We start from the raw sequence: 461,373 nt of genomic DNA, 5'->3' as shown, positions 1-461,373 counted from the left end.
ACAGCATCACCACGTAACCGACCACCAGCAACGTGAGCACCACGCCAAACGGCACCCAGGCATTGCGGTAGAACATCAAAGCCGCCTGGATCACCACGAGCGAGCCACCAAGCAAAAGAGTGACCGGCAGGGAAACGGCCGCGCCCATCGCCGGAATTGCAAGCACCAGATACAGTGCCGCAATTGCCAGCCCGGCGGTCACCGCCATGTCGGACCAGAGTGGTTCCGAAAGCCCCCGATCAGCCATAGCCGGCCCGAATGCCTCCTGCGGGAGAATCGTGGCCGGGGTCGCGCCCTCTGGCACGCCGAGAATGCTGAATAGCGCACGGTCAGCCCAGCCAACGAGGGCAAGCTGGTCCCCCATGAGGGCAAACACAACAGCCAGAACGAGAATAACGGCCCGCAGACTGAACAGGCGCGGTATGAAAGAGAGTATGGCGTTCACAGGCAACTTTGTTATAAATGGTTGATCTGACTAGTTTAGAAAGCGTGGCGGAACTTCGATACAACGACCGGGGTGTTTTTTGTAAGTGTTTGTTTACCTGAGAGAGAGGTCACGTATAGTTATGCCGTCGTTTACCTCAGGGATGATGGAAATACACACATGACACTGAAGTTACTGATTCTCCTGCTGTTGCTCACCCTGGCCGGCATCGGCCTTTACCACACCCAAAAGCCACTGCCGCCAGGCATCAGCTATCGTGGAACCGCGGTGCCATTGGAGGAACCCGTCCTGCTGACAGACGTCACCCGTCACTATCAGAACGGCCGTGAGGAGCGAGACCATGAAATCTTCGACGAGGTGTTCCGGCTTGTGGGACAAGCCAACGAGTTCATTCTCATCGACATGTTTCTGTTCAACAGCACCAAGCCGGAGGATGTAGCCCACCGGCCTCTGGCTCAACAGCTCACAGAGGCCCTGCTGGCGAGAAAAGCGGAAAAACCGGAGCTATCCATTACGGTTATCTCCGACCCCCTGAACACCATGTATGGCGGCACGACCTCACCCTGGTTTCAAGCCCTGCGCGATGGTGGCATTCCGGTTGTGGAGACGGCACTCCGGCCGCTACGGGACAGTAATCCCACCTGGTCTTCAATCTGGCGGCTGTGTTGTCAGTGGTTCGGCAACAACCCCGATGGAGGCTGGCTGGACAACGCCCTGGGCACCAGGCCTGTTACCCTTCGAAGCTATCTCGCCCTACTGAACTTCAAGGCCAACCATCGCAAGCTTATGGTCGCGGATGAGGCGGGCTCCCTGAGGGCCATCGTTACCTCGGCCAACCCCCACGACGGCAGCAGCCGGCATAGCAACCTGGGGCTTAGCTTCACGGGGCCGGCGGTCTTTGATCTGCTGAAAAGCGAGCGGGCGGTTCTCGCCATGTCGGGAGCGGACACCACGCCCATTGATGAGCGAATCAGCATGGCTCCCGAAGTCACTGGAGAACCGCAGAAATCCGAAATCCCCCTGGTGGCAGTGCTGACCGAATCGGAAATCCGGGATCAGGCTCTGTCCATGATTCAAGAGGCCTCGGCCGGTGATCAGCTGGACATGGCCATGTTTTACCTCTCACATCGCGATATTGTCACAGCCCTGGTCGACGCCGCCAGACGGGGCGTTGCACTGCGAGTTCTGCTTGATGCCAACAACGAGGCCTTCGGCCACCAGAAGAGTGGCATTCCCAACAGGCAGGTCGCCATGGAACTGGTTCGCGCGGGCGTTCCGGTACGTTGGTGTAATACCCTGGGTGAGCAATGCCACACTAAACTGTTGATGTTGGCCAGAGAAAACGGCGCAACAGAACTGCTCCTGGGTTCGGCCAATTTTACCCGGCGCAATCTCGACGATCTGAATCTCGAGACCGATGTCTGGGTATCGGTGGTGGAGCAGTCACAGGTTGCGAGCGGAGCCCGGCGATTCTTTGACGAGCAATGGCAAAAAGGCCCTGGCGACGATCCGGTGATGAGCCTGCCCTACGAGCGTTGGGCCGACGAATCCAGACTTCGCTATTGGCGCTACCGGATTATGGAGGCGACCGGCCTGTCGACCTTCTGAACAGAACAGGACAAAAGCCATGACAACACCCGTGCATGCGCGCCCTATCGCAGAGCGTATCGACTGGCTGATGGAGCTCAGCCGGGCCCATTCGGCCAGCTTCTGTAGCCCGGAAAACCATCTGGCCAGGCAGCGCTACCTGGCAGAGCACAATACCCAGATCATTGCGATGAAGTGCATGGATGGCCGCATCCACCTGCCCTACGTGACCCAGACGCCTCTTGGTGTCATTCACCCGTTCCGGAACCTTGGCGGGATCTTTGAGCTGGGCTGGCCCTACCTTGGCGACATGCTGGCGGACACGGTCCAGCAAGCCGTAACCCAGGGACGACGGGTGCTGATCATCATTACCTACCACTATTCAAAAGGTTCACGGGAACGGGGCTGCGCCGGCTTTGACTGCGATCGTGAGGCCGCCATGCGCCATGCGTTCCAGATCCGAAGCCAGGTCGAGAAGCTGTTCGGAAACGGCCACCGAACGGTCTATCCCCTGGTATGTGGTTTCGAGAGCGACGAGGATGCACTGGTTCTGCACGGTAGCCAGGAGCGAACGCTGGATCTGTCTACCATTCCTGTAACGCGACTTGCCGATATGGCCTCCGAAATCGCCTCCCTTTGTCCGGATATGCCGGAACCGGTTCAGCGTGATCTGCTGCCCCTGGTTGAGGGCAATATCCGGCACGTGAACGAGATTCGGCGTTTTGACCGGGAACTGAACATAGAGCACCGGGAGTGGGTCATCTGCCTTGGCAGGGGGTTCGATTTCCTGCACGCACCCAACGTAGCCCTGATCATCGGCCCTTACAGCCCGGATCTGTCCCATCCCATCCGCCAGGCCGCCGGGATCATAAAGAGCAACATGGATAATGGACGTGTTCCGGATGATGGTTTCCTGCTGCTCTGCTCCGCGCCCTACCAGGAACCGGGCACCCAGAAGGCCCGGGCAGAACTGAAATCGGCGTTCCTGGCAGAGTTCGGTGCCAACGTTATCCGCCAGGCGTACCCAGACCTCGCCAGCCGAATGGTCGCACGCTCGGCTATACTCCATTGGCCGGAACGAAAGCTGCAGGTTTGTGAATCCTGAACGATTCGTATGTTGAGGGAACGCAACCGACTGTTTTATCGTCCGGTTAGTGCAAGATGACTAACAAACCGCTACACCGGAAGTAGCCAACGAGCAGGAGTGACCCATGTCAGGCATTCGCAAGCACTTGAGGTACGTTTCCTTTTTTATGGCCATGATGATGGCTCTTGGTTCCGTCTGGTCGGCCACCGCTACCGCCGGCATGGTTGGAACCGGCGAAATGATCGGGCAACAACAGGTTCAGCTGGACCGGCAGGAGCTGATCAGCATGCTCGACAGACAGGATGTGCAGGCCAAGTTGGCAGACCTTGGGGTCAGCCAGGACCAGGTCAAGGAACGCATCCAGAACCTCACGCCCGCGGAACTGGCGGATTTTGAACGTCAGCTCGCCGAGGCCCCTGCAGGGCAGGATGTGGTCGGCATCATTGTGTTGTTCCTGCTGGTATTCATTATCACCGATATGCTCTGTGCTACGAATGTCTTCCCGTTCGTGAACTGCATTCGATAGCGGGATCAGTGGCTGTCATTTTTCCCTCTCTAGAAGCGACATCCAGCAGGCTGATCCTGATGTTACTGGTCAGCCTGCTGGCCGGTTGCGCCAGTGCTCCCAAATGGCCAGCGCCCGAAACTCACCAGGCCATGCTGCCCGACAGGGTTGTGCTGGACGACGTACCTTTCTACCCCCAGGAAAGGTATCAGTGCGGGCCTGCGTCGCTGGCAATGATGCTGAACAGCCAGGGCCTTTCATCCAATCCCGATATTCTCAAGGAGCTGGTTTATATTCCGGGCCGGGAAGGCTCCCTTCAGGTCGAAATGATCGCCGGCGCACGCGCCCATGGCATGTTGGTTTACCCGCTGGACGGTAGATTAAAAAGTGTCCTGACCGAGATCGCAGCAGGCAATCCAGTCCTGGTGATGCAAAATCTTAGGTTTGGCTGGTGGCCCCAATGGCACTTTGCGGTTGTGATCGGCTATGACGCCGGCGAGCGAGACCTGATACTCCACACCGATACCCGCAAGCATGAAGCGATCGATCTGGAAGTTTTCGCCAATACCTGGGGGCGGGCCGATAACTGGGCCGTAACCATCCTTCCGCCCGACCGGGTGCCTGCCACGGCAAAACCACTCCGCTTTCTCCAATCGGCCCACGACCTCGAGACAACCGGCCGAACCACAGCCGCTGGCATGGCCTATAAGACAGCCGAGACGACCTGGCCGGACCAACCGACGGCCACTATGGCCAGAGGCAACCTTGCCTGGCAGTTGGGCCACCGAGGCGAAGCACAGGAGCATTTCTTGCGCGCGGTGAAACGTTTTCCGAAATTCGCCGAAGGCTGGAACAACCTCGCTTTCGCGCTGCAGGCGAGCGGCTGCACAAACGTTGCGACCCAGGCGGCGAGATGCGCCGCCGCACTGACACCGGACCGCTTCGGTGAATCAGAATTGCTCAAACAAGAAGGCACCACATCCGCGGAACAGTGTCCTGCACTTCCCGAGTGCCCAAGGGAAGCCCCCTAGGCTGGCTTCCGGAACAGAGCCACATCCTTTCTCGGTATTTCCAGGCGCCAGCCGAAGCGGTTAGCGAGCAGCTTGAAGGTGAATTCCCGGTAGAAGACCACATGGGTCGGGTCACGGCGATAATGCCAGTTGTCGAACCGGTCATCGTCGGTCTGGAAGCAGGTCATCACACCCAGCCAACCACCGGGCTTCAGCATCCGGTCGAGTTCCCTGAAAACGCCAGCGGGGGCGTAAAGATGCTCTACCACTTCGGTACAGGTTATGAAATCGTAGGTCTGATCGAGAGCCACTGCTGAGGGATAAAAATAGGGATCGTAGAGACTGACTGCCATGCCTTCCGCCTCAAGCATCTGCGCCAGTGCAGGGCCGGGGCCGCAGCCGAAATCCAGGCCGCTGGCGCCCGATGGCAGGCGCTCAAGCAGAGGTTCTGTCAGTTTCGAGAGAAATGTCCGGTACCCCGGATGAGACGGGTCATTATCATGCAGTTGGTAAATTTCCCGCTCCTGCTCAGGCGATAACCGGCAGGACGCATCCATCACCGTCGCCTCGCAGACATCACATCGAAGGTAACGCTGGGCCTTCACTGAACGGAAATCCGAGAGACTGCCCTGCTCGCACACCGGACAATGACTCACGCCCTCACCTCGGATCAAGTCCCGCGGCCGCCCTCATGCGGGCATCGAGTTCCCGGGCGTCAATCTGATCGGACGCTATGATCTCTGCCCGGCTGTAGGCTTGCGGTTCACCCTGAATAACGGTCAGGGCTCCATCAACCACATTGATCGCCCGCCAGCCGTCCACGGTCTGAACGACAGCCTTGAAGCGCACAAAGGCCGAGTCCATGGCCATCACCAGCAATGCGTTCTCATCGAGTATCAGTTCCGGATGTATGCGCCAGCCAACACTGAAATGCCCCTGTCCCTGATTGGTAATCTGTTGCCAGGGCTCGTCATCAATAGTGGGGGCCGGCGATGCAGTCTTATGATGGTGGTGATGGTGAGCTTCCGGATCGGTCACCGGCAGGGCATCCGATTGGCCGTCCAGCCAGCCCGGTGCCAGATGCCCGAACCGCGTGTGGTGAATCGCCCGCTTGGCGGGTTCCAGTTGTGCGGCCCACTCATCAAAATGAGTCAGTTGCTCCGGGGTGCAAAGATCAGTCTTGTTGGCAACGAGAATATCCGCCGCAGCCACCTGATCCCGGAACTGCACATTGCCGAGCACCTTCGGTTCTTCGAGCCTTCGGGGGTCCACCAGGCAGATTACAGGGCCCATGGCGAGTACATCCTGGTAGTGCTCGCTGGTCAGGGTGTCCAGAATCTGAGAGGGGTGACCGAGCCCGGTCGGCTCAATCAACAGACGATCGGGCTTTGCCTTGTGAATCAGCTGGTTGAGCCCTATCTGCATCGGCAGGCCGGCAACACAGCACATGCATCCGCCGGGTATTTCCTTGATGAAGGCGCCTTCGGTCTTCAGCATGGCGCCATCGATGCCCACCTCGCCGAACTCGTTGACCAGAACCGCCCAGACCTCGTTTTCCGGTTTGCTTTTCAGAAGATCCAGAATGGCGGTGGTTTTACCGACACCCAGAAAACCAAGTATCAGGCTGGTAGGAATAGGTTGAGCCATGGCGCCGGAGGCACTCCTCTAAGAATCAAAATGTTATATTATAACAATTTATCCGCCAGGACGATCCTCTTTCAGGAACAGTCCGACGGCCTTGTCTGATAGCAGGGCGTGGGCAAGTGCCGGATAGGGCAGATAGTGAACAAACAGCGTGGCGAGGGTGACTGCATCCATGCCGGCATCCAGGAACATCCAGGCCCCGAAGGCGACGAACAGGGCGCCCAGAAAACCGCCATAGATCCACAGCGCCCGTGAGCGCTCCTCAGGCATCGGCAAACGCTCAAGGGTCCGTGCGATTGAGAAGCTCATGTAGACGGCAATCAGGGCCGCAATGACCAATGAGGCCAGCAACCCGGTAAATCCGATCAGATACCGGAACAGGTAGTTGGTCAGGAAAAACAGGGCAATGCAGGTAACGGCAACAATGGTGATGCGTGTCTTTTCCATGGCGGCTCAGGGTTTGTTGGTTTTAAGGATAGGCGCAAAGAATGGCAGAGACGCCGGGAAAGAACCACCCCTGCTGCGACCGGGGTTCCAGACTGATATGATGCCCGTCATTCTCACTGGCAACCGGACACCCGATGACCACTGGCAATTCCACCCGGCTCAACAAATACATCAGCGAAAGCGGCATGTGCTCCCGCCGGGAGGCCGATCGCTATATCGAGCAAGGCAACGTCTACATCAACGGCAAACGAGCAACCGTGGGCGACCAGGTGCTTCCGGGTGACACGGTCAAGGTGAACGGCCAGGTGATCGAGCCACGGGCTGAAGAAGATCTCGTGTTCATTGCACTGAACAAGCCGGTAGGGATTGTCAGCACCACGGACAGCGCGGAGAAACACAATATCCAGCGCTTTGTGGGTCACAGCGAACGCATCTTCCCGATCGGACGTCTGGACAAGGACTCCCAGGGCCTCATCTTTATGACCAGCAACGGCGACCTGGTCAACAAGATACTGCGGGCGGGCAACAACCACGAAAAGGAATACCTGGTTACCGTCGACAAGCCGGTCACCCGGGAATTCGTGGAGGGTATGGCCAATGGTGTGCCGATCCTCGGAACCATGACGAAAAAGTGCAAGGTGTCGCGGGAGTCACGATTTGTCTTCCGGATCACCCTGGTTCAGGGCCTCAATCGCCAGATCCGTCGCATGTGCGAGTATTTTGGCTACGAGGTTACCAAACTGGAACGGATCCGGATCATGAACGTGAGCCTGAAAGGGCTTGCGGTGGGCCAGTGGCGGGACCTGAGCGAGAAAGAGCTGGCCGGGCTGTTCGATGCCATCCGGGATTCGTCTTCCGAAGCCCCGCCCGGCGCTGGCAAGCCAGCAAAAAAGAAGTCCGGAACGAAGGCCAAACCAAAGCCTGATCGCAAGCCTGGCTCTGCATCCGCACCAGGTAAGCCCGGTGGCGCCAGGCGCCCCGGCCCGAAAGGCAAGCCCGCACCTGGCAAAAAGCCGGCATCGGGCAAACGGCCAAAAGGCGGCAAGCCAAGGCAAAAGAGCGTTAAACGGTAAGCGAGGCTCGCACCTGGCCGCGCCGGGCTACTTTTTCACCCACTTACCGCCCATTTGCACATACTGGCCGGACGGAGTCTTCTCAATCGCCTTCTTGCCTGCAACCGTCTCCACCTGGGTTACCGGAATGTTGTGTTTTTCGGCAATGCGCTTGTACTCATCCCGACGGGCGCTGTTAATGGCTTCCACCACTTCCTTCGCCTGCCCTTCGGCGCGCACCACTTCCAGATAACCCGTCGGTGTTTCTCCAACCAGCCCCTGCTGCTTGACCGAGTCCAGTTTCTGTTTGGCTTCATCCAGCCCCATGGCAAGCACGGAGGCGCTGATACCGAACGCCAGAACCAGCGCAAACATCTGTATCAATCGTTTCATCTTCAACCCCTCAAACTTTCCGGACACAGTCAGAACAAGCCCTGTTCGCTGAACAGGTCATCCACTTCCTTATCCACTTTCACGTAGATTTCGTGCTGGATTTTCACGTTCAGGTTGACCGTAATCGGCTCCTTTGGCGCAGCCATCTGCACTGTCGGCGTGCAGGCAGCCATCGCCAGAGGAAGCATCAGTATCATCAGTGTTCTTGCCATGGGCGACCTTTCAGGCCACCAGGGCCGCACGGGTTTTATCATGGTGCTTTCTCCTCACCGGATTCCTGCAGCAATTTCCGGACGCGCCTGGTAACAGCTTCATTGACCCTGCCACTCAACTGCAGGCTGGTGAGCAGCGCGGGAATGTCTTCCTCAAGATTGACATTGAGTACCACCGGCTGCCCACCCCTCAGGTCCGGATTCTTACCTTCGAGGCGAAGGCCAAGGCTCAACTTACCCTGTTCATCGTAGTCTATCGTGCTGTTGAGGACTGAATAGTGAAAGTTTTGCAACGCCTGGACCACGATGTCCATGGCCTGGTTGCCACCGAGCATCGCCTGGAGCTTGTCCGCCGGCAACTGCAAACGGCCGCCAGGATCTATTGCGGAAATACTGCCTGCACTCACCTGCACCCCATCGCCACTGATGCCCAGAGGAACTCGCCCACGAAGCAACCCGCTTCCAGAAAGTCCTTCGGCTGGATACACGGCCATCAGACGGCTGAGGGAGACGTCCTCAATCTCCACAGGGATGCGGCCAGACCCACCGCCCAAATCGTACCTGGCAGGAGGCACTCTGAGGGTACCTTCGAGGAACCGGGCCCTGGCCTGCTGAACCTCCAGAGTGCCGGCCAGCAGCTCCGTGACCGGCGCGCTGTAACTCCCGGAAAAAAGAACCGAGGTGACGGGAATGCCGGCATTGATCTCGCCAACGGTCATGTCCCTGAAACGGGTCGTAATCCGGGAATTTTCCAGCGATCCCCGCACCTGGCCGGTGAGTCCGGACACTGCGGTCCGGTTAAAAACACCACCAACACCCTGCAGCTCGGCACTGCCACTGGCAGCAACTTCACCACCCTGACCGGTCGAAACTTCCATCGACAACCGGGCATTGCCAGAATCCACTGTCAGCAGATCCGGCCATCCGACCAGGGTTTCTGCCAGGGCCTGAACGCCCTGTTTACCGTCGATAACAGAGTCGATGGCGACGGATACGCCGCCTTCGGGATTGAGCTGGATATCGAGATCAGCCGTAAAGCCGGACTCGGAAGCCAAGGTGCCCTGCACCCTGAGATCTGCCAGGCGGCCCTTTGCCCTTCCCTGGAAGTTCCACGTTTGCGGCAGTAATTGCGGATGTTCGACGCGCCCGGCATCGACCCTGATGTCGCCATCAATGGAAATGCGCTGCGCCCAGGGGCCATTTGCGCCATAGTCCAGGGTTACCGTTGTATTGCTGAGATCCGTGCGCAGGTTGTTGAGCGTCAGCGGCTGGTCTGCACCGACAAACGTGAGATGTTCCGTCAGAACAAGAGACGAAGGGGCAAAATCGATGGTTGCGACATCACCGTTGGCGGTCACAAAAGGCCGGACATCTGCACGGCTGCCTGTTACTTCCCATCCGCCGGACCGTATATCCGGCAATGCCATACCCACCGAGCTCTGTTCAATGGCAAAGGACCAGCCTGCAACCGCCAGGGGCCAGGCCACCAGAGCCATACCACCGGCCCAAAGAAACCCGCGGCCGATGCGTTCAGGCTTTACAGACCCTCTACTGGGCAAAACGACGCTCCTGTCGGCTCGGTTTACTCACCACGCCAGGTCACGCTGTACAGATCGTGCCGGCGGTCCTGAAGGTTTTTAACGGTACCACTGTTGCGGGCAGTGATCAGTACTTCCGGGCGCAGATCCGCAAAGGCAACCGTCTCCACGTTGGGCTCGGTGTCAGCGGCGATGCCATCCCGGGCGAAGGGAAAGTCGCAGGGCGTCAGGATGCAGCTCTGGCCGTACTGGATTTCCATATTCGGTACGTTCGGCAGGTTGCCGACGTTGCCGGACATCACCACGTAAACCTGATTCTCTACAGCTCTGGCCTGGCAACAATAGCGAACCCGCAGGTAGCTCTGCCGCTCATCGGTACAGAAAGGCACAAAGATGATATGCACGCCCTGGTCCACCAGGTGGCGGGTCAATTCCGGGAACTCCGCGTCGTAGCAGATCAGCACACCGATGGTGCCGCAGTCCGTCTCGATGGCGCTGACCCGGTTGCCGCCCTGAACGTTCCACCAGAACGCCTCGTTGGGCGTCGGATGGATCTTGGGCTGGCTGAACACCTGGCCATCCCTGAGAAACACGTACGCCATGTTCCGGATGGTGCCGTCTTCCTCACGGACTGGCGTTGAGCCGGCGACAATATTGATGTTGTGGCGCAGAGCCAGATCCCGCATCAGTTCACGATAACGCTCTGCGTAGTGGGTGACTGCGGCAAAGGTCTCGGCGGGGCTGCCCTTGCGGGCTTCGATGGAAAGCAGTTGCAGGGTGAACAGCTCGGGGAACACCACAAAGTCGCCCTTGTAGGTGGAAACAACATCGACAAAATAGCGGACAATCTCGCTGAATTCGTCGAACGATCCCACCGGGCGTTGCTGGTACTGAACCGTGCCTATGCGAACGGTATCGCGCATTCGTTGACCGTAGCGCTTCCGACGGCCGTTGTTCTCCGACTGGGGTACTTTCGGGTTACGCCAGACCAGATGAATACCATAGCCCATGGAATCATGGTCCGCATCGAGATAATGCGGAATAATTCCGTGCACTTCGAAGCCCTGATGAAGCTGGAAGGAAAGCACCGGATCCTTCTGTTCCTTGCTTCGAATGGCCTCCACATATTCCTCGACGCTCGTGAACTTCTTCAGCCGCTGGCGCAGGCTCGGCAAACGGCCGGCAAACACCACTCCCTGCAGGTTCAGGGCCTGGCATAACTGCTTGCGCTCGTTGTAGAGCCGCTCCCCAATGCGGTAACCCCGGCATTCCGGATCAACACAGACTTCCATCCCGTACAACCAGTCCCCCTCCGGGTCATGCCGCGAGGCATAACCGTTACCGGTGATGGAGGTCCAGTCGTGGGCAGCGAGTGCAATCTCTTCCGCGATCCGGAACGTGGCGCAGTAGCCGACCACGGTGTCTCCGAGCATGGCAACAAACTGGCCGTCGGGAAAGGTATTGATCTGCCCGGTCAACGGCCCCTTGGTATAGCCGTACATGCCCGTGCCTTCATAAACCCGGCGACTGAGCTGGATGATGCCTGTGATATCTGCAAGCGTGGCATTGCGGACGTACAGACGCTGATCAGGATCGGAAAACGGGGGGCACATAGACACCTCAGGAAAGGCGTTGATTTCCCCTCATCTTTGGTGGGACGACAGGGATTCGTCAAGACAAATCGGCTATCCGGCGTTGCGCAGGGAGAAGCGATCGACCACTGAATACACGGAACCGGCCGGGCCAGGTTTGCTTTCAAAAAGCACAAATTCAGTAACCTGGAACTGGCCGAATCCATAGTCACCATATTCAACCAACAACGGTTCAACAGAACCCGGCTGGCGTTTGAAACGGGCCAGCGTAATGTGCGGGCGAAATGCCCGACGTTCAGCCACAAAGCCCAGATTCTCCAGTCGCCGCCCGAGAGTCTGGTGCAGCGCAGCCACCGGTGCCACCGGCTGAACACCGGCCCATAGATTCTTCGGCCTTTCGGGCTGGCCGAAACAACCAACGCCGGCAACCTCAAGCGGGAAGGATTCCGAATCTATCTCACGGGCTGAACTGGCTACGGCTTCGAGACCTTCCGCGCTCACCTTCCCCAGAAACAGGAGAGTGACGTGCAATTGCTCAGCACTCTGCCATCTGGCGCCTGTCACCGGTGATCTGACCTTCAACAACCGGGCCTTGATTTCAGCCGGAAGCTCCAGCCCGAAAAAAAGCCGTGGCAACGCTCTATTCCTCGTAGATCATCTTGCGCACCATGCCGCCATCGGCCACAAAATTCTGGCCAGTGATAAACGAGGCCTCCGGCGAAATGAGGTAGGCCACCAAGGAGGCAATATCCCCAGGTTGCCCTACCCTGCCCGCCGGGTGCTGCAGGTGGTCGTTTTCGGAAAGCGGTTCAACCGGCTCTGCGCCGCCCTGCCAGGCCCGGGTATCGATCCAGCCGGGACTGATGCAGTTAACGCGGACATCGGGCCCCAGGCTCACAGCAAGGGCATGAGTGAGTGCCACAATGCCACCCTTGGTAGCGGCGTATGCCTCGGTGTCCGGCTCGGACTGAAGCGCCCTTGTGGAGGCCATATTAACGATAGCGCCTTTCGTTTTTCGAAGGTGCGGCACCGCATGCTTGGTGACCAGGAACGGCCCGGTCAGGTTCACGTCCAGGCGGCGCTGCCACTGATCCAGGCTCAGTTCCTCAATCGGCCCCGTCTCGGGGTTGGCGATTCCGGCATTATTGATAACGGCGTCCAGACGGCCGCCCCAGCGAAGGGCTTCGGCAACGATGCGCTCCACATCGGTTTCCGAAGCCACATCGCCGGGCAGAAAGTGCAGTGCATAATCTGCACCGGCGGCCAACCGCTCACCGACGGCACTGTCGGTGTCACAGAACGCCACCTTCCAGCCAGCAGCGGCCAGGTGAAGCACAATGCCCCGGCCGATGCCTTTGGCGCCGCCGGTCACCAATGCGACGCGATCGGTTTGACTCAAAACAACCTCCGTTACGACCGCCCCTACCGGTTACTCAACCTTGGGCGTGGGCCGGACAAGAATTTCATTTACATCAACATGTGCCGGCTGAGCCACGGCATACATGACCGCATTGGCAATGTCCTCCGGCTTCAATGCATGGCCAGGACGTTCATCAAAGAAGGGCGTGTCCACCATGCCCGGTTCGATCAGGGTAACGCGGATACCAAAGCCTCGAAGCTCCTCACGAACACCATAGCCAATGGCGGTTACCGCCCATTTGGTCGCACTGTACATGGAACCGGGAATGGTGGCACGGCCTGCCGCAGAGCCGGTTAACAGCAAGTGGCCCTTGCTCTCTTTGAGCGCCGGCATGCAATGCTGGAGGGTCAGGCCCACACCGTAAATATTGGTGAGGATCATATCCTTCCAGACGTCCGGGTCAGCACCGCTGAATCCGCCCGGCTCACCACCGCGGCCGGCGTTGGCAAACACCGCATCAATGCGGCCAAAGGTTTTCAGGGCCTGGTCGACCATGTTTTTCTGGTCATCACCGCTCTGGACGTCGCACTGGACCGTCAACACCTTTTCTTCGCCACCCAGCTCCTGCTGCAGGCCTTTCAGTTTGTCTTCAGAGCGCGCGGCCAGAACCAGCCGATAGCCCTGTTTCGCGGCCGCTCGCGCTGTTTCCGCGCCGATGCCTGACGACGCGCCAGTAATCAGCATTACAGGTTGATCTGCCATAAGCTTTTTCTCCTGTTGCTTGGGAAGTGTGGGTAGGGCTACGCCCGGTGACCCCAGACCGATCAGTCAGTAGATCTGCAGCAGGATGAGAGCGACGATGGCCAGGGCCAACAGAAACCAGCGGGCGTAGTGGTCGGGGCGATCCTCTTGGTCGCTGGCAGCCCGGCTGAGACTGCTGCCTGACGTCTGCTCATACTCGGACACCAGTTGCCGCGCCCGGTAGAGATCCTCATCATCGACATGCACGTTGCTGAAGCCCGCGGCACCAATATCACCCATGGCACCCTGAAGGTAATGGCCTCCGACATGGGCCTCAATACCGTTGGCTTCCAACAGACCAGCCACAATGTGGGCTTCGGTTATGTCTCTGGCCCGATAGGCTATTTGCAACACGCGACTCCTTCTGTGACCGTTCCGGGCAGAACCGGGACAAATCTGCGAGTATCATTTGAAGGATAGTTCGACCTGCCCGGTGGGGCCAATAACATACGGATCGACCATGCTCTGGATTATTCTCGCCATCATCGTGTTCATCGTTGCCGCAACCCTGCTTCTGTTCCGGCTTGAGGATCTGTCTCATCTGGATCGGGATGATTACCCGATCAAAGACGCAACACCCAGCGAAGCCAACCGGGAAGTGCTGGGACGCATCCGCGAGCTGGGGCAATCTTCAAAAGGCCTGCGCGGTAAGGCGCGGTTGATGGCACTCCGAAAACACATGGACGGGCTGAGTGAAGGCATCGAACTGGCCTCGGAGCTGCGTCATTGCGAGTCACCCTGTGGCGAATGGGTTCTCGCCCCGGGATGTGATACCCGCCGCCGAATCCTGTACATTCATGGTGGCGCCTGGGCCGCTGGCAGCCCCAGAAGCCATCGGGCCATTACCGACCGTTTATCGCAGATAACCAGAGCCGCAGTGTTCGCACTGGACTACCGTTTAATGCCGGAGAACCGGTTTATGGACGGTGTAAGGGATTGCCGCGAAGCCTATACATGGCTCCTGAAACACGGCCCTGATGGCGCCGAACCGGCTGATTTCATGGTGGTCGCCGGGGATTCTGCCGGCGGTAGCCATACTCTCGGGCTGATTGCGTGGATTCGTGACAATGGCCTGCGCCAGGCGGATGCCGCCATCGCGTTCTCACCATCCACCGATCTGACCCTGACCGCGCCGAGCAACCGCAACAACATCGGTTCCGATCCACTGCTCGGGCCTGTGTTTGGTGGCCTGTCGAAAATCCCGCTGCCGGTCATCTGGTGGGCCACACTGGCGGCATTCCGGGTTTCCCCAACCAGCCCTGTTGCCTCACCATTACGGGGGAATCTGAAGGACCTGCCCCCAACGCTCATACAGGCCAGCGACACCGAGATGCTGCTGGACAATGCCCGGCGTTACGCCGCGCGGGCAGAAGCAGCAGGTTCTCCGGTTACCCTTCATACCTGGCCGGGAATGGTGCACGTATGGCAGATCTTTGTGCCCTTACTTCCGGAAGCGGAGGAGGCCTTCGACGACATCAGGGTTTTCCTGGAGCAGCTGGAGTCCCGGGGTAGCGAACAGGCTTAGGCCTAAACCTGGACCTTGCCCCGCAGGGCCTTGGTTTTACCTTTTTTGGTCTTCTTGTCCACACGCTTGCGCTGTGAGGACCGGGTCGGTTTGGTGGGACGTCGGGCCTTGCGGGGTTTTACGGCCTCCTGGATCAGCTCTTTCAGCCGCTCCAGCGCATCCTCCTTGTTCAACTCCAGGGTTCGGAAAGATTGCGCCTTGATGATCAGCACACCCTCTTTACTGATTCGCTGATCATTGAGCGACATCAGCCGCTCCTTGTAAAACGGTGGCAGAGAGGAATGGGGAATATCGAAGCGCAGGTGCACCGCGGAGGCGACTTTATTCACGTTCTGGCCGCCGGCACCCTGGGCCCGGATCTGGGTGATTTCGATTTCCCAGTCAGCAAGTTCAACAGCGTTGGATAGTTTCAGCATCTGCTAAGGTTAACAGAATCCAGAACCGTGGGCTTTCAGCACCGGGATTTGTGCGAGGAACAACCAGTTATCATGTGCGGACGATTCACCTTCTATACCCCACCGGACACCCTGATCCTCGAGTTCTTTCCCGAGGGCATGGAGGTGGACGGGCATTTTGACCCCGGCTACAACATCCCTCCCGGCACAGGTATTCCAATGATCCGAATGAGCATGAACGGCAGCCTGATCATGGCTCACTCCCACTGGGGCTTCCGGCCGGCCTGGGCGGATCAGAAAGCGCCGGCTCCGATCAATGCCCGTGCAGAAACAGCAGCCACATCAAAATACTTCCGGGACGCCTTTGCCCATCACCGTTGCCTGATACCGGCCAATGGCTGGTACGAATGGCAACAAACGGAACATGGGAAAGAACCTCACTACATAACGCCAGCGAATTCCGGGAAGTATCCGGCGATTTTCTTCGCCGGCCTCTGGACCCCGAGAGAAGGCGACGAGACCACCGCCTGCGCCATCATCACCGAACCGGCCAGCGAACACCTGAAGCATATCCATGAACGTCAGCCCGTGGTGCTTGATCCGGCCTGCCTGAGGGACTGGCTGAATCCGGAAATCACCGACCGGACACAATTGCGAGCAGTGACCCATCGCCTGGATCCTGAACAGCTGAAAGCCATTCCCGTTTCGCCGGAGGTGAATAATCCGAGGCATAACTCGCCGGACCTGATCCGGGAAGCCTGAGGCCTGTAGTAATCCTCTAATACCCGCTTCTTCACCGACGCTGATACTGTTTCCAGACTTGGCAAGACAATCACAAGGAGACAGCCATGAGCGGGAAGAAGATTCTGATGATTACGGGTGACTTCACCGAAGATTACGAAACCATGGTGCCGTTCCAGGCACTGCAGGCCGTCGGGCACACGGTTCACGCTGTCTGCCCCGACAAGAAAGCCGGCGACACGGTTGCCACCGCCATCCATGATTTCGAGGGTGACCAGACCTACACCGAAAAACCGGGGCACCGGTTCGCCCTGAACGCGGATTTTGACGGGCTGGACCCCGCGAACTACGACGCATTGGTGGTGCCCGGCGGTCGCGCTCCTGAGTACCTGCGGCTTAACAAGGATGTACAGAATCTGGTTCGCCATTTTTTCGAGACTGACAAGCCAGTGGCAGCGATTTGCCATGGTGCCCAGTTGTTGGCCGCAGCCGGGGTTCTGGAGGGGCGCAAATGCTCGGCCTATCCTGCCTGCCAGCCGGAGGTAGAACTGGCCGGCGGCACGTTCGCCGGTATCGAGGTTGATCAGGCGGTTACCGATGCTAATCTGGTAACAGCGCCTGCATGGCCCGCTCATCCGGCCTGGCTGGCGCAGTTTTTCAAGCTGCTGGATCAGTAATGCAAACGGGGCCGGCCCACCGGCCCCGCCACGCTCTCAGGGAGGCCCGCATGTGCAAGCTCTTTATCAACGCCGATCCGGAGCTTTGGGTCAGCCGGACCCACTCCCTGCGAATCGATGGCATGGTGACCAGTGTGCGAATGGAAAACGCCTTCTGGCAGGTACTGGCCGAGCTGGCCGAACGGGATGGCATGAACCTGCCCCAGATGATCACACGGCTTTACCACGAATCCATTGATGCCGGCCACGACCTCGGTAACTTCACGTCCTTCCTTCGGGTGTGTGCGCTCCGCTATCTGGAGCTCCAGCTGAGCGGCGACGTTCCCAGGGATACCCGGGTTCCGATTGCCTCGCTGGATGCAGACCGCATTCTTGCCAGCAAATCCGGTGAGCCGGCAACACCGGAGGTGGTAACCAAGGCCAGGCACTGATAAGAGGAGGTCAGTCAGCGCTGGCGTCCCTGACCCGCCTGTTTTGCCTTGATATCCCGGGTGTCTGCGGTTTCCACAACCTCCTGAAGATTCCGCCTCGGAGCCGCCGGCAAATCTGTCGCCGGGTAACCCAACCTGAGCAGAATCTGCGGGAAACCCGAACGCCCAAGGAGGTGCTGAAGTTTCGGGCGAAGCACGGCGACCTGAATTGGCTGGTTCAGATAGGAAGCCTGCAGCCCCTGCCCCAGGGACCGGAGCAAAACCCGCTCCAGCGCCTGCCCGGCCTTCAGCCAGTCTTCTACGCCATCCCCGGCCGTTCCCAACGCAGCAATCACGGGTGATTCATCCGCCAGTTGACGGTCCTTGGCGCCAACGCCGTTGCCCATATCAAATGTGCGCACCACCAATTGGGCCACGGGCGCAACCATGCCGGGAACCGTCAAACCGTCTCCCTTGCGGCGGGGATGCATCCAGGCAGCCAACTCCCGTCGCCAACTCGGGTTGGACCATTGGGCAGCGTCGCCCTCCGCCACCAGCTCGGCCACCTGATGACGCGCATGCTCCGATTCCAGAACCTGGAACCATGCCCCTTCGGTCTCCGCCGACTCTTCAAGGATGCCCAGCACCTCGGAAGGCACCTGCTTTGACTCAAACCGCTTGCGATAGGTGCGTCGCCTGGCAATCGCCCGGAACAGTTCCGTTTGACGGCCCTCCTCCCCGGATACCGGTGTGAACGAGACGGTCGCCAGCAGATCCTCGTCGCCCGGGTCCGGCAAAAGCTGGCATTCGGTATTGAATCCTGCATGAGCGGCGGCAATCCGAAGATTAAACAGGGCACACCCGCAGCTGATGGTCAGTTCCCGGTCGTCGGGGTCGTTGACCGGCAATGCCCGTAACCGGTCCGCAAACAGGGAAATCCCGGTTTCGCCGAGTTCAAATCGCCAGGGCTGGGTGTTGTGGCTTGATGGCGCCAATGTTGCGCTCTCGAGGATGGCCGCCAGGGTGTCTCGCGGTATGGGGGTGTTGCGTGTTCCTTCGCTCATTGCAGCTCTCCCGAATGGTCTCGTGACAGACTATTCCTGCGTGAAAGGAAAAGATAGCCGGTGATGCCCGGCGACTTCGTTGAGCCGCATCAACAAAATCTCACGCTCCGTAACCTGACATTCCCGGGCGCGACAATTAAAGTGAAGACAGTGAAAACTTGCACAGGGTCTGAGATGCGTTATTCCTTCAGAAACATCTTATTTCTGGCATTCGTGGCGCTTGCGCTCGGCGGTTGCGCCAGTAGCGGAAAGCTGCAGCCGGGTTCTACGCCTGGACTACAGACCGTTCCTGTCGAGGCATCCAGTTCGGAAAAGGCCCAAAAACTCTGGCAGGTGTTCGAGCGTTACCGGGGCACCCCCTATGAATACGGTGGCACCTCCGGCAATGGCTTCGATTGCTCAGGATTCATTCTTACCGCCTACCAGGAAGGTCTGGGCAAACAATTGCCCAGGACAACGACCCAAATGCTTGCCAGTGGTGACGTGGTTCATCCCGGCGAGATTCGACCGGGCGATGTGGTGTTCTTCCGGATTGGCGGAAAGGAACAACACGCCGGTATCTATATGGGCGGGGACCGCTTTATCCACGCATCAACATCGGCCGGCGTAATCCAGTCCTCGATCAGCGGCTACTACTGGAAAGGCCGCCTGACCGAAGCGAGACGCTTTGACTGAGCCAAGCTGAATAGCCCGCTTCAACGCTTTTTCCGGCGCACATAGAGTACTTTGTGGACGCGCGCGACGAGCTCACCGGATTCATCAACAATATCCACGTCCCACTCTGGCAGCATTTTGTCTCCGTTTGCCGTTGCGACGCGGATCTCTTCAACACGCTCATCGGTCAATTCAAAGCGTGCCATCACCTTGCCCTTGCCGGGACGGATAAAATCAATACTCGCCGATTTATCCCACACGATGTAGTCATTGCCCAGCCGTCGCATCAGCAGCAGCATGTACATGGGATCAACCATGCTGTAGAGCGAACCGCCAAAGTGCGTGCCCACGTAATTGGTGTTGTACCAGTGCTGGCCCATCTCCACCCGGGCCGAGCTGAAATCCTCAGCAATGTGGGTCACCCGGATTCCAGCACCGATATAGGGAGCAAACGTGGAAAGAACACGGCGCATGGCCCCGGCACTGGCAAGCCAGCTACGTAGAGTGGCGTTCATCAAACATCCTCGATGGTATAAATGACTGCAAATTCAGTAGCACGCAATCTTCCAACCCGACGCGCGCCGATGCAAGAAATTCATACGATCGTTTGAATATTAAAGACCACTGAACGTGAGATGCAGGGCGATAGCGGCCATCATGATTCCAATGACACCATCAATAATCCGCCAGGCCAGCGGCCGGGAGAGAATGGGCGCCAGCGCCGAGCCGCCCCAGGCAAGCAGGCCGAACCAGAGAATCGAGGCACTGCTCGCACCGGCCACAAAGGTGGTCGCGTCCTCTTGCTGGGCTCCGATGGCAGGAATCAACAGCAGCGTATCCAGATAAACCTGAGGGTTGAGCAGAGTGACTGCCAGGGTCGTGAACACCACGGCTTTAAGGCTTCGTTTGGTTACCTCACCCGCTTCAAGAGCCGCTCTGCCGCGGCTGGCGCGAACGAAGGACTGAATCGCAAGCCAGCCAAGGAAGGCCACACCCAGCCACCGGAGAATCTCCAGGGCCTCAGGCATGGCCATCAGGGCAGCACTGATGCCGAACATGCCCAGGGTAAACAGGGTGATATCGGCCACTATGCACAGCCCGGCTGACCACCAATGATGTTCCCGGCGTATTGCCTGGCTCAGCAGGTAGGCGTTCTGCGCTCCGATCGCCACGATAATGCCGCCACACACAATCAGACCGGTCAGGTAACTCTCAAGCACGTGAATCTCTCCTTAATGAATGGCGCAAGGTTACCGCTTCCCAGCTATACTTGAAATTCATACTCATAATGCTGCATCAGTTTTACTTATGATTGACTACAAATTGCTGGAAGCCCTGGCGACGGTCATTGAGTGCGGAGGGTTCGAACGTGCCGGCCTGGCGCTCGGGCTGAGCCAGTCGGCCATTTCCCAGCGAATTCGCACCCTTGAAATCCGGCTCGGACAACCGGTTCTGGTGCGAAGCCCGGCACTCAAGGCCACACCGGCCGGACAGCGTCTGCTCAACCACGTTCAGCAGGTGCAATTGCTGGAGCGCGACCTGACCAAGTCCATCCCGGCACTCTCGGAACCCACAGCAAGACTGCGCATCGCGCTGAATGCCGACAGCCTGGCCACCTGGTGGGCGGCCGCGGTAGGCAACTTCTGTGCGGAGGAGACCCTGCTGCTGGATCTTGTGGTCGAGGACCAGGACATTGGCCTTCGCAGGATGCGGGAAGGGGATGTGGCTGCCTGCCTGTGCAGCAGCCCCCAGCCTGTTGCCGGTGCCCGCTGCGTGCCCATTGGCACCATGACCTACATGCCACTGGCAACTCCGGACTATGTGCGCCGATACTTCGGGAAAGGCCTGAGCGAAACCAGCCTGAAGAATGCCCCGGCCATTGTTTTCGGGCCGAATGACCAACTGCAACACCGGTTCCTGGCCCAGTGCGGCTATCACGGCACCTTCCCCCACCACCTTTGCCCATCCTCGGAAGGTTTTGTGAAACTGGCGCTGGCCGGCATGGGGTATGGCATGATTCCGGAAATGCAGGCCCGCCCGGAAATATCTGCCGGGCGCCTGGTGAGCATCGCGCCTGAACAAACCCTGGAAGTGCAGCTATACTGGCACTTCTGGCGCCATGGCGGCGGCGTGATGGACCGCCTGACCAACGCCTTGCGGTCCGCGGCCACGTTGAATTCAAACGTGTAAACAGGGGGAGCAACGATCAGAATGAAGCACCTTGTGGCGGTTTACGGCACGTTGAAACGTGGCCGGAACAACAGCCATATTCTGCGAGGCGCCCGTTTTGTCGGGACAGACTGGATGCCCGAACTGAGCCTGTATCACTTGGGCCCCTACCCGGGTGCCATAGAGGAACCTTCCCCGGGCGTCCGCGTGGAAGTCTATGCGGTTACCGATACGATGCTGAAAACACTGGACGAACTGGAAGACTTCTTTCCTGAACGCCCGCAAAGCAGCCTGTATATCCGCCAGACCATGGACACTCGCCACGGGTCTGCCTGGGTGTACATTTACAATCGGCCGGTTAAAACGATCCAGCGGCTGCGCTCCGGGAGCTGGTAGACCATAGCCCACACACCTTCACCATAAGGACACCAGATTGGACCTGACAACGCCTGCCCTGCTCTTCCCGGCGATTTCACTGCTGTTGCTGGCCTTCACCAACCGGTTTCTGGTGTTGGCGCAGCTGATCCGCCAACTCAAGCAGATGGACACCGAGGAAGACCACGCCCTGATTGCCCGACAGATCGGCATGCTGCGCAAACGGATTGTGCTGACCAAACGCATGCAGGCGTTCGGCGTACTCAGTTTCTTCCTGTGTACGGTTTCCATGTTCCTGCTTTTCCTGGGTGCCGACCTGCCGGGGGTGATCGCGTTTGGCGCCAGCCTGGTACTGCTGTCTTTCTCGCTGCTGTACTCGCTGTACGAAATCCAGATCTCAACCAATGCCATCAATGTCGAGCTGGCCAGCTTTGAGGCCCGCAAGAGTGCCGGCCGGGAAGATGTCGACTATTCGTGAGGCCTGTTTGCGCCGGAATTCACGACCCGGACACCAAACCAGCGCGGAAACCGGAGCAGACAAAACAGGGCAATCATGTCGTAAAGGGCGTGCCAGACCATGACCAGAGCAAGGCTTTCGGATAACAAGTAGGCCGCCCCCAGGACCATGCCAAGGCCGGTAGCCACCAGAAAATAGGTAAATGAAACGTAGTGCACCAGCCCGAACAACACCGATGCCGCAAGCACGGCCGTTACAGGGTCCGTCTTTGTCATCAGCCAGCCCTGGATTGCGCCCCGGAATAACAGTTCCTCACCGACTCCGGCCAGGAGGGATAGCAGAATGAGTACAGCCGGGGAGTAGCTGGAGGCAAAGTCATACAAACCCTGCATCTGCCGCTCGAGGTTCTCCGGGAACAAGCCGGGCACCCGCGTAAGCAACAGCAAAACGGCGTAGGTAAGAGCGGCTCCAACCGTCCCCAGGAAGATGCTGGGCCACAGGCCTGGCCCAACATGCAGCACCGGAATTCCGAATAGCAGTATCGCCACTAATCCGATAACGCCAATGGCGCCCTGGAATAACAGAGCGGCATTGGAGGACATACCCGAGTTTCGTCGTTTACCCAACGCCATTTACTGGTCGAACAAGGGCTTCACTGGAAACAGCGCATCGTATTTTGGCGCCTGCTTCTGGGCTTTGGCCTGGAACGATTTCATCATGTCCGTCGGGCGGAACATGCCGGCCTGCCAGGTGGCCATATACTTGAGGCTGTCTTCCACACTGTGGTCGCGACTGTAATTGAGCATTTCCTTGCAGCCAGTGACGGCCAGAGGAGAGTTCGCCGCAATCTGGCCGGCAATGGCCATAACGCCTGCCAGCATGGATTCCTGGTCGGCGTAAACGGCGTTCACGAAGCCCAGATTCTGCGCTTCAGTGGCGGAGAATTTTCGGCCGGTGTAGGCCAATTCACGAACCACGCCCTCGGGCATCAGTTTGGGCAGGCGCTGGAGCGTGCCGACGTCGGCGGTCATGCCCAGCTCGGTTTCCTTGATGGTGAAGTAGGCATCTTCCGTGCAATAACGGCTATCGGCGGCACACACCAGATCCAGAGCGCCACCGATACAGCCACCGTGGATGGCTGCCAGCACGGGAAGCCGGATTTTTTCCAGAGAGGTGAGAGTATCCTGCAACTGCAGCACAACCCTGCGAAGGTTTTCCGCCATGCGCCCGGGGTCACCGTTCATGGGCACGGCTTTGGGATCGCTGAATACACCCAGATCCATGCCCGCAGAGAAGTGTTTGCCGGTGGAGGAAATGACGATAACGCGGGCATCGGTGTTGGCCTCAATATCCTGCATGCACCGGGGCAACTCGAGCCAGAACGCCTTGTTCATGGTGTTCAGGGCCTCCGGGCGACTGAACTGTACGTGGGCGATGTGGTCTTTTACCTCAATCGAAAAACTCTCGTAACTGGACAACTCAGACAAGACAGCACTCCTTATATAAATTTCCAATACCGGCTAATTAGCGGTCGCCCCGGCTAATGTATCGTCAATTCTGCTACCTTCGTATTATGGCGGACAGAGAGACGACACGTTAACCCGAAAAGGCCTGGTATGGAATTCACCTTCCTCGGCACGTCAGCCGGAACGCCCACAAAATCGCGCAATGTGACCGGTCTGGCACTCAGCCACGGCGGACCAAAACACTGGTACCTGATTGACTGCGGTGAAGGCACCCAGCACCAGTTGCTGAGAACCCATCATTCCGTGATGCAGCTGCAGGCAATATTTATCACCCACATCCATGGCGACCATACGTTCGGGCTGCCGGGACTGCTGACCAGCGCCTCCATGCTCGGCCGCACCGCTCCTTTGTACCTGGTTGCGCCAAGACCGGTAAAAACCTTCATAGAGGCCGCCATCGGTAATAGTGACTCCAGCCTGAGTTTTGAATTGAGATTTGTCGATTCCGAAGCAGAGAACTTCCACTGGGAAGACGACTCCCTGTCGGTAACTGCAGTCCCCCTGTCCCATCGTGTCTCCTGCAGGGCCTTTGTGTTCACGGAAAAGAATCTGGAACGCCAGCTGGTCCGGGACAGGCTCGAAGCGGATGGTATTGAGGCCGGTCCCGCCTGGGGCCGCCTGCAACAGGGCGACGACGTGGTACTGGAAGATGGGCGCCTCGCCCGTTGTGATGATTACACCCGAATTGCCAGAAAACCTCGCAAGGTTATCGTAGCCGGCGACAACGACCAGCCCGACCTGCTTCTGGCAGCGTGCACGGGTGTTCAGGTGGTCATCCACGAAGCGACCTACACCCAGGAGGTCTCTGACCGGGTCGGACCCTGGCCGCAACACAGCTCCGCTGCCCAGGTAGCCCGCTTCGCCGAGGCCGCAGGCGTTCCCAATCTCGTCCTTACCCACTTCAGTTCCCGTTACCAGTTCAATCCGGATGCCTATCCGCACATTGGTGAGATCGAATCCGAAGCCAAAGGTATTTATCGGGGAAACCTTTATCTGGCAAAGGATTTTGCCTGTTATGAGCTCAACAGGGATCTGATGCTGAAGCCCATCGAGCGTCTATAATACAGGCGTGGATTAAACGAGCCGCCCAGGCTTATATGTGTCGCTTTTATAGATTCACTTTGCGTTTGCTAAAGTTCAAATTAAACTGAACCTATAATAAATTGAACAACGATTCATTTTTCACTGCTCAGGAAGGCGGTCAATGACCCGGCTCAACGCAAAACACTCCAGACTCAGCAAGGATGCGGTTGTCGTCGCGCCCGGCCTCATTCCCTGCGGCTGTGTCATTGACAGCGTGGCTTTTGGTAAAGAAGGGCTGCGCCTCACCCTGAAGCACTTTTCGTCGCCCGCGGTACTCGACCAGCTGTCATCGTCTGCCGCTGCACAGACCGATCTTCATGTTTTCCTCGATAATGACCGTGAAAAACAGCATATCCATTACCGAGGCACGGTTCAGGTTGGCCGCAGTAGCGGCATTTCGCTGGACATAGCGGGGAACACCGAGGAACTCAGCAACGACATTGAGCGTTTGTTACAGCACACTGGAACGAATCGGCCCGAAGCCGCGACTCCGGATCCTTCACTGAAACAGCTCTACCACCAGCATTGCCGTCGGCTTCTGGAACAGTTGCTTCCGGAATTTATGGAAGGCACCTTCGAGGGCATTGAAGCCGACCTGGAAGAGGCTGCAGAGCTGCGTGAGATTACCCGGCTCAAGGACATGCGCTTCATTTTCCAGAGTCGCCAGCAACGAATGCTCCAGGATTTCCAGGCCCAGTTCCAGGCCAATCAGGCAACCCTTGAGCCCGCCGCCGAGTCCCGGGCCGGCAACAAGGAGTTGCACCTGCTGCAACAGCACGAGTTCGAAGACTGGCTGGACCTGCAGGCCATCGCTACCCGCGTAAACAAAGCAAATACCGGGGCCAACTTCCTGCTCAACCAGTTTCTCAACCAGATTTTCCGACAGGACGTCAACGATGACAACAATCCTCTGACGCCTCGGGCCCTGTGCGTCTGCCTGCAGTATATGGTCGATCATCTGGGCATTGCGCGGGAGCACCGCCTGACCATCTATCGCGCCTGGGAAAATGCTCTGGTCCGGGTCTGGCCCGCGGCCATCCGGTCACTGATCAATGACTGCAGACGAGCTGGCCTTGAGGCCATAGATATCACCGAGCTACCCGCAAACTGGTCACTCCGCGACCGGGAGCACGCAACGGACGACGCGGGTTCAGCGACGGCAGCCACAGAAGACTCATCCGAAGAAACTCCGGAAACCAATCACGCTAGGCCCGAGGCGTCCGGGTCGCCTTCGGTCGGTCGTTCCCTTTTTCAATTGATGGCCCTGGAGTCAAACCCCTCGTCTGAAGTTTCTGACTGGGAGGAGCCCAATCCAAGGCTTTCGGAAAACCTCCGCTCCCGGCGCCGGGAACTGCTGGACCGGTTGCACGGCGACGAGCCCGATATGGCGGGACTGCTTCGGGAACTGGCCAACTCGGACTCCGACCTTGCCAGCTCCCTGGATCACACGGCCGTTGAGAAGGCCAATCTGGTGGACCGACTGTTCGAGCCTCTGAAAACCCACGATGAACTCTCGGGCTCGCTTCGCCACCAACTGCAAAAGCTTCGACTACCCGTATTCGAAACGCTGGTTGAAACACCGGATTTTCTGAATGCCGGCGACCACCCGGCCCGGGATATCATCAATAACCTGATGCACATCTGTCTTGCCGAGAGAGCCTCAAGCAAGAAGCTGGAAGCAACGGTTGCCGATATCGTCGAGGAGCTGACAGAGATCGAGGTATCGGATCCGGACCTGATGGGAAGCCTGGGCGAACGCCTGAAACAGCTTGTCGAGCGTCAGGACCAATCGTTTCACCGCAACTCGGAACGGCTGGCAAAAACCCTGGAGGGCAAGGAGCGCCTGCGCCTTACCCGCAAGGAGGCAAGGCAGAGGCTGAACTCGCTCTTGAGCAACAGACAGGTTCCGAAGATTCTGATCCGCATTCTTCAGGCGGGCTGGGAGCAGTTGATCGTCCTGACCATGCTGAGAGAAGGTCCGGAAAGCCGGCATTGTGAAGAACTGCTTGATGTGGTTGCACAGCTCCAGGCCTGGCTTTCGCCTGCCGACACCTCCGAAGAGCTGGCATTTGAACGGGAGCTGGAGAGCAGCGTCATGCTGCAGTTCATTGAGCGGGAGCTGAAGACCGCCGGGGAAGTCTCGCGCGTAAGGCCGGTTATTGACGAGCTATCCGGAATTCTCGAGGGCAACGGGGAAGCAGAAACCACATGGGTTGATGAGTACGGTGACGCCGATGAAGCGCCGGCCCCGCTGCCACCGGAGCTTGAAGACAGTCGTTGGGCCTCAAGGGCAAAGGAGATTTCCGTAGGCGACTGGGTTGAGGTTCGTCTGGATACCGGCGAGACCCGCCGGTTGCGGCTGGTGTGGGGCAGCGAGGATTCACTCAGGTTTGTTTTTCTTTCGCCCAAAGGCATGAGCGAGGTCAGTTACGGGTTTCCCGAGTTTGTGCAGAAACTCGCTGAAGGCGAAGCCTGGCTGGTTGAGAGCGGAGACGTCCCATTCCTCGACCAAAGCCTGTTCAGCATCGTTGAAGATGTTTACCGGAAGCTCAATTTTCAGGCAACCCACGATGCCCTGACGGGGTGTATGCACCGCCATGACTTCGAGAAACAGGTTTCTCAGCTGATCAGCATCCTGCCGTCATCTGCTGAAGACCATGCCGCCGCCCTGATGGTTCTGGATATAGACGAGTTCAGTGTCATCAACGCCTCCTATGGCGCGGACGCCGGCGACGCCCTGTTGAGGCATGTCGCCGACACACTCCGTAAGCAGATCGAATCCCGATTCGCGGAGTCCCACGTTGGCCGGATCAGCGGCAATGAGTTTGCGGTGCTCATCAATAACATCAGTACAGAAGACTGCCTGGATTTTGCAGAGTCCCTGCGGCGCAACTTCGAGCAACATGTGTTCCGGCATGGGCAGGCGGAATATCGGGCAACCGTCAGCATCAGTATCCGGCCGGTAACCGGGGAGGGACAGTCACCTGGCGACCTTCTCAATCTTGCGAGCCTCTCGCTTAAAGCAGCCAAGAAGCTGGGCGGGAACCGGATTGAACTGGCCAGGGAAAACCGGGACCAGTCCCGGCTCGGCACCCCCCAATGGGTCACCGAAATAGACCGGACCATCCGTGATGGCAGCCTCTACCTTCGGGCCCAGCCCATCGTTGCCCTCGAACCGGAAGACGGCGAAGGCACGATGTATGAACTCTTGCTCGGCCTGAAAGACAGTGCTGGCAAGGAGATCTCGCCCCAGGGCTATATCGAGGCAGCCGAACAGTTCAAACGCAGCACACGGGTTGATTTGTGGGTCATTTCCGAGGTGCTGACGTGGATGCGCGATAATCCCGCAGCGCTCGCCAGGATTGCCACTCTGAACGTTAACCTGTCAGGCTCGTCGTTGAGCGATGACAGCTTCATGCTCGGCCTGGAATCCAATCTCAGGGCGAATCCGGAGCTGGCCCACAAGCTCTGCTTTGAAGTAACCGAGACCTCTGCCGTCGCCAACCTCCATTTTGCCTCGGATTTCATGCGCGAGATGAAGCGGCTGAACTGCCGGTTCGCACTGGATGATTTCGGCACCGGCCTGTCTTCCTATGCGTACCTCCAGAAACTGCCAGTGGACTTCGTGAAAATTGACGGCATATTTGTAAAGGACATGGCGACCAACCTCACGAACTACGCCATGGTGAGGTCGATCAACGAGCTCTGTCATTTTCTGGATCTTCAGACCATCGCCGAATATGTGGAAGACATGGAAATCATGGACACCCTGAAAGAGATCCAGGTGGACTACGCCCAGGGCTTTGCCATTGCCAAGCCGCGCAGGCTGGACAGCCTTGGAACCGTGAATTCCACTCCCCCGGTTTATGCCTACAAGAAATAGCTTTGCTTTTCCCCGTGGCAGGAGTACAGTGGGCCTCGTTGGAAAGATTTAGCAAAGCATTTCATCAATAAGACCGCTCAGCTGTAATAAGTAGCACGTCCTGTTTTTGATCACGCCAGTTTTTTGTTTCCGCATACCGCCGATCAGCCATCAACAAGATGACGTGACGGCACATTAAATGATTGAAATCAGGAAGAATACTATGTCTACAGTTACCGGCAACGTTAAGTTTTTCAACGAAGCAAAAGGTTTTGGCTTTATCACTCGCGAAAGCGGCCCGGACGTTTTTGTTCACTACAGCGCTATTCAGGGCGGCGGTTTCAAGACTCTGGCTGAAGGCCAGCAGGTCGAGTTCACCGTTACCCAGGGCCAGAAAGGTCCTCAGGCGGAAAACGTTGTCGCTCTGTAAATAACAGACGACACGTTCAGAAAAAGGCAGCTTCGGCTGCCTTTTTTCGTTGTTGCTCCCTGCCGAAACTACAGAATACCTTCCACCGGGATCGTCTCGGTATTTTTTATCTCCCGCAACGCAAAGTTCGAATTGACCTGGGCAATGCCCTGCAGGGTAAAGATTTTTTCGTTCAGGAACCTGTCGTAACTGGCCATATCCGGCACGATTACCCTGAGCACGAAATCGGCATTACCGGTCACCGCAAAGCACTGAAGCACCTCCGGATAACTGCTCACCTGCTGCTCAATCTCCGCCGTGCTGTCGATGTTGTGCCGCTGCAGTGACAGATTGACGAGCACGCACAGCCCCTGACCAATGCGTTCCGGATCCACTCTTGCGCTGTATCCCTGAATCACACCGCTTTCCTCAAGTGTGCGCACCCGGCGCCAGCAAGCAGCCGGTGACAAACCCACCTGTTCGGCCAGTAACTGGTTACTGATGCGCCCATCCTGCTGCAGCACCGATAGGATTTTCCGATCCAGCTTGTCCAGCTCCACCTGTTTCATTTGGTAACACCTGATTTTTATCAAAGGTTCTTTCTCTTTATTGTCTTTTATCAAACATCCTTTCGCAAACCCTGAAAACCTTCTTCCAATAAGCAAGCACCTTTTGCGGACTTCCCTCTAGAATTTTGGTCATAAAATCGACAAAAAGGAGGGCGCCATGTCCGCCGATACCCCACAACTCGACGATTACAAACTCGAAGACCGCTACCTGCGGGAATCCGGTCGGGTGTTCCTGACCGGCACACAGGCCCTGGTCCGAATTCCGTTGATGCAGGCTGCCCTGGATCGCAAGCAAGGCCTGAATACCGCCGGCCTGGTCAGTGGCTACCGTGGTTCCCCCCTCGGTGCGGTCGACCAGGCACTCTGGCAGGCGAAAGACCTGCTGGACGAGAACCGGATCGATTTTGTTCCCGCCATCAACGAGGATCTTGCCGCGACGATCATGCTGGGTACCCAGCAGGTAGAAACCGATGAAGACCGTCAGGTAGAGGGCGTATTCGGCCTCTGGTATGGCAAGGGCCCGGGCGTGGATCGCGCCGGCGACGCCCTGAAACATGGCACCACTTACGGATCCTCCCCCCATGGCGGTGTGCTGGTGGTAGCGGGCGACGACCATGGCTGCGTGTCATCGTCCATGCCCCACCAGTCCGATGTGGCATTCATGAGCTTCTTCATGCCCACCATCAACCCGGCCAACATCGCGGAATACCTGGAATTCGGTCTCTGGGGTTATGCCCTTTCCCGCTACAGTGGCTGCTGGGTCGGCTTCAAGGCCATATCGGAAACCGTGGAAAGCGCGGCTTCTGTGGAAATTCCGCCAGCACCGGATTTTGTCACTCCGGACGATTTCACCGCGCCGGAAAGCGGCCTTCATTACCGCTGGCCGGATCTGCCCGGCCCCCAGCTGGAAACCCGCATCGAACACAAGCTCGCGGCCGTTCAGGCCTTTGCCCGGGCCAACCGCATTGACCGGTGCCTGTTCGACAACAAGGAAGCCCGCTTTGGTATTGTCACCACCGGCAAGGGGCACCTTGACCTGCTGGAAGCCCTCGATCTGTTCGGTATTGACGAAGACAAGGCCCGGGACATGGGTCTGGATATCTACAAGGTGGGCATGGTCTGGCCCCTGGAGCGCCGCGGCATCCTGGACTTCGTGCACGGCAAGGAAGAAGTCCTCGTGATCGAGGAAAAGCGCGGCATTATCGAGAGCCAGATCAAGGAGTACATGTCCGAGCCGGACCGTCCCGGCGAGGTTCTGATTACCGGCAAACAGGATGAGCTGGGCCGCCCGCTGATCCCGTACGTTGGCGAATTGAGCCCCAAACTGGTTGCCGGCTTCCTCGCAGCCCGTCTTGGTCGCTTCTTCGAGGTGGACTTCAGCGAGCGCATGGCTGAAATCAGTGCCATGACCAACGCCCAGGATCCGGGCGGCGTTAAGCGTATGCCCTATTTCTGCTCGGGCTGCCCACACAACACCTCCACCAAGGTCCCGGAGGGGAGCAAGGCCCTGGCCGGCATTGGCTGTCACTTCATGGCGTCTTGGATGGGCCGGAACACCGAATCCCTCATCCAGATGGGTGGCGAAGGCGTCAACTGGATTGGCAAGAGCCGCTACACCGGCAACCCCCACGTGTTCCAGAACCTGGGTGAAGGCACGTATTTCCACTCCGGTTCCATGGCTATCCGTCAGGCGGTAGCTGCCGGCATCAATATTACCTACAAGATTCTGTTCAATGACGCCGTCGCCATGACCGGCGGTCAGCCCGTCGACGGGCAGATCACCGTCGACAGGATTGCCCAGCAAATGGCCGCAGAAGGGGTCAATCGGGTTGTTGTTCTCAGCGACGAGCCCGAGAAATACGATGGCCATCATGACCTGTTTCCCAAGGACGTCACCTTCCACGATCGGTCCGAGCTCGACCAGGTGCAGCGGGAATTGCGTGATATCCCCGGCTGTACCGTACTGATCTACGACCAGACCTGTGCCGCCGAGAAACGCCGCCGTCGCAAGCGCAAGCAGTTCCCGGATCCGGCCAAGCGGGCCTTTATCAACCATCACGTGTGTGAAGGCTGTGGCGACTGCTCGGTGCAGTCCAACTGCCTCTCGGTGGTTCCCCGCAAGACGGAGCTGGGACGCAAGCGGAAGATCGACCAGTCATCCTGCAACAAGGACTTTTCCTGCGTTAACGGTTTCTGCCCAAGCTTCGTGACCATCGAAGGCGGCCAGCTGCGCAAATCCCGCGGCGTTGACACCGGCTCCGTACTCACCCGCAAGCTGGCTGATATTCCAGCTCCCAAATTGCCGGAAATGACCGGCTCCTATGATCTGCTGGTGGGCGGCGTTGGCGGTACGGGCGTGGTGACGGTTGGCCAGCTGATCACCATGGCGGCCCACCTGGAGTCGCGCGGCGCCTCGGTACTGGATTTCATGGGCTTCGCCCAGAAAGGCGGCACGGTGCTGAGCTACGTTCGTATGGCACCGTCCCCGGACAAGCTCCATCAGGTTCGGATCAGCAATGGCCAGGCCGATGCGGTCATCGCCTGCGATCTGGTCGTAGCGTCTTCCCAGAAGGCCCTGAGCGTTCTCCGGCCGAACCACACCCGGATCGTTGCCAACGAAGCGGAACTGCCTACTGCCGACTACGTGCTCTTCCGCGACGCCGATATGAAGGCCGACAAGCGCCTTGGGCTACTGAAGAATGCCGTGGGCGAGGATCATTTTGATCAGCTGGACGCCAATGGCATCGCCGAAAAGCTAATGGGCGATACCGTGTTCTCCAACGTGATGATGCTCGGTTTTGCCTGGCAGAAAGGCCTGCTGCCCCTGTCCGAAGCGGCTTTGATGAAAGCGATTGAGCTGAACGGCGTCGCCATCGACAGGAACAAGGAAGCCTTCGGCTGGGGACGGTTGTCGGCCGTGGATCCGAGCGCAGTCACGGATCTGCTGGACGACAGTAATGCTCAGGTTGTTGAGGTCAAACCCGAACCAACCCTGGACGAGCTCATCAACACCCGTCACAAGCATCTGGTCAACTATCAGAACCAGCGCTGGGCCGACCAATACCGGGATGCAGTTGCAGGGGTCCGGAAGTCTGAGGAGTCCCTCGGTGAAACCAACCTGCTGCTGACGCGTGCAGTAGCCCAGCAGCTGTACCGGTTCATGGCCTACAAGGACGAATACGAAGTCGCTCGACTGTTTGCCGAAACCGACTTCATGAAAGAGGTGAATGAAACCTTCGAGGGTGACTTCAAAGTCCACTTCCATCTGGCCCCTCCCCTGCTTAGCGGCGAGACCGATGCTCAGGGTCGCCCGAAAAAACGCCGGTTCGGCCCCTGGATTTTCCGGGCCTTCCGGCTGCTGGCGAAACTTCGCGGCCTGCGCGGAACCGCAATCGATCCGTTCCGCTATTCTGCCGACCGCAAGCTGGATCGGGCCATGCTGAAGGATTATCAGAGCCTGGTAGACCGGATCGGTCGTGAGCTCAACGCCAGCAACCACGAAACCTTCCTGCAGCTTGCCGAGCTGCCTGCCGATGTCCGCGGGTACGGCCCTGTGCGGGAGCAAGCGGCAGAAAGCATTCGTGAAAAGCAGACGCAACTGATCAAGGCGCTGGATACCGGTCGCCCGACGTTGATTCGCACCCAACAGGCTAACGAGGAGGCCAATCATGTTTGAAGCACTCCAGCCCCTGCCCCAGGATCCGATCCTGCAGTTGATGCAGACCTTCCGTGAAGACGATCGACCGGACAAAGTGGATCTGGGCATCGGTGTCTATAAGGATGACGCCGGCAATACGCCTATCATGGCCGCCGTGCACGAAGCCGAGCGTCGCCTTCTTGATGGCGAAACCACGAAGAGCTACGTGGGCCCTGCCGGTTCCACCGGCTTCAACAGCGCCATGGCGGAGCTGATCCTGGGCAGCAACAGCCCACTGGTCCGCGACGGTCGCGTATCGGTCATCCAGACACCGGGCGGCTGCGGCGCCCTGCGTATGGCGGCCGAGTTTCTGCGTCTGTGCAAAGCCGATACAAAAGTCTGGGTCAGCACGCCCACCTGGGCGAACCACTTGCCGTTGCTCGGTGGCGCCGGCCTGACTATTCGCGAATATCCGTACCTCAATCCAGAGACCCTGCAGGTAGACTTCGGCGCCATGCTGGAATCCCTGGAACGGGCGGATGCGGGCGACGTGGTGTTGCTGCACGGGTGCTGCCACAACCCCTCGGGCGCGGACCTGAGCCTGGCCCAGTGGCAGGAAGTGACCAGCCTGATCCAGCGCAAAGGCCTGCTGCCCTTCGTGGACATGGCCTATCAGGGCCTTGGCGAAGGCCTGGACGCGGATGCAGCTGGCCTGAGGCACCTGGCCAGTGCGGTACCTGAAATGCTGATCGCAGCCTCGTGCTCCAAGAACTTTGGCCTCTACCGGGAGCGCACCGGCGCCCTCGCCCTGGTTTCGGAAACCGCAACCGTGAATGCCGCCGCCACCAGCCAGCTGCTGAGCGTCATCCGGTCGCATTACTCAATGCCACCGGCCCACGGCGCCTCAATAGTGGAGACCATCCTTGGCGATGACGACCTGCGAGCCCAGTGGCAACAGGAGCTAAACGGTATGTGTGAGCGCATCCTGCATCTGCGCCACGCTTTTGCCGGCGCGCTTTCACCGGTCGGCGACTTCGAATTCATCGCCCGTCAGCGAGGCATGTTCTCGTTCCTCGGCATCAGTCCGGAGCAGGTGGGCCGGTTACGGAAGGAACACGGCATCTACATGCTGGAAAGCAGCCGCGTAAACGTTGCCGGTTTGAACGACCACGTCTTGCCACAAGTCGCTTCCGCCCTGCGCGAGGTGCTCGGCAAGTAAATACTTTTTCGACAACAACCAATCAATCCGACAAAAACAATTAGCCGGAGAGAAGAATGAGTGAGAGTACCCAACCACACCAGCAGGCCAATAACCTCTGGTCCTCACGGATGGCCTTTATCCTGGCTGCGGCTGGTTCAGCCGTTGGCCTCGGGAACATCTGGAAGTTTCCGTACATTACTGGCGAGAACGGCGGCGGCGCCTTCGTTCTGATCTACCTGGCCTGTATCTTCCTGATCGGCGTGCCGGTACTGATTGCCGAAACCATGATTGGTCGGCGCGGCGGTCAGAGCCCTGTGGCCACCATGCGCACCCTGACCAAAAGTGAAGGCACAGCCAGGGGCTGGAGAGCCATCGGCTGGAACGGGGTAATTGCATCCTTCCTGGTGCTTTCTTTTTACGCCGTGATTGGCGGCTGGGCCCTGGTCTATATCGGCAAGGCCGCAACCGGGCTGTTTACCGGAGCAGATGCCGAAGCCATCGGCGGCCAGTTCGGCGGGCTCCTTGCCAACCCCTGGGAACTGCTGATGTGGCACTCGGTGTTCATGGTGATTGTGGTGTTCATCGTTGGCAGGGGCATTCGCTCGGGGCTTGAGAAAGCTGTGAATATGCTGATGCCTCTGTTGTTCGTGCTGTTGGTTGCCATGGTGATCTATGCCATGAACAGCGGCAGCTTTGGCCGGGCCGTGAGTTTCATGTTCTCGCCGGATTTCAGCAAACTGACAACGGCGGGGGTTCTGACTGCCCTGGGGCACGCCGCCTTTACGCTCAGTATCGGTATTGGTGTTCTGATGGCCTATGGCTCCTACCTGCCAAAAACCGTAAACATTGCGCGGACCGCCATGACCATTGCCGTCGTGGACACCAGCGTTGCGCTTCTCGCGGGGCTGGCCATCTTTCCCCTGGTATTTGCCAATGGCCTTGAGCCAGGGGCAGGGCCCGGCCTGATCTTCGTGACCCTGCCATTGGCCTTTGGCCAGATGAGTGGTGGTGCGCTGTTCGGCACCATTTTCTTCGCTTTGCTACTGGTGGCAGCCATCACCTCGGCCATTTCCATGCTGGAACCGGTGGTCGAATGGCTGGAAGAACACAAAGGCGTGAGTCGAGCGAAAAGCGCCATTGGTGGCGGGCTCGCCATCTGGTTTATCGGTATCGGTACCGTGTTGTCCTTCAACGTCTGGGAAAGTGTGCACCCGCTTGGCTTTATTCCGTTCTTCGAGGGCAAGACGGTCTTCGACCTGCTCGACTTCCTCGTCTCCAACCTGATGATGCCTCTCGGCGGACTCGCCATTGCGCTGTTTGCCGGATGGGCGATGAAACGTGAGAGTCTGCCGGCCGATATTAGTCTGCAAGGAAGCAGCTATAAGGCATTCATGTTCGTACTCCGGTATCTGACGCCTGCCGGTATCGCCGTGGTTTTCCTGTACAACCTGTTGTAAGGGCATCCCGGCTTCTCCAACCGCAAAAGCCCGGTGAACTTCACCGGGCTTTTTTTTGACATACCCAACAGGGCACTGCCAATCTGAATTCAGGACAACAGACCCAAGTCTGTATCGCGTGCGGAAAAGGAGAACTCTTATGTACAGCAAGATCCTCGTTCCGGTCGACCTCGCCCATACCGATAAAATGGTGAAGGTGCTCAATACCTCCATTGATATTGCCAAGCATTACAACGCCACCCTGTGCTACGTCACCGTCACCAACAGCACCCCGGGAGCGGCCGCGCACAACCCGAAAGAACTCGCAGAGAAACTGAGGGTGTTTGCGGAGGAGCAGGGAAAATCCCACGGGATCAATACCGACAGCATGGTGATTGAATCTGCTGATACCGCCGTGGAGCTTGAAGACAAGTTGCTTGAGGCGATCAAAACAACCGGGACAGATCTGGTAGTGATGGCTTCACATCCGCCGGGGATTGGCGACCGGCTACACATTCTCCATTCGAACGGCGCCAATATCGTTAAACACAGCGATATTTCGGTTTTCGTCGTTCGGTAAAGATAACAGGGCATCCGAGACACTATTCCGGATGCCCGGTTGCGTCATGCTTTGGAAATTCAATTCCCGTTACCCTGGCAATGAAAAAGGGAAAGTAATCCTCCGTGGCAAAGAAGTTCCCGGCTTCCACGTGGGTCGGCAATACAAAGCCTTCGAACTCCCGAAACTCTGACAGGTAGCCGCCAAAGGGCTGCAAGCGATGGACTTTTTCCGCATTCGCATTGGTCCACCGGTCAAAACTCACCTGGAGCGGCCGGCCATCGTCGGCAACGACAACATCCACTGCCTGTTCCATGCCCTCATGACGAACAACCACCCTGGCCGTGTTTATATCGACCAGCTTCCAGGAAACGCCGGGCCCCGGCAGCAGGGCGGCCGGCGTCCAGAAAACCGCCTCTGCCACATAACGGCCGAATGCCGAACGGGCATGATCCGCATCACCACCAGCCCGGGCAACAGGGAATAGGCCCATCAGCCAGAACCGCGTCCATTGGTCAGTGTCCGAGCCGGAAATCCCGAGCAGGCCTCTGTGGGCGCTCATTTTCCAGATAAACCCTTCCGGCATGGCCAGCACCTGGGTGGCCTGCATGTGCACGTAGTCGGGCGACTCCCGATTGCCCATACCGAATTTTCCGTTCATAGAGATACGGGCCACGGTATAGAGTGGGGTACCAGGCTGAATGGTGTAACGGAAATACCGCTGGGCTGGCTCCGGCAAACCCTCAAGAAGAGCAAGATCAAAGCGCTCCGGGGCAGCCGGCTGCAGCGTTGCCAATCCGGTAATGACAGCCCGGTCTGCGGTGTGGTCAGACTGACGCCAAAACCAGAGGGCGACGGTGACTGCAACCACCAGAATCAACAGGATCAGGAAAAAGATTTTCATGTAAGCTATGCTCCGTAGCAGTCATTGTCCCTGCCCTGCCCGAATCCGGCCTTGTTCCAGATCAACGAACGTGGCTGCCCGACTCACTGTCAGCCTGAAAGGTTTTATGAAAGTACCAAAAAGATTACAACCACTTGTCGATGACGGCATGGTGGACGAAGTGCTCTACCAGCTCATGAGTGGCAAGGAAGCCCAGGTTTATGTTGTGCGCTGCGGAGACCAGACGCGCTGTGCCAAGGTCTTCAAGGAAGCGACAAAGCGGAGTTTCAAGCAGGCGGTGGAATACCAGGAAGGGCGAAAGGTCCGGAACAGCCGTCGAGCCCGGGCCATGAGCAAGAAGACAAAGTACGGCCAGAAGGAACAGGAAGATGCCTGGCTCAACGCCGAGGTGGATGCCCTCTACCGGCTTGCCGCCGCCGGTGTCCGGGTTCCCGAACCTCTGGGCTTCGTGGACGGTGTACTGCTGATGGAGCTGGTGGCGGATGAAGATGGCAAGGCCGCGCCCAGGCTGGATGATGTCACCCTGTCTCCGGAACAGGCCCGCGACTTCCACGGCCAAGTCATCCGAGAGGTTGTCCGTATGTTGAGCGCCGGTCTGATCCATGGGGATCTGTCGGAATTCAACGTGCTGGTCGATGCCCGCGGTCCTGTCATTATTGATCTTCCCCAGGCCGTCAATGCGTCCGGCAATAACAACGCGGAACGCATGTTGGAGCGCGACGTCGACAATATGCGCCGCTATTTCGGACGCTTCGCGCCAGAACTGCTGAACACCGATTATGGCAAGGAGATCTGGGCGCTCTACGAGTCCGGCGACCTGCACCCGGACAGCAAGCTCACGGGCTGCTTCCAGCACGATGACACCGCTGCCAACGTCGACGAACTGATGGAAATCATCGATGCGGCAAAAGAGGAAGAGTGGGAGCGACAGGAACGGATGAGGGACGCCGAGGAGGACTGACGCCTTAACCGGTGCTGGTCAGCCGGCAGACGTGGTTCTCTCTTCGCTGATCATTACTGACATCAACTGCTGTTCCTTCGGCCCGGGTAGAACCCCCGTTAACGTGGCTTCGATAACCGGCTCACCGTGCTGATTCGAGAGCACCGCTTCGGCCCGGGCCCGATTCCTTGCATCCACTTCGGTGATGGTGAATACACAGGTGACGGTATCGCCGAAATACACTGGCCGGCGGAAGCGAAAATTCATCCCGGAAGCCAGCCAGCCAATCTGCCCACCCACTTCCGTGATCATCCCGCCAACCAGCAAGCCATGGCAGATCTTTCCCTGCAGGTTCTTGGCCTGGGCAAACTCATCGCTGTAGTGAACCGGATTCTGATCGCGGCTGATTTCGCCAAAGGACAGAGTCTCATCCTCGGTGAACGTTCGTACCAGGGTAAACGAATCGCCGGCTTTCAGGCCGGCAATGGCTCTCTTTCGAATATCAGACATGGTATCGGTCCCCGATCGCTCAGCCTTACAGGTACCGACCGCCAGACCCTATGGCGACCACAATCAGGCCGAGAATCAGATTGATTCCGACCAGACGGCGAATCTTTCCCACCTGAACACCACCAGCCTGCGGATCCTTGTCTGCAACCGCCTGCTTGAGCCGTCGGAAAGGCGCAAAATACACGTGAAAGTAAAGCAGCATCATAACTAGCCCGAGCGTCTGCATGGCATGAATGTGCCAGCCAGCACCGGCCATACCGCCAAACACACTGAAAATCATCCAGTAGCCGGTAACCAGGAGCAGCACAACCGCGAGCCAGACCCAGTGGAAGAACCGTTCAAGCGTCTTCGACCAAAGATGGCCACGCTGGGAGGCCTCTACCACCTCAACCACGGCCGGACGCATCGCCATGTAGGCGAAGAACATACCGCCAACCCAGATAACCGCGGACAGAACATGCAGTGCAATTGCCAGACTCATAAACCTACCCCTTGCTTTGGCTTCAGATGGTTTCCAGTTCTACCCGGTTACGGCCGCCCGTTTTACCGCGGTAAAGCGCTTCATCAGCCCTGCTGACCGCGGCACTCAGGTCTTCGCCAGTTCGCAGCTCACTTACCCCGATGCTGATCGTAACATCGATATCACCGCCGATAACTGCGCGCCAGTCCCTTGCCAAAAACGCCTTTCGTATCCGCTCCGCGCTTGCTTGCGCTTTATCAGCATTCGTATCCGGAAGAATGACCAGAAACTCCTCACCACCCCATCGACCTATCAGATCCTGAGCCCTTAATTCTTCCCGGATCACATCGGCAACACAGCCGAGTACCCTGTCACCGGTTTCATGTCCGAAGGCATCATTGATCGACTTAAAATGATCGACATCTAGCAGGAGGAAACCGACCGGGTGTCCGCTGCGCCGGAACCGCGATACCTCTTTTTCAGCCAGGTAGGTCATATGACGGCGATTGAAAAGCCCGGTTAATGAGTCCGTTGTTGCCATTTCGCGAAGCTTGCGCTGTGCCGAAACAACCATGCTGAGGTAATAGGAAGCCAGGTAACTGAACATTGCAAAGACCACGCTCAGATTGAACAGATGGACTATGTTCAGGGCTGTCTGCGGAATTGGCTGCAACGGTTCGATGTACCACATCAAGGCATCGAGCGCGACGTAGTATCCCCAGAGAGTGAGTAGCGCATAAACCGCCCATCTTCGGGACGCGGAAACGCAGATCGCCGGTATGAACATCAGAAGGTAATAATGGAAACCGCTCTCCCAGCCGATAAGAACGGTACCGAGGCCGGCGTGCCCGAGCACTTCCGCCCAGATCAGTACGACCGCAATCTTGTTTTTATGGTATTTGAGTGCGTAGTAGGCGCCGGCATACATGGCCACGCTAACCACGTTGATCCATGCCAGAACCGGCGAACCCAATGCATGAAAAAGAAAGAAAAAGATGACATCTACAGTTCCGGCTATCTGGGCACATCGCATGGCCAAACGCCAGAACTGGGGCCTGCGCTCCCGCTCAGGCTCATAATTCATTGGAGCACTCGCACTTTTCATCGACAGCAGAATTCCTTTTTTAGGTAACAAGAGTACTCGTTAAAACAGAATCCTGCCTCACTCCAATGCAAACAAATGAAAATGTTTTCAGGATCACCACGGCAGCTCGTCGCCGTTGCTGTGCCAGAACGACCCGGTATTCTCCAAGGTGAGGCCATCAATCCGCTCTGCCAGGCCTTTTGCCGATTCTTCCGGAGTAATCAACCCACCAAAATTCACCATTCGGGTCTGAACATAACCCGGGTGCAGCTGGGCCACCGCGATACCCCTCGGTTTCAGATCCATCGCGAGGGACTTGCCAAAGGCATTCAACGCCGCCTTTGAAGCACGGTACCCATAGCGGCCGCCAGAGTCGTTGTCGGCGATAGAGCCCATGCGGCTGGTGATGTTGGCAATTTTTCCTCCGGAGGGGATTTTTTCAAACAGGGCTTCAGCAATTTTCAGTGGAGCGTAGGCGTTGATTTCCATCTGCGTACGAATGGAATCAAAATCGATACTCCCCAGTTTCTCGTCCTGCAGCAGACCGGCATTGTTGATCAGCAGATCAATGGACTGGCCCTCAAGACCGGCCAAGAGCCTTGCCACACCCTCATTGGTCGTCACGTCGACACTGTCGATGATCCTCGCCGCAACCTCTTCCAGCTCCGGCGAGGCCTCCCGGCACACGCCGATCACCGAGCAGCCGCGGCCTGCATAGAGCCGGGCGAGCTCCAGACCAATGCCCCGGTTTGCCCCGGTGATTACAACAGTGGAATTATCGGACATATCAGCCTCCTCAACGATCAATACGGTTCATGCAGCTTCACATCCCCTGCACTGTAGAACAACCAGCAATACGGGCCCTGACTGCGTGCAGATCCAATTTTTCTGTAAGATACGGGGTAATTCAATCAATGGTCGCCGGGAGCAGCATGTCAGCAGCACTTGTTTTCGCAGTCTTCGCAGTGACCCTGATCACGGCAACCGTATTCTACCTCTTCTTCTACCGCGCCTGGCGGAGGGAACGGGAACTGAGAGCCCCCTTTCCAACATCCTGGCGCGAGCATCTTGCTGCGAACGTGCCGCTTTACCGACGGCTTCCTGAAGCCCTCAAGCAAATCTTGGAGCAACGGGTCCAGCTTTTTCTCTCCGAGAAGGAATTCTATGGCTGTGACGGCTTTGAGGTGGACGACGCGGTGAGAGTGACCATTGCCGGCCACGCTTGTTTGCTGATTCTTGCCCGCCCCTATTCAGATTTTGACGAGGTAAGCAGCATTCTGGTCTATCCCGATGCCTATCACGTCAGAGACATTGAAAGCGATGGCATGATTGTCAGCGAAAGTAATGAAATACGGGCCGGCGAGGCCTCAAGCAGGGGCCAGGTGGTGCTGGCCTGGAGAGAATGTCAGGAGGCCGCCCGGAACCCGCACAGCGGCCATAACGTCATGCTCCATGAGTTTGCACACCAGCTGGACTACCTGGACGGCACCGCAGACGGGGCACCGCCGCTGAGTGGAGAGCAGGCCCGGCACTGGCAAAGTTCCATGACGACGGCCTACGAAGACCTCAGGCATTCCCTCCGGCACCACCATAGATCCTGGCTTGATCCGTACGGCGCTACCGAACCGGCAGAATTTTTCGCAGTGCTGACCGAGGCATTTTTCCAGCAGCCGCGCCATCTCAAGCGAGAACAGCCCGAGGTCTACAAGGCCCTGCAAGGGTATTACCGGCTCGATCCAACGGCTTTCTGGGAGGATGCATGACAGTTGTGGCAAATCAATGCGTGGTCCACTATGTAGGAAAGCGGATCAGTTGGTGGAGGTTTACATGCCAGCCATAGGATGGATATTCATAGTTGTTGCCCTTGCCTTGATCGTGGGCAGCCTGATGATACTGCGTGACAATGCCCACAGCATGAAAATCTCCGATGAAAAGATGAAGAAAATCCAGGCCCGGAAGGCGGAGATCGAAGCCGAGGAGAGCGCCGAAGACAGAGAGTGGTAGGTTTGGGGGCAGCCGCAAAGACTGCCCCGGGCAGGTTCGATCAGTGTCCGCTGTGGTCCATACTTTTGCCCGAGTGATCCATGCTCTCGCTTTTCATCATCTCGCCATCCAGCGACTCGACATTCAGCTCAACCTGCATTTCGTTGGCACCCTCAAAAGTCAGGGTCAAGGGAATGCTCTCACCCTCGCGCAACGGACTTTTCAGTTTCTCCAGCATCAGGTGAAAGCTGTGGGGCTTCAACTCCACGGTGGTACCTGCCGGTATGGCGAGCCCGCCCTTGACCGGTGCCATTCGCATTACACCATCGTGCATGCTGGTCTCATGGATCGATACGTTACCTGCCCTCGGGGTTGCGGCCCCAACCAGGGTGATATCACTGCTGCCGTTGTTGGAGATACTCATGTAACCCACGCCCATGGGCGTGCCAGGCGGTGTAGGCCGACTCCAGGGATGATCGACCGTGACCGGGCCATGGCTGTAATCATGGGCAAATGCTGTCGGGGCAACCAGGGCCAGTGCCAGCACAAACACGCTCAGGCAATACTTCATGTCCAGTGTTCCTTGTCGATGGTTCAAAACCAAAGGATAGAAAGGGTAGGTCCCGGATCCAAGCTTTTCAGTGCGACGAATGGTCGCAGACCGGGTCAATGCCCGATGGCGAGAGCCGGGTTCGCTTTCAGTCTGTCCAGGGTCTCCGGACGACTGAAGTAATAACCCTGAAAACGTCGACAGCCCATCTCGACCAGGGCGCTGGCCTGGGCCTCCTCTTCAACACCCTCGGCAACCAGCTCCATGTTATGGCTCCGGGCAATGGCAATAATACTCCGGATCATGTTCGCGGCTTTTTCGTCTTCCAGAATGGTGTCGACAAAGCTCTTGTCGATTTTCAACTCGTCAAGCGGCAGCTTGCGCAAAAGACTGAGCGAGGAGTAACCCGTTCCGAAATCGTCCATCGAGATCCGTATTCCTTTCTCTCGCAATCGTTCGATCGTTTTCAGCACTCTCTCAAAGTCACTCATGAACAGGCTCTCGGTGATCTCAAGAACCAGCTCTCCAGGCGACACACGGTGCATTGCCAGAACCTCAAGCACTGTTTCAACAAAGTCTGGCTGGCGAAACTGGATAACAGAGATGTTGATAGACAGGTCCACGGAACCGCCAACCTCGTTACGAAACAGGCTGTATTCCCGGATACTGGTTTCAAGCACAAAGCGCCCGAGCGGAACCATCAGCCCGCTTTTCTCAGCGACCTCGACAAATTCCGCGGGCGAAACAAAGCCGAGCTCCTCATCCTGCCAGCGAACAAGCGCTTCCAGCCCGACCGCTTTTCCGGTCTGATCTACCTGAGGCTGGTAGACCATGTACAGTGAGCCCGATGCCAGGCCATACCTGAGACGCTGCTCGACCGACAGCCTGCGAAGATAGGCCATTTCCATCTCGCTGCGGTAAATGCAGACGTCGTTCCGGCTCTGTTTGGCCTCGTACAGCGCAAGATGGGCACTTCGAATCAGCTTGCTGAGGGAATCTCCGTCATTCGGAAAGCAGGCCACACCAATACTCGCCGTTACCTGCAACCTCAGTCGGCCCACCTCGAAGGTGCGGGACAGGTTGCCGGCCAGCGACACACAGGCTTTTTCAACATCGTCGAGATTGGTGTTCGGGGTCACAATGGCGTACTCGTCGCCACCGAGCCGGGCAAGATCGTCCCGGCTTTCAACCAGTTCGGCGAGCCGACGACCGAACTCCAGAAGGGTTTCATCGCCTGTCTCCAGCCCAAACCGGTCATTGATGCCTTTAAAGTTATCAATGTTGATCACAATGAGGCAGAACGGTTTTCTATCCGGAACCAGGTTGTCGAGGCGGTCCAGCAGCCCATTGCGATTCAACAGCCCGGTCAAATCATCGTGCCGTGAGAGGTAAGAAAGCTCCAGACGCCGCTTCTTCTCGGCGTTGTCGATAATCCGGAACCCCTTGTAGAAAACAATCCCGAAAACCAGGAAAGTCAGCAGATACTGCAACAGGGATTGGAGAAATTCCCGGTAAAGCGGAGCGAACCGGGTTTCCGAGATGGACCACAACTGGTAACGGGCGTTGAAGACAGCAGCCGTCAGATAATCCTCACCCTGGCGTCGGGTTCGGATAACCACCGAATCACTGCCCTGCATGACCTCCTCTACGCTCTTGCCGAGCTCCTTTTCAAACGCTGCCCGATTTATCTCCCTCTGGTCCATCGGCACCCGGATTTGCGAATACTGTTGCGGGCCAATGCCGTCAGCCGACATGAACTGAACATAACCATCGGTTTCCCGGAACAGCATTACGGTGTCAGAGTCGCCGTCATGCAGTGTCTTGCCGAAAACCGAACCACGGCCATCAAGCCGCATGCCGGCTGTCATGACGGCAACGACTTCCCCACTCGGGGACCGTATCGCTTTCCGGATCGGTATAACCCACGCGCCCAGGGCGTCTACGAAATAGGTCCGGCCCACGACCATTGCATCGGAAGACAGTGCTCCCAGGAAACTGTCACGGGTCTCGGGATCGGTTCTCAGATTTGGAAGAGTCGACAGATCAAGGTTGGTGCTGACACGAACCAGCGTGCCGTCCGGCCTGGCCAATCCAAAGCCCACGAGCATGGGGTTGGCGGCGAGGATGCTGTCGAGCAAGGGGATCTGTCGACTGCCTGACAGGAGGTTGTCCTGATTGAGCAACTCGCGGCCAATTACATCGAGAACCAGCTCCTGGGTTCGCAGGATACTGTCGACAGACTGAGCAACCAGCTCGACACGGGCGGTCTGGTAAAGCTTCTCGTCCGAAATAAGGCCCTGCCAACGAAAGAACAGAACGGTACTGAGGAGCAACACGCCACCGAGGAGGATAAGAGCGAAGAGTGTCCAAAGATTGCGTTTGAGAATTGCCAAAAGCAGTTCCAGAAATTCAGGAGGTTGAACAACGGCTTCGCGTCAGTATACGGGAGAGCCTGAAAAGCGCATTACTATTTACCACTAATTTGTAGGCTGTTAATTCCCATGGAACTAAATGCGTCGATTCGTGACAACAGAGTAATTCCGCGTCCATCACCGATCAGGGTATCGGGTGTACTATTCTGAAAAGCTGAACGGCTGTCGATCTTACAGGAGTGTGTTTATGAACGTGATGTCTGTACTGAACCAGGTAATGAAGCAGGCTCAGGGTGGCCAGTCCCAGGGTAGTGGCATGGACGTCAACAAAATGATGAACAGCCTTGGCAGTCAACTCAAGGGCAGCCAGGGATCCGGTTCAGGCATCGACGTAAAGAGCCTGCTGGGCGGCGGAGCCCTCGGCATGATGCTGGGTTCCAAGCGCGGCCGAAAGATGGGCGGCAAAGCCCTCAAATACGGTGCCCTTGCAGGCGTGGGTGTCCTTGCCTGGAAAGCCTATCAGAACTATCAGACCAACAGTCAGAGCCCGGCGCAACCGGCATTGGCACAGCAGGGCCAGCCACTGGAGCAACTGCAGGGCCAGGCGCAGGAACAACGGGGACTTGAAATACTCCAGGCCATGATCATGGCAGCCCGCGCTGACGGCCACATAGACGCCAACGAACGCGCGCTGCTTACCCAGGAGATTGAAAAACTGGGGCCAGATGACGAACTTCACGCCTGGATTCAGCAGCAGTTCGACGCCCCGCTGGACGCCACTGCCCTGGCACGCAATGCCGACTCGCCCCAGGCCAGCCGGGAAATCTACATCGTCAGCGCGGTCATGATCGACGAACAGAACCCCATGGAGCGGGCCTGGCTGGATCAACTCGCCAGCGCCCTCCAGCTCGACCCGGGTCTTGCCAGGGAACTGGAACAACAGATCCAGAGTGCAACAGCGGGGTAGCCGTCAGGCTTTCTTGACGAACTCCGATTTCAGTTTCATGGCACCAATACCGTCGATCTTGCAGTCGATATCATGATCGCCGTCTACCAGGCGGATATTCTTCACCTTGGTGCCAACTTTGACCACGGAACTGGAGCCCTTTACCTTCAGATCCTTAATGACCGTAACCGTATCACCATCCTGAAGCTCATTGCCGTTGGCGTCGCGAATCATCTTCGCGGCGTCAGCCGCCGCAGCCTCCGCCTCAGACCACTCATGCCCGCACTCGGGACATACCAGTTGAACGCCGTCCTCATAGGTGTATTCAGAACTGCACTGGGGGCATGGCGGAAGCTGCGACATTATCATTTCCTGTTAATTGAATGGGCGCAGGATTATACCATCAACGCCCGGGCGACACCCTCGCCAGAACCGTCGGATCTTCCGACAGGGGCAAGGCGATGATGGCGCCCTCGTTTGACGACGGAAAAATCCCGGTCAGGCTAGTAATATTCACCTGATGCGAAACCATGATGACCGGTTCACCTTCCTCCAACTGATTGACCAGAGTAATCGTCTGCCGTGTCTGAGTCGGCCCGTCACCACGATTCCGGAAAAACGAATTCAGCGACGGCCACTCGGTCACCTCACCCATGTCCATTCCGGTAGCGGTATCCATACAGCGACACCACTGACTGCTGAACACCCGCGCCTCGGTAATACCATGGTCTGCCAGAAACGGCTTCCACGCCCGAGCCTGCTCCCGGCCGGTATCGTTCAAATTTCGCTGCGTGCTGCAATCGTTAATATCAAAGTTACCCGGATCCCCAGTCCCCGGCGCCAACGCGTGGCGCAGCATCAGAACAGCCCGTCCGTCTCGCAGGGCGTCCCAGGCTTCTTCGTTGTTATCGGCAGCGGAAACGCTGAAACACAGAGCCACCGACAGAAAAACGGTTAGAAGAAATCGACCACGCATAGTTGCTACCTCCCGAAAAGATCCAAGCTCGTTGTAGGATTCGCGGACAAACTGACCATGCCCGATCGAGGCATTGGGAGCCCCCTTCCAAAAATGTTGAAGGCCAGGGATGGCCTGAAACAAGCGCACATGGACGTGCTCGTAGCGGTTTTTGGAAGGGGGCTCTCAATGCCTCCAGCACCAAGTTCCAAGGCTACTGAAGAGATACGCGGACAACATCTATCAGGCTCATATCAACAAAAGGTAGACTCTCGAGAGAACCAAGCAAACAAAAGGAACCACCATGCCAATCTGGGTCGACGCCGACGCCTGCCCCGTCCCAATCCGGGAAATCATCTGCCGCGCCGCCACCCGCTGGCAAATCGACACCACCTTCATCGCCAACCACACCATCACCCTGCCACCGAGCCCTTACATCAAGCGCCGACAGGTCCCCCAGGGCTTTGATGTGGCCGACAACGAAATCATGGACCAGATGCACGAAGGCGATCTCGTGATCACGCAGGACATACCCCTGGCCGCCGAAGCCATTGAAAAAGGCGCCGACGTATTCAATCCCCGCGGCCAGGCCTTCACCAAAGAGAATATTCGCCAGCGCCTGGCCATGCGCAATTTTATGGAAGAAATGCGCAATGCCGGCCAGGTCACCGGAGGCCCCGCCCCTTTCAGCCAGACCGACCGCAAGGAATTTGCCGACAAGCTTGACCGCTGGCTGCAAAGAAACAAACGCAGTTGATAATGATTCTATTTTAAAACCCGGGCAGATCCGCTACCCTTCCCGCCTTATTATTTGCAGGCTCAACGCGGGCCTGCCTGATTCAAGGGAGAGAAGCGGAGTATGTCCTCACACAGCCACCAAACCACCAGCAGCTTTGCTGCCCTGGCCCGCCTGCTGAGATACGCCCGGGGATATCGCCGACAGATCATCGCCGCCACCACCTGCTCGATCATCAACAAACTCTTTGATATTGCCCCAGAAATCCTGATCGGTGTCGCTATTGATGTGGTCGTCAACCAGGAAGAGAGCTTTGTGGCTGGCCTCGGTTTTGAAACCGCCCAGGAGCAAATCACCATTCTGGCCGTACTCACCTTTTTCATCTGGGCCGGCGAATCCCTGTTCGAATATCTGTTCCAGATCCTGTGGCGCAACCTCGCCCAGCGTTTGCAGTCGGACCTCCGGCAGGATGCCTACGAACATGCCCAGCGCCTCGACATGAGTTTCTTCGAGGCCCGCAGCTCCGGCCAGCTGGTGGCCACCATGAACGACGACGTGAACCAGCTCGAGCGCTTCCTCGACGGCGGCGCCAACGCCATGATTCAGGTGCTGGTAACCGTGGTTGCCGTCGGCGCCGTATTCTTCGTGCTCTCGCCGCTCATTGCCCTGCTCGCATTCACCCCCATTCCCCTGATTATCTGGGGCGCCTTCTACTTCCAGCGCAAAGCGGGGCCGCTCTACGCCGACGTTCGTGAAAAAGTAGGTGACCTGTCCAGCCGGCTGGCCAACAATCTGGGCGGCATCGCCACCATCAAGAGCTTTACCGCTGAACAGCGAGAGGCAAAGCGTCTGAAAGAAAGCAGCGAAGCCTACGTGGAGGCCAACCGCCGGGCCATCCGCATCAGCTCTGCGTTTATTCCGGTGATCCGGATGGCCATTCTGGCCGGCTTCCTGGCCACCTTCACGGTGGGGGGCATGATGGCCCTTGAAGGAAACCTGAACGTGGGTGCCTATGGCGTTCTGGTCTTTCTTACCCAGCGCTTGCTGTGGCCCCTGACCGGGCTTGCCGAAGTGATTGATCTGTTCGAACGGGCCATGGCCAGCACCCGTCGGATTCTGGACCTTCTGGCCGAGCCCGTGCACGTGCGTGACGAGGGTGGCAAGGCACTGGCAGAGCCGGTGAAAGGCGATGTTGAGCTTGACAAAGTAAGCTTTCACTATCCCTCCAGCGGCGCAGGAATCCGGGATATCAGCCTGACCGTGCCAGCTGGCAATACCCTTGCGCTGGTCGGCGCAACCGGTTCCGGCAAATCCACTCTCATCAAGTTGTTGCTGCGGTTCTACGATCCGAGCAACGGCCAAATCCGAATCGATGGACAACCCATTCGGGATCTCAGCCTGCAATCCCTGCGCGGCGCAATTGGGCTGGTGAGTCAGGATGTTTACCTGTTCGAGGGCACCATTCGGGAAAACCTTGCCTATGGAAATCCGGCGGCCTCCGATACCGAGATCATTGATGCAGCTAAAACCGCCGAAGCCTGGTCGTTTATTGAAGCGTTGCCCGAGGGCCTGAACACACCGGTGGGTGAACGGGGCGTTCGTCTGTCCGGGGGACAGCGCCAGCGACTATCCCTCGCCCGTGCACTGCTGAAAAATCCGCCGATACTGGTGCTTGATGAAGCCACCAGCGCGGTGGACAACGAAACAGAAGCCGCCATCCAGCGGTCACTGAAGCGTATCGGCCATAACCGGACCGTGATCATGATTGCCCATCGGCTCTCCACCATCGTTGATGCCGACTCCATCGCGGTCATCGAAGGCGGCAAAGTGCTGGAACAGGGAACTCACCGGGAACTGCTCGACCAGGACGGCGCTTACGCCAACCAATGGCGTGTGCAGACCGGGCAAATACAGGCGGCCATTTAACGCAATATATATTGATAGTGATTCGCATTTAAATTATTCTGCAGGCCCTCAGCATTTCGGGAGCCTGCATGCCTGTTTTCTTCGACGTTTCCAATCTTGATGTCCGCATTGGCGACACCACCATACTTCAGAACCTGAACCTCGGTTTCGGTGAGGGTGAGGTAACAGCCCTGCTCGGGCATAACGGCTCCGGCAAGTCCACTCTGCTCAAGGTGCTTGCCCGCCAGCTTGCACCCTCAACCGGCAATGTCCGGCTTCTGGGCAAATCCTTCCGGAGCACGGGTGCACGGGAATTTGCCCGCAATGTGGGCTACCTGCCCCAGCATCCGCCGGGAACCGACGGTTTGACGGTTCGCGAGCTGGTTGCCCTCGGGCGCTACCCCTGGCGCGGACCGCTGGGACGCTGTAACGAGGAAGACCACCGGCTGATCACCCGGGCCATTGAGGACACCGGACTCGGCCAGTTACAGCATCGCTCTGTCGACACGCTTTCCGGTGGTGAACGCCAGCGCGCGTGGATTGCCATGCTGCTGGCCCAGCAAACACGATGCCTGCTGCTGGATGAGCCCATATCCGCCCTGGATGTGAAACATCAGGTGGAAACCCTGCGTCTGGTGCATCGTCTCGCCGAGCAGCGGGATCTTACGGTTATCGTGGTGCTGCACGATGTGAATCTTGCGGCCCGGTTCTGCGACCGTCTGGTCGCTCTGAAATCCGGGCAACTGGTTGCCGATGGCAGCCCCCGGGAAATCATGGATTCCGGCATCCTGGAATCCATATATGGCGTGCCCATGGGAGTGATGGAGCGCGTGCCCGGACAGTGGGTGTCCTATGTTCACTAGTTCTGGACGCTGCTGGCGATACGGCGCGGCGCTGCTGCTGAGTCTGCTGCCGGTCTTTGCGGGTGCTGCAAGCTGGCAGCACGAACAGGGCACCCTGACCCTGAACAAGACTCCGGAACGCGTGATCGCTCTCAACTGGGCCGCCACCGAGGCGCTTTTGTTACTCGGTGTCACGCCCATCGGCGTTGCTGATCGGGATGGCTATAACGTCTGGGTCAGGGAACCGGAACTGCCAAAGGGAGTCGCCAACATCGGCACCCGCGTGGCGCCAAGTCTGGAAGCCATTGCCGAGCTCAAACCGGATTTGATCGTCACCAGCTCAGAGATGGCGCCCGCAGCCAACCTGTTAGAGCGCATTGCGCCCACCTATGTTGTCAGCGTTTACAAGCAGGGCTCCCGACCGTTCGAAAAGGCCAGCAGCATGCTTACAACTCTTGGTGAGATGCTGAACCGGGAGGAACGCGCAAAAGCAGTTATTAACGACATTGACCAGACACTTCAGACCCAACGCCGTCGTCTTGAAAATGCCGGCCTCACCGAACGACCGGTAGCACTCGTAAACTTTCTGGACGACCGCCACGTTCGCGTATACGCACCCAACGGCCTTTTCCAGAGCGCCCTGGACGCCCTTGGCCTTGAGAACGCCTGGCCCCATACCGGGAATTACTGGGGGTTCTCGGTCGTCGGGCTTGAAGCAATTGCGCCCTATCAGGACAGCCGGATTGTGGTGATTTCTCCGACCCTGCCCGGGTTGTCTGACACCTTGGCCAACAGCCCTTTCTGGACTTACCTGCCACCGGTTCAACGCAATCAGGTGTACCAGATTGATCCGGTCTGGCCGTTTGGCGGGGTATTCCCGGTCAAGCGACTGGCGACAATACTCGCCGAAGGCCTGCTGGCAGGAGGATCAGACAATGTACGATGAAACCGCCAACCACCCGGTCGCAAAACCTTCCTTGCCAGCAAGGCTACCTGCGGCGGCAGCACTGATCTGGTGTGGCGCATTTCTCGCGAGCGCGGCACCGTGGCTTGGTCAGCTCAACCCGGGCGCTCTCATCGCCGCCTTCTGGACGTTTGAGGGCAGCGATTACGCTTCGGTACTGGCCCATTACAGCTGGGCCCCCCGGGTCGCCATTGCGGTCCTCATTGGCTTTGGTCTTGGTCTCGCCGGCGCGGTTACCCAACAGATCCTTGGTAACCCTCTCGCCTCCCCCACAACCCTGGGCGTGGAGTCAGGCGGCCAGTTCGGTATAACGGTGGCGACCATGTTCTTTCCCGGCCTGCTCGCCTTCAGTCCAGACCTTGTGGCGGTTTCCGGCGGGCTACTGGCCATCGGGCTGGTCATCGCGCTCACCTGGCGCCTGGGCTTTTCACCGGTCACCGTGATACTGGCCGGGCTTGTTGTCACCTTTTTCCTGGGCGCCGTAAACATGGCGTTCTTGTTACTCAAAGGCGAATGGCTGGGGAACCTGTTTATCTGGGGCGCGGGTTCGCTGGTCCAGAATAACTGGCAACCGTTTATGGAACTCTGGCCCCGGGTGCTGGTGCTGGGCGTATTCATGGTCCTGTTGATGCGCCCGCTGCAGGTCATGCAACTGGGGCAAACCTCTGCCCGGTCCCTCGGTGCCAAGGTCGGTCTGATTCGGGTGCTGGCGCTATTTCTGGTGGTCCTGATGAGTGCTACCGTCGTCAGCCGGGTCGGTGTCGTGGCCTTTATCGGTCTTGCGGCACCGGTGCTGGCAAGGCTCCTGGGCGCTCGCACCCTCTCTGAGCGCCTGATCTGGAGCAGTCTCCTGGGCGCGGGTCTGCTGTTGCTGGCAGATACCCTCGCCCATTGGGCATCCACCCGGGGCGACGGATCGCTGGTGCCAACCGGCACGACCACCGCCCTGATCGGCGGGCCGATTATCCTGCTGGCCCTGCAGGGTTTGAAGAACACCCATCATATGCCAGGGCAGGATGACAGCCCCGCCGGTTTCCTGCCAAAGAGGCGCTCTATTTTCCTGACTGCTGGGTGCATAGCGGCTCTTCTGCTGGCCACCATCGTAATCTCCATGGGGTGGTCTCCGGGACTGGACGAATGGAGCTGGACTCCGACCGCCCATTGGCATGAGGCGTGGGTCTGGCGCGGCCCCAGATTACTGGCCGCCATTCTTGCCGGCGTGGCCCTGGGCCTTGCGGGCACACTGATCCAGCGCATGACAGGCAACCCCATGGCGAGCCCGGAGATGCTCGGCATCAGCGGCGGCGCGGCGGTGGTCATGGTTCTGATCGTACTGTTTGGTGCTGATATTGGGCGCGCTGGACAGCTGGGCGCGGCCACCCTGGGTGCGGCAGCTGCGCTGGGGTTGCTGATCATGCTTGCCCGCAAGCACCGGTTTGCCGGCAACCAGCTCCTGCTTGGCGGGCTCGCCTTATACGTGTTCATGGACGCGGGCCTTCGCCTGGTCATGGCTTCCGGTGGCACGGTCGCCTCGCAGCTTCTCAACTGGATGTACGGGTCCACCTGGCTGGTTTCAGAAGTCGAGGCCCTGGGGCTTTTGGCACTCATTGTGCTGATTTCGACCGGCCTCCTGGTGATTATCCGGCCCCTGAGCATTCTTCCCCTGGGAGAAACATCGGCCAGCTCATTGGGCTTGCCGGTGACGAAAGTCCGTCTGACGTTGCTTCTGTTGGCAGCGCTGCTGACCGCTTCGGCGACGGTCGTGATCGGCCCACTGAGTTTTGTGGGTCTTATTGCACCCCACCTGGCCCGTGTTCTGGGCCAGCAGACCGTTGGGCGGCAGCTCGTTGTTGCTGCCCTTGCCGGCGGTCTTCTGCTCGGCATGGCAGACTACCTGTCCAGGATTGTGGTTTACCCCAACCAGCTTCCGGCGGGACTTCTGGCAGCTCTGGTCGGTGGCCTGTATTTCCTCTGGGGGCTGAGTCGCCATGGCAGAGCCTGAGCGTAACCCGGGAGTCGGTCCCCGGGGTCGGGAATACTACCGTCTGCTGAGTCAGTCAGGGCTGGATGGTGAAACAGTTCTTGGCGAGGCTCTCCAAACGCAAGCTGGTGCGCGAAGCGGCCTCTTTTCTCTGGCCCAGTGCCTGGAGCAACCGTCGCTACTGCTCAGCCAGGTTGGCATAGAATACCCTGATAACGCCGGGCCCCGAGCCGTGCGCGCGTTTGTTTCTGTGCTTCAGCAGGATCTGGCGCTCAGCGTGATTGCGCCGCTGACCCTGAGGCTGTTCCGCGACGGCCACGCGCCTTTACCGGACGCCAAACGAATATTCCTGGCTCGGGCCGACCACCTGAAACAAACCGGATCCCGTTGGTTTCAGCTGCCGGGTGGCGAGGGTGTTGATGAAGAGACGTTTGTCAGGTCAGCAGGAGCTCTGACAGCTGAGTGGTACCCTGTCTTCCGGGGCCAGTTGGGAGTCAGCCCGGGCGCCTACTGGAGCAGTACAGGTCTTGGACTGGGGGCGCCGTTTTCAGCCGTGTGGAACCGGGTCGAACCGCAAGCGCTTTGCCAATTGGCGCAAGGCTGGCTGGAGCAATTTCAAAACGATGCAAACCAGTTTATTGACTGGATTCCTGCGGTGTTCGGTGAGCAGGCCACGGCAATCCCCCAGCGAAAGGGGTGTTGCCTGAAATACCTGCTGCCGGAGGGCGGTTACTGCGGTACCTGTGGCGTACATCGCAAGGAACGATTCGCCGCTCTCATGCCCCAAGAGCGGACGACAACACCAGGCCGATGGCAGCCAGGCCAATAAGCACACCGGCCCCTGCCGCCAGTTTCAACCCTTCGATCATTTCCTGTTCGGGTGCCATTCCTTTTTCTCCCGTTTGAGGTGAACCCAGTGGCCTTTACTCTATTGCGAATCATTATTATTTGCAACAGGAGACCACTGATCTGTAATCCAAAGGAAGCCCTATACTCTTGATAATGGGACACGCTTCGGCGAAGCCCGCTTCAACTGCTACTCTCAATGTTCACACGGCACCGGTAGGAACGGAGGCTCCAATGGGTATACTCAAACACCTTGTACTGACAGGCAGTCTAATGCTGGTTGCCGTTACCAGCATGGCAAACCCGACCTTTTCCTCCGACAAAACCGATTTCCGGCTCGAGACCATTGCACAAGGCCTCGAGCATCCCTGGAGCCTGGCGTTCCTGCCGGATGGCTCCATGCTGGTGACGGAGCGGGAAGGACGGCTGCGAATGATCCGTAACGGCGCGCTGTTGAGTACCCCTATCAGCGGGCTACCAGAGCTCGTCGTATCCGGCCAGGGTGGGCTGCTGGACGTGATTCTGCACCCGGAATTTGAACAGAATCAGATTCTGTTCCTGAGCTATGCCCATCGAAACCGGGACGGCATGACCACCCGCGTGGCACGCGCCCGACTGGACGGAGAGCGCCTTACCGGCGTTGACGTCATCTTTGAAGCGCTACCCCGCTCGAACACCAGCAGGCACTTTGCAGGTCGGATGGAATTTGATCGGGAAGGCAATCTTTACATCTCCGTTGGAGACCGTGGCGAGATGGACCGGGCCCAGGACAATGGTGATGATGCCGGTGGCGTTCACCGGATTACGACTGACGGCGGTCCCGCGCCCGGCAATCCTTTCCTCGACACCAGCGGGGTTAACGATACCTTCTATACAACCGGTAACCGCAATATCCAGGGCATGACGATCCACCCGGAAACGGGCGAAATATGGAGCCACGAGCATGGTCCCCGGGGTGGCGACGAAATCAACATCATCCGGGCAGGAACCGATTACGGTTGGCCGACAATCACCTTCGGCATCGACTATTCTGGCCTGCCCATCACTGACGACACCGAAAAGGAAGGCATGGCCCAGCCACTTCATTACTGGGATCCGTCCATTGCGCCATCTGGCATGGCGTTTTATACCGGTGACCTGTTCCCGGAATGGCAGGGGGATCTGTTCGTGGGAGCACTCAAAATGCGCAAGCTGGTTCGCCTGCGCATTCAGGATGGCAAAGTGACAGAAGAGGAAGATCTGCTGACCGATCTCGGCGAGCGTATTCGTGACGTACGCATGGGCCCTGACGGCGCCCTGTGGTTACTGACAGATTCACCAAGGGGCAAGGTCTATCGGATGGTACCGCTTCAGTGAGGATCGTTGGTTCGTTCAGTCTTTTCAAACTGTGGCAGCTCGTCGGTAATCTCGAACCAATCGGATTTTGAGCCCACAAACACATGTTGGGCCGGCCCCTTGCTCAGGGGTTCGTTGATACAGCCAACCCGTAGACGCAGTATGCCGGGGATGGCGTCAACACGGCTGTAAAGCTGGCTGCCGCAACGGCTGCAGAAGCCCCGGTACTTGCCGGGACGCGATTCGAACTCGGTAATCTTGTCTTCGCCGGTTACGAACCGGAACCTCACCTTCTGCACCGGCGCGCTGGCCGAGAACGCGCTACCGTGGGCGCGCCGGCATTGGCTGCAGTGGCACAGGGCAACCGGGCCGATAGGGCCATCGTATTCAAAACAGATATCGCCACACAGGCAACGACCGGTGTACATGGTGCGGGCCTCACTGGTTCGGCTCAGAGGTTGATTCAGGCGCGATGATACCCGGCGGCCACTTGAAGAACCAGTCTGCCGGCACCACTTTAAGAACACACGATTCGCTAAGGAGGACACTATGTCATTCAGCGCACTTCCGAAAATCGGCATGGGAACGTTCCGGCTCAAGGGCAACGACGCCCGGGACGCCGTCAAGAGCGCCCTGTCCCTGGGCTACCGCCATATCGATACCGCCCAGATGTACGGGAACGAAGCGGAAGTTGGTGATGGCATTACCTCAAGTGGTATTCCGCGCCGGGAAATTTTCCTGACCACCAAAATCTGGCACGACCAGCTGCACGCCAGTGACCTGATCAACAGCCTCCATGACAGCCTCGCACGGCTCAAAACCGACCATGTGGATCTGGCGCTGATCCACTGGCCATCGCCCGGTGACGAAGTGCCCATGAAGGAGTATCTGGGTGCCTTGAGGGATGCCCAGCGCGAGGGTCTGGCAGAGCACATCGGCATTTCGAACTTTACCTGTGCCCAGATGGATGAGGCGAAAGCCATATTGGGCGACACGCCCATCTTCACCAACCAGGTAGAAGTGCATCCGTTCCTGGCCAACCGCAAGGTGGTGGCACATGCCCAGAAGCTCGGCATTACCGTGACCGGCTATATGCCGCTGGCAGTCGGTAAGGTGATGGAGGACGAAACACTGCAGCGCATTGCCGCTGAGCGAAACCTGACGCCGGCCCAGGTGGCTATTGCCTGGGTGGCATCGAGAGGCGTTGTGCCGATCCCCTCCTCAACACGGCCCGGCCACCAGAAGGCTAACCTGGAGGCGCTGGAGGTTGAGTTGAGCGAGGAGGAAATCCACGCGATTGACGAACTGGACCGTAACGAACGCATCGCTAATCCGGACTTTGCGCCGTCCTGGGACTGAGCCAGAACCCGGCTCCAACCAGCAAGAGCGTAGCCACCGGGGTGACAAGCAACCACCAGGTCTGAAGCACCCATAAGAGGGCGGCACTGAACAGACTCCACAACACCAGCAGCGGCAGGTAGACCCAGCGCCAGGTCCTGGTCACGAGTGCCAGAGCGAGCGCGCCAGCCGCTGCGGTGGTGCCGGGTGCTACGCCAAACAATCCGACGGCCTCCCACTGGCCGGAATCAGCCATTGCCAACCAGGGCAAGACACAGACAGCAAGCAGCCAGAGTACGGCAAGTCTTCCGATCGCTAGCCTGCTGTCATGAACCCCGCCTGAAAACACGGCAGCCGCAAGCAACGCGCCCTGGACCACGAAGGCCCACCCAAACCACGCCGCCGGCCAGTTAATGGGGCCGAAATAGCCCACCAGAAACCCGTAACCGCTGACAATCCAGGCAAGCGACATCAGGCCGACGGCCAAACGCCTTGCCGCCCTGCTCTGTCTGGAGATCAGCACCGGTATAAAAATGGCGATCACTACCGCCAGCAACTGCCAGGGCCATAGATCCTGGTTGATTCGGACAAACAGCCGCAGAAACACCTGCGGCCCGAACATCACGAAATCCTGTAGCGAGTAGCTCAGCCAGTCAGCCCCACTCACAGCGACCTCACGTAACCCGCCATCCGCTGGCGCTGGCTGGCATCAGGCAATGTACCGTACATAGCCCCCATGTTTTCCTTCATGTGCTCGACCTTACTGGTCGCCGGAATGGCACAGGTCACCGCCGGGTGGGAAATAATGTACTTGAGGAAAAACTCCGCCCAGTTGCCAATACCGGCCTCCCCGGCCCAATCGGGCAGTGGCTCCGACTGGAACCGACGGAACAGCGAACCACCCTGGAATGGACGATTGACGATCACCCCGATTCCGCGCTGCTGGGCCAATGGCAGCAACCGGTCCTCAACCTCCCGGTCCAGAACGTTGTAGGTCAGCTGCACAAAATCCAGAGGCTCCCGCTCCATAATCTGCGCGAATTCCCGATGCCGGCGACCATGGGATGTGGTGATGCCGATATACCGAACCTCACCGTTCGCCTTCATCTGCTTGAGCGTTTCAAGATGCCCCTGCCAGCCCAACAGATTGTGCACCTGCAACAAATCGAACCGATCAACACCCCAACGCCTGCTCGAACGCGCCGCCTCGGCCCGGGTTTCTGATTCATCACCGGTCCAGATCTTGGTAGCTGCAAAAATCCGGTCGTGGCCGTCCAGAGCGTTCAGCGCCTCGCCCATTACATCTGCAGCGCTGCCATACATCGGCGAGCCATCGACCACCGTGCCGCCGAGCTCGAAAAAGGTTTTCAAAACCTCAGTGCGCTGGGTGATTAATTGTTCGTCACCACCAACGTTGAAGGTGATCCAGGTGCCCATACCGATTGCAGGGATGGATTCGTCTGTGCCGGGAATCCGGCGCATGATGGGAGATGAAGATGGAGTTTTCGAGGTGTTTGCGAACAAAACCGGAGACTTCAAAGCGAGCCCGGCAAGCCCCGCAGTGATTAGAAACTGTCTTCTACTGAACCAGTCAGCCATGCCTGCATTCCCTCCGCAACGAATTTCCGTGCGAATAGCACAAGGTGCCACAGCGTGGGCGGGTCATCCCTTTGACAGACCGTGGAGGGCCAGGGATGGCCCGACCGAGCCTACATGGAAGTATTTACGGCGTGTCTGGCAAAGGGATGACCCGCCCATGCGACCACTCGAGAGCTGACAGTCTTAGTCGGAGGTCAGTTCCCGTAGTGAGCGTCAAGATATTTCAGAATACGGGCAGACTCGAACAGCCCTTCCCCGGTGTTGGGATCTTCAAGATAGGGCACCTGAACCCGCTTGTGCACCTGGAAAAACGCATCTCGCTTGCCACCGGGAATCGGCGTATAAGGCCCCGGCTTGATGCGCTGCTTCGCTGGCCCGATCTCTGTCCAGTGCTCCTTCCCGAGGTTGTGCAAGGTATACGGAATTTCCAGCTCACACAGCCGCTCACGCACCAAACGTGAAAACGGGCTGCCCTCGAAACTCCAGAGGTGCAGCGGCTGCTCCGGCCGCTTGCCCTGGCTGACCCTCAGCCCCCGCATGGCGCTGGTTACCGAGGCTACAGAGCCCAGGACCGGCTGCCAGACCCGACCACGATAGTAGGACGGTACCGACCGGCCGGCATATTGCCGGAACAGATACTCGATGATCTCCTCGGATTCGTACATGACCGTGCCCGTGTTCTGGTCCGCCAGCAAAGGGAACTGTTGCCGGCCTCCCAGCGCCTCCGCCTGGGCCCGGAAAACCGACCCGCCCTTCGGACAGGGCCGGATTTCCACATCCAGGTTAAGGGCAGTCAGGGCTTCACGAACACGACGGCAGTACGGACAGCCCTCCATGTCATAGAGCACGATCGGCTTTTCCGGCTGGGGAACATTTTTTACCACCAGGCAACCACGCCAGGCAGTGAGCGACGATGTGGCGACCGAGCCCAGCACGTGGACGTTATGAGAAAGCATATTCGACATAAACAAACCTTTTTTTGGAGACCACGCCATTATCACGCAATCTGACGATTTTCCATTGGCTCCCGGGTACCCATGATGTGATCAAACCAGGGTTTGGTCACGCACCAGTTGGCATTAGGGTTGGGTCCCATATGATGATCATAGTGCCAGGGCAGGTGCTTTCTCGCCCATTCCGGGTCCAGATGTGAGCGCTTATGTACCCGGTAGTAATTCCAGGCGCTGTAATAGAGAGTACCCACAAAAAATGGTGCGAATGGCAGCAGCGGGGTGACTGCTGCAGCCCCCGCAACGAGGGCAGCCACCTCCTTGGTTTGGGCATTCCAAGTCAGGGGCAGTCTGCGATAGTCGTCATCCAGGAAGCCATTTTGGCGTACGTTTCGGTGATGATCGTGCCAGTGAAACGACCAGAAACTTGCCCGGTTCCGGCCCAGCTCATGAAGAACGTGTTTATGGAATACCCATTCCACGCCATTGGCGGTCAAAAGACCCAGTGGAATACCAATCATGGTGTCCTCCTTTTGTTGTTTTCGGAACACTTGGTTACACATTCATCAGGAAACGCCTTTTCGGCCGCGAATTCCATGACTCAAACGCCGGAAAAAGCACCCATAAATCCGATAGCAAAGTCATTGACAACCCGAAGGTTAATTTTTATCCACCTAACTCCATGATTCGCAAGGGCACTTACATCGCGTCACAAAAGTTCAATACAAACAACGACACTACTGCCATTTTTTAACGTCATGTAGAGCTTTTCTGCATAGTACAAACCGGCAGGATGGGCTATTGTTGGACTATAGGAACTCACTGGATAGCGATCATGGTAGCCCCGGGTATGCGGCGTTCTGAAAGTAGAGAAAAAACAGGTTCTGGATTCAGACGGTCTCTTTTGGCATCCCTCACGGCCCTTGCCGTGATTACCACCCCGTCCGTTGTGGTCGCCGAAAACGATAATTCCGGTTTCTCGGGAAATCGCCTCTGGACGAACCAGCTTCAGGATTACGCGCTCAAGTCCCTCCACAATGAAGATGCCATGAGCATGGCCGCCATTCCGCTGAATGGGCCCGGCATCAATCAGTACATCAATGCCGATGCGCTGATGAGCCCCGGTTCCATCATGAAGCTGGTGACAACCTTTGCGGCGCTGGAGGTTCTCGGGCCCAACCACCATTGGGATACCGATTTCCTGACCGACGGTGTCATGGTCGGAGACACTCTCAAGGGTAATCTCTACGTCCGCTTCGGAGGTGATCCCAAGCTCACTATTGAACGCCTCTGGACCACACTGGGTGAGCTTCGCAGCATGGGAATTACCAGAATCGAGGGAGACCTGATCCTTGATGGTTCCTACTTTCAGGTAGACGGTGGTTTTCCTGCGTTTGAAGACAACGGCGACAACCCCCACGCGCCCTTTCTGGTGGAACCGTCCGCCTATCTGACCAACCTGAACCTGATGCATTTCCAGGTGCGTGCCGATGAGCGTGGCACCCAGGCCTGGAGCACGCCCTCCTTGGGCGAAGTTGTGATCGACAACCGTGTGGTTGCCACTGCAGAAGGCCCGTGCCCATCACGAAGAAACTTTGAATGGGAGCCCATCATTCATGAAGACCACCGGGTGACCGTTCGGGTAACCGGTGAACTTCCCCAGGGCTGCCGAACCACTACCTATCTTTCATTGCTGTCCCATGAGCAGTACAGCGCCTCGTTGATTCGCTCCTTGCTGGCAGACCTTGGCGTCGTAGTGTCAGGTGGAGACCTGAATGGCGTAACGCCTGAGGATGCCCGACTGGTGATGAAAACCACCTCGCCGGACCTGGTTACCATGGTGAGGGACATCAACAAGTGGAGCAGCAACGTGATGGCGCGCCAACTGCTCCTCACCATTGGTGCGGAAAACCGCCAGGAAGATGAAAGCGATGACCGGGTTGCCGGTATACGGGTGATCTACGACTGGCTTGAAAACAAGGGCATCAATACCGCCGGCATGGTGATCGACAACGGCGCTGGCCTCACCCGACACGGGCGGATCACCGCGCGCCAAGGCGCTCAAATACTGGAACACGCCTGGAACAGCGCCTACTCGGCAGACCTCATGGCCTCAATGCCTATCATCGCGATGGATGGAACCATGGCACGCCGCCTGCGCAACACCGGCATGGATGGCGAGGGTCGCATCAAGACCGGTTACCTGGAAAATGTGAGGTCGATCGCCGGATTCACCCGCGATTCCAATAACACCACCTGGGCCGTGGTCGGGATGGTCAATAACGATCCTGCCTGGAATGGCCAGGCCGTGCTGGACCGCATTCTGTATTCGCTGCATTTCAGGCCGCCGACCGGGACCGCTATTTCACATGCGGCTTCCGGCACTTCTGAGACTAGCATTCAATAAAAAGCCCCGGCCGTGGCCGGGGCTTTTTCAAAGATTTAACAGTGTGCCTTACTGAGGCTGCCCAACGAAATCATCGAACAAGATCAGCCCTAGCGCTTGCAATGCCGGATCTGCACTAGCTGGATCCGCATCCCGTGCAACTACCGTGTAGACTCCACCTGCATTAAGCTCAACACCTTCGGCGGTGATTGCCGGTGTGCCCGTTCCTGTCGGTGCAATGTAGACGTTATACGTGCCCTCGGCTATCGGAAGATAGTCAGTTACCGCTTTGAAGGGAACGTCGGACAACGCCGGGTCTGAGTTACCGATACCGTTCTGAGTGCCGGGAACCAGATAGATGTCTACATTGCCGGCCGCAGTTGAAGCATGAACGATTCTCAGGAAGGCTTGGGTAGCAATGCTGCGCACCGTATCCTCTGCGACAAGCGCCTCGATGTTCGCCAACTGACCGACCGCAAGAACGCTATAACCCTGGCCGTTGGCAAGGGGCAATGTCTCATCAATGACAACCTGTCCGCCACCTAGGCCGGTTCCAGCAGCCGCTACCCGAACCCGGGTATCCCCGGCCGGCAAAGCAGCATAACCATCAAGGAAGGCAAACGGAGAAACACTGCCGAACGGGATATCGGACAATGCCGCCGGACCTGTTTCACCAACAAAAACATCTACGTTAGGTGCATCAGAAGAGGCATGCACAACGCGTACTCCTGCGTCCTGACCTGCGTCGAAAATCTCCGCAACTTCACTGCCATTCAGTACGACCAGACTGATTGGGCTTGCATCGCCGTTTGCACCCGTGTTGTCAACGGCGCCGACCAGAAGATCAGACCCGGCTGGCAAGCCAATTTGGCCACTGTCGTAAACAACGGTACTGGAACCCGCAGGGGTAACCCGAATCTGGTAATCGTCTGAAGCGGGAAGCTCCAGTGGACCTACACTTTCCTTGAAGGAGAAGCTAAAGGTAGCTTCGGCAGGAAGCGGATCACCGGACGCAGTCACATATACATCCACTGGACCGCCTGCAGCTGTCTGAGCATCAGGCGACAAATGCGCAACCCTCAGGCGCGCACTGTTGGCATCATCACGAGCACCATCATCCGTCAAGATCAGCGGCTCAATGGTCTCGTCACCAACTTTGCCAACTGCGATCACGTCATAGTTGGTATCCGCACGCAGCGATACGCCGTCAGCGGAAATTACAGTCGCGGTAGCACCGCCGGGCAGCAATCCATCAACCGCGATATCAGCAAGACCGGCACCCGGAGTGAGGACGGCAGCCTGCTTATAATCCGCACCTGGAACGACAACATCACCGTTCACCCGTACATTCACCGCAGGTGCATCAGAGGACGCATGCAGGACCCGAACACTGGTTGTTGCTGGATCATCATCGTCATCAAGCCAACACCCGGATAGCATAACGCTACCCGCCAAAACCATCGGTAAAGCATATTTTGTCTTCATTTTTCAAACTCCCCACTTTTGAGGTTGTTTACCAGGATTTGAGTGGTTCGAACCTGCACAATTTCCGTCCATGAATCATGCGTCAATGCATTTACGGGGAGTCAGAAAGAACGGATTTGCATCTTTTGACATTTAAGCTTACAGATGTACGCAATTAATCAAACCTGCGCATGGTGAACTCAGTCATCTTCCCGGCAAGCGGCGCGATGAAGGTCACGAGAGGAAAAGCAACGGCCCAGGCAACGAGAAAAGCCGGCCCCCACCGGTAGTGGAATTCGCCGTCGATGCCCGTATTGATGAAGGTGATCACCCCGGACATCAGCAGCGACATAATTCCGGACATGTAAAAGCCAAAGATCAGCTGGCGTAGACGTGAAAGTCTCATTTTGCTCATGACTTCTCCTGAACAATGCTCCAGGGTTCCCCGGAGCAGCATCTGAAAGGCGTGATATGTCGTACACTGATATCACTCAAAAATGAAATGATAGTGAGCTTGCAATCTTTTTTCGATAAGCCTTTTTACCAAGACAGGTGCGCCATGGATACTGCCAAAGACTGGACACCCGGCTTTTTCAAACCGTTTGTTCTCATTCTGGTACTGGTCCTTGGACTGGTTGGCTGCAGCTCGACCAAGATGGCTTATCGATACGCGGACTGGGGCATCGTGTGGTGGGTAGAAGACTACGTGACACTGACGGCCGACCAGAAACAGCAGCTCAACAGCGACATTGATCAATTGCGGCAATGGCATTGCAGTGCCGAATTGCCCCGCTACCAGGCCTGGCTGGATGAACTCGAGTCTGATGTTTCCAGCAACCCACCCGACAAGGCCACCGTCGACTACCATCAACAACAGCTTTTCAGTTTCTTCCCGAGTCTTCTGGAAAAGGCAACGCCTGTCGCGGTAAACCTTCTCTCAAGCCTGAGCGATGAACAGGTGCAGGAGTTGGCGAACAACATGGCGCAAAGTCAGCGGGAAATGGAAGACGAATTCCTGGCCGACTCCCCGGAGGCGACAGCCGAAGCACGTGCAGAGAGAACCGCGGAGCGGGTTGAGCGATGGCTGGGGGACCTGAACAGCGAGCAGCGCGACATCGTGCGGCAATGGTCAGCCAATCGGGGCGAGCAGACTGAGATCTGGCTGCAGGGTCGAAGGAACTGGCAACTGGCCTTGCTGGAACTGCTGGAAAACAGAAACGCGCCGACGTTCGAGGCGGAACTGGAATACCTGATTCTGAATTCCGAAGAGGTGCGTGGTGAGGCCTATAAAGTCATGATGGCAGAAAGTCGGGCTGCCATGTCCTCCCTGATGCACGACCTGATTATGGCAGGTGACAGGGAAACACTGGCCCAGCTCCAGGATCGGGCGGTGGAGCTGAACGATGACTTCGAGGCACTAACCTGTTCGCCGGCCTGACAGGCTCGGACGTAGTGAAGGCGGGGTCGGCTGAAAGCGGTCATCCGACCCCAACGATTACTCAGACTGTCAGGTAGCCACCGTCGGCATTGATGCAGGCGCCCGTGGTGTAGCTGGAAGCATCGGAAACCAGATACAGCACCGTGCCCGCCATCTCGCCCGGATCGGCCACCCGCTTCATGGGGATATGGGCCATAGCCTGCTTCTTGATGGCTTCGTTGGTGGTCAGGGCGCTGGCAAACTTGGTATCGGTCAGCCCTGGCAGCAGCGCGTTCACGCGGATTTTCTGCTGACCCAGCTCCATGGCATAGGACTTGGTCATGGAGATTACGGCGGCCTTGGTGACCGAGTAAATGCCCTGATAGTGCCCCGGATTGACGCCGTTCACGGAAGCCACGTTCACGATAGAGCCACCACCGGCTTTTTTCATCATCTGGGCGCCGCGGGCGCACATGAAGAAATAGCCCCGGATATTCACATCCACGGTCTTGTTGAACGCGCCCAGGTCGGTGTCTTCCACCGGCCCGAAATAAGGGTTGGCAGCAGCATTGTTCACCAGAATATCCAGCTTGCCGTGGGTCTGGTCAATGTGCGCCCAGATGCTTTCGATCTGATCCATATCGCCAATGTGACAAGCATAGGCTTCGGCGCTACCGCCGGCATCCCGGATGCTGCTGGCAACCGCTTCGCAACCATCAATCTTGCGGCTGCTGACGATTACGTGGGCGCCATACTCGGCCAGGGTCCGGGCAATGCTCTCGCCGATGCCGCGACTGGCACCGGTAATCAGGGCAACCTTGCCAGTCAGATCAAACAGGTTCTTGCTGCTCATTCGTTCACCTCGATTCACTATCGGAATGTCACCAGGGCGGGATCATCCGCTTCCAGGTGGCTGTAGTTATTAAAAACGGCCAGGCTTCGCCGGGGGCCGGAATACAGGACCCGCGACACGCTGGTGTTGGCGATCACCTCGTTCAGACCGAGTGCCCGGGCGTCATCAAGACCGAGCAGGTGCTGGGCGATCACGGAAATCGGCCCGCCGGAGGTCGCCACCAGCACATCGCCGCCATCGGCGTAGTCAATCATTTCCTCGAAGGCCGCCAGAACGCGGGCCTTGAAGTCCGGCCAGCTTTCCTCGTACTCGTGGTCAAACTCGCCCGAGGCCCAGCGATGCACCGCGTGCACAAAGGCCTCCTGGAACGCTTTGGCCGGTTTGGGAAACGCCTTGAGGTCCCGCGCCATCACCGCGCGGTCACTCCACTCCGGGCGGTACCGGGCCACCACAGTGGTGTGATCAAACTCGTTGAAGCCGGGAACCACCTGCATATCGGGCAGTTTGGATCCGTACCCGGTGGCGATGGCTTCAACGGTTTCCCGGTGGCGTTCCAGATCGCCTCCGAAAACCGCTGCCGGTTCCACTTTGCCCGCCAGCCAGCGGCCAAGCACCCTACCCTGCTCCCAGCCCGTGGGAGACAATTGATCGTAGTTTTCTTTCCCGAAACTGGCTTGGCCGTGACGAACCAGATAAATCGTCGCCATTACAGGGAGCTCTCCGCAATCAACCGCTGGCAGCGCTTTTCGAGATAATTAGCGGCATGGCCAAAGGCGGCGAAACGCTTGTCCTTGGTCTGGCCATGGTAGAAACGGTAATAGATCTGCTGGATGATCACTGCCAGCCGGAACAGGCCGTAGATCTCATAGAAGTCGAAGTTGTCGACCTTGAAGCCGGACTGCTCCATGTAATATGCCACCACTTCCTTGCGGGTAAGCATGCCCGGGCGATGGGTCGGTTGGCGGCGCAGCATCTGGAACGGGCCTTCGTCGTCCGCCTCAATCCAGTAGGCCAGGCTGTTTCCAAGATCCATCAGCGGATCACCGATGGTGGCCATCTCCCAGTCCAGTACGCCAATGACCTCGAACGGGTTGTCCGGGTTCAGCACCACGTTGTCGAAGCGGAAATCGTTGTGGATCACCACCTGGGCAATGTCTTCTGGCATTTTGTCATTGAGCCAGCTCATTACCTGCTCAAAGTCACCCACATCGTCGGTGCGGGCCTTGCGGAAACGGTCGCTCCAACCGCCAATCTGGCGCTGAACGTAGCCCTCGCCCTTGCCCAGCTTGTCGAGGCCTGCTGCCTTGGCATCCACACGGTGAAGATCCACCAGTTTGTCGATCACGTTCAGGCAAAGCTTGCGGGTATCGGCTTCACTGAGCTCGAAATCCTTGGGAAAGTCCTGGCGCAGGATAATGCCCTTCAACCGTTCCATCACGTAGAAATCGCAACCCAGCACGTCGTGATCATCGCAAATGGCAATGATGTTGGGTACGTAGGGATAAACCGGTTTGAGCGCCCGCATGACCTTCGCCTCACGCAGCATGTCGTGGGCAGACTTGGCAATCTTGCCAAACGGCGGCCGGCGCAAGACGTAGGACCGGTCGCCGTAATCCACCTGATAGGTCAGGTTTGAGGCGCCACCCGGGTATTGACGAATCTCTGGCTCGCCTTGCAGATCCGGGATCGCCTCTTTCATGAACCGGTCTACGGCGCCAGTGTCCAGCTCCTCGCCTTCCCGGATGTCCACGGCCTCGTCGATCTGGGTCATTCAGGACTCTCCTTTTGAATCTTCAGTTTAAAACAGTAAAAAAACCGCGCATTCAGGCCTTGCTGCCACCCATCTTGCTCATCCAGCGCTTGCTTTCCTGATGCATCAGCCAGTCGAAAGCCTTGGGCGCATGGCGTTTGAGCATCCACATGCGGCGCTCCTTGGCGTGGGGCAGTACCCAGAAGCTCTTGTTGTTGACCGACCGGAAAATATCCTCGGCCACGTCCTCGGCGGTTACCGTGGAGCGCTTCATCAGCTTGTTCACGTTCTGCTGAATGCCGGGGATATCTGAACGCATGCTGCTGGTCAGATTGGTCTGGAAAAATGCCGGGCATACACAGCTCACATGAATACCGGCATCCCGAAGTTCCTGGCTCAGGGTTTCAGACAGGGCAATCACCCCGGCCTTGGTCACATTGTAGCTATCCATCAACGGCGCCAGCATCAGCCCGGCCATGGAGGCCACATTCACAAATGCCCCGGAGCCCTGCTGCTTGAACTGCGGCGTGAACGCCTTGCAGCCGCGAACCACACCCAGCACGTTGATATCGAGAATCCACTCCCAATCCGCCATGGTGGTATCTTCAATGGAACCGGCAGAGGCAACGCCAGCGTTGTTCACCACCACATCAACGCCACCCCATTTCTTCACAAGATCATCGCGTACCTTTTCGAAATCGGTCAGGCGTCGAACATCGCACTCAACGAAGTAGCCCTCGCCTCCGGCTGCGGTAATCTCTTTCTCAACGCCAACACCCTGCTCCGGATTAATGTCGCCGATGCAAACTTTGGCGCCTTCTTTGGCATAACGCAGTGCGATGGCTCGGCCAAGTCCGCTTGCGCCACCCGTGATGAATACTCTCTGTGTCATGGTGATTCCCGTTGTATCGAATTTTTAGTCAGCTTAACTCACAGGTATACGAGAGTGGGCGGGGCTGGCCTTCTGAAACTGTGCGGAGCCATGGATGGCGTAGCCAAGCGTACATGGACGTATTCACAGCGTGTTTCAGAAGGCCAGCCCCGCCCGCTCCAACACCGAGCTATCAGTTCTTGTACTTCCGGAGCTCCAACCGGGCAACCATAGCCCGATGCACCTCATCCGGACCATCCGCCAGGCGTAAAACACGGGCATAGGCAAACAGCTGTGTCAGCGGGAAGTCGTCATCACTGACTCCGGCACCACCGTGAATCTGAATGGCTTGATCCACAATGGTTTGCAGCATGGATGGAATCACCGCCTTGATCATGGAGACCTCCTGAAGCGCCCCCATGATGCCCTTGGTATCCAGTGCCCAGGCGCATTTCAGCGTGAGTAGACGGGCCTGCTCAATAGCCATACGGGCATTGGCTATGATATCCGGATTACCGCCCAGCTTGGCGATCGGCCGTCCGAAGGCCTCACGAGTCGTTGCTCGCTTGATCAGAATCTCCAGCGTGCGCTCTGCCGCACCGATTGCCCGCATACAGTGGTGCACTCGGCCCGGCCCAAGACGGCCCTGGGCAATCTCGAAGCCCCGACCCGGACCGGCAATGAATGCGCTCTTGGGCAAACGCACGTTGTCAAAAAGCACCTCGCCATGGCCATAGGGCTCATCATATTCACCGAATACCGGCAGCATACGCTCGATCTTGACGCCAGGCGTGTCCAGCGGCACCAGCACCATGGAATGACGGCGATGCTTGTGCGCATCCGGATCCGTCAGACCCATGAAGATGGCAACCTTACAGTCGGGATGCCCGATACCGGTGCTCCACCACTTGCGACCGTTCAGAACCACTTCGTCGCCTTCAACAACGGCCGTTGCCTCCATATTGGTGGCATCGGAAGAGGCAACCGCCGGCTCAGTCATACAGAAGGCGGAGCGGATCTCGCCGCTCAGCAGACGCGGTAACCACTCGGCTTTTTGCTCTTCAGAGCCATAGTGGATCAATACTTCCATATTGCCGGTATCTGGCGCGTTGCAGTTGAAAATCTCCGGGGCAATGAAGCTGCGGCCGGTTTCCTCGGCAATCAGGGCGTAGTCGGAGTTCAACAGGCCACAGCCGTATTTTTCGTCCGGGAAAAACATGTTCCAGAGGCCCTGGGCTTTGGCTTTTTCCTTTAGCTCCCGGATGATCGGCAGCACAACCCAGCGGTTATCCAGAGAAGCAAGTTCCTTGTGGTACTGCTCTTCAATGGGAAAAATCTCATCCTTCATGAACTGCTTCACGCGGTTGAGATAATCCTGGCCTTTCTCGGAAATATTGAAATCCATCGCCGTCTCCTCGCTAACGGTTGCACGGTGGCGTGCACGGAATCATCACGTTGAGACCAGTCTAGGGATGACTTAACTATTACGCGACTGAATTATTCTTATCGTTTATTATTAACCAAACTTATTCAAATTCTCCAGAAACGGATCCCGCTCATGGCCCTCAACCGCCTGGACCTGAACCTGTTGCACGTGTTCGACACCATCTACCGGGAGGGAAGCCTGACTCGTGCAGCCAGGTCACTGCATCTCACTCAGCCGGCTGTCAGTCATTCCCTGTCGAGGCTAAGGGACCATTTTGACGACCCCCTGTTTACCCGTCAGGGCAACCAGATGGTGCCAACACCACTGGCCCGGCGGTTCCTTGAGTCCATGCGACCGGGGCTCACCCAGATCCAGGGCGCGGTAAACCAGTTTCATGCCTTTGATCCGGCCACCCAGCGTAAAACCTATTCGCTCGGGCTACGTGACATTCTGGAATCGACCTTCCTGCCCCGCCTGATGGCGCGCCTGGACGCCTATCCGGAACTGGAAATTGTCAGCCAGAGGATCGCGAGGCGCGACATGGAGACGCAACTGGCGGCCGGCAAACTGGATTTTGCCGTGGATGTGCTGTTGCCCGTGAGTAACCAGACGTCCCACGAACTCCTGAGGCGCGACCGTCTGGTGGTTCTGGCCCGGGAGGGGCACCCGCTGGCAACAGAGTCGCTGGATATGGAAGGGTACCTGTCCGCAAAACACGTGCTGGTATCCTCGCGGACCGAAGGACCCGGGATTGAGGACTTTGAACTATCGCGACTGGGGGTACAACGGAGTATCCGCTTGCGGTGTCAGCACTACTATGCCGCCTGCAGAGTGGTGGAAGAGACCGATCTGCTGCTGACCATGCCGGAAGCTTACGCCAGAATTATCGCCGAGCGGGCCAACATCCGGATTATGGATCCGCCGGCGGACCTGCCGTCTATCGACGTGCACCTGTATTGGCACAAGGCTTACGAGCGGGAGCCGGCGCTGATCTGGTTCCGGGAGCAGTTGAAGGCAATCAGTTGAGCCTCAGTAGGCGCCAACCACCATCAGGAAACCGAAGAATCCGATAGCCGTGATCCCCAGGGACGCCATTACGATGCCGAGGCCCCACCAGACGGCGGCACCATCGGATATCTCCACATCGTGGCCCCTCAGGGTTCGGTAGAAAGCCCAGGGGCCCAGGACAAATGCACCAACCACCGCGAATACCAGTCCGACGCTGATACCGGCAAAGGTCCAGGTGGCCAGAACCATGGCCCGGTCTTTGACCTGGTCGGTGACACCGTGGTGCTCAAGAAATTTCTTGCAGAAAAACCAGATCAGAGCGAACAGGATGATGACAAAAACCAGTCCGCCGACAATGGTGATCATTCGGTATAGCAAGGTGTCGTTCCTGTCAGTTTAGAGGCCCGTCAGGCCGGAAACACGGGCTCCGGAAGGCACTCGAACCCCGGTTTGGCGAATAGATAGCCCTGGTAGAGATTGATCCCCTGGGAGCGCAACCAGAAGTATTCTTCCTTGGTTTCGACGCCCTCAGCAATGATCTGGCCGCCAAGCTGAGTCATCATGGTAATGATGCCTGCAACAACGGCCTGCTTGTTCGGCTGCCGATCAATATCACGGATCAATGCCATATCCAGCTTCAACAGATCGGGCGGGCTGGCCATCATGACATTGTACCGTGAGAAACCGGCCCCGAAATCATCAATGGCGGTGCTGAAACCCATCTCCTGATAAGCCTCGATAATCGACACGAGGTGGTCGACAGATGTGGAGGTCAGCTGTTCGTCCTCAGTAAGCTCGAAAATGATTTTCCGGGTATCAAAATTGTAGGTCTTGGCAGCCGCCAGGGTCGTGCGAATACAGTACTCGGCCCGGTACACCGCGTTGGGCATAAAATTAATGCTGAGCATCGGCTCCATGTTCAGCGTGGCGGCAAGCTTGACCGCCTTGACCCGACAAACCTGATCGAAGGCGTAGCGATTCTGTTCGGTTACCTTCGAGAGGACACTCATCGCCCCCTGACCCTCGGTGCCTCGCACCAGCGCCTCGTAGGCGTAAACAGATTTGTTGAGAACGTCAACAATGGGCTGGAACGCGAAGGTAAAGGAAAAATCCAACCCCTCTCCACATGCACATTGCTCGCAATGAGACTCGTCAAACAGTACGGCGGGTTGGTTCACTTCAACTCCTGAATTCACTTCTGGCGGTTTTGCTATGTTTATATGGCGTATTTTTCACCCAATATAGCCGCGATCCCCTCCCCGGTAAAACCACTTTCTGGTTAAAGCGTGTCAAACGGTGGCATCCCCTGCCTACATGACTAAACTGGGGTTTGTCGTTTATACGTGTCTGTCCACAAAAGGAGTTTCCCTAATGGCCCAAACTACCCGCATCGCTGTAACCCCGGGCGACGGCATAGGTCCTGAAGTGGTGGCCGAGGCTGTGCGCTGCCTCGAGACCCTGCGCGCCAAACACGGCCTGGACCTTGAGTGGACTCGATTCCCCTGGCCATCCCACGCCTGGCACGAGGAGCATGGCGAATCCATGCCCGCGGATGCCCTGGCGCAGTTACAGAAGTACGATGCCATCCTTCTGGGTGCCCTTGGCGATCCGGGCCCTATGGACGATCCGGACCGATACCTGCTTCCAGACAGCATCTCACTGGCGCCACTGCTGGACATGCGCAAAGGGTTCGACCAGTGGGTCTGCGAACGTCCGGCCCGGCTTCTGCCCGGTGCCCGCCAGTACCTGGCCGATGAGCGCGCCAAGGACATCGACATGCTGGTGATTCGGGAAAACTCCGAGGGTGAGTACGTCAGCCAGGGTGGACGTCTGCGCAAGGGCACGCCGGATGAAGTGGCCACCCAGATGGAGGTGTTCACACGCAAGGCAACCGACCGGATCATCCGCTATGGGTTTGAACAGGCCCGAAACCGCGCCGCAGACCGGGTTTCGGAGGGTCGCACACGGACATTCAGGACCCTGGATGGCAGAACCTGTGAAAGCCAGGTGTGCCTGGTCACCAAGCGCAATGCCTTGCGCTACTGGGGCGACATGTACACCGAAGCGTTCGAGGAGATAAGCAAGGACTACCCGGACGTGGCCACGCATCATGAGCTGGTGGACGCGGCCTGCATGAAGTTCGTGCAAAGCCCCTGGGCCTTTGACGTGGTCGTCGCGAGCAACCTCCAGGGGGACATTCTTACCGACCTAGCTGCGGTTCTGTCAGGTGGCATGGGCGTGGCACCCTCCTGCAACCTGAACCCGACGGATCCGGATATGCCTTCTATGTTCGAACCTACCCATGGCAGCGCACCGGATATTGCCGGCCAGGGCCTGGCTGACCCCACCGCCATGCTCTTTACCGCCGCCCGCATGCTCGAGTGGCTGGGCCGCAAGGACCCTGCCATTGCCGCAGCTGGCAAGGAGCTGTTCGATGCAGTGGCTGCAGACCTTGCCGAAAACTCGGGCAGCCGACGAGGCACCCACGAGATCGGCTCTGCAATCTGCGAGCGGCTGTCCCGATAGATCAGGGTTACTGGTCGGCCATGACAAATTCGAGCCGGCCAGGCGCTACCCGCACATCTACCGGCATCATACCGAACATACGCTGGGCGAAGTCGGTTTCGTCCAGTCGGTACACCGGCATGGTCTCCAGCATCTGGGCAACCAGCCGCATGACCGTATCGGTTACAGGCTTCAAATCCCCTTTGAAGAACGGAGAGTCAATACTGCTTTCAAGAAGCTGCAACCGCCGTATGAAGATGGCTTTCTCGGTGCTGTCGTAAACCGGCGCCCCTTCGACCTTCAAGGCAATGTCCACGGGCAGCTTCGTCATCAGCGCATTCAGTGCCACCTGACCTCTCACATCGATCACCGCCACATCGCGACCATCTGGCCCAAGGGTAATGTCGGCGTCGTCGAGACTCAGACTCAATGGCGAACCACTATTCAGCTGGTTGCGGTCGAAGTCGCGAACCACATCCTGAAGGTGCCGTTCCAGCTCGCCTTCGGAGATGGAATAGGGCGACAGACTGGCGCAACCGCTGGCGAGCACCAGCAGCAGGGCCAGAAGCGCACGGAGGGCGTAAATCGGCGTTCTATTCATTTTCGGCCCGGGCCTCGACATGAGGCGTAAGAGTGTCGTCAAAAACCACGTGTATCAAGATGGGTCTGCAGCAGACCTGGCAATCCTCGACATACTCCTGTTCCGGTACCGACGGGTCGACGCTGACATCCAGCGTCTCCCAGCAGTACGGGCACTGAATCAGTACCGAATCCAGGGCGGACATGGCATCACCTCAGAACTGTTGCTTGGCCATCCAGGGGATGACGCGATCGAACGCCTCTTCCAGCTTCTCGCAGGTCGTGGAGAAACTGATCCGAACGGCGTTGGTGCATCCCTCGCCAAAGGCGTCACCGGGCACCATGCAGACGCCGGTTTCCTTCAGCATTCGCAAGGCCAGATCAGAGCCATCGACATGAGGTGGAAGGTCAGGGAAAGCAAAGAAGGCACCGCCAGGCTTATAACCGGTCATGTAGGGGGTCTGATCGACCAGCTCGACCACCTTGTCCCGGCGCTCACGGTAGATATCTACCATATCGCGAACGCACTGCTGCTCACCGGTCAGTGCAGCGACGCCGGCAAACTGGGACGGCGTGTTAGCCACGGAGGTGGTGAACATGTGGAAGCGACGCAGAGACTTGATGGCCGCCTGACTGGCAATCACCCAGCCAACCCGCAGACCTGCCATGCTGTAGGTTTTTGAAAAACTGCTGATGCACATGATGTTGTCCAGATCCATCGAGCAGTTCAGCACGCTGGCGAAGTCTTCGTCATCAAAGATCAGGTGGTCGTAGACTTCATCGGCATACACCTGAATTCCCCGATAGGCACATTCCTCCAGGATGGTCTCCACGGTGCTACGCGGGTAAACCGCCCCGGTCGGGTTGTTGGGGTTGTTCAGGATCAGCGCATAAGTCCTGGGCCCCATGGCCTTGATGACCTCATCCGGATCCAGCTGGTGGTTATTCTCTGCCCGGGTCTGCACAAACTTTACTTCACCACCGTTCATGCGAATCAGGGGCGCATAGAGCAAAAACGACGGGTCCGTCACGATAAACTGCCGCCCGGGCGCAGAGGTGGCTGAAATAGCCAGGTACATGGCTTCTGTAGCGCCGCTGGTGATCAGGATATTGTCCCGGGTCAGTTTCCGGTTGTAGCGCTTGCCGTAGTAGTCGCGCAGGGCAACCAGCAATTCAGGCAGGCCGGCATCCATGGTATAGCCGGTCTGCCCCGCGTTGAGCGCATCGATGTAGGCATCGATGACGTGCTTTGGGGTCGGCAGATCAGGCTGACCGATGGAAAGATGAATAACATCCTTCATGGTGGCCGCCATATTCACCATGCGACGGATACCCGGCACCGGGATCGCCTGCATGGCAGGGTTCCAACTGGCCTTGGTTTTCCGGTACTTCACTCTACGCGGTTTTTCCTGACCAGTTTCTTTGTTGGCGGCTTCTGCCATAAACACCTCCTGCAAACGGGGCAAATAAGATCTACCCCTGCAGGTTAGTCAGTATGGATGGCCTCTACAAGACAAAAAATCATATAGATGATGTACGTGAAAGTACCGCCATCAACGCTGTGAGCGGAAATTCCGGTGCCTCGCAAGTTGACCCGACAGAGCCTGCCGACCAGACTGTTATTACCCCTCGGGGCAACGACCAGTTCAACGAAGTCATTCATCAAAAAGGCGGAGGCTCAATGACTCAGCACAGCAAACCTGTTGTTACCGTTCTCACCGCGCCGGGAGAGCAGGAACCGCCGGGAATGGACGCAGTCAGGGCCCGCGCCGATGTGCGCTTTGCCTGTGACGAGCCCACCCTTCGCGACACCCTGCCGGGCACCGATATCATGATGGTGACGGACTTTCGCACGGAGGCCCTCGCGGCCGCCTGGCACACCGCAGACAAGCTCCAATGGATTCACGCCACAAGTGCCGGCGTCGATGCCCTGATGTTCCCGGATCTGATCAGGGGCGATGTAACCGTCACCAACGCGCGGGGCATTTTCGACCGTACCATTGCCGAATACGTGCTGTGCACCATCCTCATGTTCGCCAAGGATTTCCCGAATTCCATCCGGCTGCAGATGAAGCACCAGTGGAAACATCGGGACACAGAGCGGGCAGAGGGCAAGCAGGTTCTGGTTGTTGGCGCAGGTTCGATCGGCCGGCAGATCGGCCGCTTGGTCGGCGCTGCCGGTTTAAAAGCACACGGCATCGCCCGCAAGCCCAGGAAGGAGGACCCCGATTTTGTGGCGGTACACGGCAATGACGATCTTTACGAGCAGCTCGGGCATGCGGACTTTGTAGTGATTGCGGCGCCACTAACACCCCAGACCGAAGGCCTGTTTGACGAAAAAGCCTTCAAGGCCATGAAAAATTCCGCCCGTCTGATCAACATTGGACGTGGCCCGATCGTCAAAACCGATGACCTGATCACGGCCCTCGAAAATGGCGAAATTGCCGGCGCAGGACTCGATGTCTTCGAAGAGGAACCGCTGGCGGAAGATCATCCGCTCTGGGACATGGAGAATGTCACCATGACCGCCCATATGGCCGGCGACTTCATCGGCTGGAAACGTGCACTGACGGATCAGTTCCTGGAGAACTTCGACCGCTGGCACAAGGGTGACGAGCTGTTCAATTTGGTCGACAAGGAATTGGGTTACGCTGGCAGCAAATAACCGTGCCCGGCACTCATCCAAAAACAAAACGGGAGCCAAAAGGCTCCCGTTTTATATTCGAACCATCAAAACCAATCAGCTACCAGACAAGGACTGATCCGATGGATCAATCTCCATCTGCTGGATCGCAATCACCGCCTGAGTGCGGTTCCGCACCCCAAGCTTCCGGAACACCGCCGTGATATGGGCCTTGATGGTGGCTTCCGACACATCCAGATCATAGGCGATCTGTTTGTTCAGAAGCCCCTCGGCCAGCATACCCAGCACCCGGAACTGTTGAGGCGTCAGCGATGCCAGCTTCTCGGAAAAGTCGGTGGCATCTGAATGCATTCGCTCGATCTTGTCGGCCACTCCCTGCGGCAACCAGACGTCGCCTTCCAAAACCGCCTGAATCGCCTCGGTAATGGTTGGCAGCGGCGCCGACTTCGGTATGAAACCGGAAGCACCGTAGTCAATCGAGCGACGCATTACCTGCAATTCCTCGGATCCTGACACAACCACCACCGGCAGCCCCGGGTACTGGCCTCGCATGAAGACGAGCCCCGAGAAGCCGTGGGCACCCGGCATATTGAGATCCAGCAGAACCAGATCCGCATCCGGGTGCGACTCTACCGCCGCCTGCAGTGCCTTGATGCTGTCGACTTCCACCGTCTCGGCATCGGGCACCGCCTGACTGACCGCCTGCTTCAATGCTGCGCGAAACAGCGGGTGATCATCAGCGACGATAATTGTTTGTGCCATTCAACAGATTCCTTACAGGTACATGGCCTGGTAACACACAGGCGTTACTGGTTCGCACGACCGCTGATCAGGTCATCGACTACACCCGGATCTGCCAGCGTAGAGGTATCACCCAACTGGTCGTGCTCGTTAGCGGCAATCTTACGCAAAATACGCCGCATAATCTTGCCAGAACGCGTTTTAGGCAGTCCAGGTGCCCACTGGATCACATCTGGAGAGGCGATGGGGCCAATCTCCTTGCGCACCCACTGGACAAGCTCTTTCTTCAGCTCGTCAGAAGGTTCCTGTCCATGTACCAGGGTTACATAGACATAGATGCCCTGACCCTTGATGTCATGCGGATAGCCAACAACGGCAGCTTCTGCGACCTTCTCGTGGGAAACCAGGGCGCTTTCGACTTCGGCGGTACCCAGACGGTGACCTGACACGTTCAGAACATCGTCGACACGACCTGTGATCCAGTAGTAGCCGTCTTCATCGCGACGGGCGCCGTCACCGGTAAAGTACATGCCCTTGTAAGTGCTGAAATAGGTCTGAGCGAAACGCTCGTGATCCCCATAGATCGTCCGCATCTGGCCCGGCCAGCTGTCCAGGATGACGAGGTTACCCTCGGTCTTGCCCTCAAGGATGTTGCCGTCATTGTCTACCAGTGCCGGCTGAACACCGAAGAACGGCACCGTGGCTGAGCCGGGTTTCAGATCAATCGCGCCCGGCAGCGGGGAAATCAGGATGCCACCGGTTTCAGTCTGCCACCAGGTATCCACGATGGGGCACTTGCTGTTGCCGATAACCCGGTGGTACCACTCCCAGGCTTCGGGGTTGATCGGCTCGCCCACGGAGCCCAGCAGTTTCAGGCTTTCACGGGTAGTGCCGTTCATGCAGGACTCGCCTTCCGCCATCAGGGCACGAATTGCGGTCGGAGCGGTGTACAGGATGTTGACCTTGTGCTTGTCGACAACCTGCCCCATACGAGAACTGTCCGGATAGTTGGGCACACCCTCGAACAGAACGGTGATGGCACCGTTAGCCAGCGGGCCGTACAGGATATAGCTGTGGCCTGTGACCCAGCCGAAATCGGCAGTACACCAGTACACGTCGCCTTCATGATAATCGAACACGTACTCGTGGGTCATGGAGGCATAGACCATGTAGCCACCGGTGGTATGCAGAACGCCCTTGGGCGCACCAGTGGAACCCGAGGTATACAGCATGAACAGCGGATCTTCGGCGTTCATCGGCTCTGGCTGGCAGTCGGCAGAGGCGGACTTCATCAGGTCTTCGTAACGCTCGTCGCGGGCGTCATTCCAGGGCACTTCGGAATTGCCGGTCCGGGTAACAACCACCACCTTCTCGACATTGGCGGCATCTTCATTCTTCAGGGCCGCGTCCACGTTCTTCTTCAGCGGAATCTTGCGGCCGCCACGAACGCCTTCGTCAGCGGTGACTACGAAGCGGGATTTGCCGTTCACAATCCGGGCACCAAGCGCTTCCGGAGAAAAACCGCCGAACACCACGGAGTGAATCGCGCCGATACGTGCGCAGGCCAGCATGGCGACGGCTGTCTCAACAATCATCGGCATGTAAATGGTAACAACATCACCCTTCTTCACGCCCAGACCTTTAAGGACGTTGGCGAACTTGCTGGTTTCCTCGTGCAGTTCGCGATAGGTCACGTTGCGTGAATCGGCGGGATCATCGCCTTCAAAGATGATGGCTGTCTGGTCGCCGCGCTTTTCCAAATGACGGTCCAGGCAGTTGGCTGAGGCATTCAACTGGCCATCTTCGAACCATTTGATGGACAGATTGTTGTAATCGTAGGTCGTGTTTTTCACCTTGGTGTAAGGCTTGATCCACTCAAGGCGCTTGCCGTGCTCACCCCAGAAGGTATCCGGGTCTTCGACTGACTGACGATACATTTCTTCATACTGTTCCCGGTTCAGAAGGGCCTGTTTGGCCACTTCCGGGCTTACCGGATATACCTGTTTACCAGTCATTGTGCTCCCCCTTTAGTCAGAGTCTGTTGTCATTGTCGGTTTTGGAATTCAGACGTTGAGGCCTCTCCGGCCCTTTAGACGGATAGTGGTAGTTCACCATGCTAGCCACTACACAATGAATTAGACTAACGTCCTAATCCGCCTGAACTTTTAGCCCAAAAAGGTCGGTAACCCGCAAGAAAACAACGGTAAATTGCGCCGAACGAGAAGCTTTTTAAAGGATAGTTGGATTGGAGCCGATGGCAAACCCGGGAAGGAAACGACCACGCATAAAAAAGCCCGGTCGTTGCGACCGGGCTCCTGGGTTCACGCTGCCTTTTTTCGGGCCTTGGCAGAGCGCAGGCTGTAAACCTTGCGCTCCTTGAGGGCGTATCGGTTCAGGCCTGCCAGGTGGATCTTGCGCAGATAGACCGACCAGTCAATCTGGCGGGCATCTACCGGGAACAGCACCTTGTCCAGCTCACCCATCCTCGATGCCAGGGCCAGCAGATCATCATTCCGGAAGATATAGTCTGGCGCGGTGTAGAAACCGAAAATGGTCGCCAGCGAGCGTGTCGTGTCCAGATTCCGGAGCACTTTCAACTCGCGATTCTGGCCCAGCATGCGCAGAACCTTCCCGGTAATGCTCAGTGGAATGCGCACCCCACCTACGACGGCATCGAAAAGTCTGCGATTGACTGCAATGAAGGGTTTGGTCGGCTGTCGGTAGAACAGCTGATCGTATTCGGCGAAGTTGGCTTTGGATTCCGCCATAAGGTGGTCAATAAACTGCCCAAGGGAAACCGGGTTGGAGCTGCCACTGCAACACTGGTAAATCCGGTGACGTGGCGAATCAGCAACGGCTTCAGCCGCCGCCAGGATGATGGCATTGGCCACCAGATCCACGGGAATAACATCGATGACCCCAGCGCGTTTGCCAGGGAAGAGCGTAACCTTCTCGCGGGCATACGCAAGGATAATGGCATCCGCCACCTTCACGCCTTCAATCCAGCCTGGCGCGGGTTCCTCGAGTGCACTTTCAATAATGGATGGGCGCACAATGGTCAGTGCCCGCCCGGACAGGGCCTTGAGCAGGAGTTGCTCACCGAGCCACTTGGTAAAGGTATAGGTATCACTCCAGCCATAATGGTTGGCTTCACGGATGCCAAGGTCCACCAGCTTCTTTTCCAGTGCCTTGCCGGAGTATCGGGAACGCACGTCCGCTATCTTGTCCTCCAGCAGCCGGACAAGTTCTTCGATCTCATAGTAACCTTCAGTGCTCCGGGGTATGGCCTCACCTGCCGGCTTGATCACGGTCTCCGTGATCTGTCCGGAATTCATGCCGTTTACATAGCAGGTGGAAACCTGCAGCACCGCCAGCGACTTGTTCTGTCGCGCAAGCTCGGCCACGTTGTCGAGGCAACGGGTATTGATGGCAAGCGCTTTATCGAGCTCTTCCCGGAAGTTCACACTGGCTGCGGAGTTGACAACCACATCGATGCCGCCAGCCAGCTTTCGGAAACGGTCAGAGGACAAACCAAACAAAGGCTCGGTCACTTCCCCGGTTACGCAATGCACACGATCTTCAATAAAAGTTTCGAAAGCCTCGTTGTCGTCCTGGCGAAGACGATCGAAGACTGACGACGTGGCGATCTCCTCAAAAAAACGATCCCGCGCATCGGGGTGACGTTTGTTTCCACGGATCAGCAGATGAATGCCGCCTATGTCCGGAACGGCGCGAAAGAGCTTTTCCAGAACCACCTTGCCGAGAAAGCCCGTGGTGCCGGTAATCAGAACGTGCTTGCCCCGGAGCCGCTCAAGTACTTTTGATGATGCATCGGGATTCAGCTGCTGTGTTGCCATGGGAGAACTCCTTCTCATTTCAATTCGTTGTCGCCGCACACCCGCCAACCAGAGGAAAGTTTGCGAATCAGATTCGACAGATGTGCTGCATATTGCGGGCCACGATTCAGATTTACGCTCAATCCTTGCACAACTTCGGTGACAGAGCGGTGACACACAGCAAAGTTACGCTACAAAAAACGTAAAAAAAATGACGGAAAAAAGGGTGGGTATTTCTGCCTATCGGGAGCCGCCCTGGTCATTGCCGGAGAGAGATCGCAGAAGCTGATCCAGCGAGATATCTGCAGGCTGCTCCTTCAGCACACGCACCAGGCGATCCTGTTCACCAAAGCTGATGCGATCGTAAAACGGCTCGCGGAGTAGGGATTGAGGCGGCTCGGCAGGCTCCGCTTTACGTTCGAGGGGTGAAATCTGGTCCGCCAGCTCGCGAAGATGAATGGCCAGGTGATTCTTTCGCTCGGGGCTGAGACTCTCCCACTGGAACGACCCGAGGCCGGTTTGCACAATCTCGACGGCATCACTGTCCAGCGTGCTCCCCAGCAGTGCAAAAAGACGGGTAAATGCTTCATAACGCAGCATAGGATCGATCGGCCCTGCATTGAAAACAGACTCAATCTCGCCCACGGCCTGCAGGCACCGATCTTTCAGGGTATGAGCCTCACTCTCGGTTTCGGGCTCCGGCTTGGTCACTGTTTTGAGCGGGCTCTCGGATCCTCGTTTGGACACCTTATGCCAGTAGGCTGCAATGCCAGCCTTTCGTCTCGGCAACTGGGACAGCCGCACATCAAGCATATCCGCGAGGGTATGAAACTGGCGACAGGAAGGGTCTGAGACAGGCAGAAGCGCGACCGGCTTCTGGTTGAGAACCGATTGCCGAAGGGTCTCGTCCCGCCAGATCCCACCCATATAGTGGAGCGAGATTCCCAGGTGGCGCTGGGCAGCGGCGTCCAGGCGCTGGAACACGGACCGTGCCTGACTGGCGCCCTGGGCCATATTCACCAGAATGCTCGGAATCCGGTTATAGCCCCTGCGCCGGAGAACCTTGATCAGGGAAAAGGCGTCGGTCAGGGACGCGGGGTCCGGGGTCACGACCATGCAGGCCAGCTCTGTCGCGGCAATCATATGCAGCCCGGCAGCCTGCAGCCCGGCAGCCGTGTCGGTAATGACGTAATCGTAGCGGTTTTCCAGGTTATACAGTGCCCGGAGTATGCGAAGGCTCTCCGTTGGCCCCATATCCATGCATTCCTGCACGCCGGAGGCCCCCGGAACAATATGCAGGCCGTAGTCGGTCTCCAGGATGATATCCTCAAGACGGCACTCTCCGGCCATCACATTGGCAAGGGTTTTTCTCGGATAAAGGCCAACCATGATGCTGACGTTGGCCAGATCGGTGTCGCCATCCAGCAACAGAACGCGGTTATCCTGCCTTGCGAGGGTGAGCGCAAGATTCAGGGCGACCGAGGTCTTGCCCACCCCACCCTTGCCACCCGTTATGGCGATGGTGCGAGGTTGGTTCGGATTGTGCTTAACAGGCTCTCTGGCGTTCATCACCGGTAATCTAGGTCCCTGATTTTTCGGTTTTCAGTATTTTAACCTGTAAAAATTCTACACATATCACGAATCAGATAATATATTGCTTAAAAAAAGAGCAATAAGTATTTAATAACGACGGTTTATTGTCTAAGCTCTTTTCGGACAATAAGAATGAACGCACCGTCAGATAATGATTTTTTCGCCGCACGGCAGGTAAGCCTATGCACATTGCGCCTGATTTACAGTTACCGAGCCTCCCGGAAGTAACCTTGCGGGCGCTCGATGCTTGTCATCAGGACGAGAGCTACCGAAAAATCAGCGAGATTGTCTCTGCCGATACGGCGCTGGTGGCTCGCATCCTGGCGCTGGCCAATTCCGCCCTGTACGGCCCCTCTACCCCAATTCGCTCCGTTGACCAGGCACTCCTGAGACTCGGCACCCGCCGTTTTCACACGCTGGTTCTGACCGCAGCCCTGCGCCAACTGCTGTTCGAGCTGGGCGGGGACGAATGGCAGCAACTCAGAGACTTCTGGCGCCACTCGCTCACTACCGCGCTGACAGCCCGGGCCCTGGCGACTCTCACCCGGTACCCGGAGCCAGACGAAGCCTTCATGCTGGGCATGCTTCACAACATCGGTGAACTGATCGCTATTAAAACGCCAGCCACCGACGCGAAGCAACACTATCTTGATCACCAGTCGGAGATTGCCGCCGAACTCGTGGCGTCCTGGGGCCTGGGGCCCATGGCGGCTGATGCCATGCGCTACCAACAGGCACTGCCCTCGGAACTGAGGGATGCCGGGCACCTGGTAAAGCTGATCAGTCTGGCGACCCGGCTGGCTCTGTCCGATGCCGCCGGCATTGCCGCTGCGGGCACGGTATTCGGGCTGAACGAAGAACTGACCCGTGAGATCAATCGCCGTATCGGCCATGAAGTCTCGGGTATGGCCGCCTCCCTGGGAATCCCGCTGGACGAGGGTTATTGTGGCGAGAGCGCATCCCGGCAGCTCAAACAGACTATTCTGCGTCAGGCCATGGCAAACCAGGCCATCAACCTCGCCGATCTGACCGGCGAAACCGAGGACATTCTCGCCGAAACGGTAAACAGCCTCACCCTGGTCACGGGCCTGCCGGCCCTCTGTTTTGGGCACACAGGGGACAACCTCGTGCTCCTGTCCGGGACCATTGGCGATATCCCGGAACTGGCAGTAACCGCCAAGCCTGGAGGCAGTGTCCTTACCGAAGCCTTCATTTCCGGCCTGCCAGTCAGTCTTGGCGAACGCTCGCCTACAGTGCTCGACCGGCAGCTGCTCTCGCTGTTGCACACACCATCGCTGCTGGCCGTGCCCGTTAACAGTGGCGGCAATTGCCCGGGTGTTTTTGCCCTCGGCACCGACAACGACCACCTGCCGACAACCCTTGAACTGGCTGATATTTTTACCAGGCAACTATCTACCGTGCTGGCAAACCGCACGCCTGCCGAAACGGGCAACGAAGGTCTGGATCAAGAAATAGCCCGCGACCGCCTGCGCAAACAGGTGCACGAGGTCAGCAACCCGCTGACCATCATCAGGCAGTACATTTACCAGCTGCGTGGCAGGCTTGAAGATGCCGATGTCCAGCAGGAGCTGGACATAATCCGCGATGAGCTGGACCGTGCCGGCAACCTGTTGCTGCAAATGAGCCATACTGACACCAGGGAATCGGATGACGACGGGGTTGAGCTCAATGCTGAACTGGAAAGTCTGGCGCGTATCCTCGAAGATAGTCTGTTCAGCGCCGACAACCGCAGCCTGAAGTTGTCGCTGTGCAGCGACCCGACGCGGGTTACATCCGACGCCACCAGAATTCGCCAGGTTGTTATCAACCTGGTTCGAAATGCAGCGGAAAGCCTGACAGAAGCAGGCGGCACGGTTGCAATACAGACGTCTTCCCCGGTGTGGCAGAATCATCGCACCTGGGTGGAGCTGGAGATTACAGACTCGGGTAGAGGAATACCCGATAAGGTCAGGGACACCCTGTTTTCTCCGGTAAAAACCACAAAGGGAGAAGGCCACAGCGGTTTGGGCCTGAGCATTGTGAAACAGCTTGTTGATGACATGGAGGGCATCATTGCTTGTCGCACGGGGCAGGAAGGTACCACCTTCAGGATTCTGCTACCGGCGGCCAGCCACAAAAAGAACGAGACCGACTGACGCAGAAACAACGGACGCAGACCGATGGCACCTGAGCATACTGATCAGCCTTTCAGTCACGGGTTAACGGCAAGGATACTGGTAGCGGACGATGAACCTCGCCTGCTGAACACACTGGCTTCGCTCTTGCGCAGCAAGGGGTACGAGGTTGCCGAAGCCCATGGTGGCCGGAAGGCCTGTGATCTGATTGATGAGCAATCGTTCGATCTGGCACTGCTGGATCTTCGGATGCCTGAAGTCAGCGGTTTCGACGTCATGGCCCATCTTGCTGACGGACAACCGGATTGCGGAGTAATCGTGGTCAGCGGCGAGAGCTCATTCAGCGCCGTGAGCCGCGCCTTGCGCCGGGGCGCCCTGGACTACATCCGCAAACCCTTTGATCCTGAAGAATTGCTGGCCACGGTCGAGAGTGTTATCGGCAAGAAATCGCTTCTTGAGGCCCACGAACATATTCAGATGCGGCTCGAAAAGTCCGAAGCCCTGCATCGCTACATCGTTAACAGTTCGCCCGACATCGTTTTCATGCTCGATCACGACGGCCACTTTTGTTTTGTGAACAGCAAGGTGGAGAGCCTGCTCGGCTATAAACCAGCGGAATTATGCGGCCAGCACTTCCGGCACATTCTTGACGATCGGGACGTAACTCGGGGAACACTGGCCCTCAAAGGACCGAACATCACCGCAGACAACCCGAGAACCCTGGAAGTTCGTCTGAAAACCCGGGGCAGCCGACGGGCAACCCGACACTTCGAAATAACCGCCTTTCCCATCGATCCGCAAACCTGGCCCCACTCGGGATCAACGCAGGGAGGCGGAAATGGCAGTGGCGCCAGCTATTACGGGACTGCTCGTGACGTTACTGAGCGGAAGGAAGCTGAAGCCTTCATCAATTTCCAGGCCTATCATGACCTGCTGACAAGATTGCCGAACCGCGCGCTGTTCAAAGATCGTCTTGAGCTGGCGATTACCCACGCCAATCGTGACGGACGAAAACTGGCGGTCATGTTCCTGGATCTCGACCGCTTCAAAGTCATTAACGATACCCTTGGCCACGCCATGGGGGACCGCCTTCTGCAAGCAGTGACCCACCGTCTCGAGAAATGCCTGCGCAAGGGCGACACTTTATCGAGATTCGGTGGCGATGAATTTACGCTCTTACTGCCTTCGATACATAACCACGAAGATGCCAGACAGATCGCCAAAAAACTGATTGACGCACTCAGGGCCCCTTTCCAACTGGGCGATCACGAGGTGTTCGTCGGAGTGAGCATCGGTATCGCGATATTCCCTGAGGCAGGCGAGGCCATGGATCAGTTGATCCAGAACGCCGATATTGCCATGTACCACGTCAAAGGCAAGGGCAAGGACGGCTACCGCTTTTACTCCGACAGCATGAGCATCGACACCGCCAACAGGCTAAATCTCGAGCGGGATCTGCGCCTGGCTCTGGAAAGGAATGAACTGAGGGTTTTTTATCAGCCACAGGTCTGTGCCACAACCAACCGGGTTGTGGGTCTAGAAGCCCTGGTCCGCTGGCAACACCCGGAACGCGGACTACTCTATCCCAGGGATTTCCTGCCTTTGGCCGAGGAAACCAAACTCATCGGCCAACTCAGTGAATGCGTTTTGGACCAGGCGTGCCAGGATGTCGGCCGCTGGATCCGCGCAGGCCACCCCACCCTCAGGCTGGCCGTCAACCTGTCACCTATTCAGGTTGAACATCCACGGTTTGTCGAAACCCTGATGCAGCAGGTAAAAGCCCACAACTTCCCCGCCGGCAACCTGGAAATCGAGATCACGGAAAACGTGATCATGAACGATCTCGAGCAGATCTCCCAGAAACTCCGGGAACTGGCGGCTCTGGGTGTCCGGATAGCGATTGACGATTTTGGCACCGGCTATTCGTCACTGAATTACCTCCATCGCCTACCGATCCACACTCTCAAGGTCGACCAGTCTTTCGTAAAAGCCATTCGCAGCGGAGACGACGGCGCCTGCATCGTGAACGCCATCGTTGCCATGGCTCACGGGCTGAAGCTGGAGATTGTTGCCGAGGGCGTGGAAACCGACGAGCAACTGGAATACCTGCGAAGCCTGGGCTGCCACCAGGTTCAGGGCTTCTTCTACGGTCCTGCCAGGCCTGCCGCCGAAATTTCCAGAACCCTCGGCACCACACGAGCCAAAGCCGCATCATTCTGATAGACGATTATTTATTGTCTGACACTCCGATATAAAACCGCGATCTGGTTTGCAAAGTATTGCAGTGCGTTACTTTGTGTATCTGGAAATGCGCATTACTGCACATATTTCTCCCACCCTGTTCTCTAAGCTCAAATCCATAGGCGCTGATCACCGGAATGTCCGACATTCTCGGACCAATAACGACAAAAACGGTGACGGCATCCAAGGAACAAGAACAGGCAGCAGTCATCATGCGCGACAAGTACAAGTACATCGGTCCCGTCTACGATTTCCTGAGCAATCTCTACAGCGGCAAAAACATTCACCGCTGTAAAACCGCCATGCTGGATGTGGAAACCGTCCGGCCCGGCGACAGGATTCTGTTCGCCGGCGTAGGCCATGGCCGGGATGCCATTCGTGCGGCGGAACTGGGTGCCGACGTGACCGTGGTAGACCTGTCCGAAACCATGCTGCGCAAGTTTGCCCAGGCCCAGGAAACAGAAGCGCCACACCTGACCATCCGCCGTATCCACAGCGACATCATGAAGGTGGATGAGTTCGAGCAGTACGACATGGTGGTGGCCAACTTTTTCCTGAACGTCTTCGATGAAGACATGATGGTCCGGGTCCTGGAGCACCTGATACGTCTCGGCAAGGCCGATGCCCGGGTCGTCGTCGGCGATTTCTCCTACCCTACCGGTAACCTGCTTTCCAGAATGTTCAAGAAGCTCTACTGGTACATGGCCGTCTTCATTTTCTGGCTGTTCGCCAACAATGCCTTCCACAAAATCTACAACTATCCCGAGCACATGCAGCGGCTAGGCCTTCAGGTCACGGACAAGAAGCACTTCAAGCTCCTGAACATGAACTGCTACTGGTCCATTCTCGGACGCAAGCAGGCCTGAGCACTTTGCTAGAGATTCACCCAACCAAAACAATCAGGGAGCAGCAGCATGTCGGATCAGATACTCGCACTGGACAGGGTTGGCACACTTGAGAGTGGCTCATTCACGTTTACCGAGCGGGTCGGCTTCCTGAAGAAGTACGGTACCCATTCCCAATCGTTTTCAACGCTCCAACCGGGCATGCAATATTTTGATGTACCGGGCATGGGGTATATCGCCTACATGCGCAAATGGGGCGGCACCTTCGTGCTCTCGGATCCCGTCTGTGCGCCGGAAGACTTTGGCAACCTGCTGGAGAGCTTCCACCAGCGCTTTCCAAACGCCAGTTACATCCAGGTCTCCAAGCCCGTCGTCGATTTCCTGCACCTGCGATTTGGTCTCTACGGCACCCAGTTTGGCAGCGAATCCCGTATCGATCTGGGCCGCTGGTCCCTCAGCGGAAAGAAAAAACAGATCCTGCGAACCGCTTTGAACCAGGCAGAAAAAAACGGTATTACGGTGAAAGAGCGTTTCAGTGACGATCACACCCGTGAAATATCCGAGGCCTGGATTCGAACCCGCAAATGCAAGAGCAATGAAATCCGCTTTCTGATACGTCCCATGGAAATGGACTATCGCGAAAACGAACGGCATTTCTACGCCTATCAGGACGGCAAGGCCGTTGGGTTTATCTATTTTGACCCGATTTATCGCAACAACGAGATTATCAGCTACGTGCCCAATATCTCCCGGGCCAACGCCGATTTCCGACAGGGCATTTTCTATACCCTGATGGCTCATGCGATGGAGGTCTTCAAGGCGGAAGGCGTGCCTTATCTGGATCTCGGACTGATACCCCTTTCACTGGATCCTGCAACAGAGCATCAGGAGAGCAGGCTGTTGAAACGCCTGTTGCACGGGCTCTACGAGAAGGGCAATTTTCTATACAACTTCAAAGGCTTGGAGTTTACAAAGTCGCGCTTTAGGGGAGACAACTTCAAGACCTACTGTTGTCACAAACGGTCGATTCCGGCGCTGGAGTTTCTCGCCATGTTCAAGCTGACCCGGTTGCTGTAGCCCCCAGAGGCTCTCCCGGCCAGTGTTCGCTCACCCGTTTGGCCTCCAGCCCCAGGCCCGCCATGAAGGGCGCGGTGCCCTTCGGTGCCGGCCCTGAAAACAGCGCAGCGCTCACAGGTTGTTTCCCTGCGCTGGCAACTGGGCCTTGAGCAACATCAAGCCGACCGGTCTGTTCCAGCAGCCAGGCTACCCGTCGGGCAATGGCCTCACCCGAGTCCACCCAGAAACGAACCGTCGGCAGACTCGCCCTCAGACTCTCCAGTAACAGTGGATAGTGAGTGCAACCAAGCACCACGGTGTCCACACCGGCCTCTTTAAAAGGCCTCATGGCTTCGCTCAGCTCGGCAAGCGGAACCTCGATTCCGGAAACCAGGTCCTCTGCCCAGCGCACCAGCCCCGGATGGCCAATACGCTCAATCCTGCAATCGCCAGCGAATTCCTCGACCAGCCTGTCGAGATAAGGCCTGCGAACCGTTGCCGGTGTCGCCAGCAGCCCCATTCGCCGATTCACGGACTTTGCTGCCGCCGGTTTGATGGCCGGCACCACCCCCACAACCGGCACCGCCGTCATCGCACGTAAATGCGGCAGAACCACGGTACTGGCGGTGTTGCAGGCAACCACGATGGCGTCTGACGGGTAGAGCTCGAGCGCTCTGGTGATCAGACTGCAACAACGGTCGATCACAACCGCCTCGGATTTGTCGCCATAGGGAAAGCCTGCGTTGTCTGCCAGATAGACGATCTCCAGTCCCGGCAGTTGCCGGTGAATGCAGGCCGCAACGCTCAGACCACCGACACCGGAGTCAAACACCAGAACCCTTGGAGGTGACTGCCTGCTCAAACCGGAATGCCTCCCCGGGAAATCTCGTGTTCCATGGCCCGGATCAATCGGCCAGAAATGGTGGTTTCCGGTGGTACCGGTGGCGTATCGCCCGGCAGGAACCAGTCGGCATCGGCAAGCTCGTCCTCCTGGAGAACCAGCTCGCCTCCGGCGTAATCGGCGAAGAAGCCGACCATGAGCTGATGGGGGAATGGCCAGGGTTGCGAGGCGTGGTAGCGGATATTGGTGACGTCCAGCCCGGTCTCCTCTTTCACTTCACGGTGCACAGCGCCTTCCAGACTCTCGCCCGGTTCAACAAAACCGGCGATGAGGCTGTAGAAGTGCCGTTTGACCCGCGAGGACTTCGCGAGCAGAAGCCGATCATCCCGGCGTATGACGACAATCACGCAGGGCGCCAGCCTCGGGTACCAGGGAATGCCACAGGGTTCGCACCACTTGGCCCGCTCACGCGGATGGAAACCGGTTTCCTCGCCGCAGCGGCCACAGAATCGGTGGTCGCGCCACCATTGCCAGACCTGAAAGCCGGTACTGAGCATATCCGCCGGCGCATCGCTAACCATCAAAAGCGCATCCCGCAGCGGTACAACCTCCTGATTACCGACGTCGGTGTCCGGCAGTTCGGTCACGAATACACCGCGCCCATTGTAACTGCCCAGAGATACGGAATCGGACAATTCGCCCCGGAAAAGGCTGCTGTCGCCGCTGTGCAGCCAGCCGTTATCGGGCTTGACCACACCCGATCCCGACAGCGCGAGGATCAGATCGCCGTTTTCCGGCCGGCGGGTCGTCCAGCCCGGTATCCACTGAGTCATTGCGATCACCATTCGATGCATCAACTGGGTTATTGGAAGATCAATCGAGAATGTACCACATTGCCGCACCGGCCAAGAATGAAAGGTCCACCTTTCCGCCCTCTACTCAACCAAGTAAACTTGGCACCTGTTTCGTCAACGGAGTTGCAATTTATGCGTCTTTACCAGGGCATTCGCAGCCTGATCCTGACCCTTTTCCGCAAGATACTGTTTATCTGGGTCCGGACTGATGTCAGCGGCAACAGCGTTGAAGCCCTCGCCCTGGATCCCGACAAACCGGTTTGCTACGTGCTGCAATACAGCTCTCTCTCCAGCCGATTGGTTCTCGAGCAGGAGGTCATCCGGGCGGGACTGCCGGGCGCCTCCGAAGCACTCCCCGTGAAGAATGGTCCATCCCACTCCTTCTTTTTTCTTTATCGCCGGATTGGTGGTTTTTTCCGAGGTCGCCAGGCGCCGGCGCCTACGAACGAATTCCAGGCACTGGTGCGCTATGGTCTTGAACACCCGGATCAGGATGTCCAGATTGTGCCTGTTTCCCTGTTCTGGGGCCGCTCCCCGGACAAGGAAAAATCCCTGGTCAAACTGCTGCTGTCTGATACCTGGTCCATTGCCGGCCGGCTTCAGAAGTTACTGATCATCATGGTTCATGGTCGCAACACCTACGTTCAGTTTAACCAGCCGCTCTCACTGAAACAGGTGATCGACGAGTACCGGCACAGCGAGGAGCGGGCCAACCGCAAGCTGGCCCGGATCCTGAGAACCCACTTCCGCCGGGTTCGCCAGGCGGTACTGGGGCCAGACTTGTCCCATCGCCGCACCCTGGTGGCAGGTCTGGTGCGCACCCAGGCGGTCAAGGAAGCCATCCGGGAGACCGCTGCCAGAGACGACATACCACCTGAGAAAGTCCGCGCCAAGGCCTACAAATATGCGGATGAGATTGCGGCGAGCATGTCCGTTGTCACAATTCGATTCATGGAGGTGCTGTTATCATGGCTCTGGAACCGGATCTACAACGGCATTGCCATCAACAATATCCGGGTGGTAAAGGAAGTGGCGCAAGACAATGCCGTGGTTTACGTGCCCTGCCACCGTTCACACATCGACTACCTGCTGCTGTCCTACGTGCTTTACAAGAATGGCCTGATGCCTCCGCACATCGCCGCAGGCATCAATCTCAATATGCCCATTGTCGGCCCGATCCTGCGCCGTGGCGGGGCGTTCTTTATGCGCCGCAGTTTCAAGGACAACCCGCTGTACGCCACCGTGTTCAATGAGTACATGCACGTGATGTTCTCCCGGGGCTATTCCGTCGAGTATTTCATCGAAGGCGGCCGAAGCCGCACAGGTCGCATGCTGCAGCCCCGCCCCGGCATGCTGGCAATGACCGTACGCAGTTTCCTTCGGGACCATCGCAAACCCATCGTATTCGTGCCCGTGTACATCGGCTATGAAAAGGTGATGGAAGGCCGCTCCTATCTGGGTGAACTTCGTGGCAAGAAAAAGGAAAAAGAAAGCGTATTCGGTCTTGCCAAGACCGTTCGCAAACTCAGTAACTCCTTTGGTCGGGTTTCAGTCAACTTTGGCGAAGCCATTCATTTGTCTGAGGTTCTGGACGATGTTCACGGTAGTTGGCGCGACGAGGCCTACGACGCCGAGTATCGTCCGAAGTGGCTTAACAGCGCGGTTTCAGAGCTGTCCTTCCGGGTAGCGTCGAACATCAACGCGTCGGTTGCGGTAAACCCGATCGGCATGGCCGCCACGGTTCTTCTTGGTACCGAGCGACTGGCCATGGACGAGGGACAGTTGATCCGATTGATGGATCAATACGCCGCCCTGCTAAAGGCTTTCCCGTATGCGGAAACGGTAACCCTGCCCGAGGGGTCCGGCAAAGACTGGATCGCCTACTGTGAAGGCATGGGCCTGGTGACGCGCCAGCCGCAGAAGCTGGGCGACATTATTGCCCTCGAAGGCAGCAACGCAATCCTGATGACCTATTACCGGAACAACATCCAGCACCTGTTTGCGCTGCCCTCCCTGATCGCCAGCCTGTTCGAGAACAAGGATTCGCTGGGCCGGGACAAGATTGTGTTCCTCGCCAGCGTAGCCTACCCCTATCTGCAATCGGAACTGTTCCTGAAATACCAGCCCGATGAAGCCAGAAAGGTCATCAATCAGTGGATTGACGTTCTCATCGAACATGACTTGCTGAAGCCCCTGGACGATGACCGGATCGGTCGACCCGAGGAAGGCACCGAAGCCATGCTGAGGCTCAGGGTTCTGTCCCGCTTCATCATCCAGACGGTCGAGCGCTACCACATCGCTCTGGGCATTCTCCGCAAATACGGCTCGGGCAAGATCAGCGCCGCTGAACTGGAGGAACAGAGCGCGCTGCTGGCCGAGCGGATGTCGATCCTGTTCGGCCTGAATGCGCCGGAGTTTTTCGACAAGAGCCTGTTCCGCAACTTCATTGCCAATATGCAGAACAATGGCGTTATCACCACCGATGACAATGGCCTGCTCTGCTATGGGGAGGGGCTGGATGAGGTGGCGGACGATGCCCGCCTGGTGCTGAGTGTCGAGAAGCGACAGGCAATCCAGCAGGTCACCATGCTGGGTGCCTGATGGCATTTACTGCGGTGGCAGCGCCCGGATGGCGTACACATCGTAGCGGCTGCTCTTTCCCTCAATACGGGTGGTTGGCTCCGCTCCCTCAATAGCCGATGCCTTACGGGGCCGCTTGACCACCACCCGGTAACGGGCTTGCTCCAGAGCGGCCGCGAGCAATTGTGCGGAATCCTCGTCGTCTCCTACGATAGTGCGGAAAACCTGCATTTCCTTTTTTACAAGGGCCGACTTGTCCCGATGCGGAAACATCGGATCCAGGTAGACAACATCCGCCGCCTCGCTGCCTGGTCGGGCCAGCCATTCAATACTGCTGCCCTCCAGCAGTCGCATGCGCTCGACAATGGCCGCACAATCCACATTCAGGGCTGCGCGCGCAAGACCATCGGCCAAGAGAGCGTGAATGACCGGGTTACGCTCGAACAGGGTAACCGTGCAGCCAAGGCTGGCAAGCACAAAGGCATCCTGGCCAAGCCCTGCCGTCGCATCAACGATATGCAATGCGGCCCGTGTTTTCTGCAAGCCGACCGCCTTGGCCACCAACTGGCCCGCGCCACCGCCGTGCTCCCGCCGATACCCCATCTTGCCGGTCACGAATTCTGCACGCACCGGTCCCGGCGCACCTTTGCCAGTCATCTGCAGGCCAAGGCCCTGCTCATCCAGGAACAGTAAAACCGGGAAGTCGCGGATGTCTCTGGGGCGGACGACACCAAGATTCGGGACCCCGAGCGAATCGGCAAGAGCATCGGCCTGCAATCGGTCACCCAATGCACTGCGGGCAACAGCGACGATGTTCTGGAAACGTTCAGAGCGGGCGTACGGAGCGGACGGGGACGAGTCAGGCATCAGACCAGAATATCAATTCCGGCCAGGCTACCATTGCCGCCAGTTTCCTGACCGGCTGCGGCAACAGAGGCAAAGGTCGACAGCGCCCTGGCGGCTGGCAGGGACACTTCGTCTGCGCGGAACCGCTCCAGACGGGCGTCTTCAGCGGCACGACGGGCTTCTACACGCCGCTCGAGGCTTTCGGTCGCATTGCGGTCGCTGACAACACCCTGATTGCCATCGGCAAGGTCACGGCGGGCCGCGTCAGGTGTTTTTTCGGGCGTTGATGCCGGCGCACGGGCCGCATCGCTGCGCTCCCTGACCAGACTGTTGTTGCCGGTCTGGAAATTGAAATTGTTACCCGGGTTAATTCCGCCAATCATGTTCAGATACCGCTGGCCGGATGACAGGAAAACGTGAAATGGAAGTATGGAAGAATATCGCACGGAAGAAAAGACAGCTGGTCAGTTTTTACCCAAAGCGGTCTGCCCGGATCAGACCGGGCGGCCGGGGTCACTATCGACCAGGCAGTTTTTTCCAGGCCACTTCATCCCTGATGTAGACAGGTTGAGCCTGCTCCGCCGGCACCGCCTTGCCCTGCCCGAATGCGATCACCGCCAGGCGCGCAACCCAGGCTGCTCGCAGCACCAGGGTTTCATCGACGGGATCAACGCGCCCTGACACCTCCGCTGGCATGGCGGAGCGGTATTGCCAGCCCGGCCCTGCTCCGCACCAGCGCTCGGGGCCCGCTGGCAGTGTGACTGCCTCGGGTGGACAGACCTGTTCCGAAGCCAACGCCGCAGGCAGTCCTGCCCGGGCAGCGAAGCAGCCCCAATACACCTCGCCCATGCGGGCATCAAAGGCTACCGCAATACCGGTTTCCTCGTGAGGATCCAGAGCATCCATGGCACCCAGCGCCACGGCCTGCAGCGAAGACACCGGCACCACCGGAATGTCCAGCCCCCAGGCAAGACCCTGCACAACACCGGTCGCGATCCTGACACCGGTAAAAGAGCCCGGCCCGCAGGCAAAGGCCAGGGCATCAAGCTCTGCCGGAGCAAGATTCTTCTCCGCCAGAAGCTCCCGCACCATCGGCATCAATAGCCGGGTATGGCCTCTGGGGGCAAGCTCAAAGCGTTCGGAGATTTCGCCATCAACAAGAAGGGCTGCCGAGCAGCCCTCCGATGACGTATCCAGTGCCAACAGTTTCACCGGTGTGAAAACCTCAGGTCAGGATGCCAATTTATTTGAGTTCAGACAGGATCTGGTCGCGAATGCTGTCCAGACTGCCAACGCCCTCGACACGGACGTATTTCGGTGCCGCGGCCGGCTCTTTCGACGCCCAGTCCTGGTAGTAGCCAACCAGCGGTGCAGTCTGGTCGTGGTAGATTTTCAGACGCTTGCGAACCGTCTCTTCCTTGTCGTCCTCACGTTGAACCAGCGGTTCTCCGGTCTGGTCATCCTTACCCTCGACCTTGGGCGGATCGTATTTCACGTGGTAGATACGACCGCTTCCCTCGTGCACCCGGCGACCGGACAGACGGCTGACAATTTCTTCGTCATCCACGGCAATTTCGACCACATAGTCGATGGCAATTCCCTGGTCTTTCAGAGCTTCAGCCTGGGGGATGGTCCGCGGGAAACCGTCGAGCAGGAAACCGTTCTTGCAATCAGGCTGTTGAATACGCTCTTCGATCAGCGCAATGATGATGTCGTCAGACACCAGGCCGCCCGTTGCCATGACTTCCTTTACCTGCTTGCCCAGCTCGGACTCGGCTTTCACCGCCGCACGCAGCATGTCACCGGTGGAGATCTGGGGAATATCAAACCGTTCAGTAATGAACTGGGCCTGAGTTCCCTTGCCTGCGCCCGGCGCGCCTAACATGATGATTCGCATAACGCTGTGCTCCCGTTTTAGTCATTATCATTTGAAAAGCTGTGGCAAAAACCCGTGCCTTTGCGACAGCCTCTCCTGCACGGAACAGGTGTCAGCCGAAATCGGCGAAGGCGCATTATACGAAGTCAGCCACGTCAGAGAAAGTCGACCTCCGTATCATGCACCGGAAGTCCGTATTTCCCAGCGAATAACGACAGGGTGTCAGGATGACAGGGAGCTGGCCAGTGCGTCCAGATCCGGAGCCACACGATCCAGTTCAGCATTCAGTTCTTCCACAACATTGGGCGTCAGTCCCAGGCCTTCCAGCAAAGCGGGCACGTCGTCGGCATTGAATTCATCGCCAATACCGCGGTCCTTCAACAGGGCGTTGGCCAGCTGTACCATCAAAACATAGTTCTCGTGCTCGCCATGGTAACCCGATTGTTGATGCACGCCAGCCGCCTTGACCACAGGATCAGGCAGTTGCCATATACGGTGGAGGATACCGCCAATAGCGCCATGGCCCACCGACAGGATTTCCTGGCCATTGCCCTGCCCGAACACCTGCTGCTCAAGCGAGTGCATGCTGGCTTCAGGATTCGCTTCGCGAAGCTCATTGAGCTCATCAAATTCGGCCGGGAACAGATGCCCGACCAGCAACAGGCCAAAGTTGTGCAACAGGCCGCAGAGATAGCCCAGCCCCTTTTCGGCGCCACATCGCGGCGCAATGATCTGGCAAAGGAACGCGCAGTACAGGGAGTGGCGCCAGAAATTGTCCATGCCGAGAATGCCGTGACGGGGTACTTCAAAGGCACGAACGGAGGCGATGCCCAGGGCGATGTGGGCCACACGATCGAAGCCCAGCACACGGGTGACCGCCTCCTGCACCGAATTGACCTGGCCGGGATAATTGAACAGTGCAGAACGGGCGTAACGCATGATCTGGGCCGTGAGACTGGGATCAAACTCGATCAGCTCTGCCAGCTCACGAGCCGTCGCATCGGTGTTGGCAGTCAGCCGCAAAATACGCAGCGCCAGGGCCGGCATGGGGGGCAGACGGTAAAGTTTCTGTAGCTTGTCGGCCACTTCCTCGAGCGTCAGCGCCTCGCGGTTGCCGTTACCCGGCCCCCGGATAACCAGGTGGCCCGCCCTGGCACCGGCCAGGGCCAGACGGAAGGATCGGCCATCCATCTCTAGCAGGGAATGATCAGTGCCACTGGAAAACACGACCTGATCCGCCAGCATCACATCCTCGTCCACGATAACGGGCAGCTCGTAAGCCTGTCCGATGGGCGGGGTGAAGCCGGGATCACAGTCACTGAACAGGCGCATGGTCTGCCGTGCGGTCAGCGGCTGAAGACGGCGACCGGTCAGCTGGTGAACGGCATCCGGGTCCAGGGAACTGTCGAACTTGTGCACGGCCATCACGACACCGGTAATGTCGATCAGCAGAGTGGCCTGTACAAAGCTGTCCTGAGACATCCCCGAGGCAATCACTGCCGCATCCAGGCTGGTGACCTGATCTATCGGCAACTCCCGATAAGTGATGCCCTTGCGGGCGAGAAAACGTTCCAATCGTGCAGCCAGAGCCACAGCTTACTCCCTTTGTTCTTGGTCGGTGGCCAGACTACCCGGCCTTGTCCCGGCACTTTTTTCTATTCTGCTGCAAGGTCAGCCAGTATTCCGCATGCCCGCAGCGATACCTGCCATGGTGACTTTCAGTGCTCTTTCCACCAGTTCCGGCACCTCGCCCTTGCCTTCACTTTCCCGGTCCCGCCGTAGCAATTCGGCCTGAAGGTAGTGCAGCGGATCCGTGTATGGGTTACGCACCCTCATCGAATGCGCAAAGACGGGCTCTCCCTCCAGCAGATCCGTTTGCTCCTTGAGTTCCAGAAGTCGCTCGATACAACCCTGGAGGCGCACGCGAAGACTCTCCCCAAGGGCTTTCAACCGATCATCGTCCAGCAGCGTCTGCTCATAATAGCTGGCGATGCGCAGGTCTGCCTTGGCCAGCACCATTTCCAGCATATCCACATAGGTGCGGAAGAACGGCCAGCCCTGCATCATCTCACGCAATACTGGGAGCCGGTGGTCCCGGGCCGCCTCTTCAAGCGCCACGTCACTGCCCAGCCAACTGGGCAGCATCAGCCGCATCTGGGTCCAGGCAAATATCCACGGTATGGCCCGAAGGCTTTCCACGCCGCCGGTGGCCTTCCTCCGGGCCGGGCGACTTCCGAGTGCCAGTTTCCCCAGGGCCTGTTCCGGCGTGACCTGGCGGAAATAGGGCACGAAGTCGGGATTTTCCCGGACCACATCGCGGTAGGCTTTCAAGGACCGCTCGGTAAGCCAGTCCATGGTTTCACGCCAGCTGTCTTCGGGCTGTGGTGGCGGGGCCAGGGTAGCTTCGATAACCGCCGTGGTGTAGAGCGTCAGGCTCTGAACCGCCAGCCTCGGCAAACCGAACTTGAAGCGGATCATTTCGCCCTGCTCGGTAATCCGGAAACTGCCGTTTACCGAGCCCGGCGGCTGGGACAGTATCGCCCGGTTGGCAGGTCCGCCGCCACGGCCAACGGTACCGCCACGGCCGTGGAACAGGGTCAGATGCACGCCATACTGGCGGGCAACGTGGGTAAGTTTCTCCTGGGCCTGGTACTGGGCCCAGGCCGCCATCAGCTGGCCGGCATCCTTGGAGGAATCCGAATAGCCGATCATCACTTCCTGCCTGCCCTGGCAATACTCCCGATACCACTCAACCTCGTACAGCGCAGACATGCTGTCTGGAGCACCACGCAGGTCATCCAGGGTCTCAAACAGGGGCACGACCCGCATCGGAAACTTCATTCCGGATTCCCTGAGCAGCAAAATCACGCTCAATACATCAGAGGGCTTGCTGGCCATGGAGATAACATAGGACCCGAGGGCTTCCGGCGTTTGCTGCGCCACCACTTCACAGGTTGCCAGCACCTCGCCGACCGATTCGGAGGGCTCCCAAGTTCGGGGGACCAGTGGGCGCCGGCCCTGAAGTTCCTTCACCAGGAATGCCTGGCGCTCCTGTTCTGACCAGGACAGATAATCCCCCAGGCCAAGATAATCGACCATTTCGGCAACCGCCTCCGCGTGGCGGCTGGCCTCCTGGCGGATGTCCAGACGAATCAAAGGCAGGCCAAAAGTATGCGCCCGGCGGATGGTATCCAGCAGCGGACCATTGGCGATGTCCTCGAGTCCGCACTCAACCAGGGATCGGTAACAGAGCTCCAGGGGACCGGTGAAATCCTCGTTCTCAAAGAGAATACCGTTGGCATCCGCGGTCTCGCCGTTGACGCTCGCCTCTGCCCAGTCCCGGGTTCTGATCAGCCGCTCACGGAGTTCGGCGAGCACATGGCGGTAGGGTTCCCGGGAATCACCAACAACGGCCTTGAGCTCGTCGCTGGCCTGCCACATGGACAGTTCGGCCCGCAGCGCCTGAATATCACGAAGATAGAGATCCGCTGCCATCCAGCGGCCAAGCAGGAAGACCCGGCGGGTCACCTTGTGGGTGACATTCGGATTGCCATCACGATCACCGCCCATCCAGGATGCAATGCGGATGGGGGATGCCTGCAGGGGAAGGCCCTTTCCGGTCGCGTCTTCCAGCGACGTATCCAGGCTCCTCAGAAACTGTGGCAGGGCCTGCCACAGACTGTTTTCAATAACCGCAAAGCCCCATTTGGCCTCATCCACTGCGGTTGGTCGCTCCTGACGAATCTCGTCGGTGTGCCAGGCTTCGGTAACCAGTTGAGACAAGCGATTGACGATTTCCTCCCGTTCAGCAGGCATGAGGTCGTCATGGTCCAGACGCGCCAGGCAGTCCGACATCTCGTCGTATTTCATAATAAGGGTGCGACGCGCCACCTCGGTGGGGTGGGCCGTCAGCACAAACTCGATTCGCAGATCCGCCACCCTCTGATGCAGTTCCTCCGGCGTGACATCACCTTGCTTGAGCCGCTCAAACACCTCCCCGAGCGATTCGACCATCAGATCAGACTGGTGCCCGCGTTTCCGACGAATACCATGGTACTGCTCGGCAAGGTTGGCCAGGTTCAGGAACTGGTTGAAAGCACGGGTCACCGGAAGCAGCTCATCATCGCTCAACTTGCGCAGCAGATTGACCAGTCGCTGGCCGGACCCGCTTTCCTGGCGACGGTCGGACTTGGCTGCCGCCCGGATTTCCTCAATCAGCTCGTAGCATTCCTGTCCGGGATACCGCCGTATGCTCTGGCCCAGAAGTTCACCCAGCATTCGTACGTTTTCTCGGAGTTCGGGATGTAGCTCAGTCACATTGACGTCCTTTTGAATTGACGGAGGCGAAGTAAACTTACGATACTAAGGAACAGTCGAGAAAGTCTATTGGCGATTCAAGCCTGTAGCTGCAAGGAGTTATCATGAAGGTCACTGATTTGCCCAAACACTGGGAACAGCAAAAAGAGCCCGTGGAGCGCACCCACGATTATAATCTGCGCCTGCCGCTGGAAGATGCCGCACGCGTGGCCGCACTGGCGGAACTTTACCCGGACCGCAGTGAAAGCGATATTCTGAACGACATGATTGGTGCAGCTCTGGACGACCTGGTACGCCAGAGCCCACTGAAGGACAAGCTGGAAGGGAAAGACAAGTAAATAGCGGCGGGCAGCTTTCGCTGCCCGTGTCGTCAGGCGACTGATTCCAGTTGACGGGCCTTGAGGCGCTGGATGTGCTTCTGGCTCAGGCTGACAAACTTGGGAGTCAGGCCCTGATCTTCGTAGATCTCGAAGCCATCCTCGTCGTACGCCACCACTTTGGTGCCCTGAACATACGGAAAGCTGGTCTCCATTTCGTCCAGTGCTGCAGAAATCAGATCCCGCATCAGATCCTGAGGTGACTTCATCGGATAGAGCGCTGCGAGTTTCTCGAGACGCTTGTGATGCTGGTCAGACAACGCCATGAAGTAGGCGTCTCGGGTAAGCCGACCACGTGCATGCTTGTCCCAGTAGTTGACCAGATCTTTGATTTTCATGGTGCCTTCACTCCTGCATCTTATTGATGGCGCACGGCGCACGAAAACTGTGCGTCCGTTTCCGGAAGTGTAGACGAAGCCGTCGGTCCGGGGGCGAGAAAATTGGTAACGGATTGTACTTACCGATCCGCCATTTTCAGTGCTCGTTCTCTCCCCGCTCCACGCCTTTCACCGCCTGCCACACGGCATCCAGCGCCTCCAGAGATTCTTCGTCCATATCGCGGCCCTCCCGTTCCAGCACACGTTCAATCGCCCGGAATCGGGCGTCGAATTTATGGTTGGTTCGATTGAGTGCCTGCTCAGGGTTAACCTTCATGAACCGTGCCAGGTTCACACAGACAAACAGGAGATCGCCGAGCTCATCTTCAACGGCATCGGGATCACCGGCGCCCGTCTGTGCGGCTTCCCATGCCTCCTTGAGCTCGTCGATTTCCTCGTGAAGTTTGTCGAAAACGGGGCCAACATTCGGCCAGTCGAAACCGTGCCTGGCTGCCCGTTTCTGGAGCTTCTCGGCCCGAGCCATTGCAGGCAGGGTCCGGGCAATGCCGTCAAGCCGACTTAGCTCGGCGCTGGCTTCCGGTGCCGGCTTCATTGCCCGCTCCTCGGCCTTGATGCGCTCCCAGCTTTCCTTGATCCAGGCCTCATCCGGCCGATTATCCGGATCAATGCGGCTTTCCAGGGTCCCTTCCGGAAAAACGTGTGGATGCCGCCTTACCAGTTTGCGCACCAGATGATCGACCACACCGTCAAAATCGAAATGGCCATCTTCCCGACCAAGCTGGGTGTAGAAAATGACCTGGAACAGCAGGTCCCCCAGCTCGTCTTTCAGATGCGGGTAATCCTCTCGCTCAATGGCATCGGCGACTTCGTAGGCCTCCTCCAGCGTGTGCGGCACGATGGTCTTGTAGGACTGCCTGGTATCCCATGGACAGCCCGTCTCCGGATCCCGAAGCCTGGCCATCAGGGTTTTCAGATCCTCGATGGTATAGCTCATCCGCGTTTACGCCTTACATCAATGATATTGGGCAGGTTGCGAATCTGCGCCAGCAACCGCGCCAACTGCTCCAGACTGGAAATTTCCACCGTCACGGTCATGGTAGCCGTGTTCTCGTCCTTGTTGCTCAGGGTATTCAGTGACAGCACATCACTCTTGGAGGCCGACAACACCTGGGTAATATCTCTCAGCAGCCCGGATCGGTCATAGGCTTCAATTTCAATGTCGACAGGATAGACAGCAGCCTGCCGGCCACCCCAGCTGACCTCAATAATCCGGTTGGGCTCGAACTCACGCAGATTCAGGAACGTCAGGCAGTCCTGGCGATGGACCGTAACCCCACGGCCAACCGTGATGTAGCCACCGATCGCGTCTCCGGGCAGCGGCTTGCAACATTTCGCCACCTGGGTCTTGAGCTTTCCGACGCCCAGGATCTGGATGTCTGATTCCGTATCGTAGGGCTTGCGGCGCTGGGCGCTGAGTTTCAGATCCAGTTGTTCGGACTTGGGCTCCAGCATCTGCTGGGCCACATTGGCGACATGCGTGGGGCGAAGGTCACCGGCTCCAGTAGCTGCAAACATGTCCTCCGCACTTTGATAATTAACCTTCCTGGCAAGCTCACCAAGATCTACATCGTACAGGGACAGACGCCTGAACTCGTCCTCGAGAATGGCACGACCGTCAACGATATTGCGACCACGATCCTGCTGTTTGAACCAGTGGGTTACTTTGGCGCGCGCCCTGGAAGTCTGAATGTAACCAAGGCTCGGGTTCAGCCAGTCGCGGCTTGGGGCCGGGTTGTTGGAGGTCAGGATAAACACCTGATCGCCGGTTTTCAGTGGATAGGTCAGCGGAACGATCCGGCTGTTCACCCGCGCACCGCGGCAGGCGTGGCCGATCTCCGTGTGAACCCGGTAGGCGAAATCCACCGGCGTTGCCCCCTGGGGCAGATCCACCACGTGGCCCTCGGGTGTGAATACATACACCCGATCCGATGCGACATCGGATTTCAGGTGGTCGGCCAGCCCGGACAGGTCGCCCAGCTCCTCCTGCCATTCCAGAACCTGGCGCAGCCAGTTGATCTTGGCATCGTAGCCCGTCGACTTGTTGCCTTTGTCCATGCCCTTGTACAACCAGTGGGCACAAACGCCCAGTTCCGCCTCCTCATGCATGGTGTGGGTTCGGATCTGCACTTCCATGACCTTGCCCTCGGGCCCGATCACGGCGGTATGCAGGGACTGGTAACCGTTTTCCTTCGGGTTGGCAATGTAATCGTCGAACTCGTTGGGGATGTGGCGCCACAGCGTATGGACAATACCCAGTGCGGCGTAACAGTCGCGAACCTCCGGAACCAGGATACGTACGGCGCGAACATCGTAAACCTGGGAAAAGTCGATGCCCTTGCGGCGCATTTTTCGCCAGATGCTGTAGATGTGCTTGGCACGTCCGGACAGCTCGCCCTCAATGCCATAGGCTTTCAGTTCGGTCTGCAGGGTTTCAATCACCCGCTTGATGTAACCGTCGCGATCCAGGCGCTTTTCGTCCAGCAGTTTGGCGATCTTTTTGTAGGCGGAACCATGCAGGTACCGGAAAGAAAGATCTTCCAGCTCCCACTTGATGTGACCAATGCCAAGCCGGTGGGCCAGCGGCGCGTAGATATCAAATACTTCCCGGGCGACGCGCATGCGTTTTTCTTCCGGAGCATCCTTGACCGCCCGAATGGCGCAGGTACGCTCCGCCAGCTTGATCAGGGCAACCCGGACATCGTCAATCATGGTGACGAGCATCTTGCGGACGTTGTCCAGTTGGCCTTCGCTCTGGCCCAGAACGTTCCCCTTCAGCGGGTGGTGGATGGACGAAATGGCCGCCATCTGCTGCACGCCGTTGATCAGGCCCGCCACCTCATCGCCAAATTCCTTGCGGATTGTCTCCAGGGGAACGCGCTCTTCACGCACGGCGCGATAAAGGATCGCCGCCACCAGGCTGGCCTGATCCAGGTGCAGCTCCGCCAGAACCTGGGCCATCTCGATGCCAATCCGGAAGCTGCTGGAACCAGGTGCCCACTGGCGATCCTGCCGGAAAGCCTGAAGATCGATTTCCGCTGCCTTTTCGCAGGCCAACCGGAACTGGTCAGCGTCGTCCAGGTGCGTTTGCGAGGCTATCTGGTTTACCCAGCCCTCGATATCCACCTGGCCATCGCCAGTCATTGCGTAGTCTTCGCGAACTTTTACCATATCGGTCTTGTTATTCCTGATGGTTTCCGCAGCCATCCCTGACTGCCCACAACATCGTCAGCCGGAATCCTTCTCAAACAACGCGATGGATTCCACATGGGTGGTGTGGGGGAACATATCCATCACACCTGCGCGCACCAGTCGATAGCCGTTGCGCACCATTACGCCTGCGTCGCGCGCCAGGGTGGCCGGGTTGCAGGAGACATAGACTATCTTTTGTGCCCCGAAGGCCGTGAGGTACTTGCAGATCTCCTCGGCACCGGAACGTGGCGGATCAATCAGAATCTTGTCGAACCCTTCTTTGGCCCAGCTCTGGCCCGTGAAGTCACCGTGCAAGTCGGCACCGTGAAAAGCGACATTGTCGAGACCGTTTAGTTCCGCGTTTTCCCGGCCCCGTACGACCATGGTCTCGTCGCCTTCCACGCCAACAACCTGCCCGCCTCGCGTGGCCAGCGGCAGAGTGAAATTCCCCAGACCGCAGAACAGATCCAGGACTCGCTCGCCAGGCTGGACATCCAGCCATTCCACGGCCCTGTGTACCATTGCGCGATTGATGCCTGCATTGACCTGGGTAAAGTCCATGGGATGAAATTTCATGGTCAGGTCGAATTCATCCAGTCGGTAGCTCAGCCGTTCCTCATCCCGGCCCGCTGACTCGGGCCAGATCCGATGGACGGTGTCGGGCCCTTTCGGCTGCAGGTAAATATGCAATTCATGGGCCTGACCAAAGGCGATGAGTTTTTCCCGGTCACCAACCGACAGCTCATCCATGTTACGGAACACCATCACGGCAACGTCGTCGCCACAGGCAATTTCCACCTGGGGGATTCGGCTGTAGGCCTCCAGATCGTGAAGCATGTTGCGCAGCGGCAATATCCGCTCGCCAATGCGCGGATCCAGCACCACGCATCGATCGATGTCGGTCAGGAAACTGTTGCGTTTCTCCCGGAAGCCAACCAGGACAGACTCCCGGGCCTTGACGTAACGAACTCCGAGGCGAGCCTTTCGACGGTACCCCAGACTCTCTTCCGAACGCAGGGGGGCAATCCATTCCTCGGGCTCGATGCCCCCGAAATGGGCAAAATGTTCCCGCAGGGTGTTTTCCTTGAACTCGATCTGGGCATCGCCACTCATGTGCTGAAGGCTGCAACCACCACACAGGTCGGCAAACTCGCAGGGGGGAGTCTGGCGACCGGTGGCAGCGTCCAGAACCTCTTCGGTACGCAATTCATCGAACTTGCTTCGACTGGACACCACTTTCGCCATCACGGTTTCGCCTGGCAGGGCGCCATCGACAAATTGGGTTTTGCCGTCCTGACGGGCAATACCCCGGCCATCATGGCTCAGGGTTTCAATCTCACAGCGCACGGGCTCTGTTGGAAGAACCTTCCTGCGTCGTCTGCTCATACTTGGGTCTCTTGATAAAGTCGTATTCAGGCGCCGGGGAACACACCGGTGGAAAGATAGCGGTCGCCGCGGTCACAGATAATGGCCACGATGATGGCGTTTTCAACCTGCTGGGAGAGCTTGAGCGCGGCTGCAATCGAACCGCCGGAGGATACGCCACAGAAAATGCCCTCTTCGGAAGCCAGGGCCCTCATCGTGGTCTCTGCTTCTTCCTGACCTACGTCCAGCACCTGGTCGACGCGGGCCGCGTCGTAGATTTTCGGCAGGTAAGCTTCAGGCCAGCGCCGGATCCCGGGGATCGAAGCGCCCTCTTTTGGCTGCAAACCGATGATGCGGATATCCGGGTTGCGCTCCTTGAGGTAGCGCGACACCCCCATAATGGTGCCGGTGGTGCCCATGGAGCTGACAAAATGAGTAACCCGCCCGCCGGTCTGCTCCCAGATTTCCGGGCCGGTGGTACGGTAATGTGCCAGGGGGTTGTCCTGGTTGCTGAACTGGTCCAGCACGGTACCCTTGCCTTCCGCCTGCATCTTGAGGGCCAGGTCACGGGCCGTTTCCATGCCTTCTTCCCTGGTGACCGTGACAATTTCCGCACCATAGGCGCGCATGGATGCCCGGCGTTCCTCACTCATGTTCGCGGGCATGATGAGCACCATGCGGTATCCCTTGATCGCCGCCGCCATGGCCAGAGCGATGCCGGTGTTGCCGCTGGTCGCCTCAATCAGGGTATCCCCTGGCTTGATGTCGCCCCGGCGCTCCGCTTCCTGAATCATGCTGATGGCCGGGCGATCCTTAACCGAGCCGGCAGGGTTGTTGCCCTCCAGCTTGGCCAGAATCACGTTACTCGTCTCACCGGGGAGACGCTGCAGGCGAACCAGAGGGGTGTGCCCGACATAATCTTCAATGGTGGGAAAATGCATATGATAACCCTGTGGTACACTTTTGGCTTCGCATGATACGCGTTATCGCCCCGGTCTCCCAATACAGCTTCTCGCTATATCCATGACCGGCGGCTATATCCGCCACGGGATTTTCCGGTACTGTCGGGACTGATACCACAGTTATCCCTTTCCGGATCAGCTATTCTTAACACGGACGTTTTCCGCTCTGCGACGCGGACAAAAGCAATAATTCAGGATCACGGTATGCGACGTTGGGGCATTCGCAAGAAAGTTTTAGTGGTGACGCTGGTTCCCACCCTGCTGACCACCCTGATGCTGGGGCTGTTCTTCACCTACAGCTGGGTCAACAATATCGAAAGTCTGCTGAAGGACCGGGGCGAGTCACTCTCCCGTCAGCTCGCGGCCGGTTCCGAGTACGGCCTTTTCACTGCCAACCGAAGTCTCCTCAGCAGCCTCTCCAATGCCCTCCTGGAAGAGCAGGACGTGCGTTCCATCACCTTCTTTGGCAGTGACGGCTCCCGCCTGCTCCACACCGGGCCCGGAAGCTCGGAGACCGTGCAGTCCGACGAACTCACCGCCGAGCACGCCACCCGGATATCCCGAAAAAACAGCACCCGGTTTATCACCCCCGTGTTTCTGCAGGATCTGATGATCGAGAGCATGCTCGACCCGGATGCCCGCCAGTCCATGTCGAATCTGCGGGAGCCTCTGGGCTGGGTGGTTGTGGAAATGTCCCATATCCGCACCGAAAAAGAGACGTACAAGGCCCTGCTTATTTCCCTGCTGCTCATTCTCGGGGGCGTCATTCTCAGCATGGCCATTGCCCTGCGACTGAGCCGTGCGTTCACCAACCCGGTATTCGAACTGAACGAGGCCGTTGCCAAACTCAAGGAAGGCAAGCTGGATACCCGGGTCTACACCGGCGCCGGGCCGGAGTTCGAACAGCTGGAATCCGGCCTCAATGCCATGGCCGAAGAGCTGAGCAAGGCCCAGGCGGAAATGCAGCAGAACATCGACCAGGCCACCGAAGATCTGCGGGAAACCCTGGAAACCATCGAAATCCAGAACATCGAGCTGGATTTCGCCCGGAAGGAAGCGCTGGAAGCGAGCCGGATAAAGTCAGAGTTCCTGGCCAACATGTCACACGAGATCCGCACCCCGCTGAACGGCATCATCGGCTTCACCGAGCTGCTCCTGAAGAGCCCCCTGCCACGGCAGCAGCGGGACCATCTGAGCACCATCAGGAAATCCTCGGAGATCCTGCTTACCATCATCAACGACATCCTGGACTTCTCCAAGATTGAGGCCGGCAAGCTGATCCTGGACCGGGTGCCCTTCCAGTTGCGGGATATTGTTGAGGAAGTCATGGTCATGCTGGCGCCGGCCGCCCATGCCAAGAACCTGGATCTGGTGCCACTGGTCTACAACGATGTGCCGGACAACATCATGGGTGACCCCTTGCGGGTCAAACAGGTGATCACCAACCTGGTCAACAACGCCATCAAGTTTACCCAGACCGGCGAGGTAGTCCTGCGGGCGAGCCTGGAAGAGGAAGAGACCGATTCCAACCGGGTTACCCTGCGCCTGAGCATCACGGATTCCGGCGTGGGTCTCTCCCGGGCCCAACAGCAATCCCTGTTCAACGCCTTCAGCCAGGCCGATGCCTCCACCGCCCGTCAATACGGTGGCACCGGCCTCGGGCTGGCCATCTCGAAGCGTCTGGTTGAGGAGATGGGGGGCAAGATCGGGCTTGAGAGCGAACTTGGCAAGGGCTCGACCTTCTGGTTCACCCTCACCTCGGAGCTTGCCACCAGCGGTGAGGCCATTGCCCCCCGGGATGCCCTGCGTGGTGAACGGGTCATCTATCTGGAACAACAGAAAACCACCGGCCTGGCCGTGGAACACCTGTTGCGGGACTGGGGCATGGTGGTCGACCGGGTGGCCTCCCCCGGTGCACTGCAGGAACACATTGAGGAAGCCCAGAAAAGCCAGGCCGGTTACGCCGTGGCCATTGTCGGCATTACCCGGCACCTGCTCAATTCCAGCCAGTACTGCAGCCTTGTCCGTACCCTTGAGATCGAACGGGATTGCCGGACACTGTTGCTGACCCCCACCCTGGAAACCCACGACACGCCACTATCGGGGCTTGCCAGCGGCCACCTCACCAAACCGGTGTGCCGCGATTCCCTCTACGACGAGCTTCTGCTGCTGGTGCACGGCATCAATTCCAGCGGGCGGGTGCCCGAATACGAGATTTCCGCCAACCGAGTGACCACCGCCAATGTTCCCCGGGTACTGGCAGTGGATGACAACGACGCCAACCTGAAGCTGGTAATGACCCTGCTGGAAGACTGCCAACTGGACGCCGAGGGCGCTTCCAGCGGATTTGAAGCCCTGAGCAAGGCCAGACAGAAACCCTTCGACCTGGTCTTCATGGATCTGCAGATGCCCGGCATGGACGGTGTGGAAACCACGGCCAGGCTGAGGGAGATGGATACCGGCAATCACCGGACCCCGATCATTGCCCTGACCGCCCATGCCCTGTCGGACGAGCAGGAACGGCTGACCAAGCAGGGTTTCGATGGCTACATGCCCAAACCCATCAGCAGTGGCCAGCTCAACGACATCATTCATGAGTACACCGGCTACGTGTGCCCGAAGAGCGGCAGCGACGGTCGGCTTCCCGTGCCGGAAGTTCGCGACACCCGTCGGGCCCTGCGGCCATCAACGCGCAAAATGCAGCAGGACTGCGTCAGCGTCGAGGAAAGCATTCAGCTGGCCGCCGGCAAAGCTGACCTGGCGGAAGAACTGTTCAGCATGCTGCTGGAACAGGTCCACGTGGATCGGGAGCGGATCCCGGAACTCTGGACCAACGACAATATGGAAGAGCTGCTGGAGTGCGTTCACAAACTCCATGGCGCCACCCGCTACTGCGGCGTACCGGAACTGAGGGCCGCAGCTAACCATCTGGAAACGGCGATCAAATGCTCTGCCCCGGATCTGGAGCACCAGAAAGACCAGCTGCTCTCGGCCATGGAGCGCCTGCAGATCTGGAGCGACCAGACCGACTGGCAACAGCTGTTCCGCGAACGCCACGAGGCCGCCGAAACGACCTGACGCTACCTCGAATCAGGCCCGGCTGCGGGCCTGATCAATAATGGCCTTCATATCCCGGACCGCTTCTTTCAGACCGGTGAAAACCGCACGGGCGATAATGGCATGGCCAATATTCAGTTCGTTGATGCCATGGATCGCCGCTACCCGCTCGGTGTTGTGATAATGCAGGCCGTGGCCGGCATTGACGATAAGCCCTTTCTTGCGGGCATAGGCCACCGCATCGGCAATGGTTTTGAACGCGGCATTTTCAGCCTCTGGCGTTTCGGCCTCGGCATACTCTCCGGTGTGAAGTTCGACTACCGGCGCGCCGCAACGCACTGCGGCATCAATCTGGGCCGGGTCCGGATCAATAAACAATGACACTTCGGCGCCAATTCGGGCGAGGCGCTCACAGGCCTTGGCCACCCGGGATTCCTGACCTTCCACATCCAGACCGCCCTCGGTGGTCAATTCCTCACGCTTCTCCGGCACCAGGCAGACACATTCCGGCCGCACCTGTTCGGCAAACGCCAGCATGGCATCGGTTACCGCCATTTCCAGATTCATCTTGGTCTGGAGCACCTCTTTGAGCAGCAGCACATCCCGATCCTGAATATGACGCCGGTCTTCCCTGGGATGGATTGTGATGCCGTCTGCCCCGGCTTCCTCGGCCATCAGTGCTGCCTGAACCGGATCCGGATACCGGGTCCCCCTCGCCTGACGGAGGGTGGCAACGTGATCAATATTGACGCCAAGCAGTACTCTAGGATTCATGGGATTCTCCCCGAAGGTGAGTGAAAAGGCTGCGACTGTTCAGGGGGCGCCCCTGCAGAAGATAATCGATCAGTACCCGCATGACCCGCTTCGCCAGCCGCCGACAGCGGTCCGATTGCAGATCATCCCGGGCCAGATCCAGTAATACTTCCCCGGGCAGATTCCGCAGTCGCACACCGGCCGACAGCCCGGAAACAATGCCCTGCTCCGGATCATAACAATACTCCCGGTCAGGCTCGACGGATTGCCCCGTATCGGTGGCAAGATCCCAGGCAAAGTCGTAACCCAGGGCGGCAGCAAAAGCGAGTTCGAACCGCCGCAGCACCGGCTCCACGTCTGTGGTGTCGGACAGCCGCCGGATGGCATCTATGTAGGCTGCAAAGAGGGTCGGATGGGGATCAGCGGCGGGCAGAACCCGCTGCAACAGTTCATTCAGGTAGAGGCCACTATAGAGCGACACTGTCCGGGTGATTGTCGGGCCGGTTCGCACGTCGACCTGGGTCAGGGTTTTCAGGTCGCCCCGACCGGCCCAGTCCACCACCAGCGGCTGGAAGGGCTGTAGCTGGGCTTTCAGAGGACTTTTGGCACTGTTGGCGCCCCGGGCAATGACGGTCATCCGGCCATGGTTCAGGGCAAAGAGATCCACCATCAGGCTGGTTTCCCGCCAGGGCCGGCGGTGAAGGACATAAGCGGGCTCCTGCAGCTCAGGCCCCTTCATAGCTGCCTCAGAGGTCGTTCATGCCCAGGCTTTTCAGAGCCCGGTCGCTGTCTGCCCAGCCACGCTTCACCTTTACCCAGAGCCTCAGCATGATCTTGCTGTCGAACATACGCTCCATATCCGTACGAGCTTCCTGACCAATGCGGCGCATCCGCTCGCCCTTCTCGCCGATGATGATCTTCTTCTGACCTTCGCGCTCGACCAGGATCAGGGCGGATATGTGCAGGGTCTTGCCCTCCCGCTTGAACTCCTCGATCTCCACCGCCACGGAATAAGGCAATTCGGCCCCCAACTGGCGGGTGATTTTTTCCCGGACAATCTCCGACGCCAGGAAACGCTCACTGCGATCGGTGATCTGGTCGTCCGGGTAGAAGTGGATACTCTCCGGCAGGAAACGCCCCACCGCCTCTTCCAGAGGTTCAAGATTGGTCTCTTTCAGTGCCGAAAGTGGAATGATCTCGGCAAAATCACGCTTTTTCGAGAGCATGTCCAGGTGCGGCAGCAGGCTTTCCCGTTTTTCGATCTTGTCGACCTTGTTCACCGCCAGGATCACAGGGCATTTCAGGCGACTGAGTTTCTCCAGCACCATCTCATCCGCGGTCGTCCAGGCCAGCTGATCCACCACAAACACCACCACATCGACATCAATGAGCGCCGACGTGGCCGCCTTGTTCATGTAGCGGTTAATGGCACGGGGCTCCTCCTCGTGCATGCCAGGTGTGTCCACATAGATCGCTTGCACCGGCCCTACGGTCTTGATACCCAGCACCTGATGACGGGTGGTCTGCGGCTTGCGGGAAGTGATGCTCAGCTTCTGCCCGAGGATATGGTTCAGCAACGTGGACTTGCCCACGTTCGGACGGCCAACGATGGCCACAAAACCGCAGCGACTGTCCGGGTTTTCCGGACGGGTGATATCGTTCATTACTGGTTCTCCACGCCCAACTCTTTCAGGGCGTTACGGGCTGCCTGCTGCTCGGCCACCCGGCGGCTGCTGCCAGTCCCGGTGGTCTTTCGGTCCAGCGACGGCAGCGCACAGGATACATGGAATGTCTGGTTGTGGGCCTCGCCGTCCACGGAAATGACGTCATAGCGTGGCAGCGGAAACTGACGCGACTGGAGATATTCCTGCAAACGGGTCTTGGGGTCTTTCTGGGTGTCCTGCAGGTCGAGCTTTTCCAGACGGTGCTCGAACCAGCGCAATACCTGTTCCCGGCAGGTATGGAAATCACTGTCGAGGTAGATGGCGCCGATGATGGACTCCACGGCGTCGGCCAGGATGGATTCCCGGCGGAAGCCTCCGCTTTTAAGCTCTCCCGAGCCCAATCGAAGGTATGTGCCGAGCTGGAACTCCCGACCAATTTCGGCGAGTGTAACGCCTTTTACCATCCGGGCCCGCAGACGACTCAACTGGCCTTCCCGGGCTTTTTCGAAGTGCAGAAACAGATACTCGGCAATCACCATATTCACAATGGAATCGCCGAGGAATTCGAGGCGCTCGTTATTCTGATTTCCATAACTCCGGTGGGTGAGTGCCAGCAGAAGCCGCTCTGGCGATTTGAACTGATAGCCGATGCGCCGCTGTAACTGATCCAGATCCGGTTGTGAACTCACTTGCCCTTCATCTCATATTTGTGCTTGAAGTGAACCACCGTATCCACATTGCTGAACAGGTTGTTGCGCACTTCGTAATCAACATTGATAACGACCAGATCGCCGTCTTTATCGACCGAAATATTCTTGGCGTCGAATCCCCGGACATTGTTCACGCTGAGCCGTTTGTTGATCAACGTACGGACCTGGGCAGGCCCCATCTGGGAGAGACCTTCGGTGCCATCAAGGCTTTCCAGCGCTTCCTGAATGGTTATGTCATCCAGATAGGCGGGACCAAGCTTGATCACCAGCGTCAGCAGGCCACCAAAAAACAGCACCATCACCATCATGGTCAATGCCGAGGCACCGCGCTGACGGCCCATGCCGGAAAGATTATTTTTCTTCATTACGACTGCGCTCCAGATAGTCCGAGTTACTCGATTCCGCCTACACGATCAAAGGATGGCAGACTGGTAAGGGATTTCCAGTGCATCCAGATAGCAAAGGCCTTGCCCACCACCAGCTCGTCCGGGACCGTGCCCCAATAGCGGCTGTCATTACTGTTGTCGCGATTGTCACCCATGACGAAATAATGACCCTCGGGCACCAGCCATTCGCCCTCACCACCGCCGCCAGACCGGCCCATGGTCAGAAAAATGTCGTGCTCTACTTCACCGAGATCCTCGCGGCGCAGTTCCATCGGCGGTAGCCGCGCGATAAACCGGGTTTCCACCCGATCGCCATTGATGAACAGCTGCTTGTCACGGTAGCGGATATGGTCGCCGGGCAAACCGATCACCCGTTTGATGTAGTTGGTCTGGCCGTCCTCCGGGTAGCGGAAAACCATCACATCGCCGCGCTGGGGATCGCCGACCGGAATCACTTTGGTGCCGGCAACCGGCAGCCTGAACCCGTAGGCGTATTTGTTCACCAGAATGAAATCGCCGACTTCCAGGGTGGGCAACATGGATCCCGACGGAATCTGGAACGGTTCAACCAGGAAGGACCGGAGGACCAGAACAATCGCCAGCACCGGAAAGAACGATCGGCTAAGGTCAACCAGGTAGGGCTCTTTTGGCTCCTCCGATTCCGCCGGGGAGCCTTCATCCACTGCGTCTCCGGTGCCGCTGGCACGGTAGGCAGCCAGACGACGCTCACGAAGAAACAGCTTGTCCGCCAGCCAGATCAGACCCGTTGCAAAGGTCAGTACCACCAGTACCAGGGGAAAATCGATATCCATCCAGGAGGCCTTTTATTTATCCACTTTCAGTACGGCAAGAAACGCTTCCTGAGGCACCTCGACATTACCCAGCTGCTTCATACGCTTTTTACCTTCTTTCTGCTTCTGCAGCAGTTTCTTCTTCCGGCTAACGTCACCACCGTAGCACTTGGCGGTTACGTTCTTGCGTAGCGCCTTCACGGTGACCCGCGACACAACCTGATTACCAATGGCGGCCTGAATCGCGATATCAAACATCTGCCGAGGAATCAGCTCTTTCATCTTTTCGATCAACTGGCGCCCTTTGTGGTGAGCCTGCTCCTTGTGCACGATCAGCGCCAGGGCATCGACACGCTCGCCGTTGATCAGCACGTCCAGGCGAACCAGGTTGGCGGTCTGGAACCGGGTAAAGTGGTAGTCCAGGGACGCAAAGCCGCGGCTGGCTGACTTGATACGATCGAAGAAATCCATCACTACCTCGGCCATCGGCAGCTCATAGGTGAGCTGGACCTGGGTCGTCATGAAGTGCATGTTCTTCTGGACGCCACGCTTTTCCTCACACAGGGCTATCACATTTCCGATATGCTCCTGGGGCACCAGAATGTTCGCTTCTACGATCGGCTCACGCATTTCCTCAATGGAACCAATATCCGGAAGCCGGGACGGATTGTCTACCGACAGGGTCTCACCCTGTTTGGTAACCACCTCATAGATCACCGTTGGCGCCGTGGTGATCAGGTCGATGTCGTATTCACGCTCCAGCCGCTCCTGGATGATTTCCATGTGCAGCATGCCCAGGAAACCACAGCGGAAACCGAAGCCAAGGGCATCGGAATTCTCCGGCTCGAAAAACAGCGAGGCATCGTTGAGGGTCAGTTTTTCCAGGGCATCCCGGAAATCGTTGTAGTCGTCGGCGCTGACCGGGAACAACCCGGCGTAGACCTGGGGTTTGACTTTCTTGAACCCGGGCAGCATTGGCGTCTGCTCGGCGAACTTCTGGTGAACAATGGTATCGCCTACCGGCGCCCCGTGAATGTCCTTGATTCCGGCCACCACGAAGCCGACATCGCCGGACTCCAGAAGGTCGGTGTCTTTCGGTTTGGGATTGAAAATACCAACCTTGTCGGCATTCCAGGCCTTCCCGGTAGACTTGATGACGATCTTGTCGCCCTTTTTCAGGGTGCCCTCGGTCACCCTCACGAGAGACACGACGCCCAGATAATTGTCGAACCAGGAATCGATGATCAGAGCCTGCAGGGGCGCGCTTCGGTCGCCCTTGGGTGGCGGGATCTTCTTGATCAGATCTTCCAGAACATCTTCCACGCCCAGACCACTCTTGGCGCTACAGCGAACCGCATCAGACGCTTCAATGCCAATGATATCCTCGATTTCTGCCGCTACCCGCTCCGGTTCGGCCTGCGGGAGATCCATCTTGTTCAAAACCGGCACAACTTCGAGACCCTGCTCAATGGCGGTGTAGCAGTTAGCCACGGACTGGGCTTCAACACCCTGCCCGGCGTCCACCACCAGCAGGGCCCCCTCGCAGGCATAGAGCGAGCGAGAAACCTCGTAGGAAAAGTCCACGTGGCCCGGGGTATCGATAAAGTTCAGTTTGTATTCCTGCCCGTCACGGGCGGTGTAATTCAGCGTGACACTCTGGGCCTTGATGGTAATCCCTCGCTCACGCTCGAGATCCATGGAGTCCAGGACCTGCTCGGCCATCTCACGGTCCGTCAGGCCGCCGCAAACCTGGATAAAACGGTCTGCCAGCGTGGATTTACCATGGTCAATGTGGGCGATGATGGAAAAGTTACGGATTCGGCTCAGTTCAGTCACAGACGATGAATACTCAGTTAAGACGAAGGATTGAGCCCGGAAGGGCCGCTACCGGGATCCGGGAACGGCGTGATTTTACCGGTTACCGGCCGCCATTGCCATGATCAGGAAATCAGCGGCCGTTCGTATTGCCGGATAAGGAAACCGATGAGCGCATCCTCGTCCAGCGGATAGCTGAACAGGTTGCCCTGACACTGGGCGCAGCCGTGAGTTTTCAGGAAGCTCAGCTGCTGTGGGGTTTCCACACCCTCCGCAACCACCGTAAGGTGGAGCTTGCGGGCCAGGGCAATCACTGCGGAGGCCACATCCGTGGCACTGACATTGTAGGGAATGTCGCGAATGAACCGGTGGTCGATCTTGATAACATCCAGCGGCAGCTGCTGCAAAGCAACCAGTGAACAGGAGCCGGTGCCGAAATCATCCAGGATCAGACAGACCCCGAGATCATGGAGTGACACCAGCAACTCCCTGAGCATTCGCGGATCTTCATTTAGCAGCTCCGCCGGCATCTCCAGCTCCAGCCGCTCCGGCGAGACGCCCGTCTCGGTGATGACCTGTCGGATCATGTCCAGGAAGCCCGAATCGGTCAGTTGTCGAACAGACAGATTCACCGCCATTTTCAGGGATTCAAAGCCGGCCCGTTCCAGGGCCTGAACCTGAATACAGGCCTGTCTCAAAGCCCATTCACCCAGGCGAACAATCAGGCCGGTTTCCTCGGCAAGACCGATGAACTGCTGTGCCGACACCAGCCCCTTCTCCGGATGATGCCAGCGCAGGAATGCCTCAACCCCAATCACCCGCTCACTGGCCAGATCAATCTTCGGCTGGTAATGCAGAACGAAGCGATCGCCATCCAGCGCCGTGGCCAACTCCTCCTGTTGCAGAAGCCGCCTTGCCGCCTTGATGTTCATGGCCGGGGTGAAGAACTGGAACGTATTCCGACCCAGCTCCTTGGCACGATACATCGCCAGATCAGCGTACTTCATCAGGGTTCCGGCGTCCTCACTGTCGTGGGGAATCATGGTGATGCCGATACTGACCGTAATGCCGACTTCGTGATCGTTCAGCCGGATTCGCTGGCAAAGACTGCGCAGAATGGTCTCTGCGACCTTGCCGGCAGCATCGGAGTCACTGATCCGGGACAGCAAAACCACAAACTCATCGCCGCCGAGCCTGGCAACCGAGTCCTCCTCACGGACACAACCCACCAGCCACTGTGCCACCTGGCACAGCAGTTCATCGCCGGAATCGTGCCCCAGGGTGTCGTTGATACGTTTGAAGCCGTCGAGATCCAGGAACATGAGGGCAGCCGGCTCACCACTCCGGCGACTGCGGCTGACCACGTGATTCAAACGGTCCCGGAACAGTTGCCGGTTCGCCAGGCCGGTAAGCGGATCATAGAATGCAAGCCTGTGCAGCTCGGATTGGGCGGCCTTGAGCTGGGTCAGATCCCGCAGGCTAAGCACAACGCCATTGACGCCTGGCACCGACAACATGGCTGTAAAGGTGCCCTCCATATCCCGCCACTGCCCCTTGGCATCACGGATACGGACCCGGATGACCGGCATCTGTTTGCCCGGCGACTGAACGGAATCGTCAAAGCCTCGCTGCAGCTGGGGCCAGTCGTCACCATGAACGAGCTCCTCAAAGTTCAGGGCCTGAACCTGATCCGGCTCGAAGCCAAGGATATCCAGGCTGGACGGGCTCGCGTACAGGGGTTGCCCGGCACGGTCCATCACCAGGGTGACATTGGCTGCGCCTTCGGTAATCGCCCGATAGCGGCCGGCACTGATCTGCGCCATCAGCCGTGAACGGATCAAGGCAAGCACGAAGAGGAACAACAGGGCACTGATCACCAGGCCACTGCCGAGGACGATCGGAGGCCGCGGATCCGAGGCCAGGAAATCAAAGGCGGGCGTGGAGCGCGTCTGCAACAGCCAGTCTCGACCACCATGGCTGATGGTCTGACTCATCTGGAAACTGAATTCGTTGTCCAGGGACCCCAGATTGGAGCCATACATGAGGTTCTGCCGTTCCACGACTCCGGCATCGTAGATCCGGACATCAAGAAACGGCGAGATCAGGCCAACAATGCCGTCGATAAGATTGTTCATCCGGAAGGCACTGAACACATAGCCCGCCAACATCATGCGACGCTCAGCCCGGATCTCGGGCACTTCTCCACCCTGGTAGACGGGGTAATACATCAGAAAACTGGCCTGGTCTTCGCCAAGCTCTTCCTGAACCAGCACCACCTTGGCGGTCACCGTGGGGATAGCATCATCCCGGGCCTGCTCCATGGCCTGGCGATGAATGGGATCGCTGAAGGCATCGTAGCCGAGGGCCCGTCGGTTCCGTTCCGTGCCAGGCTCCAGGTAGACCATGGGGTAGTAGTAGGGGCCGCTACCCAGCGGGTTCACCAGGTAATTATGCACCCCTTCCGCGCGGACAGAGGCAATATGATCGGCCATCTGACGTACACCGATACGGCGAACATAGCCAATCCCCTGAATGCCCGGGTAGTAGCGGTTGATATCAACCTTGTCCACGTATTCACGCCATTGATCACGGGAAACGTCTCCGGTCACCGCAAACAGACCGGCACTGCCGGCCAGCACCTGCTCGTAATTCAGCAAGCGCTCTTCGATGGCGGATTTAAGCTGGAGCGATTGGGTGCGAAAACGGGCTTCCGTGCGGTCTTCAACCAGCCGGATAGACACCTGCCACAGCAATAGGGTGACGGCAACGGCTACCGCGAAGACCAGCCAGGCGACCCAGGCATTGCGAAATTCCAGTAGCTTACGGAGAGAGAGTTCCTGTCTGTTCATCATGGGGCTGGTCCGTTCCATGGCCACTCATTTTTATTGATCCGCCGAGTATAACAAAAGCCCCCGAAAGTGTCGTTTCCAACACCTGCGGGGGCTCTATCTCAGGTAATCCGGATCAGCAGAAGGGTATCAGGGCTTCATCACCAGATACAGTGCCCGACCCTGGCGCACCACCCGGACCGATACCGCCTTGCCCTCGGGCAGCGACTGAACAGCCTCGCGGAATTCCTGCACCGATGTCACCTTCTGGCGATTCATTTCCGTGATCACATCGCCCGCACGGATGCCCGCTTCGGAAGCCGCACCCCGCGCAACGTTATTGACCACAACGCCGCCTTCAATACCCATTGAGTCGGCCATGTCCGTAGGAAGCGGTTCGACCATCATGCCCAGGGGCGCAGAGCCGGGACCATCACTGTCACTGGCCGGTGCGGAAGCCTGCTGGCTTCCCTCCTCGGGAAGGCGACCGATTTCAACCTGAAGCTCGATTTCCTCGCCACCGCGAAGCACTCTCAGTTCGGCAGTTTCACCAACCGGCGTGCGGCCAACCATGGGCGGCAAGTCAGAGGAAAGCTGCACATCGTCGCCGTCATAGCTGAGGACGATATCCCCTGCCTGCAGGCCGGCTGCCTGCGCCGGCGAACCGGACATTACTTCGGCAATCAGTGCACCGCGGGGCCGCTTGAGACCAAAGGATTCGGCCAGATCACGGTTCACTTCCTGAATCAGCACCCCAAGCCAGCCACGGGATACAGAGCCGTTGTCGCGCAACTGACGGAAGACGTTCATAGCATCGTCAATCGGAATGGCAAAGGAGACCCCCATGAAACCACCAGAGCGGGTGTAGATCTGGGAGTTGATACCGACCACTTCGCCCTCCAGGTTAAACAGAGGGCCACCGGAGTTGCCCGGGTTGATCGCTACGTCTGTCTGAATGAAGGGCACGTAGTTTTCCGATGGCAGGGAGCGACCCAGGGCGCTGACGATTCCGGCCGTTACCGTGTAATCGAATCCAAACGGCGAGCCAATCGCAAACACCCACTCACCGACTTTCAGATCTCGGGACCGACCTACCTGAACGACAGGCAGATCATCGCCGTTTTCAATTTTCAGCACGGCCATATCGGAACGAGGGTCTGTTCCAACCAGCGTCGCGGGCAGCTCGCGCCGGTCATTCAGCCGCACGATGATCTCATCAGCTCCCTCGACCACGTGGTTATTGGTCAAGACGTAACCGTCCGAGGAGACAATGAACCCGGAGCCCATGGAGCGGCGTGGCTGGGAGTTGCCAGGCCCACCTCCAAACGGAGACTGGGGTCCGCGGAAGAAATCCTGGAAAAACTCGGGAAGCTGTTCGAGCTGACGCTCATCAAACGGCATCCCGGGAGCGCCGGAATTGCGGCGCGTGGGCTCTGTGGTTGTACTGATGTTCACCACCGCACCGGCGTTATCTTCAACCAGCTCGGTAAAATCAGGCAGGCTTCGGGCTGAACTCGCCTGACTCCAGCCCGCCAACACCATGGCGGACAGCAAAATCAGCAAAGCGGCCGGCATCCTTCCGGGTATAAAATTACGTGACGACTGGGCAACTGCTGTTGCACTCGACATGTTGTACCCCCTGTTGTGCTTACACCTAGGCGTAGTTTTGGGTTCGGCCCACCGATTTTCAACTTACAAAACCGTAGGGTTTACAGACAGTTTTCAGAGGCTATCCGGCTTACCCGGACCAGGCGGGGCTCATACTCCTTGCCGCCCGCGTCTTGCAGTTTGCGTCCTGCGAAAAAACCCAGAGCCAGGCCAGCGACCGCGGCTAGCATCGCAGCGCCATCGCTACCACCGGACATCTGGTGCCCGAGGATACTTGCGACAACCATCAGGATCAGTGGGACGGCGTAGACCAGAATGGAAGCACCCAGCAACGCCTGCTCATCGATTCCGATGGTTACTTCATCTCCCACCCTGGCATTGACCGAGTTGGTCACCAGAATCTGGTTGGCGCGCCCGCCCGAGGCAGCCGCCAGGACTTTCTGACCACAACCATTACGGGCAGCACAACTCTGACAGGCGCTGGTTCGGATCGTCTGGACCCAGACCTTGTCGCCCTTGAGCGCGACCACTTTTCCGGTTTCAGTAATCACGGCTCACCTGCACCCAGGGCCACCGAGTCTTCAATACGCACCGATTCGGCAACCTGGCGCGCAGTCTGCGGAGGCAGCTCACCCACGACGGTAACCAGAAAAGCGCTATCCCCTTCCGTCACCTGATGCATATAAACGGTGGTGGCGCCAATCAGGGAGGCGCCCGTCGGCATGCTAACCGGGCCAGCCGGCTCAACGAAGACCGAAAAAGCGGCCAGGCCATCGGAGAAGGCAACGGCCTGGCCCTTGCCGGAGCGAGGCGCCGCCGCAGGGACAAACCCTTCCGGGCGCCAGCCAAGCTGCCACCCATCCATACGCTGGACCACCGATGCCGTAGCAGCGGGCTCATCCAGCGTTCTGGAAATTTCCCGGCCCTCGGTGCGGATCTCGAATTCGCTATCGGGAATGTCCTCGCCGATGTGCAGGCTGGTGAACTGAAACTGCTCAAGCACTTCCCCCTCGGCATTACGAACGTGACTCTTGACCAGAAGACCGGTGGATTTCTCCAGCCAAAGCCGATGACTGTAGCGGTAGGGATCCTTGGCGCTTAGCGCCACTGAAACCACGTCATACCCTGCAACCCGGTCCTCACCTTTCATTTCCGCCCGATACCAGTGGCTGACCGGCATCAGCTGACTGGTGAACGCTTCGGCGAACGGGCCTGAAGGAATCACCTGGTCAAGCTTGACGCGGCCTGTTTCAGGAAGCACGCAGACCACATTCATGCCTTTGCGAACAATTTCTCCACTGCCGCCGTCCTGCAGAACCAGTCGCTCCTCTACAACGCCATCATTGTAACGATGGGCAATCTGCATGGAGTGCACGCTCTCGCCCCGGGCGTATACGAACACACCGCGGTAGGACGTCATGTTCAGGGCCGGACCCAGCCTTTCAAGCCAGGCGGATGCCTCGTCTTCGTCCGCGGCAGCCGGCAGCGACCCAGCAAGCGCGAGCAAAAAACCCACGAGCATGGACAACGCACGGCTTGGGACAACATTAATGAAGACTTGAGGCATGATTAAACTCTCGCTCCGGGGTTCAGTAGCCGGCACCATTGGCACTGACCAGACGGGCATAGCCGACGGCGCCCCGCCCGGCGCCAACACTGTTGTGCTGTGCGTGTTCCAGCAGGTAGCGACTCATATACTCCCACTGTTCCTCATCAAGACCCTGCAGGGCAATTTCCCTGACCGGCTGGTCCTGCACAGGCGTTTCTGGTGCAGCTGCGGTCACCGGCTGAACCGGCCCGGTCGCGGATGAATCCCAACCGGCACCAGCACCGAACCCGACCAGCAGCGCCATGGCAACCATGGCGGCAGCCGGCCAGTGCCAGCGGCCGGACCTGCTGGCCTGTACGGCAGCTTCAGGCCTGACCGCGGTGGTGCCCCGCCCGTCAAGCCGTTCACGGACGCCCACACTGACGTCCATACCATGGGCCGGCGAGTGGCCGTCATGCATAAGGTCGCGAACATCCTGCCAACGCTGCCACTGCGCCCGAACCTCGTCCTGGCGATCGTGGGAAAGCAGGCGACGTACCGAAAGTTCGTCAGCTTCGTCGTCCATCATGGCGGACAGTGTTTCTCTGAGACGATCATCCATGGGATGCAACCTCAATTACGTCACCGAGTGATTGAGTAAAGGCCCGAGATGCCGATCAACCGCATCCCGGGCCCTGAATATTCTTGAACGGACAGTACCGATCGGGCACTCGAGGATACCCGCGATATCCTCATAGCTAAGCCCATCGTATTCCCTGAGCAGAAAGGCAGAGCGCAGCTCCTCAGGAAGCTGGGCGATCGCCTTGTTCAATTCTTTCTGGAGCTGTTCCCGTTGCAGGAGCCGTTCAGGCGAAGCGGTGTCACGCAGCCGTGAACCGTCATCGAAATTCTCCGCTTCCGCCGAGTCGGCACTGCCCTGCGGCCGCCGGCCGCGGGATTCCAGGTAATTCTTCGCGGTATTGACGGCAATCCGGTACAGCCATGTATAGAAGGCGCTGTCCCCGCGGAAGCGCTCGATCGCCCTGAACGCCTTTACGAAGGTCTCCTGGGTCAGATCCATGACTTCCTGACTGTCGTAGACGTACCGACTGATAATTGATGCGACTCTGGATTGGTACTTGACCACCAGAAGATCGAAGGCGGCGCGATCACCATTACGGACCTTGCGCACCAGCTGCAGATCCGTCTGGCTGTCCGGGTGATCGCCCTGTTGTTTCTCTGTATCAGGAGTCATGGACTGGTTGCCGGGGTTCCCTGATTTGATGGCCAGCTGTCCGGCCTGTACCAAGTTTCGCTGCGTCATTGATGCTATCCGGCGTCCGTTCATGAAACGGGCTAGACCACCGGTCAGGCGGCTCACCCTGTCAGGCCAAATAGACAGCAAGCGTAAAGTTTAGTTCAATACACGTCCACATTATGGCCTGCGATAACGACCCGATGCCACAGTCCTTCGAATACGATGTTCTCATTATCGGCAGTGGTGCTGCCGGCCTTACCGTCGCGCTCAATCTGCCAGAGCACCTGAAGGTCTGCGTGGTGAGCAAGGCCCAGATCAGCAGTGGCGCCACGCTCTGGGCACAAGGCGGTATCGCCGCAGTTCTGGATGATCAGGATTCCACCGAAAACCACATCTCCGACACCCTCAATGCCGGCGCCGGCCTGTGCCATGAGGACGCCGTGCGGTTCACGGTCGAACATGGCAGGGAAAGCATCAACTGGCTGATCGATTCCGGTGTCGATTTTACGCGGGATCAGGACGCCCACTACCACCTGACCCGTGAAGGCGGCCACAGTCATCGGCGCATCATTCATGCAGCCGATGCCACGGGGCATGCGGTCTCAACCACCCTCACCTCCCAGGCAGAGGCACGACCAAACATAGAACTCATGTCTGGTCGGGTGGCTGTGGATCTGATCACCAATCGCAAACTGTCCCTGCCGGGAAACCGATGCGTCGGTGCCTACATCCTGAACCTTGAAGACAACCATGTAGAGCTGTTCCGGGCACGATTCACAGTGATTGCCACCGGCGGCGCCTCCAAGGCCTACCGCTACACAACCAATCCGGACGGCGCTTCCGGAGACGGGATTGCGATGGCCTGGCGGGCCGGTTGCCGGGTGGCAAACATGGAGTTCAACCAGTTTCACCCCACATGCCTTTATCACCCCCACGCCAAATCCTTCCTGATCACGGAAGCCGTGAGGGGCGAGGGTGGCCTGCTGAAACTGCCGGATGGTTCCCGGTTTATGGATCGCTTTGACGAGCGTGGCGAGTTGGCGCCCCGTGATATCGTTGCCCGGGCCATTGACCACGAAATGAAACGACTGGGCGCTGATCATCTCTACCTGGACATCAGCCACAAACCCGCCGACTTTATAAAGCACCACTTCCCCACCATCTACGAGAAGTGTCTGGGCTTCGGTATCGATATTACCCGGGAGCCCATTCCCGTGGTTCCAGCCGCTCACTACACCTGTGGCGGAATCATGAGCGATGAACGTGCCCGAACCGATGTTAACCAGCTCTACGTGGTCGGCGAGGCTGCCTTCACCGGGCTCCATGGGGCCAACCGAATGGCCAGCAACTCCCTGCTGGAATGTCTGGTTTATGGCCGTGCGGCTGCAGCGGATATTGCCCGCCGGGAAGCCGACATTCCACCACCGCCAGAGGCACCAGACTGGGATGAAAGCCAGGTGCGGGACTCCGATGAAGACGTGGTAATCTCCCACAACTGGGACGAGCTTCGCCATTTCATGTGGGACTACGTCGGCATTGTGCGGACCACCAAGAGGCTGCAGCGGGCCAAGCACCGGGTGGATCTTTTGTCTGCGGAAATCGGCGAGTTCTACAGCAACTACCGTGTCACCAATGACCTGCTGGAACTTCGGAACCTGGTCACCGTGTCTGATCTCATCATATGTTCGGCACTGCAGCGCAGGGAAAGCCGAGGGCTGCACTACACTCTCGATTATCCAGGACTGATCAATGAGGTGCGTGATACCGTGCTGGTTCCCACCACCTACCGTACACTCGCGCCCTGAACTAACACCGTTTTTACAAAGGATTCAATGGTAAACACTATGTCAGAGACACCTGCATCGTCTGAAAAAGCAGAATTCAACCGCCTCTGGTGGCATAGCCGTAGAGGCATGCTGGAGCTGGACAACCTTTTGATTCCCTTCATGGAAGAGGCCTTCCGCGATCTGGACGCTGAAGACCAGGCCCGCTACAAGAAACTGCTCACCTGCGAAGATAACGACATGTTTGAGTGGTTCATGCAACGCAGCCGCCCGGCCGATCCCGATCTTCAACGCATGGTCGACATCATTCTCAAACGTGTCCAGCCGGATTGAACTAACGCTCACGCCCTCCCTGCTGGTTGGCCGGCTTGCGGTACTGCCATGGGTTTTGCTGCTGGCTTTCCTGTTGATGGCGCTGCTGGCAGGCAAATTCTGGCTTCTCGTTGCAATCCCCATTGCACTGTGGGGCGCCGCCCTGCAGTATCGGTCAAACGGGTTACTTCTGGGCTGTGGTTCCGTGAGTGGTCTCCTGATCGAACACGATAAAATGTATGCCAGAATCGGAGACAAGCAGAGGGTAGAGGTTATTCCACTTGCCTCCAGCCGGATCTGGTCAGGCCTGGCACTCTTGAAACTTCGGCCTGCCGGCACCAGATTCCGCTCATACACTTCACTCCTGCTGGCACCAGTACCCGGAAGCCCGGGCAATGTTCCGGCGGAGGATTTCCGTCGTCTCAGGGTCTGGCTCAGACTGGGCCGCCCCCGGCGATCATCTCACTGATTCAATAACCTGGAGTACGCCATGACCGACACAGACGCTTCTGTATCTGCCGTTGCAGAGTATCCCCTGCCGGACAACGGTTGGGCGGATCTCGACAACCGCTTAGTGGTATGCGTCAGCGGCCCGGGCACCGACAAGTTTCTTCAGGGCCAGTTCAGCCAGAACCTCGATGAGGTAATCCCGGAGTATTCGCCGCGCGCGGCCGCAGCAACGCCCAAGGGACGTGCCTACTGCCTCACACGTATGGTCCGTTCGGGCGGCGATATCCTGATGGACTTTCCCGCCGAACTCGCTGACGACATCATCAGCCACTTGCGCAAATATCTGATGCTGTTTCGTGGAACCACCATGGAGGTAGTTCAGGAAACGAAGATTATAGGGATTCTGGGCAACGGCCTGGCAGAAACGCTCGCCGGAAAGCCACTGGATTCTCTGAAGGAGCCCGGGGACGCCTGCACGCTCCCTGACGGCATCCTCGTGAAAACGCAATCGACAGCCGAGGGCACACCCCGCTTCGAGCTCTGGCACACTGAAGAGGGCGAAGCAGCACTTCCCGCCAGCGCCCGTATGTCGGCGGCCGACTGGCAGGCCTCCGAAATCGCAGCGGGCGTCGCCTCCCTGACTACCGCCACACAAGAGTCCTTCGTGCCTCAGATGCTGAACTGGCAGCATGTGGGCGGCGTGCATTTCAAGAAAGGCTGCTACACGGGTCAGGAAGTGATTGCCCGCATGCACTTCCTCGGGCAATTGAAAAAGAGCCTTTTCCGCTTCCGCATTGAACAGTCAGAAGACCTGCCAACCCCCGGAACCGCATTGTTTGCCGGCGAGCGGTCAGTCGGAGAAGTGGTCAACGCGATCAAATACCGCGACGGCAGCGTTGAATTACTTGCGGTAGTTCGCCACGATGCCGCTGAAAACGCCTTGCATCCGGAGGGCCTGTCACAGGTGACGCTGGAGCCAATGCCGCTGCCCTACCCGGTGCCCGAAAGGGAAAAAAGCGCACAATCAGATACATAAGTTGACAGGCAAACGCGCCAGAATTTGCTATTTTGCTATGTAATAGCTCACATGTTTGATTATTCCGGCAGGGCCATCAGCCGGAACCTACACGCGGACCTCTACTGACCATGTCGAATATTGTCGAAACCATCAAAGCCGATCTCAACGCTGCCATCGAAAACGATAAGCTGGTGCTGCCCACCCTTCCGGAGGTGGCCCTTCAGGTCAGAGATATTGCGCAATCCGAGGATTCTTCAATCGCCGATCTGGTCAAGGTCATCAGCAATGACACGGCGCTTTCCGCACGCATCATCCGGGTAACCAACAGCCCGCTGTTTCGCGGCAGTCGCGCCATCGAGAACCTGAACATGGCGGTCAGCCGACTGGGCATGGCCTACACCAGCAACCTGGCCATGGGCCTGGCCATGGAGCAGATGTTCCAGGCCACGTCCGACATGATCGACAAGCGCATGCGCGCTACCTGGCAGACCAGTACCGAAGTCGCGGGCGTGTGCCATGTTCTGGCGCAACACTACACGAAACTCAAGCCCGACCAGGCTACCCTTGCAGGTCTGGTGCATCTGATCGGTGTTCTACCCATCCTGCGTTATGTGGAAGATCAGGATATCCAGATCAGCAGTATCATGCTGGATAACGTGGTCGATGAGCTGCATCCCAAGATCGGGGCGACCATCCTCAAGAAGTGGGATTTCCCGAAAGAGCTCCAGAACGTTCCCCTGGAATACGCCAACTTCAACCGGGAAGTTCCGACGGCCGACTATGCTGATCTGGTGATGGTGGCCAATCTGCAGCTGGTTGCGGGGTCAGAGCACCCCTGGAATGAAATGGACTGGACGAAGATTTCGGCGTTTGATCGTCTTGGCTTGGATCCGAATATCGACATGAGCGAGGAAGAGGATCTGAACGCTCAGATGGAAGCGGCGATGGCGCTGCTTCAGTAATTTTTTGCCTCTGGGAGTTTGACCGCCCGTCTTCAGGATGGGGTCAGGCTCCCAAAACACGCTGTGAATACTTCCCTGTACGCTCGGCTCCGCCATCCATGGCTCCGCACGGTTTTGGGAGCCTGACCCCATCCCGAAGACTACTTGCGGACATGCCCTCAGCTCTTCTTGTATCTCTCGATCAGCTCAGCTTTGCTTGGCAACGCCCAGTTAACGGTGGGCTTTCCCTGCTGCTCCAGCCAGTCGTTGGCCTTTGAGAAGTGCTTGCAACCAAAGAAGCCCCGGTAAGCACTCAGGGGTGACGGGTGAGGGCCGTCCAGGACCAGGTGTTTGGAGCGGTCGATGTGTTGGCCTTTCTTTTTGGCGTAGCTGCCCCAGAGCAGGAATACCACGCCTTCCCGTTCCCGGTTGATGGTTTCGATGACTTTGTCGGTGAAGGTTTCCCAGCCTTTGCCCTGGTGGGCGCCGGCCTGGCCCTGAACGACGGTTAAAACGCTGTTGAGCAGCAGTACGCCCTGCTCGGCCCAGGGCTGCAGGCAGCCGTGGTCCGGGGGAGCGATACCCAGGTCGTCCTGTATTTCCTTGAAGATGTTCACCAGTGAGGGCGGGATGGCCACGTTCGGGCGCACGGAGAAGCACAGGCCGTGGGCCTGGCCGGGACCGTGGTAAGGGTCCTGGCCTAGAATGACCACTCTCACGTTATCCAGTGGCGTGCTGTTGAGGGCGTTGAAGCAGTGTTGGCTGGCGGGAAACAGGACTTTTCCGGCCTGTTCCTCGGCGGCGAGGAATTCCGCCAGGCCCTGCATGTAGGGCTGGCGGAATTCTTCCGCGAGATGTTCTTTCCAGCCCCGGTCGGGCCTGAGCTGGCTGGCCAGTACCTCAACCGGGCTCATGGATCACTCCGCGTCTTTACGGCTGTCGGCCTTGTGCTCGGGGCGCATGGCCGGGAACAGGATAACGTCGCGGATTGATGCGGAGTTGGTCAGCAGCATGGCCAGCCGGTCGATTCCGATACCTTCACCGGCGGTGGGCGGCAGGCCGTATTCCAGGGCCATCACGTAGTCTTCATCGTAGAACATGGCTTCGTCGTCACCGGCCTCTTTCTCGGCCACCTGGGCCTGGAAGCGCTCCGCCTGATCTTCGGCGTCGTTCAGCTCCGAGAAGCCGTTGGCGATTTCGCGACCGCCCACGAAGAACTCGAAACGTTCGGTGACGAACGGGTTGCTGTCTTTGCAGCGGGCCAGGGGCGACACTTCTTTCGGGTACTCGGTGATAAATGTCGGCTGCATCAGGCGATGCTCCGCCGTCGCCTCGAAGATCTCGATCTGGACTTTGCCCAGGCCCCAACCATCCTTGAGATGAATACCAAGGTTTTTCGCCACCTGGCGGGCACTGGCGTCGTCCGCCAGCTGTTCCGGCTTGATGTCCGGGTTGTAGCGCAGGATGGCGTCGACCACGGTCAGGCGCTCGAAGGCTTTACCAAAATCGTACTCGACGGTTTCTTCGCTGCCATCCGCCAGGGTGCGGGTGTTCACGACGGTCGTCGTACCCAGCACTTTCTGCGTAATGCTGCGCAGCATGTCTTCGGTCAGATCCATCAGGTCGTTGTAGTCAGCGTATGCCTGATAAAACTCCACCATGGTGAATTCTGGATTATGACGGGTGGAAAGCCCCTCGTTCCGGAAGTTCCGGTTGATCTCGAACACCCGCTCAAAGCCGCCGACGACAAGACGCTTCAGGAACAATTCCGGGGCAATACGCAGGTACATGTCGATACCCAGCGCGTTATGGTGGGTCACGAAGGGCCGCGCCGTGGCGCCGCCAGGAATCACCTGCAGCATCGGGGTTTCAACTTCCATGAAGTCCCGGTCGGTGAAGTACTGACGCATGGCGCTGATGATCTTCGAGCGCGCATAGAACACCCGACGACTGTCCTCGTTGACCATCAGATCGACGTAGCGGTGGCGGTAACGGGCTTCCGTATCGGTCAGGCCCTTGTGCTTTTCAGGCAACGGGCGCAGGGACTTGGTGAGCAACACGTACTCGTCCATGGTCACGTACAGATCGCCCTTACCTGATTTGGACAAGGTGCCTCGCACGCCCACGATGTCCCCCAGATCCCAGTGCTTGGTGTCTTTCTGGACATCCTTGGACGCGTAGATCTGGATCCGGCCAGTCATGTCCTGGACCACCTTGAATGCCTTGCGATCGAGCATCATGCGGCCGGCAATGGCCACCTTGATACCGAGGGACTCCAGCTCTTCCTTGGTTTTTTCACCGTATTTCGCCTGCAGTTCGGCGGCGGTGGCGTCACGACGAAAGTCGTTCGGGAAGGCGTTGCCCTGGTCGCGCATTTCTGACAGTTTGGCGCGGCGCTCGGCAATCAGCTTGTTGTCCTCATGCGGTGCGGCATTCTGAGTTTGATCAGTCATTTTGGCTCACTAGGAATCGGGTTGTCCGGGTTAGCGTGGCAAAGGCGCTGGTTACAGCGCCATTTTCAGGCTGGCTTCGATGAACTTGTCAATGTCACCGTCCAGCACCGACTGGGTATTACTGGTTTCTACCTTGGTGCGCAGGTCCTTGATACGGCTGTCGTCCAGAACGTAGGAGCGGATCTGGCTGCCCCAACCGATGTCGGCCTTGGCGTCCTCGGCTTTCTGTTTCTCCGCGTTGCGCTCCTGCATCTCACGCTCAAACAGCTTCGCCTTGAGCTGTTTCATGGCCTGGTCCTTGTTCTGATGCTGGCTTCGACCAGCCTGACAGGCCACGACAATACCGGTGGGATTGTGAGTCAGACGCACCGCCGACTCGGTCCGGTTAACGTGCTGACCACCGGCGCCGGAGGCACGGTAAACATCCACCCGAAGATCCGCCGGATTGATTTCAATTTCGAAGCTGTCATCCACTTCCGGTGACACAAACACGGAAGAGAAAGACGTGTGCCGACGGTTGCCGGAATCGAACGGTGACTTACGCACCAGACGGTGAACGCCGGTTTCGGTACGCAGCCAGCCATAGGCATAATCGCCCTGGATGTGAATGGTGGCACTCTTGATGCCCGCCACTTCGCCCTCCATCAGCTCGACTATCTCGGCCTTGAAGCCCCGGCGCTCGGCCCAGCGCAGATACATGCGCAAAAGCATGTTGGCCCAGTCCTGGGCTTCGGTGCCACCGGAACCGGCCTGTATGTCCAGATAGGCGTTGTTGGCGTCCATTTCGCCGGAGAACATGCGGCGGAATTCAAGCTTCTCGAGCTCTTTATCAAGACCCTCAAGATCTGACTCGATCTCGGCAACGGTGCCCTCGTCCTCTTCTTCTGCAGCAATATCCAGCAGGCCCTCGGCGTCTTCCAGACCGGAGGTGAGGTTGTCGATGGTCTTGACGATCAGCTCAAGGTCCGCGCGCTCTTTGCCCAGAGCCTGTGCCCGCTCCGGGTCGTCCCAGACGCTGGGCTGCTCCAGTTCGCGCTCAACTTCGATCAGTCGTTCACTACGCTGATCATAGTCAAAGATACCCCCTGAGCGCTTCAGTGCGCTCACGAAGCTCTTTAATCTTCGTCACAATGGGATTGATTTCCATGAAACCCTTACTCGCTCTAGAAAATGGAGAGTAAAAACAGAGGCGGGATTCTACCGGAAATCGGTTTGTAAATCAGCCTGCGGGTTTCCGTGAATCAGGCAAGAGGCTCGAGGTAATCCACCAGAAGCTGGAGATTGGTGCGCCCCCGGAAGGTATTGGCATCCGGCTTGTAAACCACCCGAGCACCGGTGCGCGTGTAATCAGGGACTTCCGGCCCGGTATTGAAGGCAATGCCGTCGATGATCCCGCCGCCTTCGACAGGTTGCAACACCAATTTCAGATGGTTTTCGCCGACTATCCGCTGGCTGACCACCCGGAACTCGCCGTCGAACAGTGGCTCCGGAAAATGCTGCCCCCAGGGGCCGGCGCGTTTGAGCAGTGCGGCGGTGTCCAACGACAGTTCACTTGCGCCCAGAGGCCCATCGGTTGTGATCGCCGCCTCCAGATCCTCGGCCGAGAGGGTGTCTCGAACGGCGCGATCGAAGGCCTCGGAAAAGGCATCCAGATCATCCCTGGCGAGGGTCATGCCCGCAGCCATCGCGTGACCGCCAAATTTTTTCATGATCCCCGGATGACGTGAGTCGACCACGGCAAGCACATCCCGGATATGAAGCCCGGGAATGGAGCGAGCAGAACCTTTGATGTCTTCGCCGTTTTCGTCCGGCGCGAAGGCAATGGTCGGTCTATGGGTCTGCTCACGGATACGGGCAGCCAGAATTCCGATAACGCCCTGGTGCCAATCGGTATCGAAAAGCGCAAGCCCCCAGGGCAGTCCATCCAGGTCCAGCGACATTGAAGACAGCAGATCCTGGGCCTGGGCTTTCATGTCTTTTTCTATGGTGCGACGTTCCCGGTTGAAGGTGTCCAACTCCCGGGCCAGGCGCCGCGCTTCATCAGGACTGTCGGCCAGCAGGCAGGCAATGCCGATGCTCATGTCATCCAGTCGCCCGGCGGCATTCAGGCGGGGCCCGACCACAAATCCAAGGTCGGTTGAGCTGATCGCCGTGTGGTCCCGGCCAGCGACTTCCAGCAGCGCCAGGATACCGGGACGGGCCTCACCCTGGCGTATACGGCGCAGGCCCTGCTCCACGAAGATCCGGTTGTTGTGGTCCAGAGGCACAACATCAGCCACGGTACCGAGCGCCACGAGGTCCAGCAGGCACCCCAGGTTAGGCTCGGGATTGGGCAGGCGATTGGTTTCCCGAAGCTGCTTACGCAACGCTGTGAGCACGTAAAACATCACGCCAACACCGGCCGCGTTCTTGCTCAGGAAAGGACAACCCGGTTGGTTTGGATTGACGATGGCATCGGCATCCGGAAGCTCTTCGCCGGCCAGGTGGTGATCGGTCACCACCACTTTCACGCCAAGTTCCTTGGCCGCTCGAACACCTTCAACCGCGGATATGCCGTTATCAACGGTGACCATCAGGTCCGGGAGCTGACCCTCGTCGCGCAGGCGTTCAATAATACCCGGCGTCAGGCCGTAGCCATCTGCAAACCGGCTGGGCACGCGAAAGTCGATACTCTGCAGACCCAGCATGGAGAGTCCAAGCATGGCAACGGCTGTACTGGTAGCACCATCGGCGTCGAAATCGCCGAGCACAAGCACCCGCTGTTGCTGATCGATAGCCTCGGCAAGAAGCTCAACGGCCCGGTCAATACCCCTCAGAGACAGGGGTGAAGCCAGGTGTTTCAGGGTGTAGCTCAGCTGCTCATCAGAGGTAACGCCACGGGCAGCGTAGAGGCGGCGAAGCAAGGGAGGCAGGTTTTGCCCCCAATCCGGAAAGGTATCGGGCTGGGGGCGACGCAGGATCTTTTTTGGTGTCATACCCGATCAGGCGTTTTTCCAGTGCTTGGCAATGAATGCCTGCACACCGTCGATATTGTTATCCAATACGGTATACCGCTCTTCCCGCTCGAACAAGTCGGCCATATGCGCCGGCAGCGGCGGCTCTACACTGACGCCAGACTCTGCCACGGCATCGGGGAACTTGGCCGGGTGTGCGGTACCCAGGGTAATCATTGGCACCGCCTGATCACGGCGGCAGTTGCGCGCTGCACGGACGCCGATGGCGGTGTGAGGATCCAGCAGATATTCGTTCTGCTCGTAGATCTCACGAATGGTGTCGCAGGTGGCCTTGTCGTCCACCGCATCGCTGTCAAAAAGCTTGCGCGCATGCTTCCAGCGATAGTCCTCGATACTGACGGGCCCCTTCGCAGCGTTTTCCAGCAGGGTTTTAACCGCCAGCCCGTCCCGGCCGTGGAGATCAAAGAGCAGGCGCTCAAAATTGCTGGACACCATGATATCCATACTCGGAGACAGGGTGTGTTCCAGTTGGTGCTGCTCGTATTTGTTACCACTCATGAAGCGATGCAGGATATCGTTACGGTTGGTGGCAATGACCAGCTGGGAGATTGGCAGCCCCATCTTCTTGGCAAGGTAGCCGGCAAAGATATCGCCGAAGTTCCCGGTGGGCACAGAAAACGCCATGCTCCGATCCGGACCGCCCAGTGCCAGGGAGGCATGGAAGTAGTAGACGATCTGGGCCATGATCCGGGCCCAGTTGATGGAGTTGACAGCTGCCAGCTGGGTTTTGCCACCCAGGAACGACTGGTTGCCGAAACTCTCCTTCACCATGCGCTGACAGTCGTCGAAGTTGCCACGCACCGCAATGTTGTGGATGTTTTCACCCTGGACGGTGGTCATCTGACGGCGCTGAACCTCTGACACCCGCTGGTAGGGGTGCAGAATGAAAATATCCACGTGCTCGCACCGGCGACAACCCTCAATGGCAGCCGAGCCGGTGTCACCGGAGGTCGCTCCCATGATAACCACGTGCTGCTTGCGCTTTTCCAGAACATAGTCGAGGAGACGCCCTAACAGCTGGAGGGCGAAATCCTTGAACGCCAGCGTCGGACCGCGGAAAAGCTCCATCACCCACTCGTTGGTATCCAGCTGAACCAGCGGGGCCACGGCCTTGTGGGCGAAAACCGAGTAGGTCTCGTCCAGCATCTTGCGGAAATCATCCGCAGGGATAGCGTCATCCACGAACGGGTACATGACGTTGAACGCCAGCTCACTGTACGAAAGCCCGCGCCAGCTCCGGATTTCTTCCAGATCAAAATGTGGCAGGGATTCAGGAACATAGAGGCCGCCATCTGTCGCCAGACCGGTCAGCAGAACATCCTCAAAGCCCAGTGCGGGCGCTTCACCCCGCGTACTGATGTATCTCACGTTCGTACCTGTCAGTTGAAGTTTTCAGCGCGGATGCGGACAACATGGCCATCGGTGTCGGACAGAGCTTCCAACTCTTCGATCGCACGGTTGATCTGGCGCTCCTGAACGGTGTGGGTCAGGATGATCACCGGAATACGTCCGTCCTTGAGCTCGGATTCCTTCTGCATGATCGACTCGATATTGATGCCATGCTCACTCAGAATGGAGGCAATCTTGGCCAGCACACCCGGACGATCCAGAGCGGTTATGCGCAGGTAGTAGGCAGACTGGATGTCCTCCATGGACAGCACATCCAGGTCTTCCATGGCATCCGGTGAGAAGCCAAGGTAGGGCACACGCAGCTTGCTTTCGGTCGCCACGGCACGGGCCACATCGACGATATCGGCAATAACAGCCGACCCGGTTGCCTCATCCCCTGCTCCGGGACCGTAATACATGGTCTGGCCAACGGCATCGCCATCCACCAGGACCGCGTTCAGGACACCATCAACCTGGGCAATCAGATGACTCTGGGGCACCAGGGTCGGATGCACACGCAGCTCGATGCCATCATCGCGGCGACGGGCAATGCCGAGGTGCTTGATGCGATAACCCAGCAATTCGGCGTGAGCAATGTCGTAAGGGGTAATCTTCGAAATGCCTTCGGTGAAGCCTTTCTCGAACTGAAGAGGCACGCCAAACCCGGCTGATGCCAGTATGGTCAGCTTGTGGGCAGCATCAATGCCTTCCACATCAAAGGTCGGGTCTGCTTCGGCGTACCCAAGATCCTGGGCTTCTTTGAGAACCTCGGAAAATTCCCGACCGGCACGCATTTCGGTCAGGATGTAGTTCCCGGTGCCGTTGATGATGCCGGCAATCCAGTCAATGCGGTTTGCCGCCATACCCTCACGAACAGCCTTGATGACCGGGATACCGCCGGCGACACCCGCCTCGTAAGCCACCACAACACCAGCCTTCTCGGCCGCCTCGAAGATTTCGTTGCCGTGGACGGCAATCAGGGCCTTGTTCGCGGTAACCACGTGCTTGCCGTTGCGGATTGCCGCCAGCACCAGCTCTTTGGCCGCATCATAACCACCGATGAGCTCGACCACGATATCCACGTCGGGATCGTTCACCACGTCGTAAATGTCGGTGCTGAAGGGCACATCGCCGAGGTCCATATCCTCGCGGGCCCGGCGACTGGCAACCCGGGTAATCCGGATATTGCATCCGGCCCGACCGGCAATCAGCCTGGCGTTGCGGGTCAAGACATTAAAGGTACCGCCGCCGACGGTTCCCAATCCGCAGATTCCGACACTGACGTCTTTCAAACTCTCACCTCTGATCCCGAAGGGGTGCTGATGAATTATATTAGGCGGGCATAGTATACCGATTCAGGCCTCACTGAATAAGCCCTGAATCGGATCCTTCGAAAATACCGTGTAACGCGTCCCGTACGATAGGTGCGCCAGGATTTCAGAGTAGCCCGAGGCCTTCCGCCAGACGCTGGGCCGGGACATAGCCACGAACCATGTTGCCATCTTCCAGAACAATGGCAGGTGTCCCTGTGACCCCTACCCGGCCACCAAGCTCATACTGCTCGCCCACCGGATTTTCGCAACTTGCGTCGGGTACTGAGCGGCCGGCCTTGGCTGCGTCCATGGCCGCCTGCTGATCGTCAGCACACCAGACCGACTCATACTTCTCGAAAGACGCTGTATTGGGGCCCGACCGGGGAAACGCGTAGTAATTGACGGTAATGCCATAGTCATTCAACTGCGGCACCTCGTCATGCAGCTTCCGGCAGTAAGGGCAGTCGATATCAGTAAACACGTTTACCACGGCCTTTTCGTTTTTCGCCGGGAAGCTGATAACTCCCTTGTTACCATAGTCCGCCATCATTTCGCGACGGGCCTCCGTGCGGGCAGCTTCGGTGACATTGGCAATGCCCTGATCGGTAATCTTGAGAAGATCTCCCGTCATCAGGTACTGGCCATCCTCGGTCGCGTAGATGGTGTCGCCATTGTTGCTCTGAACCTCATAGAGGCCCTTGGCTTCGGATTCTTTTACCGACACCACCTTGAGGCCGGGGACAGCCTGGGTCAGACGCTCGGAAATCCGGTCTTCCACTTCACCGGCACTGACGCTGGCCGCGCCAAAGGCACCCAGGACAACTCCAAGCGCCACAACCACATGTTTCATATTCATTCTGGCAAACAACCTTTTCCAGTAAGCAGTTAAACAACCCGGGCAGTATTGGCACAGGCCGGGAATCAATTCAATGCGACAAATACACAAAAAGAAAGTTCACCCCCAATCGCGGAACCGCCCCACGGCTAGCCCCTGGGATGGTGAGCCTGGTGCAGCGACTGCAGTCGCTGACGAGCCACATGGGTGTATATCTGCGTTGTCGACAGGTCAGAGTGGCCCAGCAGCATCTGCACCACACGCAGGTCCGCTCCATGATTAAGTAGGTGCGTGGCAAAGGCATGCCTGAGTGTATGAGGCGACAGGTGTTTGCGAATACCCACTCGAACCGCGTAGTGCTTAATACGATGCCAGAAAGTCTGACGAGTCATCGCCGCAGCACGGTTGCCCGGGAACAGCGCATCGCAGGATCGCCCTTTAAGGAGTTCCGGCCGCCCTTCCTTCATATACTGCAGCAACCAGTCCACTGCCTCTTCACCCAGGGGGACCAATCTCTCCTTGTCGCCCTTGCCAGTGATCCGAACCACGCCCTGACGAAGGTTTACCTGATCAACCCGCAACTCGGTCAGCTCCGAGACCCGCAAACCGCAACCGTAGAGTATTTCCAGCATGGCCTTGTCTCTGAGCTCGATGGCAATTCCGGGGTCCGGCTCGGAAAGCAGCGCATCCACCTCGCCCTCGGTCAGCGAGTCGGGGAGACGCCGAGGCAGCCTGGGGCTGTCAATCCGAAGGGTCGGGTCTTCAGTAATCAGGCCTTCTCGCAGCAGAAACCGATAAAACCGCCGCAGCCCGGACAACCGCCTGGCCGCCGTAGAGCTCTTGACGCCCTGGGCGAGGCCACTGGACATCCAAGCCAGTAAGTCGGTTCTGCGAACATCCTTGAGCAGCGGCTTGCCAGGCTGACTTTCGAGCCATTCCGACAACCGCAACAGATCGCTCCGGTAAGCCTGGCGGGTTTTTTCGCCCAGTCCGTCCTCCAGCCAGATGGCATCAACAAACCTGACGATCACCGATTCATCTTCTGCTCTCATGGCAAGTTCCCAGACTGCATAGACCCCACAACACACCAAGCATAACGAAACCTCAGACACAAAAAAGGCAGCCCTCGGCTGCCTTTTTCTGACTGCTGTTCAGCGCACTGCTGATCAGCCCAGCTTCTCCTTGATACGAGCTGCCTTGCCAGACAGGTCGCGCAGGTAGTAAAGCTTGGCCTGGCGAACATCGCCACGACGCTTCACACTGATGCTTTCGATCAGCTTTGAGAAGCTCTGGAAAGTACGCTCAACACCAACACCGTAGGAGATCTTACGTACGGTGAAAGAGGAGTTCATGCCACGGTTACGCTTGCCGATTACGACACCTTCGAACGCCTGAAGACGCTCACGGTTACCCTCGGTTACGCGAACCTGAACGACCACGGTGTCACCCGGCGCAAACGCGGGGATTTCCTTGGTCATCTGTTCTGCTTCAAGTTGACTGATGATGTTGTTCTTGCCGCTCATCGTAATGCTCCTGATACCTAATCTGTTAATGCCCTGATTATTCAGAGGCACCCGGTTCGTTCAAAATCTCTTCCAGCAGCTCACGCTCTTCGTCCGTAAACACCCGCTTTTCCAGCAGGTCGGGGCGTCGCTCCCGGGTTCGCCTCAGCGACTGCTTGAGCCGCCAACGCCGGATCTGATCATGGTGACCGCCCAATAAAACATCCGGCACCGCCTGACCTTCGTAAACCTCGGGCCGGGTGTAGTGCGGACAATCCAGCAAACCGTCGGCGAAAGAATCCTGCTCTGCCGACTGCGCATGACCCAGCGCTCCGGGGATGAGGCGTGTAACCGCATCGATAACAGCCATCGCTGCCAGTTCGCCACCGGACAGCACAAAATCGCCCAGTGACACTTCCCGATCGACTTCCGTCGCTATCAGGCGCTCATCAACACCCTCGTACCGGCCCGCCACCAGAATCAGTTGCTGTTCTGCCGCGAGCGACTCGACAACAGACTGGTTCAGCGTCTCACCCTGGGGCGACAGGTAAACCACACAGGGGTTTCCGGGTGCCGATTCCCGTGCCGCATGGATTGCGTCCCTCAGGGGCTGAATTTTCATCAGCATGCCCGGGCCGCCACCATAGGGCCGGTCATCTACCGTGCGATGCCGGTCCTGGGTAAATTCACGGGGATTCCAGGTTCGAAAGGTCAGCAGACCATCCCGAACCGCACGCCCTGTGATCCCGTAATCCGTCACCGCACCGAACATCTCCGGGAACAGACTGACTGCGCCAATCCACACCCGTCAGAACTCCGGATCCCAGTCCACCACCATTTGCTTTGCGGCGAGATCAACACTCTGCACCACTTCGCCCGGCAGATAGGGGATCAGACGCTCACGTTGATCAATGGAGCCTGCTGTTGCCTGCACCACCAGAACATCGTTGGATCCGGTTTCCATCAGATGGTGCACTTTACCAAGGCACTCATCATCCACCGTGAACACATCAAGACCTTCCAACTGAAACCAGTAGTACTCCCCATCGGGAAGCGGCGGCAATTCAGCAGTGGAAACCCTGACTTCGGCACCACAATACGTGCGGGCCAAATCACGGTCGTTAATACCTTTCAGCCTGACGACGATCCCCTGCCCCTGGCGGCGACCTTCCTCAAGCTTGGCCGGAATACGTTTGCCATCCAGATCAAGAGTCCAATCGGGATAGTTCAGTATTCCTTCCTTGGGGTCTGTGTAGGAAAAGACTTTAAGCCATCCTTTGACCCCAAACACCGAGGTAATCCGGCCGATCACAGTTTCCTGCGAATTCTGTGTCATGCCATAAACCCCGGTGTCAGTACTGTCTTACCCAGCAGCCTTCAGCAGCTGTGCAACGCGCTCGCTGGTCTGCGCGCCCTGACCGAGCCAGAAATTGACACGATCACGATCAACGCGAAGACTCTCTTCCTGACCACGGGCTACCGGGTTGAAGAAACCTACACGCTCAATAAAACGACCGTCGCGGGATTTGCGACTGTCGGTGACTGTCAGATGGTAGAACGGGCGCTTCTTGGAGCCGCCACGAGCCAAACGGATAATTACCATTTAACCAATATCCTGTTCTGTTGAACGAACTTTGTACGATTCACGCCTGCTGAACACCAGCTGACGCGAAGACCCATACTCGAAAGGGGCGCTATTCTATGCTAAAAAAGCGCCAAAGAAAACAGCAAAACCAGTTGTTTCCCCGTTTTCCATGTAAGGCCTTTTACATACGGCCAAACGGGGGCATTCCGCCTCCCCCACCGCCGCCAGGGGGCATCATGCCACCCATGCCGCGCATCATATTCGCCATACCGCCTTTCTTGCCAAACTTTTTCATCATCTTCTGCATTTGCTTGTGCTGTTTCAGCAGACGATTGACGTCCTGGATCTGGGTTCCAGACCCCGTGGCGATACGGCGCTTGCGGGAATTGTTGATCACATCCGGGTAACGCCGCTCTTTTGGCGTCATGGAGCAAATGATCGCCTCCATCTGCCCCATGGACTTGTCGTTGACCTGTTGCTGCGCCACCTGGGCCATCTGCCCCATGCCGGGCAACTTGTCGAGCAGGCCACCGATGCCACCCATGTTCTTCATCTGCTGAAGCTGATCCCGAAAATCCTCCAGATCGAAGCTTTTGCCCTTCTTGATTTTCTTGGTGAGCTTCTGTGCCTTCTTCTGATCAAGCTTGCGCTCTGCCTCTTCAATCAGCGAGAGCACATCGCCCATACCCAGGATCCGGGAGGCAACCCGGTCCGGATAGAACGGCTCCAACGCATCAGACTTTTCACCAACACCCAGGAATTTGATCGGTTTACCGGTAATGTGACGAACAGACAGGGCGGCACCGCCACGGGCATCGCCATCGGTTTTGGTCAGTACCACGCCGGTCAGCGGCAGGGCATCATTGAACGCCTTGGCGGTGTTGGCGGCATCCTGGCCCGTCATGGCATCGACCACGAACAGGGTTTCAACCGGGTTGACCGCTTTATGCAGCCGACCAATCTCTCCCATCATCTGTTCGTCGACGTGCAGTCGGCCGGCGGTATCAAGAATTACCACATCAATGTGTTTCTTCCTGGCCGCGGCAATGGCACCCTCGGCAATATCAACCGGGTCCTGATCGGCACTGCTCGGGAAGAACTCGACACCCACTTCGCCAGCGAGGGTTTCCAACTGGCGAATCGCCGCCGGACGGTAGACGTCGGCGCTGACCACCAGGACGGACTTTTTCTGCCGCTCTTTAAGGAAGCGCGAGAGTTTGGCGACCGTGGTTGTCTTACCTGCACCCTGCAGACCCGCCATCATGACTACGGCCGGCGGCTGGACGTTCAGATTGAGGGATTCATTACCCTCGCCCATGACGCGTTCCAGCTCCTGCTGGACAACTTTCACAAAGACCTGGCCCGGCGTCAGACTGCGCTGCACCTCCTGGCCAATGGCACGCTTGCGGACGCCCTCAACAAAGTCCTTCACCACCGGCAGGGCGACATCCGCCTCCAGCAGCGCCATGCGCACTTCCCGCAGGGTGTCCTTTATATTGTCATCAGTGAGGCGCGCCTGGCCGGAAATCTTGCGCAGACTGCCGGAAAGTCGGTCTTGGAGGTTCTCAAACATGTTGCTCTTCCGTACCCCGGATAAATTGAGTGCGTGAATCGGCAGAGCCGGCGACGACTCCTTGATTCCAGTTGCATAATCGCGACATTATAACCAGACTATCGCCCTGAAACGACCAGCCCGGTCAAATCGGCGCAAACCAGCGCCGATCCCCAGTCAGAACAGTGGTTAATAAGGAAGTCATGGGAACGCTGATTCTCGCGGTCACCTCTCTTTTTCTTTACAGCGTCGGTACCGCGCTGCAGGCCCTGCATTTCAGGGGCCGGGTTCAAAGCAACATTGCCATTACTACCCTGATTGGCGTTCTCGCCCTGACCAGCCACGGACTTCTCATTGGCCAGACAGTCCACCACGACGGCGGCTTCGATTTCAGTTTTTTCAAAAGCTCCGTGCTTATTTCCTGGCTGATCGTCTTCCTTCTATTGGGACTCAACCTTAAAAAGCCGGTGCAAAGCCTGTTTCTCGGCGTGTACCCGCTGGCCGGCCTCACCATTATTCTCGCCCTGGTTACCCATGGACCCTCGAGACTGGTGTCCGAGCAAAGCTACGGCATGCTCTCCCATATTGCGCTTTCGGTGACAGCCTACAGCCTCTTTACTCTGGCGGCCATCCAGGCGGTTCTACTTTACTTCCAGAATCGCCAACTGAAGCACAATTACAACAGCCTGCTGGTTCGTAACCTGCCACCTCTTCAAACCATGGAGTCGCTGCTGTTCGAGATGGTCTGGGCTGGCGTCGTCATGCTGATTCTGGCCATTGTGACCGGCGCCCTCTTTATAGAGGATCTCTTTGCCCAGAATCTCGCCCACAAGACCCTGTTCTCGATCCTGTCCCTGCTTGTGTTTGTGGCGCTCCTGATTGGTCGTTACACCAAAGGCTGGAGGGGCATCACCGCCAGCCGTTGGACCCTCGCTGGCTGCGCACTCCTGATGCTGGCCTTCTACGGCAGCAAGTTTGTGCTGGAACTGATCTTCCAGCGCGGCGGCTGACACCGGAAGCACCGGTTATTCTCTTGACACAACGCTCGCCGAAACCCTATTTTCGCTACTTGTCAGCAATATAAGGACACCTCTTTTGAACGAAACATCGCTCACCGCGCTGTTTATTCTCCTGGTTGGACTGATCCTCCTTTCCGGTTTCTTCTCGAGCTCCGAGACGGGGATGATGTCGCTCAACCGATATCGTCTCAAACATATGGCCAAAACCGGCCATAAAGGTGCCAAGCGCGCCCAGGGCCTGCTGCAACGAACCGACCAGCTGATCGGCGTCATCCTGATCGGCAACAACTTCGTGAACATCTTCGCCTCTTCGATCGCCACGGTTATCGCGATTCGGGTCTGGGGCGATGCCGGCATCGCGATTGCCACCATCCTGCTGACCATCGTGATCCTGATCTTCGCAGAAGTCACTCCGAAAACCCTTGCAGCACTATTTCCCGAGAAAATTGCCTTCCCGGCCAGTTACATACTCGGTCCGCTGCTGAAAATCCTGTATCCGATTGTCTGGGCGGTGAACCTGTTCACCGGAGGCATACTGAAACTGCTGGGCGTTTCCGCCGCAGACGCTGCCAACGACCACCTCAGCCGGGAAGAACTGCGAACACTGGTGAATGAGGCAGGCGCCCTGATACCCGCCAAGCACAAGGACATGCTGGTCAGCATTCTGGATCTGGAAAAAGTGACCGTGAATGACATCATGGTGCCGAGAAACGAGGTAGTGGGTATCGACCTGGAAGACGACACCGACACCATTCTGCGCCAACTGCGGAGCAGCCAGCATACCCGGCTTCCGGTCTTCAAGGGCGACATCAATAATATTCAGGGCATACTGCACCTGCGCAGCGCTTCCAAACTGCTGCAACAGGAGGAAATCAACAAGGCCATGATCATGCAGCTTTGCCAGGAACCCTATTTCATTCCGGAAAGCACGCCCCTGAACACCCAACTGATCAACTTCCAGAAAGGTCGTCGACGGTTCGGCGTTGTTGTCGATGAATACGGCGACGTTCTTGGCCTCGCGACACTGGAAGACATACTTGAAGAGATCGTCGGCGACTTTACGACGGACTATGCCGCCACCAGCCCGGACATCATTCCGCAGGACAACGGCACGTTCATTATTGATGGCACTTCCGCCGTTCGAACCATCAACAAGACCCTGGGCTGGAAGCTCCCTACCGATGGCCCCAAAACCCTTAACGGCCTGATTACCGAAACCCTGGAGAACATCCCCGACACAAACGTCTGCCTGAAAGTGGACGGCCATCGGGTAGAAGTGCTGCAGATCAAGGACAATGTCGTGAAAGCAGCCATTGTGCACCCGAAAAAACGCAAAAAACGTTCTCTGTCACTGAAACAGTGAAACCCGGACACCTCCTCCCTATGGCGCTATAGACCCTTCGGTTATAGCGCCTTCCGTTCTTGAAAGATCAAAATTTAACCGCCAGCTTGACCCCCGGTGATCCCCCACCAACACTGAAGGAGCGTGCGATACAAAAACAATCACAAGGAATACGTCCATGAGTCTGACACACACGTTTGGCCTGCTCGCCCATCCCGACCAGGAGTGGGAGGCGATCCGCAATGAATCCGAGACTGTCACAAGACTGTACGCCGGCCACATTCTGCTGCTGGCATTGATCCCTGCGGTTGCCGGCTTCATCGGAACAACCCAGGTAGGCTGGCAAATTGGTGATGGCCAGATCACCAAGCTGTCGGTAACGAGCGCACTCCAGCTATCCACACTTTTCTACGCGGCCATGCTTGCCGGCATTTTTATACTCGGCAAGTTCATTGATTTTTTCGCCGCAACGTATGATGCGGTAGAACGGACGCCCAGAGGCGTTGCTCTGGCGGCGTACACGGCAACCCCGATTTTCCTGATTGGCGTAATCGCCGCGTATCCGAACATATGGGTGAATATGCTGGCAGGCCTGGTGGCGGTTGCCTACGCGGTATACCTGCTTTACGAAGGGCTACCGATTCTGATGAGGATCCCGGCGGACAAGGGGTTCATGTTCGCTTCTGCAGTCCTGACGGTTGGCCTGGTTATGTTCGTTGCCCTGCTCGCCATCAGTGTTGTTATCTGGAGCATGGGCATAGGCCCGGTTTACGTGAACTGACCGCAAATTATCTTGCAAGTCAGTAATCTGCACGAGGGTGCCTGTTGGGCACCCCGTGTTTTTTTGAATTTGCTCCCACGTTAGCGTTTGGTCATGTTAACTTTGGGCAAAATGCGGTAAATTTAACCAATAACGAGAATCCAAGGATTTCAAGCTCGGTCATGTATCCGGTTGAGGCGTAAACAGGAGTCTGCCATGAACAAGCAGTCCGGCATACATTACCTCCGCGAACACAGGGAAGCCGGAAGTAACAGACCGGTTCCTGCGGAGGTCACCCGCATCCGGGACACGGTTGTCGCCGGGCTCGGTGATTTGCTGCAGGGCGCCTTCGACGCCGTCGACGATTCGCTGTTCGAGCTGGCCAATAATGCCCGCAGCAACAACGAACAGAACCGGTACTTCGAGGCGATGCGTGAAATTCGCATCAAGCGTAAGGGTGTCGAGCGGCATTTCCAGAACACCGTTGCCCAATATTTTGCCACCCCCCCTCACACCGGACCGCTTCAGGAAGAACAGCTGAGCAAGCAGGCCAGCGCCGACACTCTTGCCCTGGTCGGCAATGACGACCTTGAGGAGCAGGTTGCCCTCAACGCCATGATCACAAAGGCAAAGGCGCACTTTCAGGGCCCACTGCTGCAACTCCAGACCCGTTTCAGTCAGGTGTACCCGGAAGCCACCGACGAATCACCGGTCAATCCGATGGCACCGGAACACCTATGCAGTGCGTTCACAGAGGCAATACAGGCCCTTGAGATCCAGATTCGTGAGCGCCTGATCCTGCTCAAGCAATTTGACCGCTATGTTGTGTCCAACCTCGGCATGCTGCTGGACGAAGCCAACCGCATACTGATCCAGGCTGGCATCATTCCGAACTTCCGTTATCACGGCAAAGCCGGTCAGCAGCATGAGGCCTCCAGTCCCCAGTCGGCAGAGGCGCCAAAACAGGAAAGCGCGCCGGACGCTTCCGCGGCAGAACGGGCCGGCCAGGCTGCTAGCAGCAGCGCGGTTTTCGAACAGATCCGACAGATGCTGGCGCTGCAACGGGCCAATGCGGGCATACCTCCCCGTGCCTCGGACCCGAATGTCCGGGTCGTGGGTGACTCCGAGCTGGCAAGCCTTCTCAATTCATTGCCGCTTTCAGCCCCCCGGCAGGACCAGGGCAACCTGAGCGCCGGCGAACCTGTCAGCGTTGATCTCCGTCAGCTGGTACAACAACTCCTTTCCCAGACCGATACCGGGGATGGTCGAAAACCGGCGCTTAACGAGGTCGATGAAGACCTCATTAACCTGGTTTCCATGCTGTTTGAATTCATTCTCGACGACTACAACCTGTCAGCTCCGGTTCAGGTGTTGATAAGCAGGCTGCAGATTCCGATCCTGAAAGTGGTTATCCGGGACAAGAGTTTCTTCAGCCAGGCTACGCACCCGGCCAGACGTCTCCTGAACTCCCTGGCGAGAGCAGGCATCGGCTGGAGTAGCAGCGACGAGAAAACCAAGGACAAACTCTACGGACAGATTCACAACATTGTGCAAAGGATTCTCAACGAATTTGACGGTGATGTTTCGCTTTTTGAAACCCTCAATCAGGAATTCGAACAGTTCCTTGAACGGGAGAACCGAAAGGCGTCTCTGGTTGAGCAGAGAACCCGTGAATCCGAGCGGGGTCGGATCAAGTCCCAGACGGCTCAACAAACCGTCGACAATCTTCTTAAACAGAAGGTGTCGCGTTACAAACTGCCGGAGTCCATCCATGACATCCTGATGAATGGCTGGAGCCGCGTGATGTTTCTTGCCTATCTCAGGGATGACGTGGAGCATCGATGGAATGCCACGGTGAAGGTCGTCGATGATCTGATCTGGTGCCTTCACCCCCACCAGGAAGATGACGAAAGAGACCAGTGGGTGCGGGTCGTGCCTGGCCTGCTGAAATCACTGCGGTCAGGGCTTGAAGAGGTCTCCTATAACTCATCGAGACTCGATGAAATGATGGGTCAGCTCAAGCATCAGCTGGCAGAGGCATTCCGGACGAATGCTGCCATCGAAGCACTACAGGATTCTCCTGAAGAGCCGGCGGAAGAGGAAATCGCGACCGTTCACCAGACGGCCGTTGAGCGCCAGCAGGAACTGGAAGACGCTGCAATCTCAGAATATGTTGCCCAAATTGACGGTATTGAGATTGGTAACTGGGTCGAGTTCCGACTGGTCAATGGTGCAAACTTCCGCTGCAAGCTGTCCGCTATCATTGACGAAGCAGATTGCTTTGTCTTTGTGAACCGGATGGGGCTGAAAGTGATTGAGAAAACCCGTATTGAACTGGCCCATGAAATGCGTCGTGGCCGGCTGACCCTGCTTGAGCAGGGCGCACTGATTGATCGGGCCCTGGATGCGGTTGTCGGCACCCTCCGGAGCAAGACCGCCTGACGCCAATGCCTGAAAAAAGCAGTCCCAATGCCCTGCCGGCTGCCTACCGGCTTGGGCTTGCCTTGTCTCTGGCTCTTTTCCTACACACGCTCCTGCTTTCAGGCATCCCCTCGCCCAAGGAAGAACCAACAGCCACGCACAGGGAGAGTGTACGGTTCGAGCTGGTAGCCCCGGGCACTCACAGAACGGTTGCCGATCCGTCAGCTGACCCCAGTCCTCGTCGGGACGCACCACGGGTAACGCCGTTTGAGATTGATCCTCCTGAGCCTGCCCCCCTCTCCAAACCGGAGGTTGTGACATCCCGCGAACCACAAACCCCCGCCCCGACAAAGGCAACAAATACCAGCGCCCCCCGCCGCGAAGCCGCACAGTCAAGCGCCAGCTCAGCTGCCGGAGAAGAACCCGAACAGCTCCCTGAAAAAACGGAGGAGAGCATTACGAGGGTTACGGAGTCACCGGGCGAGCTCGACCCCTATGTGGTCAAACTGGCCGTCCATCTGGCCCATCAACTTGAAGAACTGAGAGTGCCGGCCATGAGGAGCCTCACTGACACGGTCGCTATGGAAGTGGAACTGCAGTTGCTGGGAAATGGCGCCCTGACCCGGGCAAGGGTTCTGAAATCAACAGGAATCAAGCCAATCGATGAAGCTGCATATCGGGCTGCGCTGGCGGCTAGCCCCTACCCCCAGCCACCGAAGGATAGCGGGAGCGCGAACCGCTTCGAGGTGGAACTGTTGTTCACCCCGAAACGGCTCTGAGCGGCAGTGATCAGGCTTCTGCCTGCTTCGCCGCCTCTTTGACAAGTTTGGCCAGCTCACCGCTCTCGGACATTTCGAGAACAATGTCACATCCGCCAACGAGCTCACCATTGATGTAAAGCTGGGGATAAGTGGGCCAGCTGGAGTAAACCTTCAGGGCTTCACGAAGCTCCTGGTTATCCAGAATATTGACGAAAGCAAAGCGTTCGCCGCAGGCCATTACAGCCTGTACGGTTTTGGCCGAGAAGCCACACTGGGGTGCCTGTGGGCTGCCCTTCATGTACAGGATGATCGGATTCTCTTCAAGCTGGCTCTTAATGGTTTCATTGATATCCATGAACATTCACCTCTATTGGAACAGTCTTGCCACACGGCAATTTTCTTGACGCTATTGTACACGGGTGCCGAACACCTCACCAAACACCTTGATTTGACCTCGAGCAACACCGGCAGTTCCAGCCCGGCCACAGCGTTGTCATACCTGCTCCGAAGGGCTAGACTTGATGCCCCATTTTTTCAGCCAACGTTCAGGCAATCCCGCCAGCAGCGGGGTTCGGTGAGATAAGGGCCATTGCATGGCGGCACGACATTTTCTGACATTGAATGACATGACAACCAACGAGCTGGAAAGCCTGGTTGATCATGCCACAGCATTGCGCAACGAGTGGCGGCAAGGGAAGGTTCGGGACTCCCTCAAGAACCGTGTCCTTGCGATGATCTTCGAAAAATCATCAACGCGAACCCGGGTTTCTTTTGAAGCCGGCATGACCCAGCTCGGCGGCTCCGCAATGTTCCTGTCGCCACGGGATACCCAGCTTGGCCGGGGCGAGCCGATAGAAGACTCGGCTATCGTTATCTCCAGCATGGTTGATGCGGTGATGATCCGCACCTTTGCCCATGAAACCGTGGAGCGCTTCGCGGCTGCATCACGGGTGCCGGTGATCAATGCGCTGACCGATGACTTTCACCCATGCCAATTGCTGGCCGATATGCAAACATTCCGGGAACACCGCGGCAGTATTCGCGGCGCTACCGTTGCCTGGATCGGCGATGGCAACAACATGTGCCACTCCTACATCAATGCCGCCGCACAGTTCGATTTCAACCTGAACATCGCCTGTCCTGAGGGCTACGAGCCGGCAGAATCAATGCTCAAGGGCCACGAAGACCGGATCAAGGTGTTCCGGGAGCCGGCCGAGGCGGCCCGAAACGCCCAGCTCCTGGTGACCGACGTCTGGGCTTCCATGGGCCAGGAAGACGAGCAGAAAGCCCGTGAAAGGGCGTTCAGTGGCTATCAGATCAATCCCGGGCTGCTCTCTGTGGCCGATAAGGATGTGCTGTTCATGCATTGCCTCCCGGCTCACCGTGGTGAGGAAATATCGGCGGACATGATGGAGCATCCTGCCTCCGTGGTCTGGGACGAGGCCGAGAACCGCCTGCACGCCCAGAAGGCACTGCTCGAATTTCTCATCCTGAACCGGCTGGACTGATTCCATGAGCACAACCGCACAATCTCCGGCAGACTGGCTGCTCGAGGTCAATAACCTGTCCTGCGGCTACGGCGGGGATTCTGTGGTCAAGGATGTCAGCTTTGCCCTGAGCCATGGCGACATCGGCTGCCTGCTTGGCCCGAGCGGCTGCGGCAAAAGTACCATACTGCGCGCCCTCGCCGGTTTTCTTCCACTGAGTGGTGGCGAGATTTCGCTGCAGTCCCAGGCCATCAGCCTGCCCGGACGCACCCTGCCCCCGGAAAAGCGTCGGATCGGCATGGTGTTCCAGGATTACGCCCTGTTTCCGCACCTGACTATCGCTGACAACGTGGGGTTCGGTCTGCGGAATCTGAACAAGGCAGAGAAACGGCAGAAGGTCATGGAACTACTGAATGTCGTGCATCTGCAGGATCTGGCCGACAACTATCCCCATGAACTGTCTGGCGGCCAGCAGCAGCGCGTTGCCCTGGCCCGCGCCCTGGCACCCGAGCCCACGCTGATTTTGCTGGATGAGCCGTTTTCCAATCTGGACGCGGATCTGCGCCGTCGGCTGAGCCTGGATGTTCGCGAAATCCTGAAGACGCTCGGCATCAGCGCCATTCTGGTTACCCACGACCAGCAGGAAGCCTTCGCCATGTGCGATCAGGTCGCTGTGTTGCGGGACGGCAGGATCCAGCAGTGGGACGTGCCCTACAACCTCTACCATGAACCGGCAAATCGTTTCGTTGCCAGCTTCGTGGGTCAGGGCGGATTCGTCCCCGGCACCGCCCTGGGGCCGGATACTATTGAATCCGAGCTCGGCGTGATCCACGGCAACCGGGCCTACAAATGGGAACCCGGCACCCTGGTAGACGTTCTGATCCGGCCCGATGACATCGTTCATGACCCCGACTCGGATCTGCAGCCCAAGGTGGTTGAGAAAACCTTTGCCGGCACTTCCACGCTCTACCGTTTCCGGTGTTCCGAAGACACAGAGTTCGAAGCCCTGTTCCGCAGTCACCTGGATTTCAACCTGGGTGAGCATGTGCCGGTGCGTGTCGAGGCGGATCACCTGATTGCCTTCGAACGCACCAGCTGATTGAGAGATTCAGTTGTTGCAGACGCGCTCGACAGCATCCAGCCAGCCAGCGTAGAGAGATTCTCGCAAAGCCGGGCGCATTTCCGGATGGAACTGCCGCTCGCATTCCCAGAGCGCGGAGATCTGCTCAAGGTTGTCAAAAATACCTGTCTGTAGTCCCGCAAGGTAGGCAGCTCCGAGAGCGGTTGTCTCTGTAACCCGGGGCCGGTCAACGGTGACATTCAGTATGTCGGCCAGGAACTTCATCACCCAGTCGTTCACCACCATACCGCCATCCACGCGCAGCGATTCAAGTCGGGCGCCGTCGTTCTGGATCGCCCGCACCAGGTCCTTGGTCTGATAGCAGACCGACTGCAGGCCGGCGGTAACGATCTCGCCAATGCCCGTATCCCGCGTCAGGCCCATGATGGCGCCGCGAGCATGAGGATCCCAATGAGGGGCTCCCAGGCCGGTAAACGCCGGAACCAGGTAAACCGGATTGTCGACTCCGACCGCCTCCGCATGGGCGGAAGATTCATTGGCGTGGGCAATCAGCTTGAGCCCGTCCCTCAACCACTGCATGGCAGCACCGGCAACAAAAATACTTCCTTCTACCGCGTAACAGGGCTTGCCGTTTAGCCGATAGGCCATGGTGGTCAGCAACCGATTTTCGGACCGAACGGCCTTATCGCCCGTATTGAGCATGAGAAAACAGCCGGTGCCGTAAGTGCTCTTGGCCATGCCCGGGTAAAAGCAGGCCTGCCCCACGAGAGCCGCGTGCTGATCCCCTGCAATGCCGGCAATCATAACTGGCGCGCCCAACCACTGTACTTCGGCGGTGCCATAGTCTGCGGCGCTATCGAGTACTTCCGGCAGCAAGGCCCGCGGCACGCGAAACAGGGCCAGAAGATCGTCGTCCCAGTCCTGCTTGTGAATATTGAAAAGAGCCGTTCTCGAGGCATTGGTGGCATCGGTGCAGTGGGATTTTCCGTTCGTCAGGTTCCAGAGCAGCCAACTGTCCACCGTTCCAAAAGCCAGTGCACCGGATTCGGCCCGGGCGCGGGCGCCCTCCACGTTATCGAGAATCCAGGCTATCTTGGTGGCCGAAAAGTAGGGATCGATCAACAGCCCGGTTCGTTCAACAACCGTGTCCTCATGGCCGTCTGATTTCAGCTTGGTACACCAGGATGCGGTTCGACGGTCTTGCCAGACAATGGCGTGGTAGATCGGCTCGCCGGTTGCCCGGTCCCAAATCACCGTGGTTTCCCGCTGATTGGTGATACCAATACCCGCCAGCTCCGAGGCGTCGATACCCGCTTTGTCGAGCGCGCCGCGACACACCGCCAGAGTGCTGTCCCAGATTTCCCGAGCATCGTGCTCCACCCAGCCATCTTTCGGGAAATACTGGTGAAATTCCTGCTGATCGGTTGCAACGCTGTTGCCCGTTTGATCAAAAACAATAGCACGGGAACTGGTTGTGCCCTGGTCGATGGCAAGCAGATAACGGGTCATGGACGGCCTCCTTTTGTTTCCCGGAATTCTAACAGCAGAGCAGACGGGAAAGGGTGACCGATATGGAATTTGGGAGCAGGCATAAAAAAAGGGCCGGAAAACCGGCCCTCAAATGACGAATGAAACAAGGAAAGTTCGTAAGAACTACAACCTCAAAAGTCATCCCTTACGCTTTGCAGTATTGACCGGCCCGCCAAAAACTTCAGTAGTGCTTGTGTAGCTGCTTTGTTACATCAGGTGAGGCGATGGGGTCTGGCTCACACAATGGAGTCCACCGGTTTTTTTCTGGGCCAGACCAGGCTGAATTTTGCACCGCCAAGCGTGTCGCTCCTGCTGACGAAGGCGTGCCCTCCGTGCCAGTAGAGAATCCGGCGAACAATAGACAAACCCAGGCCGTAGCCGCCGGAGGTTCGGGTACGGCTGTCGTCCAGTCGGGCAAACGCAGTAAACACTTTCTCCCAGTCTTCCTCTGGAATGCCGGGGCCATCGTCTTCAACGTCAACGCGACAGTTGTCCTCATCGAAATGACAGCTGACCAGCACCTTGCCAGCCGCGTAGCGTCCTGCGTTGCCTACCAGATTCTGGATCGCCCGATGCAGGTAGCGAGGCTCAATATCCGACAGCGCCCAACGTTCCGAGACCTCATCAATGTTGCCTTCGATACTCAGCTCGGGCCGGACCATCTGCTGCTCAGAGACCACCTGGCGGACAATGTCGGTTACCGAGGTTTCCTGCAGCGAGAAAACCGGGCCGCCCTGCTCCAGCCGCGCATATGTCAGGATCTCATCAATCAGCTCGTCCAGTTCCTGGATATCGCCATCAATACCGTCCAGTTGCCTTTGCAGGGCAGACTCGTCCTGGCAGTCCTCGATCATTTGGACGCCAAAGCGGATACGGGCCACGGGAGTGCGCAATTCGTGCGAAACCGCGTGAATCATTTCCCGCTGCACCTGCACCAGGCGCTGTATGTGTTCGGCCATACCGTTGAATGACGAGGCCAGGCGGGTTACCAGCGTTCCCTCGCCCGCCTGGACCCGGGCGCTCATTTCTCCACGTGCGATTCGAACCGCTACCGACTCAACGGTTCTGAGATTACTGTCCACTTCCCGGAGCGCGAGGAAAACGGCAACGGCCAAAACCCCGCCAAGCACCAGGACCAGCAGCAGGACAACCGGCCAGGCCCAGGGATCAAACCCCGCGGGCATGTCAATCCGGTACAACTCACCGTCGGATAGCTGAACGATCACCCGTCCGCAACCGTCTGATTCGTCGGTGTAGAAGGCAAGGCCCCGCTCGGCGACCTGGTCCAGAACGTCAGAGTCCGGCAGCAGGTCGGCGTCGTCCAGGGTCTGCACTTCGACATTGAGAGAACGGGCCATTTGCGAGGCAACATTGAGACGGTCATCCGCAGAGGCTGAATCAAGATGCCACCGGAAAATCAACCCAATGGTTTCTGACACATCCCGGTAGGGCTCGTTCAGACGCAGCTGCAGGATTTCTCCGCTCAGTCCGGTTACCAGAACCCGATACCCTACGTCACTGTCGATGCCAACCACCTGGCCGTAGCCAAGTCGCTCCAGAGCCACCGGTGACAGGTTGAAACGGGAAGCAGCCCCCATGCGAAGATCAACCGCCGAACTCAGCCAGTGGTATTGCTGTAATGGTGCCGGGGCCGCAGCCAGCCAGCGCATCAGTGGCTCGGGGAAGCGTTCATGCCAGAATTGGGAGCGCACCGAGTTGATCCCGGTGAACAGCAGGACACATAAAAAAACAACCAGCGCGGTCAGGCCGGCAAGGCGGGCATAAAGCTTGAGGAAGAACTTCAGGGGCATGGTACCAACCCTGGCATGGAACACCGGTATGCGGGCGAATGGCACACCGGCTCCAGAGACTGAATCGTCAGGCTTCCTTTACGAACAGGTAGCCTTTACTACGAACGGTCTTGATGCGTCGCGGATGGATGGGGTCATCGCCAATCTTGGGTCGAATCCGGGAAACGCGAACATCAATGGATCGATCCTGACCATCATATTCAATACCACGCAAGGCGGTGAAGATTTCTTCCCGGCTAAGCACGCGGCCCGCGTTGCTGGCGAGCAACCAGAGCAAATCAAATTCGGCGCTGGTCAGATCGATGCTTTCTTCACTCAGCCAGGCCTCCCGCATGGAGCGGTCGACAACCAGATCATTGAACTGGAGGCGCACCGGTTCTTCGCCCCCTGCCTCGTCCGCCGACCCCGAGCCGGTTTCGGTCACCCGACGCAGCATCGCGCGAATACGCGCCAGCAGCACCCGGGGTTTGACCGGTTTGCCAATATAGTCATCGGCACCCATTTCCAGACCCAGGACCTGGTCCAGATCGTCGGTTCGGGCAGTCAACATGATGATCGGACCGGAAAAGAAGGGGCGCACCCGACGGCAAATGGAGAGCCCATCCTCGCCAGGCAACATGAGATCCAGAACCACCAGATCCGGCTGCTCGTTACGGATCCGCTCTACCGCGGCCCCACCATGAGTTTCCAGGGAGACGGTCAACCCGTTGCTTTCAAGGTATTCGCGGGTTAACTCCGCCAACCGCTCGTCGTCCTCGACAATCAGAATTCGCCAACTTTCGTTTGTCTGTTCCACGCCATCCATCTCTGGTTTTGTTATTCCGGTTTCAGGTCATTCTGTGTACCTGACGATACAGGCAACCTGCTGTAACAGCAATTATACATGCTATTCAGAAATATACATGGAACCGCTGCTTCGTTACACCCTGTGACAGAGCTCCCGTAACCGCCAATCGGCCCCGATGTCACAGACACGTCACCTGGTGGTCACCGATGTGTCATACCGGCTTCATAGGCTTGTCGGGAAATGGAAACAAAAGAGACGACGCCATGACCACACAAACCGCGAAAGCCCGCCGCAGCGCCCGTCGCCTGAAAACCGACATGACCCGGTGCCCCAGACAGGTCGAAGCAGCCCAGCGACTGCGTTACCGGGTGTTTTCGGAAGAGTATGGCAGCGACCTGGGCGCACAGACGCCAGGCATCGACGCCGACGAGTTCGACACCGTGTGTGACCACCTGGTCGTAACCGACCTGGATTCCGGCGAGCTGGTAGCGACCACGCGAATCCTGCATCAGGCAGACACGGCAGCCGTTGGCGGCTTTTATTCGGCCGGGGAGTTCGACCTGAGCGCCCTGGAGAGACTCCCTGGCACCATAGCCGAGCTGGGGCGCACTTGTGTTCACCCGGATTATCGCAATGGCGCGACCATCAGCCTGCTCTGGTCGGCAGTGGCCGAATATCTGGTTGAGCGCGGTGTTGACTACATGATTGGCTGCGCGAGCATCGGCATGTCTGACGGAGGCCTGAAAGCCTGGCGCATCGCCCGCCACCTCCAGAACGAGTACCTGGCCGATCCGGCCTTTCTGGTAAAGCCACTTCGCGCGATGCCGCATCTGACCCACACCCGGGACAGCGATCGACCGGTGGACGTTCCTGCGCTGATCCGAGCCTACATGCGTCTTGGTGCCCGTGTCTGCGGTGAGCCCTGCTGGGATCCGGATTTTCGCTGTGCCGACCTGTTGGTTGTGCTGGAGGTCAGCAAACTGGCCGGCCGCTACAGCCGGCACTTCATGCGCTCGGCATCCTGAAGACGGGAGTCTGTGAGATGAGCTGGCTGAGACTCTGCGTTCGGATCACTGCCTTTATGGCTTTTCTGGCAGCCACCACGATGCTGGCCGCCGGTTTGAGGGTCAGTGAAGTGGTTACCCGCAAAGCCATCGATCGGACACCCTGGGCCAGATTCTGTTTCCGGTGGGCCTGCCGGTGCCTGGGACTGCGTATACACCAGCATGGCTCACCCTCAGACGATACCGTTCTGTTCGTCAGCAACCACATCAGTTGGTCAGATATTCCGATTCTGGGGAGCCTGGCACCGATCCGGTTCCTGTCGAAAGCCGAGGTTGGCCAATGGCCGGTCATAGGCTGGCTGGCACGACAGGCCGGCACGCTTTTCATCCGGCGGGGAGGCGGTCAGGCCCGCCGCGTTCGGGACCAGATTATTGAGAACTTGCAGGCTGAAGAGAATGTCCTGGTCTACCCGGAAGGAACCACCAGCGCAGGTCTGACGGTATTGCCGTTCCATGGCCTGTTGCTCAAGGCCGCTCCAGAGAGCAGAACGCCGGTACAGCCGATCACCATTGCCTATCGCCGGGAAGGCCGACCCGACCATCTGGCTCCCTTCATTGAGGATGATGAGTTCCACCACCATTTGTTGCGGATGCTAGCCCAGCCTTCTGCCCGGGTCGACGTAGTCTTCCACGAACCTTTACACCCGTCGGAAAAGATACCGGCCGGAGAGTTCGCCGCCAGCCTGAGAGAGACCGTTCTGGAAGGACTGACCCGAATATACCGTGGTGAATACGACAGACCGGCAACCGAGTGCCTCAGAACAGGGGACGACCCTGGGCTACCTCATCTTCCGTCGCTTCACGGCGGCCAACGATCTCCAGATCAAAGTACAGGGTAAAGCCCGCCAATGGGTGATTGGCGTCCACCTTAACCAGGTTGCCATCAATCCCGACAACCTGCACGATCTGCGCTTCATCGCCCGTGTTGGTCTGGAACTTCATGCCAATCTGCAGGTTCTCGATGCCTTCGAACAGTGAACGTGGCACCTTGCGCACCAGCTCGGGCTTGTGCTCACCGTACGCCATGGCCGGCGGCACCGTTACCTCCAGGCAATCGCCCACGTTGCGGTCTTTCACCGCCTGTTGGATCCCTTCAATAATCTCGGGACTGCCATAGACGAAGTGCAGGGGCTCACTGCCTTCGGAAGTATCAACCAGCTCGCCGATCTTGTTCTTCAAAACATAGTGAACGGTAAAAACGTCGGGTCTTGCTTGTGAAGCTGTCATCAGGTTTTCGAGTTTCCTGTATCCGGTGGTGTTTCGAGCTGTTGCAGGCCATGAATAACCAGTCGCTGATCCAGCTTGTCCCGCAATCCTGAAGGGTTACTCAGGCCCATGCGCTCAAGCAGGGCCCCGTAACGGCCTTCGTCATCCCGGGCCCGGAGGGCCTGTAACAGAGTCGACAGTTTACCACGGCGAGTGGCCGTTGCGGCCTTGAGCCCCTTAAGGGCTTTCCCCAACGTCAGCTCCTCATCGGTAAAGTCCCTGCCAAACGGGAACGGAGGGAACAGGCTGGCATCTCCCGCAGCCGCAACGGCACGACGGATGGCTTGCGGGGTATTGTTACACCAGTCGGCAGGCAGCTTGAACGCAGGATCCACCTTGCCCGCCTTCTGGGCTTTTTTCAGAAGCTCCTGCTGGAACCGGGAGTCGGCAATGCGGATCAGCCTCAGGAAGACCTGCTCGTCGGACTGCCCTCTCAGATCGGCAATCCCGTACTCGGTAATGACTATGTCCCGCAGATGGCGGGGTATGGTGCAATGACCATAATTGAACACGATATTGGACAGTACCTTGCCCTGGGATGACCGGGTGCTGCGCAGCGACAGGATCGAACGTGCGCCCGGCAGCTCGTGAGCCATGGCAACGAAGTTGTACTGGCCACCGACGCCACTGACCACACGACCATCTTCAAGACCATCCGATACGCCAGCACCGTTGAGGGTGTACATCATAGCCGAATTGATGAACCGGCCATGAACGCGCTGCGCCGCTTTCAGCTTCTGGTCTCCGAACCGGTGGTCATACAGGTGGTTGATGAAGTTCACGCTGGTCATGCAGATTTTTGCACGCTGCTCGTCGGTCATTTCCCTGAGGTACTGGTAAAACTGCTCGGGACCAACGTAAAAACCGCCGTGCATGGCGATACCGCCAGTCAGCCGTTCCCCGAGGATGAGGGTTTGGATGGCCTGCCGGGCCTCCGGATTGTCCAGATCACCCTCGACCGACTGATCACCAATACGCAAACGGCCGCCCTTGAACTCGACAGCTTCTTTAAAGATGCCGTGCTGGACCAGCCAATGAACATCCTTTGCCCGCAACGGGCTATCAATAAGCTTTTCGCGCCGCAGGACATCGAGGGTTGCGAGAGACACTTCGCTGGGAATATCACCGCGATTGATCAATGTCTGCAGACCGGCGTGATCGTATACCTCGCGGGTAAGGATGCCTTCCTGCATCAGGTACAGGAAACCATCCACCATCATTTCACTACAGCCATAAAGCCCCTCCTCGAAGGGGCCGGTGCCACCGTCCTCGCGAACGACGGGGAAATGCTGATCAACCTGGAGATGGTCAAACACCTGCCGCCAGGCCTTATTGTGACTGTGTCTGAGAATGGCACTGTGGACCAGGGCCGCGCCCAGTGAGCCGATGCCAACCTGGAGCGTACCGCCGTCCTTCAGGAGGGTACTGGCGTAGAATCCGATCAGGTGGTCTTCCGGGCTGACCGACATCTGGGGCGCGGAGAACAGCGGATAGTCTCCCGAAGGCTGATCAAGCAAGACATCGAACCGGTCTGCTTCAATCGCCGCATGATGGCCAAACCAGGGAAGGTTCTGGTTCATCTCGGCCACCAGCGCCACCGGCGTGCCAGCCGCCTCGCGCTCACGGAGCAGGGGAATCAGGTCCAGCGTCAGATCCGGGTTGCAGCTCAGACTGACCTGGCCGGGCTGCCCATGGGCCTCGCCCGGCGACACCATCTGGGCGACGACATTGACACCCACCGCCATCAGATCGCGAACGGCATGAGTATAGTTGGTACACACGTAATGCCGCTGCTGGGAACGATTGTTCAGATAACTGCCGGCTTTGAAGAAAAACTCCGAGACCTGAACATTCTCAGGAAGACGGTTTGCCGATACATCCTTGGCATAGGCCAGTTCAGGAATCCGGCCATAGAGGCGCTCAACAAAAGGCCCCATGAAACGCTTTTCCAGCGAGGAGCCGCCCTTTGGCGCCAGCAGCGACAGTGCCGTAACAATGTGCAGGCTGATTTCCGGATCGTCTTTCGCCCGCTGGTATAGCGCATTAACAAAGCGAACCGGTTTTCCGAGCCCGAGCGGCAAACCGAGAGTAATCTCCTTGCCAACCCGGCGAATCACCTCGTCAACACAGGCGTTCACATCATTTGATAACTGCCCTCTATCACCCGCCATTACCAAGCTCCTTATTGGCTAATCAGCATGTTAACGGAGATGATCACACGAGCATCGGGCACAGACAATGCGCCAGATCATGATTCTGGGGTTTGATGATACTGCCGGGTGCGGGGAATTGCGGGGTTCAGAAGTTCCACTTCAGGTTCAGGCAGGCACCCTCGTTCAGGAGCGCAATGCCATGGTCGGCCTGGGCCGGATCTGACGCATAATGCTTGCCGGAGTGATTCGAACGGGTGAAGGTAAGGCTCAGCAGGCGGGAACCGATTTCGGCAAACGCATCGGAACTGTCCTCGTCAAAATCACCGGAAACCCGTTCCTGGATTTCGAAAATCTGCTCGCTGGCTGTCTTGCTTTCGACCTGTTCGAAGACGCGCTCGGATGCTTCGGCGCGAACGACGAAAGCAACAAGATTGAGAGCGAGTAACGCAACAAAGATTCGAATAATCATGACACTGCCTGAGACCTTTTTTCCGACACGGGAGTCTACGGATACCTTAGGCTTAAGTCTAATGATTAAGAGCCGGAAAAATGTGAATCTGCACACAAAGACGCCGACTTTTTGTCACGGCATCAGCATCTTTTTGTCAATTTATGATCCCCGATATTTCAGACTGTAACAGCACCCCCGGCCAGCGCCTCTCAGCCGGGGGTTCAAGCCAACCAAGCCGGCGGGCTCAGGGGCAGGGGTAGGTGAATTCCTGATGAATGGCCTCTATCGCTTCCAGTACCTCGGGGCTCAGGGTGACCTTTGCGGACCCTATGTTTTCCCGCAGCTGCTCCATGGATGTTGCTCCGATGATATTGCTGGTCACAAAGCTACGGCTGTTCACGTAAGCCAGCGCCATCTGGACCGGAGACAATCCGTTCTGCCGAGCCAGCTCAACATAGGCCTGGGTGGCATCCATGCCACGACTGCCGGTGTAGCGACTGAAACGCTCATACAGGGTCATTCTGGCTTTTTCAGGCCACTTGCCGCCCAGATATTTGCCGGAGAGCATGCCAAAAGCCAGCGGTGAGTAGGCGAGCAAACCGGCCTGTTCCCGGTGGGCAATTTCCGCCATCCCCACCTCAAATGAACGATTCAGGAGGTTGTAGGGATTCTGGATACTGGCCACTCTCGGCCAGCCTTTCTCGCCGGACAGACGAAGGTACTCCATGGTGCCCCAGGGCGTCTCATTGGACAGTCCGATGTGCCGGACCTTCCCGGACCGAACCAGATCATTCAGCGCTTCGAGTGTTTCCTCGATCGGCGTGAAAGATTCTTCCGGGTTGTGCTCGTAACCGAGCTTGCCGAAAAAGTTCGTGCTGCGATCCGGCCAGTGCACCTGGTACAGATCAATGTAGTCGGTCTGCAGGCGTTTCAGGCTGGCGTCGCAGGCTTCCATAATATGATCCCGGGTCAGGCGCGGACCATTACGCAGGTACTTCAGTCCGTTGCCCGGTCCCGCCACTTTCGACGCAATTACCAGTTCGTTGCGGTTGCCCCTGCTGGCAAGCCAGTTTCCCAGGTAGGTCTCGGTCAGCCCCTGGGTTTCCGCCCGGGGCGGCACAGGGTACATCTCTGCGGCATCAATAAAGTTGATACCCTCGGCGACTGCGTAATCCAGCTGTTCAAATGCTTCCTTTTCGGTGTTCTGCTCCCCCCAGGTCATGGTGCCCAGGCAAATCAGGGTAACGTCGAGATCGGTCTTTCCAAGCTTTCGCGTTTGCATATCGTCTCCGATTCGGTTCGGTTAACGGGTAAAGGGAATGTCACGGGAGTGTCGCATAACTGTCATGCCGGCTTTTCATAGTAGGGGCATGTCAAAGGAAGCACAGGAAACACCGTGACCGAGACCATGCAGGCCAACCGGCGCTCACAACACATTACCATTGTTTCGGAGACTTTTCCGCCGGAAATCAATGGCGTGGCAAACACGCTCAGGCAGCTTTGCCAGGGGCTGATGCAACGTGGGCACCGGGTAACGGTTATACGGCCGCGACAGCAGCATGAGCGCAAAGGCCACTTTGCCAGTGCTGGCGAGGCACTCTTCTCCCGTGAACATGTGGTGACCGGATTGCCGCTACCCGGGTACGCCGACCTGCGCTTTGGCCTCGCCCGAACCGGCCATCTGAAAAAGCTCCTGACCACTGACCGCCCCGATGCCGTCTACGTTGCCACTCAGGGCCCGTTGGGCGTTGCGGCGACCACAGCCGCAAGGCAGATAGGGATTCCGGTCAGCTCGGGCTTCCACACAAATTTTCACAGTTACAGCCGTTATTATGGCGTCGGCATGCTGGAGAGGCTGCTGTGCCTCTACGGTCGATGGTTCCACAACCGCACGGCCATCACCCTGGTGCCGACTCGAAAAATGCAGCAGACAACCCGCGCCATGGGTATTCCGGCGACCGGCCTCTGGAGTCGGGGCGTCGACTGCCATCGATTCACGCCACACAAGCGGGACACCGCACTGCGCGAATCCTGGGGGCTCCAGCCCAACGACCGGGCCATTCTTTACGTCGGCCGGCTGGCACCGGAGAAAAACCTGCGAATGGCGGTTGCCTGCTTCGAGCGGATCCGGGGCCTCCACCCCCAGGCCAGGTTCGTCCTGGTTGGCGACGGTCCGCTTCGGCGTCAACTGGCTGAACGCCACCCGGACTACGTGTTCTGCGGCACCCGGCGTGGTGACGACCTGGCCCGACATTTTGCCTCAGGTGATCTGTTCCTGTTCCCGAGCAAGACCGATACCTTTGGCAACGTGGTGCTGGAGGCGATGGCCAGCGGCCTGGGTGTTGTCAGCTTTGACGACGCTGCAGCAGCCGAGCACATCCGCCACGAGGAAAACGGCATGAAAGTGCCCCTGGATCAGGACGAGGCTTACGTCGACAGTGCCCTCCGACTGGCCGATCAGCCCACCCTGCTGAACCGGATCAGGGCCCAGGCAAGGCTGGACGCCCTGGAACAGAGCTGGAATTCGCAGATCGAACAGTTTGAACAACTGGTTTTCAATCAAACCGCAAAGGCCGGATACCATGCCATCAACAAGCAAAGCGTCTCGCTTCTTTGAACTGGCAGACCAGCGGGAAGTCGCTTTCTGCCAGTCTATTAACCGCGCTGTTCGTTTCCGGCCAGCCCTTGGCTATTTCCGACTGGTAAGCCGACTCGGAGACGGCTGGTTCTGGTACGCACTGATTCTGTTCATCCCCTTTCTCCGCCCGGAATCCGGGCCCGGGCTGGCACTGCTTATGGCCTTGACCGGCCTCACCTGCACCCTCAGTTACAAGTTACTGAAGCGCTGGCTCATCCGTGAACGTCCATTTATATCCTTTCCCGCCATCAACTGCGGTACACCGCCCCTGGACCGCTACAGCTTCCCGTCCGGCCACACGCTGCACGCCGCCTGCTTTCAGGTCATGCTGACCGTGACGGAACCGGCGCTGGCTCTCATCGTGCTTCCGTTTACGTTGAGTGTGGCGGCATCGAGGGTGGTCCTCGGCCTGCACTACCCCAGCGACGTCGCTGCCGGCGCCCTGATCGGTGGCCTGATGGGTTACGCGGCCATGAGCTGGCTGCAGCTCTAATCAAACAGACGCAACTGGGTAACCGGCGCATCATCATTGCGGAAACGCACCCCCAGACCCAGCAGCCGCACCGGTCGCTCCCGGTTGGTGACCAGCTCAGCCAGAAGTGGCAGATAATCATCCAGAGCCGGCTCTTTGACCTGCTCACGAACCCGCTCAAGGGTATGGGTTGAAAAATCACTGTAGCGGATCTTGATGAAGAGTTTGTGGATCGGTTTTCGGCGGGCCTTGCGCGACAGGCGAAGGTTGAGATCTGCAACCAGTGAGGCCATGACGGTCTGGCAGGCGGCCATATCTGGCAAATCCTGGGAAAACGTTCGTTCCACGCTTACCGACTTGGCAATCCGCGACACCACCACCGCCCGCTCATCCCGGCCGTGGGCCATCTCGTGGAGTCGATAGCCCTGCTTGCCGAACCGATCAATCAATACATCGGGCCCGAGCGCCTGCATGTCGCCGCATGTCTTGCCCCCCAGAGCATGCAGTTTCGAGGCGGTCACCTGCCCCACTCCAAACAGCTTCTCAACCGGCAGTCCCCGAACGAAATCCGCAACGTCCTCCGGGCGAATCACGAACAGCCCGTCCGGCTTTTCCCAGTCACTGGCAATCTTTGCGAGAAATTTATTGGGCGCCACGCCGGCGGAAATAGTGATACCGACTTCCTGGCGCACCCGCTCCCGAAGGTGGCGAGCCATAAGCGTGGCACTGCCCTTGTGATCGGTCACATCGGAGACGTCCAGAAAGGCCTCGTCCAGAGAGAGCGGTTCCACCAGGTCTGTCAGTTCCCGCAGGATAGCCATCACCTGCTGTGAGACCGCCCGATACCGGCCCATATCTGTTGGCACCGTCACCAGCCCCGGGCACAGCCGTCGCGCTTCACTGCCGGGCATCGCCGACCGCACACCGTACGCCCGGGCCTTGTAATTGCAGGTAGTCACCACGCCCCGACCGCCATCGCCACCCACCGCCAGCGGCACATCCCGTAGGCTGGGATCGTCCCGCATCTCCACGGCCGCGTAGAAGCAGTCACAATCCACATGGATGATCTTGCGTTGTGGCATAATCAGAGGGCTCGCGTCGACTTTCTGTACATTTATACAGCCTTGTATCTTAAGCTAACATGCAGAGAATGTCAGGAACCCCAACAACCGGCGCATCAACCATTGCGAGGCCATCATGAGCAACCCGATTCCTGAAGCAGAACGCACCGAAATTGAAGCCGCAGCCTTCCGTAAACTGGTGAGGCATTTGCGCGAAAACACCGACGTCCAGAATATCGACTTGATGAACCTGGCGGGCTTCTGCCGCAACTGCCTGTACAAGTGGTACCTGGCAGAGGCGAATGAGCGTGGTTTCGAGATTTCAGATCCCCAGGCCCGTGAAGAAATCTACGGAATGCCGTACGAGGACTGGAAGGCGCTCTATCAGACAGGCCCCAAGCAGGAACACAAATAATGAGCGTCAACGATGCCGTAAGGATTCACCTGGCATCCCTGGACGCTGGCCACGCCAGCTTCAAAGATTCCCTGGCCCTGATTGAACAGCACTTCGAGTACCAGCCCTGCGGCTTCCGCAATGGCCCGCTGGTAAACGCAGAAGGCGAGAATGCCGGCTCCTGCCGGATCTTTGGTCTGGGCCAGTACTGCAATCTGAGCGAAGTCGACACGCTCAAGCTGTTTGCCGAGCACTACCAGCAGGTTCTGGACGATCCGACCGGCGAGAGCCACGGCAACATCCGCCAGTTTATCAGTACAGGATGGTCAGGCATCCGCTTCGACGGCGTGCCACTGCGGCAGCGCCCGAACCCAACCGACAACATGACCAGGGAAGAGACTCCTTCATGAGCGATACCGCCACCTCCGGGGTAAAACAGGGTTTTCAGCTAAAAAGCGCCAGCGTGTCCATGACAGCCCTGGAGCTCTATTATTTTGACGACAGCGAATTTGAAGAAGTACTGCGAGACAAGATCAGCCAGGCCCCCGGGTTCTTCAAGGATATTCCGCTGATCATCAGCCTTGAGAAATACCAGGGACTGGACAGTGAACTGGATTTTTTCAAGATGATCGGCACCTGCCGGCGTAACCACATCCATGTGATTGGCGTTCGCGGTGGCACCGACGACCAGCGCCGCCTGGCCCGGGGCGCCGCACTGGCGCTGCTGCCGGGTAACGGCCAGCGGGATCGCACCCATGAAGCCGAACAGGCGGCCGCGGACGAAGCGGAAGCGGCAGTTGTTGCAGCCTCGACAAGCGCTGCTGGTGACCCACCTCCGGCCAAAATCATCTCCCAGCCGGTCCGCTCCGGCCAACAGATCCACGCACCGGAAGGTGACCTGGTTATCCTGGCGCCGGTGCAGGCCGGAGCCGAAGTGCTCGCGGCGGGCAACATCCATGTTTACGGCCCGCTTCGGGGCCGGGCACTGGCCGGCATCCATGGCGCAGAATCCGCACGGGTTTTCTGTCAATCCCTGGAAGCGGAGCTTGTGTCCATCGCGGGACACTATAAAATCTCCGAAGATCTTCAGGACAATGGCTGGAAAAGCGCTGTGCAAATCCAGCTCAGGGACGACCTGCTGGTGGTAACGCCACTGGACAAGGCCTGATTTTGGAGCTGAATACAATAACTTGACCGGATAATTCGGCAGACACGACGAATCCACCGAGAAACAGGAACAGAACCTTGGCTAGAATTATTGTCGTTACCTCAGGAAAGGGCGGCGTTGGCAAAACCACCACCAGCGCCTCGATCAGCACCGGCCTTGCCAAGCGAGGCCACAAGACAGTAGTCATCGATTTTGACGTGGGCCTGCGTAACCTGGACCTGATCATGAACTGCGAGCGTCGCGTGGTGTACGACTTCGTAAACGTGATCCAGGGCGAAGCCTCCCTGAACCAGGCGCTGATCCGCGACAAGCGGGTCGATACCCTGTACATCCTTCCGGCCTCCCAGACGCGGGAAAAGGAAGCACTGACCAAAGATGGCGTCGAGAAAGTCATCAACGAGCTTTCCGAGACCTTCGATTACATCGTCTGCGACTCTCCTGCCGGCATTGAGCATGGTGCCCTGATGGCGCTGTATTACGCTGATGAGGCGATTGTGGTTACCAATCCCGAAGTGTCTTCGGTGCGGGATTCCGACCGCATTCTGGGCATTCTGCAGAGCAAATCCCGTCGAGCCGAAATGGGCCAGGACCCGGTCAAGGAACACCTGCTCCTGACCCGTTACAACCCGTCCCGTGTCGAAAAGGGCGAGATGCTGTCCGTGGCGGACGTAGAGGAAATCCTCGCGATACCTCTGCTGGGCGTCATTCCGGAAAGCCAGATTGTTCTGAACGCTTCAAACCAGGGTTTGCCGGTTATCCTCGAAGAGGACAGCGATGCCGGCCAGGCCTACGATGATGCGGTTGCACGCCTTCTGGGAGAGGAACGGGAACACCGTTTCATGACGTCCCAGAAGAAGGGTTTCTTCTCACGGATGTTCAAGGGGGGCTAAGGGATGAGTTTCCTCGATTACTTCAAGGGTAAAAAGAAGAACACCGCCAGCGTGGCCAAAGAGCGCCTCCAGATTATCGTGGCTCACGAGCGGGGCCAACGTGACCAGCCGGACTACCTGCCCCAGCTGCAGCAGGAGCTGCTGGAGGTCATTCGAAAGTACGTTCAGATCAGCGACGACATGGTTCAGGTTGAGGTAGACCGCAACGAGAGCTGCTCGGTACTGGAGCTGAACGTCACGCTACCGGAGCGATAACCCGCTTTATCTGGCCTGTCCCGGGTGGGACAGGCCATTTCTTACCACCTCGCAAAGTGGTCTTCCATCAGGCCCCGCAGACCTTTAACCTCAATTTTTCCGCCAGCCTCATCCGTCACCGTTCCACTGAACGAGCCCACGTACTGCCGGAAGTTGGATGCCAGTACCCAGGCGTCCAGTTTTTCCTTGCGCACACCAGCGGGGACAAAGTGCAGATCGACCCGACCATCCTCCGTGCTCACATGCCAGTCGCCGCCTGGTTGATAGCGATCAAAACGGAACCTTGCCGCGCCCAGTTTGTGGCAGACACCATCCAGCCAGAGCGCATTTTCTGTCATTCCCGTCTCATTGACCCCTGCGGCAAGGTTCAACCCCACAGACCGGCCATCCGCAAGCTGGCCAGCCAGGCAGGCCCAGTTCCAGGCTGTTTCTCGGCGCATGAAGCCACAGCTCCAATCGATGGATCCCCGAGTCTGCTCGTCGCAGCGCCAGATACGATGATCCCAGCGCACTTCCCCTTCCACCGGCAAGCCTGCCGACTTGCGGGTAAACACCCAGCCATTGTAGCCGGCCGGGCATACCAGCCGGAGCGGGTCCCGATCCTCTGAAAGCGTCAGTTCAATACGGATACCTCCCGGGGCCGAGACCGTAATTGTCCGGCCATCCGCGGAAGGCGCAATTCGCACGGCTACGTCGCCCTTGCTGAACCTTGTCACCCCTTCCTCTGGCCGGGGCTCAATGCAGGTTTGCCGGGCCAATGGCTGAAGGAAAGACTGCTCCAACATCTGGCCAGTCTCGAAGTCATAGAGATAGAAGAATCCGCTGCCCAGCAGTTTCAGATCCACCACCGCCAGACCAAACACCCAACCCGGGCCCATGGCGCTGACAAACTGGAACTGGTTGAACCGCCAGCGTCTTGCCAGCTTTGAACGCGGGCGGTCCATCACCGTACGCAGGTCATAGTCCAGATAGTTGATCTCTTCTACCGGTTCATCCAACAGTCCCGGAATCACCTGCCCTTTGCCGTTGATAAGTTTCTTAATGGTCATAGTCGTCGTCAGATCGGGCCAATTTCGGTTACCAAATCAACAGGTCGCTACCTGGTTCACAATCCACTGTTTCCGTGGCCATGCCGGCAAAAGCCCCATGCTAGACTCGGCCCACCATCTGCAAGGAAGTGTACCCTATGAGAAAGAGCATAGCCCATGGCATTACGGGCTGGGCCTCGGTGCTCAGTGGGCTGGTCTGTGCGTTGCTGGTGTTTGCCGTTGCCGCCAGTGCCCGTGCTGAACTGCCCAGCGAAAGCGACGAGGCGTGGACGCTACGCAAGGAAGCCGATCACATCCGGGTCTATACCATCGAGCAGCCAGGCTCCAGCTTCAAGGCCTTCAAGGCCGTGGCGGTGCTCGACGCGCCTATCGAAAACCTGATGGCTGTGATGGCCAACCCCGGTTCCTGCATCGAGTGGGTGCACAACTGTACGGAATCCTATGCGTTTGGCAATGGCGTGTTTCAAGATCGCTTTGCCTATTCCGTGAATGACATGCCCTGGCCGGTTACTGACCGCGACTATGTCCTGCGCATACGCACACGGGGTGATCAGGCCTCCGGTGAGATCGTCATGGATCTGAACGCCATGCCCGATCAGCGGGCGGAAAACAGTAGCCGGGTAAGAGTCGATCGCTCGGACACCCTGTACCGGTTCACGCCCGAGGGGGATAGCACCCGGATGGTGTGGGTCCAGCACACGGACCCCAATGGAGCGCTACCCGGCTGGCTGGTGAACTCCCTGCTGGTGGATATTCCCGTGAGGTCGATGGAAGCGCTGGAACGCGTTGCCAACAGTAAAAAGTACCAGGGGTACCAACTGGTTTATGACGAGCAGGGCCAACTGACTGGCCTTCGCATGAACAAACCCTGAGTCCCGGCGCACAGTAAGGGATGACGCGCGGAGTATCACGCGCTAAGCTTTACGAAAGGACTCTAGAAGGCAGCCCAGATCAATGACCGTTCTCGCCTACGAGATCATGACACCCAGCATCAAGGCCGTCCCGCAATCCTGGACCATGGACCGGTTGGCCCGCTTCCTCACCGACAACGAGATAACCGGCAGCCCCGTCACCGATGACGACGGCGAAATTGTCGGCATTGCCACTCTTAAAGACATCACCGAATTCCGTTGGAACGCCACGCGCTCCGATGCGGACCGGCATCTGACTCCCGAAGAGCGGGAGGAAGCCCGACGCCTGCGAATGGTGATCTTTGAGGAAATGGGCAAGGTGCCGGTAGAAGTCCGGGACATCATGACCCCCATCGTTTTATCGGTTGACGAGAAGACGCCGGTGCGCGACATTGCGAATATCATGATGCGCGAGCACCTGCACCGGATTTTTGTCACCAATGATTCAAAAATTACCGGCATCATAACGACTTACGATATGCTGAAAGTGATCTCGGATGAGGAACTCACGCAACGCTGCGCCGATAACGACTGAGCCACCAGAGAGGTAGCGCCACTTATGCCCAGAGCACCGCAAGCTCGCCGAAAGATGTACGTCCTCGACACCAACGTCCTGATCCACGACCCGAACGCCCTCCTCAACTTTGAAGAACACGATGTCATCATCCCGATGACGGTCCTCGAAGAACTCGACAGCCTCAAATCCGGCAAGCAAGCCGTGGCCGCTGACTGCCGTCAGGCCATCCGCAACATCGATAAGTTGCTGGGCGATGCCAGCCCGAAGGTGATCGAGAAAGGTGTTCCCATCGTGCGTGGCAAGAAGGCCGAACCCCTGGGCACTCTTTCGATCCTGATGAGCACCGGTGACAGTGGCAACCATTCGCTGCCAGAGCATCTGAACGACAACAAGATCATCAACACCCTGGCTGCTCTCCAGAACCGCCACAAGTCCCGGGACATTATCCTGGTGTCGAAAGACATCAACATGCGCCTCAAGGCAAGGGGCTTCGGCGTCGAAGCTCAGGACTACCACAACGACCAGTTGCTCGATGACATTGATCTTCTGCCCAAGGGCTACCGGGAATTCCCCAACTCCTTCTGGGACACCATTGAGAAAGTGGAGACTGTTCAGCGGGAGGGTTCAACCGAACATATCCTTAAGCGGGAAGGCGAGCTGGCGAAGCTGAACATCAATGAATTCGTCATCGATCAAATGGGCTTCGTCGGTAAGGTGGTGGACCTCTCCGACGACCAGTTGATCATCAAGGACCTGCACCAACACGACCTGATGAACGAGGAGGTCTGGGGCCTGGTTCCCCGGGACATCTATCAGGCCATGGCGCTGAACCTGCTCCTGGACCCGGACATTCACCTGGTCAACCTCACCGGCTCCGCCGGCTCGGGCAAAACCATCCTGGCGCTGGCTGCATGTATCGAGATGACCGTGGCCAGCAAGCTCTACAAGCGCATTATTGCCACCCGCTCCACCCAGGGCCTCGACGAGGACATCGGGTTCCTGCCCGGCACTGAAGCCGAGAAAATGGAGCCCTGGCTGGGCGCCATCGTCGACAACCTGGAAGCCCTTCACGAGGACGACGAGAACATGACCGCCAGCGTCGACTACATCCTCAGCAAGGTGCCCCTGCACTTCAAATCCATGAATTACATCCGGGGCCGCAGCTTCCAGCACAGCCTGATCATTATCGATGAATCACAGAACCTGACGCCCCATCAGATCAAGACCATCATTACCCGGGCTGGCAACGGGTCAAAGGTGATCTGCCTCGGCAACCTTGCGCAGATCGATACGCCCTACCTGAGTGCCCTGAGTTCGGGCCTCACCTACATGACCGAACGATTCAAGCGCTTTCGACATGGCGCCCACATCCACCTGCAGGGTGTTCCCCGGTCGCTACTGGCAGAATTTGCCGAAGCCAATCTCTGACATTGGCGAGCATTTAAAGAACGAAAAAAAGGGGCAGAACCCGAGTTCTGCCCCTTTCTCACTTAATCAGTAATGCCTACACCCGATACCGACTGACCTGCTCTGACATCTCGGACGCCAGGTTCTTCAGCCGTTGAGTTGCATCTCCGGCCCGACGGGTTCCCTGCGCCGTCTGTTCGGTAATCGCGACGATCTCATGCACGTTCTGATTAATGGTCTCGGAAACGCTGGTCTGCTCTTCGGCTGCGCTGGCAATCTGTGTATTCATGTCCGTGATCGTTGCCACAGCCTGACCAATGCGCTGCAGCGCATCGTTGACCTGCCGGGTTTCTTCCACGGTCGCTTCGCTGCGCTCACTGATGGAAGCAATTACCTTGACCGCATTCCCTGCCCCAGACTGAAGCCGCTCAATCATATCCTGGATTTCCTGGGTGCTCTGCTGGGTCCGGCGAGCCAGCGTTCGAACTTCGTCAGCCACCACGGCAAAACCCCGACCGGCCTCGCCGGCCCGTGCCGCTTCGATCGCAGCGTTGAGGGCCAACAGGTTGGTCTGATCAGCAATTTCGCGAATGACCTCCAGTACGCTATCAATCCGGCGAGAGTCAGTGCCAAGCTGCTCGATAACCCGAACGCCCTCTCCCACCTGCTCGGAGAGCCCGCCAATAACTTCGGTAGCCTGATGTACCAGGCCCTGGGCATCGCAAACCTGTCCATTGGCATGATCGGCGGCCGTGGAGGCTTCACTCGCGTTGCTCGCAACCTCCTGGGCAGCTGCGGTCATTTCGTTCATCGCCGTTGCCACCTGATCACTCTCGGATTTCTGTCGCTCGACGCCCTGCTCGGCTTCAGTCATGACCTGGTTCAAATCAGCCGTGGCCTCGTTCAGCGTGCGGGTAGACGACAGCACGCGTTCAACCAGTCCGTGCACCTGGTCGGCGAAACTGTTAAAGGCAGTCGCCAACTGTCCAAGCTCATCCTTGCCGGAAACGTCAAGACGACGGGTCAGGTCGCCATCGCCGCTGGCGATGTCATTCATTGCCGACACGGCCGATTTCAGGGGCCGAATGATGCTGCGGACCACGATCAGGGCAAGCAGGACGATCAGCGCCAATGCGACAAGTGAGGTGCTGACTGAGCCTATCACGGCGTCCTCGAGTGAAGTCCCCACCTGGCTTTCCATCGCCGCTACCTGGGCCTCAAGGCCGTCAATCCAGAAGCCGGTGCCGATCATCACACCCCACTTGGGCAGCATTTCCGCATAGCCCAGCTTGGGCGCTACTTGTCCGGTTTCGCTGTTTTTCCAACCATAAGGCACATAACCGCCGCCATTGCGCGCCGCCTTTACCAGCTCACGAATCAGGAAGGTTCCGTTGGGATCCTGGAAGTCCCAGAGATTTTTGCCTTCCAGAGACTGGTTGACGCCGTGCATCACATTGACACCCCGGGTGTCATACGCAAAAAAATAACCGGTGCTTCCCGAATCGTTAAAACGAAGCTGTCGCAGGATCTCCCACGCTTTCTCGCGCACCTCCGGATCGTCTGCGGACCCAGGCTGATTATAGAGATGCTCGATGGAAGACTTTGCAACGGCCAGATAATTCTGCAGTTCCTGGCGTTTACTCTCTTCCATATCGGAGGAGAAACCGGCAACGGCCTCTTCGCCAATAGCACTGGCCTGGTTAAGGTTGTAACTGGTCAGGAATGCCGTGAGCACAATCACCGGCACCAGGGCCAGCAACAGTACCCGTGTCTGGATGGTCAGGTTTTTCATGACTGGTAGTCTTTTTGGTTAAGTGATCAATTCGCCGGGCGATCCGGCATGGAAAAAGTCGCAAAGACTACGCAAAAACCGGGGGCAATATCATTGATGATACTGCGTAGTTTGTTTCCAGCCTGTAACCATGCCGGTAAATTTTTGTTGCTCATCAATCCTTGAACTGGGCTTTGTCCAACCCATGCTTGCGCATCTTGTCGTACAGGGTTTTCCGGGCAATACCGAGCTGGACCATGGTGTCCTTGATGCTGCCATGACTGGCATTCAGGGCGCTGATAATGGCAGAACGCTCGAAACCGTCCATCATTTCGGCGAGCGTCTGTCGACCCGCCACATTGGCCGTATCCGCAGGTTCGTTCTCATCCAGCGCTGCCGGCCCCAGCAGGACATAACGTTCAGCCAGGTTCCGAAGTTCGCGAACGTTGCCGGGCCATGAATGTTGCATCAGCCGGGCTGCCTGACCAGCATCAAGCGGTATGCTCTCCCGATCGTAACGGGCCGCGGCAATCAGCACGAAATGATGGAACAGCAGCGGGATGTCCTCTTTCCGCTCTCTCAACGGCGGGATGTCAACTTTGACCACATTCAGCCGGTAATAGAGATCAGGCCGGAATTCGCCGTCGTCACTGAGTTTTTTCAAATCCGCCTTGGTGGCGGCAATGATCCGGACATCCACCTCCTGAACCTGATTGCTGCCCAGACGCTCGACCCGTTGTTCTTCCAGCACCCGCAGGAGTTTCACCTGCAAGGGCACGGGCATACTCTCAACCTCATCCAGGAACAGGGTGCCCTTGTGGGCGTGCTCGATCTTGCCGATACGGCGCTTTTCAGCCCCGGTGAACGCCCCGGCCTCATGGCCAAACAACTCGCTTTCAATCAGGTTCTCGGGCACCGCGCCGCAGTTGATTGCTACAAAGTTGTGGGCACTGCGTCCACTGTTCTCATGAATGTATCGGGCCAGCGCATCCTTCCCGGACCCAGTTTCCCCGTGCAGAAGAATATTGGCCGAAATATCGAGGATGGGATCAACGGTCGCCATGACCTTTTGCATCAACGGCGAATCCCCCAACATTCGTGGACCGGGTCTGGCCAGGTGCCGCAGCTGTGCTTTCAGTCTCCGGTTCTCGAGGGCCAGATGCCGTTTTTCCAGGGCATGGCGGAGCAGCTCTATCAGTTCATCATGATCAAACGGCTTCTCGATAAAGTCGTAAGCGCCCTGCTGCATGGCTGTTACCGCCGTGCTTATGTCGCCCTGCCCGGTAAGAATGATCACGGGAATGGTGTCATCGATAGCTCGAAGCCGGTCCAGCAACTCCAGGCCGTTCATCTCCGGCATGTTGTAGTCGCAGAGAACCACGCCGTCGTAGTCGGCGTTGATATGCCCCAGCGCCGATGGCGCATCTTCGAAGCAGCTGACCGGCAACTCCTCCAGGGTCAGTGTCTGGGCAATGGCCTGGCGGATGTGTGGATCGTCGTCCACAAAGATTACCGAGGGTTCTGTCATTCCATGGCCTCCCGCTTCTTGAGGGTTACGACGAATTCTGCGCCCGGACCATCCCGGCGGTTACGACCAGTCAGGCTGCCACCCAGCGCATCCACAATCTGGCGCGATATGGAAAGCCCAAGACCCAGTCCCTGCTTGACCGATTTGGTGGTAAAAAAGGGCTCGAAAATCTGTTCGGTGTCGCCCTGCAATCCGGGCCCGTTATCGCGCACCAGGCATTTCCAGTGCTGCTCGGTTTCTTCTATATCAATCCGGATTTCCGGCCGAGCACCACCCTCTACCGCCTGAACCGCGTTCGCCATCAGGTTAACCATAACCTGCTCTATCCGGATCAGGTCACCGTGGCACATCACCGGCGAGTCTGGACGGTGCCACTGGATATCGATTTCCGAGCTCGATTGCTGGGCAACGATAATTTTCAGTGATGCGTCAATCGGTTGCCGGAGATCCACCACCGCTGGCGGGCCTTCGGATTTGCGCGCAAACACCTTGAACTGCCGGGTCAGCTCCGCCATCTTGTCACACAGCAGGATGATTTCTGACAGGTTAGCATCCACCATCTCCCCGGCACCTTTCTCAAGGAAGCGGCGGCTGTTTCGGGCATAGGTCTGAATGGCCGTCAGAGGCTGGTTCATTTCATGGTTGAGGCCCGCGGACATCTGACCCAGCACCGCCAGTTTTGCAGCCTGGATCAGCTCCTGCTGTGTTTCCCGCAGCTCGGTTTGGGTGCGTTCTCGCTCCCGGATCTCCTCCACCAGTTTGCGATTGGAGTTCTCCAGGTCTGCGGTTCGCTCGGCCACGCTTCGCTCCAGCTGCTCGCCCCGAAGAGCCAGTTCAGCCTCGCGCCGGTAGCGCTCGCGCAGGTACAGCCAGGTCAACAGGCCACCAAAGAACAGCGCTGCCCCACCGACCGCAAAACCCAACCGGGTCCAGACGACCGAGCGAGTGCTCACCATGACTTGAAGCGTCCAGTCCATCCTTGGCAGAGGCGTGCTTACGCTCAGATATTCCCGGGGTTTGCCACTGTCCTGGATGCGGACCGTTGCTGACTGCTCGAGAAGCCCCCATGGGGTTCCCAACGTTTTCAGTGCCATTGGCGTCAAATCACGGTCTGGATAACGCCGGCGGGAATACTCGTCGGGCACGGCATCGGCCATCCCCGAGAAATTGCGGTAAAGCCAGTCCTGCCTGCTCGCGAGAAAACTGATGCCATTATGATCAAGCACGACCATCTCCGCCTCTCGCAAGCCAGTAGGGCGATCCCATTGGGATTCCAGTTCGTGAACCAGAACCTTCACGGCGACCACCCCGATAATCTGGCCGCCCTCGTCCCGAACCGGATGCGAGAAATACAGACCCCGAACGCCAGACATCAGGCCGAGGGCGAAATAGATCGCCGAATCGCCCGACTCCATCGCCTCATAGAAATACGGCCGGAAATTGAAATTCCGCCCGACAAAACTGTCTGGCTGCAGGTAGTTGTTGGCTGCGATCGTCAGGCCGCGAGTATCCATCAGGTAGACATCCGAACTGCCTACGATAGTGGCCATGCGCTGCATCTGTTCATTGGCCGAGAGAATAGCAGAGGGATTGTCAGGCGCCTCCAGCGCCCGTTGCAGTAACGGATGCTCGGCCATCAGCTCGGGCACCGGGAGATATCGGTTCAGTTCGTTGGCCACCAACTGGCGATACCGGAAGGACTCCTCAAGGCTCTCCTGCTCCACCTGCCGGTATCCAACCCAGCCACCGAGCAGCCAGGCGGCCACCAGAGTCGCCACGAAAAGGAGAAAAACGCCAATACGGTAAGGCATAGGGTCCGGTTCCCGAAAAACCGCGGAAAGCCGCTAGAGTATAGCCAGGCGGGGTACAGAACAACCGTGCGATGCTTCCATGGCACGGTTGTTCTGACGCAGCCAGCAAGCCCCCGTTACAGGGCGCCAGCTGTGGCAAGGCGAGTTTTACGCTGCTTCTGGATGACGAACGCCAGGACCGCCAGGGCAATACCGGTGAGATCCGTCCAGAGCCCTCCCTCGATCATCAGCAACGCGGCCGCAATCAGCAGGAGTCGCGTTATCCAGGACGCGGAAATGCTCGCAAACCAACCGAGCACGCCGCCAGAAAGCATGTAAACGCCAAAGGTTGCGGTTACCAGTGCCCTCGCGATCTCGAACCAGCCGGCTTCCATCAACAACGCGCCGTTGTAGAAGAACATGAAAGGCACGATGAATGCTGCGATGCCAATCCGGAACGAGGCCACGGAGGTTTCCATGGCATTGGCGCCCGATATGCCTGCAGCGGCATAGGAGGCCAGCGCAACCGGCGGTGTGATCGCGGAAACTACAGCGAAGTAGAACACGAAGAAGTGCGCCGTCAGCGGTTCAATACCCAACTGGACAAGGCCGGGCGCGACCACTGAGGCAGCTACCGCATAGGCCGCCGTGGTCGGCATCCCCATACCCAGTAGAATGGAAATGAACATGGCGAAGATCAGCGCCAGCAACTGGCTCGTGGCCGCAACGTCCAGCAACAGCACAGAGAAGCGCGCGCCCACTCCCGTCAGCGAAATCACGCCCACGATTACCCCGGCCGCTGCGCACACCACGATAATCTGGATCGCCATATAGGAAGCAATTTCCAGTGCCTGAAGGATATGCCGCAGACCCATCTTGTTGGGTGACAGCCAGCTCACGACCGCGGCAGAAACGGTCGCCAGGGTGCCGGCCCGGATCACCGAATAGCCCATGAACAAGGCGACAATCAGGATTATGATCGGCACGAACAGATAGCACTGCTTCATCATGGTTCTAAGCTTTGGCAGCTCGTCTTCACGCATGCCGCGCATGCCGGTCTTGGCGGCTTCAAAATCCACCATGAAGTAGACCGAGGCAAAATACAGAATCGCCGGAATGATCGCCGCGATGGCTATCTCGGTGTAGGGAATGCCGGTAATCTCCGCCATGATAAAGGCGCCGGCGCCCATGATCGGCGGCATGATCTGACCACCGGTGGACGCGGCCGCCTCGACAGCGCCTGCGGATTGCTTGCTGTAGCCCACCTTCTTCATCAATGGAATCGTCAGGGAGCCGGTGGATACCACGTTGCCGGCACTGGTGCCGTTGATCATACCCATCAGGCCCGATGCAAAGATCGATACCTTGGCCGGGCCACCCCGGGAACGGCCGGCCGCCGCAAAGGCAAAGTTCACGAAGTAGTCACCCACCTTCGAGGACTGCAGGAAGGCGGCAAAAATGATGAACAGAATGATGTATGTCGAAGACACCGCCGTGGTCGGCCCAAGGATTCCGGCATCGGTATACACCTGACTGAAGAAACGCTGAACCGAAAGCCCCGGGTAACCGAGGAAACCTGGCAGGTAGGGTCCTGCGAAAACATAGGCCAGAAATACCAGACCGATGATCACCAGTGCCATCCCCGCCACGCGCCGGGTAAGTTCCATGATCAGGGCCGTGCCGGCAATGGCTGCAAACGAGATACCCACCGGCGCAAAGGAGGTGCCGGTCGACATCCGCATGGACGTGTTGTACACCACCAGGAAATAGGCGGCCACGGCCAGCGAGCAGACGATCAACACGAGATCGGGCACGCTGAATACCGATCGCTCGCGCTGATGAAACCAGCTCATGACAATGCCAACACCGGTCGCCGCCAGCAGCGGCCAGCCAAAGTGCCACACCTCCAGTTCGACCGGAATCCGCATGGCGCCGTTCTGAACCATCTGCCAGAACGAAAATGTCTGATACAACACATAGAGAGCCGGCAGCATGGCACCGGCACTGATCCAGGTTGTCCACCGGTGGCGGGCACCGCCCTCTTCCGATGACACAAACCGGGCGCCGGCAAACAGAACGAAACCCAGCACCAGGGCACCGGCAATGTGCACAATACGGAACGACCAGGTTTCCAGGGGCGCTATGTTCAGTGAATACAGGTGAAAGGCTGAATAGGCTATCGCCAGCAGCGCGACGAATTTCAGCAGGCCGCCTTCGAATAGCCGGCGGTTGGCTTCGACCGGTTCCTCGTCCACGTTGTGCGCGAGTACATGGTCCTCGCCCACTTCAATGTCCGGAAGGTCTTTGGAATCTTGTTCGGTAGTCATGACACACCCTGCTTGCAGGCAAATCGGAGCCAGAACTCGGCTGGCCATACATTGCAGGAGGCTGCAGGGCAGCCTCCTGCTCGAGCACTGTTACTTGATCTGGCTGTCTTCGATCGGGTAACCATTCTCGTTGAACCAACGCGCAGCGCCCGGGTGCCAGGGCAGGACGTTGTTCTTTGTGTAGTTCTCGGGTACCGAGTTACGGGCCGCCTTGTGAATGGAGACCATCTTGTCGTTGTTCTCCATGGTCAGCTTGGTGATTTCATACACGAAGCTTTCAGATACATCACAGTTGACCATCGCGAAGTTCCACATGGATACCACGCGGGAAGGCGCATCCAGGGACTGGTAGGTGGACGCCGGAATGATGAACTCGGACACCGGGAAGTTGCTGATAATGGTCTCGGCCTCGGCATCGTTCATACCGATGATGTTCACGTCGGTTTGCACTTCCAGCTGGCTGACCGCAGGAATGGGAATACCGGCGGCGAAGGCAACCACATCAATCAGTCCATCCTGAAGCTGACCGCCCAGATCAGACCAGCTGCCGTTGCGGCGTTCGAAGTTCACACCCAGGGTCTCCATCATGCGCGGAAAGTAGGTGTCCGAGGTGGAGCCCGCCGGACCAAAACCGATCGTGGCGCCATCAGGGATATCGGCGATGGAAGTAATGCCAGAGCTGGATAGCGCGGTCACCGAGAACGGTGTTTCGTACATCGGGAACATGGCGCAGACGTTGTCCATCTTCATGCCCGGCGCAAGCGGGCTGTTACCGTCCATGGATTCCCGAGCCGGGCCCATGGTGGTCAGGCCAAACTTCAGGTCGCCGGTGTGCACCAGCGCCATATTCTGAACCGGTCCGCCGGTGATCTCGGCACCACCGGAAACGCCCAGGTTTTCAGCCACAAAGTTGGCCCAACCGGAACCGTAGGCAAAATAGGTTCCACCCTGACTGGCGGTGCCAACGGTGAAGTTGCTCGGCCAATCCGAACGATCTTGGGCTGTTGCGGGGGTTGCGACTGCGAAGGTGGAGGCAAAGGCCACCGCCATTACGGCTTGGGTTTTCATAAGGAATGCTCCCGATTCATGTTGTTTGTTGGGTGCTCAACGAAGCTCTAACAGCTCCGGTGGGTAACCCAATCAGCAAGGAGCAGACCAGATCTCGATTAATTCGGAAAAACAGGGCCTTACTAAAATCAGAGCAAGGTCAGGCGCTGGAAAATGGGTGGATATCCACCCATCGGAAAGAGCAGATGGGTGAATCCCGACACGTAGGGCGTTTCGGGTTCTGGCTACCAGCGACCCTGAAGAGTCGCCACAATACGACGACTACCGGCTCGATCCCGATGCTCGCAGAGATAAAGTCCCTGCCAGGTTCCAAGTGCCAGGCGACCATGGCTGACCGGGAGGGTCAGCGAGGGGCCGACCAGGATGCTTTTGATATGAGCCGGCATGTCGTCGGGCCCTTCCATAACGTGCTCATAGTGCGGCGCATTCTCCGGCACCATGACGTTGAAATGGCGTTCCAGGTCGCCCCGCACATCCGGATCGGCGTTCTCGTTCACCGCCAGCGAAGCGGAGGTATGCTGGATGAACAGGTGCAGCAAGCCGACTTCGCAGTTGGTCAGGTCCGGCGCCTGGGCAAGGATTTCATTGGTGACCAGATGAAAACCCCGCGGCAGCGGCGCCAACTCGATAAACGACTGATCCCAGATCATGACAGCCCTCTCGGTTATTTCTGCCGGTCATCCCAGGGGTGCACGGGAACCACATCGTCGCCGACATCGCCCTCGTAGCTGCTGCGGAAATAATCCATCGCTTTTTCCGCCTCGCTGAGCTCGTCAAATCGGGCGACGTGGTAAATTGCCTCGCCCTCGTTTACCAGTGGCAGGTTATTCACGCAGATTACGATACCTGAGCAGGGTGACACCACCGCGGTTTCCGATTCGCCGAAGGGATCCGCCACCATGGCCAGCCTCTGGCCTTTGCGAACCTTCTGGCCCAGCCGGGCGACAGGCCTCATGATCCCATCGATATCCGCCCGCACCCATTGGGAATTGGCCGCGGTTTCAGACCGCTTTCTCGGTGCCTTGGGCCCCTTCTTCGCCGGGATCATTTCGAGTTCACGCATCACCCGAATAACCCCTTTCACACCGCTGCCGATCACCACGTCATCAAATCGCAGAGCCTCTCCGCCTTCGAAGGTGATCACCGGAATGTCCTGTGAATCAGCGTAGGCCCGCAGGCTTCCCTCTCGGAGCCCCGAATTGATTATGATCGGGGCACCAAAGGCCTCGGCCATGCGCACGGTTTCCGGATTTTTCAGCTCGGCACGAATTTGCGGCAGATTGAATCGATGAACTGCACCCGTGTGCAAATCAATAATGTGGGTAACCCGCTCCATAATCTGGGTGCGCAGCAGGTAGGCAATACGCCCGCCCAGGGAGCCACTTTCACTGCCGGGAAAACAGCGGTTCAGATCCCGCCGGTCAGGCAGGTATCGGGTGCGCTGCACGAACCCGAAAATGTTCACGATAGGCACCGCAACCAACGTGCCCCGAAGGTGCCTCAACGCCGAATTGGTGAGCACCCGACGAACGATCTCAACACCGTTGATCTCATCACCGTGAATGGCACCACACACCATCAATACCGGGCCACTTCGCCGGCCGTGCACAACCTCAACGGGAATGTGCAGCGGCGTATGGGTGTACAGCTTGGCGACCGGAACTTCCACGGTTTGCCGGGTTCCGGCCTTTACCTGGGTCCCGGCAATTTCATAGGGGGCACGAGCCATGCTTTAGCCTCTCCCCTTGGTCCGGGTCTTCCAGGGCTTCTGATTCTTTTCGGTCCAGTTAATGATCATGCCGGCAACGTTCTTGCCGGTGGCGTTCTCGATGCCCTCAAGGCCAGGCGACGAATTCACCTCCATTACCAGTGGCCCCCTGCTGGAGCGGAGCAGGTCAACACCGGCAACGTTAAGGCCCATGGCTTTGGCGGCCTTGATAGCAGTGCTGCGCTCCTGTGGGGTGATGCGTATGAGGGAGGCAGTGCCGCCCCGGTGCAGGTTCGAACGGAATTCGCCCTCGGCACCCTGACGCTTCATGGCGGCGATCACCTTGTCGCCAATCACAAAGCAACGGATATCGGCACCGCCAGCTTCCTTGATGAATTCCTGCACGAGAATATCCGCTTTCAGGCCCATGAAGGCTTCAATCACACTCTCCGCGGCCTTGCGGGTTTCTGCCAGCACCACGCCGATGCCCTGGGTACCCTGCAGCAGCTTGATCACCACCGGCGCCCCGCCCACCATCTGAAGCAACTCCGGAACGTTGTCCGGCTTGTTCGCGAAACCGGTAATCGGCATTCCCACACCCTTGCGGGCCAGCAATTGCAGCGAGCGGAGCTTATCCCGGGAGCGGCTGATGGCCACGGATTCATTCACCGGAAACACGCCCATCATCTCGAACTGGCGCAACACCGCCGTTCCGTAAAACGTCACCGATGCACCGATCCGCGGAATCACCACATCGAAATCCTCAAGGACCTCCTCGTGGTAGTGGATCTGTGGATTGGCCGAGGTGATATTCATCGAACAGTGAAGGCAGTCAATCACCTTCACTTCGTGGCCACGATTAATGCCCTCCTCCACCAGACGGCGGGTCGAGTAGAGGTGCCGGTTTCGTGACAGTACCGCTATTTTCATTTTTCAGTCCTTAAGGCCGGCTTGCCGGCAAGATAGGAAGCTTCGGGATAGATCACTGAGCGCCCTGACATAGCGGTACGGCCAAGCAACATCCGGAACCGCATGGAATCTCGGTTGGTCAATGTCATTTCAATGGGCCATTTCTGGCCGCCAATCAGCAGCGTGGTCTCGATGACCAGGCGCATTTCCTTGTGGCCGCCGGAATCAGACACGTTCCGCTCATCCAGCACCCTGGCGTCACACTCCACCACCTGGTGAAGATCGTTCTGTACCGGATGAACCCAGAAGCGCACGCGCCGTTCACCGTTTTCCGTGTAGGGTTCAGTGCGGAACGTGTGGAGACAGGAAGTTCTGGCTCCGGTATCGATTTTCGCCTTGATACGGCTGATATCCAGGTCCGGCAGCGCCACCCATTCCCGCCAGCCAAGACTCATCTTACTCTCGGCGGGGGTCGGTGGGATGGTTTTGATAACGTCAGCTGTCTTTGTCGACATCCGGGAGATCCTTTTCAGTGATTTTTTCCGGCCCCAACAGCTGAACACGGAACGGCTCTGAATGGCTACCCGCATAAACGCTGGTGTGGGGGAACGGAATTTCAATGCCTTCCCGATCCAGGGTTTTCTTGATCGCGACCATCATGCCGCTTCTCCCTTCAAGCACCTTTTCCTTCGGCACCCAGTAAGAGAACTGCAGATCGACCGAGGATGGACCAAACGCTGTCACCAAGGTGAAGGGCTTGGGTTCTTCGAGACAGACCGGATTCTTTTCTGCCAGATTCAGAAGCAGACTTTCCACCCGCTCTACATCTTCAGCGTAGGCAATCCCCACCGTCAGGTCGAGCCGGCGTATCGGAAACCGGGAACGGTTGACCACCCTTGTCTTGATCAGGGTTTCATTGGGAATCCGCACGTACAGGTTGTCTGGCGTGCGTAACTTCACGCTCAGCATATCAATGCCGACGACTTCCCCGATGGTCGCGTCTACCTCAATGAAGTCACCGATTTCAAAGGGTTTTTCCACCAGCAGAAACAGGCCGCTGATCATGTTCGACGCCGAGGTCTGAGAAGCAAAACCAATGGCAACGGTGAGGATACCGGCAGCGCCGAGCACCACATCCAGAGAGAACCCGGCCTCCCGCAGGGCCGCCACAAAAAACAGCACCACGATGACGTAAAACACCAGCCGCCGAACCATGACGGTATGATGGCGGGAGGTGCGCTGCGCCATGAAACGGCCGACACTGCGGGCCGCCAGAGACCCGAGGAACAGCCCCAACACAACAAGAAAGGCGGAACTGATCCACTGCCCCCAGGCAATATCGGTAAAAAACTGCATTACGCCTGTTTGCATTGTTTCCAGCAAAGCGTCGACTCCATCAGATCCGTTTCAGCCAAACATCCGGTCAAACGCCCGGACAAGCCGGCCGCGGGCCATTTTTTCACGAGCATCCGCCACCGGCCGGCAGGTGCCCGCTGCGGCCAGCAACGACTGTTCCACATGCAGACTCGCTGAATTCATGTCGGTCTCAACTTCAACGGTTACCCCCGGCGTCCAGAGCTGGCCCCGATCGTTCTGGTGCAATGACAGCAACGGCGTGGGCAGACTGAAGCGCTCAAGCAGCAGGGGCTCATCCCGCCGGTTGATCAGCGTCACCGGCGTGACGGCTCGCCAGGGGCGTTTCGGCACCGCCTCAAGCACAAGACGGGCAAAACTATGAGAGGTATAACAAAGCTCGCCCTCCATGGTATTTCTGCCCACCCAGGTCATCGAAGGCGACGCCAGGGGAATTTCCGTCAACACGGTTTGCTTGTCGCCGGCACAGACCTTCATCCAGACCAGCGTGCCCACGTAGATTGTGCAACGGCCGCCGGCGGGAATCGTCAGGGGCTGGAAAGGACGAATCACGGTAGGCATGTTTGCGAGTGCCGGCAGGAATGTCACGGTCGACGACTGGTTTTCCCGAATGAAACGCTGCAGCGGCACAGAAGCCGAAGGCAGAGTGTGGCCGATATTTTCTGTCCAGCTGGCCGGATCCGTATCCAGTTCCAGCGTTTCTGAACGAATCTGCCATTCCTGGTCCAACAGAGTCACCCACAAACGAATATGACCCAGTTGATGATACTGGGTCTGGCCGGAAGCCAGTGAATAAGGCTGGGCCCAAACGCCGTCACGGCGACCTTCGCTGTTGTTCTCCATTCCTGCCACAGAACTCCTTGAGGATCGGCCGGCTGAATTGCTGTAAAAGTGTCCTAACTATAATCCAATCAGCCAGCCCGGGCGAATATCCAAGTTGGTGATTTTATTGATACACCGGGCTGTAATTACACTTACATCAATCCCTCAGACAACTATGGATTACGGATGACACAACTGGTCTGGTTCCGAAACGATCTCCGGGTTGCCGACAACCCCGCCCTCACAGCCGCCTGCGAAAGCAGCGAAGAGGTGCGAGCCTGTTTTATTCTCACCCCGGACCAATGGCAGGAACACGATTGGTCGCCGGCCCGGGTGCAATTCGTCGTCGCCCACGCCAACGCCCTGGCCGAAGAGCTGGCCAAGCTGGGTATACCGCTGTCCTTTATTCACGCAAAACGCTTCGACGACAGCCTTGGCAAACTCGAGAGCCACTGCGAAGAGCACGGGGTCACAGCGCTGCACTTTAACGAGGAGTACGGCGTTAACGAGCGCAAGCGCGACAAGGCGTTGAAACACCGCTTTGATCAACTCGGCATTGCCGTTCGCAAATACCGCGACCAGACAGTTGCACCAGTAGGCGAGATCCTCACCCAACAGAATGACCCCTACTCCGTATTCACACCGTTTTCGAGACGCTGGCGCAGCTGGATAGAAGAAACCCATCCGGGTCTTTTCCCAACGCCCAAAGCCAGGGGTAACGCCGTAAGCCCGGAACAGATTGACTCCATACCCGAAGCCTTTCGAGACGCCCCCGAGCCCCTCGTTGCAACCGGTGAAGATGCCGCCCACGACCAGCTCGAGCGCTTCCTCGAAAAACGCGGCGGTGCGTACAAGGAAAAGCGTGACTTCCCCGCCATCGATGGCACCAGCCAGATATCCCCTTATCTCGCCAACGGTGTTCTCTCTGGCCGGCAATGCCTGATAGCCGGCCGACAGGCGCAGGGCGCCGGCGGCAACCAGGAAGGCCTGGGAACCTGGATCACCGAAATCGCCTGGCGGGATTTCTACATCAACATCCTGTACCACTTCCCCAGAGTGAGCATGCACCGCGCCTTCAAGCCGGAAACCGAAACTCTTGAGTGGAACACCCCGGGCGACAGGTTCGAAGCCTGGAAAACCGGCAACACCGGCGTCCCCATCGTCGACGCCGCCATGCGCCAACTCAACCAGACCGGCTGGATGCACAACCGCCTGCGCATGATCACCGCCATGTACCTCACCAAAAACCTGTTCATCGACTGGCGCCTGGGCGAAGCCTACTTCATGTCAAAACTGATCGACGGCTTCCTGGCCTCCAACAACGGCGGCTGGCAATGGAGCGCCTCCACCGGCACCGACGCCGCTCCCTACTTCCGCGTGTTTAACCCGGTTACCCAGAGCGAGCGATTCGATCCCGATGGGGATTTCATCCGGGAGTGGGTACCGGAGCTAGCGAAACTGGATAGCAAACGGATTCACGATCCGGGTGCGAAAGGTGGTGTTATTCCGAAGGGGTATCCGAGGCAGATCGTTGATCTTAAAGAAAGCAGGAAAGAAGCGATCGCAAAATTCCAGGAATTGAAGAATTAAACTGAACCGGAGTCGGAGAGCGGGCTGACTCGACAGTATGACGAGGGGCTGGAGACAGTCTTTCCAAAACTGTGCGGAGCCATGGATGGCGGAGCCCAAGCGTCACATGGACGTGCCGCAAGGAGCGTGTTTTGGAAAGACTGTCTGCAGCCCCGCTGCCCGAGGCGTCAAGTCAACTGGAACAAACCGGACAGGAAGGATCTCTGGCCAGCTTCATCTCCCGCCACTGCATCTCCCAGGCATCCAGAATCAGCAATCGCCCCACCAGAGGCGAGCCAACCCCGGAAATCACCTTGATGGCCTCCATGGCCTGAGTCGCCCCAATCATCCCGACCAGAGGCGCAATCACGCCCGCCTCGGAACAGGTCAGATCCTCATTGCCCTGCTCCGGATACAGACAGTGGTAGCAGGGGCTGTCCTCCCGCCGGCTGTCGTAAACCGAAACCTGCCCCTCGCCCCGAATGGCCGCACCGGACACCAGCGGAATTTTCGACGCCACACAGGCACGGTTCAGCGCAAACCGGGTGTTGAAGTTATCCGTGCAATCCACCACCAGGGTTGCCTCCGCGACCGTCCGCGTCAGAGCCTCACCTTCGAGGCGCTGATTCAGGGCGGTAACAGACACCAGCGGGTTGATCCGACGAATCCGATCGGCAAGGCTTTCCGCTTTGGATTCACCCAGCAGCGAGGTTTCAAAACCGATCTGGCGCTGAAGGTTAGCCAGTTCGATAGTATCGTCATCCACCAGGGTCAGGGTCCCGACACCTGCGGCGCCCAGATACAGAGCCACAGGACACCCCAGGCCGCCGGCACCGATCACCAGAACCCTGGCCGACTGCAGCTTTTCCTGGCCGGCAATATCGAACCGGGGCATCAGGATCTGCCGGCTGTAGCGCAATAATTCGTCGTCACTGAGCATCTGCATCTCCACTGTTAGGCACCCGAAGACCATTGTCCAAGTGTCATCCGATCCCGGTTGCCATAATCCTGCCGGGTCTCAACGGCTTTAAACCCGCGAGCGTGAAACAACTGTGCCACGGCCTCTGCCTGGTCGAAACCATGCTCAACCAGAAGCCAGCCGCCTTCAACCAGCCAGTCCGGCGCCTGGCTGATAATCAGCCGCAGATCATCAAGGCCATCGCTCCCGGATACCAGGGCCGAGGCAGGTTCGAATCGAACGTCCCCTTCCTCAAGATGGCGGTCGCTATCGGGGATATAGGGTGGATTGGAGACAATCAGATCAAACCTCTCTGGCTCCAGCCCCGAAAACCAGGAGCTCTGGACCACGGAAAGGTTCAGGCCAAGGGCAACGGCGTTTTCACGAGCCAGCGCCACTGCCTCGAGCACGGCATCACAGGCAGATATTCGCCAGCCCCCGTGCTCACTGGCGAGAGCCAGGGCAATGGCACCCGTCCCTGTTCCCAGATCCAGCACACTGGCTTGCGGTAATAGCGGCAAAGCAAGAGCAACTTCCACCAGGCATTCGGTATCCGGTCTTGGAATCAGGGTGGAGGCACTGACTTTCAGCGGCAGTGACCAGAATTCCTGATGCCCCAACAAATGTGCCACAGGCCTGCCGGCCACGCGCTCCTGCACAAGCGCCTCAAAGGCCTCAGCGTGAGTGTCGGTCACCTCACGTTCCGGCCAGGCCCGGAAACTGGTCCGGCTGAGCCCCGTAATGTGGCTAAGCAGCAGCTCGGCATCCAGCCTCGGCGAATCACTTTCAATTCGGCTGGATGCCTCCGTCAGAAGGGCTTCACAGGTCAGTAAGGGTTTACTGGTCATCGGCGAGAGAGGCGAGCAGCTCGGCCTGGTGCTCCTGCTGCAGAGGCACGACGACGGCGTCCAGGTCACCGGCAATGACTTCGTCGAGCTTGTAAAGGGTGAGATTGATCCGATGATCCGTCACCCGCCCCTGGGGAAAGTTGTACGTACGGATCCGTTCGGACCGGTCGCCACTGCCCACCAGGCTCTTGCGGGTCTCGGCCATGGACTTTTGCTGCCGCTCGGTCTCGGCGTTCTGAAGCCGAGAGGCCAGCAGGCTCAACGCCTTGGCGCGGTTCTTGTGCTGGGAACGCTCTTCCTGGCATTCCACCACGATGCCCGTTGGCAAATGCGTTATCCGGATCGCCGAATCGGTCTTGTTCACGTGCTGGCCGCCAGCACCTGACGCACGAAACGTGTCTACCCGCAGATCCGCCTTGTTGAGCTCGATGGCCTCGGCCTCATCGGCCTCGGGCATCACCGCCACGGTGCAGGCGGAGGTATGGATCCGGCCCTGGGATTCGGTTTCCGGAACACGCTGCACCCGGTGGGCACCAGACTCGAATTTCAGGGCACCATACACTCCGTCACCGGCCACGCGCGCAATCAGTTCCTTGAAGCCGCCGTGCTCGCCTTCGCTCTCGCTCAGAACCTCCACTTGCCAGCGCCGGCGCTCGGCATAGCGCAGATACATCCGGAACAGGTCGCCGGCAAAAATGGCAGCTTCGTCACCACCGGTGCCGGCGCGAATCTCCAGGAATACGTTCTTGCCGTCGTTCGGGTCTTTCGGCAGCATCAGGCGCTGGAGCTCTTCATCGAGCTCCTCGCTCTTCTGCTCGGCAAGTTGCAGCTCTTCCTCGGCCATTTCCCGCATATCGGCGTCGCCATCTTTCGCCAGCTCGCGCGCAGCCTCGATGTCATCCAGGGAGTGCTGCCAGGCCTGGAAACAATGAACAATGGGCTCAATCTCGGCGAACTCCCGGGAAAGGTCCCGGAACTTGTCCTGCTGGGAGATAATGGAGGAATCACTAAGCAATGCACTGACTTCCTCGAAGCGGTCAGAAAGCTGCTCGAGGCGGGATTGGATCGATGGCTTCATAGTTTTTCCGGGGTTGTCGTCGTGTCCGCGTCCAGTGCATCCAGCTGGTGCAACTCACGCAGCCACTCTGTCACCTCGGTGCGACCTTCTGTGGTGGCCTTGCGAACCTGCACAGAGGGCTCGTGCAGGAGTTTGTTGGTAAGGCCGCGTGCCATACTGCGCAGCACGGTTTCAGGATCTGTGCCATTGCGCAGGGCGCGCAGGGCTTTTTCGGTCTCCGCATCGCGCAGCACTTCGGCACGCTGACGGAACTGCTTGAGCGTGGACACCGCATCCAGCGCCCTTAGCTGGTTCAGAAAATCCTGAACCCCGGACGCCACCAGATTCTCGGCCTCCCGGGCCGCACCCTCACGAGAGCGGATATTCTCTTCGATAACCTGGCGCAGGTCGTCCACCGTGTAGAGATACACGTCGTCCAGCGAGGCCACCTCCGGCTCGATATCCCGGGGCACGGCAATATCCACCATGAAATAGGGGCGGTGTTTGCGTTTCTTCAGGGCTCGCTCAACGGCACCTTTACCAAGGATCGGCAATGGGCTTGCCGTTGAAGAAATAATAATGTCGACATCGGCCAGATGTTCCGGGATCTCGGACAGCACAATACCCTTGCCACCACGGGATTCTGCCAGTGCCTGTGCCCGCTCAAGGGTACGGTTGGCCACCAGGAAGTCTTTCACGCCGGCATCCGCAAGGTGCCGGGCCACCAGTTCGATGGTTTTGCCGGCACCGATCAACAGGGCCTTGTTGCGGGACATGTCGGCAAATATGTGATGCGCCATGCTCACCGCGGCATAGGCAACAGAAACGGGATTTTCACCGATGGCAGTCTGGGTCCGCACTCGTTTGGCGACCGAGAAGGTATGTTCAAACAATCGGGACAGGAACGAGCCGCTGGCGCCGTGTTCCCTGGCCAGGGAATAGGCATCCTTCAATTGCCCGAGGATCTGTGGCTCGCCAAGCACCATGGAGTCCAGGCCGGCGGCCACTCGCATCATGTGCCTGACGGCATCGCCATCGCGGTGCACGTACAGCGCTTCTTCCAGTTCCGCGGCGTCCATTCCATGGAAGCCGGCCATCCAGCGAAGCACCATGGGGGCGCAGTCATCATCGCCGGCCAGGTACAGCTCGGTCCGGTTACAGGTAGACAGTATCGCCGCCTCGGTGGCGCCTGACGTCGCACGCAGCTCGGCGAACGCCTCCGCCATACGCTCGGGCGTAAACGCCACTCGCTCCCGTAGTTCTACGGGGGCCGTGCGATGATTGATTCCCAGCGTTACCAGTGCCATTTCGTGGTTGTACAACCTTTTGCCGATGAGCGGTTTAGAGACGCGCAATTACTGGACATTTTAACGGCCAGCGGCCTGAGCTGCCACCCAAAACCACCGCAGCTTCGGCAAGTGCGGACAGGTTGGGCAAGATCAGGTGCTTATGCCATTATAGGGATTCGGCTGAGGCCGCGACCCGATCTACCTCAATTCCGGGGCTGGAGCGTGGTTATTTCAGATGCGTTTTCGACAGATCATGGGAAGTTGCATGCACAAATCCGTACCGTTTCTGTTTACCTGCCTGCTTGGCCTCACGCTGGCAGGTTGTGCCAGCCTCACCGGCACAGAGGAAGCGCCTGCCAAGAGCGAAACCGTCGCCGCTGGGGAAAAGACAGAACCACAACCGCCGGTTGAATACGCCGATTTTGAGCCCGAAACCCTCTATTTGCTTCTATCTGCCGAAATTGCAGCCCAGCGCGGACGCTACGACATTACCCTGGTTAACTACCTGAAGGCTGCCAAACAGTCCCGAGACCAGGTGGTGATCGAGCGGGCGATGCGAATCGCCCAATCCCTGAACGGCGATAACGCCCAGAAACAGCTCGCCGAGCTGTGGCTGGACATCGACCCGGATAATCTCCAGGCCCACCGGATTTCTGCGATCCAGGCCGTAAAGGGAAACGACCTCCAGACCGCCATCCATCACATGGAACGGATCATGGATCAGGGCGGTGATGCTGACTTCGACAGCCTTGCCGCTATGGCAGCCAATCTGCCGCCAGAGCAACAGCAGGAATTGCTTGCCCTTTATAATGAGATGTCGGACCGCCACCCCGACACCCCGGAACTGGAATACAGCATTGCGCTCCTGTTGAAAGTAACCGGGCAGCCACAGCAAGCCCTGGACAGACTCGAACCACTCCTTCAGGAAAACGCAAACTTCCAGCCGGCTATCATTCTCAAGGGCGACCTGCTCTACCAGACCGGTCAGAAAAGCAGCGCCCTGGATTACCTGCTGACCAACACCCGCCGCTTTCCGGGCAACCGACAAATGGGCACCCTTTACGGCCGCATGCTTATAAATGAAGGTGAATTACAGGCTGCCCAGGATGAATTCAATCGCCTCGTAAAGCGGTACCCGGACACGCCGGGCCTGCGACTCTCTCATGCACTGGTCGCTCTTGAAAATGGGCAGACCGACCTGGCCCGGCAAGAACTGACACAACTGGCCGAACAGGGCCACCATACCAGCGAAGCCAACTACTACCTGGGCCGCATTGAAGACCAGGCAAGCAATACCGAGCAGGCCATTGGCTATTACCAGAGCGTGGAACAGGGCAATTACTACTTCCCGGCCCTGGCCCGCGCCAGCGCCCTGCTGGCCGAGAATGGCCAGCTTGAGGACGCCATTGACCGCATCCGCAGGCTGCGCGAAGCCAATCCCCGCCAGGCAGAGAACTTCTGGCTGCTGGAGGTGAACCTGCTGCTGGATCAGGAACAACAACAGCAGGCCCTGAGCACCGCCACGGAAGCCCTGGAAGAACATCCGGACAATATCGAGATCCGGTACGCCCGGGCCATGCTCTACGATGGCATCGGACAGCCTGCCGAAGCCGAAGCCGACCTGAAGCAGATTATCGAACAGGAACCGGAAAACGCCGTTGCCCTGAATGCCCTGGGCTACATCCTGACCACTCGGACAGACAGACTCAGAGAAGCCCGCGGCTATATCGAGAAAGCTCTGCGGCTGGACCCGAACAATCCGGCCATTCTCGATAGCATGGGCTGGGTCCTGTTCCTCGAAGGCCAGCTCGAGCCGGCGCTAGAGTACCTCTCCCGTGCCTGGGCCGCCTTCCCCGATCCGGAAGTTGCCGCTCACTATGGTGAGGCGCTATGGATGAACGGAGCCGAAGAACAGGCCAGAATCATCTGGCAGGAAGGCCTCGAACAGGACAGCAATCACGAAGTGCTCAGAGAAACCATCGATCGGCTGACCAATGGTGGTGACACCGAATGAGACTGGCGCGAATTCTGGCCGCACTGACGATGCTTGCCACCCTCGGCGCCTGCACTACGATCCAGATCGATCCATTGCCGGAGGGCATGACAGACCAGCCTCCGGCTGACTGGACCACTCGCGCAGCCAGTCTCGACAAACTCGACCACTGGAAGCTGTCCGGGAAGCTGGCCGTACGCCAGCCATCCGACAGCGGAACCGCCATCATCAATCACTGGACTCAGGATGGCGAAGCCTACGATCTTGCCCTCTCCTCATCTTTCCTCGGTATGGGCGCCACGACACTCAAAGGGGTTCCCGGGTTTATCGAGTTAACCCTGCCGAACGGCGAAACCTACCGCTCGGGCGAACCGGAAGCGCTGGTCGAGGCGGCGACGGGCTGGCAGCTGCCACTGGAGAATCTGACCTGGTGGATTCGGGGCCTGCCATCCCCCGCCAGCGACTATCGCCTGCTGTTTGATAATCAGGGCACCCTGGCCATAATCCGCCAGAACGGTTGGGAAATCCGCTACGACCGCTGGCAGGCCTTCCTCTCCGCTTACCCTGCGCTGCCCGCCCGGATTACCGCCCTCAAGGACGACAAGCGGGTGCGCCTGGTGGTCAGCGACTGGCAGGAGCAGCCCGAGTGACACCCGACCTGATACTGCCCTCACCGGCCAAGCTGAACCTGTTCCTGCACATTGTCGGCCGCAGGGAAGACGGCTATCACGAGCTTCAGACCTTGTTCCAGTTCCTGGACTACGGCGACGAGCTGAGCTTCACCCTGACACCCGGCGAGCCGGGGGTGGGACTCGCGGAGCCTGTTCCCGGTGTCGACGACGAGGACAACCTCATCATTCGCGCCGCCAGAGCACTCCTTGAGAGGGCTCAAGGCGACTTGCCCGGGGTCACCATCGGCATCACCAAACGGCTGCCCATGGGCGGCGGTCTGGGCGGCGGCAGCTCCAATGCTGCAACCACTCTGCTGGGCCTGAACCATCTCTGGCAGCTCGACTTGAGCACCGATGAGCTTGCCGGAATAGGCCTCGGCCTGGGCGCCGATGTGCCGGTGTTTGTCCGGGGCCATGCCGCCTTTGGTGAGGGAGTTGGTGAAACACTGACCAACGCAAATCCGCCGGAAGACTGGTTCGTTGTCCTCAAGCCCGGCTGCAACATAAACACTGGCAAGATTTTTTCCGAGCAAGGGTTGACAAGGAACACCCCGAGAATCAAAATAGCGCCCGCTTTTGAGGGAGACGCCTCGAGGTACCGAAACGACTGTGAGGATGTAGTTCGAAAACTGTATCCTGAGGTTAACCAGAGCCTGGAATGGCTTTCACAATTCGGACCTGCAAGATTAACCGGAACCGGGGCTTGCATATTTGGACGTTTCCCGACAGAATCCGCAGCCCGGATCATCTGGGAAAGCAAACCCTCCGGCGTCACGGGGTTCGTAGCTAAAGGGGTGAACAAATCACCTCTACACAAAAAGCTAACAGAGCTGAAATGATGCCAAAAAAGCACGATACTGGGGTGTCGCCAAGTGGTAAGGCAACGGGTTTTGATCCCGTCATGCGCAGGTTCGAATCCTGCCACCCCAGCCACCTTTCTCCCGCTTCTTCTGAATCAAACGCCGATACTGAGAAGGATGCCGTCGTGTCCAAACTGATGATCTTCGCTGGCAACGCCAACCCTGAACTGGCTCAAGCGATTGCCCGCAAACTCCACATTCCCATGGGTCAGGCCACTGTAGGCCGCTTCAGCGACGGGGAAACCACCGTCGAGATCAATGAGAATGTCCGCGGCCATGATGTGTTCATCATCCAGCCGACCTGCTACCCCACCAACGATAACCTGATGGAACTGATCGTGATGGCCGACGCACTTCGCCGTGCTTCCGCTACACGGGTCACCGCCGTTATCCCCTATTACGGATACGCGCGCCAGGATCGCCGGGTACGCTCTACCCGTGTTGCCATCAGCGCCAAGGTGGTTGCAGACATGATTTCCAGCATCGGCGTTGACCGGGTCCTGACCGTTGACCTGCACGCCGACCAGATCCAGGGCTTCTTCGATATCCCGGTGGACAACATCTACGCCACACCGGTCATGCTTGAAGACATCTTCAAGCAGCGTTTCGAGAACTTTGTCGTGGTATCTCCGGACGTTGGCGGCGTGGTTCGCGCCCGTGCCGTGGCCAAGCGCCTGGACGACGCCGACCTTGCCATCATCGACAAGCGTCGCCCGAAAGCGAACGTTTCCCAGGTAATGCACATCATCGGTGATGTCAAAGACAAGACCTGTATCCTGGTAGACGACATCATTGATACCGCCGGCACGCTGTGCAAAGCGGCCAACGCCCTGAAAGAACACGGCGCGGCCCGCGTGGTTGCCTACATCACCCACCCGGTTCTCTCCGGCCCGGCCATTGATAACATCAATGCCTCACAGCTGGACGAACTTGTGGTCTGCGATACCATCCCGCTGGGTGACAAAGCGCATAATTGTGATAGAATCCGCGTCCTCGGAATGGCCGGGCTGCTTGCGGAGTCGATTCGCCGCGTGAGCAACGAAGAGTCCATCAGTGCCATGTTCGAGAATGCCTGAGTGACCTTTCGGTCGTAATATCAAGGCATTACAAGCAGTTACCGGGTCGGGAGCCTACACAGGCTCCCGACTCTTTTAGTCAGCCGGAAAAATCCGGCTTTTCAGAAACATCACCTGATCCTACGCCTGGTCGCGGGCAGTTCAGGTGACGATTGAGGTTATTACCATGTCTCAGGAATTTGTTATCGAAGCATTTCCTCGTGACGATCAGGGGAGAGGTGCGAGCCGCCGCCTGCGTCGTGAGGAACGGAAAATCCCGGCCATCATTTATGGTGGCAACAAGGATGCAACTCCGATTGCCATCTGGCACAACGAGCTGAAGAAAGCCCTGGAGAACGAAGCATTCTTCTCCCACGTTCTGACCGTTGAGCTGAACGGCAAGAAAGAAAGCGTAATCCTGAAGGATCTGCAGCGTCACCCGTACAAGCCGATCCTGACCCACGCTGACTTCCTGCGTGTTGACAAGGACCACGAGATCCACGTCAACGTACCGCTGCACTTCATCAACGAAGACACCGCACCGGCTATCAAGCTCCACGGCGGTGTAGCGAACCACCAGATCAACGAAGTTGAAGTGATCTGTCTGCCGCAGAACCTGCCCGAGTTCATCGAAGTGGACATGACCACTGTCGAAATGGACCAGGTAGTTCACCTGAGCGACCTGAAACTGCCGAAAGACGTCAAGATTGCCGCCCTGCTCCAGGGTGAAGATCACGACCTGCCGGTTGTGGCTATCCATAAGCCGCGCGGCGCCAAGGTTGATGACGAAGCCGAAGACGGCGAAGAAAGCGAAGAAGGCGGCGAAGACAAGGAGTAATCACTCCTTAACTGAGGAGGACAACGGCGAATGGCGCAGGATATTGTCATGGTGGTTGGTCTGGGGAACCCCGGCGCTGACTACGAGAATACCCGCCACAACGCCGGCGCCCTCTTCGTGGAAGCTCTGGCTCGCACCGCGGGCCAGACGCTCCGCCCCGAAAAGAAGTACCACGGGCTCTATGCCCGCATTCAATGGCAGGGCCTGGACCTGCACCTCCTGAATCCGACCACTTTCATGAATCGCAGCGGCCTGGCCATCAAGGCGCTGGCGGACTTCTTCAAGATTCAGCCCCAACAGATTCTGATTGCCCACGACGAACTCGATCTACCCCCGGGTACCGCAAAGCTCAAGAAAGGTGGCGGCCACGGCGGACACAACGGTCTGCGTGACGCTATCGCCCATCTGGGCACCAACGATTTCCAGAGACTGCGCATCGGTATCGGCCACCCCGGAGACAGCCGCAGGGTAACCGGGTACGTCCTCGGCCGCCTGGGCAAACAGGAAACCGAGGAACTGAACGCAGTGATCGACGAAATCATGCGGGTATTACCGGATGCAGCCAGCGGCAAACTCCCCGCCGCCATGAATCGCCTGCACAGTTTCAAACCGGTATAATCCGCTCAAATTTTTCCAGTACCAGCAGAGGCATTCCATGGGATTTAACTGCGGCATCGTCGGCCTTCCCAACGTCGGCAAATCTACCCTGTTCAACGCATTGACCAAATCCGGCATTGGCGCGGAAAACTTCCCGTTCTGCACCATCGAGCCCAACGCCGGTGTCGTCGCCATGCCGGACCCGCGCCTCAACAAGCTGGCGGAAATCGTAAAGCCGGAACGTGTCGTCCCGACCACCATGGAATTTGTCGACATCGCCGGCCTTGTGGCAGGCGCATCCAAGGGCGAGGGCCTGGGCAACCAGTTCCTGGCCAATATCCGCCAGACCGATGCCATCGCCCACGTGGTGCGCTGCTTTGAAGACGGCAATGTCATTCATGTCGCCAACAAGGTAGACCCGGCCTCCGACATCGAAGTCATCAACACCGAACTGGCCCTCGCCGATCTGGAAACCGTTGAAAAGGCCATCAAGCGGGTTCAACGCGTGGCCAAGAGCGGTGACAAGGAAGCCAAGGCCCAGCTGGAGATGTTCGAGAAACTGCTGCCCGTGCTGAACGAGGGCAAACCGGTGCGCAGCATGAACCTCGACAAGGACCAGATGGCCCTGATCCGGGAACTCTGCCTGCTGACCGTGAAGCCGACCATGTACATTGCCAACGTCAGCGAAGACGGGTTCGAGAACAACCCGCATCTGGACACGGTGCGCAAGATCGCCGAATCGGAAAATGCCGTGGTAGTACCCATCTGTAACAAGATAGAGGCCGAAATCTCCGAACTGGAAGACGATGAAAAATCCATGTTCCTGGAAGAGATGGGTATGGAAGAGCCAGGCCTGGATCGCGTCATTCGCGGCGGCTACGGCCTGCTGGGCCTGCAGACCTACTTTACCGCCGGGGTGAAGGAAGTCCGCGCCTGGACCGTAAAAATCGGCGCCACGGCGCCTCAGGCCGCCGGCGTGATCCACACCGACTTCGAACGCGGGTTCATCCGGGCAGAAGTGGTGAGCTACGACGATTTCGTTCAGTACAACGGCGAAGCCGGGGCCAAGGATGCCGGAAAATGGCGCCTGGAAGGCAAGGAATACATTGTTAAAGACGGCGACGTTATCCACTTCCGCTTCAACGTGTAATTTTTCAGGAAAAACTGGAGCCTAAGCCTTGACAGAAAGGGCCCAAATACTGAAAATACGCGCCTCGTTTGGGGCGATGCCCAAAGCGAAATGGCAAGGTAGCTCAGTTGGTTAGAGCACAGCACTCATAATGCTGGGGTCGGCGGTTCGACTCCGCCCCTTGCTACCAGTATTTATAAAGCCCGGCTCGTAAGAGTCGGGCTTTTTTTATACCTGAAAGGTCGGCGGACAACTCACCGACGCCAAGTCAGCCTTCCGGATCTCGCTGTCTCCCGGGGATATCCCAGGCCTCATGATTCTGCTCGCCAATTAAGCGACAGGCTCGTATTGCATCCCGGAAGTCTTCCTTGAGCCGGCTATCCTTCACTTTGTGGGAAATGTACATGGACAAATCTATCCAGGCGGCTGTCCGTTCATAATATTGTCCTTGATAACCTTCAAGATAGAGATCCGTCATAATCCAGGGTAGAACCACGACATCGACACGACCGAGCCTGAGCATTTCGACCGCTTGAGCCCAGTCAGAGACATGAGTGACGGTAGGGCTATCGCCCTTTAAAAGCTCTAAACCGGCAAATTTTCGGACAAATCCAAACCTGAGCCCACTCATGCTCTCCAAGGGCGGCAAATCCTCGACCATGAGATACACGTACTCCAACTGGAACAACGGATCGCCGAAGTCCGCGTACTGATCCCTTTCTACCGTTTGAATTAACGGTAATCCAACCGAGATTCCCCCCTTTTCCAGCTGTCGAAGTATCTGGGCCAGCGGCATGTTAACGAATTTGAAATCCCCATCTACTCGGCTAAAAACACACCGGTAATAAGGTGCGAAACGACCCACGAGCCTTCCATCTTCTACGGAAATTTCACGTTCTATATCGGCAAAGACGCCAACAATATGGGGGCGTTTTGAATCGGCAGGCAGAGATATAGAGAAAAACAGGAGCAAAAGGAAATTCAGAAGCTTGAGCCATACGAGCCTTTGCATGTCTCCCCCTCCAATCGTGCGAATACAGCGCACACTATCGAAAGCATTCAAGCAAACAACGGTGACAATTACTTATCCATAACTTCAAACGCTCTCTTCATAGTAGCTGTCGTATCGGCACTGTGCCCCTCTTTTCCTTACCAACCGGAGCACGCAATGTGTGCGATGGAACATCACAACGACGAGAGGAGTGGCCGTTTTTTATTTGGTTAACATCAAATTGACTCGATCATGATCAATCTTCCAGATCCCCGCGTCTGGTGGGGATCTCCCAGCTGCCCTGGTTTTGCTCCGCAATAAACCGGCATTTTCTGATTGCCTTTCTGAGATTTTCCGTCAAACCACCATCTTCCGCGCGATGTGAAATGTACATCGAAAGGTCTACCCAGGCGGCAGTCCGATCATAGTAGGGTTGGTCGAACCCCTTCATATAAAAATCGATGAGCACCCAGGGTAGAACAACGACATCAACACGACCGCGCTTGAGCATCTCGACGGCCTGGCTCCAGTCAGAAACGGGGATTACGACTGGGTCAGCACCTCTCAGGAGCTTATCTCCGACAAACTGCCGGACAAAAGCGAACCTAAGGCCACTGAGACTATCGAGGGGTGGCAAATCGTGCAGCAAAAGATAGACATACTCCGTCTGGAACAATAGGCCGCCAAAATCGGCGTATTCATCCCGCTCGGCCGTCTGCACCATCGGCAGACCAGCGGAAATACCACCTTTCTCCAAGCGGTAAAGCATTTGAGCCAACGGCATTTCAACAAATTGGAAATCGCTCTCTACCCGGCTGAAAACACATCGATAATAGGGCGCAAATCGCCCTACCAGCTCGCCATTTTCAACAGCTATTTCCCGATCGATACCTTCGAAAACCCCAATGACATGGGGGGAGTCTGAATCGGCCAGTAGCGATAGGGAGGACAGTGACAGCCAAACCAGCAGGAAGAGCTTGGGTGAAGTAGGCCAATCCATGATTCTCACCTCCAAAGCACGCGAGTCCGTTAGGTGCTTTTCGATTGCATTGCGTATCAAAGAGGCCGCCATTCTTTTGGTAGCCTTACTGCTGCTACGCACAATAATAGTGATCGCACCACAAAATTGCCCATTTTTTGGTCACTTTTTCTTCTTCTGCCCCACTTGAAACGACTTTGACAGTTCCTCATTTGGAACTTCCATACACCGCCCGCATTCACTTACATGTCCAGACAGTGAACGCAGAGCTGAAGGCTTTCGTACAGTACTAGCCATGAGATCAACCAAAGATAGAGTTCGCCAGGCCATCTCCTTCGAAGTGATCGGCCTCCTGCTGTCCGTTCCCCTCGCTGCCGTTACGTTCGGTTTCGATATGGGCAGAACTGGCGTTCTGGGTGTGGTTGGCGCCACCATCGCGACAATCTGGAATTACCTGTTTAACCTGGGATTCGATCACGGCCTGAAGCACTTCACGGGCTCAACCCAGAAATCCCTGCCGGTTCGTTTCCTGCACGCGGTGAGTTTCGAGCTGGGTCTGATGCTGATTTTCCTGCCGATTATTGCCTGGTGGATGGGCATCGGTCTTCTTGAGGCTCTGATCGTGGATATCGCGTTCGTAGTCTTCTATCTGGTGTATGCGTTCGTATTCACCTGGAGTTACGACACCATATTTCCTGACACGGATGCCAAGAAATCCAACGCCACTTAAACAAACTTTGACAATCCCGGGGGCAGGAGTCGGATAGGATAGAGGCTTCACCCGAATGCGTTTTAAGGCTGTATCGCATTATGAAATCACGCCATGCACTCACTGTGTTCCTGGCCGTTATTCTGGTTCCAATTGCCCTTGGGTTCGCTGGCGCGAGCGTGAAGGCAGGTTTGGTGTCCATTGGCGTCTTCTGGGGCTGCCTTGGAATCTTTTTTTACCCTTCGCTTACCGAATATCTTAGAGCCCGAAAGAGACAAAGACACCGGTAGGCATCTATTTTTCAGTGCTACAGCTTTGGACAGCCTCAAGAATCCGGGCCTGGAGTTCCTGCTCCAACATTGAAGACATGTAGAGAGAGGCGGGAATTGTACCTGCGCGCTTCATGAAAAGGTTCTTTTCGAGCCCGGCCAGAACCTTGGACGCAATCAACGTGGGCACGACAATAACGTCAATGCGACTCTTCTGGAGTAGCGGTGGCAATTGGGACCAATCGCTTACTTCCTCAATGATCGCATCGGGGTCTGCGATCAGATCTCTACCAACGAACTCTCTTGGAATGCCGTAAGTCAGGCCCAGCTTTTCATAATTGTCAGGAAGGCGGCTTTTCGACACAAACACATAATCGGCTCCCAGCAAAGTTCCGCCAAATTCAGCAAACTCATCCCTGTTGGCGCTTCTCGCCAGTGGAATCAGGATATCTGCACGGTGCTTTCGAATCTCCAAGAGTCCTCGTTTGAGGGGCGCCCTTATAAACACAACCTCTTCTTCTGCATGATCGAAGACACACTGATAGAGTGATCCTATAGTGCCCACCAGTTTGCTGTCCTCCACATCCACGAGGTGGGCCATGTCACTTGATACGATCACACGTAACGCTGCGCTGGAACCCGAGGCCACCATTAGCATAATCGTCGCAAGCATTATCCTTAACTTCACCATGGGAACATCCACAATCCTTTTGCACCTAGCTACAGTATGAACGTCAGCTCTAAACCGGTTTACAGTGAGGGTACTGGCGCTAAACTCTGTGGCATACTCACGGGCTGAAACCCATAAAGAACAACACACCAGCAAGGACCGTTGACATGAAACCGGAAACCCTAGCGCTGCACGCAGGCTTCAAAAGCGATCCCACTACCCGGGCCGCTACCACCCCGATCTACCAGACCACGTCCTACACCTTCGATGACACCCAGCACGGTGCCGATCTGTTTGACCTGAAGGTTCAGGGCAACATCTACACCCGTATCATGAACCCGACCAACGCGGTTCTCGAAGAGCGGATGGCAGAACTGGAAGGCGGTGTTGGCGCCCTGGCCGTGGCCTCTGGCATGGCGGCCATCACCTATGCGCTGCAGACCATCTGCAAGGTGGGTAACAACATCGTCAGCACCAGTCAGCTATACGGCGGCACCTACAACCTGTTCGCGCACTCGCTGCCGAACCAGGGCATTGAGTGCAAGATGGTTCGCCATGACGATTTCGATGCCGTGGAAAAGGCTATTGATGAGAACACACGCGCCCTGTTCTGCGAGTCCATCGGCAACCCGGCAGGCAACGTGGTCGATATCCAACGCTGGGCCGAAATTGCGCACAAACACGGCATCCCGCTGATGGTGGACAACACGGTTGCCACGCCGTTCCTGTGCCGCCCGATCGAGCACGGCGCCGATATCGTGATTCACTCGCTCACCAAGTACATCGGTGGCCACGGCACCACCGTCGCAGGCGTTGTCGTGGATTCCGGAAAGTTCGACTGGAAAGCCAGTGCTGACAAGTTCCCGATGCTGAACGAACCGGATCCGTCCTACCACGGCGTGGTCTACACAGACGCCCTGGGCCCTGCTGCCTTCATCGGCCGCTGCCGAGTGGTTCCGCTGCGCAACACCGGTGCCGCCCTTGCTCCGTTCAATGCGTTCCTGATCATGCAGGGTCTGGAAACCCTGGCGCTGCGCATGGAACGTCATTGCGAGAACGCCGAGAAAGTCGCGAACTTCCTCCAGGAGCACCCGTCTGTTGAATGGGTCAACTACGCGACCCTGGCCAACAGCCCGTACAAGGCGACCTGCGAGAAGATTTCCGGCGGGAAAGCGTCCGGCATCCTGAGCTTCGGCATCAAGGGTGGCCGGGAAGCCGGGGCAAAGTTCATCGATGCCCTGGAATTGATCCTGCGTCTGGTGAACATCGGTGACGCCAAGTCCCTGGCCTGCCACCCGGCGACCACCACCCACCGCCAGCTCAACCCGGAAGAGCTGAAGAGCGCCGGTGTGAGCGAGGATCTGGTGCGGCTGTCCATCGGTATCGAGCATGTCGACGACATCATTGCCGACATTACCCAGGCCCTGGACAAAGCCCAGGCCTGATAGCGGTCAACCGGGTACGACCAATGTCGTGCCCGGCACCCTCGTGATTGCCCCTATCTGTCTTGTAACTCCCCCGCCAGGCCATTACTCTTTAGTGTTCCCCATGCCCGAATCGAGAGTCCGGTTGCAATGAGCGAAAGCGCAAAAACCCGCATTACCAGTGGTTCCAAATTCCGCAATGAGCATGGCTTCTCGGCCATCAAGGATGGCGTCAAGCGGTCATCGAAGCAGGAAGCCACAACAGCGGAAAAGCGAGAGCCGAAGCCTAAATGGCTCCGGGCACGCATGCCCGGGGGCGAGCGCTATGAGGCGGTGCGCAAGAACGTCAGTGAGCACCGATTGAGCACCGTTTGCCAGGAATCTCATTGCCCCAATATCGGTGAGTGCTGGACCGCCGGCACGGCCACCATCATGGTGATGGGGTCTGTGTGTACCCGGGCCTGCAAATTCTGCGCGGTGGACACCGGCAACCCGAAAGGCTGGCTCGATCATGAAGAGCCAGAGAACACGGCCAAGTCCGTAGAGCTGATGGGCCTTCGTTATATCGTGCTTACCTCGGTAGACCGTGACGACCTGGACGACGGCGGCGCTGCACACTATGCCGCTTGCGTCTCTGCCATCAAACAGCGCACGCCGGAAGTCGCCGTTGAGGCTCTGACGCCGGATTTTGATGCGGTGATGGCGGACGTTGAGAAGGTAGTGGATTCCGGGCTGGATGTCTTTGCCCAGAACGTGGAAACCGTCAAGCGGCTGACCAGTCGGGTCCGTGATCCGCGCGCCGGGTATGAAAAAACCCTCCGGGTCCTGGAGCACGCCAAGAAGCACCGTCCGGACGTGCTCACCAAGACCAGCCTGATGCTGGGGCTGGGCGAAACCGAAGAGGAAATCCTGGAAACCATGGACGATCTGCGCGCTATCGGTGTGGATATCCTGACTCTGGGCCAGTACCTGCGCCCTACTCCGAATCACCTGCCGGTAGAACGCTACGTCACCCCCGAAGAGTTCAACCGTTACCGGGAAATCGGCCTGGAGAAGGGTTTCATGGAAGTGCCATCCGGCCCCATGGTCCGCTCCAGCTACCGGGCTGACAAAGTCTTCGATAAAAACAATCTGGGTCTCGCCGTGCCCGAGGTTCCCCAAGCCTCCAATGCCATGCAGATTCCGGTGAAGGCCATCGACTGAGAACATACATGCTGACACTGCTGCGAAATGCCCGGCTGAAGTACAAATTCTGGTTGCTGAACATTGTCGTTTTTGCAGTTCTCTGCTTGCTCGTTCTCTATGCCATGAACACGATTGCCGGGCAGACCGACCGGTCGTTCAACGAGGTCTTCGCTGATACGGCACCCGGATTCGCGCTGGTTGTGGCAATACTCATGGTGCTCGAGATGGCCGGGTCCCAGCTGCTGATCTCGTTTATCGAGCGCCACGTGAATCGCCTTAAAAACACCATGGTCGACGTTCAGGCTTCGGGCAATCTTAGCCAGCGAGCGGTGGTGGATTCCACCGACGAAATCGGCGAGATGGCCAGCGCCTTCAACGCCATGCAGGACCGCACCGTGGGCGTGGTCCGAAGCATGAAGGAAGCCATCGAACGGCTGCACCAGGAGGTCGAGGAGCTGACCGCGGCCGCCGAAGCCCGTCGGGATGACCTCGGTCGCCAACAACAGGGCGCCGACCGGTCCGCGGAAGTCATCGAAACCATGCTGCAGAGCTTCTCCGGCATCGCCGAACAGGCCGGGATTGCCAAGACTCTCTCCCACGAGGCGAGCGATGCCGCTCGCGACGGCAGCAGCCGTGTCGGACAGAGCGCCGACAGCATCCGCAAGCTTGCCGATGTGGTGCGCAATTCCGCCAGCAGCGTCGAAGCCCTGGCCGAAAACAGCCATGAAATCAGCCACGCCATCACCGAAATCCGGGGCATTGCCGAGCAGACCAATTTGCTGGCCCTGAACGCGGCCATCGAGGCGGCCCGAGCTGGCGAACAGGGCAGAGGGTTTGCCGTCGTGGCTGATGAAGTCCGTAAACTGGCCCAACGGGTCCAGGACTCCACCGATCAGATTCAGGGCACGATCGATCGGCTTCTAAGCGCCATCAACACCGCCGTAAATCAGATGACCGGAAGTTCCGAGGATGCCACCCGCTGCGTCGAGGAATCCGAGGAAGGCCGCCGGGCCCTGGAAGCCATCAACGAGGTGGTCAGCCGGATCGATCATACCAACCAGGAAATTGCCAACGTCTCGGCAGACCAGACCGCCGGCACCGACGATGTGCTGGCTAACGTTCAGGGCATTCGCGAGACCACCCAGAACATGGTGACCCAGCTTGCCGAGAGCGCGGATATGAGCCGTCGCCTGAAAAAGCTGATCGATTCCCTGGAAGAAGCCTCGTCAAAGGTCACGGTTCACTGAGGTTTATGGCACACTCTGCACTCGTTTGAACTGGCAGAGTAGTTGTTCATGAATCGTCTTCGCGCCCTGTATGACCGCCTGATTTTTCCGCATCCCGTTATTATCCTTGCGGGTTTTGGCCTCCTTCTAGCCATCGCCGCTATCAAATTCGGCGAATTCCGCCTGGATGCTTCCGCCGAATCCCTGGTACTGGAAAACGACCGTTCCCTCGAACAATACCGCCAGGTAAACCGTCGCTTTACCACCTCGGACGATTTCCTGATCGTCACCTATACCCCCGAAGGTGAACTGTTCTCCGAAGATGGGCTGGCCAGACTGGGCGCGTTGCGGGATGAACTGCAAGGCCTGGAAGCCGTGGGCTCCACCAACAGCATCCTGAACGTACCCCTGCTCCACAGCCCGGATCTGACGCTGGATACCGTGGACAGCGAGATCAAGACCCTGGACGACCACGATGTAACGCCGGACACAGCCCGCCAGGCGCTTCTGAACAATCCGCTCTACCCCAACCTGCTAATCAGCGAAGACGGGCGAACCACTGCCATACAGGTCAACCTGCCAACGCCGGATCGCTATTTTGAGCTGCTGAGAAAGCGCAACGATCTGAGAGACAAGGCCGATGCCGGCAAAGCCTCCGAGGCCGAGTTGGCCGAACTGGAACAGGTAAAACAGGATTTCATCGACTTTACCGAAACCCTCGGGGTCGAGCGCGATGCCACCATCCGCAAGGTTCGCTCCATTCTCGACAACTACCGAGACGGCGCCGACATTCACCTGGGCGGGGTCCCCATGATCGTTGCAGACATGATTCGTTTTATCGAAAACGACCTGTCGACCTTCGGGCTCGGCGTCCTTGCGTTTCTGCTGCTCACCCTGGCCATTATTTTCCGGCAGTGGCGCTGGGTTCTGGTGCCACTGTTGTGCTGCAGCTTCACCGTCTGGCTGATGGTCGGCTTCCTGGGCTGGGCCCAGTGGCCGGTGACGGTCATCTCCTCCAACTTTATTTCCCTGCTGCTGATCATGACCCTGTCGCTCACCATCCACCTGATCGTGCGCTACCGGGAATTCCAGCACGACGAGCCCGAGGCCAGCGCCAGAGACACCCTGCGCAACACCGTAATGGCGATGATCAAGCCCTGCTTCTATATGGCCATCACTACCATTGTCGCCTTCGGGTCCCTCACCTTCAGCGGCATTCGCCCGGTCATCGATTTCGGCTGGATGATGACCCTGGGCCTGACCGTGGCTTTTCTCATCACCTTTATTGTTTTCCCGGCCCTGCTCACCTTGTTGCCACCACCACTGGACAGCCGGGTTACCTCTGACAGGGTTCCCTTCACCGATGCCTTTGCGCGGTTCACGGAACACTTCGGCAAGATAGTGTTGGTCGGCTCCGGCCTGATTGCGGTGCTCTGCGTGGTCGGCCTGAACAAGCTGACGGTGGAAAACAGCTTTATCGACTATTTCAAATCGTCCACCGAAATCCATCAGGGCATGATCACCATCGACAACCGCCTGGGCGGTACCACGCCCCTGGACGTGGTTATCACCGACGATCCGCCACCGGAAGGCGTGAGTGGCGGCGACCCGTTTGCCAGTGACTGCGACCCGTTCGTAGAGGACTGCGGTGCCGGAGAGGAATATCGGGATACCTGGTACACCTACCAGAAAATGGAAGAACTGGAAGCGGTTCACAACTACCTGGACGGCCTACCGGAGACCGGCAAGGTGCTCTCGATCAACACCACGCTGGATATCCTCGCTCAAATCAACCAGGGCGAGCCCCTGGACGCCCTGGAACTGGCGTTTGTACCCGCTGCGGTTCCGGATGACCTACAGGATACCCTGCTGACACCCTACATCTCGGAGGAGCACGACCAGGCCCGATTCAGCATCCGGATCCTGGAAACCATGCCGGAACTGCGTCGACAGGAGCTCTTGAACCGCATCCATGAACATCTGACAACGGAATTGGGGTACTCGAAAGATCAGGTACTCTTTGCCGGCATGACGGTGATGTACAACAACATGCTGCAAAGCCTGTTCGATTCCCAGATCAAGACCATCGGGGTGGTTTTCGCCGCCATCATGGTGATGTTCCTGATCCTGTTCCGCTCCCTGAAACTGGCCCTGATCGGCATCGCCCCGAACCTCATCGCCGCCGGCTCAGTGCTCGGCCTGATGGGCTGGCTGGGCATTCCCTTGGATATGATGACCATCACCGTCGCCGCCATCACCGTGGGCATCGCCGTGGATGACACCATCCACTACATCCACCGGTTCAAAACCGAGTTCCGGAAAGACGGCGACTACATCGCCACCATGCACCGCTGCCACCGGAGCATCGGCCAGGCCATGTTCTTCACCTCGCTGACCATCATCTCCGGGTTCTCGATACTGGTGCTCTCCAACTTCATCCCGACCATCTACTTCGGGTTGTTTACGGGGTTTGCCATGTTCATGGCTCTGGTTGGGGCTCTTACCTTGCTTCCTCGGCTGATTGTTCTGGTTAAGCCCTTTGGCTTGGGTGGGGCTTCTTCGGGCTTGGGCTCCTAGCCTTCTGGTTTCGGGGGTGGCTCGGCGGGTGTGGGCCTTTGCCAGAACCGCTACGAGCACATCCATGTGCGCTTGACGTCGGCCATCCTTGGCCGCCGACATTCTGGCAAAGGCCTACACCTGCCAAGCTTCAGAAATAGGAGTTATAGGAAGACACTCGGCGCCCAATATCCCGGACAAGCAGTTAAGCAGTGAGCGATGACTGAATCGTTCGAAGAACAGGGGTGTGGTGCCCTCCCAAAAATGTCTGTGGCCAAGGATGGCCACAGCCAAGCGCACATGGATGTGCTCGTAGCGGTTTTTGGGAGGGCGCCACACCCCTGTTCCTCCCCCAAAACCAGCAGGCTAAGGACACAAAAAAAGGGCCACACCCAAGGATGCGGCCCTTCTCCAACAGTGTCAGAGGGAAAGCAGAATCACTGCATGCCCTGGCCTTGCCCCTGTTGCATCTGTTGTTGCATCTGACGACGCTGCTGCATTTGCTGTTGCATCTGCTGCATACGCTTGTCCAACTCGTCGCGCTGCTCCTGGGTAAACACGCTGTCGACCTTCGCCTGCATCAGAGTGGACAGAGCCGCGATCTCGCCGGTCACATCGCCCAGTTCTTTGGCCTGCTCGCGAATAGCGGCTTCATCAAAGTCTGATTTGATCTCACCTTGCATCTGCTGCTGCAGCGCACGGGCTTCCTGACGGAGTTCACCGATTTCGCCCTGCATCTCGTCGATGATGGCACGGATTTCAGTTTGCTGATCTTCGGTCAGCCCCACCATCTGTGCCAGTTGATCTACCTGATCCGGCTGGCCACCGGATTGCTGGGCCATGGCCGGGACCGACAGGCTGAGGGCTACCAGGGCAGTACCAAACAGTTTTACAAGCTTCATAAATGTCTCCGTTAACAGGGTGGCCACAATCTGAATACCACCGACATACATTGGTTTCATCGTTCAGGGACTACACCCTAAAACATACGGATACGGTTTTTCACCCCGATCAGCCCTCTTTTTGTACATACTTCTCAGTATCCCGCGCCAAAAGCCGCCACACACGGGGATTCAAACAAATGTGAAAGTTTGGTCATTCCCCTTCATAATGGCGCCGTTTAACCACATCCGGAGCAGACAAGATGGCCATTAACTGGTTTCCAGGGCATATGCACAAGGCCCGCAAGGAGATCAAAAAAGTCATGCCGCAGATGGATCTCATCATCGAAGTGGTTGACGCGCGTATTCCTTTCAGTAGCGAAAACCCGCTCGTGCCGGCCCTTCGTGGTGATACGCCACTGATCAAGGTATTGAACAAGCGCGACCTGGCGGATCCAGAAATTACCGAGCAATGGTTAGCCTGGCTCGAGAAAGAACGTGGGGTTCGCGCCATCACGCTTACCCACAACCAGCGCAATGAGGCACTGTCCATCCTCAAGCTGGCGGAAGAGATGACGCCCGGTCACGATCGCCAGAAGAGCGCATTGCGGGTGATGATCCTGGGCATTCCGAACGTCGGCAAGTCCACCCTGATCAACACACTGGCGGGACGACCTGCGGCCAAAACCGGGAACGAGCCGGCCGTGACCAGGGCCCAGCAGGCCATCAAGCTGCCTAATAACATTCTGCTCTACGACACCCCCGGCTTTCTCTGGCCTAAGCTGTCCCCCGAAGCCTGCGGTTACCGTCTGGCGGTTACCGGGGCGATTCGAAGCGCGGTTCTGGACTTTGAGGATGTGGCCATGTTCGAGGCCGAGTACCTGCTGGAAGCCTACCCGGACTTGGTCAGGACCCGCTACGGCTTCGCGGAACTACCGAAAGATGCCCTGGCGCTGATGGACGGCATTGCCGAGAAGCGAAGATTCTTCGGCCGCGGTGGCATCCCGGATCTGCACAAAGTGTCGGAGGTGTTGCTCAACGAATTCCGGGCCGGAACTCTGGGACGCATCTCGCTGGAAACCCCTGAGATGGTCGAGCGCGAAGCCCGGGAAGCCGAGGCAGCCGCGGCTGAGAAAGCCGCTCGCGAGGAGGCCAGCGGATCAAAGAAGGGGGCCAGAAAGGGTCGAAGCGGCAAGCGCTAAACACTCTATGGCGCCATATCCGGCCTTCTCCCCTTACCAAGGTCAAATATCGTATCCGGGCCAAAGCGCCTAGACTGTTAAATAACGTTATTGATCGCAAGGTCGGCCATTTCGGCCGGTCGGTAAGGAGGAACTTATGAGACGCGTCGTCGTCACCGGCATGGGCATTGTGTCCTGCCTCGGAAACTCACTGGACGAGGTCACCCAGAGCCTGAAGAATGGAAAATCAGGCATCCGCTTCAACGAAACCTATAAGGAAATGGGCTTCCGGAGCCAGATTGCAGGCTCGGTGGATGTGGACACATCCGTTATCGACCGCAAAATCCGCCGGTTCATGGGCCCATCCGCCATGTACAGTTTTCTGTCCATGGAGCAGGCCATCGCCCAGGCGGGGCTGACCGAAGACCTGATCTCCAACGACCGCACCGGCCTGATCGCCGGCTCCGGCGGCGCTTCCTGCTCAAGCCAGGTGGAAGCCACCGACATCATGCGCGAGAAAGGCGTGAAGCGCATCGGGCCCTATATGGTCCCACGCATCATGACCAGCACAGTGTCTGCCTGCCTGGCCACCGCCTACAAGATCCGAGGCGTGAACTACTCCATGTCTTCGGCCTGTGCCACCAGCGCCCACTGCATCGGCCACGCCATGGAGCAGATCCAGGCTGGCAAGCAGGACATCGTGTTCGCCGGCGGCGGTGAAGAAGAGGACTGGAGCCTGACCATGATGTTCGATGCCATGGGAGCGCTGTCCACCAAATACAACGATGCCCCTGAAACGGCTTCCCGCCCCTTCGATGCCGGCCGTGACGGTTTCGTGATTGCCGGCGGTGGCGGCATGATGGTGCTGGAAGAACTGGAACACGCGAAGAAACGCGGCGCCAACATTATTGCCGAGCTGACCGGCTACGGCGCCACCTCGGACGGCTATGACATGGTTGCGCCGTCGGGCGAAGGTGCCCAGCGCTGTATGAAGCAGGCGATGGCCACCATCCGGGGCAAGATTGACTACATCAATGCCCACGGCACCAGCACCCCGGTTGGCGACGTTGCCGAGATGGGCGCGGTGCGGGCCACTTTCGGTTCCGACATCCCGGCCATTTCCTCAACCAAATCACTCTCTGGTCATTCGCTCGGCGCTGCCGGTGTTCAGGAGGCCATCTACTCGCTGCTGATGCTGCAGAACGGGTTCATTGCCGGCACCAAGAACCTGAACAATCCGGACGAGAAAATCAGCGATATTCCTATTGTAGGCCCTGAAGGTCGGGAAGCCTCGCTGAACACCGTGATGTCCAACAGTTTCGGATTCGGCGGAACCAACGCGTCCCTGGTATTCGAGAAGCTCTGAAACCGCGATGCATAAGGGCCTGCGGGCCCTTATTTTTTAAAAATATATTCTAAGATCATCCAGCTTGATTATTGGCAAAGACGGCCATCCGTATTAAGGTACATAGTTGACATGGATCAAATCGGACGGATTATCACGTATGGCTCAAGCAATTCCGTTTCGTCAGGCATCTCCCCTCAAGGCGTCCTGCCACCAGTGCAGTCTGAGCAACCTGTGCCTGCCCCTGGCAATTGAAGAGAATGACCTCGACCGGCTGGAAGACATTGTCCAGCAGGGGCGGATCTTCAACCGTGGTGAACACATCTTCGACCAGAGCACGCCCTACCGCTCCTGTTTTGCGGTAAAAAGCGGCTCCATAAAGACGTCGATCATTACCGAGAATGGCGAGGAACAGGTGACGGGCTTTTTCATGCCCGGAGAGCTGGTGGGCCTGGACAGTATTGGAAGTGAACATTATGCGTGCACCGCCAAGGCTCTGGAACGAACCAGCGTGTGTGAGTTCCCGATGGAGAAACTGGAGGAGCTGACCGGCAAACTGCCCGAGTTGCAGCACCATATGTATCACCTGATGAGCCAGGAGATCCAGAACAGCCATCAACTGGCCATGCTGCTGAGCAAGAACACCGCTGAAGAGCGCATTGCTGCACTGCTCTTGTCGCTGTCCAGCCGATTCCAGCGCCGCCGTATGTCGCCGACCAACTTCAGTCTGCCCATGGCACGGAACGACATCGCAAACTTCCTGGGCCTCGCCGTCGAAACGGTAAGCCGGGTATTCACACGCTTTCAGAATCAGGGCATCATCAAGGCCCGGGGCCGGGAAGTCGAACTTCTGGATATCGAAGCCCTGCAAATGGTCAGCCGGGAATTCTCCCGCCAGTGCAATAACTGAGAAACTGCGTTTTGCCCGCCGTTGCCACTAGCCGGCGGGCTCACTCTCCACTTCCCTGCCGTTATTCTTTTTCAGCATCGTCAGCTCATCCACCAGGCCGGAGCGCCAGGGCATCTGCTTGATGCCGAAGGTATTGCGGATCTTGGTGCAGATCAGCGTGGTATTGACCGGCTCAAGATGGCCCCACTCGGGCACCTCGTCCACCACCCGGATCCCTTCGGGAATCCCAGGCAGTCCGGCAATCGCCAGGCCCAGCTCGTACAGATTGATTTCCTCGGCACCGGCGTACTGATAGGTGCCCCAGACCTCGGCCCCGCAATCAAGTTGCAGAACCACCGCCTCGATTACCCGGGCCAGATCACGGACCGATACGGGTTGCCCCCGGCATCGTCCGGGCAGTGACAGTATTTCACCGGCAGCCGTACTGGCCTGCACCTTCCGGATGAACCGTGCCAGGCTCCAGCCGGTCCGCAGGATAATATGCCGAGGCAACAGGGTCCGCAGGGCCTGCTCGCACTCCCATTGCCAGTTACCCAGCTCATTCACCGGCTGCCCCGGATTGGAAGTGATGTAACCGCTTTGCTTCCGGCCATCGAACACGTAGCAGGAGGACAGCTGGAGCAGCGCCATACCACGATCACGTGCAAACTCGGCCATGGCCACGGGTAGCGAGAATGCCGCCATATGGACGCCCTCAGGATCATTCTCGGCGACCTCCGGATCGGCCATCCAGAGTGCATTTACGATCAGGTCGGTATCTTCGGGAATCCAGTTCTCCAGTGCATCAAGATCGGCGTTGGAGGGATCGCTGACAAGCAAAGGGCTGACGTGCAGGTGCGTTGCCCGCAAGCGCTCCAGCAAAACCTTCCCCAAAGGGCCGTAATCGTGAACTACAAGTACATGCACGAGGATTCAATGCCTCCCGATATCACTGATGTGACGTTATTTCGGAACCGGTCTGGCCAATGGCTTCTGGATTCCGGCGCCTAAACTAATGCAGTCTGAATTTAATGCTTTGCTATTTCTTTCAAGAGCATACAACAACAGGAACTGTCATGCTGAAACAACAGAGCCACATTGTGGCGCCGATCCCTGATGAGTTGCGAACCCGGGCCCTGTATACCGTCGGCGAACTGCGCGAACGCGGCAAGGCCGACAAGGAAGCCATCGACAAACTCTTCAACCTGATCGTGGACATGACCGAAGAAGGTCTGGACTTCTTTTTCCTGGAGCCGCTTCGCCGCCTGCATGCCAGCAGCATGATGATGGGCATGGCCAAAATGGGCATCAGCAGCATGCTCAAGGGCAGCAAGATGGTCGTGCACAAGGTGCTCAAAAAGCTGGACGACCGCAGCCTCGCTGCCATTCTCGACTTTATCGAGGAAATCATTCACGAACCGGAACCGGGCTGAAAAAGCGCGCCACAACGCTACCGGTATTGCCGCGGTACCCGCCCGGTGATGCCGGTCATCAACTCGTAGGAGATAGTGCCGGCACAGGCGGCGACCTCATCGACCCCCACGGTGCGACCCCAGAGTTCAACGCTGTCACCCTCCTTCGCATCGGGTGCATTGGTGAGGTCCACCGCCAGCATGTCCATGGATACCCGGCCAATCAGCCGGATCCGCTGGCCGTTGATCGCCGCAGGCGTATTGGTGCCGGCATGCCGGGGGTAGCCATCACCGTAACCGATCGCGACCATGCCCATCCGGGTGTCCCGATCGGCAACCCAGCTGGCCCCATAGCCAACAGACTCGCCCGCCGGCACCAAGCGGGTGCTGATCAAGGGGGCCTCAAGCGACATTACCGGCTCCAGGCCAAGCTCGGGACCGGTCGTGCCCACCATTGGTGAGCCGCCATACAACATGATTCCGGGGCGGCTCCAGTCAAACATCGGCTGGCCCGGTCGAAAATGGGCGGCCGAATTGGCAACGCTCTTCATTAAATCCGGGAACGAAGACGTGGCCTTTTCGAACACCGCAGTCTGCTGCGCCGTCATTCCGCTGTCTGGATCGTCGGCGCACGCAAAATGCGTGACGAACCCCAGGAGTTCTGTATCAGCGCTCATGGCCTGTAACCGGCTCATCACCCCGGCCAGTTCGTCCGGATGAAAGCCGAGACGATTCATACCGCTGTTCACTTTCAGCCAGAAAGCGGGCCAATTCTCCAGGCCCTCCAGCCACGCCAGTTGCTGGAAACTGTGGAACACCGGCTCAAAGCCACTCCGGGCGCATTCATCGATATCCGCTTCAGCATGGACCCCCTGCAGCAGGACGACCGGCTGTATCAGACCTGTTTCCCGAATAGCACGCGCTTCTTCCAGGCAAGCCACTGCGTATTTTGGCGCCAGGCTATCCAGCGCCGAAGCCACCGGCCCGATACCGTGGCCATAGCCATCAGCTTTCACCACGGCCATCACCCTGGCCCCGCCTGCCCGCCGCTGGGCAGTCTGGAAGTTCCGGCGCAAGGCGTCCAGATCAATCCTGGCAATCGTACTGCGGGGCATCAATACTCCCCGCCGTAGTCGCTGTAATCGCCGTGGGCCAGATCTTCAAATTTCGTGTACTTGCCGATAAACGCAAGTCGGATAGTGCCGATGGGGCCGTTCCGCTGCTTACCAATAATGATCTCGGCAATGCCCTTGTCCGGGGTGTCCTCGTTGTAGACTTCATCCCGGTACACAAACATGATGACGTCGGCGTCCTGCTCGATGGCGCCGGATTCCCGCAAATCCGAGTTCACCGGGCGCTTGTTGGGCCGCTGCTCAAGACTCCGGTTAAGCTGGGACAGGGCCACCACCGGGCAACTCAACTCTTTGGCGATACCCTTCAGTGACCGGGAAATTTCCGAGATCTCAGCGGTCCGACCCTCGGTGTTGCCGGGCACCCGCATAAGCTGCAGGTAGTCGACCATGATCAGGCCAATCTTGCCGTCGTTTTCCCGGGCAATGCGGCGCGCCCGGGAACGCATCTCGGTGGGGCTCAGGCCCGGCGTATCGTCGATATAAAGCGGCTTGTCTTTCAGAAGGCTCACCGCCGACGTCAGCCGGGGCCAGTCGTCTTCTTCAAGCTTGCCGCCGCGAACCTTGGTCTGGTCAATGCGACCGAGCGACGAGAGCATACGCATGGCAAGGGCATCCGCCGGCATCTCCATACTGAACACCAGAACCGGCGTGCCGGTGCTGATCAGGGCATTCTCGACAATATTCATCGCAAAGGTCGTCTTACCCATGGAGGGGCGACCCGCCACGATGATCAGGTCCGAGGGCTGCATGCCCGAGGTCTGCTCATCCAGATCCTTGAAGCCGGTGGTCAGGCCAGTGGTCTGCTCACCCGACTCAAACAGTTCCTCAATCCGGCTCAGAGTCTTGGCCAGAATGGGGTTGATGGCCTGCGGCCCGGAACCCTCCTTGACCCGCGCTTCGGCAATCTGGAAAACGCTGCGCTCAGCCTCATCCAGAATCTCATTGCTGTTTCGCCCGAGTGGATTAAAGGCCGAATCAGAAATCTTGCCGGACACCTCCACCAGTTGGCGCAGAATGGAGCGTTCCCGAACGATATCGGCGTAGGCACGAATGTTTGCGGCGCCCGGGGTTTTCTCGGCCAGCTCGGCCAGATAGGACAAACCACCGGCATCTTCGATATCACCGGCCCGCTCGAGGAATTCCGCAAGGGTTACCACATCCAGCGGCTCACTCTCACTGGCAAGGCGCTCCACAGCGCCAAAGATCAGCCGGTGGTCCTGTCGGTAAAAATCGGCGGCCGAAATCACTTCGGAGATCTCGTCAAACCGGCGATTGTCCAGCATCAGGCCGCCCAGGACTGCCTGCTCTGCTTCGACAGAATGAGGGGGAACCTTGATCCGGCTGGTTTCGAGATCGGTACTCGCGGGCTTCAGATTGGGCTTGGCCATGAACACATCTTCAGTTGCACATCATAACCACGACAGTTTAAGCGACCTGCCGAAGCAATGGGAGGGGGTTACAGGGTCTTAACAGCATACCAGAAAGCAACAGGCCCGAAAGCCGCGAGATGCGGTTCGGGCCTGTCAGGTTGGCCGGCACCAGCCTCTAAAGAGGCAGTGGGGCCACCAGCGTATTACCAGAGCCGGGGCAACCCCAGCACCGTTTCCAGAGAAAACGGCTTACTCGGCAACAACCGCCAGCTTGACGTTAACTTCAACGTCGGAGTGCAGCTGAAGCTCGATCTCGTACTCGCCAGTCACCCGGATCGGGCCTTCCGGCAGACGAACTTCGCTCTTCTCTACTTCGGTACCACCGGCAGTGATCGCGTCAGCGATGTCGCGCACACCGATAGAACCGAACAGCTTGCCTTCTTCACCAGCCTTGGAGCTGATGGTGAAAGCGGCACCCTCGAGGGCCTCGGCGCGGGCCTGGGCAGCAGACAGCTTCTCAGCAGCTGCTTTCTCAAGCTCGGCACGACGCTCTTCGAACGCCTTCAGGTTTGCTTCGGTGGCAGGTACAGCCTTGCCATAAGGAAGCAGGAAATTACGACCGTAACCGGCCTTAACCTTTACCTTGTCACCCAGGGAGCCAAGGTTTGCAACTTTCTCGAGCAGAATAACTTCCATCTCGTTAACCTCTTCGTGCTTTATTCAGCCGGCCCGGCAGGGCTTATACGCCTCCGGATATCCAGCCAGCTATCCACAAAAGCCAGAACCACTAACAGAATCATCAGGCTTGGGCCCAAAAGGATCAGCGCTACATAAAACATCGCCAACCAGTTCCCACTGAGCTTTTTCAAACCAACAACGCCGTGCACCAGTGCCAGGCTGGCCAGGAACAGCGGTGTTCCCGCAGCCCAGGCAAGCAACATGGAATTCAGCCCGAGGATCGGACCAACCACCATGGTCACTGCACACAACACCGCAATCGGCGCCGACAGCCGCAGGCTATGGAATTCCTTGCGGAACCCACCGGGGTTATAAAGCCCCGCCTGCCAGGACCGCGCCAGCATGGTCATGCCCACACCCGTTGCCAGGTAGGTGCCGGCCATACTCGCGTTCATCGTGTCCCGGATAACCCTGTCGAGGTCATCGCCGAGACTCTGCGCGATTTCGGCATTGTACTGTTGGTAAAAGCTCACCCCGGCCTGGACCAGATCATCCAGCAAGCCCGGGTAGACCACAGGCAACATCAGGCCTGTGACGATTGCGAGAAAACTTCCCGCAAGCAGGGCCTTTTCCCAGGACTGCGTGGTTCTGATCAGCGACGCCATGAGCATCACCTGGAGCAATACAGCCAGAGCGGTCGGGTCCTGCCCGAAAATGCTCCAGCCAAGCGCCGGAAGTAATGCCCAGAGCCCGATATTGAGCCCCTGGCTGATGCCAAGCCTGAGAATAACCAGGCCGACAACGGCTGCGCCAATCCAGAACAACAAGGGCACTGCAGTCGTGACTGCTGCTACCCCGCCGGCCTGGAAGGGACCGCGCATTACATACTGTGCAAGTGCACGCATGGTCCCAAGTCCTGTGTTTCTGTTACTTAGTTATCGTGGCTGTCCGAGTACGGCAGCAGTGCCAGGTAGCGGGCACGCTTGATAGCGGTAGCCAGCTGACGCTGATAACGTGCTTTGGTGCCGGTGATGCGGCTGGGCACGATTTTGCCGGTTTCAGTGATGTAGCCTTTCAGGGTGTCCAGATCTTTGTAATCGATCTCCTTAACACCCTCTGCCGTGAAGCGGCAGAACTTACGACGTCTGAAAAAACGAGCCATAACTTAACTCCTCAACTCCGGTTAATTACTCTTCTTCGTCCTGGGTTTCAGCACGCTGACGTGGCTCGTCAGATTCGGCTGAACGACGCGGGCGATCATCGCCGCCACGACGGTCTTCACGGGACTCGGAAGCTTTCATCGGGGACAGGTCTGTATCCGCACCATCACGGCGCAGGATCATGTCGCGGATGATTGCATCGTTGAAACGGAAGTTGTGAGTCAGCTCGTCCATCGCGGCCTGTGAACATTCAACGTTCATCAGTACGTAGTGAGCCTTGTGAATCTTGTTGATCGGGTATGCCAGGTGACGACGGCCCCAATCTTCCAGGCGATGTACCTTGCCGCCATCTTCAGTGATGACGCCGGTATAACGCTCGATCATCGCGGGCACCTGCTCGCTCTGATCCGGATGTACCATAAAAACGATTTCGTAGTGACGCATGAGTTCTCCCTACGGTTTAAACAGCTTCCTTTTTACCGGCACGGCGTTGAACCCGCGACCGACAAACATGAAAGCAAGGAGTTGACAGCTGCTGCTGCCGGTTTCTTTTTGCTTTATCAATAAGGCTTTACAAGAAAGGCTTGATCAAAAGCTTGGCCCGGCATTGCCTGCAATCAGGCAATACAAAACCACCCCTTAAAAAAGGGGTCACGTATTCTAGGCGGGGAAGGCCCTGTGTGCAAGGGTTAACCAAGCCGCTGGCGCAGCGCTTCGTATAGGCAAACACCCGTAGCCACAGAGACGTTGAGGCTGTCTACGTGGCCGAGCATGGGGATATTGATCAGCTGATCGCAGTGCTCGCGGGTGAGCCGGCGCATACCCTTGCCTTCGGCGCCCATCACCAGCGCTACCGGCCCTTTGAAATCGGCTTGGTAAAGGGTGGCGTCCGCCTCACCGGCGGTGCCAATCAGCCAGACACCCTGATCCTGCAAACTGCGCAGAAAACGGGCAAGGTTGGTGACTCGCACAAAGGGCACCGTTTCGGCAGCCCCACAGGCGACTTTTCGGGCAACCGGCGTCAGTGACGCAGACTTGTCCTTGGGCACGATAACCGCCTGAACACCAACCGCATCGGCGGTGCGCATGCAGGCACCAAGATTGTGAGGATCGGTTACGCCATCAAGTACCAGCAGGAACGGCGGTTTGTCACTGGCGGCCAACTGGGCCAGCAGATCATCTTCGGTCCATTCCCGGCTTTCACTGACAGCCGCCACAACACCCTGATGGACACCGGACACCCGCTCATCAAGCTCCTTCCGGTGCACAACCTTCCATTTCACCCCAAGGCTGTCCAGGGTATCGGTAATGCTCTTGACCCGTTTATCCTGCCGGCCGGTCTGGATCCAGACCTGCTGAAGACGCTCAGGCTCGCGCTTGAGGACAGCCTCAACCGCGTGCCAGCCAAACACAAACTCTCCGGACACTGGTTCTGATTCCTGTTACTTGCCTGATTTTCGCGGCTTGGCTTTCTTGTCGTCTTTGCCAGCGCCACTGCCCTTCTTGCCTTTTTTCAGGGCAAGTTTCGCAGCCTTTGCAACCAGCTCATCTCTGGCAGATGGCGTTTCGTTATCATCGAAGGCCTCAGGCCCCTTTTTCTTCGATGACGCCGACGCCGGGCGCTTTCTCGGGCGCTTCAGGCCAGGCTCGCCGGGTGACGCACTCTTCTGGCCAGGCTTGGTTCTGCCGGGCGGCTTGCCACCTTTGCCGGGGCCGCGCTTGCCCTTTCCTCGCTCGCCTTTATCTGGAACCTTGAGCGCGTCGCGATCTGCCTGTCGATGCACGGGCTCGCTGATCAGCTCCAGGTCGATCTTGCGATCTTCCATCCCAACCCGAACGACCTTCACACGAACCTCATCACCAAGCCGGAAGCTCATTGCCGTGCGCTCACCGATGAGGCGATGCTTGGCTGAATCGTGATGGAAGAAGTCACCGCTGAGCGTCGACACGTGCACCAGCCCCTCTATGTAGACGCCAGAAAGCTCCACAAAGAAACCGAAGGGCACAACGGACGCAATGACACCGTCGTACTCCTCACCGACATGATCACTGAGGTACTCACACTTCAGCCAGGCCATGACGTCACGGGTGGCATCATCGGCACGGCGCTCTGCCATCGAGGTGTGCTCACCCAACTGCTCCATCCGGGCCATATCGTAAGGATATTCGGCAAGCTCGGGATCCGGCTTCGGTGGCGGAACCACATCCTTGGAAGGCTGCCCGCCGTGAATAACCGACTTGATGGCCCGATGATTAATGAGGTCCGGATAACGCCGGATCGGCGACGTAAAGTGGGCGTAACCCGCGTAGCCAAGGCCAAAATGGCCACCCTCTTCCGGACTGTAGACGGCCTGGCTGAGCGAACGCAGCATAACCGTCTGTATCACATTGGCATCCGAGCGGTCCTTGATACTGTTCAGCAGCTCCTGATAGTCCGCAGACGTGGGGCTATCGCCACCACCCAATTGCAGACCCAGCTCACCCAGGAACAGCCGCACTGCATTAAGTCGCTCTTCTGACGGGCCATCATGGACCCGGTAGAGTGCCGGCAGTTTGTGTTTTTTCAGGAATCGCGCTGTGGCAACGTTCGCACACAGCATGCATTCCTCGATGATCTTGTGGGCGTCGTTGCGCTGCACCGGAACGATCTCTTCTATCTTCCGGTCGGCGTCAAACACAATCTTGGTTTCGGTGGTTTCGAAGTCAATTGCACCACGCTCGGTACGGGCCTTGCGCAACAACTGGTAGAGGCCATAAAGATTGTGCAACTGCGGGAGCACGTTGGCGTATTGCTCACACAGCTTGTAGCCCTGTTCGGTGTCCGGGTGCTCCAGCATGGTGCTTACCTTGTTATAGGTAAGCCGAGCATGACTGAACATGACCGCTTGATAAAAACTGTAGCTGCTGATATTGCCAGCGGCGCTGATGGTCATATCGGCCACCATGCAGAGGCGGTCGACCCCCGGGTTCAGCGAACACAGGCCGTTGGACAGCTTTTCCGGCAGCATTGGCACAACGTGATCCGGGAAATAAACCGAGGTACTGCGGTTTACCGCCTCTTCGTCCAGTGGTGTACCCGGACGGACGTAGTGGGAAACATCGGCAATCGCGACCAGCAGACGATAGCCACCACGGGGCCTTGGCTCGCAATACACGGCATCATCAAAATCCCGTGCCGTCTCGTCGTCGATCGTTACCAGCCTGAGATTGCGGATATCCTTCCGGTTGACCTTGTCTTTTTCTGTGACTTCTTCCGGAATTGCGGCTGTTTGCTCACCCACGGCGGGTGGCCAGCTATGGGGAATGTCGTAGGAACGAATGGCAACGTCAATCTCCATTCCCGGCGCCATATGCTCTCCCAGCACCTCAACAACCTTGCCCAATGGCTGGGTGCGTACGGTAGGCTGACGAACAATATCCACCACCACGTACTGGCCATGACGGGCGTTGCCGCAATTTTCCTGGGGAATGAGCACCTCATGGTTGATCCGCGCATTTTCCGGAACCACGAAGCTGATACCGCTCTCCTGGAAAAAACGCCCTACTGTCTGGCTGGTCCGGTATTCAAGAACCTCGACAATCACACCCTCACGTCGACCGCGGTCATCCACCCGATCTACCCGGGCAGCCACCCGGTCACCGTGAAACACCTGACGCATCTGGCGGGCTGTAAGGAACAGGTCGGAACCGCCATCGTCCGGCACCAGAAACCCGAAGCCATCCTTGTGTCCGATCACGCGACCGGTAACCAGATCCGCTTCTTCAATGGGCAGGTAGGCGCCACGGCGATTGCAGATCAGTTGTCCATCCCGGCACATGGCGATCAAACGCCGCCGAAGGGCTTCAATACCCTCTTCCGAAGACTGACCAAGCTCGGAACACAATGTTTCATGTGTTGCGGGAGCCCCGCGATCCTTGAGATGCGAGAGGATAAATTCCCGGCTTTGAATAGGATTATCGTATTTTTGGGCCTCACGGCTGGCGTGAGGATCCCGGTCGTTTTTCTTCCTGGAAACCATTCGGATCCTTGTCCTGAGGCTGCACCAACGCGGCACAGTATAGATTCGTTTGCAACGAGTATAACGTTGGGATGGAGGTCCTGCCTATCAACCTGCCCGGAATAGGCATAAATACCTGCCATTCTTTTTGCGAAAAAATGTTTGACAGCCCAGGCCGGAATTATTAAAGTACGCGCCATCGGTTGAGGCACACACCTCAACGTTGGCAGAAACGTTTAGTTTTCAACAAGCTAAGGTTCTGCAAATCACCTGCCGAGGTGGTGAAATTGGTAGACACGCTAGCTTCAGGTGCTAGTGGGGGCAACCCCGTGGAGGTTCAAGTCCTCTCCTCGGCACCATTTCCTCCCTCAGGAAGTGGTTAATTGGCCAACCGGCCACATGTTGACTTCCTTTGAAGCACAGCCAACTCCTGTAATCCCTTGCACGCGCTCCCTGCAGCCAGAAAAGAATCCGGCTCAATAGTACCTATTCCAGCAGTTCAACCAGATACCCAGACAAACGCTGGTAGCTATACTCCACCCGCGCATACGCGGAGCTGGGAATGCCCTCGAACTCGCGGCCACAGTCACCGCCCGCACTGTATCGTGTCAGGTAGGCATCACGAATAAGATTCGGTTGTTCAGCAACGAAGCCCGGCCCGCCTGCTGTCGGGTAATTCATCACCCACTCGAAACTGCCATCCCCGGTTACCCTGTCTAGCCCAAGACGATCGGGATCAAGGAATCCGTATCGCAGCAGTCGAAGATCCGGTTGCTCCGGGCCGGAAAACTCCCTGCGGTCGAATTCCAGGACGGTATCGGTAAAACCCTCGGGCTGAGGGTCGTAGCCCGAAAACTGGTAAGACTGAACGCCAGTGACAACCTGATTCGCGCCCACGGCATCCTCTTGCGGGGTACAGTTACTGATGCCGACCGCAAACGTCACGGCCTCCACCTCACTGCCCTGCTCTGAAAGCCGATAACCCGGAAATACAGAAGACGAATTCGCCATGTCCGGAACCAGCGTGCGGGTCTTGCCGGCGCCATACTCTGCAACCAGCTCGGCCAGCTCACCACTGTCCTTTGTCCAGCTGTATGTTACCTCGGGGTTACCGCCGAGTTCAGTCGAGCCTGCTGAAATCCCGCGATACTGATGGCAGGTGGTACTGGTTTCGAAATAGGCACGGCGGTTGTCCCAGTCGAAAATCAGACGCTCATCCGTTCCGTCTTCATCGAAATTCAAGCGGCTCTGCTCCGACAGTGCGGCAGAGGGTAGCCACTGGGTGTGCAGGTTCGCCATATAACCATTTACACCAATCAGGCGCGCCAACTCCGGCATGGACGGTGACAGACAGCCATTCGCCGAGACGGATAGCAGACGCCCGCTCTCACTGTAATCGAAGGCCAGCTCGGCGGAGATCTGCAGGCCCGAACGATTGGCAGGCAGGGTGTCCTGGTTGGAAGGCTCGGCGTATACCTTCTGGCCGGTGAGCAGCACGGGATCGCTCAATTCCACATCCACTTCGGGCAGGGCCAGGGCGTCGGCATCGACATTGGCAAAGTCACCCTGAGCAGCAGTATCGACCACCGCAATAACGTCCGCGGCATTCTGAATCAGAGAGACGCCCAGCAGAAACGCCGCTTCCCTGCTCAGGAATCGCTCCGTGCCGTCACTGTTCTCTGCTGCCAGCAGGTCGTTGTAGGCCTCGGGGATCTGACTGGCCATGAATCTTGCCAATGCCCTGGCGTAGGCGTGTGAGCGGTCGTCCTGGGCGAGAATGTAATCCCGCACCAGATTCAGGTCCGCCAGGCTGGCAGCAACGCCAGATGGCGTTTCCAGGAACGAACCCAGCCCGACAACACCCCGATAACGGGCCAGTGTTGTCATTGGCGTGATATTGCGGACACCGGGAGGCGCCGACATCAGATAGGCGTTGGCCACCGGCACCTCGCCGTTGTGTGTTTCCTCAAGGGTTTTACCCGGCAGGGCGACTGCATGTAATGGATAGTCCCTGGGATCCAGGTCCGGGCCCACGGAAGGGGGTAGAACCAACTCCGAGATGTCGATTGTGAAACGGCCACCGGTACCGCTCATTGCCGTGGGCTCACCCGAGGCAAGGGTGACTTCTGCCCCGTTATCCAGTTCGATGACCAGGGGCCCCGGCGTAAACTGGCTGTCGCCATCCATATCCAGCCAGACCCGGGCGTTGTTCAGGTATCCGTCGATAACCTTGCCGGTATAGGGCGCCGGCTCACTGTACTCCACACCATCAAAATCCCGCCCGTCCACGGGCAGTTCATCGGATTCCTCGCCGCAACCGGCCAGAGCGAGGTAGAGAACAGACACAGAGAAACCTATCAGGCGTTTCATCGCGGCAACCGTTTATCCTTGTTAGAGGTTGTGCCGCTACTTTAGGGGATGTGGTGATCGGAGACCTTGATAGGTTTGGCAATTTGTAAAGTTTGGTAACCAGACGGGAAACTCTTCACGACGAACAGCTGTAATGGGAAAACCCGCCGAGATCGAACAGCTCGAAAGGCTTCAGACGGTTGTAGCGATGCTCAACCCCATCCGATTGCTCGTCATAGGGTTGATTCAATACTTTTTGCAGCTCCCTCAGTGGCAGATAATCACCGTCAGCAGCTTGCTGATAGGCCGGAACCACGAACCACTCGCGCATGGTGTATTTCGGGTTCACGAGTTTCATGTCCCGGGAGAGCTCCTCGCGGAGCCGGGAACCGTTGCCCGCTCCGTCGATTCCAATCTGGCATTTCCACTTGGCAAGCCATTCGGACCACCGCTTGAGAAGCCCTTCCGAATCAGTTCCACCTGCTTCATCCAGTGACCTGTAAAAGCTCTGCTTTAGTGGCTCAATATCGTCGGGTACCGAGGACAGCTCACGAAAGAAAATGGTGTAATCCACCGGGGTACGGGTCATCAGCATCATCAGCTCCCGGAAAAGTTCGGCGTCAAAACCTTTCAGCCCCAGTTTCGCTGACCACATCCGTTCCATTTCCGCCTGCATCACCTCCGGAAAACCCTTCTGAATCTCGTCGAGCTGAGCCAGTTCGTCTTCATGTCCATTGAGCAGTGGACGGAGGGCCGAGCAAAAACTCTTGAAGTTCTGCTCGGCGGCCGCCGGTTGATTCAGGAAGGCAAAGTGTTGTCCGCCACCGGTCCACGGTTGATAAAACGGCTCAAACACTTCGCAGAAGCCGAAAGGCCCGTAGTCCAGTGTGAAGCCGCCAGCGGCGCAGTTGTCGCTGTTGAAATTGCCCTGGCAATAGCCGACTCGGATCCAGTTTGCGACCAGCGAGGCAAGGCGGCCGCGGAACGCCTGTGCAAGCATGACAACTTTCGTGGGAGTTGCGACCGTCTGGTCAATGACCCCGCTGTACTCCCGATCAATCAGGTGCAGCACCAGCTGTTCGAGCTCTTCGATCGCTCGAGGGTGCTCCTGTTTTCTGGCCCTGCGACCAAAGAGTTCAAGCTGGCCAACCCGGATGAAGGAAGGCGCAACGCGGGTGGAAATGGCAACCGGCTCCGAAACGAGCTGGTCGGGATCCCGGGAATGTGAGCCCTCGGAGTACCAGGGACGTCGCACCCGCTCCGTTTTCGAGACATAGAGGCTCAGTGATCGCGAGGTTGGCACACCCAGGGCGTACATGTGCTCTTGCGCCAGGAATTCACGAACGCTGGAACGCAGAACGGCGCGGCCATCGCCACCGCGACAATACGGGGTCTGCCCGCCACCCTTGAGCTGCATTTCCCAGCGCCGACCGTTGAAAACGGCTTCGAGTACCGAAATGGCACGACCGTCTCCGTAGCCGTTGCCGGTCTGAAACGGGCACTGTTGGGTGTATTCGTTGCCGTAGATGGAAAGCGCGTAGCCAGAGGCCCAGCCCAGTTTTCGCATCGGCTCCGGTACAAGCGAGAGGTCGCCGGAGAACATCCGGATAAAGTCGTCGGACTGGGCCAGGCTGTCGGCAAAGCCCAGTTCGCGGAACAAATCCTCACTGTGGGCAACGTATTCAGGGGTTTCGATGGCCGTGGGCCTGACCGGCACATAATGCCCCGAAAAGACCTGCCTTGGCCGATGGTCAACACCATCAGACGTGGCGTCAGGATCAGGGGTAAGATGATCCATCAGCGAATAATCGGCCATCGGTGCAAGTTCTTCGAGGTTGGTCACCTCGAAAACGGTTTCTCGCGACAACGGCTGTTTCATCTGTGCCTCTCCTGATCAAAGGAAACGGGCAGTGCCAGCACTGCCCTCACTTGCCCTTATGACCAGCCCCCGTGGCGAGGGTTCAGAATGAACGGGCAACGATTTCCTTCATGATTTCATTGGTGCCGGCGTAGATCCGCTGCACCCTTGAGTCCGCCCAGGCCCGTGCGATCGGGTATTCCCACATGTAGCCGTAGCCGCCGTGAAGTTGAACACACTCATCCATCACTTTGCACTGCAGGTCTGTGGTGAGCTGCTTCAGCATCGCCGCGGTGGGGATGTCGAGCTTCTTGTCCAGATGCAGCTCCAGGCACCGATCGGTGAACACCCGGGCAGCGGTAATTTCCGCCTTCATTTCCGCCATCTTGAAGCGGGTATTCTGAAACGCAATCACCGGCTTTCCGAAGGCGTTGCGCTCCTTGACGTAATCCAGGGTCCACTGCCAGGCGGCTTCGGCTGCGGCAACAGCACCCAGGGCCACCTGAAGGCGCTCGGCTGCCAGCTCCTGCATCAGCTGGAAAAAGCCCTGGCCTTCGCCCGGGCCGATCAGATTCTTCTCAGGTACTTTCACATCCTGGAAGAACAGCTCTGAGGTGTCCTGGGCCTTCATGCCCACCTTGTTCAGGTTCTGGCCTTTCTCGAAACCTTCCCACGCGGTTTCCACCATGAACAGGCTGATGCCTTTGGCGCCTTCCTTAGGATCGGTCTTGGCAACAACAATAACCACGTCAGCAAGCTGGCCGTTAGTGATGAAGGTCTTGGAACCGTTCAGCACGTAATGATCGCCGTTTTTCACCGCCGTCGTTTTCACGCCCTGCAGGTCCGAGCCGGCACCCGGCTCCGTCATGGCAATGGCGCCAATCATTTCGCCGCTGGCCAGTTTGGGCAGATAATGATTTTTCAGCTCGTCGGAGCCGTAGTTGAGCACGTAAGGTGCAACAATGTCAGAGTGCAGGCCCCAGCCTATGCCCGTCAAGCCGGCCCTGGCTACCTCTTCGATCAACACCGCGCTATACCGGAAATCCGCGCCAACACCGCCAAACTCTTCCGGCAGGCATGGGCAAAGGAAGCCCAGCTCACCAGCTTTCTGCCAGAGCTCGCGGCTAACCTGGCCGTCTTTCTCCCACTGATCATGGTAAGGCGTTGCCTCCTGCTCCAGGAACTTGCGGACAGAATCGCGAAAGCCTTCAAGGTCGGCGTCGAAGAGAGTGCGTGGAATCATGGTGAACCTCGGTGAATAACCTGTGTTGTGATTGTCGTTCACCAAGTCTCTGCCCGGAGCCCGGTTTGCTCAATGATGAAAAGCATCAATCGGGCTGGCCAAAACCATCGCTTAGAGCAGCCTCAGCCCTTGCGCTTGTCCTCGGCCCGGGCTTCGCCCCATCGGGGCATCAGGTCCTGGGGCAGGTTCAGATGATCAAGGATTCGGGCAACAATAAAATCCACCAGATCCTCGAGCGACTGGGGCTTGTGATAGAAGCCGGGGCTCGCCGGCATGATGACGGCACCCATGCGGGTCAGTTTCAGCATATTCTCCAGATGCACCTCGGAGAAAGGTGCCTCCCTGGGAACCAGAATGAGCGTGCGACGCTCTTTCAGCGCAACATCTCCGGCCCGCTCAATCAGGTTGTTACTGGCACCGGTAGCCAGGGCCGAGAGCGTTCCGGTACTACAGGGGCAGACCACCAGTGGCGCTTTCTCCCCGGAGCCGGAAGCCGGCGGTGCAAACCAGTCTTCCCGACCAAACACCAGAACCTGCCCCGGTTCAGCGCCCGAGTAGGCAGACAATGTTTCCTGCATCGCCGGCGGCGTTCCCGGCAGTTTCAGATCGGTTTCCGTGGCGATCACCACCTGCGCAGCCCGGCTGACCATCACATTCACCCGGCAGCCTGCTGAGACCAGGCACTGCAACAGGCGCAGGCCATACTGGGCACCGGACGCGCCAGTGAAGGCCAGGTTAACGGTCGTTGGCCGGTTATGGTCGTTGGTCATGAATATCGCCACTTGTCAGTCAGGGGGAGTCGCCGGTTGCGCCGGATCAGCCACGGATACGCTCAAGCTCGGCAATAAGTTTACCGTGAATACCACCAAAGCCGCCGTTGCTCATGATCACAATGTGGCAGGGGCTGGGAAGATCTTCCAGGGTGCGCGCCAGCAAATCTTCCACTGTAGCCTCCACCCGGTGTCGATCGGAACCGGCATTCAGCGCCTGCCAACCGGCAATCAGTTCGGGCAGCCACTCCATGTCATTCAGGTTCGCCCACAGAACCCGGTCCGCGATTTCCGCGCTGGGCAGCAGTGTCTGCTGGTGGACGCCCTGCTTCATGGTGTTCGAGCGCGGCTCAATCAATGCCAGGATAGGCTCATCACCCACCTGGTTGCGCAAGCCCTCAAGTGTGGTGGCAATGGCCGTGGGGTGGTGGGCAAAGTCGTCGTATACGCGCACCCCGTCTATGTCCGCCAGCAACTCCATCCGCCGTTTGACGCCGGAGAACCGGCACAGGGCGGCCACCGCATGGTCTGGGGTGACGCCCACGTGGCGGGCGGCAGCAATGGCAGCAAGAGCATTGCGGACGTTATGAAGACCGGTCTGATCCCACTTCAGCGTTGCCACCGGCTGTTCGTGGTGAATCACAAGAAACCGGCTGCCATCCTCCGATAGCAGCTCGGCCCGCCAGTCCGACATGCGCGGGGTCTCGCTGCCAATGGCGGTGTCCTGGACCGGGCTCCAACAGCCCAGTGCCAGGGCATTGTCCAGGTGGCCATCCACCGCGGGACGGATAATCAGGCCCTGGGAAGGGACGGTCCGGATCAAATGATGAAACTGCCGCTCGATGGCCTCGACGTTTTCAAAGATATCGGCGTGATCAAATTCCAGATTATTCAGGATCAGGGTATGGGGGCGGTAATGGACGAACTTGGAGCGCTTGTCGAAAAAGGCGCTGTCGTACTCGTCTGCTTCGATTACAAAAAAGTCGCTGTTGCCCAGACGCGCCGACACGGGAAAGTCCCGGGGAACACCGCCAACCAGGTATCCCGGTTCAAACCCGGCCTGATCCAGGATCCAGAGCAGCATGGACGTGGTTGTGGTCTTGCCGTGGGTACCGGCTACCGCCATGACCCAACGGTGCCTGAGCACCTCGCGGCTCAGCCACTCGGGCCCGGACATGTAGTCGATATTGCGGTTGAGCACCGCTTCGACTTCCGGATTGCCGCGGGACATGGCGTTACCGATGAGCACCAGGTCCGGTTTCGGCTCCAGGTGATCCGGGCTATACCCTTCCATCAGACTGATACCCTGAGCCTCCAGCTGGGTGCTCATGGGTGGATAAACACCCTGATCGGAGCCTGTCACCGTATGGCCGAGCTCCCGGGCCAGAACGGCCAGGCTGCCCATGAAAGTGCCACAGATTCCGAGGATATGAATGTGCATTCGGCAACTGCCCTCTGAGTTGAAACCCGACAAGCCTCCCGTATCCGCCCCACCCCGTCAAGAGCCACGCTATCCGCAATCCTGCCCATGAAAATTGCCGTCGATTGGCGTATCATCTGCGCCATTGTCGAACCAGCAGGAGGCTCCAGCCCGAGATGGCCATCAAGAATGCATTCTACGCTCAGTCCGGCGGTGTCACCGCCGTCATCAATGCCAGTGCCTGTGGCGTCATCCAGACCGCCCGCAAGCATCCGGACAAAATCGGCAAGGTGTTTGCCGGACGCAACGGCATTATCGGGGCGCTGAAGGAAGAACTGATTGATACCAGCCTCGAGAGCGACGATGCCATCCAGGCGCTGATTCATACCCCGGGCGGCGCCTTCGGCTCCTGCCGTCACAAGCTCAAGAACATTTCCGAGAACCGGCGCGAGTACGAACGCCTTATCGAGGTGTTCCGGGCCCACGACATTGGCTACTTCTTCTACAACGGCGGTGGGGATTCACAGGACACCGCCTACAAGGTTTCCCAGATCGCCGACAAGATGGGCTACCCAATTACCTGCATCGGCGTGCCCAAGACCGTGGACAACGATCTGCCGTTCACCGACTGCTGCCCGGGCTTCGGGTCGGTTGCCAAATACATTGCCACGTCCACCCTGGAAGCCAGCCTGGACATCAAGTCCATGTGCGAAACGTCCACCAAGGTGTTCATCCTGGAAGTAATGGGTCGCCACGCCGGCTGGATTGCCGCATCCGGCGGCCTGGCAGGACAGGGCGAGGGCGAACCGCCCCACGTCATCCTGTTCCCGGAAATCCCTTTTAATCGCGACGCGTTCCTTGAGCGCGTGGATCATTGCGTGAAAGAGTATGGCTACTGTGTAGTCGTGGCCTCCGAAGGTGCCCAGTACGAAGATGGTCGCTTCCTGGCGGACGCCGGAGCCAAGGACGCGTTTGGCCACACCCAGCTGGGCGGTGTTGCTCCGGCCCTGGCCAATATGGTCAAGCAGGCCCTGGGCCACAAATACCACTGGGCCGTTGCCGACTACCTCCAGCGCAGTGCCCGCCACATTGCCTCCGCCACCGACGTGGAGCAGGCCTATGCGGTTGGCAAGGCCGCCGTGGAAATGGCACTTGAGGGAAAGCAGGCTCTGATGCCCACGATCGTCCGCGAACAGGGCAAACCTTACGTCTGGAAGATCGGTGAGGCCCCGCTGAGCGAAGTGGCAAACCAGGAGAAAAAGATGCCGATCCACTTCATCACCGACGATGGCTTTGGTATCACCCAGGACTGCCGGGACTACCTGGAACCTCTGATTGCCGGTGAGAGTTTCCCGCCATTCGATAACGGCCTGCCGCGTGTTGCCAAACTCCAGAACACGCTGACCGAGAAGAAACTGAAGACCGAGTTCCAGCTGTAACCGAACGAACAGCGTACCGGAAAGCAAAAAAAGCCTGACAGAGTAGCTCTGTCAGGCTTTTTCATTGTTCAGACACTAAACGCAGATGGTTAGCGGGCCAGCTCCGATTGCTGGTCGCGCATGTAGGCGTAGAACTGATCAAACCCACCCACGTATTGGTTGCCCACCAGGATCTGCGGCACGGTATAAACCGGCCGGCCAATCTTGTCCGCGATATCCTGCTTGCTCATGCCCTTCTCGATCATATCGACCCAGACGTAGGGAATGTTCCTGGCCTCACACAGGCGCTTTGCCTGAACGCAGAAACCACAACTCGAGCGGCCATAAATCGTGACCTGCTCCATAAACACCTCCCTAAAGTCTCTGGCTGTATGTTTCGGGACTGAAATCCTATGGCTGAATGATGGCACGGCGCACGCTAATTTAAAATTGATGCTTTGAATCGCCACCATAGTAGCCGCCCATCATGTCCTCAGGCGACCGAGCTCCCGCTCCAGAACCTGCACTTCATTGTCCAGGGCCTGACCACTGCCTTTGACGCGACCAGCAAGTTCCCGGAGATCGTTGGCGGCGTCACCGATATGAGTGAGGTTGCGATTGATTTCCTCGCTCACCGAGCTTTGCTCTTCCGCTGCGGTCGCCACCTGGGTCACGTGTTCGACAATGGTTCCGATCCGCTCGACAACCGTGGCCAGGGAATGGGCCGCCTCCTGGGTGCCATCCACCGCCGAGGTGGCGCGATCAACACCGCTCTGGATCACCGAAACCGCCCCGTTCACATCCTGCTTGAGACCGTCGATCATGGTGCTGATTTCATCGGTGGATTCCCGCGTCCGGGAGGCAAGGGTTCGGACCTCATCGGCGACAACGGCAAAGCCGCGCCCCTGCTCACCGGCCCTTGCCGCCTCGATGGCGGCGTTAAGCGCCAGCAGGTTGGTCTGTTCTGCGACGCCACGGATGACATCCAGGATCCGGTTGATGTCCTCACTGCGATTGGCCACCTGGCCGATCGCAGTGCTGGCCTCGCCCATATCATTGGCCACCGCGCTCACGCCGTTGACTGCGGACGACAAGGTGTCCTGGGTAAAGCGGATGCCGTCCTGGGCCATCCGGGCGTTGTCCGCCGCCTCGCCGGCAAATCCCGCGACCTCACCGGCAGCGACAGACATTTCGTTCATGGCGGTCACCACGCTGTCGATGTCCTGATGTTGCCTGCCGGTCTGCTCATCAGTCTCAACCGCAATACTTCCGACATCCCTGGCCTGTTCGCGGACCTTGGCGTTTACATCCTTCAGGTCGTTGATCATCTCTCTCAGCCTCGCCAGGAAGGCATTGAATCCGCCAGCCAGCTCGATCAGCTCGGCGTGGGTGTCGATTTCCAGCTCACGGGTGAGGTCCCCCTCGGCACTGGCCAGGTTCTTCATGCGATCCCGGATCTCATCCAGCGGGCGGGTCACCGAGCGGACCAGGAGAACAAGGGCAACAACAGCGAGAACCACGACACCGATGCCTACCAGGGTCTGGCGGGTCGCGGTCGTGGCCACTTCGTCTGACAGCAGGCCCGTGATTTCGGAAACGCTGGCAAGCGCGGCATCTCTTGGCAGTTCAATCAACAACGACCACTCGGCATCGGGCAGGCTGATTTCGACGGGATAGGCCACGGCCAGGGTCTGGCCGTCATCGAAGGTCCCCTCACCCTGATGCAGTCCTGAGAAGGTATCGCCATGCTCCGGCAAAGCTTCCGGGAGGGGCCGACCAAGATGAGCCTCATAATGACTGGATGCCGCGATAAGACCCTGCTCGCTGATCAGCGTGACCCGGGACTTGCCGTCAAACAGTTCCTTGCTGACACCGGAAATGGTTCTTTGCAGTGTCGAGAGATTGATATCGACGCCCACCACGCCGGCGAATGCTCCGTCGTCCAGAATCGGCACCACCAGGCTGGTCATCAGCTCGGAATAGCCCTCACTGATTTCGTAATCATAGGGCTCCATGATGCAGGGTGCCCTGGTGTCCCGCGAGCACAGATACCACTCGGCTTCCCGAATCCCGAATTCGTTCAGGCTATCCAGATACTTCGTAGCCGGGTCCTCGGTGCGGCTAAAGTGAACCTTGCCCTCCGGATCCCGGTAGTAATAGATTTCCAGGGTACCCTCGTCACTGCTGTGCTCCTCAACACCACCGGTGAAATAGCGATCCTGCCCGTCATAGCCATCCGGCTCGAACTGGGCGTATATTGAACTCAGACTTTTCTGCTCCTCAAGCACGGCGCCAACAGTCTCCTGCAGGGCCGTCCTGCTGATTCGACCGGAACTGTCGGACTGAATATTGCGGGTAATGACATTGCGGACGACTTCCGGGGTCCGAAAGGCAGTTGCAAACTGACCACTGACTAGCTCGCCGAACTTGCCAGCGGTTGCGCTGAGCTGATCCATTACAATGCCCTGCACCGTATCCCGGGTCTCGACACTCAACCTCTTCTCCATGGCTCCGAGAGACAGCTGGGCAGTCACCACGATACTGATGCCCATTATCAGAAGCAGGGACACAACGAGGGCGTAGAGCTTGAAGCGGAGCGATAACTGTTTCATGGTGAAGGCGGACCTGCGGGGAGTTGGAGGTTCAATCTATTTTAGAGCACGGAGGGGCCGGTGGCCTACCTGACGCTATTTCTGACCGCGTTCGCCGCTGCCACGCTGCTGCCCGCTTACTCGGAAGTTCTGCTGGGCACGCTGATAACACAGGGTTACTCCTGGTGGTGGCTGTGGTTCTGGGCCACACTGGGTAACACGCTGGGCTCGGTCGTTAATGGAGTTATCGGCCGGCAGGTAGATCGCTTTAAACATAAACGCTGGTTTCCGATCAGCGAGATGCAATTGCACAAGGCGAGGAACCGCTTTAACCGATATGGCCAATGGTCTCTGCTGATGGGCTGGCTGCCTCTGGGCGGCGACGCGCTGACCCTGGTTGGCGGGATCATGCGCGTGCCGTGGCTCAATTTTGTGATACTGGTAGGAATTGGCAAGGGTGCCCGCTACGCCTTTGTGCTCTGGCTCGTCGCGGAGGCGTCCGGTGCATCGTCACCTTCACCGTAGAGGTATTTTCGAAGCAGCGGCTCGCCGTTAAATTCGGAATTCAGAACCGCAACGAAGGTGTAGACCCCGATCAGTTTACGGTTAAGGAACACGAACTCCTTCGGGGGCACCCGGAAATAGCGACTGATCGCCGACCGGGCCGCCTGACGCGCCACCCGGGACGGCAGTTCACTCTGTTTCCAACGATACTGGCCGTGGCTGTTCACTGCATAGTCCGGCCAGGAATCCTTGTCGCTGGAAAGCGGTTCAAGCACCGACATACAGACCTGGCCAAACTTCTCCAGTACCTCCTCCGGCCATTCGGTGCTCATGAAACGCAGCTTCACGCCACCATCGATTACCGCATCGAGATCGTTCTCGTAGGATGCCCTGATCATCTGGATGACCGGTTTGAGAAACTCGTCCGAGTAGGACTGCACGGCGCCGAAATCGAGGAGGACGATACGGTCGTACCCCGGGTCATCCCCTTTCTCCCCGGCAATCCGGATGCGGTAGTTGCCGAAGTTAGGATCGGTCTGTATTTCGCCCCAGATGAACAACTCCCGGAAAAACAGCTCCAGGGCGGCCTTGCCAAGGGCACTGCGACGTTCCAGCGGGAGGTCCCTCACCGACTGGGAACTGACCGAATGCCCGTGTTCGTAGGTTGAACAAATAACGTGCTCGGTTGAAAACTCCGGCAGGACCCTGGGCACAATGAACCTCGGATCCGATGCCAGCATGTTGCGGAATTTCTCGGTGGTCTTCGCCTCAAGGCGATAGTCCACCTCCCGATGCATCATCTGCCGGACTTCCTCCAGCCAGTCATTGAACTCGGGGCCAAAACTGACCAGCCTGGCCACTCGCAGCAACTGGGCGACAGCATTCAGGTCGCTGTCTACCGCGTCGGCAACGCCCGGGTATTGCACCTTCAGCACCAGCTCCAGGCCGTCACTGCGGCGCCAGGCCCGGTGGACCTGCCCCAGCGACGCAGCGCCAATAGGCTCGGGCTCTACATCCAGTTGCGCCAGACGCTCCGCGCCCAGCTCGTCTTTCAGCACACGCTCGATAGCCGGCCATTCCAGAGAAGTGGTCTGATCTTCCAGGGTGTGGAGCGCTTCGGTGACTTCCTCGGGCAAAAAATGCTCGCCGTACAGAGCCATAACCTGGCCAATCTTGACCACGCTGCCCTTTAACTTGCCCAGTTCATCCACCAGGAACCGGGCCTGGCTCGAAAGCATGGCGCGGTGACGTTTTTCCCGGTTTTCCCGAGTGCTGAACCAGTTGGTTGCCATGTGTGAAGCCATACGGGTACCGGCAAACAACCCGGCACGGGTCAGACTCAGCCTGCGCTCGAAACTGCCTGTCTTGATGCGGGAAACCGAATTTCCTGAACGTCTGGAAGACATAGTGACCTGTTCGGATCAGAGAATTTCACCACGTTTGGCGGCTTACACCATTATACGGATAGTCAGGGGAGCTGACCTAACCGAGTCGACCGGCCTGCCGCGGCCACGGGGCCAATGCGCCAGCCCCGTTGCCGGTTTACACCTGCACAACCGGATCGTTTACGTTTCGACACAGTTTCCGCCGGGAAACCGGTCTAGTATTTCTAGATACGTAAGGTCCAACAACGACTATCACAACAACAAGATCTGAAAATGCCGCAAACAGCAAGAAAAACGCCGGATACGGAGCTGTCGCAGTTCCGGGTCAAGGGCGAGATTCCTGTCCCGATCCTGATCAACTGGCTGACTGCTGTTGCCGTACCCCTGCTCTGTTTCTTTGCCTGGCGCTCCAGCCTGCAGAACGACCCGATCACGCCGCCACTACTGGTTGGCTTCGCCGTTCTTCTTGCCGTCAACTCTGTGAGCTACCTGCTCTTCGGTAACAAGACCCTGCAGCGTCGCGGCTTCATAACCCTGATTACGGTGCTGTTCACCTACCTGGCTATCAACGCGGTAGAGGACGGTTCCGCCATTATCTGGTTGTTTGCCTACCCGCCCATCATTTTCTACATCAGCGAATCCCGGGTTGGGGTGCTCGCCTGCTGTGGCGGGTTCGCCGCCGTCATCTTCCTGTTCAGCCCACTGGGGGATTTCCTGTTCGATCCGCCGCACAGCACCAGTTTCAGAATCACCATGATAGCGGTGCTGGGTTTTGAAATGGTCACCTGTTACATCCTTGACCAGAGCCGTCGACGCAGCAAGCTGGGGTTGCTGAAGCTGGCCGCGGAATTCGAGTATGCCGCCAAGCACGATGCCCTGACCGGCCTGGCCAATCGCCGCGAAGCGCTTGAGCAACTGGACATCGAGTATCAGCGCTATCTTCGCAATGCCCGGCCCTTTTCGGTGCTGCTGATGGACATTGACCTGTTCAAGAGCGTTAACGACAACTATGGGCACCATGTGGGTGACGAATTGATCATTCTGGTGGCCAGGACCCTTCGGGAACAATGCCGCAAAGTTGATACGCTGGCCCGATGGGGCGGTGAGGAGTACCTGGTTCTGCTGCCCGAAACCAATACCGGGGAGGCGCTGGCATCCGCAAACCGGATCCGTGAAGCTTTTGCCGCCAGATCCGTAAGCACGGAGAAGGGCCCGATTCAGGCAACCATCAGTGTGGGGGTGGCGTCGATCCGTGGCTCGGAATCCATCGATCGCCTGCTGCAGCGGTCAGACGAAGCCCTGTATCGGGCGAAATCCGAGGGACGTAACCGCGCATGCGGTTACGAGAATGAAGCCGCGGCCTGAGCTACCAGCCCTCGCGGAAATCGACATCGTGGTGGGCCAGGCCACTGACCAGCTGCTGCGACAACCGCTGCTGCACGTCAGCCAGTGTCACACCGGGAACAAAGTCGCGAACCTGACACATGGCCATTCCGGCATAGCCGCAGGGGTTTATGCGCTGAAAAGGCTCCATGTCCATATCCACATTCAGCGCCAGGCCATGAAAGGAACAACCCCGGCGAACCCTCAGTCCGAGCGAGGCAATCTTGGCGTCGCCCACGTAAACGCCCGGGGCGTCCGGTCTCGGAGCGGCCTCAACGCCCAATTCTGCAAGCGTGCGGACGATGGCCTGTTCGATCTCGTCCACCAGAGAACGTACACCAAGTTTTTTGCGAGTCAGATTGATCATCAGGTAAATCACGAGCTGGCCGGGACCGTGGTAGGTCACCTGCCCGCCCCGATCCACCGGGATCACCGGGATGTCGCCCGGGGCAAGAATATGTTCGGCCTTCCCCGCCTGGCCCTGGGTATAAACCCGCGGATGCTGCAAACACCAGAGTTCATCCGCCACACTGTCATCGCGGTCGGCGGTGAAGGCCTTCATGGCCTCCCAGGTTTCCAGATAGGGCTGCGCACCCAGGGATCGGACAATCAGGTCAGGCATCGGGCTCAGAGCACCATGTGTACGCGGCCACTGGCCTTGAGATCCTCGAACAGGGCCTTCAGCTGCGCCTCACCCGTGGCCACAATCTTCAGTTGAACCGAGGAAAAACGGCCTTTGCTGCTGTCGTTAACGGTGATGTCGGTCTCGCTGATTCCGGGGGCATGCTGCTCCACAACCTCGACCACGAACTCGGTGAAATCCGGGGCCGCATTGCCAATCACCTTGATCACATAGTCGCAAGGAAACTCAATTTTTGGTGCTTTCGGCTCACTCATGCCGTTTTACTCCCCGGGATCAACATCACCTTACTGAAATAACTGAATGAAAAAGAGCTTGATGGCGTCCCAGATGCGTTTGAAAAAGCCACCTTCGGGAACCTCGGTCAGGGCCAACACCGGCTGATCAACCAGTACCTCGCCGTTATAGGAGACCTTCACCCGTCCCAGCTCGTCCCCAACTTTAATGGGTGCCTTAATCACAGAATCAAGGTCGACCGTCGATTCCAGATCGTTTCGTGAACCCCGTGGAATGGTCACGTAGACATCCTCAGTCATGCCAACGGAGAGCTGATCAGCCTGACCGCCCCAGACACGGGCTTCGATGAGCTCCTGGCCTGACCGGAACAGGCGTTCGCTCTCATAGTAGCGGAAGCCGTAGTTCAGCATTTTCTGGATTTCCTGGGCCCGTGCTTCTGAACTGTTGGTGCCCATAACCACGGCAATAAAACGGGTGTCGTTGCGTTTGGCAGAGGCAACAAGGCAATAACCCGCCTCCTCGGTATGGCCTGTTTTCAGGCCGTCGACGCTATCATCGCGCCAGAGCAGACTGTTCCGGTTCGGCTGGCGAATGTTGTTGTAGGTGAAATGTTTTTCAGCGTAGAGCGGATAGTTCTCCGGGTAATCGTTGATGATCGCGCGGGCCAGCATCGCCAGGTCATAGGCTGTTGAGAAATGCTCCGGCGAGGGCAGGCCGGTCGCGTTCACGAAATTGGTGTCTTTCATTCCCAGCAGTTGGGCCTGCTGGTTCATGATGTCAACGAAGGCTCCTTCACTGCCTGCAACGAATTCCGCCAGGGCAACAGACGCGTCGTTGCCCGACTGAATGATGACCCCCCTGAGCAGATCTTCGACCGAAACCTGGGTGCCTTCCCGAACGAAGGTGCGCGAACCTTCGGTCTTCCAGGCATTGACGCTGATGGGAACCATGTCGGACATGGCAATGCGGCCCTCATCAAGCTCACGCTCGACAATATAGGCCGTCATCATTTTGGTCAGACTGGCCGGAGGCAAACGCTCGTGGCTATTCTCCTCCATGATGATCCGTCCGCTCTTGGGATCCATCAACACGTAGGAGCTGCCGGCAATCTGCGGCGGCGACGGAATCAGCACCGACTGGGACATTGCCTTGCCTGTCAGGGCAAGCATCAGCACAAGGACAACGGAGAGAGTTCGAAAAGCAGAGTTTAAGGCCATGGGTCCATTCATTCGTCGTTAAGTGTATTTTTTTAAATATGTCGTGTTCGGCTTATTCAGTGCGTATCGGTCAGCAGGATGGACTGATCGAAACCACGGGCTTCCAGCAGGCTTTGGGTACGCCTGGCGCTGTCTTCGTCATTGAAGGGGCCCACCTGGACCCGATGGAAGCGCCCCGCGGAGGTATCCACTGCCCGAACGCGCATCGGATTCTCCAGCACCGCCCTCACCTGGCTGAGCAGTTTTTCAGCCGGATCCCGGCTGCTGAAGGACCCCAGCTGCACAAACAATGACCGGTTGGTCATGGCCATGTCGCCGCTTGCCTCCACCCGGCTTTCAGCGTATCCGGCCGGATCTCCCGGGGAATAAGGCTCGCCGGCAATGAACATGGCGCCATCCGGCCTGACGGTGATGGCAGCCACCTCTACACGGGCCGTGCCCCTGGCCTGGTACCCCAGCTTCTTGGCAGCGGCGTATGACAGGTCGATGATCCTGTCGCTGTGAAAGGGACCGCGGTCGTTGACACGGACAATCACCGAGCGACCGTTATCAAGGTTCGTTACACGTGCATAGCCGGGGATTCGCAGGGATTTGTGCGCGGCGGACATGGTGTACATGTTAAAGGTTTCGCCGTTGGAGGTCTTGTGGCCATGAAATTTCTCGCCGTACCAGCTCGCCGTACCCCGTGCGACATAACCGTCGTTGCTGTCGAGCACGTGGTATTGCTTGCCCCAGACCTGGTAGGGCGATTTGTTGCCCGCCCTCCTGGGGGCCTCGTAAACCGGAACCGCATCGTCAAGACCGGACACATCGAAGTTACCCGAAGGGGCCCTGTCAGTTGCCAGGGTATAGCGGGACGAATGGTCCGTTTCCGGGGCCGACGCGCAGCCGCTGAGTATCAGCGACACAACCACCGACAGCAGGAGGGAGAATGAGGGCTTGCAGTTCACTGTCCGGAATTCCTCTTGACTACACTGGCCACCGATATCAGGTTCCCGGTGGTCCAGCCTCCATTGTAACGGGTTCTCCGACGGAATCACCATTACCCTGTGGCCATGGTTTGATTGACCGAATCAGGCGCCAATCATTCGCCGATGGGTATGAATCGACATCAAAACACCAAAGGCTGCCATCAGGGTGACCCCCGATGTCCCACCGTAGCTGATCAGGGGCAATGGCACACCAACGATTGGCAAAAGTCCACTTACCATCCCGACATTTACGAAGATGTAGATGAAGAACGTCATGGTGAGCGCACCCGCGAGAAGGCGGCTGAATGAATCCTGGGCCGTCGCGGCAATATACAGACACCGCAATATGATCAGGAAATACACCGTCATCAGGATCAGCATGCCCACGAACCCGAACTCTTCAGCCAGCACTGCGACGATGAAGTCGGTATGGCTCTCTGGCAGAAACTCCAGGTGCGACTGGGTTCCCTGAAGCCAGCCCTTGCCATCCACGCCACCGGAACCGATGGCGGTCTTGGACTGGATGATGTTCCAGCCGGCGCCAAGGGGGTCACTCTGAGGGTCCAGAAGCGTCAATACACGCTGTTTCTGGTATTCCCTCATGACGAAGAACCACATCAGCGGGGCCGAAACGGACACCATGGCCACGAACGCCGTGATCAGTTTCCAGCTGATGCCCGCAAAAAACACCACGAAGATACCGGCCATGCCGACCAGCAGCGAGGTCCCCAGGTCCGGCTGCTGCATGATCATGACCATGGGCACCAGAACGATCGCCAGCCCGACGGTCACATGCCGGAATCTGGGCGGCAGGAAATGCCTGGACAGATACCAGGCCGCCATCATGGGAACCACCAGCTTCATCAATTCCGATGGCTGGAAACGCGGAAGTCCCGGAATAGCCAGCCATCGTTGCGCACCCTTGGCACCAACGCCCACCAGCAGAACCGCAATCAGGGCCACAATACCGGCGCCGTAGAGCCACGGCGCCCAACGGCGAAACACCGAGGGATCCAGCTGGGCAAATACCAGCATCACGACAAACGCCACGCCCAGCCGGATGCCCTGGGCCTTGACGACCTCAAGGTTCCGATCGGCACCGCTGTAGAGTACGAACAGCCCGCCGGAAACCAGCAGGAGTAACAGCAGCAACAGGATTGGATCCAGATGCAGCGCTGTCCAGATGCTCCGGTGCCGGCCAAGAGGGTTGCTTGCGGTTGAATCCAGTAACGCCTTGAACGCCATCAGTCAGCCACCTCGCCGACACCACTGACCAATGCGCTATCCCCCTGGCCATAATCCAGCAACCAGGAGTCAAACAGCGCCCGCGCGACCGGTGCCGCGGTGCCACTGCCGCTGCCGCCGTTCTCGACAATAACGGCGACGGCAATTTTCGGGTTATCTACCGGCGCAAAACCCACGAAAAGCGCATGATCCCGAAGCCGCTCGCGGATTTCTTCCTCATCGTATTCTTCATCCTCGGCCAGACTGAAGACCTGGGCAGTTCCTGTCTTGCCTGCCATCTTGTAGGGGGCACCACGGCCAGCACCCCGGGCAGTGCCCTTCGCTCCGTGCATGACTTCAACCATGGTTTCCACCACATACTCCCAGTCGTCCGGGTTCTTCAACTTGAGCGGCTCGTGGGTTTCGGCGGGTAGGAACTCCTCGACCGGGCGATCCCCCTTGATATCTTTCAGTAACCTCGGCTCGACCCACTCGCCTCGATTGGCGATTAGGGCGGTCGCTGTCGCCAGTTGCAACGGTGTTGCCAACATGAAGCCCTGGCCGATACCCAGGTTCACGGAATCTCCCGGATACCAGGGTTCATTGCGCACTGCCCTTTTCCAGTCTCTGGAAGGAAGCAAGCCGCTCAGGGCCCCGGAGACATCAAGCGTCGCGTCTTCCCCGAAGCCAAAATGAGACAGGTAGCTGTGCATGGTATCCACGCCCATTTCGACCGCCGCCTCGTAGAAGTAGACGTCACAGGATTCGGCCACAGCGTCCTTGAGATCAACCCAGCCGTGCCCCGTCCGCTTCCAGTCGCGCCAGACCCGGCCACCCTGATTCAGTCGGAAATGCCCCGGATCCCAGATGGTGTAATCCCGGGTGGTCGCGCCACTGTCGAGGGCGGCGACCGCAAGCATGGGCTTGAGGGTTGAGCCTGGCGGGTACTGACCGCGCAAGGCACGATTAAACAGGGGCTTGTCTTTGCTGTCGCTCAATTCCCGATAATCGTTGACGCTGATACCGGTGACGAATTTGTTGGCATCAAACCCCGGCACGCTGGCCAGCGCGAGAATGCCGCCGGTATCCGGTTCTATGGCAATGATGGCGCCCCGACGACCATCAAGAAGCTCGTGGGCACGCTGTTGCAGCCTGAGATCCAGATGCAGCTGCAGATCCTCCCCGGGAACCGGGTTCTCACGTTCCAGAACCCTGAGAGTCCGGCCACGGGCATTGGTTTCTACATGCTGGTAGCCGACCTGGCCGTGGAGGATTTCCTCGTAGAACCGCTCAATGCCCGACTTGCCGATGTAGTTGGTGCCTGCGTAGTTGACCGGATCGATCCTCTGCAACTCATCCCGATTGATACGCCCGACAAATCCCAGGGCATGGGCCGTCAGCTCACTGTTGGGGTAATACCGTACCAGCTCAGCCTTGACCTCGACGCCCGGTAGCTCGTGGCGATGCACGGCGAGGCGTGCCATCTCCTGCTCATTCAGGTCATAGCGAAGGGGGATTTCCTGGAAGGGTCGGCGGGGCTCCTGAAGCCGACGCTGAAACCGTTCGCGGTCTTCCTCAGAGATCTCCAGGATCGCGTCAAGCTGCGCCAGGGTATCGTCCATGCCCTGTACCCGCTCGGGCACAAGCGTCACACTGAAAACGGGGCGGTTCTCCGCCAGCAGGGTGTTATTGCGGTCGTATACCAGCCCCCGGGGAGGAGGCACGGACTGGACCTGGACGCGATTCTTGTCTGAGAGCGTGGTGTATATCTCATGTTCCACGACCTGAAGCTGGTACATCCGGGCAATCAGGCCACCGATAGCGAGCATGACAAGCACCAGCATGACCAGGCTCCGCCGCTGGAACAGCCGGCGTTCCGCTGCCGTATCCTTGAACTCACCCCATGGCATAACGTCCCCCTAGGCCCGGTGATACGGGTGATTGCGGGTGATCGACCAGGCCCGGTAGAGCTGCTCTGCCAGAACAATACGGACCAGGGGATGAGGCAGGGTCAGGGGCGACAGCGACCATTGCTGGTCGGCCCGTTTGCGGCAATCGTCGGCGAGGCCATCCGGGCCGCCCACCAGAAAGCTGACGTCCCGGCCATCCTGTTGCCAGTTCTCCAGCTGCGCCGCAAGCTTTTCGGTCGACCACGGCCGCCCACCAACCTCCAGCGCGATGACCCGGTCTTTCGCCCCGGTGGCCGCCAGAATGGCGTCACTTTCTCGCTGCATCAGCCTGGGGATATCGGGATTCTTGCCCCGATGGGCGACGGGGATTTCAACCAGTTCCACGGGTAGCTCCGGCGGCATGCGGCGGGCGTAATCTCCGAATCCGGTACTGACCCAGTCGGGCATTTTCTGCCCCACACAGATCAGGCGTAACCGCATGATTATTCGCTGCCCGCAACACCAAGATCCGGAGCATCACGCCAGAAGCGCTCCAGATCGTAAAATTCTCGTGTGGCAGGCATCATGACGTGAACAACCACATCGCCCAGATCCACGAGAATCCAGTCGCTGACGCCGGCACCTTCAACATTGCTCGCGCGCACGCCCTTCTCCTTCGCTTCGACCACGACGGAGTCTGCCAGGGATTTTACATGTCGGTTGGACGTTCCGGATGCCAGAACCATGAAGTCGGTGACACTGGTGCGGTCACGGACATCGATTACGCTGATGTCCTGTGCTTTCACATCTTCAAGCGCATTAATTACCAGATCTTTCAGTTGCTCTGCCTGCATAATCACCCTGTTGGACGGGCGTTTGCCGGTATGGCCGCCCGAAATGTCATATTCAGACGCGATTGTAGCACTAAAAGTTCCCGTCAGGGCATGCTCCATAGAGCCCCTGGCGGCGAATTTCTGTCCAGACCGAGTCAGGCACCAGATAGCGTGGCGAACGGCCGTCACCGATACGCTCCCGAATACCGGTCGCGGAAACATCCAGCAAGGGTGGATCCAGCTCGAGAACGCAGCCGCAGGGGCTGTCATGCAGGGCCTCCGGGCTTTCCACACCACGCTCTGCCAGTAATCGGGCCGGTTCGGAGGATGGGTCCAATGCCGGGCCCGGCCGACGGACCACAACCACATGCGCCAGACCCGGAATCTGCTGCCATTCCCGCCAGCGATCGAAGCCAGCAAATGCGTCCGTGCCAACCACCATCACCAGGGGTTCATCCGGGCCAAGCTCGGCCCGGAGTTGGCGAAGGGTATCGGCGGTGTAGGACGCTCCTTCCCGTGAGAGCTCACGGTCGTCAATCCGCAACTGGGGCTCACCGGCCACTGCCAGCCTCAACAACTCCAGGCGCTGACTGGAAGACGCCCCGGTTTGCCCCCGGTGCGGCGGAATATGACAGGGCACCAGGCTGACGTAATCCACGCCAAGACGATCGCTGATTTCCAGCGAAAGCCTGAGATGGCCATGATGCACCGGGTCGAAGGTCCCCCCATAAATGACATGCATGGGCATCAGGTCCGGATGTGCCCGTCACCGAAGACCACGTATTTCTGGGATGTGAGGCCTTCCAGCCCCACCGGTCCCCGGGCGTGGATCTTGTCAGTGGAGATGCCGATTTCGGCCCCCAGACCATACTCGAACCCATCGGCGAAGCGCGTGGAGGCATTGACCATCACCGAACTGGAATCCACCTCCGTGATGAAGCGCCGTGCCCGCGTGTAGTTCTCAGTAATGATGCTGTCGGTATGCTGGGAGCTGTAGCGGTTGATATGGGCAATGGCGCCTTCCAGGCCGTCAACCACACGCACTGCCAGGACCGGAGCCAGATATTCGGCTTCCCAGTCTGCCTCGGTAGCTTCTACCACGCCTTCGACGATGGCCCGTGTCCGCTCGCAGCCCCGCAATTCCACGCCTTTTTCAACAAAAGCCTGGGCCAGCAGAGGCAGGATATCCTCGGCGATTTCTGCATCCACCAATAGGGTTTCCATGGTGTTGCAGGTTCCGTACCGGTGGGTTTTGGCGTTGATCGCCACCTTCAGCGCCTTTTCCGGATCGGCATGGCTATCGATGTAGACATGGCAGACGCCATCAAGGTGTTTGATAACAGGCACCCGGGCATCGCGGCTGATGCGCTCGATCAGCCCCTTGCCGCCCCTGGGCACAATCACATCAACGTAGTCCGGCATGGTGATCAACTCTCCGACCGCAGCGCGGTCCGTTGTCTTGATCACCTGCACCGCATTCTCGGGCAGTCCCGCTTTCGCGAGCCCCACGGAAAGACAGCGGGCAATGGCCTGGTTGGAATGAATGGACTCTGAGCCGCCCCGGAGAATGGTCGCATTGCCCGACTTGAGGCACAGACTCGCAGCCTCGACCGTCACGTTGGGACGGGACTCGTAAATAATACCGATGACGCCCAGCGGAACACGCATCTTGCCCACCTGGATACCGGAGGGCCGGTAGTTCATGTCGGTGATGGCACCGATCGGGTCTGGCAGGGAGGCCACCTGGCGCAGGCCCTCAATCATGGTATCGATTCGCTGGGGTGTCAGCTCCAGCCGGTCAAGCATCGCCGCATCCAGGCCATTTTCCCGGCCCATCTGCAGATCCTTGCCATTGGCGAGGGCCAGCTCTTCCCGGGCTGCATCCAGGGCCTCGGCCGTCGCCAGGAGCGCCTGATTACGCACGGCGGTGGTCGAACGAGCCACTCCGGTTGCCGCTGCACGGGCCTGCTGCCCAACCTCAGCCATGTACGCTGCAATATCCATTCAAATACCTTTCTGTTTTCAAGCGGAATCAGGAATCAGGGCCTAACTTTACCTTTCCCGTTTCAAGTACGCATCCCAAACAGATATTATACCGCTGCGATATGCCATACTCGGACCTATAAAGGTTCCCCGGGGACGGTTTTTCAAGGGAGTTCGGGAAAAGGAAGGACACCATGGCCCAGATGGCCGAAAAATTCCTGTTGAGCAAGTTGTCGCGAGCGGGCTTCGTGGCCCTGATCGCCATTGCGACCCTTTGCGCCGTGCTGGGCGAACCCATGGTTGCCGCAGCCGCGGCTGCCGCGGCAGGTGTTGTCATTGCCGGAAAGACGTTCCACCCCAACCGGGTCCACCAGCCCTGGCCGAGAATCCAGCAGGCTTTCTTTGTCGTGCTTCTGCTGATACTGCTGGCCAGTTTCTGGACCGGCCCATGGATCCTGAGCCACTGGCTTTACGCGCTGCCTTTGGTTGCTTTCGCCCTGGTTCCGCCAGCGGCCGCAGCCGTGGTAACACTGATCATCGCTGTACTGGCAATGATCGCGACACAATGGGCGGTAGGCCTTGCCGACCGCCACCAGATGATCAGCGCCTTTCTTCTTACCCTGCTGCTTTCGGCGTTGCTGGTCTTCCTGCGGGATTACAAGACCCGTCAACTCGCGCCGTTGCGCCGTACCGACGAGCTGACCCAGGCAGCCAGCCGGGAATACCTGTCTGCCGACCTGCACAAGGAAATCCAGCGCAGTGAGCGGGAGGGCACCGATATGTCGATTATCATGATCGGGCTGGACACCCATTTGAGCGATGACGAACCGGATGAGGACATCCGCTCGATTCTTCCCCGCATTGGTCGCTACCTGCATTCCCAGATCCGTGATTTCGACACCTACTACCGGGTCGCGGACCTGCAGTTTCTGGTGATCCTGCCGGGCATTTCCACCAGCGACGCGATCGCCCGCGCCGAGACGATCCGCAAGGGCCTGGCAACGCTTCTGGAATCCCACGGTATGAACCTGACCGTCAGCACCGGTATCGCCGGCCTGAATATCGGTGACGATGCCAACAGTCTGCAGCAGAGTGCCGCGAATGCCCTGCGCCGGGCCCAGCAGCAGGGAGGCAACCGAAGCCAGGCCTACAGTTCATGGTCGCAGCCGGCACAACCAAGCCAGCCTCGGGCAGAGGGGCCAGTGGCATGACAGAGACCCGACTGAGAACCTGGACACATGCCTTTGGCTACGGCATCGCCTGCCTGTTCATTTTCACCCTGGCGATGCAGAACCTCCGCTATGGTTTCTACGAACTCTTTTACCTGGCCTCAGGGATGGCTGTTCTGACCCTCGCGGGTGCCGTTTACACCATCATTTGCCGCCGGCACCAGCTGTCGGCCCCCGGGCACCTGGTCATCCTCTCCGGCCTGAACAGTGGCATGCTGGCAGCGCTACTGACCATGGATGCCCCTGGCATCAGCCACTGGGCCATGCCCCTGCTGGTGCTGAATCTGCTTATCCTGCCCCTGCGTCAGGGCGTCGGGCTATCGCTCCTGCTGCTGGTACCCATGTCGATCATCCTGTTCCTCGAAAAGGCACCGGCTGACGCCATTGCCATCACGGGGGGCCTGTTCATCCTTCTGGCGGTTGCAGCCCTGTACATCTGGCACTATGACCACATGGCCCAGTCGGCAGAGGATTTCGCCATTACCGATCCGGTGACTGGCGCCCATAATGCCCGCTTTCTGGATGAAACCCTTCAGAAAGAGATCAGCCGTGCCATCGCCACGGGGCACTGCCTGTCCGTCATCGACCTGAGCATTGATTACGCCGACGAAGTGGCCGACCTTCACGGCAGGGACCAGGTTCAGGGCCTGTTCAGGGATATGACCGAGCACCTCTTCGGCGTGATTCGAGCCGGCGATACCCTGTACACACTGAAAGACTCGGAGTTTTTCCTGATCCTGCCGTTTACTCCGGAAGAAGGCGTGCGAGTGATTGCCGAGCGGATTCGCCGCACCATTGCCGAACACCACTGGCCGGTGGTTGGCAAAGCCACAGTAAGCCTCGGCTGCACCACCCGCGGCAGTGGCGACACCCGTACCGACACACTCAGGGACCGGGCCCACCAGGCCATGGAAGAAGCTCGCAGACGCGGTACGGATTCGGTCTGGTTCAGCCCGGGAGAAACCATCGAAACATGAGCAGTGCCTGGCTGAACGATCTGTCGGCATGGCTCAGCCTGCATCCCGGCTGGCTGGCAACAGCCCTGTTTACGACTGCCTTCATCGAATCACTCGCTATAGCCGGCATTATTGTCCCGGGTGTCGCCATCCTGTTTGCCGTCGCCGTATTGGCGGGGGAGACCGGCATGCCGCTTGCGGAAGCACTGCTTTGGGCGGGCCTTGGGGCCATCGCCGGCGACACGGCAAGTTTTGGCCTGGGGCGACTGCTGCAGGGGCGCCTGACAACCGCCTGGCCACTGAGCCGCTATCCAAAAATCATCGGTACCGGGGAGCGCTTCTTCAAGCGTCACGGCGGCAAGAGTGTGATCATCGGCCGCTTCGTCGGCCCGGTCAGACCGATCATCCCGCTCGTGGCCGGGGCCCTGATGATGTCCTGGCGACGCTTTCTGGCTTTCAACATCGGCTCCGCTGTTGCCTGGGCGCCAGTCTACATCTTCCCGGGGTTTCTGGTGGGCAGTGCCCTGGCCAGTGATATCAGGCCTCCGGCGCATTTTTACGCGGTCATCGGCATCAGCCTAGCCGCCCTGACGGTGGTCTATTTCGTGCTGTTGAGGTTTCAGCTGGGGCTCGGGGAGGACAGCCGTTTCTACCGCTGGCTGAAGCAGTGGATGGCGCAGTACGAGGCTACGAACCGTTTCTGGCGCTTGTACACGAATCAACGGCCGGCCCGGGAGGGCGAATTCCCGCTGGCCTCATTCATGCTGGCGCTGGGTGCCTCCGCACTACTTCTGATCTGGGGGCAGTTGGCTACCGCCACCAGCCTCCTGGATGGGTTCGATCAGGCCACCCTTCTCTGGTTTGAGCAACTCCGGCAACCTCTGCTGGACGGTCCCTTCATTGCCATTACCCTGCTGGGTGACGCGCCGGTGTTAATGACCGCCGGAGTGCTCGCCTGCGCGGCACTGCTATTCCGGGGCTATTACGCCGCGGCCATCCATGTTCTGGCGGCTATCGCAGTGACGGTGGTTCTGGTCTGGGGCCTGAAGGCGCTGCTGGGCGTGCCCCGGCCAGATGAAGTCATGGGCCCGCCGAATTCCGGCGCTTTTCCCAGTGGTCACACGGCGGGCATCACCCTGCTGGTGACGCTGCTGGCAAGTTTCGTCGCCGGCGAAAGCAGGCATCGGAGACGTTGGCAATACTACGTGCTGCTCTCGCTGCCACTGGTGCCCGTGGCTTTGAGCCGACTCTACCTTGGGGTGCACTGGTTCACCGATGTGATTGGAGGACTGCTGCTTGCCCTGGCCGTTACCGGTGCGGTGCGGGCCAGTTACAGCCGCTATGACAAGGTTCCGTTGGCGCCGGATATCACCATCGTTGGTGCAGCGGTGGTTTGGTTAATCCTTACGGGAGCCTACATCCTGCTGTCCTGGGATCAGGCGGTTCTGAACTTCAGGCCGGTTGCTGGCACCTAGCCTTCTTCCAGCGCCTCCAGAAGCCCCTGTAGCCGGGTGAGCCGCTCCAGAGGGTCCTGCAATTCCACCAGCTTCTGCTTCTCCTGTTTGTCCAGGGGCAGAAGTTCCGTGAGCCGCCAGCCAACATCCCGGGCATCACCATAGTCAATGTCCATGTTCAGGTCCCGGATGACCGGATGACGAAACAACGCCTTCAGAACCGAGGGCAACTCGCTGAAACGCTCCGGCACCTCACTCTCTGCCTCTTCAATCAGGCACTCGACGTCCCCCACATTCAGGCCGTCTTCCTGCTGCCAGCTGCGGACCACGGAGACCTTGGATTCGCCCTCAACGGTAATCCCCAGAAGGCCGTTTTCCAGCTGCTGGAAATCAATAATACGTACATAGGTGCCGATATCGTAGAAGGCGGCGGTGCGCCCGGCCTCTCCGCCTTCCTGCAACAGCACCACAACGAACCCACGATCCTCCTTGAGACAACGGGTCAGCATGTCGATGTAGCGCGGCTCGAACAGCTGCAAGGGAATCCTCCCCCTGGGCAGGACGATGGAATTCAGGGGGAACAAAGGTACATTCATAAGTGCAACAGTCACCGGAAAGCAGACTCCACAGTTTACACAGCCCGGACAATCACCGGATGGACAGCAATTGCTGAACTTCGTCGACCCGGGCCCTGGCCTCCGTCAGAAGCTGCAAACTGCGAGAAGCATTGAGTTCAAGCTCGCCCAGACGCCGATACGCCGGCACCTGGTCGAACGGGGGAAGCTCGGCATTCTGGCTGGAACCGATCATCGAATGCAATTGCGCCACGATAACCACATCCACCAATTGGGGGGATGTCTCTCGGCATTCATAGCCCCAGTCCTCGGCATGACGGACTGCCTCAACGAACGCCGGCGGGAACGACCAGTTCTCCAGAACCGCCGTACCCACATCCGCCCTGAGTTCGCGGATTGCATGGCTGAGGTTGGCCTCATCGGCAAAGAGATTCACATGATGTTCCGCCTGGACCAGGATCGGTACCACGCCGATATCATGGAGCAGACCCGCCAGCAACGCCTCCTCCGGATTCAATTTGGTGGCGTGATCCGCCAGGACCCAGCAAAGGGCAGCCACTTCACGAGAGTGACGCCAAAGCTTTTCCATCTCTTTCTGAAGCGACGCCTGACGAGTCTTGAACACCTCACGCATGGAAAACACCGTCACCAGCTGGCGGGTGGTGCGCATGCCCAAACGGACCACTGCTTCCCGGACATTCCGGACATCACTGAATCCGCGATATAGCGGGCTGTTACAGGCGCGAACGAGCTTGGCCGCCATCGCCGGGTCGGCCGATACGGCAAGGGCCACCTGATCCGCCGTCGACTCCTCGCGATCTACCGCCCGCCGGACCTTCCAGGCCACATCCGGCACACTGGGAAGCTTCACCTGGTTCGATCTCAGCTCCGACAGGAATTCCATCAGCAGGTGATGTTCCTCGCTCTCGAGCCCTCCATTGCCTTCACCTGAATCCATCTCAACCTGTTCGACAGGCGCCGATCGCAGCAACTGGTTAAGGATGTCCTGCTCGACGACCAGGAATTCCGAGGGTTTGACGGCTGTAACGTCGTACATCCGTGGCTGGAGTCTGGCAATCGGGTTCTGGGCTTTCTCTGTTTCGGCTTCGATGATCGTTTTTCGGCCATCCACGGACTCAAGCTCAATCTTTCCTGCCACCAGGAAAAAATCGAGACCGTCACGGACACCACGTTCCAGAACCCTCTGCCCGGGCCCATGGGTACGACGCTCGGCCCGGCTGGCAAGCAAAACCAACTGGTCATCGGTCAGCCGGTTCAAAGGCTGGAACTCTTTAAGGCGACGAAGCGGCAGGCTTTCCTGGCCGGCCATAGGCATACTCCTTGTCGGATCAAACCGGAAAATAAGTTGGCAACTGTGTTAACTATTGTAAACAGAGGCTCTGAAAACAACCATGCGCCCGGAGTCTAATCTGGTATCCTCTGTTTTTTTGATCAACGTCATCAGGTAACAACAGAGAGAAAAGAACCCCATGCCTCAGTATCGTTCGCGGACCTCCACCGCAGGCCGCAACATGGCCGGCGCCCGTGCCCTCTGGCGCGCCACCGGCATGAAAGACGGCGACTTCGGCAAACCGATCATCGCGGTTGCCAACTCTTTCACCCAGTTCGTGCCCGGCCACGTGCACCTTAAGGACCTCGGGCAACTGGTGTGCCGCGAAATCGAGTCCGCCGGGGGTGTTGCAAAGGAATTCAACACCATCGCGGTCGACGACGGCATCGCCATGGGCCATGACGGCATGCTGTACTCCCTGCCATCCCGGGAAATCATCGCCGACTCCGTAGAGTACATGGTCAATGCCCACTGTGCCGATGCGCTTGTGTGTATTTCCAACTGCGACAAGATCACCCCGGGCATGCTGATGGCTGCCATGCGCCTCAACATCCCCACGATTTTCGTCTCCGGCGGCCCCATGGAAGCAGGCAAGACCAAACTGTCGGAGCACAAGCTCGACCTGGTGGACGCCATGGTCATTGCTGCAGATCCCAATGCCTCCGACGAACAGGTGGAAGAGTATGAGCGCAGCGCCTGTCCGACCTGTGGCTCCTGTTCCGGCATGTTCACCGCCAACTCCATGAACTGCCTCACCGAAGCCATCGGTCTGGCGCTGCCGGGCAACGGTTCACTCCTGGCAACGCACGCCGATCGGGAGCAGCTGTTCCTCAAAGCCGGTCGACAGATTGTGGAGAATGCGCGGCGCTATTACGAGGAGGATGACGCCAGCGTACTGCCGTTGAGCATTGCTTCAATGGCGGCTTTTGAAAACGCCATGGTCATGGACATCGCCATGGGCGGCTCAACGAACACCATCCTTCACTTGCTGGCGGCTGCCCAGGAAGGCGGTGTTCCGTTCACCCTGAACGAGATCGACCAGCTGTCACGTCGTGTTCCGCAACTCTGCAAAGTGGCTCCGAACTCACCCAAATATCACATGGAAGATGTGCACCGGGCCGGCGGTATCATGGGCATTCTCGGCGAGCTGGAACGGGGCGGTCTGATCAATACCGACCTTCCCACCGTGCACAGCAAGACCATGCGAGAAGCGCTCGAGACCTGGGATATCATGAGGTCGCCGCCCACCGAAGTGGTCGAGTTCTACAAGGCCGGTCCCGCCGGCATTCCCACGCAGACCGCCTTCTCCCAGAGCACCCGCTGGCCAACCCTGGACGGTGACCGGGAAACCGGCTGCATCCGTTCGGTTGAGAATGCCTATAGTTCCGAAGGCGGCCTGGCCGTACTCTATGGCAATATTGCCCTGGACGGCTGCGTGGTCAAGACTGCGGGCGTAGACGAGAGCATCTTCGTGTTCGAAGGCAAGGCAAGGGTATTCGAGAGTCAGGATTCCGCCGTTGCCGGAATTCTCTCTGACGAGGTCAAGCCGGGCGAGGTTGTCATCATCCGTTACGAAGGGCCCCGTGGCGGACCGGGCATGCAGGAAATGCTGTATCCGACCAGCTACCTGAAATCCAAGGGACTCGGCAAAGACTGCGCGCTACTGACGGACGGACGTTTCTCTGGCGGCACGTCGGGCCTGTCCATCGGCCACGCGTCGCCGGAAGCGGCCGCCGGCGGAGCCATTGGCCTGATCGAAAATGGCGACACAATCCGCATCGACATTCCGAACCGGAGCATCAACGTGGAGCTGGATCAGCCCGAACTGGATCGTCGCCGGAAAGCCAGGGACGCCAAGGGCTGGAAACCGGAACTGCCACGGGACCGCAAGGTGTCTGCAGCCCTGAAAGCCTATGCGCTACTGGCCACGAGCGCCGATAAGGGCGCCGTTAGGGATCTCGAAAAGCTCGACTGAGCACTGAGATCCTGAACCAACAAAAAAGCCCGGCGGGACATCTCGCCGGGCTTTTTTGTTCAGGAAACTCCGATTACCAGAGCGACCAGCCGCCATCTTCCTCTTCTTCAATGGCGTCATCCTGCTCAGGCTCCGGGGCCGAGGTTTCTGCCGCGGAAGAAGCCGACTCCTGAGCCGGCGCGCTGCTGGCTGCGGCGGACTGTGACGGTGCCGAAGCGGCAACCTGAACCGATATCATACCCAAGGCTTCCTTGGTCGGATCGTCCAGATTTCCCGTGGCCTGAAGACCATTATCCTGCTGGAACCGGGTTAGCGCGGACCGGGTTGAGTCATCCATCTGCGGGCTGACATTGGTAATGTCGTATCCTGCTCCGTAGAGCGCGTTCTTGAGTGCAACGATCTCATCCGCGAAGGCTGCAGGGGCAAAGCCCAGTGTGACCGCCAATCCGGCCGCTGCGGCCAGGCGTCCCAATCGGGTTGTTGCGTTTCTCATGGTACTCACCTGCTAACTCCTGATATCTCATCGATATCCGTTTCTTTCTTGTTGTGTGGTGCCTATCTCCACAGGCTGGGGCAAACGGTTAAAAGACTACCATACTTTTGTCGCATGTCGCCTTACGGGACATCATGTCCCGTTTTCTTGCTTTGCGCAGGGGTCTCTTCGTCCGCAGAAGCGGCTGGGCGGTGGGCTTCTTCGCTGAATTCGCGGATGAAAATGCCCCAGAACGCCATAAACAGTGCAGCTACCAGCGGTCCCATTACGAATCCGTTGATGCCGAACATGACAATGCCCCCAAGGGTCGACAACAGAACAATGTAGTCCGGCAGTTTGGTATCACGACCAACCAGTACCGGGCGCAGCAGGTTGTCTGCCAACCCGATGACCACCACGCCAAAGGCTGTCAGCACCACCGCTTCGACAACATCGCCCACGGCCGCCAGGTAGATGGCTGCCGGCACCCAGACCAACGCCGCACCCACAGCCGGCAACAGCGATACGATCGCCATAACCACACCCCAGAGCAACGCACCGCTGATGCCCAGGATCCAGAAAATCAGCCCGCCCAGAGCCCCCTGGATGATGGCAATCAGCAGGTTGCCCTTGACGGTCGCGCGGGTCACCTCCGCAAACTTGGCAAACAGCAACCGCTCCCGCTCATCGCCCAGCGGCAGAGCCCGAATCATCAGCTCGACCAGCGCACGGCCATCCCGAAGCAGAAAGAACGCCAGATACACCATCAAGGCCAGGCCCAGGAAAAACTGGAAGGTATTCTGGCCCACGCCCAGCGCCTGCCTGCCCAGGAACTGGCTTCCTCCGACAAAGATACTCACGGCTCGGTCCCTCAGCTCGGCAAAGCTGATATCAAACTGTGCCAGGAAGGCCTGGATGGCGGGGAACGACTGGTTGACCCGATCTATGTATTCCCCGGGGCGTATTTCACCACTCTGGATCTGCTGATAAAGCGCGACGCCCTCGGCAACCAATGAGGTCACCAGTACCAGAACCGGGATAACCACGATGAACATGCAGATACACAGGGTAATCAGTGCATTTACATTGGGCCTGTCCCCGAGTTTCCGCTCCAGCAGTTGCTGCACCGGGTGGAAAATCAGGGCGATGGCGACCGCCCAGAATATGGGCCCGAAAAAGGGCTTCATAAGAAAAACAAAGGCAAGGGAAACGCCGACCAGCAACGCCAGAAAAGTCCGTGTTTCAAGTTTTGCGTACATAGATTATGCGGTTCCCTGATGTTGGTTCTGCGATATAACGAGTCATTCTACCCTACCACGCTGGCGTGGCCACTGTAGCTGTCTTCGGGTTATAGTGGACGGTTGTTGATCAACTAATAGACAGGTCATGTTGTTGGAACTGGAAACCTTCACCATCGAAACAGCCCTGGATGCGGCCACCGAGTTGCGCAAGGTTCTGGCCGCCCGAACGCACCGGCGCAAAGTGATGGGTCAGGAAGTCATGGTGCCGGGTCAGCTAGGCGAGGCCCTGCAGCTACCACGCATTATCAACCGGCTCCAGAGCAAGCAGATGAAGCAGAGGGAGCTCGGCCTCGAGGACTTCCAGGAGCTGTGGCCTACCCTGTCGCCACAGACTCGGGAGAGAGTGCTGGGGGCAATCGGCTGGTATGACCCCAAGGAGCTTGACTGGGATGACAAGCGCTCCAACCGTCGGCCACTGGTCGATCCTGACAGTTAAGCCGTATAACACCGGCATCCCGACTTTGAAATGTCATACTTGGCCCATATGTTGGGCAGTATCAGGAGGATATTTATGACTGAACAACATCAATACACAGCACTTCTTGCTGAAGGCAGCGCGGTTCCCACACTCCTTTGTGGCCACTGCCACTCGATTCTCTCCAGGGCCCGGATTTTCCGGAATGAGGGCGACCAGCACCAGAACATGGAGTGCCAGACCATTGGCCTTTGCTCAGCCGACGATTGCGGCGCCGTCAATTGTTGCGATGACGCTCTGGCCCGCGTTGACAACCCCGAACGCCTGTTTGGCATTGCGTCCTGATTCAAAGCCACAACGCTCTGTTACGCAACTCAAACACACAAAATTTCCATCTGCTTTATCCTGATCTTCGACGATTGTAGTAGGGCACTATGAGCACCGGATGCCGCCCGGCAATCACGCAACCAATCAGTCAGGACAGTCGATGGCATGCGTATTCTGAGAACCGATGAAGCCCGCTTCGCAGGTCTTCCGGATTACCCCTTTGCTCCAAACCATCTTGACGTAGAACCGGGTCTCCGGATGCACTACGTTGACGAAGGCCCTAGAAACGCCTCGCCGGTTCTCATGCTCCACGGCGAACCATCCTGGTCCTACCTGTACCGGCACATGATCCCTCTGGTGGCCGAGGCCGGTCACCGGGTGTTGGCCCCGGATCTGATCGGCTTCGGCAAATCCGACAAGCCGGCGTCGGTTACAGACTACAGTTACGGCCGCCATCTCACGTGGCTGGCCAGTTGGCTTGAACAGCTCAACCTGACCAATATCACCCTTGTGTGCCAGAACTGGGGATCGTTGCTGGGCCTGCGACTGGCCGCGGAACACCGTCAGCGATTCAGCCGAATCATCGTCGGAAACGGCATGCTGCCGACCGGCGAAACGCCTGTTCCAGCGGTATTTTCCATGTGGAAGGCATTTGCCACCCACAGCCCCTGGTTCCCGGTCGGTCGTATCGTGCAACTGGGCACCGATCGCACCCTGAGCAAAGCTGAAATTGCCGCTTACGAAGCCCCATTCCCGTCAGCAGAGTTCAAGGCCGGAGCCAGGGCGTTTCCAAAACTGGTTCCGACGGAACCGGATACACCGGACAGCGACGCCAACAAGGCGGCCTGGCAGGTCCTGGAGAAGTGGAAGAAGCCCTTCATCACCTGCTTCAGCAGTGGCGACCCGATTACCCGGGGCGGCGACAGGCACATGCAGCGCCGGATTCCCGGTGCCCACGGACAACCTCATATCACACTCAGAGGCGGGCACTTTCTCCAGGAAGATTCACCGGAAGATTTCGCCCGTATCATCATCGATGCTCTGAAATCGGAAATGGCGGCCTGAGCCGCCATTTCCGTCAACCGAAGACCGTTACCGTCTGGCGACTCAGCGCCACGAGCTCGCCTCTGGCGGTCCAGATTCCGGCCTGGGTGTGACCATAACCGGCACCCGCCTGATCAATGGAAACCTTGTACAGGAGCCAGTCACCCGGCTCCATAACCGGCCTCGGATGTACAATATCCAGCGCCCAGCTCAGGGAACTGGTCCTCACCCGCTGTTTTACATAGGGCAGAACCGCCGGTGGCCAGGCAGACCAGCCGGGGTTCACCCTTCTGGACAATGCGGCCCTGTACCTGACTGACCGCTTTTCCCTCACGCAGAATCTCGGCCTCGAAACTGGCGGGGACTTCCGGCTCCACCGGCCCCACGAATGATACTTGCAATGACCTCATCGCACGGCCCTCGGCGACAAGTTTTTCCATGCGCTCAAACATCAACGCTGCCGTGAGACCGCCAAAGGTGGCTCTGCCCTGGGACCAGCTCTCGGGCATGGTCAGCTCCTCACTGCCACGAGCCGCCCGCAATAATTCGTCAAAGGTCATTTCGAGTTCCTGTTAGCAACCTATCGGGATAGCTACGAAGAGTGCCCAAGATCGGATGGCAACGCAATGGCCTGTCCCCGGCAACTACCTATAGCCTCGCCGGGGTTTTGCGTATTAAAGCAGCAACAAAGCCGCTATAATGTCGGCACAACATGCATTGCCCGGCAATGCTCTACCTCCCGAATTCCGAGTGAATCAATGTCTGAATTGTCCTTTGCCGAACTGGGGCTGGATCCAGCCGTACTTGAAGCTGTGTCCGCCGTTGGCTACGAAACCCCGTCACCCATCCAGGCCCAGGCGATCCCCGCGCTGCTGGCCGGTAACCATCTGCTGGGCGTTGCCCAGACCGGAACCGGCAAGACCGCGGCATTTGCATTGCCCCTCCTGAGCCGGATTGACGCCTCTGTTACCGATCCCCAGATTCTGGTTCTGGCCCCAACACGGGAACTTGCCATCCAGGTGGCGGAAGCGTTTACCACCTACGCCAGCAAGTTCCGGAATTTCCACGTTCTGCCCATTTACGGTGGCCAGGACTTTTATCCCCAGATCAAGGGCCTGCGTCGCGGTGCCCAGGTGATCGTGGGCACGCCGGGCCGGATGCTCGACCACCTGCGCAAAGGCACCCTGAAGCTGGACAGCCTGAAAGCGCTGGTTCTTGATGAAGCCGACGAAATGCTGCGCATGGGCTTTATCGACGACGTGGAAGCGATCCTGGCGAAGACGCCGGAGAACTGCCAACGGGCATTGTTCTCCGCCACCATGCCGCCGCAGATCAAGAAAGTGGCCCAGACCTACCTGCGCAACGCCACAGAAGTTCGCATTGAAAGCGAAACCCGCACTGTCGAGCGTATCTCCCAGTTCGTTCTGCCGGTCTATGCTGAGCGCAAGCTGGATGCCCTGACCCGCATTCTGGAAGTTGAGCCGATTGATGCCGCCATTATTTTTGTGCGCACCAAAGCGGAAACCACCATGCTGGCCGAAAAGCTTTCTGCCCGGGGCCATGCGGTCGCGCCCCTGAGCGGTGACCTGAACCAACGCCAGCGTGAACAAACGGTTGAAGACCTGAAGCGCGGAAAGAAAGACATTATCATTGCCACAGACGTGGCAGCACGCGGTCTGGACGTGTCCCGTATCACGCACGTCATCAACTACGACGTTCCCTACGACACTGAAGCGTACATCCATCGGGTTGGTCGTACTGGTCGTGCCGGTCGCGAAGGCAAGGCGATCCTGCTGGTAACACCGCGCGAGCGCAGTTGGCTGCGAACGCTTGAACGCGCAACGAACTCGCCGATGGAAGCTTACGAGTTGCCGTCTCCCGTCGAGCTCAAGAAAATGAGGGAGCAGCAGTTCGAGTCCCAACTTCTGGGCTTTGCGGAAGACAAGAAGTTGGCAAAGGCGATGTCGCTGCTGGACGAAATCGCCGAGCGCAATGACATGGACATGGCCATGGTAGCCGGCGCCCTCGCCTGCTGGATGGAAGCAGCTCAGCCAGGCTCCCTGCCCCTCGAGCAACCAGAGGCCTTGCCAACCGTGTCGGCAACACCTCCCCGCCGTGATCGTAAAGGTGGCGGCGGTCGTCCGAGCGAGAATCGCAAGGGCCCGAAAGGCGGTTTCAAGAAAGGTGGCCCGAAGGGTCGTGGCGGCCCCGGTGGTCGAGGCAAACCGCCCGGCAAGGGCGGCGGCAAGCCCGCAGGCAAGCGTCCGCCTCGTCAGGCTTAAGCCTGACGCTGATAGACCACGAAACTGTAGTCGTAAGGGTTGTTATCGGACGCGGAGAAATCCTCCCGTCCGATTTCTTCCCACTCATCCCAGTTTACTTCCGGAAAAAACGTATCGCCGTCCACCTCAGCGTGCACCTGGGTGATGTACATCCGATCAACCATCGGCAATGCCTCGGCGTAGATCTGCCCGCCACCGATAATCATCACTTCGTCACCACCTTCCAGCTCCGCCTGCGCCTCGGCCTTCACCAGCGCTTCGGGCAAAGACTTCGCAGCCACTGTTCCGGTTGGTGCTTCCCAGGCTTCGTTGCGCGAGATCACCACGTTCATCCGCCCCGGCAGCGGCCGACCGATGGAATCCCAGGTCTTCCGACCCATGATGATGGGCTTGCCCATGGTGGCCTGCTTGAAATAACGAAGGTCACCCGGCAGATACCAGGGCAGATTGTTATTGCGGCCGATGACCCGGTTACGGGACATGGCAACGATCAGGGCTTTTCTCATGTACTGGCCTCTTCGGGGTTCGGTCAGATGGCAATCGGCGCCTTGATGCCCGGGTAGGGGTCATAGCCCTCAAAGTCGAAGTCTTCCAGTTCGTACTCGAAGATACTCGCGGGTTTGCGTTTGATCACCAACGTCGGCAACGCGCGGGGCTCGCGCTTCAACTGTTCGAAGACGATGTCATCGGTCAGATGGTTCTGGTAGAGATGACAGTCGCCGAAGGTATGCACAAACTCACCGACATCCAGATCACACTGCTGGGCAATCATGTGCGTCAGCAAGGCGTACGAGGCAATATTAAAAGGCACGCCCAGGAACAGGTCGGCGCTGCGCTGGTATAGCTGGCAGGACAGCTTGCCGTCCGCCACGTAGAACTGGAACAGACAGTGGCAGGGCGCCAGCGCCATTCGCCCCTCGCGAACGTTATCCTGGGGACCGATGGACTCATCCGGAAGCTCAGCGGGATTCCAGGCGGACACGATCAGCCTGCGGGAATTCGGTTTGGTGCGAATCTGCTCGATCACTTCGCTGATCTGGTCAACCACCTCGCCATTGGGGCACTGCCAGCTGCGCCATTGTTTGCCATAGATCGGCCCGAGATCACCATTTTCCAATGCCCACTCGTTCCAGATCGAGACTTTGCGCTCCTGAAGCCAGGTGTTGTCAGTGGAGCCGCGGAGAAACCAGAGCAATTCGTAGATGATACTGCGCAGGTGGACCTTTTTGGTAGTTACCAGAGGGAAGCCCTCCTGCAGGTTGAAGCGAATCTGACGGCCAAACACCGACCGGGTTCCGACACCGGTGCGGTCTCCCTTGTCGAATCCGTTATCAACAACGTCTTGCATAAGGTCGAGATAGGCTTTCATCGGGCTTGTCTCCGGTAGGCAATAAACATCAGGGCGGCGCCGGCAACGATCATCGGGAAGGACAGTACCTGTCCCATGGTAAGCCAGTCAAAGGCAAGATAGCCCAGCTGCGGATCCGGCTGACGCACGAATTCCACCAGGAAGCGGAACACGCCGTAGCAGATGAGGAACAGACCGGAAACCGCCATGGTCGGGCGCTGCCGGGATGAGAACCACCACAGGATCACGAACAGGGCAACGCCTTCCAGGGCAAACTGGTAAAGCTGGGAGGGATGACGGGCGAGAGAATCCGGAGCCGTTCGAAACGCCATACCCCAGGCAACGTCAGTGGGCTTGCCCCACAACTCGCCGTTAATAAAGTTGCCGATCCGCCCTGCACCGAGTCCAAGGGGCACCAGCGGCGCCACGAAGTCGGCCAGGCGCCAGAATCCGCTGCCCACCTTGCGGCCATACCACCACATGGCAAACATCACGCCCAGCAAACCGCCGTGGAAAGACATGCCCCCTTCCCAGACCCGCAGCAGCCAGAGCGGGTCCGCCAGGAAGGCGTCAAAGTTGTAGAACAGGACATAGCCGAAGCGGCCGCCCAGGATGACCCCCAGGGCCAGGTAAAACAGAAGGTCGCCCATCTGCTCTTCGTTGATAGGCGACCAAGGCTTGCGGGTGCGAATGCGTCCAAGCCACCAGCCGGCTAGAAAACCGAACAGATAAGTCAGACCGTACCAGTGGATCTTGAGGGGGCCGATGGCAATGGCCACCGGATCAATCTGGGGATGCTGCAGCATCAACTACCTCTCAGCTCAGGAGAAAACGGAGACCCACCAGCAGGAGCATGATGGAGAACGTACGCTTGAGAATCTGCGGGTTCAGCCGATGGGCCAGATTGGCGCCAACCCGGGCAAAGAAAACGCTGGTGAGAATGATACCTATGAGCGCAGGCAGATAAATGAAGCCGGCGCTCAGTTCCGGCACTGCGGGATGATGCCACCCGGTCCAGATGTTACCCAGCGCACCGGACACGGCGATGGGCAGGCCACAGGCAGCAGATGTACCGACCGCCTGCTGCATCCGCACGTTACACCAGCTCAGGTAAGGCACCGTAAGGGTTCCCCCGCCGATTCCGAAAATCGCCGACCCCCAGCCGATAAAACCACCGGCGACGCCGAGGCCTGCCACCCCGGGAACGTCGCGACCCGGCTTGGGGTCAACCTGGAAAAACATTTTCAGCCCCACCAGAATGACAAAAATGCCGATGACCAGTTCGAGCGCGCGCCCGCTCATCAGGGATGCCGTCCAGGCGCCAACCAGGGCGCCGCCAATAATCCCGACCGTCATGGGCCGGAACAGATCCCAGCGCACCGCACCGTGCTTGTTATGGGAGCGAATGGAGCTAACCGAGGTGAACACGATGGTCGCGAGCGAGGTGCCTACGGCCAGATGGGGAATGATATCCGGGTCGATTCCCTGCAGACCAAAGGTGAACATCAACACGGGCACGATAATCAGCCCGCCACCAATGCCGAACAGCCCCGCCACGGTGCCTGCCAGGGCACCGAGGGCCAGATAAGAAGCTATTACGTAAAACAGAGTCATTGTTTGAGCCGCACCCGGGAAACCAAGGCTGGTATGATACACAGCGCAAGAGTCAACTTCATTAAATCCGGGAGCCCACTCCTACACCATGTGCCTGATCGCTTTCGCCGTTGGCCAGAACCCTCATTTCCCATTGGTGGTTGCCGCCAATCGGGATGAATTTTTCCGCCGCCCGACGGCCGCCATGGACTGGTGGACCACCGAATCCGGTACCCGAGTGCTTGCCGGCCGTGACCTGCTCTCCGGTGGCACCTGGCTTGCGATTAATACCGCGGGAGAGGTCAGCGCCGTGACCAACGTCCGGGAAGGGGCACCGGAAACCGGCCGTATCAGTCGTGGTGAACTGCCTTTGCGGGCACTCACTGATTCCCGGGAGCATCTTGAACGCTATCTGCTCGACACCGCCGACCAGTTTTCCGGCTTCAACCTGGTGCAGCTGACCACAGCAGACGGATGGTATTTCAGCAATCGGGATGCCCATCCGGGCCGACAAATCCACCGTGGGGTCTACGGACTGAGCAATCATCTGTTGCAGACGCCCTGGCCCAAGCTTCTGCGCCTCCGGCAGGCTGCGGGAGATACCATTGCCGCCGCCGGACGGGATGCGGCAAAACTGCACAACGAGCTGATTCCGCTGCTCCAGGACAGCACGCCCGCGCCAGACCATATGCTGCCCGATACAGGCGTTGGCCTGGAGACGGAACGCTTTCTGTCGTCGCCATTCATCGTGGGTTCGGACTACGGCACACGGGCAACCACCGTGGTGACCGTTTCAGCCAGCGGTGAAATCGAGGTGACGGAACAGAACTGGGGTCCGGATGCCCGGACCGGTGAACGACGTCACTTCCACTGGCGGCGATAGCGATCTGGCTCTGGTATAATCCGCGAAATTCTGCCACCCGATCGGAGGGCCCCTGATGGCCGGTGAACAAGGCGCCACATCGATAGCTGATTTTGAGAAGTCTCTTGATGAACTGGAAAAGCTGGTTCGCGATCTGGAGCAGGGCGAGCTGTCCCTGGAACAGTCCCTGACGGCGTTCGAGCGGGGTGTAAAGCTGACCCGTGAATGCCAGCAGGCGTTGAAGAGCGCCGAGCAACGGGTCGAACAACTGGTCCAGAACAGCGACGGCACCCTGGAAACCCTCCCGTTCTCACCGGATGATGCTGACTGATGTCCGGAAAGAACCTGCTTGCCTCTGATTTTCTGGAAACCTGCCGGGCCCGCGTCGATGCGGAACTGGACCGGTGCATTACCCGTGATTCCGCCTCTGGCCGGCTGCAGGAAGCCATGCGCTACAGCGTGCTGGGCGGTGGCAAGCGAATCCGGCCGGCACTGTGTCTTGCAGCGGCAAAGGCAATGGGACAAACCGGTGACGAGGCCCTGATCCCGGCCTGCTCAGTGGAACTGATCCACGCCTACTCGCTGATCCACGATGACCTGCCGGCCATGGATGACGATGAATTGCGCCGCGGACGGCCCACTACCCACATTGCCTTCGACGAAGCCACCGCCATCCTTGCTGGCGATGCCCTGCAGGCACTGGCTTTTGGCTGGCTTGCCGAAGCGCCGGGACTGTCTGAATCGGTGCGTCTGATCATGGTCCGGGAACTGGCCCGGGCAAGTGGCCACGGAGGAATGGTTGGTGGCCAGGCCATCGATCTGGAGTCCGTCGGCAAAACCCTGGCCCTGGCGCAACTTGAAACCATGCACCGCCACAAGACTGGCGCCCTTATCGAAACCAGCGTGCGAATTGGCGCCCTGACGGCGCCGTCGGTCGACGAACAGGCCCTGGCTTCCCTGACCCAGTATGCCAAAGCCCTGGGCCTGGCCTTCCAGGTTCAGGATGACCTTCTGGACATCGAGGGCGATACAACGGTCATTGGCAAACCCCAGGGCTCGGATGCCGCCCGCGCCAAACCCACCTACCCCGCCCTGCTTGGCCTGGAAGGCGCCAGGGAGCACCTGGCCAATCTGCTGGAACAGGCCCAGCAAAGTTTGCAGGCGTTTGGTCCCGAAGCAGACCCCCTGCGGGCAATGGCCGATTACGTGGTGGCAAGAACCCATTGAATCCCGGCGCTCCGAAGGCGCACACTGGCCGTAAATATTTTCGTAACAACTGGCCCGCTTTGTGTGAAACAGCTTCCCCTGTTCCCTTATAATGCCAGTCAGTTACTGAACGTACCGGAAAAGACCCGAGCAGATGCAGGACACTTATATTTTCAAGGAAATCCCGTCACAGCGGCCCAATACGCCGCTTCTGGACCGGATTGACGAACCGGCCCAGCTCAGAGAGCTGGCCCCGGAACAGCTGACCCGGCTGGCCCGGGAGCTCAGGGCCTTTCTGTTATGGTCAGTGGGCCAGACTGGCGGTCATTTCGGGGCCGGCCTGGGCGTGCTTGAGCTTACCGTCGCCCTTCACTACGTCTTTGATACGCCGAGCGACCGCCTGGTGTGGGACGTCGGCCATCAGGCCTACCCCCACAAGATCCTGACCGGACGGAAAGAGTCCATGGGAAGCATCCGCCGCAAAGGCGGTCTGGCCGGCTTCCCGAAACGGGCCGAAAGCGACTACGACACCTTTGGCGTCGGCCATTCCAGCACTTCCATCAGCGCAGCGCTGGGCATGGCGATCGCAGCACGCCTGCAGCAGACCGGTCGAAAGAGCATTGCCGTTATTGGTGACGGCGCCATGACCGCCGGCATGGCGTTCGAGGCACTGAACCACGCCGGTCACCTGCACGCCGACATGCTGGTGATCCTCAACGACAATGACATGTCGATTTCCCGGAACGTTGGCGGGCTGTCCAACTACTTTGCCAAACTGCTGTCCAGTCGGACCTACAATCAGGTCCGCGATAGCAGCAAGAAGGTTCTGCAGGGAGCGCCACACCTGATGGCGCTGGCCAAGAAGACCGAGGAACACTTCAAGGGCATGATTGCCCCTGGCACACTGTTCGAGGAACTGGGGTTCAACTACATCGGCCCAATCGATGGCCACGATCTGCCCCTGCTGGTGGAAACCCTGGAGAACATCCGCGAACTTGAAGGTCCGCAGTTCCTGCATGTGGTGACGACCAAAGGCAAGGGTTTTGCCCCGGCTGAAGCCGATCCGATCGGCTATCACGCCATCAACAAGATCGAGCCGGTTCCACCCAGTAAACCCGAACCGGTCAAGCCGAAACCGAAGAAGCCCAAATATGCCAACGTCTTCGGGCAATGGCTGTGCGATTCCGCCGAACAGGATGAGCGCGTGGTGGGCATCACCCCGGCCATGTGTGAAGGCTCGGATCTGCTGGCATTCTCACAGCGCTTCCCGGAACGCTACTTCGATGTCGCCATCGCCGAACAGCACGCAGTCACGCTGGCCGCAGGGCTCGCCTGTGACGGCGCCAAGCCGGTGGTCGCCATCTACTCGACGTTCCTGCAGCGGGCTTACGATCAACTGATTCACGATGTCGCTATCCAGAACCTGGATGTGCTGTTCGCGATTGATCGCGCAGGCCTGGTCGGTGAAGACGGCCCGACCCACGCTGGCGCTTTCGACATCAGCTACCTGCGCTGCGTGCCGAACATGGTGGTGATGACACCATCGGACGAAAATGAAACCCGCCAGATGCTCCAGACCGGCATGCTCTACGAAGGACCGGCATCGGTGCGCTACCCGCGTGGCACAGGCCCCGGTGCCGAAATTCAGCAGGAACTGACGCCGCTTGAGATTGGCAAGGGCCGCCGGATTCGCAACGGCAAAGGTGTTGCCATCCTCAACTTTGGCACCCTGCTGGCGCCTGCTCTGGAGGCCGCAGAAGCCATCGGCGCGACGGTCGCAGACATGCGTTTCGTAAAACCCCTGGATGAAGAACTGGTGCTGGAGCTGGCCGAGCAGCATGAACTACTGGTGACCCTGGAAGAAAACGCCATTGCCGGTGGTGCAGGCAGCGCCGTGACCGAATTCCTGAACAGCCGCCTGGTTACCATGCCGGTACTTCAACTGGGCCTGCCCGATACCTTTATGGACCACGGCAAGCACGGCGAGCTGCTGGCCGAATGTGGCCTGGACGCCGCAGGTATTGAATCGTCTATCCGCACGCGGATCGAGACCCTGCGCCACCAGAACCTGAAAGCCGTCAAATAGACGGAACACAAACCTGAGAATGCAAAAAGCCCGCGGAGTTCGCGGGCTTTTTCGTATGTGGCGACAAATCCAGCTCAGATTTCCGGATCGTCATCCTGATGGGTCTCCAGCCAGTGGCCGAGCTTGCTCTGCTTGGTATCGAGGTAGTGTTCATTGTGGGGGTTGCGGCCCACGTGCAGAGGTACCCTTTCCGTAATGTCGATGCCGTAGGAGGAGAGCGCTTTGACCTTTCGGGGATTATTGGTCATCAGCCTCAGGCTCCTGATACCGAGATGCTCCAACATGTCCTTGCACATGCTGTAATCACGAAGATCGGCCGCGAAACCCAGACGCTCGTTGGCCTCTACCGTATCAGCGCCCTGATCCTGCAGATGGTAGGCGCGGATCTTGTTCAACAGGCCGATTCCCCGACCCTCCTGACGCAGATACATGAGGATACCCCGACCTTCCCGGGCAATGCTGCGCAGCGCCTCTTCCAGCTGGTAGCCGCAATCACACCGCATGCTATAGAGGGCGTCGCCGGTCAGACATTCGGAATGCGTGCGGGCCAGCATGGGTTCGTCGCTATCCAGGTCGCCGAGAGTCAGGGCAACGTGTTCCTTTCCGGTGTCCGGTTCTTCAAAGCCGTGCATATCAAATACCCCGAACGGGGTCGGCAACCGGCAGGTCTGGATGTAACGAACAGCCACAGTGTTTCCTCGTGGTTCAGTCAATCGGGCCGCGCATTCTATCACGGGCCCGCCCGCTTGGCGTAGTCTCGGCACTGTCGCTCCTCCGGAGTGGTCTTGGTAACCAACACTTACGAGCGCGGCGGTCCGCCAGATCAGGCTTTATCGGCGACCCAGTGGCCACTGCGGCCGCCTTTCTTCTCCAACAGACGCACGGAATCAATCTCCATGCCACGATCGACCGCCTTGCACATGTCGTACAGGGTCAGTGCCGCCACGCTTGCCGCGGTTAACGCCTCCATCTCGACACCGGTCTGGCCGGACAGTTTGCAGCGGGTCAGAATATGTACAGATGCCCCGTCGTCGCCCGGAGTCAGTTCAACTTTCACAGACGTCAGGTTCAGCGCATGACACAAGGGAATCAGATCATGGGTTTTCTTTGCGGCCATGATACCGGCGATGCGGGCAACAGCCAGGACATCCCCTTTGGGATGCTCACCCTCAATAATCATGTTCAGGGTTTCCGGCGCCATGCGGATGGTAGCTTCAGCGCGGGCCTCGCGTTCGGTGGCCGCCTTGTCGGTCACGTCCACCATGCGGGCTTCGCCCTTGTCGTCGAGATGGGTCAGTTTACTCACGGTCTCTCCCGGAATCGGTTGTGCAAGATGGTGAAAAATGCAGGAACGACAGCATAACAGACATGGCCACGGCGTCGCTGACAAGTGTCAGCTTTGCGGCCACCAGAAGCGGATTCCGGCGATGCCCTGACCGCCCCGCTGGCGAGCCTCGCGGAGATCGCCGGGCGACAAACCGCCCAGGGCAAATACCGGAAGCACCGCTTCCGACACCAGGTCGGCAAAGACCGACCATCCCAGGGTCGGCGCACCCGGATGGCTCTCGGTCGGCTGGACTGGCCCCAGGGTCACGTAGTCCGCTCCGATAGCCTTCGCATGATCGATCTCCTGCCTGTCATGGCAGGAAACCCCCAGCCAGACATCTTCCGGAACCGGTCTCGCCGAGAGCTTGGTCGCCTCGCGCCAGGGCAGGTGTAGCCCATGGGCGCCGGGTATAGCGCGGAATACCTCCGGTCCACCGTGCACAATCAGGGCAGCTCCGGCCTTTTCACAAATCGGCAATGCGTTCGCCGCCAACTCCCGATAGGCCAGCGGTCTCAACGCCGGAGCCCGGAGCAGCACTAGCGGTGGTCGAGCGGCGCTAAGACCCTCCTGCAGGTGCGCAAGGGCTGGCTCCAGGCCATTCTCGGAACCGGTGATTGCCAACTGCCGGGGCAGACGCAGAGCGCGAATGATCGGCCGGTTGGCGGCGGGGAAATCCTCATCCCGAAGCTGCTCCGGGGTCAGCCATTCCACGGGCTGCCCCTCACATCCCCTTGCCTCGCCCTCGGCAGCGCTAGTTTCCCAGACGTCCAGGAAAACCCGCTTGTCGCCATAATCGTGCCGAATACCGATAACAGGCTCCAGGGAACTCTCCGGCACGTGAAGACCGGTTTCCTCGGCAATTTCGCGCACAAGCGCCACCTGAACCGTCTCGCCAGGCTCCACCTTGCCACCGGGAAACTCCAGTAAGCCCCCCTGGTGAACGTGGTCTGGCCGTCGGGCGATCAGCACCCGGCCATCACGGACGATGACCGCCACGGCAACGTGAACCTCTTTGACCGACGCCTCTCTGGCAGACATGCTCAGGTACGATACTCGGCGTTGATAGTCACGTAATCGTGGGAGAAATCGCAGGTCCACACCGTTTCCCGAACATCACCCCGCTTGAGGTCGATGGCAATGGTGATCTCTTCCCGGTCCATCACGGCCTGCCCGCGGGCTTCCGAGTAATCCTCGGCCCGGCCACCGTTGCGGACCAGGCAGACATCGCCCAGATAGATTTCAAGGGCATTGAGGTCCAGTCCTTCGACACCGGCGCGACCAACCGCCGCCAGAATCCGGCCCCAATTGGGGTCCGAGGCGAACAGTGCGGTCTTGACCAACGGCGAATGCGCCACGGTATAGGCAACGTCCAGAGCCTCCTGCTGACCAGCCGCTCCGCTGACGTCGATGGTGACAAACTTGGTTGCTCCTTCGCCGTCGCGGACAATGGCGTGGGCCAGTTCCAGATAGATTGCCTGCAAGGCCTCCCGCAGCTTCGGCAGCGCCGCGCTGGAGGCCGTGATCTCGGGGCCGGAATACTGGCCGCTGGCCATCAGCATGCAGGCGTCATTGGTAGAGGTGTCGCCATCGATAGTGATGCGGTTGAAGGACTTTTCCCCCAGTTCCGAGGCAAGCGTCTGCAACAGTTCCGGCGCAATCCGGGCATCGGTGGCAATAAAACCGAGCATCGTCGCCATGTTGGGACGAATCATGCCCGCACCCTTGCTGATGCCCGAGATGGTTACCGTGTGACCATCCAGCTCAATCTGACAGGAAGCGCCCTTGGGGCGGGTGTCCGTGGTCATGATGCCACTGGCCGCTTCAGCCCAGCGATTCTCTGCAGTGTTCGCCAAAGCCTCCGGAAGCGCGCCAACGATCTTCTGGACCGGCAACGGCTCGCCAATCACCCCCGTGGAAAACGGCAGAATTTCGGCTTCCGTGACGCCCGCCTGCTTTGCCAGGGCCTGGCAACAGGCCATAGCATCCCGCATACCTTGCTCACCAGTACCGGCGTTGGCATTGCCCGTGTTGATCAAGAGGTACCGGGGCGAGGTCTCGGCCAGATGCCGGCGGCTGAGGGTAACCGGCGCTGCACAGAACTGGTTTTTCGTGAAGATACCGGCAACCCGGCTTTCCGGGGCCAGCTCGAAAACAACCACGTCCTTACGTCCCGGCTTCTTTATACCGGCACTGGCTATGCCGACCTTGATTCCGGCTACCGGATAAAACTCAGGTAAGGTTCCCGGACCTACCGCCATTCTGCCACTCCTCTTGTCTGGGGGTGCGCTCGAGGTAACACACGACCCGCTGAAAACGAAAAAACCCGCATCCCACCAGTTGTGGCTGGCAGAGTGCGGGTTCCGATGGTGCGGTCAGTGCTCTGAATCAGCTGACCTTGCCATGACACTGCTTGTACTTCTTGCCGGACCCGCAGGGGCAGGGTTCGTTTCGACCCACCTTGCGCTCCTGTCGAACGAAGGTTTCCGGAGTCGACTGCCGGGCTTCGTCAGCCTCACCCTCACCCTGGCTCTGGGCCGTGGCGCTGGTTTCGTCGTGGCGCAGACGGGCCTTTGCGAGCTCTTCTTCCAGCTCCTGTTTGCGACGGCGCTCGACTTCTTCCATCTCCTCACGGCTCTGGACACGCACGTGGCAAAGTACCCGGGTAACATCCCGCTTCATGGTATCAAGCATGGTTTCAAACAGGTTGAACGCCTCGCGCTTGTACTCCTGCTTGGGGTTCTTCTGGGCATAACCCCGCAGATGGATACCACGGCGCAGATGGTCCATGTTGGAAAGATGCTCTTTCCAGAGGGTATCGAGCACCTGCAGGAACACCTGCTTCTCGAACTTGCGCATGGCCTCGGAACCGGCAATCTCTTCCTTGGCCTGGTAGGCAGCCACGATCTCGTCGAGAATCTTCTGGCGCAGGTTTTCTTCGTACAGCTTGTTGTCTTCTTCCAGCCACTTCTGAACCGGCAGATCAATCGCCATCTCCGACTGGAGCTGTGCTTCCAGCCCGGCGACGTCCCATTGTTCCGGCATACTCTGGGGCGGAATGTATTCACTGATCAGCGAGTCGACAACGTCTTCCCGAATGGTCGTCACCATGTCCGAAATGTCGTCGGAAGACATGACTTCGTTGCGCTGGTCGTAGATAACCGTGCGCTGGTCGTTGGCCACGTCATCGTATTCCAGCAGGGTCTTACGCATGTCGAAGTTGCGACCTTCCACCTTGCGCTGGGATTTCTCGATCGCGTTGGTCACCATCCGGTGCTCGATGGCCTCCCCCTTCTTCATGCCCATGGCCTGCATCAGGCTCTTCACCCGGTCTGGGGCAAAGATGCGCATGAGGTTGTCTTCCAGAGACAGGAAGAACCTTGAGGAGCCAGGATCACCCTGACGCCCGGCACGACCGCGAAGCTGGTTGTCAATTCGACGGGATTCGTGACGCTCGGTACCAATGATGTGCAGACCACCGGCCTCCAGCACCTGATTGTGACGCTCGGTCCACTCGGCCTTGGCCCGGGCAATCTCCTCTTCTGAGGGATTGTCCATGGCGGCAACTTCGTGTTCCCAGTTACCGCCCAGCACGATATCAGTACCACGGCCGGCCATGTTGGTGGCGATGGTGACCGCCCCGGGGCGGCCCGCCTGGGCAATGATATGGGCTTCGGATTCGTGCTGCTTGGCGTTCAGGATCTTGTGTTCGATCCGCGCCTTCTTGAGCAGCATGGAGAGCAGTTCGGAGGCCTCGATGGAGGCGGTACCGACGAGAATCGGACGTCCTTCGGCAGTGACATCCTTGATCTCGTCAATAATGGCGTGGAATTTCTCTTCCTGGGTCAGGTAGACCAGGTCGTTGTAATCGGTCCGCTGGATCGGTTTGTTGGGAGGAATGACCACCACATCGAGGCCGTAGATCTGGCGAAACTCGAAGGCTTCGGTATCTGCCGTACCGGTCATGCCGGCCAGTTTGTCGTACAGCCGGAAATAATTCTGGAAGGTGGTCGATGCCAGCGTCTGGCTTTCGGCCTGAATCTTGACGCCCTCTTTGGCCTCAACGGCCTGGTGCAGACCTTCACTCCAGCGACGACCCGGCATGGTACGACCGGTATGCTCGTCGACGATGACCACCTGGCCGCCCTGGACGATATAATCCACGTCTTTCTGGAACAGGTGGTGGGCCCGCAATGCTGAGTGCACATGGTGCAACAGGCTGAGGTTGGCGGCGGAATAGAGGCTTTCACCTTCCTTCAGAAGGCCACGCTCAAGCAGCAGCTCTTCAACCTTCTCGTGACCGCTCTCTGTCAGCTCGACCTGGCGGGATTTCTCATCGATGGTGAAGTCACCGGTCGGCTCTCCTTCCTCAGGCACTTCGCCCTTTTCGAGGTTGGGGATCAGTTCATTGATGGCCTGGTACAGCTTTGAACTGTCCTCGGCTGCCCCGGAGATAATCAGCGGCGTTCTGGCTTCGTCGATCAGGATGGAGTCCACCTCGTCCACGATCGCATAGTTCAGCCCGCGCTGGACCTTGTCTTCGGTACTGAACGCCATGTTGTCGCGCAGGTAGTCGAAGCCGAATTCGTTGTTGGTACCGTAGGTAATATCGGCCTGGTAGGCTGCCCGCTTTTCCTCCGCTGGCTGGCCCGAGGCCACGACACCCACCTGCATGCCCAGGAACCGATAGAGCTTGCCCATCCAGTCGGCATCACGACGGGCCAGGTAATCGTTCACGGTAACCACGTGGACACCCTTGCCGGACAACGCGTTGAGGTACACAGAAGCGGTAGCAACCAGCGTCTTGCCCTCACCGGTCTTCATTTCCGCGATCCGGCCTTCGTGCAGGGTGATACCACCGATCAGCTGGACGTCGTAATGACGCATGCCCATAACCCGGCGGCCCGCTTCACGCACGGTTGCGAAGGCTTCCGCAAGAAGCGCATCCAGGGATTCGCCTTCGTCGATCCGACGACGAAACTCCGCGGTCTTACCCTGCAACTCGGAGTCGGACAGATTGCCATATTGCTCTTCAAGCTCGTTAATGCGCATGACCGTCTTGCGCATTCTCTTGATTTCTCTGGCGTTTTTACTGCCGAACATCTTGGTTGCAAGCTTTGTGAACATAGACCACTGCTTCTTTGATTAAACGGAGGAAGCCGGCATTCTAACCTTATTTTGTAACAGGACAAAAGGTAGGCCTCACACAGGCGCAATAAGTCGCTGATGAGGCACCGGATTCACGGATAAAAACTGGCCGGAGGCCGACTGGCGGGAAAGTACTGACAACGGCTTGCGGGCCGGAACCGAATTAGCGGCTCGCCCGCTTGATGTAGGTTTCCGGGTTTTCAGACTTGCCATTCCGGATGACTTCAAAGTGCACGTGAGGCCCGGTGGAACGGCCTGTGCTGCCCATCAGCGCGACTACCTGGCCTTTCTGGACAACATCGCCCACCTTCACCTTGATAGTCTTGCAGTGGGCATAGCGGGTTATCAGACCATCACCATGGTCGACTTCCACAAGGTTACCGTAGCCATAGCGCTCTCCGGCATAGGTAACGACACCGCCGGCGACCGAAATAATGTCACTGCCATCCTTGCCGGCCAAATCAACACCGGCATGCCAGGTCCGCTTGCCGGTAAACGGATCGGACCGGTAACCGTACTTCGAAGACAGCCAGCCCCAGGTGATCGGACGGCCTTCCAGGTACAGCTCATCTTCGAGCCGCTTGCTGGAGGCCAGCTGGTCGAGCAACCGCAGTTGCTGCTCGCGGTCTTCGATTCGCCATTCCATTTCCTCAATCATCCGGGTCAGCTCAGGTGCGGAGAAGGAATCCCCGGACAAGGCATCTTCTGGCCCGCCGACTGCAGCCGGCTGATCGAAGTTGAATTCGTCACTGGCCACGAGGCCGGATTCCACAAACCGCTGGCCCAGCGCATCCAGTCGCAGGAGACGGCCCTGGATCTCGCCGAGGCGAAGAGTCAGCGCATCAACCTGTTGCTGAACGTTCTCCTCAATACTGGCCAGTTCTGCCTTCTGGTCTGCCAGCTTCTGTTTCCAATCGGCGACCAGCTCGGAGTTGGTGGGCTCTCTGGCCTCTACCTGCTGCACAGCCATTTGATACCCTGCCCAGCCGGCCGCGACCAGCAGGGAGAGCACGAGGAACAGCAAGCAGGCAGCAAGCGTGCTGTTGATCGACAGCACACGGGACTTTCCGTGGCGTTTGCCAACGAGAATAATGTTCATATCATCATCTGGTTTCATCGTTGAGCCGCAACCGCATCCTGTAGTGTTGCGCCCCGGAAAAATCCGAAGGGGGTCTGCCATCCTTTGGCAACAGCTACATACTGAAAAAATTGCAGCGCCCGGTAGACATACTCATTTATCACAATGTAAAACGAGTGTAATACAGGCACTACGCATAAACCGTGCCGAAGTGTAACCAATCGTAAACGCAGCCGTCGAGTAAAAACGCCGCCATGAAACGCAAAAGCGAGCAAAAAATGACCTTCGACAAGCTTGGCAGAACCCCGGTACTGAAGGATCTTGTGGCAAAGGCCGAGCTCCATCGACAGGCGGAAGGAGAAGTCCTGGCCGCCCTGCCGAGCGAGCTGTTCAACGGGACACGCTTTGTCAGCTGCAAGGACGGAGAGCTGGTCCTGACCACCGAAACCGCGGGTAAAGCGAGTCAGATCCGGTTCCGCCAGCACGAAATCATGGAAAAGCTGCGAGAGAACGAACTGTTCCGGTTCGTCTGGAAACTGAAGGTCAAGGTTGCCCCGCCCAGATTCCGGGAAAAGCTGGTTTTCAAAAAAGAGCCTTTGAGCAAAGAAAATGCCCGGCTCCTCAAAGAGGAAGCCGGGCACACGAAGGATAAAGCATTACGCGAGGTTCTCGAAAAACTCGCTAGCCACGCCCGGGATTAAAGCCTCCTGCTTTAACCCGCCGCCAGCACAGGCTTCATGTAGGAAATCGGGGCAGTGGCCTCATCATCGAAGGTAACCACTTCCCAGGCATCCTCTTCTGCCCTGAGCTTGCGCAACAGCTTGTTATTCAGATCGTGGCCGGATTTGATCCCCCGGAACTCACCAATCAGGCTGTTGCCCAACTGATAGAGATCGCCGATGGCATCAAGCAGCTTGTGCTTCACAAATTCGTCGTCATAGCGCAGACCGTCTTCGTTGAGGATCTTGTAGTCATCAACAACGATGGCGTTGTCCACACTGCCGCCGAGAGCAAGGTTCATGGCACGCAATTTTTCGATGTCACGCATGAACCCGAAAGTCCGAGCGCGACTCACTTCCTTGACAAAGGAGGTGCTGGAAAAATCGACGGTTGCTGTCTGGGCGCGGCCCTTGAACACGGGGTGATCAAAGTCGATACCGAAGCTCACCTTGAAGCCTTCGAAAGGCAGCAGGGTCGCCTTCTTGTCGCCTTCCTCAACCGTTACCTCACGCTTGATGCGGATGAAACGCTTGGCTGCATCCTGCTCGGCAATGCCGGCGGACTGCAGAAGGAACACAAAAGGACCGGCAGAGCCGTCCATGATGGGCACTTCCGCGGCACTTAGTTCGACGAAACAGTTATCAATCCCGAGACCAGCCATGGCCGAGAGCAAATGCTCCACAGTCGCCACACGGACACCGTTTTTTACCAGCGTCGTGGACAGCATGGTCTCACCTACATTCTCCGCGCAGGCACGAATCTCAACCATCGGGTCAAGATCGGTACGGCGGAAGATGATACCGGAGTCCACCGGGGCAGGCTTGAGGGTCAGGTAGACCTTCTCACCCGAGTGCAAGCCAACACCGGTGGCACGGATGGTGTTTTTAAGTGTCCGTTGTCTGATCATCGGTACATAATTCCGTCACAAAAAGGCGATATTCTAGGCAAAAATCTGCCCGGAGAATATCAGAAAATAAGACTGAATACCATTTAACCAATCCGTTGTTGCTGAATGTTCATCCAGCATCCAACCCATGGCAATCAGTGCACGTATTTACCGGATACCGGGTTCCATGTTTCGCACAAGAACCACAACCGGATCACAATTGCATCAGATTATCAGTCAGCCTGGCGACGGAGGAATGCGGGAATATCGAGATAGTCGACACCCTGCTCCTCGCTATCCTTGCTCTGGTCGATAGCCACGTTTCCATGGGAAACGGCCCGGCGACGCAGAACAGCGGGACGATCCAGCTGGTTGTAATCGGTTTTTCCATCCAGAGTGCGGGTATTGTCCACCACCTTGGTCGGCTTCTCACGATCACCACCCAGGCCGGTCGCAACAACCGTTACCTTCAGTTCGTCGGTCATTTCCGGATCAATAACGGTACCGACAACAACGGTGGCAGAGTCAGAAGCAAACTCACGCACAATGTCGCCAACCTCGGAGAATTCGCCCAGGTTGAGATCCATGCCCGCGGTAATGTTGACCAGAATACCCTTGGCACCCTGCAGGTTGATGTCTTCGAGCAGCGGGCTGCGAACAGCCGCTTCGGCGGCTTCCCGCGCACGATTTTCACCCGTGGCACGGGCGGTGCCCATCATCGCCATACCCATTTCGGACATGACCGTCTTCACGTCGGCGAAGTCGACGTTGATCATACCGTTGCGGGTAATCAGATCAGCGATGCCCTGAACTGCGCCCAGAAGCACATCGTTAGCTGCGGCAAATGCGTCCAGCAGGCTGGTTTTCTTGCCCATGACCGCCAGCAGCTTTTCATTGGGAATGGTAATCAGGGAATCAACGCTTTCTTCCAGCTCTTTCAGACCGGATTCAGCAACGCTCATGCGCTTGCCGCCTTCGAACATGAAAGGCTTGGTGACCACGGCAACGGTCAGGATGCCCAGTTCGCGGGCTACTTCCGCTACGATCGGCGCGGCACCGGTACCGGTACCACCGCCCATGCCCGCGGTAATGAAGACCATATCCGCGCCCTTGATGGCTTCGGCGATACGATCGCGGTCTTCCAGGGCAGACTGGCGACCGACTTCCGGATTGGCGCCGGCACCCAGCCCCTTGGTGATGTTGCCACCGAGCTGGATGATCTGACGCGCGTCCATATCGGTCAGCGCCTGGGCGTCCGTGTTGGCGCAGATGAATTCCACACCTTCGATGTCGCTGTTAAGCATATGGCGAACGGCGTTGCCGCCACCACCGCCTACACCGACGACTTTAATGACAGCGTTTTGCTGGACATTATCGACGAGTTCAAACATTTCCCCTACTCCTTCGTGCTGTTTTCAGCCCTTGTTCCGGGCTGTTTGTTCGAGATTGTGTTTTCGAGATACCTTCGTGTACTAACTACCCGGTTCCGTCAGAAATGACCGGTAAACCAGGCTTTCATGCGCTCAAACAGCGAGGGTGCATCTTCACCCTTGAGCACCGGTGCCCGCCCCAGATCCATCTGGCGGAAACCATGAATCAACAAACCAACGCCAGTGGCGTAGATCGGATTGTTGACCACCTCCGTCATACCGGAGACTGCCTGCGGACAGGCCAGCCTTACCGGCATGTGGAAGATCTCTTCGGCCAGTTCCACCACACCTTCCATGGTGGAGGAACCGCCGGTTATCACGATGCCTGCCGGAATCAGATCCTCGAACCCGGACCGGCGCAATTCTGACTGAACCAGAGTGAACAGCTCCTCATAGCGCGGCTCCACCACCTCAGCCAGGGCCTGCCTGGACAGATCCCGCGGCGCGCGATCGCCAACACTGGGCACCTTGATGGTTTCATCCGCACCGGCCAGCTGGGTCAGCGCACAGGCATACTTGATCTTGATTTCTTCAGCATTCTGGGTCGGTGTGCGCAACGCCATCGCGATGTCGTTGGTCACCTGGTCGCCGGCAATCGGAATCACCGCCGTGTGGCGAATAGCGCCGCCGGTGAACACGGCAATGTCGGTAGTGCCACCACCGATATCCACCACGCAGACACCCAGCTCTTTCTCATCCTCGGTGAGAATGGCGTGGCTGGATGCCAGCTGCTCCAGGATGATGTCATCCACCTCAAGCCCGCAGCGCTTCACGCATTTCTCTATGTTCTGGGCAGCATTGACCGCGCAGGTCACCAGATGCACCTTTGCTTCCAGGCGCACACCGGACATGCCCATGGGTTCCTTGATGCCTTCCTGGCTGTCGATCACGAACTCCTGGGGCAGAATATGGAGAATCTTCTGGTCTGCAGGAATCGCAACCGCCTGGGCGGCGTCAATGACCCGGTCTATGTCGGCCTGGGTGACCTCACGGTCACGGATTGCAACAATGCCGTGGGAATTCAGGCTCTTGATGTGGCTGCCGGCAATACCCGCATACACCGAGTGAATGCGGCACCCCGCCATCAATTCCGCCTCTTCCACCGCGCGCTGAATTGCCTGGACCGTGGTTTCAATATTCACCACCACTCCACGCTTTAGGCCCCGGGAAGGATGGGAACCAATGCCCACCACTTCGATGGTGCCGTCCATCTTGCGCTTGCCGACAATCGCAACCACCTTCGAGGTTCCGATATCGAGGCCGACAATCATGTTTTCCGTTTCAACCGATGACATGTGTTCCACCAAACCGTAGGTCTGAATTAACCGTTGCTATGATTTTGGGCTGGAGGCTGTCTCGACAGCCTTCCACTTGACCGCCACACCGTTGGTGTAGCGGGCATCTACCCGACTGACTTCGTCCGACCTTGCTGCCAGTCGGTTTTCATAAACCGTGATAAACCGATCAAACCGTTGCGCCACCTGATCGCGGCCAAGCACCACCTCGATGCCGTTGGCCAGCTGCAGGGTCCACGCACCCCGGTGTTCCAGCGTCAGGCCTGAAAATCCAAGCCCCCGGGCGACCAGCTTGTCGCTCATGTCCCGCGCCATATCGATCACATCCCGCACCCTTTCATCCGGCCCTGCGAGTCGCGGCAACCGCCCCGCAACTTCGGGATTCGCCGGCGCGAACAGCTCACCGGTGCGGCTTACGAGACGTCCATCGGTCCAGTAAGCCAGGGGTTTCTTCTCCCTGATATCGATCACCAGGCGATCCGGCCATACCCGACGCACCGCCGCGGACTCAACCCAGGGCCGACGCTCCAGGCTGTCTTTGATTTCCGAAAGATCCGTGGCGAAATAGCTCTTGCCAATCCAGTCGCCAGCGGCGCGCTCAATGGCGACCCGGCTATCGCCCACAAGTTCTCCTTTCACATCGACGGCAAGGATCTGCTGATCCATGGCACCCAGCACCTTGCCAGTGCCCCAGGGCACCAGTGCAGCCAACAGCACAATCACCGCGCCCATGCCCACCTGGAGCCAGGGTACAGCTGCCAGCACACCCTTCAACACGCCAAACCGGTCCCGCTCGGGACCGAGGGACGTTGCCCCCCGGCGTCGCGGGGGCTCGGACGGAGTCGCCCGGCTCCGGATCAGCAGTGTTTCAAGCATGGGCGTCCTCCAGACTGTCTTTCAGTATCCGGACCACCAGCTCTTCGAAGCTGATGCCTGCGGCCTTCGCAGCCATGGGCACAAGACTGTGGTCCGTCATACCGGGCACGGTATTGACCTCCAGCAGCCAGAACTTGCCGTCGCTGTCCTGCATGATGTCGACCCGGCCCCAGGTCCGACAGCCAACAACCCGGAAGGCCTCCAGTGCCAGGTGCTGAAGACGGACTTCGTCTTCAGGCGCCAGACCACAGGGAATGCGATACCGGGTATCGTCTGCCAGGTACTTGGCCTCGTAATCGTAAAAAACGTGCTCGGTGCTTGCGCTCAGGCCAATGGCCGGAAGCGCCCGATCCTGCAACAGGCTGACGGTGAACTCCGGCCCTTCGATCCACTCCTCCACCAGCACCAGATTGTCCAGCGCGGCGGCGGCTTCGTAGGCGTCAGCCAGTTCGGCCACCGTGTGTACCTTGCGGATGCCGATGCTGGAGCCTTCCCGGGAAGGTTTCACACTCAAGGGCGCCCGCAGTTCACCAATGATCTGTTCGGCCTGATCTGCTCCGGACATGGTGCGGAACTTCGGCGTTGGCAGGCCACAGCCTTCGAACACATACTTGGTTCTCAGCTTGTCCATGGCCAGTGCCGAGGCCAGCACATCGCTGCCGGTGTAGGGAATACCGGCCTGCGAGAGGATGGCCTGCAAGGTACCGTCCTCGCCTCCACGACCATGCAGCGCGATGAACACCCGGTCAAAATCAGGGTTGTCGACGGTTCTCAGCAGGCAGCCGCGGACGTCCACTGCAAACGCATCCACGCCGGCTGACACCAGCGCCGCCAGTACCGCCTTGCCGCTTTTCAGGGACACTTCCCTTTCAGCGGAATCTCCACCCATGAACACGGCCACCCGACCGAGCGACCGAACGAGCTCCGGGTCGGCCTGATAAGCCTGTGGTTCCCCATGATGCATGTCACTCACCAGCTATCACTCCCGCGGCTGCCAGCCGCGCTGCCACGCCGCCAATATCGCCGGCGCCCTGGGTTATCAGCAGATCACCGTCCTGCAGCACATTGGCCAGCAGGGACTCGATTTCCAGATTGTCTTCAACAAATACCGGTTCCACCTGCCCGCGCTGGCGAATACTGCGACACAGGGCCCGACCATCGGCCCCCGGAATCGCCGGTTCGCCGGCGGAATACACGTCCATTAAAAGCAGGCCGTCCACTTCCGAAAGCACCCGGACAAAGTCTTCATAAAGGTCGCGGGTCCGCGTAAAGCGGTGCGGCTGGTAAAGCATGACCAGACGCCGGTCGGGCCAGGCATCATGTGCAGCCCGGATAACAGCCTCTACCTCCGTCGGGTGGTGACCGTAATCGTCCACCAGGGTGACCGTGCCCTTGGGGGTCTGGTAATCGCCGTAGACCTGGAACCGGCGACCGACACCGGCAAATCCGGCCAGCCCGCGGCAGATTGCATCATCGGCGACGCCTTCGTCTGTGGCCACGGCTATGGCCGCCAGCGCGTTCAGCACGTTATGACGGCCCGGCATTTTCAGCTCGACCGCGAGGTCGCTGCGCCCGGCCGGACGCTTCACCACAAAGTGGGTCCGCAAACCGTCGGAATTGATGCTTTCCGCCCGGTAATCCGCCTCCGGGTTGTCAATTCCGTAGGTGATGATGGCTCGGGATATCCGGGGGATGATCTCCTGAACGTAACCGTCATCGACGCACATCACCGCAACACCGTAAAACGGCAGGTTGTGCAGAAAGTCCACAAAGGTCTGCTTCAGCTTCTCGACATCGCCTCCATAGGTATCCATATGGTCCGCTTCGATGTTGGTCACCACTGAAATCACCGGCGTCAGATGCAGGAAGGACGCATCACTCTCGTCGGCCTCCGCCACCAGATAGCGGGAACCGCCCAACTGAGCGTTAGTGCCGGCGCTGTTCAGCTTGCCGCCAATCACGAAAGTCGGGTCCAGGCCCGCCTCACCCAGAATGGATGCAATCAGGCTGGTGGTTGTGGTCTTGCCATGGGTTCCAGCAACGGCGATGCCGTGGCGATAGCGCATGATTTCCGCCAGCATTTCTGCCCTGGGTACAATCGGCACCCGACGACTGCGGGCCGCCACGACTTCCGGGTTTTCCGCGGACACCGCTGAAGACACCACAACCACATCGGCACTGGCGCTGTTCTCTTCCCGGTGACCGATCTGCACTTCTACGCCCATACCCTTGAGACGATCGGTAACCGCCCCTTCTTTCAGATCCGATCCGGAAACGTCGTAGCCCTGATTCTTGAGAACCTCGGCGATGCCGCTCATCCCCGCACCACCAATCCCCACAAAGTGGATGTGACGGATCCGGCGCATTTCAGGCACCTGATAGACCAGGGGCGGATTATTTGCATCAGCCATTGGCGGCCTCCAGACAGTAATTCACGACTCTCTCCGTTGCATCAGGGCGGGCCAACGTTCGGGCGGCCTTCGCCATTTCGTTTACCCGGTCACGATTCCGGGCCAGATCACCCAGGGTTTCCGCAAGCACCGCCGGGGTCATTTTTGCCTGTGGAATCAGAATGGCTGCCTTCGCCGACACCATTTGTTGCCCGTTTTTCGTCTGGTGGTCATCCACGGCGTGGGGAAAAGGCACCAGCACAGCGCCGATACCCGCGGCGCACAATTCCGAAACCGTCAGTGCGCCTGCCCGGCACAGCACCAGATCGGCCCACTGATAGGCCTCGGCCATGTCCTTGATGAACGGCTCAACGGCCGCCTCCACGCCATGCTCCTCATAGGCCTGCTTCGCCGCCTCGGCATGCCGCTCACCACACTGGTGGCGGACCACGGGCCGGTCACCTTCCGGCAACATGGCCAGCGCCTCGGGGAGCTGTTCGTTGAAGACCTGGGCGCCGAGACTGCCGCCGATCACCAGCAACCTGAGAGCACCTTCACGGTCCGCCAGGCGCTTTTCCGGAACGGGCAAGGCCGCGAGGTCTTCCCGCACCGGATTGCCGGTACAGCGGGTAACCACTTTCGGCCCGAAGCTACCCGGAAACGCCTCCAGCACGGTTTCTGCAAACCTGACCAGGATGCGGTTGGTCATGCCGGCGATGGCGTTCTGTTCATGAATCACCAGCGGCGTACGGTTCAGCCAGGCGGCAACACCACCGGGCCCGGTAACAAATCCGCCCATGCCTACAACGCAATCCGGGCGAATCCGGCGCAGGATGGTGAAGGCTTCACCCAGCGCCCGCATCAGCCGGAACGGCGCCAGCAAGAGAGCGAGCTTACCCTTGCCCCGCAAACCGGAAATATGAATCAGTGACAGCGGGATATCGGTTTCGCCGATCAGCCTCTGTTCCATTCCGCCACTGGCTCCGAGCCAGTACACCTGGTGACCACGAGCCTCAAGCGCCCGAGCCGTTGCCAGGGCCGGGAACACGTGCCCGCCGGTACCGCCGGCCATCATCAGGAAGCGACGCTGTTCAGTCATACACCGCACCTCCCCGCGTTTTCGGACCGGTTTTCTCTCGGGCCAGCTTTTCCTGATCCAGGCGCTCCATTTCCACACGGGCAAGAACGCCAATGCAGATACAGGTAATCATCAGACTGGATCCACCGTAGCTCACCAGCGGCAGAGTCAGCCCCTTGGTTGGCAGAAGCCCGGTGCTAACCGCCATGTTGATGCCTGCCTGCAGGCCAATCAGCAGGGTAAGCCCATAGGCAAAACAGGCGCCGAACGGCATGTCCGCCTTCTCGGCCCGGCGGGCAATGACGAATCCGGTCACCACCAGCAGGGTGAACAGACTAAGTACCAGCAAGGATCCCAGGAGACCGAATTCCTCGGCGATAATGGCGAAGATAAAGTCGGTGTGGGCCTCCGGCAGGTAGAACAGCTTCTGGATGGAGTTACCCAGGCCGACACCACCCCAGTCTCCGCGACCGAAGGCAATCAGGGACTGGGTCAACTGGTAACCGCTGTCGAACTGGTCTTTCCAGGGATCGAGATAGCTGACAACCCGTTTCAGACGGTAAGGCTGGGTAACGATCAGAATGGCACCCAGAACCACCAGCGTGCCGATCAGGGGCACGAACCGGCTCAGCCGGACACCGCTCAGAAAAATCATCCCCGCCGCTGCCGTCACCAACACCACGGTGGCACCGAAGTCCGGCTGAATCACCAGCAGAACCGATGCCAAACCGAGGACGACCAACGGCTTCAGGAAACCAAGCCAGGTATTGAGCAGTTCATCCCGACGACGGACCACGTAGCCGGCCAGGTAGGCAATCAGGCAGAGTTTCGCCACTTCCGAGACCTGGACGTTGAACAGGCCGAACGGAATCCAGCGGGTGGAGCCGTTCACGGTACGGCCCAGGGGCGTCAACACCAGAACCAGGACCAACAGACCGATGCCCAGCAGCAGCCAGCCGCTGCGCTCCCACCAGGCCACTGGCACGTTCACCGCTACCAGGGCCAACAGGCAACCAAGACCGGCAAACATCAGCTGACGGATCACATAGTGGTAGCTGTTACCCATGGTTTCGGCAGCCATATCCATGGACGCCGAGGAAATCATGACCACGCCCATCACCAGCAATGCCACGGAGCTGATCACCAACATCGGCAGGGGTTGTATCTCGCCCAGCCACGGGTTCCGGTTCTGGAGTGGAAGATCTGCGTGCATCACAGGGCCTCCACCAGAGAACGGAACTGGTCACCGCGATCAAGATAGTCGCGGAACATGTCAAAGCTGGCGCATGCCGGCGAGAGCAACACCCGGTCTCCGGGCATGGCCAGTTCGGCAGAGCGGGAAACCGCCTCGGCAAGGCTACCTACCCGGTGTACTGGAATACCGCTGCCCAGCACATCGGCGATGGCCGGCGCATCACGCCCGATCAGCAGCACGGCCCGGCAATGCAGGGCGATGGGGGCTTCCAGGGCGGTAAAATCAGCCCCTTTGCCATCACCACCGGCAATCAGCACCACTTTGCCTTTGTCCGGAGCGAGGCTTTCAATAGCGGCTACCGTGGCGCCAACGTTGGTTCCCTTGGAATCGTTGATGAAGTCCACATCCTTCAGCCGGCGCACGAATTCACAGCGATGCGGCAGCCCCGGAAATTCCCGCGCGACCCTGAGCATCACATCCATGGGCAGCCCGGCGGCATGGCCCAGTGCCAGAGCAGCCATCACGTTGCTGATGTTGTGATGCCCCATCAGCTTCAACTCGCTGGCCAGCAAGAGGTTATCAAACCCGAAGGTAATCCAGGTGCCCTGGTCATCGTCTCGGGTGCTGAACGTCTCGGGATTCACCCGATGGAAGCCGAAACACAGGAACCTCAGGTTGTCCCTTGCCATGGGGGTGCTCAGGGCATCGTCCAGATTAACAATGGCGTTCTTGCAACCCCGGAATATCCGCTGCTTGGCCTGGAAATACGCCATCTTGTTGGGGTAACGGTCCATGTGGTCGTCACTGAGGTTGAGGACCGTTGCCGCAAGGGCGTTCAGCTCTTCCGTGGTCTCAAGCTGGAAACTCGAAAGCTCGAGCACATACAGGTCTGCGCCCTGGCCAAGAAGATCAAGGGCCGGGGTACCGATATTGCCGCCAACGGCGACTTTCCGGCCCGCCGCTTTGGCCATCTCACCCACAAGTGTGGTGACGGTGGTTTTGCCATTGGAGCCAGTGATCGCGACGATCGGCGCATCGGCAGCCTCGGCGAACAGATCAATGTCACCCCGGATTCTTGCTCCCTGGCGGGCGGCAGCTGCAATGGCTGGTTCGGCAATGCTGATTCCCGGGCTGACCACCAGTTCGTTGAAACCGGAAAACAGCTCTGCGTCAAAGGTCCCGAGGTGTACCGGAATATCCGGCCAACCGACCTTCAGCTGATCAAGACCCGGAGGAGCCTTGCGGCTATCGGCCACAGCAACGTCCCGCCCCTGTTCGGACAGATAGCGCACGCAGGAAAGCCCGGTTTTACCGAGCCCTACGACCAGTGTGCGACGATCCGAAACAATGACACTCATAGTTGCAGCGCTTTCCTATCTCAGTTTCAGACTGGCAATGCCAATCAGGACCAGAACGACCGTGATAACCCAGAACCGGACAATCACTCGTGGCTCCGGCCAGCCTTTCAGTTCAAAGTGGTGATGCAGCGGCGCCATGCGGAATATCCGCCGCCCGGTCAGACGGAAGGACGCTACCTGCAAGATCACTGACACGGTTTCCATCACGAACACACCGCCCATGATGAACAGCACAATTTCCTGGCGAACAATCACCGCGACCACACCCAGGGCGGCACCGAGGGCCAAGGCGCCCACATCCCCCATGAAGACCTGGGCCGGGTAGGTGTTGAACCAGAGGAAACCAAGCCCGGCGCCAACGAGTGCGCCGCAGAATACGATAAGCTCCCCGGTGCCCGGGAGATGCGGGATCAACAGGTAATTGGCGAACTGGGCGTGCCCGGACAGGTAAGCGAAGATACCAAGCGCTCCGGCGACCATCACCGTCGGCATGATTGCCAGGCCATCAAGGCCGTCCGTCAGGTTGACGGCATTGCTGCTGCCAACGATCACGAAATAGGTGAGCAGAATGAACAGCACCGGGCCAAGGGTGAGGGATACCTGCTTTACAAAGGGCACATACAGAGACGTCTCCTGGGGCAAGGCGGAACTGAAGAACAACACAACGGCCGCCGTAGCGCCGATAACCGACTGCCAAAAATACTTCCAGCGAGCCGGCAGGCCCCGCGGGTTACGTTCCACCACTTTGCGATAGTCATCAACCCAACCGATTGCGCCGAACAGGAGCGTCACCAGCAGGGTGACCCAGACGTAGCGGTTACCAAGATCCGCCCAGAGAAGCGTACTGATGCCAATGGCTACCAGGATCAGTGCGCCACCCATAGTCGGGGTGCCAGCTTTGCTGAGATGGGTTTGCGGACCGTCATCTCTCACCGCCTGACCAATCTGGTACTGGCTCAGCTTGCGGATCATCACGGGGCCGATGATCAGCGAAATCAGCAGCGCGGTGAGTGTGCCCAGAATTCCACGCAGGGTCAGGTACTGAAACACCGTCAGTGCGGAGAAATACTGTGATAGGACCTCTGTCAGCCAGAGCAGCATGAGTTATTCACCTTTTCTTTAATTCCCTCCACCACACGCTCCATGGCGGAACTGCGAGAACCCTTGACCAGCACTGTCAATGGTGTGTTTTTGTCCCCAATCGCCGATTCAACGGCCTGCTCATGGCTCAGTCCGAGTTCCGTGGACTCGCCAAACCCGTCGGCATAACCTTCACAACCCGGCCCCACGGTAATCAGTCGATCGATACCATGCTCCCGGGCGCACACTCCAACTTCCCTGTGCAACGCATTTGCCTTGGCGCCAAGCTCTGCCATGGCACCGAGTACAGCAATCTTCTGACCTGCACGGCCGGCCAGCACCCCGAGCGCAGCTTTCATGGACGACGGGTTGGCGTTGTAACTGTCGTCAATCAGCGTCATTTCCGGCGACAACTCCAAGACCTGAAGCCGCCCTTTCACCGGCGCAACACTTGCCAGCCCTGCAACAATCGCCTGATCACTGGCACCCAACTCACGGGTTGCCGCGATGGCAAGCAGCATGTTGGTGATGTTGTGATCGCCCTCCAGACCCAGCGTGACCCTGGATAGCCAGCCGTTCGGGCCGCTGACCTGAAAGGTTCTGGTTCCGGCGTCCTGGCCCTCAATGACTGCGTGATAATCCGCCTCGGCGCCGAGACGGCTGACACCTGCGACGCGGCGGGCCCCGGCTCGGGTGCGCCACTGCGCGAAGGCCGGATCGTCACCGTTGAGCACCATCAGACCGTCTGACGCGACGCCGTCAATGATTTCGCCCTTGGCCAGGACAATGTTCTCGTAGCTGCCAAACCCTTCCAGATGAGCCTCGCCAGCATTCGTGAGAATGGCAACGCGGGGCTTTGCCAGGGCGACGGTATGGGCAATTTCACCCAACCCACTGGCACCCAGTTCAATCACGCCGTACTGGTGTTCCGGAGAAAGGCCGAACAGCGTAAGCGGGACGCCGATGTGATTGTTCAGGTTGCCTTTCGTTGAAAGCGTCTTGCCCATCTGCGACAGAATGGCGGCGCACATTTCCTTGACGGTGGTCTTGCCGCTGCTGCCAGTGATCGCGAGGATGGCCGCTGTGCTTTCTTCACGGTTGGCGGCCGCTAGCCGGGCAAGGGCCTCCAGTGTGTCATTCACTACCAACTGAGGCAGAGCCAGGTTGGTATCAGGCGTATCGACCACCAGGCCAACTGCGCCTTTATCCATGGCCTGTTGCAGGAAACGATGGCCATCGAAATTTTCGCCGCGCAGGGCCACAAACAGCTGGCCAGGCTCGAGGGTGCGGGTATCAGTGGAAACTCCGGCGAAGCTCACCGACGCAAGGTCGCCCGAAGCGCACTGGGCGCCCAGCCAACCCTTGGCTTCCGCCAGCGAAAAGGCGCGCATCATGCCACACCCCCATTGAGTTTCAAGACGTGGCGAACCTGCTCCGCATCACTGAACGGGTATTTCTGGCCGGCGATTTCCTGATAAGCCTCGTGGCCTTTCCCTGCGATCAGAACTACGTCGTTTGGCGTGGCCGAGCGGATCGTCGACTGAATGGCCTCGGCCCGGTCATGGATAACAGATACCCGGGCAGCGTCCGTGAAACCGGCGAGGATGTGTCGCGCAATTGTTTCGGGGTCCTCACTGCGGGGATTGTCATCAGTAACGACCACCCGATCTGCAAGCCTCTCGGCTTCCCGGGCCATTTCCGGACGTTTACCGGCATCACGGTCACCGCCGCAACCAAACACGCACACCAGTTCACCGGTAACGTGCGGACGCAGTGCTGTCAGAGCATTGGCGAGGGCATCCGGGGTGTGGGCGTAATCGACCACCACCCTGACACCATTAGCACCCACAAACCGCTCCAGCCTGCCCGGTGGCGGTGTGAGCCGACCCACAGCCTGCTGCACGCGCTCGATCGGCACGCCAAGCGTCAGAACCGTTGCCATAGCCGCCAACACATTGCTCGCGTTGAAACTTCCCATCAGCGGAACCGAGACAACAAACCGGCCCCACTCGCCATCGACCTCAGCTTCAAAGCCTTCGTCGGTTGGTCGGAATTCCCGTAACCAGAGCTCGGTCTGGGCCTCGTGCAGGCTGTAGCGCACGCGATCACATTTGCCGTCCAGCTGTTCGAAGAGCTGTCGACCAAATGGATCGTCAAAGTTGATTACCGAAAAATGCAGCTCTTCACGCTGGAAAAGCTGCGCCTTGGCGGCACCATAGGCTTCCATGGAACCGTGATAATCCAGATGATCCCGGGTCAGATTCGTGAATACAGCGCCGGTCATCGAGAGGTTATCCACGCGGCCCTGATCAAGGGCATGGGAGGACACCTCCATCACGGCTGCCCGACCTTCCTGTTTCACGATCCGGGACAGCACCCGGTTTACCTGAACCGCATCCGGTGTCGTATGCGTCGCGGGTTGCAGGGCGCCAGGCATGCCATAGCCCAGAGTGCCGAGGATACCGCAGGGCGTTCCCGTTTCCTTGAGCAGCTGTGCGACATACTGGCAGACCGACGTCTTGCCATTGGTTCCGGTCACGCCAATCAGGCGAAGCCGTTGCGACGGATGCTCGAAAAAGCGGTCTGCGATTCGCCCCACCAGACTGCGCAGGCCAGGGACAGGTACGATCAAGGCACCGTGGTGTTCGGTGCACTCTCCCGCCTGCTGCGCTTCCAGGAGGATGACCGTTGCGCCCGCTGCAATGGCCTTATCGACATAGAAGTCAGCCGGCGTTCGGGCGCCCGAGAGGGCGATAAAGGCATCGCCGGAGGCGACTTCCCGACTGTCGGTTTTCAGTCCGTGGATGGTCACGTCGAACACCGACGGAACCGCTACGATACCCTGCAATAACGTGCTGAGAGATGTGATGCACATAGGCCTACCCTCGCTCTCCGGATGCAGAAGCAGCCATTTCGGCCTCTCCCACTTCCAGTTCAGGCTTCACATTCAACAGTCGCAGTGCGTCACTCATTACCCGTGAGAATACTGGCGCGGCCACTTCACCACCGTAGTATTCTCCGGACTGCGGCGCATCAACGGCCACAACCGTAACCAGCCTCGGGTTATCAATAGGCGCCATACCGGCAAAAATCGCCTTGTACTGGCTATCCTCGTAACCCTGGGCCCCAACAAGATGAACAGTCCCGGTCTTGCCGCCAGCCGAGTAAAATCCAGGCTGGGCCCGCTTACCGGTACCCCTTGAAACGGCCTCGCGCAGCATATTGCGAACCTGGAGGGTGACCTGCTCCGAGAGCACTCGCTGCCCCTCCGGCTTCTTGTCCTGCCGGACCAGGCTCAGGGGATAGCGCACGCCACCATTGGCGATCACCATATAGGCCTGGGCCAGTTGAAGAGCGTTCACGCTCATACCGTATCCGTAGGACAGTGTCGCCTCTTCCACGGGGCGCCACTTGGGCGGCGATGGCAATACGCCCACGGCTTCGCCGGGAAAACCGATCCCCGTTGGCTGGCCAAGTCCCAGACGGGCGTAGAGATCACGAATCACATCGCCGCCAAGGTCGGTAGCAATCCGGCTGATTCCGACGTTGCTGGACTTGACGATGATCTCGGTCATATCCATGACGCCATAGTTGCGATGATCCCGGATGGTGAAACGACCGAAACGGCGAAAACCCGGGTTGGTATCAATGGTGCTGTTAACCGAGTAGCTGCCGGATTCCAGAGCCGCCGCCATGGTGATCGGCTTCATGGTTGAGCCTGGCTCGAACAGGTCGGTGATAGCCTTGTTTCGAAGATTTTCCGCTGCGAGCTGACTGCGGTCATTGGGGTTATAGGACCCCTGGTTGACCATCGCCAGGACCTCACCGGTATCCACGTCGAGCATGACCAGCGTACCCCCTCTGGCATTATGAGCCGCCACCACAGCCTTGAGTTCCCGATAGGCCAGGTACTGGAGGCGCAGGTCGATGCTGAGGGCGAGGTTCTGGCCGGGGCTGGCATCGCGAATCAGGGTCAGATCCTTGATAACCCGGCCGCGGTTGTCTTTCAGGACCCGCTTCCGGCCGGTTTCACCGGACAGCCACTGGTTGTAGGCGAGCTCGATCCCTTCCTGCCCGCGTTCGTCGATGTCGGTGAAGCCCACAACGTGAGCAGTCACTTCGCCGGCGGGGTAATAGCGACGGTACTCCTGACGGGTGTATATCCCGTCAATCTCCAATTCGAGAACCTTTCTGGCCAGATCCGGCTGAACCTTGCGGCGCAGATAGATGAATTCCCGCCCGGAGTATTCTTCGAGACGCTGCCGGAGAGAGGCTTCATTGATATCGAGCAGCCGCGCAAGGTTGGTGAGTCGCGCCTCGGAGGGATTGGCTTCAGAAGGATTCGCCCAGATGGTCTGCACTGGCGTGCTGACGGCCAGAGGCTCGTCATAACGATCGGTGACAACACCACGATGAGCATCAATACTCTCAACCCGGATCGTACGAACATCACCCTGCTTGCGCAGGAAATCATTATCCACGACGTGGAGGTCGACCAGGCGCCAGCCAAGCACACCCACCACCAGGAGGAAGACGCCCACGACGGAGCCAAAACGCCAGGCTGCCAGCCCGGACGCCAAACGCTGCCCCCATGTTGTCTTCTTTCCCTGATCGGACACGTCGATCACCCTGAATCGTTGTTGTTCTCGTTGATTACCGGCTGGTAACCGGCGACATCAGTGGCACCAGCACAATATCCTGACGTCCCGGCACCACCATGCCGAAACGCTCAGCCGCCAGCTTTTCGACCCGGCCATGAGCGCTTAACGCACTCTGCTCGAGCAGAAGCTGGCTCCATTCGCTCTGATAACGGTCGCGCTCGGACTGAAGTTGCGACAGCGTGTTGAAAAGCTCCCGGTTCTCGTGGGCACTGACCACCACGCCAATAGAGGAAGCCAGCAACACGGCGACCAGACCGAGCGAGACAAGCACCTTGCCCTGCTTCGTGGCAGCGAAAACCTGCCTTGAGATACGGACCGCGGTTGCAACACCGTCCCGGACCTTCTGCTTGTTGAGCTTCGCCGTTTTTACCGGCTCTTCAATGGCAACAGCGCCCATGGTTACGCGCTCCCCTGCGAGTTTTTCCTGATATCGGTGCGTTCGAGCACCCGCATGACTGCGCTGCGGGCACGTACGTTGTCACTTACTTCTTCAGCGCCGGCCTTGCTGGCTTTGCCAACGAGCCGGAAATCCGAGGCTTCCTGTTCCGCGGTTACGGGCACCCCTTTGGGCAGCTGTGGCCCGCGCGCCAGATCCCTCATGAACCGCTTGACCAACCGGTCTTCCAGCGAATGAAAGCTGATGACCACCAGACGCCCTCCGGGAGCGAGGTGGTCAACAGCAGACTGAAGACCCACTTCGAGATCTTCCAGCTCCCGGTTGATAAAAATCCGGATTGCCTGGAAGGTCCGGGTAGCCGGATGCTTGTGCTTTTCCTTTTTCGGGACCGCCTCGCTGACCAACTCTGCCAACTGGCGAGTGGTTTCGACGGGCGCTTCCTGCCGACGCGCGACCAGTAGCCGGGCAATGCGCCGCGAGAATTTCTCTTCGCCGTAACGGAAAATCACGTTTGCGATATCCGACTCGTCCGCTGTTGCAAGCCATTCGGCGGCGCTGGGCGATTGTTCGGTATTCATGCGCATGTCCAGTGGACCATCACGCATGAAACTGAATCCACGGGAGGCATCATCAAGCTGCGGCGATGACACGCCGAGATCCAGCAACACACCATTCACTGTCTGCCAACCCTGACCGACCACCGCAGCGCCCAGCTCCGCAAACGAACCGTGGAAACTGTGGAACCGGTTATCCTGGGCTTCCAATTCCTTCGCCGCGCGTATCGCCTCGGGATCCTTGTCGATACCCAGCAACCGCGCCGACGGGCCGAGGCGACCGAGAATCAGGCGGCTGTGACCACCCCGCCCAAAGGTGCCATCCACGTAATAACCGTCGGGGTCGTTGACCAGATAGTCGACCGCCGAATCCAGGAGCACCGAGCGATGCGAGTACGCCGCCCCGGCCTCCTGGTTGCGATCGGTGGTCATAAGGACAGCGCCTCCATCTCGGGCGGCATGTCTTCGTCATCAGAGGATTCATCCAGCCAGGCAAACCAGCGCTCTTCGCTCCAGAGCTCTAGCTTCTTGCCTTGCCCGATCAACATCAGCTTTTTCTCCAGATGGGCATAGCTTCTAAGGGTTGGCGGAATCAGAATACGACCGGCCGAATCCAGCTCCATGGGCGCAGCATTACCCAGGATCAGACGCTGCAGCCGCCGGGCCGCCTTATTCATGTTGGGAAGCGCCTCGATTTTGGGCCGTAGAACTTCCCACTCGGGCTCCGGATAGACCAGCAGACACCGCTCCTCGTCAGCGTTTGCTGTCAATACAATGCGCCCACCACAGGCCTGCGCGAGCTCTTCGCGCACCTTGGAGGGGATCGCCAGGCGACCCTTCGCATCCATATTGATGGCATGACTGCCGAGAAAATTACTCATTTACGCTGTCTCTGGGTGCCCAATATCCACAAAAAACCACTAGAAACCACTTTTTCCCACTTCTGCACACTATAGAAACACGCAATACACAATGCAAGCGCCGCAAACAGCGCCACACTTGCAAAAGTTCCTTTTATGACAAGAGGTTACGGAGGCGGATTCGATGAAATGGTGAGATTACGGAAAAGAAAAGAAGTAAAATCAAATACCTGCAAAAAAGTCTGAAGACTGCAAGTGAGGTTTAAGATTTTTTGGCTATAAAGGACATCTGTTGAGAATGACGAATGTCACAGGAAGGGAAAAGAGCGAGCTCGCCGATAAGCCGGGTTCTGTCTTGGACAGTCATTCATCTAGGGTCTGCGTCACCACAGACCTCAAGCAACCTACCCGAATCCAGCGCGGGCCACGCCATTGGATTCCTATTTGGTCTTGCTCCAGGTGGGGTTTACCATCGCCGTGGACTGTTGCCAGCCACGCGGTGCGCTCTTACCGCACCGTTTCACCCTTACCGGCGCCCGAGGGCGCTTAGGCGGTATACTTTCTGTTGCACTTTCCGTCGGCTCGCGCCGCCCAGGCGTTACCTGGCACCTTGCCCTATGGAGCCCGGACTTTCCTCCCCCGGAAAACCGGCGGCGACTGTCTGGCGAGCTCGGGCGAGACAATACTCCTGCGCCCAAAGCCTTGCAAGGGAAAACGCCACTGTACTCAGTTGTCTTTTAGCGCCAGTGCGCGCTGGTACAGCTCATTTTTCGACAGACCGGTCAGTTCTGAGGCCATTTTGGCGACCTTCTTCACCGGAAGCTCTGCCAGCAAAACCCGAAGCACACGGTCCACATCCATGGTAGCCGCGTCATCATTACCAGGTTGCGCCATCGCACCTCGAACCATGACCACGAACTCCCCACGGGTTCCGTGGGGATCCTGCTCCAACTCTGCCAGAACCTCCGCAACCGAACCGGAATAGAAGGTTTCGAAGGTCTTGGTGATTTCCCGCCCCAGAACCATCTCACGATCCTCGCCCAGCACCTCGGCAATATCCCGTACCGACTCTAGAATCCTGTGCGGCGATTCATAGAACACCAGAGTGGCCGGCTCACTGGCCAGCGGCTCAAGACTGGCCCTGCGACCCGAGCGCTTGGCAGGCAGAAACCCCACGTACAGAAAGCGGTCCGTCGGCAGGCCGGCCGCGCTCAGAGCCACTACCAGTGCACAGGGCCCCGGAATCGGGCTCACCCGATACCCCGCAGCCCTGGCGTCTCGCACCAGCACGTATCCGGGATCGGAGATAAGCGGTGTACCGGCGTCGGAGATCAGCGCCACATCGCGCCCGGCCTTAAGCTCAGCGAGGATCCCGGCTGCGCGATCTTTTTCGTTATGGTCATGCAATGCGATCATTCGCTTCTGAATGCCCAGATGGCTCAATAGCCGGCCACTGTGGCGCGTATCCTCTGCCGCGACCACGTCCACGTGGGCGAGGGTCCGGGTTGCTCTTGGAGATAGATCATCAAGGTTGCCAATCGGGGTGGCAACAACATAAAGAGTGCCGCCCGGTTCATCCCTGCGGCTATCGGATGACGGGTAATCGCTGACCTCGTTTTTCAAAGCGTGTGCCTCTGTGATGGGGTATCCGGGAGCGTGACAGTTACGTCATGTGAATTAACCCCGGAGCTGTTAAACTTGCCAGCGTTAGTCTGGCGCTACAAGCCCAATCATCCGGAGTATGTCGAGCCTGCCATGTTAAATATCCGTATTCATCAACGAGCCCTGGCCAGCGTATTTACTGCCGCCCTTTTGTCGGCGGGCTGCGCCACCGTCAATCTCGAAACCCACGTCGCGCAAACGGCCGACCAGGCCCTCGAGCTTGCCGGCAACGAAGATAATATCGAGACCGCCCAGGCCTACCTCCTCCGGATCGCCAGCAGGTTCCAGGACCAGGGCAACCACGTGGCAGCACGAACGCTACTTCAAAGTTCGCAGCTGGCGCAACCGGCTGCGGACCTTGGCAACCAGAAACTCCTGCTAGCCATGGCAAGCGCCAAGGCCCTTGAGGACGAATCCTGGGCAGAGGCGCTTTCCGCCGAACTCACGCCGTCGACCTTTATAGAGTACCCGGCCGACCTGATGGCCCGGGCCGCCAGCCTGCAGGCGGACACTTATGACCTGGCGGGCAAGCCGATGCCTGCGGCCATGACCCTTATCCTGCTGGCCCAGACGGATAACACCGCGGATGCGCAACAGATTCATAACCGCATCTGGTCCCTGCTGGAGAAGGTACCGGGCACCGAGCTGAGCTCGGCCTCTGCCGAAGCGATTGGCTATGAGGCCCAGGGCTGGCTGGAGCTGGCAAACCTGGTGCGCACTGCAGAAACCGGCATAGACGAGCAGGGCCGACTCATCCGGGGTTGGCAAAACAACTGGCCCGGCCATCCCGCAGCCCAGGCTCTGCCCTCGGAACTCCAACTGATCGCCACACTGGCAGACAGCCGTCCGGAAAAAATCGCTCTTGCCCTGCCTCTCCAGGGCCCGCTGGCAACGGCGGGCAAGGCCATCCGGGATGGCTTTCTGGCAGCGTACTACCTGGATGACACTGCTGACCGGGGCAAAACCGACATTCGGATCTTTGATACCGCCGGCACGTCTTTCAGCGAACTTTACAAGCAGCTATCGGAACAGGATATCGACCTGATTGTTGGCCCCCTGGAAAAAGAGGCACTGGCCGGACTGGGTTCAATGAATACGCTGCCCGTACCCGCTCTCGGGCTGAATTACCTGCCGGCGGATACCAAGCCCGCTGACGGACTCTACCAGTTCGGTCTCTCGGCAGAGGACGAGGCCCGGCAAATTGCCGACCGACTTGCCGCAGAACAGCTGCGCCAGGTTCTGGTGCTTATCCCCGGCGGCGAATGGGGCGATCGCGTTGAGGCTGCGTTGCTGAAACGCATGGCCTCCCATGAAGGCGTTGCCCTGGACATCGAGCGCTTCTATCGGGAAGACAACCTAAGGGCGGTAACGGCTGACCTGCTGGGCATTACCGTTTCCCGCGACCGGGCCATCCAGGTTGAACGCACCATTGGCATGAATGTCGAATTCGAGCCGCGTCGCCGGCAGGATGCCGACGCCATCGTCATGGTGGCAGAGCCCACTGTTGCCCGACAGTTCAAACCTCTTTTCGCCTTCTATTTCGGCGGGGACCTGCCTGTGTACTCGCCTTCCATTATCTATGAGGGCACACCCGCACCTTCACGGGACCGTGACCTGAACGGCGTTATTTTCACTGATATTCCCTGGGTCCTGGGCGACGACAATGAGCTGCGTACGCGAGCTACCGAAAATCTGTCCGGAACCCGTGGCCAGCCCGGGCGCCTTTTCGCCATGGGCGCCGATGCGTGGCACCTGAGCAAACGCCTGCCGTTGCTGAAACAGGTGGAAAGCGCCTCGATATCAGGCCAAACAGGTGTGCTGACCATGACACCCGAGGGCAGCATCCATCGGGAACAACTCTGGGCCCAGTTCCGCAACGGCGCTCCTGAACTCATCCCTGAACCGGTAACCGAAGAGGGAGAGATGGAAGGCGCTCAAGAGGAAGCCCCACCTCTCAGCGAATAACACCGAAGGAGAAAGGCAGTAGCCATGGATGGCACCAAAACCCTGGGTAACCACTTTGAGGGCGTTGCAGCCCGCTACCTCGCCAGTCGGGGCGTCCGGATTATTGAGCGCAACGTCTACAATCGCGGCGGCGAGATTGATCTCGTCGGACAGGAAGGTGAGACTCTCGTATTCTTCGAGGTCCGCTATCGGGGCGCTGGCAGCCTTGTAGATCCTGCAAGCTCCATCAATTACCCCAAACAGAAACGCCTGATTCGTGCAGTCTCGTTTTACCTGCACAGGCACGGGCTCTGGAACAGCCTCTCACGGATAGATGTGGTTGCCATCAGCCCGGGTACCGTCAAAAAATACCGGGTACAATGGATCAGGAATGCAATTCTGGCAGGATAGTGATACCGAAAATGACCGACACCGAACACCAGATCAACCAGTGGTTCGCAAGCCATATGGAGCATACCGCGCAGGCCGCGAGTACGGCCGGCCCTGCTATCGAGGAGGTTGCCAACGCCTTCGTGGAAACTCTGCTCCAGGACGGGAAAATAGTTACCTGCGCCAACGGTAATGCCAACATTCTGGCCCAGTACTTCTGTACCGCGCTTCTGAACCGTTTCGAACAGGACAGGCCGGCACTGCCCGCCATCAATCTCGGCGCCGACGCAACGACCTATTCGGCCATCTGCCGGGATAACCGTTTCAACGATACCTTCTCGCGTCAGGTCCGGGCGATTGGCAAACCCGGGGACCTGTTGTTCGTGATCGTCGACGATGGCCACAAGGCAAATCTTATCCAGGCTATCCAGGTTGCCCATGATCGGGAAATGAGTGTTGTGGTTCTCAGTGCCAGGGAGAAATCGGACATAACCTCTTTGTTGCATCCGGAGGACCACGAAATCGCCCTGAACGATCTCAGTCCCACGGAGGCTACACCTCTGCTACTGCTCATCATCAATGCCCTTTGCGGGCTTATCGACGCAAAAATCTTCGGGGGATAAAAAAAGCCAGCGTAAGCTGGCTTTTTCAAAACGAGTGCGCTGGCGTTATTTCACAACCTTGAGGGTAGGCCTGCCAGAGGGGCGATCCTCCTGACCAGGTGACGCCTGCTCACCATCGCGCTCCTTCGAGGTACCGTCAGGATCGGGAGAGCCCGGCTCACTGCCGAAGACCATGCCCTCGCCGTTTTCCTTGGCGTAGATTGCCATCACCGCCTGCAACGGAATAAACACCTGCATGGGCACTCCACCGAAACGGGCACTGAATTCCAGCGCTCCATTCCCGATGACCAGGCCGCGCACGGCGCCCGGGCTGATATTCAGCACAATCTGCCCGTTCGCGACATGCTCTGTCGGCACCTGCACACCCTGAATGCCTGCGTCCACCACAATGTAGGGGGTACAGTCATTGTCCAGAATCCACTCATTGAATGCTCGTACCAGGTACGGACGGCTGGACGTCATGGTGTTTTTACTCTCAGCCACTGCCACTCTCCTGCTCCGGCAAGCGGAACGTTACCAAATCAGCTGCGAATGTCTTCTTCCAGATCTGACAGGCTTGCCTTGAAGCCATCCCGACTGAAGATGCTCTCCATGTACTTCTGCAGCGGCTTGGCCTGCTTCTCATTCAGCTCAATACCCAGCGACGGAAGACGCCACAGGATGGGAGCAATGCAACAGTCCACAATGGTGAACTCTTCAGACAGGAAAAACGGCATCTCACCAAACAGCGGCGCCGTTGCCAACAGACTTTCCTTCAGCTCTTTGCGAGCTGTGTCGGACGCCTTGGCGTTCGGCTGAGCCAGAATCTGGTCGACCAGGCCACACCAGTCTTTCTGGATCCGATGGATCATCAGACGGCTGTTGGCTCGCGCCACAGGATACACCGGCAATAAAGGCGGATGCGGGAAACGCTCGTCGAGGTATTCCATCATGATGTTGGGCTCATAGAGCACAAGATCACGATCTACCAGCGTCGGCAGGGCGTTGTATGGGTTCAGGTCCGCCAGTTCAGCCGGCGGGTTATCCGGATCCACATCAACGATATCGACGGTAACACCCTTCTCTGCCAGAACAATACGCACCCTGTGGCTGTAATGGCTGGCCGGATCCGAGAAAAACGTCATTGATGACCGCTTGGTCACAACGCCCATAGAACTACCTCACGAGTAAACAAACCGAAATGATCCTGAAAAAACGCAAAAATCCAGCGGGCCGGTTATGCCCGCTGGAACTCAGGGGTCGGGATTATACCCTATTTCTCAGTGTACGTCCTTCCAGTACTCACGATTGAGCAGGTAAGCGAACACGAAGAAGATGGCCACAAAGATCAGAACAAAGATCCCCAGACGCTCACGCTCGAGTTTGACCGGATCCGCCATGTACGACATGAAGTTGGTCAGGTCGTACATCGCCTGGTCGAAGTCGGCTCCAGACATGCTGCCTTCGATTGCGTACTCCGGGCAAGCATCCGCGTTGTTGATATTCCCACTCAACGGCTCAACGCTGGCCGGCGTTCCGATTTTCGGTTCAACGGCACAGAGGCCCTGCAAACCAACCAGAACATGGGGCATACCGACATTCGGGAATACCACGTTATTGACGCCCAGCGGACGGGACTCGTCCTTGTAGAAACCGCGGAGGTAGGAATATACCCACGCTTCGCCACGCAGACGGGTTTCGAGCGTAAGATCCGGTGGCGGAGCACCGAACCAGTCAGCCGCCATGTCTTTGTTCATGGAGTTTTTCATCAGCTCGCCAATTTTGGCGCCGGTGAAGATCAGGTTTTCCTCATACAGCTCATCGGGAATTTCGAGATCCTCAGCCACACGCTTGTAGCGCGCGTACTCCATGGAATGACAACCCATGCAATAGTTGGTAAAGGTTGCCGCTCCGCGCTGGAGAGATGCCTTGTCAGAGTGATCTGACTCGAAGCTGTCCAGCGGCACGGTTGAACCCGCTGCCAGCCCGAGAGCTGGCAGGACCGCGATGAAAAGACCAAAAATCAGCTTTCTCATTATCCTGTCACCCTCTCTGGAACTGGCTTGGTTTTCTCCATGCGCGTGTAGAACGGCATGAGGATAAAGTAGAGGAAGTACAGCACCGTCAGAACCTGGGCAACCATTGTGCGGCCTTCGGTAGCGGGTACAAGACCGAGGTAGCCGAGGATCACAAAGCTCACCACGAAGATGGCCAGTGCAATACGGCTCAGCCAGCCTTTGTAACGCATGGACCGTACCGGGCTCTTGTCCAGCCAGGGCAGTACGAACAGGATGGCAATTGCCGCACCCATTACAACAACACCCCAGAACTTGGCGTCAAGACCGAACAGGTCGATCGTCACCGCACGCAGCATTGCGTAGAACGGAGTGAAGTACCAAACGGGCGCAATGTGATTTGGTGTTTTCAACGGGTTTGCCGGCTCGAAGTTCGGCTTCTCGATGAACAACCCGCCACCTTCCGGGAAGAAGAACACAACAATAAAGAAGATGAAGAAGAAAACGCCCACGCCGAGCAGATCGTGCACGGTGTAGTAAGGATGGAACGGAATTCCGTCTTTGGGGATGCCGTTTTCGTCCTTGTTCTTCTTGATATCGATACCGTCGGGGTTGTTGGAGCCCACTTCGTGCAGTGCCAGGATGTGAAGCACTACCAGGCCCAGCAGAACGATCGGCAGTGCCACTACGTGCAACGCGAAGAATCGGTTGAGGGTAATACCGGAAATCAGGTAGTCACCACGAATCCAGAGAGAGAGGTCCTCACCGATCACGGGGATAGCCCCGAACAGGTTAACGATAACCTGCGCACCCCAGTAGGACATCTGGCCCCACGGCAGGAGGTAGCCCATGAACGCTTCAGCCATCAGGATCAGGTAGATCAGCATACCGAAGATCCAGATCAGCTCACGCGGCTTCTGATAGGAGCCGTACATCAACCCCCGGAACATGTGGAGATAGACCACAATGAAGAAGGCCGAGGCACCGGTAGAATGCAGGTAACGCAGCAGCCAACCCCACTCGACATCACGCATGATGTATTCAACGGATGCGAATGCGCCTTCCGCCGAAGGGTTGTAGCTCATGGTCAGCCAGATTCCCGTGACCAACTGGTTCACGAGAACCAGCATCGCGAGGGAACCAAAGAAGTACCACAGGTTGAAGTTTTTCGGCGCGTAGTACTTGCCAAGGTGCTTGTTCCAGGCATCAATGACCGGAAGCCGTTCATCTACCCAGTTGAGTAACTTGCTCATTACGCTGCCTCCGGATCAAGACCAATCGTGAGGGTCACATCATCGTCGTAACGATAGGGCGGCACCTCCAGGTTCAGGGGAGCAGGCTGCGCTTCGAAAACCCGGCCGGCCATATCGTATCGTGAACCGTGACAGGGACAGAACAGGCCGCCCAGCCACTCGTCACCCAGGTCTGCCGGAGCAACTTCCGGGCGATAGGATGGAACACAGCCAAGGTGGGTACACAGACCTACAAGCACGGCAAATTCCGGTTTCAGCGAGCGCAGGATGCCATCGATATACGGCGGCTGCTGCGGCGCTTCGGACTGGGGATCTTTCACCCGGTCGTTCAGCTTCTCGATATTTGCGCGCATTTCTTCGGTACGGCGGATGATCCAGACCGGCTTGCCTCGCCATTCAACAGTAATCTGCTGGCCCGGCTCGATCTTGCTGATATTGACGGTTACCGGTGCACCGGCCGCTTCCGCTTTTGCACTGGGATTCCATGACCCCAGGAACGGAACCGCCGCACCGACGACGCCGACTCCACCCACCACAGACGTAGCACCGATCAGAAACCGGCGCCTGCCTTGGCTCACGTCGCCATTACTCATTATGGTTTTCTCCCATCAGGCGATGTCACAGCCCGCAACGCAGCCGGCAATGTGCATCTAAAAGGACTTCACAACCCAAAAATATAAGCGCCCAAATGGTAATGAAATTACCAAGGGCTTACAAGTCGGAAAGCCGCCACTGGCGCTCCATCCCTGTTCCAGATCAATTTGCTGACAAATCACTGGAACATAAAAAAACCCGACCGAAAAGGGCCGGGTTTTCCAGGATCTGCTCCAGCGGAATTAACGCTTGGAGTACTGAGGACGCTTACGCGCCTTGCGCAGACCCACTTTCTTACGCTCAACTTCACGTGCATCACGGGTAACATAACCCGCTTTACGCAGCGCCGGGCGCAGAGTTTCGTCGTAATCCATCAGAGCGCGGGTCAGACCGTGGCGAATTGCGCCGGCCTGGCCACTGATACCACCACCCTTAACGGTAATGTTGATATCAAAACGATCGGTAGACTCGGCAACCACCAGGGGCTGACGAACGATCATGCGCAGGGTCTCGCGACCGAAGAAATCTTCGATGGTGCGACCGTTGATGGAGATGTTACCGCTTCCCGGCTTGATAAAAACCCGAGCCGTGGATGTCTTGCGGCGACCAGTACCGTAATTTTGTGCTACAGACATATCCGCCTTCCGTTAAATGTCGAGTTCTTTGGGCTGCTGGGCTGCGTGAGGGTGCTCAGCGCCGGCATAGATTTTCAGCTTCTTGAACATGGCGCGACCGAGCGGTCCCTTCGGAAGCATGCCTTTGACAGACTTCTGGATGATTTGCTCGGGTGCCTTGTCGACCAGCTTCTCGAAGTTGATGGATTTGATTCCACCCGGAAAGCCGGTATGACTGTAGTACATCTTGTCAGATGCTTTCTTGCCGGTAACCCGCACCTGGCTGGCGTTAATCACTACAATGTAATCGCCAGTGTCTACGTGGGGGGTGTACTCAGGCTTATGCTTGCCCCGCAGACGAAGGGCGATTTCGGTTGACAGACGACCCAGCGTCTTGCCGGCTGCGTCTACAACGTACCAGTCACGTTTTACTGTTTCTGGTTTCGCACTCAGAGTCTTCATTGATTCCGCCTTGAACGCTATATAAGAAACGTTAAAAACCACCGCCGGTAAATGCAAGGCATCCGGAGGGGGTTCCATACCTGTGTTGCGTTGCCATCATTCGGGGCTGAGATAATGACATCGCCTTGAAAAGCCAGGGCGCGAAGTATACTCGAACCACCCAGGAAAGCCAACCCTGTGTGGATTCGTTTCGTTATTCCCCTATACCGGCGGTTGCCCAACCGTACAGCCGCGACACGTTATCCAGAAGCGCCGGCGCCAGATGCTCCGGCGACGTGCCACGGAGCTCCGCGAGCGCGTCCAGAATATCCGGCAGATAGCGTGGGGAGTTCTCTCCCTGTGGCACGCCTTCCGGCGCCATGTCCGGGGCGTCGGTCTCAAGCACCAGCGCCTCCAGTGGCAATTTTGCGACTGCGTCGCGGGCCTTTCGGGCCCTGGGATGGGTGATCACGCCCCCTACCCCGATAAAGCACCCAAGATCGACCAGCTTTGCGGCCTGCTGAAAGCTTCCGCTAAATCCGTGAATCAGGGCTCGACCCTGCCACTGGCGACGATTGAGCACACCGTGAACTTCGTCATGGGTCTTGACGGAGTGGATCACCAGCGGCAGATTCAGTTCGTCAGCCAGCGCCACCTGGGCTTCAAACCAGGGCCACTGCGCTTCGAGACTTCCCCGGATTCGATCGAGTCCGCATTCACCGATTGCCACACAGCGGTCGGGACGACCCTCCAGCCGCCGCCTAAGCTCGACCAAGTCTGCCTCCGAGTGCTCTTCCACAAACCAGGGGTGAATGCCGAGACAGTAAAACAGACCATCATGAGCCAGCGCTGTCTCGCGGACGCGGTCCCAGTCCGGTCGCCGGACACCGGGTATCACCAGCCCCCGGAGTCCGCGCGATCGGCCCTGCTCAAGCTCTTTATCGCGGCGGCCATCGAACTGGGGAAAATCGAAATGGCAATGGGCGTCGATCAGCTGCACAGTCACCTCCGCCCGGAACCGTTAATGCTCCCGGGTCTTGTGGAACTGGATGTCCGGATACCGCTCCTGGGCCAGGTTCAGGTTGACCATGGTCGGAGCAATGTAGGCCAGCCTGTCACTCCCATCGAGGGCCAGGTTGTCGTTATTCTTGCGCTGGAACTCATCAAGCTTGCGCTCATCGCTGCAGGTGACCCACCGCGCAGTAGCTACGTTAATTGGCTCGTAGATGGCCTCCACTTTGTATTCGCTTTTCAAGCGACTGACCACCACATCGAACTGCAGCACACCGACCGCCCCGACGATGAGATCGTTATTCCGAAGCGGCCTGAACACCTGGACGGCACCCTCTTCGGACAGCTGTATCAGTCCTTTCTGGAGCTGCTTGGCCTTGAGCGGATCCTTCAGGCGAATCCGGCGGAACAATTCGGGCGCAAAGTTGGGGATGCCGGTGAACTTCATGTCGTCGCCAGCAGTAAAGGTATCACCCAACTGAATGGTGCCATGGTTGTGCAGGCCGATAATATCGCCGGCAAACGCCTGCTCGGCGTGTTCGCGGTCGCCGGCCATGAACGTCAGCGCGTCGGAAAACCGCACTTCCTTGCCAATACGGACATGACGGGCCTTCATACCCTGGTTGTAACTGCCCGAGACAATGCGGAGGAAGGCAACACGGTCACGATGCTGTGGATCCATATTTGCCTGAATCTTGAATACGAAGCCCGAGAACCCGTCCTCGGCCGGCTGGACCAGTCTCTGGTCGGTTTCCCGCGGTTGCGGCGCCGGGGCCCACTCCACCAGACCATCGAGCATGTGGTCCACGCCGAAGTTACCCAGTGCGGTACCAAAGAAGACTGGCGTCAGTTCGCCGGCAAGAAAAGCTTCCTGATCAAACTCGTGGGACGCGCCTTTGACCAGCTCAATTTCATCACGCAGATCGTCGGCGTAAGCGCCAATCGCCTGATCAAGCTCGGGATTGTCCAGCCCCGAGATAACGCGCTTGTCCTGAATCATATGGCCCTGGCCGGACTGATACAGAATAACCTCGTCCCGAAGCAGGTGATAAACCCCTTTGAAGCTCTTGCCCATACCGATGGGCCAGGTGATCGGTGCACAGGCAATTTTCAGAACTTCCTCAACCTCGTCCATCAGCTCCACCGGATCCCGGGTGTCCCGATCCAGCTTGTTCATGAACGTGATAATCGGCGTATCCCGCAGCCGGGTAACCTCCATCAGTTTGATGGTCCGTTCCTCGACACCCTTGGCGCTGTCAATAACCATCAGACAGGAGTCCACCGCCGTGAGCGTGCGGTAGGTGTCTTCCGAGAAGTCTTCGTGGCCAGGCGTATCCAGCAGGTTCACCAGCTTGCCACCATAAGGAAACTGCATGACGGAGGTGGTTACCGAAATACCCCGCTCTTTCTCCATTTCCATCCAGTCGGACTTGGCATGCTGGCCAGACTTCTTTCCCTTGACGGTACCGGCCTTCTGGATTGCCTGCCCGAACAAAAGCACCTTCTCGGTAATCGTGGTCTTACCGGCATCCGGGTGCGAGATAATGGCGAAGGTGCGGCGCTTGGCCACTTCCTGGGAAAGGTTAGACATAATCGAAAAGCAACCTGAATCTGAAGTTCTGGAAAAGGCGGCCATTATAGGCCCTATGCCGCTGTGACGCTAACTCGCACTGCAGTGATCACTGGCCGAGGGCAAGCATCAGGACCCGGGCATCCTCCCGCCCACTGGCAGACGGATAATACCCGGGGCGCTGGCCGATCTCGTGAAAGCCTTCATTCTGGTACAACGCGATAGCGGCATGATTGCTGTCCCTGACTTCGAGCAACAGCTGAGCCATACCTTCATGAGCTGCGGTTGCCAGAACATGCCTCAGAAGGTAGCGTCCCACCCCCTCACCGCGGGCTCTCGGGTGGACGCAGATATTCAGCAAATGCGCTTCATCAACCATGTAGGCCACGACAGCGTACGCTGTGAGTCTGCCCCCATGGCAGGCACCCCAGAGCCGGTAGTTGTCCTTGAAACAATCCAGAAACACCGATTCGCTCCAGGGGTGCGAATAACCCTGGCGCTCTATATCGAGCACATCCGGGACATCCTCGGGCACCAGGGGGCGCACAATAAGATCGGCATCAAGAACTTTTTGGTAGGTTTCCGGATAAGGCATTAACGGGCAACCAGAGGCCGTATCTGGTGCCACAGGGAGCGCTTCAATGTCGGGTAGCCGGCAATCTCAGCAAGGGTGTGCGGGAACCGGACTGCTGCGTCGTGTCCAAGGGCTTCGCTCAGCCAGCTCTTTTCTGCATCCGCTCCACCCTGCAAGACAACAACCTGCCGACCTTCCAGGCCCGACAGAACACTGCGCATCACCTCAACAAAGTCATGGCCGGAGTTCCCGGGCACCAACAGATTGTTGAAGATAGGCCAGGAGACTTGTCCGAGCACTTGAGGCTGCCCCTCACCAAGGCTCTTGAGAATATTCAGTGCGAGGGTTTCCTGCAGTCGACTGCTGGCATCCGCAGACATACCTCCGATCAGTACCGCCCTTTTTCCCGCCCAGATCATGACGTTAACGCTTTCAGAGGGAATCCCGGCAGGCTGCTCTGACATCTCCTCTGGCGCTGCGGGCTCCGGAGAGTTCGCAGCGTCATCCAACACGGCAGGCGATTGGGGAGGCTGTCGGGAGGCGTTGCCTGGCGCGACAGCCTCACCTTCCATCAAGGCCTGAAGATCCGCTATTCGGGCCACGCCTTCAGTTCTATCTGGTCCCGTCGGTTTACGCGGCGCAGGCCGACCGGCATCTCTTACCGGACTGGGTATGGTCTCAGAAGTTCCAGGCATTGGCTCCGGAACCTGACTCTCCTCGGGAAACTCAAAATCCGGGCTTGGCGCCGCGCCGGGCAACGGTTGCCGGGCATACCACATTCGTATCCCCGCTGCTCCCAGATAAAACTGACGCTCTGCTTCCGATCCAATCATTACCTTCGCCTGTCGCGACTCACCGAATAACCATTCTCACACATCCGCGACCTGGGGATGCTGTCGAATTCCGCCCTTGCTGATCAGGTTCAGGGCCTCAATGTAAGCCTTGGCGGACGCGATGATGATATCAGTATCAGCACCCACGCCGTTAACGATACGGCCACCGCGCTCCAGGCGTACCGTTACCTCGCCCTGGGCATCGGTGCCGCTGGTAATGTTGTTTACGGAATACAGCTGGAGATTGCAGCCGGAATCCACCAGAGATTCGATTGCCTTGAACGTGGCATCGACCGGCCCGCTGCCCTCGGCTTCAACCTTGTGCTCTTTGCCGTCTACGCTCAGCGTGAGATTGGCTTTGGGCACGACTCCGGTCTCCGAGCAGACCTGCATACAGACCAGGCCATAACGGCCGTCTTCCTCTTTCTGCCGGGTATCGCTGGCAATCGCCTGAAGATCCTCATCGAAAATCTCATGTTTCAGATCTGCCAGCGCCTTGAACCGTGTAAAGGCCTCATTCAGCTCCGTCTCGGTCTCAAACTGAATTCCGAGCTCCAGCAAACGGGTACGGAAGGCGTTCCGACCGGAGTGTTTGCCCAGGACGAGGCTGTTGGTATGCCAACCAACGTCCTGCGCCCGCATGATCTCATAGGTCTCCCGGTGCTTCAGAACCCCATCCTGGTGTATCCCGGATTCATGGGCAAAGGCATTGGCGCCGACGATAGCCTTGTTGGGCTGTACCGGAAAACCGGTGATTGTAGAAACAAGACGAGACGCCGGCACGATGTGCTGGGCATCAATGCGGGTATCGATATGGAACAGATCCTGGCGGGTACGAACCGCCATGACAATTTCTTCGAGCGCCGCGTTACCGGCCCGCTCACCCAACCCATTGATGGTGCACTCTACCTGACGGGCTCCCTGGGAAACCGCCGCCAGGGAGTTCGATACAGCCAGTCCCAGGTCGTTGTGGCAATGCACTGAAAAAATAGCTTTGTCCGCGTTTGGAATCCGGTTCAACAACTGACGGATGGTTTCACCGAACTGCTCGGGAATGGCGTAACCGACCGTATCCGGGATATTGATCGTGCTGGCACCGGCATCGATGGCGGCCTCAATGATCCGGCAGAGGAAGTCCAGTTCGGAACGTCCGGCGTCCTCGCAGGAGAATTCGACGTCGTCGACATGACTCCGCGCACGTTTCACTGAGCGAACCGCCTGCTCAATCACTTCATCCGGCTGCATCTGCAGCTTGTGCTTCATGTGAATGGGCGACGTGGCTATAAACGTATGAATACGCCCGCGCTGTGCCGGCCGGATAGCTTCTGCCGCGCGATCGATATCCTTGTCGAGCGCCCGAGCAAGACTGCAGATCGTTGAGTCCTTGATGGACTCGGCGATCGCTTTCACCGCCTCGAAATCACCCTGGCTGGCAATCGCGAATCCTGCCTCAATAACATCCACCCGGAGCTTTTCCAGCGCTTTCGCAATGCGGAGCTTCTCGGCTTTGTTCATGGTGGCACCGGGGCTTTGCTCGCCATCACGGAGCGTTGTATCGAAGATGACCAGGTGATCAGTGGCAGGCATTGGCAGGCTCCATTCTGAGATGTCGTTCGTTATGGGGAGAGTATATCACCGGCCTGCCGTGAGTGAGGCCGTGAATTTCAGGCAATAAAAAACCCCAGCATCAAGGATGCTGGGGTTTTTGGTATTAGGAGCCTGACGATGACCTACTCTCACATGGGCAACGCCACACTACCATCGGCGCTGGTCTGTTTCACTTCTGAGTTCGGGATGGGATCAGGTGGTTCCAGACCGCTATGGTCGTCAGGCAAAACGGTTGATCACTGGGGGACGAGAAGGAACTGAGTGATGTTGATTTCGTTTGAGCGGTTAAGCTCTGCGTTATCCGCAATTGTCTTGGGTGTTATATAGTCAAGCCGCACGAGCAATTAGTATCGGTTAGCTCAACGCCTCGCAGCGCTTACACACCCGACCTATCAACGTCCTGGTCTTGAACGGCTCTTCAGGGACCTCGAGGGTCCAGGGAGATCTCATCTTGGAAGGGGCTTCCCGCTTAGATGCTTTCAGCGGTTATCCTGTCCGAACATAGCTACCGGGCAATGCGACTGGCGTCACAACCCGAACACCAGAGGTTCGTCCACTCCGGTCCTCTCGTACTAGGAGCAGCTTTCCTCAAATCTCCAACGTCCACGGCAGATAGGGACCGAACTGTCTCACGACGTTCTAAACCCAGCTCGCGTACCACTTTAAATGGCGAACAGCCATACCCTTGGGACCGGCTTCAGCCCCAGGATGTGATGAGCCGACATCGAGGTGCCAAACACCGCCGTCGATGTGAACTCTTGGGCGGTATCAGCCTGTTATCCCCGGAGTACCTTTTATCCGTTGAGCGATGGCCCTTCCATACAGAACCACCGGATCACTATGACCTACTTTCGTACCTGCTCGACGTGTCTGTCTCGCAGTTAAGCGGGCTTGTGCCATTACACTAACCGCATGATGTCCGACCATGCTTAGCCCACCTTTGTGCTCCTCCGTTACGCTTTGGGAGGAGACCGCCCCAGTCAAACTACCCACCACACAGTGTCCTCATCCCCGATAAGGGGACCAAGTTAGAACCTCAAACATGTCAGGCTGGTATTTCAAGGTTGGCTCCATGAGAACTGGCGTTCCCACTTCAAAGCCTCCCAGCTATCCTACACAAACATGCTCAAAGTTCACTGTGAAGCTATAGTAAAGGTTCACGGGGTCTTTCCGTCTAGCCGCGGATACACCGCATCTTCACGGCGATTTCAATTTCACTGAGTCTCGGGTAGAGACAGCGCCCCCATCGTTACGCCATTCGTGCAGGTCGGAACTTACCCGACAAGGAATTTCGCTACCTTAGGACCGTTATAGTTACGGCCGCCGTTTACCGGGGCTTCGATCAAGAGCTTCGCGCAAGCGCTAACCCCATCAATTAACCTTCCGGCACCGGGCAGGCGTCACACCGTATACGTCCACTTTCGTGTTTGCACAGTGCTGTGTTTTTAATAAACAGTCGCAGGGGCCTGGTATCTTCGACTGGCTTCAGCTCCACCCGCAGGGATTTCACTTACCACCAGCGTGCCTTCTCCCGAAGTTACGGCACCATTTTGCCTAGTTCCTTTACCCGAGTTCTCTCAAGCGCCTTGGTATTCTCTACCTGACCACCTGTGTCGGTTTGGGGTACGGTCTCGAATAGCCTGAAGCTTAGAAGATTTTCCTGGAAGCATGGCATCAATGACTTCCCGCTCTAAGAGCAGTCGTCGTCGCGTCTCGAGATTGTGGACCCGGATTTGCCTAAGTCCACTCCCTACTCGCTTAAACCGGGACAACCGTCGCCCGGCTCACCTAGCCTTCTCCGTCTCTCCATCGCAGCTATCCAAGGTACGGGAATATTAACCCGTTTCCCATCGACTACACCTTTCGGTCTCGCCTTAGGGGCCGACTCACCCTGCGCCGATTAGCGTTGCGCAGGAACCCTTGGTCTTCCGGCGTGCGGGTTTTTCACCCGCATTGTCGTTACTCATGTCAGCATTCGCACTTCTGATACCTCCAGCATGCTTCTCAACACACCTTCGCAGGCTTACAGAACGCTCCCCTACCCCGCATACAAAGTATGCAGCCGCAGCTTCGGTGACCAGTTTGAGCCCCGTTACATCTTCCGCGCAGGCCGACTCGACTAGTGAGCTATTACGCTTTCTTTAAAGGATGGCTGCTTCTAAGCCAACCTCCTAGCTGTCTGAGCCTTCCCACATCGTTTCCCACTTAACTGGTACTTGGGGACCTTAGCTGGCGGTCTGGGTTGTTTCCCTCTTCACGACGGACGTTAGCACCCGCCGTGTGTCTCCCGGATAGTACTCACAGGTATTCGGAGTTTGCATCGGGTTGGTAAGTCGGGATGACCCCCTAGCCGAAACAGTGCTCTACCCCCTGTGGTATTCGTCCGAGGCGCTACCTAAATAGCTTTCGGGGAGAACCAGCTATCTCCGGGCTTGATTAGCCTTTCACTCCGATCCACAAGTCATCCCCTGGCTTTTCAACGACAGTGGGTTCGGTCCTCCAGTGCCTGTTACGGCACCTTCAACCTGCTCATGGATAGATCGCCCGGTTTCGGGTCTATGCCCAGCGACTAAATCGCCCTATTCAGACTCGGTTTCCCTACGGCTCCCCTAAACGGTTAACCTCGCCACTGAACATAAGTCGCTGACCCATTATACAAAAGGTACGCCGTCACGGAACAAGTCCGCTCCGACTGCTTGTACGCATACGGTTTCAGGATCTATTTCACTCCCCTCACAGGGGTTCTTTTCGCCTTTCCCTCACGGTACTGGTTCACTATCGGTCAGTCAGGAGTATTTAGCCTTGGAGGATGGTCCCCCCATGTTCAGACAGGATATCACGTGTCCCGTCCTACTCGATTTCACTAAACTCAGGTTTCGGATACGGGGCTATCACCCACTATGGCGGCACTTTCCAGAGCCTTCTCCTACCAGTTGTCTAGCTTAAGGGCTAGTCCCCGTTCGCTCGCCGCTACTTAGGGAATCTCGGTTGATTTCTTTTCCTCGGGGTACTTAGATGTTTCAGTTCCCCCGGTTCGCCTCTTACACCTATGTATTCAGTGCAAGATACCGACCCGAAAGTCGGTGGGTTTCCCCATTCAGAAATGCCCGGATCACAGCTTGTTTGCCAGCTCCCCGAACCTTATCGCAGGCTTCCACGTCTTTCATCGCCTCTGACTGCCAAGGCATCCACCGTATGCGCTTAGTTGCTTGACTATATAACCCCAAGACAACTGATCACGAATCCACACCCATCACCAGGCAAGCCTGATTCAGAGGTTTCTTCGAGACAGCCACTTGAAGCAATAGAACAACCACTTCAACGACAACACCGGATAACGCTTGAAATCGTTATCACTTTTGAACTCTTCTCTCGGAGATAATGAGAGAAAAAATTCTGTGTTCTATCTCGTCCAATTTGTTAAAGAGCAAATCTGACCCAGTGATCAGAAAGGAAGGCTTCACCAACATGAAACATTCGTTTCTGTACACTGCCAACCGAAGTTAGCCAGTTATTTGGTGGAGCTAGGCAGGATCGAACTGCCGACCTCCTGCGTGCAAGGCAGGCGCTCTCCCAGCTGAGCTATAGCCCCAGAACTTGTCCAGCTTCCGTTACTCGTCGTTGCAGCATTCATTCGTTTCAGTCATGACCCATCGAGGGTCACTCCTTTACTCATTCAAGCTGCGCCTAGATTAACGAAATCTGTCCTGCGCTCTGCTATCGTCGATAGACCAGGATTTTGCTGATCTAGGCGTCGAAGTGCGCCGCATAGCCTGCTATGCAAGTACTTCGACAACGACGAGCAGTGAAATTCTGGTGGGTCTGGGTGGACTTGAACCACCGACCTCACCCTTATCAGGGGTGCGCTCTAACCACCTGAGCTACAGACCCAAAAACACGGGCCTGCAACGACCCATCTGCTCTCTTTATTCAGCTAACCAAGTAATTCGTGTGGACTCTGACCGAAGCGTTCGGCTTCGTTTAAGGAGGTGATCCAGCCGCAGGTTCCCCTACGGCTACCTTGTTACGACTTCACCCCAGTCATGAACCACACCGTGGTGATCGTCCTCCCGAAGGTTAGACTAACCACTTCTGGTGCAATCCACTCCCATGGTGTGACGGGCGGTGTGTACAAGGCCCGGGAACGTATTCACCGTGACATTCTGATTCACGATTACTAGCGATTCCGACTTCACGCAGTCGAGTTGCAGACTGCGATCCGGACTACGATGCGTTTTGTGAGATTGGCTCCCCCTCGCGGGTTTGCAGCCCTCTGTGCGCACCATTGTAGCACGTGTGTAGCCCTGGCCGTAAGGGCCATGATGACCTGACGTCATCCCCACCTTCCTCCGGTTTGTCACCGGCAGTCTCCCTAGAGTTCTCAGCCGAACTGCTAGCAACTAGGGATAGGGGTTGCGCTCGTTACGGGACTTAACCCAACATCTCACGACACGAGCTGACGACGGCCATGCAGCACCTGTGTCAGAGTTCCCGAAGGCACCAATCCATCTCTGGAAAGTTCTCTGCATGTCAAGGCCAGGTAAGGTTCTTCGCGTTGCGTCGAATTAAACCACATGCTCCACCGCTTGTGCGGGCCCCCGTCAATTCATTTGAGTTTTAACCTTGCGGCCGTACTCCCCAGGCGGTCTACTTAGTGCGTTAGCTGCGCCACTAAGACTTCAAGAGTCCCAACGGCTAGTAGACATCGTTTACGGCGTGGACTACCAGGGTATCTAATCCTGTTTGCTCCCCACGCTTTCGCACCTCAGTGTCAGTATTGGTCCAGGTAGCCGCCTTCGCCACTGGTGTTCCTTCCTATATCTACGCATTTCACCGCTACACAGGAAATTCCACTACCCTCTACCATACTCTAGCCTGACAGTTCGAAATGCCGTTCCCAGGTTAAGCCCGGGGCTTTCACATCTCGCTTATCAAACCACCTACGCGCGCTTTACGCCCAGTAATTCCGATTAACGCTTGCACCCTCCGTATTACCGCGGCTGCTGGCACGGAGTTAGCCGGTGCTTCTTCTGTGAGTAACGTCAAGCCCTACGAGTATTAGTCGCAGAGTTTTCCTCCTCACTGAAAGTGCTTTACAACCCGAAAGCCTTCTTCACACACGCGGCATGGCTGGATCAGGGTTGCCCCCATTGTCCAATATTCCCCACTGCTGCCTCCCGTAGGAGTTCGGGCCGTGTCTCAGTCCCGATGTGGCTGATCATCCTCTCAGACCAGCTACGGATCGTCGCCTTGGTAGGCCTTTACCCCACCAACTAGCTAATCCGACATAGGCACATCCAATAGCGCAAGGTCCGAAGATCCCCTGCTTTCCCCCGAAGGGCGTACGCGGTATTAATCCGGGTTTCCCCGGGCTATCCCCCACTACTGGGCAGTTTCCTATGCATTACTCACCCGTCCGCCGCTCGTCAGCGGGGTGCAAGCACCCCCTGTTACCGCTCGACTTGCATGTGTTAAGCCTGCCGCCAGCGTTCAATCTGAGCCATGATCAAACTCTTCAGTTTAAATCATACAAGAATCCGAAGATTCTCTATTCTTGCTCAAGACAAAACTCAATTTCGACGAGTCACTGTCCTGATATTTCATATCCGAAATACCTCGGCCAGCGCCCACACGAATTACTTGGTCAACTTTTTAAAGAGCGTTTGAGCTGTTGCTCAATCAAGGCCGCGTATTCTACATCGTAGCGCCGCCTTGTCAACCGTTAATCCGAAGAATTTTAAAACTCATTTTCTTCAGTACTTTCAGACGGTTACTTCTGCTCGGAAAACCGCTGTGAGTGGCTTGTCCCTCAGAAGTGGTGCGCATTCTACAGGCGTCAGGAAAACTGTCAACGAGGTTTTTGAATTAATTTATAGCGGTATCGGTTTCCACGTATCCGCCTGATCAGTCAGTGATCAGATCGTATTCTTTTTACTCAAAATCAGCCTCTGACAAACGGAATCAGCGCGCGACTCCCGCTCCATTTCCAACGAAGCGCCAGCAGAACTGCGATTATCAGGCCGTACACCACCATTTCTCCAACGTCACTGCGGGACTGCCAGATGAAATGAACCCATGCCGCTATCGCAATCGGGTACACCAGCTTATGCAAGGCTTTCCATTGCCGGCCCATCCGCCTCATCATCCCCTTTGTTGAGGTTAACGCCAGTGGCACAAGCATAAGGAAAGACACCGCCCCCGCCAGGATATATGGCCGCTTGGTGAACGTGGCCCATAGATCGCTCCAGCCAAGAATAAACTGCAGAAACGCCAATACATGCAACACCGCATAAAAGAACGCAAACAGACCAAGCATCCGGCGAACCCGGATCCACGCTCCCCACCCTGTCCAACGCTTGAGCGGTGTCATGCATAAGGTAGCAATCAATAACTGAAATGCCGCGATGCCCAGCGACTCTGTTACTTCTTGCCCGGGATCCGGGCCGAGGGACTGGCTGGCAATGCTGGCAATCAGCACCAACAGGGGAACGCTGGCGAGCAGCGCTACCAGCAGGCGAAACGCCAGCACAAACCCCGGTTGGTTCAGCACACGCTTCTCATTCATCAATAGAACTTGCTCAAATCCATGCCCTTGTACAGATCGGCAACCTGTTCTCCATAACCATTGAACTTGACGGTTTCCATGTAGTTGGGAGAGAGCAAGCCAGAGGGCAGCCTGCGCTCCCGCTTCTGGCTCCACCTCGGATGGTCAACTTCAGGGTTCACGTTGGCATAGAAGCCATACTCCTGGGGCGCAAGCATTTCCCAGGTAGTCTTGGGGCGCTCCTCCTGAAAGCGAATCTTGACGATCGACTTGATGCTCTTGAAACCGTACTTCCAGGGCACGACCAGCCGGATAGGCGCGCCATTCTGGTTTGGCATGGTCTTGCCGTAGAGCCCAACAGCCAGGAAGCTTAACTCGTTCATTGCCTCGTCCATGCGAAGACCTTCCTGATAAGGCCAGTCGATGGTGCTGAACAGCGAGCGCTGACCTCGCATCTGGTCCGGATCATAGAGGGTCTCGAAATAGACGTACTTCGCCCTGGAAGTCGGTTCGAGCCGCTTGAGAATGTCGGCCAAGGGGATCCCGATCCAGGGAATCACCATCGACCAGGCCTCGACACAACGAAGCCGATACACCCGTTCCTGATACTCGTGAGGTTTCAGCAGATCTTCCAACGCATACGCACCGGGCCGATCACATGCGCCTTCAACAACCACGGACCAGGGATCAACGGTCATCTCATCGGCGTACTTCGCCGGATCCCCTTTTCCAGTGCCGAACTCGTAAAAGTTGTTGTAACGGGTTACGTCCTCAAAAGGGGTTTTCTCCTCGTCGGTGGAAAAGCCGGGCATCGGAACAAAATCCAGCGCTTCTCCCGGGACAGGAAGCTTCGCTGCCGACAACAGACCGGGCACTGAAAGGCCAGCGGCCACAGCCAGGGTGCCGGACATAAATTGACGTCGGTTCAGGTAAACAGACTCGGGCGTAACTTCAGAATGAGGCAAAGCCCAGGAAGGGCGTTTCTTGATGAGCATGGAAAGTCTCCGTCGGGGCATCAGCCAGCAAAGGCGTTGACCGGAGACTGTATTGAAAATTCCCGGACCTCACTGAGGAGGCCCGGAAGGGGTGCTCAGTCAGCGGCGCCTGGAGCTTTCCGTGGCTTGCCACGGAAAAGCGCACGAACAGGGCCGGACAACGCGTATATCAGAAATCCAGTAAACAATACGGTTGCAGGATCCAGCGCGATCACTACAAAAACCAGCACCACAAGCAGAATGGCGGCAAACGGTACACGGCCACGCAGGTCCAGATCCTTGAAACTGCGGTACAGAATATTGCTCACCATCAAAACACCGGCACCGCCGACCACAAACATGGTCAACAAGGTGAGCCAGGTAGACGGTTCGAAAAGATGGAAACACCAGACCAGGCCCGCGACACAGGCAGCCGCAGCCGGACTCGGCAAGCCGACAAAGAACTTCTTATCGACCGAGCCAATCTGGGTATTGAACCGTGCCAGGCGCAAAGCGGCGCCAGCCACGTAGATAAAGGTGATGGCCCAACCAACCTTGTCGAAGGCGTTCAGTGACCAGAAAAAGGCTACCAGCCCGGGAGCGACGCCGAAGGCCACCATGTCGGCCAGACTGTCGTACTCCTCACCGAATTTACTCTGGGTATTGGTCATCCGGGCAACCCGGCCGTCGAGACCGTCCAGAATCATCGACACAAAAATAGCGATGGCGGCATTGTCAAAGACGCCGTTGGCGGCAGAAACAATGGCGTAGAAACCTGAGAACAGCGAAGCGGTTGTGAGCGCATTGGGAAGCAGATATATCCCCTTGCGGCGCACGGGCGCACCTCCTACCAGCTCTTCTTCAACCACTTCCCCGGCCTCGACTTCATAGTCCGGGTTCTGCTTGCCGTCGGCGGATTTTCTTTCTTCAGTCATTCCCATTACTCCGGAAAGCGTTTGGGCGGAGTATATACGAAAAACGCGGCCACCCGGGCCGCGTTTTTCAAAACCAGGCGGAATTCCGCTTAGTTTTTGTCCTTATCCACGATCTTGTTCGCGGAGATCCAGGGCATCATGCCGCGCAGTTTTTCACCAACCACTTCGATTTCGTGGGCAGCGTTCTGGCGACGACGCGCCGTCATGGACGGATAGTTCAGAGCGCCTTCAGAGATAAACATCTTGGCGTACTCGCCGCTCTGAATACGCTTCAGCGCGTTGCGCATCGCTTCACGGGACTGCTCGTTGATGATTTCGGGACCGGTCACATACTCGCCATACTCCGCGTTGTTGGAGATGGAGTAGTTCATGTTGGCGATACCGCCCTCGTACATCAGATCGACGATCAACTTTAGCTCGTGCAGACACTCGAAGTACGCCATTTCCGGCTCATAACCGCCTTCCACGAGCGTTTCGAACGCCGCTTTAACTAGCTCCACGGTACCACCGCAGAGAACGGCCTGCTCACCGAACAGATCGGTTTCGGTCTCATCCTTGAACGTGGTTTCGATGATGCCGGTACGGCCGCCACCGATACCGCTGGCGTAGGACAGAGCCAGATTCTTGGCGTTGCCGGAGGAATCCTGGAAGATAGCGATCAGGTCGGGAATACCACCACCGTTGGCGAACTCGGTGCGCACGGTGTGGCCCGGTGCCTTCGGAGCAATCATGATGACGTCCAGATCCTTACGCGGAACGATCTGGTTGTAGTGGATGGCAAAGCCGTGGGCGAACGCCAGGGTGGCGCCTTGCTGCAGATTCGGCTCGATTTCCGCCTTGTACAGCTGGGCCTGGTATTCGTCCGGAGTCAGAACCATGACAACGTCGGCGGCGGCAACGGCAGACGGCACGTCGCTGGTCTTCAGACCATAGGCTTCCGCCTTGGCGATGGAAGAAGAACCCGGGCGCAGGCCCACGGTCACGTCAACACCGGACTCTTTCAGGTTACACGCGTGAGCGTGGCCCTGGGAGCCGAAACCAATGATGGCAACTTTCTTGCCCTGGATGATGGAAAGATCGCAATCCTTATCGTAGTAAACCTGCATGAGAAACCTCTGTTATTTGTGATGGCCCCGAAGAGCCATATTGTTCAAACCCTGTTTGAAATCGTTAAAGGCTGAGCACCTTCTCGCCCCGGGCGATACCGGATACACCGCTGCGCACCACTTCCAGTACGCCCGACGTGCCAACGGCCTGAATAAAGCCGTCCAGCTTCTCGCTGTCACCTGCCAACTGAACCGTGTAAACGGAGCTGGTCACATCCACGATCTGGCCGCGGAAAATGTCCACCGTACGCTTGATCTCGGCACGCTGGGAACCCGTGGCTTTCAGCTTGACCAGCATCAGTTCGCGTTCGATATGGGCGCCTTCGGTGAGATCCACCAGCTTGACGACTTCAATCAGCTTGTTCAGTTGTTTGGTGATCTGTTCGATCACCTTGTCAGAACCCGTGGTGGTCACCGTAAGACGGGACAACGTCTCGTCCTCGGTTGGCGCCACGGTGAGTGTTTCGATGTTGTAGTTGCGCTGGGAAAACAGACCTACCACCCGCGACAGGGCGCCAGGTTCGTTTTCAAGCAAAACAGAAATGATTCGACGCATGATCAGACCCTCTCCGTCTTGCTGAGCCACATATCTTTCATGGAACCTCGGGCAACCTGCATCGGATACACGTGCTCAAAACGGTCCACGTAGATATCCACGAATACCAGCTCGTCTTTCATGGCCAGCACTTCTTTCAGCTTGGTCTCCAGATCCTCCTTCTTCTCAATCCGGACACCCTTGTGGCCGTAGGCTTCCGCCAGCTTGATGAAGTCGGGCAGGGATTCCATGTAGGACTCGGCATGGCGGGACTCGTAGTTCATGTCCTGCCATTGCTTGACCATACCCAGAGCCTGGTTATTCAGGTTAATGATCTTAACCGGCAGGTTGTACTGCTTGCAGGTCGACAGCTCCTGGATGTTCATCTGGATACTGCCCTCACCGGTAATGCACAGCACTTCGTCGTCCGGATGGGTCAGCTTTACCCCCATGGCCGCCGGCAGGCCGAAGCCCATGGTGCCGAGACCACCGGAATTGATCCAGCGGTTGGGCTTATCGAACTTGTAGTACTGGGCCGCGAACATCTGGTGCTGACCCACATCGGAAGTCACGAAGGCCTCGCCGTTGGTCAAGCGACACAGCATTTCAATGACTTCCTGGGGCTTGATCACATCCGGGCTGGTCTCATAGCGCATGCCATGGAATGCCCGCCACTCGTCGATCTGCTTCCACCAGGAAGCGATTGCGTCCGCGTCCGGCTTTTCCTTGGCTTCCTTCACCAGCGACAGCATTTCCTTGAGCACAGCGTCAACCGGGCCAACGATGGGCACATCGGCATCGACGGTCTTGGAAATCGAGGCTGGATCAATGTCGATATGGATGATGCGCGCGCCCGGACAGAACTTCTCGGTAGCGTTGGTCACCCGATCGTCAAACCGGGCTCCCACGCAGAGAATGAGATCCGAGTGGTGCATGGCCATGTTGGCTTCGTAGGTGCCGTGCATGCCAAGCCAGCCGAGGTGCTGTTTATCGCTGGCCGGGTAACAGCCAATGCCCATCAGGGTATTGGTGATTGGATAGCCCAGCAGCCTTACCAGCTCGGTCAGCTGATCCGATGCCTTGCCCAGAACAACCCCACCACCTGCGTAGATAATTGGGCGCTTCGCCGCCAGCATCATGTCGACCGCTTTCTTGATCTGACCGGCATGGCCGCGAATAGCGGGGTTGTAGGAGCGCAGTTTGACCTTCTTGGGATAGGCGTACTCGTAACGCTCGTTCGGCGTGGTCATATCCTTGGGAATATCCACGACCACAGGACCGGGGCGGCCGGTCGCGGCAATGTAATACGCCTTACGGATAATCTCCGGGATTTCCTCGGGATGACGGACACTGAGATTGTGCTTAACCACCGGACGGGAGACACCCATCATATCGGTTTCCTGGAACGCGTCCTCGCCGATGAGGGTGGACGCAACCTGGCCGCACAGAACCACCATGGGGATGGAATCCATGAATGCGGTGGCAATGCCAGTGATGGTGTTGGTGGCTCCAGGACCCGAGGTCACCAGTACGGTACCTGGTTTTCCGGTCGCGCGGGCATAACCGTCGGCCATGTGGACCGCCGCCTGCTCGTGCCTTACCAGAATGTGCTTGACTTTGTCCTGCCTGAACAGCGCATCATAAATATGAAGGGCTGCACCACCCGGATAGCCGTATATGTATTCGATACCTTCATCTTGAAGGGACCGGATCAGCATATCGGCGCCAGACAATAACTCCACGATTTTCTACCCTCTTCTACGAGTGAATGAGCCGGGAAGGCTCCCGGTTGCCTGGATTCACGGTGTCCATGCTTCTTTTGAAAGCGGAACCGGCTGCTCCTCCACACCTTGTTAAGAGGTTGTCTCCTGGCCAGCCGCCCTCCTGAGGGTTGCGGAGAACGGCCAATCAACGGGTTGCACGTAAGCAACAACCATCCCGCGACGGATGCGCGGCGCGTTCAGTGTGGTAATTGATGGGGGATACTCGCTCGGGATTGCCTGCCGTATTGACCCCAGTCTTCAGGCAATCGGTAATTCTGACAGCGCGAAACTCCCTGTCAATAGCCGCTGCAGGTTTCTGTGCCTATACTGGCCGAAGGTCTGCCATACTTGGAACAAATCCGATACAAAGATTTGAACCAGACAGAAGAAAATCCGCAATAGCGATGGCATGATAGGCAACATTGAAATTAAAAAAACGGGCCCGGTCTATCCAGGTTGTCTGCCTGCCCGGGAGCAGTGAACATACGCGAGTTGAACCATGAACAGAAAAATCCTGACGCTGACCTTATTGCTGGCCGTTGTACCAGGTGTCGCCACGAGCGCCTCTGTCTATAAATGGACCGATGAAAACGGAGTTACCCACTTTGGCGACCGACAGCCCACGGGCTCGAAGGCCGAGCGGGTCAATGTGCGTTCCGGCACTTCTACCGATGCTTCTGGCAACCGGCAGAGCCCTCAGGAGCGTCTGCAGAATATGCAGGAACAGCAGAACGAGCAGGCGGAACAGCGCCAGGAAACGGCAGTTGAGGAGGCCCGCAGAAAACAGCGGGAGGCGAACTGCGCGACCGCACGCTCCAACCTGGAAGTGATTGACCGTAACGCACGAATCCGCATTGAAGAAAATGGCGAGCAACGCTACCTCAGCCCAGAGGAAATTGCCGAAAAGCGGGCAGAATTTGAGCGAATTGCGGAAGAGAACTGCGGACCAGAAGAACAGTAAGATGAAAAAAAGGGGTCAGATGAAAGCCTTCATCTGACCCCGGTTTCAAGCTCAAGCCTTGGCGAATGCCAGGTGGTGGTCCTCCACCGTACCCTTGATGACATCCCCCGGTACAAACTCTCCCTTTAGCAAACGCTGAGCCAGCGGATTCTCGATCATTCGCTGAATAGCCCGCTTCAAAGGCCGCGCGCCATATACCGGGTCGTACCCGACTTCGGCCAGCAGCTCCATCGCAGCGTCATCCAGCTCCAGCTTCATATCCTGTTCTTTCAGGCGCTTGCTCAGAGACTCGATCTGAATCCGGGCAATGCCCTGGATTTGACTCTCCGCCAGCGGGTGGAACACCACCACTTCATCCACGCGGTTGATGAACTCGGGGCGGAAATGAGTGCCGACGACTTCCATGACGGCATTCTTCATGACCTCGTAGTTCTCCTCGCCGGCTTTCTGCTGGATGATGTCCGAGCCGAGGTTTGAGGTCATGACAATGACCGTGTTCCGGAAGTCGACGGTCCTGCCCTGCCCGTCCGTCAGGCGACCATCCTCAAGTACCTGCAAAAGTATGTTGAACACATCCGGATGGGCTTTTTCCACCTCATCCAGCAACAAGACGGAATACGGCCGGCGGCGAACCGCCTCGGTCAGGTAGCCACCTTCCTCGTAGCCGACATAGCCCGGAGGCGCACCAATCAGGCGGGCCACGGAATGCTTCTCCATGAACTCGGACATATCGATGCGCACCATGGCTTCCTCGGTATCAAACAGGAAGGACGCCAGGGCCTTGCACAGCTCGGTTTTACCCACACCGGTCGGGCCAAGGAACAGGAACGAACCGTTGGGGCGATTGGGATCGGACAACCCCGCCCGCGAACGGCGCACGGCGTTGGAAACAGCTTCAACCGCTTCATCCTGGCCGATAACCCGACCATGAAGCGCCTCTTCCATGCGCATCAGCTTATCGCGCTCACCTTCAAGCATCTTGGAGACCGGAATGCCGGTCCACTTGGAAACGATCTCGGCGATTTCCTCGTCGGTTACCCGGTTCCGGAGCAGCTTCATTTCCATCATCTCGGCCTGGCTGGCCATATCCAGCTGGCGCTCCAGCTCAGGGATCTGCCCGTACTGGAGCTCAGACATCTTACCGAGGTCACCGGCACGACGGGCATTCTCCAGATCAATGCGGGCCTGTTCCAGGCGGCTCTTGATCTTCTGGGAACCGTGCAACGCGGCCTTTTCGGTATTCCAGACTTCTTCCAGATCAGCGTATTCTCGCTCGACACCAGTGATCACGTCGGACAGCTCCGACAGGCGCTTTTTCGAGGCGGCATCGGTCTCTTTCTTGAGAGCTTCACGCTCGATTTTCAACTGAATCAGGCGACGCTCAAGACGATCCAGGGCCTCGGGTTTGGAATCCATTTCCATGCGGATCTGGGAAGCTGCCTCGTCCACAAGGTCAATGGCCTTGTCCGGCAGCTGCCGGTCGGCAATGTAACGGTGAGACAGCTTGGCGGCGGCGATGATGGCACCGTCTGTCACCTCAACCCCGTGGTGCACTTCGTAACGCTCTTTCAAGCCCCGCAGGATGGCGATGGTATCTTCCTCACTGGGTTCGCTCACCAGCACTTTCTGGAAGCGACGCTCAAGAGCCGCGTCCTTCTCGATATTTTCACGGTATTCGTCCAGGGTGGTCGCGCCCACGCAGTGCAGCTCGCCACGAGCGAGCGCCGGCTTGAGCATATTACCCGCATCCATGGAGCCTTCGGCCTTGCCGGCACCAACCATGGTGTGAATCTCGTCGATGAACAGGATGATCTGACCTTCCTGCTTGGACAGTTCGTTCAGAACAGCTTTCAGGCGTTCTTCAAACTCACCCCGGAACTTGGCGCCGGCAATAAGGGCACCCATATCGAGTGACAGGACTTTCTTGTCCTTGAGGCCATCGGGCACCTCGCCGTTGACGATACGCTGGGCCAACCCTTCGACGATGGCGGTTTTACCAACGCCGGGCTCACCGATGAGGACCGGGTTGTTCTTCCGGCGACGCTGCAATACCTGAATGGTGCGGCGAATTTCATCATCGCGACCGATCACCGGGTCCAACTTGCCGGCCTCCGCTCGCTCGGTAAGGTCGATGGTGTATTTGGACAGAGCCTGACGGTTTTCTTCGGCGCTGGCGTCGTTGACGGCTTCGCCGCCGCGAACGTCATCAATGGCCTTTTCGAGGGCAGCTTTATCAACGCCCTGCTCCCTGAGCACCCGGCCAAGGGTACCCCGGTCTTCCAGAGCGGCCAGCAACATGAGCTCACTGGAGATGTACTGGTCTTTGCGCTTCTGGGCGAGCTTGTCGGCAATGTTGAACAGCCGGCCCATGTCATTGGACATGGAGACGTCGCCGGCCGATCCCTGCACTTCCGGCAGGTTTTCGATTTCCCGGGCGATCGCCTGGCGAATGCGTCCGGGCTCTGCGCCGGCCTGCTTGAGCAGCGGCTTGATCGCGCTGCCTTCCTGATCAAGCAGTGCCTGCATCAGGTGCACCGGCTCAATAAAGTTGTGATCTTTTCCGACCGCGATGGACTGTGCGTCCGCGAGGGCGGTCTGCAGCTTGCTGGTCAGCTTGTCGATTCTCATGTGTACTTTCCCCAAATTTCTGCGAATACCATGGTGCCTTGGGTGGCGGATATTCGATTGCTTTGACAGTTAATGTAGGGGCAAGTAGAGCGACTTCAAGCGGGGCTGCGATGTATTCGTCAGAAAATTGACGGCCGTCAGGTTTGAGTTTGGTGCTGGGTGCAAGGCTGGCGCGAGGCTGCTTTCCAGAACACGCCGTGAATACATCCCTGTAGGCTTGGCTGCAGCATCCATGCTGCAGACAGTTCTGGAAAGCAGCCTCGCACCAGCCACCGGACTTTTCAGTAACCGCCTCGCCGCCGCCAATTCAAGCTGGACATTTAACTTGTTAGCCAGACCAGCGTGGCCATACGCCCGGTTCGACCATCCCTGCGGTAAGAAAAAAACCGATCTGAATCCTTAACGGTACAAAGCCCACCGCCAGTCACGTTGGAAACACCGAGATGATTTAGCCGCAAAGTGGCAAGGGCATAGATATCTGCCATGAAATGACCCGGCCGAGCGCCTTCGGCTCTGAAGGCTTGGACCGCTTTCGGATCATGCTCAAGGAAGGCGTCACGCACTTCCGGGCCGACCTCGAAGCTGGTCGGACCGATGGCCGGGCCGAGCCAGGCTTGCAGGGTTTCGGGCGCAACCGCCATCTCGCTCACCAGATTCTCGATAACACCGCCACACAGGCTTCGCCAGCCACAGTGGGCGGCGCCAACAACCGTTCCTTCGCGATCGGCAAGGATAACGGGCAGGCAGTCGGCGGTAAGGATGGCGCAGGCGATGCCCGGATGACAGGTGTAGCTGGCGTCAGCCTCGGCCGTTTGTCCGACGTTGTTCGGGGTTAGCTCAACGACCGCGGTACCGTGTACCTGGTTGAGCCAACCAATACGGGCGCTATCCAGCTTCAAGGACTCGGCGAGTCTTCGCCGATTCTCTTGGACGTGTTCCGGGTTGTCTTCGACGTGACTACCGAGGTTAAGACTGTTCCAGGGTGGAACGCTGACACCCCCGACGCGAGTTGTGCTGACCGCCCGCACTCTATCGGGCGCAGGCCAGTCCGGTTTCAGGGCGTTACCTTCAATAGTCACGGGTTTCCAGCTCCCGGGCGTGTTTGCGCAGAGCTTCAATCAACGCAACCATATCCTCAGGCAAGGGAACCTCCCAGGTCAGGATTTCACCGGTTTCCGGGTGTTCCAGGGTCAATTGCCGGGCGTGGAGGGCCTGACGATTGAACGCCGAGAGGGCCTCTCTAAGCTCGTCAGTGGTTCCCTTGGGCAGTCTCAGCCGACCTCCATAGAGCGGATCTCCGACCAGCGGGTGTTTTACATGGGCCATATGAACCCGGATCTGATGGGTTCGGCCGCTTTCCAGTTTGCAGCGGACGTGAGTGTGGGCGGCAAAACGTTCCACCAGTCGATAATGGGTGACCGCCGGTTTGCCGGAGGCGACGACCGCCATTTTCTTGCGCTCCCGAGGATGCCGGCCGATGGGCGCATCAACCGTTGCGCCGCCGGTTAGGGTGCCAACGACGACGGCCTCGTACTCACGACCCATGGTTCGGGTTTGCAACTGATCGACCAGGGACGTGTGCGCAATCAGGCTACGGGCCACGACCATAATGCCCGAGGTGTCTTTGTCGAGGCGGTGTACGATACCCGCCCTCGGCAGATTCTCGACCTCCGGTGCGTAGTTCAGCAGGGCATTGACCAGGGTTCCATCGGCATGGCCGGCGGCCGGGTGCACCACCAGGCCCGCGGGCTTGTTGATGACCAGCAAGTGCTCGTCCTCATAGACGATATCGAGCGAGATTTCCTCGGCCTGCCAGCTCACCTGAGCTTCCGGCTCGGCATCCAGCGCCAGGCGATCGTCCAGCATCACTTTGTCCCGAGGCTTTCGCACCTCGCCATTTACTGTTAGCGCACCGCTTTTGATCCAGGATTGCAGGCGGGAACGGGAGTGTTCGGGCATCAGCTCTGCTGCGGCCTGGTCCAGGCGCCTGTCGCTCAATTCCGGCGGCACAACAAAGTTGGCGAGGATTCGTTTTTCAGATGACATTAAGCCCCCAGGGCCTGTGTGTGTTACGTTTCGGTCAGATTATTGGAAACAGCGGGGCATTGCTCTGCACATGGCGTCACTTCCCCGCTACAATGACTGCCCTTGAATCAATCGACATTATACGGGATTCCGGAATGAGATCAGGTCTTCGTTTGCTCCTACTTTCCACACTGGTTGTTCTGGTCAGTGCCTGCGCCTCCAACAAGCAGGAGGAAGTGCTTCCGGAGAATACCTATTACGAGAACGCCCGCGAGGCCATGACCTCTGGAAACTTCAATGAGGCAGAGCAGAACCTGGACGCCCTGGAAACCTATTACCCCTTCGGTCGCTACGCAGAGCAGGCCCAGCTTGACCTGATCTATGCCCGCTACCAGAACCTCGACCTCGAGGGCTCCCGTGCGGCCGCCGACCGGTTCCTGCGTCTTAACCCTCAAAGCGACCATGCAGACTACGCACTCTACATGCGCGGCCTGGCCTCCTATAACCTCGATATCGGCCTTGCGGCCCGCTATTTCCCGATTGATGTCGCGGCTCGGGATCCGGGCGAGCAGTTGCAGTCTTTCCGCGATTTTTCTGAACTGCTGAACCGCTATCCGGACAGCCAGTACGTCGCGGATGCCCGCCAGCGAATGATCGCGGTGCGCAATCGCATGGCCGAACTGGAACTCTACGCGGCCCGCTACTATGTGAAACGCCAGGCCTATGTCGCAGCCAACAACCGGGCAAGATACATCATCGAGAATTACCCGACAGCGACGGTCACCGAAGAAGCCCTGATTATCCTCGCGGAAACCTTCCGCTTCCTCGAACTGAGAAAAGGATCGCAGGATGCTATTGCCATGCTGCGCACCAACTTTCCGGAGAGTGACGCCTTCAATGCCGACGGCGAGTTTGATGTGGACCTGCTGAAGGGCGAAAACCGGTCACTAACGAACGTCGTAACCTTTGGTTTGATGGGCGACGAATAAAGTCTGAAATCGGGGCCAGGTGGTAATGCCATCTGACCCCGAACTCCCGCGTCTACTTCCCGCTTTTCCAGCCATTTGTGATCGGATAGCGCCGGTCTTTCCCAAACCCGCGCTCGGTAATCCGAACACCAATTGGCGCCTGCCGACGCTTGTATTCGTTGACATCCACCAGACGTATCACCCGTTCAACGTCAACCCTATCGAAGCCTTCAGCAACGATCGCATCAGCGCTGAAATCCCTCTCGACATAAAGATTCAGTATCTGATCGAGCACGTCGTAACCGGGCAGGCTGTCCTCGTCTTTCTGGTCGGGCGCGAGCTCTGCTGACGGCGGGCGGGTGATTACACGCTCAGGGATCACTTCTCCCTCCGAAAGCGTATTGCGGTATTTGGCCAGGCGGAATACCAGGGTTTTGGGCACGTCCTTGAGGACGTCAAAGCCGCCAGCCATATCCCCGTACAGGGTTGAGTAACCCACCGCCATCTCGCTCTTGTTCCCGGTGGTCAGCACCAGCGACCCGAACTTGTTGGACAGGGACATCAGCAAAACACCGCGCAGACGCGCCTGCAGGTTTTCCTCAGTTGTATCGGGCTTGGAGCCCTCGAAAGGCGCTGCCAAAGATTCCATGAAGGCGTCGTACATCGGCTCAATCGAGAACACATCGTACTGCACACCCAGCCTAACCGCCTCGGCCTCAGCATCCTCCAGGCTCATACTTGAGGTGTAGCGGAACGGCATCATCACCGCGCGGACCCGATCCTTGCCCAGAGCATCCACTGCCACAGCCAGAGTCACTGCCGAGTCGATGCCTCCTGATAGCCCCAGAACCACGGATTTGAATCCGTTCTTGTTGACGTAATCCCGAACACCGGTCACCAAAGCGCTGTAGACATTGGCCTCAAGCGAAGGCTCTTCCGGCAAGGGCTGGGATACTGGCTGACAATGGTGCTCGCATAGGAAGTCGACCGGATAAAGGCCTTCGCCAAACTGCGGAGCTTCTGCAGTGAGCACACCGGAATGGTCGAACACCATGGAGCCACCGTCAAAAACCAGCTCGTCCTGGCCACCCACCAGGTTCACGTACACGATACTGACCAGATTCTCCCGGGACTTCCGCTCTAGCAATGCCTTCCTGCGTGCCTGTTTGTCGATATCATAGGGCGAGGCATTTAGGTTCAGGATAAGGCGGGCGCCTGCAGCGGCGCAGTCCTCCACCGGCCCTTCTTTCCAGAGATCTTCACACACAGTAATTCCCACCGGAACGCCCCGGATATCCAGAGTCAGGACATCCCGGCCCTCGGCGAAGTAACGCTTCTCATCGAACACCTGATAGTTGGGTGGGAAACGCTTGAAGTACCGACCGGTGATTTCGCCTCCATCAATGACCACCGCCGCGTTGTACAGCAGCGCGCCATGGCGAAGAGGAGCACCGATAACAATCACCGGATCCAGCTTTTCCGCCTGCAGCCTTTCCAACGCTTCGTTGACCCGGACTTCCAGGCTCGGGCGCAACAGTAGATCCTCCGGCGGATAGCCGGTCAGGCAAAGCTCGGGAAAAACCACAATGTCCGCCTGATGCTCGGACGATGCCCGGCGGGCAGCCTCAAGGATAAGCTCGGTATTGCCAGGAATATCGCCTACCAGAAAATCCAATTGGGCCATCACCACCCGCAATTTTCTTGGAGACTCCCCGGACGCTGCCTGGTTTCCGGACACGGACATAAATCGGCTCCTGTAACTCATTGCCATGAAAAGGCTATTATAACCCCGCATAGGCGTGGATTTCTTCCGACCAACAGCGGATTCCTGTAAATCATGGCAGCAGATACACCAGTACGATCGGCCGAGGCGCTCGGCCCGGCCCCCTCGACACCGTCCGGAATCCAACAGGCCAAGCTGTTCAGGATCTACAACCACTACCGACTAGTGGTGAGCCTGATGCTGGTGGCACTGCTATTCGTGGATCCCGTCAACTTTGATATGCGCTTCCGACTGCTGGATTATTATCAGGCCGGCGTTTCCGCTTACCTGGGTCTAAATGCCTTCATTGCCCTGCTTCTTGTGGCCGGTTTTCACCCCAGCCGACGCCATATAACGCTTTCGATCCTGCTTGACATTCTGATCATGCATGGCCTGTTGCTGGCCAGTACAGGTATTACCAACGGTCTGGCCAACCTGGTGATTGTGTCTGTAGCGGCGGGTAACATCCTGACGCCCAGCCGGATGGGAACCTTCTATGCGGCTCTCGCTGCTATCTGCTCCCTGGGCATATCCGGATGGGCCTTACTGGCGCTGGGTGAGTCCGCTGATGATATCGTCCGGGCCGGCTCACTGGGCATACTTTATTTTGCCGCAGCTTTCGTCCTGCAAAGCATTTCCCGCCGAATGATGCGCAGCGAGGCTCTGGCCAGCAGCCGGGCTCGCAGCATTGCCGAACTGGAACAGATCAACAAACAGATTATCCAGCGCATGCGTACCGGTATTCTGGTACTGGACCGTTTCGGCCAGATCCGTCTTGCCAACGCGGCTGCCGAGGAGCTTTTATATGGCGCGCCAAAAACCTCAGTACCGATCCAGGAACGCGCAACCGTGTTGCCCAAGCCGCTCAAGCAGGGCCTGGACGTTTGGCTGAAGGACCCAGCACAGCGCATTGAGCCGTTCCAGCCCTCACCGACCTCGCCGCTGCTGCAGGCCAATTTCACCCAGCTGGACCAGGAGCGGGGCGACCAGATCCTTGTGTTCATCGAGGACATGAGCAAAGTCACCCAGCAGGCCCAGCAAATGAAACTGGCATCGCTGGGTCGGCTGACTGCCGGCATCGCCCATGAAATCCGCAACCCATTGGGTGCAATCAGCCACGCGGCCCAGCTTATGGAAGAGGCTCCGAACCTGGAAGCCAGCGACCGCCAGATGCTAGCCCGGATTTCTCATAGTGCTCCAACAACCTTCGCAGACCAAGCCTGGTAGTGCCAGATCCGAGTGGTCATGGTCGAAGTTGGCGATTATTTAGCCAGTTTCCGGCATTCAGGCACAACTCCCCCTTTCCCCCATTGGTATCGGGCCGGGGGAGCCCGATTATCTACTGGGGCACCAAGCGCTGAACCAGTGCTGAGAGATCGTTCTTGTGTGGATAGCTATCACTCATCAACACCCGTATTCGGCGGGTGTTGCGGATGATGACTGCGCCAACCTTGATCAGCTTCAAGCGCAAGGTGCCGGCACTCATACGTTCGAAGGGCGTGTTTTTCAGATGCACCCGCAAACGCTCGAACAGGGTGTAGGCGAAGCCGGATAAGATCAGCCGCCACTGGTTGGTCCACCAGTGTGTGCTGGAGGTGCGACCGGCAAACAGATCCAGTTGTTGATCCTTGATCCGGTTCTCCATATCACCCCGTGCGCAATACTGTTCGTAGTAGAGCTTGAATCCGTCATCGTAGCGGGAGCTGATAACGAACCGGGGGTTCGGGCCTTGAGGGCCATATTCCAGGCGCGCAACCACCCAGCGTGGCTTATGCCAGCTTCGGGCTTTGTAGCGGAAGCGGAAGGTGCTGGCGAGCTTATGGCCATGAGCCTCGTAGTAGGTCCGGACTTTGTCCATGGCTGGGGCGGCAAGCGCCTCCAGCCGCTGGTTGCGGGCCATGCCTACGATGTAATCCACCTGGTTGCGATCGCACCAGGCCAGCAGTCGGGGCTTGCTGAAGTGGGAGTCGCCCCGGAACACGATCCGGGTCTGTGGCCAATACTCGCGAATAAATCGCACCAGCAGCGCCAGAATGGCCCAGCTGTGCCGGGCATCACCTCGATTGCTGGTGCGCAGATAGCTCACCAGCAAGTGCCTACCGCAGAAGACGTAAAGCGGGAAGTAGCAGTGATGGTCGTAATACCGGTTAAAGAACTTACCCGGCTGGTCGCCGTGCACCGGAATATCGGTGCCGTCAAAATCCAGCACGATTTCCTTGGGCGGCTTCTCATGCTGCTCGATAAAGTGGTGCCAGAGCAACTCATGCGCTTTGACAATGGTTTGCCGATCCATCGCCTGCTCCATTCGACAAAGCGTGGACTTGCCGGCCAGAGTCGAGGCATTCCCCGTGGCGGTTTGTAGTGCCTGATCAAAGCGAAGCGCTTCATGATCATTCAGATCTTCGTAGCCGCTGGCCACGCCGTAGACGCGCTGCCGGATCATGGTGTTGAGCCCATGACGAATCATGCGGGCATCCCGCTGGTCGGTCAGCGTCTCGGCCAGTCGCTGGGTTAGCCGGTGTTGTTTATCGACTTCGCGCAGTAACAACACACCGGCATCCGAGGTGATATGGCCTCCGGAGAAATCGGCTTCAATCTGGCGGCGGGAGAGTGGCGAGAAGGTCAGTTTTTGAGGTACCATTTTGGATAGCGGCTTTTAGTGTGGGTTTTTGTGTAGGAACTTGAATTCTAACACTTTAAGCCGCTTCTTCCTTCCTCATGCTACCTTCTTCATGAGAAATCCGGGCTAGCGATCATCCAGCGACACTCCCGCCGGGTGAACGGGATTATCGAGAACGTTCTTGATCTTTCCAGGCGCCGGGCCGCCAATGCGGACCTGATCGAAGTGGCACCCTGGCTCCAGGAATTTCGGGAAGACTTCCTGCAAACGCAGGACGATGACTGCACCACAGCCAACATCGTTCTGAAAATAGATCCGCAACTGCCGCCGGCCCGATTCGACAAAAGCCAGATTGAACAGGTGATGGTAAATCTTTGCGATAACGGTTTACGCTACAGCGAACAGCACTCGGGGCAACGAAAGATCGGCATCCATGCCGGGGCAACCGAGGATGGTGAACGGGCCTATATCGATGTGCGGGATCTGGGTCCCGGCATAGCGCCGGAGAACAGAAACTCCGTGTTTGAACCGTTTTTTACTACAGACAAGACCGGAACCGGGCTCGGGCTTTATCTGGCCCGGGAACTGTGCGAGGCTAATCAGGCGCATCTTTCCCTGGTAGAAGATAACAAGCCCGGCTGCTGTTTTCGCATTACATTTGCTCACCCGGGGCGAATGATCTGAACCGGCGCCGGCGGATAACGGGCGCTTGAACAACGACATGGAACCGACGACACAAGATGACCACATACACAGCGCTGATCGTTGATGATGAACCGGACATCCGGGAGTTACTTGAGATCACCCTCACCCGGATGGGCATAACAACCCTCACGGCACCCGACCTCACCAGCGCGCGGAAATTGCTGGAACAGAACACCACCCACCTCTGCCTGACCGACATGAACCTGCCAGACGGTAATGGCATCGAACTCGTGCAGTGGATTCAGAAACACTCTCCGGCCACGCCTGTCGCCGTGATCACAGCCTACGGCAACATGGACACCGCGATTGAGTCGCTCAAAGCCGGGGCCTTTGATTTCGTGTCCAAACCGGTGGAACTGCCCCGACTGAGGGAACTGGTCAATAGCGCCCTCAAACTCGCTGAGCCCAAGCCAGACGCGGAAGATACAGCCGACGAGCCAGGCCTGCTACTCGGCAAATCACCAGAGATTCGAAAACTCCGAAACCAGACCCGAAAACTGGCCAGAAGTCAGGCACCGGTCTTTATCAGTGGCGAGTCTGGCAGCGGCAAGGAATTGGTAGCCAGAATGATCCACCTCCAGGGGCCCCGCCGCGAAGGACCGTTCATCGCGGTTAACTGCGGTGCGATTCCCTCGGAACTGATGGAAAGCGAATTCTTCGGCCACAAGAAAGGCAGCTTTACCGGGGCCGTGGAGAACAAAGACGGCCTGTTCCGCTCTGCCAACGGAGGTACCCTATTCCTTGATGAAGTGGCAGACCTGCCCCTGGCCATGCAGGTGAAACTGCTCCGCGCCATACAGGAAAAAGCCGTTCGGCCCGTCGGGGACACCAAGGAAGTGCCCGTCGACATTCGGGTACTGAGCGCCACCCACAAGAATCTGCCGGAGCTGGTCCAGGAAGGCAGCTTTCGTCAGGATCTTTTCTACCGGATTAACGTGATCGAACTCGCAGTACCACCCCTGAGAGAGCGGCCGGATGATATTTCTCTGCTTTCGAATCACATTCTTGAACGGATTGCGAAAGAGTATGAGTGTGACCCTGCCTCGTTAACGCCAGCGGCCGTGGACAGACTGCGAGGCTATGACTTTCCGGGCAATGTCCGGGAACTGGAAAACGTCTTGGAGCGGGCTTTTACCCTGTGCGACGCCGATCAGATCGATGCTGATGATCTGCATCTGGGGAATGGTGTTCAGCATGCAGCTTCGGCGTCGCAGATCATTGCCGAAGGAGAGGCCGGCGAAGAAGGCATATCTGTACCTGATGGTGAAATCGACCTGGAAGGGTATCTTGAAAGTATTGAGCGACAGGCTATAGAAAAGGCGCTTGAGGCAACACGATGGAACAAGACGGCGGCGGCGAAACGACTGGGAATCAGTTTTCGGGCGTTAAGGTATCGGTTGAAGAAGTTGGGGATGGAGTGACTGTTTCACAAATCCAAAATCAGTAAACCTGATATTATTCGGGTTCAAAAAGTCGGAACAGGATGTTCCGCCTTGCTTTAGTGATTGACGAAAAACCTCATACAAGGATGTTTAAAGTGAATAATTATTCCCAATCCGGTTTCACGCTGGTTGAACTTTCTGTTGTATTGGCGATTAGCGCGATTATTCTTGCATTTGCCATCCCGGGCACCGCAAATCTGATGAATCATTCAGGACGTCATACGGCGCTTGCCGACCTCATCTCAACGTTGAATCTTGCACGAAATACCGCGATCAACGAGCAGACAACCGTGACTCTGTGCGCAATAGGCAACGATTCAAAATGTGCCAATGACTGGTCCTTTCCGATCGTTGCGTTTCGCGATCCCTCTCGTACGAAACAGATTACAGACGATAGCCAAATAGTACGGATACTTCACTCCGTTGAAACTGGACGGTTGGTAGTTAGATCCGGGATCCACAATTACTTCCGATTCCAGAGCAGCGGTTGGTCGAGAGGCACTTTAGGCCATTTTATCTGGTGCCCCGACTCAGATGACAATCAATACGCGGCTCAGGTAAGAATAAATATGGGAGGGCGACCACAAATGGCGAGAGATTATGATGGCGACGGGGTGGTAGAAGATGCCTCCGGCGATCCGATAACTTGCGAAGGCGTCTGAAAAACGATGGCTCTAATCCCAATTGACCCTCTGCCCATTGGACAGTAACGCTATTGTCCCGCCGCCCTGGCCATTTTTCGGCTGGGCCTCAATGCGGAACGCAGTCGCAGTCTGGCTGTCTATTACCAGGTCATAGAATTTGGCATTCCCATCCAAAGGCGCTTCATCCGGAAAGATGTCATCTGCGTCACTGCCGATAGTTGCACCGACATACGACATGTTTTGCGTGTGGTACCGCTCTAATGCGTTTGCCAGGGACATCAAAGCGCTTTTGGCATCCGCCGCTCTGGCATCCTCCACATAGCGGTTGTAGCTTGGCAAGGCGATGGCCGCAATGATGCCGATGATGGCCACCACAATCATCAACTCGATCAAGGTAATGCCTGATTCTCGCCTGATCAACTTCATCTTCAATTCCCATTCCTGTTAGGTTTGCTGGGGCGCAACTACGCCCCAGCTAATTAAAATCACAATCAGTCGTACAGTTCCTGCCAGCTCATTCTTCCTGTGTTCTCCGACATACTACCGACATCAATCTCTTCAGAGAGAATTTCACTGTCAGAACGGGGGATCAGGGCGTAGTCACCCAGGAAACCGGTTTTATTTGGCAGACCGCCCTCGGTTTTGAAGCCCACGAATGGTTGCCCCAACTTGGGCCAGACCGCGCGGTCAGGCGTTTGGCCGTCAAGTCCAAATGCCATCAGCCAACCACTACCGCCAACGTCACAGGGATTGCTTGACGGTATTGTCGAGTTCACAAACACATACTCGCCTCGGACCTGAGGTGCCTGCACGATGCGCTCCCCGGTTTCTGTTGTGAAATCGACATACCAGCCGTTCTGGGTATCGAAATCTTCACCCGTTGAGGAGCGCACATCGAATACCTCACCCTCCACTGTTATCACCGAGTCGGTAATATCCCGGTCTATCAGATCGTCTCGCTCAAGTTCCGATGTGCCCTGGTCGAGCACGCCATAAAAAGACTGAACATCCTCACTGACCGTGTCATCCTGAGTCAGATACTGACCAGTGCCGAACAAAACCATGACATCTGGATCCGGGTTGTTTTCGTTATCATTCGGATTACGGACAATCATCGGCGCAGCAGTAACTGGCTGCACTTCACCAGATCGAATTGCCGTGAATAAGGGTTCCGCAGTGCCCCCCTGGCGATAAGCAGAACCCCAACTACCGTTCCCGGCGTTGGATGCAACCCAAATGTTGCCCTTCAAGTCGCCTGCATACACGCGATCTACGATTCGGTCGCCGTTGAGGTCTACCTGACGGACCGGGGATAGGCCAGTCGCATCACTGGAACTCTCGAACTCGATATAACGATAATCCCCGCTATCGGTCCAATCCCCGTCCAGGCCACCTTCAATGTCTAGCATAAACAGGCCGGTCGAGGACGTAGATGAGTTATAGCCATTAGGCACGAAGGCGGTCCAGCGGTAATCATTGTTACCCCATTGAACCAGCGAAACCGTAGGCGGCTCGGTAATGAAGCCCATCCGATCGTTATCTTCGCTACTGAACTCCCACATAACGATGTCGGAAGCATTCGCTTGGGAGAAACTGCCGGGATCGGTGACATCCAGCGCGAAGACACCTTTGCCACCTGTACGTGCACCACCAATAAGAATGGTTCGCCAGTCCGCAGCGGTGTTTCGAGCACCTTGCGTGTAGACATCTGACACAACAGGTGTCAGATCAACATAATAGCGATGTTGATAGGCCTGCTGTGTCAGGTAATGCAGCCCTGCAGTAGCTTCGTCAGAGAAAATAAACTCGGGAATATAACCAAAAAGTTCTTTTCCATCACTGCCTCGGAACGCGTGAAGCATGCCGTCATTGGCGCCAACGTAAACGACGGGCGTCCGGCTGCGTTTGTCACTGCGAAAATCAGCGTAAGTGTCAGTGGCTGTGCCAAAGGGTACACCGGTTGGCCATCCCAGGTCCGGCTGGGCAACGTATACAGGTGTTGAATTAATAATATCGCCGAGGAGGCTAGCGCGAGTCCGCATCCCTGTGACTGGATTTCCGCGCAAATAGGATATGCGATTCTCAGCCAGGGTAAGACTGCCGGCGCCCCCATTATATTTGAGGTCGTTCTGTTGGCGAGCTGTCAAGCTACCCCAATTTGACCAAATAAATGGCAACCCCTCGGATCCGTCGTACGTGATGATATTACGAGCATCCTGAGTAAGGTCTCTTGCGTCCAGAACACTTCCCGCCTCCCAGGTCTCCGTCTCGTCAATAGTGGGCGGCCCAGATTCATTTTCGGTAAGACCCGTAGCAAACAGATCCCCAGTCCAGTTCGCAGAATCAAAGCGAGCACCGAAGAGAAGCGTGTCAGTTTCCAATGTAGCCGTGTTGAAAGTTACACCCGTGGAGCTGCCTACTGCCTCAGCTACAATACTTTCAAACGCTTTCTCCAAGCTTGCGATCATACGGTCGGCCTGGCCCGCAATATAGTAATTATCCGGGCGCTTAAAGCTGGTGGAACCAAGCGATACCGTTTCGCCATTTGTATGCCACCATTCCTCAGGCAACTCCTCAGTACGAGTTTCTGGGTCGAAATCATCAGGCACATCAAAACCACCGTATTTCGCAGCCAAGTAGTACTGGTTTCGGTTGGTTGGCTGTAACACCTGGTTTTCAAGAACGTCCACCCAATGCGTGGTCGCTGTCTGCTTACCAAAATCATTAGGCCGCATATCGTTCACAAGATTGTCATATGCGAGACCCGCAATATGTGCGGAATTCTCACGACCTGTAAACGAGTTGCCCTCACCTAAGCTATCACCAAGGCCTTCGATAACCCCCACTCGATTTGTCATCGCGATAACATCGATCGTGTCGTCGTTGCGAACCTCGTCAGGCATCGTCGGTTCATCCCGACGATAGCTGGATTCGTTTCCAGGCAGGTTCTTATCGTCATGAGTGTTGACGTCGCCGATACCCAGGATCGCTGCAGGTTGACACTCATACTGAACGGGATCGGCCCAATCAGTAATAACGGGAAAACCGTCAGTGAACTTGTCGATTTCACTTGAACTGTAGCCACTCAAATTGGAGTAAGCTGCAACACCTCCAAGTCCTTTCAAGTAGCGTGTTGCCGCATAGTAGAGTTCACTGACCGGGTCCAATGACTTATGGTTGTTATTATTCAACTGACCAAACTTGTTGATGTAGTTGATAACACCACTGTTTACCACGTTGCCAGGGGTACTAGAGGCCGCATCGGGATCGGGATTCGTATACAGAACCCCTGTCGTTTCATCCCACTCGGCGTTCGGATTGCTCGCCAATCCTGTCGAAGGAAGGAATTGATCCGGACCGATAAATTTTTGTTGTGCTCTGAGAACACCACCGTCCCTGGAATTGCTGTCGTCATTCAGATAACCGAATACACTGTATCGGAGCGTCTCTGAGTTCTTCTGCAATAGCCCTTCGGGCTTCCAGGCATTGGCATACTCAACACAGTCTGCTTCAAGCCCCACTGACTCGTCACACACTTTGACTCGAACATGGGCTTCATGTGCACGATCGGCGTCAAACTCGACGCCCGGGTTGTAGTTAACCGTGTTGAGATTTACGCCCGTATCTCCGACGCTAAATCTCATTTCCACACCGAGCCCCTGTATTCGAACTCGGACACGATTGGCTGTAAATGGCGTTGCCCCAGACACCAGCGTAGATCCGCTTATTTCACGAACTGCTAAACCGCTTTGGCCAGGATGTCTTGCCTTCTCCAACCAGGTTTCGGTTTCTGTATCAAGGAATCGGTAACCCCCTGTCAATACTTTCCGAAACGGATCAATGGTTTGGGTAGTCGACCAGTTCAAAAAGTTACCACTCCATTCCCCTGAACCACCGCAGGTTTTGGATTCCGATACCCGTGTCGGGGAAAAATGGCGCTTGTCGGAATCTTGGTCGTAGTTGTAGACGTAACACTTGTTCGGATCGAAATACCCCTCGAACGTTCGGTCAGTGGTATAGGCTCCAAGGTTAGCCAGACTCTGAACAGTCGGAAATTCGACAGATGGAGTCAGGACCAGGTTCCCGGGAACACCACGACCGCCTGCCAGGTATAAGGGTTGGTCCGCCAAGATCCCGGGAGCAGAGTAGCCTTGCGCAGGAATTACAATGGCTAGACCAAAGCAGAAGTTACATAGTTTTCTTTTCAACTGATTCATACCATTATCCTTGGAGCAGAAGCTCACATTTCCCGTGCATAGTAGGATTCTATAATCCGGGTCGATTCACCGGTCGGGCCCGGACTCCATGTCACGATACGGAATGCTTGGGCCTGAGTTGCGCCAGTTTCGTGTGAATATCCCTCAACGACTAGATCCGTAAGTTGCTCCGGCTGTCGGGCCTCACCCATGTGTTGAATAAAATAACGCGGCGTCACTCCGTCAACGGCATCGGCACTCAAAACATCCTCACTGGCTCCCCAATCCAGGGCCAGAGGGTCTGGAGCCACGTCATTTTCGCCGTATAACCCACCGGTGCCATCAAACTCCGACAGAAGGTTTACATTCTCTACAAATAACTCAGCATCACGAAGTGCAGACTCAGCAATCTCCAAAGATTGCATCCCTTCTCTTTCACCGGACACCATACGCTCCTGCATAATAGTGCCCTGCATACTCGAGACAGCCAGAAGAGTCAGTACCAGCAATAGGAGCAAAGACAGAATTAGCGCGGCACCCGACTGGTTGCGAATACAATTGTCACGCATAACGTCAGATCCTGTTTCTCATAGTAATAGTGGTGGAATAAACCCGATACAGGAATGTATCGTTGGCATTTGCAGTGGTCAGCAGAGTGTCATCAGCGACACAATCCAGCCAGCCGGGGAAGCAATACTCTTGCGCGCCGTCAGTGACGCCGTCATTTGGTGACCGCACAAGAACACTCAAACGCACAGCGATAGCGTTGTCTGCCTGCGTCCTTCCCGCCGTTGTAAGACCTACGGGATCCTCCCAAGCGTTAACTTGGCCATCCTGATCACCATCGACACCAAACTGAATTTGAAAATCGATGACATCTTGCAACAGCGCAACCGGTGTGGAGAAATTACCGATACCACTTCCAGTTATTCCGACACCGTCGGTTACAAGTTCCCGGGCACCATTTGCGTTATCTTGAAGGTAAAAACGCTGCTGTCGGGGCCGGAAGACTGATGCACCGTCGGGATCGTCATTGTAGTTCGTTGATAAAGCCTGTGTTGAGTTACCCGGGCCATCACTCACGTTCCCCGAGTTGTGCACCACGACTTCGTTGTTGGTATTCAAATTAGTGACCTGGAAAATATCTCCTTCACTGCAGTTGGTAACAATAAGGATGTCGTTTTCATTGAAGGAGTCGCTGTCATCAACCCTCAAATTTGCCGCTTGCTGACTAGGCTGAAACGTGACCCTAACGGCAGAATTTCCGTTCACGCCTCCCAGATACAGCACATCTGAGTTACCAGCACCCTGGTTGTCCTCCGCGTCAAGCCCCCGAAGCAGCGCGCCAACGTCAAAACCTGTGTCGTTGAGTATACTGTTCAAGCGCCCATCTCGAACTCCCTGACTCCCCAAACACCCCCAATAGGACGCATTACGAATTTCCCGCCCGATAATAGACGTTGCCAACCGGCCGGTTTCCTGTATTCGGGCGCTCGCCTCGGAGACGCGAAAACTCTGACTGTTGGAGGTGAAAATCTGGGTCAAACCAAGCGTAATAATGAGCGACAGAGCCAACGCAACTATTACTTCGATAATTGACAGGCCAGATTGTCTTACCGAAACGTTCATTGCTCTAACCTCGCTGTCATCGTAAACGTTTGCTCTTCGGCGTTACTCCCATACTGGCGTTCGTCCCAGGTGATCGTCACATCCACTGTGTTGGCATTGAACGTCACGTCACCCTCAGCGCCGGGAATGTCCCGATCTAAAGCAGCCTCCCAGGAATCGACCTCACCTGCTGTCAAAGCGGCGTTGTCGTTTGCTCGAATCATCTCCACCATCTCGAGTGCATGCAGATTGACTTGGGATCGAAGGTTCGCGTTGTTCACCTGCTGCAAAGACAAGTACTGCATGCCTACTACACCAAGCAGCCCAACAAGCAGTACCAGCAAGGCAACAAGCACTTCTATGAGAGTGAAGCCTCGCTGGGAGCGTGGGTTTGATATTCCAAACATGAACTTTTCTCCGGAGTCCTCAGTAATTAATCACTTTACTAAGGGCAGTTAAAATCGGTTGTGTCCACACGCCCGCCGGGCGTTACCGTTACGGTTCTGCCATCACTGGCTCCCGCACAAACGTTGAATGCCACATTGCCGCCGCTAGTGGTAAGACCGTTCGCACGAAACGTCACAGCCCCAGCTGTGATACTCAGACCACCATCAGACTCCTCTATCTGCCTGATGACATTGCCATTCGAAGTCAAAGTCGTAACAAGAGTGTCTGCAGCCGAGGTAACCGTTACTCTTTCTCCTCTTCTGACAGCCTCGCTTCGCGAGTAATTCAACAAGCCAACGATAGAGTTAGTGGTAGATACCACCCGATTGTTATCAATAATCCTTCCAAACTGGGGTATGGCAAAGCCTGCAATAACTGCGATAAGTGCAATCACAATCATCAACTCAACGAGAGTGAAGCCTCTGTTATTCGTCGTCAGGTACATAGTCTTATCCCACATTAACTATCCTTAAATTAAAAGCTTGGAGCGGAGCTCGCCAGCAGTATCTGACTAGCGGCGCACGAAAGCGGACGAGCGGCAATTAGATAGGGAAATTTCGAGAAGACATTCGCATTTTTGGAGGTGGCCATAATCTTTAAGCCGCCTCAAGAAGGAAGGCAGTAGGTGAACACTAACTTTTAGGAAACATTCACAACATCTATCCGCAACTCCCGCGGCATAGAAAACACAATATTCTCCTCACGCCCGGCAATTTCCTCCGGAACGCTGCCGCCAAGCTCTCGCAGACGAGTAATCACATCGTTCACCAGAACCTCGGGGGCAGAAGCTCCCGCAGTAACCCCAATCGAAGTCTTACCTTCCAGCCAGGCAGCATCGATCTGGGAGGCCTCATCAATCAGATAGGCCGGCGTGCCCATTCTCTCCGCGAGCTCGCGCAGGCGGTTTGAGTTGGAGCTGTTCGGCGAGCCAACCACCAGCATCAGGTCGCAGTCGCCGGCCAACTGCTTCACGGCATCCTGGCGGTTCTGGGTGGCGTAGCAGATATCGTCCTTGCGAGGGCCCTGGATCTCCGGGAACTTTGCGCGGAGCGCGTCAATGACGCGGGCGGTATCGTCCATGGACAGGGTGGTCTGGGTAACGTAAGAGAGCTTACCGGGGTCTTTAACCTCCAGGTTCGCCACGTCTTCCTCGTCTTCGACGAGGTAGATTTCGCCACCATTGCTATGGTCGTACTGCCCCATGGTGCCTTCTACTTCCGGATGGCCGTGGTGGCCGATCAGCACGCATTCCCTGCCATCGCGGCTGTAGCGCATGACTTCCAGGTGAACCTTGGTAACCAGCGGACAGGTGGCGTCGAAGACTTTCAGGCCGCGGCGGGCGGCTTCGCTCTGTACCGCCTGGGAAACGCCGTGGGCGCTGAAGATAACGAGCTTGTCGTCTGGAACTTCGTCCAGCTCGTCCACGAAAATGGCGCCACGGTTGCGCAGGTTATCCACCACGAATTTATTGTGGACCACCTCGTGCCTAACGTAGATAGGCGCCCCGAACACGTCCAGCGCCCGGTTTACAATTTCGATGGCGCGGTCCACGCCGGCACAAAAACCTCGGGGATTGGCGAGTCGGATCTGCATATCAACCTGCTATTCTGGTTAGTGGGCCGGGCCTGCCGGTTCCACGTCGATGATTTCTACTTCAAACGTCAGTGTACGCCCTGCCAGGGGGTGATTGAAATCCACCTCAACTTCGTCACCTTCTACACGGCTGACAACACCGGGCAACTCGCTCTGGCGCGCGTCGGCAAAGGAAATCATTACGCCGGGTTCCAGCACCATATCGGGGCTGAACTCATGGCGCTTGAACGTCTGTACGTTATTCGGGTTGTGCTGGCCAAAGGCTTTCTCGGGCGGCACCTGGAAGCTGTCTTTATCACCAGCTTTCATACCCATCAGGTAAGCCTCGAAATTCTCCGGCAGGTTGTCATCGCCGATTTCCAGGGACGCCGGCTCTTTCTCAAAGGTCGAATCAATCACTTCGCCATCCGGGAACTTCAGGGCGAAGTGCAGTTTTACCCGGGTACCCTTGTCGACAGGCAGTTCATTCATAAGAGTTACTCACTCCTTTGCGCATCCCCGTCCGAATCGGCGGGTTTGCGGAACATATCAAGAATCATCATGGCGGCACCGATGGTGATCGCGGTGTCAGCCAGGTTAAAAGCGGGAAAGTGCCAGTCCTGCCAGTAGAAGTGCAGGAAGTCGACTACGTAGCCGTGCACCACCCGATCGTAGACGTTGCCCAGGGCGCCGCCGAGTATGAGTACGATGGCAATGGCCGTCCAGGTTTCATGACGCTGAAGGTTTTTCAGCCAGTAGACCAGCACCACGCTGACCACAAGGGCCAGAGTTACGAAGAACCAGCGCTGCCAGCCGGCCGCTCCGGCCAGAAAACTGAACGCCGCCCCGGTGTTGTGAAGCAGCGTCAGATTGAACATCGGAATCACGGGAACCGGATCGCCGTAGGTCAGCATAGCGGTGGCCATGGCTTTGGTGCCGAGATCCAGAACGATCACCAGCACCGCCAGCCAAAGCCACTTCAATTTGCTCCCGGTGACCTGCTCAGCCATGGTCGCCTCCATCAGGCGTAGGCGCGGGCTTCGCCGGGCCCTTCCACGTTGGTCACACAGCGACCACAGAGGTCGTCGTACTTGGCATTGCGGCCGACGTCTTCCCGGTGGTGCCAGCAGCGCTCGCACTTGGTATGGGCAGCCGGTGCTACGTTGACTCGAAGACCCTCGTGGGAAGTCATTTCCGCATCGCCGGCTTCTGAAACTGGCTTAACGCTGGCCTCTGAAGTGATCAGAACAAAGCGCAGCTCTTCACCGAGGTGCTTCAGATCAGCTGCCAGATCGCCTTCACAGAACAGGGTGACTTCGGCACTCAAAGAGCCTTTGATTTCACCCCGTGCCCTGGCTTCCTCCAGGCACTTGTTGACGGCCTCTTTCACACTGTACATCTCGCGCCAGTAGTCGCGGCCAAGCTCGGCGTTATCCGGCAACGCAGTAAGGCCTTCATACCAGGTTTCATAGAATACGGTATCGCTGCGCTTGCCCGGCAGATGCTGCCAGATTTCATCAGCGGTGAAGCTGAGGATCGGAGCGATCCAACGAACCAGCGCCTCGGCAACGTGGTACAGGGCCGTCTGGCAGGAACGCCGCGCCAGACTGTCGGCCTGGGTGGTGTACTGGCGATCCTTGATGATATCCAGATAGAAACCACCCAGGGTGGCTTCACAAAAGTTGTACACCTTCTGGTAAATCCGCAGGAAGGCGTAGTTGCCATAGTCCTCATGGAGCTCTTCCTGCAATTGCAGGGCACGGTCCACCATCCAGCGATCCAGTGCGATCATGTCTTCCGGCGCCACCATGTGCTGCTCCGGATCAAATCCGGTGAGGTTGCTCAGCAGGAAGCGGGAGGTATTCCGGATCCGGCGGTAACCATCGGCGGTCTGGCGCAGAATGTCCTTGGAAACGGTCATTTCGCCGCTGTAGTCGGTTGCGGCCACCCACAGGCGCAGGATGTCGGCGCCCAGCTCGTTCATGACTTCCTGGGGCGCGATCACGTTGCCCAGGGATTTGGACATCTTGTGGCCCTTGCCATCGACGGTAAAGCCGTGGGTCAGAACCTGCCTGTAAGGCGCCACGCCATTCATGGCGATGGAGGTTTTCAAGGACGACTGGAACCAGCCACGGTGCTGGTCTGAGCCTTCGAGGTACATATCCGCCGGGAACTGGCCCAGCTCCTCGCGAACCCGCAGGACAGACTCGTGGGTGACACCGGAATCGAACCAGACATCCAGGGTATCCGTTACCTTCTCGTATTGCTCGGCATCACTGCCCAGCAGGGAAGACGCATCCAGCTCGTACCAGGCGTCGATACCGCCCTCCTCGATCTGCTGCGCCACCTTTTCGATCAGGTTCTGGGTATCCGGGTGCAGTTCCTGGGTTTCCTTATGGATAAACAGGGTGATGGGCACGCCCCAGGTCCGCTGCCGGGAGATGCACCAGTCCGGAGACTGGTTGAACATGGCTTCGATACGGTTCTTACCCCAGGAAGGCACCCAGCGCACACCCTGGATAGCTTCAAGAGCATCAGCGCGCAGGTTTTCCTTGTCCATGCTGATAAACCACTGGGGCGTGGCCCGGTAGATCAGCGGGGTCTTGGTCCGCCAGCAGTGGGGATAGCTGTGGCGGAACTTCTCGGAGCGGACCAGCTTGCCCTCGCGCTCGAGCGCACTGCAAACCGGCTCATCCGCCTTGTAAACATGCACGCCTGCCAGCTCACCGGCGGCCGAGGTGTAGGTGCCGTCGGCCTGAACCAGGTTGATGGTGCCGATGTTGTAGGCCTTGCCCACTTCAAAGTCTTCCATACCGTGATCGGGCGCGGTATGAACAGCGCCGGTACCGGCATCGGTGGACACATGGTCACCCAGGATCACCGGCACCTGCTTGTCGTAGATCGGATGCTGGAGAACCAGGTTTTCCAGGGCCGCACCAGAGCAGGTCGCCAGCACTTCGTAGCTCTCAACCTGCCAGCGCGCCATGATGCCTTCCACCATGTCGGCGGCCAGAATCATGCGCTCAGGCCCCTGGCCGACATCGGTCTGCACCAACGCGTAGTCCAGCTCCGCATTCAGCGAAACCGCCTGGTTGGCCGGAATGGTCCAGGGCGTGGTGGTCCAGATCACAACGGACACATCGCCACCGCCATTATCGGTGCCGAACAGCGACAAGGCTTTTGCCTGATCAACCGCGGTAAAGCGCACATCGATCTGGGTCGAGGTCTTGTCCTGGTATTCAACCTCGGCTTCTGCCAGTGCGGACTGACCCACCACACTCCAGTAAACCGGCTTGTAACCACGCACGAGGTGGCCCTTGGCGACAATCTTGCCCAGGGCACGAACAATACCCGCCTCAACTTTGGGATCCATGGTCAGGTAGGGTTTGTCCCACTCCCCCATCACGCCCAGGCGAATGAAATCGGTTTTCTGACCGGCAATCTGCTTGGTGGCGTAGTCGCGACAGGCCTGGCGGAAGGTCTTGTAATCCACCTTCACACCGGCCTTGCCAATCTCCTGCTCCACCTTGTGCTCGATCGGCAGACCATGACAGTCCCAGCCCGGCACGTAAGGCGCGTCATAGCCCATGAAGCTGCGGGACTTGACGATCATGTCCTTGAGAATCTTGTTGACCGCGTGACCAATGTGAATGCTGCCGTTGGCGTAAGGAGGGCCATCATGAAGGATGAACTTTTCCCGCCCTTCACGCTGCTTGCGCAGGTTGCCGTAGACGTCGAGATCCTGCCAGCGCTTGAGCATTTCCGGCTCGCGCTTGGCCAGGTTGCCGCGCATGGGGAAGGCGGTTTCCGGCAGATTCAGGGTGTGCTTGTAGTCGCTCATGGTTTGTGTGCGTACTCTTTTGGTCTTGGTCAGTTTGAGTCAGTCATTTATTCGTTGGGGCGCAGCCGGGCGTTTCAATCCGCGCTTTTCACAGAGCCGTTTTCGGCAATCCACGCTCGGGCCTGGTCAAAATCCCGGGCAATCTGATCTTTCAGCTCGTCCACAGAACCGAATTTTTCCTCGTCCCGCAGGCCATGCCGGAACACAACCTCCAGGTGCTGGCCATAAAGTGTGCCAGCAAAGTCAAACAGGTGCACTTCCAGTGAGGGCCGCTTGCCGTCAACGGTCGGACGTACACCAATATTGGCAACACCATCGAATCGGGCGCCGTCGTCCAGGGTGGCGGCAACCACATAGACACCGCGCAGGGCGGGTGTCCGATGTAACAGAATATTCGCGGTTGGCGCACCAATCTGGCGCCCCAGTTGGCGGCCATACACGACCCTCCCCCGGATTCGATAGGGGTGGCCCAGCAGCGATTCGGCTTTCTCGAGCCCATTCACCGTGAGTAAATCCCTGACACGTGTGCTGCTTACTCGCTCGCCGTCGACGGTTACTGTCAGGGTATTCTCGACAGAAAATCCGGCGTCGTATCCAACTTTCTCGAGAAGCGCGAAATCGCCCGCCCGATCACAGCCAAACCGGAAATCATCGCCGACCACCAGGTGACGAACGGCCAATCCATGGATCAGAACATCGTCGATAAAGCCCATGGCCGAATAACTACGGAACGCCTGGTTGAAGCGCAGGCACAGCACAATATCGATACCTTCCGCCAGCAGGGCCTCGAACTTCTGACGAAATCCCATCAGCCTTGGCGGCGCTTCCCTGCCCTGAAAAAACTCCCGGGGTTGGGGCTCGAAAATCATCACCACCGAGGGCACGCCCAGAGCCTTGGCCTTGCTTTTGACCTGATCAATAATGGTTTTGTGCCCAAAGTGCACACCGTCGAAGTTACCGATGGTGGCGACACACCCGTTGGCGAGCGGTGAATCCTCCCGACGGGAAAGCATTTTCAGGTTGGTCAGGCCCCGGATCAGACGCATGCAATGCGAACCTTCAATTGCCAGCTAGCTTTCAGCGCTCACTTTTGCCGCAACGCTGGTGAGAAAACGCGCGATTATACCTTACCTGTGGCGGAAATGTCTTACCCGAACCCCGGCCAGCGCCAGTGCAACGAAGTACACGGCGACACCCGCCCCTACCAGCATCGCCATGTCCGCTGCACGCTGATAGCCTCCGTTTGCCAGCCACACCGACACCGGGGCGTTGAGCCAGACAATGACGGCCGCCAGGGCACCGTTGGCAAAAAGCAGCTGTAGCAGAAACCGGGGCCAGCCGGGCTGGCTCTGCCAGGCCCCTTCCTTACGCAGTCCGCGCCAAAGAAGGTAGCCATTCAACCAGGCCGATATTGAGGTGGCCAGCGCGAGGCCGGCGTGGGCCAGCGGGAAAATGAGAATCAGGTTGAACACCATGTTTGCCACCATGGCAAGGATGCCGATCTTGACCGGGGTTTTGGTGTCTTCTCTTGCGAAAAACCCCGGCGCCAGAACCTTGATGAGCATGAACGCCAGCAATCCTGCGGAATAGGCTCGCAAGCTCTGGGCCGACATGGCCACATCCCGGTCGGTAACCGCGCCATAGTGGAACAGGGTGGCAATCAGCGGCTCGGCCAACAGCGCAAGCGCCAGGGCAGCCGGAAGACCAATCAAAAGGACCGCCCGAACCGCCCAATCCAGGGTGGCCGCGAACTGGTCCGCTGACGCCGCTGCGTGTTTACGGGAAAGGCTCGGGAGAATAACCGTCGCAATGGCTATCCCGAACACGCCGAGGGGCAATTCCGAGAGCCGATCGGAGTAATACAACCAGGAAACGCTGCCGGTCTGGAGAAAGGACGCCAGAACCGTATCCAACAGCAGATTGATCTGGCTGACGGATACCCCGAACAGCGCAGGCGCCATCAGCTTGAGAATCCGGCTGACACCTTCGTGGCGATAATCCACACGAGGCCGTGGCAACAGGCCCAATCGCATCAGAAACGGCAACTGGAAAAACAACTGCAGTGCCCCGGCAATGAAAACACCCCAGGCCAGAGCCATCACCGGCTCATCCATCAGCGGCGTCAACCAGATGGCTGCCGCAATCATCGCCAGATTGAGAAGAACCGGGGTAAACGCGGGTACCGCAAAGCGATCGTAACTGTTGAGGATGCCGCCGGCGAAGGCTGTCAGGGATATCAGCAACAGGTACGGAAAGGTGATGCGCAACATATCGCTGGTCAGCGCAAATTTCACCTCATCATCCAGGAAACCAGGGGCAAAGACCGCCGTCAGCACCGGCGCCCCGAGAATGGCCACCAGCGTGACGCCCAACAGCACCAAGCCGAGGGAGCCAGCCACCGCATTGACCAGCCGCTGAACGTCCGAGAGCGACTGATTTTCCCGGTAGGAGGACAATACCGGCACGAACGCCTGGGAGAAGGCGCCTTCTGCAAATAGCCGACGCAGGAAATTCGGAATCTTGAAAGCCACAAAAAAAGCATCGGCACCGGCACCGGCACCGAAATAGCGAGCGATGACCATATCCCGAACCAGACCCAGCACCCGGGACAGCATGGTCATAATACCGACGAGCCCCGACGATCTGAGCAGTCCTGGCGGCTTGGGTAATTGCTTCTGTTCAGGCGTTGATTCAGGTTCCGACGACATGCAGGCCCTTGCTTGGCATTCTGGATATCCTTTTGGCGCTCGTATTTCGGGAATTACCTGCTTCCCGGTCAAGCCCGCGCTCAGTGAGCCGCGAGTTTACCACAGGCCTTCTGTGTCGGGGCATGAAATGGGTTTTAGCCTTGACATTTGAAGGTTTGAGCGGCATAGTTCCGCGTCATTTATTTCGACGCGCTGGTTTTGGCGCGCCCGCGATGTAACGAATCATTCAGCAACGAATTTGAGATTTTCAGGAGTTTTACGGTGGCAAATTCCCCGCAAGCCAAGAAGCGCGCACGTCAGAACGAGAAGAACCGCAAGCACAATGCAAGCCTGCGCTCCATGGCTCGTACTTATGTGAAAAAGATCCAATCCAAGATCGAAGCCGGCAACTACGAAGAAGCCCAGGCCGCTTTCCAGCAGGCTCAGCCGATTCTGGACAGCATGGTCAACAAAGGCATCTTCGCGAAGAACAAGGTGGCTCGTAGCAAGAGCCGCCTGAGCGCCAAGATCAAGGCCCTGAAGAGCGCCTAATTAGCTCGATTCAGGCAAAAAAACCGGCCATCTGGCCGGTTTTTTTATGGACGAGCGATTATCACACAATCACCAGATTGTCCCGGTGGATCATCTCCTCGCCTGACATATAGCCAAGGATCTCGGTAATCCGGTCACTGGAACGGCCGGCAATAGCCCTGGCTTCGTCGGCGTCGTAATTAACCAACCCCCGGGCGATTTCACGACCACTCTGGTCGAAGCAGGACACCATCTCGCCACGGCGAAACTGCCCCGACACACCTTTAACACCCACCGGCAGAAGACTGCGGCCACCCAGGCACAGCACTTTCACCGCACCATCATCCAGAGTCAGCCTGCCACGGGTCTGCAGGTGGCTGGCGAGCCATTGCTTTCGGGCAGCAATCCGGCCCTGCTCCGGCAATAACAGAGTACCGATTACATCACCCTGCCGCAGGCGACCAATCACGCCCTCGATGCGACCACCAACGATGACGGTGAAAGCCCCGGACCGGGCAGCAAGCCGCGCAGCACGCAACTTTGTCTGCATGCCGCCGCGCCCGAGAACACCGGCGCCGCCACCCGCCATGGCATCCAGTTCGCGATCTCCGGCCCTGCGCTCGGTCACCAGACACGCATCCGAATGCTTCCTGGGATCCTTGTCAAATAGGCCCAGCTGGTCAGTGAGGATAATCAGGCCATCCGCCTCAATCAGATTGGCAACCAGGGCGCCCAGGGTGTCGTTATCACCAAACCGGATCTCGTCGGTAACCACAGTGTCGTTTTCGTTCACAATGGGCACGACACCGAGGTTCAGCAGGGCTCTGAGGGTTCCCCGGCCATTCAGATAACGCTTGCGGTCGGAGAGGTCGTCATGAGTCAACAGAATCTGGGCGGTATGGATATCGTGCCGTTTGAACTGGGCCTCCCAGGTCTGCACCAGACCCATCTGACCAACTGCCGCAGCAGCCTGCAACTCATGGAGCTGCTCTGGCCGGACAGTCCAGCCAAGACGACTCATTCCCTCGGCGACGGAACCAGAGGAAACGACAACCACCTCCACGCCATCTTCAATAAGCTCGGCGATCTGATCCACCCACAAACCCAGGGCCGCCACATCCAGGCCACGACCATCGTTGGTCAGCAAAGCGCTTCCGATCTTGATAACCAGGCGACGGGCCTGGCGCAGCTGTAGGCGTTCAGTCATGGTGCTTGAGCGATCTCTCTGGTATCAGTCCTTGGTTTACTCCGGGGCGTAGACCACTTCGACATCGTAATCATCATCGTCAAAGTCGTCGTCATCGTCCTCTTCGCGGGCCGCGCGGCGTGCCTGACGCTCGGCTTCAATACGGGCGCGAGCTTCGTCGTCCATCTGCCGGCGACGTTGGGCCTCCCGCTCCGCGAATTCCGGATTCTGGGCCTCTTCCTCAGCTTGCTCTTCGATCCAGCGCATAACGGCCTGAGCCAGGGACTTGGTGCCCTCGCCACTGAGCGCAGAGATCCAGAAAACCGGCCCGTCCCATCCGAGCTCATCGACAATGGCCTGACAATGAGCATCGCGATCTTCTTCGGCCACCATGTCGACCTTGTTCAGCACGAGCCATCTCGGACGGTTGGCCAGAGTTTCGCTGAACTTCTCAAGCTCATGCTCGATCGCTCTAACCGCATCGGCGGGCGATGAGCCATCGTACGGTGCCACATCCACAAGGTGCAGCAGTAGACGGGTGCGCACGAGATGCTTCAGGAAGCGGATACCCAAGCCGGCACCTTCGGCGGCACCTTCAATCAGACCCGGGATATCGGCAATCACGAAACTCTGGTGCGCCTGTACACTGACAACACCAAGATTGGGTACCAGCGTGGTAAACGGATAGTCCGCAACCTTCGGGCGAGCCGCCGACACCGAACGGATAAAGGTAGACTTGCCGGCATTGGGCATGCCCAGCAAACCCACGTCTGCCAGCACCTTCAGCTCCAGCCTCAGGTTACGCAACTCGCCCTCGGAACCCTTGGTAGTCTGGCGCGGGGCGCGATTCACCGAGGATTTGAAACGGGTGTTGCCAAGACCATGAAACCCGCCCTGGGCCACCTTCAGGCGCTGGCCTGCGTGGGTCAGATCTCCCAGGACCTCATGGGTATCCATATCAACAACGGTGGTACCGACCGGAACCGGCAGAACCAGATCTTCGCCTTTATTACCGGTACAGTTGCGGCCAGAACCGGGCTCGCCGTTCTGGGCTTTGTGTTTGCGCTGGAACCGGTAGTCGATCAGCGTGTTCAGCGACTCCTCGGCTTCCAGATATACGGAACCACCATCGCCCCCGTCGCCGCCATCGGGGCCACCCTTGGGAACGTATTTTTCTCGCCGGAAGCTCAGGCAGCCGTGACCGCCCTTGCCGGCTTCCACAATGATGGTGGCTTCGTCTACGAATTTCATGAATCAACCCTTTGCGCCATGCGCATAAACTAAAAAGCCCCGCAGCCTCTAGGAAGCTTTGCGGGGCTCCGGATGGTTCTGAGCACCTGATAATATCAGGATATCAGCGCCACCCAAGGTTCGACAGAACCGGATCGCCGCTGCTTACGCAGCCGGAACGATGCTCACGAACTTACGGCTCTGCGGGCCTTTGGTTTCGAACTTCACCTGGCCGTCTGCTTTCGCAAACAGAGTGTGGTCCTTGCCAATGCCAACATTGCTACCAGCGTGGAAACGAGTGCCACGCTGACGGATGATGATGCTGCCTGCAGATACAGTCTCGCCGCCAAAGCGCTTCACACCAAGTCGTTTCGACTCGGAATCGCGACCGTTACGGGTACTACCTGCTGCCTTTTTATGAGCCATTACCAGCCTCCTTATTTAAGGGGTAATTCGAGAGCCTCAGCCCTTGATACCCGTGATCTTGACTTCAGTAAACCACTGACGGTGGCCCTGACGCTTCATGTGATGCTTACGACGACGGAACTTGATGATCTGAACCTTGTCGTGACGGCCGTGGCTAACCACTTCTGCGGTCACTTTGGCACCATCAACTACCGGCGCGCCTACCTGAACCTTGTCGCCGTCGGCGATCAGCAGAACGCGATCAAACTCAACGTTGCCACCGGTTTCAACTTCCAGCTTTTCCAGCTTCAGGGTTTCGCCTTCTTTTACACGGTGCTGCTTGCCACCGCTAACAATAACTGCGTACATTCACTCGTTCTCCACGATTGACCCATCCCTGCTCTTATCCACCTGGTTCTAAGGGAGGCGCTCTGGCGACCCTATAGCAGGGAGCGCAGGTTGGGATGAGTTGGGCGCGTGATTGTACGAAAAGACGCACCGCAACACAAGCCAAGTTGACACTACCTTCGGCAATACCTAGCATTGCCGCGACCTGCCTTTAATATCAACAATCGTAACGACGATAACACCAGCAAGGGATCCACAAGCCGCATGACAGCCCAGCGCATTTACGACACCGTGGCCGACGACTTCAGCCGCGTTAATGATCTGATCATCCAGCGGCTTTCCTCAGATGTTCCCCTGGTGGAGAAAATCGCCCAGTACATCATTGAAAGCGGCGGTAAGCGCTTGAGACCGCTACTGGTTCTGCTTTCCAGCCAGGCCGCCGGCTACGAGGAAAACGACCACCTCAAGCTCGCAGCCGTGATCGAATTCCTGCACACCGCCACCCTGCTGCACGATGATGTAGTAGACACCTCGGACATGCGCCGCGGCCGAAGCACCGCCAACGCCCGCTGGGGCAACGCGCCAAGCGTTCTGGTAGGTGATTTCCTCTACGCCCGTGCTTTCGAGATGATGGTGGAGCTGAAAAGCCTGCGAATCATGGACGTTTTGTCCCACGCCACGGCGGTAATCGCCGAGGGCGAGGTTATGCAACTGATGAACGTGAAAAACCCGGACCTCACCGAAGAGCAGTACATGAAGGTCATCCACAACAAGACTGCCATGCTGTTCGAAGCCGCCTCCCACACCGGCGCACTGCTTGCCAACGCCAATGCAGAGCAGGAGCTGGGCCTGAAAGACTACGGCAAGCATCTGGGCCTGGCTTTCCAGCTGGTGGACGATGTCCTGGATTACCGCGGCGACGCCGAAGCCATGGGCAAAAACGTGGGCGACGATCTGGCTGAAGGCAAGACCACCCTGCCGCTGATCCACGCCATGAACCATGGCACCGGGGAAGAACGGCAGTTGATCCGTCAGGCCATCCGCAAGGGCGGCCTGGACGATCTGCCCCGCATCCTCGATATTGTTGAGCGCTCAGGCGCAATCGAATACACCATGGCAAAAGCGCGGGAGCAGGCGGAACTGGCCCAGACCTGCCTTCACCCCCTTCCAGACTCAGGCCATAAAGAAGCCATGGAACTGCTGACCGAGGTCGCAGTCGCGAGAGTTAGCTAAGCGACTCACGCCCGTGGGGTGAGTCAAAGTCCAGCTCCGGACCAACCGGTACTATCTGAGTCGGGTTGATGGTTCTCTGGCTTACGTAGTAGTGGCGTTTGATCTGATTAATATCCACGGTCTCCGCCACGCCTGGCACCTGGTAGAGGTCCCGAACGTAGGCAGAAAGCGCCGGGAAATCGCTGATCCGCTGGCGGTTGCACTTGAAGTGGCTGTAATACACTGCATCAAACCGGATCAACGTGGTGAACAACCGCCAGTCAGCCTCGGTCAGCCGGCCACCAACCAGATACCGTTGAGAAGACAACCGCTCCTCAAGCCAGTCGAGAGAATCAAACAACGCATTGTAGGCTTCCTCGTACTTATCCTGCGCAGTGGCAAAGCCCGCCTTGTAAACGCCATTATTAACCGTGTCGTAAACCCGGGCGTTCACAGTATCAATCTCTTCTTGCAGCTCCCCGGGATAGAAATCCAGATCGGTACGAACACCCTCAAGGCCATCAAATGCCGAATTGAACATCCGGATAATTTCGGCCGACTCGTTGCTCGCAATCGTTTCTTTCTTTTTATCCCACAAGGTCGGCACTGTTACCCGGCCAGAATATTCCGGTGCAGCCTTGGTGTAGACCTGATGCATGAAGCGGAATCCATGGAGATGGTCCCGGTGCTGCTCGCTGTCGGGCCGGAATTCCCAGCCGTTTTCAACCATGTCAGGGTGCACCACTGACACTGAAATGTGCTTCTCCAGACCTTTGAGCTTCCGGAAAATCAACGTCCGATGCGCCCAGGGGCAGGCCATTGAGACATACAGGTGATAGCGCCCGGATTCCGCCTTGAAACCGCCTTCGCCATCCGGCCCCGGCGAGCCATCGGCGGTCACCCAGTTCCGGAAACGCGCCGCTTCCCGTTCAAATTTGCCACCGGTCTTGTCGGTGTCATACCACTTGTCGTGCCATTTGCCATCAATCAGCAGGCCCATAAAGCCCTCCCGTTAAAATTCCTGAACATGATGAAATCAATACAGGCAGAATACCGGGGACCCTGCTACGCTCTCAAACAAGCATTTCTGGCCAACAACCTCAGATAATTCGAACATGCATACAGCCATCACCATTGACGCCCTCAAAGTCCTTGATGCCATTGACCGCAAAGGCAGTTTCGCCGGTGCCGCCAACGAACTGTTCCGGGTTCCCTCCGCCATCAGTTACACCGTGCAGAAGCTGGAAGAAGACCTGAATGTCGCCATTTACGACCGAACCGGTCACCGCGCCCGACTGACACCGGCCGGCCGCTACCTTTTGGAAGAGGGCCGCACACTGCTCGAGGCGGCAGAAAACCTCGCGCACACCACGCGCCAGGTCGCCCAGGGCTGGGAAACGCGGTTACGGATCGGGTTCAACTCACTGCTGCCGGCGGAATGCCTGTTTCCGGCAATCGAGGAATTCTATGAGCTGGGCGTACCGGTAGATGTACAAATTGTGGAAGAGGTCTTTGCCGGCACCTGGGATGCCCTGCAAAGCCGCCGCGTGGATCTGATCATCGGCGCCGATAATTTCAGCAAGCCTGCGGGAAACTACACAACCCAATCCCTGGGCGACATGACATTCGTATTCGCCGTTGCCGCCGATCACCCCCTGGCCGATGCCCAAGCCCCGCTTTCCGAGGAAGATATCTCCCGTTATCCGGCAGCCGTCGCTGCAGACACATCAAGGTCCTTGCCCCCGGGCCACGCCGGCATATTCCACCGCCAGCGAACCCTGACGGTGGCCAACATTGACCAGAAGATCGCCATACAGGTAGCCGGCCTCGGCGTGGGATGGTTACCAAGGGCACGAATCAGCGCAGAACTGAAGGAAGGCAAGCTGGTCATCAAGGAAGTTCAGGAATCGCGCCAACCAATCAAACTGCACCTGGCCAGGCATGCCGAGGACCAGGGCAAGGCCCTGATGTGGTTCTGGGACCGACTTAGCGCGGAGGGAGCCGTTTCAGACTGGCTAACAGGCTGAAAATAAAGCAAATGGTATGACTCCAACTCGAAGTCATACCAGGCAAATGAGTCAACCGTTTGCGCGGGCACTTCGTTTATACTGCAGCTGAAACCAACGCCGAAGGGAGCTCTCTGATGCGGCAACTGTCGGAACTGGATGCCTCGTTCCTGTATCTCGAGTCGGAAACCACACCGATGCACATCGGAGGCATCTACCTCTTCGATGCTTCCGAACGGGAGAAACCGCTGGCCTTCAGCACCTTTGTCGCCTACCTTCGAAGCCGCCTGCATGTTGTGCCGGTTTTCCGGCAACGCCTGAAAGAAATTCCCCTGCGCCTGGGCCGCCCCTACTGGATTGATGACCCCGATTTCAGCATCGAGCGCCACCTTGCCTACGTTAATCTGGGCGAACACGGCCGCAAGGCAAGCCTGATGACGCTGGCCTCACGGATTCTGGAAGAACCTCTGAAAAGGGACCGCCCGCTGTGGCACATCACCTTCGTAGACGGTTTCAAACTGGACGAGGAGGACACCGGCAGTGACGGCTTCGCCTTGATCGTCAAATTGCACCACGCTGCCATCGACGCATTCAGTGGCGAGGAGATTATTGGCAAACTGCTGGAGTATACGCCCGAGCCCAGCCCGATTGCGCCACCTCGACCCTGGCAGCCCAGACCAGAACCCTCGGAAGAACGGGTCATGCTCCAGGCCGGTGCGAACATCGTTCGCACGCCACTGCAGTTCACCTCTCTGGCGTTCAACGCAGCCGAGGCTACAGCCCGGGGACTGATCCAGAAGCAATTGCGCAAACTGCCACTCCCGCTGCCCCTGTTTTCCGCCCCAAACAGCCCTTTCAATCGGCAGATTACGGCAAATCGGCAGATTGTCGCCGCCAGCGTGGAGCTTTCGCGCCTGAAGGCGATCAAGGCGTTTCTCGGGGACGTAACGTTGAACGATGTGGTTCTGGGACTGTGCGCCGAAACCCTGAAACGCTATCTGATCAGCGAGGGCGTCAATGCCGACAAATCCCTGGTGGCAATGACACCGATTTCGGTTCGTTCCAACAGCCTGCGCCGAGCCACCGGGAACCAGATGTCTGCCATGCTGCTGGATCTGGCGACCGATGAAACCAATCCCGCCCAGCGGATACGGCGCATACACTGGAACGCGGTTGCTTCGGAGCCCTACCGGGAGGCTATTGCTGCAGATCGGCTGACGGAACTGCTGCCTTCAACCATGCTGGCGCTGTCCGCGAGGCTTTATTCGGAATTGCAAATTGCCCAGCGTTACCAGCCGGTATTCAATCTGCCAATCACCAACGTTCCCGGACCACAGGTTCCACTGTATCTGCAGGGTGCACGCCTGGTTCAGCAATACAATACGGCGCCGCTGTTCGACAGTATGGGACTGGTGATTGTAGCGGTGAGCTATGAGGGAAGGCTGACACTGAATTTCACCACCTGCCCGGATGTGGTGGCGAACGGAGAATCGCTGCACGCTCACGTGTGCGAGAGCCTCAATGCCATTGAGGTGGCCATGCATCGGCTCGGAGCGGAGGACACCAAAGAGCCGATAGCGGCCTCGCCGACACAGACCCTGGCGGATGATGCCATGACGGCATTGGAAGGACTTCTGAAGAAAGCTCTGAAACGTTTCCGGGCCTGAACCGGACCCGGAAACGGTCAAGCAAGACTCGCTTATTCGAACGCCCAACGAAGAAACGCCTTCTTTTCTTCGTCACTCGCTGTTTCCCAAATGGTTTTCAACCGTTCAAGCGCGTTTTCAGCACTTGCCGGAGAACTCCGGCATTTCCTGCTCGGCCTCCTGACGCGACTCGGGCCGATCAAATTCGAACCCATAGGTCTCCCCGGCTTCCGCCGCTTTGGTAGCATTCTGACGAGTGCAAGACAACGGCGGGCTTCGCTCCCCCACTCCGGCGTTTTCAACGCTGATCCCGATTGAGACCCAACCCGTAAAATTGTAAAAAAATGTTGAATTCGCCCCGAATTGGGTTAATTTTAAACAGATCGGCTGATATTAACGCGGCGCCCGAGAAGCAAGAACAAAAAGCGGGCAGTACAGGAGACGCCATGGACACCCATCGCAGGACCGGAGAAGAAGGGCCGGTTCCCTTTCGCAGTAGTCGATTCTTCTGCGTAGGGAGCAAATGGTACTTTACCACCCGGGAAGGGTTTGACAGTGGCCCGTTCGCTTCACGGGAGCGGGCGGAAACAGGCCTCAAGCGCTTTCTGCACGTGGTCCGTATGCTGCCGGAAGAACAACAGCTTCACTGACAGGCCTTCGTGCCCGTCTAGACCATGACGGGCACCAGCCACACGTCTACTGCCCAAAGGCAGATCAGGGCCATGACGCCGGCAATAACATCGTCAACCATAATACCCAGACCACCAGGCAGGTGCTGGTCCAGCCAATTGATGGGCCACGGTTTTGCAATGTCAAAAAGCCGGAACAGAGCGAACGCCCCCAGAACCCCATAGATAGTGTCAGGGAAGAGGCCAAGGGCAATCCACATCCCGACGAATTCGTCCCACACAATGCCGCCATGGTCGTGAACCTTCAGGTCTTCAGCCGTCTTTCCGCAGAGCCAGATACCCACGATAAAAGCAGCCAGTACCACCAGCCAGTAGCCCACGGGCGGTAACCAGGCGAAGACGTACCAGAGCGGAATGGCGGCCAGGCTGCCCCAGGTGCCGGGCGCCCTCGCCGTTGCACCGCTGCCAAAACCAAAAGCGAGCAGATGCACCGGGTTACGCAAGAATCCCGGCGGGAGTATGACTGCCGGCGCCTCCGGTTCCGGGGTCTCGCCTTCCTGACTCATGATTCACTCCTGAAATGGTCAAACCCGGCGGGCACCGCTTCCAAACCGCAATCGACACCGTCGAGATACAGGCCCGGCTCAGCTTCAACGAAGCCGATCACGGTGAGTTGGCGCTTCAGTGATTCCGGGGCACGCTCCCAGTTTTCTCGCGAGAAACACAGGCACAGTTCGTAATCGTCTCCGGAGCGCAGTGCACAGTCCAGGGCCTTCTCACCCTTTAGCCGAACAAGCGCTGGCGAAAGAGGCATCCTGGCACTCTCGATCCGGGCACCGACCCCTGATGCGGAAAGAATGTGCCCGAGATCTGCCAGCAAGCCATCAGAGATATCAACCGCCGCAGTGGCATATTGGCGTATAGCACCTGCCAGATCCAGTCTCGGCCAGGGATGGTGATAGCGTTCGAGCACGGCAAGCATGTCAGCGGAAGGGGCAGGCTCCGAAAGATAGTCTAAAGCGGCGCCGGCATCCCCCAGGGTTCCGGACACGGCAATCAGATCTCCGGGACGGGCGCCGGAGCGTCGAATCCCGGCTCCCTGCTCTACAGTGCCATGCACCTGCAGGCTCAGGGTGAGCGGCCCGGAGGTGGTATCCCCGCCGGCCAGCGCCAGACCAAACGCCTCGCTGGCCTTTCGCAATCCCATCGAGAAGTCTTCAAGCCACTGCTCATCCACGGCTGGCAGCGTCAGTGCAAGCGTGAAACAGTCCAGGTCGGCGCCCATGGCAGCAAGATCACTGGCAGCCGCGGCAAGCGCTCGCCAACCCAGATAATCGGGGCGGTAGTTCCGGGGAAAATGGACACCCTCCACGAGGGCGTCTACGGAAAAAACAAGATCCCGGCCAGGGGGAATCCGCTGAATCGCGCAATCGTCCCCGGGCCCCAGAATCAGGGATCCGGATTCCTGCCGCTCTGCCAACGGCAGAAAGTAACGCCGGATCAGCTCGAACTCGCCCATCGGCTAGCGGGCGCGGGTCTCGGCAAGCCGGAGTCGGCCGCTCAGCTTGTCGAGGATGCTATTGACGAATTTATGACCCTCGGTGCCTCCGAAGCGCTTGGCCATTTCAATGCCCTCGTTAATGACCACCTTGTAGGGCACATCAAGCCGATGCTTGAGCTCATAGGCTCCCAGGCGGACAATGGCCAGTTCCACGGGATCAACCTCGTTGATAGGCCGATCCAGGAACGGCTCGATCAGCTTGTCCAGTTCGCCCTGCTCGCGATGGACACCGCGGAGCAGATCGCGGAAATACAGCAGGTCAACCTTGCTTATATCGTTGTCGACCATGAACTCAGCTTCGATGTCAGAAATCGCCGTTTTGCTGAAATGGCGCTGATAGAGCCCCTGCATGGCGAGGGCCCTGGCACGGCGTCGATCACCGGCTTTCGGTTGGCCGGACGGAGCCGGCTGCGGTGATGTACCTTCGGTTTCGCTCATTACTCACCCAGTTTCTTGAACAGGCTGACCATTTCAAGGGCCGTTATTGCAGCTTCAGCACCTTTATTACCAGCCTTGGTTCCGGAGCGCTCGATGGCCTGTTCGATGGAGTCCACCGTCAGCACACCGAAAGTCACCGGCACATCGGTATCCAGACTGACCGCGCCAAGGCCGCTGGAGGCCTCGCCGGCAACGTATTCAAAATGGGGCGTGCCGCCACGGATGACCGCACCCAGTGCGATAATCGCATCGTAGTCGCCGGTTTCGGCAACGCGTTTGACGGCCAGGGGCATTTCATAGGCCCCCGGTACGCGAACGATGGTGACGTCGTCATCGGAAATGCCGTGGCGGCGCAGGGTATCCAACGCACCATCGACCAGGCTTTCCACAACAAAGCCGTTAAAACGGCCCACTACCAGCGCATAGCGCCCGCTGCACTCGGTAAAATCACCTTCAATTACTCTGATATCTGCCATCGATGGCTCCTTCACGTGTCGTGGCATGGGGCCACGACCGGGTTTATCATTCAGGGGTGTAGGGAACGTATTCGACCACTTCCAGATCGAAACCGGAAATGGCGGAGAATTTGATCGGCGGGCTCAGCAGGCGCATCTTGCCAACACCGATATCCCGGAGAATCTGGGAGCCGGTACCTACCGTGAAGTAAACGCCGGAGCTTCCCTTGCCTGAGGAGCCCTTACCCTCATCAAAGAATTCCTGGATCCGGTCTTCCAGGTTGTAGCTGTCCTCGGCGCTGTTCAGCAGGACGACCGCGCCCCGACCTTCCTCTGCCACCTTTTCAAGGGCGTGGTGCAGGGGCCAGCTGCGAGAATCCTTGCGGCGCGCGCCGAGGAGGTCCCGAAGGGTGTCCGTGATGTGGACCCGAACATAGACCGGTTCATCGGGAGAAATCTCTCCCATCAACATCGCCAGATGGGTGGCTCCCTGGATGTTGTCGCGGTATGTCCGAAGCTTGAACACGCCGTACTCGGTGTCGAGGTCGTTTTCTTCCACACACTCAACGGTTCGCTCGTTCATGGTGCGGTAGTGGATCAGATCGGCAATGGTGCCAATCTTCAGGTCGTGCTCTTCGGCGAATCGCTCCAGATCTTCCCGGCGGGCCATAGAGCCGTCGTCATTCATGATCTCGCAGATCACGCCTGCCGGCTCGCAACCTGCCAGTGCGGCAAGATCACAGGAAGCTTCCGTGTGCCCCGCGCGGCTCAAAACACCACCGGGATCAGACATCAACGGGAAAATATGGCCGGGCTGAACCAGATCACTCGCTTTTGCGTTGCGTGCTACCGCAGCCTGCACCGTGCGTGCACGGTCTGCCGCCGAGATACCAGTGGTCACGCCCACTGCAGCCTCAATCGAGAGGGTAAACTTGGTTCCAAAGCCAGAAGCGTTCTGCTGAACCATCAACGGCAAACCGAGTTGCTCGCAGCGATCCCGGGTCATCGGCATACAGATCAGGCCACGACCAAAACGGGCCATGAAATTGATGGCTTCGGCCGTGCAATGCTCAGCAGCCATCACGAGATCGCCCTCATTCTCGCGATCTTCGTCATCCATCAGTATGACCATCTTGCCCTGACGGATATCTTCAATGATGTCTTCAATGCTGTTCAGTGCCATATGGTTTTGCACCCTTGCGGCGTTCCGGCAAATATTTGCTGGCGGAACAACCTGAGTTTATGGATTACCGGCGGGTGAGGATCAGACGCTGATCCTCACCTACCTGACGTCGGTCCAGCACCTTCCATTGTACTTTATCTGCCATGGTCTCCAGCGGCAGATGTGCGGTCGGACGCCCCGTGCTGCCGAGGAAAACCGGCGCCTGATAGAGCCAGAGTTCATCGACCAGATTTTCGTTGATAAAGGTGCCGGCCAGAGTGGGCCCCGCCTCGACCAGCAGCTCGTTGATTCCGAGCTCGCCGAGCGAGTCCAGCAGTTCGGCCAGGTCGATCCCGTTATCTTTCCAGGCGACACCGGTAAGGCTGATGCCCAGGGCCGCGAGATCCTGAGCTGGCGCAGTGGCCAGCGTTGATGACGCACAGAACACCTGTACGTTGCCGCCCTGAAGGATCTTGGCAGAAGACGGTGTGCGCGCGTCGCGGTCGGCAATCACCCGAAGCGGCTGCCTGGACGGCTCCGTCGCGTCGCCAATATCCCCCAGCTCCTCACGTCGGACAGTCAGTGAGGGGTCGTCGGCGAGCACGGTCCCGACTCCGGTCAGAATGGCATCACTGATCGCTCTAAGACGCTGAACATCCTGACGAGCCTCGGCACCGGTTATCCACTGGCTCTCACCGGAGGCCATGGCGGTACGACCATCCAGGCTTGCCGCCATTTTCAGCCGCACCCAGGGTCTCCCGGTGTTCATGCGCTTCATGAAGCCCGGATTCAGGCGGGCAGCTTCTTCCGCCAACAGGCCTTCGGTAACCCGCACACCCGCTTCCCTGAGCATGTCCAGCCCGCGACCCGACACTGACGGATTCGGATCCTTGGTTGCAGCGTACACATGGGCAATACCGGCATCGATCAGCGCTCTGGCACAGGGGGGTGTACGGCCAAAATGGCTGCACGGCTCCAGTGTTACGTACGCTGTCGCCCCCCGCGCATCGGGACCAGCCTGACTCAGGGCACGGGTCTCGGCGTGGGCTTCTCCGGCTCGCTCATGCCAACCCTCACCGAGTATCAGATCGCCGCGAGCAATGACACAGCCAACCCGGGGATTGGGATGGGTAGAGTACCGACCGCGCCAGGCAAGCTGGACAGCCCGCGCCATCATGGCCCTGTCGCGGTTCTCGATCATGCCTTTCCTTTCGGGGCGTGGTTATCCGCCAGTGCTTTGGCGACATCTACAGCCGCCTCGCCGTTGCTGGCCGACAACCTCTCAATCTCTTCCTTGAACTCGTTGATATCCTGGAAGCTGCGATACACAGAAGCGAAACGGACATAAGCGACCTTGTCCAACTGGCGCAATTCGGTCATTACCTCCTCGCCCAGTTGCATGGATTTCACTTCCCGCTCACCCGTTGCCCGAAGACGGTATTTGATACGATTCAGGGCAGCATCGATCTGCTCGATGCTCACAGGACGCTTTTCGAGCGCTTTCATCAGCCCGGCGCGCAGCTTTTCCTCATCGAACGGTTGCCGGGTACCGTCCTGCTTGACGACCCTTGGCATCACCAGCTCGGCAGACTCGAAAGTGGTAAACCGCTCCCGACAGGACAGACACTCCCTGCGGCGACGCACCTGATCACCTTCGGCCACCAGCCGGGAGTCAATCACCTTGGTATCTGCTTCACCACAGAAGGGACAATGCATAGTCAGGAGCTCCGAAGAGAAAGCCGGGCCAAAAAGTCGGCCCGGCAGGTCATGCCTGTAGTCTAGCTATAAAACGATTAGCCATAGACAGGGAAACGGGCGCAAAGCGCTCCCACCTGCTCACGAACACGGCTATTTACAGCCTCGTCGTCCAGGTTATCGAGGATATCGCAGATCCAGCCGGCCAGATCGCGACACTCGGACTCGCCGAAACCACGGGTGGTGATTGCCGGGGTACCAATACGAAGACCGGAGGTGACAAACGGAGACCGGGGATCATTGGGAACCGCGTTCTTGTTCACGGTAATGTGGGCACGACCCAGAGCCGCATCCGCATCTTTACCGGTAATGTCCTGCTTGATCAGGCTGACCAGGAACAAGTGGTTCTTGGTGCCGCCGGAAACCACGTCATAACCACGATCCACAAAAACCTGGGCCATGGCGGAGGCGTTCTTCACAACCTGCTGCTGGTAGGTCTTGAACTCGTCGCTCATGGCTTCCTTGAAGCAGATAGCCTTCGCGGCAATAACGTGCATCAGCGGGCCACCCTGGCCGCCCGGGAATACCGCAGAGTTCAGTTTCTTCTGCAGATCCGCGTCATCACAGGCCAGAATCAGACCGCCACGGGGACCGCGCAGGGTCTTGTGGGTTGTGGTCGCAATAACATGAGCATGCGGAACCGGATCCGGGTAAACGCCGGCGGCTACGAGACCAGCAACGTGGGCCATATCAACGAACAGATAGGCACCCACCTTGTCGGCAATCTCGCGGAAGCGGGCAAAGTCCAGCTCCTGGGAGTAGGCGGAGAAGCCGGCGATAATCATTTTGGGCTTATGCTCAAGAGCCAGCGCTTCGATTTCATCGTAGTCGAGAAGGCCGGTGTCGGTGTTAATACCGTACTGCACGGCATTGTAGATCTTGCCCGAGAAGTTGACACTGGCGCCGTGAGTGAGGTGCCCACCATGGGCGAGACTCATGCCCAGAACGGTGTCACCGGGCTTGAGCAGGGCCATGAAGACAGCGGAATTGGCCTGGGAGCCCGAATGCGGCTGGACGTTGGCATAGGCAGCACCAAACAGCTCTTTGGCACGCTCAATCGCCAGGTCTTCGGCAATATCCACGAACTCGCAGCCGCCATAGTAGCGCTTGCCCGGATAGCCTTCCGCGTACTTGTTGGTCAGCACGCTGCCCTGGGCTTCCATCACCCGGGGGCTGGTGTAGTTCTCGGACGCGATCAGCTCGATGTGAGCTTCCTGGCGCTTCTCTTCCGCCTGCATGGCGTTCCAGAGTTCGTCATCAAAGCCGGCGATTTTCATTTCACGATTAAACATGGATGCGCTGCCCCTGTGTGCTTGGCTGGCCCGGAGAGCTTTGGCAAGCTCCGCAGACCCCCTGAAAAATTGGGCCGCTATTCTATCTTACAAAAGGGTGAAAAATCATCCTTTATACCGTCCGCAGATACCGGCATACGGCCAACTCCAGTTTCTGCTCAATTGCTATCACTGGTGCGTTTCGTTACCTTACCGGATCAATAACACGAGCTCCGATCAAGGGCGGTGGGGCTGGCCTTCCGGGATCGTCAAAATCAGGGATGATTTTGTCGAGCGTACATGGACGTATTCACAGCGTATCCCGGAAGGCCAGCCCCGCCGCCCGAGCCACCAGTATTCGAATTCACGAACCTGTTATATCAAGAGGTTTATGCCAGTATGGCCCAATCTGCTTATCTATCCCATTAGTTTTTCGTTATGTTTTATCGGTACACAACCACTCCCTGTACCAGCTGGCCTTCCACCCCTTCCTAGTACCTCCACCCTGTCATCTTCACGAAAAACCAGTCGTTTTAGTTAACTTTTACCGATTTCGGACCAAATTGGACTCAAAAACTTAACTTTTTTGTACGCGCCCACTGATCAAACCTTGCCAGAAGTAAACAGCCGCGCTCCAGCTCTGAGACAACAAACCGCAGATCGCACTAACCTTCCTAGTGGACAGCTTGGCCAGCACATATCTCCTTTAGACACATTTCTCCTGTACGCTCAGCTTTACCACCAGGATCAGACTCATCGTGGATGGCGCGAGGATCAGTGAATGACGAGCAGCCACCATCGAGACTGTCAAAGGTCGGCACCCCCGACCCTATACACAGCTTCTAGACATTTCACATGCCGCAATATTTAGGTATATCGAAACTCTTCTCATTGAAGAGCCAAATGCAATCATCGAAGCACACCTTGATGAGCACCTCTGGGCCGAATAGATTCGATGTGCAAACCTTGTCGCGGTCTATTTAGCGGAAGCGCCGGGCATCCTGACTCAGCCTACGGGCCAAGATGAAATTGCAGAGCATCAAATGCGACAGAGAGGGATTTCCTGGTCACACGCCAGGCGGATGCTCAAATCGCTGAGCCAAGCCAGCAGCTCCGCCTGACAGATCGACTGATCGCTGACGCCACCATCAAGTCACCGCACTTGCGTGCTGCACATCCACTACAATATTCAGCGGAACCTAATTGAAACGGTCCGCCGTCGACATCGACAGACGGTTGCCAACAACACTTTTCTGTTAAACATAGATGACAAGCTTATTCTTTCAATCGAGGCTGATCGAGCAATAGCTCTGAAGGGTGACATCTCAGGCATTCGGCGAGTAAGTAGAGCTTCTCAATAGTGACGTTGACTTCCCCCCGCTCAATTTTGCCTACATAGCTCCTGTCTATTCCCGCCTCGTAAGCAAGACGCTCTTGCGAAAACCCTTTGGATTTTCGAATCGCACGCAAATTCCGGCCAAAAGCCTCGCAAACCAGTGAGCCCATTTCTCGCCCTCACAAAAGGCAAGACTATGGTTTCTTGAGGCATCACAGGCCACGGCATATAATACCCATTTTTTTAAGATCGACTTGTTCGATCAAAAGACCAATTGGGCCGCCGAATGGAAAAGACACAGTCACTGCAAGTCGATAAGATACTGATCGAACTGTTGCGAAAGCAGTTAGACACTCCTTTTTCCACCACCAGTATTCGGGATCTGTACGTCCTTCAAATACCTGAAGGTCAGCGACCGGGTCGCAACCAACTCCGCAAGCACATCTATAGAGAACTGCTGCGACTTGAATCGGCCAAGGTGATTGAACGACATGGCGGCTCCACGGGCCGCGGGTGCAAATTTATCTTCCGTCCAGAACATTCAAGCGTCGAGCTCGAAGCCAGGCCCTCGCCGTTCGAAACCAGTGATCCTCATGTTGAGTCACCGATGGACGTTAAAACACAGAGAGCGCTGCAAGAAGAGCTCTCCCAAAGGAGGATCGAGCTTGTCGCCAGCATTGGTGAAGCGGAAGAATACCAGCGCCTATATAACAAATACCCAGCGCTTCGAGGGGCCGTGAAGGAGCAATATCTGGAGTCTCGAGAGAAGAGCACGAAACTCCTGGGCCAGCTGCGCGCTGTCGAGTCCGTGATCACGAAAGTTGGCTTTCCCTCATGATGCAGTTGCGCGCGTGGCAGAGTGAGTGTATTGCTCAGGCTCTGAAATCTTTTGAACGCCAGTCCCACTTTCTATGTCATGCGACACCCGCGGCCGGGAAAACTGTCATGGTTGCGTCTGTCGCTAAGGCCCTTTTTGAACGGGGCAACATCGATTTTGTCGTATGTTTTTCACCTTCGCGAGCAGTAGCACAAAGTGTCGCCACAACTTTTAGCCAGATTCTCGGGAGAAGCTTTAATGGCCAAATCGGTGCTGCAGGTGGGTCTTATACCTATCAGTCGATGAGTACGCTCCCCAGTGAGCTTTGGCGAGTGCTGAGCGACCATCGAGTCCTCGTAGTATTGGATGAGGTCCATCACTGCTCTGGTAGTAGCTGGGACGAATTCTCTATGGGCAACAGTTGGGGGAGAATCATTCTCGATAGAATTCAGGGAAAGGCATCCTTCACAATCGCTTTATCCGGAACGCCATGGAGAACGGACGACAACCCTATTGTTCTCGCTCGATATTCTCAACCGGACGGCGAGCTGCATTGTGACTACGAATATGGCCTACAACGGGCTGTTCTCGACGGAGTGTGCCGAGCTCCAAATATCGTGCTCACTGACAATCGAGAGATCCATCTGAAGTCATCTGAACTCGGCCTTAAAACCTATTCCAGTATCCGTGACACTATCAAGCAGGGTCATATTTCTTATCCCGACTTTCTTTACCGGAACGAGGTGATCGACCACACGCTTTCTGAGGCATCAAAAAGGCTATCAAAGATTCGGCGGCGCGTTCCTACTGCGGCCGGGTTGGTCGTAGCAGCCACCGTGGTTCACGCAGAACAAATAGCGACCAGGTTTTCAGCCTTGGGTGAGAAACCCGTTGTTGTGACGAGCCGGACTCCGGAAGCTCATGAGGTCATCAATAACTTCAGAACCTCCTCTGATCGATGGATCATTTCTGTAGGGATGATCAGTGAAGGAACCGACATTCCTCGACTCCAAGTATGCTGTCACCTTAGTAGAATTCGAACAGAGCTCCATTTCCGGCAGGTTCTCGGCAGAATCCTCCGTTGCCAGGCAGGCGAACCTTCTGACATAGGAGGCTGGCTCTACGTACTCGCGGAACCCAGCCTGACAGAGTTTGCGCGTCGAATTGGCGAAGATCTCCCAGAGCAAAACGTGGTTTCATTTTCACCCAGGGCTTCAAGGCAAAACGCGGATGGCACTATGGAGCGAGCAGTTGTACCCGAAGACAGTGACGCATCCGAGTGGGACTTCAGTGTCAATGGGACGGATACCCGGACAGCAAGGCCTGACCAAACATGGCAAAAGGAAACAACTGAACTCTCCATGAGCAATCATTACTGGAAAGAAGTTCTGTCTTTATTCGGGGATAGGATGCTGTGACGGCTTCCCCGAAAATTTTTTCTGAGTTCCATTATCGGAATATTCCCGCGGACTTTTCTCAGACAATGAGTGGACGAATCCTCAGAACTTGATGGTTCGTTTATGCACGCTTGTGGAGCCCAGTTTAATGGCGTTTGCCCACAAATTTGGGGACAATTTCTCTCTAAAACAAGCAATTTGTTCCAATAAACTTCACGGTCGGCTCCACTTTGGTGCAATTAGTCAGTTTTTGGAGCCGTGCAGGCCTGAAAAGCCAGAGGCTGGTATTTTTAACGATCTGAAAATATTAGCGGTATGGCACTTTTCATACTGAGAGGAATGTAACGGGTTATCATTTTTGCTCTTTGTTATCCGGTTGATCTCGATTTTCCATAAAATCCTCCGTTACGCCCTCAGCCTCAAAGCACTCATCCCACACGGGATCAGTTGGCCGTTCGTAGCGAAGGACGGAACCTTTTAAACGTTCCAGAGCTGTCGGCTCATTACCCTGCGGCTCGGCAAGCTCATCCGCATGGGCCGCATAGGGATCCAGGCCGTCAAGCAGCTCTTCTTCAGTGAACCTTTTCTTTTTCATACCGCCTCTTTTGAGAGCGAATCATTACACCCTTAGTATAGCAATTGGTCAGGTGCGACACCTATTGAGGAAAGACTTGGTCCAACTGGCTTCCGCCGGAGACAGCTGAAGATCATATTGTTTTACGATTCGGCGAAATCGCGCCACGTATCCGCACTTTCCAGATGGTGGCAACCACTCGTCCGGGCCCTGGGCGCCCTTACTTCTTAGTGGAATAGAAAAAATATCCTAAAAAGCATCAAAAACCTATGCCAGAAATCGAAACCTGGTTTTTCTTGAGCATACATGCATATATAGTGGAATTACGAAGGTACTATTTTACCAATTGGAAATTGCGTGCTGAACAGCGTCTGCATAGAGGCAAATATCAAAGTAGACAACACGGGGACGAAGATAAGTCTTCCGGTGATCGTCACCCAAGATGGTTTACTGAAAAGTTATTTGGATTATTTGATCGTTCATCGATACAAATCTCGGAGCTGGAAAGACAGGAGCGCGTTTGCGGTTCGACTCCTCATCGATTACACGAATCAGAATAAAGACTGCTTTGAAGCTCCTCACCAACTGTTTCGGGAGTTTTCAAACAGCCTCTACACCGGAACGATTGGCGAAGACGGTAGCGATCCGAGTTGGCTGCGGTGGAAACCACGCGAGGATAAGGACGCGAACTTTCTAATCAGCCTGATAACACAATACACAGACTGGCTCTCTGAGCAGTATGAAGAGAAAAAGCTTCAGATAAACCCAACGGTGAAACCTACTCGTTACGAGGAGTGGATGGGCCTCGCAGCCTTCTACCAAAAGAAACGGCGGGCTTTTCTTTCCCACCTTTGGGCTAACAAACCAGCCCCTGCTTATTTCCGGAAGGTTATGCCCAGGACGGTGTCGCGTTCTAACGACAATGAGGGTAAGAAAAGCTTTCCTCCTGGACGAATTGACGACCTCTTGTGGAATGGCCTTACGCGATATGGCTTTGAAACGAGCGACGTAGTTTATGAGCGCCTGGACCTGAAGAATGTGCTCATTACCATGCTGATGCATTACGGCGGACTCAGGCTCAGCGAGTGCTTTCACCTTTGGTTAGAAGATGTCGTGCCGTGGGAGGACGGAACCGCACTGGTCAAAATTTTTCATCCCGATAAAGGGCGGCCCTGTCCAAACGGCCCCAGCAGGCGCGAAGAGTTGCTCAACAAGTATGGGATGAAACCGCGATTTGAATATTCGAAATCCCATACGCTGCATGCAGGTTGGAAATCGCCCAAAGAGGACAATGAAAGTCGCCACTTTCTTCAGGTTTGGTGGTTTCCAAGAAGTGCTGGTGAAACCTTTAACGACCTTTGGCGGCTTTACCTGACCTACCAGCGATACCCCGATGGCGGTAAACATCCGTTTGCATTCACGACGCAATCAGGCGCTCCACACTCAATCAAAGGCTATAACCAATCGCTTAAAAGAGCCGTTGAGAGAATTGGTTTACCGTTTTCAAAAGAAGCGGGAACGACAGCACACGCCCACCGACACTCGTATGGGCAAGCTCTGGCTGATGCAAACGCTGATTCTCTGATCATTAAAAACGCCCTACACCATAAATCGATAGAAAGTCAGCAGGTCTACACCGAACTCACTGATACGCAGATGCGTGCGCATTTGAGCAGATTGTCGCCCGAGCACGGCTTAATTTCTCCAATCAAGAAAGGACTCACTCATGGCAACTAAGTACGCCACGCTCGCCGATGCATCAGAAGCCGCTCAGCGCTTGGAATTCAAAACGCAGCCGGAATACAAGAGGGACTACAAACAAGATCCGAAGCTGCCAGCAAATCCCAACCAACTCTATGCCGGAGATTGGGATGATTGGTATAGCTTCCTTGGCACTGAACACCCCGGTGAGAAGTACGCCACTGTCGCCGAGGCGTCCGAGGCCGCTCAACGCTTGGGATTCGAAATAAGAGATGAATACAACAAGGGCTACAAAAAAGACCCGAAGCTGCCAGCAGCTCCCGACAAACACTATGCCGAAGATTGGGCTGATTGGCCCAACTTCCTTCGCAATGAGCGCCCTAGAGAAAAATACGTGACGCTCGCCGAGGCGTCCGAAGTCGCTCAGCGATTGGGCTTCAAAACACGCACCGAATACCATGAGGGCTACCAAAAAGACCCGAAGTTGCCATCGAATCCCCAACGAAGTTATGCCGGAGAGTGGGATGATTGGTATAGCTTTCTTGGCGTTGAGCGCCCCGAGAGGTACGCGGCGCTTGCCGAGGCGTCCGAAGCCGCTCAGCGTCTGGGGTTCAAAACGCAGCAGGAATACTATGAGTGCTACCAAAAAGACCCGAAGTTGCCGTCCAATCCCTCTGTTTTCTATGCCGAAGATTGGGCTGATTGGTACAGCTTCCTTGGCAACGAGCGTCCCGAGAAGTACGCGACGCTCGTCGAGGCGTCAAAAACTGCTCAACGCTTGGGGTTAAAAACACAGGGGGAATACTATGAGGGTTACCAAAAAGACCCGAAGCTGCCAGCAACTCCCGATAAATTCTATGCCGAAGATTGGATTAGTTGGTACAGATTCCTTGGCACCGAACGCCCCGATGGGAAGTACGCGACGCTCGTCGAGGCGTCCGAAGCCGCTCAACGCCTGGGATTCAAAACGTCCACAGAATACTTTGAGGGCTACAAACAAGACCCGAAGCTGCCACGCCATCCCGACGGAACTTATCGCAGAAATTGGGGTGATTGGTATAGTTTTCTTGGCAATGAGCGTCCCAAAGAAAAGTACGCGACGCTCGCCGAGGCCTCCGAAGTCGCTCAGCGCTTGGAATTCAAATCAATTAAAGAATACCTGAAGGGCTACAAAAAAGACCCAAAGCTGACAGTATCTCCCTGCGACTTCTATGCCGAAGATTGGGATGATTGGTACAGCTACCTTGGCATTGAGCGTCCCGTGAAGAGGTACGCGACTCTCGCCGAGGCGTCCGAAGCCGCTCAATTCTTAGAGTTTAAATCAGGGGCGGAATACTATGAGGGCTACAAACAAGACCCGAAGTTGCCAGCACAGCCGAATAGAGCTTATTCCGAACATTGGATATCTTGGCCTCACTTCCTCGGCAATGAAAACGCCATTTATCGAGAACTGACCAGCAAATACCCCGAGTTTTGGAAGGCCATACAAAGTTATGTCGAGGCTGGTACAGGCCAATCCAACAAATACTCACATTTAAGAGCATTCCTTAGATTTTACGTGGACAAGTTGGGCTTTGTTGACGATCCGGGAGCCATGTTGTCAAGGGATATCCCGTTTAATGAGAGAGCGTACGAAAACTTTATAAATGCCACCGCAGATACTGTAAAAAAATCACGGCATAACGCCTGTTCCGCTTTTTTCGAGTGGATTTTGGAGACTTATTGCTCTGACGAGGACGATAACGGTGAGCTGATAGTTCTGCCCGGCTACCGCAATCCTCTTAGAACAGTTCTCAAGGGTTTGTTAGATCAGTTACCCAGTTACAAGCGCAGTGAATCAGACAAGCCTCCATTGCCCATGGATGCCATTGTACGAGCCAAGCAGCATCTGATTCCGCTGAAGGCGACGTCGTTTCGCGATCTCTATCAATTGCATCCCTTCCTCGAAGACTGCTGGTTCGGGGTTGATCCACAGTTAATTGATGACAACGATCCAAACTGCATTTATCGAGTGGTCCAAAAAGAGCGGAAGCGAGGTCGCAAGCGCTATATTGAAGAGGTGCACGAGTTATGGTCGCCCGTAAAAATTGTCGCAAACTACACATTGCTATCCATTCCGTTGCGAGGACAGCAAATCTGTTGGCTCGACAGCGGAGAGGGAGATGAATTTATTCCGTTATGGCGTGATGGGAAGGTTCACTGGATCGAAAATCCAAGTCAGCTTGCGACCCGAAAGCGGAATAAGGGCTTTATTCAGAAAGGGAACAATGACGGTGAGTTGAGCGCCTACATCACGACGAACAAAACCGGAAAGAAATTGGGCGGCTACGATATTCCGTTCATGCCGGAAGATCTGGCGTATTGGATTATCCAGCTTCGGGAGTGGCAATCCAAATACAACCCAATCGAAGAACTGACACTGTGGACGCAAATCAACCCGCAGCAAAGGATACACAAAGACATCCTCAAAAGGCGCGGTAAACAATCGTTCCTGTTCCGAGACCCGGCCTCACACGCCTGTGATGAGAAGGCGTCGCCCATGCGTACGACAACCGCGTTTACACGAACCCTGCCTGCTCTGTTGTTCCATAGTCAGAGGCCAGGCGCGGACCTCGCTGAGAAAATCGAAAAAAAGAGCAGCGTGGATTACAAGAGCCAATTTACACCTCATGCTCTCCGCGTCAGCCTTATCACTGCCTACATTGTCGACGGCAGAGCGCCCATAGCCGTGATTTCAAAGCTGGTTGGTCATTCCTCTCTGGTGATGACAATTTACTACACAAAGGTAGGAGCCAGCAAAATGCGGCTGGAGATGGCGGCGGCTGAAAAACGGGCACTTGAGCAGAGTCACTATCGTTACGAAGACCTCATCCTCCAGAAGAAAATCGAAGAGGCGCGTCCGGAATTAATCGCCACAGACCGACGCATCATGGATCAGTGTCTGACACCTAATTGGCCTTCTGGAGCCTTCCAACTTATGAGTTTCGGAATCTGCCCCATGAGCGGCAACAAGTGTGACGAAGGTGGCATGGCACTGGTTGAGCGGAAGGTTGAAGCACAGTACGCACCGGTGCCCAATGGCTACCTTGGGACTCGAAATTGTCCCCAGTGCCGCTTCTTCATTACCGGCCCGGCGTTTCTGGGCGGTTTGTCGGCCATTGCCAACGAAATCATTCTGGAAATCAATGTCACCCGCAATGAATACCACGAACTCGAAGAAAAAAGGCAGACGCTCGATGACGAGCGGTACGATGCCGAGTCTTCGGGACAGTTTTTTGGTAAAGAGCGAACGCTGAAAAAGATCACCTCGGCGTATGAGGAAAAAGCCAAAAAGCTCGACACGCTTCTCACGGATCTCCAGCACTTATACCGCCTGATTTCTCAATCTACCGAACTGCTGAAAACCTCCGAGACAGGCCAGCACCAGCTGATCGTCAGCGGCAATTACGTGGAAATGGAGATGCATTTGGAGGAGCAAAGCAGCGAATTTCGGTTGCTCGCTGAAGTCTGTGCCAACGCTGAAATTTACGAGAGTGCCAGTGCCTCCAGAGCACGCCCCCTGCTCAGTCAGATGCTCGACAAATTGGCGGACACCAATGGGATTGCACCCGCGATATTTCGGTTGACCGAGGATCAGCAGCTCAAAGCTGCCAATCAGGTCGTCCGGCTGATTATGCAAGTGACACAGAATAACTGGCACGTCGCTGACCAGTTGATCAATGGGCAAATCACCTTGGAAGATCTCGCCGAACCACTACAGCTAGGTGATGTGCGCCAAGAGATCGAGTCAGCCATGAACGGGTCTTTGAAATTCCCGCTAGAAATCGAGGGCTGCAATGAGTGAACCGAGCGAAGTCTACGAGGCCATACTGGGCCAACTGAAAAATTCTCGTTCCAGGAAGTCCCTGGAGGCCCTTCACGCCGTTTGCAAGGAACATCATGAGTCAGGCTCGGTTGATTTCAGAATCTCAACGATTGCGAAGCTTGGAGCCAGTCGTGGCGCTCCTAGCGAGCAGACCATCCGAAACAAAACCGGAGAACATTATAGAGCGGTCATTGAGGCTTGGCAGGCGCTTGGAGACCAGAAAAAGAAAGCGATCAAAGCACAGACCACGCCCTCGGGCGAGTACGATTGGGTTGATGAGGTAAGCAATAAAACTCACCGCTTCCTCATACTCGACCTGATTTCGAAGGTCCGTAAATTGAGGGCCGAAAATAAAAGGTTTGCATCGATCAAGAAATTGGAAATTGACTACCGAGCGGGTGCTGAAGACAAATCTGAATCGCGGTTACCGAGCCTGTTGAATCACGAGATTGATGCATTGAGAGACGCCATCTCTGAGGAGTCCCTTAAATTAAAGGGCTGGACTAAAACAGAACGTGGCAGCATCAAGGACCAAAACGGCAAGGTTGTCCTCAGAAACGGTTTTGTGGATGCCCTTGAAAAAGCGTTGAGTATCGGGAATGACTAACGGACAAGAGAAAGCTCGCGAAAACCTTGTTGCCTTTCAGCGTTGGACCGCTGCGAAAACCGATGACGATTTAAAGCAAATCGTCTTTCGGGGCCAGCTAAACCGTGGCGAAGTCGCCGCTTGCGGCGCGAGGGCAGAGCCCTCAATTAAAATCGAGGCTAAGTCCGTTTTTTGATAAAAGCGGACCTTTTTTGTCGCCGAGATTCCGGGAGATTAAGCACGCTGAGGTCGCAAAGCGAACATTCGGATTCGTGAGTAAATCCGGCGCTTTGTTTTCAAAGCGGACCTTTTCTACGGCTGCTTTTGCGCTTCTCCGTGTCGCTGCTGCATGTCCCTTTCGAACGTCTCTGTGAAGGAGCGGCCCCGTTTGTCCATCGGCCAATCAATCGTCATGAACGGCAACAAATCAAACAGCGCAATGTTCGGATCAATCGACGCTTCCTGCCTGACCGACGCGACATACGCCACCGTCAGCGGTTTCTTCAAACCGTGTCTGTCGACGTCGAAGAAAAACCAGTAGCCTCTGCGCCACTTCTCCATCGCCGATGCGTCAGATCGGGTCGCCTTCTTTGGCCAGGCAATCATGCGGTGGCGTGGATAAATGGGCGGACCAAACTGCGCCTGTAGCGCTTCGTAAGTGATCCCGGCAGGCAGGTTTCTGATCTCCTCATCGGTGAAAAAATGAATGTCTGAGGGCAACTCAAACGACTCGGCGTCGGCCTGAGCGACATGCGGTATCAGCCCCACGAGAACCAGAATGGGCAGCAAGTGCACGATCGGCGGCTTTGATATCCGGCGTCTCACTGGGCTTCTTGCCTTTCGGCTTCACGGGCCCGAATCACCGCGAGACCTTCGGCCTGTTCTTCTGGGCTAAGCTCCGAGTAGCGCTTGGCCCCGAACAGATCAATAATGTCCTCTCTCATTTCTTTGAGTTCTCTCGTCGATCCTGGCGTCTGTCTTGAATTCAGCGCCACCTGCTCGATGTAATCCAGCACCGTCATGTATTCATACTGCTCGGTCACCGGGTTATAGGTCTTCGTCACCGCATTGAAATCCAGCTTGTGCTCTTCGGAGTAAAGGTCGGATTCGTCAAAGAAGAGAAAATAGAAGATTTCGTTGTACAGACCGCGCTTGATGGCATGGCTCATGAAGTGTTTATCACCGCACGTCAGCTCGTGTTTGTGGTCGTTCAGGATAGTGATGATCTGTTCTTTGGAGGGGCTATCTAAACCAAGGGCATCCTCAGCAAAGTCTATTATTGTGTGTTTTACATTTGAAGCTTTGTCTCCGGGCTTCAGATACATGTAACAGATGCGTTCAGCAAGTATTCCAAAATCGATATCTGACTTTAGCCGAGTTGAGGCGCTGGCCAAGGATGCCACAGACATCGGGGCCGCAAGACAGGCGCAAAGCAGAGCAAAGAAAATCCGTTTCATGAGGGCGTCATCCCTGTGTGGTGATGACTAAAACTCTGCCACAGCAGGCTCCTTTGGGGAAGGAAACCCGTCTCGCCAAAAGGTCCGCTTTTTATCAAAAGCAGTCCTGACAGGCACCGTAAAACACGTCTCGAACATGTTCGCTTTTGTTTAAAGAGCCTGAGCTTAACTGAACGTCCAGAAAGGTCCGCTTTTGAAAACAGAGTGGACGCAAAAGTGGGGTGATTTTTTTGCGTGCTACTACATGAACAGAAGTCATGCCATGGTTTCTTTCAGCTAACTTTTGGGATTTTAGATTAGTATGCTTACTAAACCTAAAAACGCTAATTCACTCACTCATACGATCATTTGGGATATTTTATATTGTTATAGTGCTCCTATTTAGGCTTAGCTCGACAGGCCAGAGATTGACCATATCGTTTGCAAACCGTTCTCTTTTCGCTTGGGGCCAAAGCTGTGCGCCACGCTTCCAGGCCCAATTAAGAGGGACCACGTGGTCAATGTCGATCTCGCTACTGTTCTGGATGACGTTGCCCGTGAAGGGACTTATCCAGCGACCGGTGACGACTCGACACTCTTTGTCTGTAGCGAATCGCACCGTAGTGCTGGAAGTTTCGATTAGTGCCTCGGCCCGACTGTTCTGGCAATCGCCATCTGCGTCATCCCACCCATTGCCAAATGCTGATCTCGCGTAGGACGTTGAGCTGGCCTCCGTCGGCTGAGTTGATTGGTTTTGCACCAATGTCTTTGGTAAGCGTCCGCCACTTGTTACGCAAGCGTCAACGGAGTCAAAAGGCTCAAAATCCCGGGTTCGTTCGTAATAAGGGCTTGCGGGTGGATGGCAAATGCCAGACGACGTCTTCTTGACCACGGCTGCACTGGCAACTCCGGACGCGATAAGCAGCATTACAGCCAACAGAGAATGCTGGAAATACTTCACTGACTTCCCCTATATCTCAAAAGCACAGACCCGAACGTCATGTTAAAGACAATGGTCACCGGTATTCTCTGTAGGATAAATCCCACCCGCCTTTCGGATTTATCCGCTTTAGGCGGTCGGCTGAAAACCAGACAATGCGGTCGAGCCGTTTGATCAGGATGATCAGGGCTCAACGCCGGCAAGGATGCCTGGCAAACGCGACACCTGCCAAGTGGTGTGACTCGCCGGGGAGAGGCCTGGTGTCCACTTCTGTTGTTGATTCCTTTCCACTTCGGCCGAGACGACGCGCATTTTAAATAGCCTGCTGTGCCGACGAAAGACCCGTCAAAGAAAATATTTCCAAATGATCGGCTCAACTAATTTAGCCGCCGTTTCACACAGTTGTGGGGCCGGTGTCGGGTCCAACTTCTTCGCTATGACCACAAAGCGGACCTTTTCAGATAGGGGCCTGCCTAATCCGCTATTCGGAAATAAAGCGCGCTGAGGTCGCAAAGCGGACATTAAGATTTTGGAATAACGCCTTGGCTTTGCGGCGTGCCGGAGCGACAGCGTAGGAGCGTTCGCCAACAGCCACAGGTTAGTTGATAGATGGTTATGCAACGAGGTTCCAGTAGCGATTCTTAAGGCAATCCAAGAACCAGCGAAGGTCAGGCTTATGCAATGATCTGGCCCTTATGACAGCACCCTTGGTAAACCTGGCCCGTATAAGAGAACAACAACTGCCCATCATGCTTCATCAAACAGTTCAGACTATAGTATGCATTCCTGCCTGCACATCTCTGTCGTGCCGGCATAGAGGATAGGCCTGGCTGCCGGTCTGTATCAACCGATCCGTCCGGGTACTAGCACTCTGGCAGTCGGCCGCCACAGTATCTCTCTGCTCCCTTACCAAGCCAATGTGTCCCCGCAGCGCCTCGATGCACATCCCTAACCCGTCGGGCAGCCTTTGAACGCAGCATCCCTCACACTGGTCCTCCGCATTTCACTTCAATGATTTTCGCCCTCCCTTCGCATCCAACCATAGTATGTAGCCCAGACAGGTTCGCTGAAACTCCCTAGCAGTCATCCCGGTTTTGTGATCCACGCTGATAAGAGGTTTCTAAATCCGAAAAATAGTCGCTATTACAACTTCATCAGCCACCTCACACACACCGCGACCTCGGATTTTACCTCGCGCAGCTGCACCCAGCTGCGCCAGGATTCTGTGCCACACTTTCCCGATTGCTAAATTGGCTCACGGTTTGAAGATCACACGCTCTACTAGCAAAGCACAGGTCTAACTGAGTAACGGGTGTCGCGCATTTCTGCACACCTACCCTCCCGGGCTTCAGAAACAGGTCCACTTGCCTTATGTACCGTTACCGTCCTAAGGATTCTTCAAGACCCACGTAAGCCAGCGACGCCACTGCCAGTAGAATTGTTCTCTGCTATTACCACTGAGTTTCAGATGGCCGGGATTGCCGGCTTCGCAAGCAAAAAAATGGCCCCACAAGGGGCCAAAAGGATCGCAACACAATGCAATGGGAATCTCTAATTATGAATAATATCTGGAAGCCAGGTAGCCAAATCATCTAAAACAAAAACCGCAAAAAGAACCAACAACTGAATAATAATGAACGGAAAAACGCCAGTATAAATATCCCTGGTTTTAATAGCGGTCGGACATACGCCTTTAATGTAAAAAAGAGCAGGTCCTACTGGAGGAGTCAAAAAAGATGTTTGAAGACACAAAGCGAATAAAACCGCAAACCAAACAGGGTCAACACCTAAACTAAAAACAGTTGGGGCAACCAGGGGAAGAACTATAAGCGTTATCTCAATCCAATCAAGAAAAAAACCCAAGACAAATGTTAACAGCAAAATACAAATTACGACACCCGTCGCACCAAACGGAAGATCAATTATTAAATTTCTAATTACGTCGTCCCCACCAACACCACGTAAAACTGATGCAAATACGGTTGCTCCTAGAAAAATACCAAATATAAATGCAATCGTTCGGCTCGTTTGATGAAGCGCTGCAGATACAACCATTATATTCAACTGCTTGTTAAGCCCTGCGAGAACTAGAGCTCCAGCAGCTCCAATAGCCGATGCCTCGGTTGTAGTGGCAATACCGGAGACAATTGAACCAAGAACGCCAAATATTAAAGCGAGGGCTGGTAAAGCGGCCCGTAAAAAACCAATTAAATAACGAATTGAAAAATTTCTAACGGTGTCTTGCGATGGGGCAAAGCTAGGTCTTAAATATGCAGAGGTTACAATATAGAGTATATATCCAAAAGCCAGAAGTAACCCCGGGACAACTGCAGCCATAAAAAGCCGTCCAACAGAGGCCTCGGGTGTACCGAGTCTATCAGCAAGCAACACCAACATAATACTCGGTGGAATGATTACCCCTAAAACACCGACAGCTGAAGCCGTCCCTACCGCCAAACCCTTATTATAACTTTGAGAAAGCATAGGGCCGATAGAAAGCATTCCTAATAGCACCACAGAAGCGCCTACGATCCCGGTCGAAGCCGCCAAAAGAATTCCTACGATGACAACTGATACCGCATATCCTCCCTTCAGAGTGGAAAATAGGCCAGTAAGCGAGTGCATCAATTTCTCAGCAACTCCTGATCGATCAAGCATGATCCCCATAAAAATGAACATTGGCAACGCAACCAGCAATTCATTTGCAACCAACCCGTAAATTCTCGCATCTAAGGAACCAATAGTTCCTTGCCACGTAAACCAAATATCCGAATTGAAATACTCAACTAACAAGAATCCTATGATCGCAAACAAAAAACCGGCTGCAGATAGCGCCCACGCTACCGGTAAACCCATCAGCAGAAATAGGAAGAAGCATCCAAACATCGAACTTACAAGAACTTGCTCACTAATCATATAGTTAACCGATAAATCTGCAATAATATTACTATTTTTTTGGTTTTCCGAGCACTAAAGCGATATCTTTTATAAGTCGAGAAACCAATGAGAGCATCAACAACAGGATAGAGAATGGAATAATACTTTTAAGAATAAACCTATATGGCAACCCATCGGGAGCCATAGACGATTCACCTTTAACAAATGAATTCCAAGCGTACTGTACAAGAGTTTCAGTCATAAAAACTAAAAGAGGAATTACCAAAACGCTAATTAATAAAAATTCAATTAAAGCTACGCATCTAACGGGGAGCTTCTCTGACAAAAAATCTACGCGCACATGATCGTCTGTAACAACAGCGTATGATAAAACTATCAACATGGTCGCTCCAAACAGGTGCCAAGATAACTCCAACATGGCAGCTGACCCGCTATTAAACAAATAACGACTAAAAACATTAAATAATACGACGAGCAGAACCACTAACCAAATCCATGACACCGCCTTCCCTATCAATACAACAAAACTATCTATATAGAAACTTATATACTCTAATTTTAACCCGCCTTTTAAATGGCCTTCCTTTTTTTTAACCACCCTGCCCCCAGATGTTTTAATAAAATATATAACCCTCACCAATATTAGGGAGAGCTCACCTACTCTCCCTAATACCTCAGATGTCAATATTTGTTAGGAAGATAACCTTGCTGAGACCATTTTTTATAGGACTCTGAGAACTCAACCTGACTTCGTAAAACACGCGCAAACGCCGCACTGTTTTCACTATTCTTCGACAGTACTTGGTCTGTTATCTCTTTCAATTTAGTCAAGTCATTTTCAGAAAGCTGAATTGGCGAAGCCCCAGCTTCATTTATGGCCTTAATTGCCTTACCTTGCAAAAATTCGGTTTCAGAAAGGGTATAAAGTGTTGCTGCCTTACAAGACATTTCAATCAATCTTCTAGTGGGTACCGCCAACTCATTCCATTTGCCCTTATTTATCATGAGGTGAGTTGCAGTGCTCGGCTGGGCCCAATCTGGAACCATGTAGTATCTCGCAATCTCTGGAAAGCCAAACTTTAAGCCCACAAGAGGTTGGCCTAGTTTTGCAGCGTCCACCACACCACGTTCCAACGCCTGATAAGTCTCCGCTGCAGAAATTGAAGATACATTTACTCCAAGTTCAGAAAGAACATCTGCGCCAAAGCCTGCAATTCTGAAGTTCAGGTCCTTAAGATCCTCGATAGAACTGACAGGTGATGTAAACCACCCACCCAATTGAGGTCCGGTAACACCACAAAGAATTGGGTGTATATTTCTCTTACTATAAGCATCAACTAGCAGTTCTTCACCGCCGCCGCTATAATGCCAGGCGATATAGTCTATTGGCCCCAAATAAAAAGGGATATATGAGAAAAGTGAAGCTTCAGGCATAGAACCCTGATCATATGCTGTATAAGTGAACCCTGCTGGATACGTTCCTTTTTCAACAGCACTGCTTACCTCAAATCCCGGTATGAGCTCACCCGGCTCATAGGTTCTCAAGGTAACGTGGCCATTCGAAATTTCGCTGAGCCATTTTGAAGCATGAACTATTGCATCAAGACCGGGAACTGTAGTGGGTGCGCCAGTAGGAACTTGCCACCGCACACGCTCAATCTCTTGAGATGACACGGGCGCTGCACCGCTACAAAAACCACTCAACAGTACTAACCTTAATGCCAACTTTTTGGCAGTCCCAGACTTAATTCTTTTTTGTATGTATTTTATGTTAATCATTTCTTTAACTCCTTTATTAGTTTTGTTAATTCAGCTTCTACCAAAAAAATTATAGGATTTCTGAAAGCCTTATCTCGTTCTTTCATATAATGTAACTACAGCTGCGCTACCAAGCCCTAAGTTATGCTGTAATCCAAATCGGGCATTGTCGACCTGACGAGCTCCAGCGTTCCCGCGCAATTGTTGAGTCAACTCAAAACACTGAGCCAGCCCAGTTGCGCCCAAAGGATGTCCTTTTGAAAGAAGACCACCGGAAGGATTTGTAACGAACGTTCCACCGTATGTGTTATCACCATCTTCAACTAAACGCTCACCCTCTCCTGGAGAACAAAGACCAAGAGCCTCATAGGTGATAAGTTCGTTTTGAGCAAAGCAATCGTGCAACTCAATTACGTCAATATCTTCAGGTGCCACTCCAGCTTGCTCATATACTTTTTCGGCCGCCAACTCCGTTAGGCCGGCTCCAACCAACTTAATCATGTCTGGACCTTCGAAAGTATCTTGCAAATCGGAAACCATCGCCTGCGACCTGATTCGAACAGTTGCATCTAACCCATGCTTCAACGCAAATCTTTCCGAAACCACGACAGCAGCTGAAGCTCCACAGGTTGGCGGACATGCCATCATTTTCGTCATTACGCCTGGCCAAATTGATTGAGCATGAAGCACTTCTTCTGTAGAAACTTTTTTCCGAAAAAGCGCCTGAGGATTGTTGAAAGCATGATCACTGGCTTTTGCGCGAATTCGAGCGAACGTTTCGAGCTTTGTTCCGTAAAGATCCATATGAGCCTTCCCTGCCCCGCCAAACAACTTTAACGTTACCGGCAAATCACGCTTATCGAAAAAGGCTTCATCAGCAATCATTAAATCCGTATACCCATTTTTCTAAAGGAGAGGGTCGATCACTAAAGACTTGCTCAAGTGCGCCAGGTTTCATCTGTTCAAAGCCTAAAGCTAAGACACAGTCGGCAACACCGCTTTCTACAGCCTGTCGCGCTAAAAACAGGGCGGTTGATCCACTCGCACAGTTGTTATTTACATTGATAATGGGAATTCCGGTCATTCCAACACGGTAAACGGCTCGTTGCCCTGAAGTGCTGTCGCCGTAGACATACCCAACATAAGCCTGATCTAGATGCTTGAGTGAGAGTCCAGCGTCGTTTAATGCCAGCAAAAGTGCATCGGAGCCCATTCTGTCATACATTTCAGAGAAGCCCGGTTTCGCAAACGGCACAAGACTTGTACCAGCGATGAACGCCGCCATTTGAAAGCCTCCTATCAAAATAAATATTTCAAACTTATAAAAATACCGATCCTTAGTTATTAGCTAGCTACACTTTCCGCACTCAACCAATGCGAAAGCCGGTAAATTGTATTAGCTCTATCGAAGACATCTGACTCACCAAAGGCACCGATATCAAACCATTCTTTTAGCCACAAACGGATATTAGTTTCCTATTTCCAAATCATCCCCCCTCAAAAGGGGGGGGGCACGCTTCGCAAGGTAAATTCAATTAAGTCAATAAATTCGATCTTGCCAATTTCAAACTTAATTGTTATTTAGAGAAATTTATTCTCATCGTGAATTTACACTTTTACTTATTTATTATTATCAAAAACACTAGCACAATATATTATTTAAATATTAAAATTCATACTTTGACTTTCCAATAGATTTGCTAAACTCTACACTCCACCAAGTAAAATCCCCCGTTGGCAAGATACTAACGGGGGCAAAATGTCGATTTATATTCGGGATAAGACTTTATTCTATCCAAACATTTTCATATACGGCACGTCAGAAAACATACTGCACCATTCCTTGTAAACGAACTGCATCACCCTCCTCACCACTTTGTGTTCTACGACTGTGATAACCGGCCTCAACGCCATAGTTGATACGCTTAGCAGGCGACCAAATATAATTTAGGTAGATGCTTTCCGCTCTGTCGGTCGCTAGCGAAGACATTGCACCCTGGCCAACTGCATCATCCAAGTCCACCTTTGCAATTCCATAAGCAACATTCACGTTTCCGGTACCAACCGAAATCGTCATACCAACAGTGCCGCCAACACCCTTAATTCCCTCTACAGACCCGCTAGCGTCAATAAATCCGGCACCACTAGGTGACCCGTAAAGATAGCCCCCCAATCCATCACCATGAGTAAATGCGCCCCTAACCCGGATTTCTCATAGCTACTCAGCCAGTCTCGCAGACTGAGCGGTTTACCGCCATGACCGCTCAGATGAAGCCATCACAGCCTGATAATTGATCAATTTCTGTTGTCCGGACATACTGCCCCCTTTCCCCCATTGCGTCGGGCCGGGGGAGCCCGAGCATCTATCCCGGAACCAGGCGACTTACCAGATCCGTGAGTTCGTGCTTGTAAGGATAGGCGTCACTCATCAGCACCCGGACTCGACGGGTATTGCGGATGATGACTGCGCCAACCTTGATCAGCTTCAGTCGCAGATTGCCAGCACTCATTCGTTCGAAGGGTGTCTTTTTCAGGTGCGCTCGTAATCGCTCGAACAGGGTGTAAGCGAAGCCGGACAAGATCAGCCGCCATTGATTGGTCCACCACCGGACGCTCGATGTTCGATCCGCGAACAGGTACAACTGCTGATCCTTGATCCGGTTTTCCATATCGCCTCGGGCGCAGTACTGCTCGTAGTAGAGCTTGAAGCCGTCATCGTAGCGGGAGCTGATGACGAAGCGAGGGTTGGAACCCAGCTCGCCTTCTTCCAGGCGGGCCACCACCCAGCGAGGGAACTTCCAGGAACGCGCCTGATAGCGGAATCGGTAAACGGCAGAGACTTTTTCACCGACTTTCTGGTGCGTGTCCCGGACCAGTCGTGAAGGCGCTTCCACATCCTTGAGCAACCGGCTGTTCTTGCTGATGCCGACCAGGTAATCCACATTATTCCGGTCGCACCAGCTCAATAGGCGAGGCCGATAGAAGCCACTGTCACCTCGGAACACGATGCGTGTATCGGGCCAATATTGCCGGATGAACTTTACCAGCAGGGCCAGAATGGCCCAGCTGTGGCGGCTGTCACTGCGGCTGCTGGTGCGCAGGTAGCTCACCAGCAGGTGACGGCCGCAGAACACGTACAGCGGAAAGTAGCAGTGGTGGTCGTAATAAGCGTTAAAGAACTTGCCGGGCTGGTCGCCATGAACGGGGATATCGGTACCGTCAAAATCCAGCACGATTTCCTTCGGCGGTGTCTCGTGCTGTTCGATGAAATGCTGCCACAGCAATTCGTGGGCCTTGACCACCGACTGACGGGTTACTTGCTGCTCCATTCGGCAGAGCGTGGACTTGCCGGCCAAGTCGCGCTCTTTGCCGACCGCGGTTTGCAGAGCCTGATCAAAACGCAGCGCTTCATGATCGTTCAGATCTTCGTATCCTGCAGCCACGCCGAAGACCCGTTGCCGAGTCATGGTTTCCAGCTTGTGGCGAACCAGCACTGGATTCCGTGAATCGTTAAGCACCGAGGCCAGGCGCTGAGTCAGACGGTGCTGTTTGTCGACTTCCCGAAGCAGGAGCAACCCTGCATCGGAGGTGATATGACCACCGGAGAAATCGGCTTCAATTTGGCGGCGAGAGAGTGGCGAGAAGGTCAGTTTTTCAGGTAACATTTTGGATAGCGGCTGTTGGTTCAGTGGTGATGGTGTAAGGTCCTGAAACCATAGCACTTTCAGCCGCTCCCTTCCTCCTTACGCTACCCTCTCATGAGAAATCCGGGCTAAGGCTAAATCTATCCGTCACCTTCGAAGCAGCCTCAAAATTTACCCCCCAGCCCAGAATACTTTCATCGCTATTACTAGCAGAATTGTAATATGCGATCTCCCTTAAAACCGTGGAGACGCCATAACTAATAGCGCCATAACGATCTCCATACCGAAGAGTTAAATCGGGATATCCATTCTTTAACTCATCATCAGTACTGGAGCTATTAGTCATATCAACATTGCTTCCGATGTTTCCGGGGTCCTCGAATGCTATGGATAATCCACCGCTCGTATATCGCAACTGTGCTTGGCGTGTAATGTTCCCCTGTCCAAACTGAGCAGTGAAATCAACAACCGGCGTAAAGCCCAGGAAACCTCCAAAATTCGTCCATGTTTGCCCTGCAAGAACTCCATTCCATTCACCATATGCATGTCGCAGCCGGAACTGACCGCCTCCACCTCCGTAAAAATCGCCCTCGATAGTTGTGTTGAGCGTGCTTCCGGCGACGGGAGTGGAAGTCCTAAACCCTAATCGACTTTGAAAGGCGTGAAGATTAGCATGCCCCTCCGCCCCCTCCTGACTGTCGAGGGAAATTAAACGGTGGGTAACGGTAGGTCCAATATACCCGTCAACGTCATAAATCATGTCGAGCTTCGCATATCCATAAATGCTAGCCTTCATATCAGCCACATCTAGTTCAAAGGCAGATACCGAACATGTAGAAAACATAGTAATTGCTGCAAGGGCACTTAGTTTATAGATATTGGTTTTGTTATAGTGCATTAATTATTTCCCTTTTGAAATTATTGAAACCTTCTTGCATCTCAAACTTAATTTGCGATGCTCAATCAATCGTAATGCACCCCTTTGATGGGCTCCCCTCTCAAAAGGAGGGGGGAGAGGGTTGATGCATATATTCGGTCTTCAACGTATATGTCTAACATTTAGAAAATATAGATCCGTACACTAATTTTTCAGGGCACCAAAAATTAATGCCCACTGCCGGAATAAATCGAATACCCACGAATTTAATTTCAACTTCAGAATATCAGTAGAACTGAGATAATGTCTTTTAGTCACGTAGCTTTTACTTATAGAAATACTGTCTTTATGGATTTTTGCAGGAAGCTAAAAATTTCGTTATTTAGAATGACTAGAAGCTCGATTCGCCAAAATAAAACCAGCCACATTCTGTTTAAATCACCCCAGGTTCTTTTTTATGACTTTTTGGATTTCACCCACAATCCCGCTGCGGAAGGCCAGTACCGTCAACACAAAGATGCCGCCAAGGATCGGGTCTACCCAGTCGCGCAGCGGCCCCTGGGACAGCTGGTATTCAATGTTCACCACAAAGGTGGCGCCCACCACCGGTCCAAGCAGCGTACCCATGCCGCCCACCAGGGTCATCAGGATGACCTCGCCCGACATATGCCAGTGGGCATCATTGAGAGACGCCAACTGGAACACCACAGATTTCATGGAGCCGGCCAGGCCCGCCAGCGCCGCGGAGATCACAAAGGCCAGGACCTTGTAGCGGTCCACGTTGTAACCCAGCGAGACCGCCCGCGGTTCGTTCTGCTTGATGGCTTTCAGGATCTGCCCGTACGGGCTGCTGACAATGCGCTGCACCAGCAGGTAACAGGCGATAAACACCACCAGCACGAAGTAATACATATTGAGGTTGTCTTCGAGGTTAATCAGACCAAACAGCTCGCCCCGGGGGATGCCGTGCATGCCGTCTTCGCCGCCGGTGAATTCCGACTGCACAAAGAAGAAGAACACCAGCTGTGACAGCGCCAGGGTCACCATGGCAAAGTAGATGCCTTGCCGGCGGATCGACAGTAACGCAAAGGCCAGCCCCAACAGGGTGGCCGTGGCGGTACCGGCAATGATGCCCACCTCGGTGGTCAGGCCGGAGAAATGACTGAGCAGGTAGCCGGTGGTGTAACCCCCGGTGGCCAGGAAGGCGGCATGGCCGAAGGACAGCAAACCGGTAAAGCCGAACAGCAGGTTGAAGGCCACCGCAAACAGGGCAAAACACAGGATCTTCATCAGGAAGACCGGGTACATCACGAAGGGCGCGGCCAGCAGCAACAGCAGCAGCACGCCGTTCACCATCAGTTTCTTGCGGTCCTGGATCTTTTGCTGCTCGACAATGGCTTTGTGGATATCGGCAGGATTAACAGGCTGGTTCATGATTATGCCTCCTTACCGAACAGGCCGGTGGGTCGGATCATCAGCACCAGGACCATCACCAGGAAGATAACGGCCGAAGACGCCGGCGGGTAAAACGTTTTGGTGAGGCCTTCGATCACGCCCATCAGGATGCCCGTGATTATGGCCCCGCCAATGGAGCCCATGCCTCCAATCACCACCACCGCAAAGACCACGATGAGAATGTTGGACCCCATCACCGGAGTTACCGAATATATGGGTGCCGCCAGCACACCGGCGAAAGCCGCCAGCATGACGCCGAATCCGTAGGTCAGGCTCACCAGCAAGGGTACGTTAATGCCGAAGCCCTGCATCAGCTGCGAGTCTTCTGTGCCCGCCCTCAAGTAGGAACCCAGCTTGGTTTTCTCGATGATGAACCAGGTGCCGAAACACACCAGCAGGGCCACCACGATCACCCAGGCCCGGTAGTACGGCAGGAACATGAAACCCAAGTTGATGCCCCCTTTGAACATATCCGGCATGGAATAGCGCAACCCGGACACTCCGTAGATGTTGGTGAGGACGCCCTGGATGATCAGGGCCGCCCCGAAGGTGAGCAGCAGGCTGTAGATGTGATCCTGACCAGCAATGCGCCGGAGCAGGAAGTATTCAATCAACAAGCCGAAAGCGCCAACTAGGACTGGGGCCACAAACAGAGCTACCCAGTAATTGACGCCCAACAGGTCAAACAGAACCACGGTGACCAGGGCACCGAGCATATACATGGCGCCATGGGCGAAGTTGATGATTTTCAACAGACCGAAGATAACCGCAAGGCCGAGGCTTAACAGGGCGTAAAAGGCACCGTTAATAATCCCGATCAGGAGCTGGCCGGACAGCACAGCAAGAGGAACGCCGAACACCATTGACATGCAACGGACTCCAAATTAGCTAATAAAAATGTATAGTCAAAAGTTATTCGAACCGACCGGCAAGGGCTCTTCAATCTCAATATTCAAGAGCCCATGTCGAAAAATTACCTGTTGTCGGTGACTAGAGGACAAACACTATTTGAAAGGGGACGGAACGCTTCTTCGGCAGGAATTGTGCGGACAATCTTATATAGATCCCATTCCCCTTGGGATTCCTCCGGGGTCTTAACCTGAGCCAAATACATATCATGGACCATACGACCGTCCTGACGAATCCTTCCGTTAGTTGCGAACATGTCGTTGATTGGGGTATTAATCATCTGAGTGCGAACGATCTGAGAGTCGTCGGAGCCCGTAGCTTCGACAGCATTAAGATAATGTATTGTGCTGGAGTAGATACCGGCATGAACCATTGTCGGACGCACACCTGTTTTTTCAAAGAATCGGTCTGCCCAAGCGCGAGCTTCCGGATTCATATCCCAATACCAACCTGTTGTGAGTTGGATCCCCTGAGCAGTCTCAACTCCAAGCGAGTGCACTTCTGTAAGAAAGAGCAGCAATGCTGCGAGTTTCTGGCCGGATTGAGTCAAGCCAAATTCGCCAGCGGTATTGATAGCGTTAATCGCGTCAGCTCCGGCGTTGGCTAGAGCGACCACATCTGCTCCTGAGGCCTGGGCTTGAAGGATGAATGAAGAAAAGTCTGGTGTAGGAAACGGATGGCGAAGGGTCTTTATAACTTCACCTCCACTCGCCTCGACAACACTTGAAACCGCCGCTTCAAGTTCATGGCCTCCACTATAGTCGACAGCCAAAATGAACCATGACTCTCCTCCTTCCTCTACGACAGCACGGGCAGTTCCAACAGCTAACGGATATGTATCGTATACATAATGAATATGGTTCAGAGAGCAATGCTCATTCGTGATACTTGATGCGATTGAGCCCGACACGATGCCTAACTTATTATTCTCTTTTATAACTTCAATGGCCGCTAGAGATACAGAAGAGGCTACAAATCCCGCTACCATATCCACGTCTTCATTCTCTAACCACCGGCGCACTGTGCTTGAAGCCACGTCGGGGCTATTACGATCATCAGCGCTAACGATTTGGATATCGGCCATGCCAACCTTGCCGCCGAAATCATCCACCGCCATCTCCAGTGCAGCAAGGCCATTTGGCCCAACCAAATCTCGGTAGGTACCGGACATATCAGCTAGATAGCCAATTTTCACAATATCGTCAGAAATTTCTGCTTTCGCATCGCTAACGATCACTGCGGACAAAATCATCGCCAAGAAAGACTTTTTCATATTTATCATTTTTATATCTCCAACTAGGTCGCTAATTGTATTGTGGTTTAAAACTAGTGAGTTACTGCACGCCAATATTCCAAACTTCTTTTCCTATTGTTGGCTTTCGCTATACACAGAGATAATGATCCAGCAATGCCCTTTTAGAACTCAGCTCATGTGAGCTAATCTCTTCCACAATCTGGCCGTACTCCAAAACGTAATGGCGATCTGCGAGGGACGCTGCAAAGTGAAAGTTCTGCTCAGCTAGAACGATTGTCAGGCCCTTTTTCTTCAAGGCCACCAACACCTCACCCAACGTTTCCACGATGACAGGCGCCAGCCCCTCGGTAATTTCGTCGAGCAACAGCATATTGGCACCGGTGCGCAGGATGCGCGCCATGGCCAGCATCTGCTGCTCACCGCCAGAGAGCTTCGTCCCCTGACTGAATCGGCGTTCGTAGAGGTTGGGGAACATGGTGTAGATTTCTTCCAGGCTCATGCCGCCGCTGCGCACCACCGGTGGCAGGGTCAGGTTTTCCTGGACGTTGAGTGACGAAAAAATGCCCCGATGTTCGGGGCAATACCCGACACCCAACCTGGCAATATGATGGGGAGCGCAGGACATGGTCTCCTCCCCGTTGATCATGATGGAGCCGGTGCGGCGGCCCACCATGTTCATGATCGCTTTGAGGGTCGTGGTGCGGCCGGCGCCATTGCGCCCCAGCAGGGTTACCAGTTCACCCCGGTGCACCACCATGTCGATGCCATGCAGGATATGGGACTCGCCGTAGAAGGCGTGCAGTCCGGAAACCCGCAGCTGTTCGTATTCCTTGTCCGGTCCGTGACTCATTGGGCGGCCTCCGCACTGGCGGGATTGGTCTCGGTCGCGCCTCGCTCGCCACTACCGTCGGATCCCATGTAAACCTCGCGCACACGGGGATCGGCAGACACGGTTTCGTAGTCGCCTTCAGTCAGAACGGCCCCCTGGGCCAGCACGGTGATGCGGTCACACAGTTTGCTGACCACGCTCAGGTTATGCTCCACCATCAGCACGGTACGGCCCTTGGCCGCGCTGCGCACCAGTTCCACCACGCGATCCACATCCTCGCTGCCCATACCCTGGGTGGGTTCGTCGAGCAGCAGGATTTCCGGCTCCATCGCCAGCGTGGTCGCCAGCTCCAATGCCCGTTTGCGGCCGTAGGCCAGCTCCACGGTGGTGGTATTGGCAAAACTGGTCAGTCCCACCGCATCCAGCAATTCCATAGCGCGCTCATTGAGCTTGTTCAGACGGGCTCCGGATTGCCAGAAGCTGAAAGAGTTGCCCTCGAACGTCTGCAATGCGACGCGGATATTCTCGAGGGCAGTCATGTGCGGGAACACAGCGGAAATCTGGAAGGACCGAACCACACCCCTACGGGCGATGGCGGCGGATTTCAGAGAGGTGATGTCCTCTCCCTTATAAAGGATCTGCCCCCTGGTCGGGATCAGGAACTTGGTCAGGAGATTGAAAACCGTGGTCTTGCCGGCACCGTTAGGGCCAATTAAGGCATGAATATCGCCCTGCCGAATTTGTAGATCGACATGATCAACGGCCTGAAATCCCCTAAACTTCTTTACGAGGCCTCGGGTTTGCAATACATATGGATTACTCATTTCTTGCCTACTATTTTTGTTTTTGAACTTTGTCCAAAGTATCTTCATAAATCATATGACTCCCCCCCCAAAAGAAGGGGCCGCGTAAAGATTTTCCAATGGCCATCTACTTTGCCCGCTCTTCATCGTGAATCTTGTAGCTTTCTGCCTCAGTCGAGAGTTTCGCCTCCCAACACAAGAAGTGTGAGTGGCTGTATCGTCCTGTCGATGATCGGCACCTCCACGTTGTCGTCGCGGAAGAACTCGCCCCAACTGATGAGGTTCTTGGTGGTGGTCAGGATGATCGACCGGTATTCGTAAAGGCTATCGATCAACTGGAGCAAGTTGTAGCGGGCCTGCTGGGTTGACCTGCCCACACCTGACGGGCTGATAAACACCAGGTTTTCCGTTCGTCGTGGAACTGCTAATCCAGCAAGGAAAGTAGCTGGCTCTGTGGCCTGGGGGCTACAGCCACTCCGAGGCGGATGGGTTCTACCCCGTTACTGCGGACATTCCTAAAAAGAGGCACACTGTGCCAAAGGAGTGTTCATATTCAGACGCAGAAGATATAGCCCAGAGTTCAAACGCGAAGCCATCGCTTTAACCCGTCAGCCCGGTGTGAGCTGTCGCCAGATTGCCCTGGAGGTTGGTATTAATCCCAACCTGCTGTCTCGGTGGCGCAGAGAAGCGGATGAGGAGACAGACAAGGCCTTCAAGGGCTCTGGTTCTCCCAGAGACGAGGAGGTTGCCCGTCTCAAACGAGAATTGGTTCGCGTGAAGAAGGAGCGTGATTTTTTGCGCGAAGCGGCGGTGTTCTTCGCAAAGGAGTCGCCCTGAGGTATCAGGCGATTCAACGTTGTCGCAGCCATTTCCCAATACGTATTATGTGCCCACGCAGGAAGGAAAGCTCTTTCTGTGCGTGGTTCTCGACCTATACAGCAAGCTGATCGTTGGTTGGCCCATGCATTACCGGCAGGATCGGCATATGGTGATCAGAGCCGTTGAGATGGCCGTTTGGCAGCGCCAGGGGAAAGTCCCGGTGGTATTGCATTCAGATCGAGGCAGTCAATTTACCAGTGGTGACTACCAGCGATATCTTGGTAGCAACCGTTTGGTAAGCAGCATGAGTGCGGTCGGTCATTGTGGCGATAATGCTGCCTGCGAGGGATTCTTCGGTAAGCGGCCGGTGATCACACCTTGTCAGGTGTAGCCGGCTTCCAGTGGTGGGGCAACAGCTCGTCGATGGCGTTGTTCTTCTGCGTTGGCAGCCGGGTCAGCACATCCTTCAGGTAGGCATAAGGATCATGCCCGTTCAGCTTGGCGGACTGGATCAGGGTCATCACCGCAGCCGCCCGTTGACCACTGCGTAGTGATCCCGCGAACAGCCAGTTGCTGCGGCCTAATGCCCAGGGCCGGATCTGGTTTTCCACCCAGTTGTTGTCGATGGGCACCGCACCATCGTCCAGGTAGCGCGTCAGCGCTGCCCAACGTTTGAGACTGTAATCCAGTGCTTTGGCCGTGCCGGAGCCATCCGGCACTTTCTGACGATGCGCCTGCATCCATTGCTGTAGTGCATCAGCAAGCGGTTTGGCTTTGGTTTGTCGGATTTCCAGCCGCTTATCCGGCGGCAGGTCTTTGGTTTCCCGTTCGATCTCGTAGAGGCCGCCGATGTATTCCAAGGCCTTGGCCGCCAGTTCGCTCTTGTTGGCCTCGTGCAGGTCGTAGAACTTGCGTCGGGCGTGTGCCATACAGCCAATTTCGGTGATGCCGTTGCCGAACCCGGCCTTGTAGCCGGCGTAATCGTCACAGACCAGCTTGCCCTGCCAGTCACCCAGGAAGGTGCGGGCGTGTTCACCCGCCCGGCTTGGGGCGAAGTCGTAAACGGTGGCTTTCAGGTCCGAGAACGGTGTGGTGCAGTAAGCCCAGACGTAGGCCTTATGGGTTTTCTTCTTACCCGGAGCCAACATGCTGACCGGCGTTTCATCGGCGTGCAGAACGTTGTGTTCCAGCAAGGCGTTTCTCAACGCATCTGCCAGGGGCTGCAACTGCACACCGCAGGCACCGACCCATTCGGCGAGTGTGGAACGGGGTATTTCCAGGCCGGCACGGCCGAAGATGCGTTCCTGACGGTACAGTGGCAGGTGGTCCGCGTACTTGGCCACCAACACCTGAGCCAGCAGGCCGGCGGTGGGGATGCCCTTGTCGATCACCTGCGGTGGTACCGGTGCCTGGATCAAGGTCTCGCACTGCTCGCAGGCCCACTTGCCCCGGATGTGCCGCTCCACGGTGAACTCGCCCGGGACGTAATCCAGCTTTTCGCTCACGTCCTCGCCAATACGCTTGAGCTGGCAGCCGCAATGGCACTGGGTATTGACCGGTTCATGGTGGATCAGGGTACGGGGCAGCTCCGGTGGCAGCGGGGTGCGCTTAGGCTTCTGCTTGGGTCGAGCGGCCTTCTGCTCCTCAGTCATCGCCTGGTCCAGCTCGGCTTCGATGGCGGCCAGGTCACTGTCGATCAGCTCGTCCAGGAGCTTGCCCTGAACGGCATCGAGTTGCTCACTGCGGCGGGCGAACTTGTGACGTTTGAGGATGGCGACTTCGTGGGTCAGCTTCTCGATGATGGCATTGCGGCGCACCAACTCCCGCTCCTTCCGGCCCAAGGCTTGATCCTTGGCGTCCAGGGAGTCCATCAGTTCCGTCGCCAGAGCACGGAGCTGATCGGCTGAGAGTTGGTTGATATCGGGGCGCTGAGTCATGCCGCCTAGTATGCCAAGTCCCTGCTCGGCAGGCGATTCGCGGTTCTGGCTATAGCGGCATCACAGCACTTGTGATTACAGGATGCAGATGACGCCCTCCGCGCCAATGCGCTGCCAGGGCAGGCCCTGAACCAAGGCAGACAACTGTTCCTCGGTCAGGCGCAGTTGGTCACCGCGCCAGGTTTCGCCCCAGTGGAATTTACCCCGGTTCAGCCGGCGGGCGCACAACTAGATGCCCAGGCCATCATGGATCAGCACCTTCATCCGATTGCCTCGCTTGTTGGCGAACAGGTAGGCGCAATGGGGTTTAGCCGAACCGAATACCTGAATAACCCGCGCCAGGGCCTTGTCGGGTCCGGCCCGCATATCCAGCGGTTCGGTGGCCAGCCAGATCTCATCAATGCGGATCATCCCAACAGATCCCGAAGCAAAGCCGCACACTGATGGGCCTGCTCCGCAGGCCACTCCACCACAACCGCACCACCGGCGCGGGGAATCTCGATGCGGATGGTGCTACGCTTGTCTGAAACGGATTGGTTGCTCGGTGCAGAGGCCACTGCTGGCAGACGGACCGGAACGAATCCAGGTGTTTCCGGTGTTTTAGCCGCCCTTCGCGCTTCGCTCATCCAGCGCCGGACCATGTTGGCGTTGAGACCGTTATCCAGCGAAATCCGGGAAACAGACGCCCCGGGCTTCAAACATTCGGCGACGATACGAGCCTTCAGCTCTTTAGAGTAACGACGACGTTTTTGGTAGGGCTTGGTTACGCTTATGTTGGTCATGTTAAGTGTCCACTTAAAAATAAGTGGACACTATCCTGACGGCCGCAGCACCTGGCTCAAGATGGGTTTACCGGACGGTTACATTCTTCGGGATGCTCAAGCGGGAGCGAATTCACCACCGGCATTACCGCACTCAGAACGAAGCGCGAGCTGATGTATTCGACTACATTGAGCGGTTCCATAATCCCAGGATGCGACGTAGAGTTGCCGTTCAGGATCGGAAGTTGTCAGCCGTTTTAAAACCGTCCGTGGAAATGGGGTAGAACCCCTCTGACCTTTCGCGTCTAAGATTCTGATATCAATCAGAGAGATTGGATTTGTTATACAAACCTAGCGGTCCCAAAATATTGTCATTGTGCTCACCCAAATCAGGTATACTACCAACCACCTGCTTAGTGAGACTAAACTTAGGTGCGGGTGCAGGCTGCAGCACTCCGTCAATACGAATGAAGCTTTCACGCGCCTGATTATGAGGATGATTTGCAGCCTCAGAAAAATTCAAAATCGGAGCGAAACAAGCGTCTGTTCCCTCCAAAAGCGAACAACATTCAGCCTGCGTACGGGAGCCAAAAAACGCTGACATCTTCGTCTTCGCTATCTGCCAGCAACTCTTATCGTATTGGTCTACAAAGTCTGGATCATCGCTAAAACCACAAATAGAAACTAGCTTTTGGTAAAAATTAGGCTCTAATGCTTGAACGGTAACAAAGCGATCATCGGCACACCGATAAGTGCTGCACCACGGAGCCGCACCACTGAAAAAGTCATTACGGTCGCCATCACTAATGACTCCTTGTTCCCTCAAACTGGCCAGAAGCATCATGTTATAAATTACACCATCAGAAATAGCCGCATCAATCACTTGACCTTGGCCAGTTTTATTGACATGAAACAGTGCAGATAGGATACCGAGCGCCAAAGACATGCTCCCTCCCCCCACATCACCCTGCAAAGTTGGCGTCGGGAACGGAATATCCCCTGGCAAACCGCCGTAAAAAAGAGCTCCTGTGATGGCAGAAAAGTTCAGGTCATGACCGGCCGAAGGCGCTAGCGGTCCCGTCTGTCCCCATCCAGTCATCCGACCGTAGATTAGTTTTGGATTTTTTTCGAGGCATACCTCTGGTCCAATCCCCAATCTCTCCATAACGCCAGGGCGGAAACCCTCCACGAGCACATCAGCCTTTGCAACTAAACTCAAAGCAGCCTCAACATCACTACATTTGCTGAGGTTTAGTGTGATTGACTTCTTACCTCGTTTAAAAAATGCAGCCTTTCCCATCAAAGTGGGATCAACTGTTGCAGCGTTTGAATTCATCACTTTGCGTTCAATTAGCACAACTTGGGCTCCCAAGTCAGCTAACAGCATACCCACTATCGGCGCTGGACCAATCCCTGCAAACTCTACAACTTTGACTCCCTCAAGAGGCCCCATAAAAACTCCTAATATTCCGAGATGCTTTCGATCGAAATGGCATTTAATTCAGCAGTATTACTTTACTCTCGCGGCCCAAAATACTAACCAAAAATAAACAACCTTCCCCCCCTCGAAAGGGCGGGACAGGGAGGGAAGGTTAATTTATCAGTTTTAGACTATGCGCCCTTTTTAAGGCTTGAGTTCGGCTGGAAACGCCCAATTTACTGTATAGGTTTTTTAGGTGCCATTTGACAGTACCCTCGGATATTCCTAATAGGTTCGCAACTTCCTTATTAAATAGACCATCCCCGATTAGTTCCAGAATCTCACGCTCCCTTTCAGTAACCTCTGATGCACTCAAGAGTTCGAGATCAGAAATGTCAGATGGTAACGAGTCAGATTCAAGGTCTTTTTCAAAATTGCCTAACAATTTTGGTGCAGGTTCCATATTGTTTACTAAGCCTTCAATATAAGGCATCAACCGCATTTCGTGTGCGTCTAAACTTGAAGCAATATTTTTTAGAAGACACTGCCCACCTTGAAGTTCATCTGCAAAGGTTCTAAACATGCCTTGCGCTTGACCTAGTGCGAGTGCTGGAATTAAGCTTTTCTTAGCCGCCTTGGTTTGGCCAATTTTCCACTCTCCAAGCGCAGCCAGCATTCTGAATTTAGCACTACGATAAAACGCACCCTGACGGTCTAGAACAGTAATACGCTCATGCAACTCCTTTATAAAACCCTTGGATGGTTGATTAAGGAGTTCAATTCGTGCCTTCGATATTAGCCAATCATCATGTAGGAGTTCTTTAGCAATAACATCCGGATTCACGGTCTCAAGATACTGTTCAAAACGCCCTAGCTCTCTCGTTGCTGATACCCCATCACCCTCCCAAATATCAGACTGAATACGCTCTGCATAGCAGTGGCCCTCCAGTCGGACCCACCCTCTTTTCATGGCAACCTTTTCGAGCTTATCCAGTAATATCCAAGATTCTGCTTTTTCTCCGCGCAGCTTACTTATTCGAGCAAGAAGCGAATAAATGGTTTGTGCTGTTATCAATAGGCAGGCGTCCAAAGAGCCCGTCATTGCAGATGCCAATAATTCCTCCGCCTCCTCTATTTTGTTACGCTCATAGCAAAGCTCGGCCAAGCTCGCGATGGCTGTCACAGAAGCCATCGAACGCCGACCGGCGATTTTTTCAGAAATCGCTAAAGACTCTCCCAGCAATGCTTTAGCTCTATCTAAGCGTCCACGCCAGAACCAGGCCAAGCCTTCAAAACTTTTTCGGTATCCCTCACCGAAGTGAAGCTTATTGGTCATTCGAGCTGCTTGCCGCTGTACCTCAACTATCTCATCAAAACGCATTTGATGGAGATAAATATAGCCTAGGACATTGAAGACCACTTCGTACTCAAATCTATTGAGCTCACTAGGCGCTTCCATCCATGGCTCCGCAGAGCGCCTAGCGTCTTCCAATCGGTCCTCAAGTAGTGCAAGTAGCAATGACGTTGTCTGTATTTGTTTTTGCAAATCCTCTCTTCTTTCCATCAAATCAACATCATCACTTTTCTGCAAGTCAGACTCTATCTCATGAAGCAAGCCATGAATGGGAGGAAGCTCCATCATTAGCATCTGAGCCCGGACGATTGCCAAGCGTATGTCAATATTCTTGCTCAACTCATGCTCTGGTATTTGCTTCCCCCAATTGACCAGTGTGGCCGTTCGGCTTTTTTTCTAGCATTTCCGATGCACAGCGTTCGATGAACGTTTTAGCAAGATCTGAATAACCAATGGCTAAAGCGTGACTCACTGCTTCAGACCACAACTCATGAGCGACGAACCAGTTGCAAGCAAGACGATGAAGGGCTAACACCTCCTTTTTACCTAACTGACCCAAACGTTCTCGAAGAAAATCAGAAAATAACCGATGAAACCGGAACCACTCATTATTGTCATCAAGCGAAAATATAAACAAATTCAACCGAGACAATTTCTCTAAAAAGGCATTCCCATCGCTTACCCCACCAACCACCTCGCATAGCGATACGTTGAAGCGCTCTAAAATTGAGCAGCGTACAAGGGCTTCCTCACAATCTGAAGGTAATAGTTCCACTAATACCTCATGGAGGTAGTTTTTAAGATCCTTCGATCCGCTTGCAAATTCATTAAGGAATTGTTTTGGTTCTTTGCGAAGCCTTGGTGACAAAGCCGCCATTTGCACGCCGGCAACCCATCCCTCGCTAACCTCGTAAAGCAATCTCGCGACGTTCTTAGGTAGATCCAACTCAACAACTTCGTTTAGAAACATCTCAAGCTCACTAAAATCCATTCGAAGATCAGAGACACCCAAGATTAACAATTGGTTTTCCAACTTCAGCTTAGATAGCCGTATGGGAATTTCGGATCTGGTTGCAATGATAATATGGAGATTTTCGGGTCGATTCTTTATCAGACGCAACATTAGCGAGTGAATTTCAGGATTAGTAATGCAGTGGTAGTCGTCTAATGTAAGTAGGATTTCCTCTCGAGAGGCCTCTAACTCGGCGAGCAAAATCGATTCAACAACTTCAATCGATGAAGATAGTTCAGAGTTAATCGCTAAAATAGATTCATTGCAGAAATTCGACTTCGTTATTGACAGTGAGGCGATGAGATATGATAAGAATCGTTTTTCTGAGTTGTCTTCTTCTGAGAGACTTAACCAAGCTATAAGCTTATCTTCACCTCGATACATGTCCGCCCATTGGCCAACGATTGTAGTCTTTCCATACCCTGCAGGCGCCTGGACTAGTGTCAAAGCATGCTTCATGATTGCCGGGGCAAGACTCTCCAGCCGTTTTCGGGAAAAGAGAGGCTGAGACCTCCTTGGCGGTGAAAGTTTGGTCGGAATCAACGGCAGGCGCCAATTCGAACTCAGATGATGTCGCATGCCTCTTAGATCTTGTTTTTGCCTCATTCCAGCCCACCAAATATAGCGCCTATTAAATTTACACGCTTATTATCGATTAAGCGCAAAATTGCCATGCCAATGATACAATCGTGTCCAGTAGTTTTATTCCACCGGAAGGGCTTGGCCAGTTTTTCGTTGTGAACCTTAATACACTTCTTAATCCCTGACTTCGATTCACCAACGCTAATTGAATTTCCTCGATAAAGTGCGCGCCGTTCCAGTTGACCAAACCACTTCTCAACCTCATTCAACCACGACGCGCTGGTTGGGGTGAAATGCACCTTGAACCTAGGATTCTTGGCGAGCCAGGCTTTGACCTCCAAGGTGTTGTGAGAAGAGTTGCTATCTAAGATGATACACAGCTGCAGATCCTGCGGAGCTTCCCAATCAATCTGTCTTAAAACATCTATAAATTCCAAGGCGTGATGACTCTGGGCGACACGGCCAATAACTTCGCCCGTCAAAATGTTGAAGTCCGCGTAAAGGCTTGTCGTGCTATGTTGCTTGTAATCGTACGGATGACGCTCAACTTGGCCTGGCTTGAGCTGTAGATTTGGGTGTGTTCGATCGAACGTCTGAATTTGGGTCTTTTCATCAACAATGAGGACCAGCGCATTGTCCGTCGGATTCAGATAAAGGCCGACAATGTCGCAAACTTTCTCGAGAAAATACGGATTATTCGTGATTTTAACGTAGTGAGCCGTTGCGGCTTCAAATTTAACGCATTCTTCAGCTAATGCACTTGCCAACACGCGCCCCCGGCATGTTCGTATGAGGCTGATACTCCAGTGCAAGGCTTGTATCGGACCCTGATGAACCGTGTGCTCATAAATTTTGACGTCTCCACGGTTCAGTTTTCGGTGCTGGCTCAGGCGCGGTGAATCATAAAACCCTTTAAAATCTCGCACACGGTAGCGCTTGCGCCACTTGAATACCATTTGAGTGTTAACCTGAAGCAAGCTGGATATCCCTGGGACCGTCTCGCATGCATTCCCTATGAAATGAAGACTGACACGATGAACTAGGCGTTTGATCAAAGTGCTGGCTCGGCACCTGCCATGGAGTTTCAATTGATCGTTTAGGGTCAGATTAAATGGAGCTATCGGCATGGGCACAATTGAATACTTCTCTTACTGACAGAAAAACTTCAATCATAGATGATATTGATCAGACGGCGCACTAAATCACCCTTTAGGGTTGAGGAACGACAATACAAAATTTTCAGTCTCAAATAATCCAATTGATCCATTGAGTCAACAGGTCGAAAAGCTTGAGTTGCCATGGCGGGACACTCTATATGCGCCCCGACATGGCCCATGCTAACCTTGTACTATTTAGAAAAAATATTTACTACAGCTGTAGCTTCCTCAACTCCGTAAATGCCGCCGCCATTTTCTTGAATGGCGATTTGAGCATTTTCGACTTGCCTTTTTCCAGCTTCGCCTCTCAATTGAGTCACTAGCTCATAAACTTGCCCTATTCCGGTTGCGCCAATCGGGTGCCCTTTGGATTCCAGACCGCCCGATGGATTGATGGGAATTCGGCCTCCTACAGTGAACTCGCCAGCTTCAGCAGCCCACCCAGCCCCACCATATGGCGCTAGCTGGAGATTCTCTGCCTGTATTATTTCCCCCATCGCAGTCGCATCGTGAACCTCGGCTACGTCAATATCGGTTGGAGCAACGCCAGACTTTTCATAAGCATCTTTAGCAGCTAAAGCAGTTAGGTGATTTTCAAAATCATCGAAACTTCGATCTGAGCTCGATCGCACAACACTGGCAAGCAGCCTAATGGCTCTTGAGCTGTCTCCCTTAAGCCTCTTTAGCCCCGCAGCGCTACACAAAACCGCAGCCGCCGCGCCATCCGAAATAGGAGCGCACATCGGCAATGTAAGTGGGTAAGTAATAGGCGGTGCGGCCAAAACCTCCTCGATAGTATACGCAACCTGATACTGCGAGAGAGGATTATGAACAGAGTGTCGATGGTTTTTTGCGGATACGGCAGCGATTTGTCTTTGGGTCGTTCCGAATGTTTTCATATGGAACCGGGAGAACGCTGCATACACATCCATAAACATGGAATATGGTCTAGGGGACTGAGAGCCCTCCGGGCATTCGACTCCCTCCCCCATCTTTAAGAGGATGTCCCGGTTATCACTCACGGTTTCAACATCCCAAGCAGAGTCAAACGCCGAAAACATTTTTGCCTTATCAGGGCTGTTCATTTTCTCTACGCCCACAGCAATTGCGATGTCACAAGACCCGCTCCTAATAGCGTTCTCTGCCAAATGAAGGGCTGTGCTAGCAGATGCGCAAGCCCCCTCAAGGTTAAAGATAGGAATGCCCTCAAATCCCATCGACCGCAAAGCAACGTGACCAGGAATCATATGTTGATCATGCATTAAACCGATAACGCAAGAGGCGAAAAATGCTTGCTTTACATCAGCCTTGCTAGCTCCAGCATCAGTAAGCGCCTGCTCGATAGCCTCTCTCGCCAGTTCCTTATAACTATGATCAAAATGACGACCAAATTTTGTCATACCAACGCCGGCGACAAAAATATCTTCCATTATATTTCTCCGAGATTAGAACTTTTAAATCACAAATTTGACATTTGTTGTCACTATGATTTATGACTTTTTTACCTTGCTATTACGAAATTTTCCGTTCACCTTTCCAGTATTTTTCACGCACTTTCCTGCGTAAAACCTTACCAACCACACTAGTAGGAAGCTGATCGACAATCATTAGAGATTTTGGCGCTTTGTATCCACCGATCAGACCTTTAACATGCGCAACTAATTCATCTTCGCCTACATCACAACCTTCGCGTAAAGTAACCTCAGCATGAACCGCCTCGCCCCACTCTTCATGCGGGATACCAACAACTGCCGACATTAAAATTGAAGGGTGGCTATTAAGTGCCGCTTCGACTTCATTAGCATAAACGTTAAAGCCACCTGAAATAATCATATCTTTTTTCCGGTCAACCAAGTAAATAAATCCTTCATCATCCATATAACCAAGGTCGCCCGACTTCCAAAATCCGTCCTTAAACTCAGCCCCAGTTTGCTCAGGAGCATTTAAATATCCGAGACATATACTTCGGGAACGTACCCAAATCTCACCGGTTTCTCCCTTCTGGACCTTCTCACCTTTTTCGTTCACGATTATGCATTCAACGCCAGGGGTCGGCTGCCCAGCTGAACTAAGCCTAACCTCATCTTCTTCTCTATTAATCAAATGCTGACTCGTCCCCATGTTCGACGCAAAACCAAAATGTTCGGTAGAGCCATAACACTGAACAAAAATATTCCCAAGTTTTTCTTGCAACTTTTTAAGCTTTCCGGGACTCATAGGCGCAGCGCCATAGATCACGAACCTCAGAGAACTCAAATCTGAATCGATCTCAAGCATACGATAAAGTATCGTGGGAACAAGAAACGTGAGCGTCGCTTTTTCTTTTTCAATGTTTTTGCAGTATAGATTCAAGTCAGGTTCATTTTGTGTAATGGTGCAACCACCAGAATACAACGTTGGCAAAAATAACATACCACTTCCGTGACTTATTGGTGCAATATGAATGCATCTGGGATTTCTGATCCATGCATCCTTATCTTGCAAGGCAAATGCCGTGTCACGGCAGCTAAGCCAGTTATCAATGCTGTACATTGCTGGTTTGCCCTTACCTGTTGTACCTCCTGTAAACCGAATTATTGCGCAATGTTCTCTGTCATCAACGACTATATCTGGATTATGATCCGACGCCTTGTTGACCAAATCCCAGAAATAGAAAACACCATCAAGACTTTCTTTAGGCTCATCCATTACAATCACAGTAACGTTTCTATCCCGTAGCATCTTGTAATGAGAGTCGAGGAGCTCATTTTCAATAAATGCCACTTTGGCACCAGAAGCTTCAACTTGCCAAGTATGTTCTTCCAAGGAATCTCTAAAGTTTGTAAAAGCTCCGGTCACACAACCTTTAAAAATAGTAGGAGCATGAAGTAACGAAAGATTGTCGTTATCCAAAATATTAACAAACCTATCACCAGCACCGAGCCCTAAAGACGTCATCATGTTTACAATTCTGTTAGTCAGTGCATGAAACTCTGCGAAGCTGTAGCGCCTATTACGCTCAATATTTACAATAGCTTCACATTCACCATATCGATTTGCCAAATTTTCCATGTGATTACTGAAATTAATTTTCATAAATTCCTCGCTTGTTAGGACTTATTTTTATATAAGCTATGGTCTCAGGTCATTATTTAATCGAAAACAGTAAAATAACTATTTTTCAACTAAAATTGAGCGAAACTCTATAGCGTCAGAAGACTCGTTTTTCTGAATCTTTACTTCTCCCGAATTGACCAGAAAAATTAAGTGCGCAAATGTTTCCTCAAGTGCGAGGCAGCGACCGAAGCCTTTCACCGCGCCCCAACCTACAAAAGATAACAATTCATCTGTAGTTAACCATTGATCAAGCTTTCGAATTAACGTTCTTAACAGGTTGTGATGATGCTCTAAAATCTCGTCAACCCTAGCTATTGCATTGAAAAATATCCTTTCATGCGCTGGTAAAACTAAATAATCTGGGTTAACCCATGACTTTAGATCAGTTAAGCTTTCGAGCCAATTTTTGATAGGATTGTCATTTAAGCTTATTATATCCGTACCTACATGAGGCGTTATGCCTGGAAGCACTTGGTCCCCAGAGATAAATATTCCTAGCTTGTCGTTTTTAAGACATATATGCTCAACGGAATGACCAGATCCGGACCAAATATCCCAATCATTTTCTCCTATAATTATAGATTCGCCTTTTTCAATTATTTTTACTTTCTCTGGGAGAGGACCATAAAGGTTATCCATTACTCTTGCGTATTTCTTTAACTCAGGTATTTCTGTATTCGAAACCCCCAAAGTTCTATAGAAAAAGTCATCCTTTTCATGGTCACTGGATAACCTGCTAAACTCGTCACGCCTGGCTTTGGAAATTTCATTCTCGGAGGCATAGACTGGTACTTGGAAATGTTGCTGAATCCAGCCGGAGAGGCCAATATGGTCAGGATGACAGTGTGTAACCAACAATCCAGTGAGCTTTTTTGGCTCAGGTAGTTTTTGTACTATTTCTTCCCAAATTTCCCGATTAGCATCCGAACTTGGGCCACTATCAATGGCAAACCAACCGCCTTTATCTTTAATCAGATAGATATTTATATGGTCAAGCTTTGAGGGAATTGTAAGCCTCGTCCAGAGCAGACCAGCACTGATAGAAACCAGCTCTCCAAATTTAGGAGGAGCTATATTTATTATGTTTCCCTGAGCAACGCTTCTATTGGTGGTATGCACAATTTATCCCTCAACGAACTGTTAAATTTTATTTAATTAATTTAAAAAGAGCCCCCCATTTTGGAGGGCTAAAGGGACACATCCTTTTACCGCTATTTCGCCTGCATAACTGTTGCAGCATCAAGACGGATATAGCGACCATTCATATATCCGTTTTCAACTAGAAATACGCATGCTGAAGCAAACTCATCAACATTACCCATCCGTTTGGGTGCTTCGCACATTTCGATCAAGGCATTTTTCACCTTTGAATCCAGCGCATCTACCATCGGAGTTGCGAATAACCCTGGGGCAATTGAATTGACGCGAACACCGATTGAACCTAGTTCACGTGCTGCTGGAATATTGATTCCGTTAACCCCGGACTTGGAAGCGCCATAAGCGCACTGTCCAAGCTGTCCCTCCCAAGCAGCGCCCGATGAAACGTTAATAATGACGCCCCGTTCACCATTTTGATCCGGTTCATTCAGTGCCATCTTTTCTGCACACTTAGCCATTACTGTATATAGGCCCACTAGATTGACGTTTATTACATTTCTAAAATTATTGATCGAGCCCGCAATTCCATTTTTATCGAGAATCTTTTTTGGGGCTACAATCCCCGCCGCATTTATGTCCACATGGATTGCGCCAAATTTTTGGATCGTTGCGCTAATCGCGGCATCCACATCGTTCTCTTCGGTGACATCAGTGGCTATAAAAATCGCGTTTTCATCACCGAGCTCTTCTACAGCACTCAGTCCGGCTTCTCGGTTCATATCTAGTAAAGCGACCTTTGCCTTTTTCTTTTTCACAAGATAGCGCGCAGTTGCTAGCCCTAGACCAGATGCACCTCCGCTAATCACAACTACTTTATTTTCCAAATTCATGATCTACTCCTGTTTGAATATTTGAGACCTAAATGTGACTTAGTAACCTTTGAATTGAGGCCTTCGCTTTTCACTAAATGCATTAAGGCCTTCCATAGCGTCATATGAACGCATGTGGCGTCGGAAGAGTACCTGTTCATGCTCCAAGGCATCGTGAAGAGCCTTGCTGCCTGTTTCATTCGCCACAGTTTTCATACGTTGAAGCGCAATTGGGCTTTTCTCTGCGATTAACTCTGCAATCCTTTGTGTTTCAGCTCGCAGGGAATTAAGATCCACCACTTGATTCACAAATCCGTAAATTTTCATTTCTTCTGCAGAAAGCGTGCTACCGGTGAAAAGCAGAAATTTCGCTACGTTAAGAGGAATGATTCTTGGTAAAACTGCTGCGCCGCCAGCTCCAGGGTATACGCCGTAGTTGGCGTGCGCGTCTCCGATTCTTGCGCTATCAGCCGCAACCACGATGTCCGCACACATGGCGGTTTCAAGGCCTCCAGCCATCGTGATGCCGTTCAAGGCCGCGATTACCGGCTTAGGGAAGTCACGAAGTACATTCAAAACGCGCCCAGTCAATCGATCGATAAAATCCGCTTCTCCGGGTTGTAAGCGAGCAGAATTAAGGATCTCTTTCAGATCTGCTCCGGCGCAAAAGGCTCTCCCCTTTCCAGTCAAAACAATGACTTTTACGGCATCATCATTAGCGATCCTGGGCAAAATCTCTTCAAACTCATCCAGCATCTGCAGATTGATCGCATTCATTTCATTCGGGCGGTTTAGATTAATCCACCCAACGGGTCCAGATTGCTCATAAAGTAAGGCACTGTTCGTCATTTGATTACCTCGCCAAGTCATCTTGTTTTGGTGGCTTTTTAACTGAAGGCCGGTACACCAGTTAGTGATCGGGCGATTAACAGCTTTTGGATTTCAGTCGTTCCATCTGGAATAGGGCCAATTATTGCCTCCCTCGCTAGTCGCTCTACGATGAACTCTTTAGTAACACCATTACCGCCGTGGATCTGAACCGCATCTCGACAGGCTTTTACCGCGATTTCTGTGCTAAACCACTTTGCCATCGCACACTCCTTGTCACACCGCAAACCTTGATCAATCATTTCTGCTGCCCTGAGCGTAAGTAATCGAGCGGCATCAATCTGCGTAGCCATGTTGGCAATTTTCTCTGCAATCAGCTGATGACCTGCAATCAATTTCCCATGTTGAGATCGGGTTTGACTGTATTTAATTGACTCTTCCATCGCCCGTCTTGCAATCGAATAGCCCCACGCGGCCATGTGACACCGGGCACGCTCAAAGGTTACTAGCGTGTTCTTTAATCCCTGCCCGATCTCCCCGACAGTGTTCTCGACGGGTACGCGTACATCCGCGAGGAAAATTTGAGAGGTTGATTGTCCGTTCAACGCCATTTTAGGAATGCCACGCACTTCGAGGCCCGGTGTATCTGCCTCGATAAGGATGTGTGTCAATTCGCCTTCGCCGGTCTTACAGGTGCATACGAAGATATCCATATGCTCTCCATTGGAAATCCACGTTTTCTCTCCATTAATGACCCAATAATCCCCATCACGGACTGCACGCGTCTTTGCAGCAGCAACGTCCGAACCGACGTCAGGCTCAGATATCCCCATGCTTATGAAAACTTCACCAGAGAGCAGTCCAGGGACATATTTTTCCTTCACGGAATCAGAAGCATTTCTGATTAACATGTCTGCGCCGGAAACATTGATAAGGATTGGTAGCGCCAGATCGATTGCACTGACACCAACCTCCTCCCACAAGCGCAAATGTGTGACCCAATCCATCTCTAAGCCCCCCCACTGTTCTGGGAACGGCGCTCTGATCAGACCATATTCTGTCAACGTTTTGATGAAGCCCTTCATCATCTCTTTGGGAATAAACTTTTCACCGTGGGCTCTCAATTTTGGCTCAATCTCAGCGTCGAGAACCTTCCTCAAGCCGTCCGTGGCCATTCTTTGTTCTTCTGTCATCTGCATGGTCATAAAATCGCCTTTCTAACTAAGGGAGAGCTATCGTTGGCAGCTCGGGTTTGTTGGATATTTCTAACCGTATCTCAATCGTTTTGGCTTCACCCCCCTCAAAAGCGGGGGTAGGGCCAATGATCAATTTTCTAGATACTTAGTTTTCTAAGAGGCCTGTTATCAACAACGGTCGATTAGCCAGCTCGTGGGCGTTCCCAGGACATCCGGGGGTGCAGTAACTCTGCTACGGCAAGACAAAACTAGCAGAGGGCGCGGGAATTCCAGGCCTTATCAGCTTTGACAATCCCAATTGCTAGATAGCGTCATTTTTTGGTAGGCGTTTCTGGAACATATGAAACGACCGGAAGGGGCGGTCCCTGGCTTGGCCAGTGCAGGTATTCAGATGGTCACTAACCGTCAAACCATCGCGTTTATCGGCAGATCAGTGTCTTACACCTCAATTTTCATAACTTGCTTTTTGGCGGCCCTGGACTTGGCTATTATCAGGCTGGGAAGAGATCATCCGAGAAATTTTCCAGTGCCCTGCTGATCAACCTCGTTTTCGCCACAGGATTATTCGGTATTGGTCTCTCCTACCCGTTCTTCAGCTGGTATGTTCTGACGGTGACGGACCTCACTGCGGTAATCCCGGTACTCAGCAATGCTCTAACCCACCTGCTAGCCTTCTGTCCGACTATCATGGCACGGCTAATATTCTTTCTTGGCCAGACCGTGCCATTGCTACTTAACGCGGCAGACCAGAATACGAGAAAAAGCGAAGCCGCCGGTAGTGCTACAGCCTTGAGCACAATCGGCAATGTTGTTGGCTGCCTGCTGACGTCTTCGGTGCTGATGTACTTTCTTGGTGCGGGCTACTCCATCTTCTTTAATTGCGCAATTCTGGCCATCTGCGCTCTGTTGGTGATCAGTCCCGATCGATCTCCCATGAATTCCGCCCTGATTGGCGTTGCTGCTGAGGTGAATCACAAGAAGGTTTATCGGCTTTACCGGGAGGCAGGCCTGGCCGTCCGAAAACGCAAGCGCCGTAAAGGTGTGATGGTGGAACGACAGCCCCTGGTGTTGCCCGATGCACCGAATCATACGTGGTCCATGGACTTCGTGATGGATTCCTTGGCCAACGGGCGCAGGATCAAATGCCTGACTATCGTGAATGACTTCACCAAGGAATGCCTCGACATTCCCGTGGCCATGGGCATCTCGGGTGAACAGGTAGCCCGTACCCTGGATGGCATTGCGGCCTTCCGAGGCTACCCGAAAGCCGTTAGAACCGACCAAGGGCCGAAATTCACTGGCAAAGCACTCGATCAATGGGCCTATCGTCATGGCGTTGAACTGAAGCTGATTCAGCCCGGAAAGCCGATGCAGAATGGTTACGTCGAGAGCTTTAACGGAAAATTCCGGGATGAGTGTCTGAATGAACACTGGTTCCGAGATCTCGCACACGCCCGGGAGAAGATCAGCAATTGGCGCTTGGACTACAGTGAGCAGCGTCCGCACTCATCCCTAGTGTATCAGACACCCCTGGAGTTTGCCTCCGCTCTCCGACTTGGCAAAACTGATTCAGCAGTAACGGACATTACTAGGAAGCAGTTGGATTAAAGACTGGGGGCAGGTCAGGCATTATCTATTCCCGCCCCCAACAAGATGCGTTCACCTCATCGCTGCCTATATTTGCTGACATCACTCTCATCACTCTACACACGCGAGGCAATTAAGGCAGGCTGTGCAAACGAGCGGAATTACCAATCGGGTGACGGCGCATACTTTTCGCCACGCTTTTGGTACTGAGATCCCGAAGTGATATCCGAACGGTTCAGGAGATCCGCGGCCACAGCGATATTCGCACGACTGAAATCTACACCCACGTTATTGGCGATCGACGAGCTGGAACAGTTAGTCCATTTGACCGTTTGCTAGGTTCTTGAAGAATGACCAAGCGCTCAACTAGGCAGACAGCCCCGAGGATTACAGGCGCCATGAATGTTCGCTTTTGTTTAAAAGAAAACATTTTGGGCGGCCACCAGCAGCTTCCCAGTCCTAAGGCAACAATTCCCGGGCCTGACTAGCCCCTTACATGGACAGCCAGGCCAGGGGCAAGACCAAGGCCACCTCAACTCAGCATGACTTGGGTAAGAAAGACTTCCGGCCCTATACTGTATGGTTAATCCATGGTCCAAGAGCCCCCAAGAATATGGACGAATTAATCGAGTACGCCTCGCAGGTCTTTGAATCTCGCCAGCTAGCTTGCGACTGGCTAAACGGTCCTGTTGCCGCACTTGGCCATCGGCGACCTATTGAACTATGCGAGACGTCCGAAGGTCGTCGAGAGGTTACGGGGGTTCTCAGGAAAATCGAATGTGGCGAGTTTTCCTAGAGATCGCGCCCTGGTTCGTGGCTGACCCACTATTCTGCACATCCACGAATCGGTTATCTTTGAGACAGGAGTCACCTATGGAAAAAGCGCTGCTCCTAACGATGGGTATCGGGATCTTTGGCAGCGCACTGCTGACTGCCTGGTGTTTGTATTCGCGCTACTTGGAGATTAACGACAAAGAAAAATAACCTGAGTCAGCGATGTGCAAACCATCGACACCAGTGTGCAAACCACCTCTCATTTTGTCCGCACACTCCCCTTTAGAAAGCAACTTCTCAAACGCCGATGCGAGATCTCGCACAGCTTAAGGTTTCTCGAGTGGTATTATTTGTCCGGGATTTCAGTCAATAGGACCGAAACTCAGCGCCCGCACGGATGCCAGGCAAACGCGACACCTGCCCAGTGGTGTGACGCGCCAGGGAGACGCCTAGGGGTCTGCGCGGCAGAAGTATTTTGAGCAAGTGACCCCGCCGCGTCGAATCACAGTTCGGCCCGAGAACGTATCCACAATATCCAGCCGAATAGAGTCTCGATTCTCTCTATTCAGTCAGTCAAGACGGTTATCAGCGAATGCGTTATCGTAGTCCGATCACTCAGTACGCCCAAGGATCCCTCGGACCCTCTATTTCAGCCTCATCAGTGAACTCATCCGCCTGAGATTAAGCGACAGACAGACCAGATCCCATTCACCCTGCACGGCGTGAAGGCCCCGCAGACTGAACTGTCGGAAGCCCAGAACATGCTTGATCCAGCCGTTGACCGCCTCAACCAGATGCTTGCGCTGAGCGTAAACCGATCGCCCGGTTGCCGTGGCCAGCTTCCCGGCCATCCGGGCGCTGGCCGGATAACGGCTCGCGTCTATCTCTGAACTCTTCTTGCCCTCCCGGCGCAGCGAGACATAGCCGTCGATGCTTTTGTCTTCCAGGGTCTGTAGATCTTCTTCTTTACGGTAACCCGCGTCAGCCAGACACTGATCCGGATAGGTTTCCAGAGTGTCTTTTGCCTGATCCAGCAGTGGTATCAGACAGCCATTGTCACTGGGATTATTGCCCAGGTGGTTGGCGACAATCAGCTGGAATTCACCATCCACGGCCAACTGGCCGTTGTAGCATTGCTGGAACCCGTCCGCCGTTTTCATAATCCGGCTTTGCGGATCGGTAAAATTGCTCTGATCCTTGTCATCCGGAACCCCATAATCCCGCTTGAAGTTCGGGCCCCCGCGAGGTGAGCGCCGATCATCGTCCGGGGACCGACCCCGGGCCTTGTCCCGCTCTTTCTGGTCTGCTTCCAATTTCTCTTTGGCGGCACGAATCTTGTCCAGCCGCGCCTGCCGGTACTGAAGCTCTTCAGGCAGTTCATCACCCCGGTTATCCGGGCCGAACTGTCGGTCTTCCGACTGGTCTGTCTGACGCGCCTGACGACAAAGTGCATCGATCTCTTTCGATAAACGATCGTCTTCCTCGCCCATGCGGCCATAGCTCATGGCCTTGTGCTTGCTGGCATTAGCCCGAACCTTGGTGCCATCAATCGCCAGTGTTCCCAGCGTGATCAGCTCCGCTTCCCGGGCAATCCGGACCACCTGAATAAACACGGCCTTGAAGGCAACCAAATGGTGTTTGCGGAAATCACAGATCGTGCGATGCCTGGGGAAGTTGCCTGCCGCCAGAACCCGGAAGGCCACGTCTTCTTCCAGCTTCCGGGCGATCTTGCGTGAAGAGAAAACGCCGGTGGCGTAGGCGTAGATCAGAACCTTCAGCATCATTCGTGGATCGAAGGGCGAGTTGCGTCGGCCGTTGCCTTCGTAGCGGGCATAAAACGCGCTTAAATCCAGCTCCTCGACGACATCACTGACAAAATAGGCCAGATGCCCCTCAGGCAGCCACTCGTTCAGGCTCGGGGGAAGAAGCAGTTCCTGGCCAGGCGAATACGGGCGGAAAGTGGTTCCCATCAGTCATCCTGTTGCTGAAGAATTTTGATCTATTGTGCCAGAATGTAGCTTCTGCCGCGCAGACTCCTAGTTCCCATTTCCTCAAAGTCGGTTCACCATAACCCCAGATTATGCGCAGTGTAATTGGAAGACCACCAGAGCCTGAAGCGGGTTCCAGGGCACGTCCTTGTGCCGGTTTCGTTATTTTTTCTTCCGAGGCGATTTACTCTTTTCACCGACGGTTTCCCGTGGGTGTTTCTTGGCAAAGGTCTCGGTTACATAACGGCCCGTTACAGCGCTTCGGTATTTTTTGGACATGCGTCACCTCACATCAATGAAAAGATTCTAGCGATGCCGAGGGATGCCCTCGGCATCGTCCTCATTTAGCGGTTTGGCCAACCCCGGAAATGGGCGCAAACACGCGAAAGCGGTGCTGGGAAAGGGACTGGGTGCTGGAGTATGACATCCGTGGCTTGTTTGATCATATTGATCATGAGCTATTGCTCAAGGCTCTTGACCACCATTGCTCTGAATCCTGGGTGCTGCTGTATGTGAGGCGCTGGCTAACGGCACCGATGCAGACGAAAGATGGTAAGCAGGAACGACGGAACGTTGGCACACCACAAGGTGGCCCGTTATCGCCAGTTCTGGCAAACCTGTTTCTGCATTATGCATTGGATCGTTGGCTGACCGTTCGTCATCCGGATATCCCATTCTGCCGATATGCAGATGACGGAATACTGCGTTGTCGAAGTGAGCGTGAGGCTCAGTATCTGCATTCCCAGCTAGATATGCGTGAGGTGGACCCAATAGCTATTCACAGAGATGCCCAACAAACGAGTATACTGGCCTGTGTTTGTCCAGGCTGCTCGGATAAATCACCATCAGCTCCTTGCTAAGGCCAGGCTCACTCACGGGAATAGCCACCAGACTTCCATTTTGGACCTCCTCCCGTACAGAACTTTCAAGCACCAACGATGCGCCAAGTCCGACCTTAACCGCTTGCTTGACGGCTTCGGTGCTACCCAGCTGCATAGATACCGTCGGAAATGGCCCATGCTCACCGAAGTAGGTCGCCAAAAGCCGGCCAGTGCCGGTGCCGGGTTCGCCGCCGATCAGAGCCATGTTAGACAGCGTATCGCGGTCGATATCGGTTCGACGGGCTAACGGGTGACCAGGCGGAACGATTAGAACAACGGGCTCGTTACGCCACGCCTGAGCATGGAATCCGGGTAGATCATGCCACCACTCCATAATCGCCACGTCCAGCTCACCGTCCGATAAATGCCGTGCAATAGTCGGATTGGAATCTATTACCACATCCACCTCGGGCCCTACGCCCAGCTCCTTGTAACGACGGATGTAGGGCTGGAGCATATAAATCCCAATATTGGAGCTCGCCCCAACGCGAAGTCGAGCCTCCATAATGGAAGATCTCGCCTGCTCCTCCAGCCGGAGCAGACTTCGGGCAAAAGGCAACAAGGTTAAGGCAGCCCGGGTTGGCTCACAGCCAGAGCGCCCCCTGTGGACCAATAAAACGCCAAGTTGGTTTTCGAGTTTTTGAAGGTGCTGGGACAGTGTGGGTTGTGCGATGTCCAACTGGCGGGCTGCGGCCTGAAACCCGTTGTGGTCCAGCACCGCCACGAAACTCTTCAGCCAGACAAGATTCAGCATGGGCCGCTCTCGCGGCCACTGGGATCATTGATCGCATCACCCGGCCGCTCACCCCGAAGCACTTGCAGAATGTTCCGAGCAGCGCGTTGCTCGATAGCCAGACGCACCTGGCTGACTGCCGATCCGATGTGAGCAGTAAACAGCGTGTTGGGGTGGGCCCTGAGCCCCTGGGCGATCTCCCTCGGACGATCTTCTCTCGCCCAATCTTCCATCTCAAACACATCAGCGGCGTACCCCCCCAACTGACCGGATTGAAGCGCTTGCAGAACACTACCCTCATCCACCACAGATCCACGGCAGGGATTGATAAGGAATGCGCCCGGTTTCATTCCTGTTAGCGTTTCGCGATTAATGGTGTGGAGGGTTTGCTCATTGAGCGCCAGTGCCAGGATCACAATATCTGACTGGGCCAGCAGCATCTTGAGGGGAGTATGGGACAAACCCAGTGCCTGCTCATGCTGCACGGGTAAACGTTCCGGCTGGGAATAGATTAAATCCGCTCCCCATCCGTTCAGGCGCTGCGCCACCGCTTGGCCGATGGCCCCCATACCCACAATACCAATCCGTGAGCCTTCGATCCCCTGCCCATAGAAGCGTGGTGTCCAGCCAGTAAATTCACCGGATCGAACGAAGTGGTCCGCCGCCTTGACTTGTCGGGTGAGACTGATCGTCAGCCCGACCGTTAGCTCTGCAGTAGGCACGGTTAGCAAATCCGGTACAAATGTCAGCCAAACCCCATGACGCGTGCAGGCATCCACATCAAAGTTGTCATAGCCTTTCAGGGCTGCACCAATCACCTTCAAGCGCGGACACCCCTGTAGGAAGTCCACTCCAACTCGGTCTGGCATGAACGCCATCATCGCATCAGCGTCTGCAACGCGCGCAGCCACTTCCTCCTGGGGCAACGTGGCGCCGGATTGGTTGGTGACCAGCTCGCAATCTTGGGCAAGTTCATCCAGAACACTGTCATGGACCTTATGGGTTATCACAACCTTGGGTTTCATCGACGCTCCTTATTTGAATTTCTTACGAAGGCGGCCACTGAGACTGTCCACGACGGTGACCATCAACAAGATGACAATGAGAATGGCGCTGACTTCCTGATACTGCATGATTCTCAGCGAGCCCATCAATTCGAAGCCAATACCACCGGCACCCACCATGCCCATTACGGTCGAGGCACGGAAATTGTATTCCCAGCGATAAATGGACACGTCCGCGAACTGAGGAAGTACTTGTGGCAGCACGGCGTGATAGAGCACCTGCAAGCGAGTAGCGCCGGCAGCATCGGCCGCTTCCACTGGCGCCTCATCTACATGCTCAATCGCTTCGGCAAAAAACTTTCCAACCATGCCAATGGAGTGAAGACCGAGCGCCAGTACGCCAGGCAACGCCCCAAAACCAACAGCAGCCACGAAGATGATGCCCATGATTAGTTCCGGGACTGAACGCAAACCGTTTAAAAGGGTTCGAGTTACTTGGAACACCACCGGATGTGGAGAGGTGTTGCGCGCAGCCAGGAATGCCAGTGGCACAGACAAGGTTACTGCAATGGCAGTACCGGCAATGCTCATCGCAAGCGTGTCGATTAACGGCGACACCCAGCTGGCCACATTGGTGAAGTCAGGTGGAAGAGATTCGCCAATGAGTGTGCCTATGGCTGGCACGCCATTGGCAAGTGTATTGAAATTGAGCAGCCCTACGTACCAACTTGCGACAAAAATGATGAGCAGCACTAACAGCGACTGTCCGAGTTTTTTCCGCCAGCCTTTCGCGTGCTCATCCAGCACGGAGGCCGACGGGGCCGGCGACAGAGTCGCCGGTTCCGTCGTTGTATAGCTCATGGGGCACTCCTCACATTTTTGCGAAATCAAGATTGAGCAGGCCACCCATAGCGCGGATGACATCGTAATCTTCGTCGGTAATTGCCGCGAATCCCTCAGCCTTCAGGTTGTCGAGAATCTCCGGGTCATCGATCTGCAGAAAGGCTTTCTGAATGTTGCTCTTCAGCTCAGGGGCCAGGTTCGAACGCAGGGCCCAGGGGTATTGAGGAAAGTCACCGCTGTAGCCCAGCACCTTGACCTTGCTCCGATCAATCAAGCCGCGGTCCATCACATGCTCGAAGATAACTTCGGACAACCCTCCGGCGTCGGCATTGCCATTGGCGACGTTAACCGCAACAGCGTCATGGCTACCGACGAAATGAGCCTCATAGTCCTTTCCGGCTTCGAGCTCTGCCTTCTCAAGGAGTACGGTCTTGGGGATCAGGTGGCTGGAAGTGGATGCGCGGTCACCGTAGGCCATTTTCTTGCCTTTGATATCCGCGAAGGAGCCAACGCCAGAGTCTGCATTGGCAATAATGATGGAGCGATAAGTCGGCTTCCCGTCTACCACCATGGCGGCAAAGGGTTCAATGTCACTCTTACTCTTGGCCATCACATAGGACAACGGACCAAAGTAAGCCAGGTCAATTCGGCCAAAACGCATGGCTTCGATCATGGAGGAGTAATCGGTGGTAACAATCAGTTCTACTTCCTTACCAAGAGTGGTTTCCAGGTAATCCTTCAAAGGTTGGTTTCGCTTGATCAGTTCTGACGCGTTCTCATCCGGCAGCAAGGCAACTTTCAAAAGATCAGGGTCTGTATCTGCGGCATGGGCTGACCAATGGATGCCGAGCATCATTATCAGAGCCAGCAAAGAGTGAATCATTGTCTTCATTGTGCTATCTCCAGTACGTCTGTCGTTATCAGGGTGGTCTTAGGTTTATGGATGGCTGGTTTGCCTTCCGCAGCTACCACGCTGGGTGAACGGTGGTAAATCTCGTCCAGGTGTTTCGATTTCAGGTTTTCAGGAGCATCGTCAAAAACGATATGAGCGTTCGAAAGGCCGATGATCCGGTCTGCAAAACGCTGGGCGTATTCCAATTGGTGCAAGGAAATAACCGCGGTGATTCCATCTTCCTGACAAATATCGCGCAGTAGGCCGAGTACCTTTTCAGAAGTGGCCGGATCCAGGCTGGCAACGGGCTCATCGGCAAGAATCATGGATGGTTGCTGCACCAATGCTCTGGCGATTCCAACCCGCTGCTGCTGGCCGCCGGACAACTGATCTACTCGGGAAAGCGCTTTGTCAGCCAGACCTACGCGGTCGAGGCATTGCAGAGCCAACTCCAGGTCCTGCCGGGGCAGGGGAAGCAGGCTTCGCCAAGTACCGTGATACGCAAGTCTGCCTGTCAGCACATTCTGTAACGCGGTGTATCGTTCGATCAGCTGGTGATGCTGGAACACCATGGCGGTGCGGCTGCGGTGCTGTCGCAGGATTCTACGGTTGGTCAGTTCACCAAACTCGCCAGACACAACCTTCCCGGTTGTGGGCTTAACCAGGTGATTCAGTGAACGAAGCAGAGTGGATTTACCCGCGCCTGAAAGTCCCAGTAGCACGGTGAATTCGCCCTTGTGAAAGTGAACGTTGGTGGGTTTGAGCGCGAGGACGTTTCCCGGGTAGGTTACGCCCATACTCTCGACTCGAAGCATCACATTGGTTGATTGAGTTGGGGCCACAGGATCACCTTTTGCAATAAATAAGCTCGCCGTATTGCGAGTTACAATTGAACGGTAAAGCTGAGGGATGACACTGTCGTGTCACTGACGTGACAGGTTGATGAAGTGCTTTTGGTTCGCAAGGATTTTCCGAAGGGCTCTGTGAAATACATGGAGCTCAGCCAAAGTGGAACGAGCCACCCAGGAGCTTAAGCAACAAAAATTGCGTTCCACCGTCAGTCGGCGAATCTCACGGTACAGTTCGTCCGTGCTGAGTTCATCGAATTGCTTACCGACTATTGCGTATTCCGGCGAACGTGACCGGTCATTCCGGGGATCGTGACCGATTTGCACACGGCCATCACGCTGGAGTCGATTTTGTACTCTGAGCGGTCACGATGGGTCAACAGATTCCGTCTTTTGTGTTTTTGCTTTTCGCAGTGATTCCCCCTTCAGATTGAGCCGGTGAGCGCCGTGCAGGAGCCGGTCCAGGATGGCGTCGGCGAGCGTGGCGGAGCCGATGTAATCGTGCCAATGCTCCGTGGGTAACTGGCTGGCAATGAGAGTTGAACCCCTGCCGTGCCGGTCTTCGATCACTTCCATCAGGTCCTGTCGCTGTTGCGCGGTTACCTTCTGCATGCCCCAGTCATCCAGGATCAGCAGGTCGGTTTTTAGCAACTGGTTCATCAGCCGGGCATAGCTGCCATCGCCATGGGCGATGCGTAGTTGTTCGAACAGACGCGGTACCCGCAGGTAGCGAACTGAGAGGCCTTGCCGGCAGGCCTGGTTGCCCAGGGCGCATGCCAGCCAGGTCTTACCGCACCCGGTGGGCCCGGTGATGCACAGGTTCAGGGATTGGCGGATCCAGTCACAGCTGGCCAGTCCGGCCATGCGGGAGCGCTCCAGCCCTCTCGGGTGATGGTAGTCGATATCTTCAATGCAGGCCGGCACACGCAACCGGGCGGCCTTGAGCAGCCGCTCCAGTCGCCGGTTTTCGCGGTGCAGCACTTCGCGATCTACCAGCAGGGCAAGACGCTCCTCGAACGCCAGGTCGTGGGTGTCAGGCTGCGCCCGCTGTTGTTCCAGGGCATCGCACATGCCGGTCAGCTTGAGCTGGCGCAGGGTGTCGAGAGTGTTTTGAGTCAACATCAGTGTCTCCGGGATCAGTGGTAGTAGTGGGGGCCACGAACGTTGGTGTGAACGGGCAGATCGGCCAGTTCCGGTTCTTCCTCGGTCAGTGTCAGGGGAAGCTGATCCAGGCCCTGCTTCAGGATCGAGGTGATGCTCTGGTAGCTGGCCGAGTTGATGGACAGCGCCCGGGCACAGGCTTGCTCCAGCCGGTCACGGCTGTAACGTCGACTCAGGTTCAACAGCCCCAGGCAGGCCCGGTAGCCATGTTCGGGATGGGGGCGATCCTTGAGCTGTCGCTGCACCACGTCGAGCGTGGCGGGGCCGATGTCCGCGGCCCAGTTCAGGAACCGTCCGGGAGACCAGTTCTGATGGGCCTGGTGGGATTTGGGCATGTGCTCGGTCAGGGTGACGAAGCGGCTCTTGCCGTGGCGGGGATGCAACGCCACCCGCTGGCCCTTGTGCATGACTTCCACGGCGGTGTCGGTCACCCGTACATCCAGCTTCACGCCCACGAGAGCGTGAGGCACGCTGTACAGCCGTTTGTCGATCTCAATGTGGTAGTCGATGCCCGGTCGTGCCTTACGCCACTCGGCATAAACGTAGGGCGTTGCCGGCAGTGGCTTCAGTGCGGGTCGGTCCAGCGTTTCGAACAGACTCTGGCGGCTCTCGGAACGCCCCTGGAACCGGCGCTGGTTCAGCGCCGGTAGCAGTCCGGCGATGGCTGCGTTCAGCTCGGCCAGTGAGAAGAACGTTCGGTGCCGCAACCGGGCCAGGATCCAGCGTTCAACCAGCAGCACAGCGGCTTCGGCCTTCGCTTTGTCCTTGGGCTTGTAGGGGCGTGCCGGTAAGACTGCCGTCTGGTAATGGGCGGCCAGTTCCGCATAGGTCTCGTTGATCTGGGGCGTGTATCGGTCTGCCTTGGTGACCGCTGCCTTGAGATTGTCCGGAACCAGCAGTTCCGGCACGCCACCGTAGAACGCCAGCATGCGCTGATGGGAGGCGACCCAGTCCGGGAGGCTCTGGCTCCAGGTGGCCTCGGCGAAGGTATAGCTGGACGCACCCAGCACGGCCACAAAGACCTGGGCCTTGCGCATCTCGCCAGTGCTGCGGTCCACCACCGGCACGGTGGGGCCGCAGTAATCGATAAAGATCTTTTCACCGGCCCGGTGGACCTGACGCATGCTGCGTCGCTGCCGGCCGCGCCAGAGCCGGTAGTGATGGCAGAACTGGCTGTACCGGCGAGCCTTGTCGCCGTGGCGCTCTACGTACTCAGCCCAGAGCAGTTGCAGGGTCACGCCCTTGGTCTTCAGTTCCTGATGGACCTGGAAGTAGTCGGGCTCGGCAAAGCGTTCGCGCGGCGTCTTGGCCGGGAACAGCTGGGCCTCTAACCGTGCTTCATCCGTGCCTTCCGGCAACGGCCAGGTGATGCCCTGCGCGGTGGCCAGGCTGACGTACTTGCCGACCACGCCCTTGGAGAGCCCGCAGGCACGGGCAATGCGTTCGTGGCTCAGGCCCGCTTCGTACTTGAGGCGCAAGACCTCGATGATTTGTCGCATGGAAATCCTCGCTGCCGGCATCTGCCCTTCCTCGTGATGAAAAAGGAAGGGGTATGCCGGATAAAGTTGAAGAATTCCAGCGTGTTGGCAGGGATTCCGGAGGAACGTGACCGGTGATTCCGGCATCGTGACCGGCGATTCCGGAAAACTACCCGAAATCGGTCACGATAAAACGGAATGAGCGGTCACGATCGCCCGGAACAGGCGGTCACGTTCAAACGGAATGGGCGGTCACGATGGGCCGGAATATGCAACTATACTCTTGCCTTCGAGGAGGTCGGACGCGCTCTCCAATAGGTCGCGCTTCCAGGTGCTGACTATGGTGGGGTGGATCTGGAAACGGGCAGCAATTCAAGGTGTGGCCTTAAGCGTGGGCAAAAAACTTCACCATTGGCCACGAGCTTGGCCATTATTGCCTACACAAAGACCGTAAAGAAATACGCTGTTCCGCAGAAGATATAGAGAATCTGGGCGGTCCGCCCCACGGGATAGATATTGAGCGAGAGGCGAATGTTTTTGCCTCAAACTTGTTAATGCCAACTTCGGATATTCGGGGACAGGTGGTTAACGCGAAAATTTTCAACCTTGAGCTGGCCGCTAGTCTCGCTGCCCGATATCACACTAGTTTGACAGCAACTGCTTGCAGACTTGTGGAGGTATCATTTAAACCATGTGCTATTGTGATGGTAGACAGTTGTAATCGTATTCTCTGGGGCTGGAGTAACCCCCACTTCCACAGTTTTTTTGCGGCTCGAGGGACCAAATTAAATCCAGTGCGGCTGTCATACGAAGGAGTCACATTAACATCTCAGGATCAACCCACCCTTTGTCCATCAGGGTGGGAAATTACCCTGTCAGCAGTGTCCTTAACAGCTTATGCTAAAACCCTCTTGTTCATTCAAGGAGAGTTCTTTGGAGATATGCCCTAAAGGTGCCAAGCTTACGCATTAAATCGTTTCTTCAATATTAAGGATCAGGGGTTACCCAGCTCATAATCTCTCGGCGCTGTTCCGTTAACAGCCTCAGTATCAAAAGTGCGAAAGCTTTTTGATTATCTTCATTATCCAAAATTTCCATCGACAGCTTTTCGTGATCCGTCATCGAATCCAGAACCAAATCGGTAAGCCGCTTCGGAAACAGCCCATGCATCACTTGATCCGTTGAATGGCTGTTTACCTGTGCCATCACTGCTTCATCCCGGCGAACCCGATCAGCAATGCCATTGGCAAAGTGCAGCTGGTCTTCATCACTGACTTCAGCACCGAAGATGTCATTTAACTTTTCGATGATTTCGGAGAGGCGCTTCATCTCTATATCATGAGGTTTTCCGGTGCCAACACCTGTAATCGGATCCAAGCCGTCCGGGTCATCCTCCCCCTCTAATCGCAGCTCATGCTCCTTTCGCTTGGTGATTCGGTAATGACTCAGTGCTAGCTCTGAGATATCAATTTCATCATCGTCCAAAACCTCCTGGCGCAGCAGTGGTAACAGGTGTTTTGAAAAAACACACAACTGCTCGAGCTCTGAATCCTCAAAAAATACGATCTGGGACAGGAACTCGTAGGTCCGAACAAAACTTCCAAGGTTTTTCTTGAACAGATCGAGCTGATCCAGACCTTCGTCAATCTCCTTCAAAGATGCGTCGGCCTGCTTCAGACCAATGGTATTCCCATCAGCCTCAGCCTGTTTCCGGGCCGCTCGGACCTGTGCTCGCTCGTCGTGAAGCAGCTTGTACCGCTTGTTGAAGCGCTCCCGGGCCGGTTGGCAGTAATAGCTGAGCTTGGAGGATTCTGCTTTGGGATCGAAGAACGCCCGCGCAAAGGCTTCTACTTCGTCCCAGTGGTACACCTGCTCGGCATCCAGAGCTTCCTGGATGTCATAAACCACCTGGGCGTCAGAAACCCCGGTCAGTTCAGCCTTGTTGTAGTACGGCAGGAAGGAGTCGAGGATGTCCTGAGCATCGTTGATGAAATCCAGGATGAAGGTTTCTTTGCCCGGGAACAGCCGGTTCAGCCGTGAGAGTGTCTGAACGCACTCCACACCCTTGAGCTTCTTGTCCACGTACATGGCGCACAGCTTCGGCTGGTCAAAGCCCGTCTGGTATTTATTGGCCACCAGCATCACGTTGTACTCGTCCGTCTCGAACGCCTTGGCGTGATCGCGGCCATTCAAGCCTGGGTTCAAAAGGCTGCTGGTTTCGGTGACTTCTTCCGGGATCACGTCATCGGGTGGCAGACTTCCGGAGAAGGCCACCAGGGGGTGAACGTCCTGATAGCCCTTGTCCTGGATATACTGCTGCAAGGCCAGCTGGTAACGCACGGCCTCCTGCCGACTGCTGGTCACCACCATGGCCTTGGCCTGGCCATCCAGCAGGTGCCGGACATTCTCGCGGAAGTGCTCTACGATCACCTCAACCTTCTGGCTGATGTTATAAGGGTGCAGGCGCACCCACTTGGCCAGTGTGGTTCGGGCCTTCTTGGAGTCGACCTCATCGTCCTCTGCGTCCGGGTGAGCCAGCTTCCAGGCGACGGCATAGGTGGTGTAGCGCCGTAGTACATCGATAATGAAACCCTCTTCGATGGCCTGTCTCATGGAGTACACATGGAAAGGCTCAGGCTTATTGGACTCACTTCGAGGCTGTGACGGATCCGGCTCACGGCCAAACAGCTCAATGGTTTTGGCCTTAGGCGTCGCGGTAAAAGCGTAGTAGCTGATGTCCTGACTAGGCTTTCGCGCAGAGACGGCAGCATCCAGCAGCTCTTCTGCACTGATTTCCTCTCCTTCAGGTAAATCACCACCCAGGATGGCCTTCAGCTTGGTTGCGGAAGAGCCAGTTTGCGAAGAGTGAGCCTCGTCCGCAATGACGGCGTACCGTCCGGACGCCAGTTTGGGATACTTCTCCAGCGCATCGAACAACGCCGGGAAGGTCTGGATGGTCACAATGATGATACGGGTCTGCTCGGCCAGAGCTTCAGCCAGCTGCTCCGATTTACTCTGGTTGCCCAAATCACGATTGATGGGTCGAACCACGCCCTGAGCGTGCTCAAACTGGTAGATGGTGTCCTGAAGCTGGCTATCCAGCACCGTTCGGTCGGTCACGACGATGACCGAGCTGAACAGCTTATTGCCCTCGTTATCGTAGAGCTGCGCCAGCTGATGGGCCGCCCAGGCAATGGAGTTGGATTTGCCGGAGCCCGCACTGTGCTGGATGAGGTAGCGCTTGCCGGCACCTTCTTCGCGGGTCGTCTGAATCAGATGGTTGACCACGTCCCACTGGTGGTACCGGGGGAAAATCAGGGTTTCCTTGGTCTTCCGGTTGCCATGGAAATCTTCTTCGGTTTTCTTTTCCAGGTGCAGAAAACGGCCAAGGACCTTAAGCCAGGCGTCTTTCTGGAACAGCTGCTCCCATAGGTAAGCCGTGGCGTAGCTACCCTCATCCTCGGCGCGGGGATTCCCGGCACCACCATCAGCCGTGCCTCGGTTAAACGGCAGGAAGAACGTGTCCTTTCCATTCAGCCGGGTGGTCATCGCCACCTCGTCCTGGCTGACCGCGAAATGGACCAATGCCCCACGCTTGAACGTCAACAATGGCTCCGGCTTACGTGTAACCGGATCCTTTACCGGGCGATCCTTTTTGTACTGGCGCTTGGCGTGTTCCACGGTCTGCTTGAACTCGCTTTTGAGCTCCAGTGTCGCCGTCGGAATCCCGTTCACGAAGAGCACCAGGTCGAGACGGGGATTGTAGTCACCGGTGCGGGCATGAGGCGAATAGGAGACTTCCTCGACCACACGTAACCGGTTGGCGTTGTATCGGCGCTCCGTGTCTGGGTTCATGCCGTGATCCGGCTTGAAGCTGCAGAGATCGACCTTTACACCCGGTACTTTGAAGCCATGGCGCAGCACATCGAGCGTGCCTTTCTTTTCCAGCTCCCGAACCGTTTTCTGGATGAGCACTTGTTCCGGGTTCTGCGGGTTGCCCTTACAGAACTTTTCCCAACGATCTGGCCAAGCCTTCTGGAAGTAACCGATCAGGTCTTCCGGATACAGAGCTTGCACCTTGTCGTAGTCCGACGCCTTGCCTACCAGCCAGCCCTGGTCGCTCAGGGTCGTAATGATGTCGTTTTGGAATGCTCTCTCTCGGCTGTCAGCCATGACTACTCCTTGTATCCTTCAAACCTTTCGGCCCGCCGCAGTCTCCTCGACCCCTAGCTCGCTCGCCCCTTCGTTCAAAACCATACTATCTGCCGGCGGTTGCCAATTCCGAATATCAATCTTCCCTGTAACGGCAGCAGAAATTAAAGAAGAACGACGTTCTTTCATTAACAAAACAGCGCTCTCCGCTTCCTTAATTAACGTGTTCATTGGATCAATTTGACGCCCAATCCACTCGTTAATCTCAATTTGCTCTTTAATCGGAGGAACAGGAATTTTAAATGAAGCCAATGTGCCGAGATAAATACCTGGTTGGGCTGAAAAACCCGCATATTCCCACAAGAGGCTCTGAAAGCCTGCACTTTGAAAAACCCAGTGCAGCCAGTGTGGGTTTAGCTTCGATGCGTCCGCGCGAAATAATGCCAAGCTACGCTGGATGTGAAAGTGTCCCATAGCATCAGAAATTATTGCCGTTTTACCAAGCGTTGCACCAACAATAGCTAGCAAAACGTCTCTTTGCTGTGGCGTGAAAGATCGACAAAGAGCGACGTAATCGTTTTCAGAAATCTTCGAATCATCCGAGCGCCTAACGAATTCTCCGCCCACAATATTCCGGACGCTGAGCAGAGGTATTCCTTCCGAAACGCGCGGAGGAGGTAAATGCGTACCATCTTTAACGAGGGAGCAGAACCGCTTGATTGAGCTGCTCGTCCAATGCGCCGGCACACGCCCAAGCCACTCCACCCCGGAGTCCTTCATCGGCACATCCGGCTTCAGGCCCTTGGTTACCGCGTGAGAAATTACCGCCTGGCGCTTTTCCTGAAGCAGCCCTATCAGGCGTTCCTGCTCGCGGATCAGGCCGTCGATTTTGGCGGTTTCGTGGTCTAGAAAGCGGGCGATTTGGGTTTGTTCGTTGAGAGGAGGCACAATAGCCGTAAGTCGACCAAATACCTCGGGATACAGCCTCAGGCGAGAATCAATAACGCCAGATGAGAAGGTTTTGAAGTAACCGATGTATTCATTGCTGCGTAGCAAGTAATGGTAATAAAAGGGAAAATCATCTCTTACGAGCCGGAACACGGCATAAGCAGGGCTGACGATCCCCCGATAGTTTGTCACGCCAAGTCCGCGCTTCCACGCAAGCATAATGTTCATTACCAAGTCACCCTCGTCGCAAAGCTTATAGCCCTCCAACGATTCGGCTCTGCTAACCCGGATTTCTCATGAGAGGGTAGCGTAAGGAGGAAGGGAGCGGCTGAAAGTGCTATGGTTTCAGGACCTTACACCATCACCACTGAACCAACAGCCGCTATCCAAAATGTTACCTGAAAAACTGACCTTCTCGCCACTCTCTCGCCGCCAAATTGAAGCCGATTTCTCCGGTGGTCATATCACCTCCGATGCAGGGTTGCTCCTGCTTCGGGAAGTCGACAAACAGCACCGTCTGACTCAGCGCCTGGCCTCGGTGCTTAACGATTCACGGAATCCAGTGCTGGTTCGCCACAAGCTGGAAACCATGACTCGGCAACGGGTCTTCGGCGTGGCTGCAGGATACGAAGATCTGAACGATCATGAAGCGCTGCGTTTTGATCAGGCTCTGCAAACCGCGGTCGGCAAAGAGCGCGACTTGGCCGGCAAGTCCACGCTCTGCCGAATGGAGCAGCAAGTAACCCGTCAGTCGGTGGTCAAGGCCCACGAATTGCTGTGGCAGCATTTCATCGAACAGCACGAGACACCGCCGAAGGAAATCGTGCTGGATTTTGACGGTACCGATATCCCCGTTCATGGCGACCAGCCCGGCAAGTTCTTTAACGCTTATTACGACCACCACTGCTACTTTCCGCTGTACGTGTTCTGCGGCCGTCACCTGCTGGTGAGCTACCTGCGCACCAGCAGCCGCAGTGACAGCCGCCACAGCTGGGCCATTCTGGCCCTGCTGGTAAAGTTCATCCGGCAATATTGGCCCGATACACGCATCGTGTTCCGAGGTGACAGTGGCTTCTATCGGCCTCGCCTATTGAGCTGGTGCGACCGGAATAATGTGGATTACCTGGTCGGCATCAGCAAGAACAGCCGGTTGCTCAAGGATGTGGAAGCGCCTTCACGACTGGTCCGGGACACGCACCAGAAAGTCGGTGAAAAAGTCTCTGCCGTTTACCGATTCCGCTATCAGGCGCGTTCCTGGAAGTTCCCTCGCTGGGTGGTGGCCCGCCTGGAAGAAGGCGAGCTGGGTTCCAACCCTCGCTTCGTCATCAGCTCCCGCTACGATGACGGCTTCAAGCTCTACTACGAGCAGTACTGCGCCCGAGGCGATATGGAAAACCGGATCAAGGATCAGCAGTTGTACCTGTTCGCGGATCGAACATCGAGCGTCCGGTGGTGGACCAATCAATGGCGGCTGATCTTGTCCGGCTTCGCTTACACCCTGTTCGAGCGATTACGAGCGCACCTGAAAAAGACACCCTTCGAACGAATGAGTGCTGGCAATCTGCGACTGAAGCTGATCAAGGTTGGCGCAGTCATCATCCGCAATACCCGTCGAGTCCGGGTGCTGATGAGTGACGCCTATCCTTACAAGCACGAACTCACGGATCTGGTAAGTCGCCTGGTTCCGGGATAGATGCTCGGGCTCCCCCGGCCCGACGCAATGGGGGAAAGGGGGCAGTATGTCCGGACAACAGAAATTGATCAATTATCAGGCTGTGATGGCTTCATCTGAGCGGTCATGGCGGTAAACCGCTCAGTCTGCGAGACTGGCTGAGTAGCTATGAGAAATCCGGGCTAAGGTGTTCGCCCTCATCAATCTTTTGTGATCGTGGCTTCACTCCGTAATACTCCGAAACCGAGAGCAACTCCTCTTCACCTGTTGTTGAGCGTTCGTTTACCTCCCCAAACACCTGTTTAAATCGCAGAACGTCCCAGTGTGACGGCACTTGGTCAAGCCCCACGAAGCCAGCATCCTTGTAACTCGAATACATCTGAAAAGTCATGCAGACAACTCCTCGATCATCTGCTTGATCCGGTCCGTACATTGCTTCAGATCAGCATCGATATCTTCCAGCGGACGCGGCGGCGTGAACTCATAGAAGTGCCGGTTAAACGGAATCTCGAAGCCCACGATGCCTACTTCACCATCTCTGTCGTCCCGCTTCGACTCGTCGATCCAAGCATCCGGCACATGGGGTTTCACTTCCCGCTCAAAGTAGTCATACACAGACTCTGCTAGGGGCACGTTCTCATAGTCCCGGAGACCCGTGTCGGCTTCTGGATTGCCTTTGCTGTCCGTGCAAATATCCGCCTCTGGGTCGCGCTCACTCAAGGCATTGAGCAGGGCTTTCAGTTGAGGCGCACTCAGGTACACCTGATGATCGGTGAGCGAAGCCTTCAGGGCCTTCTGGAACTGCTTGCGATTCCGGTAGACCGTCTTGGCATCCATAGCACGACAGGCAGCGTGGATATTGCCCTGGTCTTCCTGATCCATTTTCAGGATGGCTTTTTCATCCGCAATCCGAGCGATGCGCTCTTCTGAAGTCTGGAAGTTCAGCTGCAGCGGACGCTCCACCGTGATACGTCGGTAACCGAAGGCTTCGATGGGGAAGGTTTTACTTTTCTTGGTTTCCTGGAAGTCCCCATACATCCGCACGATCTCGTCCTGGTCGGACTCGCTGACAAACTGGCGCTTACTGCCAAGGGACTTACGCATTTTGGTCGCCCGGTCAGTTGCATCGATCAGTTGGACCTTGCCTCTGCGTTCGGCCGGTTTGTTGTTGGAGAGCACCCACACATAGGTGGAGATGCCGGTGTTGTAGAACATATCCGTGGGCAGGGCCACGATGGCCTCGACCATGTCGTTCTGCAGCAGATAGCGCCGGATTTCAGATTCGCCACTGCCAGCACCACCCGTAAACAGCGGGCTACCATTGAGAATGATGCCGATCCGGGCCCCGCCATCACGCGCATCTCGCATCTTGCTGACCAGGTGCATCAGGAACAGCAGGGAGCCATCTGAAACGCGGGGTAAACCAGGTCCGAAACGACCATCGAAACCACGGTGTTTGTGCTCGTCGGTGACCTGCTTCTGAACCTTTTTCCACTCCACACCAAATGGCGGGTTACTGAGCATCAGGTCAAACTTGTTGGCAGCCAGCTGGTCATCAGACAAGGTATTCCCCAGCTTGATATTGCTGACTTCCTGCCCCTTGATCAGCATATCTGCCTTACAGATTGCGTAAGACTCAGGGTTCAGCTCCTGGCCGTGCAGGGAGACGGTGACATTCTCGCTGATCTGCTGAATGTACTCGTCGCCTTCGGACAAGAACCCACCGGTACCCGCCGTGGGATCATAGATGGTCACAATGCTGTTGGGCGAGAGTCGGTTCTCCTGTCCGGTGAGGACAAGAGAAGTGGTCAAGTGAACGATGTCCCGGGGGGTGAAGTGCTCCCCGGCAGTTTCGTTGGAGCTCTCGGCGAACTTACGGATCAATTCTTCGAAGATGATCCCCATACCGAAGTTGCTGATGGTTGCCGGGCTCAGATCGATACTGGCAAACCGCTGAACGACTTGATAGAGCAAGTTGTTGGAGCTGAGCTGCTGAACGAAGTCCTCGAAATGGAAATGTTCGAAGATCTCCCGGGCGTCCTGGCTGAACGACTGAACATAGCTCATCAGATCGTCGGCCGTCTGGCTGTCAGATAGGGTAGCCAGACTCAAGGGGGAGGCATTGAAGAATTGCTGATCGGCAGCCCGGAGCAAAAGCTTCTCGCGAACTGCATCCGGTTTGGTCTGGTGTTCCTGGGCCGCGGAGAGTACCTGAGCCTTCGTTGGCTCCAGCACACACTCCAGACGACGCAGCAGAGTAAACGGCAGAATGACGCGCCCATATTGGCTCTGCTTGAAATCACCGCGCAGGAGATCGGCAACCGACCATATAAAAGCGGCGGTTTGGGAGTGGTTGGTTTTGTCGTCAGTCATCCGTGGAGCTCCAATACAGCATGTTGTCGGGCGGCGCTTATCTCAGGCAGCCAATCCAATTCTTTTTAGTGATGCGTTCAACGTCGTTCGAGTTACACCGAAGTGAGCCGCAACTTCTGTTTTCGTGATTTGAGGGTCAGAGAGCATGGCCGCTGCTTTACGGATATCTGAGTCGGACATTGATGGTTTACGCCCACCTTTACGTCCCCTCGCCCTGGCTGCCTGAAGACCAGCCTTTGTGCGCTCTCTAATCAGATCATGCTCGAACTCATGCGTAAACCGCTGAAGGTTGCCACCCATTCCACGTGAAGCCTGCCACCCGGACCGGAGCAAGGCTGCCACCCATCGGAGCGTAGCGACGCGGGGTTTCTCTTCTTACTCCGAAGTCTCAGTGCCCGTCAACTTTGCCTGCTGTTTTCGCATGGATTCGCCCCGCAGATTGATCTTGTAGGCGTTGTGTACGAGCCGGTCCAGGATGGCATCTGCCAGAGTGGCGTCACCGATGATGCCGTGCCATTCCTCGATGGGTAATTGGCTAGTGGCGATGGTGGAGCGCCGGCCATGTCGGTCTTCCAGCACCTCCAGCAAGTCCCGCCGGTTCTCCGCGCTCAGCTTCATCAGCCCCCAGTCATCCAGGATCAGCACGTCGACCTTGGCCAGGCTGGTCAGGAGCTTTGAGTATTGGCCATCGCCCTTGGCGATGGTCAGCTCTCGTAGCAGCCGGGTCAGGCGGACGTACTGGGCGGTGTAACCCTCCCGGCAGGCCTTGTGTGCCAGAGCACAGGCCAACCAGGTTTTCCCGACGCCAGTCGGGCCGGTGATGAGCACGTTCAGGTGTTCCTTCACCCACTGGCAGCTGGCCAGACTCTGGACAAGCCCTTTATCCAGGCCCCGTGAGTTCCGGTAATCAATGTCTTCGAGGATGGCGGCGTGTCGCAGCTTGGCCCGGCGCAGGCGGCTGCTCATGCGTCGGTTGTCCCGTTCCGTCATTTCCCGGTCGACCAGCAGGCCAAGGCGCTCCTCGAAGCTCAGGTCGGTAATGTCGGGGGTGGCCGATTGATCCGCCAGGGCGGCGGCCATGCCGGTCAGTTTGAGGGCGTGGAGCTTATCCAGCGTGGGATGTTTCAGCATGTCAGGTTCCTTCAGTGGTAGTAGGCGGGGCCACGGATGTTGTCGTGTGTGTCGGGTAAGGCCAGTTCTTGTTGCTCTTCCAGGGGCTGCTCATCCAGGCGGTGCTTGAGGATGGATTCGATGCTCTTGTATCGGCAACTGCCCAGCATCAGGGCGCGTTGGCAGGCACGTTCTAATCGTGCCTCGCCGTAGCTCTGGCCCAGCCGGAGAATGCCCAGACAGGACCGATAGGCCTGTTGCGGATGCTTTCTTGCCCCCAGCGCGGTACGGATAAGCTTTTCAGTTGCCGGTCCAGTCTTGGCTGCCCAGGCGGTCAGTCGCTCTGGGGTCCACTCGCCGGCTTGGCGATGGGACTCCGGCATGTGAGCGGCGATGGTGCTATGCCGACCCTTCTGATCCGAACGCCGGTGGCTGGCGATCCGGTTGCCCCGGTGGAAGCATTCGATGGTGTTGTGGGTGATCCGGACCTCCACCTCTTTCTTGATCAGGGTGTAGGGCACCGAGTAGTAGTGCCCATCGATGGCCACGTGGTAGTCGATGTGTACCCGGGCTTTTTTCCACTCGGCGTAGACATACGGCTCGGCGGGTAGCGGTTGTAGAACCGGCTGGTCCAGCTGTTTGAAGTGATCAAGCCGGCACCCGGGCAACTTGCGGAAGGGGCGGCTATTGAGCTTCTCCAACAGCTCACGGATGGTGGCGTTGAGCTGCCCCAGGGAGAAGTGCTGACGATGGCGCAGGGCCGCCAGGATCCAGCGCTCAACGATCAATACGCCACCTTCCACCTTGGCCTTGTCACGGGGCTTGCGAACCCGTGTGGGGACAACGGCCACGCCATAATGGCTAGCCATATCCTGATAGGTCGGATTGAGATCCGGCTCGTAGCGATGGGCCTTGCTGACGCCGGAACGGAGGTTATCCGGAACCACCAGTTCCGGCACGCCGCCCAGGAACTCGAAGGCTCGGATGTGAGAGCCGATCCAGTCCGGCAGGGTCTGGCTCCAGGTGGCCTCGGCGTAGGTGTAATTGGACGCACCCATCACCGCCACAAAGACTTGCGCCTCATGGATCTCACCGGTGGTGCGATCAATGACGGGCACCGTGTGCCCAGCATAGTCCACGAACAGCTTTTCACCGGCTCGGTGGTCCTGACGCATCACCAGATCCAGCTTGCCCTGCCAGGCCCGGTAGTGCTCGCAGAACCAGCTGTACTGGTAGCCATCCGGATTGGCTTCCCGGTACTCCTGCCAGAGCAGGAACAGGGTGACGTTCTTGCCCCGGAGTTCATCGTGGATTCGCTTCCAATCCGGAATGCCTCGGGCCTGTGCCGGCAGATCCGGTGGTGGCGGGAACAGCCGTTGCTCCAGCTGGGCTTCACTCAGATCCTCTGGCAGCGGCCAGCCAAGCTCCGCCTCAGCAGCACGCCGCAGATACTCGCTCACAGTGGGGCGACTGATGCCGCAGGCTGCGGCAACCTGCCGGTTACTCAGCCCTCGCTCCCACTTGAGGCGAAGGACTTCTTTGATTTTACGCATGGATAACCTCATCGCTGGCATCTGGCCCTCTCCGGATGAAAAGGAGCAGAGTACCGTTAGTTATCCCGCGCCGGACGTTTTGATGGGGAAATCAGGCAGCCTGCCAGGGTGGCAGCTTTGCCGTGGAATCAGTGGCAGCTTTCGCGTGGAATGGGTGGCAGGCTTCGTCTGGAATCAGTGGCAACCTTGGTCTGGAATACGCAAACTCAGCCAATGCGCCGAAGATATGGAACACCAGGCGTCCGCCTGAGTTGGTTGTGTCGATTGCCTCGGTAAGTGATTTGAAGCCAACTTCTCGATCATTCAGATCCTGGACGATCTCAACCAGGTCTTTCAGTGAGCGTGCCAGCCGATCCAGCTTCCAGACGACGAGAACGTCCCCTTTCCGGAGGGTACGAAGGCACTGCGACAGCTCGGGTCGCTCGCGAAGTTTGCCGGTAACCTTTTCCTGGAAGATCTGCTCGCACCCAGCTTTTTCCAAAGCGTCCACCTGAAACTCAGAGTTCTGATCCTGAGTACTGACACGCGCATAGCCTATGATCATTAAACGCACCTTTTCTAATCATAGTTTTTTGTACGTGATTTATGGACAGAAAACAACGGAAAATTGCAGGTTTTCAAGGGAGAGCTCTAGGCGTCCAACAAACGACCGTTTTCTGTAGTGAATAATTGTTTCGCTTTGAGGGTTAAATGAAAACGGACTCATCGAGTTTCAGAGGATAAGCACAACGCACCATTGAGCTTTTACGCCTGCTTAACGAGACGGACATGGGACCACTGCACGTGCCCAAATATTGCACAACAATTCTGCCTTTGAACTCCCTATGAATGCTATTTTGTGCACTCGATCAGGTTCTTTTCCGAAGCTGCGAAACTGGTTGATCAAGCATCGACTGGGTCAACCCATGCATATCAGCGTTTGCCTGCCAAATGAGGAAGCGTTCAACGAGCTTCTGATTGATAGCCTTGAGCTTTTGATTGGTTTCGGTCAGCTCTTCGATGCGCTTATTCGCCTTGTGAATGTCACTTATCCATCCCGGTTTTTCCATCGGGGCCTTCAATGCGGCTTTGCGGTTCTTCATCGCCATATCGACGGCGGGCAGTTTCATTAGGGACTGCCGAGCGCGACTGATACCCAGTTTTTCTTTGCACGCGTCTACGAGTAACGGCCACGTTAACTTTGGCTCCTGCCATTCCTCAATTAATTTGATGATGCGCTTTACATCCCTCTCCGTTAAGTGCCCCATCGCTATACCTTGATCTCATCTAGCATTGCCGACAACTCATCCAACGATGGCAACGCCTGTTGTTCAGTTTCTGCCTCAATGACTTTGGCATCGATCAACCCTGCCATTGATGCGGCATTGTTTGTCAGTGTCCAACCGTTATCGACATTCCACACGATGTCGCCGTTTTCGAGATCAGGGTTCTCCAGGGTTTGGATCAGCGCGTCACACTTATAGAGATCCATACCCACTTTTTTAGCCCATTCTGAGGCCCCAAAAATGTCGCGAGACTGCGCATCAAGCGCCTTGTTGTAGCGGCGTTTAAGGTCCTCACCCTCTTCTTTGAGATTGGCAAGTTTCACATCATCACCTTTTACACAACCGAGCTTTCCGCAGGTCAAGCACGCCCCCATTTTCGGACAGGGTTCGGCGGCAAAGTTGTGTACACAGATTCCAACGTGGGTCTGATGGATGACCCGGTCCTGATCATCCTCATGCAGATCTCTCACATCACTGAGGCTCAAAGGTTGATTTGTTTTGACCTTCTCCAACCGCTGAGCGGCATTGCTATGCTTCGTTTTGGGGTGATAGGCCGCAACAGTCTGGGTGCGCTCCTCGACGGTCTCATGGTTGTATACAGACCCCATAGTCGTGCGCCCTGAAAATGCGTCGATCAGCAACTGTGACAGGCCTGCTCTGTGCATCTCCGTGTTCAACTGGTGACGGAAGGCGTGCGTCCTCACCTTCACACCGTGGTAGCCATGGCGCTCAAAGATGCTGAGCACGGGGCCGCCTCCCAACTGGACCCTCATACGGTCTGCGTTGGCGGCGATCTCTACGCCGAGACCTTTTACCCTAGCGGGGTTGCCCGCCGTTTCATCTGCCAGAATGCCTGTGCGCACAGTGAACAGCGCATCACGGTACTTCACCCGCTCTTTGCCCTCGGTATAGGGTGTTGTGTACGGGAAGTGTTTAGGCAAGTATTTTTCACGCATCAGGACATTAAGTTTGCGCAGCGTAATTTCGCCCCTGTCGTTAAACTTATAACCCTGAACTCCAATCTTGCCCTTCATGTAGATTGATTTTCTCTTACCTGTGTCCCAACCCTCGCGTATCTCGTCCAATATCGCTTTAGCGGCTGGGCTGATCGCCCGTCGCTTCTCGACGCCCCTCAAAATGTGTTGTTTGAAAACCCCTCGCGGGCTGGCGTTTTTGGTGGACAATGCAAAAGCTGCACATGCTTCTGCATAGGTGAGCAGGTCATCGGCGCCCTTTTTTGGCACTCCTTCATGGGGTGGAAATTCATCGGGATGATCTTCCAGCCATGCGGCGTAGGCCCGCCCGTCATCGGTAACCGGTTTCAACAACGTAATGGCACGCTCTAAGACCGACTCCATCTCAGGTTTAACGACAGGTTTCAGCATTGGCTTGTTTATCTTTTCGGCGTACCAACGCAAGAACATGCGCCGATGGCCTTTATCATCCTCTTTGAACACCACGCAATCGCGCTCAACATCGGCCAACTCGCCAATGCGACTGGGCACACTGAGCAAAAAAGCGCTCGCCGATGTCACGACAATATCCATAGGAGTGATCAAATCGTTATTAAACACCTCCCCCAAAGCCTTTATCGCTTCGGTACTGGGAAGTTTCTGCTCACGATTCGCTTTTTGCTGCTTCAGCGTACCAACGGGTCTAACTTTGAGCGAAGAAGTCCACCGAAAATTAGTCTTGAGCAGCTGTTTGTCCTTCATCAGGGTGATGATCTTCTCAAGAGCCTTGCTGGTGACGTACGCCGTATTGCCTTTTACCCAATGGGTTTGCATGTATTCGCAGGCTCGATTACATACAGCCGCTGAAACTCTCGTCACATCCCGCGTACAGGTCAATTCGACCAGTGCGGCCTCAAGGGCCTTGACGGCATCTAACCAAGCCTTCATCGACTTCTTTGTCTGATAGACACGGCGGTACACCATCAATGCCTTGGCGAAGTCCGAGAAGGGGGGCGGCATCGTCACTTGAGTCGACCTAGTCGATGTAATCGCCGTGAAGGCACAACCCTCAAAACCGTGAGCATGCCAACTCTTGTCTTCCCAGCGAATACTCCTGTAAACCCGATCCGGAATTCCCTTTGGAAGGATTGCTTTTGCCCATTGAATAAACGCATTTAATTGTGCTTCGGCATCCAGGTGAATCTTCGGCTTAAAGTCGACGAAGTTAGTCATGCGCCACATCCCTCTGACTGGATTACTTGGCGCATGTCCCGACAATCGAGAATAACTTTGCGGCAGGCTAAAATGGCACGATCCCAGAGCACTCCCGTGGTTTTATCCATGGCAATTGCTTGCGCTCGACGACGCTCCAACCGCTCAAGTGCGGCAGCGTGATCCGCCTCCAAAAGTGGTTGGAATTTACCGCATCCGTAACAGGTAAAGGGCGCGTCCAGATGGCAGGCAGCATCGGCACCACAGACCGCAAGATCCTCAATCTGCCGATCCACTAGGTTCCCGTTCTTCGCTGAGGCACGATCCGTCACAATAGTGCCGGTAAACGCACCAACAACGATCGCGAGATGATCACTCATCTTCGCATCAATTAAATTCATCAACTCAACGGAGACCGCTCGGTACTTCCGGGCTGTACGAGTATCTTTGTGCATCAGTGCATTTGCCATCGACCACTCGTCCAGCCCTGCATTGGATAGGTCCGTGCCGAGGGTGTGTCTGAACCGATGGCCTCGACTGATTTTCAGCGGCTGATGTGTGCGGTGCGAAATCGGAAAATCAGCCATACGCTCTATGCGATAAAGCCAAAATCTTACCCCGCTTGCTCGGACATGAAACTCAGGTTTCGGCGCGTCTTCCAGTGCTTTTTGATTGGGGAGACCAATCAAAACTGGTGGGTTAAAAGATCCGACGCCCACCTCTTGTAACTTACGTCGAAAAAGAGGCACGTGTTTGATCGCCTTATCCCAATCGGCGCCGCTTGGATATTCTTGCCAGAGTCTGGCGAGGATTATCGCCTTATAGGCCTGCACGGTGTTGTAGAGGTCTTCATCCAGGCTAAACGTCTCTGCCTTTGCTCGCCAGCCCGCATCGTCGTCTCTTTGTTTCGCCCAAAAGAGCCTGATCTTGTAGCCCTCATCGGTTTTGATGAAATCATCAAAAACCAGCATGCGCAGCTGTACGCTGCGCTGCCCGTAAATCATCAGCAAGCGCAAATAGAGGTATTGCTCAGGGTCTAACTTAGCGTGGCAAAATTGCTCATGCGCCCACTGGTGTAGGGCGTCCTGCTCCGCCTGCGTAAAAGGGCCTTGCTCAGGGTCCAAGCTCAGGATGACATCCTTCTGGACACACTTTTTCCTCGGCAGCCCCTTGTACGCATCTATTAGGGATTGCCAAGGACGCTGTCTAACAGACTCACAGGTGTGCCAGAACTCCATGAAACTGGCCAGAGTAGCAAACTCCCCGGTGTTAAAGCGTTCCCGCAGTTCGGTCAGGTGATCTTCATTGAGGGGATTAAACCCTGCTTCCGCAGACCTCGACAGCACACTGGCAACGCCTGAAATAGTTGCCTGTGACACATCTGCCATGCGGTATGCCAAGGCGGCGTGTAACCAGCGTTGCCATTCGGACGCGACACAGACTATTGCGGCTTGCCAGTTAACAGCCCAATTACTTGCTCTGTCAGGCCACCACATCGGTTCAGAGGGCGTGAAAAACTTTCCACATTTAGCGAGGCGAGGCGCGCTCAACCACGCATCGAGGGTATCCTGCGTTGGCGCTTGGAGTGCACTGACGGGAATATTCACTTCGTAGCTCCTTTTCGCACTTTATCCTCAACATTTTCACGGATCGCCTTAAGCCTCCCGGAGCGCTTCTTCATCGCTTTATCTGCTTCTTCCTTCCAAAATTTCGCTCCGTATAGACCCGGCATGTGCGATTCAGGACTCCACCCGAACATCCAAGTAAGCGTCTTTTGAACTTGAGTTGTGCGGTCCTCTGGCGTGAGCGTTTCAAGCTCCTCGCGCATGCTTTCGAGCATCGTGTAGACCGAGTCATGCCTCAAAATGTGAGGGTGGATGTGAGCCAGCTCAGGCACTACTTCTCCGACTCGGGCAAAAACGCCATCCAGCGCTTTAATGCTCATCGCCTCGCCTTCATTTTTTCTATGAGAAACAAGCAAAAAAGGATGCTTTCTCGCCTGCGATGAACCTTGACGGGGCTTTGTGCGCCGATACTTCGACTCATATTCAATGATCGCGTCGTAGACTTCATCGGTCATGACCAGCATGCGTTCGTGGGTTTTAAATTGCGGGGCCACCCTACGCGGGTCCATGCTTTCATCTTCGATATTGACCACCGCGAGCTGACGATTGTGCCAGTGAATATCGCTAGTCTTAATCAAGAGCATTTCAGAACGGCGCAACCCCATATCGAGACCGAGCAACAAAATGATGAAGTTACGCAGCTTAATAGCTTCATTTGCAAATGGATTTGCGGGACTTTCCGGATGCATGACCTCCAACAATTGATCTCGTTCCCCATCTGTCAGCCCTTTCACCTCACCGATTCGCGTCTTTTTCCACCCTGGACTAGCAGCTTTAATCTTGCGGTTGAATCGCTTCCTAACATCGTCAACCGCTTCGTATCGCGTCAGGTCATCACCCAGCTTTTCGTATAAAAAAGCTAGGTAATCGCGCACTGCTTCAAGGCGCTGCTTCGCATGGACCTTACCAACCGATTTGTATGCAGTTGGATGCAAGCGCATACCCGCATACTTCTTAGCCAAGGTTTCCTTGTGGAACCCTGCGTCTGATACAAACCGAGAAATTTCGCTGTCCGTCAGGTAGTTTGACTTGGGACGCTGTTCTAGGCGGGAAATCAAATCGATGGATGAGAAAGCGAGAAAGCCCTCAAAAACGGCCAAGTGCTCAAGATACTTTTTCGTGGTTTCGAGGGCCTTGCCTGACAGTTCAAAGGTTGCGTACAGATTTGGGTAGTAGAGGGGAATGAGGTCTTGCACAAGCAGCTTTCTTCGCGCAGCATTCACCACTTGCTCGATAACTTGATGACCCATATTGTTCTTCCTTAAAACGTGACTTTTTTAAGTATAGTAACGAACAGGGACTTGCACAAGAAAAACTTAACTTTTTGTTTTTCTGCTTTGAGCGCTTATCATCTCCCTCAAAGCCTCATGATAACTGACTTAAAGGCGAAACAGATTATGTCGAAAAGTGACAAAATCGGGAAAACAGGCTCTTACGTATACACCATGAACCGGGTGGGCAAAGTAGTCCCGCCCAAGCGCGAGATTCTGAAAGACATCTCGTTAAGCTTCTTCCCCGGCGCCAAGATCGGCGTACTGGGCCTCAACGGTGCCGGTAAATCCACCCTGCTCCGCATTATGGCGGGCGTGGACCAGGATTACATCGGTGAAGCCCGCCCGCAGCCTGGCATCAACGTAGGCTACCTGCCCCAGGAGCCGGAGCTGGACGAAGACAAAACCGTCAAGGAGATCGTCGACGAGGCAGTTTCCGGCGTTCATGACGCGCTGGCCGAACTGGACCAGGTGTACGCCGCCTACGCCGAACCGGATGCGGATTTTGATGCCCTGGCCAAGAAACAGGGCGAGCTGGAAGCCTACATCCAGGCCACTGACGGCCACGATATTGAGCGCAAGATGGAAGTTGCCGCCGACGCACTGCGCCTTCCACCCTGGGATCAGAAAGTCAGCGTTCTTTCTGGTGGTGAACGCCGCCGGGCAGCCTTGTGCCGCCTGCTGCTGTCGGGCCCGGACATGCTGCTGCTGGACGAGCCCACCAACCACCTGGATGCCGAATCCGTAGCCTGGCTCGAGCGCTTCCTCCACGACTACGAAGGCACCGTGGTTGCCATCACCCACGACCGCTACTTCCTCGACAACGTCGCTGGCTGGATCCTGGAGCTGGACCGTGGCCACGGTATTCCTTTTGAAGGCAACTATAGCCAGTGGCTGGAGAACAAGGAGAAGCGCCTGGAGATGGAATCCAAGCAGGAAGCCTCTCACCAGAAAGCCATCAAACAGGAACTGGAATGGGTACGCAGCAACGCCAAGGGCCGTCAATCGAAGAGCAAGGCCCGTCTGGCCCGTTTCGAGGAGATGAGTTCCCAGGAATTCCAGAAGCGTAACGAAACCAACGAGCTTTACATTCCACCCGGACCCCGTCTGGGCAACAAGGTGATCGAAGTAGACGGCATCAGCAAGTCCTTCGGTGACCGCCTGCTCTATGAAGACGTGTCCTTCAGCGTGCCGCCCGGCGCCATCGTGGGCATTATCGGTGGTAACGGTGCCGGTAAATCCACCCTGTTCAAGATGATTGCCGGTTTCGACAAGCCGGATTCTGGCGACATCACCGTCGGCGAAACCGTGGAGCTGGCCTACGTGGACCAGATGCGTGATCTGGATGGCAGCAAAACCGTCTGGGAGGAACTCTCGGACGGCAACGACATCATCAAGGTCGGCAACTACGAGACCCCTTCCCGGGCCTACGTTGGCCGCTTCAACTTCAAGGGCAGCGACCAGCAGAAACGGGTTGGCGACCTGTCCGGCGGTGAGCGTAACCGTCTGCACCTGGCCAAACTGCTGAAACAGGGCGGCAACGTGCTGCTGCTGGATGAGCCGACCAACGATCTCGACGTGGAAACCCTTCGCGCCCTGGAAGAAGCCCTGCTGAATTTCCCGGGCTCTGCGCTGGTTATCTCGCACGACCGTTGGTTCCTCGACCGTGTGGCCAGCCACATCCTGGCGTTCGAGGATGATGGCGAGGTGGTGTACTTCGAAGGCAACTTCACCGAGTACGACGAAGACTTCAAGAAGCGTAAGGGCGATTCAGCCATGCAGCCCAAGCGTATGAAGTACAAAAGACTCGCGTAAGAGCCTTTGTCGGATTACGGCCCTGAGGGCCTAATCCGTATATGGTCTCCTCCCCGTTTGCAAGGTCTCAGCACTCAATGTCAGGGACAGGTTTGCGCCCGTATATCCGGCCTGTTTGATGAGGCGGCTTTGTCGCCTCTGGCCTTGATGGAAGATCCGCGCCTGCCGTCCTTATCGACCTAACGGCCTCTGGGGCCCTTGGATTAGTCAGGTTTTCGGCAGGCCGGTCTGACCTGTTATGCCATCGATTGCTGTGACCCTCGCAACCTGCGGGAAGGGTAACCGCTTTACTTTCCGACGTCGCGTCGGTGATTTAGCTCAGTCAATCCCTGACTTATTCATACCGCCAGCCGTTGCTCCGATGGCTGGTAGTGCTCGCCTCGGGCGATAATCACCCAGGCAATGCGAACCAACTTGTTGGCCAATGCGACGGTTGCCTTGTTGAACCCTCGCTCTGCCTTGAGTCGCTGGATCCATCGGCTGAGGCGGTCCATTTTCCCGTCCGCACGGGCAACCACCGCTCTCGCCCCGTGAACCAGTTGGGCGCGTACGTACGGGTCGCCTCGCTTGCTGATTCCCAGTAAGACGTCTTTGCCCCCGGTGCTGTTCTGACGGGGGATCAGGCCCAGCGCTGCGCCAGCGTCTCGGCCTCGCCGGAATTGGCGGCCATCACCCATCCAGCCCTTCAGCAGACTGGCGACGACTTCACCAACGCCCGGTATCGCTTGCAGGCGCCGACAGGTCTCATCCTGTCTCGATCTCTGCTTTACTTGTTGGTCGTACCAGGCCAGTTCCTGCTCTACTTCCAGAAAACGCTGATACTGGCGGTGCAACAACTGCCGGGCCCGCTCGCTCAACCCGTTGTCAGCGTCTTCCAGTGCCAGTGGCAGCTCCCGGCGCAGCGCCGCTATTCCCTGGGGCATGATCACACCGTACTCGGCCAGCAATCCTCGAAGCTGATTGCTGATTCGTACCCGATCCTTGCTCACGCCCTGGCGCAGCTTGTGCAGCATCTGATCATCCTGCTGCTCGACCTCTTTGATCGGCACCGGGCGAATTCGCCCATGTTCACTGGCCTCCGCAATGGCCTGAGCATCGTTGTAATCGTTTTTCTGACCTCGAAGATAGCCCTTCACATGTTGAGGCGGTAACAACTCAACCTGATGCCCTAACGCTCGTATCTGGCGAGCCCAATAGTGCGAGCTCCCACACGCCTCAAGAGCGACTGTGCAAGGCTCCAAACGCACCAGCTGCTCCAGCAACTGCTTGCGGCGCACTTTGCGCTTCCACCCGCTGTGACCTTTAGGGCCCAGCCCAAAAAGGACAAACGTGTTCTTTGCGAGATCAATGCCAACCGTTGTAACCTTACTCATGGTCTCCTCCCACTCGTTTCTGATAGGAAAATTCTCCTTCCCTATCCTGGCGCATTGCGACGCCGATTAGGAGGGGAGGAGACCATCTCATCGACCTACTAGGATCAGAACCACACCGTAGGTCGGATTAGGCGCAGCCGTAATCCGACAATTAATCAGGCAAGTACCCTTCATGGCCAAATCCAAAACCGCCTACGTCTGCACTGAATGCGGTGCAGACTATTCCAAATGGCAGGGCCAGTGCACCGCCTGCCAGGCCTGGAACACCATCAGTGAAGTCCGCGGCGTCAGTAGCAACAGCAAAGGCGCCCGCGGTGCCCGCTTTGAGGGATTTGCCGGCAGCTTGTCCGAGGTCCAGAGCCTGGATGACGTCAGCCTCGCCGAGCAGCCCCGCATCAGCTCCGGCATGCAGGAGTTCGATCGGGTTCTGGGCGGAGGTCTCGTCGAGGGCTCGGCTGTTCTGATGGGAGGCCATCCGGGCGCCGGCAAGAGCACCCTTCTTCTCCAGGCGGTCTGCCATCTGGCTGCAAGCGTCCCCGCTCTGTACGTCACCGGTGAGGAATCCCTGCAGCAGGTGGCCATGCGCGCCAAACGGCTGGGCCTTCCGACCAAAGACCTGAAGATGCTGTCCGAAACCAGTGTCGAACGGGTCATGCAGGTAGCCGAGGCCGAAAAACCCCGAATTCTGGTGGTAGACAGTATTCAGGTGATGCACATGGCGGACATCGAGTCCGCCCCTGGCAGTGTCTCCCAGGTACGCGAAAGCGCCGCCTACCTGACACGCTTCGCCAAGCAGACCGGCACCATCCTGTTCCTGGTCGGCCACGTCACCAAAGACGGTAGTCTGGCCGGCCCGAAGGTCCTGGAACACATGATTGACTGCTCGATCCTGCTGGAAGGCTCCAGCGACAGCCGTTATCGAACCCTGCGTGGCATCAAGAACCGGTTCGGTGCGGTGAACGAGCTGGGCGTATTCGCCATGCTGGAACAAGGGCTGAAGGAAGTGAAGAACCCCAGCGCGATCTTCCTGAACCGCGGAGAAGACGCGGCCCCGGGAAGCGTGGTGATGGTCGTCTGGGAAGGCACCCGCCCCATGCTGGTGGAAATCCAGGCCCTTGTGGATATGGCTCAGGGCGGCTACCCCAGACGAGTCGCGGTGGGCCTCGATCAGAACCGGCTGGCCATGCTCCTTGCCGTATTGCACCGCCATGGCGGCATGCACGTATCCGACCAGGACGTGTTCGTGAACGTGGTTGGTGGTGTAAAGGTCAACGAAACCAGCGCCGACCTCGCGCTGCTGGCCGCCATTGTCTCCTCCTTCCGCGACCGAGCCCTACCCCAGGACCTGGTGATCTTCGGCGAAGTCGGCCTCTCCGGGGAAATCCGCCCGGTGCCCAGTGGCCAGGAGCGCATCTACGAAGCCGCCAAACACGGCTTCACGCGGGCTCTGGTACCGAAATCCAATGCCCCGCGCAAGGCCATCGACGGCATGAAGGTGATTCCCGTTACCAAACTGAGTGATGCTCTTACTGCTCTGGAAGACCTTTAAGCCTGCCATCTTCGGAGTGAACGGTCAGGTTGACTTCGGAGCTTCCAAAAACCGCTACAAGCACATCCCTGTGCGCTTGTCCTCGGCCATCCTTGGCCTCCGACATTTTTGAAAGCTCCGAAGTCAACCTGACCTGCAGGCAGCGGTGCCAAAGTCCGGCTGCAAAAGCTCTAATCAATGAGGTGGGCAAACTCTCTTTCCAGCAACGCCTGATCTCCGAGGTTAAGTTCCACTAGGCGTTTTAAGTGGGTAGCACTATCGAGATCTATGTACTGGCATTTGAAACCCAGCCGGTGCGGCTCCACGTGCCTAAGCTCTACCGCCATAACAATACCTGCCTCATGATCATTCAGATGAATAATCACTTCGCAGGGCTGCTTTAAGGGGACCTGCCAACCCTCCGGCCGCTTCACCAGAACACCTTTCAGCGAAATATCCAGCACCTCCGTCGTCCAGACGGATTCCTGGCAGTGGAGCTCACACGGCGCATCAAACTCGATCCGGTGGAACCGGCGCTTTTCTGGGGTCTTGGTGGGCAAGTGGTTACTCCTGTTTACCGGTCTTGTTTTACCTGACTATAGACCGGACAGAAGATCGCTTCCAGAGGAGTTTTTGAGCAGATATATCTCTGCAGAACAAACAAGGCTGCTGTAGGGCCCTTTCCAAAAATGTCGGAGGCCATGGAAGGCCGGAGACAAGCCACATGGACGTGCTCGTAGCGGTTTTTGGAAAGGGCCCTACAGCAGGCTAGCCCGCATATTCACAGGCTAGGAGACGCAAAAATCCAAGTCTTAGCGGTGATACTCTGGGCTCAGCTCGACCACAGCTTCAATGAACGCCTTTGCATGCTCCGGATCGACATCCGGCGTAATCCCGTGACCAAGGTTAAATATGTGCCCATTGCCGGAACCGAAGCGCTTGAGGATATCAGCCACTTCCTGCCGGATCCGCTCAGGCGGTGCATACAGCATCGCCGGATCCATGTTGCCCTGAAGGGCCACTCGATCACCAATCCGGGCCCGGGCATTACCGATATCGGTAGTCCAGTCCAGACCAACGGCATCCGCACCGGAATCGGCAATGGATTCCAGCCACTGACCGCCATTCTTGGTAAACAGGATCACTGGCACCCGGCGACCATCGCTCTCGCGAATCAGGCCGTCAACGATCTTCCTCATGTAGCGGAGCGAGAACTCTTCGTACGCCCAGCTGCTCAAAACGCCTCCCCAGGTATCGAAAATCTGTACAGCCTGGGCACCGGCCTTGATCTGGCCGTTGAGGTAGTCAATGACCGCGTCCGCCAGATGATCCAGCAAGCGGTGCATAACCTCTGGCTGGCCATACATGAGCTTCTTGGCCTCCCGGAAATCCTTGGAAGAGCCCCCTTCAATCATATAGGTGGCGAGGGTCCACGGGCTGCCGGAGAAGCCGATCAGGGGAACACTGCCATTCAGCGCACCGCGGATGGTGGAGACCGCGTTCATGACGTAATCCAGGTCCACCTCAGCGTTGATCTTCGGCAGAGCGGCAACATCGGCTTCGGAGCGGATCGTGTTCCGGAATTTCGGGCCCTCGCCGGTTTCGAAGTACAGGCCGAGACCCAGAGCATCCGGAATGGTCAGGATGTCTGAGAACAGGATGGCCGCATCCAGCGGGAAACGCTCCAGGGGCTGTAGCGTCACTTCACAGGCCAGCGGCGTGTTCTTGCACAAGCTGAGAAAATCCCCGGCCTTCGCCCTTGTCGCACGGTATTCCGGCAGGTAACGCCCCGCCTGTCGCATCATCCAGACCGGTGTGCGGTCCACGGGCTGGCGCATCAGGGCGCGCAGGAAACGATCATTCTTCAGCTCGGTCATAGGAAATCCAGCGTGTTCTGTACAAAGGGGAAAATTGGATGGAGGCCATAATACCCGGTTTGCGGGAATAAAAAAGGGCGGCTTTCCCTTAGGAAACCGCCCTTCTGATCAGGATCAACCGTGCAATCAGATATCCAGGTAATCCATGATGCCTTCGGCAGCCTGACGGCCTTCCCAGATAGCGGTTACGACCAGATCGGAACCACGGACCATGTCCCCGCCCGCAAAGATCTTCTCGTTGCTGGTCTGGAACATGAATTCTGCGCCTTCCGGAGCAGTTACCCGGCCCGAATCGTCGGTATTCACCTTCAGCTCATCGAACCAGTCGGCCGGGCTCGGACGGAAACCGAAGGCGACCAGAACCGCGTCCGCAGGAATAACCTCCTCGCTACCCGGGACCACTTCCGGACGGCGACGACCATTTTCGTCGGGATCGCCCAGACGGGTCTGAACCACCTTCACACCCTCAACCCGGTCTTCACCAATAATGGCGATGGGCTGACGATTGAAGAAGAACTTAACGCCCTCTTCCTTGGCGTTGGCCACTTCCCGGCGAGAACCCGGCATGTTGGCTTCATCCCGGCGGTAGGCACAGGTGACGCTCTCGGCCTGCTGACGGATCGAGGTGCGGTTGCAGTCCATGGCCGTATCGCCGCCACCCAGGACAACAACCCGCTTGCCTTTCATGTCGATGAAGTCTGCTTCGTCTTTCTCGAAGCCGAGACGACGGTTGACGTTCGAAACGAGGAACGGCAGTGCATCGTACACGCCCGGCAGGTTCTCACCCGGGAAACCTCCCTTCATGTAGGTGTAGGTGCCCATGCCCATGAAAACGGCATCGTACTCGTCAATGATCTCCTGCAACTGAACGTCCTTGCCCACCTCGGTAGACAGGCGGAATTCCACGCCCATCTCCTCGAACACCTTGCGGCGGCGGGTCATAACGGATTTTTCCAGCTTGAACTCGGGAATGCCGAAGGTCAGCAGACCACCGATTTCCGGATAGATATCGAATACAACCGGCTTGACGCCATTGCGAACCAGAACGTCCGCGCAGCCCAGACCCGCAGGCCCAGCGCCGATGACGGCAACCTTCTTGTCTGTCCACTTCACGGCGGACATATCCGGTTTCCAGCCCAGGGCAAAGGCGGTATCGGTAATGTACTTCTCGACAGACCCGATGGTAACCGCGCCGTACCCGTCGTTCAGGGTGCAGGCACCTTCACACAGGCGATCCTGCGGACAAACGCGGCCGCAAACTTCAGGCAGGGAGTTGGTCTGGTGACACAACTCGACGGCCCGCATGATATTGCCTTCGGACACCAGCTTGAGCCAGTTCGGAATATAGTTGTGAACCGGGCACTTCCACTCGCAATAGGGGTTACCACACTCAAGACAGCGATGGGACTGGGACGCCGCGTTATCTGCTGTGAAGGGGTGGTAAATTTCACCAAACTCTTTCTTCCGCTTCTTGGCCGGGACCTTTTTCGGGTCGACACGTCCAACCTCGACAAACTGGAAGTCATTACTCAGTCGTTCTTTCATCTGGATGCTCTCATCAACTCGATTTCGACAAGGGCGGCAGCCAGGCTGCTCGCCCCAAACCCTCTCAGCCTCTTATTCCGGACGCGCCCGGGTGCTGGCCAGCAGACTGCGCAGATTCGCAGCCTTGGGTTTCACCAGCCAGAAGCGGCCAATGTAGTCGTCGAAATTCTCAAGAATGTGCTCTGCCCACTCACTGCCGGTTTCCGAGATATGCTCCCGGATTACACCACGCAGGTGATTGCGGTAGGACTCCATGTCCTCGCTGGAAATCCGCTGAATTTCCACCAGCTCGTGGTTGTATTTGTCCACGAACGTGTTGTTGATATCCATGACGTAAGCAAAGCCACCGGTCATACCAGCACCGAAGTTGTGGCCAGTAGAGCCCAGCACCGTCACCAGACCACCGGTCATGTATTCACAGCAATGGTCTCCGGCGCCTTCCACAACGGCATGGGCACCGGAATTACGAACTGCAAATCGCTCACCCGCGGTTCCGGCAGCAAAGAGTTTGCCGCCGGTTGCGCCGTAGAGACAGGTATTGCCGACGATAGAGGTTTCCTGGGTCTTGAACGCGCTGCCGCGGGGCGGCTTCACAACCAGCTTGCCACCGGTCATGCCCTTACCGACGTAGTCGTTGGCGTCCCCTTCAAGGATCAGGTTGAGACCACCCACGTTCCAGACACCAAAACTCTGGCCAGCGGTACCGGTCAGGTCCAGGGTGATCGGTGCATCCACCATACCCTGGTTACCATGGATCTGGGCGATTTCGCCAGAGAGGCGGGCGCCAATAGAGCGATCACAGTTGGTGACTCGATAGGACCACGCGCCTCCACTCTTCTCTTTGATCGCCGCAGCGGTATCCTGAACCATCTGTTCCGCGAGCCTGCCCTCATCAAACGGGTGATTCCGTTCGACCTGACAGGTCTGCGGCTTGTCTGCAGGAATATGGTCGTTAGACAGCAGGCGACTCAGATCCAGTTTCTTCTGACGTTCGGTATCACCGGGCAGGCGCTCCAGCAGGTCAACGCGACCCACAAGCTCTTCCAGGGTACGCACGCCCAGCTTGGCCATCCACTCCCGGGTCTCTTCGGCCACGAAGCGGAAGAAATTCATCGCCATTTCCACCGTGCCCTTGAAGTGCTCTTCACGGAGGTGGTCGTTCTGTGTAGCCACACCGGTCGCGCAGTTATTCAGGTGACAGATACGCAGGTATTTACAACCCAGCGCAACCATCGGGGTGGTACCAAAACCGAAGCTCTCGGCACCAAGGATCGCGCCCTTTACCACGTCCAGACCTGTTTTCAGGCCGCCATCAGTCTGCAGGCGAATCTTGCCACGCAGGTCATTGGCTCGCAGCGCCTGCTGGGTTTCGGTAAGCCCCAGCTCCCAGGGAGAACCGGCGTAGCGGATCGACGTCAGCGGGCTCGCCGCTGTACCGCCATCGTACCCGGACACCGTGATCAGGTCGGCGTACGCCTTAGCCACACCTGCGGCAATCGTACCGACGCCGGGCTCAGAGACCAGCTTCACAGACACCAGAGCCTGCGGATTGACCTGTTTGAGGTCGAAAATCAGCTGGGCCAGATCCTCGATGGAATAGATATCGTGATGCGGCGGCGGTGAAATCAGCGTTACGCCCGGGACCGAATAACGCAGGCGGGCGATCAGTTCATTGACCTTGCCACCGGGCAACTGGCCGCCTTCGCCCGGCTTGGCACCTTGGGCCACCTTGATCTGCATGACATCCGCACTACGCAGATATTCGGCTGTAACGCCAAAACGTCCGGACGCGATCTGTTTGATTTTCGAGCGTTTTTCAGTGCCATAGCGAGCGGGATCTTCACCGCCCTCGCCCGAATTAGACCGGCTGCCCAGGGTATTCATGGCCACCGCCAAGGCTTCGTGGGCCTCGGGTGACAGGGCACCAAGTGACATACCGGCCGAATCAAAGCGGGGGAAGATGTTTTCAACCGGCTCTACTTCCGAAATATCAATCGGCTTGATGTCTTTCCGGAAGACAAGAAGGTCACGGAGCGTCGCAACCGGACGCTCGTTAACCAGACCCGCGTATTCCTTGTAGTGGCCATAGTCGCCGCTGGTCACCGCCTCCTGGAGCTTACCGACCACATCCGGGTTAAAGGCATGATACTCCTGGCCATGGACGTACTTCAGAAGACCGCCCTGAATGATGGGCTTGCGCGGCTTCCAGGCCACGGACGCCAATTGCTCCTGGTCCTGCTGGAAATCGTAGAACCCGGCACCCTGGATTCGGCTGGGCACACCCTTGAAGCACAGGTCAACGACATCATCGGCCAGACCGACCGCCTCAAACAGCTGGGCGCCACGATAGGAAGTGATGGTGGAAATTCCCATCTTCGACAGTATCTTCAGCAACCCTTTGTTGATGCCCTTCCGGTAGTTATTCTTGGCATCAATCGGATCCATCAGCAGTTCGCCGGTACGGATCAGGTCGTTCAGAACCTGGTAAGCCAGGTACGGATAGACCGCTGTTGCACCAAAACCGAAGAGCACGGCGAAATGATGGGGATCGCGAGCCCAACCGGTTTCAACAACGATGTTGGAATCGCAACGCAGTCCTTTCTTGACCAGATGGTGGTGGACCGCACCGGTTGCCATCAGGGCATTGACCGGCAGTTCACCTTCCTTCAAATCTTTGTCGGTGAGGATCAGCAGCACCTTACCATCCCGGACGGCCTGTTCCGCTTCCTCACAAACCTGGCGAATCGCCTGCTCCAATCCCTGTTCCGGGCGGTAGCTCATGGAAATACGCGCGACCTCGAAACCCGGGCGCTCATTGTTGGCAATCTTGAGGAACTTGGCAGGCGACAGAACCGGTGTCGTCAGAATAATGCGGTCTGCGTGATCGGCGGTTTCCTCGAATACGTTGCGCTCGGCACCCAGACAGGTCTCCAGGGACATGACAATCGACTCACGCAGAGGGTCAATCGCCGGGTTGGTCACCTGGGCGAACTTCTGCCGGAAGTAGTCCGCCACGTGGCGTACCTTGCTCGAGAGCACGGCCATTGGGGTATCGTCGCCCATGGATCCAACCGCTTCCTGGCCGTTCTCCGCAAGCGGACGCAATACCTGGTCACGCTCTTCGAAGGAGACCATGAACATCTTCTGGTGCACCAGAAGCTCGTCGGAATCCATCAGCCTGAAATCCGGGGTGTCCTGATTCAGAGTGGTCTCGACGCGGAGAGCGTTTTCCCGCAGCCAGCGCTTGTAAGGCTGAGCGGTCTTGAGACGCTGATCAATGTCCTTGGTGTGCAGGACTTCACCGGACTCTGTGTCGATCGCCAGCATCTGACCCGGTCCGACACGGCCTTTGGCTACCACATCGTCCGGCTGATAACCGTAAGTTCCGATCTCTGAGGCCAGCGTGATGAAATCATCCTTGGTGATGACCCACCGGGCCGGGCGCAGACCATTCCGGTCGAGCATACAGACGGCATAGCGGCCGTCCGACATGACCAGACCGGCAGGACCATCCCAAGGCTCCATGTGCATGGAGTTGTACTCGTAAAACGCACGCAGCTCTGAATCCATGCTGTCGACATTCTGCCAGGCTGGCGGAATCATCATGCGGACCGCGCGGAACAGGTCAACACCGCCGGCAAGCAGCACTTCCAGCATGTTGTCCATGCTTGAGGAGTCAGAACCGGTGAGGTTCACCAGAGGCTGCAGGGTCTGCAGATCTGGCAATTCCGGAGAGCTGAACTTGGCGGCCCGGGCGATGGCCCAGTTACGGTTGCCGTCGATGGTGTTGATCTCACCGTTGTGAGCCAGATACCGGAACGGCTGGGCCAGCGGCCAGCGTGGCATGGTGTTGGTGGAGAACCGCTGATGGAAAACACAGATGGCGGTCTCGAGATCGGGGTCACCCAGATCCTTGTAGAAGTTGGCCAGATCTGCCGGCATCATCAGGCCTTTATAGGCCAGGGTGCGGTGTGACAGGCTACAGATGTAGAACTCGGGATCGTCGGCCATATCGCTTTCGGCGTGGCGACGGCCCACGAACAGACTGATCGCAAAATCACGCTCCGCCTTGCCACCAGGCACCACGAAGACCTGCTCGATACGGGGCAGGCAATCAAGCGCCATAGGACCGAGACAGCTGTCATCGACCGGCACTTCGCGCCAGCCGAGAATCTCCAGGCCCTGCTCGGTCAACCGTTTCTCGATGGCCGCACGACCAGCCGAAGCCTTGGCTTCGTCGGGGTTCAGGAAGACCTGGCCGACAGCAAAAAGATCACCCGGCTCCTTACCAAACGCTGCCTTGGCGGCTTTTTTCAGAAAGCCATCCGGGCTCTGGATCAGAAGGCCACAACCATCGCCGGTCTTTCCGTCTGCAGCGATACCACCTCGGTGGGTCATGCAGGTCAGAGACTCGATGGCAGTTTGCAACAACTTGTGGCTGGCCTCGCCCTTCATGTGGGCAATCAGACCGAATCCGCAGTTGTCCCTGAATTCATCGGGATGATACAAACCTGTCATCATAAGCGTTCTCTCGCGTAGAAATGCTTTTCAATCAAAGAGTTAATTGGCGCACAGCCAAACAACCACCCTTCGACACTGAAAATGGGGGCTGGCTATTTTACACACGTAGAAATACGTACTCAAATCGGCGTGACGTTATTGTGGGAAGCCGAAACCGGGATTACCAGTCGACAAGGTTATGGAACAACGAGTTAGCGCCGAAACAGCGGCGCTATAAATTGTCGACCGGACGCACCCAGGGTGACCTGGAAGCCAGCTCCTCTGGCAAGCCAGCTGCCGCGGCATTTGCCGCCTCCCGGGTAGGAAACTCCCCATAGAATACCATAAACCAGGGCTGGCCTTGCCTTTCCCCGCGGGTGTAGACCAGATCACCAAGCTGTGAATAGCGGGAAATAACATTCAGAGCGGTCTGTTCGAGATTGCCGGCCACCAGTTGAATGGTCCAGCCTCCACGCGCCCGAACCTGATCAATCGCCGAAAAATACGCCGGGTTTGCTGGAGTGAAGCTCGGCTCTGGCTCTGGCTCTGGCTCTGGCTCTGGCTCTGGCTCTGGCTCTGGCTCTGGCTCTGGCTCTGGCTCTGGCTCTGGCTCTGGCTCTGGCTCTGGCTCTGGCTCTGGCTCTGGCTCTGGCTCTGGCTCTGGCTCTGGCTGGTCAGCTTCCGGCTCGGTTACCGGCTCTGTCAATACCGTTTCAGGCTCCACGGCAGGCTGGTCCTGCGACGGCTCTTCCGGGGATGGCACTGAATTCTCTGTTTCAGGCCCAATGGTTATACTCTTTCTCACCGGCTCCGGTGCTTTTACAGTCTCGCCGGCCACGGATTCATCATACTGGCGCGACACAAACCACCAGGAGCCCGCAAGGAGCACAAGGGCCAGCCCGGGCAAAAGGAACCGCTTCCACGGAACGTGCTTCGGGCGATCGACACTCGGCGAGGCCACAATGTCCAGCCAAACGCCCGGAGTCACACGCTTGAGTCGCGCAAAGCTACCCTGGCTCAGGGCGTGAATTTTGGAGACCCGGGCCGGACTCAGAAGTTCCCCTGCCTTGCCGCCGGCAGCGTGAACCCGTGGTTCCAGATAGGCAACGATTTCATCCCTGGTGAGAGGCCGCAGATGTATCTGGTGGACACTTGTGCTCGCATCATCCAGGCCCATCGACTGGACCAGGCTATCCGTTCCGGCAAACACCGGAACGGCAGAAGAGCCACGCTCTGAAGCCAGATAGGCGGACAGGATAAGCCTTAGCAACTCCGTCGGCGCCCGGTCGGCATCGTCAATCAAAAGGACCATACGCTGGCCCTTTCGGACCCGCGATTCAGACCACTTGAAAAAGCCATAAACCAGGTCTCGGGGGCTGTCTTCCGGGCCGAGATTTGAGCGGGAAACCGCTTTCAGGTCCCGGGCAAGGGCCTGGACGCTGGTCAGCGCTGCCGCCGGTATACGGTGAAAGTCGAGTCTGGATGATTCGCTGCGGACCAGCTCCGCCAGTATTCGGGTTTTGCCCGAGCCAGCAGCTCCGGTCAATAACAGAGCCATATCACCGAAGCCGCATAGATGGCGCAACGCTTCCAGAGCGTGATGACGCATGGCATCCGGAAAGAACGGCGTCTCCATTTCCAGCGGGTTGGCACGGAGGCTGTAGCGCTGCTGCAACCTGGGGAACAGGCCTCCGCCATCAAGACTGTTCAAGCTTTCTTCAGTCACGGGTCTTCCTTGTCTTCTGGTCCGCTACCAAATCATTGATGCCTTCGGGCCGTCATCATGTCGAGCTGCAAAAACGTGCAAAGGTGAGAGCAAGGTTTTCAGGACTCGCTTCGGCTGTGACCACGGCGTCTCCAACCGACCGAAGCAGGACCAGCCTCAAAAGGCCATCCACGTTCTTCTTGTCGACAGCCATCAGCCCCATAAAGTCATCGGCCGTCATTGCAACCGGGGGCTTATCCGGTAAACCGGCCCGGAGGATCAGTCGGTTAATACGATCACAATCGTCACGGCTGATCATCCCTTCAAGCGCGGACAATTCGGCGGCCATCAGCATACCGGTGCCCACTGCTTCCCCGTGCAGCCAGTTGCCATAACCGGCATAGGTTTCGATCGCGTGGCCGAAGGTGTGACCAAGATTCAGGATCGCCCTGAGGCCACCTTCGCGCTCGTCAAGTGCAACAATTTCGGCCTTGCAAGCGCAGGACCTGAAGATGGCCTCTGCCAGCGCCTCCGGATCAAGACTGACCAATGCATCCATGCGCTCTTCAAGCCAGCCAAGAAAGCCCTGATCCCGGATCAGCCCATATTTGATAACTTCCGCCAGCCCCGCTGACACCTCTCTGGCGGGCAAAGTCTGTAGACTTGCCGTGTCTATCAACACCGCTTGCGGCTGATGGAAAGCCCCAACCATGTTCTTGCCAAGCGGGTGATTAATGCCAGTTTTGCCACCGACAGAAGAGTCGACCTGGGAAAGCAGCGTCGTTGGAATCTGGATGAACGGTACACCACGTTGATAACAGGCTGCTGCAAAACCAGCCATATCCCCGACCACACCTCCACCGAGGGCAACCAGAAGGGTTTTTCGGGTGTGGCGATGTTCAAGGAGACCGTCAAAGATGCTGTTAAGAGTCTGCCAATCCTTGAACCTCTCGCCATCCGGAAGTACGACGGTATCAACCCGCTTCCCCGGAAAGCTGGCTTTCGCCCGCTCAAGATAGAGTGGTGCCACAGTCTCATTGGTAACGATCATGACCTGCGCCCCGGAAACAAAAGCTGACAGATCCTGAGTGCCGAGAAGCCCCTCACCGATAAATATGGGGTAGCTGCGTTCACCGAGCTCTACCGAGAGCTCCCGATACCGATTAGACATGGTTGCGACCTTCCTTACGTATCTGCCTTTTGTGACGCGGCGTTTTCGGGTTCAGCCGATTGACCAGCTGACGCACCACCAGCCGGGGACTCTTTCTGTCCGTGAACATGATGATGTCCGCGAGACCTGAATACAGCGGATCGCGGATTGAGAAAAGTTTCCGCAAGACCGCCTCAGGGTCGTCGTTCTGTAGCAAAGGCCGATTGCGGTCCTTGCGTGTACGCTCTACCTGCTGCTCTATGGATGTTTTCAGATAGATGACCGTTGCATCTCTCTTGAGAATCGGGTGGTTTTCCTGGCGCATCACAGCTCCGCCACCAGTAGCCAGCACGGTTCGGTCCTCGTGGGACAGCTCGTCCAGCATGGCTGTTTCCCGCAAACGGAATCCATCCTCGCCCTCAACATCAAAAATCCACGGAATGTTAGCCCCGCACCGCTCTTCAATGATTCGATCAGAATCAAGAAAACGATAGCCGAGCTCTTTGGCGAGCATCCGGCCAATCGTGCTTTTACCTGCTCCCATGGGGCCAACCAGGACAACGCGTTTCGGCAAAGACATAACTTCCGCTCAGTTTTGTTCAGGCGGGTGAGAATATCACAGGGCCCGTGCTTGCATAAGTTCAGGACCCGTATCGGGCCAATTTCGGACACAAAAAAGCCGCCGGTTTCAAGCGGCGGCTTTTTTACTGCACAGATTAACGAAGCAGATCGTTCTTGATGATCTTCGGCGTAATGAAGATCAACAGCTCGCTGCGCTCGTCAATGTGTTCGGTGCGCTTGAAGATACGCCCCAGGTAAGGGATATCGCCCAGGAATGGGGTCTTGGTGGTCTGGGTCGCCACTTCCGACTGGAAGATACCGCCAAGAACCACTGTCTCGCCATTGCCGACCAGAACCTGTGTGGTGACTTCATTGGTGTTGATGGACGGGATACCTGCAGTTACCTCGCCTCGGGAGTCCTGATTGACCACCAGGTCCATGATGATCTTGTCATCTGGTGTAATCTGCGGCGTGACCACGAGCGAGAGCACGGCTTCCTTGAATGAAACAGACGTCGCACCGCTTGAGGACGCTTTCTGATAAGGGATCTCCTCACCAGACTTGATCGACGCCGTCTGGCGATCGGCAGTTACAACGCGTGGCTGGGAGACCACTTCAGCCTGACCATCGCTCTCAAGGGCCGAGAGTTCAAGATCCACCAGGAAGTCGTCGCTGCCCCAACCGATTGCGAAGGAGGACGCTCCGTCACCACTCACTCCCAGATCTACCGCAAGTGCGCCGGGGAAAGACGTCTGGAAAGATCCCGGAGTCGCGGCGGAATCACGGGCATCTTGCACGCCATCAAGACCACCGCCGACCGAAAAGATGTTGTCTCCGCTAATGTCATATGCTGCGCCACCCCAGCGAACACCAAGGTTCTCAGCTACGTTGGTCTGGGCACGCACAATCCGGGCCTCAATAGAGACCTGCCGTACCGGCACATCCCATGTAGAGACCAGGCGGCGGATTTCATCAAGCTTTTCTGCAGTCTCACGAACACTGATGGTGTTGGTGCGGACATCCGAGGAAACGAAACCGCGATCAGAGATCAGTTCTTCGTCCTCTTGAATCAACCCAACGATATCGGCTGCCTTTGCGTAATTTACCTGAATAATATCCAGGCGAACCGGTGCCAATTCGGCGATCTGCTTGTTGGTCTCGAGCTCCAGCTTCTCCCTAGCTGCAATTTCATCGGCAGGGGCTACCAGCAACACATTACCGATCTGACGCTTATCAAGACCTTTGGTCTTCAGGATCAGATCAAGCGCCTGATCCCAGGGTACATTCTGAAGTCGCAGAGTGATGCTGCCACCTACGGTGTCACTGGCCACCAGATTCAGTCCAGTGAAGTCGGCGATCAACTGGAGCACCGAGCGCACTTCGATATCCTGGAAATTCAGGGACAGCTTGTCGCCGGTATAAGGGAACTTCTCTTCCCGGCGGGATTCCGCTTCTTCCTGACTCAGCTCCTCGACACTGACGGTAAACTGAGTGCCAGACTGGTAAGCGATGTAGTCGTAGTTGCCCTGGGGGCTGATCTCAACAACGGCATTGCCATCTTCCACAAAGGTGTCAATGCGAGTAACCGGCGTGGCGAAATCCGTCACGTCGAGCCGGCGCCGCAGATCTGCAGGCACCGCAATACCATTCATCGTAAGACGAATTTTGCCGGAACGCTCTGTCAGGTCGACTGGCGTGCTGGAGCTGCCAAGATCCACAAGCACACGTCCTTCGCCGTCTTTGCCACGACGGAAATCGACGCCGGCAAGAGTATTAGATGGTGCCGCGTTGGTTGTTCCACTGCTCTGTGAAGAGGAGGTTGAGGCGCTGGCAACAACTCCCTCAGACTGCCCACCAATCGTCATGACCAGGGAGTTACCAGAACGAACTGTGTCATAGGGCACCAGCTCGACAAGGTTGAAAATCAACCGTGTTCGATCCTTGGTTTCGACCACGGTCATGCTCTGGGCATTACCCGACCCCAGAGGCACGCTTCGGCTATCAAGACCACTGGTCGTATCCCGAAGATCCACCGCGATCCGAGCGGGGCGCTCAATGGTGTAACCGGAGGGTTCCGGTGGCGCCCCATCAAATTGCAGTGTCACCTCAAGCCGCTCGCCCGGTAGCGACGAAAACGACACGTCTTCCAGCGTGACCGCGTTGGCCAGGCCGGATAACAACCCAAAAGCAATCACGCTGACGTATACATTGAGTTTTCTGAACATCGCTAGCCTCGACCCTAAACTTTTTTGTACGTGCATGTTTCTTTCAACTTTCATCCAGCCGCTCCTTAGCCTGCGCCCTCTTCCAGGGTCAGGGAGCGAGGACGCTCTACCCAGCCACCCCGGCCATTGGGAACGATTTCAATGAGCTCGATACGGGTTTCACTAACGCCCACAATGCGACCGTAGTTCTGCCCCATGTAATTTCCCGTGCGGACTCGATGGATCCCGCCGGTATCGTCTTCAATCAGAGCAAACAGATTACCCGATGCACCCTGAAGCGTGCCGACCATTTGAAGTGCTTTCAGGTCAAAATTCTCGAGAACCTCTCTGGGACGATCCAGATCCGGCTCCACATCACTGATCGGCTGTTCGTCCACCATAGTGAGCTGGACATCAATCGGCGGCTCAAAGGGCGCCCGACGATCTGCCGCTGAGTAACTGAAAGCTTCGTACGCCTTGAACTCCGGCAAGGGCTCAACATACCCTCTCGGTTTTGCCCGCGTCTCGGCCATGAACTGATCAAGATCTGAAAATCCGCTGCCCTGGGAGCATGCTGTCAGGAGAGACACCAGACACACACCCAGCCAGGCTTTTACCGCATGCTTTCCTGTCATGCTCATTCTCCAGCCCGGTAGCGGTAAGTACGAGCCAAAACCTGCATATCAAGCCGGTCCGCATCTCCGCCAGTTGGTTTTATCGTCAAGTCGTGTAGCGTTACGATCCGTGGAAGGCTGGCAACGCTGCTGACAAATGATGCCAGCTCATGGTAAGAACCGGACACCCGAATATTGATTGGCAGCTCGGAATAGAAGTCCCGACGCTGTTCCGGTTGCAGCTTCACTTCCTGAAGTGCCAAACCACTACCCAAAGCCGTATTCGTAATGTCTTCAAGCAATCCTGGCACTTCGGTCTCACTTGGCAGCTGTCTTACCAAGGCGCCAAAGGTTTCTTCCATTTCCGCCATCTGGGCCTTGAAAACCTCAAGGTTTGCAACCTGATAGGCTTTCTCTTCATAAGTTTTCCGGAGTTCCTGCTCGGTGCGCTCTACACGCTCAAGTTGAGCATACTGATCCTTGATAAAGAACCAGTAACCACCTCCGGCAATCAGCCCGAAGATAATCAGAACTACGATGAACTTGATTGGAGCAGGCCAGATACCCGCGTTATTGACATCAAGGTCGTTGATATCAAATTCATTGAGACTTTTCAGAGAGTCCGCGAGGCTCATTACTTATCCTCCCCTTCGGGCTCGGGCGTTTTCTGTTTAACCGAGAGATTGAACTGGCTGTAACCGGCCCGGCGACTATCAGCTGCAGAGACATTCGAGAGGTTGGGATCCGTGAACCATTCGGAGTCCTCGAACTGGCGCATAAGCGTGGAAACCCGACTGTTAGACTCCGCCATCCCCACAATATCAACGCGCTCGCCGGTTCGCTTGAGATCGGTGTAGAACAAGCCATCGGGCAATGTCCGCACCAGTTCGTCGAAGACGCGCACGATCACGGGTCGCTTGCCCTGGAGATCCTGAATAACCTGCATTCTGGCAAGGAGCTCATCCCGCTTGCGCTTGAGGTTTTCGATCTCCTTGATCTGCTGGTCCAGCTTTTTGGTGGCGGTCTCGATGTAGGCGTTGCGGGATTGCTGGTAGGCAATCCGGCTATCCATATCGGTTTTCCAGAGGAAGACCAGGCCGCCAGCAATAATCGCAGCGCCCAGAATCATGACCACGAACTGTTTCTGTTTCTCGGCGCGAAGCTCCTCGCGCCATGGTCGTAGGTTAATCTTTGCCATCAGTCGAAGCTCCTCATTGCCAGGCCGCAGGCAATCATCAGGGAAGGCGCATCATTACTCAGTGCCGACGCGTTCACCTTTGAACCTACCGCCATATCTGCAAAAGGATTCGCGACCATGGTCGGCGTTCCCGTTTTTTCTTCGACCATTTCAGTGAGCCCCTGAATCGAGGCCGTGCCTCCGGCCAGAACCACGTAATCGACGGCATTGTATTGACTGGCACCAAAGAAGAACTGAAGCGCGCGGGCAACCTGCTGCACGACAGCCTCGCGGAACGGCGTAAGCACTTCTGACTCGTAATCGTCAGGCAGTCCGCCCTGCTTTTTCGCAAGACCGGCTTCCTCGAGCGACAAACCGTATCGGCGCTGGATTTCCTCGGTCAGCTGTTTGCCACCGAAAATCTGCTCTCGCGTGTAAACGGTCTTGCCACCGGCCAGAACACTCAGCGTGGTCATGGTCGCGCCAATGTCCACGATCGCTACCACCAGCTCCTCTCCCTGAGAGTCCAGCTGAGGCTCGATCAGTGCATAGGCACGCTCAAGGGCATAGGCTTCAACGTCAACCACCTTGGTAGTCAGTGAAGCTATCTCGAGTGCATCCTCGCGCATGTCGACGTTTTCCTTCCGGCAAGCAGCCAGAAGCACATCCACCTGGTCGGGGTTGTTCTCGGAAGGTCCCTGAACCTCGAAGTCGATCGCCACTTCATCCAGCGGGTATGGAATATATTGATCGGCCTCAAGGGCAATCTGATCTTCCATCTCGAATTCGTTCAGGCCGCCATCCATCTGGATAAGCTTGGTAATAACCGCAGAACCAGAGACCGCAACAGCCACCTGTTTGACACCAGAACGGGACTTGGAAGCTACGCGCTTCATTACCTCGCCCACAGCTTCTACGTCCGTAATGTTCTTTTCCACCACGGCATTGGCCGGCAAAGGCTCCACCGCGTAGCTTTCGACCTTATAACGGTCGCCCTGCTTCGATAGCTCCAGAAGTTTGACCGAGCTGGAGCTTATATCCACGCCCAGCACTGCACTGGATTTCTTTCCTAATCCAAACACGCGCTCACCCTATACCTGGTTAGATGCACCCGGTTACGTAACTTATGTGTTTTTTATTTAAGAGAATTTCTTCACCATTCCGTCTACAATGCGTGTTCTTCTTTAGTTGAGAACTATTGCAGCGGTGAAGCACCTCTTCCATCCTAAAGCAATTTCTCAAATGATAGACCTATATCCAACAGTTGTCAGAAAAAAATGTCTCATTTGTTGCGCACATCTCGCCTTTTTGCCTGGTTGTTTCTTACCGGACTGAGTGTCGCCGTTATCGTAACCTCAGGCTTCTATCTTTACCTTCGCCCTGGCCTTCCGCCGGTACATCAGCTTCTGGACATCAAGCTTCAGACGCCATTACGGGTCTATAGCAAAGACAACAGATTAATAGCAGAATTCGGTGAAAAGAGAAGGGCACCCATCACAATCGAACAGATCCCAACAATTCAGTTACAAGCCTTTATGGCAGCTGAAGACTCGCGTTTTTACGAGCACTTCGGGGTCGACATCAAAGGCCTGGCGCGGGCTGCAATCGAACTGGTCTCTACCGGCGAGATCCAGTCCGGGGGCAGTACCATCACAATGCAGGTTGCAAAAAATTACTTTTTGTCACGGGACAGAACCTTTATCCGGAAGTTCAACGAGATACTTCTGGCTCTTCAGATCGAACGTGAACTGGATAAAAACCGCATTCTCGAGCTCTATCTGAACAAGATCTATCTGGGCAATCGGGCCTACGGAATTGCCGCCGCTGCACAGGTTTATTACAACAAGCCGGTCTCGGAACTGTCCCTGGCCCAAATGGCCATGCTCGCCGGCTTGCCAAAAGCGCCCTCGGCATTCAACCCCCTGGCCAATCCGGACCGTGCGATGATCCGGCGCAACTGGATTCTCGGACGAATGCGCGACCTGGGATACATCACTCCGGATGCCCACGAACTTGCTGTTTCCGCCCCCATTACTGCCAGCTACAACAGCACGGAGACTGAAGTCGACGCCGACTATGTTGCCGAAATGGCGAGATCCGAGATGGTTCGGCGGTTCGGCGAGGACGCCTACACCGATGGCTACACCGTCACCCTCACAGTTGACGGCAAGAAACAGCAGGTTGCCACAGAGGCATTAAGAGACGGCCTTGAAGCCTATGATCGGCGCCACGGCTTCAGGGGCCCCATTGGGCAGATTGATCAGGAAACCCTCGCCGAGAGTGAGCCATCAGATCTGATCCTGAACTACCCTCGCGTGGAGTCCCTGCTTCCCGCAATCGTCACAGAGGTTGACGACGAATCCGGCAAAGTGGCGGTGCACGCGCGCCGCATCGGCCCCGCCACCATGGCTTTCGAAACCATGACCTGGGCGAGGCGCTACAAAACTGAAAATCTCACAGGCCCTGAGCCTGAGAAACCCTCCGATGTTGTGGCTCCCGGCGACGTTATCTATGTGCGCGCCCAGAACCCGGAATCGGCCTCGCCAGAGCCAGAAGCCAACGGGAACGAATCCCCGAATGAGCAGTCGGAGCAGCTCGCTGAAGCCTCTGTTGCGCTTGCTCAAATCCCGAGGGTTGAAGGCGCGCTCATTTCACTGAAAGCCAAAACCGGCGCCATTGAGGCACTGAGCGGAGGCTACAGTTTTGGTCAGAGCAAATATAACCGTGCCATACAGGCAAGACGACAGCCTGGCTCCACCTTCAAGCCCTTTCTTTATCTGAGCGCTCTGGAAAGCGGCATGACACCGGCGACCATCTACAACGATGCGCCGATTGTCTTCGATGACTCGGAACTGGAGACTGCCTGGCGCCCCCAGAACTCCTCCGGACAGTTCTATGGCCCAACCCGCCTGCGGGAAGCACTCTATCGCTCACGCAACCTGGTCTCAATCCGACTGCTGCGCGACCTGGGCATCCAGAACACGCTGGATTACCTGGCACAACTGGAAATCCCGGTAGAAAACATGCCGGACGATCTGTCACTCTCCCTGGGCAGCGGGCAGCTTACTCCCATGGAACTTGCCCGAGGCATGGCCGTGATTGCCAACGGAGGCTACGACGTTGAACCCTACCTCATCGAGACTATCACTGACTTTAGCGGTGAGACCATTTACCAGGCGCCGAAAACCGTTCTGTGCGACAAAGACTGCGACGACGATACAGCACAGGAACCATCGGGCGAGCAAGAAGGCTCGCCAAACACCGGCGCCAATGTCTCTGAAACAAGTGAGGACTCGCCCGAGGTTCGGGTTATGCCAAGACTGGCGGACGAACGCTCGGTCTTTATTCTGCATTCAATGATGCAGGACGTCATTCGTCGCGGTACCGGCAGACGAGCGCTGGCCCTTGGCCGGGATGACATCGCCGGCAAAACCGGCACCACCAACGAACAGAAAGACACCTGGTTTGCCGGCTTCAATCACGAAGTGACAACAACTACCTGGGTCGGATTCGACCAACCGGCACCTTTGGGCAGACGCGAATTTGGCGCCAGCACCGCGCTCCCCATCTGGCTGGACTATATGGAAGTGGCGCTCGAAGGGGCACCCTCTTCCTTCATGCCTCGACCCAATGGCATCGTCAATATCCGGATCAACCCCGAAACCGGACAGCGCGCAAGGCCGGGCGAGGATGGCATTTTCGAGGTCTTCCGGGAAGAGGATGCGCCACCGCCCCTGACATCCGAAACCGAGAACGACCGCAATGGAGGCTCCGAGGAAGACGACCTGTCAAGGCGAATCTTCTGACATCAGGAGCAGGCACAAAAAAACCGGCGGGATCACCGCCGGTTTTTTATACCCTGGATGACAGATCAGATAATGTCGTCCATTGACTTCAGCGGGTAGTGCGCAGGGTATGGATTACGTGCAACGCCGGAATCCACGGCAGCGCGAGCAACGGCGGCCGGCACAACTTCCAGCAAGCGGACGTCCATCGGCTTGGGAATGATGTACTCTTTCCCGAACTCGAAACTCTCCACACCGTATGCCTCGCAAATTTCCTGAGGCACAGGCTCCTTGGCCAGCTCACGGATTGCATTGACGGCCGCCACCTTCATTTCCTCGTTGATCGCGGTGGCACGAACGTCCAGCGCTCCACGGAAAATGAACGGGAAACCCAACACATTGTTAACCTGGTTCGGATAATCAGAGCGACCGGTGGCCATGATCAGATCATCGCGGGTTGCCAGGGCAATTTCCGGGCTAATCTCCGGATCCGGGTTGGAGCAGGCGAAAACGATCGGCTTGGGAGCCATTTTCTTGAGCTGTTCAGCAGTCAGGAGATCCGGACCGGACAGCCCCAGGAATACGTCAGCACCATCAATCGCGTCGTCCAGAGTGCGCTTGTCCGTGTCGTTGGCGAACATTGCCTTGTACTGATTCAAATCATCACGACCAGAGTGGATCACACCCTTGCGGTCAAGCATGAAGATGTTCTCAGAACGAATACCGCAGCTGATCAGAATCTTCATGCAGGCAATGGCGGCAGCACCGGCACCCAGGCAGACCACCCTCGCCTCTTCAATCTTTTTGCCCTGCAGCTCGAGGGCATTGATCATGCCGGCTGCAGTTACGATGGCAGTACCATGCTGGTCATCGTGGAAGATGGGCACGTTGCACTTTTCGATCAGCGCGCGCTCAATTTCAAAGCACTCGGGCGCTTTGATGTCTTCCAGATTGATACCACCGAAGGTATCTGCAATACGCTCAACTGTTTCGATAAACGCCTGCGGGCTCTCGGAATTGACTTCAATATCGAAGACATCAATTCCGGCAAAGCGCTTGAACAGTACGCCCTTGCCTTCCATAACCGGCTTGCTTGCCAGCGGACCCAGGTTACCCAGACCAAGAATCGCAGAACCATCAGAGATGACAGCCACCAGGTTGCCCTTGGCAGTGTACTTGTATGCGTTCTCCGGGTCCTTTGCGATCTCGCGGACCGGTTCGGCAACCCCGGGGCTATACGCCAGGGAAAGGTCGCGGGAGGTCTTGGTTGGCTTGGTGATTTCGACACTCAGCTTACCAGGCCGCGGCTTGGCGTGATATTCAAGGGCTGCTTCTTTCAGATCTTGAGACATTGCCACTGTTCCGTTTGTCACGTTTAAAGGTAGTGAACCGCCGAAGCCAGAGAGCCTCAGATCAACTCCGAATCGAAGGCCCCTACTCGGCGGAGCGCGCCATTATGGCCCGCCAGCCCGGAAACGACAAGTGCCTCATGAACATTTTGTGAACAGTCAATAGGGCTAATTGCGTATGTATCTTATAGATACACTCTGACAACCGAGCACAAAAAAAGCGCCCGAAGGCGCTTTTCCCGAATCCAGCTCGATCAGTCTTTCTTGGCGCCGATGCGACCACCGAAACGCTTCTGGAAACGGTCGATACGACCACCGGTATCCATAACTTTCTGCTTGCCGGTGTAGAATGGGTGGCACTGGGAACACACATCCAGCTGCAGATCATGGGTGTAGGTAGAACGAGTCTTGAATGTATTACCGCAAGAGCAGGTCGCAGTAATCTCTTCGTACTTCGGGTGGATACCTTCTTTCATGGCGAACCTCGTTAGGTCATGCCGCTACCTGATCACGGGGCATCGAATCTGCCCAGGCGCCAGGCACCGCACGTTTGAATCAATTGAGAAGACGGGGCACAATCATGCCCTGCCGGAAACAGACCGCGAATCTTACTTGCAATTAGTTCTGCAGGCAAGCACCACACTGACTTCCGGACTCGCCCACCTTGGATTTCGCGGCAGGCCGCCGACTAGACAGGATAAGGAAAAACCGTGACACCCGTCATCCCGTGGAGCACTCAGTGCCGTTGATCGCACGCATTGCCTTGAATCGTCCCCTGCGTCGACTCTTCGATTACATTATCCCGGAAGGCCTTGAACTGACGCCTGGTCAGAGGGTGCGAATACCCTTTGGCCGGCAGCAGGCAACGGGTCTTGTTGTTCAGGTGGGCGTTGAGCCTCCTCCCGGCATCACTCTCAAGGCTGTGGCAGGGGCAATGGAAAACTGGCCTGCATTGCCCGTGGAAACCTTCAAGCTTCTCAGTTGGGCAAGCGA

Annotated in this window: 413 protein-coding genes, 5 tRNA genes, 3 rRNA genes, 1 other RNA gene and 10 pseudogenes (2 of these 432 cut by a window edge); 136 read left to right on the top strand and 296 right to left on the bottom strand. The window is 56.9% G+C overall.

The features are described from left to right. A protein-coding gene (locus ACP86_RS15585) for a serine/threonine-protein kinase (RefSeq protein ID WP_053114697.1) crosses the window boundary here: on the bottom strand, nt 1–445 show its 5' end (the start). 1,208 nt of this gene lie to the left of the window's left edge; 445 of the gene's 1,653 nt are visible here — the first part of the coding sequence; it begins with the start codon at nt 443–445; the stop codon falls past the left edge of the window. A 159-nt stretch (nt 446–604) separates the two neighbouring features. Between ACP86_RS15585 and ACP86_RS15580 the strand changes: the two genes are divergently transcribed. The 4 genes from ACP86_RS15580 to ACP86_RS15565 all read left to right on the top strand — a co-directional run bounded on the left by ACP86_RS15580 (nt 605) and on the right by ACP86_RS15565 (nt 4,655). Beyond that, entirely contained in the window at nt 605–2,053 is a 1,449-nt protein-coding gene (locus tag ACP86_RS15580) for a phospholipase D family protein (protein ID WP_008175968.1), read from the top strand. Nucleotides 2,054–2,072: 19 nt separating this feature from the next. After that, a complete protein-coding gene (locus tag ACP86_RS15575) occupies nt 2,073–3,137 on the top strand; it encodes a carboxysome shell carbonic anhydrase domain-containg protein (RefSeq protein WP_053114696.1) in 1,065 nt (354 codons plus the stop codon). A gap of 106 nt (nt 3,138–3,243) precedes the next feature. After that, nucleotides 3,244–3,645 carry a PA2779 family protein gene (locus ACP86_RS15570; protein WP_041645035.1) on the top strand — a complete coding sequence of 134 codons (402 nt, stop codon included), beginning with the start codon at nt 3,244–3,246 and terminating at the stop codon, nt 3,643–3,645. A 59-nt stretch (nt 3,646–3,704) separates the two neighbouring features. Further along, the gene (locus ACP86_RS15565) at nt 3,705–4,655 is read left to right on the top strand and encodes a PA2778 family cysteine peptidase (RefSeq protein ID WP_053114695.1); all 951 of its coding nucleotides are present in this window, start codon (nt 3,705–3,707) and stop codon (nt 4,653–4,655) included. On the opposite strand, the gene ACP86_RS15560 is transcribed toward ACP86_RS15565, so the two are convergent. From ACP86_RS15560 to ACP86_RS15550, 3 genes are all read right to left on the bottom strand, one after another. After that, a complete protein-coding gene (locus ACP86_RS15560; RefSeq protein ID WP_241956182.1) occupies nt 4,652–5,191 on the bottom strand; it encodes a class I SAM-dependent methyltransferase in 540 nt (179 codons plus the stop codon). The two genes, ACP86_RS15565 and ACP86_RS15560, sit on opposite strands and share 4 nt — an antisense overlap. A 103-nt stretch (nt 5,192–5,294) precedes the next feature. Continuing rightward, the gene (locus tag ACP86_RS15555; RefSeq protein WP_053114694.1) at nt 5,295–6,281 is read right to left on the bottom strand and encodes a CobW family GTP-binding protein; all 987 of its coding nucleotides are present in this window, start codon (nt 6,279–6,281) and stop codon (nt 5,295–5,297) included. A gap of 48 nt (nt 6,282–6,329) precedes the next feature. Further along, entirely contained in the window at nt 6,330–6,725 is a 396-nt protein-coding gene (locus ACP86_RS15550) for a hypothetical protein (protein WP_008175980.1), read from the bottom strand. Between the two features lie 134 nt (nt 6,726–6,859). Between ACP86_RS15550 and rluF the strand changes: the two genes are divergently transcribed. Continuing rightward, a complete protein-coding gene (rluF, locus tag ACP86_RS15545) occupies nt 6,860–7,798 on the top strand; it encodes a 23S rRNA pseudouridine(2604) synthase RluF (RefSeq protein ID WP_053114693.1) in 939 nt (312 codons plus the stop codon). A 27-nt stretch (nt 7,799–7,825) separates the two neighbouring features. On the opposite strand, the gene ACP86_RS15540 is transcribed toward rluF, so the two are convergent. The 8 genes from ACP86_RS15540 to ACP86_RS15505 all read right to left on the bottom strand — a co-directional run bounded on the left by ACP86_RS15540 (nt 7,826) and on the right by ACP86_RS15505 (nt 14,027). After that, complete coding sequence (locus ACP86_RS15540; RefSeq protein ID WP_008175984.1) at nt 7,826–8,170, bottom strand: YdbL family protein; 345 nt, start codon at nt 8,168–8,170, stop codon at nt 7,826–7,828. Between the two features lie 29 nt (nt 8,171–8,199). Then, nucleotides 8,200–8,382 (bottom strand): YnbE family lipoprotein, encoded by a 183-nt coding sequence (locus ACP86_RS15535; protein WP_014576371.1) that lies wholly within the window; start codon nt 8,380–8,382, stop codon nt 8,200–8,202. 38 nt (nt 8,383–8,420) lie between these two features. Then, nucleotides 8,421–9,941 (bottom strand): YdbH domain-containing protein, encoded by a 1,521-nt coding sequence (locus ACP86_RS15530; protein ID WP_227507731.1) that lies wholly within the window; start codon nt 9,939–9,941, stop codon nt 8,421–8,423. 23 nt (nt 9,942–9,964) lie between these two features. Next, nucleotides 9,965–11,533 carry a bifunctional GNAT family N-acetyltransferase/carbon-nitrogen hydrolase family protein gene (locus ACP86_RS15525; protein WP_053114692.1) on the bottom strand — a complete coding sequence of 523 codons (1,569 nt, stop codon included), beginning with the start codon at nt 11,531–11,533 and terminating at the stop codon, nt 9,965–9,967. 72 nt (nt 11,534–11,605) lie between these two features. Beyond that, nucleotides 11,606–12,148, bottom strand: a complete 543-nt coding sequence (gene thpR / locus ACP86_RS15520) for an RNA 2',3'-cyclic phosphodiesterase (RefSeq protein WP_053114691.1) — start codon at nt 12,146–12,148, stop codon at nt 11,606–11,608. A gap of 4 nt (nt 12,149–12,152) precedes the next feature. Continuing rightward, nucleotides 12,153–12,911, bottom strand: coding sequence for an SDR family oxidoreductase (locus ACP86_RS15515; RefSeq protein ID WP_053114690.1), 759 nt, complete (start codon nt 12,909–12,911; stop codon nt 12,153–12,155). 30 nt (nt 12,912–12,941) lie between these two features. After that, complete coding sequence (locus ACP86_RS15510; RefSeq protein ID WP_053114689.1) at nt 12,942–13,634, bottom strand: SDR family oxidoreductase; 693 nt, start codon at nt 13,632–13,634, stop codon at nt 12,942–12,944. Between the two features lie 66 nt (nt 13,635–13,700). After that, nucleotides 13,701–14,027 carry a DUF2007 domain-containing protein gene (locus ACP86_RS15505; RefSeq protein ID WP_014576365.1) on the bottom strand — a complete coding sequence of 109 codons (327 nt, stop codon included), beginning with the start codon at nt 14,025–14,027 and terminating at the stop codon, nt 13,701–13,703. 106 nt (nt 14,028–14,133) lie between these two features. On the opposite strand from ACP86_RS15505, the gene ACP86_RS15500 reads away from it, so the two are divergent. After that, nucleotides 14,134–15,198 (top strand): alpha/beta hydrolase, encoded by a 1,065-nt coding sequence (locus ACP86_RS15500; RefSeq protein ID WP_053114688.1) that lies wholly within the window; start codon nt 14,134–14,136, stop codon nt 15,196–15,198. Nucleotides 15,199–15,200: 2 nt separating this feature from the next. On the opposite strand, the gene arfB is transcribed toward ACP86_RS15500, so the two are convergent. Further along, entirely contained in the window at nt 15,201–15,614 is a 414-nt protein-coding gene (gene arfB, locus ACP86_RS15495; protein WP_008175998.1) for an alternative ribosome rescue aminoacyl-tRNA hydrolase ArfB, read from the bottom strand. 72 nt (nt 15,615–15,686) lie between these two features. Between arfB and ACP86_RS15490 the strand changes: the two genes are divergently transcribed. The 3 genes from ACP86_RS15490 (at nt 15,687) to ACP86_RS15480 (ending at nt 17,442) form a co-directional block, all read left to right on the top strand. Continuing rightward, nucleotides 15,687–16,355, top strand: coding sequence for an SOS response-associated peptidase (locus tag ACP86_RS15490; protein WP_008175999.1), 669 nt, complete (start codon nt 15,687–15,689; stop codon nt 16,353–16,355). An 86-nt stretch (nt 16,356–16,441) separates the two neighbouring features. After that, nucleotides 16,442–17,011: a DJ-1/PfpI family protein gene (locus ACP86_RS15485; RefSeq protein WP_008176000.1), complete on the top strand. Its 570-nt coding sequence runs from the start codon at nt 16,442–16,444 to the stop codon at nt 17,009–17,011. Nucleotides 17,012–17,061: 50 nt separating this feature from the next. Further along, nucleotides 17,062–17,442 (top strand): ribbon-helix-helix domain-containing protein, encoded by a 381-nt coding sequence (locus ACP86_RS15480; RefSeq protein ID WP_014576360.1) that lies wholly within the window; start codon nt 17,062–17,064, stop codon nt 17,440–17,442. Between the two features lie 14 nt (nt 17,443–17,456). Here the strand turns inward: ACP86_RS15480 and ACP86_RS15475 are convergent, their stop codons facing one another. Next, nucleotides 17,457–18,485: an Acg family FMN-binding oxidoreductase gene (locus ACP86_RS15475; RefSeq protein ID WP_008176002.1), complete on the bottom strand. Its 1,029-nt coding sequence runs from the start codon at nt 18,483–18,485 to the stop codon at nt 17,457–17,459. 174 nt (nt 18,486–18,659) lie between these two features. Here ACP86_RS15475 and ACP86_RS15470 point away from each other — a divergent pair, with 174 nt between their 5' ends. Beyond that, the gene (locus tag ACP86_RS15470) at nt 18,660–19,160 is read left to right on the top strand and encodes a C40 family peptidase (protein ID WP_008176003.1); all 501 of its coding nucleotides are present in this window, start codon (nt 18,660–18,662) and stop codon (nt 19,158–19,160) included. 20 nt (nt 19,161–19,180) lie between these two features. Here the strand turns inward: ACP86_RS15470 and ACP86_RS15465 are convergent, their stop codons facing one another. Both ACP86_RS15465 and ACP86_RS15460 read right to left on the bottom strand, forming a co-directional pair. Then, the gene (locus ACP86_RS15465; RefSeq protein ID WP_053114687.1) at nt 19,181–19,654 is read right to left on the bottom strand and encodes a DUF4442 domain-containing protein; all 474 of its coding nucleotides are present in this window, start codon (nt 19,652–19,654) and stop codon (nt 19,181–19,183) included. Nucleotides 19,655–19,753: 99 nt separating this feature from the next. After that, nucleotides 19,754–20,359 carry a LysE/ArgO family amino acid transporter gene (locus tag ACP86_RS15460; protein ID WP_014576356.1) on the bottom strand — a complete coding sequence of 202 codons (606 nt, stop codon included), beginning with the start codon at nt 20,357–20,359 and terminating at the stop codon, nt 19,754–19,756. Between the two features lie 88 nt (nt 20,360–20,447). Here ACP86_RS15460 and ACP86_RS15455 point away from each other — a divergent pair, with 88 nt between their 5' ends. The 3 genes from ACP86_RS15455 to ACP86_RS15445 are packed head-to-tail and all read left to right on the top strand — an operon-like array spanning nt 20,448 to nt 22,161. Next, on the top strand, nt 20,448–21,329 hold the full coding sequence (locus ACP86_RS15455) for a LysR family transcriptional regulator ArgP (RefSeq protein ID WP_053114686.1): 882 nt from the start codon (nt 20,448–20,450) through the stop codon (nt 21,327–21,329). Nucleotides 21,330–21,350: 21 nt separating this feature from the next. Beyond that, entirely contained in the window at nt 21,351–21,704 is a 354-nt protein-coding gene (locus ACP86_RS15450; protein WP_008176007.1) for a gamma-glutamylcyclotransferase, read from the top strand. 37 nt (nt 21,705–21,741) lie between these two features. Next, a complete protein-coding gene (locus ACP86_RS15445) occupies nt 21,742–22,161 on the top strand; it encodes a DUF2721 domain-containing protein (protein WP_008176008.1) in 420 nt (139 codons plus the stop codon). Here ACP86_RS15445 and ACP86_RS15440 read toward each other — a convergent pair. Then, nucleotides 22,152–22,742 carry a CPBP family intramembrane glutamic endopeptidase gene (locus tag ACP86_RS15440; protein ID WP_008176009.1) on the bottom strand — a complete coding sequence of 197 codons (591 nt, stop codon included), beginning with the start codon at nt 22,740–22,742 and terminating at the stop codon, nt 22,152–22,154. The two genes, ACP86_RS15445 and ACP86_RS15440, sit on opposite strands and share 10 nt — an antisense overlap. Nucleotides 22,743–22,772: 30 nt before the next feature. Further along, complete coding sequence (locus ACP86_RS15435) at nt 22,773–23,618, bottom strand: crotonase/enoyl-CoA hydratase family protein (protein WP_227507898.1); 846 nt, start codon at nt 23,616–23,618, stop codon at nt 22,773–22,775. A 138-nt stretch (nt 23,619–23,756) separates the two neighbouring features. On the opposite strand from ACP86_RS15435, the gene ACP86_RS15430 reads away from it, so the two are divergent. From ACP86_RS15430 to ACP86_RS15420, 3 genes are all read left to right on the top strand, one after another. Beyond that, nucleotides 23,757–24,728, top strand: coding sequence for a ribonuclease Z (locus ACP86_RS15430; protein ID WP_053114684.1), 972 nt, complete (start codon nt 23,757–23,759; stop codon nt 24,726–24,728). Between the two features lie 142 nt (nt 24,729–24,870). After that, on the top strand, nt 24,871–28,632 hold the full coding sequence (locus ACP86_RS15425; RefSeq protein ID WP_053114683.1) for a DUF1631 family protein: 3,762 nt from the start codon (nt 24,871–24,873) through the stop codon (nt 28,630–28,632). Nucleotides 28,633–28,834: 202 nt separating this feature from the next. Further along, nucleotides 28,835–29,041, top strand: coding sequence for a cold-shock protein (locus ACP86_RS15420; RefSeq protein ID WP_008176018.1), 207 nt, complete (start codon nt 28,835–28,837; stop codon nt 29,039–29,041). Between the two features lie 68 nt (nt 29,042–29,109). Here the strand turns inward: ACP86_RS15420 and ACP86_RS15415 are convergent, their stop codons facing one another. Next, nucleotides 29,110–29,589 carry an Lrp/AsnC family transcriptional regulator gene (locus tag ACP86_RS15415; protein WP_014576349.1) on the bottom strand — a complete coding sequence of 160 codons (480 nt, stop codon included), beginning with the start codon at nt 29,587–29,589 and terminating at the stop codon, nt 29,110–29,112. A gap of 157 nt (nt 29,590–29,746) precedes the next feature. Here ACP86_RS15415 and ACP86_RS15410 point away from each other — a divergent pair, with 157 nt between their 5' ends. From ACP86_RS15410 to ACP86_RS15395, 4 genes are all read left to right on the top strand, one after another. Then, nucleotides 29,747–33,265 (top strand): indolepyruvate ferredoxin oxidoreductase family protein, encoded by a 3,519-nt coding sequence (locus ACP86_RS15410; RefSeq protein WP_053114682.1) that lies wholly within the window; start codon nt 29,747–29,749, stop codon nt 33,263–33,265. Further along, complete coding sequence (locus ACP86_RS15405; protein WP_053114681.1) at nt 33,258–34,445, top strand: aromatic amino acid transaminase; 1,188 nt, start codon at nt 33,258–33,260, stop codon at nt 34,443–34,445. The genes ACP86_RS15410 and ACP86_RS15405 overlap by 8 nt, the downstream gene beginning before the upstream one ends. Nucleotides 34,446–34,501: 56 nt before the next feature. Beyond that, nucleotides 34,502–35,884, top strand: coding sequence for a sodium-dependent transporter (locus ACP86_RS15400; protein WP_053114680.1), 1,383 nt, complete (start codon nt 34,502–34,504; stop codon nt 35,882–35,884). Between the two features lie 139 nt (nt 35,885–36,023). Further along, nucleotides 36,024–36,443: a universal stress protein gene (locus ACP86_RS15395; protein ID WP_053114679.1), complete on the top strand. Its 420-nt coding sequence runs from the start codon at nt 36,024–36,026 to the stop codon at nt 36,441–36,443. Nucleotides 36,444–36,465: 22 nt separating this feature from the next. On the opposite strand, the gene ACP86_RS15390 is transcribed toward ACP86_RS15395, so the two are convergent. Next, complete coding sequence (locus ACP86_RS15390; protein ID WP_053114678.1) at nt 36,466–37,326, bottom strand: DUF6544 family protein; 861 nt, start codon at nt 37,324–37,326, stop codon at nt 36,466–36,468. Nucleotides 37,327–37,432: 106 nt separating this feature from the next. On the opposite strand from ACP86_RS15390, the gene ACP86_RS15385 reads away from it, so the two are divergent. Beyond that, nucleotides 37,433–38,287: a PA4780 family RIO1-like protein kinase gene (locus ACP86_RS15385; RefSeq protein ID WP_053114677.1), complete on the top strand. Its 855-nt coding sequence runs from the start codon at nt 37,433–37,435 to the stop codon at nt 38,285–38,287. An 18-nt stretch (nt 38,288–38,305) separates the two neighbouring features. Here ACP86_RS15385 and ACP86_RS15380 read toward each other — a convergent pair whose 3' ends face one another. The 4 genes from ACP86_RS15380 to ACP86_RS15365 form a co-directional block, all read right to left on the bottom strand. Beyond that, a complete protein-coding gene (locus ACP86_RS15380; protein WP_053114676.1) occupies nt 38,306–38,776 on the bottom strand; it encodes a MaoC family dehydratase in 471 nt (156 codons plus the stop codon). Between the two features lie 25 nt (nt 38,777–38,801). Continuing rightward, the gene (locus tag ACP86_RS15375) at nt 38,802–39,257 is read right to left on the bottom strand and encodes a CopD family protein (protein ID WP_053114675.1); all 456 of its coding nucleotides are present in this window, start codon (nt 39,255–39,257) and stop codon (nt 38,802–38,804) included. Nucleotides 39,258–39,279: 22 nt separating this feature from the next. Beyond that, entirely contained in the window at nt 39,280–40,320 is a 1,041-nt protein-coding gene (locus tag ACP86_RS15370) for a GGDEF domain-containing protein (RefSeq protein WP_094182519.1), read from the bottom strand. Nucleotides 40,321–40,434: 114 nt separating this feature from the next. Then, nucleotides 40,435–41,106, bottom strand: a complete 672-nt coding sequence (locus ACP86_RS15365; RefSeq protein WP_041645019.1) for an SDR family oxidoreductase — start codon at nt 41,104–41,106, stop codon at nt 40,435–40,437. Nucleotides 41,107–41,252: 146 nt separating this feature from the next. Here ACP86_RS15365 and ACP86_RS15360 point away from each other — a divergent pair, with 146 nt between their 5' ends. Next, nucleotides 41,253–42,083: a zinc-dependent peptidase gene (locus tag ACP86_RS15360; protein ID WP_053114673.1), complete on the top strand. Its 831-nt coding sequence runs from the start codon at nt 41,253–41,255 to the stop codon at nt 42,081–42,083. Between the two features lie 64 nt (nt 42,084–42,147). Next, nucleotides 42,148–42,324: a DUF2897 family protein gene (locus ACP86_RS22210; RefSeq protein ID WP_075267673.1), complete on the top strand. Its 177-nt coding sequence runs from the start codon at nt 42,148–42,150 to the stop codon at nt 42,322–42,324. Nucleotides 42,325–42,364: 40 nt separating this feature from the next. Here ACP86_RS22210 and ACP86_RS15355 read toward each other — a convergent pair whose 3' ends face one another. Both ACP86_RS15355 and ACP86_RS15350 read right to left on the bottom strand, forming a co-directional pair. Continuing rightward, nucleotides 42,365–42,874, bottom strand: a complete 510-nt coding sequence (locus tag ACP86_RS15355; protein ID WP_053114672.1) for a copper chaperone PCu(A)C — start codon at nt 42,872–42,874, stop codon at nt 42,365–42,367. A gap of 95 nt (nt 42,875–42,969) precedes the next feature. Next, nucleotides 42,970–45,246 (bottom strand): putative bifunctional diguanylate cyclase/phosphodiesterase, encoded by a 2,277-nt coding sequence (locus ACP86_RS15350; protein ID WP_053114671.1) that lies wholly within the window; start codon nt 45,244–45,246, stop codon nt 42,970–42,972. 226 nt (nt 45,247–45,472) lie between these two features. On the opposite strand from ACP86_RS15350, the gene ACP86_RS15345 reads away from it, so the two are divergent. Next, nucleotides 45,473–46,192: a tellurite resistance TerB family protein gene (locus ACP86_RS15345; protein ID WP_053114670.1), complete on the top strand. Its 720-nt coding sequence runs from the start codon at nt 45,473–45,475 to the stop codon at nt 46,190–46,192. A gap of 3 nt (nt 46,193–46,195) precedes the next feature. Here ACP86_RS15345 and ACP86_RS15340 read toward each other — a convergent pair whose 3' ends face one another. Both ACP86_RS15340 and ACP86_RS15335 read right to left on the bottom strand, forming a co-directional pair. Further along, on the bottom strand, nt 46,196–46,534 hold the full coding sequence (locus ACP86_RS15340) for a zinc ribbon domain-containing protein YjdM (protein WP_014576332.1): 339 nt from the start codon (nt 46,532–46,534) through the stop codon (nt 46,196–46,198). 40 nt (nt 46,535–46,574) lie between these two features. Then, on the bottom strand, nt 46,575–47,147 hold the full coding sequence (locus tag ACP86_RS15335; RefSeq protein ID WP_053114669.1) for a histidine phosphatase family protein: 573 nt from the start codon (nt 47,145–47,147) through the stop codon (nt 46,575–46,577). 283 nt (nt 47,148–47,430) lie between these two features. Here ACP86_RS15335 and ACP86_RS15330 point away from each other — a divergent pair, with 283 nt between their 5' ends. From ACP86_RS15330 to ACP86_RS15300, 7 genes are all read left to right on the top strand, one after another. Continuing rightward, a complete protein-coding gene (locus ACP86_RS15330) occupies nt 47,431–47,883 on the top strand; it encodes a YaiI/YqxD family protein (protein ID WP_053114668.1) in 453 nt (150 codons plus the stop codon). A gap of 102 nt (nt 47,884–47,985) precedes the next feature. Then, entirely contained in the window at nt 47,986–49,788 is a 1,803-nt protein-coding gene (locus ACP86_RS15325; protein ID WP_053114667.1) for an ABC transporter ATP-binding protein, read from the top strand. Between the two features lie 68 nt (nt 49,789–49,856). After that, nucleotides 49,857–50,630 carry an ABC transporter ATP-binding protein gene (locus ACP86_RS15320; RefSeq protein WP_053114666.1) on the top strand — a complete coding sequence of 258 codons (774 nt, stop codon included), beginning with the start codon at nt 49,857–49,859 and terminating at the stop codon, nt 50,628–50,630. Further along, nucleotides 50,620–51,555, top strand: a complete 936-nt coding sequence (locus ACP86_RS15315; RefSeq protein ID WP_053114665.1) for an ABC transporter substrate-binding protein — start codon at nt 50,620–50,622, stop codon at nt 51,553–51,555. The genes ACP86_RS15320 and ACP86_RS15315 overlap by 11 nt, the downstream gene beginning before the upstream one ends. Next, nucleotides 51,545–53,575 (top strand): Fe(3+)-hydroxamate ABC transporter permease FhuB, encoded by a 2,031-nt coding sequence (gene fhuB, locus ACP86_RS15310; protein WP_053114664.1) that lies wholly within the window; start codon nt 51,545–51,547, stop codon nt 53,573–53,575. The genes ACP86_RS15315 and fhuB overlap by 11 nt, the downstream gene beginning before the upstream one ends. Then, on the top strand, nt 53,562–54,383 hold the full coding sequence (locus ACP86_RS15305) for a (2Fe-2S)-binding protein (protein WP_053114663.1): 822 nt from the start codon (nt 53,562–53,564) through the stop codon (nt 54,381–54,383). The genes fhuB and ACP86_RS15305 overlap by 14 nt, the downstream gene beginning before the upstream one ends. 251 nt (nt 54,384–54,634) lie before the next feature. Continuing rightward, nucleotides 54,635–55,756 (top strand): PQQ-dependent sugar dehydrogenase, encoded by a 1,122-nt coding sequence (locus ACP86_RS15300; protein WP_053114662.1) that lies wholly within the window; start codon nt 54,635–54,637, stop codon nt 55,754–55,756. Here the strand turns inward: ACP86_RS15300 and ACP86_RS15295 are convergent. Further along, nucleotides 55,750–56,163, bottom strand: a complete 414-nt coding sequence (locus ACP86_RS15295; RefSeq protein WP_053114661.1) for a GFA family protein — start codon at nt 56,161–56,163, stop codon at nt 55,750–55,752. The genes ACP86_RS15300 and ACP86_RS15295 overlap by 7 nt on opposite strands. Nucleotides 56,164–56,284: 121 nt before the next feature. Between ACP86_RS15295 and dkgB the strand changes: the two genes are divergently transcribed. Further along, nucleotides 56,285–57,094 carry a 2,5-didehydrogluconate reductase DkgB gene (dkgB, locus tag ACP86_RS15290; RefSeq protein WP_053114660.1) on the top strand — a complete coding sequence of 270 codons (810 nt, stop codon included), beginning with the start codon at nt 56,285–56,287 and terminating at the stop codon, nt 57,092–57,094. Here dkgB and ACP86_RS15285 read toward each other — a convergent pair. The 4 genes from ACP86_RS15285 to ACP86_RS15270 all read right to left on the bottom strand — a co-directional run bounded on the left by ACP86_RS15285 (nt 57,063) and on the right by ACP86_RS15270 (nt 60,143). Beyond that, a complete protein-coding gene (locus ACP86_RS15285) occupies nt 57,063–57,740 on the bottom strand; it encodes a hypothetical protein (protein ID WP_141201842.1) in 678 nt (225 codons plus the stop codon). The genes dkgB and ACP86_RS15285 overlap by 32 nt on opposite strands. Beyond that, nucleotides 57,737–58,672, bottom strand: a complete 936-nt coding sequence (locus ACP86_RS15280) for an aldo/keto reductase (protein WP_075267671.1) — start codon at nt 58,670–58,672, stop codon at nt 57,737–57,739. Before ACP86_RS15280 ends, ACP86_RS15285 begins: the two co-directional genes overlap by 4 nt. A 194-nt stretch (nt 58,673–58,866) precedes the next feature. Beyond that, the gene (locus ACP86_RS15275) at nt 58,867–59,637 is read right to left on the bottom strand and encodes a glutathione S-transferase N-terminal domain-containing protein (RefSeq protein WP_053115543.1); all 771 of its coding nucleotides are present in this window, start codon (nt 59,635–59,637) and stop codon (nt 58,867–58,869) included. Between the two features lie 32 nt (nt 59,638–59,669). Then, complete coding sequence (locus ACP86_RS15270) at nt 59,670–60,143, bottom strand: sterol desaturase family protein (protein WP_053114658.1); 474 nt, start codon at nt 60,141–60,143, stop codon at nt 59,670–59,672. Nucleotides 60,144–60,472: 329 nt separating this feature from the next. Between ACP86_RS15270 and dacB the strand changes: the two genes are divergently transcribed. Further along, nucleotides 60,473–62,029: a D-alanyl-D-alanine carboxypeptidase/D-alanyl-D-alanine-endopeptidase gene (gene dacB / locus ACP86_RS15265; RefSeq protein ID WP_176443063.1), complete on the top strand. Its 1,557-nt coding sequence runs from the start codon at nt 60,473–60,475 to the stop codon at nt 62,027–62,029. A gap of 48 nt (nt 62,030–62,077) precedes the next feature. On the opposite strand, the gene ACP86_RS15260 is transcribed toward dacB, so the two are convergent. Both ACP86_RS15260 and ACP86_RS15255 read right to left on the bottom strand, forming a co-directional pair. After that, nucleotides 62,078–63,493 (bottom strand): DUF4397 domain-containing protein, encoded by a 1,416-nt coding sequence (locus tag ACP86_RS15260; RefSeq protein WP_075267669.1) that lies wholly within the window; start codon nt 63,491–63,493, stop codon nt 62,078–62,080. A gap of 154 nt (nt 63,494–63,647) precedes the next feature. Continuing rightward, complete coding sequence (locus tag ACP86_RS15255; RefSeq protein ID WP_041645013.1) at nt 63,648–63,887, bottom strand: DUF2798 domain-containing protein; 240 nt, start codon at nt 63,885–63,887, stop codon at nt 63,648–63,650. 144 nt (nt 63,888–64,031) lie between these two features. On the opposite strand from ACP86_RS15255, the gene ACP86_RS15250 reads away from it, so the two are divergent. Next, entirely contained in the window at nt 64,032–64,910 is an 879-nt protein-coding gene (locus tag ACP86_RS15250; RefSeq protein ID WP_053114655.1) for a DUF6279 family lipoprotein, read from the top strand. A gap of 61 nt (nt 64,911–64,971) precedes the next feature. On the opposite strand, the gene ACP86_RS15245 is transcribed toward ACP86_RS15250, so the two are convergent. The 5 genes from ACP86_RS15245 to ACP86_RS15225 all read right to left on the bottom strand — a co-directional run bounded on the left by ACP86_RS15245 (nt 64,972) and on the right by ACP86_RS15225 (nt 69,768). Then, the gene (locus tag ACP86_RS15245) at nt 64,972–65,742 is read right to left on the bottom strand and encodes an SDR family oxidoreductase (RefSeq protein ID WP_053114654.1); all 771 of its coding nucleotides are present in this window, start codon (nt 65,740–65,742) and stop codon (nt 64,972–64,974) included. A gap of 17 nt (nt 65,743–65,759) precedes the next feature. Further along, nucleotides 65,760–66,449 (bottom strand): histidine phosphatase family protein, encoded by a 690-nt coding sequence (locus ACP86_RS15240; protein WP_014576313.1) that lies wholly within the window; start codon nt 66,447–66,449, stop codon nt 65,760–65,762. Continuing rightward, complete coding sequence (locus ACP86_RS15235; RefSeq protein ID WP_014576312.1) at nt 66,449–67,513, bottom strand: phosphotransferase family protein; 1,065 nt, start codon at nt 67,511–67,513, stop codon at nt 66,449–66,451. The genes ACP86_RS15240 and ACP86_RS15235 overlap by 1 nt, the downstream gene beginning before the upstream one ends. A gap of 52 nt (nt 67,514–67,565) precedes the next feature. Continuing rightward, nucleotides 67,566–68,384: an SDR family oxidoreductase gene (locus tag ACP86_RS15230; protein ID WP_053114653.1), complete on the bottom strand. Its 819-nt coding sequence runs from the start codon at nt 68,382–68,384 to the stop codon at nt 67,566–67,568. A 172-nt stretch (nt 68,385–68,556) separates the two neighbouring features. Next, on the bottom strand, nt 68,557–69,768 hold the full coding sequence (locus ACP86_RS15225) for an acyl-CoA dehydrogenase family protein (protein ID WP_053114652.1): 1,212 nt from the start codon (nt 69,766–69,768) through the stop codon (nt 68,557–68,559). 153 nt (nt 69,769–69,921) lie between these two features. Between ACP86_RS15225 and ACP86_RS15220 the strand changes: the two genes are divergently transcribed. Next, nucleotides 69,922–70,815, top strand: coding sequence for a LysR family transcriptional regulator (locus ACP86_RS15220; RefSeq protein WP_008176107.1), 894 nt, complete (start codon nt 69,922–69,924; stop codon nt 70,813–70,815). A gap of 3 nt (nt 70,816–70,818) precedes the next feature. Here the strand turns inward: ACP86_RS15220 and ACP86_RS15215 are convergent, their stop codons facing one another. Beyond that, the gene (locus ACP86_RS15215; protein ID WP_227499699.1) at nt 70,819–71,175 is read right to left on the bottom strand and encodes a hypothetical protein; all 357 of its coding nucleotides are present in this window, start codon (nt 71,173–71,175) and stop codon (nt 70,819–70,821) included. A 29-nt stretch (nt 71,176–71,204) separates the two neighbouring features. Continuing rightward, on the bottom strand, nt 71,205–71,975 hold the full coding sequence (locus ACP86_RS15210; protein WP_176443064.1) for an EAL domain-containing protein: 771 nt from the start codon (nt 71,973–71,975) through the stop codon (nt 71,205–71,207). Nucleotides 71,976–72,168: 193 nt separating this feature from the next. Between ACP86_RS15210 and ACP86_RS15205 the strand changes: the two genes are divergently transcribed. Next, on the top strand, nt 72,169–73,323 hold the full coding sequence (locus ACP86_RS15205) for an isocitrate/isopropylmalate dehydrogenase family protein (RefSeq protein ID WP_053114650.1): 1,155 nt from the start codon (nt 72,169–72,171) through the stop codon (nt 73,321–73,323). A gap of 7 nt (nt 73,324–73,330) precedes the next feature. Here the strand turns inward: ACP86_RS15205 and ACP86_RS15200 are convergent, their stop codons facing one another. From ACP86_RS15200 to ACP86_RS15190, 3 genes are read right to left on the bottom strand one after another with little or no spacing between them, the layout of a single operon-like run. Further along, nucleotides 73,331–73,903: a DUF1439 domain-containing protein gene (locus ACP86_RS15200; RefSeq protein WP_053114649.1), complete on the bottom strand. Its 573-nt coding sequence runs from the start codon at nt 73,901–73,903 to the stop codon at nt 73,331–73,333. Continuing rightward, nucleotides 73,896–74,087 (bottom strand): CPXCG motif-containing cysteine-rich protein, encoded by a 192-nt coding sequence (locus tag ACP86_RS15195; protein WP_008176119.1) that lies wholly within the window; start codon nt 74,085–74,087, stop codon nt 73,896–73,898. The genes ACP86_RS15200 and ACP86_RS15195 overlap by 8 nt, the downstream gene beginning before the upstream one ends. Before the next feature lie 9 nt (nt 74,088–74,096). Next, nucleotides 74,097–75,323: a pyridoxal phosphate-dependent aminotransferase gene (locus ACP86_RS15190; RefSeq protein WP_053114648.1), complete on the bottom strand. Its 1,227-nt coding sequence runs from the start codon at nt 75,321–75,323 to the stop codon at nt 74,097–74,099. A gap of 239 nt (nt 75,324–75,562) precedes the next feature. Here ACP86_RS15190 and ACP86_RS15185 point away from each other — a divergent pair, with 239 nt between their 5' ends. Then, entirely contained in the window at nt 75,563–76,546 is a 984-nt protein-coding gene (locus ACP86_RS15185; RefSeq protein ID WP_169702130.1) for a D-2-hydroxyacid dehydrogenase, read from the top strand. Nucleotides 76,547–76,621: 75 nt separating this feature from the next. Here the strand turns inward: ACP86_RS15185 and ACP86_RS15180 are convergent, their stop codons facing one another. The 4 genes from ACP86_RS15180 to ACP86_RS15165 form a co-directional block, all read right to left on the bottom strand. Continuing rightward, a complete protein-coding gene (locus tag ACP86_RS15180) occupies nt 76,622–77,287 on the bottom strand; it encodes a response regulator transcription factor (protein ID WP_008176124.1) in 666 nt (221 codons plus the stop codon). A gap of 44 nt (nt 77,288–77,331) precedes the next feature. After that, the gene (acs, locus tag ACP86_RS15175; protein WP_053114647.1) at nt 77,332–79,281 is read right to left on the bottom strand and encodes an acetate--CoA ligase; all 1,950 of its coding nucleotides are present in this window, start codon (nt 79,279–79,281) and stop codon (nt 77,332–77,334) included. A gap of 306 nt (nt 79,282–79,587) precedes the next feature. Beyond that, nucleotides 79,588–81,123, bottom strand: coding sequence for a fatty acyl-CoA reductase (locus ACP86_RS15170; RefSeq protein ID WP_053114646.1), 1,536 nt, complete (start codon nt 81,121–81,123; stop codon nt 79,588–79,590). Between the two features lie 219 nt (nt 81,124–81,342). Next, complete coding sequence (locus ACP86_RS15165) at nt 81,343–82,671, bottom strand: MinD/ParA family protein (RefSeq protein ID WP_053114645.1); 1,329 nt, start codon at nt 82,669–82,671, stop codon at nt 81,343–81,345. A gap of 206 nt (nt 82,672–82,877) precedes the next feature. Between ACP86_RS15165 and ACP86_RS15160 the strand changes: the two genes are divergently transcribed. The 4 genes from ACP86_RS15160 to ACP86_RS15145 all read left to right on the top strand — a co-directional run bounded on the left by ACP86_RS15160 (nt 82,878) and on the right by ACP86_RS15145 (nt 88,993). Further along, nucleotides 82,878–84,851, top strand: a complete 1,974-nt coding sequence (locus ACP86_RS15160; protein ID WP_053114644.1) for an HDOD domain-containing protein — start codon at nt 82,878–82,880, stop codon at nt 84,849–84,851. Nucleotides 84,852–84,875: 24 nt separating this feature from the next. Then, nucleotides 84,876–87,050, top strand: a complete 2,175-nt coding sequence (locus ACP86_RS15155) for an EAL domain-containing protein (protein WP_053114643.1) — start codon at nt 84,876–84,878, stop codon at nt 87,048–87,050. 233 nt (nt 87,051–87,283) lie between these two features. After that, nucleotides 87,284–87,937, top strand: coding sequence for a class I SAM-dependent methyltransferase (locus ACP86_RS15150; RefSeq protein WP_053114642.1), 654 nt, complete (start codon nt 87,284–87,286; stop codon nt 87,935–87,937). A 48-nt stretch (nt 87,938–87,985) separates the two neighbouring features. Further along, nucleotides 87,986–88,993, top strand: a complete 1,008-nt coding sequence (locus ACP86_RS15145; protein WP_014576299.1) for a DUF2156 domain-containing protein — start codon at nt 87,986–87,988, stop codon at nt 88,991–88,993. Here ACP86_RS15145 and murI read toward each other — a convergent pair. Beyond that, nucleotides 88,971–89,834: a glutamate racemase gene (murI, locus tag ACP86_RS15140; RefSeq protein WP_053114641.1), complete on the bottom strand. Its 864-nt coding sequence runs from the start codon at nt 89,832–89,834 to the stop codon at nt 88,971–88,973. The two genes, ACP86_RS15145 and murI, sit on opposite strands and share 23 nt — an antisense overlap. Continuing rightward, nucleotides 89,831–90,646, bottom strand: coding sequence for an NAD(+) diphosphatase (gene nudC, locus ACP86_RS15135; protein WP_041645010.1), 816 nt, complete (start codon nt 90,644–90,646; stop codon nt 89,831–89,833). Before nudC ends, murI begins: the two co-directional genes overlap by 4 nt. Before the next feature lie 153 nt (nt 90,647–90,799). On the opposite strand from nudC, the gene plsB reads away from it, so the two are divergent. Next, a complete protein-coding gene (gene plsB / locus ACP86_RS15130; protein WP_053114640.1) occupies nt 90,800–93,268 on the top strand; it encodes a glycerol-3-phosphate 1-O-acyltransferase PlsB in 2,469 nt (822 codons plus the stop codon). A gap of 6 nt (nt 93,269–93,274) precedes the next feature. On the opposite strand, the gene ACP86_RS15125 is transcribed toward plsB, so the two are convergent. The 6 genes from ACP86_RS15125 to ppc all read right to left on the bottom strand — a co-directional run bounded on the left by ACP86_RS15125 (nt 93,275) and on the right by ppc (nt 100,286). Beyond that, the gene (locus tag ACP86_RS15125; protein WP_053114639.1) at nt 93,275–94,114 is read right to left on the bottom strand and encodes a class I SAM-dependent methyltransferase; all 840 of its coding nucleotides are present in this window, start codon (nt 94,112–94,114) and stop codon (nt 93,275–93,277) included. Then, nucleotides 94,114–94,476: a hypothetical protein gene (locus tag ACP86_RS15120; RefSeq protein WP_008176150.1), complete on the bottom strand. Its 363-nt coding sequence runs from the start codon at nt 94,474–94,476 to the stop codon at nt 94,114–94,116. Before ACP86_RS15120 ends, ACP86_RS15125 begins: the two co-directional genes overlap by 1 nt. A 133-nt stretch (nt 94,477–94,609) precedes the next feature. After that, nucleotides 94,610–95,305: a tRNA (adenosine(37)-N6)-threonylcarbamoyltransferase complex dimerization subunit type 1 TsaB gene (tsaB, locus tag ACP86_RS15115; RefSeq protein ID WP_053114638.1), complete on the bottom strand. Its 696-nt coding sequence runs from the start codon at nt 95,303–95,305 to the stop codon at nt 94,610–94,612. Nucleotides 95,306–95,336: 31 nt separating this feature from the next. Beyond that, on the bottom strand, nt 95,337–95,990 hold the full coding sequence (gene adk, locus ACP86_RS15110; protein WP_008176153.1) for an adenylate kinase: 654 nt from the start codon (nt 95,988–95,990) through the stop codon (nt 95,337–95,339). A gap of 201 nt (nt 95,991–96,191) precedes the next feature. Then, nucleotides 96,192–97,562, bottom strand: a complete 1,371-nt coding sequence (locus tag ACP86_RS15105; RefSeq protein ID WP_053114637.1) for an HDOD domain-containing protein — start codon at nt 97,560–97,562, stop codon at nt 96,192–96,194. 78 nt (nt 97,563–97,640) lie between these two features. Continuing rightward, a complete protein-coding gene (ppc, locus tag ACP86_RS15100) occupies nt 97,641–100,286 on the bottom strand; it encodes a phosphoenolpyruvate carboxylase (RefSeq protein ID WP_075267667.1) in 2,646 nt (881 codons plus the stop codon). A gap of 104 nt (nt 100,287–100,390) precedes the next feature. Here ppc and ACP86_RS15095 point away from each other — a divergent pair, with 104 nt between their 5' ends. Next, entirely contained in the window at nt 100,391–100,624 is a 234-nt protein-coding gene (locus ACP86_RS15095; RefSeq protein ID WP_008176161.1) for a hypothetical protein, read from the top strand. A 32-nt stretch (nt 100,625–100,656) separates the two neighbouring features. Here the strand turns inward: ACP86_RS15095 and ACP86_RS15090 are convergent, their stop codons facing one another. The 5 genes from ACP86_RS15090 to cysM form a co-directional block, all read right to left on the bottom strand. Beyond that, entirely contained in the window at nt 100,657–101,001 is a 345-nt protein-coding gene (locus tag ACP86_RS15090; protein WP_008176163.1) for a hypothetical protein, read from the bottom strand. A gap of 136 nt (nt 101,002–101,137) precedes the next feature. Beyond that, nucleotides 101,138–101,995, bottom strand: coding sequence for a nucleoside triphosphate pyrophosphohydrolase (gene mazG / locus ACP86_RS15085; RefSeq protein WP_053114635.1), 858 nt, complete (start codon nt 101,993–101,995; stop codon nt 101,138–101,140). Then, nucleotides 101,992–104,229, bottom strand: coding sequence for a GTP diphosphokinase (relA, locus tag ACP86_RS15080; RefSeq protein WP_008176168.1), 2,238 nt, complete (start codon nt 104,227–104,229; stop codon nt 101,992–101,994). Before relA ends, mazG begins: the two co-directional genes overlap by 4 nt. Before the next feature lie 57 nt (nt 104,230–104,286). Next, nucleotides 104,287–105,636, bottom strand: coding sequence for a 23S rRNA (uracil(1939)-C(5))-methyltransferase RlmD (rlmD, locus tag ACP86_RS15075; protein ID WP_053114634.1), 1,350 nt, complete (start codon nt 105,634–105,636; stop codon nt 104,287–104,289). Nucleotides 105,637–105,662: 26 nt separating this feature from the next. Further along, entirely contained in the window at nt 105,663–106,556 is an 894-nt protein-coding gene (gene cysM, locus ACP86_RS15070) for a cysteine synthase CysM (protein ID WP_014576290.1), read from the bottom strand. A gap of 225 nt (nt 106,557–106,781) precedes the next feature. Between cysM and ACP86_RS15065 the strand changes: the two genes are divergently transcribed. Continuing rightward, the gene (locus ACP86_RS15065; RefSeq protein ID WP_053114633.1) at nt 106,782–109,655 is read left to right on the top strand and encodes an ATP-binding protein; all 2,874 of its coding nucleotides are present in this window, start codon (nt 106,782–106,784) and stop codon (nt 109,653–109,655) included. A 12-nt stretch (nt 109,656–109,667) separates the two neighbouring features. On the opposite strand, the gene pdxJ is transcribed toward ACP86_RS15065, so the two are convergent. From pdxJ to rpoE, 13 genes are all read right to left on the bottom strand, one after another. Beyond that, nucleotides 109,668–110,408, bottom strand: coding sequence for a pyridoxine 5'-phosphate synthase (gene pdxJ, locus ACP86_RS15060; RefSeq protein WP_053114632.1), 741 nt, complete (start codon nt 110,406–110,408; stop codon nt 109,668–109,670). Next, complete coding sequence (gene recO / locus ACP86_RS15055) at nt 110,398–111,126, bottom strand: DNA repair protein RecO (protein ID WP_053114631.1); 729 nt, start codon at nt 111,124–111,126, stop codon at nt 110,398–110,400. The genes pdxJ and recO overlap by 11 nt, the downstream gene beginning before the upstream one ends. Nucleotides 111,127–111,133: 7 nt before the next feature. Continuing rightward, nucleotides 111,134–112,051 (bottom strand): GTPase Era, encoded by a 918-nt coding sequence (gene era, locus ACP86_RS15050; protein WP_053114630.1) that lies wholly within the window; start codon nt 112,049–112,051, stop codon nt 111,134–111,136. Next, nucleotides 112,051–112,740, bottom strand: a complete 690-nt coding sequence (gene rnc, locus ACP86_RS15045) for a ribonuclease III (RefSeq protein ID WP_008176185.1) — start codon at nt 112,738–112,740, stop codon at nt 112,051–112,053. Before rnc ends, era begins: the two co-directional genes overlap by 1 nt. Further along, complete coding sequence (locus ACP86_RS15040) at nt 112,737–113,126, bottom strand: DUF4845 domain-containing protein (RefSeq protein WP_008176189.1); 390 nt, start codon at nt 113,124–113,126, stop codon at nt 112,737–112,739. Before ACP86_RS15040 ends, rnc begins: the two co-directional genes overlap by 4 nt. A 26-nt stretch (nt 113,127–113,152) precedes the next feature. Continuing rightward, a complete protein-coding gene (gene lepB / locus ACP86_RS15035) occupies nt 113,153–113,959 on the bottom strand; it encodes a signal peptidase I (protein ID WP_014576286.1) in 807 nt (268 codons plus the stop codon). 12 nt (nt 113,960–113,971) lie between these two features. Then, nucleotides 113,972–115,774, bottom strand: coding sequence for a translation elongation factor 4 (lepA, locus tag ACP86_RS15030; protein ID WP_014576285.1), 1,803 nt, complete (start codon nt 115,772–115,774; stop codon nt 113,972–113,974). Between the two features lie 104 nt (nt 115,775–115,878). Further along, nucleotides 115,879–118,605 carry an EAL domain-containing protein gene (locus ACP86_RS15025; protein ID WP_053115542.1) on the bottom strand — a complete coding sequence of 909 codons (2,727 nt, stop codon included), beginning with the start codon at nt 118,603–118,605 and terminating at the stop codon, nt 115,879–115,881. Between the two features lie 126 nt (nt 118,606–118,731). Then, entirely contained in the window at nt 118,732–120,156 is a 1,425-nt protein-coding gene (locus tag ACP86_RS15020; protein ID WP_053114629.1) for a DegQ family serine endoprotease, read from the bottom strand. Nucleotides 120,157–120,290: 134 nt separating this feature from the next. Then, nucleotides 120,291–120,740 (bottom strand): SoxR reducing system RseC family protein, encoded by a 450-nt coding sequence (locus ACP86_RS15015; protein WP_008176201.1) that lies wholly within the window; start codon nt 120,738–120,740, stop codon nt 120,291–120,293. Further along, the gene (locus tag ACP86_RS15010) at nt 120,737–121,711 is read right to left on the bottom strand and encodes a MucB/RseB C-terminal domain-containing protein (protein ID WP_014576281.1); all 975 of its coding nucleotides are present in this window, start codon (nt 121,709–121,711) and stop codon (nt 120,737–120,739) included. Before ACP86_RS15010 ends, ACP86_RS15015 begins: the two co-directional genes overlap by 4 nt. 67 nt (nt 121,712–121,778) lie before the next feature. Beyond that, nucleotides 121,779–122,339 carry a sigma-E factor negative regulatory protein gene (locus tag ACP86_RS15005; protein WP_053114628.1) on the bottom strand — a complete coding sequence of 187 codons (561 nt, stop codon included), beginning with the start codon at nt 122,337–122,339 and terminating at the stop codon, nt 121,779–121,781. Between the two features lie 15 nt (nt 122,340–122,354). Next, nucleotides 122,355–123,041 (bottom strand): RNA polymerase sigma factor RpoE, encoded by a 687-nt coding sequence (rpoE, locus tag ACP86_RS15000; RefSeq protein WP_008176207.1) that lies wholly within the window; start codon nt 123,039–123,041, stop codon nt 122,355–122,357. A 134-nt stretch (nt 123,042–123,175) separates the two neighbouring features. Between rpoE and nadB the strand changes: the two genes are divergently transcribed. The 5 genes from nadB (at nt 123,176) to ACP86_RS14975 (ending at nt 127,501) form a co-directional block, all read left to right on the top strand. Continuing rightward, nucleotides 123,176–124,780 carry an L-aspartate oxidase gene (gene nadB, locus ACP86_RS14995; RefSeq protein WP_008176209.1) on the top strand — a complete coding sequence of 535 codons (1,605 nt, stop codon included), beginning with the start codon at nt 123,176–123,178 and terminating at the stop codon, nt 124,778–124,780. A gap of 39 nt (nt 124,781–124,819) precedes the next feature. Beyond that, nucleotides 124,820–125,092, top strand: a complete 273-nt coding sequence (locus ACP86_RS14990) for a succinate dehydrogenase assembly factor 2 (RefSeq protein WP_014576278.1) — start codon at nt 124,820–124,822, stop codon at nt 125,090–125,092. Then, a complete protein-coding gene (locus ACP86_RS14985) occupies nt 125,076–125,540 on the top strand; it encodes a hypothetical protein (protein ID WP_053114627.1) in 465 nt (154 codons plus the stop codon). The genes ACP86_RS14990 and ACP86_RS14985 overlap by 17 nt, the downstream gene beginning before the upstream one ends. Before the next feature lie 21 nt (nt 125,541–125,561). Beyond that, the gene (locus ACP86_RS14980; RefSeq protein WP_053114626.1) at nt 125,562–126,557 is read left to right on the top strand and encodes a YgfZ/GcvT domain-containing protein; all 996 of its coding nucleotides are present in this window, start codon (nt 125,562–125,564) and stop codon (nt 126,555–126,557) included. 110 nt (nt 126,558–126,667) lie between these two features. Further along, nucleotides 126,668–127,501 carry an HDOD domain-containing protein gene (locus ACP86_RS14975; protein WP_014576275.1) on the top strand — a complete coding sequence of 278 codons (834 nt, stop codon included), beginning with the start codon at nt 126,668–126,670 and terminating at the stop codon, nt 127,499–127,501. Between the two features lie 158 nt (nt 127,502–127,659). Here the strand turns inward: ACP86_RS14975 and ung are convergent, their stop codons facing one another. From ung to ffh, 13 genes are all read right to left on the bottom strand, one after another. Beyond that, nucleotides 127,660–128,394, bottom strand: coding sequence for a uracil-DNA glycosylase (gene ung, locus ACP86_RS14970; protein WP_053114625.1), 735 nt, complete (start codon nt 128,392–128,394; stop codon nt 127,660–127,662). 3 nt (nt 128,395–128,397) lie between these two features. Next, nucleotides 128,398–129,933 carry a lysine--tRNA ligase gene (gene lysS, locus ACP86_RS14965; RefSeq protein ID WP_053114624.1) on the bottom strand — a complete coding sequence of 512 codons (1,536 nt, stop codon included), beginning with the start codon at nt 129,931–129,933 and terminating at the stop codon, nt 128,398–128,400. A 51-nt stretch (nt 129,934–129,984) separates the two neighbouring features. Then, a protein-coding gene (prfB, locus tag ACP86_RS14960) for a peptide chain release factor 2 (RefSeq protein WP_099045589.1) occupies nt 129,985–131,080 on the bottom strand; the annotation gives its coding sequence in 2 pieces (ribosomal slippage) (nt 129,985–131,007 and nt 131,009–131,080; 1,095 coding nt in all). A 94-nt stretch (nt 131,081–131,174) separates the two neighbouring features. Then, on the bottom strand, nt 131,175–132,908 hold the full coding sequence (gene recJ / locus ACP86_RS14955; protein WP_053114623.1) for a single-stranded-DNA-specific exonuclease RecJ: 1,734 nt from the start codon (nt 132,906–132,908) through the stop codon (nt 131,175–131,177). A 6-nt stretch (nt 132,909–132,914) separates the two neighbouring features. Then, nucleotides 132,915–134,315 (bottom strand): threonine synthase, encoded by a 1,401-nt coding sequence (gene thrC, locus ACP86_RS14950; RefSeq protein WP_014576270.1) that lies wholly within the window; start codon nt 134,313–134,315, stop codon nt 132,915–132,917. An 11-nt stretch (nt 134,316–134,326) separates the two neighbouring features. Beyond that, nucleotides 134,327–135,628 carry a homoserine dehydrogenase gene (locus ACP86_RS14945; protein ID WP_014576269.1) on the bottom strand — a complete coding sequence of 434 codons (1,302 nt, stop codon included), beginning with the start codon at nt 135,626–135,628 and terminating at the stop codon, nt 134,327–134,329. A 145-nt stretch (nt 135,629–135,773) separates the two neighbouring features. Further along, a complete protein-coding gene (locus tag ACP86_RS14940; protein ID WP_053114622.1) occupies nt 135,774–136,505 on the bottom strand; it encodes a DsbC family protein in 732 nt (243 codons plus the stop codon). 128 nt (nt 136,506–136,633) lie between these two features. Continuing rightward, nucleotides 136,634–137,536, bottom strand: coding sequence for a site-specific tyrosine recombinase XerD (gene xerD / locus ACP86_RS14935; protein ID WP_008176234.1), 903 nt, complete (start codon nt 137,534–137,536; stop codon nt 136,634–136,636). Between the two features lie 114 nt (nt 137,537–137,650). Then, nucleotides 137,651–138,007 (bottom strand): 50S ribosomal protein L19, encoded by a 357-nt coding sequence (gene rplS, locus ACP86_RS14930; protein WP_008176237.1) that lies wholly within the window; start codon nt 138,005–138,007, stop codon nt 137,651–137,653. Between the two features lie 37 nt (nt 138,008–138,044). Further along, on the bottom strand, nt 138,045–138,791 hold the full coding sequence (trmD, locus tag ACP86_RS14925; RefSeq protein WP_008176240.1) for a tRNA (guanosine(37)-N1)-methyltransferase TrmD: 747 nt from the start codon (nt 138,789–138,791) through the stop codon (nt 138,045–138,047). Between the two features lie 3 nt (nt 138,792–138,794). Further along, on the bottom strand, nt 138,795–139,322 hold the full coding sequence (gene rimM, locus ACP86_RS14920) for a ribosome maturation factor RimM (RefSeq protein WP_008176242.1): 528 nt from the start codon (nt 139,320–139,322) through the stop codon (nt 138,795–138,797). Nucleotides 139,323–139,349: 27 nt separating this feature from the next. Continuing rightward, the gene (rpsP, locus tag ACP86_RS14915) at nt 139,350–139,589 is read right to left on the bottom strand and encodes a 30S ribosomal protein S16 (RefSeq protein WP_008176245.1); all 240 of its coding nucleotides are present in this window, start codon (nt 139,587–139,589) and stop codon (nt 139,350–139,352) included. Between the two features lie 163 nt (nt 139,590–139,752). Further along, nucleotides 139,753–141,144 (bottom strand): signal recognition particle protein, encoded by a 1,392-nt coding sequence (ffh, locus tag ACP86_RS14910; protein ID WP_008176248.1) that lies wholly within the window; start codon nt 141,142–141,144, stop codon nt 139,753–139,755. Nucleotides 141,145–141,326: 182 nt separating this feature from the next. Here ffh and ACP86_RS14905 point away from each other — a divergent pair, with 182 nt between their 5' ends. The 5 genes from ACP86_RS14905 to ACP86_RS14885 all read left to right on the top strand — a co-directional run bounded on the left by ACP86_RS14905 (nt 141,327) and on the right by ACP86_RS14885 (nt 147,444). Further along, entirely contained in the window at nt 141,327–142,133 is an 807-nt protein-coding gene (locus ACP86_RS14905; RefSeq protein WP_008176250.1) for an inner membrane protein YpjD, read from the top strand. Between the two features lie 85 nt (nt 142,134–142,218). After that, nucleotides 142,219–143,505, top strand: coding sequence for an HlyC/CorC family transporter (locus ACP86_RS14900; protein ID WP_008176252.1), 1,287 nt, complete (start codon nt 142,219–142,221; stop codon nt 143,503–143,505). Nucleotides 143,506–143,662: 157 nt separating this feature from the next. After that, nucleotides 143,663–144,265: a Yip1 family protein gene (locus ACP86_RS14895; RefSeq protein ID WP_008176254.1), complete on the top strand. Its 603-nt coding sequence runs from the start codon at nt 143,663–143,665 to the stop codon at nt 144,263–144,265. Between the two features lie 195 nt (nt 144,266–144,460). After that, nucleotides 144,461–146,686, top strand: a complete 2,226-nt coding sequence (locus ACP86_RS14890) for a DUF1631 domain-containing protein (RefSeq protein WP_053114621.1) — start codon at nt 144,461–144,463, stop codon at nt 146,684–146,686. A 5-nt stretch (nt 146,687–146,691) separates the two neighbouring features. Further along, nucleotides 146,692–147,444, top strand: coding sequence for an energy transducer TonB (locus ACP86_RS14885; RefSeq protein ID WP_053114620.1), 753 nt, complete (start codon nt 146,692–146,694; stop codon nt 147,442–147,444). Nucleotides 147,445–147,454: 10 nt separating this feature from the next. On the opposite strand, the gene grxD is transcribed toward ACP86_RS14885, so the two are convergent. Continuing rightward, nucleotides 147,455–147,781, bottom strand: a complete 327-nt coding sequence (gene grxD, locus ACP86_RS14880; protein ID WP_008176261.1) for a Grx4 family monothiol glutaredoxin — start codon at nt 147,779–147,781, stop codon at nt 147,455–147,457. Between the two features lie 238 nt (nt 147,782–148,019). On the opposite strand from grxD, the gene argF reads away from it, so the two are divergent. Both argF and ACP86_RS14870 read left to right on the top strand, forming a co-directional pair. After that, nucleotides 148,020–148,934 carry an ornithine carbamoyltransferase gene (argF, locus tag ACP86_RS14875; protein ID WP_053114619.1) on the top strand — a complete coding sequence of 305 codons (915 nt, stop codon included), beginning with the start codon at nt 148,020–148,022 and terminating at the stop codon, nt 148,932–148,934. Between the two features lie 4 nt (nt 148,935–148,938). Then, nucleotides 148,939–150,012, top strand: a complete 1,074-nt coding sequence (locus ACP86_RS14870; RefSeq protein ID WP_008176266.1) for an ABC transporter ATP-binding protein — start codon at nt 148,939–148,941, stop codon at nt 150,010–150,012. A gap of 9 nt (nt 150,013–150,021) precedes the next feature. Here the strand turns inward: ACP86_RS14870 and glpK are convergent, their stop codons facing one another. The 3 genes from glpK to ACP86_RS14855 all read right to left on the bottom strand — a co-directional run bounded on the left by glpK (nt 150,022) and on the right by ACP86_RS14855 (nt 154,140). After that, entirely contained in the window at nt 150,022–151,503 is a 1,482-nt protein-coding gene (gene glpK, locus ACP86_RS14865) for a glycerol kinase GlpK (protein ID WP_008176268.1), read from the bottom strand. 257 nt (nt 151,504–151,760) lie between these two features. After that, complete coding sequence (locus ACP86_RS14860; protein WP_227507729.1) at nt 151,761–153,380, bottom strand: ATP-binding protein; 1,620 nt, start codon at nt 153,378–153,380, stop codon at nt 151,761–151,763. A 22-nt stretch (nt 153,381–153,402) separates the two neighbouring features. Continuing rightward, nucleotides 153,403–154,140 carry a response regulator gene (locus ACP86_RS14855; protein ID WP_014576254.1) on the bottom strand — a complete coding sequence of 246 codons (738 nt, stop codon included), beginning with the start codon at nt 154,138–154,140 and terminating at the stop codon, nt 153,403–153,405. A gap of 245 nt (nt 154,141–154,385) precedes the next feature. Here ACP86_RS14855 and ACP86_RS14850 point away from each other — a divergent pair, with 245 nt between their 5' ends. Both ACP86_RS14850 and ACP86_RS22205 read left to right on the top strand, forming a co-directional pair. Further along, complete coding sequence (locus ACP86_RS14850; RefSeq protein ID WP_053114618.1) at nt 154,386–155,147, top strand: GNAT family N-acetyltransferase; 762 nt, start codon at nt 154,386–154,388, stop codon at nt 155,145–155,147. 17 nt (nt 155,148–155,164) lie between these two features. Then, nucleotides 155,165–156,025, top strand: a complete 861-nt coding sequence (locus tag ACP86_RS22205; protein WP_075267665.1) for a lysophospholipid acyltransferase family protein — start codon at nt 155,165–155,167, stop codon at nt 156,023–156,025. Here ACP86_RS22205 and ACP86_RS14840 read toward each other — a convergent pair. From ACP86_RS14840 to ACP86_RS14825, 4 genes are all read right to left on the bottom strand, one after another. Further along, nucleotides 155,943–156,413 (bottom strand): FKBP-type peptidyl-prolyl cis-trans isomerase, encoded by a 471-nt coding sequence (locus ACP86_RS14840; RefSeq protein ID WP_008176279.1) that lies wholly within the window; start codon nt 156,411–156,413, stop codon nt 155,943–155,945. The two genes, ACP86_RS22205 and ACP86_RS14840, sit on opposite strands and share 83 nt — an antisense overlap. Next, nucleotides 156,413–158,623 (bottom strand): acetyl-CoA hydrolase/transferase C-terminal domain-containing protein, encoded by a 2,211-nt coding sequence (locus ACP86_RS14835; RefSeq protein WP_053114616.1) that lies wholly within the window; start codon nt 158,621–158,623, stop codon nt 156,413–156,415. The genes ACP86_RS14840 and ACP86_RS14835 overlap by 1 nt, the downstream gene beginning before the upstream one ends. Before the next feature lie 127 nt (nt 158,624–158,750). Next, nucleotides 158,751–159,074 (bottom strand): hypothetical protein, encoded by a 324-nt coding sequence (locus ACP86_RS14830; RefSeq protein ID WP_053114615.1) that lies wholly within the window; start codon nt 159,072–159,074, stop codon nt 158,751–158,753. Between the two features lie 226 nt (nt 159,075–159,300). Then, a complete protein-coding gene (locus tag ACP86_RS14825; RefSeq protein WP_008176285.1) occupies nt 159,301–160,338 on the bottom strand; it encodes an NADP(H)-dependent aldo-keto reductase in 1,038 nt (345 codons plus the stop codon). A gap of 126 nt (nt 160,339–160,464) precedes the next feature. Here ACP86_RS14825 and ACP86_RS14820 point away from each other — a divergent pair, with 126 nt between their 5' ends. Together ACP86_RS14820 and ACP86_RS14815 are read left to right on the top strand one after the other, a co-directional pair. Beyond that, nucleotides 160,465–161,673, top strand: coding sequence for a glycosyltransferase family 4 protein (locus ACP86_RS14820; protein ID WP_053115540.1), 1,209 nt, complete (start codon nt 160,465–160,467; stop codon nt 161,671–161,673). Beyond that, complete coding sequence (locus ACP86_RS14815) at nt 161,639–162,187, top strand: phosphatase PAP2 family protein (RefSeq protein WP_053114614.1); 549 nt, start codon at nt 161,639–161,641, stop codon at nt 162,185–162,187. Before ACP86_RS14820 ends, ACP86_RS14815 begins: the two co-directional genes overlap by 35 nt. Here ACP86_RS14815 and dinB read toward each other — a convergent pair. Beyond that, nucleotides 162,184–163,248, bottom strand: a complete 1,065-nt coding sequence (gene dinB, locus ACP86_RS14810; RefSeq protein ID WP_053114613.1) for a DNA polymerase IV — start codon at nt 163,246–163,248, stop codon at nt 162,184–162,186. The two genes, ACP86_RS14815 and dinB, sit on opposite strands and share 4 nt — an antisense overlap. A 115-nt stretch (nt 163,249–163,363) precedes the next feature. Here dinB and ACP86_RS14805 point away from each other — a divergent pair, with 115 nt between their 5' ends. The 5 genes from ACP86_RS14805 (at nt 163,364) to minE (ending at nt 165,934) form a co-directional block, all read left to right on the top strand. Then, nucleotides 163,364–163,642: a DUF1244 domain-containing protein gene (locus ACP86_RS14805; RefSeq protein WP_053114612.1), complete on the top strand. Its 279-nt coding sequence runs from the start codon at nt 163,364–163,366 to the stop codon at nt 163,640–163,642. Next, nucleotides 163,642–164,031: a HopJ type III effector protein gene (locus ACP86_RS14800; RefSeq protein ID WP_053114611.1), complete on the top strand. Its 390-nt coding sequence runs from the start codon at nt 163,642–163,644 to the stop codon at nt 164,029–164,031. Before ACP86_RS14805 ends, ACP86_RS14800 begins: the two co-directional genes overlap by 1 nt. Then, nucleotides 164,028–164,789, top strand: coding sequence for a septum site-determining protein MinC (gene minC, locus ACP86_RS14795; protein ID WP_008176297.1), 762 nt, complete (start codon nt 164,028–164,030; stop codon nt 164,787–164,789). Before ACP86_RS14800 ends, minC begins: the two co-directional genes overlap by 4 nt. Before the next feature lie 77 nt (nt 164,790–164,866). Continuing rightward, a complete protein-coding gene (gene minD, locus ACP86_RS14790; protein WP_008176299.1) occupies nt 164,867–165,679 on the top strand; it encodes a septum site-determining protein MinD in 813 nt (270 codons plus the stop codon). A gap of 3 nt (nt 165,680–165,682) precedes the next feature. Then, complete coding sequence (gene minE / locus ACP86_RS14785) at nt 165,683–165,934, top strand: cell division topological specificity factor MinE (RefSeq protein WP_008176301.1); 252 nt, start codon at nt 165,683–165,685, stop codon at nt 165,932–165,934. Nucleotides 165,935–165,975: 41 nt separating this feature from the next. Here the strand turns inward: minE and ACP86_RS14780 are convergent, their stop codons facing one another. After that, a complete protein-coding gene (locus tag ACP86_RS14780; protein WP_008176303.1) occupies nt 165,976–166,983 on the bottom strand; it encodes a DUF2804 domain-containing protein in 1,008 nt (335 codons plus the stop codon). A 137-nt stretch (nt 166,984–167,120) separates the two neighbouring features. On the opposite strand from ACP86_RS14780, the gene ACP86_RS14775 reads away from it, so the two are divergent. From ACP86_RS14775 to ACP86_RS14765, 3 genes are all read left to right on the top strand, one after another. Then, nucleotides 167,121–167,855 carry an START domain-containing protein gene (locus ACP86_RS14775; RefSeq protein ID WP_053114610.1) on the top strand — a complete coding sequence of 245 codons (735 nt, stop codon included), beginning with the start codon at nt 167,121–167,123 and terminating at the stop codon, nt 167,853–167,855. Nucleotides 167,856–167,937: 82 nt separating this feature from the next. Beyond that, on the top strand, nt 167,938–168,429 hold the full coding sequence (locus ACP86_RS14770) for an HPP family protein (RefSeq protein ID WP_008176308.1): 492 nt from the start codon (nt 167,938–167,940) through the stop codon (nt 168,427–168,429). 24 nt (nt 168,430–168,453) lie between these two features. Beyond that, a complete protein-coding gene (locus ACP86_RS14765) occupies nt 168,454–169,839 on the top strand; it encodes a PhoH family protein (protein ID WP_041644998.1) in 1,386 nt (461 codons plus the stop codon). A gap of 76 nt (nt 169,840–169,915) precedes the next feature. Here the strand turns inward: ACP86_RS14765 and ACP86_RS14760 are convergent, their stop codons facing one another. The 11 genes from ACP86_RS14760 to ACP86_RS14710 form a co-directional block, all read right to left on the bottom strand. Next, nucleotides 169,916–171,610, bottom strand: a complete 1,695-nt coding sequence (locus tag ACP86_RS14760) for a methyl-accepting chemotaxis protein (protein ID WP_053114609.1) — start codon at nt 171,608–171,610, stop codon at nt 169,916–169,918. 154 nt (nt 171,611–171,764) lie between these two features. Further along, entirely contained in the window at nt 171,765–173,117 is a 1,353-nt protein-coding gene (locus ACP86_RS14755) for a sigma-54-dependent transcriptional regulator (RefSeq protein WP_053114608.1), read from the bottom strand. Continuing rightward, nucleotides 173,114–174,928 (bottom strand): sensor histidine kinase, encoded by a 1,815-nt coding sequence (locus tag ACP86_RS14750; protein ID WP_053114607.1) that lies wholly within the window; start codon nt 174,926–174,928, stop codon nt 173,114–173,116. Before ACP86_RS14750 ends, ACP86_RS14755 begins: the two co-directional genes overlap by 4 nt. Nucleotides 174,929–175,044: 116 nt before the next feature. Continuing rightward, nucleotides 175,045–177,234 carry a TRAP transporter permease gene (locus ACP86_RS14745; protein ID WP_014576235.1) on the bottom strand — a complete coding sequence of 730 codons (2,190 nt, stop codon included), beginning with the start codon at nt 177,232–177,234 and terminating at the stop codon, nt 175,045–175,047. 90 nt (nt 177,235–177,324) lie between these two features. Then, the gene (locus ACP86_RS14740; protein ID WP_008176323.1) at nt 177,325–178,302 is read right to left on the bottom strand and encodes a TAXI family TRAP transporter solute-binding subunit; all 978 of its coding nucleotides are present in this window, start codon (nt 178,300–178,302) and stop codon (nt 177,325–177,327) included. 224 nt (nt 178,303–178,526) lie between these two features. After that, complete coding sequence (locus ACP86_RS14735; protein WP_053114606.1) at nt 178,527–178,952, bottom strand: secondary thiamine-phosphate synthase enzyme YjbQ; 426 nt, start codon at nt 178,950–178,952, stop codon at nt 178,527–178,529. 14 nt (nt 178,953–178,966) lie between these two features. Continuing rightward, complete coding sequence (locus ACP86_RS14730) at nt 178,967–180,031, bottom strand: succinylglutamate desuccinylase/aspartoacylase family protein (protein ID WP_008176327.1); 1,065 nt, start codon at nt 180,029–180,031, stop codon at nt 178,967–178,969. A gap of 3 nt (nt 180,032–180,034) precedes the next feature. Next, nucleotides 180,035–180,940, bottom strand: a complete 906-nt coding sequence (gene rimK / locus ACP86_RS14725) for a 30S ribosomal protein S6--L-glutamate ligase (RefSeq protein WP_008176329.1) — start codon at nt 180,938–180,940, stop codon at nt 180,035–180,037. Then, nucleotides 180,937–181,434, bottom strand: coding sequence for an ATP-dependent zinc protease (locus ACP86_RS14720; protein ID WP_041644996.1), 498 nt, complete (start codon nt 181,432–181,434; stop codon nt 180,937–180,939). The genes rimK and ACP86_RS14720 overlap by 4 nt, the downstream gene beginning before the upstream one ends. Next, a complete protein-coding gene (locus ACP86_RS14715) occupies nt 181,415–182,275 on the bottom strand; it encodes a mechanosensitive ion channel family protein (RefSeq protein WP_008176333.1) in 861 nt (286 codons plus the stop codon). Before ACP86_RS14715 ends, ACP86_RS14720 begins: the two co-directional genes overlap by 20 nt. Nucleotides 182,276–182,326: 51 nt before the next feature. Then, complete coding sequence (locus tag ACP86_RS14710; RefSeq protein WP_014576232.1) at nt 182,327–183,136, bottom strand: hypothetical protein; 810 nt, start codon at nt 183,134–183,136, stop codon at nt 182,327–182,329. 165 nt (nt 183,137–183,301) lie between these two features. On the opposite strand from ACP86_RS14710, the gene phrB reads away from it, so the two are divergent. Further along, entirely contained in the window at nt 183,302–184,705 is a 1,404-nt protein-coding gene (gene phrB / locus ACP86_RS14705) for a deoxyribodipyrimidine photo-lyase (protein ID WP_053114605.1), read from the top strand. A gap of 172 nt (nt 184,706–184,877) precedes the next feature. Here the strand turns inward: phrB and ACP86_RS14700 are convergent, their stop codons facing one another. Genes ACP86_RS14700 through hemA form a run of 4 tightly spaced genes read right to left on the bottom strand, consistent with a single transcriptional unit; the run spans nt 184,878 to nt 188,854 of the window. Then, complete coding sequence (locus tag ACP86_RS14700; RefSeq protein ID WP_053114604.1) at nt 184,878–185,624, bottom strand: molybdopterin-synthase adenylyltransferase MoeB; 747 nt, start codon at nt 185,622–185,624, stop codon at nt 184,878–184,880. A gap of 14 nt (nt 185,625–185,638) precedes the next feature. Continuing rightward, nucleotides 185,639–186,490: a peptide chain release factor N(5)-glutamine methyltransferase gene (gene prmC / locus ACP86_RS14695; protein ID WP_053114603.1), complete on the bottom strand. Its 852-nt coding sequence runs from the start codon at nt 186,488–186,490 to the stop codon at nt 185,639–185,641. Further along, entirely contained in the window at nt 186,480–187,568 is a 1,089-nt protein-coding gene (gene prfA, locus ACP86_RS14690) for a peptide chain release factor 1 (protein WP_008176342.1), read from the bottom strand. Before prfA ends, prmC begins: the two co-directional genes overlap by 11 nt. Then, nucleotides 187,565–188,854, bottom strand: a complete 1,290-nt coding sequence (gene hemA / locus ACP86_RS14685) for a glutamyl-tRNA reductase (RefSeq protein WP_008176344.1) — start codon at nt 188,852–188,854, stop codon at nt 187,565–187,567. Before hemA ends, prfA begins: the two co-directional genes overlap by 4 nt. Before the next feature lie 247 nt (nt 188,855–189,101). Between hemA and ACP86_RS14680 the strand changes: the two genes are divergently transcribed. From ACP86_RS14680 to ACP86_RS14640, 9 genes are all read left to right on the top strand, one after another. After that, on the top strand, nt 189,102–190,850 hold the full coding sequence (locus ACP86_RS14680; RefSeq protein ID WP_053115539.1) for a tetratricopeptide repeat protein: 1,749 nt from the start codon (nt 189,102–189,104) through the stop codon (nt 190,848–190,850). After that, entirely contained in the window at nt 190,847–191,479 is a 633-nt protein-coding gene (gene lolB, locus ACP86_RS14675) for a lipoprotein insertase outer membrane protein LolB (RefSeq protein ID WP_053114602.1), read from the top strand. The genes ACP86_RS14680 and lolB overlap by 4 nt, the downstream gene beginning before the upstream one ends. Then, the gene (gene ispE / locus ACP86_RS14670) at nt 191,476–192,339 is read left to right on the top strand and encodes a 4-(cytidine 5'-diphospho)-2-C-methyl-D-erythritol kinase (protein WP_053114601.1); all 864 of its coding nucleotides are present in this window, start codon (nt 191,476–191,478) and stop codon (nt 192,337–192,339) included. The genes lolB and ispE overlap by 4 nt, the downstream gene beginning before the upstream one ends. Before the next feature lie 19 nt (nt 192,340–192,358). Continuing rightward, nucleotides 192,359–192,433 (top strand) — tRNA-Gln (locus ACP86_RS14665). Nucleotides 192,434–192,485: 52 nt separating this feature from the next. Then, nucleotides 192,486–193,436 carry a ribose-phosphate diphosphokinase gene (locus ACP86_RS14660; protein ID WP_008176348.1) on the top strand — a complete coding sequence of 317 codons (951 nt, stop codon included), beginning with the start codon at nt 192,486–192,488 and terminating at the stop codon, nt 193,434–193,436. Nucleotides 193,437–193,602: 166 nt separating this feature from the next. After that, nucleotides 193,603–194,253 (top strand): 50S ribosomal protein L25/general stress protein Ctc, encoded by a 651-nt coding sequence (locus tag ACP86_RS14655; RefSeq protein WP_041644993.1) that lies wholly within the window; start codon nt 193,603–193,605, stop codon nt 194,251–194,253. A gap of 30 nt (nt 194,254–194,283) precedes the next feature. Next, nucleotides 194,284–194,871: an aminoacyl-tRNA hydrolase gene (gene pth, locus ACP86_RS14650; protein WP_014576222.1), complete on the top strand. Its 588-nt coding sequence runs from the start codon at nt 194,284–194,286 to the stop codon at nt 194,869–194,871. Nucleotides 194,872–194,908: 37 nt separating this feature from the next. Continuing rightward, nucleotides 194,909–196,000, top strand: coding sequence for a redox-regulated ATPase YchF (ychF, locus tag ACP86_RS14645; protein WP_014576221.1), 1,092 nt, complete (start codon nt 194,909–194,911; stop codon nt 195,998–196,000). A gap of 92 nt (nt 196,001–196,092) precedes the next feature. Further along, nucleotides 196,093–196,169, top strand: a tRNA-Met gene (locus ACP86_RS14640). 78 nt (nt 196,170–196,247) lie between these two features. On the opposite strand, the gene ACP86_RS14635 is transcribed toward ACP86_RS14640, so the two are convergent. Continuing rightward, on the bottom strand, nt 196,248–196,991 hold the full coding sequence (locus ACP86_RS14635) for a substrate-binding periplasmic protein (RefSeq protein WP_053114600.1): 744 nt from the start codon (nt 196,989–196,991) through the stop codon (nt 196,248–196,250). Between the two features lie 235 nt (nt 196,992–197,226). Next, on the bottom strand, nt 197,227–198,042 hold the full coding sequence (locus tag ACP86_RS14630) for a transporter substrate-binding domain-containing protein (protein ID WP_227507727.1): 816 nt from the start codon (nt 198,040–198,042) through the stop codon (nt 197,227–197,229). Between the two features lie 202 nt (nt 198,043–198,244). Here ACP86_RS14630 and ACP86_RS14625 point away from each other — a divergent pair, with 202 nt between their 5' ends. After that, on the top strand, nt 198,245–198,679 hold the full coding sequence (locus tag ACP86_RS14625) for a PACE efflux transporter (protein ID WP_053114599.1): 435 nt from the start codon (nt 198,245–198,247) through the stop codon (nt 198,677–198,679). Nucleotides 198,680–198,952: 273 nt separating this feature from the next. On the opposite strand, the gene ACP86_RS14620 is transcribed toward ACP86_RS14625, so the two are convergent. Beyond that, nucleotides 198,953–199,618 carry a hypothetical protein gene (locus ACP86_RS14620; RefSeq protein ID WP_053114598.1) on the bottom strand — a complete coding sequence of 222 codons (666 nt, stop codon included), beginning with the start codon at nt 199,616–199,618 and terminating at the stop codon, nt 198,953–198,955. Between the two features lie 146 nt (nt 199,619–199,764). On the opposite strand from ACP86_RS14620, the gene ACP86_RS14615 reads away from it, so the two are divergent. The 4 genes from ACP86_RS14615 to ACP86_RS14600 all read left to right on the top strand — a co-directional run bounded on the left by ACP86_RS14615 (nt 199,765) and on the right by ACP86_RS14600 (nt 206,009). Further along, nucleotides 199,765–201,042: an O-acetylhomoserine aminocarboxypropyltransferase/cysteine synthase family protein gene (locus ACP86_RS14615; protein WP_008176355.1), complete on the top strand. Its 1,278-nt coding sequence runs from the start codon at nt 199,765–199,767 to the stop codon at nt 201,040–201,042. A 129-nt stretch (nt 201,043–201,171) separates the two neighbouring features. Next, nucleotides 201,172–202,224, top strand: coding sequence for a lipoyl synthase (lipA, locus tag ACP86_RS14610; protein WP_014576159.1), 1,053 nt, complete (start codon nt 201,172–201,174; stop codon nt 202,222–202,224). Nucleotides 202,225–202,232: 8 nt separating this feature from the next. Continuing rightward, nucleotides 202,233–203,453, top strand: a complete 1,221-nt coding sequence (locus tag ACP86_RS14605) for a methyl-accepting chemotaxis protein (protein WP_053114597.1) — start codon at nt 202,233–202,235, stop codon at nt 203,451–203,453. A gap of 48 nt (nt 203,454–203,501) precedes the next feature. Beyond that, nucleotides 203,502–206,009 (top strand): efflux RND transporter permease subunit, encoded by a 2,508-nt coding sequence (locus ACP86_RS14600; RefSeq protein WP_053114596.1) that lies wholly within the window; start codon nt 203,502–203,504, stop codon nt 206,007–206,009. Between the two features lie 416 nt (nt 206,010–206,425). Here the strand turns inward: ACP86_RS14600 and ACP86_RS14595 are convergent, their stop codons facing one another. Next, complete coding sequence (locus tag ACP86_RS14595; protein WP_227499692.1) at nt 206,426–206,890, bottom strand: Spy/CpxP family protein refolding chaperone; 465 nt, start codon at nt 206,888–206,890, stop codon at nt 206,426–206,428. Between the two features lie 242 nt (nt 206,891–207,132). Between ACP86_RS14595 and ylqF the strand changes: the two genes are divergently transcribed. The 3 genes from ylqF to fnr all read left to right on the top strand — a co-directional run bounded on the left by ylqF (nt 207,133) and on the right by fnr (nt 210,305). Continuing rightward, complete coding sequence (gene ylqF, locus ACP86_RS14590; RefSeq protein ID WP_053114595.1) at nt 207,133–208,071, top strand: ribosome biogenesis GTPase YlqF; 939 nt, start codon at nt 207,133–207,135, stop codon at nt 208,069–208,071. A 136-nt stretch (nt 208,072–208,207) separates the two neighbouring features. Next, nucleotides 208,208–209,416, top strand: a complete 1,209-nt coding sequence (gene fabB, locus ACP86_RS14585) for a beta-ketoacyl-ACP synthase I (RefSeq protein ID WP_041644978.1) — start codon at nt 208,208–208,210, stop codon at nt 209,414–209,416. Between the two features lie 139 nt (nt 209,417–209,555). Continuing rightward, complete coding sequence (gene fnr / locus ACP86_RS14580) at nt 209,556–210,305, top strand: fumarate/nitrate reduction transcriptional regulator Fnr (protein ID WP_014576153.1); 750 nt, start codon at nt 209,556–209,558, stop codon at nt 210,303–210,305. Between the two features lie 27 nt (nt 210,306–210,332). On the opposite strand, the gene ACP86_RS14575 is transcribed toward fnr, so the two are convergent. Beyond that, nucleotides 210,333–211,211: an SDR family oxidoreductase gene (locus ACP86_RS14575; RefSeq protein ID WP_008176370.1), complete on the bottom strand. Its 879-nt coding sequence runs from the start codon at nt 211,209–211,211 to the stop codon at nt 210,333–210,335. A gap of 149 nt (nt 211,212–211,360) precedes the next feature. Here ACP86_RS14575 and ACP86_RS14570 point away from each other — a divergent pair, with 149 nt between their 5' ends. Continuing rightward, nucleotides 211,361–211,717, top strand: a complete 357-nt coding sequence (locus ACP86_RS14570) for a hypothetical protein (protein ID WP_053114594.1) — start codon at nt 211,361–211,363, stop codon at nt 211,715–211,717. A gap of 17 nt (nt 211,718–211,734) precedes the next feature. On the opposite strand, the gene alr is transcribed toward ACP86_RS14570, so the two are convergent. The 8 genes from alr to rnr all read right to left on the bottom strand — a co-directional run bounded on the left by alr (nt 211,735) and on the right by rnr (nt 220,056). Further along, nucleotides 211,735–212,811 carry an alanine racemase gene (alr, locus tag ACP86_RS14565; RefSeq protein WP_053114593.1) on the bottom strand — a complete coding sequence of 359 codons (1,077 nt, stop codon included), beginning with the start codon at nt 212,809–212,811 and terminating at the stop codon, nt 211,735–211,737. Continuing rightward, nucleotides 212,811–214,217, bottom strand: coding sequence for a replicative DNA helicase (dnaB, locus tag ACP86_RS14560; protein WP_041644976.1), 1,407 nt, complete (start codon nt 214,215–214,217; stop codon nt 212,811–212,813). Before dnaB ends, alr begins: the two co-directional genes overlap by 1 nt. 231 nt (nt 214,218–214,448) lie before the next feature. Next, on the bottom strand, nt 214,449–214,895 hold the full coding sequence (gene rplI, locus ACP86_RS14555; protein ID WP_053114592.1) for a 50S ribosomal protein L9: 447 nt from the start codon (nt 214,893–214,895) through the stop codon (nt 214,449–214,451). A gap of 20 nt (nt 214,896–214,915) precedes the next feature. Then, entirely contained in the window at nt 214,916–215,782 is an 867-nt protein-coding gene (locus ACP86_RS14550) for a hypothetical protein (protein WP_008176381.1), read from the bottom strand. A 26-nt stretch (nt 215,783–215,808) separates the two neighbouring features. Next, nucleotides 215,809–216,039: a 30S ribosomal protein S18 gene (gene rpsR, locus ACP86_RS14545; RefSeq protein WP_007154918.1), complete on the bottom strand. Its 231-nt coding sequence runs from the start codon at nt 216,037–216,039 to the stop codon at nt 215,809–215,811. A gap of 25 nt (nt 216,040–216,064) precedes the next feature. Then, nucleotides 216,065–216,481, bottom strand: coding sequence for a 30S ribosomal protein S6 (rpsF, locus tag ACP86_RS14540; protein WP_008176389.1), 417 nt, complete (start codon nt 216,479–216,481; stop codon nt 216,065–216,067). Nucleotides 216,482–216,726: 245 nt separating this feature from the next. Beyond that, nucleotides 216,727–217,464, bottom strand: coding sequence for a 23S rRNA (guanosine(2251)-2'-O)-methyltransferase RlmB (rlmB, locus tag ACP86_RS14535; protein WP_053114591.1), 738 nt, complete (start codon nt 217,462–217,464; stop codon nt 216,727–216,729). A gap of 15 nt (nt 217,465–217,479) precedes the next feature. Next, entirely contained in the window at nt 217,480–220,056 is a 2,577-nt protein-coding gene (gene rnr, locus ACP86_RS14530) for a ribonuclease R (protein ID WP_053114590.1), read from the bottom strand. 251 nt (nt 220,057–220,307) lie between these two features. On the opposite strand from rnr, the gene ACP86_RS14525 reads away from it, so the two are divergent. Further along, nucleotides 220,308–220,394, top strand: a tRNA-Leu gene (locus ACP86_RS14525). A 127-nt stretch (nt 220,395–220,521) separates the two neighbouring features. Here ACP86_RS14525 and ACP86_RS14520 read toward each other — a convergent pair. From ACP86_RS14520 to mpl, 5 genes are all read right to left on the bottom strand, one after another. After that, the gene (locus tag ACP86_RS14520) at nt 220,522–222,405 is read right to left on the bottom strand and encodes a hypothetical protein (protein ID WP_053114589.1); all 1,884 of its coding nucleotides are present in this window, start codon (nt 222,403–222,405) and stop codon (nt 220,522–220,524) included. A gap of 115 nt (nt 222,406–222,520) precedes the next feature. Next, nucleotides 222,521–224,263: a protein adenylyltransferase SelO gene (locus tag ACP86_RS14515; protein WP_053114588.1), complete on the bottom strand. Its 1,743-nt coding sequence runs from the start codon at nt 224,261–224,263 to the stop codon at nt 222,521–222,523. An 82-nt stretch (nt 224,264–224,345) separates the two neighbouring features. Then, complete coding sequence (locus ACP86_RS14510) at nt 224,346–225,485, bottom strand: acyl-CoA dehydrogenase family protein (RefSeq protein ID WP_008176400.1); 1,140 nt, start codon at nt 225,483–225,485, stop codon at nt 224,346–224,348. A gap of 122 nt (nt 225,486–225,607) precedes the next feature. Continuing rightward, nucleotides 225,608–226,255: a flavin prenyltransferase UbiX gene (locus ACP86_RS14505; protein ID WP_014576138.1), complete on the bottom strand. Its 648-nt coding sequence runs from the start codon at nt 226,253–226,255 to the stop codon at nt 225,608–225,610. 46 nt (nt 226,256–226,301) lie between these two features. After that, nucleotides 226,302–227,696, bottom strand: coding sequence for a UDP-N-acetylmuramate:L-alanyl-gamma-D-glutamyl-meso-diaminopimelate ligase (gene mpl / locus ACP86_RS14500; RefSeq protein ID WP_053114587.1), 1,395 nt, complete (start codon nt 227,694–227,696; stop codon nt 226,302–226,304). Nucleotides 227,697–227,851: 155 nt separating this feature from the next. On the opposite strand from mpl, the gene ACP86_RS14495 reads away from it, so the two are divergent. Continuing rightward, on the top strand, nt 227,852–229,114 hold the full coding sequence (locus ACP86_RS14495) for a 6-phosphofructokinase (RefSeq protein ID WP_053114586.1): 1,263 nt from the start codon (nt 227,852–227,854) through the stop codon (nt 229,112–229,114). A gap of 89 nt (nt 229,115–229,203) precedes the next feature. On the opposite strand, the gene ACP86_RS14490 is transcribed toward ACP86_RS14495, so the two are convergent. Together ACP86_RS14490 and ACP86_RS14485 are read right to left on the bottom strand one after the other, a co-directional pair. Then, nucleotides 229,204–229,458, bottom strand: coding sequence for a GrxA family glutaredoxin (locus ACP86_RS14490; protein ID WP_008176407.1), 255 nt, complete (start codon nt 229,456–229,458; stop codon nt 229,204–229,206). Between the two features lie 120 nt (nt 229,459–229,578). After that, complete coding sequence (locus ACP86_RS14485) at nt 229,579–231,705, bottom strand: methyl-accepting chemotaxis protein (RefSeq protein WP_053114585.1); 2,127 nt, start codon at nt 231,703–231,705, stop codon at nt 229,579–229,581. Between the two features lie 60 nt (nt 231,706–231,765). On the opposite strand from ACP86_RS14485, the gene ACP86_RS14480 reads away from it, so the two are divergent. Next, nucleotides 231,766–232,209 (top strand): YqaA family protein, encoded by a 444-nt coding sequence (locus ACP86_RS14480; RefSeq protein ID WP_041644973.1) that lies wholly within the window; start codon nt 231,766–231,768, stop codon nt 232,207–232,209. Here ACP86_RS14480 and ACP86_RS14475 read toward each other — a convergent pair. After that, nucleotides 232,149–233,594 (bottom strand): ABC1 kinase family protein, encoded by a 1,446-nt coding sequence (locus ACP86_RS14475; RefSeq protein ID WP_053114584.1) that lies wholly within the window; start codon nt 233,592–233,594, stop codon nt 232,149–232,151. The two genes, ACP86_RS14480 and ACP86_RS14475, sit on opposite strands and share 61 nt — an antisense overlap. Nucleotides 233,595–233,846: 252 nt before the next feature. Here ACP86_RS14475 and ACP86_RS14470 point away from each other — a divergent pair, with 252 nt between their 5' ends. After that, nucleotides 233,847–234,938 (top strand): GGDEF domain-containing protein, encoded by a 1,092-nt coding sequence (locus tag ACP86_RS14470; RefSeq protein ID WP_053114583.1) that lies wholly within the window; start codon nt 233,847–233,849, stop codon nt 234,936–234,938. 1 nt (nt 234,939) lies between these two features. On the opposite strand, the gene lipB is transcribed toward ACP86_RS14470, so the two are convergent. From lipB to ACP86_RS14420, 10 genes are all read right to left on the bottom strand, one after another. Continuing rightward, the gene (gene lipB / locus ACP86_RS14465) at nt 234,940–235,578 is read right to left on the bottom strand and encodes a lipoyl(octanoyl) transferase LipB (RefSeq protein WP_053114582.1); all 639 of its coding nucleotides are present in this window, start codon (nt 235,576–235,578) and stop codon (nt 234,940–234,942) included. Between the two features lie 5 nt (nt 235,579–235,583). Further along, the gene (locus ACP86_RS14460; protein ID WP_008176421.1) at nt 235,584–235,853 is read right to left on the bottom strand and encodes a YbeD family protein; all 270 of its coding nucleotides are present in this window, start codon (nt 235,851–235,853) and stop codon (nt 235,584–235,586) included. Nucleotides 235,854–235,883: 30 nt separating this feature from the next. After that, nucleotides 235,884–237,050: a D-alanyl-D-alanine carboxypeptidase family protein gene (locus tag ACP86_RS14455; RefSeq protein WP_053114581.1), complete on the bottom strand. Its 1,167-nt coding sequence runs from the start codon at nt 237,048–237,050 to the stop codon at nt 235,884–235,886. A 56-nt stretch (nt 237,051–237,106) separates the two neighbouring features. Then, nucleotides 237,107–238,000 (bottom strand): septal ring lytic transglycosylase RlpA family protein, encoded by an 894-nt coding sequence (locus tag ACP86_RS23500; protein ID WP_053114580.1) that lies wholly within the window; start codon nt 237,998–238,000, stop codon nt 237,107–237,109. Between the two features lie 123 nt (nt 238,001–238,123). Beyond that, the gene (gene rodA / locus ACP86_RS14445) at nt 238,124–239,266 is read right to left on the bottom strand and encodes a rod shape-determining protein RodA (RefSeq protein ID WP_008176427.1); all 1,143 of its coding nucleotides are present in this window, start codon (nt 239,264–239,266) and stop codon (nt 238,124–238,126) included. Then, entirely contained in the window at nt 239,266–241,155 is a 1,890-nt protein-coding gene (gene mrdA, locus ACP86_RS14440; protein ID WP_053114579.1) for a penicillin-binding protein 2, read from the bottom strand. Before mrdA ends, rodA begins: the two co-directional genes overlap by 1 nt. 9 nt (nt 241,156–241,164) lie before the next feature. Next, nucleotides 241,165–241,635: a 23S rRNA (pseudouridine(1915)-N(3))-methyltransferase RlmH gene (rlmH, locus tag ACP86_RS14435; RefSeq protein WP_008176432.1), complete on the bottom strand. Its 471-nt coding sequence runs from the start codon at nt 241,633–241,635 to the stop codon at nt 241,165–241,167. Nucleotides 241,636–241,637: 2 nt separating this feature from the next. Beyond that, nucleotides 241,638–241,988 (bottom strand): ribosome silencing factor, encoded by a 351-nt coding sequence (gene rsfS / locus ACP86_RS14430; protein WP_008176434.1) that lies wholly within the window; start codon nt 241,986–241,988, stop codon nt 241,638–241,640. A gap of 70 nt (nt 241,989–242,058) precedes the next feature. Then, nucleotides 242,059–242,709, bottom strand: a complete 651-nt coding sequence (gene nadD, locus ACP86_RS14425; RefSeq protein WP_053114578.1) for a nicotinate-nucleotide adenylyltransferase — start codon at nt 242,707–242,709, stop codon at nt 242,059–242,061. A 5-nt stretch (nt 242,710–242,714) separates the two neighbouring features. Continuing rightward, nucleotides 242,715–243,971, bottom strand: coding sequence for a glutamate-5-semialdehyde dehydrogenase (locus ACP86_RS14420; RefSeq protein WP_053114577.1), 1,257 nt, complete (start codon nt 243,969–243,971; stop codon nt 242,715–242,717). Nucleotides 243,972–244,144: 173 nt separating this feature from the next. On the opposite strand from ACP86_RS14420, the gene ACP86_RS14415 reads away from it, so the two are divergent. Genes ACP86_RS14415 through ACP86_RS14405 form a run of 3 tightly spaced genes read left to right on the top strand, consistent with a single transcriptional unit; the run spans nt 244,145 to nt 247,610 of the window. Further along, the gene (locus ACP86_RS14415; protein WP_053114576.1) at nt 244,145–245,161 is read left to right on the top strand and encodes a GGDEF domain-containing protein; all 1,017 of its coding nucleotides are present in this window, start codon (nt 244,145–244,147) and stop codon (nt 245,159–245,161) included. Then, entirely contained in the window at nt 245,158–246,156 is a 999-nt protein-coding gene (locus tag ACP86_RS14410) for a GGDEF domain-containing protein (RefSeq protein WP_053114575.1), read from the top strand. The genes ACP86_RS14415 and ACP86_RS14410 overlap by 4 nt, the downstream gene beginning before the upstream one ends. Further along, nucleotides 246,153–247,610, top strand: a complete 1,458-nt coding sequence (locus ACP86_RS14405; RefSeq protein WP_053114574.1) for a bifunctional DedA family/phosphatase PAP2 family protein — start codon at nt 246,153–246,155, stop codon at nt 247,608–247,610. Before ACP86_RS14410 ends, ACP86_RS14405 begins: the two co-directional genes overlap by 4 nt. On the opposite strand, the gene ACP86_RS14400 is transcribed toward ACP86_RS14405, so the two are convergent. Next, nucleotides 247,607–248,185: an LON peptidase substrate-binding domain-containing protein gene (locus ACP86_RS14400; protein WP_039882136.1), complete on the bottom strand. Its 579-nt coding sequence runs from the start codon at nt 248,183–248,185 to the stop codon at nt 247,607–247,609. The two genes, ACP86_RS14405 and ACP86_RS14400, sit on opposite strands and share 4 nt — an antisense overlap. Nucleotides 248,186–248,237: 52 nt before the next feature. Beyond that, entirely contained in the window at nt 248,238–249,494 is a 1,257-nt protein-coding gene (locus ACP86_RS14395) for an HDOD domain-containing protein (protein ID WP_008176449.1), read from the bottom strand. A gap of 160 nt (nt 249,495–249,654) precedes the next feature. Between ACP86_RS14395 and ilvD the strand changes: the two genes are divergently transcribed. After that, nucleotides 249,655–251,490, top strand: coding sequence for a dihydroxy-acid dehydratase (gene ilvD / locus ACP86_RS14390; protein WP_053114573.1), 1,836 nt, complete (start codon nt 249,655–249,657; stop codon nt 251,488–251,490). 73 nt (nt 251,491–251,563) lie between these two features. Here the strand turns inward: ilvD and ACP86_RS14385 are convergent, their stop codons facing one another. Together ACP86_RS14385 and ACP86_RS14380 are read right to left on the bottom strand one after the other, a co-directional pair. Further along, nucleotides 251,564–251,983, bottom strand: a complete 420-nt coding sequence (locus ACP86_RS14385) for a peptidoglycan-binding domain-containing protein (protein WP_008176454.1) — start codon at nt 251,981–251,983, stop codon at nt 251,564–251,566. A gap of 122 nt (nt 251,984–252,105) precedes the next feature. Next, nucleotides 252,106–253,221, bottom strand: coding sequence for an AI-2E family transporter (locus ACP86_RS14380; RefSeq protein WP_008176456.1), 1,116 nt, complete (start codon nt 253,219–253,221; stop codon nt 252,106–252,108). Nucleotides 253,222–253,348: 127 nt separating this feature from the next. Between ACP86_RS14380 and ACP86_RS14375 the strand changes: the two genes are divergently transcribed. The 3 genes from ACP86_RS14375 (at nt 253,349) to ACP86_RS14365 (ending at nt 255,070) form a co-directional block, all read left to right on the top strand. Beyond that, on the top strand, nt 253,349–253,699 hold the full coding sequence (locus ACP86_RS14375; protein WP_008176458.1) for a hypothetical protein: 351 nt from the start codon (nt 253,349–253,351) through the stop codon (nt 253,697–253,699). Nucleotides 253,700–253,774: 75 nt separating this feature from the next. After that, complete coding sequence (locus ACP86_RS14370) at nt 253,775–254,023, top strand: hypothetical protein (protein ID WP_008176460.1); 249 nt, start codon at nt 253,775–253,777, stop codon at nt 254,021–254,023. A gap of 147 nt (nt 254,024–254,170) precedes the next feature. Beyond that, nucleotides 254,171–255,070 carry a haloalkane dehalogenase gene (locus ACP86_RS14365; RefSeq protein WP_008176462.1) on the top strand — a complete coding sequence of 300 codons (900 nt, stop codon included), beginning with the start codon at nt 254,171–254,173 and terminating at the stop codon, nt 255,068–255,070. A 13-nt stretch (nt 255,071–255,083) separates the two neighbouring features. Here the strand turns inward: ACP86_RS14365 and ACP86_RS14360 are convergent. Beyond that, nucleotides 255,084–255,609: pseudogene (locus ACP86_RS14360) on the bottom strand (acyl-CoA thioesterase). Nucleotides 255,610–255,807: 198 nt separating this feature from the next. On the opposite strand from ACP86_RS14360, the gene ACP86_RS14355 reads away from it, so the two are divergent. After that, entirely contained in the window at nt 255,808–257,331 is a 1,524-nt protein-coding gene (locus ACP86_RS14355; RefSeq protein WP_053114571.1) for a DEAD/DEAH box helicase, read from the top strand. On the opposite strand, the gene ACP86_RS14350 is transcribed toward ACP86_RS14355, so the two are convergent. From ACP86_RS14350 to ACP86_RS14335, 4 genes are read right to left on the bottom strand one after another with little or no spacing between them, the layout of a single operon-like run. Beyond that, complete coding sequence (locus ACP86_RS14350) at nt 257,328–257,837, bottom strand: dihydrofolate reductase (protein ID WP_053114570.1); 510 nt, start codon at nt 257,835–257,837, stop codon at nt 257,328–257,330. The genes ACP86_RS14355 and ACP86_RS14350 overlap by 4 nt on opposite strands. 23 nt (nt 257,838–257,860) lie before the next feature. Continuing rightward, the gene (locus ACP86_RS14345) at nt 257,861–258,700 is read right to left on the bottom strand and encodes a thymidylate synthase (protein WP_053114569.1); all 840 of its coding nucleotides are present in this window, start codon (nt 258,698–258,700) and stop codon (nt 257,861–257,863) included. After that, on the bottom strand, nt 258,697–259,485 hold the full coding sequence (gene lgt, locus ACP86_RS14340; RefSeq protein WP_053114568.1) for a prolipoprotein diacylglyceryl transferase: 789 nt from the start codon (nt 259,483–259,485) through the stop codon (nt 258,697–258,699). The genes ACP86_RS14345 and lgt overlap by 4 nt, the downstream gene beginning before the upstream one ends. 10 nt (nt 259,486–259,495) lie before the next feature. Beyond that, nucleotides 259,496–260,293, bottom strand: a complete 798-nt coding sequence (locus tag ACP86_RS14335) for a sulfite exporter TauE/SafE family protein (RefSeq protein WP_041646103.1) — start codon at nt 260,291–260,293, stop codon at nt 259,496–259,498. Between the two features lie 88 nt (nt 260,294–260,381). Between ACP86_RS14335 and ACP86_RS14330 the strand changes: the two genes are divergently transcribed. The 4 genes from ACP86_RS14330 (at nt 260,382) to dxs (ending at nt 264,426) form a co-directional block, all read left to right on the top strand. Next, nucleotides 260,382–261,155 carry an NRDE family protein gene (locus ACP86_RS14330; protein WP_053114567.1) on the top strand — a complete coding sequence of 258 codons (774 nt, stop codon included), beginning with the start codon at nt 260,382–260,384 and terminating at the stop codon, nt 261,153–261,155. Between the two features lie 55 nt (nt 261,156–261,210). After that, nucleotides 261,211–261,465, top strand: coding sequence for an exodeoxyribonuclease VII small subunit (locus ACP86_RS14325; protein WP_053114566.1), 255 nt, complete (start codon nt 261,211–261,213; stop codon nt 261,463–261,465). Continuing rightward, entirely contained in the window at nt 261,465–262,361 is an 897-nt protein-coding gene (gene ispA / locus ACP86_RS14320; RefSeq protein WP_014576115.1) for a (2E,6E)-farnesyl diphosphate synthase, read from the top strand. Before ACP86_RS14325 ends, ispA begins: the two co-directional genes overlap by 1 nt. Nucleotides 262,362–262,494: 133 nt before the next feature. Continuing rightward, nucleotides 262,495–264,426: a 1-deoxy-D-xylulose-5-phosphate synthase gene (gene dxs / locus ACP86_RS14315; protein WP_053114565.1), complete on the top strand. Its 1,932-nt coding sequence runs from the start codon at nt 262,495–262,497 to the stop codon at nt 264,424–264,426. Nucleotides 264,427–264,500: 74 nt separating this feature from the next. Here the strand turns inward: dxs and ribA are convergent, their stop codons facing one another. The 6 genes from ribA to ACP86_RS14285 all read right to left on the bottom strand — a co-directional run bounded on the left by ribA (nt 264,501) and on the right by ACP86_RS14285 (nt 272,015). Beyond that, entirely contained in the window at nt 264,501–265,115 is a 615-nt protein-coding gene (ribA, locus tag ACP86_RS14310) for a GTP cyclohydrolase II (RefSeq protein WP_008176485.1), read from the bottom strand. Nucleotides 265,116–265,249: 134 nt separating this feature from the next. Next, nucleotides 265,250–265,732, bottom strand: coding sequence for a cyclic pyranopterin monophosphate synthase MoaC (gene moaC / locus ACP86_RS14305; RefSeq protein WP_008176486.1), 483 nt, complete (start codon nt 265,730–265,732; stop codon nt 265,250–265,252). Nucleotides 265,733–265,819: 87 nt separating this feature from the next. Continuing rightward, the gene (locus tag ACP86_RS14300) at nt 265,820–266,791 is read right to left on the bottom strand and encodes a Nudix family hydrolase (RefSeq protein ID WP_053114564.1); all 972 of its coding nucleotides are present in this window, start codon (nt 266,789–266,791) and stop codon (nt 265,820–265,822) included. Between the two features lie 2 nt (nt 266,792–266,793). Further along, nucleotides 266,794–268,011 carry a bifunctional glutamate N-acetyltransferase/amino-acid acetyltransferase ArgJ gene (argJ, locus tag ACP86_RS14295; protein WP_053114563.1) on the bottom strand — a complete coding sequence of 406 codons (1,218 nt, stop codon included), beginning with the start codon at nt 268,009–268,011 and terminating at the stop codon, nt 266,794–266,796. A 127-nt stretch (nt 268,012–268,138) separates the two neighbouring features. Next, entirely contained in the window at nt 268,139–270,877 is a 2,739-nt protein-coding gene (gene secA, locus ACP86_RS14290) for a preprotein translocase subunit SecA (protein ID WP_008176491.1), read from the bottom strand. A 184-nt stretch (nt 270,878–271,061) separates the two neighbouring features. Beyond that, nucleotides 271,062–272,015 carry a M23 family metallopeptidase gene (locus ACP86_RS14285; RefSeq protein WP_008176493.1) on the bottom strand — a complete coding sequence of 318 codons (954 nt, stop codon included), beginning with the start codon at nt 272,013–272,015 and terminating at the stop codon, nt 271,062–271,064. 215 nt (nt 272,016–272,230) lie between these two features. On the opposite strand from ACP86_RS14285, the gene ACP86_RS14280 reads away from it, so the two are divergent. Then, on the top strand, nt 272,231–272,677 hold the full coding sequence (locus tag ACP86_RS14280; protein WP_053114562.1) for a DciA family protein: 447 nt from the start codon (nt 272,231–272,233) through the stop codon (nt 272,675–272,677). Between the two features lie 11 nt (nt 272,678–272,688). Here the strand turns inward: ACP86_RS14280 and lpxC are convergent, their stop codons facing one another. From lpxC to rsmI, 18 genes are all read right to left on the bottom strand, one after another. Beyond that, nucleotides 272,689–273,603 carry a UDP-3-O-acyl-N-acetylglucosamine deacetylase gene (gene lpxC / locus ACP86_RS14275; protein ID WP_008176497.1) on the bottom strand — a complete coding sequence of 305 codons (915 nt, stop codon included), beginning with the start codon at nt 273,601–273,603 and terminating at the stop codon, nt 272,689–272,691. Between the two features lie 212 nt (nt 273,604–273,815). Next, on the bottom strand, nt 273,816–274,973 hold the full coding sequence (gene ftsZ, locus ACP86_RS14270) for a cell division protein FtsZ (protein ID WP_008176500.1): 1,158 nt from the start codon (nt 274,971–274,973) through the stop codon (nt 273,816–273,818). 98 nt (nt 274,974–275,071) lie between these two features. Next, the gene (gene ftsA / locus ACP86_RS14265; RefSeq protein ID WP_008176504.1) at nt 275,072–276,307 is read right to left on the bottom strand and encodes a cell division protein FtsA; all 1,236 of its coding nucleotides are present in this window, start codon (nt 276,305–276,307) and stop codon (nt 275,072–275,074) included. Nucleotides 276,308–276,343: 36 nt separating this feature from the next. Beyond that, complete coding sequence (locus ACP86_RS14260; protein WP_053114561.1) at nt 276,344–277,183, bottom strand: cell division protein FtsQ/DivIB; 840 nt, start codon at nt 277,181–277,183, stop codon at nt 276,344–276,346. Next, nucleotides 277,176–278,147 carry a D-alanine--D-alanine ligase gene (locus ACP86_RS14255; protein ID WP_053114560.1) on the bottom strand — a complete coding sequence of 324 codons (972 nt, stop codon included), beginning with the start codon at nt 278,145–278,147 and terminating at the stop codon, nt 277,176–277,178. Before ACP86_RS14255 ends, ACP86_RS14260 begins: the two co-directional genes overlap by 8 nt. A 1-nt stretch (nt 278,148) precedes the next feature. Next, entirely contained in the window at nt 278,149–279,594 is a 1,446-nt protein-coding gene (murC, locus tag ACP86_RS14250) for a UDP-N-acetylmuramate--L-alanine ligase (protein WP_053114559.1), read from the bottom strand. Beyond that, the gene (gene murG / locus ACP86_RS14245) at nt 279,587–280,672 is read right to left on the bottom strand and encodes an undecaprenyldiphospho-muramoylpentapeptide beta-N-acetylglucosaminyltransferase (protein ID WP_053114558.1); all 1,086 of its coding nucleotides are present in this window, start codon (nt 280,670–280,672) and stop codon (nt 279,587–279,589) included. The genes murC and murG overlap by 8 nt, the downstream gene beginning before the upstream one ends. Further along, on the bottom strand, nt 280,665–281,864 hold the full coding sequence (gene ftsW, locus ACP86_RS14240; RefSeq protein ID WP_053114557.1) for a putative lipid II flippase FtsW: 1,200 nt from the start codon (nt 281,862–281,864) through the stop codon (nt 280,665–280,667). The genes murG and ftsW overlap by 8 nt, the downstream gene beginning before the upstream one ends. Continuing rightward, nucleotides 281,864–283,204 (bottom strand): UDP-N-acetylmuramoyl-L-alanine--D-glutamate ligase, encoded by a 1,341-nt coding sequence (murD, locus tag ACP86_RS14235; protein WP_053114556.1) that lies wholly within the window; start codon nt 283,202–283,204, stop codon nt 281,864–281,866. The genes ftsW and murD overlap by 1 nt, the downstream gene beginning before the upstream one ends. A gap of 15 nt (nt 283,205–283,219) precedes the next feature. Further along, nucleotides 283,220–284,305: a phospho-N-acetylmuramoyl-pentapeptide-transferase gene (gene mraY, locus ACP86_RS14230; RefSeq protein ID WP_008176520.1), complete on the bottom strand. Its 1,086-nt coding sequence runs from the start codon at nt 284,303–284,305 to the stop codon at nt 283,220–283,222. Next, on the bottom strand, nt 284,290–285,678 hold the full coding sequence (locus tag ACP86_RS14225; RefSeq protein ID WP_053114554.1) for a UDP-N-acetylmuramoyl-tripeptide--D-alanyl-D-alanine ligase: 1,389 nt from the start codon (nt 285,676–285,678) through the stop codon (nt 284,290–284,292). The genes mraY and ACP86_RS14225 overlap by 16 nt, the downstream gene beginning before the upstream one ends. Continuing rightward, nucleotides 285,675–287,159, bottom strand: a complete 1,485-nt coding sequence (locus ACP86_RS14220) for a UDP-N-acetylmuramoyl-L-alanyl-D-glutamate--2,6-diaminopimelate ligase (protein ID WP_053114553.1) — start codon at nt 287,157–287,159, stop codon at nt 285,675–285,677. Before ACP86_RS14220 ends, ACP86_RS14225 begins: the two co-directional genes overlap by 4 nt. A gap of 4 nt (nt 287,160–287,163) precedes the next feature. Continuing rightward, on the bottom strand, nt 287,164–288,903 hold the full coding sequence (locus ACP86_RS14215; RefSeq protein WP_041644965.1) for a peptidoglycan D,D-transpeptidase FtsI family protein: 1,740 nt from the start codon (nt 288,901–288,903) through the stop codon (nt 287,164–287,166). A gap of 34 nt (nt 288,904–288,937) precedes the next feature. Next, on the bottom strand, nt 288,938–289,342 hold the full coding sequence (gene ftsL, locus ACP86_RS14210) for a cell division protein FtsL (RefSeq protein WP_014576098.1): 405 nt from the start codon (nt 289,340–289,342) through the stop codon (nt 288,938–288,940). 2 nt (nt 289,343–289,344) lie between these two features. Continuing rightward, nucleotides 289,345–290,328 (bottom strand): 16S rRNA (cytosine(1402)-N(4))-methyltransferase RsmH, encoded by a 984-nt coding sequence (gene rsmH / locus ACP86_RS14205; protein ID WP_053114551.1) that lies wholly within the window; start codon nt 290,326–290,328, stop codon nt 289,345–289,347. Further along, entirely contained in the window at nt 290,325–290,777 is a 453-nt protein-coding gene (gene mraZ, locus ACP86_RS14200) for a division/cell wall cluster transcriptional repressor MraZ (protein WP_008176533.1), read from the bottom strand. The genes rsmH and mraZ overlap by 4 nt, the downstream gene beginning before the upstream one ends. A 302-nt stretch (nt 290,778–291,079) precedes the next feature. Beyond that, an RNA gene (rnpB, locus tag ACP86_RS21905) (RNase P RNA component class A) lies at nt 291,080–291,429 on the bottom strand. A gap of 53 nt (nt 291,430–291,482) precedes the next feature. Then, on the bottom strand, nt 291,483–292,379 hold the full coding sequence (rsmI, locus tag ACP86_RS14195) for a 16S rRNA (cytidine(1402)-2'-O)-methyltransferase (protein WP_053114549.1): 897 nt from the start codon (nt 292,377–292,379) through the stop codon (nt 291,483–291,485). A 75-nt stretch (nt 292,380–292,454) separates the two neighbouring features. Between rsmI and ACP86_RS14190 the strand changes: the two genes are divergently transcribed. The 3 genes from ACP86_RS14190 to ACP86_RS14180 are packed head-to-tail and all read left to right on the top strand — an operon-like array spanning nt 292,455 to nt 295,375. Further along, nucleotides 292,455–294,383: a penicillin-binding protein activator gene (locus ACP86_RS14190; RefSeq protein ID WP_227507725.1), complete on the top strand. Its 1,929-nt coding sequence runs from the start codon at nt 292,455–292,457 to the stop codon at nt 294,381–294,383. 24 nt (nt 294,384–294,407) lie between these two features. Then, entirely contained in the window at nt 294,408–294,773 is a 366-nt protein-coding gene (locus ACP86_RS14185; protein WP_008176539.1) for a YraN family protein, read from the top strand. Between the two features lie 11 nt (nt 294,774–294,784). After that, complete coding sequence (locus ACP86_RS14180; protein WP_008176542.1) at nt 294,785–295,375, top strand: SIS domain-containing protein; 591 nt, start codon at nt 294,785–294,787, stop codon at nt 295,373–295,375. Between the two features lie 45 nt (nt 295,376–295,420). On the opposite strand, the gene ACP86_RS14175 is transcribed toward ACP86_RS14180, so the two are convergent. The 23 genes from ACP86_RS14175 to ACP86_RS14065 all read right to left on the bottom strand — a co-directional run bounded on the left by ACP86_RS14175 (nt 295,421) and on the right by ACP86_RS14065 (nt 317,703). Further along, a complete protein-coding gene (locus ACP86_RS14175) occupies nt 295,421–295,837 on the bottom strand; it encodes a ClpXP protease specificity-enhancing factor (protein WP_169702205.1) in 417 nt (138 codons plus the stop codon). Nucleotides 295,838–295,896: 59 nt separating this feature from the next. Then, the gene (locus tag ACP86_RS14170) at nt 295,897–296,526 is read right to left on the bottom strand and encodes a glutathione S-transferase N-terminal domain-containing protein (protein ID WP_014576091.1); all 630 of its coding nucleotides are present in this window, start codon (nt 296,524–296,526) and stop codon (nt 295,897–295,899) included. A 108-nt stretch (nt 296,527–296,634) separates the two neighbouring features. After that, nucleotides 296,635–297,390, bottom strand: a complete 756-nt coding sequence (locus ACP86_RS14165) for a cytochrome c1 (protein WP_014576090.1) — start codon at nt 297,388–297,390, stop codon at nt 296,635–296,637. Further along, nucleotides 297,390–298,622, bottom strand: a complete 1,233-nt coding sequence (locus tag ACP86_RS14160) for a cytochrome b (RefSeq protein WP_014576089.1) — start codon at nt 298,620–298,622, stop codon at nt 297,390–297,392. Before ACP86_RS14160 ends, ACP86_RS14165 begins: the two co-directional genes overlap by 1 nt. After that, on the bottom strand, nt 298,622–299,215 hold the full coding sequence (gene petA, locus ACP86_RS14155; RefSeq protein ID WP_014576088.1) for a ubiquinol-cytochrome c reductase iron-sulfur subunit: 594 nt from the start codon (nt 299,213–299,215) through the stop codon (nt 298,622–298,624). The genes ACP86_RS14160 and petA overlap by 1 nt, the downstream gene beginning before the upstream one ends. A gap of 243 nt (nt 299,216–299,458) precedes the next feature. Continuing rightward, nucleotides 299,459–299,851, bottom strand: coding sequence for a 30S ribosomal protein S9 (gene rpsI / locus ACP86_RS14150; RefSeq protein ID WP_008176554.1), 393 nt, complete (start codon nt 299,849–299,851; stop codon nt 299,459–299,461). 12 nt (nt 299,852–299,863) lie between these two features. Next, a complete protein-coding gene (gene rplM / locus ACP86_RS14145) occupies nt 299,864–300,292 on the bottom strand; it encodes a 50S ribosomal protein L13 (protein WP_008176556.1) in 429 nt (142 codons plus the stop codon). Nucleotides 300,293–300,485: 193 nt separating this feature from the next. Further along, a complete protein-coding gene (locus ACP86_RS14140) occupies nt 300,486–301,271 on the bottom strand; it encodes a TatD family hydrolase (protein ID WP_053114545.1) in 786 nt (261 codons plus the stop codon). A 21-nt stretch (nt 301,272–301,292) separates the two neighbouring features. Continuing rightward, nucleotides 301,293–302,873: a peptide chain release factor 3 gene (gene prfC / locus ACP86_RS14135; protein WP_053114543.1), complete on the bottom strand. Its 1,581-nt coding sequence runs from the start codon at nt 302,871–302,873 to the stop codon at nt 301,293–301,295. An 88-nt stretch (nt 302,874–302,961) separates the two neighbouring features. After that, nucleotides 302,962–303,447, bottom strand: coding sequence for a ribosomal protein S18-alanine N-acetyltransferase (gene rimI / locus ACP86_RS14130; protein ID WP_053114542.1), 486 nt, complete (start codon nt 303,445–303,447; stop codon nt 302,962–302,964). Then, on the bottom strand, nt 303,447–304,259 hold the full coding sequence (locus tag ACP86_RS14125) for a hypothetical protein (RefSeq protein ID WP_053114540.1): 813 nt from the start codon (nt 304,257–304,259) through the stop codon (nt 303,447–303,449). The genes rimI and ACP86_RS14125 overlap by 1 nt, the downstream gene beginning before the upstream one ends. Before the next feature lie 36 nt (nt 304,260–304,295). Next, complete coding sequence (locus ACP86_RS14120; protein ID WP_014576083.1) at nt 304,296–305,846, bottom strand: 2-isopropylmalate synthase; 1,551 nt, start codon at nt 305,844–305,846, stop codon at nt 304,296–304,298. Between the two features lie 130 nt (nt 305,847–305,976). Beyond that, nucleotides 305,977–306,091: ribosomal RNA gene (gene rrf / locus ACP86_RS14115) — 5S ribosomal RNA — on the bottom strand. 99 nt (nt 306,092–306,190) lie between these two features. Then, nucleotides 306,191–309,082: ribosomal RNA gene (locus ACP86_RS14110) — 23S ribosomal RNA — on the bottom strand. A 301-nt stretch (nt 309,083–309,383) separates the two neighbouring features. Next, nucleotides 309,384–309,459 (bottom strand) — tRNA-Ala (locus ACP86_RS14105). 222 nt (nt 309,460–309,681) lie between these two features. Beyond that, nucleotides 309,682–309,758 (bottom strand) — tRNA-Ile (locus tag ACP86_RS14100). A gap of 91 nt (nt 309,759–309,849) precedes the next feature. Beyond that, a 16S ribosomal RNA gene (locus tag ACP86_RS14095) occupies nt 309,850–311,389 on the bottom strand. The 16S, 23S and 5S rRNA genes sit together here with 2 tRNA genes alongside, the layout of an rRNA operon. A 419-nt stretch (nt 311,390–311,808) precedes the next feature. Next, nucleotides 311,809–312,432, bottom strand: coding sequence for a sulfite oxidase heme-binding subunit YedZ (locus ACP86_RS14090; RefSeq protein ID WP_008170683.1), 624 nt, complete (start codon nt 312,430–312,432; stop codon nt 311,809–311,811). After that, nucleotides 312,432–313,406: a protein-methionine-sulfoxide reductase catalytic subunit MsrP gene (msrP, locus tag ACP86_RS14085; protein ID WP_053114538.1), complete on the bottom strand. Its 975-nt coding sequence runs from the start codon at nt 313,404–313,406 to the stop codon at nt 312,432–312,434. The genes ACP86_RS14090 and msrP overlap by 1 nt, the downstream gene beginning before the upstream one ends. Nucleotides 313,407–313,501: 95 nt before the next feature. Further along, nucleotides 313,502–314,320, bottom strand: coding sequence for a CDP-diacylglycerol--serine O-phosphatidyltransferase (gene pssA / locus ACP86_RS14080; protein ID WP_041644958.1), 819 nt, complete (start codon nt 314,318–314,320; stop codon nt 313,502–313,504). An 89-nt stretch (nt 314,321–314,409) separates the two neighbouring features. Beyond that, on the bottom strand, nt 314,410–315,426 hold the full coding sequence (gene ilvC / locus ACP86_RS14075; RefSeq protein ID WP_008170689.1) for a ketol-acid reductoisomerase: 1,017 nt from the start codon (nt 315,424–315,426) through the stop codon (nt 314,410–314,412). 64 nt (nt 315,427–315,490) lie between these two features. Continuing rightward, the gene (gene ilvN, locus ACP86_RS14070; RefSeq protein ID WP_008170692.1) at nt 315,491–315,982 is read right to left on the bottom strand and encodes an acetolactate synthase small subunit; all 492 of its coding nucleotides are present in this window, start codon (nt 315,980–315,982) and stop codon (nt 315,491–315,493) included. A 2-nt stretch (nt 315,983–315,984) separates the two neighbouring features. Further along, nucleotides 315,985–317,703, bottom strand: coding sequence for an acetolactate synthase 3 large subunit (locus tag ACP86_RS14065; protein WP_008170695.1), 1,719 nt, complete (start codon nt 317,701–317,703; stop codon nt 315,985–315,987). 520 nt (nt 317,704–318,223) lie between these two features. On the opposite strand from ACP86_RS14065, the gene ACP86_RS14060 reads away from it, so the two are divergent. Continuing rightward, the gene (locus tag ACP86_RS14060) at nt 318,224–318,685 is read left to right on the top strand and encodes a DUF4124 domain-containing protein (RefSeq protein WP_053114536.1); all 462 of its coding nucleotides are present in this window, start codon (nt 318,224–318,226) and stop codon (nt 318,683–318,685) included. A gap of 51 nt (nt 318,686–318,736) precedes the next feature. Here ACP86_RS14060 and clpB read toward each other — a convergent pair whose 3' ends face one another. From clpB to rluD, 3 genes are all read right to left on the bottom strand, one after another. Further along, nucleotides 318,737–321,313 carry an ATP-dependent chaperone ClpB gene (gene clpB, locus ACP86_RS14055; RefSeq protein WP_053114534.1) on the bottom strand — a complete coding sequence of 859 codons (2,577 nt, stop codon included), beginning with the start codon at nt 321,311–321,313 and terminating at the stop codon, nt 318,737–318,739. Nucleotides 321,314–321,633: 320 nt separating this feature from the next. Then, complete coding sequence (gene pgeF, locus ACP86_RS14050; RefSeq protein WP_053114532.1) at nt 321,634–322,392, bottom strand: peptidoglycan editing factor PgeF; 759 nt, start codon at nt 322,390–322,392, stop codon at nt 321,634–321,636. Beyond that, nucleotides 322,382–323,359 (bottom strand): 23S rRNA pseudouridine(1911/1915/1917) synthase RluD, encoded by a 978-nt coding sequence (gene rluD, locus ACP86_RS14045; RefSeq protein ID WP_053114530.1) that lies wholly within the window; start codon nt 323,357–323,359, stop codon nt 322,382–322,384. Before rluD ends, pgeF begins: the two co-directional genes overlap by 11 nt. 134 nt (nt 323,360–323,493) lie before the next feature. Between rluD and ACP86_RS14040 the strand changes: the two genes are divergently transcribed. After that, a complete protein-coding gene (locus ACP86_RS14040; RefSeq protein WP_053114528.1) occupies nt 323,494–324,327 on the top strand; it encodes an outer membrane protein assembly factor BamD in 834 nt (277 codons plus the stop codon). Between the two features lie 52 nt (nt 324,328–324,379). On the opposite strand, the gene ACP86_RS14035 is transcribed toward ACP86_RS14040, so the two are convergent. Further along, nucleotides 324,380–326,050, bottom strand: a complete 1,671-nt coding sequence (locus ACP86_RS14035; protein WP_053114526.1) for an NAD+ synthase — start codon at nt 326,048–326,050, stop codon at nt 324,380–324,382. Nucleotides 326,051–326,143: 93 nt separating this feature from the next. Between ACP86_RS14035 and ACP86_RS14030 the strand changes: the two are divergent. After that, nucleotides 326,144–327,253, top strand: a pseudogene (locus ACP86_RS14030) (histidine kinase dimerization/phospho-acceptor domain-containing protein); the annotation flags it as partial. A gap of 154 nt (nt 327,254–327,407) precedes the next feature. On the opposite strand, the gene ACP86_RS14025 reads toward ACP86_RS14030, so the two are convergent. Beyond that, nucleotides 327,408–328,709, bottom strand: a complete 1,302-nt coding sequence (locus ACP86_RS14025; protein WP_041336316.1) for an IS1380 family transposase — start codon at nt 328,707–328,709, stop codon at nt 327,408–327,410. Between the two features lie 105 nt (nt 328,710–328,814). Between ACP86_RS14025 and ACP86_RS14020 the strand changes: the two are divergent. The 3 genes and pseudogenes from ACP86_RS14020 to ACP86_RS14010 all read left to right on the top strand — a co-directional run. Next, nucleotides 328,815–329,372 (top strand): annotated as a pseudogene (locus ACP86_RS14020) (sensor histidine kinase); the annotation flags it as partial. 56 nt (nt 329,373–329,428) lie between these two features. Further along, nucleotides 329,429–330,814 carry a sigma-54-dependent transcriptional regulator gene (locus ACP86_RS14015; RefSeq protein WP_053114524.1) on the top strand — a complete coding sequence of 462 codons (1,386 nt, stop codon included), beginning with the start codon at nt 329,429–329,431 and terminating at the stop codon, nt 330,812–330,814. Between the two features lie 62 nt (nt 330,815–330,876). Continuing rightward, nucleotides 330,877–331,497 carry a GspH/FimT family pseudopilin gene (locus tag ACP86_RS14010; protein WP_053114522.1) on the top strand — a complete coding sequence of 207 codons (621 nt, stop codon included), beginning with the start codon at nt 330,877–330,879 and terminating at the stop codon, nt 331,495–331,497. Nucleotides 331,498–331,509: 12 nt separating this feature from the next. Here ACP86_RS14010 and ACP86_RS14005 read toward each other — a convergent pair whose 3' ends face one another. From ACP86_RS14005 to murJ, 12 genes are all read right to left on the bottom strand, one after another. After that, nucleotides 331,510–331,905, bottom strand: coding sequence for a type IV pilin protein (locus ACP86_RS14005; RefSeq protein ID WP_053115537.1), 396 nt, complete (start codon nt 331,903–331,905; stop codon nt 331,510–331,512). 65 nt (nt 331,906–331,970) lie between these two features. Then, nucleotides 331,971–335,696: a pilus assembly protein gene (locus ACP86_RS14000; protein WP_082220569.1), complete on the bottom strand. Its 3,726-nt coding sequence runs from the start codon at nt 335,694–335,696 to the stop codon at nt 331,971–331,973. A gap of 23 nt (nt 335,697–335,719) precedes the next feature. Then, nucleotides 335,720–336,244: a PilX N-terminal domain-containing pilus assembly protein gene (locus ACP86_RS13995; protein WP_053114517.1), complete on the bottom strand. Its 525-nt coding sequence runs from the start codon at nt 336,242–336,244 to the stop codon at nt 335,720–335,722. 4 nt (nt 336,245–336,248) lie between these two features. Further along, nucleotides 336,249–337,304, bottom strand: a complete 1,056-nt coding sequence (locus tag ACP86_RS13990; protein WP_053114515.1) for a PilW family protein — start codon at nt 337,302–337,304, stop codon at nt 336,249–336,251. Further along, a complete protein-coding gene (pilV, locus tag ACP86_RS13985; protein ID WP_053114513.1) occupies nt 337,301–337,690 on the bottom strand; it encodes a type IV pilus modification protein PilV in 390 nt (129 codons plus the stop codon). Before pilV ends, ACP86_RS13990 begins: the two co-directional genes overlap by 4 nt. Nucleotides 337,691–337,728: 38 nt before the next feature. Beyond that, a complete protein-coding gene (locus tag ACP86_RS23730; protein ID WP_176443059.1) occupies nt 337,729–338,175 on the bottom strand; it encodes a GspH/FimT family pseudopilin in 447 nt (148 codons plus the stop codon). A gap of 194 nt (nt 338,176–338,369) precedes the next feature. Beyond that, entirely contained in the window at nt 338,370–339,323 is a 954-nt protein-coding gene (gene ispH, locus ACP86_RS13975) for a 4-hydroxy-3-methylbut-2-enyl diphosphate reductase (RefSeq protein ID WP_053114509.1), read from the bottom strand. A gap of 18 nt (nt 339,324–339,341) precedes the next feature. After that, a complete protein-coding gene (gene fkpB, locus ACP86_RS13970) occupies nt 339,342–339,794 on the bottom strand; it encodes an FKBP-type peptidyl-prolyl cis-trans isomerase (protein ID WP_053114507.1) in 453 nt (150 codons plus the stop codon). Between the two features lie 5 nt (nt 339,795–339,799). Continuing rightward, nucleotides 339,800–340,324 carry a signal peptidase II gene (gene lspA, locus ACP86_RS13965; RefSeq protein ID WP_053114506.1) on the bottom strand — a complete coding sequence of 175 codons (525 nt, stop codon included), beginning with the start codon at nt 340,322–340,324 and terminating at the stop codon, nt 339,800–339,802. Further along, nucleotides 340,324–343,143 carry an isoleucine--tRNA ligase gene (gene ileS, locus ACP86_RS13960; RefSeq protein WP_053114504.1) on the bottom strand — a complete coding sequence of 940 codons (2,820 nt, stop codon included), beginning with the start codon at nt 343,141–343,143 and terminating at the stop codon, nt 340,324–340,326. The genes lspA and ileS overlap by 1 nt, the downstream gene beginning before the upstream one ends. A gap of 74 nt (nt 343,144–343,217) precedes the next feature. Continuing rightward, complete coding sequence (gene ribF / locus ACP86_RS13955; RefSeq protein WP_053114502.1) at nt 343,218–344,189, bottom strand: bifunctional riboflavin kinase/FAD synthetase; 972 nt, start codon at nt 344,187–344,189, stop codon at nt 343,218–343,220. A gap of 81 nt (nt 344,190–344,270) precedes the next feature. Next, nucleotides 344,271–345,851, bottom strand: coding sequence for a murein biosynthesis integral membrane protein MurJ (gene murJ / locus ACP86_RS13950; protein WP_075267663.1), 1,581 nt, complete (start codon nt 345,849–345,851; stop codon nt 344,271–344,273). A gap of 261 nt (nt 345,852–346,112) precedes the next feature. Here murJ and rpsT point away from each other — a divergent pair, with 261 nt between their 5' ends. Beyond that, nucleotides 346,113–346,382, top strand: coding sequence for a 30S ribosomal protein S20 (gene rpsT / locus ACP86_RS13945; protein ID WP_008170735.1), 270 nt, complete (start codon nt 346,113–346,115; stop codon nt 346,380–346,382). A gap of 61 nt (nt 346,383–346,443) precedes the next feature. On the opposite strand, the gene proB is transcribed toward rpsT, so the two are convergent. The 4 genes from proB to rplU form a co-directional block, all read right to left on the bottom strand. Then, nucleotides 346,444–347,568 (bottom strand): glutamate 5-kinase, encoded by a 1,125-nt coding sequence (gene proB, locus ACP86_RS13940; RefSeq protein WP_014576055.1) that lies wholly within the window; start codon nt 347,566–347,568, stop codon nt 346,444–346,446. 36 nt (nt 347,569–347,604) lie between these two features. After that, the gene (gene cgtA, locus ACP86_RS13935) at nt 347,605–348,798 is read right to left on the bottom strand and encodes an Obg family GTPase CgtA (protein ID WP_053114497.1); all 1,194 of its coding nucleotides are present in this window, start codon (nt 348,796–348,798) and stop codon (nt 347,605–347,607) included. Nucleotides 348,799–348,942: 144 nt separating this feature from the next. After that, nucleotides 348,943–349,203: a 50S ribosomal protein L27 gene (gene rpmA / locus ACP86_RS13930; RefSeq protein ID WP_008170742.1), complete on the bottom strand. Its 261-nt coding sequence runs from the start codon at nt 349,201–349,203 to the stop codon at nt 348,943–348,945. A 36-nt stretch (nt 349,204–349,239) separates the two neighbouring features. Beyond that, nucleotides 349,240–349,551, bottom strand: a complete 312-nt coding sequence (gene rplU / locus ACP86_RS13925) for a 50S ribosomal protein L21 (RefSeq protein ID WP_008170744.1) — start codon at nt 349,549–349,551, stop codon at nt 349,240–349,242. Between the two features lie 243 nt (nt 349,552–349,794). Between rplU and ispB the strand changes: the two genes are divergently transcribed. Continuing rightward, the gene (ispB, locus tag ACP86_RS13920) at nt 349,795–350,763 is read left to right on the top strand and encodes an octaprenyl diphosphate synthase (RefSeq protein ID WP_008170746.1); all 969 of its coding nucleotides are present in this window, start codon (nt 349,795–349,797) and stop codon (nt 350,761–350,763) included. Here ispB and ACP86_RS13915 read toward each other — a convergent pair. Next, nucleotides 350,756–351,742, bottom strand: coding sequence for a glutathione S-transferase family protein (locus ACP86_RS13915; RefSeq protein WP_053114496.1), 987 nt, complete (start codon nt 351,740–351,742; stop codon nt 350,756–350,758). The two genes, ispB and ACP86_RS13915, sit on opposite strands and share 8 nt — an antisense overlap. Nucleotides 351,743–351,857: 115 nt before the next feature. Here ACP86_RS13915 and ACP86_RS13910 point away from each other — a divergent pair, with 115 nt between their 5' ends. From ACP86_RS13910 to ACP86_RS13900, 3 genes are all read left to right on the top strand, one after another. Continuing rightward, complete coding sequence (locus ACP86_RS13910; RefSeq protein WP_053114494.1) at nt 351,858–352,769, top strand: LysR substrate-binding domain-containing protein; 912 nt, start codon at nt 351,858–351,860, stop codon at nt 352,767–352,769. A gap of 116 nt (nt 352,770–352,885) precedes the next feature. After that, nucleotides 352,886–354,415 (top strand): WS/DGAT/MGAT family O-acyltransferase, encoded by a 1,530-nt coding sequence (locus ACP86_RS13905; protein WP_053114492.1) that lies wholly within the window; start codon nt 352,886–352,888, stop codon nt 354,413–354,415. A gap of 425 nt (nt 354,416–354,840) precedes the next feature. Continuing rightward, a complete protein-coding gene (locus ACP86_RS13900; RefSeq protein ID WP_008170755.1) occupies nt 354,841–355,044 on the top strand; it encodes a DUF6316 family protein in 204 nt (67 codons plus the stop codon). A 17-nt stretch (nt 355,045–355,061) separates the two neighbouring features. On the opposite strand, the gene ACP86_RS13895 is transcribed toward ACP86_RS13900, so the two are convergent. The 9 genes from ACP86_RS13895 to ACP86_RS13855 form a co-directional block, all read right to left on the bottom strand. Next, nucleotides 355,062–355,589 carry a phosphatidylglycerophosphatase A gene (locus ACP86_RS13895; protein ID WP_053114490.1) on the bottom strand — a complete coding sequence of 176 codons (528 nt, stop codon included), beginning with the start codon at nt 355,587–355,589 and terminating at the stop codon, nt 355,062–355,064. Beyond that, nucleotides 355,586–356,542 (bottom strand): thiamine-phosphate kinase, encoded by a 957-nt coding sequence (gene thiL / locus ACP86_RS13890; protein ID WP_053114488.1) that lies wholly within the window; start codon nt 356,540–356,542, stop codon nt 355,586–355,588. The genes ACP86_RS13895 and thiL overlap by 4 nt, the downstream gene beginning before the upstream one ends. Before the next feature lie 3 nt (nt 356,543–356,545). Beyond that, nucleotides 356,546–357,022 carry a transcription antitermination factor NusB gene (gene nusB, locus ACP86_RS13885; RefSeq protein ID WP_053114486.1) on the bottom strand — a complete coding sequence of 159 codons (477 nt, stop codon included), beginning with the start codon at nt 357,020–357,022 and terminating at the stop codon, nt 356,546–356,548. Then, nucleotides 357,022–357,498: a 6,7-dimethyl-8-ribityllumazine synthase gene (gene ribE, locus ACP86_RS13880; protein ID WP_053114484.1), complete on the bottom strand. Its 477-nt coding sequence runs from the start codon at nt 357,496–357,498 to the stop codon at nt 357,022–357,024. The genes nusB and ribE overlap by 1 nt, the downstream gene beginning before the upstream one ends. Nucleotides 357,499–357,544: 46 nt before the next feature. Continuing rightward, nucleotides 357,545–358,660: a bifunctional 3,4-dihydroxy-2-butanone-4-phosphate synthase/GTP cyclohydrolase II gene (gene ribBA, locus ACP86_RS13875; RefSeq protein ID WP_053114483.1), complete on the bottom strand. Its 1,116-nt coding sequence runs from the start codon at nt 358,658–358,660 to the stop codon at nt 357,545–357,547. Between the two features lie 64 nt (nt 358,661–358,724). After that, nucleotides 358,725–359,840: a bifunctional diaminohydroxyphosphoribosylaminopyrimidine deaminase/5-amino-6-(5-phosphoribosylamino)uracil reductase RibD gene (ribD, locus tag ACP86_RS13870; protein ID WP_053114481.1), complete on the bottom strand. Its 1,116-nt coding sequence runs from the start codon at nt 359,838–359,840 to the stop codon at nt 358,725–358,727. After that, nucleotides 359,837–360,355 carry a transcriptional regulator NrdR gene (gene nrdR, locus ACP86_RS13865; protein ID WP_008170769.1) on the bottom strand — a complete coding sequence of 173 codons (519 nt, stop codon included), beginning with the start codon at nt 360,353–360,355 and terminating at the stop codon, nt 359,837–359,839. The genes ribD and nrdR overlap by 4 nt, the downstream gene beginning before the upstream one ends. A gap of 77 nt (nt 360,356–360,432) precedes the next feature. Beyond that, on the bottom strand, nt 360,433–361,686 hold the full coding sequence (gene glyA, locus ACP86_RS13860) for a serine hydroxymethyltransferase (protein ID WP_053114479.1): 1,254 nt from the start codon (nt 361,684–361,686) through the stop codon (nt 360,433–360,435). A 1,254-nt stretch (nt 361,687–362,940) separates the two neighbouring features. Beyond that, entirely contained in the window at nt 362,941–363,171 is a 231-nt protein-coding gene (locus ACP86_RS13855; RefSeq protein ID WP_053114477.1) for a helix-turn-helix domain-containing protein, read from the bottom strand. Between the two features lie 116 nt (nt 363,172–363,287). Between ACP86_RS13855 and ACP86_RS13850 the strand changes: the two genes are divergently transcribed. Both ACP86_RS13850 and ACP86_RS13845 read left to right on the top strand, forming a co-directional pair. Continuing rightward, nucleotides 363,288–363,839: a hypothetical protein gene (locus ACP86_RS13850; protein WP_053114475.1), complete on the top strand. Its 552-nt coding sequence runs from the start codon at nt 363,288–363,290 to the stop codon at nt 363,837–363,839. Then, nucleotides 363,836–365,236 (top strand): DEAD/DEAH box helicase, encoded by a 1,401-nt coding sequence (locus ACP86_RS13845; RefSeq protein WP_075267661.1) that lies wholly within the window; start codon nt 363,836–363,838, stop codon nt 365,234–365,236. Before ACP86_RS13850 ends, ACP86_RS13845 begins: the two co-directional genes overlap by 4 nt. 331 nt (nt 365,237–365,567) lie before the next feature. Here ACP86_RS13845 and ACP86_RS13840 read toward each other — a convergent pair whose 3' ends face one another. After that, nucleotides 365,568–365,810 (bottom strand): hypothetical protein, encoded by a 243-nt coding sequence (locus ACP86_RS13840; RefSeq protein WP_053114471.1) that lies wholly within the window; start codon nt 365,808–365,810, stop codon nt 365,568–365,570. Nucleotides 365,811–366,146: 336 nt separating this feature from the next. Here ACP86_RS13840 and gmtY point away from each other — a divergent pair, with 336 nt between their 5' ends. Genes gmtY through gmtX form a run of 3 tightly spaced genes read left to right on the top strand, consistent with a single transcriptional unit; the run spans nt 366,147 to nt 371,962 of the window. Further along, nucleotides 366,147–367,526 (top strand): gamma-mobile-trio recombinase GmtY, encoded by a 1,380-nt coding sequence (gmtY, locus tag ACP86_RS13835; protein ID WP_053114469.1) that lies wholly within the window; start codon nt 366,147–366,149, stop codon nt 367,524–367,526. Then, nucleotides 367,516–371,334 (top strand): VPA1269 family protein, encoded by a 3,819-nt coding sequence (locus ACP86_RS13830; protein WP_053114467.1) that lies wholly within the window; start codon nt 367,516–367,518, stop codon nt 371,332–371,334. The genes gmtY and ACP86_RS13830 overlap by 11 nt, the downstream gene beginning before the upstream one ends. Then, nucleotides 371,327–371,962 (top strand): gamma-mobile-trio protein GmtX, encoded by a 636-nt coding sequence (gmtX, locus tag ACP86_RS13825; protein ID WP_053114465.1) that lies wholly within the window; start codon nt 371,327–371,329, stop codon nt 371,960–371,962. The genes ACP86_RS13830 and gmtX overlap by 8 nt, the downstream gene beginning before the upstream one ends. 291 nt (nt 371,963–372,253) lie before the next feature. Here the strand turns inward: gmtX and ACP86_RS13815 are convergent, their stop codons facing one another. The 16 genes and pseudogenes from ACP86_RS13815 to ACP86_RS13740 form a co-directional block, all read right to left on the bottom strand. Further along, nucleotides 372,254–372,730 carry a hypothetical protein gene (locus ACP86_RS13815; RefSeq protein ID WP_141201891.1) on the bottom strand — a complete coding sequence of 159 codons (477 nt, stop codon included), beginning with the start codon at nt 372,728–372,730 and terminating at the stop codon, nt 372,254–372,256. A 32-nt stretch (nt 372,731–372,762) separates the two neighbouring features. Next, on the bottom strand, nt 372,763–373,398 hold the full coding sequence (locus ACP86_RS13810; protein WP_053114458.1) for a hypothetical protein: 636 nt from the start codon (nt 373,396–373,398) through the stop codon (nt 372,763–372,765). A gap of 358 nt (nt 373,399–373,756) precedes the next feature. Continuing rightward, nucleotides 373,757–374,305, bottom strand: a complete 549-nt coding sequence (locus ACP86_RS13805; protein ID WP_053115536.1) for an HNH endonuclease family protein — start codon at nt 374,303–374,305, stop codon at nt 373,757–373,759. Between the two features lie 1,563 nt (nt 374,306–375,868). Beyond that, on the bottom strand, nt 375,869–377,233 hold the full coding sequence (locus tag ACP86_RS13800; RefSeq protein WP_053114456.1) for a TRAP transporter large permease: 1,365 nt from the start codon (nt 377,231–377,233) through the stop codon (nt 375,869–375,871). A gap of 31 nt (nt 377,234–377,264) precedes the next feature. Further along, nucleotides 377,265–377,813 (bottom strand): TRAP transporter small permease subunit, encoded by a 549-nt coding sequence (locus tag ACP86_RS13795; RefSeq protein WP_053114454.1) that lies wholly within the window; start codon nt 377,811–377,813, stop codon nt 377,265–377,267. An 83-nt stretch (nt 377,814–377,896) separates the two neighbouring features. After that, a complete protein-coding gene (locus tag ACP86_RS13790) occupies nt 377,897–378,994 on the bottom strand; it encodes a TRAP transporter substrate-binding protein (RefSeq protein ID WP_053114452.1) in 1,098 nt (365 codons plus the stop codon). Nucleotides 378,995–379,063: 69 nt separating this feature from the next. Continuing rightward, nucleotides 379,064–380,258 (bottom strand): annotated as a pseudogene (locus ACP86_RS13785) (lipid-transfer protein). Between the two features lie 534 nt (nt 380,259–380,792). Continuing rightward, complete coding sequence (locus ACP86_RS13780; RefSeq protein ID WP_053114449.1) at nt 380,793–381,050, bottom strand: hypothetical protein; 258 nt, start codon at nt 381,048–381,050, stop codon at nt 380,793–380,795. Between the two features lie 286 nt (nt 381,051–381,336). Further along, nucleotides 381,337–382,638: an IS1380 family transposase gene (locus ACP86_RS13775; RefSeq protein ID WP_053114403.1), complete on the bottom strand. Its 1,302-nt coding sequence runs from the start codon at nt 382,636–382,638 to the stop codon at nt 381,337–381,339. 91 nt (nt 382,639–382,729) lie between these two features. Further along, the gene (locus tag ACP86_RS13770) at nt 382,730–383,515 is read right to left on the bottom strand and encodes a DcaP family trimeric outer membrane transporter (RefSeq protein ID WP_053114447.1); all 786 of its coding nucleotides are present in this window, start codon (nt 383,513–383,515) and stop codon (nt 382,730–382,732) included. A gap of 417 nt (nt 383,516–383,932) precedes the next feature. Then, the gene (locus tag ACP86_RS13765) at nt 383,933–384,928 is read right to left on the bottom strand and encodes a branched-chain amino acid ABC transporter permease (protein ID WP_053114444.1); all 996 of its coding nucleotides are present in this window, start codon (nt 384,926–384,928) and stop codon (nt 383,933–383,935) included. Between the two features lie 2 nt (nt 384,929–384,930). After that, nucleotides 384,931–385,818, bottom strand: a complete 888-nt coding sequence (locus ACP86_RS13760; protein WP_053114443.1) for a branched-chain amino acid ABC transporter permease — start codon at nt 385,816–385,818, stop codon at nt 384,931–384,933. Nucleotides 385,819–385,922: 104 nt separating this feature from the next. Next, the gene (locus ACP86_RS13755; RefSeq protein ID WP_053114441.1) at nt 385,923–387,140 is read right to left on the bottom strand and encodes an ABC transporter substrate-binding protein; all 1,218 of its coding nucleotides are present in this window, start codon (nt 387,138–387,140) and stop codon (nt 385,923–385,925) included. Between the two features lie 100 nt (nt 387,141–387,240). Beyond that, nucleotides 387,241–387,963 (bottom strand): ABC transporter ATP-binding protein, encoded by a 723-nt coding sequence (locus ACP86_RS13750; RefSeq protein WP_053114438.1) that lies wholly within the window; start codon nt 387,961–387,963, stop codon nt 387,241–387,243. Continuing rightward, entirely contained in the window at nt 387,960–388,766 is an 807-nt protein-coding gene (locus ACP86_RS13745; RefSeq protein ID WP_053114437.1) for an ABC transporter ATP-binding protein, read from the bottom strand. Before ACP86_RS13745 ends, ACP86_RS13750 begins: the two co-directional genes overlap by 4 nt. A 149-nt stretch (nt 388,767–388,915) precedes the next feature. Further along, nucleotides 388,916–389,143, bottom strand: a complete 228-nt coding sequence (locus ACP86_RS13740; protein WP_053114435.1) for an ATP-binding protein — start codon at nt 389,141–389,143, stop codon at nt 388,916–388,918. A 151-nt stretch (nt 389,144–389,294) separates the two neighbouring features. Here ACP86_RS13740 and ACP86_RS23725 point away from each other — a divergent pair. Together ACP86_RS23725 and ACP86_RS23720 are read left to right on the top strand one after the other, a co-directional pair. Beyond that, nucleotides 389,295–389,635: pseudogene (locus tag ACP86_RS23725) on the top strand (transposase); the annotation flags it as partial. A 2-nt stretch (nt 389,636–389,637) separates the two neighbouring features. Continuing rightward, nucleotides 389,638–389,922, top strand: a pseudogene (locus ACP86_RS23720) (transposase); the annotation flags it as partial. Between the two features lie 13 nt (nt 389,923–389,935). Here the strand turns inward: ACP86_RS23720 and tnpC are convergent. The 3 genes and pseudogenes from tnpC to tnpA form a co-directional block, all read right to left on the bottom strand. Further along, nucleotides 389,936–391,501, bottom strand: a complete 1,566-nt coding sequence (tnpC, locus tag ACP86_RS13725) for an IS66 family transposase (RefSeq protein WP_053114433.1) — start codon at nt 391,499–391,501, stop codon at nt 389,936–389,938. A gap of 75 nt (nt 391,502–391,576) precedes the next feature. After that, nucleotides 391,577–391,912: pseudogene (tnpB, locus tag ACP86_RS23275) on the bottom strand (IS66 family insertion sequence element accessory protein TnpB). After that, nucleotides 391,909–392,283: an IS66-like element accessory protein TnpA gene (gene tnpA, locus ACP86_RS13715; protein WP_053114431.1), complete on the bottom strand. Its 375-nt coding sequence runs from the start codon at nt 392,281–392,283 to the stop codon at nt 391,909–391,911. The pseudogene tnpB and the gene tnpA overlap by 4 nt, the downstream one beginning before the upstream one ends. A gap of 83 nt (nt 392,284–392,366) precedes the next feature. On the opposite strand from tnpA, the pseudogene ACP86_RS22180 reads away from it, so the two are divergent. Then, nucleotides 392,367–392,546: pseudogene (locus ACP86_RS22180) on the top strand (IS3 family transposase); the annotation flags it as partial. 35 nt (nt 392,547–392,581) lie between these two features. Here the strand turns inward: ACP86_RS22180 and ACP86_RS13710 are convergent. The 10 genes from ACP86_RS13710 to ACP86_RS13665 form a co-directional block, all read right to left on the bottom strand. Continuing rightward, nucleotides 392,582–393,715, bottom strand: coding sequence for a CaiB/BaiF CoA transferase family protein (locus ACP86_RS13710; protein ID WP_053114429.1), 1,134 nt, complete (start codon nt 393,713–393,715; stop codon nt 392,582–392,584). Between the two features lie 139 nt (nt 393,716–393,854). Next, on the bottom strand, nt 393,855–395,375 hold the full coding sequence (locus ACP86_RS13705; RefSeq protein WP_053114427.1) for a LuxR C-terminal-related transcriptional regulator: 1,521 nt from the start codon (nt 395,373–395,375) through the stop codon (nt 393,855–393,857). A 1-nt stretch (nt 395,376) separates the two neighbouring features. Further along, nucleotides 395,377–396,627 (bottom strand): hypothetical protein, encoded by a 1,251-nt coding sequence (locus tag ACP86_RS13700; protein ID WP_144422723.1) that lies wholly within the window; start codon nt 396,625–396,627, stop codon nt 395,377–395,379. A gap of 23 nt (nt 396,628–396,650) precedes the next feature. After that, complete coding sequence (locus ACP86_RS13695; protein WP_264752601.1) at nt 396,651–397,757, bottom strand: IS630 family transposase; 1,107 nt, start codon at nt 397,755–397,757, stop codon at nt 396,651–396,653. Between the two features lie 221 nt (nt 397,758–397,978). Continuing rightward, the gene (locus tag ACP86_RS13690) at nt 397,979–399,217 is read right to left on the bottom strand and encodes a thiolase family protein (RefSeq protein ID WP_053114423.1); all 1,239 of its coding nucleotides are present in this window, start codon (nt 399,215–399,217) and stop codon (nt 397,979–397,981) included. Between the two features lie 82 nt (nt 399,218–399,299). Continuing rightward, a complete protein-coding gene (locus ACP86_RS13685; RefSeq protein ID WP_053114421.1) occupies nt 399,300–400,862 on the bottom strand; it encodes a class I adenylate-forming enzyme family protein in 1,563 nt (520 codons plus the stop codon). A 78-nt stretch (nt 400,863–400,940) separates the two neighbouring features. Beyond that, nucleotides 400,941–402,002, bottom strand: a complete 1,062-nt coding sequence (locus tag ACP86_RS13680; RefSeq protein WP_053114419.1) for an MBL fold metallo-hydrolase — start codon at nt 402,000–402,002, stop codon at nt 400,941–400,943. Between the two features lie 92 nt (nt 402,003–402,094). Then, entirely contained in the window at nt 402,095–402,871 is a 777-nt protein-coding gene (locus ACP86_RS13675) for an SDR family NAD(P)-dependent oxidoreductase (RefSeq protein WP_053114417.1), read from the bottom strand. Between the two features lie 39 nt (nt 402,872–402,910). Next, nucleotides 402,911–403,699, bottom strand: coding sequence for an enoyl-CoA hydratase/isomerase family protein (locus tag ACP86_RS13670; protein WP_053114415.1), 789 nt, complete (start codon nt 403,697–403,699; stop codon nt 402,911–402,913). A gap of 38 nt (nt 403,700–403,737) precedes the next feature. Continuing rightward, the gene (locus ACP86_RS13665; protein WP_053114414.1) at nt 403,738–404,883 is read right to left on the bottom strand and encodes an acyl-CoA dehydrogenase family protein; all 1,146 of its coding nucleotides are present in this window, start codon (nt 404,881–404,883) and stop codon (nt 403,738–403,740) included. A gap of 957 nt (nt 404,884–405,840) precedes the next feature. Here ACP86_RS13665 and ACP86_RS22690 point away from each other — a divergent pair. The 3 genes and pseudogenes from ACP86_RS22690 to ACP86_RS23715 all read left to right on the top strand — a co-directional run. Next, nucleotides 405,841–406,482, top strand: a pseudogene (locus ACP86_RS22690) (IS3 family transposase); the annotation flags it as partial. Nucleotides 406,483–406,661: 179 nt separating this feature from the next. Next, the gene (locus tag ACP86_RS23005; protein ID WP_227507720.1) at nt 406,662–406,808 is read left to right on the top strand and encodes a tyrosine-type recombinase/integrase; all 147 of its coding nucleotides are present in this window, start codon (nt 406,662–406,664) and stop codon (nt 406,806–406,808) included. A gap of 149 nt (nt 406,809–406,957) precedes the next feature. Beyond that, nucleotides 406,958–407,257, top strand: a complete 300-nt coding sequence (locus ACP86_RS23715) for an MbcA/ParS/Xre antitoxin family protein (RefSeq protein WP_053114413.1) — start codon at nt 406,958–406,960, stop codon at nt 407,255–407,257. 622 nt (nt 407,258–407,879) lie between these two features. On the opposite strand, the gene ACP86_RS13650 is transcribed toward ACP86_RS23715, so the two are convergent. Then, on the bottom strand, nt 407,880–409,205 hold the full coding sequence (locus tag ACP86_RS13650; RefSeq protein WP_053112091.1) for an IS1182 family transposase: 1,326 nt from the start codon (nt 409,203–409,205) through the stop codon (nt 407,880–407,882). 386 nt (nt 409,206–409,591) lie between these two features. Here ACP86_RS13650 and ACP86_RS22170 point away from each other — a divergent pair, with 386 nt between their 5' ends. Next, on the top strand, nt 409,592–410,083 hold the full coding sequence (locus ACP86_RS22170) for a reverse transcriptase domain-containing protein (protein WP_094182553.1): 492 nt from the start codon (nt 409,592–409,594) through the stop codon (nt 410,081–410,083). Here the strand turns inward: ACP86_RS22170 and ACP86_RS13645 are convergent. The 7 genes from ACP86_RS13645 to istA (ACP86_RS13615) form a co-directional block, all read right to left on the bottom strand. Next, on the bottom strand, nt 409,998–410,858 hold the full coding sequence (locus ACP86_RS13645; protein ID WP_011783503.1) for a LysR family transcriptional regulator: 861 nt from the start codon (nt 410,856–410,858) through the stop codon (nt 409,998–410,000). The two genes, ACP86_RS22170 and ACP86_RS13645, sit on opposite strands and share 86 nt — an antisense overlap. After that, complete coding sequence (locus tag ACP86_RS13640; protein ID WP_053114412.1) at nt 410,852–411,862, bottom strand: phosphonate dehydrogenase; 1,011 nt, start codon at nt 411,860–411,862, stop codon at nt 410,852–410,854. The genes ACP86_RS13645 and ACP86_RS13640 overlap by 7 nt, the downstream gene beginning before the upstream one ends. Nucleotides 411,863–411,871: 9 nt before the next feature. After that, nucleotides 411,872–412,702 carry a phosphonate ABC transporter, permease protein PhnE gene (gene phnE / locus ACP86_RS13635; protein WP_053114411.1) on the bottom strand — a complete coding sequence of 277 codons (831 nt, stop codon included), beginning with the start codon at nt 412,700–412,702 and terminating at the stop codon, nt 411,872–411,874. Between the two features lie 10 nt (nt 412,703–412,712). Then, nucleotides 412,713–413,576 (bottom strand): phosphate/phosphite/phosphonate ABC transporter substrate-binding protein, encoded by an 864-nt coding sequence (gene phnD, locus ACP86_RS13630; RefSeq protein ID WP_026949876.1) that lies wholly within the window; start codon nt 413,574–413,576, stop codon nt 412,713–412,715. Next, a complete protein-coding gene (phnC, locus tag ACP86_RS13625; protein ID WP_376788054.1) occupies nt 413,573–414,418 on the bottom strand; it encodes a phosphonate ABC transporter ATP-binding protein in 846 nt (281 codons plus the stop codon). The genes phnD and phnC overlap by 4 nt, the downstream gene beginning before the upstream one ends. 372 nt (nt 414,419–414,790) lie before the next feature. After that, the gene (gene istB / locus ACP86_RS13620; RefSeq protein WP_011784510.1) at nt 414,791–415,546 is read right to left on the bottom strand and encodes an IS21-like element helper ATPase IstB; all 756 of its coding nucleotides are present in this window, start codon (nt 415,544–415,546) and stop codon (nt 414,791–414,793) included. Between the two features lie 14 nt (nt 415,547–415,560). Beyond that, nucleotides 415,561–417,105 carry an IS21 family transposase gene (gene istA / locus ACP86_RS13615; RefSeq protein ID WP_318256802.1) on the bottom strand — a complete coding sequence of 515 codons (1,545 nt, stop codon included), beginning with the start codon at nt 417,103–417,105 and terminating at the stop codon, nt 415,561–415,563. Between the two features lie 368 nt (nt 417,106–417,473). Between istA (ACP86_RS13615) and ACP86_RS23710 the strand changes: the two genes are divergently transcribed. Next, nucleotides 417,474–418,013 carry an ImmA/IrrE family metallo-endopeptidase gene (locus ACP86_RS23710; RefSeq protein ID WP_082220563.1) on the top strand — a complete coding sequence of 180 codons (540 nt, stop codon included), beginning with the start codon at nt 417,474–417,476 and terminating at the stop codon, nt 418,011–418,013. A 37-nt stretch (nt 418,014–418,050) separates the two neighbouring features. On the opposite strand, the gene ACP86_RS13610 is transcribed toward ACP86_RS23710, so the two are convergent. Continuing rightward, nucleotides 418,051–421,236: a type I restriction endonuclease subunit R gene (locus tag ACP86_RS13610; protein ID WP_053114407.1), complete on the bottom strand. Its 3,186-nt coding sequence runs from the start codon at nt 421,234–421,236 to the stop codon at nt 418,051–418,053. 18 nt (nt 421,237–421,254) lie between these two features. Then, the gene (locus ACP86_RS13605) at nt 421,255–422,391 is read right to left on the bottom strand and encodes a restriction endonuclease subunit S (protein ID WP_141201815.1); all 1,137 of its coding nucleotides are present in this window, start codon (nt 422,389–422,391) and stop codon (nt 421,255–421,257) included. A 163-nt stretch (nt 422,392–422,554) separates the two neighbouring features. Between ACP86_RS13605 and ACP86_RS13600 the strand changes: the two genes are divergently transcribed. Further along, nucleotides 422,555–423,856, top strand: coding sequence for an IS1380 family transposase (locus tag ACP86_RS13600; protein WP_053114403.1), 1,302 nt, complete (start codon nt 422,555–422,557; stop codon nt 423,854–423,856). Nucleotides 423,857–424,001: 145 nt separating this feature from the next. On the opposite strand, the gene ACP86_RS13595 is transcribed toward ACP86_RS13600, so the two are convergent. The 10 genes and pseudogenes from ACP86_RS13595 to ACP86_RS13555 all read right to left on the bottom strand — a co-directional run bounded on the left by ACP86_RS13595 (nt 424,002) and on the right by ACP86_RS13555 (nt 435,176). After that, a complete protein-coding gene (locus ACP86_RS13595; protein WP_053114401.1) occupies nt 424,002–424,226 on the bottom strand; it encodes a hypothetical protein in 225 nt (74 codons plus the stop codon). Next, complete coding sequence (locus ACP86_RS13590) at nt 424,223–426,208, bottom strand: type I restriction-modification system subunit M (RefSeq protein WP_053114399.1); 1,986 nt, start codon at nt 426,206–426,208, stop codon at nt 424,223–424,225. Before ACP86_RS13590 ends, ACP86_RS13595 begins: the two co-directional genes overlap by 4 nt. Nucleotides 426,209–426,250: 42 nt before the next feature. After that, nucleotides 426,251–426,478 (bottom strand): annotated as a pseudogene (locus ACP86_RS22155) (helix-turn-helix domain-containing protein); the annotation flags it as partial. 105 nt (nt 426,479–426,583) lie between these two features. Then, nucleotides 426,584–427,339 (bottom strand): IS21-like element ISSpu5 family helper ATPase IstB, encoded by a 756-nt coding sequence (gene istB / locus ACP86_RS13585; RefSeq protein ID WP_008170042.1) that lies wholly within the window; start codon nt 427,337–427,339, stop codon nt 426,584–426,586. 11 nt (nt 427,340–427,350) lie between these two features. After that, nucleotides 427,351–428,892, bottom strand: a complete 1,542-nt coding sequence (gene istA, locus ACP86_RS13580; protein WP_053114397.1) for an IS21-like element ISSpu5 family transposase — start codon at nt 428,890–428,892, stop codon at nt 427,351–427,353. 70 nt (nt 428,893–428,962) lie between these two features. Continuing rightward, nucleotides 428,963–429,415: a recombinase family protein gene (locus tag ACP86_RS13575; RefSeq protein ID WP_227507719.1), complete on the bottom strand. Its 453-nt coding sequence runs from the start codon at nt 429,413–429,415 to the stop codon at nt 428,963–428,965. Nucleotides 429,416–429,719: 304 nt separating this feature from the next. Continuing rightward, complete coding sequence (locus tag ACP86_RS13570) at nt 429,720–430,118, bottom strand: hypothetical protein (RefSeq protein WP_053114395.1); 399 nt, start codon at nt 430,116–430,118, stop codon at nt 429,720–429,722. A gap of 2 nt (nt 430,119–430,120) precedes the next feature. After that, a complete protein-coding gene (locus ACP86_RS13565) occupies nt 430,121–432,322 on the bottom strand; it encodes a hypothetical protein (RefSeq protein ID WP_053114393.1) in 2,202 nt (733 codons plus the stop codon). Next, nucleotides 432,319–433,908: a tyrosine-type recombinase/integrase gene (locus ACP86_RS13560; protein ID WP_053114391.1), complete on the bottom strand. Its 1,590-nt coding sequence runs from the start codon at nt 433,906–433,908 to the stop codon at nt 432,319–432,321. The genes ACP86_RS13565 and ACP86_RS13560 overlap by 4 nt, the downstream gene beginning before the upstream one ends. Further along, nucleotides 433,905–435,176 (bottom strand): site-specific integrase, encoded by a 1,272-nt coding sequence (locus tag ACP86_RS13555; RefSeq protein ID WP_053114389.1) that lies wholly within the window; start codon nt 435,174–435,176, stop codon nt 433,905–433,907. The genes ACP86_RS13560 and ACP86_RS13555 overlap by 4 nt, the downstream gene beginning before the upstream one ends. A 147-nt stretch (nt 435,177–435,323) precedes the next feature. Here ACP86_RS13555 and ettA point away from each other — a divergent pair, with 147 nt between their 5' ends. Continuing rightward, nucleotides 435,324–437,012, top strand: coding sequence for an energy-dependent translational throttle protein EttA (ettA, locus tag ACP86_RS13550; protein WP_053114387.1), 1,689 nt, complete (start codon nt 435,324–435,326; stop codon nt 437,010–437,012). 338 nt (nt 437,013–437,350) lie between these two features. Here ettA and ACP86_RS13545 read toward each other — a convergent pair whose 3' ends face one another. Then, nucleotides 437,351–438,385, bottom strand: a complete 1,035-nt coding sequence (locus tag ACP86_RS13545) for an IS110 family transposase (protein ID WP_008172057.1) — start codon at nt 438,383–438,385, stop codon at nt 437,351–437,353. 172 nt (nt 438,386–438,557) lie between these two features. Here ACP86_RS13545 and radA point away from each other — a divergent pair, with 172 nt between their 5' ends. Continuing rightward, nucleotides 438,558–439,934 carry a DNA repair protein RadA gene (radA, locus tag ACP86_RS13540; protein ID WP_053114385.1) on the top strand — a complete coding sequence of 459 codons (1,377 nt, stop codon included), beginning with the start codon at nt 438,558–438,560 and terminating at the stop codon, nt 439,932–439,934. A 170-nt stretch (nt 439,935–440,104) separates the two neighbouring features. On the opposite strand, the gene ACP86_RS13535 is transcribed toward radA, so the two are convergent. The 12 genes from ACP86_RS13535 to ACP86_RS13480 form a co-directional block, all read right to left on the bottom strand. Then, nucleotides 440,105–440,473, bottom strand: coding sequence for a PilZ domain-containing protein (locus tag ACP86_RS13535; RefSeq protein WP_008170777.1), 369 nt, complete (start codon nt 440,471–440,473; stop codon nt 440,105–440,107). A gap of 252 nt (nt 440,474–440,725) precedes the next feature. Then, a complete protein-coding gene (hemE, locus tag ACP86_RS13530; RefSeq protein WP_008170779.1) occupies nt 440,726–441,790 on the bottom strand; it encodes a uroporphyrinogen decarboxylase in 1,065 nt (354 codons plus the stop codon). 126 nt (nt 441,791–441,916) lie between these two features. Beyond that, a complete protein-coding gene (locus ACP86_RS13525; protein ID WP_053114383.1) occupies nt 441,917–443,335 on the bottom strand; it encodes an FAD-dependent oxidoreductase in 1,419 nt (472 codons plus the stop codon). Between the two features lie 72 nt (nt 443,336–443,407). After that, entirely contained in the window at nt 443,408–447,856 is a 4,449-nt protein-coding gene (gene gltB / locus ACP86_RS13520) for a glutamate synthase large subunit (protein WP_053114382.1), read from the bottom strand. A 211-nt stretch (nt 447,857–448,067) separates the two neighbouring features. After that, complete coding sequence (locus ACP86_RS13515; RefSeq protein WP_053114380.1) at nt 448,068–449,561, bottom strand: SPOR domain-containing protein; 1,494 nt, start codon at nt 449,559–449,561, stop codon at nt 448,068–448,070. A gap of 55 nt (nt 449,562–449,616) precedes the next feature. Continuing rightward, nucleotides 449,617–450,711, bottom strand: coding sequence for a 3-dehydroquinate synthase (gene aroB, locus ACP86_RS13510; protein ID WP_053114378.1), 1,095 nt, complete (start codon nt 450,709–450,711; stop codon nt 449,617–449,619). Next, nucleotides 450,704–451,270 (bottom strand): shikimate kinase AroK, encoded by a 567-nt coding sequence (gene aroK, locus ACP86_RS13505; RefSeq protein ID WP_008170790.1) that lies wholly within the window; start codon nt 451,268–451,270, stop codon nt 450,704–450,706. The genes aroB and aroK overlap by 8 nt, the downstream gene beginning before the upstream one ends. 136 nt (nt 451,271–451,406) lie before the next feature. After that, on the bottom strand, nt 451,407–453,476 hold the full coding sequence (gene pilQ / locus ACP86_RS13500) for a type IV pilus secretin PilQ (RefSeq protein ID WP_176443082.1): 2,070 nt from the start codon (nt 453,474–453,476) through the stop codon (nt 451,407–451,409). 65 nt (nt 453,477–453,541) lie between these two features. Next, nucleotides 453,542–454,090, bottom strand: a complete 549-nt coding sequence (locus ACP86_RS13495; protein ID WP_008170793.1) for a pilus assembly protein PilP — start codon at nt 454,088–454,090, stop codon at nt 453,542–453,544. Nucleotides 454,091–454,092: 2 nt separating this feature from the next. Next, the gene (locus ACP86_RS13490) at nt 454,093–454,704 is read right to left on the bottom strand and encodes a type 4a pilus biogenesis protein PilO (RefSeq protein ID WP_008170795.1); all 612 of its coding nucleotides are present in this window, start codon (nt 454,702–454,704) and stop codon (nt 454,093–454,095) included. Next, entirely contained in the window at nt 454,704–455,267 is a 564-nt protein-coding gene (locus ACP86_RS13485) for a PilN domain-containing protein (protein WP_053114373.1), read from the bottom strand. The genes ACP86_RS13490 and ACP86_RS13485 overlap by 1 nt, the downstream gene beginning before the upstream one ends. Continuing rightward, a complete protein-coding gene (locus tag ACP86_RS13480; RefSeq protein ID WP_053114371.1) occupies nt 455,267–456,328 on the bottom strand; it encodes a pilus assembly protein PilM in 1,062 nt (353 codons plus the stop codon). The genes ACP86_RS13485 and ACP86_RS13480 overlap by 1 nt, the downstream gene beginning before the upstream one ends. A 195-nt stretch (nt 456,329–456,523) precedes the next feature. Here ACP86_RS13480 and ACP86_RS13475 point away from each other — a divergent pair, with 195 nt between their 5' ends. Beyond that, complete coding sequence (locus tag ACP86_RS13475; protein ID WP_053114369.1) at nt 456,524–459,052, top strand: penicillin-binding protein 1A; 2,529 nt, start codon at nt 456,524–456,526, stop codon at nt 459,050–459,052. Nucleotides 459,053–459,117: 65 nt separating this feature from the next. Here the strand turns inward: ACP86_RS13475 and ACP86_RS13470 are convergent, their stop codons facing one another. Both ACP86_RS13470 and rpmE read right to left on the bottom strand, forming a co-directional pair. Continuing rightward, nucleotides 459,118–460,383, bottom strand: a complete 1,266-nt coding sequence (locus tag ACP86_RS13470; RefSeq protein WP_053114367.1) for a malic enzyme-like NAD(P)-binding protein — start codon at nt 460,381–460,383, stop codon at nt 459,118–459,120. A 251-nt stretch (nt 460,384–460,634) separates the two neighbouring features. Beyond that, complete coding sequence (rpmE, locus tag ACP86_RS13465; protein WP_008170804.1) at nt 460,635–460,856, bottom strand: 50S ribosomal protein L31; 222 nt, start codon at nt 460,854–460,856, stop codon at nt 460,635–460,637. 263 nt (nt 460,857–461,119) lie between these two features. On the opposite strand from rpmE, the gene ACP86_RS13460 reads away from it, so the two are divergent. Continuing rightward, nucleotides 461,120–461,373, top strand: the 5' end (the start) of a protein-coding gene (locus ACP86_RS13460) for a primosomal protein N' (RefSeq protein ID WP_094182549.1). 1,921 nt of this gene lie beyond the right edge of the window; 254 of the gene's 2,175 nt are visible here — the first part of the coding sequence; its start codon is at nt 461,120–461,122; the stop codon falls past the right edge of the window.

The organism is Marinobacter sp. CP1 (assembly GCF_001266795.1).
In the GTDB taxonomy this organism is placed as follows: domain Bacteria; phylum Pseudomonadota; class Gammaproteobacteria; order Pseudomonadales; family Oleiphilaceae; genus Marinobacter; species Marinobacter flavimaris.
Note: the sequence above shows the minus strand (reverse complement) of the source record. Positions and strands in the feature narration are given on the sequence as shown.

Coding starts and splice junctions, on each gene's coding strand:
- ACP86_RS15580 (WP_008175968.1), top strand. CDS start 605: ATGACACTGAAGTTACTGATTCTCCTGCTGTTGCTCACCCTGGCCGGC.
- ACP86_RS15575 (WP_053114696.1), top strand. CDS start 2,073: ATGACAACACCCGTGCATGCGCGCCCTATCGCAGAGCGTATCGACTGG.
- ACP86_RS15570 (WP_041645035.1), top strand. CDS start 3,244: ATGTCAGGCATTCGCAAGCACTTGAGGTACGTTTCCTTTTTTATGGCC.
- ACP86_RS15565 (WP_053114695.1), top strand. CDS start 3,705: ATGTTACTGGTCAGCCTGCTGGCCGGTTGCGCCAGTGCTCCCAAATGG.
- ACP86_RS15560 (WP_241956182.1), bottom strand. CDS start 5,191: ATGGATGCGTCCTGCCGGTTATCGCCTGAGCAGGAGCGGGAAATTTAC.
- ACP86_RS15555 (WP_053114694.1), bottom strand. CDS start 6,281: ATGGCTCAACCTATTCCTACCAGCCTGATACTTGGTTTTCTGGGTGTC.
- ACP86_RS15550 (WP_008175980.1), bottom strand. CDS start 6,725: ATGGAAAAGACACGCATCACCATTGTTGCCGTTACCTGCATTGCCCTG.
- rluF (WP_053114693.1), top strand. CDS start 6,860: ATGACCACTGGCAATTCCACCCGGCTCAACAAATACATCAGCGAAAGC.
- ACP86_RS15540 (WP_008175984.1), bottom strand. CDS start 8,170: ATGAAACGATTGATACAGATGTTTGCGCTGGTTCTGGCGTTCGGTATC.
- ACP86_RS15535 (WP_014576371.1), bottom strand. CDS start 8,382: ATGGCAAGAACACTGATGATACTGATGCTTCCTCTGGCGATGGCTGCC.
- ACP86_RS15525 (WP_053114692.1), bottom strand. CDS start 11,533: ATGTGCCCCCCGTTTTCCGATCCTGATCAGCGTCTGTACGTCCGCAAT.
- ACP86_RS15510 (WP_053114689.1), bottom strand. CDS start 13,634: ATGGCAGATCAACCTGTAATGCTGATTACTGGCGCGTCGTCAGGCATC.
- ACP86_RS15500 (WP_053114688.1), top strand. CDS start 14,134: ATGCTCTGGATTATTCTCGCCATCATCGTGTTCATCGTTGCCGCAACC.
- arfB (WP_008175998.1), bottom strand. CDS start 15,614: ATGCTGAAACTATCCAACGCTGTTGAACTTGCTGACTGGGAAATCGAA.
- ACP86_RS15490 (WP_008175999.1), top strand. CDS start 15,687: ATGTGCGGACGATTCACCTTCTATACCCCACCGGACACCCTGATCCTC.
- ACP86_RS15485 (WP_008176000.1), top strand. CDS start 16,442: ATGAGCGGGAAGAAGATTCTGATGATTACGGGTGACTTCACCGAAGAT.
- ACP86_RS15480 (WP_014576360.1), top strand. CDS start 17,062: ATGTGCAAGCTCTTTATCAACGCCGATCCGGAGCTTTGGGTCAGCCGG.
- ACP86_RS15475 (WP_008176002.1), bottom strand. CDS start 18,485: ATGAGCGAAGGAACACGCAACACCCCCATACCGCGAGACACCCTGGCG.
- ACP86_RS15470 (WP_008176003.1), top strand. CDS start 18,660: ATGCGTTATTCCTTCAGAAACATCTTATTTCTGGCATTCGTGGCGCTT.
- ACP86_RS15465 (WP_053114687.1), bottom strand. CDS start 19,654: ATGAACGCCACTCTACGTAGCTGGCTTGCCAGTGCCGGGGCCATGCGC.
- ACP86_RS15455 (WP_053114686.1), top strand. CDS start 20,448: ATGATTGACTACAAATTGCTGGAAGCCCTGGCGACGGTCATTGAGTGC.
- ACP86_RS15450 (WP_008176007.1), top strand. CDS start 21,351: ATGAAGCACCTTGTGGCGGTTTACGGCACGTTGAAACGTGGCCGGAAC.
- ACP86_RS15440 (WP_008176009.1), bottom strand. CDS start 22,742: ATGTCCTCCAATGCCGCTCTGTTATTCCAGGGCGCCATTGGCGTTATC.
- ACP86_RS15430 (WP_053114684.1), top strand. CDS start 23,757: ATGGAATTCACCTTCCTCGGCACGTCAGCCGGAACGCCCACAAAATCG.
- ACP86_RS15425 (WP_053114683.1), top strand. CDS start 24,871: ATGACCCGGCTCAACGCAAAACACTCCAGACTCAGCAAGGATGCGGTT.
- ACP86_RS15420 (WP_008176018.1), top strand. CDS start 28,835: ATGTCTACAGTTACCGGCAACGTTAAGTTTTTCAACGAAGCAAAAGGT.
- ACP86_RS15415 (WP_014576349.1), bottom strand. CDS start 29,589: ATGAAACAGGTGGAGCTGGACAAGCTGGATCGGAAAATCCTATCGGTG.
- ACP86_RS15410 (WP_053114682.1), top strand. CDS start 29,747: ATGTCCGCCGATACCCCACAACTCGACGATTACAAACTCGAAGACCGC.
- ACP86_RS15405 (WP_053114681.1), top strand. CDS start 33,258: ATGTTTGAAGCACTCCAGCCCCTGCCCCAGGATCCGATCCTGCAGTTG.
- ACP86_RS15400 (WP_053114680.1), top strand. CDS start 34,502: ATGAGTGAGAGTACCCAACCACACCAGCAGGCCAATAACCTCTGGTCC.
- ACP86_RS15395 (WP_053114679.1), top strand. CDS start 36,024: ATGTACAGCAAGATCCTCGTTCCGGTCGACCTCGCCCATACCGATAAA.
- ACP86_RS15390 (WP_053114678.1), bottom strand. CDS start 37,326: ATGAAAATCTTTTTCCTGATCCTGTTGATTCTGGTGGTTGCAGTCACC.
- ACP86_RS15385 (WP_053114677.1), top strand. CDS start 37,433: ATGAAAGTACCAAAAAGATTACAACCACTTGTCGATGACGGCATGGTG.
- ACP86_RS15380 (WP_053114676.1), bottom strand. CDS start 38,776: ATGTCTGATATTCGAAAGAGAGCCATTGCCGGCCTGAAAGCCGGCGAT.
- ACP86_RS15375 (WP_053114675.1), bottom strand. CDS start 39,257: ATGAGTCTGGCAATTGCACTGCATGTTCTGTCCGCGGTTATCTGGGTT.
- ACP86_RS15370 (WP_094182519.1), bottom strand. CDS start 40,320: ATGAATTATGAGCCTGAGCGGGAGCGCAGGCCCCAGTTCTGGCGTTTG.
- ACP86_RS15365 (WP_041645019.1), bottom strand. CDS start 41,106: ATGTCCGATAATTCCACTGTTGTAATCACCGGGGCAAACCGGGGCATT.
- ACP86_RS15360 (WP_053114673.1), top strand. CDS start 41,253: ATGTCAGCAGCACTTGTTTTCGCAGTCTTCGCAGTGACCCTGATCACG.
- ACP86_RS22210 (WP_075267673.1), top strand. CDS start 42,148: ATGCCAGCCATAGGATGGATATTCATAGTTGTTGCCCTTGCCTTGATC.
- ACP86_RS15355 (WP_053114672.1), bottom strand. CDS start 42,874: ATGAAGTATTGCCTGAGCGTGTTTGTGCTGGCACTGGCCCTGGTTGCC.
- ACP86_RS15345 (WP_053114670.1), top strand. CDS start 45,473: ATGAACGTGATGTCTGTACTGAACCAGGTAATGAAGCAGGCTCAGGGT.
- ACP86_RS15340 (WP_014576332.1), bottom strand. CDS start 46,534: ATGTCGCAGCTTCCGCCATGCCCCCAGTGCAGTTCTGAATACACCTAT.
- ACP86_RS15335 (WP_053114669.1), bottom strand. CDS start 47,147: ATGCGTGGTCGATTTCTTCTAACCGTTTTTCTGTCGGTGGCTCTGTGT.
- ACP86_RS15330 (WP_053114668.1), top strand. CDS start 47,431: ATGCCAATCTGGGTCGACGCCGACGCCTGCCCCGTCCCAATCCGGGAA.
- ACP86_RS15325 (WP_053114667.1), top strand. CDS start 47,986: ATGTCCTCACACAGCCACCAAACCACCAGCAGCTTTGCTGCCCTGGCC.
- ACP86_RS15320 (WP_053114666.1), top strand. CDS start 49,857: ATGCCTGTTTTCTTCGACGTTTCCAATCTTGATGTCCGCATTGGCGAC.
- ACP86_RS15315 (WP_053114665.1), top strand. CDS start 50,620: ATGTTCACTAGTTCTGGACGCTGCTGGCGATACGGCGCGGCGCTGCTG.
- fhuB (WP_053114664.1), top strand. CDS start 51,545: ATGTACGATGAAACCGCCAACCACCCGGTCGCAAAACCTTCCTTGCCA.
- ACP86_RS15305 (WP_053114663.1), top strand. CDS start 53,562: ATGGCAGAGCCTGAGCGTAACCCGGGAGTCGGTCCCCGGGGTCGGGAA.
- ACP86_RS15300 (WP_053114662.1), top strand. CDS start 54,635: ATGGGTATACTCAAACACCTTGTACTGACAGGCAGTCTAATGCTGGTT.
- ACP86_RS15295 (WP_053114661.1), bottom strand. CDS start 56,163: ATGTACACCGGTCGTTGCCTGTGTGGCGATATCTGTTTTGAATACGAT.
- dkgB (WP_053114660.1), top strand. CDS start 56,285: ATGTCATTCAGCGCACTTCCGAAAATCGGCATGGGAACGTTCCGGCTC.
- ACP86_RS15280 (WP_075267671.1), bottom strand. CDS start 58,672: ATGGCTGACTGGTTCAGTAGAAGACAGTTTCTAATCACTGCGGGGCTT.
- ACP86_RS15275 (WP_053115543.1), bottom strand. CDS start 59,637: ATGTCGAATATGCTTTCTCATAACGTCCACGTGCTGGGCTCGGTCGCC.
- ACP86_RS15270 (WP_053114658.1), bottom strand. CDS start 60,143: ATGATTGGTATTCCACTGGGTCTTTTGACCGCCAATGGCGTGGAATGG.
- dacB (WP_176443063.1), top strand. CDS start 60,473: ATGCGGCGTTCTGAAAGTAGAGAAAAAACAGGTTCTGGATTCAGACGG.
- ACP86_RS15260 (WP_075267669.1), bottom strand. CDS start 63,493: ATGAAGACAAAATATGCTTTACCGATGGTTTTGGCGGGTAGCGTTATG.
- ACP86_RS15255 (WP_041645013.1), bottom strand. CDS start 63,887: ATGAGCAAAATGAGACTTTCACGTCTACGCCAGCTGATCTTTGGCTTT.
- ACP86_RS15250 (WP_053114655.1), top strand. CDS start 64,032: ATGGATACTGCCAAAGACTGGACACCCGGCTTTTTCAAACCGTTTGTT.
- ACP86_RS15245 (WP_053114654.1), bottom strand. CDS start 65,742: ATGAGCAGCAAGAACCTGTTTGATCTGACTGGCAAGGTTGCCCTGATT.
- ACP86_RS15240 (WP_014576313.1), bottom strand. CDS start 66,449: ATGGCGACGATTTATCTGGTTCGTCACGGCCAAGCCAGTTTCGGGAAA.
- ACP86_RS15235 (WP_014576312.1), bottom strand. CDS start 67,513: ATGACCCAGATCGACGAGGCCGTGGACATCCGGGAAGGCGAGGAGCTG.
- ACP86_RS15230 (WP_053114653.1), bottom strand. CDS start 68,384: ATGACACAGAGAGTATTCATCACGGGTGGCGCAAGCGGACTTGGCCGA.
- ACP86_RS15225 (WP_053114652.1), bottom strand. CDS start 69,768: ATGGATTTCAATATTTCCGAGAAAGGCCAGGATTATCTCAACCGCGTG.
- ACP86_RS15220 (WP_008176107.1), top strand. CDS start 69,922: ATGGCCCTCAACCGCCTGGACCTGAACCTGTTGCACGTGTTCGACACC.
- ACP86_RS15205 (WP_053114650.1), top strand. CDS start 72,169: ATGGCCCAAACTACCCGCATCGCTGTAACCCCGGGCGACGGCATAGGT.
- ACP86_RS15200 (WP_053114649.1), bottom strand. CDS start 73,903: ATGAATAGAACGCCGATTTACGCCCTCCGTGCGCTTCTGGCCCTGCTG.
- ACP86_RS15195 (WP_008176119.1), bottom strand. CDS start 74,087: ATGTCCGCCCTGGATTCGGTACTGATTCAGTGCCCGTACTGCTGGGAG.
- ACP86_RS15190 (WP_053114648.1), bottom strand. CDS start 75,323: ATGGCAGAAGCCGCCAACAAAGAAACTGGTCAGGAAAAACCGCGTAGA.
- ACP86_RS15185 (WP_169702130.1), top strand. CDS start 75,563: ATGACTCAGCACAGCAAACCTGTTGTTACCGTTCTCACCGCGCCGGGA.
- ACP86_RS15180 (WP_008176124.1), bottom strand. CDS start 77,287: ATGGCACAAACAATTATCGTCGCTGATGATCACCCGCTGTTTCGCGCA.
- acs (WP_053114647.1), bottom strand. CDS start 79,281: ATGACTGGTAAACAGGTATATCCGGTAAGCCCGGAAGTGGCCAAACAG.
- ACP86_RS15170 (WP_053114646.1), bottom strand. CDS start 81,123: ATGGCAACACAGCAGCTGAATCCCGATGCATCATCAAAAGTACTTGAG.
- ACP86_RS15165 (WP_053114645.1), bottom strand. CDS start 82,671: ATGAACGCCAGAGAGCCTGTTAAGCACAATCCGAACCAACCTCGCACC.
- ACP86_RS15160 (WP_053114644.1), top strand. CDS start 82,878: ATGCACATTGCGCCTGATTTACAGTTACCGAGCCTCCCGGAAGTAACC.
- ACP86_RS15155 (WP_053114643.1), top strand. CDS start 84,876: ATGGCACCTGAGCATACTGATCAGCCTTTCAGTCACGGGTTAACGGCA.
- ACP86_RS15150 (WP_053114642.1), top strand. CDS start 87,284: ATGCGCGACAAGTACAAGTACATCGGTCCCGTCTACGATTTCCTGAGC.
- ACP86_RS15145 (WP_014576299.1), top strand. CDS start 87,986: ATGTCGGATCAGATACTCGCACTGGACAGGGTTGGCACACTTGAGAGT.
- nudC (WP_041645010.1), bottom strand. CDS start 90,646: ATGACTCAGTGGATACCGGGCTGGACGACCCGCCGGCCGGAAAACGGC.
- plsB (WP_053114640.1), top strand. CDS start 90,800: ATGCGTCTTTACCAGGGCATTCGCAGCCTGATCCTGACCCTTTTCCGC.
- ACP86_RS15125 (WP_053114639.1), bottom strand. CDS start 94,114: ATGCCTGACTCGTCCCCGTCCGCTCCGTACGCCCGCTCTGAACGTTTC.
- ACP86_RS15120 (WP_008176150.1), bottom strand. CDS start 94,476: ATGATTGGCGGAATTAACCCGGGTAACAATTTCAATTTCCAGACCGGC.
- adk (WP_008176153.1), bottom strand. CDS start 95,990: ATGCGAATCATCATGTTAGGCGCGCCGGGCGCAGGCAAGGGAACTCAG.
- ACP86_RS15095 (WP_008176161.1), top strand. CDS start 100,391: ATGAAGGTCACTGATTTGCCCAAACACTGGGAACAGCAAAAAGAGCCC.
- ACP86_RS15090 (WP_008176163.1), bottom strand. CDS start 101,001: ATGAAAATCAAAGATCTGGTCAACTACTGGGACAAGCATGCACGTGGT.
- mazG (WP_053114635.1), bottom strand. CDS start 101,995: ATGAGCTATACCATCGAGGATCTGAAAACCCTGATGGCCAGGCTTCGG.
- relA (WP_008176168.1), bottom strand. CDS start 104,229: ATGGTAAAAGTTCGCGAAGACTACGCAATGACTGGCGATGGCCAGGTG.
- rlmD (WP_053114634.1), bottom strand. CDS start 105,636: ATGAGCAGACGACGCAGGAAGGTTCTTCCAACAGAGCCCGTGCGCTGT.
- cysM (WP_014576290.1), bottom strand. CDS start 106,556: ATGCATTTTCCCACCATTGAAGATTATGTCGGGCACACCCCTCTGGTT.
- ACP86_RS15065 (WP_053114633.1), top strand. CDS start 106,782: ATGCGACGTTGGGGCATTCGCAAGAAAGTTTTAGTGGTGACGCTGGTT.
- pdxJ (WP_053114632.1), bottom strand. CDS start 110,408: ATGAATCCTAGAGTACTGCTTGGCGTCAATATTGATCACGTTGCCACC.
- recO (WP_053114631.1), bottom strand. CDS start 111,126: ATGAAGGGGCCTGAGCTGCAGGAGCCCGCTTATGTCCTTCACCGCCGG.
- era (WP_053114630.1), bottom strand. CDS start 112,051: ATGAACGATATCACCCGTCCGGAAAACCCGGACAGTCGCTGCGGTTTT.
- ACP86_RS15040 (WP_008176189.1), bottom strand. CDS start 113,126: ATGAAGAAAAATAATCTTTCCGGCATGGGCCGTCAGCGCGGTGCCTCG.
- lepB (WP_014576286.1), bottom strand. CDS start 113,959: ATGGATATCGATTTTCCCCTGGTACTGGTGGTACTGACCTTTGCAACG.
- ACP86_RS15025 (WP_053115542.1), bottom strand. CDS start 118,605: ATGATGAACAGACAGGAACTCTCTCTCCGTAAGCTACTGGAATTTCGC.
- ACP86_RS15020 (WP_053114629.1), bottom strand. CDS start 120,156: ATGCCGGCCGCTTTGCTGATTTTGCTGTCCGCCATGGTGTTGGCGGGC.
- ACP86_RS15010 (WP_014576281.1), bottom strand. CDS start 121,711: ATGCTCGTGGGTTTTTTGCTCGCGCTTGCTGGGTCGCTGCCGGCTGCC.
- ACP86_RS15005 (WP_053114628.1), bottom strand. CDS start 122,339: ATGGATGATCGTCTCAGAGAAACACTGTCCGCCATGATGGACGACGAA.
- rpoE (WP_008176207.1), bottom strand. CDS start 123,041: ATGACGCAGCGAAACTTGGTACAGGCCGGACAGCTGGCCATCAAATCA.
- nadB (WP_008176209.1), top strand. CDS start 123,176: ATGCCACAGTCCTTCGAATACGATGTTCTCATTATCGGCAGTGGTGCT.
- ACP86_RS14990 (WP_014576278.1), top strand. CDS start 124,820: ATGTCAGAGACACCTGCATCGTCTGAAAAAGCAGAATTCAACCGCCTC.
- ACP86_RS14980 (WP_053114626.1), top strand. CDS start 125,562: ATGACCGACACAGACGCTTCTGTATCTGCCGTTGCAGAGTATCCCCTG.
- ACP86_RS14975 (WP_014576275.1), top strand. CDS start 126,668: ATGTCGAATATTGTCGAAACCATCAAAGCCGATCTCAACGCTGCCATC.
- ung (WP_053114625.1), bottom strand. CDS start 128,394: ATGAGCCCGGTTGAGGTACTGGCCAGCCAGCTCAGGCCCGACCGGGGC.
- lysS (WP_053114624.1), bottom strand. CDS start 129,933: ATGACTGATCAAACTCAGAATGCCGCACCGCATGAGGACAACAAGCTG.
- recJ (WP_053114623.1), bottom strand. CDS start 132,908: ATGACACCAAAAAAGATCCTGCGTCGCCCCCAGCCCGATACCTTTCCG.
- ACP86_RS14940 (WP_053114622.1), bottom strand. CDS start 136,505: ATGAATATGAAACATGTGGTTGTGGCGCTTGGAGTTGTCCTGGGTGCC.
- xerD (WP_008176234.1), bottom strand. CDS start 137,536: ATGAGAGCAGAAGATGAATCGGTGATCGTCAGGTTTGTTGATGCCATC.
- rplS (WP_008176237.1), bottom strand. CDS start 138,007: ATGAGCGGCAAGAACAACATCATCAGTCAACTTGAAGCAGAACAGATG.
- rimM (WP_008176242.1), bottom strand. CDS start 139,322: ATGACACAGAATTCGCAGGAAACTGTGATCGGCCGGATTACCTCGGTG.
- rpsP (WP_008176245.1), bottom strand. CDS start 139,589: ATGGTAATTATCCGTTTGGCTCGTGGCGGCTCCAAGAAGCGCCCGTTC.
- ffh (WP_008176248.1), bottom strand. CDS start 141,144: ATGTTTGAGAACCTCCAAGACCGACTTTCCGGCAGTCTGCGCAAGATT.
- ACP86_RS14905 (WP_008176250.1), top strand. CDS start 141,327: ATGGGAACGCTGATTCTCGCGGTCACCTCTCTTTTTCTTTACAGCGTC.
- ACP86_RS14895 (WP_008176254.1), top strand. CDS start 143,663: ATGAGTCTGACACACACGTTTGGCCTGCTCGCCCATCCCGACCAGGAG.
- ACP86_RS14890 (WP_053114621.1), top strand. CDS start 144,461: ATGAACAAGCAGTCCGGCATACATTACCTCCGCGAACACAGGGAAGCC.
- ACP86_RS14885 (WP_053114620.1), top strand. CDS start 146,692: ATGCCTGAAAAAAGCAGTCCCAATGCCCTGCCGGCTGCCTACCGGCTT.
- grxD (WP_008176261.1), bottom strand. CDS start 147,781: ATGGATATCAATGAAACCATTAAGAGCCAGCTTGAAGAGAATCCGATC.
- argF (WP_053114619.1), top strand. CDS start 148,020: ATGGCGGCACGACATTTTCTGACATTGAATGACATGACAACCAACGAG.
- ACP86_RS14870 (WP_008176266.1), top strand. CDS start 148,939: ATGAGCACAACCGCACAATCTCCGGCAGACTGGCTGCTCGAGGTCAAT.
- glpK (WP_008176268.1), bottom strand. CDS start 151,503: ATGACCCGTTATCTGCTTGCCATCGACCAGGGCACAACCAGTTCCCGT.
- ACP86_RS14855 (WP_014576254.1), bottom strand. CDS start 154,140: ATGGATGGCGTGGAACAGACAAACGAAAGTTGGCGAATTCTGATTGTC.
- ACP86_RS14850 (WP_053114618.1), top strand. CDS start 154,386: ATGACCACACAAACCGCGAAAGCCCGCCGCAGCGCCCGTCGCCTGAAA.
- ACP86_RS22205 (WP_075267665.1), top strand. CDS start 155,165: ATGAGCTGGCTGAGACTCTGCGTTCGGATCACTGCCTTTATGGCTTTT.
- ACP86_RS14840 (WP_008176279.1), bottom strand. CDS start 156,413: ATGACAGCTTCACAAGCAAGACCCGACGTTTTTACCGTTCACTATGTT.
- ACP86_RS14835 (WP_053114616.1), bottom strand. CDS start 158,623: ATGGCGGGTGATAGAGGGCAGTTATCAAATGATGTGAACGCCTGTGTT.
- ACP86_RS14830 (WP_053114615.1), bottom strand. CDS start 159,074: ATGATTATTCGAATCTTTGTTGCGTTACTCGCTCTCAATCTTGTTGCT.
- ACP86_RS14825 (WP_008176285.1), bottom strand. CDS start 160,338: ATGCAAACGCGAAAGCTTGGAAAGACCGATCTCGACGTTACCCTGATT.
- ACP86_RS14820 (WP_053115540.1), top strand. CDS start 160,465: ATGCAGGCCAACCGGCGCTCACAACACATTACCATTGTTTCGGAGACT.
- ACP86_RS14815 (WP_053114614.1), top strand. CDS start 161,639: ATGCCATCAACAAGCAAAGCGTCTCGCTTCTTTGAACTGGCAGACCAG.
- dinB (WP_053114613.1), bottom strand. CDS start 163,248: ATGCCACAACGCAAGATCATCCATGTGGATTGTGACTGCTTCTACGCG.
- ACP86_RS14805 (WP_053114612.1), top strand. CDS start 163,364: ATGAGCAACCCGATTCCTGAAGCAGAACGCACCGAAATTGAAGCCGCA.
- ACP86_RS14800 (WP_053114611.1), top strand. CDS start 163,642: ATGAGCGTCAACGATGCCGTAAGGATTCACCTGGCATCCCTGGACGCT.
- minC (WP_008176297.1), top strand. CDS start 164,028: ATGAGCGATACCGCCACCTCCGGGGTAAAACAGGGTTTTCAGCTAAAA.
- minE (WP_008176301.1), top strand. CDS start 165,683: ATGAGTTTCCTCGATTACTTCAAGGGTAAAAAGAAGAACACCGCCAGC.
- ACP86_RS14780 (WP_008176303.1), bottom strand. CDS start 166,983: ATGACCATTAAGAAACTTATCAACGGCAAAGGGCAGGTGATTCCGGGA.
- ACP86_RS14775 (WP_053114610.1), top strand. CDS start 167,121: ATGAGAAAGAGCATAGCCCATGGCATTACGGGCTGGGCCTCGGTGCTC.
- ACP86_RS14770 (WP_008176308.1), top strand. CDS start 167,938: ATGACCGTTCTCGCCTACGAGATCATGACACCCAGCATCAAGGCCGTC.
- ACP86_RS14765 (WP_041644998.1), top strand. CDS start 168,454: ATGCCCAGAGCACCGCAAGCTCGCCGAAAGATGTACGTCCTCGACACC.
- ACP86_RS14760 (WP_053114609.1), bottom strand. CDS start 171,610: ATGAAAAACCTGACCATCCAGACACGGGTACTGTTGCTGGCCCTGGTG.
- ACP86_RS14755 (WP_053114608.1), bottom strand. CDS start 173,117: ATGACAGAACCCTCGGTAATCTTTGTGGACGACGATCCACACATCCGC.
- ACP86_RS14750 (WP_053114607.1), bottom strand. CDS start 174,928: ATGCCTTACCGTATTGGCGTTTTTCTCCTTTTCGTGGCGACTCTGGTG.
- ACP86_RS14745 (WP_014576235.1), bottom strand. CDS start 177,234: ATGACTACCGAACAAGATTCCAAAGACCTTCCGGACATTGAAGTGGGC.
- ACP86_RS14740 (WP_008176323.1), bottom strand. CDS start 178,302: ATGAAAACCCAAGCCGTAATGGCGGTGGCCTTTGCCTCCACCTTCGCA.
- ACP86_RS14735 (WP_053114606.1), bottom strand. CDS start 178,952: ATGATCTGGGATCAGTCGTTTATCGAGTTGGCGCCGCTGCCGCGGGGT.
- ACP86_RS14730 (WP_008176327.1), bottom strand. CDS start 180,031: ATGGCTCGTGCCCCCTATGAAATTGCCGGGACCCAGGTAAAGGCCGGA.
- rimK (WP_008176329.1), bottom strand. CDS start 180,940: ATGAAAATAGCGGTACTGTCACGAAACCGGCACCTCTACTCGACCCGC.
- ACP86_RS14720 (WP_041644996.1), bottom strand. CDS start 181,434: ATGTCGACAAAGACAGCTGACGTTATCAAAACCATCCCACCGACCCCC.
- ACP86_RS14715 (WP_008176333.1), bottom strand. CDS start 182,275: ATGCAGTTTTTTACCGATATTGCCTGGGGGCAGTGGATCAGTTCCGCC.
- ACP86_RS14710 (WP_014576232.1), bottom strand. CDS start 183,136: ATGGAGAACAACAGCGAAGGTCGCCGTGACGGCGTTTGGGCCCAGCCT.
- phrB (WP_053114605.1), top strand. CDS start 183,302: ATGACACAACTGGTCTGGTTCCGAAACGATCTCCGGGTTGCCGACAAC.
- ACP86_RS14700 (WP_053114604.1), bottom strand. CDS start 185,624: ATGCTCAGTGACGACGAATTATTGCGCTACAGCCGGCAGATCCTGATG.
- prmC (WP_053114603.1), bottom strand. CDS start 186,490: ATGACCAGTAAACCCTTACTGACCTGTGAAGCCCTTCTGACGGAGGCA.
- prfA (WP_008176342.1), bottom strand. CDS start 187,568: ATGAAGCCATCGATCCAATCCCGCCTCGAGCAGCTTTCTGACCGCTTC.
- hemA (WP_008176344.1), bottom strand. CDS start 188,854: ATGGCACTGGTAACGCTGGGAATCAATCATCGCACGGCCCCCGTAGAA.
- ACP86_RS14680 (WP_053115539.1), top strand. CDS start 189,102: ATGCACAAATCCGTACCGTTTCTGTTTACCTGCCTGCTTGGCCTCACG.
- lolB (WP_053114602.1), top strand. CDS start 190,847: ATGAGACTGGCGCGAATTCTGGCCGCACTGACGATGCTTGCCACCCTC.
- ACP86_RS14655 (WP_041644993.1), top strand. CDS start 193,603: ATGTCTCAGGAATTTGTTATCGAAGCATTTCCTCGTGACGATCAGGGG.
- pth (WP_014576222.1), top strand. CDS start 194,284: ATGGCGCAGGATATTGTCATGGTGGTTGGTCTGGGGAACCCCGGCGCT.
- ychF (WP_014576221.1), top strand. CDS start 194,909: ATGGGATTTAACTGCGGCATCGTCGGCCTTCCCAACGTCGGCAAATCT.
- ACP86_RS14635 (WP_053114600.1), bottom strand. CDS start 196,991: ATGCAAAGGCTCGTATGGCTCAAGCTTCTGAATTTCCTTTTGCTCCTG.
- ACP86_RS14630 (WP_227507727.1), bottom strand. CDS start 198,042: ATGGCGGCCTCTTTGATACGCAATGCAATCGAAAAGCACCTAACGGAC.
- ACP86_RS14625 (WP_053114599.1), top strand. CDS start 198,245: ATGAGATCAACCAAAGATAGAGTTCGCCAGGCCATCTCCTTCGAAGTG.
- ACP86_RS14620 (WP_053114598.1), bottom strand. CDS start 199,618: ATGGTGAAGTTAAGGATAATGCTTGCGACGATTATGCTAATGGTGGCC.
- ACP86_RS14615 (WP_008176355.1), top strand. CDS start 199,765: ATGAAACCGGAAACCCTAGCGCTGCACGCAGGCTTCAAAAGCGATCCC.
- lipA (WP_014576159.1), top strand. CDS start 201,172: ATGAGCGAAAGCGCAAAAACCCGCATTACCAGTGGTTCCAAATTCCGC.
- ACP86_RS14605 (WP_053114597.1), top strand. CDS start 202,233: ATGCTGACACTGCTGCGAAATGCCCGGCTGAAGTACAAATTCTGGTTG.
- ACP86_RS14600 (WP_053114596.1), top strand. CDS start 203,502: ATGAATCGTCTTCGCGCCCTGTATGACCGCCTGATTTTTCCGCATCCC.
- ACP86_RS14595 (WP_227499692.1), bottom strand. CDS start 206,890: ATGAAGCTTGTAAAACTGTTTGGTACTGCCCTGGTAGCCCTCAGCCTG.
- ylqF (WP_053114595.1), top strand. CDS start 207,133: ATGGCCATTAACTGGTTTCCAGGGCATATGCACAAGGCCCGCAAGGAG.
- fabB (WP_041644978.1), top strand. CDS start 208,208: ATGAGACGCGTCGTCGTCACCGGCATGGGCATTGTGTCCTGCCTCGGA.
- fnr (WP_014576153.1), top strand. CDS start 209,556: ATGGCTCAAGCAATTCCGTTTCGTCAGGCATCTCCCCTCAAGGCGTCC.
- ACP86_RS14570 (WP_053114594.1), top strand. CDS start 211,361: ATGCTGAAACAACAGAGCCACATTGTGGCGCCGATCCCTGATGAGTTG.
- alr (WP_053114593.1), bottom strand. CDS start 212,811: ATGCCCCGCAGTACGATTGCCAGGATTGATCTGGACGCCTTGCGCCGG.
- dnaB (WP_041644976.1), bottom strand. CDS start 214,217: ATGGCCAAGCCCAATCTGAAGCCCGCGAGTACCGATCTCGAAACCAGC.
- rplI (WP_053114592.1), bottom strand. CDS start 214,895: ATGGAAGTTATTCTGCTCGAGAAAGTTGCAAACCTTGGCTCCCTGGGT.
- ACP86_RS14550 (WP_008176381.1), bottom strand. CDS start 215,782: ATGCGTGCACTTGCACAGTATGTAATGCGCGGTCCCTTCCAGGCCGGC.
- rpsR (WP_007154918.1), bottom strand. CDS start 216,039: ATGGCTCGTTTTTTCAGACGTCGTAAGTTCTGCCGCTTCACGGCAGAG.
- rpsF (WP_008176389.1), bottom strand. CDS start 216,481: ATGCGTCACTACGAAATCGTTTTTATGGTACATCCGGATCAGAGCGAG.
- rnr (WP_053114590.1), bottom strand. CDS start 220,056: ATGGTTTCCAGGAAGAAAAACGACCGGGATCCTCACGCCAGCCGTGAG.
- ACP86_RS14520 (WP_053114589.1), bottom strand. CDS start 222,405: ATGAAACGCCTGATAGGTTTCTCTGTGTCTGTTCTCTACCTCGCTCTG.
- ACP86_RS14515 (WP_053114588.1), bottom strand. CDS start 224,263: ATGAAACAGCCGTTGTCGCGAGAAACCGTTTTCGAGGTGACCAACCTC.
- ACP86_RS14510 (WP_008176400.1), bottom strand. CDS start 225,485: ATGATTCCACGCACTCTCTTCGACGCCGACCTTGAAGGCTTTCGCGAT.
- ACP86_RS14505 (WP_014576138.1), bottom strand. CDS start 226,255: ATGACCAACGACCATAACCGGCCAACGACCGTTAACCTGGCCTTCACT.
- mpl (WP_053114587.1), bottom strand. CDS start 227,696: ATGCACATTCATATCCTCGGAATCTGTGGCACTTTCATGGGCAGCCTG.
- ACP86_RS14495 (WP_053114586.1), top strand. CDS start 227,852: ATGGCCATCAAGAATGCATTCTACGCTCAGTCCGGCGGTGTCACCGCC.
- ACP86_RS14490 (WP_008176407.1), bottom strand. CDS start 229,458: ATGGAGCAGGTCACGATTTATGGCCGCTCGAGTTGTGGTTTCTGCGTT.
- ACP86_RS14485 (WP_053114585.1), bottom strand. CDS start 231,705: ATGAAACAGTTATCGCTCCGCTTCAAGCTCTACGCCCTCGTTGTGTCC.
- ACP86_RS14475 (WP_053114584.1), bottom strand. CDS start 233,594: ATGTCTTCCAGACGTTCAGGAAATTCGGTTTCCCGCATCAAGACAGGC.
- ACP86_RS14470 (WP_053114583.1), top strand. CDS start 233,847: ATGCCGCAAACAGCAAGAAAAACGCCGGATACGGAGCTGTCGCAGTTC.
- lipB (WP_053114582.1), bottom strand. CDS start 235,578: ATGCCTGACCTGATTGTCCGATCCCTGGGTGCGCAGCCCTATCTGGAA.
- ACP86_RS14460 (WP_008176421.1), bottom strand. CDS start 235,853: ATGAGTGAGCCGAAAGCACCAAAAATTGAGTTTCCTTGCGACTATGTG.
- ACP86_RS14455 (WP_053114581.1), bottom strand. CDS start 237,050: ATGGCCTTAAACTCTGCTTTTCGAACTCTCTCCGTTGTCCTTGTGCTG.
- rodA (WP_008176427.1), bottom strand. CDS start 239,266: ATGGCGTTCAAGGCGTTACTGGATTCAACCGCAAGCAACCCTCTTGGC.
- mrdA (WP_053114579.1), bottom strand. CDS start 241,155: ATGCCATGGGGTGAGTTCAAGGATACGGCAGCGGAACGCCGGCTGTTC.
- rlmH (WP_008176432.1), bottom strand. CDS start 241,635: ATGCGGTTACGCCTGATCTGTGTGGGGCAGAAAATGCCCGACTGGGTC.
- rsfS (WP_008176434.1), bottom strand. CDS start 241,988: ATGCAGGCAGAGCAACTGAAAGATCTGGTAATTAATGCGCTTGAAGAT.
- nadD (WP_053114578.1), bottom strand. CDS start 242,709: ATGCATGTCATTTATGGGGGGACCTTCGACCCGGTGCATCATGGCCAT.
- ACP86_RS14420 (WP_053114577.1), bottom strand. CDS start 243,971: ATGGATATTGCAGCGTACATGGCTGAGGTTGGGCAGCAGGCCCGTGCA.
- ACP86_RS14415 (WP_053114576.1), top strand. CDS start 244,145: ATGGCCCAGATGGCCGAAAAATTCCTGTTGAGCAAGTTGTCGCGAGCG.
- ACP86_RS14410 (WP_053114575.1), top strand. CDS start 245,158: ATGACAGAGACCCGACTGAGAACCTGGACACATGCCTTTGGCTACGGC.
- ACP86_RS14405 (WP_053114574.1), top strand. CDS start 246,153: ATGAGCAGTGCCTGGCTGAACGATCTGTCGGCATGGCTCAGCCTGCAT.
- ACP86_RS14400 (WP_039882136.1), bottom strand. CDS start 248,185: ATGAATGTACCTTTGTTCCCCCTGAATTCCATCGTCCTGCCCAGGGGG.
- ACP86_RS14395 (WP_008176449.1), bottom strand. CDS start 249,494: ATGGCCGGCCAGGAAAGCCTGCCGCTTCGTCGCCTTAAAGAGTTCCAG.
- ilvD (WP_053114573.1), top strand. CDS start 249,655: ATGCCTCAGTATCGTTCGCGGACCTCCACCGCAGGCCGCAACATGGCC.
- ACP86_RS14385 (WP_008176454.1), bottom strand. CDS start 251,983: ATGAGAAACGCAACAACCCGATTGGGACGCCTGGCCGCAGCGGCCGGA.
- ACP86_RS14380 (WP_008176456.1), bottom strand. CDS start 253,221: ATGTACGCAAAACTTGAAACACGGACTTTTCTGGCGTTGCTGGTCGGC.
- ACP86_RS14375 (WP_008176458.1), top strand. CDS start 253,349: ATGTTGTTGGAACTGGAAACCTTCACCATCGAAACAGCCCTGGATGCG.
- ACP86_RS14370 (WP_008176460.1), top strand. CDS start 253,775: ATGACTGAACAACATCAATACACAGCACTTCTTGCTGAAGGCAGCGCG.
- ACP86_RS14365 (WP_008176462.1), top strand. CDS start 254,171: ATGCGTATTCTGAGAACCGATGAAGCCCGCTTCGCAGGTCTTCCGGAT.
- ACP86_RS14355 (WP_053114571.1), top strand. CDS start 255,808: ATGTCTGAATTGTCCTTTGCCGAACTGGGGCTGGATCCAGCCGTACTT.
- ACP86_RS14350 (WP_053114570.1), bottom strand. CDS start 257,837: ATGAGAAAAGCCCTGATCGTTGCCATGTCCCGTAACCGGGTCATCGGC.
- ACP86_RS14345 (WP_053114569.1), bottom strand. CDS start 258,700: ATGAAAGCCTATCTCGACCTTATGCAAGACGTTGTTGATAACGGATTC.
- lgt (WP_053114568.1), bottom strand. CDS start 259,485: ATGCTGCAGCATCCCCAGATTGATCCGGTGGCCATTGCCATCGGCCCC.
- ACP86_RS14335 (WP_041646103.1), bottom strand. CDS start 260,293: ATGACTCTGTTTTACGTAATAGCTTCTTATCTGGCCCTCGGTGCCCTG.
- ACP86_RS14330 (WP_053114567.1), top strand. CDS start 260,382: ATGTGCCTGATCGCTTTCGCCGTTGGCCAGAACCCTCATTTCCCATTG.
- ACP86_RS14325 (WP_053114566.1), top strand. CDS start 261,211: ATGGCCGGTGAACAAGGCGCCACATCGATAGCTGATTTTGAGAAGTCT.
- ispA (WP_014576115.1), top strand. CDS start 261,465: ATGTCCGGAAAGAACCTGCTTGCCTCTGATTTTCTGGAAACCTGCCGG.
- dxs (WP_053114565.1), top strand. CDS start 262,495: ATGCAGGACACTTATATTTTCAAGGAAATCCCGTCACAGCGGCCCAAT.
- ACP86_RS14300 (WP_053114564.1), bottom strand. CDS start 266,791: ATGTCTGCCAGAGAGGCGTCGGTCAAAGAGGTTCACGTTGCCGTGGCG.
- argJ (WP_053114563.1), bottom strand. CDS start 268,011: ATGGCGGTAGGTCCGGGAACCTTACCTGAGTTTTATCCGGTAGCCGGA.
- secA (WP_008176491.1), bottom strand. CDS start 270,877: ATGTTCACAAAGCTTGCAACCAAGATGTTCGGCAGTAAAAACGCCAGA.
- ACP86_RS14285 (WP_008176493.1), bottom strand. CDS start 272,015: ATGAAACCAGATGATGATATGAACATTATTCTCGTTGGCAAACGCCAC.
- ACP86_RS14280 (WP_053114562.1), top strand. CDS start 272,231: ATGAAACGCAAAAGCGAGCAAAAAATGACCTTCGACAAGCTTGGCAGA.
- lpxC (WP_008176497.1), bottom strand. CDS start 273,603: ATGATCAGACAACGGACACTTAAAAACACCATCCGTGCCACCGGTGTT.
- ftsZ (WP_008176500.1), bottom strand. CDS start 274,973: ATGTTTGAACTCGTCGATAATGTCCAGCAAAACGCTGTCATTAAAGTC.
- ftsA (WP_008176504.1), bottom strand. CDS start 276,307: ATGTCATCGGTTGAAACGGAAAACATGATTGTCGGCCTCGATATCGGA.
- ACP86_RS14260 (WP_053114561.1), bottom strand. CDS start 277,183: ATGCTTGAAACACTGCTGATCCGGAGCCGGGCGACTCCGTCCGAGCCC.
- ACP86_RS14255 (WP_053114560.1), bottom strand. CDS start 278,147: ATGCATCATGGGGAACCACAGGCTTATCAGGCCGACCCGGAGCTCGTT.
- murC (WP_053114559.1), bottom strand. CDS start 279,594: ATGGCTGATGCAAATAATCCGCCCCTGGTCTATCAGGTGCCTGAAATG.
- murG (WP_053114558.1), bottom strand. CDS start 280,672: ATGACTGAACAGCGTCGCTTCCTGATGATGGCCGGCGGTACCGGCGGG.
- ftsW (WP_053114557.1), bottom strand. CDS start 281,864: ATGCACGCAGATCTTCCACTCCAGAACCGGAACCCGTGGCTGGGCGAG.
- murD (WP_053114556.1), bottom strand. CDS start 283,204: ATGAGTGTCATTGTTTCGGATCGTCGCACACTGGTCGTAGGGCTCGGT.
- mraY (WP_008176520.1), bottom strand. CDS start 284,305: ATGCTGCTCTGGCTGACAGAGGTCCTATCACAGTATTTCTCCGCACTG.
- ACP86_RS14225 (WP_053114554.1), bottom strand. CDS start 285,678: ATGATGCGCGCCTTTTCGCTGGCGGAAGCCAAGGGTTGGCTGGGCGCC.
- ACP86_RS14220 (WP_053114553.1), bottom strand. CDS start 287,159: ATGTGCATCACATCTCTCAGCACGTTATTGCAGGGTATCGTAGCGGTT.
- ftsL (WP_014576098.1), bottom strand. CDS start 289,342: ATGGGCGCTGTTGCCATTGAAGAGCCGGTAAAAACGGCGAAGCTCAAC.
- rsmH (WP_053114551.1), bottom strand. CDS start 290,328: ATGACCACCGATCGCAACCAGGAGGCCGGGGCGGCGTACTCGCATCGC.
- mraZ (WP_008176533.1), bottom strand. CDS start 290,777: ATGAGTAATTTTCTCGGCAGTCATGCCATCAATATGGATGCGAAGGGT.
- ACP86_RS14185 (WP_008176539.1), top strand. CDS start 294,408: ATGGATGGCACCAAAACCCTGGGTAACCACTTTGAGGGCGTTGCAGCC.
- ACP86_RS14180 (WP_008176542.1), top strand. CDS start 294,785: ATGACCGACACCGAACACCAGATCAACCAGTGGTTCGCAAGCCATATG.
- ACP86_RS14175 (WP_169702205.1), bottom strand. CDS start 295,837: ATGACGTCCAGCCGTCCGTACCTGGTACGAGCATTCAATGAGTGGATT.
- ACP86_RS14170 (WP_014576091.1), bottom strand. CDS start 296,526: ATGGGCGTTGTGACCAAGCGGTCATCAATGACGTTTTTCTCGGATCCG.
- ACP86_RS14165 (WP_014576090.1), bottom strand. CDS start 297,390: ATGAGAAAGCTGATTTTTGGTCTTTTCATCGCGGTCCTGCCAGCTCTC.
- ACP86_RS14160 (WP_014576089.1), bottom strand. CDS start 298,622: ATGAGCAAGTTACTCAACTGGGTAGATGAACGGCTTCCGGTCATTGAT.
- petA (WP_014576088.1), bottom strand. CDS start 299,215: ATGAGTAATGGCGACGTGAGCCAAGGCAGGCGCCGGTTTCTGATCGGT.
- rpsI (WP_008176554.1), bottom strand. CDS start 299,851: ATGTCTGTAGCACAAAATTACGGTACTGGTCGCCGCAAGACATCCACG.
- rplM (WP_008176556.1), bottom strand. CDS start 300,292: ATGAAGACTCTGAGTGCGAAACCAGAAACAGTAAAACGTGACTGGTAC.
- prfC (WP_053114543.1), bottom strand. CDS start 302,873: ATGTCTAACCTTTCCCAGGAAGTGGCCAAGCGCCGCACCTTCGCCATT.
- rimI (WP_053114542.1), bottom strand. CDS start 303,447: ATGCCTTATCCGGAAACCTACCAAAAAGTTCTTGATGCCGATCTTATT.
- ACP86_RS14125 (WP_053114540.1), bottom strand. CDS start 304,259: ATGATTGGATCGGAAGCAGAGCGTCAGTTTTATCTGGGAGCAGCGGGG.
- ACP86_RS14120 (WP_014576083.1), bottom strand. CDS start 305,846: ATGCCTGCCACTGATCACCTGGTCATCTTCGATACAACGCTCCGTGAT.
- ACP86_RS14090 (WP_008170683.1), bottom strand. CDS start 312,432: ATGAATGAGAAGCGTGTGCTGAACCAACCGGGGTTTGTGCTGGCGTTT.
- msrP (WP_053114538.1), bottom strand. CDS start 313,406: ATGCTCATCAAGAAACGCCCTTCCTGGGCTTTGCCTCATTCTGAAGTT.
- pssA (WP_041644958.1), bottom strand. CDS start 314,320: ATGACTGAAGAAAGAAAATCCGCCGACGGCAAGCAGAACCCGGACTAT.
- ilvC (WP_008170689.1), bottom strand. CDS start 315,426: ATGCAGGTTTACTACGATAAGGATTGCGATCTTTCCATCATCCAGGGC.
- ilvN (WP_008170692.1), bottom strand. CDS start 315,982: ATGCGTCGAATCATTTCTGTTTTGCTTGAAAACGAACCTGGCGCCCTG.
- ACP86_RS14060 (WP_053114536.1), top strand. CDS start 318,224: ATGAACAGAAAAATCCTGACGCTGACCTTATTGCTGGCCGTTGTACCA.
- clpB (WP_053114534.1), bottom strand. CDS start 321,313: ATGAGAATCGACAAGCTGACCAGCAAGCTGCAGACCGCCCTCGCGGAC.
- rluD (WP_053114530.1), bottom strand. CDS start 323,359: ATGTCATCTGAAAAACGAATCCTCGCCAACTTTGTTGTGCCGCCGGAA.
- ACP86_RS14040 (WP_053114528.1), top strand. CDS start 323,494: ATGAGATCAGGTCTTCGTTTGCTCCTACTTTCCACACTGGTTGTTCTG.
- ACP86_RS14035 (WP_053114526.1), bottom strand. CDS start 326,050: ATGTCCGTGTCCGGAAACCAGGCAGCGTCCGGGGAGTCTCCAAGAAAA.
- ACP86_RS14025 (WP_041336316.1), bottom strand. CDS start 328,709: ATGGTACCTCAAAAACTGACCTTCTCGCCACTCTCCCGCCGCCAGATT.
- ACP86_RS14015 (WP_053114524.1), top strand. CDS start 329,429: ATGACCACATACACAGCGCTGATCGTTGATGATGAACCGGACATCCGG.
- ACP86_RS14010 (WP_053114522.1), top strand. CDS start 330,877: ATGTTCCGCCTTGCTTTAGTGATTGACGAAAAACCTCATACAAGGATG.
- ACP86_RS14005 (WP_053115537.1), bottom strand. CDS start 331,905: ATGAAGTTGATCAGGCGAGAATCAGGCATTACCTTGATCGAGTTGATG.
- ACP86_RS14000 (WP_082220569.1), bottom strand. CDS start 335,696: ATGAATCAGTTGAAAAGAAAACTATGTAACTTCTGCTTTGGTCTAGCC.
- ACP86_RS13995 (WP_053114517.1), bottom strand. CDS start 336,244: ATGCGTGACAATTGTATTCGCAACCAGTCGGGTGCCGCGCTAATTCTG.
- ACP86_RS13990 (WP_053114515.1), bottom strand. CDS start 337,304: ATGAACGTTTCGGTAAGACAATCTGGCCTGTCAATTATCGAAGTAATA.
- pilV (WP_053114513.1), bottom strand. CDS start 337,690: ATGTTTGGAATATCAAACCCACGCTCCCAGCGAGGCTTCACTCTCATA.
- ACP86_RS23730 (WP_176443059.1), bottom strand. CDS start 338,175: ATGTACCTGACGACGAATAACAGAGGCTTCACTCTCGTTGAGTTGATG.
- ispH (WP_053114509.1), bottom strand. CDS start 339,323: ATGCAGATCCGACTCGCCAATCCCCGAGGTTTTTGTGCCGGCGTGGAC.
- fkpB (WP_053114507.1), bottom strand. CDS start 339,794: ATGAATGAACTGCCTGTCGACAAGGGTACCCGGGTAAAACTGCACTTC.
- lspA (WP_053114506.1), bottom strand. CDS start 340,324: ATGGAGGCGACCATGGCTGAGCAGGTCACCGGGAGCAAATTGAAGTGG.
- ileS (WP_053114504.1), bottom strand. CDS start 343,143: ATGAGCGACTACAAGCACACCCTGAATCTGCCGGAAACCGCCTTCCCC.
- ribF (WP_053114502.1), bottom strand. CDS start 344,189: ATGCGTCTGATCCGGGGCCTGACCAACCTGAAAATGCTTTCCCGTCGG.
- murJ (WP_075267663.1), bottom strand. CDS start 345,851: ATGTCGTCGGAACCTGAATCAACGCCTGAACAGAAGCAATTACCCAAG.
- proB (WP_014576055.1), bottom strand. CDS start 347,568: ATGACTGAACGCCTACAGCTGCGCCAGGCCCGTCGCCTGGTTATCAAG.
- cgtA (WP_053114497.1), bottom strand. CDS start 348,798: ATGAAATTCGTAGACGAAGCCACCATCATTGTGGAAGCCGGCAAGGGC.
- rpmA (WP_008170742.1), bottom strand. CDS start 349,203: ATGGCTCATAAAAAGGCAGCAGGTAGTACCCGTAACGGTCGCGATTCC.
- rplU (WP_008170744.1), bottom strand. CDS start 349,551: ATGTACGCAGTTATTGTTAGCGGTGGCAAGCAGCACCGTGTAAAAGAA.
- ispB (WP_008170746.1), top strand. CDS start 349,795: ATGACAGCCCAGCGCATTTACGACACCGTGGCCGACGACTTCAGCCGC.
- ACP86_RS13915 (WP_053114496.1), bottom strand. CDS start 351,742: ATGGGCCTGCTGATTGATGGCAAATGGCACGACAAGTGGTATGACACC.
- ACP86_RS13910 (WP_053114494.1), top strand. CDS start 351,858: ATGCATACAGCCATCACCATTGACGCCCTCAAAGTCCTTGATGCCATT.
- ACP86_RS13905 (WP_053114492.1), top strand. CDS start 352,886: ATGCGGCAACTGTCGGAACTGGATGCCTCGTTCCTGTATCTCGAGTCG.
- ACP86_RS13900 (WP_008170755.1), top strand. CDS start 354,841: ATGGACACCCATCGCAGGACCGGAGAAGAAGGGCCGGTTCCCTTTCGC.
- ACP86_RS13895 (WP_053114490.1), bottom strand. CDS start 355,589: ATGAGTCAGGAAGGCGAGACCCCGGAACCGGAGGCGCCGGCAGTCATA.
- thiL (WP_053114488.1), bottom strand. CDS start 356,542: ATGGGCGAGTTCGAGCTGATCCGGCGTTACTTTCTGCCGTTGGCAGAG.
- nusB (WP_053114486.1), bottom strand. CDS start 357,022: ATGAGCGAAACCGAAGGTACATCACCGCAGCCGGCTCCGTCCGGCCAA.
- ribE (WP_053114484.1), bottom strand. CDS start 357,498: ATGGCAGATATCAGAGTAATTGAAGGTGATTTTACCGAGTGCAGCGGG.
- ribBA (WP_053114483.1), bottom strand. CDS start 358,660: ATGGCACTGAACAGCATTGAAGACATCATTGAAGATATCCGTCAGGGC.
- ribD (WP_053114481.1), bottom strand. CDS start 359,840: ATGATCGAGAACCGCGACAGGGCCATGATGGCGCGGGCTGTCCAGCTT.
- nrdR (WP_008170769.1), bottom strand. CDS start 360,355: ATGCATTGTCCCTTCTGTGGTGAAGCAGATACCAAGGTGATTGACTCC.
- glyA (WP_053114479.1), bottom strand. CDS start 361,686: ATGTTTAATCGTGAAATGAAAATCGCCGGCTTTGATGACGAACTCTGG.
- ACP86_RS13855 (WP_053114477.1), bottom strand. CDS start 363,171: ATGGGCTCACTGGTTTGCGAGGCTTTTGGCCGGAATTTGCGTGCGATT.
- ACP86_RS13850 (WP_053114475.1), top strand. CDS start 363,288: ATGGAAAAGACACAGTCACTGCAAGTCGATAAGATACTGATCGAACTG.
- ACP86_RS13845 (WP_075267661.1), top strand. CDS start 363,836: ATGATGCAGTTGCGCGCGTGGCAGAGTGAGTGTATTGCTCAGGCTCTG.
- ACP86_RS13840 (WP_053114471.1), bottom strand. CDS start 365,810: ATGAAAAAGAAAAGGTTCACTGAAGAAGAGCTGCTTGACGGCCTGGAT.
- ACP86_RS13830 (WP_053114467.1), top strand. CDS start 367,516: ATGGCAACTAAGTACGCCACGCTCGCCGATGCATCAGAAGCCGCTCAG.
- gmtX (WP_053114465.1), top strand. CDS start 371,327: ATGAGTGAACCGAGCGAAGTCTACGAGGCCATACTGGGCCAACTGAAA.
- ACP86_RS13810 (WP_053114458.1), bottom strand. CDS start 373,398: ATGAAACGGATTTTCTTTGCTCTGCTTTGCGCCTGTCTTGCGGCCCCG.
- ACP86_RS13805 (WP_053115536.1), bottom strand. CDS start 374,305: ATGCTGCTTATCGCGTCCGGAGTTGCCAGTGCAGCCGTGGTCAAGAAG.
- ACP86_RS13800 (WP_053114456.1), bottom strand. CDS start 377,233: ATGATTAGTGAGCAAGTTCTTGTAAGTTCGATGTTTGGATGCTTCTTC.
- ACP86_RS13790 (WP_053114452.1), bottom strand. CDS start 378,994: ATGATTAACATAAAATACATACAAAAAAGAATTAAGTCTGGGACTGCC.
- ACP86_RS13780 (WP_053114449.1), bottom strand. CDS start 381,050: ATGACGATTTCGGTTGGTACCGGAAACGTGAATGTTGCTTATGGAATT.
- ACP86_RS13775 (WP_053114403.1), bottom strand. CDS start 382,638: ATGTTACCTGAAAAACTGACCTTCTCGCCACTCTCTCGCCGCCAAATT.
- ACP86_RS13770 (WP_053114447.1), bottom strand. CDS start 383,515: ATGCACTATAACAAAACCAATATCTATAAACTAAGTGCCCTTGCAGCA.
- ACP86_RS13765 (WP_053114444.1), bottom strand. CDS start 384,928: ATGAACCAGCCTGTTAATCCTGCCGATATCCACAAAGCCATTGTCGAG.
- ACP86_RS13760 (WP_053114443.1), bottom strand. CDS start 385,818: ATGTCAATGGTGTTCGGCGTTCCTCTTGCTGTGCTGTCCGGCCAGCTC.
- ACP86_RS13755 (WP_053114441.1), bottom strand. CDS start 387,140: ATGATAAATATGAAAAAGTCTTTCTTGGCGATGATTTTGTCCGCAGTG.
- ACP86_RS13750 (WP_053114438.1), bottom strand. CDS start 387,963: ATGAGTCACGGACCGGACAAGGAATACGAACAGCTGCGGGTTTCCGGA.
- ACP86_RS13745 (WP_053114437.1), bottom strand. CDS start 388,766: ATGAGTAATCCATATGTATTGCAAACCCGAGGCCTCGTAAAGAAGTTT.
- tnpC (WP_053114433.1), bottom strand. CDS start 391,501: ATGACTCAGCGCCCCGATATCAACCAACTCTCAGCCGATCAGCTCCGT.
- tnpA (WP_053114431.1), bottom strand. CDS start 392,283: ATGACCAACATAAGCGTAACCAAGCCCTACCAAAAACGTCGTCGTTAC.
- ACP86_RS13710 (WP_053114429.1), bottom strand. CDS start 393,715: ATGGGGCCTCTTGAGGGAGTCAAAGTTGTAGAGTTTGCAGGGATTGGT.
- ACP86_RS13700 (WP_144422723.1), bottom strand. CDS start 396,627: ATGCGACATCATCTGAGTTCGAATTGGCGCCTGCCGTTGATTCCGACC.
- ACP86_RS13695 (WP_264752601.1), bottom strand. CDS start 397,757: ATGCCGATAGCTCCATTTAATCTGACCCTAAACGATCAATTGAAACTC.
- ACP86_RS13690 (WP_053114423.1), bottom strand. CDS start 399,217: ATGGAAGATATTTTTGTCGCCGGCGTTGGTATGACAAAATTTGGTCGT.
- ACP86_RS13685 (WP_053114421.1), bottom strand. CDS start 400,862: ATGAAAATTAATTTCAGTAATCACATGGAAAATTTGGCAAATCGATAT.
- ACP86_RS13675 (WP_053114417.1), bottom strand. CDS start 402,871: ATGAATTTGGAAAATAAAGTAGTTGTGATTAGCGGAGGTGCATCTGGT.
- ACP86_RS13670 (WP_053114415.1), bottom strand. CDS start 403,699: ATGACGAACAGTGCCTTACTTTATGAGCAATCTGGACCCGTTGGGTGG.
- ACP86_RS13665 (WP_053114414.1), bottom strand. CDS start 404,883: ATGACCATGCAGATGACAGAAGAACAAAGAATGGCCACGGACGGCTTG.
- ACP86_RS23715 (WP_053114413.1), top strand. CDS start 406,958: ATGGACAGCCAGGCCAGGGGCAAGACCAAGGCCACCTCAACTCAGCAT.
- ACP86_RS13650 (WP_053112091.1), bottom strand. CDS start 409,205: ATGGGAACCACTTTCCGCCCGTATTCGCCTGGCCAGGAACTGCTTCTT.
- ACP86_RS22170 (WP_094182553.1), top strand. CDS start 409,592: ATGGGCGCAAACACGCGAAAGCGGTGCTGGGAAAGGGACTGGGTGCTG.
- ACP86_RS13645 (WP_011783503.1), bottom strand. CDS start 410,858: ATGCTGAATCTTGTCTGGCTGAAGAGTTTCGTGGCGGTGCTGGACCAC.
- ACP86_RS13640 (WP_053114412.1), bottom strand. CDS start 411,862: ATGAAACCCAAGGTTGTGATAACCCATAAGGTCCATGACAGTGTTCTG.
- phnE (WP_053114411.1), bottom strand. CDS start 412,702: ATGAGCTATACAACGACGGAACCGGCGACTCTGTCGCCGGCCCCGTCG.
- phnD (WP_026949876.1), bottom strand. CDS start 413,576: ATGAAGACAATGATTCACTCTTTGCTGGCTCTGATAATGATGCTCGGC.
- istB (WP_011784510.1), bottom strand. CDS start 415,546: ATGTTGACTCAAAACACTCTCGACACCCTGCGCCAGCTCAAGCTGACC.
- istA (WP_318256802.1), bottom strand. CDS start 417,105: ATGCCGGCAGCGAGGATTTCCATGCGACAAATCATCGAGGTCTTGCGC.
- ACP86_RS13610 (WP_053114407.1), bottom strand. CDS start 421,236: ATGGCTGACAGCCGAGAGAGAGCATTCCAAAACGACATCATTACGACC.
- ACP86_RS13605 (WP_141201815.1), bottom strand. CDS start 422,391: ATGAACATTATGCTTGCGTGGAAGCGCGGACTTGGCGTGACAAACTAT.
- ACP86_RS13600 (WP_053114403.1), top strand. CDS start 422,555: ATGTTACCTGAAAAACTGACCTTCTCGCCACTCTCTCGCCGCCAAATT.
- ACP86_RS13595 (WP_053114401.1), bottom strand. CDS start 424,226: ATGACTTTTCAGATGTATTCGAGTTACAAGGATGCTGGCTTCGTGGGG.
- ACP86_RS13590 (WP_053114399.1), bottom strand. CDS start 426,208: ATGACTGACGACAAAACCAACCACTCCCAAACCGCCGCTTTTATATGG.
- istB (WP_008170042.1), bottom strand. CDS start 427,339: ATGCTGAAACATCCCACGCTGGATAAGCTCCACGCCCTCAAACTGACC.
- istA (WP_053114397.1), bottom strand. CDS start 428,892: ATGCCAGCGATGAGGTTATCCATGCGTAAAATCAAAGAAGTCCTTCGC.
- ACP86_RS13575 (WP_227507719.1), bottom strand. CDS start 429,415: ATGATCATAGGCTATGCGCGTGTCAGTACTCAGGATCAGAACTCTGAG.
- ACP86_RS13570 (WP_053114395.1), bottom strand. CDS start 430,118: ATGGGGCACTTAACGGAGAGGGATGTAAAGCGCATCATCAAATTAATT.
- ACP86_RS13565 (WP_053114393.1), bottom strand. CDS start 432,322: ATGACTAACTTCGTCGACTTTAAGCCGAAGATTCACCTGGATGCCGAA.
- ACP86_RS13555 (WP_053114389.1), bottom strand. CDS start 435,176: ATGGGTCATCAAGTTATCGAGCAAGTGGTGAATGCTGCGCGAAGAAAG.
- ettA (WP_053114387.1), top strand. CDS start 435,324: ATGTCGAAAAGTGACAAAATCGGGAAAACAGGCTCTTACGTATACACC.
- ACP86_RS13545 (WP_008172057.1), bottom strand. CDS start 438,385: ATGAGTAAGGTTACAACGGTTGGCATTGATCTCGCAAAGAACACGTTT.
- radA (WP_053114385.1), top strand. CDS start 438,558: ATGGCCAAATCCAAAACCGCCTACGTCTGCACTGAATGCGGTGCAGAC.
- hemE (WP_008170779.1), bottom strand. CDS start 441,790: ATGACCGAGCTGAAGAATGATCGTTTCCTGCGCGCCCTGATGCGCCAG.
- ACP86_RS13525 (WP_053114383.1), bottom strand. CDS start 443,335: ATGAAAGAACGACTGAGTAATGACTTCCAGTTTGTCGAGGTTGGACGT.
- gltB (WP_053114382.1), bottom strand. CDS start 447,856: ATGATGACAGGTTTGTATCATCCCGATGAATTCAGGGACAACTGCGGA.
- aroB (WP_053114378.1), bottom strand. CDS start 450,711: ATGTCTAATCGGTATCGGGAGCTCTCGGTAGAGCTCGGTGAACGCAGC.
- aroK (WP_008170790.1), bottom strand. CDS start 451,270: ATGTCTTTGCCGAAACGCGTTGTCCTGGTTGGCCCCATGGGAGCAGGT.
- pilQ (WP_176443082.1), bottom strand. CDS start 453,476: ATGTTCAGAAAACTCAATGTATACGTCAGCGTGATTGCTTTTGGGTTG.
- ACP86_RS13495 (WP_008170793.1), bottom strand. CDS start 454,090: ATGACAGGAAAGCATGCGGTAAAAGCCTGGCTGGGTGTGTGTCTGGTG.
- ACP86_RS13490 (WP_008170795.1), bottom strand. CDS start 454,704: ATGAGCCTCGCGGACTCTCTGAAAAGTCTCAATGAATTTGATATCAAC.
- ACP86_RS13485 (WP_053114373.1), bottom strand. CDS start 455,267: ATGGCAAAGATTAACCTACGACCATGGCGCGAGGAGCTTCGCGCCGAG.
- ACP86_RS13475 (WP_053114369.1), top strand. CDS start 456,524: ATGTCTCATTTGTTGCGCACATCTCGCCTTTTTGCCTGGTTGTTTCTT.
- ACP86_RS13470 (WP_053114367.1), bottom strand. CDS start 460,383: ATGTCTCAAGATCTGAAAGAAGCAGCCCTTGAATATCACGCCAAGCCG.
- rpmE (WP_008170804.1), bottom strand. CDS start 460,856: ATGAAAGAAGGTATCCACCCGAAGTACGAAGAGATTACTGCGACCTGC.